Genomic DNA, 461,373 nt, shown 5'->3' with positions numbered 1-461,373 from the left:
GTCGTGGTAAAACTAAGTTTCCTGCTAAAGTCACAAAAGCTATTTCTCCCGGTACTGTCTTTGTTCCTATGCACTGGGGTAAGCTATGGGCAGATGATGCAGAAGCTAACACTCTTACTCATTCAGAAGCCTGTCCTGTTTCCCTGCAACCAGAATTAAAAGCCTGTGCTGTGCAATTAGTACCAATCCCTGTAGAATCTACTGTTAAAAATTATCAATTTCAGTCTTCCCAATGGTAAGCTTTTAACTATATTCCCGAATTGGGAATTTACTACTTCATCTATTGTCAATTATCAATGGTTATGATTGTATTTTTAGATGCCTAAATTGTACAAGAATGATCATGATTAATCTTAAAATCTAAGTAATGGTTTATTACTTTTAAAAGCACTTTCTGGAACTGACAAGTTTGTGAAAGTAGAAAATATATTATGCTTTTTTATCCTTGAGATTTATCTACAGGATTTTTGTTTTATATTCATAATTTCCAACTTAATTTTAATCAAGGGGCATCAAATGAGAAAATTAATTAAAAGGTTTCTAGAAGTTACCAGTGACAAAAGTTTCATGTACTTGATCGAAATTGTCGAGGTAATAGTTGCCAAATTACTATCTCTCTTTATGATAATAGTAATTTTTGCCACCCTTGGTGATTTAGCAATATTTATTTTTCAGGAAATACTTTCTCCAAAAGAAGGTAGTTTTAGCAAGACATTGTTTCAAACTTTCGGTTTATTTCTTAATGTTTTAATTGCTTTAGAAATACTAGAAAATATTACTGGCTACCTCAAAAAGCACGTTTTACAAGTTGAATTAGTTATTGTCACTTCTTTAATTGCTATTGCTAGAAAAATTATTATTCTTGATTTAAAAGTAACTGAAGGTATAGAAATTATTGGTTTGGGGATTGCGATTCTTGCCCTATCCATTAGTTATTGGATAATTCGGAGTAGTAACCAAAAATAAAATAACTTTGCAATAATAGGTAATTTATTCAATACCTTGTCCATTTTCTGTAGATCAAATTCTCAAGCTCCCAGATATGAAAGTGTTAGATTTTCAAGAACTAGAAATATACCTGACACCTTTTACCCCCTTTCCCTTTGTAAAGGGGGGTAACAATAAAAATCTAGTAGTCTGTCAACCCGAAAATGACGGATGTAGGGGGGGTAGGGGATGTAGGGGGGTAGGGGATGTAGGGGGGTAGGGGATGTAGGGGGGTAGGGGATGTAGGGGGGTAGGGGAGGTTAGGGGGGTAGGGGAGGTTAGGGGGGGTAGGGGAGGGAAGAACAGAAGTTTTTTCCGATCATTACCCGTCAAAATAAATTTGACGAACTACTAGTTCCCTCCCCTTTATAAGGGGAGGGTTAGGGAGGGGTAAAATATTTGATACAGCAATCATGACTTTTCAAACACCCTCTTACTTAGCCATCAAAAGTCCTTCCGCCCTCCTGTTTGCGTCTTAGCGTCTCTGCGAGAAAAAACTCTTATCCAACTCAAAGCACCAACTTCACATCCCCTCACGGTAAGGTAATAAAAGCGATATTCCAGCAAAAGAAACAACCTCACGAATTGTCAACCACCCATCACTTTCCTTCGGGTAAGTGAGGGCTTGTAAAAGCCTAGTTGACCAGACTCAGTTCTTAACTGAACTACGTTAGAGGTAAGAGTTAAAGACCTACCAGGGGATGCGTAGCTAGTTCCCTGCTCTAGAACTTCAAAGTTAAACAGGCTTAAGGGTTAAACCAGTGCTTTTAAGATAGTTACCGACCTCTAACATTGTCAAAGCTAACATGACCCCAGAAATGGGAGGCTCTTCGGAGCAAAATATTATGTCCAAAGTATTTGTTTTAGACACTGAAAAAAGACCACTCTTTCCTAATTAATCCAGTAAATCAATTCACAAAGACAGTTACGAATATGGAAAATCAAAGATTTGTTAATTCCTCAAGTGTCCCTTTCGTTGTTTGTGCTGGCGCACAAAATTACTCAAGGGACGTTTCACAGTTAACCCTCCATTCCTCCCATCACCAAACTGAGTACAGTTTTGGTGGGGGTCTCCTGGAGGTTTAGATGAAAAAATGGTTATCAATTATCGGTATCGGTGAGGATGGTGTAGCAGGGTTAAGTCCCATAGCTCTTTCTTGCTTAGACAAAGCTAAAATTATCTTTGGTGGAGAACGTCATCTTTCCATGTTACCCGCTGACGACAACAGCCAAAAAATTCCCTGGAAATCACCTTTTCCAATTTCCATAACTGAAATTATCAGTCGTCGTGGTGAAGCAGTTTGTATTTTAGCTAGTGGCGACCCTCTATGTTATGGTGTGGGTGCAACTATTCTTAAAGATATTCCTATTTCTGAAATTACAATTATTCCTGCACCTTCGGCTTTTAGTCTGGCTTGTTCTCGACTAGGATGGTCATTAACGGAGGTGGAAACTTTAAGTTTATGTGGTCGTCCGGTTTCTTTACTGCAATCTTACATTTATCCCGGTGCAAAATTATTAATTCTGAGTGAGGGAAAACATACTCCAGCTATTGTGGCGGAAATTTTGATAAGTCGCGGTTATGGTAATAGTCAAATTACCGTTTTAGAAAAAATGGGCAATGTTAATGAGGACATTATAACAGATATCGCTGCTAATTGGCAAGAAGGAAATATCGCTTCTTTAAATACTATTGCGGTGGAATGTGTTGCTGATAGGGGAATAGTTGGTTTATCGAGATTTCCCGGTTTACCTGATGATGCTTTTCATCATGATGGACAATTGACGAAAAGGGAAGTCCGGGCGGTGACATTATCAAGTTTAGCACCTTTACCGGGCGAGTTGCTGTGGGATGTGGGGGCTGGTTGTGGTTCTATTTCTATAGAATGGCTGCGAAGTGATAGAAGATGTCGAGCGATCGCTATTGAACAAAATTCCACTAGACTAAATTATATAGCTGATAATGCGACTGCTTTGGGAACGCCAAATTTACAAATTATGGCAGGTAAAGCTTTAGAAGTTATCCCAAATTTACCCACACCAAACGCTATTTTTATCGGTGGTGGTGTCACAGCACCAGAAATATTAGAAAATTGCTGGAATGTGTTAGTGCCTGGGGGCAGAATGGTAGTTAATGTTGTTACTTTAGAAGGTGAACAAAGATTATATCAATGGTATGAAAAAGTGGGCGGAAACTTTACCCGCATTGCTATTCAACGGGCAGAACCGATTGGTAAATTTCTGGGTTGGAAAGCAATGTCCCCTGTTACCCAATGGATAGGAATCAAAAATTGATAATTAAAGATTTGGAGATTTAGACAAAATTACAAACAAAAATAGACAGCAATAAAAGTTTTTCCACAACCAGGGAAACCTTCTAGTAAAATAGCACGAGGACGTAATTCTGGTTGTCCATCTTGAGCAAACCAACACTCACGGCTACATATCCATTCTTTAACTTTAGTTAATCCTCCCACATCCCTCAAACCTTGACCAGAGGTGGCATAATATTCTAAAACTCCAGTTTTTCTAAGTTCCAGTTTTTTCGCTTCTAATAATAATTGTCCCGCAGATTCTGGATCTGTCCATAAATTCCGAGATGTTGATAATTTAGCAGTTTGAATTACCGCTTGCAAAGGCATTCCTTGAGCTTGTTATGCTAATCTTTCAGCATCTGCTTCTGTTAAACCATATTTTTCTACAGCCACACTAAAAACATCTTCATAAAGTTCTGCTTCCACAGGTAAACTCAAATTAATAGAATAGCTAATTTCTTTATTTCCTGCTTGTGGTATTCTTAGAACTAAAGTATATTCAGACATCATGAAAACACTATTATTAATTATGGATTTTGTATGACGAGAGAAGCCCATGACCAATTTGCGAAAGAATATCTAGAGGAATTATTAAAACCTTTAGGTCAAGTAGATATTGGTAAAGATGTAAAAAGCGAAGTTAGAGAAATAGATATTTGGTTTGTTCCCAATCAATCAAAACCTGTAACTTCCGATTTAGGATTATTAGCAAAAATGGCAGTTACAAGCTGTCTATTTGAACCTTTTCGTAATCCTCCCAATGAAATGACAATTAGAAGTTGTATGTCAAAATTATACAGCCTTCATGAAGAATTGTTTCGACAAGCAAAAAGAGAAGATCGTCGGCTCATGGAAAACGAGTTCCCTGTTTTATGGATTTTAACACCAACTTGCTCAAAAAATAAATTAGATGGATTTAGAGCTACACTCAAAGATGATTGGGAAACAGGAGTTTATTTTCTAGGAGAATCGCAGAAAACCGCAATTGTAGCAATTAACCAATTACCCAAAAATCAGGATACACTATGGTTAAGGGTGTTAGGTAATGGGGAAACCCAAAAACAAGCAGTACAAGAACTAATCACAGTTTCCACAGAAAACCAGCGTAATTATCTACTGGAAATTTTAGCATCTTGGCGTAAAAATATAGAGATTAACACTAATATCAACGATGAAGATAGGGAGTTGATTATGACTTTATCACCAGCATATCTCAAACAACGCGAGGAATGGCGAGAAGAAGGAATACAAACGGGACTACAAACGGGTAGACAAGAAGGACTACAAGAAGGACTGCGGTTAATAGTAGGAAGTTTACTAACAGCACGGTTTGGTAATTTAGATGAGGAATTATCTGCTATTGTTACTCCTATTATGGAACTTTCTCTCACAGAAAGAACTGATTTATTACTCAACTTATCTCAGTTGTCCCGTGAGGAATTATTAGCTAAATTCCCCATTAGACTTCTCCGGTAAAGACTGTAGAGACGTTCCATGGAACGTCTCTACAAGGGTTTTAAACGACGCACATTTAATTCTCGGAGATGTGTATTAATTAACCCATTTTCGTAGGTTGGGTAGAACGAAGTGAAACCCAACTTAACAACCTCTCACATCTTTGCTAATGCTGTAGGTATGAGTCAAAGCTGGGTCAGAGATATTGAGACTAAGGGTCAAGATACAGCTATTCCTGAAAAGTATACTGCTATAATTATACTCAAAACGGCTTGATTGTTTGATTCTAAACGTAGGGGTAAAGCAAGAGCTTCATAGGTGTCAACTTAACGTAAAACCCATAGCCCGCCTGGGAATGAATTCCCAGTCTAATAGCAAAAGTCATCTGAAGATGACTAAAAATCCCCAGTTTACTAAAGTAAATTTTACTTATTAGCCCAGAAATATGGCTTACGCCACGCTGCGCTATCATTTCTGGGTGGGTGTGGAAGCCAACAAATAAGCCATCTGTAGCCTAAGTTGACACCTATGAAGCTCTTGCTTTACCCCTACACATCTGGGTTATTTGTCATTTGGCAAAAGTTTAAATCTCACCCGTGTTTAGTATGAAGAGATATTAAATTTTAGATAACCTGTTGAAAATAATAAGGTAAGAGCAATGGCTTATAGTGATTTTAGCTTAACTAAGTTTAAGAAAAATTTTAACATTACAATTGATGAAGAAGCTGATTTATTTGCTGCTGTAGAACCTATAGAAATCAGTGAAAAGTTAACCAGCACTTTAGAAGAAACTAGGGAACTCGCGTTAGCAATAAATACGGAGAAAGCACGCTCAGAAATGATTATTACGCCAATTTTATTAGAAGTTAGACGTAAAGCTAATTATCAAATTAGTTTATTTTCTGGTACGGATTTTAATGTTGATGTTGAGAGAGGTTTAAATGGTTATTGTGATTTTGTTATCAGTCGTTCTAGGGAACAGTTAACAATTAATGCTCCTGTACTAATTATTGTAGAAGCTAAAAATGAAAATATTAAAGGTGGTTTGGGTCAATGTGCAGCAGCAATGTTAGCAGCACAATTGTTTAATGAACAGGAAGGTAATGAAATTAAAACTATTTATGGGGCTGTGACAACAGGAGATATATGGAAGTTCTTGAAGTTGGAAGGGACTGATATATTTATTGATTTGAATAATTATTATATTAAGGAGTTAAATAAGATTTTAGGTATTTTGTGTCAAGGAGTGTTGGATTAAAATTTAATTTCCTCTGGTGCTGCGTTTGAAACGCTCTTTCTTTGGTAACGACAGATCATATAATAATTTTAGAAAAAACACAATAATTATGTAATTTAAGCTAAATAACCTCTGTTTACCTGTATAATAAACTTAGGCTGTTTTAAATCGCCCATTCAAGGCAGTTTAAAATGCTAGTTATATAAATCACTTGCAGGAATAAGTATTGATTTCCGTTGTTGATCCTGCGACGGTGTATTGAACGGTTAGCTTTAACCTAGTGTTTGATTCTTTTTTCTTATACGATTAAGGGAGAATACACCTGCAAGTGATATTTTTTTAACTATCTATTCAAGACAAAGTGCAAAAAAACTCCAAGCTATTTTTAACAGAAGCTCCCGAAGCTTTAAGAGAGAAATTTTACTCTCTCAAAAAACCAACGGATATAGCGGATCTTTTAGGAATTTCTTATTCTGAACTGATTTATCATATATATCTTGTTCAGTCTGAAAAGCGTTATAAAACATTTGATATTCCTAAAAAATCTGGTGGTACTCGTCAAATATCAACCCCAATAACAGCACTTAAAATTATTCAAAGGAAACTTAATCAAGTTTTACAAGCTGTATACCAAACAAAGCCATCAGTACATGGTTTCGTAAGCAGTAAAAATGTTGTAACTAATGCTCAAAATCATGTAAAAAAACGCTATGTTCTCAATATTGATTTAAAAGATTTTTTCCCTTCGGTTAATTTTGGTCGAGTCAGGGGTATGTTCATGGCTACCCCTTATGGTTTACATCCAGATGTGGCAACAGTTCTAGCACAAATTTGTTGTTATAATAATCTCCTACCTCAAGGCGCACCAACTTCGCCAATTATTACTAATATGATTTGTGCCAAGATGGATGGTCAATTGCAAAGGTTAGCTAAAGAGTGTAAAGCTACTTATACAAGATATGCAGATGATATTACTTTTTCAACAAGCTTGCCTAAATTTCCTAAAGATTTGGCATATATAGTTAATCAAGAAGATCAAGAAAAATTAACTATTGGCAATACTCTATTAAAGATTATTAAAGACAATGGATTTGAATTGAATGATAAGAAAATTAGATTACAAACGAGGGGAAATCATCAAGAAGTTACGGGTTTAACAACTAATGTTTTTCCTAATGTTGACCGTAACTATGTTCGTCAGATTCGTGCTATGCTTCACGCTTGGTCTAAGTTTGGACTCGAAGCTGCTGCAAAAGAGTATTCAATAAAATATGAATCTAAAAGTAGATTAGTAAACAATGAAAAACTAGAGTTTAAGCCAGTTATTCGAGAAAAAATAGAATTTTTAGGTATAGTTGAGGGCAAAAAAGACCAACTAAAATTTAAGAAAGTTATTCGAGGAAAGATAGAGTTTATTGGTATGGTTAAGGGTAAAAATGACCCTGTATATCAAAAATATTTTAATATTTATCAGCAATTAATTAAATCAGTTTAATTAAAATTTGAAATATACAATGACTAAAAATGACTAAATGTGATATGGAACAAGATTTAAAACAAGAAGTTCAAGAACTAAAAATCAGTATTGATAAATTATCTAACGATATTAGTCAACAGTTTAATTCATTAACTGAAAATTTATGTATTAATTTTGAGCAAATATCTAAGCAAATTACTAATTTATCCAGTCAACCATCTTTAAGTAATAAAATACTTGAGACTAATTTAGAAAACAATCATCAAGACAGTTTAGAAGAACCTAAAAAAGAAATACCACGTGAATATTATATTAATTATTCATATATTGATCCTGATAAATATCCATCATTTTTAGAAGATTTAGAAAAACATAATAAGGATATGGCAGAGTGCAGACATAAAGAAAATATTGAAAAGTTTTGTTTCTCTGCTAATAAAACTTTAGAATCTGCCATAGAAGTTATTTTTGACGTAGAATATAAATTTCTTGGTGAAAATAATAAAACCTTTTTAGAAGCTTATCAGCGAGTAAAAACTTTTTATAGTAACAAGGGATGGGAAATTACAGAAATTTGCCTAAACCTAAATAATAGTAATATAGAATCAAAACATTTTAAACCTATAGATGATAAATATATATCTTGGGAATATATCGAAGAAATTCGTAGGCGTAATTTTAACACCTCTGTAGAGATATTTTTTGAAATTTTGAAACCAAATTTTATGAATAGTTTACATCTTAGGGAAAAATTCTACTTAATTAAAAATATTCATAATTTAAGAAATTTAGATGCTCATGGTAGTTCAAATCTCCCTTTACAAATACATACATTGAAAGATTCTGCTAAAAAATTATACAATTCTAAGGATTATACTAAAATAAAAGAAGTAGTGTATTGGTTTGTAAAAGAAGTCTATGATAGACTCAATAAAATTTCTAATTAAACTTAATATGCTTAATTCAAATGATTCTCAAGAAAGTTTTCAGTGCTGTTTTATATTGCTAGAAATAACAGACTAGCCTCATCAACTTTCTATTTATCATATTCAACTACAGCCGCAATAGCCGCAGCAATTTCTTCCATTATTTCACTCGAACATTCTCCCATTTTATACATTAATCTTTGTTTATCTACGCCGCGCAATTGTAAAGTATCTACAGCCGAATCTTTTGACAAACCATTCTGGCTATTGGCTTCAATCTTAACGTGCCAAATATTTCCAGCAAACTCGTCCTTCCAATCTGTAATTGGTACAACTAATTTAATCGGTAACTTACCAACACTATCAGAACTGATAATTAAAGTAGGTCTTTTTTTGTAAATTTCTGCTCCCACTGTTGGATTCAGATCAGTCATCCAGATATCACCCCGTTTAGGACTAGAAGAATTAGTAATCAATGAAATCTCCTGTTTGTAATTCTTTCCATTCTTGATCTTGTTGGTAATGTTGTAACATTAAATCAGATTGTGCCGCTAAAACTTTTCGTCTTTCTTCTAGTGGTAACTTCATTAAGTCACGACGACTAATAAACTGTTGTTTGAATTCATGAATATTTTCATAAAAAGTGAATTGAGAATTTTCTTCGTCTCCCTTTGCACTTTGTAAATTTTGAGAAATTTTTCCTATTTCTTCCTCACTTTTACCAACTTGTCTCAGGATTTCTTCTACTGAAATGGGAATAGAATAATGATGAGAACCTTTCCATTCTGGTAAATCATGAGTCCATTCAGCAACATGAAAAGGGTTAAGATGTCCAAAGTTTTTATACACTTCTTGAAGAATCTCCTCCTCTTCTTCACATAGTTGATCATTTCTTGGGTCTTTTATCAACTCAACAAAATGTGTATAACCAGGAGAAATATACTCAGACCAGAGAGGTAAAGCATCATCAACAGGTTGACCCTTAATTAGATCATAAACACCACTAAGGACGGGACCATATTTCATTGACACATAATGATCACCTGTAATTGGCTGCTCAATGCGTTGTAATGCAATACGGTCAGCTATATAGAGCATTTTTAATAAAGCTAAATACTTCATAGGCTTACCATGCAGCTTTAAAAGTATAGCTGCTGCTTCTATAGCTTTTTCTAGGTGAAACGGAAACTGGATAGTCATAGTTACCCTTGAAAAACATTATTTTAGTACATCTATATTATAGAAAATAGTTTCAGAGCGTGAAAAATAGATTGAAAATTCATGACATTAATTTAGCATTTCATGAACAATAAACCGTAAAATTTATATTTTTTGTCCTTTCTGCGCCTCTACACGAGATAAAACAAAATCATTTTGTAAAAGTTCATGTGATCGCTTTTGGTAAGAGTAGCCATGATCAATGATAAATTAGCAACACCACAGTAAGGAGCGATCGCTTTATCAAGCCCCTGCGTAACGATATGGGCAGTTTATTTGTTCTAGATGACCCCAAAATCTCCAAAACCAGGATAAGCCTCTGTATTCGCCTCAAAAACGGGCTGACAGTAGACAAACAAGGGGTTTAGCATTGCTAAACCCTCGTCACCGTCAAAATTAAAGCATCTTCTGAGCCTTTAATAAATCCCCTGGCAGAAAAGCCCCATTTTCCGTAATAATGGCGGTAATTAAATCCGCAGGTGTGACATCAAAAGCCGGGTTATAAAATTCCACACCTGGAGGAGTAAGGATAGTTTCACCAATTTGATAAATTTCTGCTGGGTGACGTTCTTCAATAGGGATTTGACTACCATCAATTAACTCAAAATCTACTGTAGATAAAGGTGCAGCTACAAAGAAAGGAATATTATGAGCTTTTGCCACAATAGCTAAACTATAAGTTCCGATTTTATTAGCAGCATCGCCATTAGCAGCTATTCTATCAGCACCCACAACTACAGCATCAATTAAACCTTGTTTCATGCAGTGGGCAGCCATATTATCGGTAATTACTGTCACCGGAATCCCTTCTTGGACACATTCCCAAGTGGTGAGTTTTGCACCTTGTAACCGGGGACGAGTTTCGTCTGCATATACTCTGGCTAAACGTCCTTCTTTCCACGCAGAACGGACTACACCTAATGCTGTACCATAACCAGCGGTAGCTAAAGCCCCAGCGTTGCAGTGAGTGAGTATAATTAGTTTTTCTGGGGTTTGCGGTAATGCCGCCAAACCATGATCACCGATCGCTTGACAGGTTTGCAAATCTTCGGCATTGATCTTTTGGGCAGTTTCTAAAAGGGCTTGTTTAATTTCGGCGACTGTTCCCATGGTTTCATAAGCCGTTTGCATCATTCTGCCAATTGCCCAAAACAAATTTACCGCGGTGGGACGGGTAGAACGCAACAAATTAGCTACTGTTTCCAGTTTAGCTAAAAACTCTTGGCGATGGCTGGTTTCAATTTCCCTTGCCCCCAAATACATTCCATAAGCCGCAGCCACCCCAATCGCCGGCGCACCCCTCACAATCATGGTTGTAATGGCTTGTGCCATATCTTCACTGCGGTGAATCTCCACCACTGTATATTCATTAGGTAAGCGAGTTTGATCAATCAGTGAGACTGAATTATTGTGCCAAATAACGGGATAAACCATATTGTCAGTTGTTGGTTGTCAGTGGTCAGTTGTCCGTGGTCAGTTGTCCGTGGCAATTAATGACAGGGGCTTTTTAGATGTAATTCTCAATCATTATTAAATTTATTCCCTCTTGCCCCTTGCCTCTTGCCTCTTGCCTCTTGCCTATTCCCTATTCCCTCTTGCCTGTTCCCTGTTCCCCCAAATTAAGTTAAACAAGAAAGATGAAAATTACTAAAAAAATCAACAATTGGTTGGAAACCTGGGCTGCTGCACCTGCTTATGGCGGTTGGGTGTTGGCGGGAATCTCTGTGTGTTATTTGGGTGCAGGGATTAATACTATGGCTGGCTGGCTGTATGTGATTAGTGGGGTTAGTTTTGCGCTTTTGGGGGTGTCGGCTTTTGTTGCACCGCGATCGCTCACAGGTATAATTGTGAAGCGTCGTCCTATTGCACCAGTAACCGCCGGTGATGCACTGAAAATTGAAATAGAAATTCAAAATCAGAAAAAACGATTTTCTAGTCTATTACAAATTAGAGACATTCTCCCATTTATTCTTGGTCAACCAGTCCAGCAAAATATTGAAGCTATTCCACCACAAGAGAGTTATCAGTGCATCTATTATCACCCTACCCAACAGCGTGGTATTTACCGCTGGCACACAGTAGAATTAGTCACAGGTGCGCCCTGGGGTTTATTTTCCTGTCGTCGTCCTCGTCAGTGTGAAGCTAGGGCGACTGTTTATCCCACCGTTTTACCCTTGACTACCTGCCCCTTAATTGATGAAATCGGACAAGATGATAGCCAAAGGGGAGATCCGCGTGGTAAACCTTTACAGATGGCAACAACGGGATTAGTGCGATCGCTACGTCCCTATCGCATCGGTGATCCTACTCGGTTGATTCATTGGCGGACGAGCGCTCGCTATGGAGAATTACGAGTCCGAGAATTAGAAGTAATTACCGGGGGACAAGAAATTATCATTGCCATAGATAGTTCCTTTATATGGCAACAAGAATTATTTGAACAAGCCGTGATTGCTGCTGCTTCCCTGTATTTTTATGCCCAAAAGCAGAAACTGCAAGTGCAACTATGGACATCAGCCACTGGTTTAACTACAGGTAATATCTCCGTTCTCGAAACCTTAGCAGCCACCAACCCCACCGAAAAAAACAGCTTACCACCAGATCACCGCCCCCTCATTTGGCTAACCCAAAACTCTTTCACCACATCTTCCTTACCTTCGGGTAGTCGTTGGCTACTGTGGCAAAATCCAGATTCAGCCACACCAAACCTCATTAATCGGGAATATCCTGGCATCATCGTCCAAAACGAACAAGAACTACAACCCCAACTACAAAAAGCCCTCAGTTTATTTTGAAACTTATTTTGAAACGATTTCTCACACTGAGCCTGATGTACAATGCAAAGAAACATGGAAATTTATAAACAGCACAACCAATGGTCACATCAGAAGTGAATTCAAAATCCAGCGATAAAAGCCTAGAAGCAATGCGGCATTTTTCCGAACAATACGCCAAACGGACGGGAACATTCTTCTGTTCTGAACCTTCCGTTACCGCAGTTGTCATCGAAGGACTAGCCAAGCATAAAGACGAACTCGGTGCGCCCTTATGTCCTTGTCGTCACTACGAAGATAAAGAAGCCGAAGTTAACGCCGCTTTTTGGAACTGTCCCTGCGTACCCATGCGCGAACGCAAAGAATGTCACTGTATGCTATTCCTCACACCTGAAAATGAATTTTCTGGGGACAAACAGGAAATTTCTCTCGATTGTATTAAAGAAGTTCGGGATAGCATGGGATGAGCGAAATCATGCCTGAAGAGTTTTGGCAAGGTGTAGAACAGTTCAATGCTGGACAGTTCTACGCTTGCCATGACATTCTTGAAGCACTCTGGATCGATAGTATCGAACCAGATAAAACTTTTTATCAAGGTATTCTCCAAATTGCTGTAGGACTATATCATCTGGGTAATCATAACCAACGGGGGGCAATGATTCTTTTAGGCGAAGGTAGTAATCGTCTTCGGCGTTATCTACCTAGCTACGGCGGTATTAATGTGGAAGAATTACTAACTGAAAGTGTGGATTTGTTAAAAACACTACAACAAGAAAGTCTACAACCAATGGCAAATAGAGAATTGGCTCAAAATCAAGTTAGGCTTTTACCTATTATTTCCCTGTCTAAACTATGATTTGTGGGATTTTGATGATTTTTCTGATGGATTTTATGAATCTTTTGTTGGTGTATCAGATTCGGTAACAATTAACAAATTTTGCCAGTTGTGATCAAAGATTTTCAACGCGAAACTAAAGTTAAAAAAAACCGTCCGTTTTGGCTATAGGACTGATATTTTATTTTCCTATTCCCCGTTCCCTATTCCCTAGCTTCTATGATACCTCCTTATCAATTACTAAAATCACGGATACGCCGCTTAGGATTAGCCCTGGCACTGCCAATTTCCCTTGTAGGTGTTGCAGGATTGCCCAGCCAATTGCTACCAGCTACAGCCCAATCTGGGGGAAATCGTCCCCTGACTATTCGCTCTGATACCCAAGAATATGACGCGAAAACTCAAGTAATTACTGCTCGTGGCAATGTGCAAATGGTCTACCCGGCTCGGCAAATTCAAGCCACATCTGCTCAAGCTCAATACTTTAGTAAAGAAAAACGGATTGACTTCAGTGGTAATGTTTACATTTTACAACAGGGTAGCAATAGCATTCGTGCCGAAAAAGTCACCTATTTAATTGACGAAGGCAGATTCATCGCCTTACCCCAATCTAACCGTCAGGTAGAATCTATATATATGATAGAAGATTCTAATCCTAGTAGACAAACTACGAAACCAGCCCCAAAAACTCCAGCCTTAAAGCGTTCTAATTAGCATCTACACCTAGACAAAATCCCATAGTGAAAATTGTTTTAGAGAATATTCACAAATCCTACGGTAAACGATTAATTGTAAATCGTGTTAGCCTTTCTGTTAGCCAGGGGGAAGTTGTCGGTTTGCTTGGTCCTAATGGTGCGGGGAAAACGACAACATTTTATATTGCCACAGGTTTAGAAAAACCGAATCATGGCAAAGTGTGGTTAGACAATTTAGATATTACTAATTTCCCCATGCACGCAAGGGCTAGATTAGGTATTGGCTATTTAGCTCAAGAAGCAAGTGTATTTCGTCAGTTGTCAGTGAAAGAAAATATTCTCCTAGTATTTGAACAAACTCAAGTTCCCAGGAGAGAATGGAGACACAGACTACATACCTTATTACAAGAATTTCACTTAGAAAAGGTAGCTAATAGTAAAGGGATTCAACTTTCTGGTGGTGAACGACGACGCACAGAATTAGCGAGGGCTTTAGCAGCAGGGAAAGAAGGACCCAAATTCCTGTTTTTAGATGAACCTTTTGCGGGAGTTGATCCCATTGCTGTATCTGAGATTCAGGAGATTGTCAGTCAATTGCGCGATCGCGGTATGGGAATTTTAATCACAGATCATAATGTCCGCGAAACCCTAGCCATAACAGATCGTGGTTATATTATGCGTGAAGGACAAATTCTTGCTTTTGGCAACTCTGAAGAACTGTATAATAACCCCTTGGTGCGACAATATTATTTAGGTGATAATTTTGCAGTTTAAACTTTGCGCCTTTGTTCCTTTGCATCTACCCTGCGGGATCTCTAAGAGAGATTTCACGAAACATAATCATGATATCTAAACAGATTAAACCCTTCTCCAATTTAATTTCAATATTTTCATTTTCTATCATGGATCGCTATTTAGCGATGCAATTAATTTCACCATTTTTATTTGGTGTTGGTGCATTTACTTCTGTAGTTTTAGCAATTGATAGTTTATTTGAATTACTGCGAAAGGTTGTAGAATCCGGGCTACCTCTCAATATCGCCCTAGAGATTTTCCTCTTAAAGCTACCTTATGTCATGGTGTACTCTTTCCCCATGTCCACTTTGTTAGCTACTTTAATGACCTATAGTCGCCTTTCTAGCGAAAGTGAATTAATCGCTTTGCGGGGGTGTGGTGTTAGTGTTTATCGCATGGTTTTAACGGCTGTGGTGTTAAGTTTTGCCGTCACTATCATCACTTATTTATTTAATGAGCAAATTGCCCCCGCCGCAAATTACAAAGCCACTATCACCCTAGCACAAGCTCTCAAATCAGACCAACCTTCCTTTAAACAACAAAATATTTACTATCCTGAATATCGAGAATTTAAAGAAGCAGATGGTACTCGAAAAAAGATCCTTTCTCGCTTATTTTATGCTGACCAATTTGATGGTAAGCAAATGAACGGTTTAACAATTATAGATCGTTCCCGAGGCGGAGTTGATCAAATCGTTGTTTCCGAATCAGCTAAATGGAACACTCAAAAACAAGTTTGGGATTTTTACAATGGGACTATCTATTTAGTAGCGACAGATCGCTCATATCGGAATATTTTACGATTTGAACATCAGCAATTACAACTTCCTCGCACACCTTTAACCTTAGCCGAAAATAGCCGAGACTACGGGGAAATGAATATCTCCCAAGCCTTAGAACAATTAGAAATAGAACGTTTAGGTGGGAACAATCAAAAAATTCGCAAACTGCAAGTGCGAATCCAGCAAAAAATCGCCTTTCCCTTTATTTGCGTTATTTTTGGCTTAGTTGGTTCAGTTATGGGTAGTATCCCTCAGCGCACTGGACGTGGCACAAGTTTTGGTATTAGCGTGATTGTAATTTTTAGTTACTATTTGCTACTATCCGTCTCTGGAGCATTAGCACAAGCTGGTATTCTTTCACCCTTAATTGGTGCTTGGTTGCCTAATCTATTTGGATTAGCCACAGGTTTGTTTTTGTTATTGCGAGTAGCCCAGCGTTAATATGCGGAATGTGGGTTATATTATTTAATATCTAAGTAGCCATCATGAACTGTGTACACCAGAATATATGCAAAAACTTCTTATTCCCCCTCGAAGAACGAGGAGGGCTAGGGGTGGACGGCAAAAACCAAAATATGTGACGAAAAATGAGTAAAATCCGCACTGTCATCATTGAAGATCATGAACTCACTCGCCTCGGTATTTGCACAGCATTACAACGAACAGACGAAATTGAACTAGTTGGACAAGCTAACAATGCTCGTCATGGGTTTATAATGTTAAAAAAGCTACAGCCAGATGTGGCGATTGTGGATATAGGTTTACCAGATCAAGATGGAATTGAATTAACCAGGAAAATTAAAGGGAATCATCAACAGTTATTAAATACAAAAGTATTAATCTTAACATCATCTTATCATGAAGAATCCGTACTTTCAGCCTTTAGTGCCGGTGCAGACTCTTACTGTATAAAAGATCTTAAGCTTGAAGACTTACTGAATGCTATCCGGGTAACTGCTGAGGGAAATCCTTGGATTGATCCAGTGATTGCCCGGATTCTTGTAGAAAAGGCCAAGCAAAAACAAGATTCTCTCAAATCCCATGATCATAAACAACTTATTAAAGTCGGTATTCTCTCAGACAGAGAATTAGAAGTGATAGAATTAATTACCAAAGGTTGTAGTAATAATGATATCGCCGAGAGACTTTATATTGCAAGTGGAACTGTAAAAACCCACGTTTGTAATATTATGAACAAACTAGGTGCCAATGACCGTACCCAAGCAGTAGTAATTGCTATGCGTTCTGGCTTAGTTAAGTAGGTGGAAGGAGGAAAATCAAAATATATTTCGTTTTTTGAAATGGCTAAAACTCAACGACAATAACGCATTGAGGTAAATTTACATATCGGTACACACTTTTGGTTATTTCACGTCCACCTAAGTAGGTTGGCGTTGAAAATTGTCGTTATGGCAAGGCAAGAGGCAAGAGGGTTTGGGCGATTTTACGTTTCTTTACACAGTTTGGTTTTATTGTGTTCACCTACTTACTTAGTTATTAAAATTAAGGACACCTTATGGCTGGAAAAAAGTTAGATAAGCTCAAGCTAATGGTCGTAGATGACGAGCTAGATAACTTAGATGTCCTCTATCGCACATTTTGGAAAGATTTTAAAGTTTATAAAGCTAATAGTGCCACTGAAGCCTTAGCTATCTTAGAAAAAGAAGGTGAAATGGCTGTAATTATCTCCGACCAAAGAATGTCTGAAATGAACGGTAGCGAACTATTAAGTCTGACAGTGGAGCGGTTTCCCGATACAATTCGGATTTTGCTCACAGGTTTTACAGATGTAGAAGATTTAGTAGATGCAATTAACTCAGGTCGAGTATTTAAATACATTACAAAACCTTGGAATCCCCGCGAACTCCAAACATTAGTCAATCAAGCTAGTGATACCTATCGCTTAGTTAAAAAACGATTAGCAGAATTATCTCGTGCCTTGCGACGGGAATCTTTATTTAATGCTGTAACAACAGCAATTAGAGAATCTTTAGACTATGAAAATATGCTGCAAAAAATCGTTACTACAATTGGAGAAAAATTCGCGGCTCATTATTGTTTAGTCAAACCAGTCGAAGATGATTTACTAACCGAAAGGCAATTTTGCTATCAAAATTCTCAATCTAAAATCTATGATTTACTTCCAGATATCAGTAATTTAATTGCCAAAGTTTTCCAAACTCACCATTATGAAATAAAAGACGATATCTACAAAGACATCCCTTATCAATATCTAATTTTTCCCCTCATTTATCAACAGGATTTACTAGCTATTATTGCTATTTGTAAATTGGGAAGTGATCACATTTGGGATCAAGAAGATATTCAACTGATTACAGGTGTAGCGGAACAAGCAGCCTTAGCCCTTTCCCAAGCAAAACTCTATCAGAGTTTGCAAGAAAAACAACGACAAATTAACTTAGAGTTGGAAGTAGCCCGCCAAATTCAACATAACCTATTGCGGCAAACTTTACCAGAAATGGCAGGTGTAAAAGTCCAAGCTTGTTGCTATCCAGCACGAGAGGTAGGAGGTGACTTTTTTGAAGTGTTTGTTCATCCTAATGGTGATTTGTGGTTAGCCGTTGGTGATGTTTCTGGTAAAGGTGTACCGGCGGCTTTATTTATGGCTAGTACGATTTCACTGCTGCGGAGGGAACTCTGTCAAGAAGTTCCAGTAGAGCCAAATGTCATCATGCAGAACCTGAATTCTGCCCTGAGAGACGACTTAATGAGCAGCAATTATTTTATCACAATGGTTTTAGCTCGTTATCACCCAACTACAAAAGAACTAGTCTATGCTAATTCTGGGCATATTTATCCTTTTGTCTGGTCAAAGCACGCGACTTTGAATGATTCCCCTCATTATCTGAAAGTTCGCAGTATTCCTTTGGGAATACTACCTAAATGGCAGGCTGAATCCGGCTGTTTGATGCTTTCTTCTGGAGATACATTACTTCTGGCTAGTGATGGTATTACGGAAGCAACTGTCTGGGAAACCTTAGACAGTTCGAGAACAACTCATCGTTCTATGCTTAACCAAGAAGGTCTATGGCAACTTATAAAAAAGCAATCTCAACCCCTTAATCTTGATAATTTATTAGCTTTTATTCAAACCAATAACGATGTTCAAGACGATGATCAAACTATACTCTCTTTAGAGGTTTTATAGGTTATGAAAAGTGAACTTCATGTTCCCAGTGACCTAAGTTTCATCAATATTGCAGAACAATGGTTATTCGGATGTTTACAATTACAACTAGGGGAATCTGTTGATTGGATCAAACAATCAGGTCGCCTACGCTTGGTTTTAACAGAAGGATATTCTAATGCTGTGCGTCATGCCCATAAAAACAAGCCTGGATTAACAATTTTACTGCGGTTAGAACTGAAAGACCGAGATTTATCTATAGAGATTTGGGATTATGGTGAAGGTTTTGATTTATCTACTTACTTTCCTCCCAATCCCACAGAAAAGCAAGAAGGTGGTTATGGTTGGTTAATTATGAATCGGTTGATGGATAAGGTAGAGTATCAATTACAGGTGAATGGTGCTAATTGTCTGAAACTAGAAACTACTCTCCCCGAACTATTGCCGTAAGTTGTCGGGGAGGAGGCAAGAGGCAAGAGGTAAGAGGCAAGAGACTTCCAATTAAAAAAATACCCAAAAATTTCTGGTGGTGCGGGACGAATTGCCCGCTAATCATCAAGGACGGGCAGGATGCCCATCCCACAAAATTGGGTAATTTATTTTTTGGTGTTCCCTAAGAGGTAAGAATGAATTCATCCATCCTTATCTGCGTTTATCTGCGTTTATCTGCGTTTAATAATTCTGGAAATCCGATTAATTTGGATGACATGGTTTTTTGGGAAAATAAAATTTCCCGTAGCAATTCACTATAAAATCTAAAATTTAAAATAGAGGTTAGCACACATGGAAAATCTTACTCCTAATTCTAGTTTTAGTGTGACATTGCGCTTACAAATTCCCAATCGCGTGGGGATGTTAGCTTCTGTTACTCAAGCGATCGCTGCCACTGGTGGTAATCTCGGACAAATTGATTTAATTGAACAAAGCCGTCAAGAATCCATCCGTGATCTGACTGTTGATGCGGCGAGTACGGAACACGCAGAAACTATTGTACAGGCGGTGAAGGGATTACCAGATATTCAGGTAATTGATGTTTATGACCGCACCTTTAATTTACATCGGGGTGGCAAAATCAGTATTGTGAGTAGAATTCCGCTCAAAAGTGTTTCTGATTTAGCTATGGCTTATACTCCTGGGGTTGGTCGCATTTGTAAGGCGATCGCCGAAAATCCAGAAGAAGTATATAATCTGACTATCAAACAGAACACGGTGGCAATCGTCACTGATGGTAGTGCAGTATTAGGTTTGGGCAATTTGGGACCAGCGGCGGCTTTACCCGTGATGGAAGGGAAAGCGATGCTGTTTAAGGAATTTGCTGGACTTGATGCTTTTCCCATCTGTTTAGATACTCAAGATACGGATGAGATTGTCAAAGCAGTTAAAAATATCGCCCCGGTTTTTGGTGGTGTAAATTTGGAAGATATCGCTGCCCCCCGCTGTTTTGAAATTGAAAAAAGACTGCGGGCGGAATTAAATATCCCGATTTTTCATGATGACCAACATGGTACAGCCATTGTCACCTTAGCGGCTTTATTTAATGCTCTGAAACTCGTGCAGAAATCCCTTGCAGATATCCGCATTGTGATTAATGGTGCGGGTGCGGCTGGGGTAGCGATCGCTCGGTTACTCCGCAAAGCCGGTGCAGAAACCATTTTGATGTGTGACTCAAAGGGAATTATTTCCCATAATCGCACCGATTTAACCGCTGAAAAACTGGAATTTGCTGTTAAAGCCCAAGGAACTTTAGCCGGTGCAGTTCAAGGTGCAGATGTGTTTATTGGTGTCAGCGCACCGGGAGTTTTAACCCCAGAAATGGTACAGGGAATGAGGAAGGATGCAATTGTGTTTGCAATGGCTAATCCCATTCCCGAAATTCAACCCGAATTAGCCCCTAAAAACGTCGCTATCATGGCTACAGGTCGAAGTGACTACCCCAACCAAATTAATAACGTCCTGGCGTTTCCTGGGGTGTTTCGTGGGGCTTTAGATTGTCGGGCTAGGACAATTACTACTAATATGTGTTTGGAAGCTGCCAATGCGATCGCATCTTTAGTTAAACCCTCGGACTTGAACCGGGAACATATTATTCCTTCTGTCTTTGATCGGCGTGTTGCTACTGCTGTGGCTGCTGCTGTCCAACAAGCCGCACGGGAAGAAGGTATTGCTCAAAGTTAGTGAACTAAGTAATTGGACAAAAATATTTACAGTCATTGCGAGGGAAGGGAAGCAATCACAACCCTTGCGATTGCTTCATTTCACTTCGTTCCATTTGCAATGACATTGTGTAACTAATTCTGTCTCACTACTTAATTTTTCCGGTTTACCCCCTTATAAAGGGGGGTAGAAACAGCTTGATAATTTCTACCCATAACTATCCATATATTACTGTTTGTCCGAGTCTTCAATAAGTTGATCAACAAAATCCCTCAACCGTTGCTGCCAATCAGGGACGGTTTGGCAATACGTTCATCGTCTTCCAAAGCCATTTTTTGATCATAATTTAAACCCAACCATAGGAAATCAAATATAAAACTACACCAAGTTTGACAGATTGTCTTTTGACATGGACATGATGATAAGAGATGTAAAAAGTATACTTTCCCAATAGACATCTCCAGAAATTAAAGATGCTTGATCTGAAACCCTTGTAGAGACATTCTATGGAATGTCTCTAGCATCTTTTTTGGAGATGTCTAATTGCCAATTCCCAGTTCCCATCATGAATATGCTAGATTTATTACTCATCACATTACTAGGTTTCTTAGGCAGTTTTGGACATTGCTTTGGAATGTGTGGACCCTTAACAGTAGCTTTTTCTCTTTCTAAACAGCAGGAAAATCCAACTTGGCAACAGCAATTAAAGTTTCATACCTTACTCAACCTGGGGCGAATGTTGAGTTACGCTTTAGTAGGTGCTGGTATTGGCACAATCAGTTCCGTATTAGTAGAAGGTGGGCAACTTGCAGGAGTCGGTAGTGATTTGCGGCGTTGGATAGCCATAATTACAGGCATAACTCTGATTTGGTTTGGTTTAGGACAGGTGAAACCAGATTTATTACCGCATATTCCCCTACTACACCCCATCTTAAAAGGAAATTTACACAACCGTCTCAGTGCAGCCATGCTCAAGTTATCTGCACAAACTCAATGGTGGACACCGACACTTTTGGGTATGACATGGGGATTAATGCCATGTGGTTTTTTATATGCGGCTCAAATTAAGGCTGCTGCCACAGGGAATTTGTGGCAAGCAACAGCGACAATGTTAGCTTTCGGAATTGGCACGCTGCCCATCATGCTAGGTGTAGGTGTTTCTACGGCTTTAATGAGTAAAGATCGCCGCAGTCAATTATTTCGCTTGGGTGGTTGGGTAACTCTAATAATTGGGGCTATTACCCTCTTACGAACAGGGGATACCATGACAGACTATAGCGGACACGCGTCTCTAATTTGTTTAATTCTCTCATTGATTGCCCGTCCTGTGAATAGTTTTTGGTCTGCACCTCTGCGTTACCGTCGAGCTTTGGGAGTTGGGGCTTTTGTTCTGGCTGGGGTACATACTATTCATCATTTTGAACACTCCCTAGCGTGGAATTTCAACGCTTTTTGGTTTTTAAAGTTAGAATTTCAATGGGGGATGATTGCAGGAGCTATGGCATTATTATTAATGCTTCCTGCTGCTTGTACAAGTTTCGACTTTCTGCAAAAGTCATTAGGTAAGCGTTGGCGACAAATTCATCTCCTGAGTGTACCAGCTTTGTTATTGAGTGCTATTCATACGCTGATGATTGGTTCTCATTACCTGGGGGCTTTCAGATTAAGTTGGCAAAACCAGTTGGCAGCCGTGTTTCTGGGGATAATTATTTCTGCTGTATTATTAGTGCGCTCACGGTATTTTTGGTTATATTTACATCTAGAAAAATTTTATGTTCCTCCCAATAAGTCGCGGTAAATTGACTCGTTCTACTCAATGTAACAGCAAAATCAGGTATCTATTATTATTAATTTTATCTAGTTTGATAGTTACTACAAATACTCAAGTTTTAGCCCACACGGTGAAAATATCCGAGGATGTGGGTGGTACTGTCCATTTAGAACCTAATGATAATCCCCGCGCGGGGGAAGTTACTCAAACTTGGTTTGCCCTGACGCGAAAGGGTGGTAAGGTAATTCCTTTAAAAGATTGTAATTGTCGGTTGGCTATTTATGCTGAACCTCATGTAGCAGGAGAACCAGCATTAATTGAACCTCGATTAAAATCTATTCAGGCTGAACGGTATGAAGGCATACCAGGAACAGAAGTAACTTTTCCCAAACCAGGGGCTTATCAGTTGCAATTGAGTGGTAAACCTGTGATTGAGGGAAGTTTTAAACCTTTTGAGTTAAAGTTTGTTGTCACTGTGGCTACAGGAAAGGCTGTAGATATTTCTCAACTGGGGCAAAATGTCAACGAGAATCCGCAAGGAACAAAAATTGGCTTAGTACAACCTTTAATTTGGTTGGGAGTTTCGTTAATTTCAGGTGGTATTGTAGTTTTTTTGAGACAAATTAAGTAAAAGTACAAAGAAAATAAAAATGAGCGCGGAGGGATTCGAACCCCCGATCTACAGGACCGGAACCTGTTGCTCTATCCACTGAGCCACGCGCCCTTATATCTCTATTACCATAGCATACTTTTTGAATTTAAATAAAATTAAATTATGAGTAATTTGCTGGGTCAACGGGTGTAAGTAATTGGACAAAAATATTTACAGTCATTGCGAGCGAAGGGAAGCAATCACAACCCTGGCGATTGCTTGATTTCACTTCGTTCCATTTGCAATGACATTGTGTAACTAATTCTGTCTCACTACTCAAGCCTGTAGAACAGCAGCGATCGCTTGTCCTTTCTGTACAGTTTGTCCTTCACCAACATATAATTCTAGTGTGTCCATAGAGGGTGGTCATCGCCTGACTATGGCTAATAATCAACATAAACAGGATTATGCCTGACCTGTGGCAAAATTTAACACAGTGATTCAAACCGAATTCCTATTCATGGCAGTAATTACGGGTAATAAAATGATGTATCGAATATTATAACAAATTGTCATCAAACCCGGAACAAGAACCCCACCCCCAACCCCCTCCAGTATCAAAAGCTTATCCTTTTCTTCCCCCCGCTGCGGGGGGATTGAGGGGGGTGCGATGAGGGGGCTAAGATGTACCTTATATGATTGGAAATCGCTGTATGAGCGATCGCAATAGTGGCTGTGTAAGTAGGTGAACACAATAAAACCAAAGTGTGTAAAGAAAAGTAAAATCGCCCAAAGCTTCTTTACTCTTGCCTCTTGCCTTCCCAAAACGACAATTTTCAATGCTAACCTAGTTAGTAACACACTTTATTATTTTGGGTATCCTATTAAAATGGAAACCTTGATACTAGCAGTGCGAAACCGTCAACTCCGATATTTACAAACACGCACTGCACTCCAATATATCTTTGCGGGCAAAATAAATGACTTAAAGCAAGTAAGTAATTGGCAATTACTTACCCACTCTGTCAAATAAAGATAAAAAAACGCTGCTGATTTTCTGTTGTCACAGTCAGGGAATCAGCAACGCTATTTTTTAATCCACAGTATTAACTACTGACTACTTACACAGCTTCAGTATTCTTTTCACCTGTTCTAATTCTCACAATTTGTTCAACGGAGGAGATGAAAATTTTACCATCACCAATTTCACCAGTACGGGCGGCGGCGATAATTTTATCTACAACCATATCAACTTGGGCATCTTCAACCACAATTTCCACTTTCAGTTTTTGGAGAAACTCCACAGTATATTCCGAACCCCGATAGCGTTCAGTTTGACCCTTTTGCCGTCCGAAACCCCGAACTTCAGAAACTGTCATCCCGACGATGCCCGCATTAACTAAGGCGATTTTCACTTCATCCAATTTAAATGGACGAATAATGGCTTCTACTTTTTTCATTTTTTTGATTCCTGACTTCTAATAACGTCGTTTATATATCTAAGCAGATTCATTGTCTCACGGTGTGAATACAGCCATAGTTATTTAATTTCAGCCTGATGTATGGGATTTCGCACTTTTTTTACACTTCCCATTATGGACTATTTTTTGGCAAAAGTGATCACTTCGCCTGTCCCAGACTCTGCCAGTCAGCGATCGCCTGTTCCGTCCATAGCCAATTTTGTGATAACCTCTCAATAGTAAAGTCTGCGGGTGCATTTTGAATCACCATCTGCCGCAGTTTAATCGCTTCCTGTAAATATTGCTGGCGTTTATCAGCAGGTTGATTCTTCGCCGATTTATATAAACCCAAAGCTAACCCAGCATAAGCCGTCAAAGCCTCCGGTTCTCCCGCTATTTGGGGATATTTCATTGGACTTGAACCTTGATTCTGTTGAGGTTTTAAAGCCAAACTCAGCGACTTAAACCAAGCATCATTAGCATAATTGAGATTATCCTCCCCATAATAGGCAAATCCTAAAGAATTATTATACAAAAGAGAATCTGGCTGATTTTGTACAGCCCTAGCCCAATAACGACGGGCATCATCAATACTGTACTTATTATTTTTCGTTTGGACTAACTGCCAAGCTAACCGCCCCCGGAAAAAGTTCACAGATGGATTTTCAGCATCCTGAACAGGAATCAAATTTAAAGCCGTTTCCGCAGCCGTAAAAGCCCCACGATTTAGTAATTCATTAATAGCATCCAACCCAGACTTTAAATTACCTTGACTCAACTGTGCCGTAGCTGTAGCTGTGACAATTCCCGTAGATGAATTAGCTAAATTAATGGGTGGATACTGATTACTCGTGAAATTTTCTCCAGGAATTGGTGGAACATCAGAAGACTTCTGTGCTTGTCGTTGATGCCACCACCAACCAATCCCCACAATTATAGTAATTACACCTGCTCCTACCAAACCATATAGCAACAAGGGTGATTTCATCCAGTAAGAGCGATTACCCTTGGGAGTAACAGGTGACGGTGATAACTGAGGATTTACCTCACGCTTCTCAAAATTCAAAGGAGTTGGTGTAATTTGAGTGGGGACATTTTCCCAATCTAAATTTTGTTTCGTGGGGGCAACCTGCATTTCCGACTGATAATGATGACTCTCCTCGATTAATTCCGCCTTCATGCTTGGTTCTTCTGGTTTAGCCACCGGATTGCCAAGCTGACGGAACAAATCAGAAACTATTGCCGAGTCCTCATTATAGCTAGGGTCATCATACTCAATCTCATCCACAAGATCACCCCAAGTATCCTCCCCTAGCCAGTCTATCTCCGTCCTTTCCTCCGCAAAATTAGGATTAAGAATATCATCTATAGCCATTATATTTTCTAGATTACTGGCTACAGCAGAATAATTATCACTATTAGTCAGTTTAGGTGGCTGATACTCGTTCAGCAACTCAGAATAGCCAGATAAATTAACTTGTGGTGTCAAACAACCATCAAATTCTCGCTGAAGATACAAAATCGGCAAAGCCCAGTACATCTGTTGAGAACCATATGCAGAAATTAAACCTTGACGGACTCGACTTACACATAAATCTAAAGCATAGCCCTGACCCAAATTGCGGTAAAGTAACTGTGTCAGCGTCAGTGCCACCTCATCAGGGATGCGTTCTGACATCGCCAAAATACTTCTAATTCCTCGTTTTACCAAACTTTCAGTTAAATTCCGTTCCCCTGAGTCTTCCGCTACCTCAGACCTCGCTCGATATGCCCCCAAACAGGAGTTAAACACTGCCACTTGAATATTATTATTCACCAGTAGCCCAGCTAAATCATCTCCATTGAGAGTTTCTGTTAAACCAGTTTTTTTACTCACTAAATAAATTTGCCCACCATTGCCACCCAAATTGCTGTGACCAGAATAGTGGAGAATATGGTAATGTCCCTGTTCTAAGGCTTGGGTAAGTTCTTCCCGTCCCGGTTGATCTAGAACAGTTAATTCAATTTCTGGGAGATGATGATTACCATCAGCCACCTTTAATGCTTGGCGGCGCAGTTCTGCCTTGAGATTAATGGCTTCTTGTTTGAGTAAATCCAGCCGGACTAAATCAGTAGGTGCAGAAATCACCATTAACACTCTTATCCCCCGTGCTTCCGGCGACATGGGCAGATTATGAGTTGGTAACCGGGATGGTGGGGCAATCCCACTTTGGTAACGGGCAAAGGTAATATAAGGCCCAGTAGCTAAAGGGCGATCGCCAGCGTGCATAATTTCCCACGGCAACCGCGCCAATCGCGTATCCTTCAGTCCTAATCTTAGCCGCAGCACCTGTTGGTGATTTTGGGCAATACCTTGGGCAGTAATCCAACTATCCCGCAGCGTTCCTTGAAACAACGCATTATACAAATCTTGTCCCAAGGCTACCAAGTTAACAGAGTTTCTGGCTACCATATTCCCCTGCAACACCGACTGCAAGGGATCATCCATTAAATCCCCTGCGGCAGTCAACCACTCAGCCACAGGCCAATGTACCAGTTCTTCTGCCACTGGCACCCCAGGCGCAACTTGTTCCGTCCTCACCAGATAATCATTTTGCCCCACCGGCGTTGCGGAAAGGTGAAATTCCTGGGTCACAACTTCTGCTCCATAAAACTTAGACAATGCTGATAGCACAACGTGGCGCAAGCCATACATTGCTGTTTATTTCCCGCCTCCACCAAGGTAGAATACTACTTCTTGTCCACTGGCGTAACTTTCGGGTGAGCCAACCGTACAAATTCCTTTCGTACATTCAGCAGGTTATAACCCACATTTAAATCTCCACGCATTATAACTATATCCCACATTCCCCAGATACCAAAGCAAATTTAGGAATTAAAAATTTAGGACAGATCAAGGGTTTCGATAATTTTAGAGGGGGGAAGTGAATAACTACCTCGAAGTTCCTCGTTAAGTAGGTGTATTTTCTCTATAACTAGAAAGACTTTCTGAACCATTTTCAATTTCTCTTTTTGCTTCACAGGTAAATTATCTTCTTTTTTAACAAGACATATTTACTCTTATTTATCCCTGTCAATATTTCCTTTTTCTGCTCCTCATCTGGTTTCTGGTAAATCCATTTTCAGATGAAAAGTAACAATCTATTAACAGTATTTATTTGTCACCGATAATTTTCTACAATAGTGAAAAAGACTTTTATAAAAGGTGCAAGTTAAAAAAATGTCTAAAACTGTTGCTGAAGTGATGAGTCGTGATCCTATCCTCGTCCATCCTCAAACTCCCTTAAAAGAAGCTATCCAAATTTTGGCAGAAAAACGAATTAGCGGTTTACCTGTAATTGATGACGCAGGTAAACTAGTGGGAATTATCTCCGAAACAGACTTGATGTGGCAAGAAACAGGTGTGACTCCTCCTGCATATATTATGATTTTGGATAGCGTGATTTATTTACAAAATCCTGGTGCGTATGAACGAGATCTACATAAAGCTTTAGGACAAACAGTAGGAGAAGTGATGAGTAAAAATCCCCTGACTATTTCTCCTGATAAACCATTAAGAGAAGCGGCGAAATTAATCCAAGATCACAAAGTTCACCGTCTCCCAGTCCTTGACAGTTTGGGTAAGGTCATTGGTATTCTAACTCGTGGTGATATTGTTCGCACTATGGCTGCTGACTAGTAGTCTGTCAACCCGGAAATGACGGGGGGTAGGGGAGGTAGGGGAAGTAGGGGGGGTAGGGGAGGTAGGGGAGGTAGGGGAGGTAGGGGAAGTAGGGGAGGTAGGGGAGGTAGGGGAAGTAGGGGAAGTAGGGGAAGTAGGGGAAGTAGGGGAGGTAGGGGAGGTAGGGGAGGTAGGGGAGGGAAGAACAGAAGTTTTTTCCGATCATTACCCGTCAAAATAAATTTGACGAACTACTAGGTGTGGGGAAGTAAGAGCAATATTCTTTTACAACTGACAATTGACGACTGACAACTGACAAGGGACTATTAAGTCAGTAACCCAGCCCTAAAGGGACTGGGCTTGCAAGAGTAATCAAGTAAGCCGTACTGACCAGACCACCCTGAGTTTACTCTCATGGTAGCCGTTATTTGAGTCACGACACCCCGGAATGCGTTGCTAGTTCCCTGCTCTGTCATTTGCAATTAAACAGTTTTAAGGTCACTGAAACAGTGTTGCAAGTCTAAAAAGCTCTTATAACTGGTCGTTCGCGCAGCGTGCCGGAGGCATCTAGCTAACATTACCCCAGAAATGGGAGTTGGTTTCCAGGTTCCAATCAAAAATCTGGTTTTAATTTTAATATCCACAGCGGTTAAAACCGCTCGTGTCGTTTCCCTCTCAGGTCTAAAGACGCTGAGTTTCCCACTTACCGGGTATTCTTATGAGTGTATCTGCTGATAGTATAAAAGAGTTACTGCGTTCTGACAATTTAGGCGATCGCTTGCGTGCAGTTAACCAAATTCGGGATCTAGAACCACAAATCGCTTTAGAATTAGTCCAAATTGCCATTCAGGATAAAAGTGCGCGTGTCCGTTATTCTGCTGTAAGTCAAATGGATACCCTGGGAACACAGGATTTACCATTATCCTTGACTATCTTACGGGGTTTACTACATGATCCTGAAGCAGATGTGCAAGCAGCCGCAGCAGACTGTTTAGGTGCGCTAAAATTGCATGACGCTTTTGAAGACTTACAAAAGCTTTACCAGGAAACACCAGAATGGCTAGTCCAGTTTAGCATTATTGCCACATTGGGAGAATTAGGAGATCCACGAGCTTTTGAATTACTTACTCAAGCGCTTGCATCCGATAATGGTTTAATTCAAACTGCCGCTATTAGTTCCTTTGGTGAATTGGGAGATCCAAAAGCAGTTGCCCTCTTACTTCCATACAGCACTAACTCAGATTGGCAAGTACGCTACAGAGTTGTGCAAGCTTTAACCCGTTTGGGAAGTGATGAAGCTAAATCTATTCTAGAAACTTTGGTGAATGACGAGGTAGAAGCGATTTCCAAAGAAGCAAAAGCTGGTTTATGTTAGTCTAATTTACTAGTTGCGTTTATTAACTAAAGCGCAACTGCTCACCTGATTTTTGATTGATAGACAAACTTTGATCATTAACCACCATATACCTGTGTCCAAGTCGTCAATAAAAATACTATCACCGCACTGATAGCTAAAACACCTTGAATCAAATTCCCCACAACCGTTCCCACAGTAATTCCTATCCCAGCTTTTACCGCAGGCCATAATCGTCTTTGATAAAGGAACTCACCCACAATTGCGCCTAACAATGGTCCAAATAAAATTCCTAGTAATGGTCCACCAAAAGGTAAAGCTGGTAGTAATCCAAAAAATCCCAGTAACAAACCCACAAATGCGCCAATTTGTCCCCACTTACTAGCCCCGGCTTGTTTTGCTCCAATATAACCAGCAAGGAAATCAACTCCTGTACTCAGAAGTAAAACAATGATTGTCACAATCAGGGGAATTTTAATAGCTGCAAAGGAATTACTCACGATTCCCCAAATAATAATAGATATTAAAATCAAACTACTTCCAGGTATGGCTGGAACTACAGCACCAATAATCCCCACAAACATTACAGCTACTAAGAGTAAATAAATAATTTGCATAATTATTGTCAGAATCAGGATGTCCAGGATTAAAGGATGAAGAGGATGAAGACAGGGATTTTATCACCAATTACCAATTACCAATTACCAATTACCAATTACCAATTACCAATTACCCATTACCAATTACCAATTACCCATTACCCATTACCAAGCGTTACAGCTAATTTATCGGCAATTCCAGCAATCCAGTTTTCCTCTTGTTTAGTGTAACTGCGGGGAGCATTTGCCGCTAAAATTAAAACCCCTTCTTTACCAATAGGTTGACAAATTACACCTTGTGTATTTTCTGGCAAATAATCAAATTCGATTTTACCAGGATAAACATACAAAGCAACTAGATAAATTGGCTTTTGAGTTTCTAATACTTTTTTTAAAATTGTTCCTGGGACTACTTCCGATTTAGCAGCCAGAATACCACGACGTAATAAAACTTTACCTTGATAGTAGACTATGAGCGATCGCGTCACTGTATTTGTTAATAATAACCGCGATGCCCAAGCTAGTTCTATTTTCGCGGCTTCTGGTAAATCTGCTGCTAAAAAAAATCCCTCTTCCCCAATCAATTCTACTGTTTCAGGTGTACGCGGCTGTACCTGTTGCCAAATTAACCCAGTTAAAATTAACACCGCGCTCAGAATTACCCCCAGCACATCTCCTCGTGCTTGGGAGTTTGTCAGTTGCGGTGTTAACAACCGATTCATTAACAAAAGCACAGCACCTAAACCCCCAACAACTAAGGGTAAACGCCGTAAAACTCGATTAGGATCTGATTTAGTCATTAGTCATTAGTCATTGGTCATTGGTCATTGGTCATTGGTCATTGGTCATTGGTCATTGGTCATTGGTCATTGGTCATTGGTCATTGGGAAAATTCTTTCTCCCCCCACTTCCCCCACTTCCCCCACTTCCCCTACTCCCCCCGCTCCCCCGCTCCCCTGCCCCCTGCCCCCTGCCCCCTGCCCCCTGCCCCCTGCCCCCCCACTCCCCCGCCTACTCTTCCCCCGGTTCTAGGATGCGTTGGAAAAGATAACCAGTACCTCTAGCGGTGAGAATTAGTTCAGGGTTGCTGGGATCATCTTCTAATTTTGCCCGTAATCGGGAAATATGTACATCCACAACACGAGTATCTACATGGCGTTCAGGAGTATATCCCCATACCTCTTGCAGAATTTCTGAACGGGAAAAAGCTTCACCCGAACGACTGACTAACAATTCTAATAAGCTAAATTCCATTCCGGTTAAGCGAATCCGCTCATCACCTTTATAAACTTGACGCTTATTTGTATCAATTTTGATGGTGCTAACATGAATTACCCCGGAACTAGGAATACCGTTTGCACCTGTTTTGTCCACCCGTCGCAATACTGAACGAATCCGCGCTTCTAGTTCTTTGGGTGAGAATGGTTTAACGACATAATCATCAGCACCCAATTCTAACCCGGTGATGCGATCTGCGACATCTCCCAAGGCGGTGAGCATAATAATAGGGACATCCGATTCTTTGCGTAATTCTTGACAAACGCCATAACCATCGAGTTTTGGCATCATTACATCTAAAACTACCAGGTCTGGTTCAGCTTTGCGAAATATTTCTAAAGCTTCCTCTCCGTCTCCTGCTGTCACCACATCGTAGCCAATCATGGAAAGGCGTGTTTCCAAAATCCGACGAATGCTGGCTTCGTCGTCTACTACTAGGATTTTTTCTTTATGACTTTCCAAGTTTTGTCATGCTCCTTAACTAAAATTTTTCATGATTAATTTTAAATATCATAATATTAAGATATCATTACATGAATTGATTTGGAAAAAGCTCTAACTATTACTACGATTAAATTTCGGTTTTTTCCAAGAATTAATGAAAAATTAAGATTATTATCTAAAATTTAAGCATGGCAAAGCCAAAAACCATTTATATCTGTAGTAATTGTGCAGCGGAATTCTCCCAATGGTTCGGAAAATGTTCAAATTGTGACACTTACGATTCTTTAGTTGAGCAGAATATTAGCTCTTTTCTGGGGGATATACCTGGCCGGGGTGGGGTGGGAAATTGGCAAGCTGGAGGTCATAGTAAGTCTCATGGTAAACCAGCTAAAGCTAGATCATCTCTGACTTTTGACCAAATTAGCGATCGCCAAATTGCTCGTTGGGAGTCCGGTTATGGCGAATTAGATCGAGTTTTAGGCGGTGGTGTTGTTCCCGGTTCAATGGTATTAATTGGTGGTGATCCTGGTATTGGTAAATCTACTTTACTACTACAAGTATCTAACCAATTAGCACAAAAATATCGTATTCTCTATGTTACAGGAGAAGAGTCTGGACAACAAGTAAAATTGCGTGCTTCTCGCTTGGGAATGTCCAAACCTCCTCTTATCGTCAAAGAAGATCATCAAAACAAAGATCCGGAAGCACCAGTGACAAATCCTCAACAACCTATAGATCCTGACAGTATAGGCGCGGATCTATATATATTACCAGAAACGGATTTAGAAGAAATTTTACGAGAAATAGACTCCTTAAAGCCCAATGTGGCAGTAATAGATAGTATTCAAACCGTGTTTTTACCAGCTTTGACATCAGCACCGGGTTCAGTGGCTCAAGTCAGGGAATGTACCGCAGCCTTGATGAAGGTGGCAAAACATGAAGATATTACGATGTTAATTGTTGGTCATGTTACCAAAGAAGGCACGATTGCCGGACCGAGAGTATTAGAACACTTAGTTGATACTGTATTGTATTTTGAAGGCGATCGCTTTGCTTCCCACAGATTATTAAGAACTGTAAAAAACCGTTTCGGAGCAACACACGAAATTGGTATATTTGAAATGGTGTCTCAAGGATTAAGGGAAGTTGATAATCCTTCTGAATTATTTTTAGGCAATCGTGATGATCCGGCTCCAGGTACAGCTATTGTAGTAGCTTGTGAAGGAACAAGACCAATAGTAGTGGAATTACAAGCTTTAGTTAGCCCTACAAGTTATCCATCTCCTCGCCGAGCAGGTACAGGCATAGATTACAATCGGTTAGTGCAAATACTCGCCGTATTAGAAAAGCGTGTGGGTATTCCTATGTCCAAATTAGATTCCTATGTTGCTTCTGCGGGGGGATTAAATGTAGAAGAACCAGCAGTAGATTTAGGAATTGCCGTTGCCATAGTTGCCAGTTTCCGCGATCGCATCGTTGATCCTGGTACAGTCTTAATTGGAGAAGTAGGATTAGGGGGACAGGTGCGATCGGTTTCCCAAATGGAACTACGATTAAAGGAAGCAGCAAAACTGGGATTTAAAAGAGCGATCGTTCCTAAAGGCACAAAATTTCCTGAAATTGGTATAGAGATATTACCAGTAGGTAAAGTCATAGATGCAATTATTGCGGCTGTTCCTCATCAGGAGTTAACAGAGGAAGATTTAGAACCTGATGGGGATGAATAACCGGGCTAAAAACCCCAATGCACCCACAGAGAAAGCACTAGGAGACGTAGAAAAAAGGTAGAAATATCAATCAATTTGCGGACAATCATCCCATAAAGTTGTAATTTCTCGTAGACTCTGATGAGTGCCATTACCTAAGATTAAATGATCTAAAATGGAAATAGCTAACAGTTCTGCCCCGGCTAATAATTGACGAGTCAATTCGATATCTGCTTCACTGGGTTCTAAACTACCAGAAGGGTGATTATGGGCAACTATTACTCTTGTAGCACCTTGACGAATAACTTCTCGGAAAATATCACGGGGGGAGGCTAAAGTTTCCGTTGCTGTGCCAATTGTAATCACTTTTGTGCCTAATAACTTATTTTTCACATCCAATAATAATACGGCAAATCTTTCTTGATTTTGCCACATCAAGTCTTGACTCAGCACCGCAGCCGCAGCAATAGGACTATCAATTACTGTTCCGTCGGAGGGACGAGATAAAAAAGTCCGTTTACCCAATTCAATTGCTGCCAAAATAGTTGTCGCTTTTGCTGGTCCCACACCGGGAATTTCCATCAACTCAGCGGGGGAGATATTTCGTAAAGCAGCTAAGGGGTCACACTGACCTTTACCCAATTCTTGTAATATATATTGCCCTAAACCAACTGCTGAGAGTTTACCAGGTCCCTGACCAGTACCTAGCAAAATGGCGATTAATTCCGCTGTAGCTAAAATCTTTGCCCCGTGAGTCATTAACCTTTCACGAGGGCGTTCATTTTCCGGTAAGTCCGCTATTCTTAGGCAATAAGTCATACCAATTGGGGATTTTGAATTAGAAATAATTGGGTTATCGTCAAACTTATTCCTTTTTGGCAAAAGAAGGGAACAGGGAACAGATAAGTAGTGAGACAGAATTAATTACATAATGTCATTGCGTTAGCCATATGGAACGAAGTAAAATGAAGCAATAGCCAGGGTTGTGATTGCTTCCCTCGCAATGACTGTAAATATTTTTGTCCAATTACTTAAGAAACAATCATTTGCACCAGTTTAGAGCTTCAGTCAAAAACAAGATGTTTGTCAAAGATGGGTAGCACGAAAAAAACAGTGTCATTATTTCAATCTCATGTTTAAAAACATGAGTTTTTTCTGTTCCCTATGAATTACTGGTAAATTTGCGTAGCTTTGAGCATATGGTAGGTAATAATTAACTGAGTCAGGGCGAGAGGATAACTTTGTAGTGTTTCTCCAGTTGTACCTGCAATTCTACCCAATTCTGGATTACTTTCCCGATCGCACACATTATTTAAATACGGCATATCATTACACATAATCCGTTCGATTTTATTCACCTGTTCCAAAGTTGCATGACCGTCAACCTCTAAAACATCCACCGGTTTTCCCATATCTCTATCCAGTCCCAAGCGGATAGCTGATTGGGAATCACTACGACCAGCGTGAATAATTTCCGTAAAATCAGGGTGGGGAATCGAAGGACGCAGCACCAAGCGCACATTTAAACGTCCATTAGTGTCATCAGCCTCATCACTGGGAGGATAGAAACTGACTACAATATCCGACCATTGTCGCTGAGGACGGATATACCTTTCTGAATCTGGTTCGCGCTTGTCTAACTCCGCTAATACCTGTTCTGGAGTATAACCGCGCTTTTGAGTATCCCGTTTCACCTTCCAATCAGCGCGAAGTGGTTCAGGAGGAGCAAGATAGACTTTAACATCATAAGCATCACGGGCTACACGGGTAGAATAACCTAGTAACCCTTCAATAATCACAAATTTACTGGGTTTGATATATTGCGGTGGTTCAAAAGTCCCTGTAGAGTGGCTGTAAACCGGCTTCAGAATCGCCTGTCCTGTCCGTAATAGCGATAAATGCTGCTGCATGATATCCAGATAGTTGCAATCAGGATGCAGCGCCGTCATGCCGATTTCTGCCCGTTGTGTGCGATCGTAACGGTGGTAATCGTCCGTACAGATAATAGTCACATTTTCAGGACCTAGTACCTGAGCAATCCCTCTAGTCAGAGTTGTTTTCCCCGCAGCACTATCACCAACAATACCCAGAATAATTGGACGGCTCATGAATACCTCCTCTGACGCGAGTAAGTTTATAGAATAATCCTCAATTTTAGAGGGCGAATAAGCACTTTCTTCAGAAAATTATATCTTTGCAACATCTCTACATAAACTCCCTGGATTTGGTGTCATGGGATGATTTTTTGCACGCAGAGGCGCAGAGGCGCAGAGATTGAGAACCGCTATAGATTTTAAGTAATGAGACGGAATTAATTACATAACTGATTTTCCTGTTCTCTTCAACTAAGTAATTGGACAAAAATATTTAAAGTCATTGCGAGCGAAGGGAAGCAATCACAACCCTTGGAATTGCTTCATTTCACTTCGTTTCATATGGCTAACGCCACGCTGCGCTAACGCAATGACATTGTGTAACTAATTCTGTCTCACTACTTACCAACATAATTATTTTCCTCTTTATCCTCTAAATCCTCAAATCCCGGACATCCTGATTCAGACAATTTAATTCACATCAAGACTTGACAAATCTCAAAGCTTGTATTATATTTATGTTATGAGTGGAAAAGTGTGCGCCCATATATATAGGCTTTTCAACCACCAATATAATTATTTTCCTCTTTATCCTGAAATCCTGGACATCCTGATATGGCTTGCGCCACACTTCGCTATCAGACAAAAAAATCACCACTTCCTCAAAAACAATCTTTAAATCACATCCTGAAAATCCTGAAATCCTGGACATCCTGATTCTGACAATCAAGACTTGACAAATCTCAAAGCTTGTATTATATTTATGTTATGAGTGGAAAAGTGTGCGCCCATATATATAGGCTTTTCAACCACCAACATTATTATTTTCCTCTTTATCCTGAAATCCTGGACATCCTGATATGGCTTGCGCCACACTTCGCTATCAGACAAAAAAATCACCACTTCCTCAAAAACAATCTTTAAATCACATCCTGAAAATCCTGAAATCCTGGACATCCTGATTCAGACAATCAAGACTTGACAAATCTCAAAGATTGTATTATGCTTATGTTATGAGTGGAAAAGTGTGCGCCCATATATATAGACTTTTCAACCACCAACATTATTATTTTCCTCTTTATCCTGAAATCCTGGACATCCTGATATGGCTTGCGCCACACTTCGCTATCAGACAAAAAAATCACCACTTCCTCAAAAACAATCTTTAAATCACATCCTGAAAATCCTCAAATCCTGGACATCCTGATTCAGACAATCAAGACTTGACAAATCTCAAAGATTGTATTATGCTTATGTTATGAGTGGGAAAGTGTGCGCCCATATATATAGACTTTTCAACCACCAACATTATTATTTTCCTCTTTATCCTGTAAATCCTCAAATCCTGGACATCCTGATTCAGACAAATTAAATTTTATTATGGCTTATTTTACCCCAGGGCAACTACTCAAAAGAGGACAATACGAAATTATTGATACTCTAGGACAGGGAGGATTTGGTATTACCTATTTAGCGCAAGATCATAGACGCAAAAAACAAGTAGCTATCAAAAGTCTCAACGTCTCCTTTTTGAAACAACGCTATCGAGATAAATATGGGAATACAGAAGGTTTTGGAGAATTTTTAGCAGAAGAACAGGACAAGTTTAACACTGAAGCGATGGTATTAGCTACCTTTGATCATCCTCACATTGTCAAAGTGTATCCTGAACTATTTCAAGAAAATGGTTTATCTTGTATGGTGATGGAATATGTCAAAGGCAAAAATTTAGAACAATATTTATACGCGAATGGTGTTTTTAGTGAAAGTGCGGGTTTAGAAATTATTAAAGGCATTGGAGAGGCTTTAAGTTATATTCATAGTCGTAATTATCTGCACCGAGACATTAAACCTGCGAATATTTTACTGCGAGAATCTGACAATAAAGCCATATTAATTGATTTTGGTTTAGCCAGAGAAGTCAACTTTGCCGAATTGATGAGTTTAACAAATGCCAAAACTCCCGTTTTTGCACCACCAGAACAATTTGAAAATAGAAGTAATTTCACTCCCGCTTTAGATATCTATGCTTTAGCAGCCACATTATATGTAATTATCGCCGTTCATGAACCTCCTTTCATTCCTCTGCCTAGTCCTTATCTGAATGCTAAGATAATGCTAGATATGAAAATGGCGATTGAACCACCGCAAAAATACAATTCTCAAATTAGTCAAAAGGTAAATGATGCTATTCTCAAGGGAATGGAGTTAGATTATCAAAACCGTCCTCAGTCTATTAGAGAATGGTTTACGTTTTTAGGTATTCAAACAGAAAAACCTAACCCCCCTAACCCCCCTTCCCTACAAGGCAATGGGGAGATTAAAGCCTCTCTCCTTGTAGGAGAGAGGTTTGGAGAGAGGTTTTTAACTAACCTGAAAACTTTCACTTTTGAAGTTGTCACAACGAACGCAAAAGGAAGCATTATCAACCGACGCAACCACTCAGCAAATTACTTTGTCGAAGATTTGGGAAATGGGGTGATGTTGGAAATGGTGGAAATACCCGCAGGGACATTTTACATGGGTTCACCGGAAAATGACGAGGGAAGATTCCGTTATGAAAGTCCCCAACATCAAGTTAATGTTCCCAGCTTCTTTATCGGTAAATATCCTTTGACTCAAGCACAATATCAAGCTATCATGGGAGATGACCCTGCTCGCTTCAAAGGTAATAATCTTCCTGTTGAATGTGTGAGTTGGAATGATGCAGTGGCATTTTGTCAAAAGTTAAGCCAAAAAACAGGTAAAAACTATAAGTTACCCAGTGAGGCACAATGGGAGTATGCTTGTAGGGCAGGAACAACGACACCTTTTTATTTTGGTGAAAGTATTACCCCAGATTTGGTAAACTATAATGGTGAGTTTGCCTACACTGCTGCACCAAAAGGACAATATCGAGAACAAACCACAGATGTAGGAACTTTTCCCCCTAATGCTTTTGGTTTGTATGATATGCACGGTAATGTGTGGGAATGGTGCGAAGATGATTGGCAGAAAAATTATATAGACGCGCCTATAAATGGCAATGCTTTGATAAATCAAAGTATTTGCAAGCTTATGCGCGGTGGTTCGTGGGACCACCTTCCTGTTTTTTGCCGTTCTGCTTATCGCAGTAGCTACAACCTCGATAGCTACTACTTCAATATCGGTTTTCGGGTTGTTTGTAGTGGTGCGGAGAGGACTTAGTAGCCCTTTATACTCTTGCTCTTTTGCCCTCTGCTCTTTTTTCTTTTCTCTTGCCTCGCAGTTAGGCGTAATTCTTTTTGGATAAATACTGGATGTGGAAACCTTATATATATGGGCGCATACTTTTCCACCTATAACATAAGCATAGTCGAAACTGAGAACTTTGTCAAGGGGTAAAATTGTCTGAATCAGGATTTTCAGGATTTCAGGATTTACAGGATGTTGTTGGATGATTGTTTGTGAGAAGTTGGGATTTTTCAGGATGTTGTTGGATGATTGTTTGTGGGGATTTTGGAGATGATTTTGTCTGAATCAGGATTTTCAGGATTTCAGGATTTACAGGATGTTGTTGGATGATTGTTTGTGGGAAGTTGGGATTTTTCAGGATGTTGTTGGATGATTGTTTGTGGGGATTTTGGAGATGATTTTGTCTGAATCAGGATTTTCAGGATTTTCAGGATGTTGTTGGATGATTGTTTGTGGGAAGTTGGGATTTTTCAGGATGTTGTTGGATGATTGTTTGTGGGGATTTTGGAGATGATTTTGTCTGAATCAGGATTTTCAGGATTTCAGGATTTTCAGGATGTTGTTGGATGATTGTTTGTGAGAAGTTGGGATTTTTCAGGATGTTGTTGGATGATTGTTTGTGGGGATTTTGGAGATGATTTTGTCTGAATCAGGATTTTCAGGATTTCAGGATTTTCAGGATGTTGTTGGATGATTGTTTGTGGGAAGTTGGGATTTTTCAGGATGTTGTTGGATAATTGTTTGTGGGGATTTTGGAGATGATTTTGTCTGAATCAGGATTTTCAGGATTTGAGGATTTACAGGATGTTGTTGGATGATTGTTTGTGGGAAGTTGGGATTTTTCAGGATGTTGTTGGATGATTGTTTGTGGGGATTTTGGATTTTTCAGGATGTTGTTTAATGATTGTTTGTGGGGATTTTGGAGATGATTTTGTCTGAATCAGGATTTTCAGGATTTCAGGATTTTCAGGATGTTGTTGGATGATTGTTTGTGGGAAGTTGGGATTTTTCAGGATGTTTTTTAATGATTGTTTGTGGGGATTTTGGAGATGATTTTGTCTGAATCAGGATATCCAGGATTTCAGGATTTTCAGGATGTTGTTGGATGATTGTTTGTGAGAAGTTGGGATTTTTCAGGATGTTTTTTAATGATTGTTTGTGGGGATTTTGGAGATGATTTTGTCTGAATCAGGATTTTCAGGATTTCAGGATTTACAGGATGTTGTTGGATGATTGTTTGTGGGAAGTTGGGATTTTTCAGGATGTTGTTTAATGATTGTTTGTGGGGATTTTGGAGATGATTTTGTCTGAATCAGGATTTTCAGGATTTCAGGATTTACAGGATGTTGTTGGATGATTGTTTGTGGGAAGTTGGGATTTTTCAGGATGTTGTTGGATGATTGTTTGTGGGGATTTTGGAGATGATTTTGTCTGAATCAGGATTTTCAGGATTTCAGGATTTACAGGATGTTGTTGGATGATTGTTTGTGGGAAGTTGGGATTTTTCAGGATGTTTTTTAATGATTGTTTGTGGGGATTTTGGAGATGATTTTGTCTGAATCAGGATATCCAGGATTTCAGGATTTTCAGGATGTTGTTGGATGATTGTTTGTGAGAAGTTGGGATTTTTCAGGATGTTGTTGGATGATTGTTTGTGGGGATTTTGGAGATGATTTTGTCTGAATCAGGATATCCAGGATTTCAGGATTTTCAGGATGTTGTTGGATGATTGTTTGTGAGAAGTTGGGATTTTTCAGGATGTTGTTTAATGATTGTTTGTGGGGATTTTGGAGATGATTTTGTCTGAATCAGGATATCCAGGATTTCAGGATTTTCAGGATGTTGTTGGATGATTGTTTGTGAGAAGTTGGGATTTTTCAGGATGTTGTTTAATGATTGTTTGTGGGGATTTTGGAGATGATTTTGTCTGAATCAGGATTTTCAGGATTTCAGGATTTACAGGATGTTGTTGGATGATTGTTTGTGGGAAGTTGGGATTTTTCAGGATGTTGTTTAATGGTTGTTTGTGGGGATTTTGGAGATGATTTTGTCTGAATCAGGATATCCAGGATTTACAGGATTTACAGGATGTTGTTGGATGATTGTTTGTGAGAAGTTGGGATTTTTCAGGATGTTGTTTAATGATTGTTTGTGAGGATTTTGGAGATGATTTTGTCTGAATCAGGATATCCAGGATGGGTAATTGGTAATTGCGAAAATGCTGTAAACTAACCATCTAAAGAAGAGCATAAAACAACATCTTTAAAATATTCCAACTTCCAAAAATCCCCACTTCCTCAAAAACAATCTTTCCATCACATCCTGTAAATCCTTTAATCCTGAACATCCTGATTCAGACAAAAAAATCCCCACTTCCTCAAAAACAATCCTTAAATCACATCCTGAAAATCCTCAAATCCTGAACATCCTGATTCAGACAAAAAAATCCCCACTTCCTCAAAAACAATCCTTAAATCACATCCTGTAAATCCTTTAATCCTGAACATCCTGATTCAGACTAAAAAAATCCCCACTTCCTCAAAAACAATCCTTAAATCACATCCTGTAAATCCTTTAATCCTGAACATCCTGATTCAGACAAAAAAATCCCCACTTCCTCAAAAACAATCCTTAAATCACATCCTGTAAATCCTCAAATCCTGAACATCCTGATTCAGACAAAAAAATCCCCACTTCCTCAAAAACAATCCTTAAATCACATCCTGTAAATCCTCAAATCCTGGACATCCTGATTCAGACAAAAAAATCCCCACTTCCTCAAAAACAATCCTTAAATCACATCCTGTAAATCCTCAAATCCTGAACATCCTGATTCAGACTAAAAAAATCCCCACTTCCTCAAAAACAATCCTTAAATCACATCCTGTAAATCCTCAAATCCTGAACATCCTGATTCAGACAAAAAAATCCCCACTTCCTCAAAAACAATCCTTAAATCACATCCTGTAAATCCTCAAATCCTGGACATCCTGATTCAGACAATTAAGCGACAAAAGGATTAATTGTATTCAGAAATTCTGCTTCTGCTTGTTGAGCATAATATAGATCCCAGCGAACTTGTAAATTCATCCAGAAATCAACAGATATACCAAAAAACCTGGATAACCGCAGTGCTAAACTGGGTGTGATATGCTGTTTACCTGCTATTAAATCTACAATTTGCTGTTCTGTAACACCAATAGACTCAGCTATTTTTTGGGGTGTTAAACCTTTATGGATCATAAACTCTTCTAATAACATTTCTCCAGGATGGGTAGGAGGACGATGGGTTGGGATTTTCATAAATGTGATTAATACCTCAATGATAATCTACAATTTCCACAGCATCTGCCCCTAATTCTTGCCAAAAAAAGCAAATTCGATATTGATCATTAATCCGAATACTATACTGACCTTCTCTATCACCTTTTAATGCTTCTAGACAATTACCTGGGGGAATTTTTAAATCTTCTAGGCTTGTAACTGAGTCTAATTGATCTAGTTTACGAACTGTACGCTTCCAAAGGGATGAGGGACAGGTTTTTCGAGCAGCTTTAGAATCTTTACCATCGAAAATGTCTTGTGTACCCAAGTTCTTGAAAGCATGAATCATTTATAAACGTTGGTTTTACTGCTTTGAATAATTTGATAAATAAAAGTCTTATATATATGGGCGCACACTTTTTCACTCATAACATAAGCATAGTCGAAACTGAGAACTTTGTCAATAAATAAATTTTGAAACACGCTTTAAAACGAGTCGGGTTTAAAAGAGGATTTGGGGGTTGACATTTGATTTTAAATTTGTTATCATAGAACTGACAAGGAAGAACTATCATAAAATAATTAATATAAATCATGTCAAAACAGACCCTGGGTTTAGAACAAAACCTATATGATTATTTGCTTTCAATTTCCCTGCGCGAACCAGCTATTTTAACCCAACTGCGTCAAGAAACTGCTCAAATGCCCAGGTCTATCATGCAAATATCTCCTGAACAGGGGCAATTCATGGCATTATTAATTAAGTTAATAGGAGCAAAAAAAACCTTAGAAGTAGGTGTATTTACTGGCTATAGTTCCTTAGTAGTGGCTTTGGCTTTACCCACAGATGGTAAAATAGTCGCCTGTGATGTTAGTGAAGAGTATACCAGTGTAGCTCGACGTTATTGGCAAGAAGCGGGAGTAGCTGATAAAATTGATTTGCATATTGCCCCAGCTTTAGAAACATTAGATAAGTTATTGACAGCAGGGGAAGCGGAAACTTTTGACTTTGCGTTTATTGATGCTGACAAAAGTAACTATGATAATTATTATGAGCAATGTCTTGAATTAATTCGTCCCGGTGGATTAATTGCCATTGATAATGTGTTGTGGTCAGGTAAAGTTGCAGATACAGAAATACAAGATAATCAAACTAATAAAATTAGGGCGTTGAATCGCAAATTACATCAAGACTGCCGAATTACCCTGAGTTTAGTTCCCATAGCCGACGGATTAACCTTAGCGATGAAAAATTAGGAAAATCAACCAAATGGAAGAACTACTTACACTCAAAGAACTCCTGCACCAAGGCAATATCACAGAAGCCTTATTGATTGTCGAAGAATTAGAAGAAATGAGCAAATCTGATAAACTGAATAAAATATTTAGCTATGGCATCATTTTACTTCTACACCTAATTAAACAAGCTGCTGAAAATCGCACCACTAGGTCTTGGAATCTTTCTATTCGCAATTCTGTCAAACAAATTCAACGCAGTAATTCCCGTGAAAAAGCGAAAGGAACTTACATGAGTGAAACAGAATTAGCAGAAACCCTAGAAGATGCTTATGATTTAGCATTAGAAAAAGCAGCAATCGAAGCTTTTGAAGGTCAATACGAAGCAGAAGAATTAAGCAAATTAGTCCAACAAGAAGAAATCATAAAAAAGGCAATGAACTTAATTTGGGAAAGATAAATAAGACCCCTGACTTCTTTTTTATCTTCTTCAAGTGAGGCATAATGGGAGGGAATTAACCGCAGATGGAAGAGGATAGACGCAGATAAACGCAGATAAATTTGTACTTCATTAGATTAAGAGGCATTGCTGAATTGATGTATGAAAGTAGAAAATTCCATCTCTTGAACTCTTACTCTCTGCGCCTCTGCGTCTCTGCGAGAGATAAATTCATACTTTTATTCAGCAACGCCGATTAAGAAATGTTCTAAATCTCCAATTTATCCCCCCGAATTGAATAATCTAACAATTCCATTGGGTGCATAACAGAAATAGTTTTCCCCTGTAAATACTTACTAATCTGCAAACTACAACCAGGATTAGGAGAAGCAATTAAATCAGCACCAGTATTGATTAAATTCTGGGCTTTTTGTTTACCTAATTCCTCCGCAACTTCTGGTTGTAACATATTATAAATACCCGCACTACCGCAACACAAAGCCGCGTCTATGGGTTCTTTCAAAGTCACACCAGGAATTTGTTTTAACAGTTGACGGGGTTGAACACTAATTTTTTGACCATGTAATAAATGACAAGCATCTTGATAAACTAAATTGATATTTTTCTCAGTTAAAGGTGAAAGTTTAGCAGTTAAACCCACATTAACTAAAAACTCCTGTGAATCTTTCACTTTCGCTGCAAATGCTTTGGCTTTTTCCGCATATTCGGGATCATCTGCTAAAATATGACCATATTCCTTCAAAGTATGACCACAACCAGCAGCGTTAATAATCACAAAATCCACATTAGTATCAGCAAAACTATCAATCATTTGTCTGGCTAATGTTTTAGCTTGTTCCGTTTGTCCTTGGTGTTCAGGAAGTGCAGCACAACAACCTTGAGATTTAGGAATTACCACCTCACAACCATTTGCAGTTAATACTCTTACAGTTGCTTCATTCACACCAGAGAAAAACAGCCTTTGCACACATCCTAAAATTACACCCACGCGATATCTTTTTTCACCTTTCGCTGGGATGATATCTGGTAAATTATCCTGAAAAGATTTAAGAGTAATTTCCGGTAAAATAGATTCCATAGCAGCTAACCGGGGAGATATAGCCTTAATTAACCCAGTTGCTTGTAATACCTTAGAAATTCCTAACTTTTGATAAACTAATAAAGGAAAAAGTAAAATTCTTAAAAGATCAGGATTAGGAAACAGAGAAAAAATCAATTGTCGAACCAACTTATCAGGTAAACTGCGACTATAATTCCTCTCCACCTGATGTCTAGTAGCCGAAATCAACTTATCATACTGGACACCAGAAGGACAAGTAGAAACACAAGCCAGACAACCCAAACAAGAATCAAAATGTTCAACAGTAGCCGTATTGAGAGCAATTTCACCCTCATTAATAGCATCCATTAAATAGATACGTCCCCTGGGAGAATCCATCTCCTTTCCTAATATCCGATAACTAGGACAAGTAGACAAACAAAAACCACAATGAACACAACTATCAATTAACTTTGCATCAGGTGGACAATTACCATCAAAACCCTTTAAATTCTTAATACTAGCAGTATTATTATTCACCGAACCTTCCGAAACTTGCATTTATATTCCTCCCCTCTTAACCTCTGTGACCTCTGTGCCTCTGCGGTTCGTTTATTAAAACTTAAATCCCACCCACAAACCGACCAGGACTTAAAATATTTTGAGAGTCAAACTGTTCCTTAATGCGGCGCATTACCTGCAACCCATTACCAGTATACCCCCAAACATCAAACCTTTCCTTGAACTCAACAGGTGCAGATAAAACACTTAAAAAACCAGAATTTGCTGCACATAAATTCCGCAAAAGCAAAATCTGATCTTGATTTTCTAAACGCACCAAACCTAAACCACTACTAATATGAATTAAACCGACTTCTATTTGATTGATAATTTCCACAGCAGCAGTTGGTAATAAACCTATTTTGCAGGTAATCGTAGATTCTGAAACATGAGAATGTATTTGTTCTGGTAATCGTTGCCATAAATCAGCTTCATCATTTCCTGAATAAATTACTCCATGTAAACCTAATTTTTCGCCAATTGCTAAAAGTCGTTTTGACTGTTCTTGAACACTTTCGCTAATAGTTTGAAAACGGGCAATTAAACCTATTCCTGTCCCCAAATCCAAATTAGTAACTAACTTACTTGATAATAAATCTGCTTGAGTTGGTGTTAATTCCGAACCTTGTAAAGTTCTTACTGCTTGGGATATGGCTTCTGGCTTCCCAGTTAATATAACAGTTCCCGAAGTTTCAGGAATGGGATAAACGCGAAAAGTGACTTGGCTGATAATTCCTAATGTACCGTAAGCGCCAGTAAATAATTTCATTAAGTCGTAACCAGCTACATTTTTTACAACTCGTCCCCCAGCTTTAGCGATTTGTCCATCTGCGCGGATAAAAGTTATACCTAAAAGTTGGTCACGCACACCACCATAACGTTGACGCAGAGAACTGGTGTCAGCGGTAGCGACAATACCGCCTATGGTAGCAGAATCAGGAAAAGCCGGATCAAGTGCTAAAAATTGGTGATGTTTAGCCAAAATCTCCTGAATCTGGGCAAATTTCATCCCTGCTTCCACGGTGACAGTTAAATCACCCACAGCGTGTTCTATGAGTTGGTTAATACGTTCGGTGCTGACAATAATATCAATATTTTTAGCTAAACCACCCCAATTGATTTTACTACCACTACCACAAGTGAGAACACGCCATTTGTGACTGTTGGCAGTGGTGAGAACGGTGGCTAATTCTGCTTGGCTATGGGGATAAATCACACAACTAGGCTGGCTTTTGGAGTCTATTCCTTGTTGGATATGATGCTGTTGGGTGGGGGTAAGATTTTCCCAAGATATAATGGAGGTTTCAGGGCTGAGAATAGAAATTAAAGTAGATGCTATTGAATTCATTAGTCTATTGTTTATATCCTTCTTAATTAATTTAATATGAATTGTATTTCGCACAAAGGAACAAAGTCATAAAATTAGGGCGGGGAAACCCCAACCCTACGTGACAATTAGCCTTTATCTAAGCGCAGCACAGCCATAAAAGCTTCCTGGGGTACATCTACTGTACCTATAGCTTTCATGCGTTTTTTTCCTTTGGCTTGCTTCTGTAATAGTTTCTTTTTGCGGCTGATGTCGCCACCGTAGCATTTAGCTAACACATCTTTTCGCATGGCGGGGATATGTTCACTGGCGATAACTTTTGCGCCAATGGAAGCTTGAATGGGGACTTTGAATTGATGACGGGGAATTAGTTCTTTGAGTTTTTCCGCCATTGATCTACCGACATTGTAGGCTTTATCTCTGTGAACGATCATGGCTAGGGAATCCACTGGATCACCGTTAATCATGATATCCAATTTTACTAAAGGATTTTCTCGGTAGCCAATCAGATGATATTCCATACTGGCGTAACCGCGAGAACGGGATTTCATTTGATCAAAAAAGTCGGTAACAACTTCGGCTAAAGGCAATTCATAAGTGAGTGTGGTCCGTCCTTGGGTGAGATATTTCATATCTTTGAAGATACCGCGACGGTTTTGAGACAACTCCATTAAAGAACCAACGTAGATTTCGGGAGTAATCATTTCTACTTTGACGTAGGGTTCTTCAATTCTGTCGCGCTCATTGGGGTTAGGTAAGCGGCTAGGATTATCAATGTACAGTTCTTCCCCTTTGATGGTGACGACTTTGTAAACCACTGAGGGGCGGTAATGATTAAATCTAGGTTATACTCACGCTCTAAGCGTTCCTGGACGATTTCCATGTGCAGTAATCCCAAAAACCCGCAACGGAAGCCAAAACCCATTGCACTGGAGGTTTCTGGCTCATACTGTAATGCGGCATCATTGAGTTCTAGTTTTTCTAAGGCTTCCCGCAAGTCTTCAAACTGATCTGCGTCTATGGGGAACATTCCACAAAATACCATGGGATTGGCTTCTGCGTAACCAGGTAAGGCTTCAGTGGCTTTGTTTTTGCATAGGGTAATGGTATCTCCTACTCTGGCATCAGCTACGGCTCTAATCGCTGCACCTAAATAACCTACTTCTCCGGCATGGAGTTCTTCAACTGGCTTTTGGGTGGGAGAGAGTACGCCTAGTTCCTCAATGACATATTCTTTACTCGATGCCATTAAGTAGATGCGATCGCCTTTTTTGACAGTACCATCCATGACCCGGAAATAAACAATTACACCCCGGTAACTATCATAGTAACTATCAAAAATCAGCGCTCGCAGGCTTTCATCTACAGTATCAGCAGGTGGGGGAACTCGTTTGACAATTGTTTCTAAAATCTCAGTAATGCCAATTCCCTCTTTCGCTGAAGCTAAAATTGCACCACTGCAATCTAAACCAATAATTTCTTCAATTTCGCCAATTACTCGCTCTGGTTCTGCTCCTGGTAAATCAATTTTATTTAAAACTGGGATAATTTCTAGATTACTCTCTAGAGCTAAATACACATTGGCTAGGGTTTGCGCCTCTACACCTTGGGACGCATCCACAACTAACAATGCCCCTTCACAAGCCACAAGGGAACGGGACACTTCATAGGAGAAGTCTACGTGACCAGGAGTATCAATTAAATTGAGAACGTACTGCTGACCATCCTTGGCAGTATAATTCATCCGGGCAGCTTGCAGCTTAATTGTAATGCCGCGCTCCCGTTCCAAATCCATGTTATCGAGAAACTGCTCTTTCATCTGTCTATCTTCTACAGTCCCAGTAGCCTGTAGCAACCGATCTGCGAGAGTTGATTTCCCGTGATCAATGTGAGCAATAATACAAAAGTTGCGAATGCGATCTGCGGGAACGTCAGTCATATACCATCTTTGCTCTAAAGCAAACCAAAGTGAAAGCTATTTACTTCATGTATTTTAACACAAACAGCAGAAGTCCAAGGAACAGGGAACAGGGAACAGGGAACAGGCAGGAAGCAAAAATTAATTACCCATTACCCATTACCCATTACCTCTTCCTCATTCCCTGCTATGACAACTTACGCTATTATTTAGAATCTGTTTCTAGCTCCTAGTGTTGATGACTCAGCAGTTTACAATTGAATACACTCAATTATAAATATCATAACTGCTGGACAACAGTTTCAATAAACCTATTTCAAAGTATTTAAACCCATGAATATGCAAGAACAACCCAATAGTGCAGATAAAAAACGCGCTGAGAAGACAGAAATCGCTCTTAATCTAGATTCTGAATTAATAGAGCAAATTCAACATCTAACTAATGATCCCAGTAAGGTGATTGAGGTGGCTATTCGTCAATGGTTACGGGGTGATTTTAATAGAGATGATGAGTTAACACGTACCCCTCTACGAACACCTGTTCCCCCTCGTGGTGAATGGAATGATTAAACCGACTTGACAGGTATCAGCTAATAATAAGAAATGTAAAAATTAATCTCTTAAATGCCAGAAAAGTCAAAAATCTACCCTTGAAAAATGTAAAACCTGTAAAAGTTTATGCCAGAATTTAATTTCTCAAAATCTGGAATCTAGTAATTTTATGAGCGATCGCTCATCAGCAACTCTGGGAGCAGAGTTAGTATATACTCAAGATGCCTCTGGACGCTATTTGACTTTTTATTGGCAACACAGCCAATACTTAGAGTGTGATCCCCAGAAGATAGTTGATGTCCTCAATGAAAATGATAGCTTTGCTCCAGTAGATAAGGTTGTTTATCTAGAAAATTTACACCGGATTTTGAGCAGTTCTGTGCCGGAAAGGGTGAAATACTGGTTTAAATGCCCGAATATCGAATTATTAGAGTTGGAATTGACAATTACGCCGATTCTGCCGCAATTTGGTCAGCCCACAACTACAGTTTTGGTAATAGGTAGGTTGTTACCATCAAAAATTAATCCTCAAGATGTGAATCAGGCACTTAAACCGCCAACAGCGCTTGAGTTAGCTTTACGATTGCAGCGACATCAAAGGTTATTAAACAAAATCACCAGAAATATTCGTCGGACACTGGATTTAGATGTTATTTGGCAACAAACAGTTGATAGCTTGGGAAAAAGACTCAACCTAGAACGCTGTATTATTTGCCCTTATCAACCCCCTAATACCAAGGTTCAGATAATTGCGGAGTATCATCAACCAGAGCAAATTTCTATTCTTGACTCAGAAATAGATATATCTTCTGAGCCGGCTTTTGCTCAAGCATTAGCGACTTTAGAGCCTGTGGTAATGGCAGTTTCATTTAATCACCAATCTCCACAGTCTCAATCTCTAGTTGTTGCGACTTGTTACAAAGACAAAGCTAATGGTTTAGCTGCTCTTAGTTTTGTTGATAAATGCCATCCACTAACACAAGCAGAATTAGAATTAGCCAGGGAAGTGGCAGATCAGTTAGGAACAGCGATCGCTCATGCTACCTTATATCAAGAACTAGAAGAATCCCGACAAAAAGCTGAAGAAGTTTCTCGCTTAAAAAGCGAATTTCTGGCTAATGTCTCCCACGAAATTCGGACTCCTCTCAATGGCATGATTGGCTTCTTAAGGCTAATTTTAGAAGGAGTTACAGATGATGCTCAAGAACAACATGAGTTTATTTTAGAAGCTCATGAATTATCTTTGCATCTGTTAAATATCCTCAATGATATTTTGGACTTTGCTAAAATTGAAGCAGGTAAAATGGAATTAGACTGTTCACCAGTCAATCTCAAAGAATTATTTGATGACGTTGAAGGCTTTACCCGTCAGCAAGCGGAGGTGAAAAATATTAGTTTTCACATGGAAATGCCTGCAATTTCTGATGCAATTATTGTTCAAGGCAACTATAGGAGATTATTACAAGTAATGCTAAATTTAGTAGGTAATGCTATTAAATTTACCCATGAAGGTAGTATTAATATTAGTGCTGATTTAATACCGAAAAAACACCCTACAACAGTCAAAGTTCGCGTTGTTGACACAGGTATTGGTGTTTCCTTAGATAAGCAAGATAAGCTATTTCAATTATTTTCTCAAATTGATGGTTCTCGGACTCGTCACTATGGTGGTACAGGTTTAGGACTCACCATATCCCAAAAGCTCATAGAAGCAATGGGTGGTGAGGTACATTTTTATAGTCTAGGTGAGGGACTCGGTTCAACGGTGACTTTCACTGTGCCACTGTATCAACAACCATTGATGGTTTAGGTAATGGGTAATGGGTAATGGGTAATGGGAATTAATGGTTTTCGATAGAGTTTATTTCTTGTAGGGTTTGCCAGCCGGCGTACCATTGGGAATTATCTTGTAATAATTTAGCATTTAACCAAAAGCGTACTTGAGGATCACAAGCTGCTACCATTTCTGCATATACCCATTTACCCTGATTTTTGCGGTTAACAACCTGAAAATGTCGCCAACCATCAACTTTTTTTTGTGCAGTCCATTTAGAACCCAGCAAGTAAGGAAATTTTTGTTTTTTAGTCATTTGTTCGTTGTCAGTGGTCATTTGCCAGTGGTCAGTTGTTAATAACTCCTCTTACCCATTACCCATTACCCATCACCTGTAAAGTTTTATATCAGATATTTTATAATTTAATAAATATTTACTAATCCAGGAACAATGGTAACAAAAAGGGAAGCGATCGCTCATAAAATTTCTTTATTGCCAATTTTACGCCTGAATCAGAACACCCGATTTACCTGATCCCCAAATCTCACCTTTATTTTCAACCGACCGTTGACAATGCTTTTCTGGCTGCACACACCGTAAATACCAGCAATATCGTCAAGGGTTACAAGAGTAAGCAAATATTATGGAATAAATAGATTTTTACATAGGGATTTTTTTTGTTTTTTGAAACTATTTTTATAAAAACAAAAGATTAAAACTTTAAAAAATAGAATTTTCAGCTATTTAAGACTAATAAATGGCTTAATAGTTTATAAATAGAGTATTTAATCACTTAAATAGCTGATATCAGCACCTTTCAGATTCCAGTCCCCTTTCCTTTCTAGAGAATTTGCACAATAATGACACTCAAGCACCTCACACATCCCCGAATCAATGTAGATACAGGCAAATGTTTGAGCTAAGAGTTTGTAAAGAAACTATAAGAGAGGTACAACAATGAAACTAGCAGTTTACGGAAAAGGTGGAATCGGCAAATCTACAACCAGTTGTAATATCTCTGTAGCTTTGGCTAAACGAGGTAAAAAGGTCTTACAAATTGGCTGTGATCCCAAACATGACAGCACCTTTACCCTGACTGGGTTTTTGATTCCCACCATTATTGATACCTTGCAAGAAAAAGATTATCACTACGAAGATGTTTGGCCAGAGGATGTAATTTACAAAGGTTATGGCGGTGTTGATTGTGTTGAAGCAGGTGGACCTCCAGCCGGTGCCGGTTGTGGTGGCTATGTAGTTGGGGAAACAGTCAAATTATTAAAAGAACTTAATGCTTTTGATGAATACGATGTAATTTTATTTGATGTCCTTGGTGACGTTGTTTGTGGTGGCTTTGCCGCACCGTTAAATTATGCAGATTATTGCCTAATTGTTACAGATAATGGTTTTGATGCTCTATTTGCAGCCAACCGGATTGCTGCTTCCGTTCGGGAAAAAGCTCGGACTCATCCCTTGCGTTTGGCAGGATTAATCGGTAATCGTACCTCCAAGCGGGATTTAATTGATAAATATATAGAAGCCGTGCCTATGCCTGTTTTAGAGGTATTACCTTTAATTGAAGATATCCGCGTTTCCCGCGTTAAAGGCAAGACTTTGTTTGAAATGGCAGAGTCAGATCCTTCTCTAAGCTACGTTTGCGACTATTACCTGAATATTGCTGATCAAATTCTCGCTCAACCCGAAGGTGTCGTTCCCAACGATACTCCTGATCGTGAACTTTTTTCTCTATTGTCAGATTTTTATCTCAATCCAGTAAAAGTTAAAGCCAGAAATGCTGAAGAGGAATTAGACTTGATGATTGTATAAAACATTTTACCTCTCAGGATGGACTTATGGCTTTCTTTGATAGTTTTACCGATTCGATCAAACAAAAGTGGCTGCAATTCTTTCAAGCCAATCGTGAATGGATTACGCTGCAAATGACAGTTGAATCAGTTTATACCCCCGATGGCGGAAAGCGCCCGTCTTCTTACCTCATCCTGGGAGTCATCAATGCTCTAGAACCAAAATTAGCCCAGCTAATGTTCCCCTTTGCCAAACTGAATCCAGATGCGGATATTTTAATTGAAGTTCTGGATTTGCATTTTGACCCTGATATTGCCCTTGGTAATCGTCTCAGCCCCACAGTAGAACCAGAAATGTACTCTCGTCCGTCGGCTGTGGTGGCAGATATGCCTGAATCAGAATCTTTCTCAGTCACTGAGATCAATCTGAATAATTTGGGAAACGAGACGCAAGCCACTTGGGCTATAGATAGAGATCATGAAGGTTTTGGTGGTATTTCTTTATCCGATGAAGGTGTTTCCCATCACTCAGAAGCATCATCCAGATTAGAAGCAATGGGTGATTTTGGTCATACCTCCTTTAATCCGATGTCTTTAAGTGATGAAGACGCTTTTGGAGAGATACCTGATAATGCTTTTGGGGAAATGACCGAAAATGCTTTTAGTGGACTGAATCTATCTGAAGATAATTCGTTGGATGAACTAAATACATCTGAAGAAAATGGATTTGATGATGTAGTTTCGGACATCTGGGGTGATGAAACTTCCCTGCATAATGGTGACGACAATTTGGAAGAACTGCCATCTGAAGTTTTTAATGAATCAGAGATGGCTCGTCTCTTCCCTAACAATTAATTGTTGAAAGCAGAATTTAGGTGACAGGTGACAGGTGACAGGTGACAGGGAAGAAAGTAGGGGGAAATGAATAACCCAATCATCAATCACCAATCACCAATCACCAACCATCTACTTTCCAAGTTGAAAAAATTAAAGGGAGAATATTAATATGACTGTTGCTCAACAGCCTGAAGCTTTAAATTTTGAATGTGAAACCGGAAATTATCACACTTTTTGTCCTATTAGCTGTGTGGCTTGGTTATATCAGAAAATTGAAGATAGTTTCTTTTTGGTAATTGGCACGAAAACCTGCGGTTACTTTCTCCAAAATGCAATGGGGGTGATGATTTTTGCTGAACCTCGCTATGCTATGGCTGAGTTGGAAGAGGGGGATATTTCCGCACAGTTGAATGATTATGAAGAATTAAAACGTTTGTGTGAGCAAATTAAACGCGATCGCAATCCTAGTGTAATTGTCTGGATTGGTACTTGCACAACCGAAATTATTAAAACCGATTTGGAAGGTTTAGCACCTAAGTTAGAAGCTGATTTAGGTATTCCCATTGTTGTCGCCCGTGCTAACGGACTCGACTACGCATTTACCCAAGGAGAGGACACTGTGTTAGCCGCTATGGCTCATCGTTGTCCTGAAAAGTCTCCCGTATCGGAAACTGAAAAAGGCGAGCGTAACGCCATTCAGAAGCTGATGAATTTCGGTAAGAAAAAAGAAGACATCGCTCAAGATGAATCTGAGTATGTAAATCATACACCTTTGGTGCTGTTTGGTTCTTTACCTGACCCAGTTGTCACCCAATTAACCTTGGAACTGAAAAAACAAGGGATTAAAGTTTCTGGTTGGCTACCCGCAAAAAGGTTTACAGAATTACCTGTGATTGAAGAAGGGTATTATGTCGCCGGTGTGAATCCTTTCCTCAGCCGCACTGCTACAACCTTAATGCGTCGTCGCAAGTGTAAACTCATTGGCGCACCATTCCCCATTGGTCCCGATGGTACTCGCGCTTGGATTGAAAAAATCTGTTCTGTATTGGGAATTACTCCCCAGGGTTTAGATGAACGAGAAGCGCAGATTTGGGAAAACTTAGAAGAATACGTGCAATTAATTCGCGGTAAATCCGTGTTTTTCATGGGTGATAATTTATTAGAAATTTCCCTAGCGCGGTTCTTGGTGCGTTGTGGCATGACTGTTCAAGAAATCGGCATTCCTTACATGGATAAACGCTATCAAGCTGCTGAGTTAGCTTTGTTAGAAAAAACTTGTCAGGAAATGGGTTCACCTTTACCAACAATTGTCGAAAAGCCCGATAATTACAATCAAGTTCAACGGATTTATGATTTAAAACCTGATTTGGTAATTACTGGTATGGCTCATGCTAATCCATTGGAAGCACGGGGTATTAATACTAAGTGGTCTGTGGAGTTTACTTTTGCTCAAATTCACGGTTTTGGTAATGCGCGTGATGTTTTGGAGTTGGTAACTCGTCCTTTAAGAAGGAATAATAATTTGAAGGATTTGGGTTGGGATAAGTTGGTGAGAGAGGAAGCTAAGATTTAGCTTTTTTCGGAAATATTCAGGGCGGGCTTTTTAGTCCGTCCTTTTTTTTGCACGCAGAGACGCTCCAGGCGCGGAGAGGAATGTGGCGTTGCTGATTAAGGGTATGAATTTTAGTCTCACGCAAAGGCGCAAAGACGCAAAGGTAAGATTTTTAAAGGTTCAATTTGGAAATTTCATACCTCGATTCAGCAACGCCAGGAATGTTAGAGTTGGTGTTATGGTCTTAATAATTTAATTGCATTTATAAAATTAATTAAGTAGGTAAAGATATAACAAAGATCGATCGCATCTGGTAAACTAATAATATCTAACAAGCTTTATAGGTCAGGTGATATCATGCCCGAAATATGCCGTTTTTTAGGAATTATTATTACTATGTATTATAATGATCATCCTCCCCCACATTTTCATGTTCGTTATAATCAACAAAAGGCAATTATTGAAATAGAAACATTATCAATTTTAGAAGGTAAACTCACCCCTAGAGTTCTAGGTTTAGTAATTGAATGGGCTGCAATGCACAAATCAGAACTTTTAAAAAACTGGAACTTGGCTAGACAAAATAATTCTTTAGAGAAAATTGAACCATTAGAGTAAATTATGCTGCAAGACATTATAGAAGTCATTCCTCAAAATAATTATCAACTCTATATCAAATTTGATGATGGAAAACAAGGTATTGTTGATGTTAGTCAATTAATTGAATTTACTGGAGTTTTTCAACCTTTAAAAGATTTAGATTTTTTTAAAACTGTGAAAGTTAACCCTGAATGGGGAACAATTTATTGGGATAATGGTGCAGATTTAGATCCAGATGTGCTTTATTCTGTAATTACTGGTGAATCTATTTCTAGCTATCATGGAAATCAATATATCGAAATGTATCATTAATTTAGAATTAATCACAACAAAAGCAGCCTTATTAAAAACTAAAAAGCCTTTTCCAGTAACTAAGTTGAAGGATGTAACAGGTTGTTTGAAATATGCTGCTGAACCTGCTACGCTGGAAGATATGGAAGATGCTATTCGTCAAGCTGTTGAGGAAATACAGTTTTAACCAGGTAATTCTAAAGGTTGAGAAGGAATAATAAACATTAATTCTGCACCTTCTGGTTTTGGTTCTGTCGATGGTTTTAATTGCAACCATTCATGAAAACTAATTCCTAATTGAGATATTGCTTGTATTTCTGTTTGGTAAGATTCAAATCTCTTGTTAGTTTCAATCATTGATTCCATTACTTCAAATACTTGGGGAAGTCTTTGAAAAGCTTCTTTTTCAAATCTACCTGTTAATGGTGTAGGATTTCCTCCAAATAAACCCCAGCTTATCTCATTACGATCTACAATAGACGATGGTAAGGAAGACAACCATTCATTATTGTTTTGTGCTAACTTAAATATATTCTCACGAAGAATATCAAATACAGAATTTTCATCTAATGTAGGGTTAATCCATCGGTAAATTTTGGTTAATTTACACAAATCAATTTGTCCTTTAAATTGAGGGTGTAAATATGCTGCTGGATTAGAAGTAAGCATTATCTCAATGTACTTATTAACCAGTAACCTTATAACTTTTGTTCCTTCTTGAAAACGACGAATTGCTGTTTCATATTCTTCTAGTTCTAAATAACAACGAGCTTCGGCAATATAAGCTAAAGATAATGTAAGTATATATTTATCAATTATTTGGCTTTTTTGGGAAAGTTCATTAACGGTGTAATCTTTGTAAATATGTTCTGCTTCTAAGAAACGATTAATAGCTTGTAATGCGCTGCTTCTCCGGTTTTCAATTTTAGTCATTGTAAAGGCATTAATCGCTAATTCGATTCCAGCACGGAAGTTAGCATAAAAACTCATATCAATTTTGCGATTGATTTTATTTAACAATTCTTGCGCTTGCTTTAGTTGGTTTTCTATCTCATTTAGGCGCTGTGCTATAACAGCAAAACCCATCACAGAAACACCAAGATTGAGAATACTAGCAGCAGTAGATACTTGCAAAATACTTTGAGAAAATTGTAAAGTTTCCCCAATTGAATCCATTTGATTCTCAACACCATCTAAACGCTGATTCACATCAGAAAAACCTTTAGCTGAAATTGCTGCATTTGCTCCTGAAGTAATTAAATTAAGTATGCCAGTAACAGGATTAGCTGCAATGGAGATTACTGAAGGCGCAACTGAATTACTGTCTCGCAACCAAGTTACAATTTTCTTACTTGTTACATCTCGAATTACACCCCCAACCCGTTCAAAAGTTCCATTTTGTAAGCCTTTAGCAACCCAACTTGCTAATGCAAAGGTAACTTGAATTGGTAAACTCATAATTTTTTCCTGGTTGTAAAAACTTCAGCAGCGTTATGTATAACAATAAAATTGTATATTATTTGATATTGCAACACATAACCATGCTTAGTTAATTATCCTTATAGTGTTGTATCTTGACAATATAGTGAAATGTTTTTTAACGTTTGCGTGGTGTGTTGGATAAATACCGCAAAGGAAATAAAAAGAGCGTTACCTATGGCGAGGGAAGCGATCGCAATTTAGTTATATAATTAAGGATTAGGAACTGTAATTAATTAAATGAGTGGGATAGAGAAGGAACTAACTCTAGACACTAGACATATTGCCAAGCATCTCCCAGATACACCACAAATACAAAGATTATTGCGGCGAGAAGGGTTTGTTCATGTTTTTAACGATGAAGCAACAATGCTCAGGGTAGCACAAGCCATAATAGAAAATGGCGAGTTCACAGGTATCATTCGTAATCATGAACGATATGGACTCTATTTTGCCAGCGCAATTGGCTATAGAATAGATAGGGCAAGTCAAATTCCTCTGCATTATGGTGAAATAAAAGTCACTGGAGATAGATATCATGTCATTCCCCGCACCCGACCTAGCCAATAACTGGCAGTTTACAGAAATATGGGTTGACCCTACCTCTGTACCACCCTATATTTTGATGTTGCTTGGTGATGATAAAAATAATTTTTGCATTTTAGATCCTACAGAAAATTACAAAATTATTTTTGCTTGTTCCAGTTATGAAGAAGCAAAACTTTGGCTACTTGAGGATGAATATGAGCGTGTGGAAGGTCGAGTTTTAGCGGAACAGGTAGCTTAATTTATTTGGCAGGATGCTATATGAACCATCAACTCTATGAACAAGATTTTAATCTGTGGCGAGAAACTCTCATTACCCAAATCAAAGAAAAACATTTTCATGATATTGATTGGGAACATTTACTATTAGAACTGGATGATATGGGTAAATCGGAAAAACGGTATTTCTTGAGTAATTTAACAATTTTAATTACTCACTTACTCAAGTTAACTGTTCAAGCTGATGCTCCTGAAATGATGAAAGGAAGTTGGTACAGTTCTATTACTGAACATCGGTTTAGAATTAAAAAAGATTTACAAGAAAATTCTTCTTTTAAGAATTATCTGCATGAAGTAATTTTTATGGCTTATGCTGATGCTAGAAAACTGGCAATTAAAGAAAGCAAAAATGCTAAGTTGGGAGTGAGAAAACCAGATGAAGCAGAATATCCTCTTGATTTACCTTTTACTTTAGAACAGTTACTAGATGAAGATTTTTATGGAGATATGTTATAATACTAAGTAATTGGACAAAAATATTGACAGTCATTGCGAGCGAAGGGAAGCAATCACAACCCTGGCGATTGCTTGATTTCATTTCGTTCCATATGGCTAACGCCACGCCACGCTTACGCAATGACATTGTGTAATTAACTCTGTCTCACTACCTATCATTCACACCAGGGCGAACCGGGAGTAACTTGAAGCTGTGAATTTAAGCACAATTGGGCTATATTTGTGCCGGACTATACTTATAATTAAATACACGATAAATAGATCCCGTCGAGGATCTAACTTGTAGAGTATCACTTTGCCTCAGAGATAAAGGTGCTGTTGACAGTTAGCTGTTGACAGTCAAAAACTAAGTTCAAACCATCAATATATTTATTTCTATGCTGCCTTCCATCTTCAAAACCTGTATTCCCAGAGACGAAATTTTAGCAGGGGAACTTTCCCCAGAATTATTCGCAGCTAAATTACGCTTAGTAGTTGAAGGCACAGCCCCCTACGTCTACCAAGATCCGACAGCCTTTTTTGCTAATACTTTTCCTACAGATGGGTTAAAAACCCTGATTTCCGAAGTATTTGGACGATTAGGAGGTGCTGCTATTGGTTCTCCTATCATTCGCTTAGAAACCAGCTTCGGGGGAGGGAAAACCCATGATGAAATCGCCTTGTGGCATATCGCCAAAAATGGGCGGGAAATCCCTGGATTAGAGCGTTTTGTTGATAATATTAATTTAATTCCAGAGCGTCCAATTCAAGCATCGGCGATCGCTTGCCAAGATTTAGATCCAGTTAACGGTGTTTACCATTCAGATACAGGCATTACCACCTATACCCTGTGGGGAGAAATAGCTTATCAAATCGGTGGTGTAGCAGGTTACAGCTTACTCAAAGGTTCTGATGAACAACGAGTTAGCCCCGGCACAGTAGTTTTAGAACGCATTACCCAAGGGCAACCCACAGTAATTATTCTCGATGAAATAGCCCGTTATCTCAGGGCAGCTAAAGCCACAGTAGTTATTAATAGCGACTTAGCAGAACAAGTTGTTGCCTTTTTATTCTCCCTCATGGACTTGGCAGCAGCTTCTAATAACTTAGTCTTTGTTTACACCCTCGCTTCCTCCACTGACAGTTTTGGGGCAGAAACCACAGAAATTCGGGAAACCATTTCAGCCACAGCTAGACAAGAACGGATTCTCAAACCCAGTACCGATGTAGAAATTTACAATATCGTTAAGCAACGGATGTTTAGCAGCATTGAAGCCAACGCAGCCAGTGATGCCGCTAAGGAATATCTGCAAACTTATAAAGCCAGTCGGATTGACTTACCAGATGGTTGCAAAGATGCCCGGTATGCCGAAGGGATTGAACAGAGTTATCCCTTCCATCCTGAACTATTTAGCCTATTAACCAAAAAAATCGCCTCCATTCCCAACTTCCAACGCACCAGGGGCGCATTACGCCTATTTGCTGGAGTTATTCGCTATCTCTGGCAAAACGTTAACAGTCAACAGTCAACAGTCAACAGTCAACAGTCAACAGCCAACAGTCAACAGTCAACAGCCAACAGTCAACAGTCAACAGCCAACAGTCAACAGTCAACAGTCAACAGCCAACAGTCAACAGCCAACAGTCAACAGCCAACAGTCAACAGCCAACAGCCAACAGCCAACAGTCAACAATCCCCAAATTGGATACCCCTAATTCACACCCATCATATCCCTGTCGGCATTGAAGAAGAAATTACCAGTGATTTAACTTCTCGACTGGGTAGAGAATTAATGCGAATCCCCATCCAAGCAGACATTTATAACCCAGATGGTAGAGAAGCATATAGCCAATTACAAGACGCAGAATGGCAAGCAGCCGGCAAACCCCCCTTTTCTACCTGGGTAACTAGAACCATTTTCTTACATTCCATTAACCAAGGAATTGCCGCAGGTATTCGTCGTCCTGAATTAAACTTATCCCTACTGACACCAGGATTAGAAATTGGCTTTGTACAGACTGTTTTAGATAGACTCACAGCAGTAGCGTGGTATTTAGAAGATGATCCGATTACCTTTATTGCCAGATTTAAAGAAGAACCATCACTCAATAAAATCATTTCCGAAGAAAAAGCACAAATTGGCATTACTGAAGCCAAAGACGAATTAAGAAAACGCCGGGATACGATTTTCGCGGCTAAATTCTTTAAATTAGTTTCAGCACCAATAAGTCCCGCCGATGTAGATGATGTTGCTGATAGCATAGCTTTGTGCATTATTGATTTTGATGATGCTGATATCTCTTCTACCACAGATGGACCACCTGCTATGGTAGAACGCATTTTTAACAACACTGGAGAGTCTGGAAAATTCCGCACTTACAGAAATCGCCTGTTATTTCTGATTGCTAATAAGCAAGAATTACAACGTGCCATTGAGAATGTGCGAGAATATCAGGCTATGCAAAATATTCTTAATTCTCCTAATCGTTTGCAAGATTTATCAGAAAATCAACAAAAACAACTCAAAGATCGTAAAGGTAAATTTGAATTAAATATTAGAGTATCCATTACTAATACCTATCGGCATTTATTTTATCCTGCCAATGATCCGGTGAAAGCCCCCAAGGGTTTAATGCACTATACTTTACCTGCCCAAGAATCTAGTGATATTAAAGGTAATAATCAACAGGATATTATTTTAAAATCTCTCAAAGATTGTCAAAAAATCCGTCAAGATGAAGCACAATTTTATGCACCAGCATTCATATTGCAGAAAGTTTGGCCAGCAGGGATAAATCATTGGACAACGAAAGCATTAAAAGAAACTTTTTTAAAAGATTTGAGTTTAAATATTTTCCTAGATGGGGAAATATCTAAATTACGAGAGACAATTCGCACAGGAATTTTAAATGGTAGTTGGGACATGAAAATAGGAGAAAAGGTATTTATTAAAACTGATGATTTGAAAATAGTTTTACCTGATTCCATAGAATTTTCTGAAAGAATAGAATTGTATCGTCGGGGTATTCTGCAACCACCCAAACCACGAGAAATTGAACTGAATGCCCAAGTTATGCCTAGTACAGATAAGTTAAAACCTGTGCGGTTAAGGTGGAAAGCATCTGGGGCATTAACAATTAAATTGTATCAAGAAAACACGGAAATTAATGATAGGGTGTTTCGTCCTAGTGATGAATATGAAACTAGCATTACCCAAACTACAATTTTTAAACTAGTTGTTGACTATGGTAATGAAGAAATAGTTGAAAAAGAAACTAAAGCCTCCATAATTATTTATGGTACTGGTACTTATGGTACTGGTGGAACTTCTTCTCCTGGTGTGGCAGAACCAGGAAGTTTATTTGCCGTCAAACCAGAAACATTTAATGCTGAAGGTACACATAATAGTGTATTTACTCAATTAGCTGATTTTATCAAAGATAATCAAGCCGAAGGCATTGAATTGTTAGAAATTTCAGTAGCAGAAGTAATGGACTACCGCAAGTTATTAACTGCCTTTCCTTTGTTGATGAAATTACCCCTGCAAATTGACCAGACAGCAAGTATAACCTTGGGAGAGCAATTTATTCGTTTAGAGTACCAAGGACCATATAAAGGGTTTAATAGTTTCCAGAATACTCTTAATACCTTATTGGGTAGTAAAGATGTGAAAGCAGATGTATTCTTGAAGTTAGAATTTAAATTTTTGTCACCAATTCTGCCAGAGGGAACAGAAATAAGTAATATCAAAAGTACCTTAAACCGAAATCCGGTGGATAGGTTGAATTTAATGGCGAAATTGACGTATTAGTTGACGGTTGACGGTTGACGGTTGACGGTTGACGGTTGACTGCTGACGGTTGACGGTTGACGGTTGACGGTTGACGGTTGACGGTTGACGGTTGACTGCTGACGGTTGACGGTTGACGGTTGACGGTTGACGGTTGACGGTTGACGGTTGACGGTTGACGGTTGACGGTTGACGGTTGACTGCTGACGGTTGACGGTTGACGGTTGACGGTTGACGGTTGACGGTTGACAGTGAACAGTGAACAGTGAACAGTGAACAGTGAACAGTGAACAAATATGGAAAGCTTCCAAAATTTACGCGTTTACCAACTATCGGAACAACTTGCCAATGAAATTTGGTTTATTGTTATAGAATGGGATTATTTTGCTAAAGATACTATTGGTAAACAATTAGTGAAATCTACAGATAGTATTGGTGCTAATATTGCTGAGGGTAATGGACGTTACAACCTACAAGATAATCAACGTTTTGTCAAGATAGCTAGAGGTTCTTTAAACGAAACAAGACACTGGTTAAGACTAGCTTATCAGCGCAAGTTATTGACTCAAGCCCAAACAGACAAAATTAAACCAATTATTGATGAACTATCACCTAAATTAAATGCTTATCTTAACTCTTTTAAAAATAAATCAGGAAAGAGTCAACAGTCAACGGTCAACGGTCAACAGTCAACAGTCAACAGTCAACAGTCAACAGTCAACAGTCAACAGTCAACAGTCAACAGTCAACAGTCAACAGTCAACAGTCAACAGTCAACAGTCAACAGTCAACGGTCAACAGTCAACAGTCAACGGTCAACAGTCAACAAATATGCAAGAATTTCAGTTGCGTATAGTTTCCACAGAGAATAATAACTTTGTAGTAGAATTATACCAATGTGCTTATAAAAAGGCAGGAGAGAAAAAACGTCCTTCTGCAAAACGCATTGGTAGATTAAAGGGTAATGCTTTAATTCAGGTAAAACAGGCAATTTATGATTGTTTAAAGGCAAATAATTATGATCCTAAAACTTTAAGTCATAATCGCCAAAGTCCTTATGTTTTAAGTGAGGAAACAGGGATAAATTTAGCTTTGTTGTTTCAGACGGTACAACCACTTTCTAAACCTGAAAGAATTGCTAATATTGCCCAAGGAATAAAAGCCATGAGTTATGAGGAATCCCATTACTGGTTTGCTAAGATTAGTAATGGGAAGCGTAGTCAGGCGTTAAAAGCGATTAGAGTATTATTGGGGGATTGAGGTTTGTTGGCTGTTGGCTGTGTTTTGATTTTAAATTTCTAATTCAACGGATTAGTTTTGGAGATTTGCCATGAAAGTTACCATCAAAGATAGTCAAACACTCAAAACAGTTCAGCCTGATATTATACAAACACATTTACAAGCTACAGGGTGGCAGGAAACAGGAAGAATTTATGATGATGCTGGGGCAATTTGGCGATTAAAAAAAGACACCGCAGATGAATATGAAATTTTGTTACCTCTTCAACATAATTTAGGAGATTATGCTGAAAGAATTAGCGATATTTTAAAAACATTAGAGATAGTAGAGAATCGTGATCAATTGGATATTTTAAGCGAATTTATTACCAATTAAATTGATCTCTAACTTTTGACTTGATTCAACAAATATGGCATTTTATCGAAGGTAATAATAATGGCTTACAGTGATTTTAAATTAAGTGAAATTATTCAGAAATTTGAATTGACATTAAACGAAGTATCAGGATTATTTGGAGATGTTGCAGAGGAAGAATCTAGTGATTTACTAACAACAATCCTCAAGGAAAACGTTGATTTAGCTGTTTCAATTAATACAGAAAAAGCCCGTTCTGAGATGATAATTAGTCCAATTTTACTGGAAGTAAGAAGAAAGTTAAATAATGAAATCAGTTTATTTTCTGGAGTAGATTTTAATGTTGATAGTCAACAAGGTTTAAATGGTTTTTGTGACTTCTTAATTAGTCTTTCTAAAGAACAACTTTTTGTTCGCGCACCTATAATTACTTTGGTAGAAAGTAAAAATGAAAACTTGAAATCAGGTTTGGCTCAATGTATAGCTGAAATGTTAGCTGCTCAATTATTTAATGAACAAAAACAAAATGCAATTAAGATTGTTTATGGTGCTGTGACTATAGGTACTATTTGGCAGTTTTTGAAGTTAGAAGATAAAACCATTTCTATTGATTTAACTGAATATTATATCAAGGATGTGAAAAAGATTTTGGGAATTTTAATAAGTGCAATTAAGCAATAATAACTGATAACGGTTAGTAATTCTCATTTTGAAACCAGTTTGCGTCATTCCAGCGAGAGTGTATTGCTACTGCAAGCGAACGCCAAAATTATTAAGAATTATTAACTCTTTATTATGCAAGGCTTTTTATGTAATCAAATCTTAAAATGAGAATTGTTGCTGTAAAATAAAAATGTAGGGTTAGGAGATTTTTTAAATTATGCAAATTACAATTGATTTACCAGATACATTAACGGAAAAGATACAAGATACATGGAGTAATTTACCACAAAAAATCCTGGCTAATCTTGTCTTAGATGCTTTTAAAGATGGATTGATTAATTTTGATGAGTTACGAGATATGCTCAATTTTTTTTCTAATGCTGAATTTCAGGAATTTTTAAAACAAAAGAATATGCTTCATTCTGGGGGAATACTTAATTTATATGGTGCTTGTGCTGATATTGATTTTGCAGAAGATGATCTAGGAATTTATGATGATATGGATGATGATTTAGTTGGGGTTGTTAATGAGTAATAATTCTTTAATTTATTTACTCGATACAAATGTTTGTATTATGTATCTGAAGGGGAGATCCCAAAACATTAATCATTATATTGATAATTTAGAACCTGAGAAAATTGCAGTGTGTTCTGTAGTAAAATCCGAGTTATTTTATGGGTCTATGCGAAGTAATAATCCTCGAAAAAGTTTGAATATTCAAAAATCGTTTTTGCGACAGTTTGTTTCTTTACAGTTTGATGATAATTGTGCTGAAGTTTATGGTAAGGTTCGGGCTGATTTAGCAAAAGCTGGAACTCCTATTGGCTTAAATGATATCCAAATTGCTACTATTGCTTTAGCGAATAATTTAATATTAGTAACTCATAATGTGAGAGAGTTTAGCCGAATTGAAGGTTTAAAATTTGAAGATTGGGAAGTTATATAGCAATCCTAATCAGGATTTACAGGATGTTAATTTTTGTCAGAATCAGGATTTCCAGGATTAGAGGATTTACAGGATGGGTTTATTTGTGAGGATCATAATTGATTGAATTTATGTAATATAATAAAGAGAGTAAACTGACAATTAAATATTTACAACTCACAGACAATTCATCAATAACAATCCTATAAATCCTCAAATCCTGTAAATCCTGATTCTGACAATTAAATATTTACAACTCACAGACAATTCATCAATAACAATCCTGAAAATCCTCAAATCCTGTAAATCCTGATTCTGACAAATAAACACTTACAACTCACAGACAATTCATCAATAACAATCCTGAAAATCCTCAAATCCTGGAAATCCTGATTCAGACAAATAAACACTTACAACTCACAGACAATTCATCAATAACAATCCTGAAAATCCTAAAATCCTGGAAATCCTGATTCTGACAATTAAATATTTACAACTCACAGACAATTCATCAATAACAATCCTGAAAATCCTCAAATCCTGGAAATCCTGATTCTGACAATTAAACACTTACAACTCACAGACAATTCATCAATAACAATCCTGAAAATCCTAAAATCCTGGAAATCCTGATTCTGACAATTAAATATTTACAACTCACAGACAATTCATCAATAACAATCCTGAAAATCCTCAAATCCTGGAAATCCTGATTCTGACAATTAAATATTTACAACTCACAGACAATTCATCAATAACAATCCTGAAAATCCTCAAATCCTGGAAATCCTGATTCTGACAATTAAATATTTACAACTCACAGACAATTCATCAATAACAATCCTGAAAATCCTAAAATCCTGAAAATCCTGATTCTGACAAATAAACACTTACAACTCACAGACAATTCATCAATAACAATCCTGAAAATCCTCAAATCCTGTAAATCCTGATTCTGACAAATAAACACTTACAACTCACAGACAATTCATCAATAACAATCCTGAAAATCCTCAAATCCTGTAAATCCTGATTCTGACAAATAAATATTTACAACTCACAAACAATTCATCAATAACAATCCTGAAAATCCTCAAATCCTGTAAATCCTGATTCTGACAAATAAATATTTACAACTCACAAACAATTCATCAATAACAATCCTATAAATCCTCAAATCCTGGAAATCCTGATTCAGACAAATAAACACTTACAACTCACAGACAATTCATCAATAACAATCCTGAAAATCCTCAAATCCTGGAAATCCTGATTCAGACAAATAAACACTTACAACTCACAGACAATTCATCAATAACAATCCTGAAAATCCTCAAATCCTGTAAATCCTGATTCTGACAAATAAACACTTACAACTCACAAACAATTCATCAATAACAATCCTGAAAATCCTAAAATCCTGGAAATCCTGATTCTGACAAATAAACACTTACAACTCACAGACAATTCATCAATAACAATCCTGAAAATCCTCAAATCCTGGAAATCCTGATTCTGACAAATAAACACTTACAACTCACAGACAATTCATCAATAACAATCCTGAAAATCCTCAAATCCTGGAAATCCTGATTCTGACAAATAAACACTTACAACTCACAGACAATTCATCAATAACAATCCTGAAAATCCTCAAATCCTGGAAATCCTGATTCTGACAAATAAACACTTACAACTCACAGACAATTCATCAATAACAATCCTGAAAATCCTCAAATCCTGGAAATCCTGATTCTGACAATTAAATATTTACAACTCACAAACAATTCATCAATAACAATCCTATAAATCCTCAAATCCTGGAAATCCTGATTCTGACAATTAAATATTTACAACTCACAGACAATTCATCAATAACAATCCTGAAAATCCTAAAATCCTGGAAATCCTGATTCTGACAATTAAATATTTACAACTCACAGACAATTCATCAATAACAATCCTGAAAATCCTAAAATCCTGAAAATCCTGATTCTGACAAATAAACACTTACAACTCACAGACAATTCATCAATAACAATCCTGAAAATCCTAAAATCCTGAAAATCCTGATTCTGACAAATAAACACTTACAACTCACAGACAATTCATCAATAACAATCCTGAAAATCCTAAAATCCTGGAAATCCTGATTCTGACAATTAAATATTTACAACTCACAAACAATTCATCAATAACAATCCTATAAATCCTCAAATCCTGTAAATCCTGATTCTGACAATCAATTGACAAATAACCCGCTTCCATTACAATTAATTAATACCCACACATCTACACCCCCATGTCTAACCCTACCCCCAAACGTCCCCACTTATTCATAGAAGAAAGAATGCCTGTCCAACTCCTCAACGAACAGGTTTACTATGAACATGGGGGAAATCCTTTTAAGGGGTTACATCGTTGGTATTCTCGCAAACCATTGTCCTTTAGTCGTGCTAGTGTGTTGGCTTCTTTGTTACCCGCAGATGTGACAATGGAGGAATTTGAATATTTATTGGGGTTAGAACCAGGGAAGGAAGTTAAACTCTACAAAACTCCTCCTACTGCTGTGCGAATTAAGAAGGTGCATGATTATTGTCAGCAAATTTGGGGAACTCGCACACCTACTGTTTTAGATGCTTTTGCTGGTGGTGGAAGTATCCCTTTTGAAGCTGCGAGATATGGGTTAAATGTGCTGGCTTCTGATTTGAATCCTGTGGCTGTGGTGACGATGAAAGCAGCTATGGAATATCCTTTAAAATTTGGACCAGATTTACAGCATGATATTGATAAATGGGTGAAGTGGGTAGGTGATGAAGCTGAAAAAAGGTTGGCTGAATTTTTCCCTTCTTTACCAGGAGAAACGGTACAAAATTATTTATGGGCGCATACTGTTGTTTGTCCAAGTTGTGAGTCTGTTGTTCCTTTAAGTCCTAATTGGTGGTTAAGTAAAACTAGCAATTATGCAGGAAAAGGACAAGCTAGGAAAATTACAACTGATTGGTATGCAGTTAAGCCAATTCCTAATCCTGAGAATAAGCGGGTTGATTTTGAATTAATTAAAGGCAGAAAGGGAAAGGGTACAACAACAATTATTACAGAGAGTGGGGAAGAATATGATCCTGATACTACAACTACTCTTAGTAGAGGCGTGGGAAAATGCCCGAATTGTATGGCAGTCATCGGTAATGAAGAAATCAAAGCTTTTACACGAAAAAATGGATTTGGTCATCAACTTTATGCTGTTGCTTTTAATACTGGGAAAAGTGGTCTTGAATTTCGGATTCCAAAAGATTTTGATAAAGAAAAAATTGTAGAAATTGAGAAAACTTCTGAGATTTTGTTTGAGAACTGGTTAGCCAAAGGAAAATTGCCAATTGAGCAAACATCAAGAGGAGATACCAACACTCCAAGAAATGACGATTATGGACTAAGACAAATTAAAGACTTATTTAATCTGCGACAGCTTTTGACGCTTATTACCTATGTAGATATTATCAATGATGCTAAAGAGAAGATGAGAGATATGTATACTGCTGAAAAAGCTGAAGCAGTTTCATTCTATCTAGGCTTTGTAATTAGTAGATGTGCGGACATGAATAGCCGATTATGTATTTGGAACTCTGGACTTGGTAGCGGTGAAAATGCGTCGCTCAGACATTCATTAAACTTAGCATGGAACTATCCAGAGTTATGTGGAACAGGTAAACTTTGGGATGTTTCTGTGTATGGAATTAGGCAGTATGCGAAGCTTTGTGGGATTCTCGGAACTCCTAACTATTCCGTCAAGATTCCAAGTATAGAAGAATACGATCCAAAAACTGTGCAAATAGTGTCTTCATCTGCTGATAGCCTTTCCCATATCACTGATCAGTCCGTTGATGCAGTTATCACAGATCCACCGTATTATGCCACAATTCCTTATGCTGATTTATCTGACTTTTTCTACGTCTGGCTTAAACGTACCCTTGGCGATATCTTCCCCGAATTATTCTACTTAGAACTCACCGACAAAGAACGAGAAGCCGTCGCCAACCCTTCCCGCTTCCGTAACATGGGAATATCCCCAGAAGAACTAGCCAACCAAGACTACGAAGCCAAAATGTCCATGGCCTTCGCCGAATACCACCGCGTATTACGGGAAGACGGCGTAATGACAGTCCAATTCAACCATAAAGACTCCGGCGCTTGGGATGTCCTAGCCAAGTCCCTCATAGACGCTGGCTTTGAAATCACCGCTTCCTGGGCTGTCAGCACCGAAAACCCCCAAAACCTCCACCAAGCACAGAAAAACGCCGTATCCAGCACCGTGCTTTTAGTCTGTCGCAAACGTCAACCCAACGCCGAACAAGCATGGTGGGATGATGTCCGCATAGAAGTGCGTAATATCGTCTTTGAGAAAGCCCCAGAAATCGAAAAATCCTTAACAGCAGATAGCCGTCCCGCCACAGACAGAGTAGCAGACCCCCGCCGTCGCATCAAACCCCCAGGTATTGACCTCTGCTTAACTGCCTTTGGTAGTGCATTAAGCGTATTTACCCGCTACAGTTCCATTCTCGACAGTGCCGGCAACCCTGTAGAACCCAAAGCCGCCTTTGAAGAAGTGCGTCAAACCATCGTCGCATACCGACTAGAAAAGCTATTAGCAGGTAAAGACTTTAACGGCATAGACCCCCTCACCCAATGGTATATTCTCGCCTGGGATACCTTTGAAGCGCGGGAATTTCCCTTTGATGAAGCCCGACAATTAGCTTTAGCAGTGGGTGGTTTTGATGTTTCCGACTTAGTTAAAACCCATAAATTACTAGATTCTGGTAGTGGCTTTTGTAAACTATTAACCCCAGAACAAAGGTTAAAAAAACGCGCCTTTTCTACTATTGATACAGAATTTTCGGGCAGATATTTAGTAGATGGACTGCACGCCATTATTGCCATTTACCAAGCGGAAGAAAATACAGAACCTGTGCGGAGATTTCTGAAAAATACAGGATTAGTTAGCAATGATTCCTTTATGCGGACATTTGAAGTAGCATTAAAGGTAATTCCCCACATTAAAGATGAAAAGAAACGCATTTTGGAAGAGAAAGCTTTATTAGATTTGTGGTTAGCAATGGATGAGATAAAAGCCAAAGTTTCCTATCAGCAAACTGAGATACCATTAGATAATCAGGGGGGACAAATGAATTTATTTTGATAACGGTTGACGGTTGACTGTTAACCGGTGGTGGTATAATTAATTTAATTTTGTCTGAATCAGGATTTCCAGGATTAGAGGATGTACAGGATGGGTTTATTTGTGAGGATCATGATTTTTGGATTTTGAGGATGGGGGTTTGTGTTTAATATTTTTTGTCTGAATCAGGATAACCAGGATTAGAGGATGTACAGGATGGGTTTATTTGTGAGGATCATGATTTTTGGATTTTGAGGATGGGGGTTTGTGTTTAATATTTTTTGTCTGAATCAGGATAACCAGGATTAGAGGATGTACAGGATGGGTTTATTTATGAGGATCATGATTTTTGGATTTTGAGGATGGGGGTTTGTGTTTAATATTTTTTGTCTGAATCAGGATTTCCAGGATTAGAGGATGTACAGGATGGGTTTATTTGTGAGGATCATGATTTTTGGATTTTGAGGATGGGGGTTTGTGTTTAATATTTTTTGTCTGAATCAGGATTTCCAGGATTAGAGGATGTACAGGATGGGTTTATTTGTGAGGATCATGATTTTTGGATTTTGAGGATGGGGGTTTGTGTTTAATATTTTTTGTCTGAATCAGGATTTCCAGGATTAGAGGATGTACAGGATGGGTTTATTTATGAGGATCATGATTTTTGGATTTTGAGGATGGGGGTTTGTGTTTAATATTTTTTGTCTGAATCAGGATTTCCAGGATTAGAGGATGTACAGGATGAGTTTATTTGTGAGGATCATGATTTTTGGATTTTGAGGATGGGGGTTTGTGTTTAATATTTTTTGTCTGAATCAAGATAACCAGGATTAGAGGATGTACAGGATGGGTTTATTTGTGAGGATCATGATTTTTGGATTTTGAGGATGGGGGTTTGTGTTTAATATTTTTTGTCTGAATCAAGATAACCAGGATTAGAGGATGTACAGGATGGGTTTATTTGTGAGGATCATGATTTTTGGATTTTGAGGATGGGGGTTTGTGTTTAATATTTTTTGTCTGAATCAGGATTTCCAGGATTAGAGGATGTACAGGATGGGTTTATTTGTGAGGATCATGATTTTTGGATTTTGAGGATGGGGGTTTGTGTTTAATATTTTTTGTCTGAATCAGGATTTCCAGGATTAGAGGATGTACAGGATGGGTTTATTTGTGAGGATCATGATTTTTGGATTTTGAGGATGGGGGTTTGTGTTTAATATTTTTTGTCTGAATCAGGATTTCCAGGATTAGAGGATGTACAGGATGGGTTTATTTGTGAGGATCATGATTTTTGGATTTTGAGGATGGGGGTTTGTGTTTAATATTTTTTGTCTGAATCAGGATTTCCAGGATTAGAGGATGTACAGGATGGGTTTATTTGTGAGGATCATGATTTTTGGATTTTGAGGATGGGGGTTTGTGTTTAATATTTTTTGTCTGAATCAGGATTTCCAGGATTAGAGGATGTACAGGATGAGTTTATTTGTGAGGATCATGATTTTTGGATTTTGAGGATGGGGGTTTGTGTTTAATATTTTTTGTCTGAATCAGGATTTCCAGGATTAGAGGATGTACAGGATGGGTTTATTTATGAGGATCATGATTTTTGGATTTTGAGGATGGGGGTTTGTGTTTAATATTTTTTGTCTGAATCAAGATAACCAGGATTAGAGGATGTACAGGATGAGTTTATTTGTGAGGATCATGATTGATTAAATTCATGTAATATAATAGAGAGAGTAAACTGACAAAAAATATTTGCCTCTCACAGACAATTAATAAATAACAATCCTGTAAATCCTCAAATCCTGGACATCCTGATTCAGACAATTAAATATTTGCAACTCACAGACAATTGATAAATAACAATCCTGAAAATCCTGAAAATCCTGGTTATCCTGATTCAGACAATTAAATATTTGCCTCTCACAGACAATTAATAAATAACAATCCTGAAAATCCTGAAAATCCTGGTTATCCTGATTCAGACAATTAAATATTTGCCTCTCACAGACAATTAATAAATAACAATCCTGAAAATCCTAAAATCCTGGTTATCCTGATTCAGACAAAAAAATCCTGACAACTCACAGACAATTAATAAATAACAATCCTGAAAATCCTAAAATCCTGGTTATCCTGATTCAGACAAAAAAATCCTGACAACTCACAGACAATTAAACAGTCAACTAATAACTATTAATCACAGGAGATTGAAAATGAAAGTAAGAGGCATAAAACGGGGACAGAATATAGAAATATTAGAACAACTTAACAATATTCCAGATGGAACAGAAATCATAGTAGACTTAGAAATAGTAGACTTAGAATTTATTGAAAATCAAATCAGAAAACCAAAACAACCATTAACAGAACAGGAGAGACTAGCTAAACTGAATAAATTATTTGGTGCTTGGAAAAATCAACCTGAATTAACCGAAATATTTGCAGAAATTGACAAAGAACGCCATACTTATCAAGGTAGAATTATAGACTCAATTGATAATCAGGATAACGACTAATGTATCTACTAGATACCAATATTTGCATTGCACTATTTAACAAAAATCCCCAAGCTGTTGCCAAATTCAACCGCTACTTTAGCCAATGTTATCTATCCATCATCGTCGTTTCAGAACTTTATAAAGGAGTTTATTGTTCTCAACAAGTAGCCAAAAATATAGAAACATTAACTGAGTTCATAGAACTACTACCAGTAGAACCATTTGAAATCGAAGCAGCTATCGAATTTGGCAAAATTCAAAGCGAACTCAGAAAAATTGGCAAACCAACAGGAGAATTTGATGCTTTAATTGCTGCTGTAGCCCGTTCTCGTGACGATATTCTCGTTACTAATAATATCAAAGATTTTATAAATATTCCCAATTTAAAACTAGATAATTGGTTAAAAAATTGAAACCCCTACGCGATACCTCTTGGAAAATCAGCTACTCCAGCAACACCCACAATACCATTGCTGACTTCTATATTCCTGCCTTAGAATCTGCCATCCAATATGACAGAAAATCAGGCTTTTTTAGCAGCGCCATTTTGAGTAAAGTAGCGCGGGGTTTAGGGGCAATGCTACATAACCAAGGCAAAATCCGGTTAATGATGGGATGCCAATTTAGTCCCCAAGACTTGCAAGCAATAGAACAAGGATACGCATTACGGGATGCTTTACTAACTCGTTTAGATGCCGACTTAACACCACCAGAAAACTTTGCCCAACTCAAACATTTAGAAATTCTTAGTTGGTTAATTCAAAATCAATATCTTGACATCAAAATAGCCATTCCTCTCCAAGAAAATGGACTTCCAGAAAATAGCATCCAACAACTAGATCCTCAACATATATTTCATGAAAAAGTCGGCATCTTTACAGATAGCAACGGTGATAAATTAGCATTTAATGGTTCTAATAACGAATCTATTGCCGGTTGGGAGAAAAACGTCGAATCCTTTCACGTTTATTGTTCCTGGGAAGGAGGAAGAGAATTAGATAGAGTAGAAGAAGAAGTTTCCAGATTTGAACAACTGTGGTATAACTTATCCCCTAATGTGCGCGTATTTGAAATTCCCGAAGCAGTGCAACAAAAACTGTTAAATTATGCCCCAACATCTAAACCTACCTGGAATCCTCAAATTGAATTTGATTCTCGGCCAATAAAAAATGCTGACAGTTCACCGTTAACAGTTGACGGTTCACAGTTCACAGATAACCAACAAAACACAGTCAACAACCAACAGTCAACAGTCAACAGTCAACAGTTAACACTCAACAACCAACAGTCAACAGTCAACAGTCAACAGTTAACACTCATCAACGAACAAGAAAAACAAGCATTTTACCAACTAGCGAATATTCATCAACATCCTGGATGTTTAGACTTTTGTTTAAAATCAATTCCCATAAAACCCTGGCCACACCAAATTAAAATATTGCGTCGGGTAGCAGAAACCTTTCCTAAAAGTTTTCTTATTGCTGACGAAGTTGGATTAGGTAAAACCATTGAAACAGGATTAATTTTACGTTATCTCTTGTTAGCTAAAAAAGCCAAACGGGTACTCATCCTTTCCCCTGCAAGTGTCCAACCCCAATGGCAAGAAGAATTAAGAGAAAAATTCAATTTACATTTTTGGAGTTACAATCAAAATTTGTTCACAGTTCACAGTTCACTATTAACTGAAAAATACCGTCAACAGTCAACAGTCAGCAGTCAACAGTTAATAAATCCTTGGAATAGCCAAGATTTAATTCTCGCTTCTTCCCATTTAGTGCGGAGAAAAGAAAGAATGCAGGAATTACTAGCAGCAGAACCTTGGGATTTAGTCATATTAGATGAAGCACATCACGCTAGAAGAAAAAGCCCTCAAAATCGCAAAGAAACACCCAATCGGTTATTAGAATTAATGCAGCAATTAAAGGATAAAACTCAAGCCTTAATTCTGCTTTCTGCTACTCCCATGCAAATTGATGCTATAGAAGTTTTTGATTTATTAAATTTACTAGGAATGCAAGGACATTGGAGTTATGGAGATAACTTCTGTAATTATTTTGAATCATTACCAAGTAGTGTAAAACCAGAAATCCTGAACTTTTGGCAAGTCATGTCTAATGACTATTTTCAACAAGGAGGAAAACCTTGTTCTCGGTTACAGCAATTTTTAAACCAACAAGATAGAAATATTGCTTATAAAATGCAGGATTTATGGGAACGAGGTAGGAAAATCTCTAATCATAAACAATTATTAGCAGATGAAGATTTTATTAATACTTCCCGACAATATTTAACAGTTAATACCCCTTTAAAAGATTTGATGTTTCGTCATACCCGCGATACATTGAGACAATATTATCAACGCGGATTATTAGCCCAAGATATTCCTAGTAGAATTGTGCAAGATAATGCCATTAGTTTAGAAATTAACCGTGAAGTTCCGCTTTACCAAGCTGTTAGTAATTATGTTCGTCATTTTTACAGACTAGCACAAAAAGATCAGCGTACCTGTCGCGGTTTTTTGATGACTTTGTACAGGAAACGTTTAACCAGTTCATTCTACGCTATCAAAGCATCTTTACAACGGGGTTTAGATTGTTTATTAACTAAACAAGGCAGTTTTATTACAGAAGATGATTATGCCGATATTGATGAAGCTAATGATGCAGTAATTTCGGGAATGGAATCTTTCTTGGAAGAAGTAGACCCCCAGGAAATTCAATATTTAGAAGATTTATTACAGCAATTTGAAAATACAGGAGAAGATAGCAAACTTTCCCATTTTATTCAGATTTTACGTCAAGAATTAAGCCAAAGAGAAAGTGCTATTGTCTTTACTCAATACACAGATACAATGGACTATTTACGAGATGCTTTAAAAGAATTATATGGTAGTCAAGTGGCTTGTTATTCTGGACGTGGTGGGGAATTATTAAAAGTTAACAGTTCACGGTTCACAGTTGACAGTCAACAGTCAACAGCCAACAGCCAACAGTCAACAGTCAACAGTCAACAGCCAACAGTCAACAGCCAACAGTCAACAGTTAACAGTCAACCAAGTTGGTGTGTAGTTCCCAAGGAAGAAATTAAACGCAAATTTCGCCAGGATGAAATTAAAATTCTGCTTTGTACGGAATCTGCGTCAGAAGGGTTAAACTTGCAAAATTGTGGGGTATTAATCAATTATGATATGCCCTGGAATCCCATGCGTGTGGAACAAAGAATTGGCAGAATTGATAGAATTGGACAAAGGTATGAAACTGTCCGCATTCACAATTTTTATTATGATGGCACTGTAGAAGCAAAAGTTTATAGAAAATTGCGCGATCGCATTAACGCCTTTGCTACAGTTGTTGGTAATCTCCAACCCATTTTAGCTAAAGTTCCCACATTCATTGAACAAGCTGCGATGAGTGCAGATCCAGAAGAAGAGGATGTGTTGATGTCTGAGTTTGACTCAGTATTAGACGCGCCTCTACGTCCAGGAATTGAAGCAATGGTAACAATGGATTTGGATGCTGATTTAGCGGAAATTCAAAAGCCTATTCCAGCTACTCCTTTTACACCAGAAAGCATTGAACATTTATTTACCACATCAACAATTTTAAAATCTGCTGGGGTGATTTTTCAGCCAAAAGACGAAAAAACGTGGCTACTTACCTATAAAAACCGGGAATACATGATTACTTTTTACCCAGATATGTTTGATGAAATACCTTCTCTGAGATTAATGAATTTTGGAGAACCTTTGTTTGCGGAGTTTTTGCAGATGACACAAAACTTATAGATTTATCTGAAGAATAAACCCAATTCCCAGTTTTATACACCTTAAGCAGCTCATTTTTTGGGTTTTAAGGCAATATTTCTGAAAATACCTCAGCTATTATATTACCTTGCTGAACACACCCTACGTAACCGCAAATGTAGAGAATTAAGAAGAGTTGCATCTTCTACAAATCATTAGGTTGATAATATAAAAGTCAGAACTAATTGACGAGAATTTCTACTTCTTGTGTCGTTTTTTAACACAGAAGGTGGGGAGGGTTCTTTCAGTTTTTCGTAGAAATTAAAGGGGTATCTGTTGTGAAAGAATACATGAGTATTTTAGAGGGATTAGTTGACCAGTTGACACTAGCAGCAATTTTAGAGATGCTAGAGCGAATATGCCATAAAAAAGCGGAAAATCTGAGAACTCACTGGAATGATGAAGAATCTGCAAAACTGTGGGATAAAGCAGCTAGACAGATAGAAAATATCAATGTTGATATTTAAATGTTACGAAAAAAATTAGTCACAGTTGATGGTTATTTTCAGTTAATGGAAATAACCAACTTTTAATTTTGTGGATAAATAATTACCCCAAAAAGCCAGCGAGTAGTAGTGGTAATAGTATCAAAGCAGACCCAATTAGAACTAGGGTGGCTGGATCAATTTTAATGTGGTTCTTTTGTGGATTACGCATTTAGTGAAGTTCCGAAAAATAGTTATTTTAACACAATCTGAATTCAATAATTATCTGAGCAAAATTAATTCAAAATTTTGAGAACAAACAAAAATATCTGTATTCTTGGTTTGTTCCCTACCCCAAATATAGCATTTATTTTATTTACAATCATTCATGCGAATAAATATCTTGTGATAACAGCCTACTGCTTGTCCAAACCAAAGCCTATCTAAATTTCCCACACAGGCTTTTCCCAAAGACGTTCCTACAGGTTTGGGTAAATATCCTATGGGGGTATCTGTGGATAATTGGAAATGAGATTCTATATGGGTTATATTTTCTGGGTTCCATCCTACTTTTTGACGAAATTTCTGATCTATTTGATAATTAAAATTGATTTGACCATTATTTTCTTGTTTCCAAATTTTAGTTTGGACACTAAAACCAAATCTATTTTCACTAGCATTTAACCACAAATTGTCTATATTCTGTAAAGCTTCACAAGGAAAAGTTTCAATAGCTCTGGTACTTAACCAATTATTACTTTCTCTATTAGTAATTTTCAACATTACTGATTGTGTTTCTTTCGCAGCATCTTCCCAATTTTTAGCTTGTAAATATTGATTTAACTGAATATAATCTTCTTGTCTATGCTGAGGATGCCAATAAATCCAATTTTGAACTTGATAGGATGAAAAAAAAGATAAAAATGGCATGAAGCATATTATAATTAATATCAAATATCTAGTTGTATAAGCAATAAATTGATGATTTTTTTGGTAATAGCGTTGATTGTTTGTTAGTATAGCCAGCAAATGGGAAATTTTTTTCATATCCTCATCTACAAATAGATATATGAGGAAAAATGGTAAACACAAAAATACCAAAGTGAGGATAAAATTCCCAACGGGATTATTAATAATTTCTGGTGTGAGAATAATTAGAGGTATTGTAAAATATACTAACGTCCATACCAAAAAAAGCTTGCAAATTAAAACAAGCAACTTCAAGAAAAATTTATTAACTACCAAATATTTGATCATACTCTATATATTTTATGATTTACCTGCATCCGCTTTCAGATTTTATCTCATCTAATTTGATCATTACTTCGGCACAGCCTAACTATTACTATGAAGGAAAATGCCCCCAAACAGGGGAAATACTCAGATTACCCCGTACCCCTTTAGCGGAAGCTATAGCTAATAATCTGATGCAACAACTTGAGCAAAATCATCTTTATTCCCAGGAGGGAAAAATGTATGGTATTTTGTTGGTTGAATTACCCAATGGTGAACAAAGAGTTATTAAAGCATTTTCCGGTTTATTAAATGGTAATAGTATGCTTAAAGGTTGGGTTTCACCAATTCCTGGTAGGGAAGAAGTGGTTTTATTAGAAACTCAGACTTTAGCCAAGTTAGAAGCCATTAAACAAGAAATTATTAGCCTTGAGAAACTTTCAGAAAGAGAAGAATATAAAACTCTATCTGCTGAATATACTCAACAGTTACAGGCTCTTAGTTTACACCATTATCGTAGTAAACTACAACGACAGACACAACGTCAAGAATTTTGGCAAACTCTCACGGATGAATCTCTGAAAATTGCGCTGGAACAATTAGAAACAGAAAGTCGTCTACAAGGAATTGAACGTCGCCATCTTAAACGTCGTCAAAATGAAATTTTACAACCTTTACAGAAAATTATAACATCAGCAGATCAGAAAATTGCCGCACTAAAACAACAGCGTAAACAACTATCCCGACATTTACAAACAGAAATGCACGCTGCTTATAGCTTAACTAATTTTCAAGGACAATCTTTATCTCTACAGCAATTATTACCAGCAGGAACACCAACTGGAACAGGAGAATGTTGCGCTCCTAAATTATTACATTATGCAGCTACTCATCAACTAAAACCTTTAGCAATGGCTGAATTTTGGTGGGGTAATTCTACTGTAGAGGATAAAATACAGGGAGAATTTTATGGTGCTTGTTTGGAAAGATGTCAGCCATTAATGGGATTTTTGCTATCAGGATTAAAGCCAAATCAAGTAGAAATAATTTATGAAGATGAATGGCTAATTGCTGTCAATAAATCATCAGGACTATTATCTGTTCCTGGTCGTTATTTTCATAATCAAGATAGTGTAATTAGTCGTTTACGTTATTTATATAATCAAGAAATAATTGCGGGACATCGTTTAGATCAGGATACTTCGGGAATTCTATTAATTGCTAAAGATGCAGTTACTTATTCTCAAATAAGTAAACAATTCCAAAAAAGACAAGTATCTAAAGTTTATGAAGCTTTGCTTACAGGTTCTCTAGCTATTAATGAAGGTGAAATTAATTTACCTTTGTGGGGAAATCCTGACAATCGCCCTTATCAAGAAGTGAATTTAGCACAGGGTAAACCTAGTTTAACTCGCTTCCGCGTGATGAACAGGGAAGGAAATTATACTCGTGTGGAATTTGTACCCATTACCGGACGTACCCATCAATTACGGGTTCATGCTGCGGATAAGAGAGGACTGGGAATGAGTATTTTGGGGGATAAACTCTATGGTTATCATCAGAATATTGGGAGATTATATCTGCACGCAAGGGAGTTGAGGTTTCAGCATCCTCATGTCAATAAAATCTTGCATTTACAAGTAAAAACACCGTTTTAATTAGGAAATATAATTTGTCAAAAGATATTGACAAATACTTTAGACTTATTTTATTATTTTAATATAACAAACGTTCGATATAAAATCCATGATCCCCCTGGTGAAGAATAAGCCATGTTATGCCAAAAATTGTTAACCACGAACAATACCGCAAAGAGTTACTCAGTAAATGTTTTGATTTATTCGCGGCAAAAGGCTATGCAGCTATTACTATGCGGCAGATTTCTGCGGGGTTAAAGGTTTCCACAGGTACGCTGTATCATTATTTTCCCAACAAACAAGCTTTGTTTGAGCAATTGGTGGAAGAAATTAGTCAGCAGGATGTCATTACAGCTTTAACAGAATTTGGAGGAAAAAAAACCTTATCAGAATTGATGGAAACTTTAGGTCAATACCTTGTTAAAAATGAGGATTATTTAATTAAATGGACCTATTTATGGGTTGATTTTTGCCAACATCAAGACTCAAAAATCATCTTAAATAATAGCACTGTTTTTAAACGGGCTAATCAACGATGTCAGCAGTTAGCCTGTGATTTATTAGGTATTCGAGATGTCGTATTAGCATCTTTTGTTTTGAGTTTTGTGAATGGTGTTGTTTTAGAGAAATTGTGGGGTAATGAGAACATTGATTTTCCTGAACAGTGTAAGCTTTTGGGAAAAATGATTACAGCATATTTACAGCAAAAAGTCCAGGTTGAAATTAAATAATTAACTGGCAGTAAATACCGATAAATTTATTTTGTGGTTAGGTAGTGAAAATGAGTTATAAACTGTCGTTCAAGTCCCCAAGTCCAGGTTTGATTGGTTTAATGGTTGCGGCTACTACGATTCCATTAGGAATTGTTATTTATGGAGTTTCTAGTTTTGGACAATTGGGTAAAACTTCTGTCACAGAATCAAAATTAATTGCTCCTCCTCAAATAGTTACCGCTTTAGGAAGACTAGAACCAGAAACCGAAATAATTAAGTTATCTGCACCTTTAGCATTGGATGGCGATCGCATTGTCGAAGTATTAGTTAAAGAAGGGGATAATGTTAAATTAGGACAAGTAATTGCTATCTTACAAACCCGTGATCTCTTAAAAAATGCTGTTATTCAAAGCACGAAACAAGTCGAAGTTGCTCAAGCTAAACTTGCACAAATTAAAGCTGGAGCTAAATTAGGAGAAATTCAAGAACAGTCGGCAATTGTTGAACGAATTAAAGCACAATATACAGGAGACAGACAAGCCCAAGAGGAAAATATTGCTCGCATATCAGCCCAATGGGAAGGTGATAGAATTGCCCAAACAGCAACTATTAATAAAGTAACCGCAGAACTTAAAAATGCAGAGTCAGAATATAAACGCTATGAAAAATTATTTTCTGAAGGGGCAATTTCTAGTTCTGTAATTGATAGTAAACGTTTAAATGTGGAAACGGCTAAACAGACATTAGGTGAGTCCCAAGCTATTCTCAACCGGATTAACACTACAGCTAATAAACAATTAGCCGAAGCTAAGGTTGCCCTTAATCGCATTAATACTACTAGCAATAAACAAATTAGTGAAACTCAAGCTAAACTCAATAGTATTGCCGAAGTTCGTCCTGTAGATGTGCAGTTAGCGCAAACAGAAATTGAGAGTGCGATCGCCAATCTCAACCGGGCAAAAACCGAACTAGAAGCAGCTTATATTCGCGCCCCTATGACAGGACAAATTATCAAAATTCATACCCGCGTCGGTGAAAAAATTGATAAAGAAGGGATTGCTGACTTTGCCCAAACTAACAAAATGATGGCAGTAGCAGAAGTTTATCAAACCGATATTAGTAAAGTCAAATTAGGACAAAAAGCCATCATTACCAGTCAAGGATTTCCAGGAAAATTACAAGGTACAGTCCAGCAAATTGGCTTACAAGTCAACCGTCAAAATGTTTTTAGTGATCAACCAGGAGAAAATTTAGATAGTCGCATTGTCGAAGTAAAAATTCGCCTCACTCCTGAAGACAGTAAAAAAGTTTCTAGCTTAACTAACTTACAAGTACAAACAGCAATTAAATTGTAATTCTTTCCAACAAGAAGCTAAAAATAAAAGCAATGATTAATAAAATGTTTCGGAAAACGCCCCTAGCTTGGCGACAGTTAATGAAGGAAAAAACGCGGCTAGTGGTTGCAGTCGCGGGAATTACTTTCGCGGATATGTTGATATTTATTCAGATGGGTTTTGAAAGTGCATTATTTGATGCTGCTATTCAACCTCATCGCAATTTACAAGCAGATTTAGTATTAATAAATCCTCAATTTCAAACCCTATTTTCAGTCAAAAGCTTTTCTAGAGAAAGACTTTATCAAGCATTAAGTTATAACGGTGTAAAATCAGTTAGTTCTATTTACATTAGTACAGGACAATGGCGCAATCCTCAAACTAAAATGGATCGATCTATTTTAGTTTGGGGTGTAGATCCGGCTACACCTGGTTTAAAGTTTCCTGAACTTCAAGCCAAAAAAGATAATCTTAAACAATTGAATCAAGTTATATTTGATGAAGCCAGTCGTCCAGAATATGGAGAAATTGGCAAGATTTTCCGAGAAACTGGGAAATTTAACGCCGAATTAAGCGGAAAGAATGTCAGTGTTAAGGGTTTATTTCAAAATGGTGCTTCTTTTGCTGCGGATGGAAATGTAGTAGTTAGTGATTCTACTTTTTTGCAGTTATTTTCTACTCGCAAAGCTGATCAAATTGAAGTTGGATTAATTACTCTTCAACCCGGTGCTGATATTGAAAAAGTCAAAGCACAACTGCAAATAGGACTAAATCCAGATCCTCAAAATCCCTTTGTTGAAGTTGGTACTCCCGAAACATTTGCCCAAAAGGAAAAAACTTATTGGGCTACTGGTACAGGGATTGGTTTCATTTTTAGTTTGGGTGTAATAGTCGGTTTTATTGTTGGTATTGTCATCGTTTATCAAGTTCTTTATTCCGACGTTTCCGATCATTTACCAGAATACGCTACTCTTAAAGCAATGGGTTATACCGATAATTATCTCTTGCGAGTTTTATTACAAGAAGCATTATTCTTAGCTGCATTGGGTTATCTACCTGCATTTTTTCTATCTTTTGGATTATATCAAGTCACCTTTGCCGCAACTCTTTTACCAATATCTATGAAGGTAGATCGGGCAATTAATGTTTTTATCTTAACGGTAATTATGTGTACTGTTTCTGGCACAATAGCGATGCGAAAACTCCGTTCTGCTGATCCGGCAGATATTTTTTAACCTAACAATTTTTATATCTCACGCCAAGGTAAGGAACTATGTCATTGGAAGTTACAACTATTCCTTCTGAAGTTATTTCTAGTTCAGAAACAGTTATTTCTGTTAGTAATCTCAATCATTATTTTGGTAAAGGCACGCTACAAAAACAAGTATTATTTGACATTAATTTAGAGATTAATGCGGGTGAAATTGTTATTATGACTGGTCCTTCGGGTTCAGGTAAAACTACCCTATTATCATTAATGGGGGGTTTACGTTCTTCCCAAAATGGCAGTTTACAAATATTAGGACAGGAAATGTCCGGTGCAAAAAAATCACAATTAACTAAATTGCGTCGCCAAATTGGTTATATTTTTCAAGCACATAATTTGATGAGTTTTCTAACAGCCAAAGAAAATGTGCGGATGTCTTTGGAGTTACATGAAAATCACCTCAATGGCGATATTAATGCTACAGCTACAGCAATGTTAGATCACGTCGGTTTAGGAGAACATATTAATTACTATCCAGAAAATTTATCAGGTGGACAAAAACAACGGGTAGCTATAGCCCGCGCTTTAGTCAGTCATCCCAAAATAGTCTTAGCAGATGAACCGACAGCTTCATTAGATAAACAATCGGGACGTGATGTGGTGGAATTAATGCAAATGTTAGCAAAAGAACAAAATTGCACCATCTTATTAGTCACCCATGATCACCGGATTCTGGATATAGCTGATCGGATTATTTACATGGAAGATGGACAATTAAAAAGTGATGGTGTAGATATGGGAGTCAAGTAAATTAACACTTATTTATGATGAATAATAACACAGCCTCCATTTCAATATTGAAGCAATAAATTCGCAGAAAATGAGAATTGATAACTTATCCAATTAATGGTAAAATCCTTTGCAATTCTCCACAAGCAGCTTTTAAAGAAGGTGGTGCATTCTCATCTAAATTACCTTGAGAACACTGGTTGACTAATTGCTCAATATAGGGTTTACAATCTGATTGCTTTTTAGATTTTGTATATTCTGTTTCTTCATCAATATTTTCACCCTGTAAATAATGTATCCAAGTTTCGATATTTCGTTTGGGAACAAAAACTGCTATAGCTTCATTAGGTTGACGACTTGCATGAGAATTTTCTACCAGTGCATTATCTAATTGCTTTAGTCTTTCTTCTACTGTTTTTTTATCTGCATCAATTAAAACAATGAGCATTCCCGAACGTTTATTTTTCTGTCTACGATACTCTACAACTTCTTTTGCATATTTTTCTCTGACAAACTGCTCACCTGCACCTTTAGGACAAATTTCAGTGCGGAAATTTCTATCTAAGAGGATGTTTTAAAAGTATTAGATGAAACCGATAATCTCCAAAAACCTAACCCCCCTGCCCCCTTCCCTACGAGGGAAGGGGGTTTTCAAAGCCTCTCCCCGCTTCGGGGAGAGGTTTGGAGAGGGGTCTGTTTATACATTAAAAACTTTTCAAACACCCTCTAAGGTAAAACCACGCTTTTGCAAAAAATGAATAGCAAAAACTTCTTGTTGTTTATCCTCACACAAAATTACAATCTGCACTCTCCGCTGGCTCATTATAACCATCCCCGCGCAATCAGTTCTGAAATCTTTAACCCTGAATCATCAGCTTCTTCATTACTGATTTTTCTTACTCGTGCAGGTGCATTACTTTGACGTTCAAACCAATAACCAATTGGTGACGCTAAAAGATAATTAATACATTCGGGATGATGTGAAATTAGTAAGGCTTGTAACTTTCCTCCATCACAAAAATCATATAGCTGTCTTAACCAAGGTTGAATTTCTGGAAGTGCTAAAAAGTTTTCTGGTTCATCAATACAAAGTGTATAATCTTCAGATTTCATGCAGTAAATTAGTGTATATAATATTATTAATGCTTTTTGACCATCTGATAATGCACCTAAATGATAATCAATAGTATTTTTATCTTCTGAATCTGATGTGAATTTTAATTTCAAACCAACATATTTTTCTCCTATTTGCTCAAACTTAAAACTAATAAAACCATCTAAAACTTCTTTTAAAATATTTATTAATTCAGCAACTTTCCCTTGATCTTGTGAAATGTATTTATACCAAGAAACGAAATTTTCAGCTTTAGAACCTAGATATTTTGTTTCTGCACCACCACTCTTGATTAAAATAGGAACAATTTGTACAATAATTATTTTCTCTATACGTTTTGTAAACCAAAATAGTTTTTTGTTGTCATTTCTTGGTAATAAAGAGGATAATATAGATTGAGATGAAAGAAATGAATATTTTGATGCTTCTGAATAATCATCTCGAAAAAGTTGTACATCGCCATTTTCATATTTTAGTAAAGGATGTCCATTGAACCATAATCTTTCATAGGCAATAGAGACTTGATCTCGATTAGCTTCAACTACAAGTTCATATTTATAGTTACCATCATTACCATCTATTTCTAACTCGAAACGTTGAATTGGTGAAGTTTGCCAGCAAGTAAAATCAAAATAATCAAAAATAGACTCTAATTTTGATTCACCTAATATAAAATTTTGAATTTTCCGCAAGGCTTCAAAAACAGTTGATTTACCTGAACCATTACCACCAAGAAATAAGTTAATTGAGTTAACATTAAGCTCAAAATTCACCAAACAGCGAAAATTATCAATATAAATACGCTTTAACATAAAACTTTTCCTCCTAATCAAACACTATAATACAATGCCAATTACTATAATCACATAAATCAAATTAATCATATAAATCACAGTCCAGACCGCAATATAGTACAATTGTCCTATACAGACAAAACATAATACTCAGTCTAGTCAAGTGTAAGATAGAAAAACAATGATTGCCTACGGTACGCTATGCGAACAGTGCCATCATTGTTTTAACTAATTATGGTTGACTTTTCTCGTGAAGTGAAATTCACTGCGAGAAAAAGTATTAAAAATCAGGAGCAGACAATGAACAGTTGTATTTTGATGGCAGAAATTTACGATAATCCCCAACTGCGTCACACACCAGATGGGTTAGAAGTTACAGAAATGATCGTTCATGTAGCGGGAGCAAAACCAGATGATCCAACGCATCCTTTAAAAGTCGTAGGTTGGGGAAATTTAGCAAAAGAGATTCACCAAAGTTATCATCAGGGCGATCGCGTCATTATTGAAGGGCGCTTAGGCATGAATACAATTGATCGCCCCGAAGGATTTAAGGAAAAACGCGCAGAATTAACAGTCCAAAAGATTCACGCCATCGGACAAGGTGCTTATACCAGTTCACCAGCAGCAGCCACGAGAACCACACCAGCCTATGAAACCCCTGTAGCGCCACCAACCTACAGCCCTACTAATTCATCCGCCCCAATGCCCCAGGTAACAGCCCCTCAGCCGACATACCAACCCACTCCTGTGCAGTCTCCATCCCCTATAGGAGTTACGCCAGAACCCGATCCAGATGACATCCCGTTTTAGTCACCACCTTTGTAGAGGCGTTACATTGAACGTCTCTACATTCTTTTTTAACCTCCACTGACTTCACCCCATTCCCGAATTGCTGGAAATACCGATGAATAATCATCCTCTGGATAGGACATTTTCATAGTTGCGTGTAAGATTTGCCTTACACCCTCAATGCTGTTGAGATTCAAACCCAAGGATTTCGCTTCCGAGATAAATAAATCTATTTCCTTGATCAGTTGTTTTGTCGGCAAGTTGGCGTTATTGTAATTGCCATCTAACATCCGCCGCAAATTTTGATCAAAAGTGGGAGCATAAAGTTTACTTTCCCGCAGAACTTGCATAAACAAATCAACATCAATGCCTTGCAACTGGATATATGCCAGACTCAGAGCAAAGCTAGTTGTGAGAGAAGCAATCAGTTGATTGAGTGCCAAGGTGAGGTTAGAGGCAGAACCCACAGCGCCTATATATACAGGATTTTCTCCAAAATGTTGGAGTAACTTTAAATGCCGTTGATACTGTTCTTCCTCTCCACCGACCATGACAATTAATTTGCCAGTTTTAGCTTCGGGAATACTACCCAAGACAGGAGCTTCTATATATTCACCCCCAGCCGCAACTACTGTATCTCTGATTTCTTGGCTTTCTAAGGGATTAATCGTCCCCATTTGAATGATGCTGCGTCCTGATAAAGTATGCCAAGAAGTATCGGTCAGAAGTACATGATAAATAGCTGCGGCGTTAGAAAGCATTAGCACTATACAGTCAGCAGCGCGGATTGCTTCGCGGGGTTTGGTCACAATTTGCGCCCCTGCTGTCCGTAATGGTTCTAATTTTTCTGGGGTGCGATTATAGGCAATTAGCTCTATGTCGGCGGCTAATAACCTTTGAGCCATCGGTAGTCCCATCAATCCAGTTCCCAGAAATGCCACCTTCATGTTTTACGTTCCTTCGTCAGTGGTCAGTTGTTAGTTGTCAGTGGTCAGTTGTCAGTTGTCAGTTGTTAGTTGTCAGTTGTCAGTTGTCAGTTGTCAGTTGTCAGTTGTCAGTTGTCAGTGGTAATTGGAAAGAATTTATTACCCAGTCCCCAGTCCCCAGTCCCCAGTCCCCAGTCCCCAGTCCCCAGTCCCCATTTTTCTAACTAGTAGTTCGTCAAATTTATTTTGACGAATGATCGGAAAAAACTTCTGTTCTTCCCTCCCCTACCCCCCTGCCTCTCTTCTCCCCCTGCTTGCCTTCACCCGTCATTTTCGGGTTGACAGACGACTAGCCTCCTGCGGCAAAAGTCACCATAATAATTACGGAAAGTAAGAGTCCGGGGGACAGTAGAGTTACTAGCACTAACAGATCATGAGCAGTCATAATTATTCCTCTTTGCAGATTTTTGACTTTAATCATCACTGCTATGCTAGTGCAAACAAGGCTAATACAGGATTGTTAAAGAGATTTTTAAGCTTTCTCTTTGATCTCTACTCTGGTACGACTAATCCCTGGAGTGGTTGTGATGCTTGTTTTTCCGTTAGTCCCTGACTTTGGACTAAAACGCCAAAGTTGCCTAATCCTGATGGGTTAATGAGTTGGTGTAATCCTTCCCGGCGTTGAAGCAACTGTGATATTGGTTGCTGTTGAGAAGATAGTGCAGCTATTCTTTCACCTATTCCCAAGGACATTAAAAATAAACCTTGCTGCGTCCAACCAACTTGTTTGAGTCCGCACCGTTCACCCCAAGATGATAAGGCTGTAAAGTCAACATGGGCGGTGATATCTTGTTGCCCAATATTGATATAAGGATTATCATGATGACGATGCTGGTAGTAGCACTGGAGAGTTCCCTGCGATCGCCTGGGGTTATAATAACGATGAGCAGGGTAGCCATAATCAATTGTTAGCACATACCCCCGTTCCAAGCAGTCTGCCACTATACCCAACCAGTTCAAAGCTGCTAAATTAATTTCACTACGATAGCCATTTTCATAAGTATTTTGGCTTAAATCAATGCCTACTAACTTAAAATATTCTTCTAATTGTGGTGTTGATGGTTCTCCTATTACTTCAATAAATAGAGGATTACGGATGATCTGGATTTCACTGATTTCAGGGTTTAATTCGGCAAGGGTGACGTAAATTTCCCGCAATTCTCCTGCTGCTAAAATAAATTGGTGGACTGGAAAAGCATCTACTAATTCATTGGAAAAGAAGCAGCCGTTAATAGATTTGGAGGGAATTTCTTCCAAGTTACACCAATCAACAGCAAAATCTTGTAACCGTTGTTGTTGTTCTTGTTTTAAACTTTGTGATTTTTCAACAATAATATATTTGACTGCGGCAAAAAAATCTGGGTATTCTTGCTGTATATAATTGAGTATATGGGATGCTAATATACCTTGTCCTGCTCCCATTTCTACCAAATCAAAATGTATAGGTTGATCTAAAATCTCCCACATTTGGTAAAATTGCTTTGCTAGTAATTCCCCAAAGTCAGCGCCTAAACTGGCAGATGTGAAAAAATCACTACCACGAAAGCCAATTTTGATGGCATCACTGGAATAATAGCCATGTTCTGGGTGATATAACACCATATCCATGTATTGGGCAAAGGTAATTCTTTTTTGAGGACTGGTGATGATACGATGGGCTATGGCTTGACACAGTGGGGAATGGGAATCCATAAAATTTCTAGGAGAGAGAGAACAGCAAAAAATTTGTGTAATTAACTCTATATGAAAATACTTGCATCTAACAAATTAAACTCAGTTAATATCCTGTAAATCCTTAAATTCTGGATATCCTGATATGGCTTGCGCCACGCTTCGCTATCAGACAAAGAATACGTTAAAGATTTATTCATTTAGCCAACTAAAAAGTTCACCCACCGTAAGATTAAATGATTCTGCGAAAGCTGGAACAGGTAAACTATCTGTTTCTAATTCAAATAATAGAATCCGTTGATCATTAAAATAGACAAAAACTAATTTTTCTGCGGGGTCAATTAACCAACCCATTTGAGTATTATGACGAAGACAATGGAGAATATTCCGAACTACTTTAGTTTGATTTTGTTCAGGAGAAAGTATTTCAATTGTCCAGTCAGGAGGGATAGCAAAGGTGTTAGCAACTTCACCATTTTCATCGCGGGGAATGCGTTCCCAAGTGAAGACGGCAATATCAGGTACAATGGATCTGCCGCCAAAGGTACAGCGTAATTCAGAGTATGCACGGGCTATGCGCTGGGGTTTGAGCGCTAGGTTAATATTAGAACCGAGGTCAAGCTGAACTGTGCTATGTTTTCCTTGAGGCATGGGTTTTTGAATGATTTCACCGTTAATAAATTCCCTTGCCGGTTTGGTTTCTGGCAATTTGAGAAATTCGTCAAGGGTTAGAGTTTTGATAGGGGTTTGAACCATTACCGTTTCGGGTTTGTGGATGATTAATATTGTATCGTTTTTGAATGGTCTAATAGCGTAGCGATTATAAACAATCTAAAAATTACCATCCTGTACATCCTTTAATCCTGGTTATCCTGATTCTGACTTAATAATTTTTTGTAATCTTTAAATGTTAGACATTACAAGTCCACACACTCCCTTATGCCTTGCGGCACGCTTGCGCGGACAGGTGAGTGTGGGCAACGAGTGCGACTCTTCTATGAAGACATTAACTGAGCTTTAAGACCATGTGTCCCACGGTTCTTTGGTTAAGCCGAACAATTAGCTTTTATTTTGATAGGCTGCTTTTGGTGCATTTAATTGAGTTACACCTAAGTAGGTTGGCGTTGAAAATTGTCGTTATGGCAAGGCAAGAGGCAAGAGTGAAGAGGGTTTGGGCGATTTTACGTTTCTTTACACAGTTTGGTTTTATTGTGTTCACCTACTTACTCTTAGAAATTAGATCAAATATTTGAAAAAAAATCAAGAAAGTGTTCATTCCGCACTTCGTGCCGCTGCGCTAACATCGCCCAACAACACTGATTAAGCTGCGCTTAATTTTGTTCCTTGGGCAATTCCTCACTTCCGCGTATTGTATTCATCTTATCACCTCCCTATCGGGTAGGTGAGAGGCTTCTACTGTTTAAGCTAAACTAGGGCTTTTTCCAAAATCAATTTAGAACGCTTCATTTTTTCAGGAATAGCCACAGGATAATCACCAGTAAAACAAGCCGAACAAAAACTATTAGTATCTTCTCTGGTTGTTTCTAGCATTCCTTCCCAACTCAAATAAGCTAAACTGTCAACTTGCAATTGCTTGGCTATTTCTTCCACTGACTTCGTAGCAGCAATTAATTGATCTTGGGTATCAGTATCAATACCATAGAAACAAGGATGAGTTACAGGAGGAGAAGAAATTCTCATGTGGACTTCGGCTACACCAGCATCACGCAAGGCTTGAACGAGTTTGCGGCTAGTAGTTCCCCGGACAATGGAATCATCAATAATTACAACTCGCTTACCGAACAAGACATCTTTAAGAGGATTAAGTTTCATTTTAATCCCTGATTCTCGCATGGCTTGGGTAGGTTGAATAAAGGTGCGACCAACGTAGCGATTTTTAATCAATCCTTCACCGTAAGCTATACCAGAGGCTTGGGAAAAGCCAATGGCGGCAGGAATACCAGAATCAGGGACACCGAAGACCAAATCAGCTTCTACGGGGGCTTCTGCCGCCATTTTCCGTCCTAACCGCATTCGATAACTGTATAGGGTTTCGTTGTGCATGAGGCTATCAGGACGGGCAAAGTAGATCATTTCAAAGATACAAAGTTTGCGTTCTGATTGTTGATGCCATTGAAATGATTCTAAGCCTGTTTCCGTGATCCAAACTAACTCACCTGGTTGGACATCACGCAGATATTCTGCACCGATAATATCTAAACCGCAAGTTTCGGAAGCGAGAACGTAACGGACAGGATCACTATCTAATGTGCCAATTACCAAGGGACGAATCCCGTTAGGATCTCGGACTCCCATCACACCTACAGGTGTAGCAATAGTCAGGCTAAATGCTCCCTCGCACCGATGAAAGGCACTGATAGCTCCTGTTAACCAATCTGCACCAGCGTTGACTTCTTGAGCGATCGCATAAGCAATCATTTCTGAGTCGGTTGTCGTTATTAAGTTAAACTTATCTTTGAGTAACTCTTCTCTCAATTTTACGGTATTGACTAAATTACCATTATGTGCAAGTGCCAATAAACCCAACCGAGTTTCTACTACAGCAGGTTGGGCGTTAACTTTGCGACTAGAACCGGTAGTGGAATAGCGATTATGACCAACTGCCAGATTTCCGGGTAATTGATCTAAGATGGTTTCATTAAAGACTTGAGACACCAAGCCCATATCTTTGTGCTGGTGGACGTGGGAACCATCAAAGGTAGCAATCCCAGCAGATTCTTGACCCCGATGCTGAAGAGCGTACAATCCAAAGTATGTCAATTTAGCAACGTCTTGTTCTGGGGCATAAATACCAAAAACACCACAAGCTTCTTCTGGCTTGTCAGGGCGATCCTCATGACTGTTGATTGGGTTGTTGGTAATTTGGGGGTATTCATCCGAATTAATGGGAATCATGCTGGTATTGCTCCTGGTGGGGATGTTGTTCAAAAGTCAAAAGTCAAAAGTCAAGAGTCAAAAGTCAAAAGCAAAGAAATCCTACCTGTCACCTTGCTTTAGGGATAGTTGAAAACTTCTTAACAAATCTTTAACCATCCATTAAAACAGTACCGTAAATTGGTCAAGGATAGAGGATGAATTGTAAATTTTTATGTTTAAACCTTGATCTTTACTGTTGCTTAGGTATTGGTGTAGATGGCGAGACGTTTGGAAATTGACAAAGAATAGCGATCGCTCATATCTTCGAGACTAACCTGGAGTAACTTCTGGTGATCTGTGGTTAAAATCTCTAAATTGCCGGAATTAGATACTGTTCCTAGCTTTTGCCAATTCTCTGGGAGATTTTTCTGTAAATAGGATTCCCATGCTTCTTGGTTTTCTTGACTCACAGAAACTAAAATCCTCGCCCCACCTTCACCAAATAACACTTCATCAAAACGGGAATCGTGATTTGTAGAAATTGGGAAATTAATTTCCGCCCCCAAATTTCCCGACAGACAAGATTCCGCGATCGCTACAGCCAAACCACCTTCAGCCGAATCATGGGCAGAATTTACCCAACCAGCGCGAATACCATGACGACAAGCCTTTTGCACCAGCCGTTCTAAATCAAAATCAATTCTAGGCGGCTTACCAGCGATCGTATGATGAATCGTCGCCAAATATTCAGAAGCACCCAATTCCATTTTAGATTTTGGATTTTGGATTTTGGATTGAATGGGTAAACCCAGAAGATAAATTATATCACCTGCATTTTGCCAACCTTGTCCGCAAATTTTCGTTAAATCAGGAATCAAGCCCACCATACCCACAACCGGAGTCGGGTAAATTGGTTGGGGATTACCTTCCGCATCAAAAGTTTCATTGTAGAGAGAAACATTCCCCCCAGTTACCGGCGTTCCCAACTCCCGACAACCTTCACTCAAACCCCGACAAGCGGATGCTAATTGCCAATAACCAATGGGTTTTTCTGGACTACCAAAATTGAGGTTATCCGTCACAGCAATGGGTTCAGCACCCACACAACTAAGATTCCGGGCAGCTTCCGCCACTACTGCCTTAGCCCCTTCATAAGGATCAAGATAGACATAACGAGAATTACAATCTACCGTAGCCGCAACACCGGATTTTAGATTTTTGGCCAAAGAAAGATATGAACTGGATTTTGGATTTTGGGGTGTTTCTAAGGGACGGATACGAATCACAGCAGCATCAGCGCCACCGGGTAACAATACGGTATTATTCTGAACTTGATGGTCATATTGGCGATAAACCCAGCTTTTAGAAGCAATAGAGGGAGTATCTAGCAAAGTCAATAAAATCTGATTCCAAGTTTGCAGACTTCCCGCAATTTCAATTCCCGCAGCATTGCAAACAGGTAAATCATCACTTGTCCATTGCCATGCTTTTCGAGCATATTCTGGGGGTTCTGTCAATAATTCTCTTTCATACAAAGGCGTATTTTCCGCCAAAGCATCAGCCGGAATTTCCGCCGCAATTTTCCCCTCAAACCAAATTCTGACAATGGGTTCTTCTATTACTGTCCCCGCAACCACCGCTTGTAGTCCCCAACGGTGGAAAATATCAATTAATTCCTGTTCTCGTCCTTTTTCGGCAACAAACAACATTCGTTCTTGAGATTCCGAAAGCAGGTATTCATAAGGAATCATTCCCGATTCCCGCACCGGAATTTTATCTAAATCGAAATCAATCCCCACACCACCTTTAGCCGCCATTTCCGAAGTTGAACAGGTGATACCCGCAGCCCCCATATCCTGTGCTGCCACTACAGCCCCAGTTTTAAATGCCTCTAAACAAGCTTCAATTAAGGACTTTTCGACAAAGGGATCTCCCACTTGCACAGCGGGACGGTTATCCATTGATTCATCAGTTAATTCCGCACTGGCAAAACTTGCGCCGCCCATACCATCCCGTCCGGTGGTTGAACCTACATACAGCACAGGATTTCCGAAGCCAGAAGCCCCTGATTTGACAATTTCCGCCGTTTCCATCAATCCCAGTGCCATGACGTTGACCAGGGGATTGACCGAGTAGGCGGGGTCAAAATAGACTTCACCACCAACGGTGGGAACCCCGACGCAGTTATGAGTAACAATCCCAGATGAAGTTACAAAAAGATGGGTGTGATCTACTTCCACATCGTAAACATCACATTCATCAACGGCTTGACATTCAATACTTTTAATTTTGACAAAAGCCACATCTGCCGCGGACTGAGTAAAGCGGGGAAATGAATATTTACTGCCGTTGTAACGATTCAAGGCAACTGCTAATTCTGCATTGCGCTGTTGACTAAAGACAGTTGCTAATTCTTTTAATCCCACAAAATTACTAACTTCCAATTGCCATAATAGTTTGCGAATGTGCTTACGTCCCTCTATTTCTCCTTCCCCCGCTGGTCTTTGATAAATATAGGGCATGACTCCTTGACTTTGCAGCAGGATAACTGTTTGTTCAAACAATTGATGGCTGGTTGTCCCAAAACTGATTTTGGCATGATTACCATTAGTTTTTGTAGTCATTGAACCGTCACCACGCAGTAAGCCTTTCAGGGCTTCACGCTGCAAATTTTGTGACCATTGAAAAATACAAGCGGGAAAAGCCTTATTACTGGCTTGAGTTCCACATTGCCATACATTTTTGAGGAAATGCCCTAATAACCACGAAGTTGCATAAACAGCGATAGTAGAAGCGCATTTTTCCACACAGGGGCGTAATCCTAATTGCTTCAATCCAGCAATTACATCTTCAACATACTCCGTTTCATGGTGGGCAAAGGTGAAAATAATTTTGTATGTGTTGCCATTTTGGGAAACGCAACCTTCAGACAAGAAATAGCCAATTAATCGGGCAAATAATTCATTTGGCTGAATAACTGCTGGCATATAGTTAGCTTTGCCACGTCGGAATAGACTAATATCACTGCGGGAAACGTTAAGCAGCAGTTCTAGGGCTAAAAAGTGAGAAAGTGGGAGTCTACCAGTGCTTAAATAGTGATGACGATTAGTAGATGAAGGTTCAATTAACCGCAATGCAGTCCGCACAACTTCCGTGACTTGCCAATTTTCCGGTAGTTGTACATAAACATCTTTACCACTAGCATCTTCTGGGTTTAAACCAGCAATTAAGTCTAGGGGTGCGTTTTGGTTTTCTCCTGGTTCTAATTCCGGTAAAGCGGTGATAATGGGAATTTGATCACCCACTTTTAAAGATTGTGCTGGGGATACATCCCATTGACCTTCTGCACAAATTACCATGGGATGGTCTGGGGTAACTATCAGCTTACGCCCCAAAGCGGTGCGGATAGTCATGAGATTTTGGGTACAACGTTTGAAAATACGGCGGACACGCTGCCAACTTACAGTATGCTGATCTGGGTCTAAGGACAGGGTTGTAACTGCATTAGCATCGTCTATCTCTAAAGTGTGGACATTAGCAGGTAAGCGCGATTCTACAAAATTACCAATCGTATCAAAATGCACACCTTCTTGATCTTTCCAGATAAATGTTTCGCCACTGACCAAACAGTTACCATAATGGGAGATTCCCGCAACTACACCCGTAAATAATCTTTGGGTTTTGGGATCATTCAAATCCCCAAACCGCAAAGAATTTAATAAGGCTATGGGACGCGCCCCCATTGTAAAGATATCTCTTAATATCCCACCAACTCCGGTGGCTGCACCTTGGAAGGGTTCAACGGCGGAAGGGTGGTTATGGGATTCTATTTTAAACGCTAATTGTAGTCCGTCGCCAATATCCACAACTCCGGCATTTTCACCTGGTCCAACGAGGATGCGTGGTCCGGTGGTGGGAAACTGTTTGAGTAAAGGGCGAGAATTTTTATAACAGCAGTGTTCTGACCACATTACCCCAAACATACCGAGTTCGGCTTTGTTGGGATGACGACCTAAGCGACGGATGATTTCTGTATATTCTTCTGGTTTTATGCCTTCTGAGGCTATTTCTTGCGGAGAAAAGGGATTTTCACCAAATATGGTCATGGAAGTTATGCACCAAGGGGACAGATGAATATTCTATCTGAGATTCCCGACTTCTTTTTTTTTATAAGGAAGAACGCCGAAAACCCTTGAAAATGTGGGTGACTCAGGAAGCCACATTTGGGCTTTAGACAAGGGATTACCGCAAGGCGGAAGTCAAAAGTCAAAAGTCAAAAGTCAAAATGAAGACAGTATAGGCTTTTGGAGGATTTAGAATGGTTGGTTTATTTACGCCGTTTTGTACTAGAGGCAGGATAAATCCTGCATTGATTTTAATCCATATTCGTGATACAATTAAATCGTCACTAAAGACATAAAAAGCTACCGAGGGACTCTCGGAAAGTTACGCTTGTCAGATATGATTTCGCCCGCCAGGTCCAACGAAATCAGGGCAAGAACACAAATATTTAAGGCAGTGCATGAAACTGGGATAACTGAGGGATATAGACTGAAACTCTCTATAGAATCTCCGCGTCTAAAGACGCGGAGAGTGTCAAGCTACGCTAAGTAATTGGACAAGAATATTGACAGTCATTGCGATCGCAGGGAAGCAATCACAACCCTGGCAATTGCTTCATTTCACTTCGTTCCATATGGCTAACGCCAGGCAACGATTACGCAATGACATTGTATAATTAATTCTGTCTCACTACTTAGCAGCAAATCTTAACTATACTTTTTATTTGTCAAATTACAAAATTGTCTACTATAATAAAAGTGTGAAGTACATGGGGCTTTAACGGTTTCGACAGGTTGGCGAAAGCTACTCTGTGATTCAGGTCGAGAGCGAGTCATCTCTCGGAAATCAAAGACTCAAAAAAAAAGTAAATGCGAACAATATCGTAAAATTTGCTCGTCGGGAAGCTCTAGTAGCTGCCTAAGAAACCTCTTTTAGGTTCGAGCGTCTTTAATTTGACTCCGTTAAGGATTAAAGACCTAACCCCCAACGGATGCTCCAACAAGCGTTCTCTGGTTGGCTTGAAGGCTAAGATTAAATCAGAGCATCCTACGTTCGGGATAATGAGCGATTCCCGCCTTGAGGGTCAGAAAGGCTAAACCTGTGAACGAGTGGAGGGTTAATACCCAATTTGGACATGGGTTCGACTCCCATAAGCTCCATTTTCAATTTTCAATAATTATTTAGCCCGCTAAAAACTTTGATGTTAGGCGGGCTTTTTGCTATCTGGGGGATTTCTTGACACAGTTATCCCGTTCCCAATTTATTTATTGGTACGGGATGGTGCTGATAGTTAGGCTGACTTTAAAGCATCCCGCTTTTTGCGATCTGCTGTCAAAATATCTGCCATGACTATGAGTGCTTGCGCCATTTTTTCCAGGTTGGAACTGTATAGTTCTAAATCTTTGATGAGTTTATCTTCAGAGATATTTAACCCGTTAGCGATCGCTTTGAGTGCTTCACTCTTTTGTTTATCATCTTTCATCAGTTCATGATCTGACTGTACCAATAATGCAAATAAACCAACACCAAATAAGCGACTGTATTTAAAGTTGGAATTGGTAGCCACTGCTTCTAATTGCTGCTGCAAGTCCCCATCTTGATCTAGGGAATTTGCCCGACTCAAACCAGCAATCAAATCCTTAACTGGTAAACTGACAGCTAAAGCTTGCAATCTGGAGGCATCTTGTCGGTAACGCTGGGGATCTTGTTCCACAGCTTGACAAATTGCTCGGAAAATTGATTCTTTATCCTGTTCTGGTTGGTAGCCGTCCATGAAGCTGTCAAAAGTGGTGACAACGCCCAAGGCATAAATGGCATTGTAGCTAAAATCAACATTGACTGATAGCAGGTGCATTTCTACCATCAACTCTTCCACTACCCGGCGGTAAATAGTGTTAATTGGCCTGGTATGAAGGGTGTAGAAGGTTCTTTTTGTATCAGATACTGTACGGACGTTATTCACAAAGAAAATTTTAGTAAAGACGTATTCCTCTTCTCTAGTATGAACTAATCAGACCTAATTCGTGAAAGTCATTCAATTTTAGATTTTGGATTTTGGATTTTCCGATAAATCCTATTGACTCGCCAAAATCCGGGGCGGAGTCTTTAAAACCTGTTCTTCGGTATCAAAAATTTCAAATACTGTATCCATCATTGTAACTTCAAACACAAGTTTAGCTTCCGAATGAAGATTACAAATCCGAAAACTGCCACTAATTTTATCAGCTTCACGCATCCCGGCTAATAAAGAGGTCAACCCGGAACTATCAATAAAATTTACTTGTCCTAGATTGACAACAACATGAGGACTGTGTTTAGAAATACATTCCTGTAGCTTGAGACGAAATTGCCAAGCAGTAGTAATATCTAAACGACCAGCAGGTGTTAAGACCATGATGGTATGACCGTCTTCAGTTGTACAGGTTTTTTGAGCTATATTAATCATTGAACCGATGCTTTTTTACTAAAATTTGCTAATCAAAAGGCTCAATGTAAGGCAGTATCAACTTATATCCAGAATATCACATCTACTTGTTAGTGTAACTTGCTGTCATGGTGGTTAACAAAAATAACTGGAGATTGGGAACTGGGTATGGGGAAACATATTTTATTTTTTACTTCCTTGCTATTACCCATTACCCATTACCCATTGCTCATTCCTGACTTGGTTTCCAGTTTATCCAATCTTGAGGTTTTAGGAAAGTCTCATACAACTGGGCTTCAGGAGTATTAGGTTCTGGTTTGTAGCCATATTCCCAACGAACTAAAGGTGGTAGAGACATGAGAATTGATTCTGTGCGACCGTTGGTTTGGAGTCCAAAAATTGTTCCCCGGTCATAAACCAAGTTAAATTCTACATATCTACCACGACGGTATAATTGAAAATTGCGTTGGCGATCGCCATATTCCATCCCGTGCCGGCGTTCCGCAATTGGCACATAAGCAGGTAAAAATGCCCCAGCACAGTCTTGAACTAAAGCAAATATATCTTCCCAACTCCGCGAGGGTAATTCACCTACCTGATTGCTATAAATCGCTGCTTCCCCATTGGGATCTGGACCGCGATAGATAGAACCTTGACCATCTTGGTAATCCAAAAATAACCCACCAATTCCCCGTGTTTCATCTCGATGTTTCAGATAAAAATATTCATCACACCAGCGCTTAAACACAGGATAATATTCAGGATGGTGTTGGTCACAAGCTTGTTTAAAAGTGTTATGAAAATGTTGTGCATCTTCAGCAAAGGGGTAATAAGGTGTTAAGTCCGCACCGCCACCAAACCACCAAACTGGACCTGCTTCAAAATAGCGGTAATTTAAATGGACTGTAGGTACATAAGGATTGCGTGGATGCAATACCAAAGAAGTCCCAGTTGCATAAAAGCCATGTCCTGTAGCTTCTGGACGTTGGGCTAAAATCGAAGGAGGTAAATGAGAACCCCAAACTTCAGAGAAATTTACACCTGCTTGTTCAAAAATTGCTCCGTCACGCAGTACACGCGATCGCCCCCCACCCCCTTCTGGACGCTGCCAACTATCTTCTTGAAACTTCCCCAGACCATCTAATTTCTCTAAACCTTGGGTAATTTCATCCTGCAAATTCTGCATAAACTGGCTGACTCTAGCCTGAGCATTAACTCCAGGGAGAATATCAGATGATTCTTTTGTGATAGTGGGGGTTTGCGAGTTGGTTAACATAGATTCCCGAACCTAAAATTACAATTTCCAAAACAATTACAAATTTTTGTTGTCAAAACTTGTCAGCAGCGAGAGTCACGAATCCGGCTTAATTTGCCAAAACGGTTTTTCATTATACGTCAAAACACAACCGTTCAAAACGTCTTCAAATCTCCATTGGCACGGATTTTATTCCAATTCACACATATCACACCTGAACACCTCTTTTCACAGTTAGAGAAACAATCTTATTATTCAGTCTACAAATTTTCTCTTCCCCACAAGCTCCTTGAATGAAAACTTAACGGTCTTTACCTGTTCACGTTTCAACATTAAATAACATTTTTAATTTGACTATAATATGATTAATTAAGATTTAACAAGTTAAACTAAAATAAAGAGCAAGGTTAATTAAATAGGGTTTGCTGATAGCGTAGCGTTAGCCATACTCCGATTGTGACACCGGGGGGTGCGGAATGTGGGATATAAAATAAAAGCACTGGTAAAACCAGTGCTTAACTGCATAATCAGTACAAATTGTCAAGTTATTTAAGAATTGGATTTTTTTAACTTTTGTTTTTTCCGGCGTTTTTCTGTAATGGCTACACCATGTTCTACTGGATAACCAACTACAGGAATTACCTGATATTTTCTCTCTTCTTCTAAATTTTTAAGTTCTGTGTAATCAACCCAGTGAATACAATCAACAGGACAGGTATCTATGGCTTCTTGAACTACCTCTTCTATGTCTCCATCTTGACGGATGACGCGCGATCGCCCATAATCTTCTTCAATAAAAAAAGTATTTCGGGCAACATGGGCGCAGTGCTTACAACCGATACAGGTAATTTCATCCACATAAACGCCTTTTTGCCGCACCAATCCACCTAATTCCGGTTCTAAACCAGAACGTTCGGGGACATCTCGGAGAAAACTCCCTAATTCTGGTTCTAAGCCGGAACGATTATATTCCTCTGCTTGTGGCGACGGCTGCAAATTAGACATTACGCACTCCAGCGTTGTACTACTAGACGAATAGAACCATCTTCCTGTTGCTGTTGTTCTGCCACTTGGAAGCCAACTTTAGTGGTTTCTTTGACTATTGTTTGATAAGCATAACGTTGAGTTACTTGACGGACAAACCCGTCCACAGATAGATTTTGTTGCCAATATTGTAAATCTGCAACTAATTCGTATTCTTGACCATTCCATCTGAAACCGATGTCATAGCCGTTTTGCTGTTCAATAGTTACTTCGGCTGCATGAGTTTGACCACGATAACCACGCACCTCAGAAGGTCCAGGTTTCCAGTCTATTCCCAAATCGGAAAGGGCATCTTTCAAGGATTCTAGATTACGGATTTGTGTTTTAATTTGGCTAAAGTGTGACATAGTGGTTTGTAATCAATGAAAATTAACTAGTTGGAAAACTTACCATTCGCTGTGGGCGGTTTGTGTATTCGCCACACTATTTTGTTGCTGGTTAGTAGCGAAAAACTCTGAGGTTGGTTCATTGCTTAACACTCGTCCTAGCTGGGCTTCTATGGCTGCTGTCACCTCAGCACAAGATGCACCGATAATACCGGTGACTTTCTCTTGTACTCGACCATCTGGATAAATGATGAATTCTAATGTTTCCATGCTTTGAAAGCCAACCTAGATAATAGATTTGAACCTAGCTGTCTGATTTCAGACTAGCTCAAAATTTAGGGATAGGAATTTAGATACAAATTTGCCACCTATCTCATAATTTCCCATACTTAAGGGCATATATTTCATCGTTTTTACAAAATTTATTATTTTCACTAGTATTTACCTTCGTTAATTATAAGTTTCTCTTAACCTGATCAATTAGTCAATATGAGGACTGCCAAAGATCAGAAATAATTAAGAACCTGATTAAATCAATCTTTTGACACTCCCCGGTCTAAAGACGCGTGGACAACATCTCTAGTCAAAAATAGGCTGAGATTTTTCCCAGCTTCATTGGAAAATCTTATCATTATCATTAGTTAGGGTTTGCTGAATAAGTCTTCTCGTGAAGGGAGGTGACAGTTGACAGGTGACAGTTGACAGGTGACAGTTTCAGCTATCTGTCATCCCCAAACTTTTAAGTTTATTAGAGGTAAAATACTCCGTTTTGGTACTACCCCTCAAAAACCTTGCACCTATTTTCCTTTTTATCAACCTCAAACCTTTGATTCATTTACGGGTTACGTTTTTTCAGCAAGCCCTAGTTAGACCAATTCAGGCACTTTGTACTTGTCAGCAGGTATAATTGTTACTAGTAGTTCGTCAAATTTATTTTGACGGGTAATGATCGAAAAAAAACCTCTGTTCTTCCCTCCCCCACCTCTCCTACCCCCCTACCTCCCCTACCTCCCCCACCTCCCCTACCCCCCCCACCTCCCCTACCCCCCCACCTCCCCCACCTCCCCACCTCCCCCACCCCCCTGCTTGCCCTCACCCATGAATATTGACAATAAGCACACTATATTACCGATTTTCTATAAAAAATATGAAATTTAGAGCTTGGGCAACTAGAGTCATCCTGATTTTTTTGATGTTAGCTACCCTGATTGTGGCTGTATTTATTGGGGGTGCAAGACAAAAACACAATCAAACAATTGCATCCACTTCAGAGGTGACAACGTGGAATCAGTATTCACCAGGGCAATTACAATCAGCAGTAACTAAGCCAGAAAATAAGCAAAAATTAAGACCATCTCCCACAAAGATGAATAAAATTAATCCTCTATATATAACTACTAGGGATTTTGCTAATTATAGACCTAAGTTTGCCCAGGTTAAGGTTGATCCTAGCAATTATGGCGATCGCTATGCAGCAGATATTAATGGTGTCCCGTTTAATAATCAAGCCATTATTGTCCTTCATGAAACTACTAATTCTACTTCTAGTGCCATTAATTTTTTTCAAACACGCCATGATGATGAAAATGTTCAAGCCAGTTATCATGCCATAATTGCCTTAGATGGACAGGTGATTTATTTAGTACCTCCAGAAAAACGCGCTTTTGGTGCTGGTAATTCGGTATTTAAAGGTGCTAATGGGGTGGAAACTGTGCGAACTAATCCCAATTTACCCCCATCTGTCAATAATTTTGCCTATCATGTATCCCTAGAAACCCCTCCAGATGCTTGGGGTAAAAGTAATATAGAATCACATTCAGGATATACAGAGGCTCAATATAATTCTTTAGCTTGGTTAATTGCTCAAAGTCAAGTTCCTGATGAGAGAATTACTACTCATCGTGCTGTAGATGTGGGGAATGGGAAGGTTGATCCTTTGAGTTTTGATGGTGATAAATTTCTCAACAAGTTGCATTCTTTTCGACAGTTACAAACTTTTAATTAGTTCGTAAAACAAAATTCTGATGGTTTACTTTAGTCTAATTTATTACTGCAATGGGCGATTGGAAATCACAGCTACACAGACAAAACTCACCTTCGTGGGTTAAAAACCTTGATTTTTCATTAATCTAAATAGGTTGACTAAACAAACCTACAATAAATATTGTTTGACATCAAGGGAATGGTAGATCCCCGTTATGCAGAAGTTTGGATAAGTAGTATTATTTTGTTAATCAGTGGAAAAGAGTTAATTTTACTGACAAGTGACTACTTATTCAAAGTTTTTTTGTTTTTGCAGTTTATCAATTAGAATATGTACTTTTGTTGATGGTTTAGTATATCCATCTTCGTTGGGATGATTATTTTCTAGTTTAATAGCATGATTAATTGCTTTTTCTTGATTGGATTTGAGTTTTTCATATAGCAATTTATCACTTTTATTATAATTTTCTCCTGGGTTTAAAATACCCTCTTTTCTCATTTCTGATTCTAGCTTTGGACGTAATTCATCATAACTACTAAGAGGACTGGTAGTATAACAACAATGGAGTAAAAACCAAAATTCAAAACAGGGTATTGATGTTATAGATTCAAAATTATATTTTTTTGCTGTGCTGAGAGCTTTTTTATATTTCTCTGGTTTATTATCATCATCAAATATACAAAATACTTGATCATATTGTTTTTGTTGATATAGATCATAAGCTGTATTTACAATCTCTAAAGGATCTCCACCATTAGCGGAAACTATTTTAATCTTAATTGTTGATAATTTCAATTCACGTTTCAAAGAGCAGCAATAATTCTCTTCTGTATCACCCTCAACTACAATTAAAAGGTCTCCTCTAGGATTTTTATTCTCTGAACTTCGTTTTAAATTATTTGTCGATTTTCCCTTTCTCATCTTTTTCACTCCCTCCCTTGAACCCATTAATAAAAGGAATAGCACCATAGCGACCTAATAGATAACCTTTTTGTAAAGATTCATTTTCACGAGGTCGAAAGTCAAACAATGAATATAGTTTAGTCATGCTGTTATCTTTTTCAGTAAACCATATTTGGTCAGGTCTGAATAGTTCACTATCTAAAAGTGTAGTATCATGAGTTGTAAATATTAATTGAGCATTGTTTTTGTTGATTTCTGGATCATTAAACATTTTCAGTAATGCTTTAGAAAGAACTGGATGTAAACTTCTGTCTAGTTCATCTATGAATATTACTTCTCCATATTGTAATACATATAGCCAGTATCCAGCTATTTCAAATAAACGTTGTGTACCATCAGATTCATCTAATAAATCAAATTCTACTTCTTGATGAGAGTCATTCATTTTATGAATAGTTATGACATCTATTTTATTAATTTCATCAATAGTTATATTTCCTCTTTCATTTTGTTCAATTTTTTGTTTAAAAAATTCTTTATAGAAAGAATTTATTTCTTCAGATATGGGTTTTTTATCAATTTTGATACCTGAAATATCAATATCTGCTTCACTAAGTAATTTAGCTACTAAAAAGGGAAAATTATCATCTTCGTCAAATCGGCTTAAAGTAAATTCTATATTAGCATGATTGTAAATAGGAATATTTATTTCATCTTGAAAAAAATCAAATACCTCTGTTAACTGAGGATGATTATTTTGTGCAGCATGAGATATAAATAAAGAATTAGAACGAACAAATCTTTGAATACGCTTTTTTTCCCCTTTTAATCCTTTACCAAAAGACCATTTATAACCTTCATCTGTTTGTAGTTCTGGATTATCTGGTAGATATTCACGAGAAAACCAGTTTTGTTGAATTTCATTTGGATAAGCAATTAACCACTCTTCAAATACTCGTTCTCGATTTAAAGAAACTCCATATTCATAACGAATATCATCATGAATAAAAATCACTTCAAAACTACTAGGCTTTTTTGCTGATTCACTATTTAATCTAAATGGTTCAATAGGTAATTTATCACCAGTTTGCATTCTACTAGCTGAGTTAATTACAAGATTTTTCAGAACTTGTATAGCTTTGAGTAAATTACTTTTACCAGAAGCATTTGGACCATAAATAGCAGCACTTGTAACTAAGCGTAAATCATCATTATTAGGTACAGAAAAAGTATTACTATCTATCATAGTTTCATTATCAGCAGCTACCATACTCAATGTTTGCTTTTCCTGGATTGAACGATAATTTTCTACACTAAATTCTACAAGCATGACTTTATTCTTAGTTGGTTATCCGTCTATAACCCACAAATTATTATAAATAGTAAAAATTATACTTTTTGTACTGTGCTAATGTCTAGTTGATAGCAACTTTTATTTGTGGGGTTATTCAAGCATACATAAATAATGAACAAATAGCTCTAGTTATAAAACTAAAGCTATTATCAATGTGTGGAAATTCAGAAAATTTTACTTACTAAAACTGTAAATGTGCTGTGTGTGCAAATTATCTTGCAAAGATGAAGGGAGGACACCATCAGAGAAAGTTTGCCTGTCTAATTGTACCTGCAAATTACTCAAAGGATCACTACCGGTCGCAATCAGAAATTCCATTTTCTGAATATAGGGTAAAGTGGCGATTTCATCTAAAATCTGACAGATTGCTTGCAGGTAAGGATGGTCTTTTTGTTGATACCAATTGGATTCAGCAATATTAGCTTGATCAAAACCTAAATGCACAGTCAAAGATGGTTGATCAAATAAAGCGATTCCCAAGGGACGGGCTTCTTCCTGTAACAATAAATGCTGATTTTTTGATAAAAACCGTAATTTCTCTAGCCGTTCATAGCGTTCGGTGACGGATTCTGGCTCATCTTGCCAATGTATTGCTACTGTGACTAGATAAGTTTGTAACAACATATGCCCCAATTTCTTGGCTTTGGTAGCTAGGTAATAGGAATTAAAATCATTAGACTCAATTAAGAGGGGAACACGATCTACGACTTCTAAGCCATAACCTTTGACACCAGCAATTTTTCGGGGATTATTGGTAATGAGACGGATTTTTTTGATGCCCAAATCCATGAGAATTTGCGCCCCCATGCCATAATCACGCAAATCAGCGGGAAACCCTAACCTTTCATTGGCTTCGACGGTATCTAAGCCCATATCTTGTAAAGAATAGGCTTTTAGCTTGTTAACTAAGCCTATGCCCCGCCCTTCTTGACGCAGGTAAACAACGACACCTTGACCTGCATCCTCAATCATTTTTAATGCGGCTTGCAATTGCATCCGACAGTCGCAACGCAAAGATCCTAAAGCATCGCCTGTTAAACATTCCGAGTGCATTCGCACCATGACGGCTTCATCTCGGAAATTTGCGGGATCTCCCTTGACAATGGCAACGTGTTCTGTATTATCTAGGGTGTGACGGTAGCCGTAGATATCAAATTGACCAAATTGGCTGGGGAGTTTGGTGATGATTTCTCTATATATTAGGCGATCGTTTTGGAGACGATAACTGATTAAATCGGCAATGCTAATAATTTTGAGGTGATGATTTTTGGCATATTCGACTAACTGATTTAATCGCGCCATTGAACCATCGGGGTTTTGAATTTCACAAATTACCCCGGCTGGGTACAGTCCCGCCAATCGGGATAGGTCTACAGCGGCTTCTGTGTGTCCTGCCCGTTTGAGTACGCCTCCCGGTCTAGCCCGCAGGGGAAAAATATGACCTGGACGGCGTAATTCTTCCGGTTTGGTGCCTGGGTTGAGGGCGACTTGGATCGTGCGGGCGCGGTCTTCGGCGGAAATGCCGGTACTAACGCCTAAATGGGGTCCAGCATCAATACTAACTGTAAAGGCGGTTTGGTTAGTATCCGTGAGTGTGCTGACCATTAATGGTAAGTCTAGTTCATCAAGGCGATCGCCTGTCATTGCCAAACAAATCAGCCCTCTGGCTTCTACAGCCATGAAGTTGATCATGTCCGGGGTGGCAAATTGGGCGGCGCAAATTAAATCGCCTTCATTTTCTCGATTTTCGTCATCTACGACAACGATGACACGACCAGCTTTGAGATCGGCCAAAGCGGCATCAATAGAATCAAATTTAAAGGTTTGGGTAATATTAGACTGTGACACAGAAAATTTCCAGCTATCAACGTAAAGTTTTTTAACAATTTCTTATTCTAAATTGTAGCTTGTTTATGGGAATTAGGGATTTTGTGAGATAACTAAGTAGGTTAGCATTGAAAATCGTCGTTATGATAAGGCAAGAGGCAAGAGGCAAGAGGCAAGGGTGAAGAGGGTTTGGGCGATTTTACTTTTCGTTACATATTTCGGTTTTTTTCCGTTCACCTACTTAAACTGTTACTTGACAATAAAATAGTTCATATATACTATTAATAGTTTAGAGTCCCGTATATACAGATTATTAAGCTATGAATTTCCATGATATAAGTAAATTACTAGGTAAACCCTACTTTCAAGCGTCTAATTGTCTCATTTACAATTTAGATTGTTTAGAGGCAATGAAAATTTTACCAGATGAATCAATTAATTTAACTGTCACAAGTCCGCCGTATAATATTGGCAAGGAATATGAAAATTTATTACCGTTGGACGATTATATAAATTGGTGTAAAAAATGGATAACAGAAGTTTATCGTCTGACTTTATGTGATGGAGCTTTTTGGCTAAATTTAGGTTATTTATCCATTAAAAATCGTGCTAAAGCAATTCCTATTTCCTATTTGCTTTGGGATAAAATTCCTTTTTATTTAATTCAGGAAATTGTTTGGAATTATGGTGCTGGTGTTGCTGGAAGTAAGTTCTTTTCACCTAGAAATGAAAAATTTTTGTGGTATGTGAAAAATTCAGAAGCTTATACTTTTAATCTTGACGATATTCGTGATCCTAATGTTAAATATCCCAATCAAAAAAAGAATGGTAAAATCAGGGTTAATCCTTTAGGTAAAAATCCCACTGATGTTTGGGAATTTCCGAAAGTAACTTCTGGACAAAACCGATCTTCAAAAGAAAGAACACCACACCCAGCACAGTTTCCATCTTCTGTCATTCAAAGAATAATTCAAGCATCTTCAAATCAAAATCAAATTGTCCTAGATCCATTTCTGGGATCGGGTACTACTGCTATGGTAGCTTTAAATTTAAATCGGTTAGTAATTGGTTTTGAAATTCGTCAAGATTATTGTGATATTGCTGCTAATAGAATTGAAACTTTTTTGAAAGAACAAAGTTGTCAAGTAGAACAAATGTCTTTATTTCTATAAAGGTATTTTTGTATTTTTAAGTTAACCACCACCAAACACTATTTATTATGTTTTTACCCAGCGCAAATTTTTCAATCCCCGAATTCAATTTAAGTATATTGTGATATTTTTCCTGCGCTTTGGCTTTTTTAACAGTTTGATTATTACCTTGATAATCACTTAATTCCTGAATAATTTTGATTCCTTCCTTATTCATCTCTTTCGCAATTACATCACCAACTTTACATAATAAATTAACAGGAGAATCTAAAATATATTCTCCTGTTATTGTAAAAAGTTTATGCTCATAAACTTTTTGATCTAAACCAGATGCCTGACCTGTTGCTGATTTTTGTGCATTCCAATCTTCATGGTCTATCCAACCAAATCTTAATAATGTTAAACTTTGCTGGTAGAAATTAGCTGTAATATAATAACCAGACTTTTCTTTTTTAGTAAGCTCCCCATTATTTTCATCTTTTGCTTTTTGACCATAGCTGCGATTTCCAAAAATTTTTGTGCCAAGCTGACCAGAAGTTTTTATCTCTATTGAATATCTTGTATCCTTTAGATAAACAATATCTTTTTCATCTTTACTTTGTGTTCCTCTCCATTCCTCTGGATAACGCTTTTGCAATTCTTTGGCAAAGAGTTTTTCAAAAAAATAACCCACCATAATAGCTGGTGGATCAATTTCTGCCAGGCTCAAATATGTGTCTTCCTCTCCTATTTTTGTTTGCCATAAAAGCTGCCAACTCTTTAAAGCAACCTCTCTAATAACATTTGGCTTGAGAGGATGTTCTTCTATCAGTTCTTTTGTTTTATCTGCCCATTTTTCAACTGGAATACTGGCATAAGGCAATACCATTTAGTCTAAACCTTTTAATAATTCACTGGGTGACATTCCCAAAGCCTGAGCAATACGGATAATATTTAACAAAGCAATATTTCTTTCACCACGTTCAACACCACCGATGTAGTTGCGATGTAGTCCTGACAGTTCTGCTAACTGTTCTTGGGAAAGATTTTGTGCTTTTCTGATTGTGCGAATGTATTCGCCAAACTTTTGAAGTTGAGAATTTTCAGTCACATAAAAAACATAATCCTTAGTGGTACTGATTTTCTACACACTATGAGTGTGATTGTTTTTTAAAGATATTTGTGATTATAGGTACGCTAAAAGATACTCTTTGCTATACAATGCAGCGAAAGTTCAATAATAAAGTCATCAGTAATTAGCTACTAGCTTGACTGCTGATGACTGATAATAGATAACTAAAAGTGGATAAGGATTTAATGTCATGGGAAATTTAAGACGCGTACCAGTTGGAATTGTTGGCGCGTCAGGGTATGGCGGAGTGCAGCTAGTCCGACTGCTGATGGATCATCCTGAAGTGGAAATTGTTTATTTAGGTGGTGAAAGCAGCGCGGGTAAATCCTTTGCTGACCTGTACCCACATTTCGCTAATATAGTGAATTTGCCCATTGAGGCGGTAGAACCGGAAGTTATTGCTAGTCGTTGTGAAGTGGTATTTCTGTCTTTACCGAATGGACTAGCTTGCCAAATTGCTCCTCAACTTATAGAAAAAGGTTGTAAAGTCCTGGATCTGAGCGCTGATTATCGCTTTGGTAATTTGAAAACTTATACAGATTGGTATGGTACAGAAAGAAGCGATCGCTCGACAGCAGCCACAGCAGTATATGGTTTACCAGAATTGTACCGCGATCGCATTGCCGAATCAAATCTAATTGGCTGTCCCGGTTGCTATCCTACGGCCAGTTTACTGGCATTGTCCCCACTTTTAAAACAAGGTTTAATAGTTCCCGAAACAGCCATTATTGATGCCAAATCTGGAACATCTGGGGGCGGTAGACAAGGTAAAATTAACCTGTTGTTAGCCGAAGCTGATAACTCACTGGGTGCTTATAACGTCGGTAGACACCGCCACACCCCAGAAATTGAGCAGATTTGTAGTGAATTGGCAGGGCATGAAGTAAAAATCCAATTTACACCCCATCTTATCCCGATGGTGCGGGGGATTTTAGCCACTGTGTACGCCACCATGCGCGACCCTGGTTTAGTCCGTGATGACCTCATTACCATCTATAACGCCTTTTACCGTAATTCCCCTTGGGTGAAAATCTGCAATAGTGGCACTTATCCCCAAACAAAATGGGCGTGTGGCAGTAACAGTTGTTACATAGGTATAGAAGTTGACCCCCGCACCGGGCGCGTTATCGTCATGTCAGCCATTGACAACCTGATTAAAGGCCAAGCCGGACAAGCAATTCAGTGTATGAACCTGATGTTAGGCTGGGATGAAACCTTGGGATTACCTAAAGTTGGGTTTTATCCTTAAAAGGGAACAGGGAACAGGGAAAAAGGGAACAGGGAACAGGGAACAGGGAACAGAAGGCAAGAGGCAAAAGTTAATATTCTCCCCCTGCTTCCCCTGCTTCCCCTGCTTCCCCTGCTTCCCCTGCTTCCCCTGCTTCCCCTGCTTCCCCTGCTTCCCCTACTTCCCCTGCTTCCCCTGCTTTCTTCACTGTCACCTGTCACCTGTCACCTGTCACCTGTCACCTATTTCGGTCCTAAACCAACAGTACCAGCATAGACAGCGCGATCGCCTAATTCATGCTCAATGCGGAGGAGGCGATTGTATTTTGCTACTCGTTCACTACGACATAGAGAACCGGTTTTAATTTGACCGGCGCGAGTAGCTACAGCCAAATCAGCAATTGTTGTATCTTCAGTTTCACCGGAACGATGGCTAATTACTGAACGGAAACCGTTGCGAGTGGCTAAATCAATGGTTTCCAAAGTTTCGGTTAGTGAACCGATTTGATTCAACTTAATCAAAATCGAGTTAGCGGCTTTTTGTTCGATACCTTTTTGTAAGCGGGTAGCGTTAGTTACAAATAAATCATCACCCACTAATTGTACTTTTGAGCCGATTTTCTGAGTTAGTAATTGCCAACTTTGCCAATCTTCCTCATGTAAACCATCTTCAATAGATACAATCGGATATTGGTCAACCAACTGACCTAAATAATCAATAAACTCAACAGGACTATGGGGTTTACCATCATAAACATATTGTCCATTTTTGTAAAATTCACTTGCAGCCACGTCTAAGGCTAAAGCTACTTCTTCACCGGGTTTGTAACCAGCTTGTTTAATTGCAGCTACCAACAATTCTAAAGCCACTTGGTTAGATTCTAGATTAGGTGCAAAACCGCCTTCATCACCCACACCTGTCAGCAAACCTTTATCATCTAACACTTTGCTAAGAGTGGCAAATACTTCCGCACCCCAACGCAAAGCTTCTTTAAAAGAAGGCGCACCGATAGGAACAATCATAAACTCTTGAAAGTCAACGTTATTAGATGCGTGCGCTCCACCATTGATCACATTCATTAAGGGGACTGGCAATAAATTCGCCAAAGGTCCACCCAAATAGCGATAGAGAGGAATATCTAAAGCTACTGCACCTGCTTTGGCTGCTGCTAAAGAAATACCTAAAATGGCATTTGCGCCTAAGTTAGATTTGTTAGAAGAACCATCTGTAGCAATCATTGTCCGGTCTAACAATTCTTGGTTGAGGACATCTAACCCTAATAATTTGGGTGCTAATATCTCATTGGCGTTTTTTACCGCCGTGAGGACTCCTTTACCACCATAACGGCTTTTATCCCCATCTCGCAGTTCATGAGCCTCAAATGTGCCTGTGGAAGCACCGCTAGGAACTTGCGCGAGTCCCACTGCACCACCAGCTAAATGTACTTCTGCTTCTAGGGTAGGTCTTCCCCGTGAGTCAAGGATTTCGCGGGAGATAATGGCTTCAATAGCGGTGTCTAGGTATTTTGTCATTCGTGGTTTGTCCTTGATTTTGAGTATGTCGTCAGGGTTTAACCTTTACAGTTTACTAATAACCCAATCGCTAGTTTATGTGTTTCTGGGGGAAAATCGCCTGACATTAAAGAAGATTTCCAATCGTGACGGGTGATAATGCTCGCTGAGTATGGAAGGAAACATGGAGTTTGTCTGAATCAGGATGTCCAGGATTAAAGGATGTACAGGATTATCTATTGATAATTTATTTTGTCTGATAGTGTAGCCATATCAGACATATATTTCTAAATCTGCTTGTGTTACAATTTACTCATCGCAGTAGAATTTATGAGTAAGATAAAAAAGTGTATAATGATTTAAGTTACCCTGCAAATTTATACATTCTTGGAAAGAGAAGGAAAGAAATTAAATGACAGCAGTAATTACTAATCATATTGAAATTACACCAGGGATATGCGGTGGTAAACCTCGCATTGCTGGACATCGAATTAAAGTGCAAAATATCGTTATTTGGTATGAACGCATGGGAATGTCACCAGATGAAATGGTCTATCATTATCCCAGTATTACTTTAGCGGAGGTTCATGCAGCATTGGCTTATTATTATGATCATCTAGAAGAAATTAGAAAAGATATAGAAGAAGATGAAATATTTGCTAAAGAGATGAAATCTCAAACGCCTTCTTTAGTACAGCAAAAACTTCAAAAAGGTCATGGTTAGAGAAATTAAATTTCATTTAGATGAAAATGTCAGTAATGCGATCGCTGGTGGACTTCGTAAAAGAGGAATTGATGTAACGACAACTCCAGAACAAGGACTTATTGCGGTATCTGATGAGTTGCAATTAGAATTTTCGGTATCTCAAGGAAGAGTTATATTTACTCAGGATACGGATTTTTTGAGATTACATCAAGTCAATACAAATCACTTGGGAATTGTTTATTGTCCTCAGTAAATAAAATCTATTGGACAGATTATTCAGGGTTTAGTATTAATTTGGGAGTTGCTATCACCTGAAGAGATGTTTGGGAGAATTGAATATTTATGAATGAAGAAAGCGATCGCACTTATGAAGTCAATGTGGCTAGAGGCTAGAGGGCGATCGCTATATGGCAATATTCAATATTGAGCTAACCGTTACTGAAGAGAATCTTAATCTTTTAGCCCTTTTGATTTAGAGTGGTGACTAAACATGGAATTTGTCTGAATCGGGATTTACAGGATTAAAGGATGTACAGGATTATTTATTGATACTTTATTTTGTCTGAATCAGGATGCTCAGGATTAAAGGATGTACAGGATTATTTATACTGCTTGACTGTTTCTGAAGAAATTAGTTGCTATTTTTAATATTTAGGTACAAAATCCTGACAATCCTCAAATCCTGGATATCCTGATATGGCTACGCCACGCTACGCTATCAGACAGATATTTCTACATTTTTGTATGTTATAATTTTCAGAAAATAGCAAAGATTATTTATGAATACAGTAGAAATTCGTCAACAAATTCAAGAATATGTTGATAAACTGTCACCAGAAAGATTATTAGTGGCTGTTGATTTTTTGGCGTATTTGGCAGATAGACAAGATAATGATGCTACTGAAGAGTTATTGAAAATTCAAGGATTTAAAGAAGATTTTGCTAAAGCGAAAGAAAATGTTAAAGAAGGTAAGGTAATTTCTGTTGAGCAACTTAAACGAAAATATTAACTATACGGTTGTTATTGGCATTGATGCTCAAGATTTTTTTGAATCTGCTTCTGCTACTTTACAAAAGAAGTTAGACAGATGTTTTGAAATTTTAAAGATTGAGCCGCGTAATTATCCTAATATAAAAGCACTGAAAGGTGAATTCTCAGGTTATTATCGTTATCGAGTGGGTGACTATCGAGTGATTTATGAAATTGATGATAATTCAAAACTGGTAACTATTTTGCTGATTGCACATCGAAGTAGAGTTTATGAGTAGCTGCAATAAATATTCGTCCCTTCCCACCTTAACTTATCTCATTTGTAAATACTCTTTAAATACAGCAGATAAATTAAATAAAACTTTTTCTTGGACAACTGTTTTCAGTAAATATCGTTGTTTTAAAGATTGTAAGCCATTAATCAATTGCATTGATGATAAGTCTAAGTTTTGTTTTATATCTTCTCTCGATGCAGGTTGATTAAATTTACTTAATGCTAGAACAATTTGCTGTTCTATAGATGATAATCTATTAAATACTTGACTCAAGTTAAATTAAATAAAAAAGTCAACAATTTTGAGAAATTGTATAGTTTGAAAATTGCCCTTGAGCGTGGTTTAATTAATGAACAAGAGTATACTCAAAGAAAAGCTTCACTTGAGTAAAGTAGTCGTGTAAGGTGCATTGATTTTTAAGATAGGGGTAAAGCAAGAGCTTCATTGGTGTCAACTTAAGTAAAAAAAGTTAAGAATGGCTTATCTGTTTGCTTCCACACCCGCCCGGAAATTCATTTCCGGGCTAATAGCGAAAGTAAACTAAAGTTTACTCAAAAATTTCCGGGTTATTTAGTCATCAAAAGACAACTTCTGCTATTAGACTGGGAATATGGCTAACGCCACGCTACGCTATCATTCCCAGGCGGGCTAAAGGTTTTACGTTAAGTTGACACCAATGAGCATTGCTAAACCCCTACCGCGTTGATATATAATCATGAAAAATGCTATAATATAAACCTATCGCAAGCTATGTATGAAATATGAAAATAATTCTAGATAACTTAGAACCCAGCCTAGTCGAAAATCTCAGATATCAAGCAGAACAACATGGACGGACTCTAGAGACTGAGTTAAAACTAATTTTAACACAAGCTGTTACCAAAAATGTCCAAGAAAACTCTCAGGAACAAACATTAATTCCCCTAGAAATATTAGCAGCACAGGTAAAAGATTCCTTAGATAATACAGGATATAATTCCCATGAGCAAATTATTAATTTAATTCAAGATGTAAAAAGAGAAATAGCTGAAGAACATTTATTAAAAGCACAGCATCGCAATGAGTTATGATATCCCTCAACGTCTATTTTTAGACACTAATATTTATATTATTGGTGTTGCTAATCAGGATAGTTATGAAAGAAAAATATTAGAATCAGTTGGTTTTTTACAATCTTCATCTGTAGAAGTTATCGTTTCAGAAGAATTATTAGATCAAATCTTACGAGTATCTAAACGTTTATATAATAAAGATTGGGGTAGTCAAATTGTCGCTCGGATTTGGCAGCAATTACAGGTTATTTATGTCAATTTTACTTCTGAGGAATGGCTCAAAATAGAAGAGTTAGGATTAATTCCTCGTGAAGATATTGGAGTTTATTTAACTGCTAGTAAGGGTGAAACTCAATGTTTTGTTTCTGCTAATTATAAACTAATTCGTTGTTTAGTTCAAGAAACAAAAGAGTTTGAATGTTTAACTCCTCAAGAATTTGTGAATAAGTATTTATCATAATTATTATTCCCAAAACTTCTGATTTTATTTTACACTTTATTTTAAGCCACAAAAAAATCTGTAACCTGGCGATATTCAGGACGAATAAACCCTAAAATAATATCATCCTTTCCTACTCCTAATTCCAATAATTCCCCAGTTATCCCCCTTTCTGTACCATCCCCTTCAATGCAGATTTTCCCATCAATAATTCGCAAATGAAACACCACTGCATGAACCCAACCTGTAACCATTAACAAATAATTATCAGATTCTTGATCACAAATACATAAAGCCTCAATTTTTCCATGACTAGGTTTATAAGTAGTGAGACAGAATTAATTACACAATGTCATTGCGTTAGCGCAGCGTGGCGTTAGCCATAGGGAACAAAGTGAAATGAAACAATCGCCAGGGTTGTGATTGCTTCCCTTCGCTCGCAATGACTGTAAATATTTTTGTCCAATTACTTACAAAAGAAGGGAACTCTTAACTGGGAACTCTTAACTGGGAGCAAATAAGAAACACTCATTTGCACCAGTTTAAAGCTCAGTCAAAAAAAGGATGTTTTTAAAAGATGCGTAGCACGAAAAAAACAGTGTCATTATTTCAATCTCATGTTTTTAAACATGAGTTTTTCCTGTTCCCTGTTGCCCGTTCCCTGTTCCCTTTGAATTGGCGTGATTTGCAACAATACTAATTATAATTCTTCTGTATTTTTCTAACTTATCCATTGTACAATTACCTCCTGAATTGGATCAAAAATAATGTAATTAATCTGCTGTTGAGTTCCTAGTCTCTGACTAGGAATGCAGTTAATGAGGCTCTGCCTCTAATATCATTGAAGTCAGAGCCTTCTAGAATTCATTCCCAGTCTCTGACTGGGAATGAGATGACTTGAGTTCTTTGCGGGATAGATGTTTTACGCTAAAAAAATCGTCTTCTTGTCCGAGGTTCAGACTGTGTTCTTCGTAAAGGGACTACTTCTGCTTCGCTACCCTCCCTAGCTACTCGAATTAATAACGCAGAAGATACCAAACTAGCAACCATCGAATTACCACCATAACTAAACATAGGTAAAGGTAAGCCTGTAGTCGGTAACGCACCTGTAGTTACACCAATATGTAATAGTGATTGGCCAATCATGACAACTACTACACCAATTGCTACTAATTTGGATGTGAGATTTTTGGATTTAAGGGCAATAATTAATCCTAAAGTGGCAAATATTGCTAACATTAGCAAGAGTAAAATACTGCCAATAAAACCAAATTCTTCGGAAAAAATTGCGAAGATAAAATCAGTATCTTGAATTGGTAAATAGAATAACTTTTGTTGAGAAAGTCCAAATCCCGACCCCCAAGTTTGCCCTGAACCTACGGCTAATAAACTTTGTACTAACTGATAACCATCTCCTGTGGCATCCCCCCAAGGATTCATAAAGGACATAATGCGTTTACGTTGATATTCTTTGATACTAATACTGAGTAATGCTAAAAGCAGACCACCAAAGGCTGTTCCTCCCAAATATTTATATGGTATTCCTGCTGCTAAGGCAATGAACCAAATTGTCATGCCGCAAAGTGCTGTGGTACTTAAGTTAGGTTGGGCAAGAATTCCTAAAAGCACAAGACCAAAAACACCCAACCAAGATAAACGAATTCCCCAAGGTCGTTTTTCCCACTGGCCAAAAAGTGTGGCGCTTTGTAAAACTAAAAAGGGTTTAATTAATTCTGATGGTTGGATAGGAATGGGGCCAATGGCTATCCACCTAGCAGCATCAAAGGCTTTTTTTCCTAATCCTGGTATTAATGTCAGAAAAATCAGCATCAGAAAAAATATTAAAAACCAATGAGATACACCCAAGATTTTTCGCAATGGCAGATTAACAATGATGTTGAAAATAATTAAGGAAGCTATAGCCCAAAGAATTTGCCGTTTAAAATAATACAAACCGTCACCATGACGGGCATCAGCAACGGGATAGGATGCGGAAAAGAGGATGATTAAGCCAATAAACATCCACGTTAATGTTAGCCAGCGCAACAATCGGGCTTCTAAACCCCAGCTAGAAACAGAATTATCAAAAATTGGGATTAAACGGAGTAGATTCACAATTTGGTAATTGGTAATTGGTGATTTTCTTCTTTCTTCTCCTGACTCCTGGGTGGGGAAACCCCGCCCCTACTACAAGAAATCCTGTATTTAAATTAAAACTAAGTTATCTCGGTGAATCACAGTATCTGCGCCTTCATAACCCAGAATTGAGGGGATTTCCCGTGAATGTCGTCCGCAAATTTTCTGCAATTCTTCACTATTATAATTCACTAATCCTCTAGCAATTTCATCACCATTACTATCACACAATTGCACCGCCTCTTGATTGTCAAATTCCCCTTCTACGGCTTTAATTCCCGCTGCTAGTAAGGATTTTCCCGCTTTGACAACGGCAGCGATCGCCCCCTTGTCTAAATATAATTTTCCTCCAGGAATCAAACCATAGGCTATCCAACGTTTGCGGGCTGAGGTTGGTTCTGGTTGCGGTGCAAAATGTGTACCAATGAGTTCCCCTTGAATAATTTTTTCAATGTTTCGGGGAAACTGTCCTTGAGTAATGACTGTACGAATACCAGCAGCGATCGCAATTCTCGCTGCCGAAATTTTAGTCATCATCCCTCCAGTCCCCCATTGAGAACCCTGTCCACCAGTTTGAATCTGTAAATCTGTCAGTTCTTGCATACTACTAACTAAACTAATTGGTTTAGCATCGGGTACGGAACGAGGATCGGCTGAATATAATCTATCAACATCCGTTAATAAAAATAACCAATCTGCTTCTACTAAACTAGCTACTAATGCAGACAGGGTATCATTATCCCCAAATTTTAATTCTTCTACCGCTACTGTATCATTTTCATTAACTATAGGGATTACTCCCAAACCTAGTAATTCTTGAAAAGTATTATTAGCATTCAGATAGCGGCTACGTTGTACCAAATCTGCCCTAGTTAATAATACTTGAGCAATTGGTTGTTGGAGAATGCTAAATAAATCATCATATATACGCATTAATCTACCCTGTCCAACTGCTGCTACAGCCTGTTTTAAAGCTATAGTTTTGGGACGTTCCGTTAACCCTAACCGCGCACAACCGACTCCCACCGCGCCAGAAGAAACTAAAATTACCCGATGTCCCTTTCGTCTCAAATCACAGAGGGTTTCCGCTAAAGTAGCAATACTAGAAAGGGCTAATTGTCCTGTTTCTGGTTGAGTAAGGCTAGAAGTACCGATTTTAACAACAATTGTTTTGGTCATTAGTTAGTGGTCAGTTGTTATTCCCAAAAAATTATACAGCGCCAATCCCTCTATGGTGAAGGTTGGCGCTGTACGGGTTTATATTTATCTATTATGTGCTAGGGTCTTTTTAGGCTGACCCTGATGTTATTGAAATTAATAATCTCTGATTTTTTGCGAATTTGATAATTCCTTAACTATTTCTTTAGATTTACTTTCCTGACGAATGATAAATCTTTGTAAAGATTTGTATCTTAAAACTATTAATACAGCACGGCGAAAATAAACCAACCACTATAAATCTCCCAAAAGCTTATACCGTCTTCGTTTTGACCTTTGACTTTTGATTTTCGCCTGGCGGCACTAAGTAGGTATACTGCAAACGGTTTATTGTTTAACTAAATATGGAACCCCTCTCCAAACCTCTCCCCGCAACGGGGAGAGGCTTTGAGACTGTTATTTGTATTATAAAAAAGTCCAAGTTTTAGCCGTTTTGAGTATAAACGTGAACTAACCAAAATGTGTATTGTAGAACCAAGAAACATTCCAATATAATTGCGCTGTCGCTTCATCCAACCTACAAAAAATGGCGAAGGTATGGTTATCGTTGATAATATAACTATGCTTTCTAGTTACCAATTATGACTATAGCCACTGAACGCCAGATTACACTAGAAGATTTTCTCAAGTTACCAGAAACTAAACCAGCATCAGAATTTATTAAGGGGGAAATCCTACAAAAACCTATGCCACAGGGTGAACATAGCTTAATTCAGACTACTTTTATTGAAGTTGTCAATGGACTAACCAGAAGTCAAAAAATTGCTATAGCTTTCTCCGAACTACGCTGTACTTTTGGTGGTAGTACCATTGTTCCTGATATTGCGGTGTTCCGGTGGGAGAGAATTCCCACAACTGAATCTGGGAAAATTGCTAACCGCTTTGAAATTCATCCTGACTGGATAATAGAGATTCTTTCTCCTGAACAACTACAGAAAAAAGTATTAACAAAATTATTGCATTGTTCCCGACATGGAACTGAGTTAGGTTGGTTATTAAACCCAGAAGAAGAAAGCGTATTGGCTGTATTTCCTGGACAAAAAATTGAAATATATGAAGATGATGATAAATTACCAATTTTGGAAAATATAAATTTAGAATTAACAGTTAAGGAAATTTTTGGTTGGTTGAGTTTTGGTTCATAACTGTAGCAAGGAAAGGGGGATGAGAAACTTTATCAAGGGCGGGTAAACCCGACCCAGAAATGAATGTCAGGGCTAATAACCAAAGTCTACTAAGGGACTTCCAATTAAAAAAATCCCCAAAAGTTTCTTGTGGTGCGGGACGAATTGCCCGCTAATTACCAAGGACAGGCAGGATACCCATCCCACAAAATTGGGTAATTTATTTTTTGGTGATCCCTAAAGTAGACTCAAGATTATTTAGTCATCAAAAGACAACTTTTGCTATGAGACTGGGAATATGGCTAATGCCACGCTTCGCTATCATTCCCAGGCGGAACTTATGCCCACCTGGATATTAAAATTGTTGTAAGAAGCGTAAATCGCTGTTATATAAACGGCGAATATCATCAATTTGGTGTAATACCATAGCAAAACGTTCTACACCAAAACCAGCAGCAAAGCCGCTATAAACTTCGGGGTCATAACCGACAGATTTTAAAACATTGGGGTCAACCATTCCGCAACCCATGACTTCTAACCAACGTCCTTTCCACTGTAAATCTACTTCTGCCGAAGGTTCAGTAAAAGGGAAATAACTGGCACGAAAGCGAATTGGTAAGTCACCAAATATTGATTGTAAAAAGATTTTGACAGTTCCTTTCAGGTCTGTAAAAGTTAGTCCTTCATCTATAGCTAAAAGTTCGATTTGATGAAAAACTGCTGAGTGGGTCGCATCTACATCATCTCTGCGATATACTCGACCTGGGGCAACAACTCGAATGGGTGGTTCTTCCTTTTCCATGTAGCGAATTTGCACTGAGGAAGTATGAGTCCGTAATAAATTACCATCTGGTAAATAGAAGGTATCTTGCATATCACGGGCTGGATGATCTGGGGGGGTGTTAAGTGCTTCAAAATTGTAGTAATCTGTTTCCATTTCTGATCCTTGGGCAACGGTGTAACCCATGCCGACAAAGATATCTAGGGTTTGGTCAATAATGCTATTGAGGGGATGAATCCGACCTTGGGGACGGTAAATACCGGGCATGGTGACATCTATGGTTTCCGCCTCTAGCTGTACCTGAATTTGAGCAGCTTCTAGGGTTGTGCGTTGCTGGTCAAGGCTGTTTTGAATAGCTTCTTTGACTGTGTTAGCGATCGCTCCAATTTTAGGCCGTTCTTCCGCGCTCATTTGCCCCATACTTCGCAATAGCGCCCCCAATTGCCCTTTTTTGCCTAAATAGTTGACTCTAAGTTCTTCTAGGCGTTCTAGGCTATCAGCAGAGGCGATCGCTGTTTCTCCTTCTTGCCGTAATGCTAAAAGTTGATCCTCTAAATTGCTAGTCATTAGTTATTGGTGATTAGTCATTAGTCATTAGTCTATAGTAGGGGACGGGGAACAGGGGAGCAGGGGAGCAGGGGGCAGGGGGCAGGGGGCAGGGGGCAGGGGGCAGGGGGCAGGGGGCAGGGGGCAGGGGGCAGGGGGCAGGGGGGCAGGGGGCAGGGGGCAGGGAGAATATTTATTGCCTATTGCCTATTGCCTATTGCCTTCTTCCTGACAACTAACAACTAACAACTAACAACTAACAAATGAAATTACTAGTTAGCAATGATGATGGAATTTCTGCTTTGGGTATTCGTACCCTAGCCAACACTTTAGCCGCAGCGGGTCATGAAGTGACAGTAGTTTGTCCAGATCGAGAGCGATCGGCAACAGGACACGGATTAACTTTACTGCAACCAATTCGCGCGGAAATAGTAGAATCTGTTTTTCATCCTCATATTAAAGCTTGGGCTTGTGATGGTACGCCTTCAGATTGTGTAAAATTGGGATTATGGGCTTTATTAGATTCTCCACCAGATCTAGTGCTATCTGGAATTAACCAAGGGGCAAATTTAGGGACAGAAATCCTCTACTCTGGGACTGTTTCTGCCGCAATGGAAGGAGTCATTGAAGGTATTCCTAGTATTGCTTTTAGTTTAACCAGTCATACTCATAAAGACTTTCAAACAGCGGCTAAATTTGCCGAAATCCTAGTTGCTAAAATTGCCGCCCAACCACTGCCAGAATTGATGTTACTGAATGTCAACGTCCCCCCCCTATCTTGGGAAGAAATAGCTGGAGTTACTTTTACCAGACAAGGAGTACGACGTTACGTAGATGTTTTTGATAAGCGAACTGATCCCAGAGGTAAAACTTACTACTGGTTAACTGGAGAGGTGATCGAAGATGTAGAACCACCTATAGAATTAAACTTACCAACCCACATTCCCCTTGATGTTCATGCCATTCAAAAAAAATATATCAGTATTACTCCATTACAATATAATTTGACTTATGGGCATGGACTTAATCAGCTATCTGGGTGGGAATTTGAATTTCCCTAGATTCAGGCATTTTCATCTCAGCTAGAAAAAATTATTTTCAGTGACTTTACTGGATTTTGACTAGCTATTACTTAAGTAAATGTAGGAGTCTAATAGTCAACCACCCATCACTTCCCTTCGGGTAAGTGAGGGCTTGTAAAAGCCTAGTTGACCAGACTCAGTTCTTAACCGAACTACGTTAGAGGTAAGAGTTAAAGACCTACCAGGGGATGCGTAGCTAGTTCCCTGCTCTAGAACTTCAAAGTTAAACAGGCTTAAGGGTTAAACCAGTGCTTTTAAGATAGTTACCGACCTCTAACATTGTCAAAGCTAACGTTACCCCAGAAATGGGAGGCTCTTCGGAGCAAAATATTATGTCCAAAGTATTTGTTTTAGGGACTTCCAATTAAAAAAATCCCCAAAAGTTTCTTGTGGTGCGGGACGAATTGCCCGCTAATTACCAGGGACGGGCAGGATGCCCATCCCACAAAATTGGGTAATTTATTTTTTGGTGTTCCCTTAGACACTGAAAAAAGACCACTAGACTCACAAAAAGGACGGTTACGAATATGGAAAATCAAAGATTTGTTAATTGCTCAATTGTCCCTCTCATTGTTTGTGCTGGCGCACAAAATTACTCAAGGGACGTTTCACAATTAACCCTCCATTCCTCCCATCACCAAACTGAGTACAGTTTTGGTGGGGGTCTCCTGGAGGTTTAGATGACATTGAAGCCAAAGTGCTTGCAATTCTGAAAGCCGAGTATGTTGTTTCCAGTAATAAAGTTTGTAAGATAGCATACACTTAAATAAATAAGAAGTCCTGTGTTTTCATTATTCCTTTGCTCAGTCTAGCCAGCCAACAATACCCATGTCCAGGATAGAAAACCAATTTAATGTGCAGTTTTGGGGCGTTAGGGGCAGCATCCCCAGTCCAGGGCTAGATACAGTCCGCTACGGAGGTAATACTCCTTGTGTCTCCATGCAGGTGGGCGATAAACGACTAATTTTTGATGCGGGGACAGGATTGCACATTTTAGGTAAATCCTTATTGTCCCAAATGCCAGTAGAGGGGCATTTATTTTTTACCCATTCCCACTGGGATCATATTCAAGGATTTCCCTTTTTTACCCCGGCTTTTATTAGTGGTAATAAATTTGATATTTATGGAGCGATCGCCCCAGATGGTTCTACTATAGAACAGCAGTTAAATGACCAAATGCTGCATCCTAACTTCCCTGTACCATTACAGATTATGCAGTCTAATTTGACTTTTCACAATGTGCAAATCGGACAGCCCATCAATATTGATGAGATTATTATAGAAACCGCTCATTTAAATCATCCCGGTAAAGCAGTAGGATATCGAGTTAATTGGCGAGGTAGTGCTGCTGTTTATATCACGGATACTGAACATTATCCTGATCATTTAGATGAAAATGTCTTGTGGTTAGCTCGCAATGCTGACGTACTCATTTATGATTCTACCTATTCTGATGAAGAATACAGTAATCCCAAATCCCCTAAAATTGGTTGGGGACATTCCACTTGGCAAGAAGCTATAAAAGTTGCTAAAGCTGCTAATGTGAAAACCTTAGTAATTTACCATCATGATCCAGACCACAATGATGATTATTTAGATCGTGTCGGTGAAGATGCTTGTGCGAGTTTTCCTGGTGCAATTATGGCGAAAGAAGGACTAGTTATCCCAGTTAACAAAGAATTTTATCCTCAAAACGGCTGGATAGTTTGATTCTAAAGGTAGGGGTAAAGCAAAAGCTGATATGTGTCATTTTGTAAAAGTTTATATCCCACCCGTATTACTATATGTTAGAGAAAAGACTGTCATGGTTTGAAAGTGCTTTACAAATAAAAGGGTCCGTCATTGCGGCGATTTACAAACGGGTGCTTTTGTGTGGTGGTTTTGGAGTTTTAATTTCCATACTTTATCATCTGAAAATTCCCGTTTCCCAACCAATTTTAGGGACTGTTATTCCCAGCATCGTTTTGGGTTTGTTATTAGTATTTCGTACTAATACAGCCTATGAACGTTTTTGGGAAGGGAGAAAATGCTGGGGGGCAATAGTCAATACTATCCGTAATTTAGCTCGACAAATTTGGGTATCTATTGATGAGAAAGAACCAGAAGATAAAGATCATAAAATTGAGGCTTTAAACTTACTTGTGGCTTTTGGCATAGCGACAAAACTACATTTACGAAGTGAACCTATAAATAGTGATTTAGAAGCATTAATGCCAGATTCTAAATACATCACTCTGAAGATTATCAATAATCCGCCTTTAGAGATTGCCTTTTGGATTAGCGATTATTTACAACAGCAATATCATCGTAATTGCATTAATAGTTATCAACTGACATCTATGCAGGAACTATTAAATATATTGGTAGATAATTTAGGTTCTTGTGAACGAATTTTAAGAACACCAATGCCGCTGGCTTATGCTATTCACCTCAAACAATTATTATTGCTGTATTGCTTCCTATTGCCATTTCAAATCGTCCAGAGTCTTGACTGGTGGACTGGGTTAATTTCTGCTTTGGTTAGCTTTACGTTGTTAGGTATTGAAGCCATTGGGTTAGAAATTGAAAATCCCTTTGGTTATGACGAAAATGATTTACCTTTAGACGCAATTTGCACGACTATGAAACGAAATATTGATGATTTAATCAGCTTAACTCCTACTGTGCATAAATAATGAAATTTTAAATGTAACTGGAAATAGAAGCTATAAATGGTGATACTACCTCAACAAATGCTTGAGTATACTCATAGGGCATAACATTCTTGCCAATGATTTTGACTCCCTGACCTTGAGGTAAACAATTCAAATAATATGCTAATCTTTCATCGGGAGTTTCTGGTTTACTTTCTTTACTAATGCCGCGAGCTTTTTCTCCCACAACTAATAATGTGCGGTGAGGAATTGAAGCAATATCATGACTATAATCCCTTTGCCAAAATCTGGCTAAAAAAGCAAATACAGCATAGCGCCCATTCATATTTTTAGCATCTGCTATAAGAGTGTTTAACCATTCATCATCAACGTTTTCACTGAGTGCAAATAATTTTTCAGATGAGAAAGAATGTAAAAATTTGCGGGTACGGGCATAGCGGAAAAAGGCATTACCTATGGGAGATGTAAAAATACTCCAAAGTAAGTTCTGTTGCCATTTGGGGGCATTTTTAGTAATAACTGGACGAGAGGTAGGATCAGATAATACTAACCCGGCAATTAGGTCTTTTTCCAGTTTCACTAATTCAATAGCAACTGGTAATAAAGCCCCTTGAACTACGATAATAACGGGTTGTTTAATTACAGTTTGCAAAAAGTATTGTAGTTGTTTTGCCCAGTTAATTGGTGTATGTGCTAAGGCTGGCATATCACTTTCACCACATCCCAATAAGTCGGGATTGTAGATATAATTTTGGTTATTTTTATCATACCATTCTCGGCAAAATCGTTGCCAAAATTGCCGTGATAAACCTACACCGATAGGATGAATTAAAAGTAAAGGAATGCCTGTTGCTGGCGAATTGAGAGGTTGATGAAGTTCGTAAGCACAGCGATAGTTTTGCCAAGAATAATACTGGGTTGGCAATGCTGTTCCGTTGTTGATTGTAGCTGATGACATGATGATATAGGACTCCTATTTGATTTTTGATAGCCTGCGTGGCGTAGCCATACAAGACTCAGTAGGTATCAATTCTGTCTTTCCTGTTCCCTGTTCCCTGTTCCCTGACCACACAAGTAAATTCACAGAATTAAACCGGATTCCTATAATTGGGAATGGGGGCTAAAAAATTATTTGCGGGTGAAGGAATTTATATCCAGCATCTTTAAGCTTTTGATTGGATACCCAGGCATTATATGGGCGGATGTTTTTATTATCTGCATCCCAAATAACTTTAGGTAAATTGTTTTTTGCCATCACATTATCAAGTAATTCTTTATTTGTCAGATGACTATCATCTACAAGATTATAAATGCCTTGTAAGCGATGCTCACGAGCAAATTCTATGGTGTTAACAATATCGTCAACATGAACCCAATTGGTGATATCTTCTCCATTTCCAGGACGAGTTGTTCCTGCGGCTCTACCAAAGATTTTTTCCAGTTCTCTACCCGGTCCATAAATACCACCTAACCGTAAAATACAAATCCGGGTGTTTTCATTGTTTGCTGATAATAATATATCTTCTGTTTTTTTGAGTAGTTGAGAATTGCGATTAGCTGGGGCTGGCGGGCTTTCTTCATCTACCCAAACACCATTTCTGTCTCCATAAATTGAATAACTACCTGTATAGATGACTTGGTGAATATGAGGAAATTGGGGTAAGAGAGAAACTAGATTTTTCGCAGTATCTACATAAGTTTCTTCATAAGAATCTGCATTTTTTGCCCCGACACTTAATAAAAGGATTTCTTGATTTTTTAATACGGCTTTCAAACTTTCTAGATTATTACCTGATGTGGCAATAACTCTTTGTGCTACTGTTTCTAAAGTAGGGATACGTTCTGGGCTAGTGGTAGTTGCAGTCAGCATGAAATTACTGTTTGACTGCCAATATTTGCTAACTGCACAACCTACATAACCACAGCCAATAATTGCAATGTTCATGATCATTAATAGAACTAAAATAAATTATTTTTAACAATTACCAGTCAATCGTCAATAGTACAGGAATTTAGAAGTTTTTGACTAATAAGTATTAGTTCTACTTAAAATTTTCTGCCTATTCAAATATATAACCTGAGAAGGAAGCCACATTGATCATTAAATTTCGTGAATACAGCATTCCTATTTTCTATGTAAACTTGACTTCGGGAGTCAAAGAGCAGGAAGTAGATTCTCTCACATATTATGGATTATGGCTATATTATTAATTTTAATGGCTATGACTAAGTAGGGTTTGCTGAAAAAGTTGTCTGTGAGGGCTAGAAGTATGGCTAACGCCACGCTAGGAGGTAGGGGCGCAGGGACTGCTCCCATTCAGGAGTAGGGTTAACGCCACGCTACGCTATCAGCAAGCCCTAAGTGGGTTCACAGAATAAAACCAAACTCTGTAAAGAAACGTAAAATCCCTGAAAACTTCTTTACTATTGCCTATTGCCTATTACCTATTGGGATTGTTTTCAGGTATGAATTATACCATCAGGCATGATGGCTCCAGCTAATTTAGCTCCAATCAATTTTACCAGCAGGCGATCGCCTGAACGAATTCTCGCTCCTGTCAAATCAGCGCCCCGCAAATCAGCACCGCTAAGATCCGCACCAATCAAATTAGCCGAGCGTAAATTGGCATCTCTTAAGTCTGCTAAGAGTAAGTTAGCCCTAAATAAATTAGCTTCTGACAAATCCGCACCTCTGAGAATCACCTTGTGCATAAAGGTATCACTAAGATTAGACCCGCTTAGATTAGCATAGCTCAAATTTCTGCCTGATAAATCCCGGTTACTCAAATTAGCACGACTAAAATCTTTACCGCTTAAATCTGAATTTGGCTGTGGTTGTTGATAAGTTGTGTGTGGTGGATAGGAGTATGTAGATGATGGTTTATTGGCTTGAGGCGCTGGAGAATAAGCGCGGGTGGGCTGGTTATCCCGTAAAGATCGCAGTTTATCACGAGCTTCATTAAATAATTTCAGCTTTTCCTGGGCTTTGTGTTGTAAGCGCGGATTGTCTTTGGGGAGACGGTCTGGATGCCAAACAAACACTAAATCTTTATAAGCCTGGTTTATTTGTTCGAGTGTAGCCCCTGGCTCTAATTCTAAGATTCTGTAGTATCGCTCCAGTTCGCTGCTCGTCATGGTGTATTAGTGAATATTAATTAATAATTTAACAAATGTTGAGTATTTGTTCATCTAAACCTCCAGGAGACCCCCACCAAAACTGTACTCAGTTTGGTGATGGGAGGAATGGAGGGTTAATTGTGAAACGTCCCTTGAGTAATTTTGTGCGCCAGCACAAACAATGAAAGGGACAGTTGAGCAATTAACAAATCTTTGATTTTCCATATTCGTAACCGTCCTTTTTGTGAATTGATTTACAGTATTTGTAAGAGATACCTTGAATCAGTCCAGATATTGTTGAGATATTGAAACTACCGCTAGTCCTCACCGCTACTCGTCCGATATATGCCCCAATCTTTTTACCTTTTGTGACAACAGCTTTCACAATGTCTCCGGTTTGAAAACCATTAACAAATTTGAACCTGGGGACATATCTAGAAGGAAAACCGTACTTGTCAGTTCGGCAAGATTGTCTAGTGCCGTGACCATTAGCTGTAATTAGCAATGGCTTAACGCCTTTGATATTGAGAATTGGAGTTGACTGACCAACACAAGCTGCATCAATCCAGTGCGTTTTCTCCAGATTTTGCTGACTTCTATTGAACTTTGTTAACCCTCCTGAACCTGTTTCTACAGGTAATCCAGTCGCTTTGACAACGAATAGTAATGCCAAGCGAGTTGTGTTTACTGCTGCTGCATCAGCCAGTGGTCTTTTAGCTTGCTTCAAGATTTTTTCTAACTTTGAAGGGTCTTTTTTGAGAAAATCTTTGATGTCTTTCGTGCCTTTTTTAGTGTTACATTTTTCACAACTTAAAGTGAGATTTGTAATTGAATTACTACCACCCTTGGCTCGTGGATGAATATGCTCTACTTGAAAAGGAACGTCTTTCACTCCACAGTAGGCACATTGTCTACCCCACTTTTCTAGTAAGTATTCTCTGCTTTCGTAACCAGCTAAAGTTCCCTGTTGATATTCCTTACCTTGAATATCAGGATTAGCCATTAACTGCATATCAAACCTGACTAATTCTTGACTAATTGCCCTAATTGGTGCGAGTTTACGCAATCTTTCAACCCAAGTTTTAATATTCTCAACCCGACTTTGTAAGCTCGGTGCTAACCATCCTTCTGGGAAGTTTCTGTTTAAGAATCTTGGTTGTCTGTAACGAGTTTTTCTGGCACGTCTAGAACGTCTTAATTGACTTCTAGAAGTTAAAGCATCTCTAATTGCAAAGCCTCTATGTTTTAATTCAGCAGCAAATACTACTTCGCCAGTTGCATCATTAATTAATGCCATTCCCGTGAATTTTGCACCAGGATCAATCTTTAGTCTTAGGGACGATACTGGGGAGTCAGGACAGGATTTTTTGAGAATAATTGTGAACGGAAACTGTCTAAATATTGCTGCTTTTTTGTTTCTTAATAGTTGTCTAGCCTGTGCTGGATTAATTGGGTCTAGTGGTCTTTTTTCAGTGTCTAAAACAAATACTTTGGACATAATATTTTGCTCCAAAGAGCCTCCTTGCGGGTAATGTTAGCTTCGACAATGTTAGAGGTCGGTAACTATCTTAAAAGCACTGGTTTAACCCTTAAGCCTGTTTAACTTTTAAGTTCTAGAGCAGGGAACTAGCTACGCATCCTCTGGTAGGTCTTTAACTCTTACCTCTAACGTAGTTCGGTTAAGAACTGAGTCTGGTCAACTAGGCTTTTACAAGCCCTCACTTACCCGAAGGGAAGTGATGGGTGGTTGACTTAGTGTTTTCTATCTTCTCCACCATCGAGTGGTAGTTAAAGAGGCTTGTTTTTGTTAGCAAAATTTTAGGCTAAAATGTAATGGTTAATTTGTTACAAATCTGCCTAAATTACTATATTCTGTAAACTCAGGTTTGAGTTTATTCTCAACTGAGTCCTAGTTAACATATTTTCCAAGCGGACTTTATATGTCCTTCTACCCTCAAATTAAGCAATTTTTCCTCGGTAAATCTTTACCAACCAGCGCCCATAGCGAAGAACTAGTTGTTCTTTCCTATCGGCAAACCATTCGTGCTTATCCTAATGGCGGTGGGGGAGTGGGGGGAGTGGGGGGAGTGGGGGGAGTGGGGGGAGTAGGGGGGGAGTAGGGGGAGTGGGGGGAGTAGGGGGAGTGGGGGGAGTGGGGGAGTGGGGGGAGTGGGGGAGAAATTTCTTTCTTCTTTCTTCTTTCTTCTTTCTTCCTTCTTCTTTCTTCCTTCTTCTTTCTTCCTTCTTCCTTCTTCCTTCTTCCTTCTTCCTCCTGAATGGGCGCAGGCCCTGCGCCCCTACGGCTTGATTCCTCAAAATTTTCTTTCAAATTCAATTACAGCCCGACTATCATCAGTTAAATTAGTGGAAGAACGGACACGGAATTGATTATTTATGCGGTAATTAACCCCCCATTGTAAGGGATCATTTGCCGTGAGGATTTTAATGGTAGAAAGAGAGAATTTTGCAGAAATATCAATTCCTGCTTCCAAAGCTAATTCTAAAGATGAGTTATTTCTCCCTGCTTCTGGTCTTTCAGACAGAATAGTGGGAAATATTCGCAATTCACTTAAACCAAAAGCATTACCAATTTCATTAAATGCACCTTGGAAATTACTGAACACAGCCGAACCGGCAATATTAATTAAACCCAGGGTACTATCACCACGTCCTTGATTGTCAACAAATCCGCCTCCTAGCAAGGTGACAATTTGTGTTTCTGAACGGGAAGGATTACTTTGTAATTGCAAATTATCATTAATTTGACTAGCTAACCCATTAATACTAGCTTCTACTCGCACCGTTTCTAACCCTGCTAAACCTAGAGAACCTTGTCTACTTAAATCACTATTTTGAGTTATGTCTAAAACCTTCGCAAATAGGCGAATATTCAAATCAGGGTCACGGGGTTGACGAGGACTAAAAGTAGCAGTTTGTGGATAACCTTTTGCTAAATTTAACTGGGTAGTGAATAAGTTTACTGTACCTTTGGTTAACTTAATAGATCCATCTGGTATGGGTTCAGCTAAAGAACCATTCACAGTTAAATCTCCAGAGGCTTGGAACTTAAACACTGGTGGTTTAGAAATTTGGATATTTTTCCCTAATCTTAATTTTAAATCATTTAACTTAGTAATTTTACCCGCTGTATCTAGTTTATTAAGGTCATTAATTTTTGCAGACGATGAATTTTCATCTTTAGATTCTGCTAACAATACTTGACCATTGAATAATTCTATATTACCGCCAATTATTGGTTGGAGAAGAGAACCAGTAATTGTTAAATCACCATTAGCACCTCCTTGATATAAATCTTTGAGATTTAAAGATAATTGTCTTAAATTAACCATCAAGGGAATATCTATTTGCACATTTTTACTATTAGCAATTGGCAATTCTCCCACAGCTTCCACTTTACCATTGCTAAATTTACCTTCAAGATTTTTGATAAACACACGAGTTAAATCAAAAATTGCTTTACCATTCACATTAGTTAACTTTCCTGGTAAGGCTTGGGCGCTAAAGGTAGCATTATCAAGAGAAGCAGTTCCTTTCACGAAAGGTTGTTTTCTAGTTCCTCGAACTTTTAAGTCTAATTCTCCTTGTCCATTTTCAAAAGCTATCTCATTAGTAAAGAGATTTAAAAGTGTCAAACCTTCATTTTTGATATTGACATTTAAAGTAACTTTGTCACTGTCCGATTTTTCAGAAGCAAAGGGTAAAGTATAGGGAATACTCCCATCAATATTTGCAGGTTCAGACCCCACTCCTAGTAACTGACTACCAAAGTTTAACCGTCCATTAGCATAACTGAAACTAGCATTAGCTGATTCCACTGGTTTTTTATCAATTGTTCCTTCTGTAATGTTTAATTCTCCTGTAGCTTGAGGATTGGCAATATTACCTGCTATGGCTGCGTTAAGTTTTAGCTTACCTGTAATTCCCAGCGGCAGTTTCACTAGATTATTAAATCGCTGAATGGGAAAGTTTTCAACTGTTAATTTACCTGATTGGGTTTTACCACTAATGTAACCTGTAAAGGCAATTAACTTGTTTTCTGATTGAATTCGTAAAGGTTGTAACCGCAAAGTTCCTTCTGTAAAACCACCTTCAGCTATGATTTTTTCTGCCCGATAAAAACGACTTGGTTCTGTTGGTTTCCCCCAGGTAAAATTTTGTCCTTGGAAGTTAAATTTTATTCTTGGTTCATCCGTTGTGGCAGTATTAATGGAAATGTCACCATTCAAAATCCCCTTTAAGTCTCTTAAATCTGGGATAGGTTGAGTATCTAATCGTTTTTGTTTTTGGGTATTTAGTAGGGCATTAATTTCTGATAATCGTTGTATTTGGTTAAATAGAGACTCTAATGGTAAGCCTTGAGATTGGGTGGTTAAATCCACAGCCGTGCCGTAGATAGGTGGGTTTAACCCCCGCTGGAAGTCTTGAATATCAAAGATTTGTGCTGCGGTGAGAATGTCTTGAATATTACCTTTGTCAATGTTGATATTTGCTCGCAGTTGCGGTTTTTTTGCCCAGGGTTTGATGTTGGCAGTAAAGGTATATCTACTTTCACCTTTGCGAAGTTCGCTGTTATTGAGGATGAAGGTATTATTATCGTATCGCAGTTGAGTTGCAAAGCGATCGCCTTTAATTCTCCCCAGTTCCGGTTCTTCAATGGCTATATTTCCCGTTGTAGCCCATGTCTGCGAATTAATTTGCAAATTCCCTGTTAATAATCCTCTCACCCCTCCTGGACTTAAAGGAGTATTTGCTGGTAAAGCTATATTTAAAGCTTTTAAAGGAAAATTAGTCACATTTATATCCCAATCAGATCCTGTTGCTGCACCTGATAACAATGCTTGTTGCCACTGAACTAAAATGGATTTCGGGCGATTATTACCATCTAAATTAACTGCTATGCGGTCTTTCACACCAGCAATATCTAAACTCAACCCCTGTCCTGACACAGAATTTAAATTACCAGTCAATAATGGCTCAAAAGCCAATTCCTGAACTTTTAAATTCCGTAACCCTAACTTAGCTGTAATATTTGGAGCGGTAGGTTTTCCCGTCACCTGTCCGCTAAAATCCAATCTGCCAGCAATATCAGCAAGATTAGGTAATTGCACTGGCAATCCTTCCAGACTATAGTTTCTTGCCTGGATATTCAAATTAACATCAGTAATTTCTGGAATACCCGATTTCTTAGCATTAGCTAATAAATAACCTTTTATAGCGAGCGCCGTTGAACTATTAGCTTGAAAATTGGCACTATTATAACCATCAATAGTTAGCTTTTCTCCATTCCAACCAATATCAGCTTGAATAGGTGCATCCATACCTGATAAACCTTGACTCAACCGCACCTGACCAACAGCAGCCATATCTGCTAATGTGGGAGCAGCTAGAGTTCCCGATACTTGCAACTTTCCTGCCAACTGTCCTTTTAACTGCTGATTAAAAGGCTTTAATTGCAAACCTGAAGTAGCTAACAAGGCTTGATAATGGCCATTATTCAGTTGAATCTCGGAAGCTTTAACTATACCACTAGGTAATGTTAAATAGCCTTTCCCTTCTCCTTGAATAGTTTCTGGCTGGAATGATTCCACCGAACCCGCTACTTGCAATTGACCAGTGATCATTCCTTGCATTTCTGGGCGCAGGGACTGCGCCCCTACGAGTTTTGTTAAAGGTATATTATCAGCTTGAATTTTCGCCTGATAGCGACCTTCTGCCACTTGAATATTAGCAGCTTTAATTGTCCTTCCACCAATATATAAAAAGGCTTTACCGATTCCAGAAAAGGTTTTTAGACTGAAATTTTCCCTGTTACTGGTAATCATAAAATTACCTGATAGGGGATTATTTAAAATTGGGTTAGCTTGTTTAACAATTGTTGCTAAACGTAAGTCTTTTCCTTGTAATAAAGCGGTAAAATTTTGGTTATTTAATTGGATTTGGGAAATATTGACTGTGCCACCTGCAATGTTGACATTGGCATTTTCAGGAATAATTGTTTCTATTTGAAATGGCGAGGAATTTCCTGATAAACGCAATCTACCGTTAAATTCTGCCCCAGCCAGAGAAATATTTTCCTGCTGTTTTTGGTCAACAAAAGATGTTAATTTGATTCTGCTAGATTGAGTTAAAGCTTGCCAACGCTTGCTATCATAACTATAATTACCACTACCAGTAACTATACCGCCGCCAACCTTGGCAACTATATCACTAAAGGAAACTGTGCGATCGCTATGAATAATACTTGTCCCCGTTGCTGGGTATTTGGCTTGAGGAGCTTGCCATTTAACTACAGTTTGGGTATTAGTAGCCACACCCTTCAATTCCGCGGTGGCTGTCATCAGGCCAATGGGGAATCCAGTTTTGATATCATATACTTGAGCGATCGCATCCCCAGGCACATTTTCTGCTCGTAATTGCAAATTCAGTGCCGATACTTTACCAAGTTTAATTATCCCCCCACCCTTAACCTCGCCGCCATAAGTAGTTTTACCTTGAATATCTGTAATTTTTAAAAGAGATTGACTACTAATAAGCTCAAATTTACTGCTAACTTTCCCAAAATCAACTTTATCAATTTGGGCAATTTTTAACGTCCTCACATTACCAGACAATACAGGTTGGGAAACTCTCCCCACTATCTGTAAATCGGCTTGAGCTATACCACTCACCGGAAATGGTAACTTTACATTTAGCGTTGTTTGGGCATTAGCCAAACTTACCGCATTTACACGCCCTTTTAAATTAAACCCTGCTTGCTGATCAATAGTACCCGATGCTGTTAACGGAATCTTTCCATAACTTGTAACTATATGATCTAATTTAATTAACAGTCCATCAAAACTGAGATTTCCCTGACTATTATTGAGCAATTGGGGCAGATTGGGAATTTGCACCGTCACCCCTTCTAGAGCCGCATTGCCATAAAGTAAGGTTTTCTGCTTTGGTATCACCTTAATTCGCAAATCACCATTAACCTTACCAGTTTGTAAAATCAGTGGTAAAGTTACAATCCGGGTAATATCTGCGGCAAGAAGATTTTGAGCTTTGAGTCGAAAATCCCCAACTAAAGTTTTCTCAGGAATTAAATCGCCAACAATGGCAATATCACCCCCACTGACAGCCTTACCAGCCAAGTCCAATTTAATTAAGCGATTTTTATTTAAGAAGAGTTGAGCCGTGCCATTAACCCCAGAAAATCCCACAGGGACTGGTAAAGAAATTTTTGCCCCTTCACTAACTTTCGGTACTAATACCAAATTTGCATCCCGAAACCGCAATTTATCTAAATCGGTTTTAATCAGTCCTGCCTCAGCAGGTGGAGCGATAGTAGTTGTTAACCAGCTTCCCTGTCTATCCTGCTCAACATAAACATCTGGATTAATTAAAGTTACATCTAATCGAAGATTGCGGTTAATAACTAACTTCCAAATATCAAATCCTACATCTACTGCTTTGACATTTACCCGATCTGGATCTGTTGGTGTAGCGGGAATCTCCGAAGCGGCAAACTGAACACCAGTCAGGGAAAAGGATTTAACTGCTCCCAATTTTACTGGACGATTGAGAGTATTAGTAAGACCTTGGGTTGCTAATGGTACTAAATCATGATCAACAAAACCCTTTAATCGCCAAACACCACCAATAATTCCTAATAATAACAAAGCACCTATACCTAAGCCAGTACGACCAATTATCGTCCACCACAGATGATTAGTCCCAGAATTACCGGGGCGAGAATTTTGACTAGGAGAGTTAGACATAGGTTTGCACGCTTTGATTACCAGATATCTTGGCAAAACACTAATTACTGAAACCGGACAATCTTTAATGTTATCTACAGCACTAAAAATATGAATAAATATTTACATAATTTTATGTTTAACTCTTAGAGTATAACGGGATAAGTGCGAAAATGAAAACTTAGGTTTTGGTAAAATTGGTAAATTATGCCTTTTGGTCTATGCCTAACTTCCAGTAATCTCACAAAAATTATTGGAGATTCTTATGAATATACAGTATTGAACTTTAAGATAAATTAGAGAACTGAATCAAAGGATAGACAATGCGTGTTTTTGTACTAATGTTCAATGCTGGCACTGATAATGAGGGGATTCACAGCATTCGGATTAGCAATGCTCAAGGGATAGAAGGGAATAAAATCCTCATGTTTGAGTCAGAGGATGATGCCACCCGCTTTGCTTTAATGTTAGAAGCACAGGATTTTGCTGTCCCGACAGTGGAAATGATGAATGCTGATGATGTTAAGGAATTTTGCGAAAGCACTGGCTATCTCTGGGAAATTGTGGCGGAAAATAATGAATTAGTATTGCCACCAGAAACGAATGTCAAACAAACTGATTGGCAACCTGAACCAGAAATAGAGGATACTGATGAAGACTTTTTATCTTACAGTCCACCTGCGCCAGAAATTGCTAATTCTGATTTAGACAGTATTCGACGCAAACTGGAAGGTTTATTATAATTAGTTATTAGTCATTGGTCATTATTCATTGGTCATTGGTCATTATGGGTAAATAACAACTGACAACTAACAACTAACAACTGACAACTGACAACTGACAACTGACACAAAATATATGGCAAATTTTCAGGAACGAGGGCATTTACTCACCGAACAAGTTAATCCCAATAGTCTCAATTTAGACCAACTTAACTCCTTGGAATTGGTGGAGTTATTTAATAGCGAAGACCAAAAAGCAGTAGCAGCAGTAGCGGCAGCGAAAGTCCAGTTAGCAGCAGCCATTGACTGCACCGCAGAAAGGCTACGTCAAGGTGGACGTTTATTTTATGTAGGTGCAGGGACGAGTGGGAGATTAGGAGTATTGGATGCTGCTGAGTGTCCACCGACTTTCTGCACTTCCCCAGAATTGGTACAAGGGATTATTGCTGGTGGTGCGGGAGCATTAGTCCGCAGTTCTGAGGATTTGGAAGATCGGTCTGAAGATGGGGAAAGTGCGATCGCTCAACGACAAATTACTCAATTGGATGTAGTCGTCGGTATTACTGCTGGGGGAACAACTCCTTTTGTTCACGGTGCCATTAATGCAGCGCGTCAACGGGGAGCTAAGACTATTTTTATCGCCTGTGTTCCCGCCGAACAAGTTAGTATTGAAGCTGATATTGATATCCGGTTGTTGACAGGGCCAGAAGTTTTAGCTGGCTCTACTCGCTTGAAAGCAGGAACAGTGACAAAATTAGTTTTGAATACTCTCTCAACGGGGGTAATGGTGAAACTAGGTAAGGTCTATGGGAATCGCATGGTTGATGTTGCTGTCACTAATCAAAAATTACGCGATCGCGCTTTACGCATCTTACAAGACCTCACTGGTTTAAGTCGAGAAGCCGCTGGTTTTTTACTAGAACATAGCGGTAAATGGGTGAAATTAGCATTATTAATGCACTGGACTAGCTTAGACCAAGAAGCAGGTAAAAAACTATTAGCAGCCCATCACGGTAATCTTCGACTAGCTGTAAACAGCTACAATCAGAATACTTAACTACTAAATTTACCAACATCATAAAACAGAATTAAAAATGGGTAATTGATAATTACTTATGGTTTCTTGTACCCTGAAAATAAGCGTTATTACTGATATAGTATCATAGACAAAATGAGTATAATATTACAGGATTATTGAGTAAATAAAAAAGATGGTTAATTGCATACCGCTAAATCAATCTGAGACTTTTTAATATTTACTACTATTCTAAATATCGAGTAATGTTACATAACAACAGCTAAATTACATTTGTATGTAATCCTCCAATACCCTCGCCAAACCTCTAAAGCTCTATTAATAATATCCTAAAGATTTTATTGGTTTGCATATCTGTATTTAGAAGGTCGGCATAGGTATTAATCCTCCCAATTAAATTTTCAAATGCTTGTAAAACAAGCCAAACATGGATTTTTATAAATACTAAATCAATAAATTTTCAGGGAAAGCATGATGACCAAACCAGAAGTAACAGAAGCGCAAAACCTATTCAACGAATTTAAAAAGTCTAGCCAAGTCCAATATAACGGACAACTAAATATCAAAAGTTCTAAAGGACGAGAATGGACTTTCTACTACCGTTTAGGCAGAATAGTATGGGCTACAGGTAGTGATCATCCCTTCAGGCGTTGGCGCAGAAACATGGCTCAACATTGTCCTGATATTGATATCACTAAAATTCGCTGTCGTTATGAAGATATAGCTATTGATTATTGGGATTATAATCTCATAGAGATGCTACATAAAAGACAGAAAATTCAAAGAGAAAAAATTCATGCCATTGTGGAAAACACCGTAGCTGAATTATTTTTTGATCTAGCTCAGGAACTAGGTTTTGCGGCTGTCACCTGCAATTACAGCCAGAAAATCATATTAGAAATGCCTATGAGCTTCACAAATACAGATATGTCCATTAAACAAATGCAAGATGCGTGGTCAATTTGGTCACAAGCTGGACTAACAAATATTTCTCCTAATTTAGCGCCAGTTTTACGCCGACCAGAACAACTACAGCAAATGGTAAATCCCTCTGTATATAAAAATTTTGTGAGTTTAATTAATGGTCAATCCACATTACGGGAGTTAAGCATCAGAATGAAACAAGATGTCATGCCTGTAGCACGTTCCCTACTTCCCTATATCCTTAAAGGCATTATTGAGTTAGTATCAGTACCTGATTTACCCTTAACAGTCGAATCTAGTAGTTCCACTAGTAGAAACCCCAAAAATCAAGCTCCTCCATTAATAGTTTGTGTAGATGACAGTCCCCAGGTGTGTAACATCTTAGAAGGAATTATGACCCGTCATGGACTGAGATTTATTAAAATCCAAGACGCTATCCAGGCTTTACCTATTATCATCCAACAAAAGCCAGATTTAATTTTCTTAGATTTGATTATGCCCATAGCCAGTGGCTACGAAATATGCACACAATTACGCAGAATTTCCGCTTTTGCAGAGACACCAGTAATCATATTAACTGGTAATGATGGTTTAATAGATAGAGTTCGGGCGAAAGTTGTCGGCTCTACAGACTTTATTTCTAAACCAATCGTAGCAGATCGGGTTATGAATGTAGTCCGTAAATATTTACGCGTCCCCAATTTATCAAACAATAATCATGATACTAATTTAGCTTAATCAGCAGAAGCCCCACGTCTCACTCTTAGGAGCGTGGGATGAATGCGCGTGAGTTGAGTTGCGTAGCCCAAATTGTATTTGAGCGTAGCGAAAACAAAGAAGGCTACAGCGACGAAACGAACAAAATATTGATTTTATGTTATTATAAAAAAGTAGGTGTAGTCCAATTAAATGCTCCAAATGCAGCCTACAAAACAAATCTCAAAACCAAAGAACCGTGGGGCGCACGGTCTTAAAGCTCAGTTAATGTCCTCATAGAGGAGTCACTGAGAAGCCCACACTCACCTGAAAGGGAGTGTGTGGAGTACGTCACTATTCAGAGTTTGCTGAATAAGTTGTCTGTGAGGGCTAGAAGTATGGCCATTGGTGTCAACTTAGGCTCAAATCCATACCACATCTCGTTCTGACTAGGAATGCAATTAATGAGGCTCTGCCTCTAATATCATTGAAGGCAGAGCCTTCTAGAATTCATTCCCAGTCAGAGACTGGGAATGAGATGACTTGATTTCTTTGCGGGATAGATGTTTTACGTTAAGTTGACACCATTAGAGTATGGCTAACGCCACGCTGCGCTATCAGCAAACCCTATTTACTGACTCTGTTATTGAGACATTTCTCAAGAAATTCATAATTTTTACGGAGATAGTCATAATAAAATAGTGTTAAGATTAACAGTGTTGAATCTTGATTATTTTGTTGGTTACAACCAGCATTAAATCTTTGTAAGAATGATTTATCACACCTAAAATTTGTGATTAGGTATGCTAATTCGTATTAAATATGTAGTTATCATGGAGAAGCGTGTATATAATTTATTAAATGAGATAAAATAAAACGTCAAAAAGTGTTTATTTGATCTGTCTAATTGGAGACTTGCTGTTTTTGTTTAACATTCTTAAAAGAATTCAATAGGTAATTGTTATGAGTACCGTTTTAGTAGTAGAAGATGGCTTAACTGATATGGAATTTATCAGTAAATACTTACAGCAAGCTGGTTATTTTGTGGTTTGCGCTACAAATAGTGCAGAAGCACAATCTAAAATAGGTAGGAGTAAACCGGATGTAATAGTTTTGGATGTAATTTTGCCGGGTAAAAGCGGCTATGAATTTTGTCGGGAGTTAAAAAATAATACCGAAACTAGTAATATTCCTGTAGTTTTTTGCTCTACTAAAAACAGTGATGTAGATAAAATGTGGGGGAATATGTTAGGTGCTGATGCTTATTTAGCTAAACCAGTAGATAAGGAAGAGCTAGTGCTGACTTTAAAAAGATTGATTAAATGATGGATTGTGGATTAGTCACCGAATTTTAGATTTTAGATTTAAAATTTGAAGAAGTCTGTACCCTTTCGGTAAAGCAATCTGCATTTTCAGGAGCTAAAAAGAATTATTGAGGGTGGGGGAAACTAATTTTGGAAACCAAACAAAAATTTTTGAGCTTTTCTTTAGGAGTCAGAGATACAGCAGTAATTCCCCTCGAACAAATTACGGAAGTTGTGCAAATACCACTGACAGAAATATGTGGTGTCCCACAAATGCCTAATTGTGTTGTCGGAATTTATAATTGGCGGGGGGAAATGTTGTGGTTGGTTGACTTGGAGGAAATGCTAGGTTATCCACCACTTTTGCAAGGGTCAAATGTTTTGTCCAAAATGATGGCATTAGTGGTAGAACAAGAAGGTAAGTATTTGGGAATATTAATCCGTCAACTCATAGATATTGATTGGTTAGATACCCAGCAAATGAAACAACCATCTGGGGAGGTTTTTTATCCAGAAATGATACCTTTTTTGCAGGGATATTTCATTAATGATTCTGAACAAATGATTTTTAATTTGGATGCTTCAGCAATGCTGCAAACTTCTATCTGGACAACACATAGTTAAATAAGGAGTCAGGAGTCAATAAAGAATAAGAAGTTTAGTCATCATAATTTTTATTCCCTATTCCCTATTCCTTCTTCCATACACTTTACTACAATTATTGAGGTTAATGGCATGACAACTTTATATCAAAACCAAAATGAAGATGCTGGAAACATTTTTAGTCCATCACAACATGAAGAAAAGAAAAAAGATAATGGCAATGGATCTAATTATGATTCATCTAGTAAAAGTTTAATTGCCCAGGAATTTAAAATCTGGAGACAGCGATTTCAAGAGATAACTACTAAAATGCGCCTAGTTGGGGATTTGGAGAAGTTATTATTTGTAACAGTAGCAGAAATTAAAGCTAAGTTAGTATGCGATCGCGTCTTAGTTTATCAGTTTAACACAGATGATACTGGAACTGTTTTAGCTGAATCAAGAAGCACTGGTTGGACACCTGCGATTAATGAAACTCTGGCGGCTATTGTGTTTGGTGTTTATACCAGTGCAGATTATTTAGAACCTGTAATTATTGACGATATTAGTAAAATTCAAGTTACCCCCTACCAAAAGCAGCTACTCGAAAAATTTCAAGTTAGAGCTAGTTTGAGCTTACCTATTTTTATTGATGGTAAAGTGTGGGGGTTATTGGTAGTTCATAGCTGTGGCATACCTCGACAATGGCAAGAAACAGAAACCACACTTTTATCACAAATTACCACAGAAATCACTTATAGAGTGCAGGGATTTAAATTACAAAAAGAACTAAAACAATCTTCCCTAGCTAAACAGTCAGCAGCGAAAGTTATTACCAAGATTTTACAACAGCCAGATGTCGAAAAAATCTTTCAAACGACTACTCAAGAAGTCCGCCAACTATTGAAATGCGATCGCGTTGGGGTGTATCGTTTTAGTGATGATTGGAGTGGTCAATTTGTCTCCGAATCTGTGGGAAATAATTGGGTGAAAGTTGTCACCCCCGATTATAAAATGGTTTGGGAAGATAGCCACCTTCAAGAGACAAAAGGTGGTAGATATGCCAATGGGGAAACCTTTGTCGTTAATGACACCTATAAAATAGGTTTAGCTCAATGTCACATTGATATTTTAGAACAGTTTGAAGCCAAAGCTTATATAATTTCTCCCATCTTTTCTGGGGAAAAATTGTGGGGTTTATTAGCAGCTTATCAAAATACTGGAGCGCGGGAATGGCAAGATTGGGAAGTCAGCTTTTTAAATCAGATTGGTTCACAATTTGGTGTAGCTGTTTCCCAAGGAGAATATCTGGGAAAAGTACAAAAACAAACTGAACAATTAACTCAGATTACCAAACAGGAAAAGGCTTTAACTAAGATTATTAACCGCATCCGGCAATCTTTGGATATGGGAGAAATCTTTAAAATTGCTACTCAGGAACTACGTCAGGTTTTGCGATGTGATCGGGTTGCAGTTTATCAATTTCATCCAGATTTTAGCGGTAAGTTTGTTGCAGAATCAGTGAGCAATGGTTGGGGTAAATTAGTTAGTACAGACCTGACAGATATCATTGAAGATACTTATCTGCAAGAAACCAAGGGCGGGCGGTTTGTTAAAGGGGAAGCCATAGCGGTAAATGATATCTATCAAGCCAATATTACCCCTTGTTATCTGGAATTATTAGAGCAGTTTGAAGCTAAAGCTTATATCAATGTCCCAATTTTCTTTGGCGATAAATTATGGGGTTTATTAGCAGCTTATCAAAATTCAGCACCTCATGAATGGCAATCTTCAGAAGTTAACTTTTTATCTCAGGTAAGTTTACAATTTAGCCTAGCTAAAACTCAAATAGATTATCTACAAACCCTAGAATCTAAGTCAGAAGAACTAGCACAACGGGCTGAACAAGAAAAAGCCATCAATAAAATTGTTAACCGCATTCGTCAATCCTTAGATGTAGAAGAAATATTCAAAACAACTACCCAGGAAGTTCGTCAGGCTCTGCAATGCGATCGCGTGGGAGTCTATCAATTTCTCCCTGATTGGAGTGGTAAATTTATCGCCGAATCAGTAGGTATGGGTTGGAAAAAAGTAGTAACACCAGACTTCCAAATGGTTTGGGAAGATAGCCACCTCCAAGAAACCCAAGGTGGTAGATACGCCAAAGGTGAAATCTCTGTAGTTAATGATATCTATCAAGTTGGTTATGCTCAATGTCATATCGAGATTTTAGAGCAGATTGAAGTTAAAGCCTACATCATCGTCCCCATCTTTTTTGAAGAAAAATTATGGGGCTTATTAGCAGCCTATCAGAATTCTACAACCCGTGAATGGCAAACTTCAGAAGCCAACTTTTTAACTCAAATAGGATTGCAATTTAGCCTAGCTAAATCCCAAGTTGATTATCTAGATAGATTACGACAACAATCTGCCAAAATTGCCCAGATAGTTGAACAGGAAAAAACCTTCTCCAAGATTGTTAACCAAATTCGTCAGTCCTTAACTTCCGGGATCGAAGAAATTTTCAAATCTACCACCCAGGATATCCGCCAACTATTTAAATGCGATCGCGTCGCAGTCTATAAATTCACCTCAGACTGGGGTGGTCATTTTGTCGCCGAATCAGTAGCCCCAGGTTGGATCAAACTAGTTACATCCGAACTAAAAACCGCCTTTAATGACCCTTGTTTGCAAGCCATGAACGGTGGTGATTATAAAAAAGGTCGCAAATTAATAGTCAACGACATTTATCAAGCCAGCTTTGATACTTGTTACATTGAACTCCTGGAAGGATTTGAAGCCAAAGCCTATGCAATTGTCCCCATCCTATTTGGCGAAAAACTCTGGGGACTACTGGCAGTTTATCAAAACTCTAGTACCCGCCACTGGGAAGAGCCTGAAACCAATCTGTTAGCGCGGATTGGTGATCAATTAGGACTAGCTTTGCAACAAACAGAATTCTTACAACAGCTACAAACCCAGTCAACCAAACTATCAGAAGCAGCAACAAGAGAAAAAGCAGCCAAAGAACTACTCCAACAGCGTTCCATTCAACTGCTAATTGCCCTGAAACCAGCCCTCAAAGGGGATTTAACAGTCCGCGCCCCCATTACTGAGGATGAAATAGGAACAATTGCTGATGCTTATAACGGGACTGTGCAAGCACTACAGCAGATCGTTATTCAAGTACAAACAGCTTCTCAACAAGTAGCCCAAACTTCCAGTAATAGCAGTACCTCACTGGTGGGATTGACTCATTTAGCCGAACAACAATCTGGGGAAATCACTAAGGCTTTAAGTGATCTGCAACAGATGGTAAATTCTACACAAGCGGTAGTAAATAATGCCAAATTAGTACAGATAGCCGTCCAACAAGCCAACAAAACTGTAGATTCTGGCGATACCGCGATGAATGAAACAGTTAATGCTATTCAAGCCATTCGAGAAACTGTAGCTCAAACCAGCAAAAAGATTAAACGTCTGAGTGAATCATCCCAAAAAATCTCCAAAGTTGTAAATCTGATTAGTAGCTTTGCCACTCAAACTAACGTTCTAGCTCTGAATGCAGCTATTGAAGCCACTAGAGCCGGTGAATATGGGAAAGGCTTTGCAGTGGTAGCTGATGAAGTCCGTTCTTTATCTCGTCAGTCAGCAGCCGCAACTATCGAAATTGAAAAATTAGTTCAGGAGATTCAAGCGGAAACTGGGGAAGTTGCTGTAGCAATGGAAACAGGGATTCAGCAAGTTGTCGAAGGAACTAACTTAGTTAATGAAACTCGTCAAAATCTTAATGCCATTGTGTCTGCAACTGCGGAAATTAGTCAATTAATTGAACGCATTACTGAAGCCACCCAAGTACAAATGCAGCAATCTGGTACAGTTACTAAATCCATGAATGATGTGGCAGAAATCGCTAACAAAACCTTTGGGGAATCTCAAGAAATTGCCCATGTTTTCCAAAGCTTAACCGGAATGGCACAGGATTTATTAGCGACTGCTAGTAAGTTTAAAGTCAAATAAATAGGGAGTGGGGAACAGGGGAGTGGGGGAGTGGGGGGAGTTGGGGGAGTTGGGGGAGTTGGGGGAGTGGGGGAGAAATTTCTTTCTTCCTCCTGAACTCGTGAACTTCTGAACTCCTCGATTTAAAATCAAAAATCAAAAATTATGATTACAGATCAAGCAATTCGTGAACAAGGCTATGCCTATTTTTTGGGCGAAGCACCGGAATTATTGCAAACTATTGAACAGGATTTATATACTTTAGTTGAAAATTCTAGCACAGCTAAAATACATAATCTAATGCGGGCAACCCATACAATTAAGGGTGGGGCAGCAAATGTTGGACTCGATACCATCATGACAATTGCCCATTCTTTAGAAGATATATTTAAGGCTTTATATAATCCTAATGTTGTTATTGATAGTGAATTACAAACTTTACTTATTGAAGGTTATGAATGTCTACAATTAGCAGTGACGGCAGAAGTTACTAGCAGTAACATCAATGCTGATGAACTTTTGAACCGAGCTACTACAGTATTTATTCAAATCCAAGAAAAGTTAGGTGATGCTTTCGGAGCAGAAACTCATGTGCCGACATCGGAAGAGTTAGGATTTGATATTGTTAAATCTATTTTTGAAGTAGGAGTAAAACAACGTCTAGATATTCTGAATCAGGCTCTTACTAATCCACCAGATAATACTGAATTTTATGAAATACTCCACTCTCAAAGTGAAGTATTTATTGGCTTGGCAGAATCTTTGAATCTACCAGGATTGGAAAAATTGGCACGCACAATTATGGCGGTTTTAGATGCAAATCCCCAAAAGGTGCGAGAAATTGCTAAAATCGCTTTCACTGATTTAAAAGCAGCACAAATAGCTGTTTTAGGGGGCGATCGCACTTCTGGAGGTTCAGTATCTTTAGAATTACAAGCGCTGGTAAATACGACAAATGATGATTTATTTCCTGCAATCACAACCAGTTCTTTGGCAACAATCCCAAAATCTGAGTCATATCTGGCATCTATTCACCAATCTTTTGCTGATACATTTTTTAATAATACAACAGAATTTTATCACTTTTTAATTACTCTTAGCAATGGGAATAATCAACCTTTAAAACCAGTTCACGCCAAGGTTTATTTAAAAACTATTCGCTATATTTTTGGCTGGTTTAATCAATACAGAGAAATACCAGAATCAGAATTAAATCTATCTTTATTAATTCCTTCATCTAGTCAGAAATATCCCGTCAATTATTTAGAACATTGGCTAGAACAATTTCTTTACTTTATAGAAAAAGTAGGGGATAGCAAATCTCTATGTCTCCATCGTCGTGGTGTAATTTTAATTATTCTTTTAGCCATTGCTAAATTCCAATATACTGTTAAGCAAAATAATAGTGCTATTCCCATTATCAAAAAATTAAGGCGGCAAATTCGTGAATTAGGCAAAGAATATAAAAATTATCCACAAGTCACAGAAGCCGAAAAAAACTGGCTAGATCATCCTAAATTACAAGATTTGCTAGTAATCAAAGAAATAGTTCCTTCCTCATTACTCGAAGAAAATAATAGCCTTCTGGAATCAATATGGGGAGGAGAATCTATTTTAGAGCCAGATAATATACTCGCAATGCCAATCATAGAAACAACAGAAGGCGTTCAAAATGATATTTATTTAGAAAGTGTGACATCAGCAGCAGTTAGTGAAGAAGTAGTCACAAACTATGATACAAAAATTAATCAGCAATTAGAAGAAAAAACTACTGATGCAGTTAATAGAAACTCTCGACAATCTTCCTTTGTCCGTGTGGATGTGGAAGGACTACAACGCCTGAATTATATAACAGGTGAATTACTAATTTCTCAAAAAAGACGGACTTTATATGATGACCAAGTTATAGAATTAATTGATAGATTAAGTCAGCAACTTTACCAACACCAATTAACTTTATATCAATTACGAGATTTGCCATTACAAGGAAATAATGTCTCATCTCATCATACCCAGTCCCTGAGTTCAGTAAATTTTGATTCCTTAGAAATGGATGTATATTCAGAGTTTCAGTTAACACTGCATTCAGCAATGGAAGAAACCTTGCAAATACAAGAAACTTCCGAATCCCTAGAATTACTGATGAAACAAGCTGCTCAAATTGGGGAGAAACAACAAACCTTAACCTTAAATATTATAGATAACTTGGTAGAAGCGAGAATGTTACCTTTAGGAACTATCCTCAGTCGCTTTCCGCAAATGGTGCAGAATCTAGCCAATGTTTATGGAAAACAGGTAGAATTAAAACTGACTGGTACAGATGTTCTAGTTGATAAAGCGATCGCCGAAAAACTCTATGATCCCCTTTTGCAACTAGCACGCAACTCTTTTGATCATGGGATTGAATCTCCAGAAATTCGCCGAGAAAGAGGCAAATCACCACAGGGTATCATTGAGATTTTTGCCTATAATCAAGGTAGTCAAACTGTTATTGAAATCCATGATGATGGACAAGGATTAAACTTAGAAAAAGTTCGTAGCAGAGCCATAGAACTTAATCTAATTCCCCATGATAATAGTGGAGATTATGTTCATCGCCTCAGCGAATCTGAATTAATAGAGATGATGTTTGCTCCGGGATTTTCTACAGCCGGGAAAGTTAGTGAAATCTCTGGACGCGGGATGGGTTTAGACATTGTTCGTACCCAAATACAATTACTTAACGGCTCAATTTCCGTGCAATCATCACCTCAGCAGGGAACAACATTTATTCTTAAAATTCCTTTCTCTATGACTACAGATAAACTCATGTTAGTTCAAGCAGGTGGTGTTATTTACGCTTTACTACAAGATGGTATTGAAAAAATAGTTATTCCCTCTGCTCAACAAATCAAAGAATTTGAAGGCAAACAGTTTTTACATTGGCGGACAGATGAAGATGAATTGATGGTCAATATCCAAAAACTAGCAGGGTTAATGTACTATAATGGCGCAGTTTTGAGTACAAATAATCTGCAAAATTTCCCAGATAATTCAGAAGCAGGAATGGTGAAAAATCCCATCATTTTATTGCGTCGTCATCATGGTATGGTAGGCATAGAAGTTGATCAAATTATTGGAGAACAAGAATTAGTAATTAGGCCGTTAGGAAGTTCCATTACCCCACCAAAATATGTTTATGGTTGCAGTAGTTTGGCTAATGGTAACTTGATCTTAATTATTGATGGGACGCTGCTTATTGATACTAAAGAAATGCAAGCTACATTGGATGTCATGTCGCTCCCGATGGCACCCGCAGCAAATCAACAAGCTTTACCAGAGATAGTTGCCACTCATACCCAAAAACAGTTAACTGCTAATGTATCAGGAAATAGCCAATCACCAAAAGTAATTTTAGTGGTAGATGATGCTATTAGTCTGCGGCAAACTCTCTGTCTCACTTTACAAAAATCAGGATATCAAGTATTACAAGCTCAAAATGGTATGGAGGCTTTAGAACAACTACATCTACATCCAGAAATTGAAGTAATTATCTCTGATTTAGAAATGCCAAGAATGAACGGATTTGAATTATTAAGCCATATCCGTCAAAACCCAGATTTTGCTAAAAAACCAGTTATTGTTCTCACCTCTCGTAGCGCAGATAAACATCGTCAGTTAGCTTATGAATTGGGGGCAAATTCTTATTTAACTAAGCCTTACTTGGAGCATGAATTTCTCGCTACCGTTGAGATTTTAGCTTTCCCGACAGAAGCCCCACGTCTCACTCTTAGGAGCGGGGGATGAATGGATTTAAGATTATTTATCAGTTTGCTTAATTCTAAGTTCGGTTGGTATTGGAATAAGCGAAAAATTAGTTCCCTCCCCAAAGCATCGGGGAGGTTTAGGGTGGGGTAAGTAATTGGACAAAAATATTTACAGCCCATATTCCGCACTTCACAATGTAGTATCCACCTTTTCAAGAATTATTCCTAATAAGGGTTAAATTGTTCAATATTAATACCTAAAATGATGGATAAAATATGTGTTTTATTGAACGATAAAAAATTAAATTATGGAAATATTCGCGTATTACAAAATGAAGTGCGGAAAGTGGGTTACAGTCATTGCGAGCGAAGGGAAGCAATCACAACACTGGCATCGCTTCATTTCACTTCGTTCCATATGGCTAACGCCACGCTTACGCTATGACATTGTGTAATTAATTCTGTCTCACTACTTAATTTGAGGAATCATGGTGATTCGATAACTTGTGTGTACACCGTAACCGCTTAGGAGAGGGAAAAGGAATAACATTTAATACTGGAGAGGTTTGCAGGGAGGTTTGTTTATACATTGATATTACTGATAACTTCTTCTAAATCCTCCTGATAGCGCAGCCTGGCGTTAGCCTAATGGTATAGAGAATTTTCTGCAATTTTGTATTTTGAATAAGGATAACAGCTAGTGAAGCTATGGTATATTTAGGGGTGGTGCAGCCCTGAATATGGCTAAAATTAGGTCTACTACTATAAAATCTGATAGGGTATGGCATAAGCCGGAGAATTTGTTTAGACACACTCACTAACTCGATGACAGGCAAAAACGCAAGACAGAATGCATTTCTGCGGTTGGTGTCCAGTAAGGTCGAAGTTTCCGAGTCAGCATCTCGCTACTTGTTGCTTCCTGGTAAAGAAATGGTAATTGGACGTGACCCCATCTGCCAAATTGTCTTGGATGCTGTAATATACCGAATGGTATCTCGTCGTCATGCGGTAGTTCGTCCCGTTTCTTTAACGACCTATAGCGGCTATAGCTGGGTAATTTGTGATTTAAATAGTGCCAATGGCACTTTTTTAAATGGAGAACCCTTGAAAGGATGTCAAGAATTACATTTAGGCGATCGCATTTCCCTGGGTGCTGATGGACCACAATTTATTTTTGAGTACGAAGTTGTTGCTCAAAAAACAATGATCAATGTCAGTAAAGCGACAGTATTATCATCTGTTAATTATCAACATCTGTCATCAAAGCAAGATTCTGTAAGCTTCACACAATTATTTCCTATTATCTCTACTGGTAAGGATCTCACTCGCAAAGCCTACCTGATTCCAGGAATCTTAACAGTAGTTTTCGTGGTATTAATGTTTGCTACGGTAGGTCATCCCCAAGCCAATCAAGTAATTGTGGGATCTTACATCGCTTTTGCTGCTTACTATTTTGTTTATCAATTGTGTGGTAAATCTAAGCCTTGGTGGGTACTCGTGGCTACGGCACTGAGTACAATCTTAATTTTACTGAGTCCTCTCTTAGATTTATTTATCAAAGTCTTCCGAGATATCTTACCTGGGACGTTGGATGCGACATCTCCAGATGGAATTACCTTCACCGAATTATTAGTACGGATGTTTTTTGGTGCAGGGTTAATGGAGGAACTCCTGAAAATACTACCAGTATTAGGAGCATATTGGGTTGGCAAGTCCCTCCGATCACCCTGGCGAGAACGGATTGGGGTTTGGGAACCGCTGGATGGTATTCTCCTGGGTACAGCTTCCGCTGTGGGGTTTACTTTACTAGAAACTCTTGGTCAATATGTACCCTTAATTTCCCAAAATTCTGGTCAATCAGTCGGTTTACAGCTACTTATTCCCCGCATTTTAGGTTCTGTGTCCGGACACATGGCTTACAGTGGGTATTTAGGCTATTTTGTGGGTTTGGCTGTGTTAAAACCCCTGAAAGGCAAGCAAATCCTCACGGTGGGTTATTTGAGCGCTTCTGCACTCCACGCTTTATGGAATGCGACGGGTTCTATTAATGCTTTGTTTTTGGTAGTAGTTGGTGTTTTATCTTATGCCTTTCTAATGGCGGCAATTCTCAAAGCACGGGTATTGTCACCTACAAGATCAGAGAACTTTGCTACTCGGTTTCTTGATCCAAAGTAAGTAAGAGGTAGGGAGTGGGGGAGTGGGGGAGTGGGGGAGTGGGGGGAGTGGGGGGAGTGGGGGAGTGGGGGAGTGGGGGGAGTGGGGGAGTGGGGGAGTGGGGGCGAGAGGTGATAAATTAGCTAATCTCTGTCTGGACTTGAGGGAGAGTAAAAATTAGGGTTGAGAATCGGGTTTTGAGAGATGTTGGAGGGCATAATCAGCGATCGCTAAGGTAATTTTTGCTTGTTCTATTTCTGATAAATTTGCCCAATCCCGCTCTTCAAAATCTCTAATTAGTGATGTCAATGTATGTGGTTCACTACTTCGCATTGCGTAAGCAAAAGGACGAGCTAAAACCAGCAGATCATCTACTTCCCAACTAGGTAGTAAAGCTTGGACACATTCCACTAATTTCTCACTAGCTGATTGTTCAAGCATAGAAACTTCAGTAGCTTTTTGAGCGATTGCAGTGAGTAAACCTCTAGGAATAACTGAAAAAGCCTTCTGCAAAACTTCCTGAAGATAATTAACGGTATTTTTACTACTGTTATTTTCAAGAACAGCAACTTGATCCCAAATTGTATCTAGATTTTGATAAAAATTATCGGTACTTGTACTCAGTTCTAAATCTGAAAAATCTTGCAACCCAAATTGTAGTTCTAGGTTATGAAAATAAGCTTCTGAAGATTCATCAGCTAAATTCCAGGGATAAGCAGCATCTTCAGGCTCTAACAGTGCTTCTATAAATTCTAAATCTACATTTGATGGGGTAATATTCAAAATATTTAAATCATTAGTGTGGGGTTTCATTTTTTTCTCACTATTAATTTATGGGTTCTATTGACAGCTACAAACTCAAGAATTGAATTTCCGCAAAATACAGCAGTCATGATCAACTGGTTTTTACTCCTGACTTTTGGGCGCAGTCCCTGCGCCCCTACTGATGGAATCCTCCCGAATAAATTCCCAAATTTCACCTTTAGAACTCCCAAACATTAACTGCATTCCCGATGTTAAAGGTACTTCTTCCCGGAGGATTTGTTGCCAACCATTAGGGCTTAAATACCAGGTTGTCCCATAGGTAGACAAATCCTGTAGGTAATAAGTGGTCATGGATGTATTTTCTTTGAGAGTATTCCGACATAAAATTTCTGCGTGGTGTCTGGAAATATAAATTTCGGGGATGATAATATCATTCTCTTTTGTGCGACCGATGCGGGTAACTCCAGAACGTAATAACCAAATTTTGCCTCCTGGTGTGAGCGATCGCAAATAAGCTGTATTAATGGGGGTAACTAGGTCAGAAATCGCCGTATTGGGTAGTTCTGTGACTCCTTCGTCTACATTTTTAATCAGTTCTCCATCAAAATCAGGATGGAGGTAGAGAACTGGTAATGTCCAAGCTGGCTGATTAAATTTATACAGTGTCAATAGTTCTTGTCTAGCGGTTGCCACTGCTTCATCAATTAATTTACGCGATCGCAAACTGGAAGCAAAAGTTTGAATAAAACTATGACTTTCTACATCAGCAATTTCATCACGCATCCCCAATACCGCTGGCACACCATGACGAATCAACACCTCAGCCAAACTACTAGCCGGAATAGCCTGGTGATTAACTGCTGCTGGTTGCGCTCCCCAACAGGCGTTAAAAACTGCCAACTTTATGCCTGTTCGCGTTAAAATCTGAGCTAATTCTATGCCATTAATTTTGAGTTCATTTCCTAAAAATAATGAGCCTCCATCTGGATCTGGTAATCCGTGACCAGCATAAAAAAACACATTATGAACTTTAGTTTCTAACTCCTGAATTAATTCTGCCTTTGTCGGTTGAATCAGGGTTTTTACTGTACAAGGTGCGTATCCAGCGGCAGTTTTGCCCCCAGGATGACCTTCTAACAATGTCTTTTTTAGTAAAGACGCTTCCTGATCTAGTTGTAATTTATGATTATGTCCTAACACCAGCAGAATATTTACCGCCCGGTCAGTCCGCAATTCTGGTAATGGTTCAACTGTGCTGATGGTACGACTAAATAAAACATCTTGGGAAAGAGATATAGCGGATTGTCCAACTTCCCGCTGCATAATTTCCCAGGGGAGGGCAATTAGATCAGGATCACGAATTTCTAACCGAAAGCGTAATTGAGTCTTTTGACCCATAGCCATACCCCGACTCCGTTCCCAACTATTCAGAATCGCCCCATCAAATATCCATCCCCAGAGATTGATACCCAAGGATTGCATCAGACGACTACTATAGGGACTTGTCCTTTGACCTTCAGCGGGTGAAATTACAGCTAATGGCAATGTATTAACTGATGAAGAAATTGAATAGGAAGGAATATCCAGGGGACTATGACCAGCAAACATTTGTTGCCATTCTTGCCAAACTTGATTAAGTTCAGGGGAGAAAACACAATCACGGAGAACATAGCCACTGGGATATGGTGCTTTGACTACCCAAATAGCGAAGTGATCTGTGCTAGTATTTACTAGGCGGGCGATCGCTATACTCGCCGAAAGCATTGCCAAATTCGGGCTGGACATGGATTGGTAGAAACTAAACGTTCAAAACACAGATACAGATATTTTAGGCAGAAGTAGCGAATTTAGTCAGTTGTCAGTTGTTATTTTTCCCCCGACTCCCCCACTCCCCCACTCCCCCACTCCCCCCACTCCCCCGACTTCCCCGACTTCCCCGACTCCCCCGACTCCCCCGACTCCCCCCACTCCCCCGACTTCCCCCACTCCCCCACTCCCCCACTCCCCACTCCCTGTTCCCTAGTCACAAATACTAGATTGATCTGATTGTAAAATAGAGATGTCTTTAGCTAAATCTTGCAGTTCGGAAAATTTCAGTTGCAATATTTTAGGATTTTCTGATGCAGGATTAGATTTTTGACAAACACGCAAACTTACATCTGGATTATTTCCACCATTAGGATTAGGTTTTTTATCTATAACTTGGAAAAAACTTTTAGCAGGGAAAGGTTGCTTATTTAAGGTTATGAGACTATTAGCTTGAATCACCCAATTAAGAGAGAGATTATCTAAAGTTCTTTGTGCCGTCAAAGGTGGCGGTTGACTAGAAAATGGAGACGGAGAAGAAATTATTGTTGTTGGTGACTTAATTTGGAGTTTAAACCAATATCCCAACAAACCAGATGATAACGTCAACCCTAAGAGAATAAACAACTGTAATGGTAATTGGGAAAGTTTAGCAGTCTTGCGTTCAGAAATAACTTGAGTTTTTGGATTATTAATAAAACTCTGCCCATTGGCTGTATCATCACCGGCTGAGTATAATTCTGTGTCAGGTAAAAGATGAGAAATATCCGCTGTAATTATCGTCTCTGGTTCAGAGTATTCAACATGATAATGTACTAAGGCAATAGTGGCATTATCATGTCCATTTTTAGTATTAGCAATTTCTATTAATCTTTGGGCAACATCTTCTATACTTGTTTTTCCAGAGAGAAGAGGTAATATTTCAGTTTCCCAAGATTCTTCCACTCTATCAAAATCACTCAGACCATCGGAAGTGAGTAAAAAAACAGCATCTTCATCAACAATAAAGCGTTGAGATGTGGGATGTAGAGAGGTACTTTTACTCATTCCCAATGCCTGAACCAATGAACCAGAACCCCTATGTTCTAAAGCTTCCCTGTAAAGAGCATAGCCTAAGCGGACTTCGCGGGAGGCGACATCATCATCTAAGGTAACTTGATGACAACCATGATGAGTAATCCAATAGGCACGACTATCACCGACATGGGCAATATATATTTCATGGGCAATAGGTAAAGCCATGACAATAGTTGTTCCCATGCGTTGTCGCCCTTGACGATGTTCGTTATCGTTACGCTGGCTGATTTTGTCATTAGCTTTGGCTACTGCCCGTTCTAAGTCCAAAAGTAGTAAGGATGGATCTATGTTGTCGGTGGGAACTGAAGTCAGTTCTTTGACTTGTTTATAAATAGTTTCAATTGCGAGGTTGGAAGCCACGTTACCGCCTTCATGTCCACCAATACCATCACAAACAATAGCTAGGGTGTTCTCTGTCGGCGATTTAGTGATTAAAGTGTCCCCAGCGGGGTAACAAGCATCTTCGTTACGGGGGCGGCTCGGTCCTGGGTCTGTTTTAGTGTAGATTTTAATTGTAGCTGTTTGAGATTTTGCTAATTGGCTCAATCCCTGATCTAAAATTTTAATTAATTGACTCGATGAGTTAATTTCTCCTTTAATTAACCAATCACATACTTGCTGCACAAATGGAGCAATATTTGGTTTAGTAGTTGGGAGCAGTTGCTGCCAAAATTCTCCTAATTGGCATAATGTCGGCGAGTTTTTGTCATCGAACCGTAATTCTAATAAGCGAATTAGTACCCCTTCTACTCTTAATAAATAATTATCTAAGAGGCTAGATGCTACGCCTTCAATGAGTAGGGGCTGCCATAAATTTGCTAATTGCCACAGCCAATGAATTTGACGCATTGATGAGGCTTGACTCCAAGAATCGTCTAAGCTTTGACATAGACTGACTTGAGTAATGCTTGCATTAACTATTAATGGTGGTTTTTCTAATAGTAGTATTTCTGTTTTGGTCTGCCCATTACTTAAATTGAGGACTCCATAAACTTGTGGGATGTGGAGACGATAGGTAATTAGTTTGAGGTAGGGTCTAATTTTTTCTAAATTATCTAATTCAGGTATTTCGGGCAATAAACCAGGTTTGATATCTAAAAGTATGGATTTATTAATGACTAAATAGCGAGCGCCCGCGTCGCTTAAAATAGACCCAGGATGACAGTGGCTAAAATCACTGCCCACAGCCCAGAGATAACGCTTCGGCAAGGGAGTGGAACACTGCTGGCAAAATTTGTGGGTGAGGGGATTAGCCGATTGACAATATTCATTTGGGCAGCAGAGCGTTACCGCGTCATTTTCCATAGTTTTCCCACCGATTCTGCAATTAGCATTTTCTTCAACAGTATTTGGTAGCTATAGTTACTACCGCGCACATTTTTAGCAACCCACAGATTCATCATAACTTTTATTGTTATGAGAATATGTAGCGATAGCAGAACTAATTCTCAATCTGTCACTGAAACTTGACATAGCCGGCGAATTATCTTCGCCAGGACTAAGTAAGTATGTACTATATTTATTGATTGCTACTGGTTACTACTTGGGGTAGTCCCATACTGTAGTTAGTAACCCGACTGGAGAGATTATAGCTAATTTCACCTTTTTGGAGGAGCGATCGCAGATAATGCTCCAAATCTGAACCAATTCGGCGTAAGTTATAATCTGTCAGATCCTCGCCACTAGATGCTTCTACCAGTTGATCAAACTGGCGATAAACTTTTTGCAAAGCATCTTCGTTCCAGTTGAACTCGTTGTCTGGATCAATATCTAGTGTCAACACTTGATTACTCGGAATCAGTTCATCTTTGTCCATTTCTGCCGCAAAAATGCGAACATGACGGGTTGTGGACTTGAGCAGTATCAGGTTATCCATAAATTTGGGTGTAAGAATTTAGCTGAATTACACTGCAATTATTTTAACTGCTATGTTCGAGCTTACAGCAGAAATGAATGAGAAAGTCACTCTCATCAGGATGTAGGGGCGCAGGGACTGCGGGACTGCGCCCAGGAGTCACTGAGTCAGGAAAAAAGGAATGGAAGGAGAAAGAGGCAAGAGGCAAGAGGCAAGAGTAAAGAGGTTTTCAGCGATTTTACGTTTCTTTACACAGTTTAGTTTTATTGTGTTCACCTAGTAGTTCGTCAAATTTATTTTGACGGGTAATGATCGGAAAAAACTTCTGTTCTTCCCTCCCCTACCCCCCACCTCCCCTACCCCCCTACCCCCCTACCTCCCTTCACCCTCTACCCCCTACCCCCCTACCTCCCTTCACCCTACCCCCCTACCTCCCTTCACCCTCTACCCCCTGCCCCCTGCCCCCTGCCCCCTGCCCCCTGCCCCCTGCCCCCTGCCCCCTGCCCCCCACCTCCCTTCACCCGTCATTTTCGGGTTGACAACCAGTTACTTGCCCTCTGTTGCAATTGAGAACTTAATTTGGCCTCATGAATGTGATTATTCACAAAAAATTTTCTAATTTTTTTACTGATTCTGGTTTTTTCTCATGTAAATATACTCAACTTCTAGCGACTTTAGTGAATTTTCCTACAATTATGAATTGCATTTATCAAAGGAGTGTCTTCAGTAAAAATGCTTAAGTATTATCAGGAAATAAAAGTAAAAAAAATAATATTTCTTGACGTTTTTAACAAGTTGATGTAAAAACCTTTATCAAGGGCTAATCAACTATTTACAAAAACTTCATGGTATGACATCTTGAAAATCGAATAATAGTTTATGGCTAAGATATGCCATAACTAGTAAAGAAACATCGAAAAATAGTAAAATCTAACTGAAAAAAGACAGGGGGAGTAAAATAGAATGCCAGTTTTACGGATAAGGAGAAATTCTGATCTGTAAAAACTTTGGATTCACAAAAGTATAAAGAAAGTATAAGGAATTTTTCTGGAGATTTAATCCCTAATCCGTATAACCACTAAGCAAATAAATCCTCAAAACTATGAACTCCAAAGCATTACCACGTCAAATAAATAATCCCGAAGTAGGTGTTTATGACTGTGAAATTCACCTCAAATTCCGTCTGATTGAGGAAAAGAGTTTGTTAAGTGATCGTGAGCAACTGTTACAAGTATTACTAGAAGCTTTAACAGAAGGATCTGACGATTTTTTAGAAACCTTACAAGCATCAGTTAAAGCTCAGGAGATTTCAGAGTTTAAAGCCTCTCCACAAATGCGCCGTCAACTGATGCGGTTACGCAATTTCGCTGATACTGTACAATAGTATTTAGCGTAGTTATTTGTGATAGCCGGTCTAATTTAGGGGTTTCAGGGTTAAGTGTTAAAAGTCTGCCTCTACCTATTTTCCCAAATAGTAAGCTTGCTTGTAAACGTAAAACTACGTCTACAATATTTGTGTCTTCGTACTAACAAGCCAAGAGAATTAGTAGTAAAATATGCAACATCATGTTGCTATTTCGGCAGCAAATTTATCTAGGTGCATTTTACCATTTTCTTACCATGTAACTCTCATCACTAAAGGATTAGTTCACTTAGCTAGACCATGTTCTAGGGCAAAACGAACTAACTCCGTGCGGCTATTAGTACCAGTTTTACTAAATAAACGGCTGACATATTTTTCGACATTGCGGACGCTTGTTTCTAGGCGACGGGCAATTTCTTTGTTCATTAATCCTTCCGCTACCAAATTTAAAACACTTTGCTCTCTAGGAGTCAAATCTATTTTAAACGGGGCTGGGGATTGGGATATGGCACTCCTGTGAGTTAATAGTATTCTAATTTGAGCGATTTGATTAGCCAAATCGGCAAGATTTGGGGTGTCGCCGTCTTCTCCGGTAGTGGGAGATTGGGCGCTGCGACGCGCTAGTAAGTTTTCAACTATGGCAACTAATTCATCAGGATCGAATGGTTTAGGTAAATACGCATCAACACCTGCATGATAGCCTTGAATGCGATCGCCTGTCATGCCCTTAGCCGTTAAAAATACCACTGGTAAGGCTTGGAAACGGGGGTCATCTCGCATTTGCTTGAGGAACTGATAGCCATCCACCTGGGGCATCATAATATCAGAAATGACCAAATCAGCGGTGTTCTCTTGCATCCAGTTCCAACCTTCACGGGCATTACTGGCAGTTTGAACCCTAAAACCGCTTTCTTGTAAATATTCTTTGACGGCTTCCCGTAATCCCGGTTCGTCATCTACCAGTAACAATTGTGCTGACATTGAAAATTCCTATAAGTGTACCTGGATCTAATCTAGCGAAATTTGGTGAGTCTTGACTACTAAGACAGGGAAAAAACAATGCACAATGTACAATACCACGTTACTATACTCAGTATGGTAAGGAATTCTAGAAGACAGAACCCCTGTCATAGCATTCCCAGTCAGAGACTTGAAACAAGATAACGAAATATATATCGCCAAACTTAATTATCATTTTAAAGTTTCTAAACCAATCAATTTTGTAGGGGACAACCCCCTGTGGTTGCTACAAATACCGGGGTAGGCACGGGGGCGCTACCTCTACATTAAATCCAAATCTTTTATATAATTGGTTTTGCCTGCGTACTTAATAAATGTCGGTAAGGAAATGGGTAAGGTTTATCTTGTTGGTGCAGGTCCTGGAAATGTAGAATATTTAACCGTTAAAGCCTATCGGCTGTTAGCATCTGCCCAGGTATTGGTTTATGATGCTTTAGTTGATAGTCAATTATTAGATTGTGTTCCTGTTGATTGCCTAAAAATAGATGTTGGTAAACGTGGAGGTAAACCCAGCACTTCCCAAACGGAAATCAACGCTTTATTGGTAAAATATTGTTTAGAAAAAAAGCAAGTTATTCGACTAAAATCGGGAGACCCTTTCATATTTGGGCGCTGTATTTTAGAAATTGCAGCTTTAAAAAATGCAGGTTGTGAATTTGAAATTGTTCCGGGAATTTCTTCTGCATTAGCTGCACCATTATTAGCCGGAATTCCGCTCACAGATAACGTTATTAGTCGTTGTTTTGCAGTTTGTACAGCCCATGAACCAGAAACTTTAAACTGGGAAGTATTAGCAAGCTTAGAAACCTTAGTAATTTTGATGGGGGGAAAAAATTTACCAGAAATAATCCATCAACTGATAAAATATAGAAAATCTCATTCTACACCGATTGCTATTATCCGTTGGGCTGGAACACCTCGTCAAGAAGTATGGACAGGAGAACTGGGAAATATCCTCGAACAAACCGCCGACTTATCTCTCTCTCCCGCAGTTATAGTTATTGGTGAAGTTGTCCGACTACGCGATTACCTGTAATATGAGAAAGTAGAAATCCTCTATTTGTAAAAATGTATTAAAATTGATGGTAGGTTGGGTAGAACAAAGTGAAACCCAACTAAGTCTAGGAAATCTAGGAAATGCTGGGTTTCATTCTTCAACCCAACCTTGTATCTTAGAGGTATGTTAGAAGAAGTGGTAGACCGTCCCAACCTGGGTCAGAAAAGACCGCTTTGTAGCAAGGATCACCACAACAATCTCCATGACAGAACTCGAACAGTCGCCTGGGGTAAAAACTATGAACAAAGACATAGATAATATAGCCCGTATCGTGCAAGGATGAGTGAAATCAAGGGGATGAATAAAAACAAAACAAATTAAAAAGAAGTAATTGAAATTGGAGAGTTAAAAATGGATTATATCTCCCAATGGGTAGGCATTGACGTAAGTAAAGCAACACTTGATGTTTATATCCGTCCAATGGGTAAAGCATTTCAATTTGCTAATACTGAAACAGAAATAGCTAATCTAGTTAAGCAACTTCAATCTAACGATTTAAACCTAATCGTACTGGAAGCAACAGGAGGACTAGAAACAGAATTAATCATTCAATTGCAAGCGGCTCTTTTACCAGTAGCATTAATCAATCCTCGTCAGGGAAGAGACTTTGCTAAAGCTACAGGTAAGTTAGCCAAAACCGATGCCATTGATGCACAGATTTTGGCGCATTTCGGTGAAGCAATGAAACCGGAGGTGTTAGCAATCGAAAGTGAAATGTCACGTCAATTAGGCGAATTAATTAGTCGCCGAAGACAATTAGTAGAAATGTCTACAGCGGAAAAGAATCGCCGTGACCGCGCTCGTGGTAAAGCTTTGACAGATATTGAATCCCATATTGATTATCTTGAGCAACATCTTCAACAACTCAATCAAGAAATTGAGACGTTGACCCAAAATAATCAACAATGGATTGATAAAGTCAATCTACTCAAAACTACTCCTGGCGTTGGTCAAGTAATTTCTACCACTTTAGTTTCTGACTTACCAGAATTAGGTCAATTAACTGCCAAACAAATCTCTCGCTTAGTTGGTGTTGCACCAATTAATCATGATAGTGGTCAGCACAAAGGTAAGCGCATGATTAATGGTGGTCGCGCCCATGTTCGTGCCATTCTTTATATGGGTGCTGTTGTTGCCATGCGTCATAATCCTGTTATCAAAACTTTTTATGAGCGCTTGGTTGAACGTGGTAAACCCAAAAAATTGGCCATTACTGCTTGCGTTCATAAAATGTTAGTTATTTTAAATGCGATGATTCGAGATCATCTTCCTTGGTCTATTTCTCAAGACTCACAACCAATTTCTGCATAAAGTTCTACTGTCGTTTTTATACCTCCAATCTAGTTTGGTAATTTATGGCAATCTATAATTTACCTGTTTTGTTCTGTTCTGTTTTTCTCCTCTATTTTCTGACTTTTTTCCTAGACTTTAAATTTTTCCTAACGATCGCTTGACAATCAAGACAGTCGCTACAGTTATGGTTATTGGTGAAGTTCTGCGATTACCTGTAATATGAGAAAGTAGAAATCTTCTATTTATAAAAATGTATTAGAATTGATGGTAGGTTGGGTAGAACAAAGTGAAACCCAACTAAGTCTAGGAAATCTAGGAAATGTTGGGTTTCATTCTTCAACCCAACCTACAGTTATAGTTATTGGTGAAGTTCTGCGATTACCTGTAATATGAGAAAGTAGAAATCTTCTATTTATAAAAATGTATTAGAATTGATGGTAGGTTGGGTAGAACAAAGTGAAACCCAACTAAGTCTAGGAAATCTAGAAAATGTTGGGTTTCATTCTTCAACCCAACCTACAGTTATAGTTATTGGTGGAGTTCTGCGATTACCTGTAATATGAGAAAGTAGAAATCTTCTATTTGTAAAAATGTATTAAAATTGATGGTAGGTTGGGTAGAACGAAGTGAAACCCAACTAAGTCTAGGAAATCTAGAAAATGTTGGGTTTCATTCTTCAACCCAACCTACAGTTATAGTTATTGGTGGAGTTCTGCGATTACCTGTAATATGAGAAAGTAGAAATCTTCTATTTATAAAAATGTATTAAAATTGATGGTAGGTTGGGTAGAACGAAGTGAAACCCAACTAAGTCTAGGAAATGTTGGGTTTCATTCTTCAACCCAACCTACAGTTATGGTTATTGGTGGAGTTCTGCGATTACCTGTAATATGAGAAAGTAGAAATCTTCTATTTATAAAAATGTATTAGAATTGATGGTAGGTTGGGTAGAACAAAGTGAAACCCAACTAAGTCTAGGAAATGTTGGGTTTCATTCTTCAACCCAACCTACGGATACTCTTTTGCGCGAAACCAAAAATTATTAAGACGACAAATTTAATGTCAACCGTGAATTACAATCTTTCTCCCCTTGCTGGGAAAACCATTTTAGTTACCCGTTCTGTGGGACAATCTCATCAATTTAGCGATCGCTTGACCTCCGCAGGTGCTAATGTGATAGAAATGCCAGCTTTAGAAATTGGACCCCCTAGCAGTTGGGACGCTTTAGATCAGGCAATTTTGCATTTATCAACTTTTAATTGGCTAATTCTCACTTCTAGTAATGGTGTAGAATACTTTTTTGAGAGATTAGCAAAATCCGGTCAAGATAAAAGTGCTTTATCTGCTGTAAAAATTGCAGTTGTTGGGGAAAAAACAGCCCAAAGTTTACAAAAACAAAATATCCAAGCTGATTTTATTCCTCCTAACTTTGTGGCTGATTCTTTGGTGGAAAACTTTCCCGAATCACTAATAGGTAAAAAGATATTATTTCCCAGAGTTGAAAGCGGTGGAAGAGAAGTATTAGTAAAGGAATTAACAGCCAAAGGTGCAGAAGTAATTGAAGTTCCCGCTTATGAATCTTGCTGTCCTGAAAGTATCCCTCCTGCGGCTGAATATGCCTTAGTTAATAATACTGTAGATATTATTACTTTTGCCAGTTCTAAAACAGTTTTATTTTTCGCGCAATTAACAGCGCATATATTTACATACAATCCTGAAAATTTAGCCAGAGTTTGCATAGCTTCCATTGGTCCCCAAACATCAAAAACCTGTCAAACTGTATTTGGGAGAGTAGATATTGAAGCAGAAGAATATACCTTAGAAGGTTTAACAAATGCCATAATTAAATGGACAAATCATAGCTGAATTTTCTAATGACTAATACCAACCTTATGTGAGTTGGCACAGAATCATGAAATCCATTAATTCATCCCTCTTTATCTGCGTTTATTTGCGTTTATCTGCGTTCAATAAATCTTAAAATCTGATTCTATGAAGATTCATCTTAATTTAGTATTATAACCAATGACTAAAAACTTAATTGGTTTAACTGGTGGAATTGCGACAGGTAAAAGTACAGTTGCTAATTATTTAGCGACAACTTACAATTTGCCGATTTTAGATGCAGATATTTATGCGAGAGACGCGGTATCTGTCGGTTCTCCTATTTTGTCACAAATTGCCGAAAAATATGGTAGAGAAATCATATTAAATGATGGTAATTTAAATAGAGCTAAATTAGGAGAAATTATTTTTAATCAACCGGAAGAACGTTATTGGGTAGAAAGGGTAATTCATCCTTATGTAAGAAATTGTTTTGCTAAAGCTATTAATGAATCATCTGCAAATACTTTAATTTTAGTGATTCCTTTATTATTTGAAGCTAATTTAGAAAATCTAGTTAATCAAATTTGGGTGGTATCTTGTTCCCCACAACAGCAACAACAGCGATTAATAGAACGGAATAATTTAACACCAGAACAAGCAGCAGCGAGAATTAATAGTCAATTACCTATTGCGGAAAAAATCGCTCGTGCTGATGTAGTTTTAGATAATTCTGCTAATTTAGAATCACTTTTACAACAGATAGATAAAGTTTTGTTGCAAGATTCAACATTTTTAGAAATAAAATAGGAGTAATAAATTTGAGATCATTGCTGTTTTATACAATCCAAGGTAAAGTATGATGGAAAATGTATTAGGATGTCAGCTTAATGAATTTCTCCTAAATCTTACCTAAATAAAATCCCCTCCAGGAAGAAAAAGAGGAGGGGAGTATGTTAAACGAAATAATTGCCATTTATGCTATCACGGATGACTTGCTCAAAGCGATTGGACATGATGAAGATAGTCGTAGAGTCATGAATGATGCAGAAATTATCACAACGGCTGTGTGTTTAAAAGTGATGCGGAAAAAGAAATCCAAACGTCTTGACCCCCCTTGGATTCAATATATAAAACAACATACTCGTCATTACATTGAAACTGTATTTAGTTCGATTACAAGTGATTTTCCCAAATCCATTCATGCCGTCACATATCAAGGGTTTTTATTGAAAGTGCAAGCATTTATTTTTGCCTTCACTCTCGACCAAGCATTTATTTAATTGGTACATTTTATACTTATAAGTATACTATTCCTGAAGGTTACTTCTCAAGAGCCATTGGCGGTTTTTGCTATTGCTTTTATTTTTAAATGTGCCTATTATGTCATTGCGTCAAAAGATATAATGCTTGTTAAATCAGGCAATAAACCAGATGTTGAACCAAACCTCGTCAGATTAAAGTTTCCTATAAAGATTGTAAGGACAATTCATAAATTGTCTCTACACCGGTTTTGGGGCGTTGCTGATTAAGAGTATGATTTTGTTTCACACATATATTATTCAAGTTGCAGCCCCAAAAGGGTTAAGAAACTTTGAATTAAAAATGGGTAAAGAATTTAATGCAATTGAAGGATTTTTAGGAGAAGTTTTACTTAGAAATGCTTATTTTGCATCAAAAATGAGCTGGAATTTTAATACTCGTAACGATGCAGCTATTATAGGTAGTCCAGATGGTAAACATAAGTATATATTAGTGATTTTTGGAAATGATCCAAGCTTTTATAAAGACAAAAAACTTCTACCAGAATTATCACGTATGGTTTACGAACAAATGACAAATTAAGATATATCAGCAAAAAGAAAAATGCAAAACATATTTAGAAATTTAAGACAAAATAAACCCTTACTTTTTGGACTTTATGGTGCAATTGGTTGTTTAATAGCAGCAATATTACTAGGAGAACCATTATTAGCACTTACTAAACTTCCACCATCCCCACCTACACAAAAAGCCCCCCAAGCAATTGTTTTGTTAATTGATACTTCTGGTAGTATGAGTGATGGTAAATTGACAGAAGTAAAATTAGCCGCTACCAATTTTGTAAAACGTCGCAATCTAAATCAAGATCAATTAGCAGTGGTTAATTTTGGCTTAGAAGTTAAAACGGTTTCTCCCTTAACTCGTGATGCTAATACCTTAACAAATGCGATCGCATCCCTATCAGAAAATGGTGGTACTCCGATGGCTGAAGGTATAGACAAAGCTGTTGGAGAATTACAATCTACCAACTTACGTCGCAACATCTTGTTATTTACCGACGGCGAACCAAATTCTCCCAGTATTGCTCAGTTATCAGCCAACTCTGCCAGAAATCAAAGAATTAACTTCATTGCCGTTGCTACTGATGGTGCTGATGTAAATTATTTGGCACAACTAACAGGCGATCGCAACTTAGTATTTTATGCAGGTTCTGGTCAATTTGATCAAGCCTTCCGCAGTGCTGAAGCCGCAATTTATAAACAATTAGTAGAATCTAGTCCCACAGGAGATTACGGAGTAGTATATTCCTCTTTACGAATCGGTGGCTGGACTGCCTTTCTAGCAATGGGCATATCACTAGCCCTGATTATGGGACAAAACTCCTATATGCACCTTCCCCTCTTAACACTTCGTGAAGGAAGTATGGTTATAGGTGATTCATTAGTAGGTCGTTTACTTGGAGCGATTGTTTTTGGCTTTTGCATCCGACAAATAGCCGGTTCTACCTTTGGTTGGGTCGCAGGTATAGGAGTATTATTTTTTGGTCGACTGCTATTTTTGTCTATCTCTGTTCTCTCCATCTTAGAACTTATGGGCAGAATCATCGGTTGGGCAATTCTAGGCATATTAGTAGGGGGTGGAACACGCTTTTTTGTCCCCAATCTCCAACTAACTAAAGCCCTATTTGGTGGTTCTGTTGGTGGTGTGGTCGGGGCTATAGGTTTTCTAGTTACGGCTAGTGTTTTTGGTGATATTCCTGGTCGTTTATCAGGTGCAGCTATCCTGGGCTTTTGTATTGGCTGGATGATTGCTTTTGCAGAACAAGAACAGTTAAGGCAAGAACCTTATTTATTAGTGCATTGGACAGACACAGAAAAGACAGAATATTTATTAGGAACAAAACCCTTTTTAATAGGTAGTTCCCGTGAAGCTAATATCCCCTTAAATGCCTCTGAAGGATTCACTCCTATCACTGCACAAATTTACAAGGAGGGGGAAAAGATAATTTATAAATTTCACCAGGAGTATGCAGCACAAAAAAATATGAAAAAGACCATTCAAGAACTTGAAGTTGGGGATAAGCGCACTTTAGGGAGAATTACCATTGAAGTCAAATCTAAAACCAATTAGAAACTAACTTGAAAAAATATGATTAAGTTGTAAAGCGGGATAAATGCGATCGCCCCGAATTCTTGAGGGAAATAGAGCGATAGCGAAGCGCTGCTGCAAGCAGTTCGCCACCCGTACTCTACCAAATTTTTAGAGGAAACCCATGAACCTAAAAATATTATTAACAGCAGCCATAATGACTTGCATTGTCACCACAGCCACCCAAGCCAAAGCCGATACTTACAGGGCTGGGAAGTTCACAGTTACTATAAATGCTAATACCTACGTTGGTTGTGATGCTAAAGGAAACTGCATCAAATTAGAAGACGGTACAGGATGGCAAGATAATGGTTATCGGGGGATGACCTGGAGTAATGGGGATTATTACTACTCGATTTCTTGGAAAGAAGATTCTGATGACGGAATGTACTTAATGATTGTTAATAAGAGTAAACTAATTTTAGCTGAAAAACTGGTAGCAGTCTCAGAAAATACACCTAAAGTTGAGCTTAAATGGGCTATTTGGTGCGATGTAGTCAATATCAAATCTGGACAATTAGCACTGCGGTTTACTCCCAATGGCAAATCCAGAGCCGGTTTAAATAATGGTAATCATGTTTTACTCAGGAAACAAGAGGGGATTTGGGCCTATGTCGATGTGATTAGGGGACCAAATAAGAAAGTTAAGGGCTTGAAAGGCTGGGTTAATTCTAATTATCTTTCTTGCACTAAAGAACCACAAGTGGTGAATCCTGCAATAAAACTTTACAATCTTTGCGTTTTACCCAGGTAAAATCCATTATCTATTGAGAATAGAGTCATTAATTGCTCAAATTTGGTATCATGAATACCAATGCACAACTTGGACAATATCCTCAAAATCTTAACATTCAACACTTCTGCTAAAGAACCCATTGATTAAATTTTGAACATTTTCAAGGAAAATCTATGAAACCTGTTTTGAAGACCCAAAAATTAGCATTACCACAAGTACAGCGATACCTACAGGGGGCGAAGCGATCGCTATTTATCTTAGGATTCAGTTTAATAACTTTAGGTGTTAACGAATTATCAGTATTAGCCCAAACTCGACAACCAACTAATGCAGAAATTAAAAGATTACGTCAAGAACTTCAGCAACAAATTAGCAGAACCAAAAATAATAATGTAGGTGCTAGTTATCTTCAAGATAGACGTACTCAAGTAGAAAAGAAGACAAGAGAATCCTTTGTACGTGCTTGGTCAAAGACTGAACCAGAATTAGCACCTTTCTTTGGTCGGTGGGTGGGATACGAAAATAGTAGTCATATTTATCCATCAAATAGTAAGGGTCGTGTTTGTGTTTTTGAAACAGCTGAAGGTTCTGGTCGTTTAACTACTGGTGTTTTCTCTAATGGAGTTATAAAAACCAATATTGGAGAAGTGCTATTCAAAGAAGGAAATTATTATTTAGGATCAGCATTGCTCAAAAATGGCAGATTTGTCGGCAATAATAGTGAGATTCCTTTACATAGTCCCAGACCTGTTGAATCACTAAGTGGATTACTTGAATATATATTTGAAGCATCAGAAAAAAATCAAATTTCTCAACAATTTAAAGCTGCTGGTTGTACTTCTAGTCTACCAAATTCGTCTGCAAATACACAACCCCAAAACAAAAACGTTTCTAAAATGAATAATCAAGAACTAAGTAGGTGAACAAAATAAAAATGAGGGGTATTGCGTTTTGTAAAATGGCTGAAACTCAATCAGAATCTCGCATTGAGACAACTTTACATACCGTTATATACCTTTAAATTTTTCTGTTCACCTACTTAATCAAGGATGGCGTGAGAAAGCGATAGCGAAGCGCTCCGTAGGAATCGCTCTCCCAATTCTTAGGGAAACCCAGGCGATCGCCCCCAATTCTTAAGGGAAACCAAGCGATCGCCCCTACTAAATTCTTGAGGGAAACCCAAGCGATAGCGAAGCGCTGCTGCAAGCAGTTCGCTTCCCCCTTCGTAGATATTGCCCCAAACAGATATAATAAAGTCAAAATATGGAATTTCTTTTTGTTTACGTCACTTGTAAAGACCGTGCTGAAGCTCTTAACGTAGGTAGAGCCGTAGTAGAAGCCCGTCTTGCAGCCTGTGCCAACATAATTGACGGTATAGACGGTATTTATTGGTGGCAAGGTGAATTACAAGTAGAAAAAGAAGCGATTCTAATTATGAAATCGCGCCGTGATTTATTTGCAGAACTAACGGATAAAGTAAAATCAGTACATTCTTATGAAGTACCTTGTGTGGTGGCTTTACCAATTGAACAAGGAAATCAGGATTATCTGAATTGGCTAATGGCAGAAACCAAGGCTACAGATATCAACACTTTACCCCGTTCTTGAGGGAAAATAACAACAATGCCCATACTAAGAAAAGTGATCGCTCCTCTCTCCGTAGGTATCACCTATATAAAAAACCATGATTCACCATCTAAACATAACCGATACGTTATCAATCTATTTTAAAACAAAGCAGACGGTCTTTACCTTGGGATGTTCGCAGACTTGATGGTTCTTATTAGGTATTGGGGCAGTTGTGGTGACTGCCTCGTAATTCTTCAGGGAAAATGAAATACTAAAACGATTTTTCAGAATCTTCTTTAAAAAAGATTACAAAAAATATTCATTGATTGTTAATTGTTGTCAATATTGATACGATAATCCCTGGCTGTATTATCTTAAATACAACTTACTTATTGTAGAACACTGATTTAACCAAAGGAGAAAAGCATGATTTGGGAAAAAAGATTGCTAAAAATTGGGTTTGTATTAATTCTTCAACTAGCAATGGTACTAGGCGGATTACTAGGCAGCGATGTAGCGTTAGCCTATAATGCTCAAGAACGATACAACGAAAGATATGACCTTTGTATGAAGACTGATGATCGAGGTGCAGGATATTGTAGACAATGGGCATCTCCGTCCGAAAGTAATCGGAGACCTTATATGTCGAGTAGTTCATCCGAAAGACCGTATATATCGAGTATCGAGAAACGTATAGAAAAATTCAAGAATTGTGTGATAGGGGAGAGTCAAGAAGTGGAATATTGTGAAAAATTCCTTGACCCCTCTCAAAATGATTTTTAGTTATCAGCGGATCAGCACAAATTCTCTAATAAAGCAGACGCTTTTTGTCTGGGAATTTATTTAGATTAGGACTTACGCACTGTACAAATTGACCGTCATGTGTTTGAACGAAATTAGGTTGTTTCAGGCTTTGGAGGATGAAATTTAGATCAATAGCGAACTGCTTGCAGCAGCGCTAGTTCCCTCCGGGACGCACTCGCGTTCGCTATCGCTAAAAAATTGTCAAAACCCCAGGTTTAAATCCCTGAAACCCATATCCCCTATTTGTTCCTTCCTGTCAATGCGTAAGTCCTAACAATAATCGTTGCGAACTAAAAAGGGTAAATTGTAGGCTAAGGCTAAAATGCAGATATAACAAGGGTTTCCAGACCATCTTGTAGGAAATTTCACATATCTCGGCTTGGGTGTTCCATTCAATAACAGTTAATAAAGCGATCGCCTATTACCAATCACCCTGTAATTCTTAGGGGAAAAGTTTATAGTTTACAAAAGAAGGGAACAGGGCATGATTTTAATTAATGCTGAACAACTTTCACAACGTTGGCAGGGTAGTGATGCCATTGAAGAAATTGGACGTTTGTTACCTGTTGTGGCTTGCAATTATAAATACTCCGGCTTGCAAACAAGACATTTTCCGGCTCACATTATTTGCAACTGAAATGTTGGTTCGGCTCAAATTATCTGCAACTAGGCTCAGATTATTTGCAACCAGTTTGCAATCATTACTCCCCGGCTCACATTAATTGCAAATAAGCTAGAAGTTATTAGCTGCAATAACTGGGGCAATGCGATCCAATAGGTGCATTTTGGCAATCCAAAATTTCTGTTGCGAGTTTTAGTTGATCATTTGATAGAACTGGGGAGGTGAGATGTCCATTTTACCGTCAATTCTCTTTTAAGACTCGCAACGGAAAGAATATTCTGTAACCAGTTTTCTGGTGCAAGTTCAGTTGCAATTAATGTGAGTCGATATTTATAATTGCAAGCTCATTTGCATTTAATTTGAGCCTGGTTGTAATTAATATGAGCCAGAACACATTCTTAATTGCAATTAATGTGAGCCAGAAATTTTCTTGTTTGCGAGCCGGAGGGTTTATGATTGCAAGCCGCAACATTTAGTGATTGGTTAAACATCAGAAATAGAACAGGATTTTATAAAGAATTATCGCCTAATTTACACTTGGCTTATGGAGATCAACGAGATGGACATAGTTCACAGCATTGGTGGAAATTATTTTTCAATGACGATTATAAACCAAGTGTATTAAGCCATATCAAAATCGAAATTAGTTTAGTTAAAAGTCAAAATTCATCAGATGATAGTAACTCCCAATATCAATGGGGTGGTTTAAATTTCAGGTCAAAAACAGAAGTAAGAATAGCCCACGCCTTACATAGTCAACGGATTTTATTCTTTGCTAATAGTCGGGCTTATATGGATTTAACTGATTTACCTATTTCTAATAGTGATAATCAAGCAAAGGAAAGAGTAGAAATAGATTTTTTGGTATTCTATAAACAAAAGTGTATGATTCTAGAAGTTGATGGAGTTAGAGATAGGACGTAATTTACCATGACATACTAGACATAGCCAGACATTCGTGGTATGATAGGACAAGCAACAAACTTAGTTCTATCAGATGACAGTAAATTATGTACCTCCAAGAGTCGCTGCTACCAGATTGGGAGTCAGCACCAAAACACTTGAAAGGTGGCTTGAAGACGGGAAAATCGAAGGCATCTTTACCCAAGGTGGACAAAGACGATATAACCTCGATTCAATTATCCCTGTTCGACATGGCAATCCGCCAGACGAGCGAACCACCCTTCTATATGCCAGAGTTTCAAGCCGCAGTCAGAAAAACGACCTTGAGCAACAAGTTCAGTTTCTTCAGTCTCGTTACCCTGGCGCAGAAATCATCACTGACATCGGCAGCGGACTCAACTTCAAGCGAAAAGGTCTTCAATCCTTACTGGACAGAGTTCTCGGCAACACTTGCAAACTTGTTGTCATTGCCCACAAAGATCGGCTTTGTCGCTTTGGATTCGATCTTATCTCATGGCTCTGTGCTAGGCAGCAAACTCAAATATTGGTTCTCAACCAAACGAACCTCAGTCCAGAGCGCGAAATGGTTGAAGATATCCTTGCCATCATCCATGTCTTCAGTTGCCGATTGTACGGACTCAGAAAGTACAAAAAACAAGTTGCTGAAGACAGTGAGTTACCGAGTGTATCCAGTAAAGGAACTTGAGTTTATTTGGAAAAAATGGGTGGCTGCCGTTCGCAAGGTTTACAACATTTCCATTGCCTACTTAAACGAAAATCAAGGCTTTAGTAAGGTTGGTAAAAAAGGTGGAAAAATGGGGTTTAGAACCATGCTTAAAGCCTCTGGTTTAATCCCTCAATGGTGTTTAGATTTGAATGTTTCTAAAATACTAGACAACGCTTCAATGGAAGCATATAAAGCATGGTCAGAAACAGCCAAAAACCCCAAAACAATTAATAAAGGTAAAGACAAAAAACCGCATCCTCAAGCAGGACTAAGGATTGCTAAGTTCCGAAGTATCCGTGACCAAAAACTAACCATTCAATTTGACCCGTCAGCATATAAAAATGGTAGATGGATGGTATCAACAACTAAACATCTACCGCGTCCTGAATTTAGAGGACAAGATTTTTGTGTTTTAACTAACGGGTCTTCAGAACTCACCTATAACAAGGGTCGCTGGTTTGCTCACTTCCCTGTGGAATTGCAGCGAACGGTAAGCATTACAAATAAAGTGATTGCGCTCGACCCCGGCATCAGAACTTTTATGACTGGTTTTGATGGCAGCGATTTCTTAGAATTTGGGAATGGAGATTTCAACAAAATAGCTAAACTTTGCTCACATCTTGACAAACTTAAATCAAAACACGATCTAAGTGTTGGACATAAATTCAAACGTCTTAGATATAAACTTAGACTTGCGATGGAAAAACTCAGAACTAGGATTAGAAACCTACGCTCTGAGTGCCATAAACAAGTCGGTTCATATCTAGCTAAAAACTATGATGTGATTGTACTTCCTACCTTTGAAACTTCCCAAATGGTTGTTAAAAAGAAACGGAAGCTAAGGAGCAAAACAGCTAGAGCAATGATGACTTGGGCATTCTATCAGTTCTCTCAAACTCTTGAGCATTTGTGTAACCGTTACGGTTCCAAATTAGTGAGAATAACTGAAGAATATACATCGAAGACTTGCACGAAATGCGGACACGTTCATAGAAAACTTGGTAGTTCTAAGAACTTTGTTTGCCCTAATTGCGGTTATGAAATATCGCGAGATTTTAATGGAGCCGTGGGGATTTTCCTCAAGGCAATGTGGGATACCACCTTTACCAACTCAGTTGGTGATGTTGTACTGGACATTCACGATATCTCAGATGTCAGGGAATGTCTCGGTTAAAAGTATCAGTCCACCACCAGGAAGCATCACAAAAAACTAGAGACTACAGAAGAGATAGGGTTTTATTACGTGATGGTATTCGTACCGTTAGGTTTGATGCTGGTGAATGTTATAATCGTCCTATAGATGTTGTTACGGAATTTCTCAATTTGTTTTAGGATTTGATGATTTATTTAGCGATGCTTGCGGCTAGGGAAGCGATCGCAGTGTCTCGTTTTAGTCCCCTTGCGGGGATTAGATATGCGGAAACGTTAAACGAGTTGTATTCTGACTTTGTGACTAATGTTTCAGTCCCCTTGCGGGGATTAGATATGCGGAAACCTCTTAGCCGATGTAATGGCAATTATTGTCAAGTTTCAGTCCCCTTGCGGGGATTAGATATGCGGAAACTTGACTAAAGGTGGGGACGGTAGCGGCTTTTATGGCACTGTTTCAGTCCCCTTGCGGGGATTAGATATGCGGAAACTCTTGCACCTCAAGAGGAGTAAAATTCTATTATTATGTTTCAGTCCCCTTGCGGGGATTAGATATGCGGAAACTTCTTCTGCCCGTCGTCTGAAGGACTAGATGGGGTGGTTTCAGTCCCCTTGCGGGGATTAGATATGCGGAAACAAAAGTATGAAGCAGCTAAGAATCAAGGATTAGCAATGTTTCAGTCCCCTTGCGGGGATTAGATATGCGGAAACACGAAGAAAATCAGCAACGCGCTTATAGATCAAAGTCTGTTTCAGTCCCCTTGCGGGGATTAGATATGCGGAAACTTTACGTGAATCTAGGATAAAAAAGCAAAACTTTGGGTTTCAGTCCCCTTGCGGGGATTAGATATGCGGAAACTTTCTTCCTTCAAAAGAATAGAAGACCTCAAGATTTTGTTTCAGTCCCCTTGCGGGGATTAGATATGCGGAAACCACAATCGTTTCGGGTATTGATGCTATTATCGCTTGTTTCAGTCCCCTTGCGGGGATTAGATATGCGGAAACAAACAAAGTAAACTAATTGCTGACAATGATGCTGCAGTTTCAGTCCCCTTGCGGGGATTAGATATGCGGAAACACCCACCAACACTGTGTTTTAAGATATTCCTAGCAAGTTTCAGTCCCCTTGCGGGGATTAGATATGCGGAAACCCTACTGCCACATTTGCAGTAATCCCTACACCTGTTTCAGTCCCCTTGCGGGGATTAGATATGCGGAAACCAGGGATTCCAGTATGAGTTTTGGTAGGTTTAATTAATGGTTTCAGTCCCCTTGCGGGGATTAGATATGCGGAAACCGGAAACAAAGGAGTTGCACAATATTTGCTGTGTAGTTCAGTTTCAGTCCCCTTGCGGGGATTAGATATGCGGAAACTTAGAAGCCTGCCAAATGTTGATAGCTAAAGGTTGGTCGTTTCAGTCCCCTTGCGGGGATTAGATATGCGGAAACCTAGGAGAAATCACATGACTGCATTTAACTATTCTGATGTTTCAGTCCCCTTGCGGGGATTAGATATGCGGAAACTTATTAGCTGCAGGTATTAGTGTACCTGCAGGTATAGTTTCAGTCCCCTTGCGGGGATTAGATATGCGGAAACTAAAGCGAAGAGCAGTTTAAGACCAGGCGAAAAAGGTTTCAGTCCCCTTGCGGGGATTAGATATGCGGAAACATCTATTACAGCTTTAACCCTACAATAAGCTGCAATAGAGTTTCAGTCCCCTTGCGGGGATTAGATATGCGGAAACTTGTTTAGCAAATTCTTCGGCTTTAGCTAACTGCTTGTGTTTCAGTCCCCTTGCGGGGATTAGATATGCGGAAACACACCTAATTCGCGCCAACTGAATAACACAACTAGCTGTTTCAGTCCCCTTGCGGGGATTAGATATGCGGAAACTGGCAATCTCATCTTCATTCAATCGTGACAAACTTGCGTTTCAGTCCCCTTGCGGGGATTAGATATGCGGAAACGATGCGATAGCTTACTGTGAAGATCATTACTAATTAAAGTTTCAGTCCCCTTGCGGGGATTAGATATGCGGAAACAATATAAACTGTTCTTGTTGTTAAAATCTATATGTTTCAGTCCCCTTGCGGGGATTAGATATGCGGAAACCGCATATTAGCTAAGTTTAATATGGAGGAATGTGGTGCGTTTCAGTCCCCTTGCGGGGATTAGATATGCGGAAACCAAGTTATGACAACATCTGGCACATTCATAGTCATAAGTTTCAGTCCCCTTGCGGGGATTAGATATGCGGAAACATTACAGCATTTACTGGTAAAATCCGCTCTGGAAAATGTTTCAGTCCCCTTGCGGGGATTAGATATGCGGAAACTCGAAGGGGAATTTTTCCTTCATCTTGTAAAAAAAGGTTTCAGTCCCCTTGCGGGGATTAGATATGCGGAAACCCACAAGCTCCATCATACGCCAGACATTCTTCTATTATTTCGTTTCAGTCCCCTTGCGGGGATTAGATATGCGGAAACGCAACAGCCACGCAAATACTGGAGAATCTGGGGAGTTTCAGTCCCCTTGCGGGGATTAGATATGCGGAAACAAATAAAGAAATTTTGGAATGGCTTTTGGGAAAAAGTTTCAGTCCCCTTGCGGGGATTAGATATGCGGAAACCCCGCCGTCTGAAACATAAACTGGGGGCGGAATCCAGAGACAATTTTGGCGGACCTCTCAAAAAACCTTATTTCAGGCTTCGGGTCAAGCACAAACTGAAACTGATGAAACGCTGAAAGTATTTAGTTGTCAAGGTTCTGGCTGTTTGGCGAATCTCCAGGGTTTTTGACCCCGCTTTAGGTCTGCCAAATTTGTCTTTATATGAGTGTAAAATTTAGCAGATTAATTGTCAATAGTTACTGTATTACAAATAGTAAAGCATTAAATTGGCCAATTATTCTGGTAAAGTCCTATTTCCTTAACAATATCGGCTGTAACTTTCTGTCTTAAATCATAAGGTGAGAGAATTTCTACCCTTGGTCGCCAAGCTCTTAACCGCATAGTTACGTTATAATCCCCATGTCGGTACTGAAGACTGTAATAAGCATCCTTTGGGGAACGATTGGCGATAACCTTTAATAATTCTGCCTTGTGTTCTGAACTAACTACAGAACTTTGAATCAAACTTTTTGCTTTTTGATAGCCAATCAATTTAAAAGTTTCATGGCGAAATGTATCCCGAATGTAGCGGTCATGATAATCTCGTTCAAATCGTAGCAGCATCAATCGAGATTCTAAATAGAAATCAAACCCTAATGCCTTATCCATTTGTAATTCTATTTCTTCTGGATTTGGCAAATTTCTTTGTTGATATCTTTGTTGTAGATTTTTGGGAATCCCAGGACTTGTCCATTCAATTGGCGTAATATTTTCGATTCTATCCAACCGAAAATTATACCAATCTGTTTTTCTATCAGGACTTTCCCCAAAAGCACATAAATAAACTGCACGTTGTACATAATAAATGCAAACAGGATAAACCAAACATTCTATAGATTCTCTTAGTCTGGCACTATTATAAATTAAGTTAATAGGTGGCACTGGGTTTTGTTCCCAGAGTTTTCGCAGTTCATCCTGCCAATTTCCAACTTCGTCTACGGCAGTTACCACATAGTCTAGTTTAAACAATAACCGCCGAATTCCGCCAATTTGTTGAGATAGATTTTGAGCAATTTCCGCTAAATCTTCTTGATTGAGAAAATGTAATTCATTATAATTGTGTTTGCTAGTAATAGGACGAGAAGGTAAATATTGAACTCGATGGTATTTTTGTTCTCTATTTTCTAACCAACCTAATTCTACTAAGATTTGTAAATCTGCTTGTAAAGAACGGCGAGTTACCCCAAATAATCGTTTTTCGAGGATTTCATCTAAATTAGAGATATGAATATGAGATAATAAAGAATGTTTCCATGTTTCCTGATTCAATCCAGTTTTGGCATCAAACAACCAGTCAGCAGTAGTTTTTACACAATGACAGTTAGGGTCATGGAAATCGGGAATTGTTTCTCCTTTGGGGTGTGTAGAACCAAAGAAAGCGGTTTTCCAATCTGCCAAGGTAAAACCATCCTCTAAGAATACATGATCTTGACCTTCTCCATATAAAGAACGTAACCACACCCACAACCGAATAGCACGGAGAAGATTTTGCTTGAGAGAACCGCGTGCTAACCATTGCAACAGTTCTACTTGGGGGACATCAGAAAAAATTTGCTCAGACACTTTACTAGAACTTGGGGATAGTTCCAGCATAGACTAATCTGGAATAGGCTGCTTCCAATGCCATGTATGATGTAATAGTCAGTGAATCAGTAAAGGTAATGACTACTTACAACATCGAGTTAAGAGACGATATTTTGCGGTTGAGTTTTGGTGAACCTGCCCAAAATGACCAAATTGTGAAAGATGCTGCCACTAAGTTAGAGCAAATGGCACAGTCGGGGGAACTTACAGGAGGACAACTGCTGAGGATTAATGGACCCGTTTCTATTCCTGTGGCTTTTGTGTTGGCACATAAATTAGCCCATATTTACGGAGCGATCGCTTTTTTTGATCCAAAATTAGGTAAATACGTGATTTGCATCACACACAATCCGGCATATAAGCTGGGAGATTTAATTGATTGAAGTTTTACTTGAGGAAATTACTTGAGTCATGTTTTAATTATTTTATAATCCAGTGCTATTTGATGAGTATTTACCATATCAGTTTAGACGGTGACGTTTTAAAGGTAGGATTTGGTGCTACCCTGACTACAGGTGATAAAATTGTCCGTGATGCAGCTACCAGATTGAATCAAATGATTGTTTCTGGGGAATTACCGGGGGGTTCGCTGATTAAAATCAATGGTCGGACATCGGTGCTGGTGAGTCAGGTATTAGCTGATAAATTATCTATATTGTATGATGCGATCGCTCTGTTTGACCCCAAGATTGGCGATAGGGGGCTGGATAGGTACGTAGTCACCATTAGTAAACATCCTGATTATCAAGTTGGGGATATTTTGGATGTGGTGCAGATACAGCAGCAGTCAAGTATCAAATTAGTGATTTGCGGGTTTGCGAATACAGGAAAGACCTGTTTCCGGGAAGGTCTAAAACAAGCGTTGTTACAGACTCCCAATGCACCGGAATCCTATTTTATCTCTGGTTGTCCAGATGGGGATGGTTCTTGGTATGGGGAAACCGCACGACGGGACGCAGATTTAGCAAATAGGTTAAAAACGGAGTACAAGGCGGGTTTTACCCCAGAATTTGGACAACTGAAGGCACAGGAAGTCAGGGGGATCAATACACCGATATTTGTATTTGATGTCGGTGGTAAAATTTCCAATGCTAACCGGTTGATTATGGGGGAAGCGACTCATGCGGTGATTTTGGTGAAGGATGAAACTGAGATTGCACCTTGGGAAGAGTTATGTAAATCGCTGGGTTTGTCGGTGGTGGCGATTATTTATAGTGATTATGACGGTGTGGAAGATGTGATTTCCCAGGAAACGCCGATTCTTAGAGGAAATGTGCATCGCTTAAAACGTGGGGAGGATGTTTCTGTTCGTCCGATGATTCGGGCTTTGGCTGGGGTTTTGGTGGGGTTGAGTGGGGGATAGGGGGCGATCGCTCTTTTGATATTTAACGTAAATTTGGAGCTAATTAAAATGAGTGAATCACAGTTAGATAACTTTAAAGTTGATCATTTGTTTTTACTAATAGGTGAAAATCCTTTACCTAATTATGTGGCAGCAAAGACTTTGTTAGAGGAAGGTGGGAAAGCTTATCTTGTTTTTACTGAACATACAAAAAATTCTGCTGAACGCCTACAAGAAGAATTAGGTATAAGTGATAAAGAATTAGTGCGCTTAGATAATAATGAATCAAATGGTTATGAAATTAAGGATAGGATTAGGGGAAAAATAAAAGAAATTCAGTCAAATTATCCAGATAAGAAGCAATTTGGACTTAACTATACTGGTGGTACAAAAGCAATGGCTGTTCATGCTTATCAAGCACTACTACATCCTGACAAGGAAGATCCAAATATCAAGCTAGTTCCGCCTCCTTTCTTTAGCTACCTAGATTCTAGTAGTTTAAAAATGTTGATTGATCAAGAAAAAGATCATCCTATTCCTGATGATATACCAAAAGCATCTCTTGACTTATCACTAGAAAAGCTATTTAGATTACATAGTCTTTCTCTATCTCAAAAAAAAGATAAACTACCAGATGAACTACCTTATAAAACTGATGTTTTACTTCCTAAATTAGTAGAAAATATATTCACTTATTATGAAGATTGGAAAACTTGGATTCGCACAGTTCTATGCTTTGAAGCTAAAGAGAGAATAGAAATAGAAAGGTTTAAAAATGAAAACAATGAACTGGAGATAATTTGTAGACTGGGAAACTGGAAAAGGCATCAAGAGCTTAGATTTGTAGAATTAGACACAACACAACTACCACCAAAAATAATAGATGCTTTGTCTAATTATGGAATGCTAAAAAATGGAAAAATATCTATTCAACAAATAGAAGATGCTGAATTACTAACTAAAACTACCTCAAGAAAGAAAGATAATGACAAAAATCCAGAAAAAATTTGTAAATGGCTTGAGGGGATTTGGCTAGAAGAATATGTCTTAGATCAATTAAATAATATTAAATCAGATTGTTTAATTGATGAAATAGGAATGTCATTTAATTTTCCTCCTAAAGCTAACATTGCTGAATTTGAATTTGATATAGCTTTTTTAAGGGGATACCAACTATTTGCCATCTCGTGTACAACTGATGATTCTCCAGGATTGTGTAAATTAAAACTTTTTGAAGCTTATCGTCGAGCGCGACAGATGGGAGGAGATGAAGCTAGGGTTGCATTAGTATGTTGTGTTCAAGATACGAAAAAAATCGAAAAAATTATGCATGATTTTTTAGCCAGAACTAATGATTCAAGAGTTAAGGTCTTTGGATTTACAGACCTTGGAGAATTATCTGAAAAACTGCAAACCTGGATAGAAGAGGTAGACGCATAATGAATAAATATATTGTCACTGTAATTGATACTACTGGTATCCAGAAATACATTTTTGGTAGTAACAGATTAAAAGAAAATGTGGGTGCTTCGTATCTAGTTAAATTAGCAACAGGTGATTGGATTACAGAACATAATTGGATCAATGATTGTTTGAGGAAGTTAGGAAATGTTCACATTCCTGATGTTGCTTCTAATCAATTAGAACCACGTATTAATCAAGATTCTGAAATTATCGCTGAATTAATATACTTTGGTGGAGGAAATACGTTTTTACTGTTTAAAGATACAGAAGAAAATTATGCTAAACAATTTACTAAACTTTTAACTAAAAAGATTTTAGTAGAAGCTCCTGGTTTGAATGTTGTAATTGCCCATCAACCATTTGAATGGAACGGTAAAAAACTGTTAAGAGATGTTATTAAATATGATCTGATAAAAGGTAAATTAGATATCCAAAAAAGAAAACCGAGATCATCAAATCCTCTATTGGGTTTAAGTGTAACAGCAGCTTGTGTATCTACTGGATTAGTTGGAGTAGAAACCAGAGAAGTTGATAGTATTACCAGAACATTATCTAGAGAGGCTATCAGCAAACTTGATATAGCTGATCCTAATGCTAATAATTATCTCAAAAAAATTCTCTTTGATGAGAACAAAATTAGAAAGAGAAACGAACAATATGATATTCCTTATGATGTTGATGATTTAGGACGTTCAGAAAATGAAAGCAGCTATATGGCTGTGGTTCATATTGACGGTAATCAGATGGGTAAACGTTTTGAAAACTATGCTGAAATTCAATCTGATAACCCAAACTTTATTATTGCTATGCGTGAGCTTTCTTGGGGAGTTAGTAAAGCTAGTCAAAACGCATTAGAAGCTGTTAGTCAGGCGGTGATCAATCTAATTAACGAAGGCAAGTTTAAAATTAAAAATAACTATTTACCTTTCCGACCTATTGTATATGGTGGTGATGATGTAACTTTTGTATGTGATGGGCGATTAGGTTTGTCTCTAGCAGTAAAATTTTTGGAAAAGTTTGAAGAATTTACTCAAGATTTACCTAGTAAAAATGGTAAAGAAAAAGTAACAGCCTGTGCCGGGATTGCTATTGTTAAAACTCACTATCCTTTTTCAAAGGCTTATGATTTGAGTGAATCTTTGTGCAGCAATGCTAAAAAATTTGTTAGGGAAGAAACTCATAACTATTCTGGACAACAGCCTATATTTTCTGCATTAGATTGGCATATTGCATCTAGCAGTTTATTAGGGAATATTGGTGAAATTCGAGAGCGTGAGTATCGTGTACAAATTCCTGAATGGGATAAATTTGCTTGTTTGACTATGCGGCCTTTGCGTTCTCATCCTTATTCAGATGAATGGCGTACTTGGGCTGATTTTTCAAAAATAGTTAATGATTTCAATACACATCCAGATTGGAAAGACGCTCGTAATAAAGTAATGGCTTTACGGGAAGTATTACGACAAGGAAAAAAAGCAACAAAGCAATTTATACAGGTTTATAATAAGAACTTACCAACTTTTCCCAAAGCAGATTCTCCGTTATCAAAAGAAGGTTGGTTAGACGATAGATGTGGCTATTTTGATGCAATTGAAGCAATGGATTTTTATATCTCTTTAGAAGAAGAAGCAGATGAGTAACTATACAATAATAATTACACTTTTAAGTGATACTACTTTTGGTAGAGGGGATGGAGTCGCAGGTTTAGTTGATCAGGAAGTAGAACATGACCGCTATGGTTTTCCATACTTGCGAGGGCGTACTCTCAAAGGTTTACTTAGTGAAGAATGTGATAATTTAGTGGCTGTTTTACCGGATGATAGCCAGCATCAACACTGGCAAAAAATCAGTAATGAATTATTTGGTATCCCAGGTAGTACCCTTAATACTCAGGGAAAAATTCATCTGGGAGATGCTTGTTTACCTAATGATTTAAGAACAGAAATTGCTGCACAAATAGATTCAGAAGAAAAGAAAAAACAAAATGATAAGAAATACAAACCTAAACTCACATCTACAGATATTCTAGAATCTTTGACAACTATTCGTCGTCAGACTGCTATTAATACAGAAACAGGCATATCGGCTGATCATAGTTTACGTTCAGCACGGGTTATTTTGCGAGAATTGATTTTTGAATCCAACATATTATTTGAAACTGAATTAGATGAAAATTCGGAGAATGATCAGGATATGTTAGCACTTTTGACTGTGGGTACATTGGCACTAAGAAGAATTGGCAGTGGTCGTAATCGGGGTAAAGGTCATGTAAAATGCAGTCTATATGACTCTACACTAGAGATTACTAAAAATATGAATTATATTCAAAGATTTGGGAGAAATAAATGAAAGCAGTTACTTTTTTACTACATACTCAGCAACCAATTCTGGCTACATCACTTCAAGGTGATCCTAATAGTGATGTATCTCATCCTTATATTCCTGGTAGTATGATTAGAGGTTTTCTAATTGGTCTTTATTTGCAAAAAAATAGAATTAAAGCAAATGATGATATTTTAGATATTCAGCAACTTCCAAATGTAAAAAGATTGTTTTTTGATGCTACAACTACTTGTTACTTAAATGCTTACCCATTCATAGATAATAAGCGTACTTTACCCACACCACGTTCTTGGTATAAGGATAAGGGAGTAAAATTTTCGGAAGACCATGAAGAAACTGTCTATGATTTCAGTAAAATTCCTTCAGATGAACAAAAGGAATTAACGAATGATGAAGAAGAAAATTTATCTCCGAAATTACTAGAAGAAAACTTTTGTTTAGTAGATGATGATGAAGTATTGCTTTACAACGTTAAACGCAGAATTAATATTCATAATAAACGCGATCGCAAGCGTGGCAGAGGTATTGAGGGTAGTGGCGCAATCTTTAGTTATGATGCTATAGATGCAGGTCAAACTTTTCAAGGAGTTGTTTTATGTAAAACTCAAGAAGATCAGGCTGTAATTGAATTGTTATTGCAGCAAAAAGATGTTTGGCTAGGTGGTTCTCAAAGTGCAGGATATGGTCATGCCAAAATAGAATTATTAAATAATGATCATGAATGGTATGAAGTAGAAAGTGCTTCAAAAAAACGTATAGAAAAAAATGAAAATCTAACTATTACACTCCTAAGTGACACAATTATATATGATGAATACGGACAAATTGTGAGCAATCCAGAAACATTGCGTCAAATACTTTCAGAATTACTAAAAGAGGAACTTAAATTTCAAAACAATGGAATTTATGCTAGTGGTATCATTGTGGGTGGGTTTAACCGTAAATGGGGATTACCATTACCACAAACACCAGCTTTAGTAGCAGGAAGTGTATTTGTATTTGAAAAAATTGATATTAGTTCAGAAAAGTTTCAGGAGTTTTTAGATAATGCTAATAAAATTGAGGAGAAAGGAATTGGTGAAAGGAGAGTAGACGGTTTTGGTAGATTAGTATTTAATTGGCTAGATCAAGAAAAGAATGAATATCAGACCAAATTATTTAAACCAGAACCTAAAATTCAAAGAATAACTCAAGTAAAAGAAGCACTAAAGCCAGAATCTTCTAAAATAGCAGTAGGTATAGCTAATCGAATAGTACGAAAAAAACTTGATGATTTGATCATACAACAAGTTAGTAAAATCAGCTTGAGTAATCCAGAGGAGATTTCAAATAGTCAATTATCAAGGTTAATGCTTGTAGCAAGACAGGTTTTATATGAAGTAGAATCTGAACAGACTAAATATGAAAATGAACGTAAGAGTATTACGGAGTTAGTTCAACCAATTAACAACTTACTACATAACTTACCTTCTAATGCTCGTAAACAATTTGAGCGTAGTAAGTTAAATGAAAATATTAAGCAATATCTTAATGTAGAAGATTCTTGGTTGAAAAATGCTTGGCGTAGTAATCCAGAAACAAAACATTTAACAGTTAATGGTCAACCAAAGGTTATTATTGCAGGTGAAGATAAGGATATTGATACTTATATCACTCTAGAATATTCTCTCCAATTAATTATAGCAGTTGTGAAAAAGACAATGAAGGAGAAAAAATAATGATTGAAAACCGTCATAGTTCCAATCGGAATATTATCAGACGTATTATTGTAAGGGGGAATTTATTTTTAGATACTCCAACTTCTTTAGGAAGTGGCGATGCTGAAAGTCTAGTTGATGTACCTTTATTAAGAGATACTATCAGTAACCATGCTTTATTAACAGGTTCATCAGTAGGTGGAGCATTACGAAACTATTTACGTGAACACGATCAAGGATATTACTTAAAAGAGAATCGTCATGATTTAGTATCCAAATTATTTGGTGATTTGTTTGTTTATCCAAATGAAGTGAATATTCTCAATGAACAAGAAAAAATAAAAATAAAATCACAAGATAATCAAAGCCTATTAATAATTGATGATGCTGTTAGTAATTCTAGGATTCAATCTGAATTACGAGATGGTGTAAAAATTAATAGTATTACTTGCACAGCAATAGATAAGGCTAAATATGACTTTGAGATATTGCAAGCTGGTACAGAATTTCCTTTATCTTTTGAGTTGTTAATAGAAAAAGAATCTGATGAACCTAGCTTACTAAAAGGATTAGCGATCGCACTCCAAGGTTTAAAACAGGGTGAAATTAGTTTAGGAATCAAAAAACATCGTGGTTTTGGTCGCTGTCATGTCAAGGAGTGGCAAGTATGGCAATTTGATTTAAGAGACGCAAGCGATCGCATAGCTTGGTTAACTCTGGACTATTCATGGTCAACGGACACACCATGTACTAAATTACCTGCTGTTAATGCTTCAATTGTGGAAGCAATGAAAGAAGCAGAACTTGAGTTTCCAGAAGAATGGGAAGATCAGCGTGAGTTCTGTAAAATTGATGCTACATTTACCCTTGCTAGTCCTTTATTAATTCGTTCTGGTCAAGCATCCAGTGATAAAGCACCCGATGTAGTGCATTTAAAATCACGACGTAATGGAGAATTAAAACCTGTTTTATCTGGTACATCTTTAGCTGGAGTTTTACGTCATCGTGCAGAACGTATCATTAATACAATTGGTAAAAATACCAGTATTATTGAAGATATATTTGGTTCAGATTTATCTAAAAATAAAACTTCAGAAGCAAAAGCTAGTCGTTTAATCGTTCATGAAAGTGTGATTGAAAATACCACAGATTTAGTACAAAATCGTATAGCTATTGACCGTTTTACTGGTGGTACTTTACATGGTGCATTATTCAATGAACAGCCTATATTTCCTAATAGTGAAACACATTTAAAATTAAACCTTGAATTACGTAATCCAGAAGATAATGAAATTGGGTTACTGCTGTTATTACTAAAAGATTTATGGACTGGTGATTTACCAGTGGGAGGTACAAGCAGTATTGGTAGAGGTAGATTACAAGGAAAATATTTAACTATTACCTTACAAAGAGAACAACAAAATACAACATTTACTATTGTACAATCTTCAGAAAATTTAGTTGTAAGTGATGCTGAATCTTTAGAAAAATTTGTTTCCGCGTTAAATGAGGAAGTTAACAAATGAATAAACCAAAATGTGAACATTTAGAGATACCAGATAATGTTGACTTGAAAATATGGATAGAAGAACAAACCAAAGTTAATCAATTAACATACCTTTTAGCTCACGCTAATGATGGGGTAATTTGGGGTAAATTCCAAGATCAAGATGGTAAATTGATTACCACTACTGAACCAGTTAAATTATTTCCTGAATGCGATTTTCCATTTTTAAGAGAGGAAACTTTACAACAATGTCGTATTTTTGGGGATGACTCAGAAGTAATGATTTGGAAAACCGATGGAGGTTTTAAAGCACGTTTAATTCAAGATGAACATTTAATAGAGGATGATTATATTACTGAAAGTCAAATTCTTTGGGGAACACACGGGAAGCATCATGAAAATGGGTTTACTTTATTATGGGATAATTTACAGGGACTAAAACACGCTCTGCCTTTTACAGATATTGAATTAGGAAAAAAGGGTGAACTAAAAAATAAAGTTAGATTAATAGTTCGTCATTACATTGATTATGATAATTCGGGTGTTGCTCGGATTTATCTAAGTCGTTTGGTTGATTTAACAAATAAGGAGATTTAAAAATGAACCCTAAACATATTACACCAAAATCTAAAAATAATCGTGCTTTTGCCCCTTATAATTTTGTAGAACTACCTAGTGAAAATAAATTAGTCACAGCACAAAAATTACCAAATAGCAATTGTTATGATAAAGAGCGATATACAGGCTATATTGAATGTACTTTAGTTACAGAAACTCCATTATATATTCGTAGCGGATTAATTCCAGATGATTTTAAAAACTTTGGTGATTTAAGTTGTAATCATCAAGAACTGGAGCAGGTAACATCAGAAGAACAAAAACGCTGGACTGATTTTTTTAATAACCCAGCTAATAACCGTCCAATTATTCCTGGTAGTAGTATTAGAGGTATGCTAAGGACAATTATGGAAATTGTTACTTATAGTAAATTTCATCAAGTTTCAGGAAATCAAAAATTATTTTTTCGTGCTGTTGCAGCACCCAAACTTGATCCTCTAACTGAAGAATATAATAAAAAATTACTTGACCAAGAAAAAAATCAAGTAAAAGCTGGATATTTGCAACAGCAAAAGGAGGGTAGTTGGCGAATTTATATTGCTCAAGATATTGAAAAACACCCATTTATATGGATTAAAGAATCATTAATACCTGATGATATTGAGTTAATAAAACTAAATAAAACTGATTATAAACCTCAGTATTTAGAAGTAAAATTTGATGAAATTACTCACTATAAAACTCGCTACCTTGCTAAACAGATTAGCAAAGATAACCCTAATCATAAATACAGAGGATATTTAGTTACAAGTGGTAATATGATAGAAGGAAATAAGGGTGATAAATCTCCACGTCAATATCATTGTTTAATAGGAGGAAAAACAAATGACTATATTGAAATTGATCATGGTGCAGTAGAGGATTATCTTGCTGGATTAACGGAATTTCAGAAAAAATATTTTGATGAAAATAGCGGTATCTTAAAAAATGATTATCCTGTTTTCTTCATAGAACCTAGACAAAATGAAAAAGTAACTCTATTTGGTCATAGTCCTAACTTCCGTGTACCTTATACTCCTCCTAGTAATAATGGACGTGCTGCTTCAGTTACAGATTTTATTCCTTCAAGATTAAAGAGTGCTGAAAACTCAGATATTGACATGACTGAAGCAATATTTGGATGGGTAAATAAAAAATCACAGGATCAAGCTCGCGCCGGAAGAATATTTATTACTGATGCTATCGTCGATGATGCAATTTCAGAAGATGAGATTTGGTGTCAGCAAAACCCTAATGCAAGAATTACTCCTCCAATTTTAGCTACTCCCAAACCTACTACGTTTCAGCATTATTTAGTACAAACTGACATTGATGGTAAACGGGAAAATCTCAATCACTATGGTAGTGTTCCTAATCAAGATACAGTAATTCGTGGATATAAATTATATTGGCATCAAAAAGATGTTAGCAGTAGTTCAATTAGAGAATCTAATGAGGAAGAAATAAGCAATAAACCAAAGCAATACACAAAAATTAGACCTATTAATTCAAAAGTTAGTTTTCACTTCAAAATTTATTTTGATAATCTCACTGATGAAGAACTAGGTGCATTATTGTGGATATTAGATTTGGCAAAAGAAAAAGAAAGCCGAATTTACGTCAAGGACGATCAAGAATATCGTTTTTCTCTTGGTATGGGTAAACCTTTTGGTATGGGAGCGGTTAAACTAACAAATCAACAATTATACCTAAGTCAACGTCAAGAAAAACGTTATCAAAAGTTATTTAACGGAAATAACTGGGAAACAGGAAATTACAATGATACTGAAATTGAAGCAGAAGTTTTTGTAGAGTCATTCAAAAATTATCTTTTGGATGAAAATAAAATAGGTGAAAATTCTGATGGAAATCTGGAAGATGTGAACCGCATCAAAATGTTATTGGAAATGTTGAGTTTCCCTGGAAAATCAAAAGGTAGTGTGCGGTATATGCAAATAGAACATCCGCGCAATAATAACGAGTACGATCAACGTCCAGTCTTGCCAAATCCCTCTGATGTTTGAAATTTTTTATAACTTAATTATCACAATTTATAAAGTCAACCAAAACCGAAAAAATAAGTGCGATCGCTCCCATCCACCCCAGAAACACCCCAATTGTCAGATATGTTAACAGAATTGACAATTAACAAACACTTCCAAACCCTAACCACATTCCCCCCACGCAACTTTCAACGAGAAGCCATTACTAAACTCCTTCACTGTCAAGACATCCTTCTCTGCGCCCCCACAGGGTCAGGGAAAACCTCTTGTTTTTATTCAACACAGTAATTATCATAGGCTTTTTTTAAAGCATCTTTAACCCCTTTTGCCACCCAATCAGGATTTAAAACCCTAGCACTAACACCGTACTGTAGCATTCTTTGACGAAACCAAAATATACAGTCTTCCTGAGTTAAAATATCAACATATTCTGTAGTTTCTAGTGAGGAAATAACTGTTTCGTGGGGTCTGCGGGGTCTATAACTCGCTAAATCTCCTGTCAGACGGTAGGTAATATCTAAAGTAGGAAATTTACTATAAGTCCAGGGAGTCTGGGAAACTCCACCAACTCTAGTAATGCGGTCTACTCTCAAAGTGATGTTCTGTTCAGCATTGGGTCTGGTTTCAAGATGAGAACTACGAAAGTCGGGAACTAAAGCAAATAAATAGAGAACACTGTTATGTAATCTCAGTTCGGACTTATCTAAATCCCAGAATGTTTCTTTACCTTTTCTGCTGCGATACCAAACCACAAAGCGGCGTTTCTGCTGAAATCTTTGCTGTAACTGACGCACAACTTCATTGATTTTATCTTCACTGTAATCTGTAGGTGGATGAAAGTCTGTTCTTAGTCCAGGGGACTTAGGTTTTTGAAAGTTACCAATGCGGTGAATATGCCCAGCTTCCGCAGAAAAACCCAGACTCGCCAATAACTCAGAGGCCATTGCTAATGCTTGTCTTTGTTCTTCAGATAAGATAACGGGAAACACTGATGTCACTAACTCATAAGGACGGTTGGGTGCAGCCTTAATTTCAAAACCGCAGTCTCGGAGTTTACCAATGGCACGAGCAATTTTCTGTGATAAATCACCAGCTTCAAAACCGCGATCGCTCAACAAGATTTCCAACTCGGCTTTTTTACAGGGTTTTTCCGCCAGCAGCTTCAATAACTCCAACATGAAACCCAATTGATTAGAGTTATTATCATTTTTTGATGACATCTCTATTTGCGCGAGTAATAAACTAATACCAAGTTACATATTACCCTATTGTGAAAGTTTCTTTACTTCCCCAATACTCAAAATTGAATCCGGGGGTCGGTACTTGTCCTTTGCAATGTATCCAAACCTGCAAGGTTAAACAACAAGCACCCAACTTTGGAGAAGGTGATCATTGTCCTTTATCTTCCCATCAAGCAGAAACTTATGCTGCAATTACCAACAGTGACGCTAACATTATCTTTAATAAATCTGCTACAGGAGACGGTAAATCATTAGCTGCTTATTTAGCATCATTGCTCAATAATTGGTTGAGGGTAATTGGACTATACCCAACCATTGAGTTAGTAACAGACCAAGAAAGACAGATTTATGGTTATTTTGAGCAGTTTAATCCACAGGGAATTGATGGAGTAGATAGTCTCTATGGTGCAAAGTTAGCTCAATTGGTTGAACAAGGAGAAAAGAGTAATAAGTTTAAAGAATTACTATTTATCTTTAAACAAAAATATGTGATTCTTACCAACCCTGATATTTTTCATTTAGTTACGCATTTTCGTTATCAAAACCCAGCTTATAATCGAGCAGAATTACCAATTATTTTAGCTAGGAATCTTGATTTATATATAGCTGATGAGTTCCATATTTTTGGCGTACATCAGGAAGCAGCTATTCTCAACAGTTTATTATTAATTCGTCATAATCGTCCTAAAAGACGACCGATGAAGTTTCTGTTTACTTCTGCAACTCCCAAACCAGATTTTATTAAAAAGCTCAAACAATCTGGATTTAAAGTTAAAGAAATAGCTGGGGATTATTTTAGTCAACCTACTCCTGGTTATCGTCAAATATGTCAAGCAGTAAATTTAGAGTTTATTCCATTAGAACAAGATAGTGATTCTCTAACTTGGCTGACTCAACAAGCTCCAAATATTCGTAATATTCTACAAATAGAAGGTAGAGGACGGGGTTTAATTATTCTTAACTCTGTGGCTTTGGTAAGTAGAACAGTTAGAGAATTACAAAAATTAATACCTGATATTATCGTTTGTGAAGTCAGTGGACGTATTGATAGACAAGAAAGGTCTGTAACTCACACAGCCTTGAAAGATGCTGATAAACCTGTATTAGTTGTGGGAACTTCAGCAGTTGATGTAGGTGTTGATTTTAGAATTCATTTACTAATTTTTGAAGCCAGTGATTCAGCCACCATTATTCAAAGATTAGGTCGTCTTGGTCGTCATGCAGGATTTTCTGATTATCAAGCTTTTGTGCTTTTATCTAGTCGTACTCCTTGGATTAAATCTAGGTTAGAGGAAAAATTAACTAATTCAGAATATGACCGTCTTCAGTTCCGAGAAATCATTGAAGAAGTGTTTAATCCTACCAAAGATTTTGAACAATACCGCAATTATTGGGGGGCATTACAAGCACAGGGAATGTTATTCAGCATGAGTAATAAAAAACAAGGAGTAATGCAACCATTACAAGATAAAATAGCTGAAGATTTACGTCTTGTTTACGGTGAACAACTAGATAAAAAACGTGGACATTGGTATGCTCTTAGTAACGATAAAACCGGAGTTGGTAAAGCAGTACAAGAAGAACTATTACGATTTAGGGGTGGTTCTGATTTACAAGCCGCAGTGTGGGATCAAGGACGGTTTTACACCTATGATTTATTGAAATTGTTACCCTGGGCTGAAGTTGAAATAGTTGATAGAGATGATTTCTTAAAAGCTGCAAAACAGGCTAATCATCCCCACACAGAATTTCCTGATAAATATATTCAAGTTTACCTCAAAATCCAACGCTGGTCTGATACCAGATTTCCCGTTGGTTTGGAATGCGATCGCCTCAATGACGAACTCAAACAATGTACTCTTTCTTTTATTGATAAATTGAGTATTACTGGACACCCACAAACAGAAGTTAGTCGTTGTTTAAAAAATAGAAAACTATTAGCATTTTTAGTACAAGTAAATCGCTCTCAAGCTAATAGTCATTGGGAAATTACTCGGAATCTTTATTTAAGTCATACCTTTGGATTATACCGACTCAAAGATGCAGATGGACAATTTCATGCTTGTGCTTTTAATCAAGATGCTTTGTTATTAGAAGCCGTTAAATGGAAAATCAAACCTTGTGAAAGAAGTAAACCTTACATTTTTTAAACTATGCCTACTCTATTGCAAACATTACTGATTGAAACATTACTAGAAGATACAGATCCAATCTTACGGTCATTTATTGAGACAATATTACCAGCAATGGAAAGGGAATTTGGACTCATTCCGGCTATGGGTGGTTCAGAAATCGTACATTATCAAAATTTAGTTAAGCAGGGGGATAAGTACGCCCAAGAAAATGCTAAACGCTGGGCAAATAAATCTGACCAAAGTTTATTAGTTCATGTTCTCAATGGACTGTTAACAGCATGGAATTTAAGTGTTCATTTACCTCAAAATTTACAATTACAACCTGTTGAAAAAAAGTTATTATGTTTGGGTTTGACCTTGCACGATTATAATAAATATGTGCGAGGTCAGGGAGAGGAACAACCACCACCAAAAGCTCACGAAATTGATGACATTATTAACTTGTGTCGAGATTTAGGGACTAAATTAAACTTTCAAGAGTTTTGGGAAGAATGGCCAAAATATTTATTAGAAATAGCATTTTTAGCCCAAAATACACAATTCAGTGTTGACAGCAATCCTGTAATTTCTAATTGGGAAAATGACCAACGAGAATTTACTATAGATGACCGTCGTTTAAATGATGTTTTGCGCCATTTACTCGCTTTTGGTGATGTTGCAGTGCATATATCAGACCCAGCAGAAATTGTTACCAGTACCAAAGGCGATCGCTTACGAGATCATTTATATTGGTTAAATATCCCCAAAAAGTTAGTTTATCATCGTCTGCGAGATTGTCGGGGATTAATTACCAATCAAATTCATAATGCTGTTGTTAATTTTGCGCGTCAATTAGGTTGGGAAGAAATTCTATGTTTTGCCCAAGGGGTGATTTATTTAGCACCATCTAATACAGATATACCAGACTTAACAGAGATTCAAACAGCCGTTTGGGAAAATTTAATTTATGGAGATGAAGAAAATAATCAAAAAGGATTAGCCGCATATTTTCAAAGTGGTGATGTTGGTTTTGTTCGTGATGGTAAGGGTGTAAAAATTGCCCCACAAACTTTAGAATTATTCAGTTCTGGTGATTTGATTCGATTGCTTCCTGAAGTCGTGCAAGTTAAAGTTGCCAATGCTAAAGTTCCTGCCACACCCAAACGATTAGAAAAATTAACCCTCAATGATACAGAACGAACTTTTTTATTAAAAGGTGCAGATATTCGGGCTGACCGATTAGCAGAGTTAATTATCCTGACACAAAGAGAGTTTTTTGAAGGTTCTCAAGATTATATAATTTGGATTTTGACAACCTTAGAATTACAAAATCAGATCACCCCAGAACAAACACAGGTACAATCTGGAGGAGTAAACTATGGTTGGTATCAAGTTGCGGCTCATTATATTGCGGCTCATGCAACTTTAGATGAACAACAAATAAGAGAATATCTGCAAGAATTAAGTAATAAACTAGCAACTTGGGCAACTGAAAACGCATTGCTCAAGGAAACAGCGAATCCTACCCATGAGGCTTTTATTAAATATTTAGGTCAATACCTAGAAATTTGCCCTAACCATCAGGCCAGTGAGTTTGCTAATGAATTAGCTGCATACTCCAATGCTAAAGTCACCAATCAACCTATTTGTTCTTTGAGTAGTGGTGAATCACAAGCCGAAGAACAATTAGATACTGTAGTGTTGTTTAAACCTCAACAATATAGTAATAAAAATGCTTTGGGTGGAGGACGCATTAAACGAGGTATATCTAAAATTTGGGCATTGGAAATGCTCTTACGTCAAGCTATTTGGGCTGCACCACCAGGGAAACTAGAAGAACAACAACCAGTATTTCTTTATATATTCCCAGCTTATGTTTACTCTCCCCAAGTTGCTAGGGCTGTAAAAGCATTAGTCCAAGAATTTAAACGAGTTAATCTTTGGGAAGTCCGCAAACATTGGTTAGATGCGGGAATGCACCACGACGGACTGCAAAATTTACCTTGGCGAGAAGAATCAGAAGCAGGGAGATTTTCAAGGAATTATTCGACCAAAGATTTGCCGTTTATGGCTATGACTTACACCACCACCAGAGGAAAAACCGTTACCGATGCTTGGGTAGAGCCTATTTATTTGACTTTAGCGTTGCCTCTTCTATTGGGTGTAAAAGTCGTTGCTACTAGCAGTCCTGATCCACTTTATGCCAGTGATCAAGAGTTTTCTGAATCTGCAATTTTAGATGGTGCAGCAGGTTTTTGGCAGTTATTTGGTACACCTCAAAATCTGAGAATACAAGATTTATCACCTGCATTAAACCGACTATTAATAGCCTACAGTTTGCATTTGGATAACCGTAGTAAAAAACCCGATGCTCGTTGGCAAGCATTGAATGGCACCGTCAGGGATTTAGTAACTGATGTTTTAAATATCTTTGCAATTGCTAATGAGGGATTTCGTAACCCTACAAAAGAACCAACAAAAGATGATGTACAAAAAATTTGGAATTATGCCCAAACCTGGGTAAAAGGAGACACAAATATGCAAGACAAATTGAAATTAATCCAGCGCATTGTTACAGAATATCGTCAATTTTATCAAGTCAATTTAGGTGAATCCAGTCATGCAATCCTGTTACCTATCTCTAAATCTTTAGAGGTAATTCTGACAGTTCCTGAACATATTCACCGGGAAGATATCATCCTTCAGGGTGCTGGACAACTTCATGATGCCTTAGAACGTCAAGAAGCTTACAAACGTCCCTATTTACTAGATAAATCTGTAGATATTAATACCCGCAAAAGTCAGGAATTAATGGCGATTCACCAGTTCATGACTACCTGTGTTGATGATTTATTTCTGGGACTTTATAAAGGCGATCGCGCACTGCTCCAAGAAAACCGCAACCGCATTAAATCCGGGGTTGAATTTGCCTATCGTTGGTCAGCTTTGCAATCAAAAAATACTGAAAAACCTGAATCATAAGGAATAGAAAACATGAACTTAACCACACTAAAATCCGAATTTCATCCTGCTTTTCCCCGGTTAGCATCTGGCAAATATATTCACTTTATCATGTTACGCCACAGTCAATCTTTTCCGGTGTTTCAAACTGATGGCGTTCTCAATACTGCGCGAACTCAAGCTGGTTTAGAAGCGAAAGAACCTATCAGTCGTTTGGTAATGTTCAAACGTAAGCAAATTACACCAGAACGATTGGGAGGAAGGGAATTATTACGTTCTCTCAATTTAACCAGTGGTAACTCCAAAGAAACAGATAAATTCTGTGAATACAACGGTGAAAACTCCTGCAAAAAATGCCCAGATTGTATTATCTACGGTTTTGCTATTGGTGATAGTGGTTCAGAGCGTTCTAAAGTTTATTCGGATTCCGCTTTTTCGCTGAGTTCTTATGAACAATCTCACCGTAGTTTTACCTTTAATGCTCCTTTTGAAGGGGGTACTATGAGTGAACAAGGGGTAATGCGAAGTGCAATTAATGAATTAGACCATGTTCTCCCAGAAATCACATTCCCCACTGTAGAAACCCTCCGTGACCCTACATTTGAAGGCTTTCTATATGTGTTAGGAAATCTAATGCGAACCCGTCGTTATGGCGCACAGGAATCACGGACAGGAACAATGTCAAATCATATTATTGGTATTGTTTTATGTGATGGTGAAATCTTTAGTAATTTACATTTAACTCAGGCATTGTATGATGCGTTGAAACCAGATATCAATGCACCAATTGTAGATATTATTGCCAAAGCAGCAGAAGTGACAACTAATTTACTCAATCAAGAACCAGTACGGAAAACTCAAGTAATTATGGGTTCTCAATTAACTGATTTATTAGGTGAAACTTTAGCTATTTATCAAAATGAAACCGCTTTGCAAAATACCCTAACAACGCTATATCAACAAACCAAAACCTATGCTGAAACTTACGGTGCTGTAGCTAAAAAAGGCAAAGGTAAATAGAGTTAAAAAATCAAGCTTGTCGGTAATGTTGGGTTTCGCTTTGCTTAACCCAACCTACAATTTTTAAATTAACAACTTTTGAATAATATGATTTTCTACCAATGTGATTTAACTTTGCATGATAATGTTTTTTTTGCAAGTCGGGAAATGGGTATTCTCTACGAAACTGAGAAATATCTGCACAATTGGGCGTTGAGTTTTGCCTTTTTTGAAACTGCGTATATTCCTAGACCTTATCGCCTAAAAGGTATAAATGCCCAAAAACCCAGTTATTTAGATTCTAGTCAAGAACAAAATCTTTTACATCTAAATGAAGCTGGGATTTATGTTTTTCCGGCTTTACCGATTACTTGGTCATATCAAGTAAACACTTTTAAAGCCGCCCAAGTTTCCTATTATGGTAAATCTGCACAATTTGGTGGTGAAGGAGCAAAACGCAATTACCCTGTTAACTATGGAAGGGCTAAAGAATTGGCTGTAGGTAGTCACTATAAGACTTATATTATAGCTCATGAAACTATCAAAATTCCCAGGTGGATTAGATTAGGTAAATGGTCATCTAAAATAAGAATTGAAAAGAGGGAAATTACAGATATCAAAGAAAAATCAGGACAATATATTACCAAGCATCCTTTAAATCCTTTGGATTTGTCCTCATCAACCAAATTATTGCTTTACAACCGAATTGTTATGCCCCCAGCAAGTTTAGTTAGTCAAGCTCAACTAACTGGAGATTATTATGAATTACCCGATAAAACTTGTTTACCTGTGGGAGTAGCTTATGGCGCAAGTACAGTTGTATCTTCCTAAAATTATGACTTTACAAAGTTTAGTAATTCAATTAGGTGCTGCTAGTGAAAGCACTATTCCCACTACATTAGGTAGAGCGATTCATGCTCAAGTTATGCAATGGTTAAGTTTAGGAGATGCACAAATAGCAACGGCAGTTCATGATAGTCAAGAATCACCTTTGAGTTTATCAGGATTAATTGGTTATCGTCGCAAACAAGGTATACAACTAGGTGATGATTTTGTTGTTCGGATCTCTCTTTTAGATAGTAATTTAATTCAACCTTTGCTACAGGGTATAGAATCTTCCCACAATAAATCTATTTATTTAGGAAAATGCCCCTTTGTAATTCGTAGTATTTATTCACTACCAGGGACTCATCCTCTAGTAGATTCCTCTGATTACACCATATTGGCAAATACATCAGTCTCTAGTGATATCACTTTGCAATTTCTCTCTCCCACCAGTTTTAAACAGAATCAAAATATCCAACCTTTTCCATTACCCGATTTAGTATTTAACAGTTTACTCCGTCGTTGGAATAGATTTGCACCCACAGAATTACAATTTCCTCAAGTTGAATGGCAGGGTTTAGTTTCTGCTTTTGAACTGAAAACTCATGCTTTGAAGATGGAAGCTGGTGCAGAAATTGGTACGGTCGGCTGGGTAAAATATCGGTTTCCAGACCCCGAACAAGCCAGAATTGCCACTGTTTTAGCTAACTTCGCTGTCTTTTCTGGAGTCGGACGGAAAACAGCTATGGGTATGGGACAAGTAAGAATTTAGAATTACCCATTACCCATATCTCGTTCCCAGTCTCTGACTGGGAATGCTATCACAGAGGCTCTGCCTCTGCTGTTATTGAAGGCAGAGCCTTCTAGAATTCATTCCCATACAGAGTATGGGAATGAGAAAACGAGAAATTACCCATTACCCATTACCAAATAAAATGAATGAAGATTATTTACCATTAGCTTATCTCAATGCCTGGGAATATTGTCCTCGACGATTTTACCTCGAATATATATTAGGTGAAATGGCGGAAAATGAACATATTATTTTAGGTCGTCATGTCCACCGCAATATTAACGAAGAAGGGACTTTTCAAGAAGGAGAAACCCTAATTCATCAACAACAATGGGTGTGGTCAGAACGCCTCAAAGTTTCTGGGATTATTGATGCTGTCGAAGAATATGATGGTCAACTTGTGCCTGTGGAATACAAAAAAGGCAAGATGGCACAACACCTAAATGACCATTTTCAAGTTTGTGCAGCGGCTTTATGTTTAGAAGAACGCACAGGTCGCACAATTACCTATGGTGAAATATTTTATCATGCCAATCGTAGAAGACAAACTGTGGCATTTACACCGCAATTAAGGCAAATGACAGAACAAGCTATAGCCCTCGCTCATGTTGCAAGTCAAAACAAAATGCCAGCACCTATTGACCATCCTAAAAAATGTCAATCATGTAGTCTGCAAGGAATTTGTTTACCTTTTGAAGTCAAACAATTACAACGTCAAGAATATTAAATTATGCCTACTCTTTATATCATTCAACCTGATGCTGTTTTAAGCAAAGATTATGAAGCTTTTCAAGTAGCTTTGAAACAAGAAGACGGTTCTTGGAAAAAACAAAAAGTTGCGGCTCAAACAGTAGACGAAGTTATTTTGATGGGTAATCCCCAAGTCACCGGCGATGCTTTTGTCTATGCTTTAGAATTGGGAATGCCAGTGCATTATCTTTCTACCTTTGGTAAATACTTGGGTTCAGCTTTACCTAAGTCTTCTCGGAATGGTCAATTGAGATTAGCACAATATGCAGTTTATCATGATCCTGTGCGGCGTTTGGAATTAGTTAAGGCAATTGTTAGTGCAAAGATCCATAATCAATATAATGTCTTGTACCGACATAATGAAAAGGATAATCTGCTCAAAGAACGGAAAATTTTAGTTAAAACTCAACAAAATATAGATCAAGTTCGTGGTGTGGAAGGTTTAGCAGCTAGGGAATATTTTGCTTGTTGGCAAAGAATGATAGGTAAACAATGGACTTTTAATGGCAGAAATCGCCGTCCACCTACTGACCCTGTTAATTCCTTACTCAGTTTTGCCTATGCTTTATTGCAAGGTCAAGTTATGGCTGGTGTTCATGTGGCAGGATTAGATCCTTATATTGGCTATCTCCACGAAGTTCATCATGGTCAGCCGGCAATGGTGTTAGATTTAATGGAAGAATTTCGAGCTTTGATTGCTGATAATTTGGTACTGTCATTATTGCATAAACACGAAATTAAACCCGAAGATTTTAACGAAAGTTTGGGTGCTTATCGCTTAAAGGACAATGCAAAAAAAACATTCTTGCAAGCTTTTGACAAAAAAATGAATGATGAATTTAAACACCCACTGTTTGATTATCGTTGTACCTACAGACGAGCAATAGAATTACAAGCACGGTTACTGAGTCGTCATTTACAAGAAGGTATTCCCTACAAACCTTTATCATTAAGATGACTACACTGTTTTATCTGATTATTTATGATTTACCTGACAATAAAGCAGCCAATAAACGTCGGACTCGTTTACATAAAATGTTGAGTGGTTATGGTAAGTGGACCCAATACAGTGTATTTGAGTGCTTTTTGACTGCTGTACAATTTGCTCAGTTGCAAACCAAGATAGAAAAACTGATCAAGTCTGATGAAGATTCTCTTAGAATGTATGTGTTGGATGCTGGGAGTGTGAGAAGAACTATTACCTATGGTTCGGAAATCCCTAGACAAGAACAGGCTATCATTATATAATTGATAGGTGAGATTAAATTTTTGGCAGACCTAAAGCGGGGTCAAAAACCCTGGAGATTCGCCAAACAGCCAGAACCTTGACAACTAAATACTTTCAGCGTTTCATTAGTTTCAGTTTGTGCTTGACCCGAAGCCTGTAATAAGGTTTTTTGAAAGGTCCGCCAAAATCGTCTCTGGATTCCGCCCCCAGTTTATGTTTCAGACGGCGGGGTTTCCGCATATCTAATCCCCGCAAGGGGACTGAAACATTTAATAATTCAATTCGCTTGCTTCAAGTTCTGGATTGTTTCCGCATATCTAATCCCCGCAAGGGGACTGAAACTTTGCGGTCATGCAGAAATGCCCAGGCAGATTAGAAAGTTTCCGCATATCTAATCCCCGCAAGGGGACTGAAACTAGAAGTTGGAGGAGTGTTAGTTGGAGGAGTGTTAGTTGGTTTCCGCATATCTAATCCCCGCAAGGGGACTGAAACACGGCAACTCTAGAACTAATTAAGAATGTTGGTTTATCGTTTCCGCATATCTAATCCCCGCAAGGGGACTGAAACACTATAGATATGTCAAGAGATTTCCCAAAAAAAATGTTTCCGCATATCTAATCCCCGCAAGGGGACTGAAACCGTGCTAGTTTAGCGATCGCCAATAAAGAATCTTTTGTTTCCGCATATCTAATCCCCGCAAGGGGACTGAAACTTGACGGTCAATCTGCCAATAGGGGAAAGTCTCAAGTTTCCGCATATCTAATCCCCGCAAGGGGACTGAAACGGAAATATCGGTCAGGGTGTGCAAGGGTTTTTGGGGGTTTCCGCATATCTAATCCCCGCAAGGGGACTGAAACTTTTATAAACAGTAGTTTTACGACCGAGTTGATAAGGTTTCCGCATATCTAATCCCCGCAAGGGGACTGAAACACATTAATCAATGCACTCATTGTATTTTGCCTGGGTGTTTCCGCATATCTAATCCCCGCAAGGGGACTGAAACGCCATCTACATATTCAACGACTTGCTCAGAGGATAAAGTTTCCGCATATCTAATCCCCGCAAGGGGACTGAAACCTGACTATGTTAAATGGTTACTAGAAGCTGTCTTAGGTTTCCGCATATCTAATCCCCGCAAGGGGACTGAAACAAGAAAAGGTTTTAGGGTTGATTGTCGGGTTACTCAGGGTTTCCGCATATCTAATCCCCGCAAGGGGACTGAAACCAAAGCTCCTAGCGCGTATAGTTCCTGTTTCACTGTTAGGTTTCCGCATATCTAATCCCCGCAAGGGGACTGAAACAACTTAAATGGTTTAACTACCACCGCACCAAGTTTAGTGTTTCCGCATATCTAATCCCCGCAAGGGGACTGAAACTACCATTACAACCCGGACAGCAACCGTCAAGTAGTTCTGTTTCCGCATATCTAATCCCCGCAAGGGGACTGAAACTTTAAAGAATGGGCTTTACTAAATGGATATACAGAGTTTCCGCATATCTAATCCCCGCAAGGGGACTGAAACAAAACCTTAACTGTGTTAAATCCAACTCAGAAGCCCCTGTTTCCGCATATCTAATCCCCGCAAGGGGACTGAAACAGTTCTCCACATTTAAGGTGGGTAAAGTATTCACTGAGTTTCCGCATATCTAATCCCCGCAAGGGGACTGAAACGTTTTATCTTGTTCTTTAGACATAGATAGAATACCTGTTTCCGCATATCTAATCCCCGCAAGGGGACTGAAACAATAGCGGAATACCGCTTAAATAATTCTGTCATGGTTTCCGCATATCTAATCCCCGCAAGGGGACTGAAACTGGCGAATGGTTTTCACCAAAAAGAAGAATGGGGTAGTTTCCGCATATCTAATCCCCGCAAGGGGACTGAAACATATCTTCTACAAAGATGTCAATGTATTTCTTGGTGTTTCCGCATATCTAATCCCCGCAAGGGGACTGAAACGCGCATAGCACCTTGGCGTTAGGAAACATATCTCTAAAGTTTCCGCATATCTAATCCCCGCAAGGGGACTGAAACAGATCCTTCATGCTCATAACCGTACTCATTTTTGTGGTTTCCGCATATCTAATCCCCGCAAGGGGACTGAAACGTTACTACTTGATAATGTTTGACGTTTTGCGGATATTCGTTTCCGCATATCTAATCCCCGCAAGGGGACTGAAACCTTAACCTTACTCCTTGCAAAGTACAGACTATTGAGTTGTTTCCGCATATCTAATCCCCGCAAGGGGACTGAAACTTAATATTTTCTTGTACATCTGTTGACAGTTTTATGTTTCCGCATATCTAATCCCCGCAAGGGGACTGAAACCAATGGCTGCTACAAATAAGTCTCTGATTTGGTTGTTTCCGCATATCTAATCCCCGCAAGGGGACTGAAACATCAAAGATCGCATAGGGTGAAGTTGGGCATGGATAGTTTCCGCATATCTAATCCCCGCAAGGGGACTGAAACTTGCCAGATATATCTAAATCCTCTAAGGAATTTATTGTTTCCGCATATCTAATCCCCGCAAGGGGACTGAAACCAGTTTAATCATCATTCCGTACAACTTCCGGTGAAGAGTTTCCGCATATCTAATCCCCGCAAGGGGACTGAAACCTAATATTGCTACGCCATTAACTGAACTGATAGATGATAGTAGTTTCCGCATATCTAATCCCCGTAAGGGGACTGAAACTAACCAATTGGAAGAGGTATCTTCCAGTGATTTGTATAATGTAAAAAGCTGACTTTTGAAATCAGTAATTATCTAGAACATAACAATTAAGTAATGTTAAGTGGTAATAAAATACTGTTATTAATGTTATACACACTGGACTAAGAACATGGGTCAATGGATAGATTTTCAACAGACTATTAATCAAAGGTTAATCAGAGAAGATTTAGACAAAGAGCAAACCAAAGTCAAAAATATGAATACCAAAGGACATGGACTTGTTCGGGGTATTGCTGGTTCTGGTAAATCCTTAGTATTGAGAAACAGAGTTGAGAAAATTATTGATGAATATGATGATATTTTGATTCTTAGTTACAATCGTTTCATGAATGGTTGGCTTACCTCAAAACTAGCAGAAAAAGGTATCCAAAAACAAGTTACCTGTAATACATTTCATAGTTGGGCTTATAATAAACTAAATTATGATTATAAGTTTGATAGGAATGATACACTAAGACTGCAAATTATAGATTTAGCTCAAAAATCACATTTACAATACCAAGCCATTTTAATAGATGAAGCCCAAGATTTTTATGATGAGTGGTTTAGGGCTATTTTAGAAGTATTAGATAACGATACCAACTCTCTCTTTTTTGTTTATGATAACACTCAGTCTGTTTATGGTCAGTCTCATAGAAGAAAACAAAATTGGTCATGGCGTAAACTGGGAATTGATGTTGTAGGTCGTTCTCAAATCTTCGATGTTAATTATAGAAACTCCCCAGAAATTCTTGAATTGGCTTGGCATTTTATACTTACATCATTGTCTGATGCTAACATAAAAGTGTCCAAAAAAGAACAAGCTGGAGGTAGAATTGGGGATATTATTGAACCGAAAACCAAAAAATCCAGAAGTTCAAATATTCAACCTTTACTATTACAAGTTTCCAATCATGAAATGTCTTCAACAATTGCCCAACAAGTTAAATTAGCATTATCAAGTTATAAAGAATCTTCCATTGGTGTTTTAGTACATCCACAAAATTGGCAACTCAAAAATTTAATTAGTGCAGAATTGTTAAAACTGAATATTCAACATCACGCCCCCAGAGGTTCTACAGATAGAAACATGAATGTGGTAGATAGACCCTTTGTAATTGTTGACTCTTGGAATGCCCTCAAAGGTGTTGAATTTGATGCGGTTATTGTTGCTGGTTTAGACATGGCTAATGAATTCCCCCATGATCCCGATGCAGATTTCCAAGAAAAAGCCGGGATTTACACGGCTATGACTAGGGCAAGGGAGCATTTGGTGATTTTATATGACACTAAAAACTCTGTTGTTGACTTGATGGAAAATGCTTTGAACTCCCCACCACAATTAGAAAGTGAAGACTAATTTGCGATAGCGAAGCACTCCGTAGGAATCTCCATAAGCATTGCTCACTTCATTCTTAGGAGAACGCAATAGCAAAGTAAAAAGCTTTTCAGTAATCAACCTGAAGTCCTATATTTTTATTGAGATAATTGTAACTAATGAAAAAGTTTCCTTTTTTAGCATTTGAAGGATTAGACGGGGCTGGTAAAACCACCTTAGCAGAACTATTTGCAAAGCAGCAAAATTTTAATTATTACGGTAGCATACCACCTGAATTAATTTCTTTACAGAAGCAAATAGCCGCAACTAATTCCCCAATTAGCACATTCCATTTTTATAGTTTGTGTAACATTTTACGTAGTTATGAATACAGAATAAAATTGAATAATTTAGGAGTTGTGGCTGATAGATATGTGTTTTCTACTCTTGCTTATCATAGTCTGTTGATGAAACAGGACTTGTCTTCTTATCTACATATCCTGCAATCAGAACAAGAATTTTTACTCCCTGATGTCATTGTTTATGTAACAGCATCCCAGTCAACAATTAACCAGCGTATTATCCAACGAAGTGAGAAAGTTCCTATGCAATGGTATGGCGATAAAGTTTCTCTTGAATATAATCTTGATGAATCATACAAACGTATATTTGCATTAGTTAATATACCAATCATACAAATTGATACAACTAATTCAAATCCTGAGCAAGCATATTCTAATTTGTGCTGCGAACTATACAAAATTAGCGAAAGTATACCGATAATAAAGTCTATAAATTTTGATGTAAATTAGCTAACTTCAAATTTTGATTTATCAAAAATAATTATCATGAAACCAATTTCTGTAAATTTTCATCTGTGGAAACCATGCAATTATCATTGCCGATTTTGTTTTGCTACTTTTCCTGATATCGAAGGAGCTTTAACTTTAAATGATGCTAAACATCTTCTTTTCTTATTACGTGAGGCAGGAGCAGAGAAACTTAACTTTGCTGGGGGAGAACCAACACTACACCCTAACATTGGCGAACTTGTAGCTGAATCGCATCGTTTGGGATTTATAACCAGTCTTGTGAGTAATGGTGCGAGAATGACTGAATTGCTAGAAAAACACGCTCATGAAATTGATTGGGTTGCATTGTCGGTAGATTCTGCTTCAGAAGCAGTCCAAAAGGATTTAGGACGGGGGAATGGTAATCATGTAATACAATCAATTGCTTTATTTGATAAGTTACATCAATATGGTATCCGCATTAAACTTAATACAGTAGTTACAGGCTTAAATTTTCAAGAAAATATGTCAGATTTTGTCAGGCGGGTGCGTCCAGAACGATGGAAAATCTTTCAAGTGTTACCAGTACAGGGTCAAAATGATGGTAGCGTTGAGGAACTGCTGATATCACCACAACAGTTTCAAGAATTTGTTGAACGACACCAACCTCTGATAAATGAAGGATTTCAAGTTATTCCAGAATCAAATGACTTGATGAAAGATTCCTACATCATGGTTAATCCACAAGGGCAGTTTTACAACATTACCAAAACCAAGAAGGGGCATTCATACAGTTCACCAATTTTAGAAGTGGGTGTAAATGCTGCCTTCACTCAAGTTGGTTGGAACACAGATGCTTTTTTACGTCGGGGTGGTATTTACTCTTGGAAATAGTTAGCACCAGGTCAATCACCATCAGCGATCGCCCCCTCGCCATAGGCATCGCCCCCGCCCCCCACCAACTTCTCAAGGAAAAAAAGTAATGGCATATTGGTTATTTCAAAATAATCCCAAATTATTAAGGAAAACAAGCGATCGCTGTTTATATATGAGAAGAAATGTCAAAAAATAACGGAGTATTTACTATGCAGACACAGACTTACAAATTAGGTGATATCAATTCTCAAGTATGACTACTTACAAGCAACTCCAGGATTACATCAAAACTAAATATCAGGTCACAGTTAAAACCTGTTGGATTGCTCATGCCAAAGAACAGTTAGGACTTCCACTTAAAGCATCTCAACGCAGTTCTAAAGGAAAACCAAGAGTTTATCCTTGTCCTCTAGATAGATTGCCATTAATTAGAGAAGCTTTTGAACACTTTCATCTTCTATAAAGATTCAATAAAAATATGAGCAATGAAATTGTAATATTTACACAACTCTAACAAAATATGATTCCTAGCGATCGCCCACAATTCTTGAGGAAAACCCAGGCGATCGCTATTCGCTGCTGCAAGCAGTTCGCTTCTCCCTTCGTAGACATCGCCCCTGCCAAATTATTGAGAGAAGCGATCAGACGATTTTCTTCGCTTAATGCGCGAGGGGGTGGGTGTAAAAAATTCAATTTCTCAAAAAATGCCTGAAATCATGTCTACACAAGCTTTTCATACAGTTCATGGAGTTCACCCATCCGCGCACCTTGCACAGCAAGAGTTTCAGCTATTTTACTCCTTGACACTTTTCTTGAAATGGATTATCATAAGAGCATCCGCGCAACTGAACCTTGAAAACTACATATATATAGGCTTTCAGCACCCCGCGATTGCAATTTCACTTACTCCCTACTAGGGATTGAAACATTAGAACGAAACATTGACCCTGAAAAAGATAGCATAAATTGCAATTTCACTTACTCCCTACTAGGGATTGAAACGGGCATACTATTAATAATTAAAGTTTATAAATTAATTGCAATTTCACTTACTCCCTACTAGGGATTGAAACTGAATAGTCCTAAGTTTGTCCAATCTGAAAGAAGTAATATTGCAATTTCACTTACTCCCTACTAGGGATTGAAACAACTTTGCGTAAACTAACAATCACTTTTAGACCGTATTGCAATTTCACTTACTCCCTACTAGGGATTGAAACCCCAGACTATTTACATCCCGTCTGCCGGAAGGCAATAATTGCAATTTCACTTACTCCCTACTAGGGATTGAAACAATTAAACTTAGGTAAGGGAAGAAAACCTAGAGTCGCATTGCAATTTCACTTACTCCCTACTAGGGATTGAAACGACAGATATAATAAAACTGGAGAGAGATATTTTTATTGCAATTTCACTTACTCCCTACTAGGGATTGAAACAAAAGGAGATAAGTTAGCTCACCTTTTATCAATATTGCAATTTCACTTACTCCCTACTAGGGATTGAAACAGGAGAAAATATAGTTTTTTAACTTTGGGAAGCGTCAATTGCAATTTCACTTACTCCCTACTAGGGATTGAAACTCTTATCATCACTATCATCATCAATAGAATAAAGATTGCAATTTCACTTACTCCCTACTAGGGATTGAAACAATTTTTTAAATGTATCCTTTTCCTCACCTTTACTATTGCAATTTCACTTACTCCCTACTAGGGATTGAAACTCTTTAATGTCGATTTCAAAATTTGTCACCAACTTACGGCGATTGCAATTTCACTTACTCCCTACTAGGGATTGAAACAGAATGCACTAAACGAGGTGGATAAAATACAAATTGCAATTTCACTTACTCCCTACTAGGGATTGAAACCATGGACTGAAACTACGGAGAAGATGGTGTCGAGGAACAATCTACAACGTAGTTAGAGAAAAAAGTCGGATTAGCTAAAATCAGTAAATATGTAAACTCTGCCTGTCAAGAAACATTTGTGGTACAATTTAGCTAAGGGTCAACACTTCAAAAACGCTCCTCAAGACCCTTTTATATTTTATACCCAATGCCTTATGTGAATTAAAAATTTGCAAACAACATCAAAGGTTGTGGCTTTTACGTTAATCGTAATTTCTACCTCTGTGAACGAGACTACGGTGTTTCAGCATCTAACTTACATAAGGTCTACCGAAAAATCAAAACATCAAATATCTCTCAATTATTTATCAATCCATTGTTCTAACAAGGGACTTACTTTTACAAGTAATGCTCTGAGATTTTTTTGCGGAACTATTTCTTCATGATGTAACCGCCCTAAAATAATACCTGGATGTCGGTGTTGTGTTTGGGCAAATTCTTCAACTGCACGGCGTGAAAAGAATTTTCCAGTTTTGCTAACAAAGTTGTTTAAGGCTTGAGTTTCTATTAACCAATGGGCTGCTTGTTGATTAGCTGCTTGTTCTTCTTCATTTTCTGCTAATGCTTCTAAATTATCTAAATAAGCTCCTTGATGTCCGAGAACAATATGCGCTAATTCATGCAGGAGTGTGAACCAAAATGAGTCAATTCTGTCATATCTCAATGTTAAGAGGATGTTTTAAAAGTATTAGATGAAACCGATAATCTCCAAAAACCTAACCCCCCTGCCCCCTTCCCTACGAGGGAAGGGGGTTTTCAAAGCCTCTCCCCGCTTCGGGGAGAGGTTTGGAGAGGGGTCTGTTTATACATTAAAAACTTTTCAAACACCCTCTAAGGCGACAACGGGATTATTGTTTAAATAAAAGGCTGCACCATCTAAATAGGTTTTACTGAGATGGGGGACAATGACAAAATGTACGCCTAAATCTGTGAGTAATTTAGGAATATGTACAATGTTTTCTAGTTGTGCAGCATGGGTGAGAATTGTGGGTATTGCTGCTTCTAGGTGAGAACGGTTAAAAGCGGGGATGGTTTGCTGTTTGGCTAGGTTTTCTACTCGTTTTACCCAAACTATTTGGGATGTTTCTTCTGGTTCTAAATGCTGTGAGCAACGAAAGTTAACATCTAATTTGGGGGTTTCATTTAAAGAAAATATGCCTAAAAAATTACAAACTTGCTGCTCTAATTCATCTAAGGAATTGGTTTTAGGAATCCAATTATTTTTAATCAGTTCTGGGATGGGAGCAAGGGTATATAAACGGCTTTTACGGGCTATATCTGGCTCGGTTTTTTGTTTACTTGCTAAATGCAAGCGATATTTGGCTTCTAAGTTTGTCCAAAATTCTGGTGATGTCCCAAAGGCTTGGGAAAGTTCCAGGGCTGTTTCTGGAGTAATTTGCTTATTACCGCGAATAATTTCGTTGATGGTTTGCACAGGCCGACCCATGATTTCGGCTAGGTCTTTCTGTGTCCACCCCCGCGCTTCTAGTTCTCGACTTAAAATTCTGCCTGGGGTTGGTACTCTTGCTGGTGCTAGTTTTTGGTTCATATTTCTGTTTCCCCTGCTGCGTGGTGTTAGTGGTAGTCTTCGATATCAATAATGCACCACAAACGGATAGACAATCGTTCCATTTGTGGGTCGTTAACCTCGACAGTTTCATCTGGTGTCCACCATGTACTTGAGTCATTCAACTTAAATTTTGCACCATGAGAACGGGGACGACCTTTGCCGCTATAAGGTGGTGGTGCATCATATACCACTCTATTGGGACGTAACCGCATTAATTTATCTGCGGGGATATCACTCGTTTGATTGATAAAACTAGCACAGCCATATTCACAAATCCCACAAGCTAATCGGACGTGTAGGTAGATTTTCGCACACCAGCTTTAGCTGTGCAGCGGCTTTTTGAATTGGATTCTCAAAACTGGTAATGCGTTGATGTAATAGCGGTAAAGCCCAACTTCCAGATGTCTCTGGGATGACTGCAATTGTGCTGTAGCCTTGTCCCAAGGTTACGGGTTTTGTTCCTGACATTGGTTGTTCTTGATGCTCATAGGTTTTGTCCTTTAACGTCGGTGCATCTATTCTCGCCCAAGCTGTATGATCTCCCGGTCAATTTTACATCACTGACCGCTTTTTTTCGCCAATTCTTTATTCTCTATAATCTGTAGTATTTTTAACTCACTTTTTCTCAGTAGTTTTAACTACTATCTCTGTTTTTAGTCTAAACTCCAGAACTAAGGGACTTCCAATTAAAAAAATCCCCAAAAGTTTCTTGTGGTGCGGGCATCTTGCCCGCTAATTACCAGGGACAGGCAGGATGCCCATCCCACAAAATTGGGTAATTTATTTTTTGGTAATCCCTTAATTCTTGATCAGACATTTGAATTGTCCGCAAGACTTCATCTGTAATCACCTTAAACAACGAATTGCTTCAATAGCAATAAGTAGTGAGACAGAATTAATTACACAATGTTATTGCGTAAGAGGGTGTTTGAGAAGTTTTTAATGTATAAACAAACCCCTCTCCAAACCTCTCCCCGAAGCGGGGAGAGGCTTTGAAAACCCCCTTCCCTCGTAGGGAAGGGGGCAGGGGGGTTAGGTTTTTGGAGATTATCGGTTTCATCTAATACTTTTAAAACATCCTCTAAGCGTTGCGTGGCGTTAGCCATATGGAACGAAGTGAAATGAAGCAATTTCAATGGTTGTGATTGCTTCCCTTCCCTCGCAATGACTGTAAATATTTTTGTCCAATTACTTGTACTCAAAACGGCTAGAAGCTGGACTTTTTTATCATCCAAATAACAAGTTCAAAGCCTCTCCAATTATAAAAGCTGCTCCTTTTCCCTCCCCTACAAGGGAGGGAAAAGGAGAGGTGTGGGGAGAGGTTTACCAGAGGGGTTTCATATTTGGTTAAACTATGAACAGTTCTTCCATTCGCTTCTGGAATTCATCAGTAAATTTAAATAAATTGAATTTATCTACTTTTTCAACTTGAATTCGACCAAGTAGTGTTGAAGGTCTACTAATAGCTGGTATCATAGTTTAACTCCAGTATTGATTTTAATTTCCCTTCTTTCTAAAAAGTAGAGTTTATCGTAAACAACGAATTGCTTCTAATAACCCTCTAGCTTTATTCAGAGTTTCTTCATATTCCTTTTCTGGGTCAGAATCAGCTACCAAACCTGCACCAGCTTGGACAGTCACCGTCTGATTATGTAATACCATAGTTCTGATAGCGATCGCACTATTCAATTGTCCTTCAAAATCGTAATATCCATACACACCAGAATAGACACCTCGACGGCTGGGTTCTAACTCATTAATAATTTCCATCGCCCTGATTTTAGGCGCACCGCTGACAGTCCCCGCCGGAAAGCACGCTTTGAGTAAATCCCATGCAGTTTTACCCGGTGCTAACTTACCCACCACATTACTGACAATGTGCATAACATGAGAGTAGCGCTCAACGATCATTAATTCATCAACCTTCACACTACCACTGCTGCACACCCGCCCTAAATCATTGCGTCCTAAATCAACTAACATGACGTGTTCGGCGATTTCTTTGGGGTCTTGAAGTAAATCAGCGGCTAAAGCTGCATCTTCCTTTGTAGTTTTCCCTCTTGGTCGAGTTCCCGCAATGGGACGGACTGTGGCGATAATTTCCCCTTCATCATTGCATTCGGCTTTGACCATGACTTCGGGACTAGAACCGATAATTTGCCAGTCTTGGAAGTTAAAATAAGCCATGTAAGGCGAAGGATTGATTTGCCGCAAAGAACGGTAAAGGGCGAAGGGATTACCTGTATATGCTGTGGATAAGCGTTGTGAGATGACGACTTGGAAAATATCACCAGCTTTGATATGTGCTTTGGCTTTTTCCACACTGGCGCAAAATTCGGGGCGGGTAAAGTTGCTGGTATAGTCCTCTATCCCCGCTTTAGGCTTGTTTCCAGGGGCTGTCCAAGCTAATTTGGTGTTTTCTGGTGATAGGGGCAAAGATAGCTTCCTGACCATTTCCTGAATGCGATCGCTCGCCTTTTGATATGCTACCTCTAACCCGGCTGGATCACGTAAATCTGCGTAGGCGATCGCCCAAATTTTCCGTTTTACCTGGTCAAAAATCAATAACTGGTCTACCTGCATCCATAATCCATCAGGGATATTGCGTTCATCTTGAGGATGAATTGGTACACGCGGCTCAATCCAATTTATTAATTCATAACCCCAAAACCCAAATAAACCACCAATTCCTGAAGGTAATTCTGGTAATTTTACTGGGTGATATGGTGCTAAACACTCAGATAAAACTGTAAACGGATCACCTGTAAAAACCTGTTGATCACCATTTCGATGGGTTTGGGTGGTTTTATCACCCCTTGCTTCCAAAATCCATAAAGGATCACAACCTAATAAACTATAACGGCCTACGGTTTCGCCACCTTCCACCGATTCCAGCAAAAAGCTATAAGGTTGATCTGCACAAACTTTATACCAAGCGGATACAGGTGTATCTAAGTCGGCTACCCATTCCTGATACACTGGCACAAAATTACCTTGGACAGCAAGTTTCTGAAACTGGTCGAAATCGGGAAAAATCATAATAAAAATTAACAGTTAAAAATTAAAAGTGAGTTTTTTGTCATGGGCAAGGGGGCAAAGTTTATTCTTCTTCCCCATTACCCATTACCTATCACCCATTGCCTAAGGATTAAGCATCGTGAGTAGCTTTACCGCTGAATTTGATTTGTGCAGGGTTGGGGTTTTGACCGATTCTGCGGGGTACGTGACGCACCATAGAACGTCCAGCATTTACCTTTTCAGGGAACACGCCATCAGCAGGGTGAATCATGGTAGTTTCGCCGCCGGGGAGAATGCGGTAAACTTTGTAGTCGGTAATTTTAAATTTGCGAAGTTGTGCGCCTAAAGCAATACCGTACTCTTTGCGAGCAATGTAAAGTAGGTTTTCGCCTTTTACCATTTTAGCAGCGCCACCAGTGGGCATTTCAAACACTTGCTCTTTGGGACTAGTCCAGGTGATAGCGTACTTTTCTTCTACATCAGCTTTTGTGAGTAGCCCGCCAGTGCTGCCACCAAAGATTGGGGTTTTTCCAGTCAAAGTTGCCATAAACTGTGTCTTGTAGGTTTTTACGGCATACTAACATTGGAACTCGACTTATGTTGCGATCGCGTTATAGACTGTAACAGTTTTTAGGGACTTCCAATTAAAAAAATCCCCAAAAGTTTCTTGTGGTGCGGGACGAATTGCCCGCTAATTACCAAGGACAGGCAGGATGCCCATCCCACAAAATCGGGTAATTTATTTTTTGGTGATCCCTTAGTGATTGGTTGGTTGTCAGTCGTCAATTATAAGGAAGAACGCCGAAAACCCTTGAAAATGTGGCTGACTCAGGAAGCCACATTTGGACTTTAGACAAGGGATGAAGGCTAGAGGCACGATAAATCCTGCCTTGACGTTAATTTGAAAATTTGAAATAATTTCAAATTTTAATCCATATTCGTGATACAACTATATTGTCACTAAAGACATAAAAAGCTACCGAGGGACTCTCGGAAAGTTACGCTTGTCAGATATGATTTCGCCCGCCAGGGCCAACGAAATCAGGGCAAGAACCCAAATATTTAAGGCAGTGCCTGAAACTGGGATAACTGAGGGATATAGACTGAAACTCTCTATAGAATCTCCGCGTCTTTAGACCGGAGAGTGTCAATTTCCTGACTACCATACACAATGGGAATAGTAAAATGGAACTGACTGCCTTGGTCTTTACCTGTGGAATCTGCCCAAATTTTTCCATGCCAGCCATTGACAATTTGCCGACAAATGGCTAAACCCAAGCCAGTTCCCCCGGTAGTTCGGCGCAATGCCCCTTCCTCTTGATAAAAGCGGTCAAAAACGATTTCTAGGCGGTTGGGTTCGATTCCTCGCCCTGTGTCCGCTACGGTGACTTCTAGCATCTCCTGATCATTGCTAATGGCTTTAATAATAATTTGCCCAGAAGAGGGAGTAAATTTACAAGCATTGTCTACAAGTTTGGCGATTACCTCCACTAACCAATCACCGTCAGCCCTGACTAAAGGTAGGTTGTCGGAAATTTGAGTTGTGATTTTGGGTATTTTTTCTTGGCTAGAGCGTGTCCGTAAGCGACTGAGGGCTAAATCTATACATTCTTGAATGGTTAATGATTCAGGATGCCATTCTACCCGACCGCTTTCTAAGTTAGAAAGGGTTAAAAAGTCTTGTACCAGTTTCCGCATTCTTTCGGAATCGGTAAGGGCTGTACTCAACATTATTTGTTGCAATTCCCAAGGCATATCCGGTTCAGTAGCCAAGCTTTCTAAACAAACTTGAATGGTGGATAATGGAGTGCGGAGTTCGTGTCCTGTAATGGCAATTAAATTACTCCGAGTGCGGTCTAAAGCTTCTAGTTGTTGGTTGAGTTCTTCTAAATTGGCAAAAGATTCGGCTTGAATCAGGGCTGTACCAATTTGGGTGGCGATCGCTTTCACTAAGTCTAACTCCCCTGGTTGCCATTCATGGGGAGGAAAATGGCAATCATGTAACTCCACAATTCCCAATAGTCGCCCTTGATATAATACGGGTTCGATCAACCAAGAACGCACGCCAAACTGCCTGACAATGGAGGATAAGGCTGGTGATTTCTTGACTTGAAAGTCCCCCAGGGTATCAGCCACACATACCCCCTCAAGCTGTTGTAGCACCTGCTGAAATAGGGGATTATGTTCTAACTCCCAACTTTGACCCAGTACCGATGAGATATTAGAGTTCAAAAATTCATGTTCAATTGTAGCTTTGGCATCTGTAGCTTGGGCGCGATAAATTAGACAACGACAGGCTCCTAAATGTTGTCCTAACTCTTGCGCTGCCACTTGGAGAATTTCCCGTGGATCAAGCGATCGCCTAATTGCTGTACTAATCGAATTTACCAGCCGTTCTTTCTGAGCTTGAGCCGCAATCGAACGGTAAGCTTTATGCAGCTTATACTGACTAGCTTGCAGATATGTCACCAACCTCTGCACAAACGGGTCAGTATCAAGATCACAAGCATACTCATGATAAGAATTGATCACTGACCTACCTGTTAATTTCCCAATTCCCAACCGACTGGACACTTCATCCACTTTTTCCGCTAAATCTGGACGATACGCCTGAATTCTATCTAATAACAATTGGGCAGCTTTTAAACACACTCCTTTTTCCGATGTCCAAATCCCCTCAAATCTTTGCGCTGTATCCATATCCAAGTTAGGGAGCATCTCTGAGGTATGTTGATTTTTAGCCAGAGAACCCAAGCTTTCTCTACAGATTAAGCAAGTAGCATAATTATCAGCAACTACTAGCAAATGCCATTCTTGAGCTAAAGCATCATCATGCTCAAAAGCGATCTTTTCATAATATTCTGAGCTATTAGCAAACTCCGTTTCCGGTGCGGATAATACATATATTTGATTACTTTTTTCTGCTAGTTTTTGATAACGATGGGCTTCTTGACGGTAAAATCGCTCTTTCTGAAAACTAGCAATAATCAGAGGACGATCCAAATTAGCGGCTAAAACCTGATCCTCCATAGCATGGGAGAGCGCAGTTAGTGAAGCCTTAAAATATAACTGAGGTCGTAGATGGGGGAGTGAGTCTAGTAAATCACTCAGTACAGAAGTATAAATACTCATTAGTCATTAGTCGTTAGTCAGTGGTCACTGGTCATTAAACACATACAGCAATAGGCAATAGGCAATAGGCAATAGGCAAGAGTAAAGAAGTTTTCAGAGATTTGAGTGAGATAGAATTAATTACACAATGTCATTGCGTAAGCGTTGCGTGGCGTTAGCCATATGGAACGAAGTGAAATCAAGCAATTCCAAGGGTTGTGATTGCTTCCCTTCCCTCGCAATGACTGTAAATATTTTTGTCCAATTACTTACGTTTCTTTACACAGTTTGGTTTTATTGTGTTCACCTACTTATATTATCTATTACCTATTGCCCTTATCCATTACTAGTAGCAAGAACATTGATCTATTTTCATAAGAACACCCGGTAAGTGGGAAACGAGCGCGTCTTTAGACCTGAGAGGGAAACGACACGAGCGGTTTTAACCGCTGTGGATATTAAAATTGAAACCAGATTTTTGATTGGAATCTGGAAACCAACTCCCATTTCTGGGGTAATGTTAGCTGATGCCTACGGCACGCTGCGCGAACGACCTGTTATAAGAGCTTGCTTGAGCTTGCAACACTGTTCCAGTTACCTTAGAACTGTTTAATCACAAGCGACAGAGCAGGGAACTAGCTACGCATTCGGTGGGTGTCGTGACTCAAATAACGGCTACCATGAGAGTAAACTCAGGGTGGTCTGGTCAGTACGGCTTGCTTGATTACTCTTGCAAGCCCAATCCCTTTAGGGCTGGGTTACTGACGATTCCAATATAGCTTTGTTGGCAACTAACGCCAAAACACTATAACAGGGGCTAATGTACGATTCTAACAAACTCGCCCAAAAAATTGGTATTCTTAGAAATTAATATACTTAGTTTAGAATAGCCTAAAAAGATTGTTTATATTTGTTTTTGTCAATATAGTAATTCAGCTATTAGTAATTTTACTGAAAATATTAAATACAGGAATCCGACTGGTAAGCTGTTACGCAGCTAAATTTGATAACCATAATTTACTTAAACTTTGTAGTGCGGGCATCTTGCCCGCTAGAATTATACAAACTAAATGCACAACAGCTTAGTGATTTTACTGGAAATATTAAATTTTAATTAAAAACAGAAAAATGGTATCAAAATAAGATAATTAAATACATAGCATATAATTCTCGCACAAAAATTCCTGTACAATTCCTGTAAATATTTATCATTGAGATAAAAATTTTATTAATCCCAGGATTAGTCACTGGTTTGATTTAAAAAAATTAATCAATCCAGATATTACCAGAAATTAATTCACCAGGTCAATAAAATGATAGATGCTCCTATTCCCCAACTCAATGATTGTAGTCCAACAATCCTACTTAACTATTTTGAAAATTCCTGGGAAATGGAAGAAACCTTAATGAAAAGTGTAATTAAGGAAGAAACCTTCTATCTAAATCCCGATCCTTTAAGAAATAAATTAATTTTCTACCTTGGACATTCGGCTGTTTTTTATATCAATAAATTAATGCAGGTGGGATTAATCAAACATCAGATTAACCCCCAATATGAAGCCCTATTTGAAATTGGCGTTGATCCAGAAACACCGACAGAATTAGAAGTAGCAATTCAAGGAGTTAATTGGCCTGATCTTCAAAAAGTTTGGGAATATCGAGACAAAGCTAGATCAGAAATTACCGCAATTATTCATCAAACTCCTTTAAATTTACCCATTCATCAACAGCATCCTATCTGGGCTTTATTAATGGGAATAGAACATAGTCGCATTCACCTAGAAACCTCATCTATGCTGCTGCGTCAATTACCTATTGAGAACTTAAACCGTCCCCAAGGATGGAATTATGCACCTACTAATCAAGAAATTCCCCATAATCAAATGCGAGAAATTCCTGGTGGTATAGTGAAATTAGGAAAACGCCAAGATGATTTAACTTTTGCTTGGGATAGTGAATATGGTGATTTAGAAGGAGAAGTCCCACCATTTTTAGCAAGTCAATATCTGATTACCAATGGAGAATTTTTAGAATTTGTCCAAGCCGGTGGGTACAATAATATCAATTATTGGCATACTGAATCTTGGGCATGGAAACAACTCTACAATATCCAACATCCCAAATTCTGGATATACCAAGAAAATAACTATCGCTATCGTGCCACATTTGATGAACTAGATTTACCTTTAGATTGGCCAGTGGAAGTTAACCATTATGAAGCAATAGCTTATTGTCGCTGGAAAGGTAAAAACACTCGGTTAATGACAGAAGCAGAATGGAATCAAGCATTAACAATATCTGAAGATTCTAGTTTAGCCAATAATTATAATCTCAACTTACAATTTATTTCCCCAACTCCTGTGGGAATGTTTTCAGGAAATCATCAATCTGGACTTTCTGACTTACGGGGTAATGTTTGGGAATGGTTAGGCGAAACATTTAAACCCTTACCAGGATTTCAAACTCATCATCTTTATGCAGATCAATCTGCACCCTTTTTTGATAATAAACATTTTATGATGTTGGGCGGTTCTTGGGCAACGAATGGTACAATGGCTTTACCTTGTTATCGTAACTGGTTTCGTCCTTATTTTTATCAGCACGTCGGTTTTAGAGTGGCTGAAAGTTTGGATTAAATATAAAATCGAGATCCCCGACTTCTGAATATTAATTGGTAATTTATTTACAAAAATACAAAAGAAGTCGGGGATCTTATAGCCACCTTAGAGGATTTAGAAAATGATTACACAACCTTTAACCATTTTAGATCATCATTATCAAGAGTTAAGTATTGATGGTAAAGATGTCATTAGGGGATTAACTGAAAAACCCAAAAGTTTACCACCTAAATATTTTTACGATGATCCTGGTTCTCAATTATTTGAACAAATTTGTGAGTTACCAGAATATTATCCGACTCGCACAGAAGCCTGGATTTTACAACAGTACGCTGATGAAATTGCCGAAATTACAAATTGTTGTGAGTTAATAGAATTAGGTAGTGGCAGTTCTACTAAAACTCAAGCTTTATTAACTGCTTATCAGAAAATTTCTGGTAATTGTAGATATCTGCCTATTGATGTCAGCGGAGGGATTCTCAAAACTAGTGTTTTACAGTTACAAGAAAAGTATCCTGATATTGCTATTCATGGATTATTGGGAACTTATGAACAAGCTTTAGTTCATCTAGAATCGAATTATTTACAATCGCGGATGTTGTTTTTTCTGGGAAGTTCTTTAGGCAATTTTAACCCGGAAGAATGTGATATTTTCTTAAATCAAGTTTCTCAAACTTTACAACCAGGAGATTACTTTCTACTGGGTATTGATTTACAAAAACCTACAGATATTCTAGAAGCAGCTTATAACGACAGTCAAGAAGTAACTGCTGCTTTTAATTTGAATATGCTTTCTCATTTGAATTGGCGGTTTCAAGGTAATTTTGATATCAGTTTGTTTAGACACCAAGCAGTTTATAATCAAGTTGATCATCAAATTGAGATGTATTTACATTGCCAAAAAAGTCATTGGGTTAACTTGGAAATTTTGGATTTAAAGGTGCATTTTCTAGAGGGAGAAAGTATATTAACAGAAATTTCTCGCAAGTTTGATTTAAGAACAATGGAAAAGCAATTACAAAGTAAAGGATTAAATACTGTGAAAACTTGGACAGATGAAAAAGGATGGTTTGGTTTGATTCTTTGTCAAGTTGAATAAGTTTTGTGTCAGCATTTAGGATTTAGAAATCAGAGGGTGTTTGAAAATACCCCTCCCTAACCCTCCCCTTATAAAGGGGAGGGAACTGGATTTTTATTGTTTCCCCCCTTTACAAGGGGAAAGGGGGGTAAAAATGTCATGAAAATTACAGGATACCACTTTTAAAACATCCTCTCAGGATGAAAAATACTTGTAATTGTAAAATGCTGAATGCTGATAAGTAGGTGAACACAATAAAACCAAAGTGTGTAAAGAAAAGTAAAATCGCCCAAAGCTTCTTCACTCTTGCTTTCCCATAACGACAATTTTCAATGCTAACCTACTTAGTTGTCATTGTTCAACGAGATAAAATCAATTAAATTTTTACCTAAGGAACTTAGAAATCATAAAAATGCAAAAATTAGTGAATTTCTGTCTTGATATGGAATTTTATCTCAAAATTGCCATTAGTTGTACAATTACTCAACAGTTATTTTTTTTGCTGTTAAATAAGCTCAAACTAAATTTTATCACCGAAGTATTATTATACTGGTTGGTTGGAACTATCTCATTTTATGCTATTGGTATTTTTATTGAAAAATTAATCAAAAGTGATGATAGTTTAACCAGAAAACTAACAGCAAGAGTTAAGAAAGTAAAAAAACAATCATTTCCTAATTTTACTTTAAAAGGCATCATTATAGGAGAAATAAAAGCTCTAATTACCGCATTAATTATTATATATTTAGCTCCTGAAGTTCATAGAGGTAATGGTTTAATTCTCAATATGGGCTGGTTTTTTATGAGAATAGTTGCTGCTGATTTCTGCTTTTATGTAGCCCATAGATTATTGCATACAAAACTATTTCTTGAAATTCATCTTAAACATCATGAATTTCAAGATACATCAAGTTTTGTGGCCGGACATAAAAGCCTTATGGAATATATTATTGTTACCATTACAGATGTTTTACCTGTCTTTATCTTTGGATATGATATTACTCAACTTTGTGCATGGACTTTAATAGGTAACATTTATAATTTAGAAGGACATAGTTCTTTATCAATATTCTTTATTCCTTCCAATTTTCATGATTTGCACCATACTGGTTTTCATGGTAATTATGGTATTCATAGTTTTTGGGACAGAGTATTTAAGACACTTAATCCTATTAATAAAAAAAACAGGAATTATGTTTCCTGTCAATTCTATTGAATCTAAACTTAATAGCATTTTTAGTGAATTAAATATTAGAAAATTTGTAAATAAATGATATAATGACGTAACTATAATAATCCAAAATCATCCATTAAATCACCATGAAACCAAATCCTATACCTCCAACACTCGGACAAGAATCTGTTTGGGACTATCCCCGTCCTGCTATTTTACAAGATACCGATAAACATCTCAAAGTTATTTGTAATGGGATTGTTTTAGCAGAAACCACTAGAGGAAAAAGAGTTTTAGAAACTAGTCATCCTCCGGGTTATTATATTCCTGCTGAAGATATTAAGTTAGAACATTTAATAGAGACACCTAGAAAAACTTGGTGTGAATGGAAAGGGTGGTGTCAATATTATGATGTTTCCGTAGGAGATAAATACATAAATAATGCTGCTTGGCGATATATTCAACCCAGTCCTAATTTTATCTCAATTCAAGAATATTACAGTTTTTATGTCAGTCTAATGGATGCTTGCTATGTGAATGATGAATTAGTTAAAGCGCAAACAGGTGATTTTTACGGAGGGTGGATTACTTCTGATATTGTTGGACCATTTAAAGGTGAACCAGGAACTATGTGGTGGTAAATAAGGAAAATTTCAGTTGTCAAAATTGATAGTTTGACAACTCATGAACATCATGGAGAAATTATCTACGGTTAATTCTTTCTTCGGTATAAGTAATTGGACAAAAATATTTACAGTCATTGCGAGGGAAGGGAAGCAATCACAACCCTGGCGATTGCTTCATTTCACTTCGTTCCATATGGCTAACGCCAGGCAACGCTTACGCAATGACATTGTGTAATTAATTCTGTCTCACTACTTAGTATTAGCAAGCGATCGCACTATAGACTCTGAGTAAAAAAAGAACCAGAGAGAAGAAAATATAGAAATTCTGATCTTCTTCCCTGGTTAATGATCAATTCAATTCCAATACTTGTCGGTTATTGAAAAACAAAGTTGGTATTGATATCCAAACCGGTAACGCCATTAACAATAGCAACAGTTTGACCAAGTAACCCGATTTCCGTATTCCCATTGAGAACATTGAGAGTCAAACTGCTAGAGGAAATACCAAGAACACCGATGACATCAGTGCCTTTTTGGAAGTCAAGCACAGTATTGGCAGCTTTGGGTAGTTCAGCATTGACAATCCAGAATTGGTCAGCGCCAGCACCACCGGAAATTAAGTTACCACCACCAAGACTAACGTAGAATTTATCTTTACCATCACCGCCGAGGGCGCGACCATTAGAACCAAGGTTGAAGGTGTCATCACCCACACCACCTGAGAGGCGATAGCCACTTACATCATTCGCATAAAGGTGATCATTGCCAGAGCTACCAAACACAACGTCATTATTGCCAGCGAAAATTGTGTCATTACCGCTACCAGAGTCTATGCGGTTACGTCCTGCAATGGGAGAAGATACTGTTTGTGCTTCAATTTCATCATCATTAGCACCAGTGAACACAGTATCATTAATCCCATCAAAGGTAGTATTAGCTGCACCGGCAATTAATATATCAACACCAGGTGTTCCTGATACTACCTGAGTTGCTTGTTGAGATGCCGCAAATTCGGGTGTCACACCAAACATAGTTTGGTACATGACATTGTAAATTTCGGTGTTGTCCAAGGTGCTGGGTAGTTTATCTGCATTCATCCCATGGGCTTTAGCAACAATGCTACCAGGGAAATCGGGAGTACCGACCCAAGCTACACCGAAGTTACCCATTAGTCCATCAATGCTGCTTTTAGCTGCGAAGGGTTTCCAAGGATCTGCAACTGTGCCTGTACTACCATTAACACCATCTAAAACTGCCTGATTTGTATTAGTTGTAGTGGGGTTAACACGAATAAATGGCGCACTAGGCTCAGTATCCGCTAGTGTAGGGCTAGAGGTAGAGTTACCAGCGGGACGGTTGTAAGGCTCAAATTGGAAAACTTGCAATCCGCCAGCATCGCTATCTGCGGTTGTGATCACCAAAGTATTAGGATCTTGGGTGTTGATGTAGTTCATGGCTACACCGATCGCTGCATCAGCCCGGCGTACAGCTTCAATAGTGCCAACTGCATTGTTGTTATTAGCAAAGTTGTCACTACCTTCCTCTTCCACTACCACAAAGAAACCATCAGGGTCTTTGTTGAGGATTTTTAAAGACGCATCTAGCATCTCTGCTACTGTCGGTGCAGTGTTTAGGTAGAGAGGTAAGGGATTAGCAGTGTTTAATCCTAATTGTTCTTCCCTGCGATCGTCAGACGAAACGAACAAAATATTGATTTTATGTTATTATAAAAAAGTAGGTGTAGTCCAATTAAATGCTCCAAATGCAGCCTACAAAACAAAAAACAAATCTCAAAACCAAAGAACCGTGGGGCGCACGGTCTTAAAGCTCAGTTAATGTCCTCATAGAGGAGTCACTGAGAAGCCCACACTCACCTGAAAGGGAGTGTGTGGAGTACGTCACAAACAATAGAACCGGAAAAATCAGGTGTACCAGCCCAACCAATACCAAACTTGAACACATCACCACTATCATCTGGTGCAGCTACAAAAGGCGCAGTGTTAGCACCAGTTTGACCATCTAAGGGTACGTTGCGGTTTGATGTAGTGGGGTTATTATTAACAGTACCTACGGTTGCACCAGTGCGGGGATCTACTACTTGCAAACCACCGCCTGAGTTAATTACCTGTTTGGCAATTTCCGCAGCTTGGGCGCGAGGTACGGTGATAGTTCCATTGGCGTTAGTAATTTCCTGTGTCTTAGCAACAAAGGCGGCTGTACCAGGTTCATAGATCGCTCCAGATTGAACTAGGGCGGTAACTTTACCTGCATCTCTAGCTTCTTCAACAATGGTTTTGGTAGTTCCAGAAAGGGATGTGATGGGTAAATTCCCTAGTTCATAACCAAAAGACTCCGCATAAACTTTAACGCCTGTAGCGTGAGTCACAGCACCAGCATTAGATGTTCCACCCAACTGGTCTTCCATGTGACCGAGGTACACACCAGCATTGGACATCTTGTCCCAATTTAAACGTCCATCAGGACCCTTATCTATAAATCTTGCAACAGCATAGTGAGATGGACTAGTTCCATCTGGGTGCATGAAAATGACATGATTACCTGTTGTCATAAAACCTCTCAATTGGTTAGTTCAGTTTTTGCAAGTAATATTCAAATAATCATCTAAACCTCCAGGAGACCCCCACCAAAACTGTACTCAGTTTGGTGATGGGAGGAATGGAGGGTTAATTGTGAAACGTCCCTTGAGTAATTTTGTGCGCCAGCACAAACAATGAAAGGGACAGTTGAGCAATTAACAAATCTTTGATTTTCCATATTCGTAACCGTCCTTTTTGTGAATTGATTTACAGTATTTGTAAGAGATACCTTGAATCAGTCCAGATATTGTTGAGATATTGAAACTACCGCTAGTCCTCACCGCTACTCGTCCGATATATGCCCCAATCTTTTTACCTTTTGTGACAACAGCTTTCACAATGTCTCCGGTTTGAAAACCATTAACAAATTTGAACCTGGGGACATATCTAGAAGGAAAACCGTACTTGTCAGTTCGGCAAGATTGTCTAGTGCCGTGACCATTAGCTGTAATTAGCAATGGCTTAACGCCTTTGATATTGAGAATTGGAGTTGACTGACCAACACAAGCTGCATCAATCCAGTGCGTTTTCTCCAGATTTTGCTGACTTCTATTGAACTTTGTTAACCCTCCTGAACCTGTTTCTACAGGTAATCCAGTCGCTTTGACAACGAATAGTAATGCCAAGCGAGTTGTGTTTACTGCTGCTGCATCAGCCAGTGGTCTTTTAGCTTGCTTCAAGATTTTTTCTAACTTTGAAGGGTCTTTTTTGAGAAAATCTTTGATGTCTTTCGTGCCTTTTTTAGTGTTACATTTTTCACAACTTAAAGTGAGATTTGTAATTGAATTACTACCACCCTTGGCTCGTGGATGAATATGCTCTACTTGAAAAGGAACGTCTTTTACTCCACAGTAGGCACATTGTCTACCCCACTTTTCTAGTAAGTATTCTCTGCTTTCGTAACCAGCTAAAGTTCCCTGTTGATATTCCCTACCTTGAATATCAGGATTAGCCATTAACTGCATATCAAAGCGTACTAACTCTTGGCTAATAGCCTCAATTGGTGCGAGTTTACGCAATCTTTCAACCCAAGTTTTAATATTTTCAACTCGACTTTGTAAGCTCGGAGCTAACCATCTTTCTGGACGGGTTCTATTCAAGAACCTTGGTTGTCTGTAACGAGTTTTTCTGGCACGTCTAGAACGTCTTAATTGACTTCTAGAAGTTAAAGCATCTCTAATTGCAAAGCCTCTATGTTTTAATTCAGCAGCAAATACTACTTCGCCAGTTGAATCATTAATTAATGCCATTCCCGTGAATTTTGCCCCAGGATCAATCTTTAGTCTTAGGGACGATACTGGGGAGTCAGGACAGGATTTTTTGAGAATAATTGTGAACGGAAACTGTCTAAATATTGCTGCCTTTTTGTTTCTTAATAGTTGTCTGGCCTGTGCAGAATGAATTGGATTTAATGGGATGAAGTTGGTATCTAAAACAAATACTTTGGACATAAAGTCCCTCCTTGCGGGTAATGTTAGCTTCGACAATGTTAGAAGTCGGTAACTATCTTAAAAGCACTGGTTTAACCCTTAAGCCTGTTTAACTTTTAAGTTCTAGAGCAGGGAACTAGCTACGCATCCTCTGGTAGGTCTTTAACTCTTACCTCTAACGTAGTTCGGTTAAGAACTGAGTCTGGTCAACTAGGCTTTTACAAGCCCTCACTTACCCGAAGGGAAGTGATGGGTGGTTGACGCTTGTGTTAAGAAAAGTTACTGCAACAGGTTAACTTAAATTTATTTAGGGATTGCTAAAAAAAATGTAATTTATTATGCTACATAATAAATTGCAGAATATGGGATTAGAAGTTGTTTGAAAAGTATTAGATGAAACTAGTAATTTCCAAAAACCTAACCCCCCAGCCCCCCTTCCCTGCCAGGGAATGGGGTTTTTAAAGCCTCTCCCCGCGTCGGGGAGAGGTTTGGAGAGGGGTTTATTTATACATTAAAAACTTTTAAAACATCCTCTTAAACAAAGCAAAAAATTTATGGAAATTGCTGATAAAACTTTATAAGTTTTAAAAATCATAATTGTTGAGATTTTAACCACTCACTGACAACTTTTTCCACCGGTTGAGATTGGTTATCTACTTGATAATTCATCTTTTGGATTGCAGTTGTCGAAATTTTACCTCCTAATTGATTAATGGTATTTGTTAACTCTGGATATTTTTGGAGAATTTCTTGATTAAAAATAGGTATAGCTTGATATGGTGGAAAGTATTTTTTATCATCTTCCAAAATCACTAAGTTTAATACTGGAATTAAACCATCTGTAGAATTTGCAGCAATAAAATCTACTTGTTTTTCTTTTAATGCTTGATACATTAATCCTAATTCCATTTGTTTGATATTGGCAAATTTCAAGTTGTAGGTTTTAGATAATCCTGGATAACCATCTGCTCTTTCTAAAAATTCATAGCCAAATCCTGCTTTCATTTGTGGAGTATATTTACTAATTTCCGAAAGGCTTTTAATTTGCCATTTTTTAGCATCTTCTCCGCGGATAATCATGGCAAAGGTATTCTCAAATCCTAAAGGCTTCATCACTGCTAATTTCAATTTTTGATCATAGTATGCTTTGACTTTTTGATAAACAGTCTCAGGATTACTAATTGGGTTTTCTTTCAAAATAGTCGTAAATGAAGTTCCTGTATATTCCACATACCCGGCAATTTTTCCGGCTTTTACTGCTTCATGAGCAATAAATGTTCCTCCTAAATTAAAACGACGATCTACTTTTAATCTCGTATGATTTTCTATGTGTTGTGCTAATAATTCCCCTAAAATAACTTGTTCTGTGAAATTCTTTGAGCCGATGATAATTGTTGCGGGTTTTTGTTGATAGTTAAAGGCAATTAATCCAGCTATGATTAAAGAAACAATTCCTAAAACAATGGCAATTTTACGATTAAATTTACCCTTTCTTTCTATTTGGTTAGTGAGTCTTTTTTCTAATAATCCTAATCCGAAATCTGCACTCAAAGCAATCAAAGCTGCGGGGACTGCTCCGGCTAAAATTAATTCATTATTAACTGTGGAAATACCGCGAAAAATAAATACTCCTAAACCACCACCACCAATAGCAGCAGCAATTGTGGCAATTCCTACGGATATAACTGTGGCTACTCTTACCCCTGCTAAAATGACTGGTAAAGCCAGGGGAATTTCTACTTGGAATAGTAATTGTTGATCTGTCATTCCCATGCCTATCCCGGCTTCTTTAATGGCGGGACTGATGCTATTAATGCCAATATAAGTATTGCGAATTATGGGAAGTAAGGCATAAAGAGTTAAGGCAACTATGGCGGGAATTTTGCCAATTCCTCCCAGAAAAGGTACGGAAATTAAAAAGCCGAAGATGGCTAAACTAGGGATGGTTTGAATGGCATTTGCTAAACCAAGAATGGGGGAAGCTAATTTTGATTGACGAGTGATCAGAATGCCGACAGGAAGACCAATAGAAATGGCGATCGCTAGGGATATAATGACTAATATTAAATGTTCTCCACTGTGGAAAATTATTTCTGTACCGTATTGAAAGAAAAACATAGTTTTTGGATTTTTAGCTAATTTTAATTAAGTTGCTCCCAATTATTACCAACATTTAAACAAGCTAGAAATGCTTTTGCTTCTGGATGTTGAGATTGGAGAAATTCCCTTCTAGTTCCTAATACAACTAAATTCCCTTCATCCATTAAACCAATTCTTGTAGCTAAAAAGAAGGCCTCTTGAATATCATGGGTGACGAATATCACGGTTTTTCCTAATTGTTGTTGTAAATATTGAAATTGTTGTTGTAATTCTAAACGGGTAATTGGGTCAAGTGCGCCAAAAGGTTCATCCATTAATAGAATAGGTGGATCTGCGGCTAAAGCTCTAGCAACTCCCACTCGCTGACGTTGACCTCCTGATAATTGATGGGGATAACGTTGAGCAAATTTTTCTGGTTCTAATCCCACTAAGTTTAACATTTCATAGACTCTATTTTGAATTTTCTGTGATGACCATTTTTCTAAAGATGGTACAAGTCCGACATTTTCCGCGATGGTAAAATGGGGAAATAAACCTGTTTCTTGGATGACGTAACCTATCCGTCTTCTCAGTTTAATGACATCCCAGTTAGTTGTGGGACGATTTTGGACTAAAACTTGTCCTTGGGTGGGGACAAGTAAATGATTAATTAATTTTAAAGTCGTAGTTTTGCCACTCCCACTGCGTCCTAATAAAATTAAGGCTTCCCCTTGATGAATGCTCAAATTCAAGTTAGATAACAAAGGACGGTGATTAATGGCAAAACTGGTATTTTGAAACTCAACGGCAATTTCTGATGTTGTTGACATAATGGTTTCGTTAAACAAAATTAAGGTGGTCAGATCCCCGTCAGATCCCCGACTTCTCTAAGAAGTCGGGGATCTTATTTATGCTTATTTATTCAATATCAGTATAAAAAAACAAGGGTGGCAAGTATTTTTTATTCACCGCTTTCTACTTTTATGAGATTTTATGCCTGAGTAAGTATTCTCTACCCCTAGCACCTCTCAATGTTGAGGAAGGAATAAACTATTGGAAAACAGCCAGTTTTCAGGCTTGACTTCTAATTAATAAGGTATACATTTATAGAAATTCATTGTCTTGGATTTAATTACTTTTCTCTTTTAACAGTATTGATTTGAGCAAATTTACACCTGTATAGGTAACTTTGGCTAATGACACCGGATACATTGATGACTCCAGAAACAATTGTCCTCGACAGCAGAACTTTTACTCCCGCAGACCAGAAAGAGATTTCCGAATGGCCTTGTGTTGTCAGTCAAAGACCACAGCCAACCATTACAGTTAAAGATGATGATTTATTCCTGGTGACAGATACGATGGGGAATATTTCCGATTGTTACCTTTATGGTAGCACTCCTAGTATGGGGATGTTTTGCCGTGATACAAGGTTTTTGAGTCGTTTGGAGTTACAGATTGAGGGGCGATCGCCTATATTATTGAGTAGCAACGCTGATAAGGGATTTGCTCTCTCGGTTTTATGCACCAATCCTGATTTAGAAAATCTTTTTAAGGCTGATACTGTGGGTATTCGTCGGGAACTGGTTCTGAATGGGGCATTATTTGAAGAAATAGAAGTTGCTAATTACAACACTACCAGCATTGTTTTTGAATTGAGTCTGAGTTTTGAAGCTGATTTTGTGGATTTATTTGAAGTTAGAGGTCATCACCGCCAAAAACGGGGAAGACTTTTGCACTTAAACAACCCAACATCTGATCATGTTGCACCTGTGTCTTCTCAATCATACAAAGAAGAATCCCTTACCCTAGCATATCAGGGCTTAGATGGTTCGATCATGGAGTCTCTAATTCAATTTCAGCATTTGCAACCAAGTCGGTTTCACGGTTATACGGCAGTTTGGCGGATAGAATTGGCGGCTCATGAAACTAAGAAGTTAGGTTATCGGCTGAAGATGTTCACTGATAACAAACCTAGTTCTACTATCAGTTCTGCCTCTACTTTGGCACAGGCAAAAGCTGCTGAATTAATGGAGGAGCAAAATTGGTTGCAGCAAATTACCCGGATTAGCTCCGATAAAAGTCTTTTCAATCGCGTCATATCGCGGGCTGAACAAGATATATATTTGTTGCTTCAGTCCTTTGGCAAACATAAAACTGTTTCTGCTGGAGTCCCTTGGTTTTCTACTCTATTTGGTCGAGATTCTATCATTACTGCGTCCCAAACCTTGATGTTGAATCCCAAAATTGCCAAAGAAACCTTGCTACTATTGGCAGAATATCAAGGTCAAACGGATAATATTTGGCGGGAAGAAGAACCGGGTAAGATTTTACATGAACTGCGGTTGGGAGAAATGGCGAGATGTCAAGAAATTCCCCATACACCCTACTACGGGACTGTGGATGCTACGCCGCTGTGGTTAATGTTGTATGCTGAATATTACAGTTGGACTCATGATCAAGAAACCTTAGAAGCACTGTGGCCAAATGCTTTAGCGGCTATGGGTTGGATTGATCGTCAAATCCAGGAAACTGGTTATCTTAGCTATGCTCGCAAATCTAAAGGTGGTTTAATTAACCAAGGTTGGAAAGATTCGGGTGATTGTATTGTCAACCGCAAAGGGGAATTAGCCATTGGTCCGATTTCTCTGTGTGAGGTGCAAGCTTATGTCTATGCGGCGAAAAACCGCCTTGCAGAAATTGCCAAAATCCAACAACGCCCAGATTTAGAAGAACTTTGGCAAAAAGAAGCTAGACAACTCAGGGCTAAATTTAACCAGGATTTTTGGTTAGAAGATGAAGATTTTTGTGCTTTGGCTTTAGATGGAGAAGGTAAACCAGTAGATAGTATTAGTTCTAATCCTGGTCATTGTTTAAATTTGGGGATATTTACCTCTGCAAAAGCCTATAGTGTGGCGGAAAGATTGGGTGCGGCGGATATGTTTAATGGTTGGGGAATTAGAACTTTAAGTAGTTTGTCCCCTGCTTATAATCCGATGGGTTATCATACTGGTTCAGTTTGGCCTCATGATAATTCTATGATTGCAATGGGATTGCGATCGCTCGGTTTAATTGATCAATCGCTGGAACTATTTCAAGGGTTATTCAACATGACCTCCCAGCAACCCTATCAACGCCCCCCAGAACTATTTTGCGGTTATGAAATGAACGGTGATAATTCTCCCGTCCATTATCCCGTTGCTTGTACTCCCCAAGCCTGGGCTACAGGTAGCATTTTTCAACTATTGCAAATGATGGTGAATTTAGTCCCAGACGCGCAGAATAATTGTTTGCGAATCATTGACCCCGCCTTACCAGAATCAATTAACAATTTATCTTTTCATAACTTGCGTATTGGTGGCACAATTTTAGATTTAGAATTTGAACGAGTTGGTAGCACTACCGCTTGTCGAGTTGCGAAAAAACGCGGTAACTTGCGCGTCGTCATTGAAGCTTAAATTAGAGGATGTTTATCTGATTCCCAGTCTCCGACTGGGAATGAATTCCAGAAGGCTCTGCCTTCAATGATATTAGAGGCAGAGCCTCATCAACTGCATTCCTAGTCAGAGACTAGGAACGAGGTGTGGTAGGGATTCATCTGATTCCCAGTCAGAGACTGGGAATCAGATGACTTGATTTCTTTGCGGGATAGATGTTTTACGTTAAGTTGACACCATTACCCCGCCCTCAATTATACTTAGCCTTAGCCCCCTCATCGCTTGCGGGGAGGGGGTTGGGGGTGGGGTTCTTTTACCTCATAACACCGGAAAGTGCTGTATTGCATCAAGCGTCATCACCGCCATAGCAAAAGTTAATTAAACTTTCATCTGTACTTGATGTTAGCTTTATTTTTCCTATGTTAGACTTGCCTAAGTTCTAGAAACTCAGCACCCAGTATTTTTTAGGGTGATCACATAGAGCAGGTTGTCAGGGATTTTGATGAATTTTATCCATCTAGGATAACTCAATCTTCAAGCAGATCATCAGTAATCATTTGTCTGTCGCCATCAAGCACAACAATTACAAAAATAATCCGGGATGTCAATTTACCTGGCTCAATTAATTTGAATTGGGCTAACTTTATATAAGTAGTGAGACAGAATTAATTACACAATATCATTGCGTAAGCGTGGCGTTAGCCATATGGAACGAAGTGAAATGAAGCAATCGCCAAGGTTATGATTGCTTCCCTTCCCTCGCAATGACTGTAAATATTTTTGTCCAATTACTTAGCTTGATTGTAGTCTTGCTGATGAATATTTGTAGCATCCTAACTGGGTACGTCTTTTTCCAACATATCAAAAATATCTTTTCCCAACTATTGAGGTTGATTAATTCATGGTTAATAGTATTAGACAAACCGTTCGGGGAATAGTTTTTACAAATCGCCACTTAGCAAGACTTTACTATTTTTTAAGTTTTTCTCGCCCAGTTTTACCACAATGGGTTGGTGCTGATTACTACCGCGAAAAATCATCTTGGGGATTACAACCAGAACGTTGTCCATGTGATCTTGAATTAGTTGAATATTTACAAAATCATAATATCCAAGATCAAACTATCTTTCATTTTGGAACAGGTTCTCATCATATTCTAGGATTGGCAAATCAGAAATTTTCTCAACCCAATGAAATTATTGGGATTACCGCTTCTGCACCCGAACATCAAGAATATATCCGATTATCGCTTAAAGATCGTCTACTGTTCAAGTATTACAAAGTTCTCTGTACAGATATATACACCTTGACAGACCGTTCTTTACCCATGCTCGATGTCATTTCTCTGTTTCATCTCGGCGAATTTTATATGCCTGAAGAAGCACCTTTTTTGCATCATAATGAAGAATCTCTTCTAGGGATGTTTCTGAGTAAACTCAATCCCAATGGCAAAATTCTCTTCTATACAAAATCAATTGGTTGGGGTCATGCTCAACCAATAATTGAATCATTTGTAAAACAGGGAAAAATGCACAAAATTGAAGAATACAAGAACTTATTGGTGTATGCCAAATGTAGTCTAAACTGATCCAGATAGCAATAAGCAGTGAACACTGTTCACTGTTCACTGTTCACTGTTTACTGTTCACTGTTTACTGTTCACTGTTCACTGTTCACTGTTCACTGTTTACTGTTTACTGTTCACTGTTTACTGTTCACTGTTTACTGTTCACTGTTTACTGTTTACTGTTCACTGTTTACTGTTTACTGTTCACTGTTCACTGTTCACTGTTCACTGTTCACTGTTTACTGTTTACTGTTTTACATGAAAGGTGCTGGAAAAGCCTTGAGTTTAAACATCTTCAACAAACTCCGTTAAGAACCTAAACGCCTTCAAAATATAATTGGCACAATCTTGGGGAGAACTATTATAAAATGATGGCCATGCACTGGCTTTATCTTCATCATAGCGATCGCTCCTATGGGGATGATTTTCCAACCACGCTAACCGGACTGCGTGACCGATTAACACATCTAAAACTATATATTCCTCAATTTGCAACTTAGGGTTATTAGCCACGATTGCAGCCAATTCCATCAAGGCTTCTACATTAACTTGGCGATATTCTGGAGCTTCAATTTTATTCAGCAAGTGTTCAACTAATAAAGCAAAATTTCTTTCTCCTGCTGTCATTTCCGAAAGCATAATTTCACTTTCTAACCGATTCCGTCGTTCCAATTTATCGCCAATAACTAAACCTTTGCAATGCTGCATTAATAGCCAAACTTGTTTAAAAAAGTCTTTAGTTACGCGATTTAATGCCCCTTCTGCTTGACGAAATCTCCGCCAACCATCAGGAGGAACTTCTACTTCTTCACTAATTACAGGTAGGACAACCCAAGCAATGTCACTTTCTTTTTGTTTAACGTGCAATGATTCCTGTTGACGTAATAAACTACTCACCCCACTATATCCAGTTAACACTTGACGCAACCGCATTTTTACTTCAAAAGGTGATAGCTGCATTAATCTTTCATAAGCTTCATCTTGGGTGAGGATAAATTCTCTGGCTATATCGCTAGTAATCAAAAGAATCAAATAACCAACCCTTAATGTGAGAAATCCACGAAATAATTCTGGTTCTGATTTGATTAACACACCAAGATAAATGAGAATTTCTTGGGTTAAAACTCTATCTCGTATATCCTCACGACAGAAGTTATTAATTTTCTCAGTAATCTCAATTCCAGATATAGGAACAACTATCAAAGAAGCTTGACTATAAGCCCTCCCAACTGCAATTTGCTTACCTTGCACCAAAATACTCGTTATCGCGTCTGATAAGCCAATATCGAGCATTTGGCGTAAACCCGCAGCCCGTCGCACCACCGCCCACAAACCTAAATCTCCGGCTTTAATATAAACTTCATCAAGTAAATCGGCTACAGTGACAGCATGGGTAGGACCCGCATAGCCTGTATCAAATTCTAAACCCTGTAACCGAGTTAAAGTTTGCAGTAATTCAATTTGCTCATAAATATTTTCTGATGAGCGCAAATATTTTAATAATAAATCTAAGTTAGTTTCACATTCCATTTGGAATTCTTGGGTATGTCCCAAAGACCAACTTTTTTCTAAATGAGAAGTCAGGTAATAACAACGGATTCCCCGATTTGCAACTGATGATTGAGAGAATTGTGCATCTGATAAAAAATCAATTCTTTGAATTGCTGCTGTCAGCATTAATTGATTGAGTTTTCCTAATTTTACATGGACTCCGTTACAAATACCATCTTTGAGTTCTTGCATTAATTCTAATAATGCTTCAGAACCAGTTTCTAGCATAGTCCGAGTAATCATTAAAGTCAAAGTCGGACGACCTAAATCACTCCAGTATTTTTGAATATAAGCCAATTCACCTCTAATTTGATCTACTAAAAAATGATAATCAAGAGTTAAATAAAACTGTTGAGAATCTAGGAATGATGGTAAAAAGACAACTGTTTGCTCTCGAATCCGAAAGAACCTTGATATTGTTAAACTTCTCAGTCTTCGCAAAGGACGACCCGTTAAACCCAATTGATCATTTCTGCCAATTTGCGTATAAATTTGGGAAAGTTCTTCAGATTTTCTAATTTGAATTGGTTCAACTTGGGTAGGAGTTTGGGTTTCAATTCCATATACTTCTAATTGCGTTTGTAGAGCTTCATCTTCTGCTATTAAAGCAATTTGAACTAAAGCACTTCGCTGTTTTCCAACGTTTAAATGTCTTCCCAAAGGATCAATATCTCCCAATGAGATTAAGCCTTCGCTTAACATTTCACCCAAATAATATAAGCTTTGCGCCCAAACCAAAGGAATATTTTCATTTGGTAATCTTAACTGAGACTGAGGATTTAATTTCTCAGCTTCTATATTTTCTTCAGAAACATAATAAATTTCTGGTAATAGCTGTAACCCATTTTGTTCTACCAACAATGATTGTAGAAGTTGCTGATATTTCTCAACTTGTGCTTGTTCACCCCGAAATAAACCATCAAGAACTAAATAAGTGAAAAATAATGGCCATTCACATTCAATATGTTCAAATTGTTTAAGTTCACCAGGTTCATAGTGGAGGCGTTCGGTGTCTTCTAAAACGGTTTGATGTCCATCTCGCAAAAACCGTTTACAACCATATTTTCCCTCAAGTTTACTAATAATTTCATTCAAGGTGCGTTCTCGTAACTGCTCATCTTTCACCGCAAAAGCGGGATAACTAATAATACTTAATAACGCCGCATCAATTTCTTTAGAACCTGATTCTCTAGGTAATAATGATTCTAAAGTAATTCTGGCTCTAGCAATTTCATCTGGTAAAACATGAATTACTGATGCTTGACTACCATGAACACCAAATAAATTTAATCCATTTATAGATTCTAAAGCGGCTTTAGCCATTCCCAAGGAACTAGCGTTTAATTCTGCACTACCATGATTAATTTTATTCCCCCGTTCCCAAATACCAAAATCCGGTGTTCTGTAAGCTCGACCAATATAATAAACTAGGTTTTGGACAAAGTTCACTTCATCCAATGTAAAAATAATTGATAATCCACTGGCGGTCATTTGTGCCAACATTAATAAAAATATAGATGTCGCGTCAAGTTGCAAATGTCCCCATTCATCATCACCGACGACTATATCACCTGTAGCTGTATTGTATTTGGCGTGAAGTCCATCTAATAAAGATTGTGTATGTTTAAATGTTTCAACTTTATGGGATTGTCGCATCATAGAAAACAACAGACCCCGCATTAACTTGACTACACTATGTTCAAGCTCATAGGTTCGACCATCATCATGATCTAATTTACGATAGGCTAAAGCTAAACCCCAAACTGCCAAAATACTATACACATTATCTCGCACCCACGCATCCGTATAATCGCCATGAGCAGTAATAGCGGTACTCGCTGGTAATAAACCAGTAATCGGGTTTTGACGCGCTAAAATAATTGTCTTGATTTGCTGATAGTAAAAATCTAAGCGTGTTAATGGTGTGGTGGATGTGTTCATTATGGTGATGAGAAAATTTAACTTTGTTGCTGTGAGGTTGATAAATAAAAAAGTTGTATAATTCCCTCTTTTGGTGTATGTAACAATCATCAAGAAGAGAATTTATTTTGGGTAGGATAGATTACAATTATAATATGCGACGTGACTCTATTTCCTATTATTTATTTCAAACATATCCAACCATACTGTTTGAGTTATTGCCAAATCCTCCCGCAAATGCGGCTAATTATCGCTTTGATTCGGTAGCGGTGAAAGAACCAAAGTTTGAAATTGACGGGGTGTTTTTACCACCAGGGGATTGCGGGAAGGCTGGGAGCCGCGTCTCTTTAGAGCGCGGGGGAAAGCCTACCCGTGCGGTTTTAACCGCTGCCAATATTCTCAACCATGATGCGGGTCATTAATATATCTTTCTATTGTGTCGGCGGCAACATTCCCCGCAGTTGAAAAGAAATAGCTTTTTTTCATAGATTTTAGCTATTGACTTCCTTTTAATTGGAGATTAACATAGTTATATCATCAATCATATCAACAAAATAAGCCTGTGCAAATACGCTGGAGATTCAAGCTAAAACCGAATATTGGGCAACAAGCCTTAATGTCTGAGTGGCTTGTTACTTTGCGGAAACACAGAAATTATTGTTTGGCAGAACGTCAGCGCGGTTTTGAGACTAATAACCAGAAATCAGATGAGTCCGTGATGTACTATTATGGTGCATTTTCAGACTTAGATAGTCGAATTGAATATGGTTCTTATTGCCCTTTGACCTGCCCTATTGTTAAACATGGCATCATGTATGCTGAGTTAACAAAAAATAGCAAAAAGCATGGTTTAATCTGGGGTAACGCGACTGATATTCAAAGTAAAAGAACAACTGAATTACGTTCTGAGTCTGAATGGTATAGCCGAATTAATTCAGATGTTTTACAAGGCAATTTAGCTAAATTAGATATTGCTTATAACGGATTTTTTCAACACAAAAGGGGTTTCCCTGCATTTCGTAAAGCAGCTAACTTTAAAACTTTTCAATTCAAGCCAGGACAAGTAAAATTAACTGTTAATCGTGAATCTAATCAGCCAAGATGCTATTCCCATGCCTACTTTCCTGGACTGGGGACTATGCGCTATTTTGATAGTCGTACTATTCCAGTAGATGCTGACATTAGAACGGTAACAGTAATTCAAGAAGCTGATGGCTGGTACATGAGTGTATTGCTCAACTTGCCTGAATCTTTACCTGAAGTTACAGGAATTGAAACCGTTAAGTCGGCAGTAGGTATTGATGTAGGAATTAATAAATTAATTTCTTTGTCTGATGGTTCGTTTATTGAAAATCCTCATCTGGCAACTAATAAGAAAATTCGCCGTCAATTAAGAATTAGACAGCGCCGAGTTAATCGTAAAGTCAAGGGTTCTAACAATCGCAAAAAAGCTGGGAAAATAGTTGCCAAGCTACATAAAAAAATTGCAGATAAGCGAAATGATCATCAATGGAAAGCAGCTAATAAAGTTGTTAACACCGCTGAGGCAATTGTCCAAGAGGATCTAAATGTTAAGGCTATGAAGTCCCGCTGCAAACCCAAAAGGCAGCAAGGACGATTTATGGCTAATGGTCAATCTGCAAAACGTGGATTAAATCGCTCTATTTCTGATGCCAGTTGGGGCGAATTATTTTCTAAGATTGCTTGGCTGGCATTGAAGTCTGGTAAACCAGTATTATCCGTTAATCCTAAATTTACTTCTCAAGAATGTTCGGCTTGTCATCATATTAGTAAAGCTAATAGAGATGGCGAAAAGTTCATTTGTGAACATTGTGGTCATATTGACCATGCTGATACTCAGGCTTCTCGGACAATTTTACGAAGAGCTAATTTAAAATTTGTCAGCAAAGACACTAAAAACCTACCGGGGGACTCTCGGAAAGTTACGCTTGTCAGAGATGATTCTGCCAGTAATGGCAAACAGGATCAGGGCAAGAACCGTACATCTAAGGTAATACCTGAAAAGCGGATATTATTCGAGCAGTTGTCTTGACAATTATTCGATTAAGAATCTCCGCGTCTTTAGACCGGGGAGTGTCAACAAATTTACTTTGCCATAAGGTAGTTTCTGTTGTTGAATATGGCGTAATTTCTATAGAAGGTTTGATAATTGCATTGGCAAATTCATCTACTTGATTTTTTAGTTCTAAGAACATCCCATACAATTCATCTGGAGTAAAATCTTTGTTATTTTCATCTACTGGGACAGATTCGATATCATACCAACCATGTATGAGTAATTCTTGAATACTTTCGTTAAAAAAGGCTTCTGCTTCGGCTTCAGAAGAGAATTTATGTAGTTCTTGATAATGGGTAACGTTGTAGCCGTCGAGGTGAATTGAGGTTCTCAGGGAACTTAATCTAAATATTTTATTTGATTTCATGATAATTAACCTTAGATGTGATAATGAATAATCTTGGTAATATTTGAAAAGTCTTTCTTTTATTTGGGGACTTCCAATTAAAAAAATACCCAAAAATTTCTTGTGGTTCAGTCCGAAAAGCCCGCTAATCATCAAGGACAGGCAGGATGCCCATCCCACAAAATTGGGTAATTTATTTTTTAGTGTTCCCTTGTAGTAAGTATTATTTTAAAATCATATTTTGCCAAATACTCCAGTTTCATTAATTCGGAAAACGTGCAGTTTGACATTTGGGTATTTTTGATGTGCTTGTTGTGCGGCTAACAAGGGATCTTCATTAATAAAATATTCACGGCTATTTGGCTCAATTGCTATGTACCAGTTATAGTGAGTTTTAATGAGTTCTGCTTGTAACTGCTCAAAAATTACTTTGCAGTCTTAAGACAATGTTTCCCGTTCAGTCTGCCATTGTGCTTTTTGTTCTTGAGTCCATTGAATTTCCGGGAAGATTCTGCCCCTGCGGACTGTATGAGTAGATTTTGTTTCTGGCATAATTTGTTATGTATTACTGAAAATATATTATATTTTACCGCATTTTTGATTAATTTTTTCCTAATTGATATGTTTAAATTTGTCAAGATAAAAAATTCGTAATTGATAATCCTAAAATTACGAATTACGAATTACGAATTACGAATTAAGCTGTAACTTTAGCTAATGCCTTTTCTACAGCTTTTAATGCTTGCTTGATTTCTGCATCTGTGACAATGAGAGGAGGAACAAACCGCACTACTTTAAGACCTGCGGGAACAAGTAATAAACCTGCGTCCATTGCCGCTTTGACGATTTCAGGGGCTGTTAAAGGAATATTGGCTTTGATTTCCATGCCGTTGATTAAACCCCAACCGCGCACTTCTGAGATATGCTGAGGATATTGACGAGCGATCGCTCTTAATCCTTCTCGTAAATGTGCGCCCTGTTCTCTGACATTCTCTAAAATATTCTCTTTTTCCAAAGTCTCACACACACTCAGCGCCACACCACAGACAAAGGGATTACCGCCAAATGTACTTGCGTGTTCTCCGGGTTGGAAAATATCGCAGAATTTCTTACTCATCATCGCACCGATGGGAATACCACCGCCCAAGCCTTTCGCACTGGTGAAAATATCTGGTTCTACTCCCAAATGTTCATAACCCCATAATCTGCCACTGCGTCCCATTCCAACCTGTACTTCATCAAAAATCAACAAAATACCGGTTTCGTCGCAAATCTCCCGTAACCGCTTAAAGTAGGCAATATCCCCAGGACGAACGCCACCTTCTCCCTGTAATGGTTCAATTAAAATTGCCCCTACCCGATAATTACCTTCATCTAATTCAGTAACAGCGGCTTCCACTGCTCTAATATCGTTGTAATTTACATAGTGGAAACCAGGAACTAAAGGATCAAAATGCTTTTGATACTTTGGTTGTCCAGTGGCAGTCACGGTGGCTAAAGTCCGTCCGTGAAAACTGGCATGGGCAGTTAAAATGATCGGGTGGGCAATTTCTAGAACAGTGTGGGCATATTTCCGCGCTAGTTTAATGGCGGCTTCGTTGGCTTCCGCACCAGAATTGCAGAAAAATACACTATCTGCACAGGAATGATTAACAATCCATTTCGCTAATTCACCCTGTTCAGGAATATAGTACAAATTAGAAACATGATGCAATTTCTGGATTTGTCTAGTTACAGCCTCTACCATTGCTGGATGGGCGTGTCCTAGAGTACAAGTGGCAATACCCGCGACAAAATCCAGGTATTCCTTGCCCTGACTATCCCAAACACGGCAACCAGCACCTCGTTCCAAAGCCAAAGGAAAGCGACTGTATGTAGACATAACAGCCGTATCAAAGCTATCAACATCAAAAGGTGTAGATGGCATAATACCTGACTCCGGGGGGTTCGTGGCTTGTTCAATTAGAGTTTGGACGCTCACTACCGCTACTCCTGAAAAGCTTTTATCGTAATACTTTACTAGGTTCTGGGAAATATGAACAAAATTTCTGATGATTTTAGGAGGAGTCACCGAGTCAAGAAGAAGAAAGAGGAAAAATTACCCATAATTGTGCAAATATTATTTATTCTGAACCCTTATGGACTTCCAATTAAAAAAAGTTTCTTGTGGTGCGGGCATCTTGTCCGCTAAATCATTAAGAACGGGCAGGATGCCCATCCCACAAAATTGGGTAATTTATTATTTGTCGTCCCTGATGTCGGGAGTTTTTTAATTTTTAATTCTTAATTCTTAATTGCCTGTGTATTCTACCCTTGAACAAAAATATCAACGTATTCAAAAGGAGTTAATGGCTGGGGCGCTTGCTTTAGCTGGTATTTTCCTAATCGGGACTCTATGGTATTCCCTGGTTGAGGGCTGGAGATGGGAAGATGCGGCTTATATGACTGTGATTACTTTGGCAACTGTCGGTTATGGAGAAACTCATCCATTGGGTAGTCGTGGGCGGTTGTTTACCATTGCCTTGATTTTAATGGGTGTGGTCAATCTTGGTTATATTGTCAATAGATTTACAGCCGCAGTCATTGAAGGTTATTTTCTAGAAGGAATTCGACTCCGACAACAAAGGCGTTTAATGGAATCATTATCAGGACATTATATTATCTGTGGATTTAGTCGCACTGGGCGACAAATTGCTAAGGAGTTTCAGGCTGAAGCTGTTTCTTTTGTGGTGATTGATTCGGAACTAGAATCTGTCCAAAAAGCCCAGGAAATTGGTTATATTGTTTTTCAAGGTGATGCGACATTAGATGATACTTTGTTAAAAGTTGGCGTTACTAAAGCAATTTGTATTGTCGCGGCTTTACCTTCAGATGCGGAAAATTTATATACTGTCTTATCAGCAAAAACGCTGAATCCAGAAATTAGGGCGATCGCTCGCGCTAGTACGGAAGAAGCGGTACAAAAGTTACAACGTGGTGGCGCAGATGCCGTAATTTCACCGTATATTACTGGCGGCAAACGCATGGCAGCAGCAGCCCTGAGACCGCAGATTTTAGACTTTGTGGATGGGATTCTCTCCGGTACAGACCGCCAGTTATACATGGAAGAATTTTTACTAGATCCGGGTAGGTGTCCCTTCGTTGGTCAAACTTTACAAAAAGCCAAATTGCGATCGCAATCAGGCGCATTAGTTCTGGCAATACGCCGCCTTGATGGTAAACTCATTGGTGGTCCCACTGGTGAAACTGTTTTAATGTCGGGAGATACCCTAATTTGTATGGGTACGGCTGAACAATTGCGGGGTTTAAATCAAATTCTTGGTCCGATTAATTCTACTCCCCTAAAACGTCCGAAAAATAGCTAAAAGCAGACTTATTTTGCAAGTTGGAATATCTACTCTCTCAAAGATCCTCCGACTTCTTTTTAAACTTATAAATACAGCACTTCCCGATGTTATGAGGTACAAGAACCCCACCCCCAACCCCCTCCCCGCAAGCGAGGAGGGGGCTAAGATGTACATTATAAGAGCGAAAACCGCTGTAATTGATCAATACCCTGTCCATTTCCTGTAGGTTGGGTTAAGCGACAGCGCAACCCAACGCATTTGTTGGGTTTCATGCTAATTGCTCCGCGTTCACGCAGTGTCCCGCAGGGATACGTTCACGTTCCACCACCCAACCCACAAATCAAGGCTTTTTCTAATTTGGACAAGGTATTGAGTGATGAATTCATATTAGAAGTCGGAGATATGGAAACCCCAAAGATCCCCGACTTCTTTTTTAAATTTATAAATATACTAAACACGGTTGAGACATAGACTTTTACAAAATTACGAAAAACCTAGATTTGTAGGGGTAAAGCAAGAGCTTCATAGGTGTCAACTTAAGCTCAAATCCCTACCACATCTCGTTCCTAGTCTCTGACTAGGAATGCAGTTGATGAGGCTCTGCCTCTAATATCATTGAAGGCAGAGCCTTCTAGAATTCATTCCCAGTCAGAGACTGGGAATGAGACGAATTTCCGGGTTATTTAGTCATCTTCAGATGACTTCTGCTATGAGACTGGGAATATGGCTAACGCCACGCTACGCTATCATTCCCAGGCGGGCTAAAGGTTTTACGTTAAGTTGACACCAATAAGCTCTTGCTTTGCCTCTACCCACAGAATCAAATTATTAAGCCGTGTTGAGTATAAATGATGAATTCATATTAGAAGTCGGAGATCTGGAGTCCTACCAATTGAAAAGCCTGTTTAATACCTACATTCATTGGTAATTTTTGTTCTTTTGCATATAATTCTGTAGCTTTACTATAAGCAGATAACATTTCTCGGCAGTTTTCTACCTGTCCATCTTGACCTTTAATATTCAGCAATACCCAACCTAAATTATGATAGGCTTCAGCATAAATAGGATGATACTTAATTGCTTTTTCAAGATATAACTTCGCCTTCTGCCATTCTCCTATTTGGGCATATAAAGTACCGAGACGAAATAAAATAAAGGCTTGAGGCGTAAATTTTTGTAGATAATTGTCATAGATTTGAATAGCACTTTGATAATTTTGTAAATTTTCCTGAGTAATAGCGTGATTAATTAATACCCAATCTATCATTGATGATTGATGACTGGCTTTTTCAAAACTGCTGATAGCATCTTGCCATAAATATTTAGTTGCTTGTTTCCAACCTTTTAAACCCCAAGCTATAGCACTATCAGGAACTTGATTAATGAATTCTTCAATTCTTCTATCTACATCATTAGCTTGTTTAGTGACAACGGCTTTTTCTAAAGCTATAATTAAATAGGGATATAGGCTAGATTGTAACTTTTTTCCATGACTATTTTGCTGATTCTGTAATTTAAATATTGCTTGTGTAGCTGCACGAATAGTTAATTTCCATTCTTGTTGCTGTACATATATCCAAGCTTGCAAACCCAAAGCAAAGGTAGAATCAGGCTGTAATTGCAATGCTTTATTTACTGTATTCTCTGCGTCTTCCCATTTACTAGATTTACCTAATGCCCAAGCAAAATTAGCTTGTATCCAAGGCTCACGAGGAGCTAAATTAACGGCTTGCTGTAAATTCTTAACTGCTTCTTGCCAATTTTTTCGACGGCAATTAATCAGTCCTAAAACGCCATAACCTCTGCCATCATTGGGTTGTAATCGAATAGCTATTTGTGCGGCTATTTCTGCTTGTTGATCATCAAGATATATTTGTAATAATGCTAGTTCTACGGCTGCTTCTCCATGATCTGGTGCTAGTTGCAAATATTTTTGATATGCTTGAACGGCATCAGCTAGTTGACCTTGTTTGACTAATTCTTTGGCGCGTTGATGTTGAGGAGAAATAAATTTACCTTGAAGTGCATTAATTAATTCATCAGCCGTTTGAAATCTATCCTCTACTCTAAATTGCATTCCTGTGAGAATAACTTTTTCTATTAAAGAACTTAAATCAGGGCGTAGTTGTTGGGGTGAAACTAATTTATCTACTGAACTACCTTGTAAAAAAGCACTGGCTCTATCTGTGGCTTCTATTGGTAATTTTCCCGTTAATAATTCATACATTGATGCACATAAAGCATAAAGGTCTGTACTAGGAAAACGCTTACTTTTTTGAATATATTGTTCATAAGGTGCATATCCAGGGGTTAATATTCGGGTCATATCCCCAGTTTGACCGGCAATAAATTCCCTAGCTGCGCCAAAATCAATTAATACAGCTTTATCGGGAGGGACAATAATAATATTTTCTGGTTTGATGTCTCGATGCAGTAAATTATGACTATGAATAACTTTTAAAGCCTCAGCAATTTGCACAAAATAATTTTTAACTCGATTTTCTGCTAGTGGTCCTGTTTCTAGCAATATTTTATCTAATGATTTACCAACAAGTAATTCCATTACCATGTATGCGGTATCATTTTCTGTAAACCACTCATAAATTTTGGCGATATGAGGATGAACACATTTTTGTAAATAGTTAGCCTCTAATTGAAACTGTTGCAGTTGTTGTTGACGCTGCATAGGGGTAATGGACATTGGCCACAAAACTGTATTACCTTGTCTAGCAGCATTTTCTGGCCATAATTCTTTAATAGCAACTTTGGTAGAGTTGGAGATATAAGTGGCTGCATAAGTAATACCAAACCCACCTTGTCCTAATATGTTATCTATTCTATATCTGCGATTCCCTAATAATGTTCCTGGGGATAAATGCAGATTTGATGTAGTGGAAGAGGAGGTTAAAGGTGTACCGCAAGCGATACAGCTAGTTTCATGATCATAGTTATCTGTGAGACAGGTTGGACATTGAATAGACATAATTGATAATTGGTAATTAATGAGAATAAGATCCCCGACTTCTTAAAGAAGTCGGGGATCTATGAATTGATTAAAAATTGTAATGCTAAAAGGGTGGCGTTATCAGATGCACCACGTTCTAAAACTTTATTAATAGTCAAATCAACTGATTTTTGTAGGTTTTGATCAGGGGTGAAAATTTCCGCTATTTCGTTTTTAGGAACTAAGTCCCAAACCCCATCAGAACATAGTAAAATAATATCTTCATGTTCTAATTTCATAGATAATTCTGGAGTAGTTTGTTTTAGATCTTGGACGTAACCATCACTTAATCTGCGTTTTGTACCGATGGATTTTGTGAGAATATTTCTATCTGGGTGATCTAAACTTTCAGCTTCTGTAATCTGTTCACTGGCTACTAACATGGCAACTAGAGAATGATCTTGACTGAGTTGTTTTATTTGTCCTTGACGTAGTAAGTAAATGCGACTATCACCAACATGACTAATTATTAATTGTTGGGATATGGCGAATATGACGCTGAGGGTTGTTCCTCCATCTTTAAGTTGATTTGATACTGTTTCGTTGGCTTGAATAAATAGGTTTTCTAGCCATTCTTGGTATTGTTCTATAGTTTGATTTTGGAAAAAGATGGGTGTTTCTAAAACTGTTTTTATTGCTAATTGACTGGCTAATTCGCCTTGAGACATTCCCCCCATACCATCAGCGATCGCAGCTAGGAGGATGGTTTCTCTATCACTGATTTTCTGTTGTTTAATGCCATAGTTATCTTCATTTTGTAAACGGTTTATTGATAGTCCAACGGTAGAACTACTGGCTATTTGCCAGTTAATTTTGGGTGTGCTAATGTTTTGGCGGGTGCGAACTAATATTTTTAATAGTTGTTCTAGAGGAAATCTTTCTTCTGGTAGGGAAGATAAACAAATCTTGAGAATTTGATAAATAATAGGAATGGGATTAATTTGTATTTCTATGGTTTGGTCTGTTGATAGGGTTTGTTTGTGAATTATCTGATATAATAATGCTGCAACTGTATAACTACTCATTGTTTCTTGAATAGGATTTTTACAGTATGCTAATTCGGGGGCGCAATAAGTTCCTATTAACCCAGAATTGAGAGTTTCACCCAAGGGATAGGCACTGGTAAGGTCGAAAAATTGTATAGGTGTTCCCATTTGAATAAATTGGGGAAGGATATTGATAAAACACCATCCTCTTTGATGAAGATAGCGGCATAATTGACATATTTGGCTGGTTAAGAATATTGATTCTTCTAAAGAATGTGCGGTTTTTAGCCAAGTTTCTAGGGTTTGATTTTCCTTGGGAAGGTAGGTAATAAGGAGAAGTTTTTGATTTGATATATTGGTGCTGATTTCTGTTTCTGGATAATATTCATCTTCTAAATATTCTTTTTGCAAATATTCTGAGGCTGTATCTATTTCTGGGATAGGAGAAAAGATAGTTGCAATTTCTGGTATATTTTGGGGTTTAATCTCAATAGTTATATTGTCCTGGCTATGTGCAAGTAGTTCGGTAACGAGTTTGTAATCACCTAGTCTTTTTCTCAGTTCTAGTTCTCGGTTGAGTGCGCTGTTAGTTGCACCTATTCTCAGTAAACCTGGTTTTTCAGATATGATATTGACTTGAAAGTAATAAATATCAGGTGTGAGTTGTCCTAAATAGGAGATGATTTCTATTTGCAGGTTATCTATTCGAAAACAGATGTTTTCTTTAATTATTAGTGGGTTTTTATTTGTATTCATAGATTCGCAGTCAGTATAGCAGTAGATGACCAGATCACACCGTTTTATTTTAAGAATTACCCCTCCCTAACCCTCCCCTTGCAAAGGGGAGGGAACTGGATTTTTATTGTTTCCCCCCAAAGCATCGGGGGGATTAAGGGGGGTAATTTAATTTGGCGTTGCTGATTAAGGGTATGAATTTTAGTCTCACGCAAAGGCGCAAAGACGCAAAGGTAAGATTTTTAAAGGTTCAATTTGGAAATTTCATACCTCGATTCAGCAACGCCTTTAATTTGTGTATACACGATAGCTTTGCAAGGGGGGATTAAGGGGGGTAATTTAATTTGTGTGTACACTGTAGCCTTATAAAGGGGGACTAAGAGAGGTTATCAGTATCAGGATTTTGGTGAAATGGTATCACAGGAAATTTTTTTGATTTTTTAGATAGTTTGAAAGAGAAATCTAACTTTACCAAATGCTATTTCATCACCTGAGTTTAAGGGGGTGGGTATGGTAATTCTGGCACTAAAGCGAGTTTGTCCTGGTGGTTTGATAAATACTCCGTTGGTAGAACCTAAGTCTTTGATTTTCCATGTTCCTAGTTCTTGATAAATTTCCCCATGATTACGAGATACTGTTTCTCCGCCAAAAAATGTTTCTAAATCAATTTCTACTGGTCCTGTGTCTGGATCAAATATGCCCACAATGGCGTTATTATCTAGGATAAATTCTGGGATGGGGGCGTTTGTTTGTTTAGATGTTAGTTTGGCTTTTGTAAATGTGTTGATAATTGGCGGATAGTTGGGTTGTGGTGTAGTTGGTTGAATGACTGTAGGTGCTAAGAAGGGGTCTATTTTTGGTTGTGGTGTGATTATGGGTTGTAGTTCTGAACCGCAAGCGTTACAAAATTCTGAGTGGTCTAAATTTTGATCATAGCCGCAAACTGTACAAGTAATCATGATACTTTTATCCTCATTTTTAATTATTAATTTTTTTCAAAAACTTTTAAGATCCCCTTTTAAGATCCCCAACTTCTTTTCTATTTTATCAAGAAATTATCAATTGATGTTCAGAAGTCGGGGATCTGGTTATTTATGTTCCTGTGAGTTTTCGCATTTCTTCTTCTGAAAGCATTTCGTTAATATCGTTGCCCATTTTTACTGTTTTACCTTTTGCACCCATTTTCACAGTTTTCCGAGTTCCATCGGAGATTTTTCGGGTTTTTCGGAGTTCTTCTTGGGCGTTGTTTAAGGATTCTGTCATGTCTTTATTGCCGATTTTTATGGTCATGCGTCGGGCTGTTTCTAATATTTGTTCGGCTTTTTGTGGATCATGTTCGGCTATTTTTGTGGCTTGGTTGACGAGGTTGGCTATGTTGCATTGTTGGACATAATCCATGACTTCTTGATTGACTTGGGCTGCATTTTCCTGTCCGGGAACGAATTGAATAATTAGGTTTTGTGGTGGAAGTTCACCACGTATTTTTTGTCCAGGTATGTCGTAGGTGAGTCCAAGTTGGGCGATACGCACACGAGTAGCGGGACGATTATTAATAGTAAATTCGAGGATAAATATGGTTTCGTCATTAGCGATCGCATTCCCTAAAGGATGAGGATCTTGATTAATGGGAAATTCGGCTTGGGTGGGGTAAGCGCGAACAATTCTAGTCAGTTCTACTCCTTTAACTGTTTTCACTGTTAGGGCTAGATTGGTGATAACTTCTTGTTGGGCTTGGCTATATTCGTCTATAATTTTATTGGGTAAATCAAGGATGGAAATTTGTGTACCTATGGCTGTTCCTGGGACAATATAAAGTAATTTTCCTCCTGTAGAATCGCTAAGATGGGTAAGTAGGTCTTCGTTAAATTCTCCTACTCCTAATGCGGTAATGGGGATATTATTGGTGGCGAAATTACTAGAAATTGACCGACATTGATCTTCATCAAATGTTTGTCCATCAGTAAATAATAGGGCGCGTCTGACTGTCATTTGTTGTTCACTTAAGATATCAAATGCCCGACGTAATCCTAAACCCATGCGTGTACCACCGGAAAAGTTTCTCAGGTTGTTAATAGCATTTTCTAGTTGATTAATTTCTGTGGCACTGGTTAAACCGATAGTTTGGGAAGCGTTATCATCAAATTGGACTATAGCAATGCGATCGCTGGTGGTCAATTTTCCTGAACGGACTAATGCTAATAAGGATTCAATGACTATATCTATTTTGGATTTTCCCCCTGTAACCTGTTGATATGCTTGTCCGTCTTGTTGATGAGTAATACCCGTTGGTTTTGACTCTCCTGATACTACTTCATACATTGAACCACTGGTATCAATAACAAAGGTAAATGTGGTATGTGGGGAACTTGTGGCGACATCTTTAGTAGGACGTAATTTCAACATCACAAATAATTTTTGTGCTGCTGTATCTGCTGGCATAAATTCCCGATGGGGAGTAATACTAATGTTAAGATTGTTCTGCATTTTTCTTTCCTAATTAAATATAGCAGGGAACAGGGAACAGGGAACAGGGAACAGGGAACAGGGAACAGGAAACAGAGTTGAAAGTCCTTTGGTGTATAGTTTTTTAGGTAAATTTTGTATCTCATTCAAGTGCATACCGTTATAATTAAATAATTAAATAAAATTTAAGGGGGGAAGCATACCAAATTCAGGTTCTATATTTGATAAATCTGGATCAATTATTTTCGGTATTTCCTGATTTCCTGTTTCCTGGAGTTTATCAATATTTTCTTCTATTAATAACCGCAAGTTGAGAGTCAGAGAACTAAATCTATAGCCTTCTCTAATATCCTCTACCCAAGTTTGAATAATGTTGTTGAGTTGATGATCTTTAATTGCTGAGAGGCTGAGATTTTGTAAGGTTGTGCGGATATCTTCTTTGATAGCAGGGGTAAAAATCTGTTCTGGCATATCTTCTTGATTTGGGGTTAAATCTAAGGTGTAAGTATATTGATCTGGGGAGTTTTTAACTTGGAGATTAAATGTATATTTAACCATTTTTGGTAACAGTTTTATCTTTAACTTCTATAGTGATTTGTCCTAATTTCCGGGTATCACCGACTTTTAAATCTTGACTGGTTTTTTTCATGTTTTTTATAATTGCATATTCTTGATCAAATTGCATAATAATGTTTTCTCCTTCTTTAAAAATTTTAGCAGTAATCGGTGTAAATCCATCGGAGGCATTTAAGGGAATTTCTACATTTAAGGAACTACCAATTAAAATTGGCTTTGTCCCTAATAAATATGTGGTTTGTTCCGTTGCAGTCCAATTTACTAATAAATAGGGTTGTGATTCTAACTGCTTTTGTTCTATCCAAGCTATCATTAAACCAGTGAAAAATCCTATAATAGACGTACCGGATAAACGCCCCAAAACATCGCCGAAAATACTGGCTGTAATTAAGAAACCACTACCACCAATTCCTCCCCCAATTGTTCCACCTAATAAAGCATTTTTTAGTTTTAAATTGGGAACAAAAAACCTAGTTCCTACTCCTACTAATGCACCGACAATTACCCAGCCGGCAATTCTGCCAATTATTTCTAAAACAGCTATATTAGAGAGAGGTAAAAATACAATTTGTCCGGTTGCACCTGCTATCATTCCCGCAGCCAGACTACCACAAATACTAATAATACCTTTATTTGTTGTTAATAAGGGAAGGCGCATATAGCGGTTTTGTCCCATAATTAAAGCTAGGTATATTCCCATAGCTAAAAATGCTGTCCAACCACCCATGCGTAATACTGAATAGGTGATGGTGTAGTTTTCGCTGGAATCAGATTCAACTAATTGTTTATAAATTGCCGCTTCTGCGTTGCGAAAGGCTTGCTCAAATTGACCGGAATTAGCATAAAATACTAATGAGCCATTGCCTGTAATTTGAGTTAAATAATTTATATCTGCATCCCCTGTAGCAACTGAAATTAGTTTTACTCCCATGTTTCTGGCAGCTAGGGCTGAACTATAAGCAAAATCCGGATCATCTGGGACACCGTCAGTAAATAAGATGATATTGCGATTTAATGCAGTTGTTTGTAATTCTCCAATGGCTGCGTTGATACCTTCAGCCATTGGTGTACTCCCATTTTCTGATAGAGTATCAATGGCATTTTTTAAGGTGTTAGCGTCCTTTGTGAGTGGGGTAGCGGTTTTAATTTCTAGTCCAAAACTGACTACTGCTAGTTGATCTTTTTGTAAGTCACGACGTTCTATAAATTTGCTGGCTGCTGTTTTGACTTCTGTTAATTTTCCATCACTCATACTTGAGGATGCGTCAATTAATAAAACTATGACTTGGGGAGTGACGGGGGCGGATGAGTTTGGTTTAGCTTTGGTTAAGGCTAAAAATGGTTCTCCTAATAGGATTGCGGCTGTCAGACATCCACTAGCACCGTATAATCCAAATAGTAGGGGTTTGTTGTTTTTAAAGCGGTTAAATAGGTTAAGCATACTGTTTATTAAAGATTGTTTTTTAATAGAAATTATTAATCGGCATCAGATATTTTTTCATTACTATATATTTTCCATGTACCATTTTCTTTTGCAAAAAAATAGATATAATCAATTTGATATTCACCAGAATTTGTTTTATCAAGTCCTTTTTCACCTTGTAAATATAATTCTTCTATAATTCTAACTTTAATATATGGTCTGCTTCCAGAACTAGAAAAACCGATAACATTGGTAATTTCTGATTTATTATATGTATAGTAACGATTATATTTTTGTAACCAATCTATTGAACCATCTTCACCTCCCACTCTTTGATAAAGTTTTCCTGTAGCTAGTTCATTTAATAAATCTCTATCAAAAGGTGGCGCAAATATGCGGGGTTTTGCTGCGTACCATTTCTGGACTAATTCTAATGCTTGTTCTTGAGAAATATCATTTTCTGGTTGGAGATTATCATTTTCTAAACTAGATTGAGAATTATTATTTTCAGAAGTCCTTTCAGAAGTCCTTTCAGAAGTATTTTTAGAAGTATTTACAGAAGTCCCTTCAGGGGTATCAGTGGTTGATACAGTAGGGGTATTAGCAGCAGTTTCTAAAACTCCTAAACTCATTTTTAAATCAAAGGTTTTTGCCCCTTGAGGTGCAGCAACTTGAATAATATATTTACCGTTTTTAGATAACTCTCCACCTTTGAGAATTTCATTATCTGGACTAAATACCCAAAGACAAACATCCGCATCAGTGCTATAACTTAATTTCTGTCCTGTTGCTGCTGTAAAGGTATAGCCAATATTTTTACTAGCACTAACTTGACCAGATTTAGTAATTGTACTTTCATTTAATGCAACTGTTTCTACATCTTTTCCACTCAAGGATACCATAGGTTTCTCAGCACAACCAGAGGAACTGATAGCATTAGAGGAAACATTGGTTAGAGGATTTTCTATGGTTTGACAACCGATAAGTGATAGACAGGTAGAGTAAACAATTAACTTTTTCAACATATTAAATCATCTCAGGTTTGCTAAACAAGAATTAATTTTCATCATTATGGTGCGGATTTATCATTAATTAACGGGTTTTCATGTTTTTTGATCAATTATTTATGTTTAATTTTAGTAACATACCACCTTTGATATTCTTTGTTCCAAGCTAGATAAAACTTGAGTTTAATAGGAGAAATTTTCCCACTTTTCATTTTATAGTGAGTACCAATATTGACGATAGCATTATCATAACTTTCTTCTTCAATCTTAACTCTGTCAATATTTACATGATCAACTTGTGTCCACCATTCAATAAAAGAGTTGTAACCATCTGGATGTAATTCTTTATTTTCTTTGACTGTGGTTGGATAAATATCCCAAGCTGTTTGATAATCTTGATTATTAATTTTAGTATAGTAATCTTCTATAGCTTTCGCAGGTGATAGTCTATTAACATTATCTGATACTGAAGAAGTAGGTTGAGATTCATTTACAGATAAATTAGATTTTGTTGTTGAAGAGATTGGTTGAATATTAAGAATTCGCCAATTATTGTCTGTTTCATTCCATCTCAGGTAGTATAGAATATCTGCATAAATTTTACTCCCATTTTTTAAATCATCTTTACATCTCACTTTAACTTTTGCAGTTTTATTTTGAGAAGAAGAACTAATTATTTGTACATTAATATTATTAACTTGTTCCCACCATTCTATATAGGATTGATAACCTTGAGGATGAGATGTAGAATTTTCCTGTAATTCAGTTGTCAAAAAACTCCAAGCCTCTGTATAGTTGTTTTCATTTAGCTTTGTATAGTAATTGTTGATAAATATTTCCGGTGATGGTCTATTAATATTATCTATATCTGCTGCTGATACAGTGGATAAATTTCTTTTTTTTCTTGTTAGTATGGTTTTAGATTTGGGAATTATAGCAACCTGATTTGTTTCCACAGGTGTGGGAATAGGAGAAGATGATAAACTAGCAGTCTGTGTATTATTCTCCAATCGCAATACTAAATCAAAGGTTTTTGCCCCTTGAGGTGCAGCAACTTGAATAACATATTTACCGTTTTTAGATAACTCTCCACCTTTGAGAATTTCATTATCTGGACTAAATACCCAAAGACAAACATCCGCATCAGTGCTATAACTTAATTTCTGTCCTGTTGCTGCTGTAAAGGTATAGCCAATATTTTTACTAGCACTAACTTGACCAGATTTAGTAATTGTACTTTCATTTAATGCAACTGTTTCTACATCTTTTCCACTCAAGGATACCATAGGTTTCTCAGCACAACCAGAGGAACTGATAGCATTAGAGGAAACATTGGTTAGAGGATTTTCTATTGCTTGACAACCGATAAGTGATAGACAGGTAGAGTAGACAATTAACTTTTTCAACATATTAAATCATCTCAGGTTTCCTAAACAAGAATTAATTTTCATCATGGTTCAGATTTATCATTAATTAACCATGTATTATTACTTTGATTCCATATTAAATAAATACGACTGCGAGAATCTTGAACAGTTCTCCCATCATTCATATAATACCATAACTCCGCATCTAAAGTAACATTATTACCATTATCATTGACAGTTTTAACATCACCAATCTTTATTTCTTTAACACTATCCCACCATTGTTGATATTCTGCATAAGTACCAGAATATTTATTTTTAAACTGATTTGATAGTTGATTCCGTGTTTGACTATATTCACGGTTGTTTAGAGATAAATAATGATTTCTAATAAAATCAGCCGCATCTTTTCTGGGGGAATTTTCTATATTAGTTTGACTGGTTTCTAAAGGTATTGGTTGTGCTGATGATAACGATTGGTCTGCATCGTTTTGTAATTCCAATCCTAAATCAAAGGTAGTAGAACCGCCCATAGCGGCAAGTTGAACCGTATACTTACCATCAAGAGGTAAAATAGGACTATTAATTAATTGATTGTCTGGTGTATAAATCCAAATACAAACATCTTGATTAGTTTTATAAACCAGTTTGTCACCTGATTTAGCTGTAAAAGTATAACCAAGTGATTTATTATTAGTCACCATACCTGTTTCCTTCATAGCTTGAGAACCCAGAGAAATAGGTTTAACATTGTTGGTTTCTAAAACTGCTGTTGGTTGAGTAGGACATTGGGAAGTAATTACTTGATTTACTGGCTGATTTTGAGAACAAGCAGTGAGAAAATAAAGACTCAAAGAAAATAAAAATATTCGCCCAGGTTTTCCAAATATCCTCATAGAATTAGTCCCTTTGTGCTTCTGCTTTTAGATATTTTCCCCAGTAGTGAAAAGGGACTATTCCAAAAATCATGACTATACATAACACTGATATTACCATGATTAGACGTACTCCCAAAGGCAGCGATCGCCCAAATACAGGCATAATATATTCTATGGTTTGCGAGTCCTTGGCTTTACCATCTTGAGAACTCACTTTCACCTGAACTTTGTGCTTAGAACCCCTTTCTGCATTAGGTTGAGTAAAGGTAATTTCATACTCTCCTAACAACGCATTCAGAAATAATTGTAAATTCTCCGCTATCCTTTCCGCATTACCAGAAAACTCCGCAATTCCCCCTGTTAATTTGGCAATTTTCGCTAGTCTTTGTTGGTCTACAAATTCTGCTTCGGGTACTTTACGTTTATTCAAATCAGCACGAGTAGCAGGTCTGCCTAATTTATATTTTACACCTAATTCCTGTGGTGTCAACCCATAACCTAAAGTATGTACTGTAATATTTTCATTGTTTTTAAGCAACTTAGTTAAAGCTGCAAAATCAGTTGCTTCATTAAGTGCATTGTGATATCCGTCGGACAGGAGAATTATTGATAGTCTAGGTTGTGGTTGGGAAGAATTTTCTGGTAAGTAAAACCGGGAGTCCTTAGTATTCGCTAAAAACTCGACTGCTGTGGTTAAAGGTTCATATAAATCTGTAGACGCACAGGGACTCAAACTTGATAAATAATCCAGATTATTTTGCAGTTTAAAATCATTCGCCGCTAGAAACTTATCCAGAGTTTCCTTATTTACAGGCGATTCGGGACACTTACTACCAGCTTTTCCAAAAGGAACTATAGAAATTTGGGTATTTCCACCCCGTTCACCAGAAATTTTCGTAAATTGACGAATCGCATTAATAGCACCTGCTATTTTTTTAGTTCCTCCACTATCTACTTGATTCATACTGCCACTAAAATCTAGTAAAACTATAATCCAAGCTGGAGGAGGTACAGTTTCTTCTGGACTTTTCCAATCTTTAGGTTTAAACTTAACCTCCTTTTTATCAACGGTCAATTTAAAATTAGTATCTTCTAAACCCATTACAGGTCTATCATCTCCACCTTTGACTTTAATTCTAATTGTTACTTTCTCATCTTTGAATGTGGGACTACCAATAACTTCTGTCTTTTTTACCTGGGCTAAACTGGGACAAGCTAGAGTCAGAAGCAACAATAAAGATAGACTAAGCCTGGGGGTCCAAAAAGCGGTTGTAGTAGACAAAGCGATAATATTTTTCCTCATTGATGTCATCTCCATTAATGGTGTAAAAAGTCAATACATAATTATGCTTCAAAGGGATAATCTTCCGTGATTTTATACGGACACTATTTATTTCTATGGTATGAAAGAACTGTTTATCAGGAATGAGAAGGGTTGTCCGGTTCTGTAATTGAATATCAGCAACATGGGGAGGTAGACCAGGAATAGAAATAGTATTGTCAACTCTAGAACCGATGGTAATTGTCTGATTTCCGGGTAATGAGATAGATAAACCTTCTTCTATTTCATCCTCATTCAGACTATCATGTAGTGTGACAAAGGAAAGCACCGATTTATTAATGTAGGGATAAGATTGGTTAAGGGTGGGTGAGTCTGTTAGGGAGTCTGTGGATAGTTCCGAGTCTTGAACATGATCTTTAATTTCTGGGTTAATGTCTGGTTTGATTTCTGGTTTAATTTCCCTATACTCAAAACCACTACCAGCCCGCAAAGCCGCGAGATAACTGGGAGAATTAGTGAGACTAAAAACGCCACCTAGTAATAAACCTAAAATAGAAAAACCAATAGGATCTTCTATACCTTTAAATTCTGCCGGCATTGTTCCCAACATTAAGCGAATGATTTCAAATATAATTGCTGCTGCAAAACTCGCCCCACTTGCAGCAATGATGCTGGTTTTTAATCTTTGTTGAAAGCGTTTTTTACTCCCCGCTTCCATACTATACCAGCGCCAACTTAAACCCTCTGCAATACCCACAGAACTACCAATTAATAACCATCCTAATGTTCTCACAATGGGAGTAGGTACACGAATAATTGGTAAAAACAGGATTTGGGACATAATACCAGCAATTAACCCAGAAAGTATTCCTAATCCCAAAGCTATTAATAGGGGCTTTTGTGCCGTTTGAAAACTGCGTTTTGGTCTGGTGGGGTTGCTGATAAATATTTCATTCATCACCATACCAAAAGCTAAGGAAACTGCTATACAGGGAAATAAAGTAATTTCGGGAAATTGTTTAAATAACCCCAAGTCTGTGAGAAAAAATTGACCTATATTCCAGCCTATTAAAGCTGATGTGATGCCGGCTAGTATGTAAAGGTAGATTCTCATATTTGGTGTATATTTTAATTGCTTAAATATTAATTTTTAGGGATAAGGGTGTAAATTGAGTTTTTTATTGCGACAACCAACGATTAGTTCCATCTTTGTAATTATACTAATTGCTATGGAATAATCGTTAGTTAATGATTCAAAAAGTAATTATACCGTAGGTTGGGTTGAGGAACGAAACCCAACATTATCAAGGATTTTGTTGGGTTTCGCTGTCGCTCAACCCAACCTACATTTCCTTAACCGACAAGTATTGGATTACTATCTTCCATATCTTTTCTATCTTTCCACATTCCAATAAATGGTTCATTTTCTAAATTTATAGAATTATTTTGCTGCACAGGAAACGATATAGTTATATTTTGAGAGATGATCTTTTTTTCTTCATCACTTAAAGAGTTAATAATTTGAATCAGGGAATCAAGTAATTTAGTATTCATTTTCTTATCCTCTTATTGTCAGTAAAGAAAGGAAACCCATAAATTTACAAACTTCTGTTTCCAGATCCCCGACTTCTTTGATTGATTGTATTCGGAAAGGATAAATCTATCTTAGAAGTCGGGGATCTTATCACCTCACCTGAATCCTTACGTTTTTGCAGTTTATCATTTTTCAATGCAGTATTTATATTTTACAACAATTCAGTAATTTTTAGGAACTATTTAACCTTGAGTTAATCACGGACAGGATATAAAAGCAGATTATCATATTTTCTGTATTTTCACTGAATTATTTTTTTGAAGCTGCAATAATGAAGTAAACTATTAATATTACAAAAAATACTCCAATATTTTGAATAGCAAAACCAATACACACCAGACCAATTGATATAAAGAATAACCAAGTGATAGCTGTAAAAATCCACTTGATTAAATCAACGAGAAACTCAATAGTGTTTTTGATTAAACTGCTAGTAAAAATTATGCTGGGTGAAACCAAACCTTGGATTACAAAATTGATCATAAATTCAATAAACTTTGGTTTCCGCTTAATAAGTAAGCCGTAAACAGAGATATTAGATTTGCGATATTCTTGATAAGCTACTTCATAAAACAAGATTTTAGAAAGTTTGTGTTCATTAGGATTAAGTTGGAGATATTTTTCATAAGCTATGTTATAAAATAAATCGTTAGCAACGTTGCTTTGACTCACTTGATAAAAATATGCAGCTAATTCATATTCTTTAAACCTTTCAAATAATTCAGCCAAAGGTTGATATTCTTCGCTTTTGTGAGTTTCTTTTTGAATACTTCTCCAATTACTTATTAAACTTGCCCAAACTTGCTTTCGGCATTTAAAAAATTTATGGTCTAGCCGTCTGGTAACATAATCACCAATTAATTGTAAATCATATTTAACATCGGTAATAAACTTTTTCCGAGCATAAACCCAAGCACTACCATCTGTGGTTAATAACCAATATACACAATCTACCGATATTTGCTTATTCAATAAATTTAATATTAGATAGTTAATTCCTTTTGTTAGTTGTTCTTGAGGAAATAAAGGCCGAATATCTTTTTGAAATTCTAAAGACACAGTTTGATGCTCGTCAGGTTTTTTACTCTTTTGAATATTCAACCATGCCAAAAACTCCTGTAATGTTTCTGGAATTACTATTGCTCTTAGGGTTATCAACCGCACCGTTTGGGGACTATAAATTTTTTGTTTTATCGCAATTTCAGCGCCTTCTTTATTAAATAGAGTTTCCCAATCTTCAGGAGTGACATTCTCATCTTCTAACCCTTCCACAATTACCCGCACCGCTTCCGGTTTGAGTTGGGAACTGTGGATTAATTTCCTAATTGCTGGTTTGAGTGATGCTTCTGAGTTCATTGATTTCGTGAATTAGCTTTTAGTCAATCAGACAGGGAATCAGTCAATCAGACAGGGAATCAATTCCCTGTCTAATAGCTCAAGTCGGTTAAAACCGACTAATTTTTGAGATTTGCTGGCTCTATGTTACCAGGTTGTGGTTATGGGTTGGGGAATTTATTTTCTGGTGTTTTCGGGGTTGAAGGAGATTTTTTATTTTCACCCCCTCTCTTTAAATTCCCAGTCAATCAGACAGGGAATCAATTCCCTGTCTAATAGCTCAAGTCGGTTAAAACCGACTAATTTTTGGGATTTGCTGGCTCTATGTTATCGGGTTGTGGTTATGGTTTGGGGGATTTATTTTCCGGTGTTTTCGGAGTTGAAGGAGATTTTTTATTTTTACCCCCTCTCTTTAAATTTCCAGTCAATCAGACAGGGAATCAATTCCCTGTCTAATAGCTCAAGTCGGTTAAAACCGACTAATTTTTGGGATTTGCTGGCTCTATGTTACCAGGTTGTGGTTATGGGTTGGGGGATTTATTTTCCGGTGTTTTCGGGGTTGAAGGAGATTTTTTATTTTCACTCCCTCTCTTTAAATTCCCAGTCAATCAGACAGGGAATCAATTCCCTGTCTAATAGCTCAAGTCGGTTAAAACCGACTAATTTTTGGGATTTGCTGGCTCTATGTTATCGGGTTGTGGTTATAGGTTGGAGAATTTATTTTCTGGTGTTTTCGGGGTTGAAGGAGATTTTTTATTTGTCAATCAGACAGGGAATCAATTCCCTGTCTAATAGCTCTAGTCGGTTAAAACCGACTAATTTTTGGGATTTGCTGGCTCTATTTTATCGGGTTGTGGTTATGGGTTGGGGGATTTATTTTCCGGTGTTTTCGGGGTTGAAGGAGATTTTTTACCAAATATTATAAATCAATTTTCAATTCCTCCCTTTAAATTCCCAGTCGGTTTTAACCGACTTAAGCTTTAAGACGGGGAATTGATTCCCCGGCTTTCTTATGGTTTTAGAATATCTTTGTTCAATTGTTTGTAAAGGTTAGAATTTGTTACATTATTAGCACCACTACTAGTATTATTTTTCTGTCCAAATGGCCATAAACATATCCCGGATATTTGCGGCTTACATTCATTGTTTCCATTATTATTACCTGCATCTTTTTGATATGTTACATTCTTTTTAATTTGATAATTATAAATTGCTGTCACCCATTGCTTTTGAGTCTTTAAATCTGTCGCCTCTTTACCAGGATATAAATCCTCATATTTAAGTGCTGTATTGTTTGGATACAAAATATTTCCCAGCTTGCCTATGACTTCTTGTCTTATATTTTCTTCTGTTTTTTCTTGCGGTGGTGTTGCTGATTTTCCTCGACTCATTTCCTTATCATATTTTTCATTTGCTTTTTGATATTTATTATCTTCTTCTTGTTTTTTCTGCTTAGTAACACCCTCTACAACCTCTGGAATTAATTGCTTGATTTCACTAAAACCATAATTTGTCTTTGGATCTAAAACTATAACCGGACAGTTTTTAGTATCTTTGAAAGTCTTGCTACACAAAGATTTTTCAATATCAGTTGCACTAGTATAAGATTCCCAATTTTTTGCACCGATAAACCAACCACTGACTAAGATGAATAGTGAAAGGGGAATAACAAATTGAATTGGCACAATATACTCCTGGGTGATAAAATCAAGGACATGATCAATTAAATTCTTTTTCGGTTCAAGAGTTAAACCAAAAACAACAGGTGAGCGACGATGTTGTTGATTAGCTACTTCATAATATAAATCTTTGTCAACTATTTCATCACTCACTTGATAAAAATATGCAGCTAAATCATATTGTCTAAAATTTTCAAATAATTCAGCCAAAGGTTGATATTCTTCAATTTTATAGTATCCTTGTTGAATACCTTGCCAATTATTTATTAAATTTGCCCAAATTTGCTTTTGGTATTTGAAATTATCTTGCCATGAATCCTTTTTAATTGGTGGTTGAACATGATGGAATTGTGAATCATTTTGAGGCGGAAAAGAGGAACTGCTAGTTAATACTGAATTAGGATCAGTATAAGAACTGCTTTTGGATGAAGTTCTGGGGCTAGAAAAATGATCATAAATTAATTGTAAATCATCCCGGATATCAGCAATAAACTCTTTCTGAGCATAAACCCAAGCGCTACCATCTATCATTAATAACCAACAAAGACTATCTACCGATATTTTCTTATTTAATAAATTTAATAGTAGATATCTAATTCCTTTTGTTAGTTGTTCTTTAGGGAATGAAGCCCGAATAGCTTTTTGAAAATCTAAAGACACAGTTTGATTTTCATCAGGTTTTTTACCAGCTTGAACATTCAACCATGCCAAAAACTGCGGTAAAGTTTCTGGAATTACCATTGCTCTCAACGTTATTAGTCGTACCATTTGGGAGCTATAAATCTTTTGCTTAATCGCTTTATCCGCACCTTGAGCATTAAATAAACTCTCCCAATAATCAGCGGTGACATCCTTATTTTCTAAACCTTTAACAATTTCTTGTACTGCTTCTGGTTTGACAGTAGAACTATTCATTAAACTCCGAATAGCAGATTTTAACGCCGCTTCATCAATATTTATTGCTGAAACAACCTGAGCAGCATTAGCAATGGCTCGTTTTAATCCATCACAGGCTCTTTGTGATGCTGGTTGAATTACTTGAAACCGTTCTGGTTTTTCCAATGCTTCTACATTAAAAGCCCACGCAACAGGTAAAACTTTTTTAGACTTGTTAAATTTTATGATTGCTAAGGCGTTAAGAGTAAATAAATCACTTTGATTTTCTGCTGGTAATACTATTGCTTGATCTTGTTCAAACGGTAAAGATTCATCCTCCTTTGTCAGGTGAGGTTGACCAGATTCTCCCATAAATAAAAAAGGACTACCTTCAAAATCTAAGGGGTTAAATGTTGGTTTTTGGTCTTGTTCCCACCAAGTTAATATAAACCGTAAATTATTATCTCCCTGACACAAAAAATAACGATAAAAAGCCGCACTGCGTCCCACTTCATCCTGTCCTCGTGTGACAACAGCCATTACAGACCAAGCATCATTACCACTTCCTACTATCCGGCCAATAATTGCTGGGTTTTCCGTAGATGAACCTTCTGTTAAAGCAAATTCCTGATTAGCAATAGACCTTTCTACAACTTGAGGAATAGGGTTAATAGTAGCGTTCATGTATTGTCCTGTAAAACCCAGAGACACCCAACCATTAACCCTTTGTTGAAAGTGAATACCTGTACTAAATTCGTGAATTTCAATATTTGGTGAACTCATGTTTTTAACCTTTATCTAAGAGGATGTTTGAAAAGTTTTAAATGTATAAATTGACCCCTCTGGTAAACCTCTCCAGTATTAAATGTTATTCCTTTTCCCTCTCCTAAAAGGAGAGGGTTAGGGAGAGGTGCGGGGAGAGGCTTTAAAAACCCCATTCCAACTAACAAAAGTTTTTCCGCTTCCCTCCCCTACAAGGGGCTACGGTGTACACACATCCTTCCTTACACTAGGTTTTCAGCCATAACAAAGGATGTATTCTCAATCCAGTCCCCCTCCTCGCTTGCGGGGAGGGGCTAGGGGTGGGGTTTTATGGCAACCAACAAACAATTTCTTACTTGTGTGTACACCGTAGCCTACAAGGGGAGGGTCAGGGAGGGGTAGGGAAGGGGGTAGGGGGGTTAGGTTTTTGGAGATTATGGGTTTTATCTGATACTTTTCAAACAACCTCTAAGAGGATGTTTGGGAAATCATAAAGTTGATTGAAAGACCTCTCTCCAAACCTCTCTCCTGCAAGGAGAGAGGCTTTGAAATCCCCTTCCAGTTCCCTCTCCTTGTAGGCTATCGTGTACACACAAGTTAAATTACCCCCCTTAATCCCCCCGATGCTTTGGGGGGAAACCGGAAAAATTAGTTCCCTCCCCAAAGCATCGGGGAGGGTTAGGGTGGGGTAATTTGAGGAATAATGGTGATTCGATAACTTGTGTGTACACCGTAGCTCCTTGTAGGAGAGGGTTAGGGAGAGGTAGAAAACGGGGATCTCCTTTCATACATGATCTAATTCCTGATGACGTGAACCTGTACAAAGCCAATAAATGGGAGCAACCAAACCAAAAGGCCGCCAAAGTTTGGGATTTTTAATTACTGCTGTTACTCCCCCCCTAGTTTTAGTGAGTAAGTTAACATTTGGCTCTGGATATTTACTACCCAACATCCCAAAAGCCGAAGCTGTAAAAAATTCTATATCACCCCCTCCCATTTGTTGCCATGATTGTAATTTCCTGCAAACCTGGGGAAACCTTGCTGATGCTAAGAACGCTGGTTTATCTCGATTTACCCACAAATCAGATTGTTCACATTTATTCAATACTAAGGCAATTCGCCGCTTACTTCCACCCAGATCATTCCGGTCAAGTGCTAACAGCAATTTATCTAAACCATTGGCATATTCTAAATCTTTGCGCCGACTACTACCATCAACCAAAAACAGAATACCATTACACTGTAAACAGTCTTCTAAATATTCATCTAATTGGGGAATTTTTCCTTGATGTGATAAAACTTCAAAAAAATCACCTGAGTAGTCTTTGCAACTGATATTTAAATTCAGTAATTTAGAACCTAATTTTTTTTCTTTCAGCGTAATTTGTAAAGTGCAATCATTTACATTCGATATATTGTTTAAAAAAGGAGTTCTTTCTAGTTCTAAGCCCTGTTCTAAGATATTTTGAGCTTTACTAAGTAAGTCTTCTCCCCCTTCGTCCACTGCGGTTACAGCTTGAACTGGACTATCAGGATCAGCATTTGGCCATCGGGCTAAGGAAGCCATATATGTAGTTTTTCCAGAAGAGCGATCGCCTATAATTCGTAACACCCCACTACTTTGTAATGGGGGCTGATTTTTATTCTTAAATAAATTAAACATCTTCTTTCATCCTCTTACCTGTACTTAACCAATAGAGAGGTGAAATCATCCCATAGGGCGACCAGTTATCAGTTTCTCGTAACACAGAATATCTGCCTTCTTTTCCTAATTCTTCCTTACGATTGGGGCGCGGATCTTTACTTCCTAAAACCCCAAAAGTAGATATAGCATAAAACTGTAAATTTTTAGGAGGAATATTGTCTTTTAAAAATGACAGAGTTTCTGGGAAATGAATGGCAAATAAATCATTTTCAGGATCTAACCGACCAGGCCACAGTTCCCCCCGTTCACATTTACTCATGGCTACAGCTAACCGTAAATCATGCAATCTTTCCTGTTTATCCATTAAATTTATAAACCTTTTAAAGACTCGTTTATAAAATTTATCTGTTCCTTGTCTCCACTCTGTTAATAAAACTAAACACCCTTGAGTATCTTTACTTAAACACTCATTCATAAATTCTTCATGTAATGGATTAGCAGAAACTGATTCCAACTCTTTAAAAACTTCTCCTGGATAGTCTCGCACAGCTAAATTTATTTTCTCTAGCTTTCGCCATTTTTTCTGAATTTCAATAATGAATGAATAGACTTTTAAATCATCAATTGTTTTGACATCAAGATAAGTAGGTTCTAAAGATGCACCCTCTAAAATAATGTTTTCCGCCTTGTCTGCTAATTCTCTAGTTTCTTCATTCAACGCTTGAACTTTAAAATTTTTATTTTTCTGCTTTGTTTTTAATGGTTGATAAGCCAAAGCCGCTAAATAAGTAGTTTTGCCAGAAGCCTGTGGTCCGATTATATGAATGTTGCCCATGTTATACCCTTTTAATTATTTACAGCAAATTGTTATCAAACCTGGAACAAGAACCCCACCCCCAACCCCCTCCAGTATCAAAAGCTTATCCTTTTCTTCCCCCTGCTGCGGGGGGATTTAGGGGGGTGCGATGAGGGGGCTAAGATGTAGCTTATATGATTGGAAATCGCTGTAAAGAACAGAGAATGACGAATATAGCCCCGGCGATGGTTTCAATCCATGAAAAAATTTGTCTAACACAATTCAAACCTATTTCGCTAAAAAACTACCCAAATAAATCCAAGGTAATTCTAATAAACCTCGATGATGAATAGATGTAATAAAACACCGCACCGAGCCACCGGAAAGACCATTATTCAATTGTTCTAATTGGGAATAAATCGGACGAAAATATCTTTGTAAAACATAAGTATGCCGCTGCTGCCAGTTCAGGGAACTACCATAAGGCTTGTAAGCCAGTTTACCACCTTCCTGGGATAAATCACAAAATAAATCAGCTTTATTGATACAAATAGCTAAATGTCTAACATTGGGACATTGGTGATGGAAAAATTTCACCCATCTGTCAAAGCGATTACACCATTGTTTTTGCGTGACAAACTGCTCCACATCTATACCTGGTTGTAAACTCATGCCCCGGTGGGGTGGAAGAATAAGCAACACTCCCTCACTGTTGCGAATGAGAGGCAAAAATTGATTCCATTGTTCAGGACTATCCTTTTGCAAATTCCTGTCCCACACATCCCCCGCTGTATCAATCCAATCTACTACCATTTGCTTATTACCAGACGGTAGCCGCACCTCCATCTCTAAATACCGTTCGTAGGGCATTTGTCGAGGTGTCGCGTAGGGTTGTGAGTTTTCATCCAACAATTGCACTCTCAGATTGTCATAATCGAGATTGGCAACTTTGACATATTCACCTTTGGGGTTGACTAACTCTAGTGCTAAGTGAGTCTTACCTGTTGCGCGATCGCCTATATATATTACTCCCACATTGATTATTTTTGTGACATTACGTATATCCAAACGTCATCATACAATAATTAAACCTAAAATAGGCTGTAAGTTTGTCATCAATGGTATAATTACTGTGGATTCTGTGTAATTTAAAAATTATGAAACTAATTTTAGCTGCGGCTACTGTTTTTACATTCACGTTAGGACTTTACACATTGCCAGTCTCATCTGCACCTGTAAAAAAACCTGCTAAAAACCCTGTGACAACGGCAAAAACACCAAACAACTTTCAACAATGGTGTGAGCAAAAAGCCAAGCTACCTCAACAGACGAGATACACGGTTGAAGTATTATTAAAAACTGCTGGTACGACAAACTGTACTCAAGCTCATCAAAAACTGATTAAGTTGACTACTCTTAACCTGTGGAAAAGTCAAATTAGTGATATCCAACCTTTATCAAGTTTGACTAATTTAACTTTTATCTCTTTATGGGAAAATAAAATTAGTGATATCAAACCTTTAGCAAATTTGACTAATTTAACTTCTCTTGACCTGGGTGGAAATCAAATTATTGATATCCAACCCTTATCAAAATTAACTAAGTTAACTACCCTGAATTTGTGGGAAAATCAAATCAGGGATATCCAACCCTTGACAAATTTGCATAATTTAACTTTTATCTCGTTGTGGAAAAATCAAATCAGGGATATCCAACCCTTGACAAATTTGCATAATTTAACTTTTATCTCCTTGTGGAAGAATCAAATCAGCGATATCAAACCTTTAGCAAATTTGCATAATTTAACTTTTCTCGACTTGAAAGAAAATCGAGTTAGTGACATTGAAAGTTTGTCAAATTTAACTAAATTGACTGCTGTTTATCTGGGAGAAAATCAAATCCAAAATATTCAATCTTTGTCAAATCTGACTAAATTAACTGCTGTTTACTTAGAAAAAAATCAAGTCCAAAATATTCAATCTTTATCCGCTTTGGAAAATTTACAGACTCTTAAAGTTCAGGATAACCCGCTTATTTCTAAACAATGTCCCATCCAACCAGAGTCTATTTGTCGTTTTAGTTTTTAGCAAATCACTAAGAGGTTGTTTGAAAAGTATTATATCAAACCCGTAATCTCCAAAAACCTAACCCCCCTACCCCCCTTCCCTGCAAGGGAATGGGGGTTTTAAAGCCTCTCCCCTTGCAGGGGAGAGGTTTGGAGAGGGGTCAGTCTATACATTCAAAACTTTTCAAACATCCTCTAAGGACTTATAAAATCATCTGCGTTTATTTGCATTTATCTGTGTTTAATTCTGATTATCACTAAAATCATGAAACTAAGTCTAGTAGCAACCACTATTTTTATCCTGACTTTAGGATTGTACACCCCAAAAGTCACCGCAGCACCTATAAAAACACCTAAGACCTTTAAAGAATGGTGTCAACAAAAAGCCAGTTTACCTCAAGAGACGAAACGAACGGTAGAAGCATTATTAAAAGTTGCCAAAACGCAAAATTGTAGTCAAGCTAATCAAGCGCTGACCAAATTGACTGAACTTGAGCTTTGGGGAAATCAAATCAGCAATATCAAACCTTTGTCTAATCTGACTAACTTAACTAAACTTGACCTTTCGGGAAATCAAATCAGCGATATTACACCTTTATCTAACCTGACTAAATTGACTTATCTTGGCCTTTCAGCAAATCAAATCAGCAATATCAAATCTTTGTCTAACCTGACTAACTTGACTACTCTCTACCTTTCGGAAAATCAAATCAGCAATATCAAACCTTTATCTAATCTCACTAATTTGACTTCTCTTTATCTTAATAAAAATCAAATCAGCAATATCAAACCCTTGTCTAACCTGACTAATTTGACTTCTCTTTACCTTGATAAAAATCAAATCAGCAATATCAAACCCTTGTCTAACCTGACTAAATTGACTTCTCTTGGCCTTTCAGAAAATCAAATCAGCGATATCAAACCTTTGTCCAATCTGACTAACTTAAATTCTCTTGACCTTCCGGTAAATAAAATCAGGGATATCAAACCTTTGTCTAATCTGACTAATTTGACTTCTCTTGACCTTACGAAAAATCCACTTATCGTTAAACAATGTCCCCTGAAACCAGAGTCTATTTGTAAATTTTAGTCCGGTTATATTTTGGTGCGCTATGGACTTACTAACGCACCCTCAAAATACTCAATTTCCCTGAATATTACCAGACTAAAAATGTCAAATTGGACAAAAATCCTATTCTACTAAATCATGTTTGATCGCAAATCTGACAATTCAGCACGACAACATAATAAAATTACTGTAACTTCTTATCACTAAAATCATGAAACTAAGTGTAGTAGCAACCACCATTTTTACCCTGACTTTAGGATTTTACACCCCAAAAGTCACCGCAGCACCTATAAAAACACCTAAGACCTTTAAAGAATGGTGTCAACAAAAAGCCAGTTTACCTCAAGAGACGAAACGAACGGTAGAAGCATTATTAAATGTTGCTGAAACCCGAAATTGTAGTCAAGCTAATCAAACGCTGACTAATTTGACTACATTGACTTATCTTGAGCTTGGGGGAAATAAAATCAGCGATATCAAACCTTTGTCTAATCTGACTAAATTGACTTATCTTGACCTTAGGGAAAATCAAATCAGCGATATCAAACCTTTGTCTAATCTGACTAAATTGACTTATCTTGAGCTTTGGGGAAATCAAATCAGCGATATCAAACCTTTGTCTAATCTGACTAATTTGACTTCTCTTAACCTTGGGGGAAATCAAATCAGCGATATCAAACCTTTGTCTAATCTGACTAAATTGACTTTTTTTTCCCTTTGGGGAAATAAAATCAGCGATATCAAACCTTTGTCTAATCTGACTAAATTGACTGTTCTTTCCCTTGCGGAAAATAAAATCAGCGATATCAAACCTTTGTCTAATCTGACTAATTTGGCTAGCCTTTTCCTTGAGGAAAATAAAATCAGCGATATCAAACCTTTGTCTAATCTGACTAATTTGACTGATCTTGACCTTGGGGAAAATAAAATCAGCGATATCAAACCTTTGTCTAATCTGACTAAATTGACTTTTCTTGACCTTAGGGAAAATAAAATCAGCGATATCAAACCTTTGTCTAATCTGACTAAATTGACTTTTCTTGACCTTTTGGGAAATCCACTTATTTCTAAACAATGTCCCCTGAAACCAGAGTCTATTTGTAAATTTTAGTCCGGTTATATTTTGGTGCGTTATGGACTTACTAACGCGCCCTCAAAATACTCAATTTCCCTGAATATTACCAGACTAAAAATGTCAAATTGGACAAAAATCCTATTCTACTAAATCATGTTTGATCGCAAATCTAACAATTCAGCACTACAACATAATAAAATTACTGTAACTTCTTATCACTAAAATCATGAAACTAAGTCTAGTAGCAACCACCATTTTTACCCTGACTTTAGGATTTTACACCCCAAAAGTCACCGCAGCACCTATAAAAACACCTAAGACCTTTAAAGAATGGTGTCAACAAAAAGCCAGTTTACCTCAAGAGACGAAACGAACGGTAGAAGCATTATTAAATGTTGCTGAAACCCGAAATTGTAGTCAAGCTAATCAAACGCTGACTAATTTGACTGCTCTTGACCTTAGGGAAAATCAAATCAGCGATATCAAACCTTTGTCTAATCTGACTAAATTGACTGCTCTTGACCTTTGGGAAAATAAAATCAGCGATATCAAACCTTTGTCTAATCTGACTAAATTGACTGCTCTTGACCTTGCGGAAAATAAAATCAGCGATATCAAACCTTTGTCTAATCTGACTAATTTGACTGCTCTTGACCTTTCGGTAAATAAAATCAGCGATATCAAACCTTTGTCTAATCTCACTAAATTGACTGCTCTTGACCTTGCGGAAAATAAAATCAGCGATATCAAACCTTTGTCTAATCTCACTAATTTGACTTCTCTTGACCTTTCGGTAAATCAAATCAGCGATATCAAACCTTTGTCTAATCTGACTAATTTGACTTTTCTTGACCTTTCGGTAAATCAAATCAGCGATATCAAACCTTTGTCTAATCTGACTAATTTGACTTTTCTTTACCTTTGGAAAAATCAAATCAGCGATATCAAACCTTTGTCTAATCTGACTAAATTGACTACTCTTTCCCTTTGGGAAAATAAAATCAGCGATATCAAACCTTTGTCTAATCTCACTAAATTGACTACTCTTTCCCTTTGGGAAAATAAAATCAGCGATATCAAACCTTTGTCTAATCTGACTAATTTGACTTCTCTTTACCTTGCGAAAAATCCACTTACCTCTAAACAATGTCCCCTGAAACCAGAGTCTATTTGTAAATTTTAGTCCGGTTATATTTTGGTGCGTTATGGACTTACTAACGCACCCTCAAAATACTCAATTTCCCTGAATATTACCAGACTAAAAATGTCAAATTGGACAAAAATCCTATTCTACTAAATCATGTTTGATCGCAAATCTGACAATTCAGCACGACAACATAATAAAATTACTGTAACTTCTTATCACTAAAATCATGAAACTAAGTCTAGTAGCAACCACCATTTTTACCCTGACTTTAGGATTTTACACCCCAAAAGTCACCGCAGCACCTATAAAAACACCTAAGACCTTTAAAGAATGGTGTCAACAAAAAGCCAGTTTACCTCAAGAGACGAAACGAACGGTAGAAGCATTATTAAATGTTGCTGAAACCCGAAATTGTAGTCAAGCTAATCAAACGCTGACTAAATTGACTTCTCTTAACCTTAGGGAAAATAAAATCAGCGATATCAAACCTTTGTCTAATCTGACTAAATTGACTTCTCTTAACCTTTGGGAAAATAAAATCAGCGATATCAAACCTTTGTCTAATCTGACTAATTTGACTGAACTTGAACTTTCGAGAAATCAAATCAGCGATATCAAACCTTTGTCTAATCTGACTAAATTGACTCTTCTTGACCTTTTGGGAAATCAAATCAGCGATATCAAACCTTTGTCTAATCTGACTAAATTGACTACTCTTTACCTTAGGGAAAATAAAATCAGCGATATCAAACCTTTGTCTAATCTGACTAAATTGACTCTTCTTGACCTTTTGGGAAATAAAATCAGCGATATCAAACCTTTGTCTAATCTGACTAATTTGACTTTTCTTGACCTTTCGGGAAATAAAATCAGCGATATCAAACCTTTGTCTAATCTGACTAAATTGACTCTTCTTGACCTTTTGGGAAATCAAATCAGCGATATCAAACCTTTGTCTAATCTGACTAATTTGACTTTTCTTGACCTTTTGGGAAATAAAATCAGCGATATCAAACCTTTGTCTAATCTCACTAATTTGACTTCTCTTTCCCTTTCGGGAAATAAAATCAGCGATATCAAACCTTTGTCTAATCTCACTAATTTGACTTCTCTTTCCCTTTCGGGAAATAAAATCAGCGATATCAAACCTTTGTCTAATCTGACTAATTTGGCTTATCTTTACCTTGCGAAAAATCCACTTATCGTTAAACAATGTCCCCTGAAACCAGAGTCTATTTGTAAATTTTAGTCGGGTTATATTTTGGTGCGCTATGGACTTACTAACGCACCCTCAAAATACTCAATTTCCCTGAATATTACCAGACTAAAAATGTCAAATTGGACAAAAATCCTATTCTACTAAATCATGTTTTATCGCAAATCTAACCAATTCAGCACGATTACTAGTTTCTGTTTTCCTCAATAAACTACTCACATATTTCTCCACTGTGCGCGGACTTAAATGTAAATGATTACCAATTTCTCCATTAGACAAACCATGAGTTAATAAGTCTAAAACTTCCTGTTCTCTCACAGTTAGCGGTGTCAATACTTGAGATTGTTGCACTTGAGTAGGGATAGAAATATGACCGTTTTTTGCTTTTGTATAAGTGGCAAAACTGATTTCTTCCTGATAAATAAAACGACATTCTGATTGGATGATTTGCGATCGCTCTAACAAATTACGTATAGCAGCGGCTATTTCTTCCAATTCAAATGGCTTAGACAAATACATATCACAGCCAGACTGATATCCCAAAATTCGTTCTTGAGTTTTCGTTCTTTCTGTCAACAAAATCACAGGTAATAATCGAAAGGCTGATAGTTGACGAACACGACGCACCAACTCATAACCATTCATCTGTGGCATCATAATATCTGTCACCATCAAATCAGGATGATGTTTTTCAACCATCGCCAAAGCATCTACACCATTATCAACAGTTATGACACTATACCCAGATAAATCAAGATAATCACTAATAGATAGGCGTGTACCTAAATCGTCATCTGCGACAAGAATAGTCAAGGGCATGGATAGTACACCCCTATAATCTTTTGGTTGAGCAATTTACTGTAATCACAAATATTAATAGACACAAGCAAGAATACTAATTCTATCTCTAATACTATGACAAGATTACTTACTCATGATGACATCATCAATGATTTCTAAAGAAAATATTAAATTTTCACAAATTGTTCATAAAACTTTACGTAGGGGTTGCTGAAAAAGTTGTCTATGAGGGCTAGGAGTCAGGAGTCAGAATTAGAAGAAGAGAAGAATAGTCTTGAATTTGGTCAAGTGATAGGGTTTTGGTAGTTTCAACGCTTATTCCTTACACTTGTTTCACCTTTTTTACCTTTCAAACTCTTGATATATCTCAGTTCTCGGTTTATATGGCTAACGCTACGCTATCAGCAGACCCTACGTAATCTCCAAAAGAGGGGGATGATTTTTGATCAATCACTAATCACCAGTCCCTTTGGACTACAATTAAAGAAAAAGCCAGTCTAAAGAAATTTTTGGGCGTATTTATTAAAACTTAAGAAGATTTTTGATGAGTGATAAACAGAGTGAAGGTTACAAAGTTATTTGTGATAATCGGCAAGCACGGTTTTTATATGAAATCATAGAAACCTATGAAGCGGGTATTCAATTGACAGGAACTGAAGTCAAGTCAATTCGTGCAGGTAAAGCCAATTTGCAAGATGGTTATGCCCTGCTTCGTGACGGGGAAGCATGGTTAATTAACGTACATATTTCTCCTTATACCTCCAGCGGTGCATATTTTAATCACGAACCCAGACGAACCCGCAAATTATTACTTCATAAACAAGAACTGCGTAAACTCATTGGTAGGGTACAACAGGAAGGTTTAACCCTCGTCCCCCTAAAAATGTATCTAAAACGGGGCTGGGTAAAAATAGTTATTGCCCTGGGTAAAGGTAAAAAACTCCACGACAAACGCGAAAGCCTCAAACGTCGTGATGATCAAAGAGATATGCAAAGGGCAATGAAGAGGTATTAAGAGTCAGGAGTCAGGAGTCAGGAGAAAGAAAGAAGGAGGAAGAAGAAAATTTCTCTTTTCTGCCCCCTATTCCCTCTTAACTGTCACCTGTCACCTGTCACCTGTCACCTGATTCTTCCTTGTTAAAGGTTGCCAATAACTTGCAACTAAAGCCACCATAAACCACCAGAGGGTATTAACTTCAGGACGATAGAAGACCGTATCAAATAGACCCTGAGCAAGTATACCTAGGATACTAGCGATCGCCCCAATTAACCATAAGCCCTCGATATTTTTAGTTTCTCGTAATCGTCGCAGTTGCAAAAATCCTGTATTGAAGGTGACGACTATTAACCATAAGAAACAGGTAAAACCCAAAAAGCCAGTTTCCACAATGGTTTCTAGAAAAACAGAATAGGCACTCAAAGCTGTAAAGCGAGGACGTTGATAGAGAGGATATATCTTATTAAAAGAATTGTGTCCAGGTCCTATACCAATTATCGGGCGATCGCGGATCATTTGAAACACAGATTCCCAGACATTTTTGCGAAAATTATTACTACTGTCTTGGCGGTCAGCAAATATACTCACAACCCGCACCCGGAAAGGTTCGACAAATAACACCCCTATTACCAATAACCCCACCACACTTCCCAACAGAATAGGTAAAGACCAACTCCGCCAAAATGGGGGCATATTTATACTCCACCAATAAATTAGGAATACCGCCACAGTAAACAATCCTACCAACAAAGCAATCCAACCACCGCGACTAAAGGTAAGAATTAAAGTAGCAGCATTGACAAAAAGCATCGTTAATGCTAATGATTTCCTGATCCAACCTGGCCAAGCCACAATAGCCACCAAACTTAAAACCACAGCCGGCAAAAGATATCCAGCCAATAAATTGGGATTACCCAAATAACTGTAAACCCTGGTAGTCTTAGCCAAAGGTGATTCCGGGTCAACCCAAGTAGCTAAAGCCTTCGCGCCAAAAAACCATTGTCGCAACCCATAGACGCTAACAATCAGGGATATATGCAAATAAAGAGTAATTAACCAAGACCGAAACCGGGGGACTCGCAGCACCCTAGCACAGAGGGCAAACAGCAACAAATAAAGAGTTAATGTTTGTAAATCACCCAAAGCGGCTTTTTTTACCGGTGATAAAGCCGTTGATATCGCCGCAACACCCCAATACAGCAACACTAGCAGGTGAATAGGAGTAACGGAAGCCGCATTGGCTGATTTATTGTCATCCGATAAAGTCAACAGTAGCCAAAAGCCAACACAAGCCACCAACAATAAACCGATTAAAGTAGTAGAAACAAAAGGTGCAAGACCATAAATGAGGCTAAGTAAGCCAACAGCAATAATATCTCCCCACTGCATTAAAATACTACTTTGTCGCCAAGGCAGCAAAAGTCCCACCAGAAACCGATGTAGGTAACTACCAGACAAATATTCTTTCAGTGGTAAAGAAGATAAAGTCAATCTTTCCCAGACTAAATTCATGGAGAAATAGAGAATACAGGAGCTATGTAGTATAGCTTACGCCAAGTCTAGCTGTGAAAATTAATATTCCTTTCCTCAATAGTTTGCCAATACCTTGTCTATTTTTTGTAGGTCGGGTTAAGCGATAGCGCAACCCGACGCATTTGTTGGGTTATAACTGATGCCTCCGGCGATAGCGAAGCACTGCTGCAAGCAGTTCGCAGGGATAATTGAACGTACCTCAACCAAACCTCGTATCTTAGGGACTTCCAATTAAAAAAATACCCAAAAATTTCTTGTGGTGCGGGCATCTTGCCCGCACCACAAGGACGGGCAGGATGCCCATCCCACAAAATTGGGTAATTTATTTTGGCGTTGCTGAATCGAGGTATGAAATTTCCAAATTGAACCTTTAAAAATCTTACCTTTGCGTCTTTGCGCCTTTGCGTGAGACTAAAATTCATACCCTTAATCAGCAACGCCTTTATTTTTTGGTGTTCCCTTAGAAAACTATGTAAAGTTTTTATTTTTCTCGTTTTCTCGTTCTTATACTCTGTATGGGAATGAATTTATAGAAGGCTCTGACTTCAATAGCAGCAAGAGGCAGAGCCTCTGTGATGGCATTCCCAGTCAGAGACTGGGAACGAGGTTGTACTTATCTTTTTTTGGAATTATGCGGGGGCGTTGTTGGGGGTGATCTCCATTCTTGGGGACACTGGGGGAATTTAATTGTTTGCGACCATTAGTAATAATTTTTAACATTTCCTGAATATCCTGTTCAATATTAGCCAGAACGTTATCAGCGTATTTATCAGCACCATCTTCAATTTCTTCAGCTTGAGAAATTGCAATTTGGCGCATTTCTTCTAATTCTTGTTGACAAGCGCGACGTTTACGGTCAATTTCTGCGAGGGTGTCTTGCATCATTGCTTCACAATCTTGCTGGACTTGCCGCCGCAGTTGGTCAGCTTCTCGCTGTGCTTGCTTGACAATATCACTTTCGGACAAAATTTGCGCTCTTTTGGCTTGGGCTACGTCTACTACCTGTTGTCCATACTCTTCCGCTTCTAGGAGAATTTCATGCTTTTGTGCCAAAATATTGAGCGCTTCCTGAAACACCGTTGGTAAGGAAAGACGGACAAAATCCAGTTGTTCAAGTAATTTATCTTCGTCTATTAAGGTACGTCCCGTAAGGGGAATCCTCAAACTAGAGAGAACTATTTCCTCTAATTGGTTGAGTTCGTGCTGAATATCTACCCCTGATGTTGGCGCTGGATTGCCAATGGAAGGGATACCATTCACGTACTCTCGTGGGGGAGGATTGTTGCCGTTGTGGTTGGATTCGAGGCTAGGGATTTTTGGTTGTAGCATTGGTATATATCTAGGGCAATGTGTGGGGGAACAAGATGATCAACAGAGCCACCAAACCTGGCAATCTCTTTTACCACACTACTACTTAAAAAACTATACTCATTTGATGTTGCCAGAAAAACTGTCTCGATCTGAGTAGACAATGTTTTATTAGTGTGAGCCATTTGTAGCTCAATCTCAAAGTCAGAAACCGCTCTTAACCCCCGTAACAAAACTTGCGCTTGTTGCATTTGGGCATATTTTACGGTCAAACCGTCAAAGCTGTCTACTCCTACATTTGGTAAATGTTTTGTAGATAGACGAATTTGTTCTAATCTTTGCTCTACTGTAAACAATGGCATTTTACTGGGATTGCGGAGGACGGCAACTATGACTCGTTCAAATAGACGACTACTGCGCTGAATAAGGTCTAAATGTCCCAAGGTGATGGGATCAAAACTACCAGGATAAATAGCAATCACAATGTTATTTTAAGTGATTATATTGACGGATTTTCAAGAGAACTTTATTAAATCTAACACAGGGGGTGGGGGAGGTGGGGGAGGTGGGGGAGGTGGGGGAGGTGGGGGAGGTGGGGGAGGTAGGGGGCAGGGGGTAGGGGGCAGGGGGTAGGGGGTAGGGGGTAGGGGGCAGGGGGCAGGGGGGAAAGAATTATTCCAATGACCAATGACCAATGACTAATGACTAATGATTTTAATTTTGCTGAATTACTTATCGCTATAGTGACTAAGACGTACTATATTATTGTGTTTCATCTCCATAGATTTCAAATTCCTATAGGTAGTTTTGTATGGTAGTGGATTTTTCTGTTTTGCCTTTGGGGTTTTTATTTACTTCTCCTGGTCCGATTGTGGTTAAATTGGGACCAATTGTTATTCGTTGGTATGGGTTGTTGATTGCTTCTGCTGTGTTACTTGGTGTTAGTCTTTCTCAATACTTAGCCAAGCGTCGTCATCTGAATCCAGATTTAATCAGTGATTTATCAATTTGGTTGGTGATTGGGGCTATTCCTGCCGCTAGGTTGTATTATGTTTTGTTTCAGTGGACAGAATATTCTCAACACCCGGAACGGATAATTGCAATTTGGCAAGGGGGTATTGCTATTCATGGGGCAATTATTGGCGGTGCGATCGCGGCGTTAATTTTTGCTAGATTGAATCAGGTATCTTTTTGGCAATTGACTGATTTGGTTGCTCCTTCCTTAATACTAGGGCAAGCCATTGGTCGGTGGGGAAATTTTTTCAACTCGGAAGCTTTTGGCAGACCAACTAATTTACCTTGGAAATTATATATTCCCCCAGATCGTCGTCCTTTGGATTTCGTGAATTTTGAATATTTCCATCCCACTTTTCTGTATGAATCGTTGTGGAATTTAATGGTGTTTGCATTGTTGCTAACTTTGTTTTTTCGAGCTTTATCTAAAAAACCCCGGTTGAAGGTAGGAACGTTATTTTTAGTTTACTGGGTTGCCTATAGCTTGGGACGGATTTGGATTGAAGGTTTACGCACAGATAGCTTAATGCTAGGACCTTTACGGATGGCACAAATGGTAAGTTTAGGGGGAATGACTTTAGGATTATTTGGTTTAGCTTGGCTGTATATATTCAAGCGTTCTTTACCTGATGTTGTTTCTTCAGTGAATGGAGAAAAAAATGCCCCGGAGTAATTAATCTCCAGGGCTTAACCAGGGTGCATCTACCATCTATTTCTACTAGGCAAAGTGGCTGAATCCGGATATTACTCAGGAAATGCTAAAAGTTTTTTTTTGCAGGGTTTTGAAGGGGAAAATTGATGAGTGAATCTACTAGTAATTTGAGTTTTTCTAAGTATCCCAATGCCTTAGAATCTGCGGTTTATATTGTTGGTGCCGGACCAGGAGATCCTGATTTATTAACGGTTAGGGCGCAAAAGTTGTTGGCTGCGGCTGATGTGATTTTATTTGCAGATTCTTTAATTCCCGAACAGATTTTAGATATTTGTCGTGCAGATGCGGAAATTATCAAAACGGCAAATCGGACTTTGGAAGAAATTTTACCATTGATGATTGATGCCGTGCGATCGCATAAATCAGTAGTCAGGCTACATTCTGGTGATCCTAGTCTGTATAGTGCTATTCATGAACAAATGCAGCTATTAGCCGATGCGGATATTCCTTTTGAAGTTATCCCTGGTATCAGTGCCTTTCAAGCTGCCGCAGCTAAATTGAAAATAGAGTTAACTGTTCCTGGTTTAGTCCAAACTATTATTCTCACTCGCATTAGCGGTCGTACCCATGTCCCTGATACTGAAGAGTTAGCAGCTTTAGCCGCCCATCGTGCCAGTTTATGTTTATATTTAAGTGTGAGTCATATTACTGAAGCCCAAGAGAAATTATTAGAACATTATGATCCAGATACTCCAGTAGCAATTTGCTATCGCTTAGGCTGGCCAGATGAAAAAATCCGGGTTGTAAATTTAGCACAAATCGCAGATTGTACCCATGAAGAAAAATTACGGCGAACTACACTTTATGTCATCAGTCCCGCACTACTACCAGTAAGTGGGCGCTCCCGCTTGTATCACCCCGAACATAATCATTTATTCCGTGCATCCCATAATCTTGGCTAGTACCGCAAGGCGGAAGTCAAAAGTCAAAAGTCAAAATAAAGACAGTATAGGCTTTTGGAGGATTTAGAATGGTTGGTTTATTTACGCCGTTTTGTACTAAGTAGTTCGTCAAATAAATTTTGACGGGTAATAAAAAAAAACTTCTGTTCTCCCCTCCCCCACCTCCCCCACCTCCCCCACCTCCCCCACCTCCCCCACCTCCCCCACCTCCCCTACCTCCCCCACCTCCCCCACCTCCCCTCCCCCCCACCCCCCCTGAAGATGGAATATCTCTGAAAAAACAAGATGAACAAAAGTAATATCTGTATAGTTACTATTCCTGGGTATACAATTACTGAGCTTATTTATGCTAGTAAAAAAACTACAGTTTATCGTGGTCAACAGCAAACAACACAGATTTCAGTTATTATCAAGATTCTCAACGCAGAATATCCCCGGTTGCAGGATTTAATAGCATTTAAAAATCAATTTGCTATTAGTCAACAAATAGATCACCCAAATATTATTAAATGTTATGCCCTAGAAAAATATGGTAATAGTTATGCCATAATCTTAGAAGATTTTAGTGGTATATCGTTGAGTGAATATACCAATTTACAAAAATTAGATATTAACTCTTTTATATCTATTGCGATCGCAATTACTAAAGCATTAGAGTTTTTGTATGCCAAGAAAATTATTCATAAAGATATTAAGCCGAGAAATATTCTAATTAATCCCCAAACTCAGGAAATCAAGCTGATAGATTTTGGTATTTCCTCCCTATTACCTAAAGAAACTGCGGACATCAAAAGCCCGAATGTATTATCAGGGACACTTACCTATATGTCTCCAGAACAAACGGGAAGAATGAATAGAGGCATAGATTACCGTACTGATTTTTATTCTTTAGGAGTAACTTTTTATGAATTACTCACAGGACAATTACCTTTTTATAGTCCAAACCATTTAGAATTGATATATTACCATCTGGCAAAAGAACCTATTAATGCTAGAGAAATTAATCCCCAAATTCCTCAAGTTTTAGCAGATGTCATTACTAAGTTAATGGCAAAAAACCCTGATGATAGATATCAAACAGCTAGAGGAATTAGATATGATCTAGAAATATGTCAAAAAATGTTATTAACTGAAGGTGAAATTAATAACTTTGAATTAGCAAAACGAGATATCAGTGATAGGTTTCTGATTCATAACAGACTATATGGTAGAGAACAGGAAATTATTACTTTATTAAAGGCTTTTGAGAACGTCAGTGCTGGTAATAAAGAATTAATGTTAGTGGCAGGTTTTTCTGGGATTGGTAAAACTGCTGTCGTTAATGAAGTTCATAAACCAATTGTGCGGAAAAAAGGTTATTTTATCTCTGGTAAATATGATCAATTTCAGCGAAATATTCCCTTTTCTGCATTAGTGCAAGCATTTCGCAGTCTCATGAGACAACTGCTAACTGAAAATACAGTACAGTTACAAGAGTGGAAGATTCAGATATTATCAGCTTTGGGAGAACAAGCACAGGTAATTATTGATGTCATTCCTGAACTAGAAAATATTATTGGTCAGCAATCACCAGTTCCTGAACTGACGGGAAATGCTTCAGAAAATCGCTTTAATTTATTATTTAGTAAGTTTATTCAGGTATTTGCTACAGGTGAACATCCATTAGTCATTTTCTTAGATGATTTACAATGGGCTGATATAGCTTCTTTAAAATTAATAAAATTATTAATGTGTGAAAAATACACAAGATATTTATTATTAATTGGAGCATATCGAGATAATGAAGTCAATCCGGGACATCCTTTAATCACAACTTTAGATGATATTCGTCAAGAAAATATCACAATTAATCAGATTATTTTGCAAGCTTTAGATAAATCTCATATTAGACTATTAGTTACAGATACTCTATCTTGTCCGAAATTACATAACCAAGACCTAACAGAACTACTTTTAAGAACCACTCAAGGTAATCCATTTTTTACCAATCAGTTACTTAAATCATTACATGAAGATGGATTAATTACTTTTAATTTTAGCCTTGGTTATTGGCAGTGTGATATAAATGCAGCCAAAGCCTTATATCATAATGATGATATTGTTAATTTTCTTAAAATCCAATTACAAAAATTACCTAAAAATACTCAAGATATTTTAAAAATAGCTGCTTGTATTGGCAACCAATTTGATTTATCTACCCTGGCTATAGTTTGCGAAAAATCCCAAATACAAATAGCGGCTGAATTATGGGATGCTTTGCAAGAAGAACTGATTATTCCCCAAAATGAAGCATATAAATTTTTTACGGGCGAAGAATCAGTATTTGATGTTTTTAACTTAAATTTACCGGTTAATAACACTGAATTAATTTTTGCTAAATATAAATTTTTTCATGACCGAGTTCAGCAAGCAGCTTATGTCCTAATTTCTGATGTTGATAAATCAGCAATGCACTTAAAAATTGGTCAGTTACTATTAAAAAATACCGACGTTGCGGAACTGGAAGAGAAGATATTTGAGATAGTTAACCAGTTAAATATTGGGGTCGAATTAATTACTAATCAGTCAGAAAGATATGAATTAGCTAAATTAAATTTAATTGCTGGTTGTAAAGCAAAATCTTCTACCGCTTATGAATCTGCTATTAGATATTTAAAGGTAGGCTTGGAACTTTTAGCAGTAAATAGTTGGGAAGATGAGTATGAATTAACTTTAAATATTTACACAGAAATCGCAGAAGCAGAATATTTAAATGTTGATTTTGAGCAAGCAGAAATATATATAGAAGTAGTTAAACAAAATACTACCAGTCTTATAGATCAAGTAAAAGTGTATGAAGCACAAATACAAATCTATATGTCTCAATTGCAACTACAAAGAGCAATAGAGACAGGGTTGAATTTAGTCAACTTGCTGGGAGTAAATTTAGAAAAAACACCTCCACAAAACTTAAATGTTGATGATTTAATCAATTTACCAGAGATGATAGCTACTGATAAACTCGCGGTGATGCGGATTTTAACTAATCTGACTGCTGCTAGTTATTTTGTTGATCCAGAATTATTCCCAGTTATTATCTTTACCATGATCAATCTATCAGTAAAATATGGTAATTCCCCATTTTCTGCTCCTGGATATGTGAATTATGGGGTGATACTCTGCGGTTTTTTTGCAGATATTGAAACTGGATATCGTTATGGTGAATTAGCTTTAAATATATTAGATAAATTTGATGGTAGAACAGTTAAATGTCGAGTTATGCTAATGTGGGCTTGCAATGTCCTATTTTGGAAAAAACATCTCAAAACAGTAGTAAGTAGCTTACAAGAAGCCTTACAAAGCGGAATAGAAACTGGAGATTTAGAATATTCTGGTTACTGCTCGTCAATGTATAACATGAATATGATTTTCAGTGGTGAAAACTTATCCTATGTATTTGAGCAGTTAAAAAGTCATATACTTTTAATGTATAGTTTGAAGCAAGAAGGTACTGTTTTACTACATAAGCTATGGTATCAGCTAGTTTTTAATCTTGCAGAAATTAATGAAACCAAACAAACATTTGATGGTGAGTTATTTGATGAATCTCAAATATTACCAATTTTGATCTCATCTAAATCCTCAACTACACTATTTTCATTATATTTAGCAAAAACCATATTTTATTACTTCTCTGGTTTAACCAGTATTGCTGTTGAAAATGGGATTCAAGGTGAAGCTTATTTAGAATGTGTGGTGGGACAAGTTACTACGAGTCAATATAATTTTTATTATTCTTTATCTCTTTTAGCTGAATATGATCAGCAGTCTGTGAGTGGACAAAAACAATATTTAGAAAAGGTTTTATCCAATCAAGAGAAAATGAAAAATTGGGCTGTTCATGCACCCATAAATTTTCAACATAAATATGAATTAATAGAAGCAGAAAAAGCGAGAGTGTTAGGAAATAATTGGCAAGCAATAGAGCTTTATGACCAAGCAATTATTGGAGCTAAAAAACACAAATATCTTCATGAAGAAGCACTAGCTAATGAACTAGCAGCTAAATTTTACCTGAGCTTTAATAAAGAGAAAATTGCTAAAACTTATTTAATAGATGCTTATTATTGTTATGCTAATTGGGGAGCTAGGGCTAAAATTGAGAGTTTAGAAACAACCTATCCTCATTTGCTTGAACCTATTATTAATCAAACTAAAACTAAATTAACAGCCGGTGAAGTAAGTACACTTATTAGTAAACCTAGTTTGACAGGTGTTTCTGCATTATTAGATTTAGAAACTGTGACTAAAGCATCCTTAGCCATTGCTTCAGAAATTCAGATAGATAAGTTATTATATACTCTCATGCAGGTAATATCAGAGAATGTTGCCGCCAATAAATCTGCATTAATTTTGCAAAAAGAGGGAAATTTAATATTAGTAGCTCAATGTATGAATGAACATGAATGTAAATTTTCTACTACACCAATTAACGATAGCCAAGATTTACCATTAAGTATTATTAATTATGTAGCAAATATGCAAGAATATTTATTAATTAGTGATGCTACAAATGATCAGAATTTTGCCAATGATTCATACATTATTCAGCATCAATCTAAATCCATATTATGCAATCCTATTTTGAATAAAGGGCAATTAATTGGTATTATTTATTTAGAAAATAATCTAACTGTGGGTGCTTTCACTATTGACAGATTAAGAATATTAAATCTCCTATCTTCTCAAGCTGCTATTTCCCTAGAAAATGCCCAACTCTATAGTAATTTAGAAGAAAAAGTCACCCAAAGAACTCAGGAACTCAATGAAAAAAATCTGCACTTAGAACAAACATTGAATGAATTAAAAGCCACACAATCACAATTAATTCAAACGGAGAAAATGTCCAGTTTAGGACAAATGGTTGCGGGTATTGCCCATGAAATTAATAACCCCGTCAATTTTATCTATGCGAATATTGAACACGCTAGTAATTATACTGAATCTATTATCAATTTACTGAATATATATCAACAAGAATATCCTAGTCACTCAGCTACTATTGAAAAATATAAACAAGACAATGATTTTGATTTTGTTATTCAAGATTTACCTAGAATTCTTGATTCAATGACGGTAGGTTCAGAACGGATTCGGAAGATTATTTTAAGTTTACGTAATTTTTCCCGTCTTGACGAGTCCGCAATGAAACCTGTAGATATCCATGAGGGAATTGATAGTACATTAATGATTTTAGAAACTCGATTCCAAGAAAAGTTAGGCTATTCTAGGAATGTAGTCATTAAAAATTATAGTAATCTTCCCTTAGTCCAATGTTATGCTTCTCAACTAAATCAGGTATTTATGAATATCATTAGTAATGCCATTGATGTTCTCAAACAGCGTGAAAAAAGTTTATCTACCGCAGAACTCAAGAATAATCCTCACCAGATCATTATTCGCACTCAAATCATTAATAATAATTGGGTACAAATTGCCATTAAAGATAATGGTATGGGGATAAAACCCGAAATTAAACAACGCATATTTGATCCTTTTTTCACCACCAAACCTGTAGGAGAAGGTACAGGTTTAGGACTATCAATCAGTTATCAAATTATCGTAGATAAACACAGTGGTAAATTAGATTGTATCTCTGCACCCGGAAAAGGAACAGAATTTATCATTGAAATTCCCATAAAACTCCACCAACCATAAAACGCCTACTCTCCGCGCCTCTGCGCCTCTGCGTGCAAAAAAATATTCAACTCTGCATAACAGCATCCAATAATAACCCAGCCCCAAACCGAACAGGATCTGTACAAGGTAACTTAGTTTCTGCTATAATTTGAGCGATCGCATTTTTCGCCTCCACTTCCCCCAAATTCCGAGTATTCAAAGCAATTCCCACCACAGGAACAGGACGAAAAGCCCCCGCACCACTAGCAACAATTTCATACATCCGAATCACCTCAGATAACGCTGGAATTGGTATATGAGGATTATTCCGGTTATGGGTTTGTCCTGCTTGATGCACCAATATTAAATGTGTAGGCTGAGAACCGCGAATTAACGGTAAAGTAGCCGTTGAGCCAGGGTGTAAAAGAGAACCTTGCCCCTCAATTTGCAAAATGTCGTAATGTTGACCAAAACGCATCACCAACTGTTCCACCGCACCCGCAGCAAAATCCACCCGCACAGCGTCTAAAGCCACCCCTTCCCCTTCCAACATTAACCCAGTTTGACCAGTAGCCAAAAACTTAGAACGGATACCCCGCAACTTAGCCACCCGGTGTAATTCCAAACTGGTAGACATTTTACCAATAGCCATATCCGTTCCCACCGTCAACACCCGCCGACAGGGCAGAGTTTGCGCCATTGCCGAGGCTACATCTAAATTAGCTGGTTCTTTGCGGACATCCCAAATTAATTGTCCTGGTTTCAGGAGGGCATTTAACTCCGGTATATTTGCCATTGGTGTATGTAACCCATTTACCAAAGACATTCCCGCCTTGAGGGCATCTTTGATATCCAGCCAATAATCATCAGGAACAGCACCACCTTTAGGTGCAATCCCAATTACTAGAACTTCCGGTTTATACTGTAAAGCTGCTGTCACAGATGCCACAATTGGCGCATCTCGCTGAATACCTGTTAACTCGACTAAAGACTTACCTACAGATTCTCTGTCAATCACCGCCACAATGGGGGACTCGCTGTAGCGTAAAATTGACAACCCTGTTTTTCCTTGAACTCCAGTAATTCCCTCATGAAGAAGAATTGCTATTTTTTGATTAAGCGACAGACGCACAGTGTTTCACTCCCAAACCAGGTAAATTATTCGGCAAAACTCGCCCATTTTCTACCACTGCACCAGTAAAAGGATCATCAATTAGATTTAAGTGACTATCTAAATCCAAATAATCAGCCAGTGGTGCAAGTTGTAAAGCGGCGGTATTAGCAAGACAACTATCAGAATAACAGCCAAACATGACTTGTAAATTATGGGCTTTGGCTGTATGCACCATCCGCATGGCTTCAGTGATTCCCCCAGATTTCATTAATTTGATATTAATGCCATCAACATGATTAGCTAATTGGGGAATATCCGCACTGGTAAAGCAACTTTCATCTACAAAAATTGGTAACGGGGAATGTTTTTTCAATTCGGCTAAATTTGCTTCTTCACCCCTTGCTAATGGCTGTTCTACATACTTTATTCCCAAATCAGCCAACCAATTACACATATTTACAGCATCGGTTAAATTCCAACCTCCGTTAGCATCAACAAATATATCTTTTCCGTCCGCTTCTTCCCGTACCGCTAAGAGCATTTTTTGATCTGCTTCTATTCCCTCGGTTGAACCTAATTTGACTTTTAACAACTGCACATCCATAAATTGTAACCAGTCTCCCGTCCTTGCCCTTGCACCTGCTGGGGAATTAATGCCAATTGTTACCGATGTTGGGGCGATCGCATTTTTATCCAGTCCCCACAGTTGCCACAATGGCAAATTCACACGCTTACCCAACCAATCATGTAATGCCATATCCACAGCCGCTTTGACTGCGGACGGAATTTGCATTTGTTCTAATAGTGCCTCAATTTCCTGCCGTTGCCAAGGGCTATATTTTTGTAAAGTAGGTATGATTTGCTGCAAAGTTTCCTGGATTTTCTCCGTAGATTGCCTATGGTTGCCTACACCAAAAGGAGATGCTTCTCCCCAACCTGTAATTCCTTCTGCGGTAATTTGTAACCAGATATTTGTTGTTTGTGCTGTTGTCCCCCGACTAATTGTGAGGGGAAATCGTTTGTTAACTGTAAAGGTTTGAAAGTTGATTTGCATAAATATATTAATTAGGGAATAGTTACAAGAAATAGAAATTATAAAATGAGTGGGAAAATGTTCAGGTTATGGCTTTGTTGCTATTTCACAATAGTTCAATAAATTCATCCACACTCAAACCCGCTTGTCGAATAATCCCACGCAAAGTACCTCTATCTAGTTCTTTATGATCTGGTACAGATATTTTGACACTCCCCGGTCTAAAGACACGGGGATTCTTAATCGAATAATTGCAAACACAACTGCTCGAATAATATCCGCTTTTCAGGTATTACCTTAGATGTACGGTTCCCCGCCTGATGCCGTTTGCCATTTCTGGCGGCATCGTTGCATAAAAGGGCGTTACTTTCTCCCAGTCCAGGAGTAGGCACTAACGATTGGTGCGTCGGCTTTTTACGTCTGTTGCTGACGAATTTCAAATTAGCTCTTCGTAAAATTGTCCGAGAAGCCTGAGTATCAGCATGGTCAATATGACCACAGTTTTCACAAATGAACTTTTCGCCATCTCTATTAGCTTTACTAATATGATGACAAGCCGAACATTCTTGAGAAGTAAATTTAGAATTAACGGATAATACTGGCTTACCAGACTTCAATGCCAGCCAAGCAATCTTAGAAAATAATTCGCCCCAACTGGCATCAGAAATAGAGCGATTTAATCCACGTTTTGCAGATTGACCATTAGCCATAAATCGTCCTTGCTGCCTTTTGGGTTTGCAGCGGGACTTCATAGCCTTAACATTTAGATCCTCTTGGACAATTGCCTCAGCGGTGTTAACAACTTTATTGGCTGCTTTCCATTGATGATCATTTCGCTTATCTGCAATCTTTTTATGTAGCTTGGCAACTATTTTCCCGGCTTTTTTGCGATTATTAGAACCCTTGATTTTGCGGTTAACTCGGCGCTGTCTGATTCTTAATTGACGGCGGACTTTTTTATTAGTTGCAAATTGAGGATTTTCAATAAACGAACCATCCGACAAAGAAATTAATTTATTAATTCCTACATCAATACCTACTGCTGATTTGACGGTTTCAATTTCTGTAACTTCAGGTAGGGATTCAGGTAACTCGAGTAATACACTCATGTACCAGCCGTCAGCTTCTTTAATCACTGTCACCGTTCTAATATCAGCATCTATTGGAATAGTACGACTATCAAAATAGCGCATAGTCCCCAGTCCAGGAAAGTAGGCATGGGAATAGCATCGGGGCTGATTAGATTCACGATTAACAGTTAATTTTACTTGTCCTGGCTTGAATTGAAATGTTTTAAAGTTGGCTGCTTTACGAAACGCAGGGAAACCCCTTTTGTGTTGAAAAAATCCGTTATAAGCAATATCTAATTTCGCTAAATTGCCTTGTAAAACATCTGAATTAATTCGGCTATACCATTCAGACTCAGAACGTAGTTCAGTTGTTCTCTTGCCTTGAATATCAGTCGCACTACCCCAGGTTAAACCATGCTTCTTACTATTTTTTGTTAACCCAGAGGACATTACACCATGCTTAACGACGGGGCAGGTCAAAGGGCAATAAGAGCCATATTCAATACGAGTATCTAAGTCTGAAAATGCACCATATTGGTAAATTACTGACTCGTCTGATTTCTGGTTATTAGTTTCAAATCCGCGCTGACGTTCTGCCAAACAATAATTTCTGTGTTTCCGTAAAGTAACAAGCCACTCAGACATTAAGGCTTGTTGCCCAATAGATGGTTGTAGCTTGAATCTCCAGCGTATTTGCACAGGTTTATTTTGTTGATGTGATTGACGATATAACTATTATATGGCAGTATTACAGTAATGTCAACCCAATATTGTATATGAAGAAAAAACCTCTAGCGGTGTACCTAGATGAAACTGAAAGAAAGAAACTTGAGGATATCGCCCAAGGTTGGGGAATGAGTCTTTCGTCAGCCTTAAAAGATTAGTTAGAGAGAAATAAAATGTTGAAAAGATTTAATGACCCGCATCATGATCGAGAATATTGGAAGCGGTTAAAACCGCACGGGTAGGCTTTCCCCCGCGCTCTAAAGAGACGCGGCTCCCAGCCTTCCCGCGATCCCCTGGTGGTTCTAGGTTCTTCACGAACCATTATAATGTGACTTCCTCTTTGCCTATCCACAACAAAGCCGATTTTTTCTAGTGCTTTTACACACTCTAAACCTGAGATTATAGGTAATTTACTCACACCAGCACAACCTCAACTGTATCTTCTGGAACAGGTTCATTTCTGTCTTGCAAAACTTCAATGTAGAGAGATATTGCCTCTTCTATATTAGCTAAAGCTTCCTCACGAGTTTTACCCTGACTAATACAACCGGGTAAACTGGGTACTTCGACAACAAAATACCCATCTTCACCATGAGATAACAGCACTTTCCGTTGAGATTTTATTGTTACCATAGTTCAATCAAGTTCTCCATGAAATAACAAACCTAGTTACAAATATTTTATTCTGGTAAATCATTTATATCATATAACTTCATTTGCCAGTTTGCTTGGTGTATTTTACATTGAGTTGGATGTTTGAAATACTATGTTGATTATGCAAATTACAAACCGTGATGTAAAATGTTTACGATATAAAGAAACTTCCAACAATATACATTATGATGCAATTTACAGTATTCTACTCTTGGCAATCTGATTTAGATTCATCACTATAAGTTAAGTCCTAAACCAGAAAATTTTTCTATGTCTCCTGGGGATAAATTTAAAAGTGGTTGGATGGTATATAGATAAGTTTGGATATCGTAATAAAATTCATTCAGAAAGTCTATTAAAAACCGTTTTTTATCAAGAAGTTCATTTTTATATTTAGATAGTGTATTTAGAATTTCTTTAATCCTAACTGCCAATTCAATTTCTCCTCTAAACAGAGATGCACGTCTTAAAGGTTGTAGTCTGAGCTTAATCTCGTTTGCTTGTAATCTAGTCCTATATGCCGACAAGTTAAATCTCCATTCGGGGTTGTTTTGTTAATTTTATGCGATTTTGGATCTCAATTGTATCAAAAAGGGTATTTCAGATTAATATCCCATCAATACCGTATCTTCTGGAATAGGTTCATTTCTGTCTTGCAAAACTTCAATGTAGAGAGATATTGCCTCTTCTATGTTAGCTAAAGCTTCTTCACGAGTCTTACCCTGACTAATACAACCGGGTAAACTGGGTACTTCGACAACAAAATACCCATCTTCACCATGAGATAACAGCACGAGTCCTATATCTACATTGTTATTCATAAAATTTCCATCCTGTAAATCCTTAAATCCTAGACATCCTGATTCTGACAAAATAGTTAACTACTTAATGTTTTCCAGTTTTGTTAACCATTTATCGAAATGCTGACACTGTTTACGTATTGTATCCAATCCGATATCCATAGCAATTAAAGAACCATGTAACGGTTTATCATATCCAGGACAACATCGAAGAATACGTTTAGAAGGTGCTGTTATCGGACTATCATTAATATGTTCAGGTGAAGAAAAGGATTCACGTTCACGCTGTAGCTGTTCTACTATGTTTTGATCAAACCATCCTAAAAAAGATTGTGGATTACTATAGAGAAGTCCCTCAAACTCATGCACCAATAAATTAGGAATAAAATTTTGGACTCCAATATCTACACCCATTTGTTGTTCAAGATATTCAGCTTTCTCAAAAATATTAGCTGTAGTGGGAATAGAACTTTTACCGGGAAAATCTTTTGGTAGTCCATACAAATCTAACATCGTAGTTACAAAAGCGGTGCTATCTTCAGAACATTTACGATATAATTCTTTTCTGATTTTTCCATAAGTTACCGCACCTCCTAGAAGTATAGAATTAACATATATGTTTTGTTGCAAAAAATGATTGTAAAGTAATTCTCTGACAAAAGTTTCTTCCGTTTGTCCTTCTACAAAAATATTGACTCGCATCATCTTGAAGGTCTACCTCCAATAATGTTCTTTTTCCACAATTCTCCTAAAGTATAATCTTCTAACCACTCTTGTAAATCATCCTCATCCAATCTACGCAGTAATGATTTACCATCTTTTCTATCTACAATAATCACATCATTTGCTGTAAATTCATTTAATAATTCTACAGATTGAGTAGAAACAATTACTTGTTTTTCTCTAGAAGCAGCACGTATTAAAGATGCTAAAATAGTAATTGCATAAGGATGAAGACCTAACTCTGGTTCATCAACTAAAATAGTTTCTGGTTGTAAAACAGTAGGTTGTAAAAATACCGTTGCTAAACATATAAAACGCAGCGTTCCATCTGAAAGCAAATGAGCTTTAAAAGGAATATCTTGACCTTGTTCAAACCATTCTAACTCTATTAGATCCTGATTGTGTGGAGAAGGACGCAATAAAAAATCACCAAAGAACGGTGCGACAAGTCTGATTGTTTTAACAATTTGTTGATAAGATTGGGAATAGTTATTTTTCAATAAATACAAAAAAGCCGCCAAATTGCGAGCATCTGGACGCAGATAAATATTATCATTAATAGGAGCAGCTTGTTTTACATAGGCACTATCGCTGGTGTCATGAAAATGATAAACTCGCCATTGCTGCATAGTAGATAATATATCTTTATCCTTTTTTGTCCCAGTTCCTTTAAAAGCCTGAGTTTCAAAATTACCACTACCTATTAGTGCTTGTGTTTGCATTATCGAGTTACCACTACTCCTCCAGCCAAAAGATTCTTTAGAAAACATCAGACGGTTATCTTGAGTTGGTTCAAGAGTGGCAAGGTATCTATTATTGCCAAAATATAGTTCAATCTCTAATTGTTCAGTTGTTTTTCGACCAAAATGCAGCATTGTGTCCGGTCCACCTTGACGACTAACAAAAACTTGCAAATGTCCATCAAGTATCTCTTGAACCATGCGAAAAAAGCTGATAAAATTGGATTTTCCTGCGCCATTGCAGCCAATTAGTATATTGAGTTGAGTAAGTTCAAGATTACATTCTGCAATAGATTTAAAGCCCTTCAAAACAATCCTTGATAGTTGTTTTTTATTAATCAACTTTGCCATAGTTTTTTATTCAGGTAAAGCATCTAAATCAGATAACTTAACTTGCCAGCTTGCTTTCTCAATTTTTTCCAAATACTCCTTTATTAAGTTAAATTCTTGATAGCTAAAATTTGGATTATTATAATTCTCTCTTTCATTAACTATTTCTTCTTCTGGATTTGAACCATTTATGATATACAAGTAATAATCAAAAGAGTCAAAACATTTGACTGCTCCGAACCTTACTACATAATCTCCACTACTAGCTTTTCCTCTTAGATTATAAACATCACCCATCAACTGTATCGTAAAATCACCTTGAAATTGCCAAGTTTTTCTAATTACTCCATTGTAAATTTTCTCCAGTAATTTTTGTATATATTCTAAACGAGTAATTTTTTCCTCGTGCATCTTAAAAATCATTTGTTCTGACATATTTTCTCCTTGTTCATTATTTTGCAAAGCTAAAATCCGTTGTTTAGCTAAGTTCAAAATCTCTTGATGATTTATTTCTGATTGTTTTACATCTTGTAATTCTAACCTTTCAACTAAATAACTATAAAGTTCTAAAGATTTTTCATAATTCTCTGGCTGATTCAACAAATCATCACCAGCTTTTAAAGTATCAAAAGCAAATTGATAATTCTCCTGCTGACAATGATGATAAAAAGCATCTATATAATCTGTTAAATCATCTTCCCAATCCCAATTTTCCAGCCAATCACCTTCTATATCATCAACATAAAGATGAATATAATCAGAACCATAAGTTTGTTTATCTAGCTGCAACTGTTGGGATGCTTCCAGATACTTTTCATCTACCTCGGAAGTTGACTGATTATAAATACTTACATTCTTAGTCATCTTTATTTATTTCTTCTTCTGTGTTCTCAACTGCAAAAGCTTCAATAGCAGTAAAAACTTGTTGTACTGTTTTCGGATGTAGAATCTTACCTGAATGAAAAGGAATCACTACTCTAACATTTTCTCGAAAATAAATTCTGTGACTACCTTTGCTTCTCATTTCTATAAAACCAGCATTTAATAGTAATTTTTCAGATTCTTTGGCAGTTAGTCGCGGCAGTTTAGGCAACTTTCACCTCCAAAGTCATAGTTAATATGTCTTTGTGCTGAAGTGCTTGTTTCTCAAATTCTGATAATGTTTCTATATATAATTCAACAGCTTCTTTGATATTTGCTTGTACTGTTTCTAATGAATCACCTTCAGATTGACATCCAGGAAGTTCAGGACAATAAGCATAATAGCCATGTTCATCTTTTTCAATGACAATACTAACTTTATAGGACATAAGTAACTTCTATTTGATGATTAATGACTGACTATTATATCATAGTTCATTATTTTGCATATCTATAGGAATCCGGTTTGATTCCTGATAGCGTTCACGCAGTGTGCCGTTCGCGGTAGCGTGCCGGAGGCATCAGGCATAGCGTGGCGTTAGCCATATTTTCCTACGTAGGAAGGCAAGAGGCAATCATGCAAGAGGTAAGAGGATTCAAGAATATAAAGGTGTACCGAGTTCCGTTCAAAAATCAAATAGGAGTCCTATAGCACAGGTTGGCGGAAATAAGATAACTATTAAAAGCTCGGAAATTGGTTGATTACAAGGCTTGAAAATGGTTCATTTACTTAAGCTGCACGGTACTAGTTAAAGATATTTATTCTGGGAAATAATTTGTTTTTCTTAATCGAAGTTTTCTTTGTCTGAATGATCATCTTCATTAGATTTTTTCATTCCTTCTTGGAAATTTCTGAGACTTTTTCCCAAGACTCCTCCCAATTCAGGAATTTTCTTCGGTCCAAAAATCAAAATCGCAACTATGGCAATAATCCCTACTTCCGGCCAGCCTAATCCAAACATGATGATTTTCCTCTTGAGTCACTGTAATTAACTATAGAATTTATTCTATTATAATTGGCATATTTAACCAATGACTTAATTCCCTGGCTAACCATTCCAGTTCTCCTACCGATTTAATCGGAAAATTATTAACACTAAACTCAAATTTTTCTACCCCTGCCCAAATTACCAATTTTGCAGGTACTTGAGTTTTATTCCCGTCTGAGTCTTTAGTAAAATATTGGGGTGTATAAACCAGTTTATTAATACTTTCTCTGGAAACTGAACGACAACGGGGGATTTTCCATTTCCCTAACTGGTGATTAAGAGAAATTTGTTGCTGATCTATATGTATGCTGACACCACCAAATAAGCCGTATACTATACCGTAAATCATCGAAAAACCTACACCCCAAAAAGGTAGGGAGAACAACGCAAAGGGTATATTACCGGGAAAAGGTGCAGAAAGAGCGCCAATAGTCCAAACTAAGATAAATAAATTCCAAAATATGGCAAAAAAACCCATAAACACCATTGAGGATTGAAAGCCAACGGGAGGAATAGTAATGTCTAAAGCATCTTCATTTTTTGTGAGTTTAACTTTACTACCCGCTGGTTTGTCCTGCTGCTGCTGTTGTTTGAGAGTCCAATTATTCTTATCCCAATACCAATCACCTCGTGTTAATTCTAATGGGATGATTTCTCTGGAAAAATCCTTTTGTAAAACAGACAAAGCTTCACTTGCAGAACTCAAGCGTTTTTCTAAACTAATTTGTGTCATCCACTTTAGCCAGTTGGTTAAACTGGGACTCAGGTTAGTTGCTTGCTCAAACTGAATGCAAAAATCCTTTTGGGGTAAATCTGCTGGGTGAGTCCCCGTTACCAAATATATCAGAGTTGCACCTAAACTATAAAGGTCAGAAGCGGGAACAGTACGCCCTCCAAACTGTTCCTGTGGCATATAACCATAAGTTCCGACAACAGTTCTTGTCCCTCCTTCTGTTGCTAGGACGGTCTGGACTGAACCAAAATCTATTAAATAAACTGGACCAACGCTATTACCAGAGCGCTCTCCTAATAAAATATTGCTAGGCTTAAGATCACGGTGGATAACTGTTGACACTCCCCGGTCTAAAGACACGGGGATTCTTAATCGAATAATTGCAAACACAACTGCTCGAATAATATCCGCTTTTCAGGTATTACCTTAGATGTACGGTTCCCCGCCTGATGCCGTTTGCCATTTCTGGCGGCATCGTTGCATAAAAGGGCGTTACTTTCTCCCAGTCCAGGAGTAGGCACTAACGATTGGTGCGTCGGCTTTTTACGTCTGTTGCTGACGAATTTCAAATTAGCTCTTCGTAAAATTGTCCGAGAAGCCTGAGTATCAGCATGGTCAATATGACCACAGTTTTCACAAATGAACTTTTCGCCATCTCTATTAGCTTTACTAATATGATGACAAGCCGAACATTCTTGAGAAGTAAATTTAGAATTAACGGATAATACTGGCTTACCAGACTTCAATGCCAGCCAAGCAATCTTAGAAAATAATTCGCCCCAACTGGCATCAGAAATAGAGCGATTTAATCCACGTTTTGCAGATTGACCATTAGCCATAAATCGTCCTTGCTGCCTTTTGGGTTTGCAGCGGGACTTCATAGCCTTAACATTTAGATCCTCTTGGACAATTGCCTCAGCGGTGTTAACAACTTTATTGGCTGCTTTCCATTGATGATCATTTCGCTTATCTGCAATCTTTTTATGTAGCTTGGCAACTATTTTCCCGGCTTTTTTGCGATTATTAGAACCCTTGATTTTGCGGTTAACTCGGCGCTGTCTGATTCTTAATTGACGGCGGACTTTTTTATTAGTTGCAAATTGAGGATTTTCAATAAACGAACCATCCGACAAAGAAATTAATTTATTAATTCCTACATCAATACCTACTGCTGATTTGACGGTTTCAATTTCTGTAACTTCAGGTAGGGATTCAGGTAACTCGAGTAATACACTCATGTACCAGCCGTCAGCTTCTTTAATCACTGTCACCGTTCTAATATCAGCATCTATTGGAATAGTACGACTATCAAAATAGCGCATAGTCCCCAGTCCAGGAAAGTAGGCATGGGAATAGCATCGGGGCTGATTAGATTCACGATTAACAGTTAATTTTACTTGTCCTGGCTTGAATTGAAATGTTTTAAAGTTGGCTGCTTTACGAAACGCAGGGAAACCCCTTTTGTGTTGAAAAAATCCGTTATAAGCAATATCTAATTTAGCTAAATTGCCTTGTAAAACATCTGAATTAATTCGGCTATACCATTCAGACTCAGAACGTAGTTCAGTTGTTCTCTTGCCTTGAATATCAGTCGCACTACCCCAGGTTAAACCATGCTTCTTACTATTTTTTGTTAACCCAGAGGACATTACACCATGCTTAACGACGGGGCAGGTCAAAGGGCAATAAGAGCCATATTCAATACGAGTATCTAAGTCTGAAAATGCACCATATTGGTAAATTACTGACTCGTCTGATTTCTGGTTATTAGTTTCAAATCCGCGCTGACGTTCTGCCAAACAATAATTTCTGTGTTTCCGTAAAGTAACAAGCCACTCAGACATTAAGGCTTGTTGCCCAATAGATGGTTGTAGCTTGAATCTCCAGCGTATTTGCACAGGTTTATTTTGTTGATGTGATTGACGATATAACTATTATATGGCAGTATTACAGTAATGTCAACCCAATATTGTATATGAAGAAAAAACCTCTAGCGGTGTACCTAGATGAAACTGAAAGAAAGAAACTTGAGGATATCGCCCAAGGTTGGGGAATGAGTCTTTCGTCAGCCTTAAAAAGATTAGTTAGAGAGAAATAAAATGTTGAAAAGATTTAATGACCCGCATCATGATCGAGAATATTGGAAGCGGTTAAAACCGCACGGGTAGGCTTTCCCCCGCGCTCTAAAGAGACGCGGCTCCCAGCCTTCCCGCGATCCCCTGGTGGATTTAAATTATGTAAATATATAAGAATCTCCAAAACGGATGAAGCGATTTCTTTAACTTCAATTTCTGTAAATTTTCTCCCAGTTTGTAAATATTGCTCTAGAGTTTGGGCTGGTATATAAGTTTGGACAAGGGCAAATCCTTGATATTTAGCGGAATTTACTTCAAAATAGTCTAAGTAGGCAGGAATCTGAGAATGTGATAAAGACTTTAAGGTTTGGGCTTCTCTCTCAAACAACTTGAGATCATCCCATTCAAAATCACTACCGAAAGCAAGTAACTTGACAATTACCGATTTTCCAGTTACTAAATCAGTAGCGAGAAAAGTCCTTCTGCCGGCTTTTTTGCCTAGCTGTTGTTGAAGTTCGTAACGATTAGCTAATATTTCCCTGTTCATCATTGCAGTTTCCTGATGTCACTTGTCAGTATTAGGTAGGTTGGCGTTGAAAATTGTCGTTATAGCAAGGCAAGAGTAAGGAAGTTTTCAGCGATTTTACGTTTCTTTACACAGTTTGGTTTTATTGTGTTCACCTACTTAGGGTTTGCTGGTAGCGTGGTGTTAGCCATACTCCTGAATGGGCGCAGTCCCTGCGCCTCTACCTCCTGATAGCGCAGCGTGGTGTTAGCCATACTTCTGATAGCGCAGCGTGGCGTTAGTCATAAGTAATTGGACAAAAATATTTACAGTCATTGCGAGCGAAGGGAAGCAATCACAACCCTGGCGATTGCTTCATTTCACTTCGTTCCATTTACAATGACATTGTGTAACTAATTCTGTCCCATTACTTACTTCTAGCCCTCACAGATAACTTTTTCAGCAAACTCTACTTAATACCAAAATTATCGTCCCTATTTCCAATTGTTAAATTTTAATTGTTAATTGTTAATTGCTTATGCCTTCCCCACTTTGGCCTTACATCACCCCAGGTATTCCCGACGAATTATTTGAGAATTTACCAGGTATTCCTCTGAGTCAGCGAGAATTAAGATTGTTGTTGATTTCCCAATTACGACTACAAGCTGATTCGGTATTGTGGGATATTGGTGCAGGAACAGGTACAATTCCTATAGAGGTAGGTTTATTGTGTCCCCAAGGACGGGTAATTGCTATCGAGAGGGACGAGGATGTTGCTAATCTAATTAGACGCAACTGCGATCGCTTTGAAGTCAAAAATGTCGAAGTCATTGAAGGTAGCGCTCCAGAATGCTTAGACCAAATCAAGTCAGCACCTGATCGCATCTGCATTGAGGGAGGAAAAGCCATACAGGAAATTGTCCAAGCTGCATGGCAGTATTTACCAACATCTGGTCGAGTGGTCGCCACTGCTGCTAATCTGGAAAATCTGTATACCATTTCTCAAAGCTTTTCTCAGTTAAGAGTTAGGAATATTGAAGTTGTCCAATCAGCAGTTAATCGCTTAGAAACACGGGGCTATTCTCAAACATTTGTAGCAGCCGATCCTATTTTCATTCTCAGTGGTGAGAAACTAGAGTGAACTACTCCGCCGTAAAACGGACGGAGCTTCCCAATTGATCGGGAATAGCCGCTAGAACGGCGACACTTACCTATCAGCTTGATTATCGCTTACGGCATTGGTGGTCAAGATACACGATATCTTACAAAAAATCCTGGCGATTCCTCATCCCCTGCTCACAATCCCCACCTTAGGATTACATTGAAGCTGGGGACTTCCACAAATTGTTAAATTCCTTCGGTTTTCGGTTTTGGGTTGCATCCAAAATCCAAAATCTAAAATCCCAAATATTATCCTATGCCCTGGTCTCGAATTATTAGTGGAATTGTTGCGATTATCATGGCGCTATCTACAACCCTATTGGGGGGTTGGTATTTTACGATAGCGATCGCTATTGTCGTATTTTTAGGTCAACAAGAATATTTTAATTTAGTCCGCTCTAGAGGCATAACACCCTCAGTTAAAACTACCATGATTGTTAGTCAAGTTCTACTGGCAATTTGTACCCTGAATGGTAGTTTAGCTGATGCAATTATGCCCATAGCCGGGACGCTTATTTGTTTTTACCTACTTTTTCAACCCAAATTAGCCACCATTGCGGATATTTCCGCTTCTATTATGGGTTTATTTTATGTAGGTTACTTACCAAGTTACTGGGTCAGGTTACGGGGTATTGATCATGCTATTAGCAGTAATTTACCTTTAGGTGGTTATTGGCCATCTAATTGGCAAGATATCGGACAAGGCAATTTGACTGCCTTTCCCACAGGTTTAACTGCGACTATCCTCACGTTCTTATGTATTTGGGCTGCGGATATTGGTGCTTATACTTTTGGTAAATTCTTCGGGAAAACTCGGTTATCAGATATTAGTCCCAAAAAAACCGTAGAAGGTGCAGTTTTTGGTATTAGTGCTAGTGTAGCTGTTGCGATCGCAGGAGCTTACTTTCTCAATTTTCCCGACTGGTTAATCACTGGTTGCACATTGGGTCTAATTATTGGTATTGCTAGTTTGTTAGGTGACTTAACAGAATCTTTGCTGAAGCGTGATGCTGGTGTCAAGGATTCAGGACAATTGATCCCTGGTCATGGAGGGATTTTAGATCGCACAGATAGCTATATTTTCACTGCTCCTCTAGTGTATTATTTCATCACCTTACTTTTACCTTTACTAGAAAAAACGCTGTAATAGTAACCAAGAGAAGATATAGTCTCCAGTTGCCCGTATCACTCACAATAGCCATATAATTTAAAGTAAATTCAGGGAATATTGAATTTTGATTTTTTAATGATTATGGGTTAATATTAATACGTCCATAACAACTAAGTTGTTCCGGTATCAGAGAAATTTTTTCGATATCAACATCTGTTCCCAGATTTATAATATAAGGAGCATTTCTTTCCCAAAGCACCTGCCGATCAGTCTTGATTTGAACCTGTGTTAATTGTAGTTCTTGACCATTGAGCAGTTCTAAGCCTAAATAAATATCGAAAAATGCCCCTTCTATCTCAGAGACTGGGATACCATTCAGGATCAATACCTGATTGTCAAGGGTGATTTTTCGCCAAGTAATGTCCTTGGAATTTAGGCTATATTCTGCTAATAGTGGAATCAGTACATCATTTATAGCTGTTAATAATAATGGAGATGACAGAGAATTATTAAGATCCTGTTCAGCGATTATCAGCTTACCAACTACAGGTACTATTGCTGATAATTGTAAAGGTTGTCCTTTCAAAATTGAAGCCACATTCAGTTGGATCTTTTCTGCCCGAAGTTCAATTTGTGTAGCATGAAGACCTTGATACACGGCATTACTAGCAGAAATTGATACTCCAGGAATGCAACCAGACAGCAATTGGCGATCGCTTGCTGTAATATGTACCTCTAAATGAGATACTTGATTCAATTGGCTTCTTAACCAAAGCTTAATCGCTGATGTTAAAACTTTTGTAATGATCCTGACTTTGCTGTTATTTTTATTTGGGGAACTTGGTTCTGTCATTTTTCGACGGTTATATCAATGTAAATATGCTCAAAACTTGAGTATCTTAAACAAACCTTAAATTTAACATGGAAGTTTGTTAACAACAAAATGCAAACATTAGCAGTATAAAAATATTCAAGGGAAGAATCACAATTTAAACATGGAGGCACGGTTACAAAAAATTCTCGCTCAATGGGGTATCGCCTCACGACGTGAAGCCGAAGAAATGATTAGGCAATCACGAGTATGTGTGAATGGGGTAATAGCACATTTAGGACAAAAAGTCGATCCTCACCAAGATAAAATCTCTATAGATGGTCAACCTGTACTGGGAGAACAGCGTCCATCCAAAATGTATCTATTACTGCATAAACCAGCAGGAATTGTCTCCACTTGTCATGATCCCCAAGGAAGACTGACGGTTTTGGATCTCCTCCCGTCAGTATTAAGAACCGGATGGGGTATTCACCCGGTTGGTCGTTTGGATGTAGACTCGACGGGAGCATTGATTTTAACCAATGATGGAGAATTGACCTATGGACTTACCCATCCCAGTCATAGTATTTCCAAGACCTACCGTGTTGTAGTTCAAGGACATCCCCCAGCAAAGGTTCTCGAAAAATGGAGTCAGGGTATAGTTCTGGAAGGAAGAATCACAAGACCTGCTCAGGTGCATCTGATTGAAAATTATATTGATCAAAGCTGTTTAGAGATAGTTTTACAAGAAGGAAGAAACCGTCAAATTCGTCGTATAGCCGAACAGTTGGGATATCCAGTCATTAAGCTACATCGCACGGCTATTGGTTCAATTCAATTAAAAACATCAACAACAGCATCCTTGCCATCTGGTAAATACCGTCATCTTACCCAGGATGAAATTAGTTTTTTAAATAAGCAGATAATTCGCACACCTATTAAGACAAAGCCGAGTTAAGGAGTAAAAGAAAAACATGAAATGGTTCAGAAAGAAGGGTAAACAGTCAATCAAACCTTCTATCCAGGAACATCAAGCCGAAAAGTTAGGGCAACTTGGCTCTCAACTAGGTTCGCTACGGCAGGAACAGGGTTTAACTCTAGATGAGTTAGTCGTATTCACCAGAATTCCTCGACGGCTTTTACAAGCCATTGAAGAAGGTAATTTAAGCGACTTACCAGAACCCATCTATGTTCAAGGCTTAATTAGACAGTTTGCAGACGCTTTAGGAATTCGTGGTGGAGAATTTGCTAGTCATTTCCCCATTGGTTCTCAATCAGTAAGTGTTCAATCAAATTGGAAAGTACAAGCTGTTCCTCAATTACGCCCTATTCATCTTTACCTGTTTTATATTGCACTAATTTTCTGCTCTGTTAACGGTTTATCCCAGTTGTTGAATAATTCGACTTTGCAAGCAAACAATCGCCAAATTCAACCAAAAACTGTAACCCAATTGGCAAAGCAAGAAGCGGTTAATAATACATTTATCAACAAGCAAGGGGATCAATCAGTACAAATTGGTGTCACCCTCAAGGCTTCATCTTGGATTAGTGTGGTTACGGATGGTAAAACAGCCTTTGAGGGAGTTTTACCACAAGGTTCTAGCCGCACCTGGAACGCCACCGAGCAACTGACAGTAAAAACTGATAATGCTGGTGGTGTGTTAATGAGTGTGAATCAGCAAAAAGCAAAGGAAATGGGAGAACTCGGCAAAGCTCAAGAAATCAACATCGCTGCCAAACCAAACCTATAGGAGTCAGGAGTCACCGAGTCAGGAGTCAGTAGGAAAATTCTTTCTCCCCCCCAACTCCCTCAACTCCCCCAACTCCCTCAACTCCCCCAACTCCCCCAACTCCCCCAACTCCCTCAACTCCCCCAACTCCCCCAACTCCCTCAACTCCCCCAACTCCCTCAACTCCCCCAACTCCCCCAACTCCCCAACTCCCCCAACTCCCCAACTCCCCAACTCCCCCAACTCCCCAACTCCCCCAACTCCCCCAACTCCCCCAACTCCCCCAACTCCCTCAACTCCCCCAACTCCCCCAACTCCCCCAACTCCCCCAACTCCCCCAACTCCCCGTCACCTATCACCTGCTTCCCTATAAGCGCGTCCGCAACGGAAAGTGAGAGTTTTTAGGCGATCGCTTAAATCTGGCGTTAATACCCCCGATTGGTAACGCCACTCCCAATTTCCCACTGCTGTACTGGGAAAATTCATCCGGGCTTGAGTCCCCAAACCTAATACATCCTGCAAAGGTATAATTGCTTGATTGGCAATAGAACTCAAAGCTAACCTAATTAAATCCCAGTTTATACCATCTGGACTGATACAACCCAAATACAACAATAGATTTTGCTTTTCGTAATCATTTGCAGCATTAAACCAGCCTACAGTCGTATCATTATCATGAGTACCAGTATAAACTACAGCATTTCGTGTGTAGTTAAAGGGTAAAAAAGGATTACCGGGATCAGAACCAAAGGCAAACTGCAATACTTTCATCCCTGGAAACTCAAACTGATCTCGCAGTGCTTCCACTTCTGGCGTAATAATTCCCAAATCCTCCGCCAAAACGGGTAACTTACCCAAATGCTTTCTAATTGCCTCAAATAAAGCCACTCCAGGTGCTTCAATCCATTCGCCATTCATGGCAGTCGTTTCTCCCTGGGGAACAGCCCAATAAGCCTCAAAACCCCGGAAATGATCAATGCGAATTATATCCACATAATCCAGCATCGCCTCAAAGCGTAATATCCACCATTTGAAATCTTGTTTTTGCAATTCTTCCCAGTTATAAACCGGATTTCCCCATAATTGACCAGTAGCGCTAAAGTAGTCCGGTGGAACTCCCGCCATTAAAGCCACTTCTCCCGTTTCTGCATCTAAAGCAAAAATCTCAGGATTAGCCCACACATCAGCACTATCATGGGCTACATAAATAGGGATATCACCAATAATCTCTATCCCATTGTCATTAGCATAGTTTTTCAGTTCTGACCACTGCCGGAAAAACTCATATTGAACAAACTTGTAATAAAAAATCTCCTCTGCTAATTCTTTTTCCATCTGAGCTAAAACTGCTGGTTCACGCTTTGCCAATTCTGGTTCCCAACTGTACCAGCTTGCACCATTTTGGATATCTTTAAGAGCCATAAATAGCGCATAATTATTTAACCAATAGCCTTTATCAGCACAAAACTTAGCAAAAGCTTGTTTTTGAGTTGAATTTGCTTTAATTTTAAAATCCTCACAAGCTTTAATGAGCAGATTGACCTTGACAGGGATCACCTCATTAAAATCTACCTTATCTATAGTAAAATCTGGTAAATCAGCCAAATCTTCGGCAATTAACAAACCCTCCTCTAACAACTTTTCTGGACTAATCAAAAAGTAATTTCCAGCCATTGCGGAGTAGCACATATAGGGAGAATTACCGTAACCAGTCGGGCCTAGCGGTAAAACTTGCCAATATTGCTGCTGACTATTTTTGAGAAAATCAATAAACCGATAAGCTTCCAAACCCAAATCCCCAATACCAAACCGACTGGGGAAAGAAGTAGGATGTAGTAAAATACCACTTGATCTAGGAAAAGGCATATTTAACCTGAAATATAGGAAAACGTAATTTTTTATAAATCACGCATCGAATTTATCATGCCATAGCCAGCGTTGACTGTTCTGATTCATGAAGAAATAGAAACAAGAGTAAATAATTAATCCAAAATCTAAAATCCAAAATCTAAAATTTTATGACTTACAGAAATCCTGCACCCACCGTTGATATCATTATTGAATTAATTGATAGACCTCATCGCCCCATTATCCTGATTGAAAGACATAATGAACCATTAGGTTGGGCGTTACCCGGTGGTTTTGTTGATTATGGTGAATCGCTGGAAAAGGCGGCAATTAGGGAAGCAGAGGAAGAAATAGGTTTAAAAGTAGAATTAGTCGAACAGTTATTAGTGTATTCTGATCCTAAGCGCGATCGCCGTCAGCATACGATTAGTATTGTTTTTTTAGCAACTGCTACGGGTGAACCTTTAGCGGGTGATGATGCTAAGAGTTTGGGTATTTTCTCGCCTTGGTGTGTTCCTGGTAATTTGTGTTTTGATCATGACCGGATTTTGCGGGATTATTGGCAATATAGAAATTATGGGATTCGTCCGAGGTTGGGGGTTTGAGATTGGAATGGGTTTCGCGCAAAGTCGCTAAGGAGCAAAGACGCAAATTCAGAGGAAGAAGAAATATGTAGGGGTAAAGCACAATGCTAAACCCAAGCTGTTTAATTTCCTGACTGTCTCAACAGATAGTCTAAAACTCGGTCAATTCGTTCCAATGCTGCATTAGTTGTCAATTGATATTCCTGAAACTGTGATTTCTGTTCTTCATAGTTTCGATCAAGTTTTAACATTAATGCTTCTAATCTTTCAGTTCTTGCCTTTGTTTCTTCTATCTCACTACCTGCTTTGTTAAATAGGCGCTGAGTATGAAAGATAAACTCATCAACTCTGCTTGATAATTGGTCAAGTTGTGTCTGAGTGCGGTCTTGTTTTGTACCTAACTCATCCAACATGATTTGAGTGCGGTCTTGTTTTGTACCTAACTCATCCAACATGATTTGAGTGCGGTCTTGTTTTGTACCTAACTCATCCAACATGATTTGAGTGCGGTCTTGTTTTGTACCTAACTCATCCAACATGATTTGAGTACGGTCTTGTTTTGTACCTAACTCATCAATCCGCCGATTAGCTGATTCAGCATAGGTAGCGGCTGAGATCAGTAGTTGACGAATGGTAGCAAATTCAGTTTCCACGCGGTCAAGTCTTTGTTCTGTAGTCATGTTAGTTCTTTTTGTTTTTGGTGTTTGCGCTTCGCTATGGCATCACTGATAAGTATTTTTACAATTTGGCTCATTGAGCGTTTTTCGTTTTTCGCTGCCGTTGATATTTCTGCATAAAGCTTCAAATCATCCTCATCAGTGAAATATATGTTTAGTCTTTTTCCTTCAGGCATAATGGCAATGCTGGGTATTTCTATGCTTTCATTTTCTCTTGATTTTCCTTTTTTTGTCATGCAGTGTTATATAGTGCTATCGTAACACCATAATTATTGATGAGGCAATATTGCCATCACCTGTACTTTAACGATTAGACATCTGGTGAAAATTAAATATGCGTGGCATGAAACCCCTGTAGAGACGTTCCATGGAACGTCTCTACAATCTTTACCGGAGATGTCTATTTAACCGGCGCGAATATTTATGGTGCAACCTTTAAAAATGCCGACCTCACAGGTGCGATAATGCCAGATGGAGAAGTTTACAAAACATCTACAGATTTAGAATTCGGTAAACCAGAAACACCATTAACAAAAGAGCCAAAAGAGATATATATGACTCGTAAAGTAATCCGTACCGATAAAGCCCCTGCACCAGTTGGACCATACAATCAAGCAATTCTCGCTTCTGGGCAAATGTTGTTTGTAGCTGGACAAATTGCCATAGATCCCCGTTTAGGTGATGTTGTCTACACCGAAGATGTAGTCAAGCAAACTGAACAGGTAATGAAAAATATTGAAGCTATCCTGACAGAAGCAGGGGCTACATTTGCCGATGTGGTAAAAACTGGTGTATTCTTAGCTGATATGAATGATTTCGCCGCTGTAAATGCGGTTTATGCAAAATATTTTTCCGAAGATACCGCCCCTGCGCGTGCTTGTGTGGAGGTTTCCCGTTTGCCTAAAAATGTGTTGGTAGAAATTGATTGTATTGCTGTTATTGGTGGTTAATTATCCTGTGGGGTAGAAACAGCTAGATAATTTCTACCCATAACTATCCTTATCTTACTGTTTGTCTAAGTCTTCAATAAGTTGATCAACAAAATCCCTTAACCGTTGCGGCCAGTCAGGGACGGTTTTAATTTTCTCCCTTTGCCCTTTCCGACCTTTAAAACAAATTGGTTGAGCGTCTAACTCAGCTTTGAGGATTTTTTTAGCACCAAGTTTATTATTTTTCTCAAATCTCATTGACATTAACCTTAATCGTTGGTATACTTACTATAATATAACATTGAAAGGTCGAATCAATGCTTTTATCATTCAAAACTGCACTAATTCCAAATAACCGACAGATTACAGCTTTTCGCAAGGCTTCTGGAGTAGCTAGACACGCCTATAACTGGGCAAATGCTCAAGTTATAGATATTTTAGCTACTCGCAAAGAAGGCGAAAAACTTAAATTACCATCAGCGATTGACTTGCATAAAAAGTTAGTCGCCGAGGTTAAATCTGAACACGCTTGGTATTACGAAGTTAACAAAAATGTCCCACAAAAGGCGTTAACTGACTTACGCCAAGCATGGGATAGGTGTTTTTCCAAAACATCGAAACAACCCCGATTCAAGAAAAAAGGACAGCACGATTCTTTTTATTTAGAGTCAGGGACTAAGGCGAAACCGTTAATTAAAAACGATGGTAAAAGAATTAAATTACCGTCAATCGGTTGGGTACGATTGTATGAGTTCAAACGACAGTTAGAGTATAAAACCGAGAAGTTCGGGAGTGAATTAATCCTTGTGGATAGGTTCTTCCCCAGTTCTCAAATATGCTCTAACTGTGGGAATCATCGTCATAAAATGCCATTAAAAAACCGCGTTTATGTTTGTCCTGATTGTGGCTATAAAGCCGATAGGGACTTAAATGCAGCGCGGAACATTGACCGATGGTTTGCGGATATTTTTATCCCTGTAGCGTAGCGGTTCCTTTTAGGAACTACGGTCAGAAACGGTAAGTTCTACCGAGATTGTCTGTCGAGTGGAAAAACCTCTTAGAAGTCATTCTAAGACCACGATGAAGCAGAAAGTAAACACCAAAATTATCGCTGTCCAGATGTGTCTAGATTTTGGTAATTTTGGGTAAGTTTTATAGAACGGCAATGCCCAATCTACTTTTATTTTTCTGGTTCGATACCTAATGCTTTTAATTGGGCAGCTAATTTGTCAGCACGTTGTTTTTGTTGTTCTATCTCTTGTTGTTTTTGTTCTACTAATTCTGAACTCCACAACAGCAAATTTCCCTGTTCGTCCCACCATCTTAACCATTTACTAGTGAGGTTTTCCCTTGTCCCTTCCCACACTCCCAAGTAAAGGTTCATTTCCTCTATCCAGTAACGTTGGTTTTCATGAGGATTTTGTAAGGTGTACAAACCTGTATTAGAGTTTAGCTGATAAAATTCTAAACTACCGCTATCTGGTTCAAAAATGGCGTAATTAGGTACTTTTAAGATTTTTTCATAGAAAAACCATTTTCCAGGGGGATAAGTAGGTTTACTGGAATATTCTGTTCCGTCTGTATCAGAAATAAATTCCATCACTATTACGGGAATATCTCCCTGTATTTGGGGTGTATAACTACGAAAGACTTCTTGCTTCGTGACGCGAATTTCAGGTATATAAGCCCAATCAGGAGCTTTAATGACAATTTTGCTATTGACGGTGGCACAGATACCGTAGTTAGTCGGTGTGAGGCAATTTGGGGGAAGTTTACCGGCTAGTTGGAGGCTTTCAGTCAGGGCAGCGGCTTGGGCTGGTTGGTAGATGTTGTCCACTGGATCATCTGGGAGAATGTAATCATCGGGTAGTTTTTCCCAAGTGATTTGGTATGCTTGGGTAGCAATAATCATGATGGGTTTTCTTGTATTCAGGTTGTAAATTCTAGTTTAACTAGTTAACCCTGTTATGTCACTCTCGGAAAACAATAATTGAATCCATTTTTTGTAACTCTTATTTCATCAAGGGTTGGCACTTTTTTTATGTATTAAAAAATAAAATTGCTGCATAAAATGTCAAAACCAAAGCTCCATAAACCTCCCAGGTATTGAATTTTCCCAATCTGACAGAAGAGGATTAACTTCATTTCTCTCGGACCGAAATGTGGGTTTGAAACCCCCATTCCAGCTAAAAAAGTTTTTTCCTTTTCCCTCTCCTCTTACAGCGATTTCCAATCTTATGAGGTACATCTTAGCCCCCTCATCGCTTGCGGGGAGGGGGTTGGGGGCGGGGTTCTTGTTCCGGGTTTGATGACAATTTGCTGTAGGAGAGGGTTAGGGAGAGGTAGGGAAGGGGGGTTAGGTTTCTGAAGATTATCGGTTTCATCTAATACTTTTCAAACACCCTACTTAGGAAGACCTTTACCTATTCGCTAAATATTGATACATTTCCCATCTAGCATTAACTTCCATTTGCGCTTGTTCTAGCAACAACTTGGCAACCTCCGGTTTACTTTTCGTCAACATCTTAAATCGGTTCTCTTGGTACATTGACTTCTCCACCGATTCAGAAGGTGCTTTCATATCCAATTGTAGGGGATTTTTACCCTGTTCTTGTAATGCCGGATTATAGCGATATAACAACCATCTTCCTGAGTCTACTAGAGCCTTTTGCTGATGTAAACCTTTGGTCATATCAATCCCGTGAGCAATACAATGACTGTAAGCAATAATGATTGATGGACCGTCAAAAGCTTCCGCTTCTAAAAATGCTTTGAGTGTATGTTCATCACGCGCACCTAAGGCTACACTCGCTACATAAACATTACCATAAGTCATGGCCATTAAACCCAAATCTTTCTTGGGTGCGGGTTTTCCACCAGTTGCATATTTAGCAACTGCGGCTTTTGGTGTGGCTTTAGAAGATTGTCCTCCAGTGTTAGAATAAACTTCTGTATCCATCACCAAAATGTTCACATTGCGCCCTGTGGAAATTACATGATCAATTCCACCAAAGTCTATATCATACGCCCAACCATCACCCCCAACTATCCACACACTTTTCTTGACTAAATAATCAGCGAGGGATTTGAGATTTTGGATTTTGGATTTGAGATTTGCGTCTTTTATAGTTTCCGCAATCTCAGCTAATTTGTGGTTGAGAATGACAATTCTTTCCCGTTGTTCCCAAATATCAGCTTCGGTTTTTTGTTCAGCTTTGAGAATGGCATTAACTAAATTATCGCCAATTTCACTACTTAATTGTGACAATAATTCTCCTGCAAATTCCCCTTGTTTGTCTATAGATAAACGATAACCAAAACCAAATTCGGCGTTATCTTCAAATAAACTATTAGACCATGCAGGACCTCTACCGTCAGCGTTTTGACTCCAAGGAGTTGTGGGGAGATTTCCACCGTAAATGGAAGAACAGCCGGTGGCGTTGGCAACGAGTGAGCGATCGCCAAACAATTGTGTTAATAATTTAAGGTAGGGCGTTTCTCCACAACCAGCACAAGCACCGGAAAATTCAAACAACGGTTCTTGTAATTGCTGCTGACGAATTTGGCTTACCTTCAAAGTTTTCCGGTCTGGATTTGGTAAACTCAAAAAGAAATTCCAGTTTTCCCGTTCCTGTTCCCGCAACGGTAACTGGGGACTCATATTAATCGCCTTGAGGGTGGGTTCTGCCTTGTTTTTGGCAGGACAGACACTCACGCAAATTTCGCAGCCTGTACAGTCTTCTGGGGCTACCTGAATGGTGAATTTCTGGTTAGCAAAGCTCTTATCTTTGGCATTAGTGGACTTAAAAGATATGGGTGCGTTGACTAAGTCACTGGATTGATAAGCTTTGGCGCGAATAGCAGCGTGAGGACAAACCATCACACATTTACCGCATTGAACGCAGACATCAGCCTCCCAAACGGGGATTTCCTCCGCAACGTTGCGTTTTTCCCATTTTGCAGTTCCACTGGGGAAAGTTCCGTCAGCAGGTAACGCACTTACAGGTAAATCATCACCTTCCCAAACCATGATTTTGCTAAGAACATTCTCGACAAATTTGGGTGCATTATTTTGTAGAAATCTTGCGTTATTTTGTAGAGATGTTCCATGGAACGTCTCTACATTTACAGAATGGAGATTTTCTAGGGTGTTGTCTACGGCTTTTAAATTCATCTTGACAACTTCCGCGCCTTTTTTGCCATAGGTTTTTTCTATGGCTTGTTTGATTTTAGCGATCGCTTCTCTTTCTGGCAATACCCCTGCTAAAGCAAAGAAACACACCTGCATGATAGTGTTAATTCTGTGTCCCATACCACTATCTTTTGCCACTTGACTAGCATTAATAGTATAAACTTTCAGGTTCTTGTCAATAATTTGCTGTTGGACTTTTGAAGGTAGATTTTCCCAAACCTGATCAGCATCATAAGGACTATTTAACAACAAAGTCGCTCCCGGTGCAGCAGCTTTTAAAATATCAATAGTTTCCACAAATCCCCAATGGTGACAACCGATAAAATTAGCCTTGTCTATCAGGTAAGTTGAGCGAATTGTTCCAGTTCCAAACCGTAAATGAGAAACTGTCATAGAACCGGACTTTTTAGAATCATAAACAAAGTAACCTTGGGCGTTATTTTCTGTACCTTCCCCGATGATTTTGATGGAGTTTTTATTTGCCCCTACTGTACCATCTGAACCTAAACCATAGAACATTGCCCGAACCACATGATCTGGTTCTGTAGAGAAATTGGCATCAAAATTCAAAGAAGTGAAAGTGACATCATCATTAATACCAATTGTGAAATGATTTTTGGGTTTAAGTTGAGTCAGATTATCAAAAATACTCTTCACCATTGCGGGAGTAAATTCCTTAGAAGACAGTCCATATCTGCCGCCAACAATTTTCGGGAACGTAGTTTTTTTCCACCCTTCATAAATAGCTGTCACCACATCTAAATATAAAGGTTCTCCTGCACTTCCAGCTTCTTTAGTTCTATCAAGAACAGCAATAGATTTAACACTATTTGGTAATGCTTCTATAAATCTGGCAACATCAAAAGGACGGAAAAGCCGCACTTTGATAACTCCGACTTTTTCCCCTTGATTGTTGAGATAATCCACAGTTTCATGGACAGTTTCACAACCAGAACCCATAATCACAATTACTCTTTCTGCCTTGGGTGCGCCATGATATTCATAGAGTTTGTAATATCTGCCTGTGCGTTCTCCAAATTTATCCATTATTGTTTGAACAATATCAGCACAACCATCATAATAAGGGTTTGCACCTTCACGAGATTGAAAATAAACATCAGGATTTTGTGCCGTTCCTCGTAATACTGGTTTATCTGGAGTTAAGCACCGTTGACGATGTGCAAATACTAAAGATTGGGGAATGAAAGCTTGTAAATCCTCATCAGATAACAACTCAACTTTCTGCACTTCATGGGAAGTTCTAAACCCATCAAAAAAGTGCATAAATGACACTCTTGCTGCTAAAGTTGCCGCATGAGAAATTAAAGCAAAATCATGACTTTCCTGCACAGAAGCTGAACACAAAAAAGCGAAGCCAGTCGCCCTTGCAGCCATAACATCACTATGATCACCGAAAATAGATAAAGCATGAGTAGCTAAGGAACGGGCAGAAACATGAATAACAAAACTGGTTAATTCTCCGGCAATTTTGTACAAGTTAGGAATCATTAATAATAATCCCTGAGAAGCGGTGAAAGTTGTACTTAATGCCCCCGTTTGTAATGCCCCATGGACAGCAGCAGCAGCCCCTCCTTCGCTTTGCATTTGGGTAACACTGGGAACAGTTCCCCAAAGATTTGGTTTATTTTCCGACATCCAAGCATCAGCCCATTCACCCATATTTGAAGATGGGGTAATCGGATAAATAGCAATTACTTCATTCAATTTGTAAGCTACACGGGCAACGGCTTCGTTACCATCAATTGTGGCATAAGATTTGGGCATGATTTTCCTTCTGTGTCTCTTTTGGTGGTTGTTTCAATTTTCCGTAGGGTGCGTCAGATTGATAAATAGTCGAATTTAAGGATGATTTAACGTCTGACGCACCTTACTAATCTATGCAGAGAAACCAAAAAGATAAGCATTGAAAACAGCTAAAGTCAGGAAGTTAATTTGTGATATTTTCTACAGTTTTATTAATTATCAATTATTACTCATGAATTATTCTGACTTTTAGCCAATATTTTAATTATAGCAAATAGTAAATCTTCTAGATATATCAATATTAATATTGTACTCAATAGCTATAATCTTTGATTTATCAAAGTTAAATGATTGTCATGGGGTGGAGGTGCGGGAAGTTTTTGGGCAAGATAGTTGACAATTACACAAGAAACTGTATTGATTGTCAAGCGATCGCTATCACTTCCTCTAAGAGACTTCCAATTAAAAAAATACCCAAAAATTTCTTGTGGTGCGGGCATCTTTGTCCGCTAATAATACAAGGTTGGGTTTCACTTCGTTCTACCCAACATTAGCGGTGGATCGGAAGGGGTGTTGGGTTTGGTTTCTCAACCTGATTGCGCCCTGTTTCCAGCTTCACCCTCCAGATACCGAGTCAGTGTGGACAGATAGGGGTTCATACCTGAGTCTGGTAGATGGGACTTTCACCCATATCTAGCCGAGAGTTCAACCTTTCTCCGTCGTCGGGTGAGGTTATTTACGGACTTTCACCGTGATTCACTCACAACGAATCGCACTCTCTCTTCCTTTGCGCCTCTGCGTCTCTGCGTGAGATAAAAAAATGTAGTTCATTTATAAATCCCTAAATATAAATGCTATGGGGTTTTTCTTCATGATTTTAAAAGTATTGAAAATGTGAATTAATGAATTACAATTCTTAATTATGTGATCTCATGTTGGGTTTCCTTGCGTCAACCCAACCTACGAAAAATTGGCATTTAATAAATCTTCGATCGCACTAGTTTCAGTTGGTAATGCAGCGGTTAAAACTTCACTCCCTGATTCTGTAACTAAGACATCATCTTCAATGCGAATGCCTCGCACATCTGCAAACTGTTCTAAACGTTCCCAATTGACTAAATATTGATATTGAGAACGAGTTTTTGGATCATTTAAAATTGCCGGAACTTGATAAAATCCTGGTTCAATTGTGACTAACATTCCTGGACGTAAGGGACGATTTAATCGTAAATAACTTAAACCAAAACGGCTACTTCTGCTTCTGCCCTGATCATAACCGGCGATGTCTCCCAAATCTTCCATATCATGAACATCTAAACCTAAAAGATGTCCAATTCCGTGAGGAAAAAATAAAGCATGAAGATCCATTTTTACCAAATCTTCTGGTTTACCTTGCAAAATTCCTAAATTTACTAAACCTTCGGCAATTATAGTGGCTGCTAACAGATGAATTTCTGCATATTCTACACCAGGGGCGATGTTTTGAATACAAGCATCATGGGCAGCTAAAACAATATCATAAATGTCTTTTTGGGTTGATGAAAACTTACCAGAAACAGGCCAGGTGCGGGTAATATCAGCCGCCCAACCTGTCTGGGTTTCCGCACCCACGTCGGCTAAAAGTAAATCTCCTGGTTGCAGAGAGTGGTAATAATGATTATTGTGTAAAACTTCACCATGAACTGTAACAATACTGGTGTAAGCAGTGGTCATGTTCTCAGCCATAATTACTGCTTCCATTGCGGCGCGGACTTCTGATTCTTGTTTAGCTGAAGATGTTGCTGCCATTCCTGCCTTGTGTGCTGTTACACTCACGACCGCTGCTTTACGTAATTCTATCAATGCTGCTGCATCATGGGTAAGCCGCAGAGAAACAATGGCTTTCGCTAGTTCTAAATCAATGCCTTCCAGTTGAGTTTTTGGTAAAATGAATCTATCTAAAAGTTGGGTTTGCTGTGTCCAAGTAGTTGCATCTTGTACTGGCAAGGTCGCCACGTCTTCTAAGTAATTTGCTAATTCTGCCATTGTTTTGGCTTCATCTGCGCCTATTTTGGCAGCGATTTCTTCACGATTTGGGGTTTCTCCATGCCAGAGGGTGCTACTGGGGTGGGGGTCATCTATAAAGAGTTGTAGCTTGCCACTTTCTAGGCGAATGGCGGCGTTTTGGAGAGGAATTCCGGCGAAATAAAGGAAATGGCTATTGGCGCGGTGGGGGAAGGTATTGGCTGGGAAGTTGCGGGAACTGCTACTACCTGACCAGAGAACGGCGGGTAAGTCTATGATTTCTGCGAGTTTTTGACGACGGTGACGGAGAATTTCTGGGAGGTTTGTGTGCATAGGAGAATTAGATTTGGGTTTCGTGCAAAGACGCAAAGAAGCAAAGGCGCAAAGAGGTAGATTAAATTAGCTTTTGATCTAATACCAATTTTGTTTGAGGCTATATGAAATTCATGAATTTATCCGTCTTTATCTGCGTTTATCTGCGTTCATCTGCGGTTAATTATTCTGGAAATTTAAATTATGTGATTACTTCAAAGGAATGAATTTCTAAAACAGAACCAATCATTGCGGCTGTCATTAAGTCTTCTCGGACTTTTCCGGTGATTTTGGCTTTTTGTCCGGCTTTTAGTAAGGTTTTATCGGAACTTTTGGGGATTTCGTAGGTAACACCATCTTCGGTTACGAAAGCCCAAGCACCAAGTCCAATATTTCGACGTTCGATAGTACCAGTGGTTGTAATAGTCATTTGTTAGTTGTTAGTTGTCAGTTGTCAGTTGGTTAGCAATGGGTAATACAGAACTTGCCGGTGTTATGAGGTACAAGAACCCCACCCCCAACCCCCTCCCCGCAAGCGAGGAGGGGGCTATGATTACCAATTATCTAATTAAGCTATTTGTTGGTCTTTTTTTAATGCTAACCGGGCTAGTCCGTAGCAAAGTAAAGCATTGACGAGGAGGAAGATTCGGGCGAGGTTACTATTTCCTAAACCCCAAACGGCAGGATCATAAATGGCACTAACTGCTAGGAAAGCTGTTATTCCTAAAGTTACACCAATGGCAAACCATTTCCCAGTGGGATGTCCTAAAAATAAGGCTATTAACACAAAGGGAATTAAGACGCTGGCAAAAAGCGGATTTAGTGCGTCTGTTCCCTGTAAGGTGTTGCCTAATTCGGGAATGGAACTACCTAAAATTCGGAAAGGCCATTGGGGAAGATCAAAGATATAAAATCCTTTGAGGAAGAATAAACCAGAACTGCCGAAAATTAAGCCGCCAGATAGAGACCAACTCCAGGCGAAGGGGAAGTAGGTTCGTAAAAACCAAGCCAGGAGATAAGAACCTACCACCATGAATATTTTAGGGACTAATGCGATCGCTCCGCCATCTATCCAAAAGCCAGGATTTAGATAGCCTTGTTCTCGCAACCACCGGAAAAAGTCGGGAACACTAATTATGCCGTCACTGGCTAATTTAACTGCGGCTTCGGCGTTGAGTTGTCCAGCCCCATAATAGTTCAAACCGTCGTCTGGAATGACTCTGGCTGACTGTTGGAGAACTTGCAAAATTTCGTCGGGTTCTTTGATTCCCAAGGCTTTGATTAGTGCTGCTACCCCCGCAACGTGGGGAGAAGCCATACTTGTGCCTTGGAGTCCGAGAAATACGCCTTCACCTTGTTCATTGATAGTTTCTTGGAGAATTGTCCCGGTTTCACTCCCCCCAGGGGCAGAAATATCTACACCTGCACCATAGTTAGAATAGGATGCTCTTTCACCGTCGGGTCCAAAGGCGGAAACACCGATAACATGATCATAACGGGCGGGATAACTCACGCCGTTGGTGTCTTCATTGCCGGCGGCGGCGATAATGGTTACACCTTTGTTGTGGGCGTATTTAACCGCATCTTCCATGAGTTGGCTGGCACCACCACCACCTAAGCTCATGTTAATGATGTCTGCGCCGTTATCAGCCGCAAATTTGATGGCTTCGGCAATGTCGGCTACTGTTCCTGAACCGTCGGCATTTAAGACTTTTAAGGGCATCAGACTGGCTTCATAAGCCACTCCAGCGACACCATAGGCGTTATTGGTGGCTTGGGCGACTGTGCCGGCGACGTGAGTTCCATGTCCGTTATCGTCTTTGGCTGCTTCTGTATCGTTAACAAAATCGTAGCCTTTGACAAATTTAGTTTCATATAAGTCGCGGACTTTGGTAATGCCTGTATCAATGACGGCAACGGTGATACCACCACCTTTACTCCGTGTCCAAGCCGCTTCTATACCGATTTTGTGTAAGTTCCACTGTTTGCTGTAATACTGGTCATTAGGACCAACTAAGGAAGAATTTGGTTCTTCCTTTTGGGGCGTTAACAGTTCTCCTAACCAAGTGGCTTTTCCTTGGGGGACAATTTTATAAATGTAATTTGGCTCGATAAATTCTGTAACTTTAGCAAAGGGAGATTTTCGTAAATCTGTGAGTCGTTGGCGATCGCCTTTGATAACATATACATGATCTACCGCTGAATATTTATTATCCAATTGGGGGGTAACATGATATTGCCTGGCGATCGCTTGTAAGTCCTTCTCAATCAAACTTTCTGCCACATCTTCCCGAAAATCTAGCAAAATTGTCTCGAACTCACCTTTCGCTGCTAGTCCCTGAAAATTCAGAAACCCAAATACAGCCGCAGTCAGTCCAATCACAAACAAGCACAATAATATAAGTTTTTTCATCACCGCTTCTTGTCAGTTTGCTCACTACCATAACTCATATAGTAGGTAACAGGGAATAGAGAATAATTATCAAGATGGTTATTTGTCTACAAAATAGTTAAATTGCTATATTGTAAAATAGTATTTGGTGGATTTTAGAAAAAATTCTATCTTCTTACCTGTTTTCTCATGAAATTAACGACGCTCCTCTCACAGAGGCATTAAGAATTATTATGGAACGTGGTCTTTTTTGGTTGCCTTTGTTAGTTGCATTTTTCTGGTTAGCTTGGCAAGGTTCACAGGAATTTAAGAAACTTCAAGCTTATCAAATTTGGGCAGAACAATTTGAACGGGCAAAGTATGATATTTATGCAGTATTAGCTCAAAAAGGTAATGATATCACTTGGGGAAAACCAACCACAAAAGGACCCATTGAATTAGAAACTTTTTCCTTATTGGACGTTCAAGAAATCCGCTTTTTAGTCAATGATCATGTAGTAGATATAGAAAATCCTCCCCAAAAAGGTCGCAAAATCGAATTAGACTTTTTATTAACTACTCCTAAATCAATTCGTGTTCCGTTTACAGAAGTTCCCCTAGCAGCAGAATGGGGTAAATTTTTGCAAAGGACATTGAAGAATTTACAGATAGAAACAACTTACAACAGGAGTCAGGAGTCAGGAGTCAGGAGTCAGGAGTAAAACTGTCTTTGTGTATAGGTTTCAACAGAGATTTTGGGCGTTGCTGAATTGAGGTATGAAATTCCCAAATTGAACCTTTAAAACTCTTACCTTTGCGTCTACTCTTCGAGATCACGAAGCGTGATTGCGCCTTTGCGTGAGACTAAAATTCATACCATTAATCAGCAACGCCGATTTTGTACCCCCTAACAACGCAACCGCCTGTAGGGGCGGGGTTTCCCCGCCCTATTTTCCTGGTTTCCCCACCCAGGTTTTTATTCAGCGAAGCGAATTTTCAGATAATCATCTTCCATTTTTGCTCCCGCTGGTTGCAGTGCAGCTAAAGCTTGAGGTAATACTAAATTACGGCGATGATTGCCAATAGTAATATTTAACTCATCTCCAGTTTTACTTAATTGCACTTGGCTTTTGGGAATATTCGGTAAATAGAGTTCTAAGCTGTATTGGTTATTCTCTTGGACAACTCTGAGAGTAGTTTCTTTATAATAAACTTGAGTTGGATCTTCATCTTTGTAGAGAGTTTCTTTCAATCTTTCCAAAGCTGCCAAACCACACAATTCTTCAGAGTATAGAGGTACTTCTTTCACTGGCAAAGGTAAGAAATTATTATGAATTTCTTGGCGGTATTGTTCTTGATTTTCCTTCCAGCGTTGGAAAAATGGATCTGTAACTTCTTGAGGAATAATCCGGTTAGCAATGACTAAATCTGTCGCTACATTATACAAACTCAAATAGGCATGAGCGCGAAGAGATTCTTTAATTACCATCTTTTCAGGATTGGTGACTAGACGCACAGAAGTTTGAGTATTGTCAGTTAAGACCTTTTCCAAAGCTTCAATCTGTTCATAAAACTCATAGGGTGCGTCCATTACCTCCTTATCTGGTAAAGAAAAACCAGCAATAGGTTTGAAAAAAGGTTCTACCAGTGGTCTAAGCGCAACGGAAATATTTTGAAACGGTTTGTAGAAACGACGCATATACCAACCGCCAACTTCAGGCAAGCTTAACAGCCGTAATGCTGTACCAGTAGGGGCAGAGTCAATAATTAAAACATCATATTCTCCGTCATCATAATGACGTTTCATTCTCACCAGTCCGAAAATTTCGTCCATACCCGGTAAGATTGCTAACTCTTGCGCTTGTATGCCGTCCAAACCTCTGGCTTGTAAAACTTGGGTAATGTAGCGTTTCACAGCCCCCCAATTACCTTCTAATTCTTGCAGGGCATCTAATTCTGCCCCCCACAAGTTAGGACGAACGAGACGGGCATCATGTCCTAATTCTACGTCAAAGCTATCTGCAAGGGAATGGGCGGGGTCTGTACTTAAAACTAATGTCCGATAGCCGAGTTCCGCACAACGGAGTCCAGTGGCTGCGGCAACGGAGGTTTTACCTACGCCACCTTTCCCTGTCATTAAAATTACTCGCATCAATTATTCCTTATGCCTGGATTTTATTTACATTTATTTACATTATGCTGGTTTTTTCCCATAAATGAAATGTTGCTTAATTACATCTAAGCGAGAACAGTGCCAATAATCAATATGGGAAACAATTAAACCCTCGGCATTCAGACGTAATTCACTCCAGCCAGAAACAGAAATATAGGGTTTCCAGGGTAATGGCGAATTCCAACTCATTGTCCATTCAGTTTTAATAATTTCTCCCTGAGATTGGATGTGATGTAAATCTAGTTTGAGATTGAAGAAAAAAGTTTGAATGAATTTAATCATCCATTTATAAAGTTCAATTCCCCGAAACTTGAAAACAGCATCTTGAAAATAAACATTGTCGGCATAAATGCTGTAAGTTTGATTTTCAGGAAATCTAGCATAATCGGCTTTGAGGGTTTCAATAATATTCATAATTAAGCAGGAGTCACCGAGTCAGGAGAAAGAAAGAAGGAGTCAGGAGTTACCGAGTCAGGAGAAAGAAAGAAGGAGTTAGGAGAAAGAATAGAATGAATTCTTCTTCATCACTGACTTACAAAATTACCAAGTACAGTTTGTAGCTTAACTCTAGCACAATCCCTTTCTTCTACAGGTAAACAGGATAAAGCAAATTCAAACTCATCTATCTTTTCAGTTAAGGCATTGACTAATTCTTGTTTACCTTCTTGTAGGCTAAGTTCGGATTTACCTAGATCAATTTCGACGGATTCTAAAGATCCTAAGGTTCCCACAATTAAACTATTTTTGCCATTTTGTTCTAAATCAAGTTGATCTTTTAATTCAGGGCTAATCATTTTTGATTTAGTAATTTCTAGAATCTCCTCAGTTGTACATTCTAAATCAGTTTGGGCTTCTTTTAATAGCTGTGCTGCTTCTTTCAGTTTTTCATTTGCGAGTTCTTCCATAATTTTTTTCTTCTCTAAAAGTAAAGATAATTCTTTTTGAGCATCTAATAATTCTTGTTGCTGTTCGGCAATTTTAGCGGCTTGATTTTTGATTTGGTTTTGAATTTGTGTAAGTGTCATCATCAGGATTCCTTAAAGACTAATCGAGTATGTTTTGTGCATTTTTTCTCTTGTTGCTGTTTGTTATTTATTCACAGGTTAGAGACTTTTGATCATCTTTCCCTGATTAAGAATTTAGTGCATTGTGCTGTCGCTAACACACCCTACGGATATTTTTAATCATCAAACCGGATGTCTATATTTGGTTTTTGCCTATTTTAGACAGATTTTGGTAGATATTGACTACCCTAAGCTACTTAATATTGCTCAGAAATCATTGAGGATTCCTACAGCGATTTCCAATCATAAGTAATTGGACAAAAATATTTACAGTCATTGCGAGCGAAGGGAAGCAATCACAACCCTGGCGATTGCTTGATTTCACTTCGTTCCATATGGCTAACGCCACGCTGCGCTAACGCAATAACATTGTGTAATTAATTTTGTCTCACTACTTATAATGTACATCTTAGCCCCCTCATCGCTTGCGGGGAGGGGGTTGGGGGTAGGGTTCTTGTTCCGGGTTTGATGACAATTTGCTGTAAATATACTTGAAGAAACTGACAGACAATTGCTATGTATGCTCATATTAGAGTAAAAATATTACCATAACCACTCTCACTAAAATAACTTTGGGTTATGAAAAAAGCTGTCTACTGGATAATGGGTGAAAGGGCAGGGCGAACCATAGTTGGGACTTGGAACTGGTTATGGGGAATCCCTGTGGAGTCCGGTGGTAAGGTGGCTGTAGCTGTTGCTGAAGAATCCCTTCAGTCAATGCAGGAAGCTGTTCAGAAGTTGGCTGTAGCGGTTGCGGCTCAGGAGGGGGCTTATAAAACTGCTAAAAATAAATATGAGGCAAAAATTAAAGAATTTAATACCTTAGAGCAGCAAGCTATGGTTGCTCAAAAAGGTGGTAATGAAGAAGGTGCGCGAATGGCTATGAGTAAGGCGATTCAAACGGAGCAAATCTTGCCTAAACTAGCGGAAATGGTGAAACAGGCGGAAACGGCGGTCAAGGCTTCTAAGGATAAGCTGAACCGTGAGCGCATGAAGTTAGAAAGCTACAAAGCGGATATGCAAAATATGAAGGATATGTCAGAGGTGAATGAAGCTCTGGCGATGATTGCTAGGGTCAATAATGAGTTTGATATTGGCTCGGCTAAAAGTGATTTTGAAAAGGCTAGGGGTGCTGTGGAACGTCGAAATTTACAGACGGAGGCTTTGGCGGAATTATCGGAAAATCCTACCGAAAAACTCCAGGCTGAGATTGAAAATATGACATTAGATGACGAGGTTGCTCGTCGTTTGCAAAGATTACAAGATTCCCCATCTAAACAATTACCAGAATAATTAGGAATTTATGAGTCAGAGAAGCGGTCCACCTCCTATTGTGTTTATTTTGCTATTTTTAGGGCTTTTGGGTGGTGGTTACTGGTGGTTTTTTATGCGTAATCCTGCCCCACCTTCGATAACTACGCAGTCAGAAAGTAATTTCCCTACTGGTGAGACAACTACTCCCACTACTCCCACTTCTGCGGCTTTCCCGTTACCAACGACAGTAGCCAGTGGTACGACTGTAAAGATAGACGGTTCTACGAGTATGGTGACAATTAACCAAAATCTCAGGAAGGGGTTTGAGAAACAGTTTCCTGGTACGAAGGTAGAGGCTGTGGGGAATGGGACTGATAAGGGAATTCAGGATCTATTGGCTGGTAAAGTGGATATTGCGGCGGCTTCTAGACCTTTGACAGCACAGGAGCAAGGTCAGGGATTGAAGTCTTTCACCATAACACAAGATGCGATCGCTCTGATAGTCGGTAAGGCAAATCCCTTTAATAGAGGATTAACCAGTAGTCAAATTGCAGATATATTTCAGGGAAAAATTAATAATTGGTCAGCAGTGGGTGGTCCATCTGCGACTATCCGCGTCATTAATCGTCCAGCAATTAGTGGCACACATCAAACTTTTAAAGAATTAGTCTTAAAAGGAGCTAATTTTGGGACTACACCCAACATTACGACTTTACCCCAAGATGCGACCACTCCCTTAGTTCAAGCTTTGAAAACAGATGGTATCGGCTATGCGACTTTTACCCAGGTTGCTAATCAGCAAACCGCGCGCGTCGTGGCTATTGAAGGCTTGACTCCAGAAGCGGCTAGTTATCCCTATAAGCGATCGCTGTATTATGTCTATAAAGACCCTGCTAGTGCCGGAGTGCAAGCATTTCTAGGTTATGCTACTTCACCTCAAGGACAACAGGCTTTAACATTAGGCAACTAATGTAGGAAAAATAAGCAGTTAGATTGGGGAGTTAGAGGTTAAAATAAGTTCTGACTCCTGAATTCTGACCGAAAAATTTTAGATTTTGGATTTTAGATTTTGGATTGGGAATTTTCGGTACAAGCCTCGCCCCTTCAGGGCGGAATTAATCCCAAAATCGCTAATCTAAAATCCCCAAGCTCCATACTTGAGGGTGGAGTAAATCCAAAATCCAAAATCGTAAATCCAAAATTGATTGACTTTTGTATTCTATTTTATTTATACTATCTTCTGTGACTAGAATTCGTGAACCCTTAATTAGTTTGGCACTGTATCACGCCTTTAAGTGGTCGGTGGTTAGTCCCGTATTACACGCATACTTTCGGGGCAAGATTTATGGTGCGGAAAATGTCCCCCAATCTGGTGCTGTCATAGTCGTTAGTAATCATGCTAGTTATTTTGACCCTCCCATAGTTTCTAGTTGTGTCCGTCGTCCCGTCGCGTACATGGCTAAGGAAGAATTATTTAAAGTTCCTGTTTTAGCACAAGCAATTAAATTATACGGTGCTTACCCTGTCAGTCGGGGCAGTGCTGACCGCAATGCGATTCGTTCTGCTTTAGAGTATTTAGAAAATGGTTGGGCTGTAGGTGTGTTTTTAGAAGGTACGCGCACGAATGATGGTCGCATCCATGAACCGAAAAGAGGTGCAGCCCTCCTCGCAGCTAAGGCTAAAGCTCCTTTTTTACCAGTAAGTTTATGGGGAAGTGAGCAGATTTTACAACCGGGTTCTTCTCTACCCCGTTCTGTACCTTTGACTATTAGAATTGGTCAATTAATTGATGCTCCCAGTTCTACTAATAAGGAAGAGTTGGAAAGAGTTACTCAAATGTGTGCGAAGGCAATTAATGAAATGCACGATTTGGGCAGGTAAAATTTATTAGCTTGTCTGAATCAGGATGTCCAGGATTTGAGGATTTGCAGGATGTGATTGTTTAATTATCGGTTAGTTAGTTATTTATGATGAGGATGAAGTAAGATGAATCTCATCTATAAACCATCAAATAACAATCATGTAAATCCTTTAATCTTGTAAATCCTGATTCTGACAATTATTAGTTTCTCTATAATTCAAAGGTTATGAATAATTTTATATTGTAAAATCAAAATAATAACTAAAAAAGTGGGGAATTATGTCGGAGTTACGGGAAAAATTACAGCAAAATCTTGATGAAGCCGAATGGGAGTGGTTAATTCCCCATGTCCAAAAAGATGCGGTGATTTTGGTAGCGGAGAATTTGGATTTATTAGATGTGGGAGAAGCGATCGCTGGTGATAATATTCTTTCAGTGCAACATTGGATAGATGAACAATTATTAGCCAAACCGACAATAGATCAGGTGGGAGAATGGAATCTCAACCGGGAGAAGCGATTTAATGCTCTGATTGTTGAACCTTATGTCATCATCAAAGAAATCATTGCTGCCTAAAATGCTGTCATTTTGAGAGTTTACAGCAATTCTCATGCAAGTGAGGTACAAGAAGTCAGAATTAAACGCAGATGAACGCAGATGAACGCAGATAATTTTGTACCTCATTAGACTAGGAAATGGAATAACTTATTTTATTTACCAATACAGAATCTACTGAAAATCCGATCTAAAACTGATTCTGTGACTTCTTCTCCGGTGATTTCTCCTAATGCTTGAATTGCTCCTCTTAAATCAATTGTCCAAAAATCTAAGGGTAATTTATCGGTGATTGTCATTTGCACTTGTGCTAAGTCAATCTTTGCTTTTGTTAAAGCTGCTGCTTGTCGTTGATTAATTGCTAAATCTAGATCAGCGGCTTGAACTTTTCCTTGTTGAACTGTTTCTAAAATCGCTGTTTCTAAATTATCAATTCCTTGATTTATGGCTGCGGCTGTGACGATTTTGGATTTTGGATTTTGGATTTTGGATTGTAAAGTTTCTTGTTCTGCTGTTGAAATTAGGTCAATTTTATTAATGACTAAAATTACCGGACGGTGTTTTACTTGTTCATAAATTTCTTGATCTGCGGGTGTCCAACCTGCGGCTGCATCTATGGTAAATAATACCAAATCAGCGTCATTAGCGGCACGATGCGATCGCTCTACACCGATTTTTTCAACTTGATCTGCTGTTTCCCGAATCCCCGCTGTATCTAACACTTGGACAGGAATTCCGCCCACAACTAACTGTGATTCTATCACATCGCGGGTTGTTCCTGGTAAGTCGGTGACAATGGCGCGATCGCTCTGACTCCAAGCATTTAATAAACTCGATTTTCCCACGTTTGGTCGCCCAACTATCGCCACTTTTAAACCAGTTCGCAGTAATTCACCTTTGTCTTTTGTGGCTAATAATTTGCTAATTTCCGCTGTCACTTGCTTAATATCTGCAATAATTCTCTGCTGATCTAAAGGTGGTAAATCCTCCTCAAAATCAATTCTGGCTTCGATTTCTGCCAAAATATCTAAACAATTAGCCCGTAATTTGCGGATAGGTTGGGCTAATTTACCTTGTAATCCAGCTAGAGCCGTTTGAGCAGCTTGAGGTGATTTTGCTCCCACTAAATCGGCGATACTTTCCGCTTGGGTTAAGTCTAATCTACCATTTAAAAACGCTCTTAATGTAAATTCTCCCGGTTGAGCTAATCTTGCGCCATTTTCCAAACATAGTTGTAATACTTGTTGTACCGCCATAATTCCCCCATGACAATGGAATTCTACCACATCTTCACGGGTAAAAGAACGGGGGGCTTTCATTATTAATAATAAAGCCTCATCAATAATTTGCTTAGTTTGGGGTTGACGAATATAACCATAAAGAATCTGATGACTTGACCACACTTGTCGCCCTGGGGCGTAAAATAGACTGTGAGCGATCGCCATTGCCAGATCACCGGAAACCCGGACAATACCCACACTACCCTGTTGAGGAACAACAGCAGTAGCGATCGCCGCAATAGTTCCAGTGTTAGCTAATAATTCCGACATGAACAGTTTTTCTACAAATTCAAAAACAGGCGATAAAGTGTAATATTAAACCACTACAATCCCATAGTATCGCAAAGTGGCATCAAAAATTAAAAATTATGTTGATTGAACTAAAAAAAGCAATTGATCATTTAAATATCCCCGCAGATTGGGTAGGAATCAGAGCCGTAAAAACAACTTCTACAGATCATTCTGTCCGTGATGGTTTACCCCAAAGCAACGGTAAATCATTGAATATGGGAGCAATGATCGAAGTCATCGTTAATGGTTGTTTAGGTTATGCCGCTACCAACTCCTTACATATCTCCAGTTTACAAAATGCTGCGGAAATCGCCTATAAACAAGCAATTGCAGCTAGTAAATGGTGGATATATCCAATTAGTGAAAATACCCGTCCTCAAGTCATTGGTGAATATAACTCACCATGTTTAGAACCATTTAACGCTATTACTCCCGGAGAAATCAACGATTTACTCATTCAGATTTGTCAGCAACTCAAAATTAGCGATAAAATCGTGCAAACCACAGCTACAGTCGGCACAGATCAAAAAGAAACTTGGTTTGTCAGTAGCAATGGTTCAGAAGTATATCAAAATATTTTATCTCTTAGTCATCATTTTGGGGCGATCGCTCAAGACGGTGCAATCGTCCAACAACGTAGCAACAACGGCGCTCACGCCAACTCTTATCAAGGAGGTTGGGAACTGTTTAAACACGATAACTTATGGCATCAAGTTCAAAAAGTTGGTGAACAAACATTAGAATTATTAACAGCAGAAGAATGTCCAAATACCCAGACTAACCTAGTTTTAGCACCAGACCAAATGATGCTACAAATTCATGAAAGTATCGGACATCCTTTAGAAATTGACCGCATTTTAGGAGATGAACGCAACTATGCTGGTGGTAGCTTTGTTACCAAAGATGATTTTGGTAAATTAGAATATGGTTCACCCCTGATGAATATCACCTTTGATCCTACAGTAACAGGTGAATTTGCCAGTTATGGTTTTGATGATACTGGTGCAGTAGCCAGCAAAGAATATGTAATTAAAAAAGGCATTTTGCACCGGGGTTTAGGCAGTTTAGAAAGTCAAGCTAGAGCAGATTTACCCGGTGTTGCTTGTGCGCGAGCTTGTTCTTGGAATCGTCCCCCCATAGACAGAATGGCTAACTTGAATTTAGAACCAGGAAACGCCAGCTTTGAAGAAATCATCTCAGGAATAGAACATGGAATTTACATGGAATCTAACCGTTCTTGGTCAATAGATGATCAACGTTATAAATTTCAATTTGGTTGTGAATATGCCAAATTAATTGAAAACGGCAAACTTACCAAAACCCTGCGTAATCCTAACTATCGTGCCACCACACCAGAATTTTGGCATAGTTTAATTCAAGTTGGAAATAACACTAATTGGCAAATTTACGGCACACCTTTCTGTGGTAAAGGAGAACCAAATCAAGCCATTTCTGTAGGACATGGTTCACCCGTTTGTGCATTTGCAAACGTCGAAGTTTTTGGTGGTGGTTAATGAATTTTCTGATTTAGGTTGTGGTGAGTTAAAGTAGGTTGGGTTAAGCGACAGCGCAACCCAACAAAAAGATATAATGAAGATGTCTGAATCAGGATATCCAGGATTTAAGGATTTACAGAATGAAGAGATTAAATATTTATTGTCTGAATCAGGATACCCAGGATTTAAGGATTTACAGGATGAAGAGATTAAATATTTTTAATGATCACCAAATTCTATTAATCTACCAATTCTGTCAATGATGATAACAAAGCCTGATAGCGTGGCGTATCCCAGGATATATGGAATTCAATTGCTTTCTGAATGAACTATCTTTGAGAAACACACAATTATTTAATTATTCAACTAATCAAAATCCAAATCTAAACAAAAATCCTGTAAATCCTTTAATCCTGGACATCCTGATTCAGACAAAATTATTTAATTATTCGACTCATCAAAATCCAAATCTAAACAAAAATCCTGTAAATCCTTTAATCCTGGACATCCTGATTCAGACAAAATTATTTAATTATTCAACTAATCAAAATCCAAATCTAAACAAAAATCCTGTAAATCCTTTAATCCTGGACATCCTGATTCAGACAAAATTATTTAATTATTCAACTAATCAAAATCCAAATCCATACAAAAATCCTGTAAATCCTTTAATCCTGGACATCCTGATTCAGATAAAATTATTTAATTATTCAACTAATCAAAATCCAAATCTAAACAAAAATCCTGTAAATTCTTTAATCCTGGACATCCTGATTCAGACAAAATTATTTAATTATTCAACTAATCAAAATCCAAATCCATACAAAAATCCTGTAAATCCTTTAATCCTGGACATCCTGATTCAGACAAAATTATTTAATTATTCAACTAATCAAAATCCAAATCTAAACAAAAATCCTGTAAATTCTTTAATCCTGGACATCCTGATTCAGATAAAATTATTTAATTATTCAACTCATCAAAATCCAAATCTAAACAAAAATCCTGTAAATCCTTTAATCCTGGACATCCTGATTCAGATAAAATTATTTAATTATTCAACTCATCAAAATCCAAATCTAAACAAAAATCCTGTAAATCCTTTAATCCTGGACATCCTGATTCAGATAAAATTATTTAATTATTCAACTCATCAAAATCCAAATCTAAACAAAAATCCTGTAAATCCTTTAATCCTGGACATCCTGATTCAGATAAAATTATTTAATTATTCAACTCATCAAAATCCAAATCCATACAAAAATCCTGTAAATCCTTTAATCCTGGACATCCTGATTCAGATAAAATTATTTAATTATTCAACTAATCAAAATCCAAATCCATACAAAAATCCTGTAAATCCTTTAATCCTGGACATCCTGATTCAGATAAAATTATTTAATTATTCAACTAATCAAAATCCAAATCCATACAAAAATCCTGTAAATCCTTTAATCCTGGACATCCTGATTCAGATAAAATTATTTAATTATTCAACTCATCAAAATCCAAATCTAAACAAAAATCCTGTAAATCCTTTAATCCTGGACATCCTGATTCAGACAAAATTATTTAATTATTCAACTCATCAAAATCCAAATCTAAACAAAAATCCTGTAAATCCTTTAATCCTGGACATCCTGATTCAGATAAAATTATTTAATTATTCAACTCATCAAAATCCAAATCTAAACAAAAATCCTGTAAATCCTTTAATCCTGGACATCCTGATTCAGACAAAATTATTTAATTATTCAACTAATCAAAATCCAAATCCATACAAAAATCCTGTAAATCCTTTAATCCTGGACATCCTGATTCAGACAAAATTATTTAATTATTCAACTCATCAAAATCCAAATCTAAACAAAAATCCTGTAAATCCTTTAATCCTGGACATCCTGATTCAGACAAAATTATTTAATTATTCAACTAATCAAAATCCAAATCCATACAAAAATCCTGTAAATCCTTTAATCCTGGACATCCTGATTCAGACAAAATTATTTAATCATTCAACTAATCAAAATCCAAATCCATACAAAAATCCTGTAAATCCTTTAATCCTGGACATCCTGATTCAGACAAAAATATTTAATCATTCAACTCATCAAAATCCAAATCCATACAAAAATCCTGTAAATCCTTTAATCCTGGACATCCTGATTCAGACAAAATATATTGACAAACATAACCAAATTAAATTAACCTTGCTAAAAATATACATTCCCTTGCATGAGAAATATCAAATTATCATCCAACCAGTCATGTAGGTTGGGGTAAGCAACAGCGCAACCCAACAAAAGAATCATATAATGTTGGGTTTTCTCAACCCAACCTACGTAATGCTATAATCAATAAATAACTACTTGGTATCATATCATGATGATCACTCAAGAATTAGAATGCAAACAAAACATCTCCCAAGATGTAATATTTCCCCCAAGTGATTTATATAGTGATGAACCAACCGTGGAAACAGAACTACATCTAAGACAAATAATTCTACTTTTCAAATGTCTAGAATGGTTATGGAAAGATAGAAATGATTTCTATGCTGCGGGAAATCTCACCATTTACTATAGTCCTAATCAGAAAAAATCTGAATATTTCCGAGGTCCTGATTTCTTTGTCGTCTTGGGAACAGAACGCAAAACCCGTAAAAGTTGGGTAGTTTGGGAAGAAGATGGTAAATATCCTAATTTCATTTTAGAAATTCTCTCACCAACTACAGCAAATACAGATAGAGAATATAAAAAAGAACTTTATCAAAATACTTTCCGCACACCGGATTATTTTTGGTTCGACCCTTATACGCTAGAATTTGCAGGTTTTCATTTAGTAGACGGAGAATATCAACCTTTAGAACAAAATCAGCAAGGACATTTGTGGAGTCGTCAGCTAGGTTTATATTTAGGAATTTATCAAGGACTATTACGGTATTTTACCCCAGCAGGAGAGCTAGTTCCCACACCTGAAGAAACCGCAGAACAGGAAACTAAAAGAGCAGAAAAAGAAGCGAGAAAATCAGAACGTTTAGCAGCAAAACTGCGGGAATTAAATATAGATCCTGATACAATTTAATCCAGTTGCTAATTTACTCTGTTGCTTAACCTGGGAGGTTGTTTTAAAAGTCTAGATTCATAATTTAAGCAGAATACTACCGAATTTATACAACAGATTAAACAAACAAAACACCCTTTAGTCATGTAGGTTGGGTTAAGCAACAGCGCCACCCAAGAAAAGAATAATATAATGTTGGGTTTTCTCAACCCAACCTACGTAATGCTATAATCAATAAATAACTACTTGGTATCATATCATGATGATTACTCAAGAATTAGAATGCAAAGAAAACATCTCCCCAGATGTAATATTTCCTCCTAGTGATTTATATAGTGATGAACCTCCCGTGGAAACAGAACTACATCTACGACAAATAATTTTACTTTTCAAATGTTTGGAATGGTTGTGGAAAGATAGATATGATTTCTATGCTGCGGGAAATTTGAGTATTTACTATAGTCCTAATCAGAAAAAATCAGAATATTTCCGGGGTCCTGATTTTTTCGTCGTCTTGGAAACTGAACGCAAAACTCGGAAAAGTTGGGTAGTGTGGGAAGAAGATGGTAAATATCCTAATTTCATCTTAGAAATTCTTTCACCCAGTACAGCCAATACTGATAGAGAATACAAAAAAGAACTTTATCAAAATACTTTCCGCACACCGGATTACCTTTGGTTTGACCCTTATACATTAGAATTTGCGGGTTTTCATTTAGTAGATAATAAATATCAACCTTTAGAACCCAATGAAAAAGGACATTTATGGAGTCAACAGTTAGGTTTATACTTAGGAATTAACCAAGGACTGTTAAGGTATTTTACCCCAGCAGGAGAGTTAGTTCCTACACCGGAAGAAACCGCAGAAGAGGAGACTAAAAAAACAGCAATACAAATGCAAAGAGCCGAAATAGAAGCCCAAAGAGCAAAAATAGAAACCCAAAGAGCCGAATGGGAAGCTAGAAGAGCAGAACGTTTAGCCGCAAAATTGCGAGAATTAAATATTGATCCAGATACAATTTAAACCATGAAACTTGAAGAATTATCAACTTTAGAAAAAACTTTTAATCAACTCATCGAAACTCTGCTGAATAAAAAAGCAGAACATGAACATTTCACCGTTAGACTTAGCAGCGAAAGCAGTCAATTTACCCGCTTTAATTCTGCCAAAGTGAGACAAACAGGTTGTGTTCATGATGGTTCGATTCAATTGACCTTAATGGCTAATCAACGCACTAGTTCCCGTCAGTTTCCCTTGACTGGAAATTGGGACGTAGATTGGGAATTAGCCTCCACCGCTTTACAAGAATTACGTGATGAATTACCATTATTACCAATTGATCCTTATTTAGTTTTACCATCAGGAAATCATAGCAGTCGAGAAATTAATACTGGTAAATTACTCACTCCAGAAATATTAGTTCCCAGTATCCTGGAAACAGTGACTAATTTAGATTTTACAGGGATGTATGCTGGAGGAGTTGTTATCAGAGGTTATGGTGATTCTAGCGGAAAAAAACACTGGTTTGTGACTGATTCATTTAACTTAGATTATTCCTTGTTTATGGCATCAGGACAAGCTGTAAAAGGAACTTTTGCCGGAAGTGAATGGAATGAAGCTGCTTATTTAGCTAAAATAAATGATGGGAAACAGCAAATAGAAATGCTATCTCGTCCAGTTAAAGAATTACCCAAAGGACAATATAAAACTTATTTTGCTCCGGCTGCGGTGGCTGAATTATTGGGTATGCTTTCCTGGGGCGCTATCAGTGAAGCCGATATTCAACAAGGTAATAGTGCTTTAGCCGCTTTATCACGTCAGGAAAAACAACTTTCCCCAAAATTCACTTTAAAAGAAAATTTTCAAAGTGGTTTAGTACCGAGATTTAATAATTTGGGAGAAATGGCTGCACCAGAATTAGCATTAATTGAAAACGGCATTTTAATTAATAGCTTAGTTAATTCTCGCACCGCGAAGGAATATAATAAACCCGCTAATGGTGCGAATGGTTCAGAAACCTTACGTTCTCCAGAAATCAGCCTTGGTAATTTGGCTTTTGAGGATATTTTACCCAGTTTAGATACAGGACTATATGTTTCTAATTTACATTATTTGAACTGGAGCGATCGCCCATCTGGGAGAATTACAGGAATGACTCGTTATGCGTGCTTTTGGGTAGAAAACGGTGAAATCATTGCTCCCATTGCTAACCTGCGCTTTGATGAAAGTCTTTATCGTTTTTGGGGTGCAGAAAATCTCATTGATTTAACCAACTTCCAAGAATTTATTCCCGAAGTGGGAACTTACGGAAGCCGACAATTAGGAGGAAGTTTAGTTCCCGGTATGTTGGTGAACAATTTCACCTATACGTTATAAACCTTCAACATTTTACCGCTTATTGGGTAGTTGGTAGCGATAGCGTCTCGTATCCCTTACGGGACTGATAGCTTGCGTGGCGACGCAGGAGCCATAGGAATAAAGATAGCACGACCTAGCGATCGCACACCATCTAATTTTGAGAATGTGATATTGTCAGTAATTGGACAAAAATATTTACAGTCATTGCGAGCGAAGGGAAGCAATCACAACCCTTGCGATTGCTTCATTTCACTTTGTTCCATATGGATAACGCCACGCTTCGCTCATGGGATAACATTGTGTAATTAATCCTGTCTCACTACTTATATTAAATATGTCTTAGCTCATGCAGAATATGACAAAGACTACTGGAAAAATGACCCTTACTTTTGATTCAGAAGTTTACAGCAAATTACTTTCTCAGTCTCAACCGCGAGTTATTAAAACTGAGGAAGAAAATGATCGGCTTTTGGCAGTTGTGGAAGATTTGCTTTCTCGTTCTCATCTGACAGCAGAAGAAAATGCTTTGTTGGAATTATTGGTAAGGCTAATTGAAGATTTTGAAAGTCAGCATTATCAGCTAAATGTTTCTACCCCTCGTTCGAGAATTTTACATTTATTGGAAGCGCGGGATTTAGAAATAGGTGATTTAGTTCCTGTTTTGGGTTCGAGTGAGTTAGTTTCTCAGGTGATTAATGGTGAGGTGGGAGTGACGCGAGAACAAGCTGAGATGTTAGGGAAGTTTTTTCACGTTGATAGAAGTTTGTTTTTTGGTTAATTATTGGATTTACTGTTATTGATGACTTTGTTCTAATCAAAATCTGATTCAGGGATAAGATATCCTGAAAAATTTGGATCGTTTTCCAGAGTAAACTTTTCGTAAATGCGTATTAAAACCTGAGTTTCTAAGTAAGCTCTTTGCTTGGATTCATCATCTTTAGCTACAACAAAATCAGGAGGCTGTTGCAGTGATTTATTCATCAGCATTTCATCTTCCGCAAATGCGCTTATATGAAAAGCAAAATGTTGTTCTATCTGATAGGGTTCATCTGCTGTCACTGGTTTATATTGAATGAGCTTGCCTAAGTGATTTTTGTCAATAACAAGAGTAGCTTGGTTTGGAAGACCCTCTTCTGTAGGTATTTGACAAAAGTAATTGAAGGCTGGGATTTTATAGTTTCCATAAATATATGAACCCAAAAATCCTGGAATATTTAGGTCTGATTCTCCATCAATTCCTTTGGCTTTGAAACGATCAGAATTATATAAAAAGTCATTAAATCTAGCATTAACTCCAATGATGATAAAATTATCTAGATTATCCTTCAAATTTTCAATGATATTGTCTAAAGTAAGATTCTCACTTAGGTTACAAGCTTTCAAAATTCTGACTATCAATTCTGAATCTTCACTGCGTGCGAAATTTTGTCCATAATCAAATCCTGTATCACCATAGTCTACATACCATTCTTCAAAAAATATTGCCTTTTTATATAGTTCACTTAAACCAAATAAATTAATATTTATATCCCCTACTTCATGAGTTTTGTCATCATATAACCCAAAATTCTTAAATAGATATCTCACTGATGCTTGTTCATTATAGCCTTTAAAGAATTCCGACTTAAACTGTTCTACTTTTGTCTTACTAATCTTTCGGCTACGTAATTGTTTATCTAACTGTTCATCAGCTTTAGGTTTTAAACTTTCAAGAAAAATAATCAGTCCATCCTCAATAGCATCATTCAGTTGATTTGTATCAAAACCTAGAATTTGAAGTGAGTCTGATAGGTTAGTAAGTTCTCTCGCAATAGGAATCAGGCGATTTACATTGTATGAAATGTCACTTAAAACACGAGAATTAATATTATCTGGTATCTGAAAAGTGCTAACAAGATTTTGTCTAGCTTGATTAGTTATAACTTGTGAGTTTAAAAATTCACGCAATAACAAGATTAAGAAATATTGGTCAAAATACCGACGACTTCCATGATGATTATCCCACAATATTGCAGAACCAAAAGTATTTTGAAAATAGAAATTGAACAGACCAAGTAAAGACACTGGCACAATATCATGTCCTAGCCACATTGCATCTGCATCATTTGGTTGCCTAAATGTCCATAATTTATAAATATAATCATAGCGATTCTTGAAAATACAGTAAGCACCAATGTCAAACATTAAATAAATCAAGTTATTGAATTTGAAGCGAAATACTAGGTTAGTATGAACTTCTTCTAACTGGTTCTGAATTTCCTCCTGATTAACAGAGCTAAAACATCGAAAGATAATATCTTGAAGTTCTTTAAATAGTTCTAAGCACTGATTTACTTGCTCTTGTGTCCGCAATTCACTCGCTAAAAAATTTAGTTTATTAAGTTTTTTACCAAGCTGCTCATTTTGATTTGCTTCATTATAGGATTTATATCCTATTTGCCATAAAAAGCTTTGGAGTTCTTCAACCATATATTTATCGTTATGTTTGATATCTCCAGAATCATGCAGTGTAGAAACTAATTGCTCAAATACTTGAGTTTTACCACTAGAAATAATTTCATGAATACTAGAGACAAAATAACTACCAAATTCGCCTAGATATCCAAGCTTAAATGAGTTTTTAAATACAACACTCGTGTACCAAGTAACAGATAGTGTATAAGAAAATTCGTCCTGAATTTGTTGGTTAGTGTAGCGTAGGTCAGCTATAACTCGAATTAGTGTTTTTATTGACTGGTCATGATTTATCGCTTGAGATAAGTTACTCAAAAGCCAAATTAAATTGTATAGTGATAACCGAGCAATTTCAAGATTTTTAACCTCCAATGCAACTTCATGTAAGCGGAGGAATTGATTGACTATTGCCATTAGTGCAACTAGATATTTTTTTGGGAAAAATTGTAATTGAGATGATGCTTCAAGCTGATTTGCCTCATGCAACTGAAGTAGTTCATGAGAATACAGCAATTTTGAAAATTTTCCAGGTTGGCTATTTTGCAGAGCAAAAAACTTTTCGGATATATCCTGAATTTGTTTCAGACCTTCAATAATATACTGGTTATTTTTGCGGTTTTTAGTCTCAAATACTAAAATATCACCAATCCCTTCTAGGGCGCTAATGAATTCCTCTTGAGATTTTTGTAATCTCTTATCACTCATCTGTTGGTTGCTGGTTACACGACGTAAAACTTGAGTTAGATCATTGAATAGCCTATCCAATAAAAACTTAGTCTTAGTTGCATACTGTCGGAGCGTGTCAAAAAAAGCAAATAGTAAAACATTGGTTGCCATGAAAAGCAGGAATATTAGCCAAGCAAGGATCTTCCAACCAGAATCTACCTTCGAGTCCACAAAAAACTTCAATGTAACTCCTGACAGCGCATTAACAATTACCAATAACAGCAGGACTTTTAGCTGCCACTGTCTATTAAACTCTTTAGTAATCACCCCTGATTGGTAGCGTTCAGAGATTCGAGAAATGATTTCTAGGCTAAGAGGTATTGCAATGGCAATAATCGCTGCTTGATAAGCAATCACATCAGACGCAAAGCCAAGACTGGGTGAGAAACTAATGAAGAATGAAAAGACCTGCATTAACCAGTGTTTAAGTTTAGTAAACCCCCAGTCATGAGAAATACCTTCATGAATCCTAAGTAACCCAAGTCCATAAGAAATTACCATACTCAAAATTAAATACCCCATGAATAAGAGGGGTTGCTTATTTTCTTGTATTCTCTGAGTCCAATAATCAAGTGTTTGCTTAGTCCAGCGTCTTATGATGTTCATGTGTCAATTTTCCTATTACAAACAATAAAGCTATTAAAAAAATGGTTTGGTTACGCAAACTCTTTAAGTATATTATAATTTATAATACAATGTTAAGTCTTTGTCTTCTAATTTGTTACTTTGCTTATTTATGCTGAACTTGATCAATCATTTCCTTATCCTGTAAATCCTTCAATCCTGTAAATCCTGATTCAGACAGTGATGTGAATTAGATTGATTATTGCATGAATACAAGCTATAATCAAGCTATATTTTGGTAATTTGTCACATAAAAAACCAGTAATTTATTTGACAATTCACATTGCCTATAGTTTAAAACTAAAAATATTTATATGAAACTACACTCCTTAGAAATAAAAAACTTTCGTGCTATTAACGATATCTCTTTAGATTTTACAGATTTACTTAGTCGTCCTCGACCTATAAATTTAATTGTCGGTCCTAATGGTTCTGGGAAAACTTCAATTTTAGATGCCATTCATGTTGTAGTTAAAGTATTTGAAAATCCAAAACATCCAGAGTTAAGAGAGGGTTTAGAATACAATATACAACAATTAGTTAGGGGGATAACAAATACAACTCAAATCGCATTTGAATATTCTCTTGAAAGAGATGAAGCTGAAGCTATTAATGATGTTTATTCATCACTTGAATTAGACCAAAACTTTGATTTGTCAAACCCAGTTCCACCTTTAGAAAGTCCAGCAAAAGTTATTTGGTATTATCCAAATAGAAAACTAAATACAAAGAATTTATGTGATTATGATATTTCACCTGGAAATTCTATTAAAGTTTTGGGTGCAAGAGGTAGAGCTTCTCAGGCAATATCTAAAAATCGTCAAACTTCACAAATATTTGATAGAATTGGTGGAGTTTGCTATTTAGATCAAAGACGTACTGTAAGGTTATTTAAGAGTTTTAATAAACAAAATCAGGAAGATCAAAATGCACATAGTGATGTTTTATTATGGTTAAATCAATATTACCGTAAAGATTTAACATGGAACGAGGAAAAATATGGTGAATCATATTGGAAAAGAGTTCAAAGATTATTTAATAAAATTTGTTTTCCTTCGGAATTAATAGGTTTAGAGTCAGGTCCCGATTCTGATACTGTGATTCTCAAAAGAAAGGGTGTAGAATATGATTTATTACAAATGAGTTCAGGAGAACATCAAATTTTAAGAATTTTAGTTGGTTTAGCAGCAGATACCGCTAAAAATTCTATTGTTCTTATTGACGAAGTTGAACTACATTTACATCCTGCTTGGCAAAAAAGATTAATTCAAGTTTTACGCAAGGATGAATCAAATAATCAATATATTTTTACAACCCATTCCCCAACTGTAGCAAAAATGTTTTATGATTTTGAAATTATTAATTTGGGTGATTTGGCAGAAAAATAATGGAAATATCTAAAAATATTTTATATATTCTTGTTGAAGGAAAGGAATGGTCATTTATAGAGAGAGCCATTCAAGAGTTGATTTATGCAAATATTCTGCCTCAGATAAACTATGATGTGATTGAGGTTGGTGGTAGCGGAAACTTTAATGCTATTGCCAAAATCTTATATACGGATCGTAGTTTGCACAAGCATATACCTGTTATTGCAATTAAGGATCGAGATTTTACCGAGCAACAAAAAATTAATCAGGAAAATAATAAGAATGATTCTAATTTAATTGAGACTAAAGCAGCTAAAATAGTCTATTGGGAAAGAAATGAATGGGAAAATTATCTTTTGGAAGAAACTGCAACTATAGCTAATATCTTAAATCAGTTACCTACTCAAGTTCAAGGCAGAAAACCATATAAAACAAATACTATAAATACATTGACAAAAGAACAATTAGACCAATGGCTAATAGAATATTTGCAAAGTTCTATATGTAATGAATTAGTTGAGTGTTTAAGATTTCGCTTTAGACAAAATTACGAGAGATTAAAATTAGATAAACCACAAAATCAGATATTTTCTTTAGAGGAAATTGAGATTTGGTTTAAAGAACAAATACAAATTAAGTGTGGAGAATCTCAAACAAAAATCCAAGCCTTAGAAACAATACTCAATAATAAATTACAAGAAATTACATGGCAATCTTGGTTTCATGATCCTATGGTACTAGATATTAATCAAGCAAAGAGATTGTTTCAGGGTAGACAGGCATTGAAACATTTGTTTGATCAAGCAAAAAAATATCTATCTATACAACATCTTAACTATGATATTTTTATTGAGAAAATGCTTTTACCAGAAATAGAAAAGAATATTAATTCTGCTATTCTTCATGATATAGGTTTAATGTTAAATGTTTATTTTCAACAGGCGGCTAAGTTTACGGAAATAGAATAGAATAAAATAAAATTTAGATATAATAAAGAAGACATATATAGTAGTTTTTATAATCAATTATCACATATTTTACAGTATTTTTCATCCTGGAAATCCTGATTCAGACAAAATAAATCAAAAAGTCCCTATCAACTAGAACCCGTGTATGTAATCATTGTGGGTTCATTGAAGATAGAGACTTAAAACTGAGATTGTCAAAGACTATTCAAAAACCTAACCTAACAACTCAATATTAGAAAAGATGAAATCTTGAATGGAAATACGTTCTGCGATTTCCGTGCGAATTTCCCGACGGTTGAGAATGTAGTAATTACCTACCTTTTCATATTCATCAGTAAAATCGCTTTTACCGCCCTTTTGAGCGCCGGTTTCCGGGTCATGGTAAACAGAATTGTATGTGTGAGAAAGATATCCTTCTCCAGTTTCGTGACTGCTGAAAGTGTCAATAGTCACAAAAGTACCGTGAATTAAACGGTGAACGTGGCAAACTTCATTGTTACGCACTTTGTACTTATCTCCTTCCGACTTTCCACCAACAAAAATCTCTACTGCGCCGTTTGCATCCTTGCTACCATATCTAAAAGTATTTGCGCCGTGAGTCTGTGCAAACGCCCGACGGACACGGTGAACGGCGATTTCCCAAGCTTGTCCATGAATGGCTTTTTTAGCAGCTTCGTCTTCCACATTCAGAACTTCTGCCTTCATATTGGCATCAATCCGCACTTGACCTTTGATCACTTGGTCATCATACTTATAAGTAATATCTGCGGTATAGCCAGGGAAATTTCCATCCCAAGTATAACGGTTTTGATAGGCAGCCTGAAAAAGTTCTTGGGCTGAGATTTGAGTAACTGTCATCGTGCTTGTCCTCTCGTTACAAGTTAAAATAGCTTTTTATCGTTGCTGGTATTAGCATAGAGGTAATTATCGAGGTTCGCATAGACCCCAAATGGGTACACTTATGGCTAAAACTCTCCACGCCATTTTCCAAGCGATCGCCAATGTCCAAAATGAGCAAGAATTAAAACTAGCTCTCATGGATACCATTGGCGACCATTTTGCAGTACAACATTGGGGTATTGATCTCCTAGATGACCAATTAAATACTCAAATTGAAATTCCCGAAATTCCTGCTGTCTGCTTAGAAGCTAACCCCATTGGCCGTTATGTTGTCGAACGTCACGCCCCCACCCACGAGCAATTAATTTTATCCCCAGAAGACTGGAAAAACTATTGCACTCGTCACGAACACGTGATGACTGGTCCGATAGTTTGTAATGGTCAATTAGTGGGGACTTTAAATTTTGCTCGTGACCCCGGAAGTCAGCCCTTTGATAGTAATGATTTAGCTGATTTAAGTGCAGTTTGTTTACATTTATCAGCAAAAATGGCCACACTCCAAGCACAACCAAAAACCTTTGCATCTGCTGGTAATTGTCCCCTGACAGCGCGGGAATTAGAAATTGCCAGATTAGTAGCCCAAGGTTTAACTAATGGGGAAATAGCCGTTAAATTATGGATTACTCAAAATTCTGTCAAGCAAGCTTTAAAAAGGATGTTCCGTAAATTAGACGTTTCCACTCGTGCGGAAATGGTAGCAAAACTACAAGATAGATTAGTTTCCTCATAGCTATAAAAAAATGATAGAGCATAGATCCCCGATTTCTTTAAGAAATCGGGGATCTGAGTATTCAAATATATTACTCTTTGGATACAGTTAATATCAAAATCTTTTGTTAATGTATAAACAAATACGATTATATTCTGATAATTGTCGGTTGGTTTCAGCGACAGCAACCCAACCAAGGTTTAAAATGTTGGGTTTCCCGGCATTAACCCAAACTACGGAATTATTATGCACAAATTATTAACTGGAGCTTTGAGTACAGAAAAATTGACAGTAAAAATCCCCAACTTACCTCTATCACTAGCAGGATTAAAGCTGGTACAAATGTCAGATTTTCACTATGATAATGGTCTATTATCAGAAAAAATGTTAACAGAAGCAATTGCCGTTAGTAATGCCGCAAAACCAGATTTAGTTATTTTAACTGGCGACTATGTTAACACAATCGCTAAACCAATTCACCAACTAGCATCACGACTAAAAAATCTAGAAAGTCGCTATGGTGTCTATGCTATCCTTGGCAATCATGATATTTATTATCCTAGTTCAAAATTAGAAATTACAAATGCTTTAACAAATGTGGGGATTAATGTACTTTGGAATCAAATTGCTTACCCCTTGGGAGAAAAATTACCTTTAGTGGGATTAGCGGATTTTTATTCACGAGAATTTAATCCAGAAGCAATTATGAATCAACTCGATTCGACTACACCTCGGATTGTCTTATCTCATCACCCAGATACAGCCGAAATCCTGAAAAAATGGCGAGTAGATTTACAATTATCTGGTCATAGTCATGGTGGACAAATCGTAATTCCTGGTCTGGGACCCGCCATGATTTACTATGCAAAAATAGTCAAAAAAATCCCCAAAAAACTTATCCGTAAATTACCATTTTTACGGAAAACCCATTCTATATTAAGCCATTGGCAATGGTCAGAGGGTTTACATATAGTGGGAAATAATCAATTATATGTAAATCGAGGCTTAGGAACTTATTTCCCCGGACGGTTATTTTGTCCACCAGAGGTTACTATTATTACCTTAGAAGTCTCCCCGTAAATATAGAATATTTAACCGCAGATAAACGCAGATGAAGACGGATGAAGACGGATGAATAATTTCTTCCTTTGCTTCTTTGCCCCTACCCTGTGGGATCTCTCAGCGAGATTGCGCGAAACAAAAACAGGCGTTGGTGAATGAAAGTATGAGTTAGTCTCACGCAAAGGCGCAAAGGCGCAAAGATTAAGAGTTTCAGAAAGGGAATTTTTGATTTTCATACCTCAATTCAGCAATACCCAAAAACAATATAGTAGAATAAAAAATTAGCATCAACTTGTAATTTCTTATGTCTGCTACGCCGCTTGTATCTCAGCTAGATTCACCTAACTCCGTTGAGTCTGAACTTCTCCCCCCTCTCCTTGGTGCTTCCGTGACGGAGTTAACTGCTTGGGTACAGCAGCAGGGACAACCTGGTTATCGGGGTAAGCAATTGCATGATTGGATCTATAATAAGGGTGTGCGATCGCTCGCTGATATTTCTGTATTTCCGAAAAATTGGCGTTTGGAAGTTGCAGATATTCCCATAGGTCGTTCTTCTCTACATTACCGCTCTGTTGCCCCCGATGATACCGTCAAATATCTCCTCAAATTAGCTGACGGGGAAATTGTGGAAACAGTGGGTATTCCCAGCGATAAACGGTTAACAGTCTGCGTTTCTACTCAAGTCGGCTGTCCAATGGCTTGTGATTTCTGTGCGACTGGGAAAGGTGGCTATAAGCGTAATCTTACCCGTGCGGAAATTGTTGATCAAGTCCTGACTGTCCAAGAAGATTTTCAAGAACGGGTGAGTAACGTCGTATTCATGGGTATGGGTGAACCATTGTTGAATACGGAAAATGTGATTTCAGCAATTAAATCCATTAATCAAGATATCGGAATTGGGGCGCGATCGCTGACACTATCTACTGTAGGCATCCGCGATCGCATTTTGCAAGTCGCCGCACACCAACTGCAAATTACCCTCGCTGTCAGCCTCCACGCACCCAACCAAGCATTACGGGAACAACTCATTCCCAGTGCTAAACCCTACCCCATAGAAGACTTACTCGCAGAATGTCGAGAATACGTAGAAATAACTGGACGCAGAGTTACCTTTGAATACATACTTCTCGCTGGAGTCAACGACTTACCGGAACACGCCTTAGAACTATCAAAACGTCTGCGAGGATTTCAAAGTCACGTTAACTTAATCCCCTACAATCCCATAGAAGAAGTAGATTATAAAAGACCAACCCGCGACCGAATCGAAGCCTTTGTCAACGTTCTTCAACAACAAAATACCGCCGTCAGTGTCCGTTATTCTCGCGGTTTAGAAGCCGACGCTGCTTGTGGACAATTAAGAACAACAAAAAGGTAATTTGTCAATAAAATTGTCAATTATTTCCTAGCATAAATTCCTGGTGCATAAGCCTCAATCACCTTACCCGTGCGAGTGCAAGTGATCATCAAATAATCGCAACTAGGACATTGTGTTCTGGTAACTTGACTATCAGCAATATAGTGACGTTCAGCCGCACTACCGCAATTTGGGCAATGAATCTTTTGTGATGCTTGCATTTTAAAACCCCTGAAATTAATAACTTTTGAGAAAAAGCGAAAAAACCTGTTTAATTATTGTCAATGTAAAAAAGTTGATATCTTTGGTCATTATCTTAAACTTGATAATTTTTATCATCATGCCTCAGATATATAAATTTACTTTAGATCTAACTTTTCTTAGATTAGCCGTGATCCCTATGGTGTAATCCTTGAGACAGTCCTGTTTATTTTTTGGGAAAAAATAGGTTATTTTTCCATTCAAGCGTTACTAGATAGGAAAAACTGTAATCAAAGTCACAAAATCAATAGTTTTATATTTAATTAATATTTGCATAAACAAGACACCCCTCCCACAAGTCATACAGATGAAACTCTCTATGCGTCTTGGCTGTAGGTTTATATGGCTAACGCCACACTACACTAATAGCAAGCCCTACTTAGTCCGTTTTAACGGACTTGAGCTATGAGACAGGGAATTTATTCCCTGGCGGTTGTGGAAGGCAACAGATAAGCCGTTTTGAGTATAATTGTATCCACCTACTTAACCATGAATAAAAAAGTAAGTAGTCATCCCAAAAGCCACCACTATCACAAATTTCCGCACCAAATTAGGTTCTAGTCTGCGGGCAAAATGAGCGCATAAATAACCACCCAGAGAACCACCAACCGCCATTATAATAACTTGATGCCAAGCAATCAAATTAGCGAACATAAAGGGAATAATAGCCACACCATTAATGCAACTACCTAATAAAGTTTTAAAAGCATTAATAGAGTGAATATTTTTAATCCCTAAAAAGGTTAAAGTTGCCAACATTAAAATGCCTACACCCGCACCAAAAAAACCACCATATATAGAGATTGCTAATTGAGAAATTAGGAGAATCAATAAAGGTGGCGGTGCAGAAATATCATTTTTACTCTGAAGTTGCAGCCAGTTTTTTAGAGATTCACTGAATGTAAATATTAATGTTGCTGATAGTAATAAATAGGGCAGCATCTTTTTAAACACATCCGGTGATGTATATAACAAAGCCACTGAACCAATCACACCACCAACTAAACTTGTGCCGGCTAGTAATAATAATTGTCTTTTTTCAATATTCAAGTCTTGACGATATGCCCTTGCACTAGCGATCGCTGCTATCCACAAAGCAGTATTATTTGTAGCATTAGCGTTAATTGGTGCGACACCCGTAAATATTAGGGTAGGAAATGTAATGAAACTACCACCACCCGCTACAGCATTGAGTCCACCGGCAATGAACGCGGTACTAAAGAGAAGCAAACTATGAATCAAAGTTAAATCCTGCGGCATTTTTTGTAATTAATAAACCTAGTTATACCGTTAAATACCTTTCTAAATGTAATATCAAAAATAAAATCAGATAATGTTGTTTTTTGCCTCAACCCAAGGGATAAAAATAAGCTGTGCTGGATTTAATTTGGATTATTTTGTATATTTTGCGGGCATCTTGCCCACAAAATATATTTTTACTGATGAGATTCTAACCAGTTGAATAAATCCTCAATAGCTGTAAAATCTAGCAATGCCTCACCGAGTGATTCCAACTGATTTAAAGAAAGAGTTTGAATTTTTTTCCTAATTTCTTCCGGTAAATTTCCTACCCGTTTTTGTAGTAGTCGAATCACAAGATTTTGCTCACCTTCCTGTTTACCTTCTGCTATTCCTCGCTCGTAGCCAATGCGCTCACCTGTAGTAATATAAGTCATAGTTCGCTCCTGTTCAAATTGTTTAAAATCTTGCCAAAACTCTGCTTCTAATGCCTTTGGTAACATCATAACCCAGTCTATAAAACGGTAAAGGTTACGAATATCCTTTTCTTGCAATCCTTGTTCATACAATCGGCGAATTAAGCTAAATTTCCAGGTTTTGCGTTCTTGTGGTTTTTTACGGGTTTGTTGTGTTCTTAAATGTGCCATTACCACCGTTGCAAAAGGATTGTCACTGGCTTCTAATTCTGTCCAACGGTTTTGGTAATCTAGCAATTTGACTGTACCAAATTCAAAGTTTAACCTGGTATCAGGATAATTATAATTGTATTGGTTTGGTCGCCATTTGGGATCTGCATCACATAAAATAGCAAGACTAATGGCAGGTTTGCCAAAACGGTCAAAAATTCGTAGGTTGTAGGAGAACATCCTTTCAGGAAAGAGTTCTTCAGATTTTGCCTGAATTTCTATATGTATCAACAGCCAAATTTCTCCTCCTTGGTGTTGCCACACTTTGACTAATTTATCCGCATATCTTCTTCCTTGTTCAGCGTTGCGAGCTATTTGTTGAAATTCTTTATCTAGAAATTCGTGGGGTATTTCCCAGTTAATTAATGCGGCTGTTTGCGGGAAGAAAAATTGCATTGCTTGGGGAAAGTATGCTTCTAATATTTCTTTCCAGGGACTGTCTTGGTCGGCTCTTTTTCGTTCTTTGGTCATGTGTTATTTAGTAATAATGGTTCTACCGCTTTCCTTGTGATCAAACATCCTGATTAGGCATCCATAACCATTGCTGGATATGGGTTTGATGCAAATTAATCTGCGATCGCAAAACACTCCGCCTATTTTGCAAAAATTAAAACCTCAAATCCAATCATAGCAATAGTTTCAGCCATATTTTACCGAAAATATTGGGAGCAATAGAAGCAATTTTTTAATCTAAAATCTAAAATCCAAAATCTAAAATTCCCAGTCAAAATAGGTTTTTGGGAGGTTGTACCCCCCGTAATATTTTATATTAAGGAATAGGCACAGATCGTAATAATCGTTCAACTATAGTTTTTGTATTGCGTCCCCCTCTAGGAATCAGACGATGACAAAGAACGTGCGGTGCGAGAAACTTAACATCATCAGGAAGAGCATATTCCCTACCTAAAATAAAAGCCAAGGCTTGAGCGGCTTTTTGTAAAGCTACAGTACCACGAGGACTAGCACCAAGAGTGATTTCTTCATCCTGTCTAGTAGTCCGCACCAATTCTAAAATGTATTGTTGCAAAGATGCTTCTACCTTGACTTGGGAACAAGCTTGGCGTAATGCTTGGACTTCTTCTAAAGTAATACAAGGCTGTAAATCAGCAACCTTTAAACCAGCTTGCAGATTTTGCAGCATTTGCATTTCTTCAGATTCCGAAGGATAACCCAAACTTAAAGACAGCATAAATCGGTCCATTTGCGCTTCTGGGAGGGGAAACGTCCCTTGGTACTCAATGGGGTTTTGGGTAGCAATTACAAAGAATGGCTGAGGAACTAGACGAGAAACACCATCAACTGTGACTTGATGTTCTTCCATTACTTCCAGTAAAGCCGACTGGGTACGGGGTGTAGCGCGGTTAATTTCATCCGCTAATAGGACGTTAGCAAATACAGGACCTTGTAGAAATGTAAATTCCCCAGTTTTAGGATTCCAAATATTTGTACCAGTGATATCTGTAGGGAGTAAGTCAGGGGTACATTGTAACCGTTGAAATTTACCATCTACAGAACGAGCCAGAGATTTGGCTAAAAGGGTTTTACCGACACCGGGGACATCTTCTAATAAAGCATGACCACCACCCAGTACAGCTACTATTACTAAGCGTATAGCTTCATGTTTACCAACGATGGTACGAGCCAAATTTTGTGTTAAAGCGTCAATTTTTTCTCTCATGTAGTACCTGGGGGAAATGTAGAAGGAATTATGAAGTATAAAAAAGGATTTTAGAATCCAGAAATGTCTCAATCACTATTTTTAACACTAATCCACTTCTATGGTAGGTTGGGTTGAGGAACGAAACCCAACAAAGTCCTTGATCACGTCGTGTTTCACTATTGCTCAAACCAACCTATATTTCCTGAACCGACAAGTATTGAAAGCAGACATGAACCCAAAATTCATAGAAAATCGGTTATTACTGAGTCACCAAATATCTAACCACTTCAGGCACAGAGTACATGGAAAAATGAGAGTTTGAGAGGTTTTATAATTAAAACTGGGCGTTGCTGAATCGAGGTATGAAATTTCCAAATTGAACCTTTAAAAATCTTACCTTTGCGTCTTTGCGCCTTTGCGTGAGACTAAAATTCATACCCTTAATCAGCAACGCCTAAAACTGCTTAATTAATTGCATCTTTTAAAGACAAGATCACCCCATTGAAGTTGATTGTAATTAAGTAACACCAAAGTACCCTTTGCTCCGTTTTCAGCTTCAGTTACTAACTGAGATCCTTGAACATACCATTTACCTGACATCGTATCAGACCGTAGTATGGGGTTCTCGTGCTTTATTTTTGATTGCCATCTATTGTTTCCATAGATTTTCAGTGTTATTTTGGTAAGTTTCTCACCAGAGTTATATGCAGTAATCCAACATCCTAAAACCGAGGAATTATTTGTCTGCGCTATTGCTGTAGGTATTAATTGGAACTTTGAAAAGTCACAAAACACCATAGATAGCGATAAATTCATGGCTATACTAAGCTTCCAGAAGATTTTGCTGTTCATGTTCAAAATAGGGCTTATGTGAGTTTGTGTAAAACATGAAAACCAAACAAGCGGATTGATATTTGGCAGCAATTATACGAAAATTTGTATTAAAGCGTCAAGTTTTTATCTTATATCGTGTCAGAGAAAATGCGAAAGAAGCCCTGGCGAATAAAATTCGCGGCTATACAAACAAAGTCCGCCTGCGCGGACTAAATCCCCAATTCAGCATTAACAACTAAAAATTTCTTTAGCTGCTGTACAATCAAGTTGAATTTGGTTTTTCAGTGCTTCTAAGGAAGGAAATTTCTGTTCGGGGCGCAAAAATTTTACTAGTTGTACAGGCAAATTTTTTCCATACAAATCACCAGACCAATCTAATAAATGTACTTCTACACGAATATCTATACCATTAACTGTGGGACGGTTGCCGATATTCATGACTCCAAATTGCTGAGTGGGAGATTTATCTGGAGTTTCATTATGGATAATTGCCTCAATAGCGTAAACACCATGACGGGGTAAAAATTTGTCTTTTGGTAGTTGAATGTTGGCGGTAGGAAAACCGATAGTTCTCCCTAATTTTTGACCTGTTACTACTTCACCTATGAGAGTGTAAGGTCTTCCCAAAAGCCGATTTGCTTTGGGAATATCACCTACTTCCAAACTTTCTCGGATTAATGAGGTGCTGATGCGAGCATCATCTGTTGCTGGCGAAATATTTGTATCAGTTTTTATAGGAACTATTGTTACGGGTATGTTGTATTTCGCTGCGAGCGCTTGCAAGTCTTGAGCAGTACCCATGCGCTTTTTGCCGAAACAAAAGTCTTGTCCCACGCTAATTTGTTGACATTGCAGTTGTTGAACTAGGATTTTATCGACAAATTCTTCGGGAGAAAGGGCAGATAGTTCTCTATCAAAAGGTAATAATACCAATTGTTCTACCCCAAGCGATCGCAATTGTGCAACTTTTTCATCTAGTGGTGTTAACAAATCACGGGGAAGTCCAGTAAAAAACTCTTGGGGATGGGGATCAAATGTAACAACTGTTGAGTAGGGGCGGACTGAATTCTCCTCACCCCATGCTGACTGCAATACTGGCTGAATCACTCTTTGATGACCAAGATGAACACCATCAAATTTGCCAAGAGCAACAGCAGTTGGTGTCAGCAGTTCTTCTGTCGAAGAAGCAACCCGTACAGAACACCCATTTTGAGACAAATTTAACACTTGGATTTTGGGATTTTAGGTTTATTTTCGCTATCAGCGTTTAGCTACTGTTGAACCTTTGGTTCAGCCATTTATAACGATGTTGACGCTCTCGCGCTGTTAGATATCTAATCACCAATCTAATCTAAAATCGAGAAGTCCGTTGATTAAATTGGTTTTTGGTTAGGTATACCAACCCCACGGGGAAAACTAATTGGTGTGCTGGATACTTTTCGCAAATAAAGACAATGACGAATACTATTACTCAAAGGAGTGGAAAATTCCTCAATTAATTCAATGACTCCACCTAATTGCTCAACAGCAGCCTCTAAACTTTCATTTTCTGCTTGAGTCCAAGTACCGCGATAAATTACCGCCAAACCGCCTTTTCTCACCAAAGGTAAGGAATATTCCGCACAAGCAGAAACATTACTCACAGCCCGGATTACAGCCAGATCATACTGTTGTCGGTGTTGAATTTGTTGACCAATTTCTTCCACTCTACTCAGTAAAGCTTTGGTATTACTTAGAGTAAGTGCTGATAAAACTGTCTCGATAAAGGTAATTTTCTTACCCGTAGAATCTAAAAGTGTAACTTGAGAATTAGGAAAAATCAGGGAAATGGGGATACCAGGAAAACCCGCACCCGTACCAATATCAATTATCCGCTTACCCTGTTCAATCCCAGGAATAAATACTTGTTTAGGTGCAATTCCCCGTAAAGAATCCCAAAGATGTTTTTCCCAAAATTCATCAGGTTCAGTAATGCGAGTTAAATTAAGTTGACGATTTCCAGCAATAATTAATTGATAAAGTTGTTGAAATTGATTTTTTTGCAAAACTGTTGGTTGCCAGTTCAGAGTTTTTTGCCATATTTCCGCCATTTCTGGCAAATTAGCTATTGGTAAAGATTCTAAATTCATTGGTGAAAATTAATTTCTTTAAGTTATCTTTAGTGAAAAATCCAGTCTTATCCCAATTTTATGTGAGGCTGCACAAAATCATAAAATCCATTAAGAGAAGCGCACCACAATAAATTTTAGGATATTTTTTTAATTGGAGAACTCTAATTTATCCCTCTTCATCTGCGTTTATCCGCGTTTATCTGCGTTTAAAATTTATTAAAATTAATTTAGTCTCAAGCAGATTTTACCTCTTCTCCCTGACTCCTGACTCCTGATGTTAAAACCCCATGATCTAATGTCCAACAATAATCAGCTATTGGTAACATATCACCTGCATCATGTGTTACAACTAACAGTGTCCAATCTTTTTTTAGTTTGGCTAGTAGATTTATCAGTTGGCGACGCATTGACCAATCTAAACCCGCTGTAGGCTCATCTAATAATAATAAATTTGGTTGGCGAATCAATTGTACCGCTAAAGCCAAACGTCGCTGTTGTCCACCGCTTAAAGTATGAGGTGATACAGATAAGGATAAATGATCTAATCCGACTTCTGTTAATGCTTGTTTAACCTGTTCTGTTCCCAGTTCAGGATGTCCTAAGCGTAATTCTTCTAAAATTGTCCCCCCGCAGAAATGGCGTTCTGGAAATTGAAATACTAAACCTGCTAATTGTTGTAATTGTTCGGCTATGAGTCCCTGTTCTCGCCAAAAAACCCCACCAGCAGTAGGGTTAGCCAATCCAGATAAAATTTCTAATAAGGTGCTTTTACCCGAACCGCTAGGACCAATAATTAAACCTAGTTTCTGGGGTGGTAATTCTAAATTTATAGCTTGGAGAATGGCTTTTGGGCAGGCTGTGGGATGATAAGTTAGATTTCTAAGATAGAGCATTTGTGTAAATTACCAAGTTATACTCAAAACGGCTTGATTGTTTGATTCTAAACGTAGGGGTAAAGCAAGAGCTTCATTGGTGTTAACTTAACGTGAAAGCCTTGTAAAATATCAGTTTCACCCTTTCTCGTTCCCATACTCTGTATGGGAATGAATTCTAGAAGGCTCTGCCTTCTATGAAAACAGAGGCAGAGCCTCTGTAATAGCATTCCCAGTCAGAGACTGGGAACGAGATATCATCAGGATTTGAGCTTAAGTTAACACCTATGAAGCTCTTGCTTTACCCCTACATATCTGGGTTCTTTGTCATTTGGCAAAATAAATCTCACCCGTGTTTAGTATATGAAAATTTTTGGCGGAAATAGACTAATTTATAATTCACTATTTTGGCATTTTAGGTAATAGATACAACAATTTCAACCGTAATTATTCAGAAAGGCTATTATGTTTAAACAGTTTTTAATTCCTCAATTAAGGATATTTTGGCGATCGCCTACTTTATTAAGTGTGACTGTGACTACTTCCATCCTTTTGAATATGTTCGTAAATCCCTCCTTTGCGGGTGATCCCTTTCGGGGTCGAGAATCGCGGAAAATTGGCGATCGCACAGAAGCCGCTTTTCATGCTATTTTTCAACAAGGAAATTATCCCACAGCCAAAGATGCTTTACAAAAAGCCGCCTCTAGCGAACCCAATGAACCTCTAATTTACGCCATTCAGGCTTCTTTAGCATATCAAAATCAAGATAGTGCTAGTTTAGAAAAATACAGCAGTAAAACTCTAGAAACTGGACAAAATCTGATCGCCAGTGATCCATTGCGTGGTAACTTATATACTGCGGTTGGTCATTTTTTAACAGGGGCGGTAATTTTGAATCGAGAAGGAACTGTAAATGGTGTCCCCCAAGCTTTAAGTCGGTTGCGGAAAGTCTATACCTATCTTGACAGAGCCGAAGAGATTTCTGCCAATGATCCAGAGTTAAACTTGATTCGCGGCTATATGGATTTAATGTTAGCTGTGAATTTACCTTTTACTAGTCCAGATCAAGTAATTGAAAGATTGGAAAAAAATGCTGCTCCTAATTATTTAGTAAATAGAGGTATTGCTTTAGCTTATCGAGATTTGAAACAATACTCCCAAGCTTTAGATTATGTCAACCGCGCCTTAAAAACAACTGCTGACAACCCAGAAATTTACTATCTTAAAGCCCAAATTCTCCATGAAAAGGGGAAAGCGGAAAAAAGCCAGAATTTAATTAAGGAAGCAATAACTTATTTTGACAAAGCATTAGCCAAAAAATCTCAACTTCCTGCTAATTTAGTCAAACAAATTGAACATGAACGCAATCAGGCTTTTAGTAGTCAGTAGTCAGTAGTCAGTTGTTATAAAATTCTGATTCTACCAATTACCCATTACCCATTACCCATTACAAAAATGCAAATTCAATTCCGCGAGTTTAATCCTTTTGATGTTTGGATTTGGTTTAAGTTCAGCAATGTTCCCTCCCAAAGGGAAAAACAATATGTAGAAGAAGTATTCAATTCCTGGTTTTATCTAGGTAAATTAGGGGGATTTAATGCTGAAAATCTGCAAATCCAAGACACAGGACTTGATATCAGCTATATGGACTATGATACCAAAGGCTATGATAAAAGTTTAATGGCTTTGATGCACAACATGGGTGAATTTGAATACGAAGGAGAATGGGGGCGTTGCTGGTTTGATTTAGGTACAAGTGATGCGATCGCCTTAGATATTCTCATCAACGCCCTCACTCAACTAACTGAAGAATACGTCACTATTGAAGAACTATACATTGGTGGCGAAAATCCAGATTGGTCTACAGAAGATAGTGAAAGTCGTCCCTCTTCCATTTACGATAATTAATTGTATTTATGAATAAAGAAGGTCAAATTCGGGTGATTGTTTTAGCACTCATCCGAGATGGTAATAGAATATTTGTTTCTGAAGGATTCGATTCGACAAAACAATCAACATTCTATCGGGCTTTAGGTGGTGGTGTAGAATTTGGCGAAACTAGCCGCATAGCCTTAGCTAGAGAATTTCAAGAAGAAATTCAAGCAGAATTAACAAATATTCGCTATTTAACTTGTATTGAGAACTTATTTACCTTTGACGGTAGACAAGGACATGAAATCATTCAACTCTATGAATGCGACTTTGCTGATTCCCAGTTTTATCAAATCGAAAGTTTAACTTTTGCAGAAACACCAGAACGTCAACATCGCGCATTGTGGGTAGATATTTCTCGGTTTAAATCTGGTGAATTACGATTAGTTCCTGAAGTCTTTTTTGATTATCTATAAACTTAGATCCCCGAACCTAGTAGTCTGTCAACCCGAAAATGACGGGTGAAGGCAAGCAGGGGGAGAAGAGAGGCACCGGGGGTAGGGGAGGGAAGAACAGAAGTTTTTTCCGATCATTACAAAAGAAGGGAACAGGGAACAGGGAACAGGGAACTCTTAACTGGGAGCAAATAAGAAACACTCATTTGCACCAGTTTAAAGCTCAGTCAAAAAAAGGATGTTTTTAAAAGATTCGCACTACTGAAACCTCGTGCAGATTTTTATGAATCTGGACACCCTCAACCCCAGGATGTATTTCTCTTAATTGAAGTTGCAGATAGCAGTCTGGAATATGATAGAGACGTAAAAATTCCTCTCTATGCTAGTAGTGGTATTACTGAAGTTTGGTTAGTTGATATTTATGAACAAGCGATTATTGTTTATCGCTACCCTAGCGAAAATGGTTATAGCGACATTCAAAAACTCAGTCGAGGAGAAAAAATGTCAATTCAAGCATTCCCCGAAGTTAATTTAGTTGTAGATGATATTTTAGGATCAATAATTTCCTAGCCAACCTCTCAATAATATCCAATCCATCTCTTCAGATATTAGTTATTGAGATTGCAGAAATACTAATCAAAGCAATAATGTTTTTTTACGTCCCTGGTAATTTCCCATGTACAAGACATCCCAGCGGGAAAAGTTACTAAGTCTCCCTTACCCATTTGTACCGCTTGTCCTCCATCAGGAGTGACAACAACATTACCTGCTAAAAAGTAGCAAGTTTCTTGATCATCGTAAGTCCAAGAAAATTTAGATATTTCCTTTTCCCAAATTGGCCAGTTGAATACATCTAACTCATTAAGATGTGCAAGATTTGGTTGATGTACGACTTTAATTTCCATGAGTTGTATTTAACAATAAGATTGGATGTCTTCTCCACACTTATCTACTAAATAACATAATGCGCGAAAACGCAAGCCGACAAACTGCTCATACAGTGGGTTGAGTTTGCACATAGGCGGAATGTGAGCAATTTTCCGACCAAAAACTACGATATCACGCTCAAAGGGACATTGGGCAGGAATTAGTTTAGCAATTAATCTAGCAACTTGAGGATTATCAATTTCAATTTCGTCGAACCATTGACGAATTTTTTGCAATAAATCAAACTTATTTTTAACTGAATGGGTTTCTTTGATAGGGTTGACAAAACTAGAGAGAATCATTGGTTGACTATTTGTTTTTAGCATGATGGTAAGTCCTATGTAGATGAGATTGATAAAATTTTGCCAATGTGGCAATTTGCACAACAAATTATCTGGGAAATTTTCACTGAACTTAAAGAACGGTAAAGTAGTTGAACTAATTTTTATTTAAACTGGCTTTGTGTTGAAGAACTGTTCAGTTGAATACAAAATAACAAAGAAAATATAAAAATGGTATAGCCTTAGCTTATGGATTTCTGATATTGAATATAGTAATTTTATATATAAAATCCCCATGAATGGTTGAGAAACGGCACAGTAAGTAATTGGACAAAAATATTTACAGTCATTGCGAGCGAAGGGAAGCAATCACAACCCTTGGAATTGCTTCATTTCACTTTATTTCACTTCGTTTCATATGGCTAACGCCACGCTGCGCTAACGCAATGACATTGTGTAATTAATTCTGTCCCATTACTTAATTCCAGGGAGAATTGCTAGAAACACTGATGTATCTAGCTTTCTCCTCTAGCTGGACTGCATAACCATTAGGAGATGATGACATTAATTTTAGGTGATAGCAGATTCAGAAAAAAGTCGTGGAGGTTACTTTCTCGCAGGGAACAGGGAATAAGGAATTTTCTTCTTCTGACTCCTGACTCGGTGACTGGGCGCAGGCCCTGCGCCCCTACATCTGACAGTTTTCTAGAATATAACTACACAATTCGCAAAAACCATCTCCTTCCGCTGCTGTAGTTATATATGTAGGTTGATGTTGTAACTGATTTTCATAGCCGCGTATATTTGCTACACCTACGGAAATAGGAAAATAACGCTGGTTAAACAAACTTTCATCATTGGGACTGTCACCAACAGTGATCACCTGTTCGGGGAAGTAGGTAGGAAAATATTGACGTAGAACTTTTAATAAACCGACAGCTTTATTTTGTCCTGGGGGTTGAATATGACACTGAACGTTGCTGTAAGTAAATCCCCAACCCATCTGTTGACAAAGATTACCTATTTTTTGTAGTTCCTCGGTTGTCAGTGAGGTAAGATCGAAAGTCCAGTCTGTGACTCGAAATAAATTATCAGCGGATTCTTGAATTTGTGGAAAATAAGTTTGTAAGTTAACAAAAGTTTTGGCTAAATCTTGACGATGGTTAACTAGGTCAGGAATATGGGTGAGTGTGACTGGATCAGAATTATCTGATAGATAAAATAAACCACCATTTTCGGCTATCGCACCGGCTATGGGCATTAAACTACTAATAGCGCTTACCCATCCAGCAGACCGTCCAGTAACAATCAAGACCGGAATTTTAGCTGTGGATAGCCTCTCCAAAGTATTTAGTAATTGAGATGTAAATTTGCCATTTTTAGTGAGTGTCCCATCCATATCTGTTGCCAGTAGGTAAATATGATATGAATGCGTAGATATATCAGACAACTGCTGTATATTAATAAGATGCTTATCCAAGTCCCTAATAGGTTTGTACATATGATATTACCAAGAAAATGTAAAAAATATTTATACCACAGCAACCTACTAAGTAAGATTTGGGTATTATAAACATCAGTAGTTAATAATTTCAGGTTGTAAATTATGGTTAGTACGATTTTTCTGGCTCAATCTTCTGGATCTAAGACAACAAAGACAAATAAAGTCTCACCTGTTATCCACGAGTCTCAGAGTTTACCTCTACCATTGCTACTATTTGCGGGTGGAGGAATGGTTTTAGTGCTGGTTGCTGTGATTGCCTATGGCAGAATCCTCCTGCAAAGGGGTGACAAAAAACTTAAATTTGAACAATTCCGCACGCGAGAATTAGAGAAAAAGTTGAAGTTGGCTTTGGAAACTATTCGCAAAATGGAGACTAATCCAGATTTAGTTCACTCACGAGAATTTAACCTAGATTATCTGCGGATGCGAATGTCAGAGGAGGTATTCCATTTTGCTCTAGTTAATCAAATTAAAATCAAAGTTAAAGATAAGATTTCTCTATCACTGCGTCCTAGCCAAGCTAACCAAGGATCTGTGGGGATTTCTAGTAGCACAGGTAGGCAGGTAGATGAAACGTTTGATGTCGAGTATGAAACTGGTGTAGCGCCCAACATTGTCAAGCGGGTGCTGTTTCGAGCGCAAATTCGGTTAGTGAAGTTACCAACTCAAGCTACTTCTTCTACCATTACTCAAATCATTAATTGTATAGAGACATACCTTAGCCCCAGGGAAGATGACGATACTTGGCAACCTACTATTCAAGGTCGGATTGTTTATATACACTGGGATCAAAAGGCTAAACCGACTCCGTTGCTGGTACTAGAACAGTCAAATGAGGGGGTAAATGTGACATTTAGAACTAGCCGTCAAACTCCTCCGACGAAACAATAGTAGTTAGTAGATTTATCTGATGCAGTTACGATTCAGAAATAATCACCACTTTAAATTACTAACAAATATCGGAAAATTCAACACAGAGACAGACTTTTGGTTAGCAAAATATAAGGCGTATTTAACCAAATTACGAGTTATGCTTAGAAGGAATATTTTGAGCATCACGAGTAAGAAGACCATCTTCCATTTCCACAATGCGATCGGCAATATCTAAGATCCGGTTGTCGTGAGTTACTAGTAGGATGGCAGTTCCCTGTTCTTTGGCTAGACGCTGCATGATTTCTACTACATCACGTCCTGATTGTTTGTCTAATGCGGCTGTTGGTTCATCGGCTAAAACTAGGGGAGGATGATTGACTAAGGCGCGAGCGATCGCTATTCTTTGTTTTTGTCCACCAGATAAATTATCTGGATAGTAGTTAACCCGTTCTTGTAAACCTACAGATGCCAGCATTTCCTCTGACTGAGAAATAGCCGTTGATTGGGAAATACTATTATTTAATTCCACAGCCATTTGCACATTTTGCCGAGCCGTTAAAAAACCCAATAAATTATGAGCTTGGAAAATATAACCAATCTTACGTCTCATGTGTACCAGTTTGTTTTGACTAGCACCACACAATTCATCACCTAAAAATTTTAAACTTCCCTCTTGTACTGACCTTAACCCACCAATCAAACTTAATAAAGTCGTTTTCCCTGAACCAGATGGTCCAGTCATAATCACAATTTCTCCGGCATATATTTCCAAACTAATGTCAAATAGAATCTGTTTTCTCAGCGATCCTTTACCGTAGTAGTGATTGATATTTTTAATAGATATTACAGGTTCTTTGTTGATCATAATAGGGGAGTGTAGGAGTCAGGAGTATTGGGAGTAGGGGGAGTATTGGGAGTGGGGGAGTGGGGGAGTGGGGGGAGTGGGGGGAGTGGGGGGAGTGGGGGGAGTGGGGGAGTGGGGGGAGTGGGGGAAGTTGGGGAAGTTGGGGAAGTAGGGGGAGTGGGGGAAGTAGGGGGAGTGGGGGAGGAAGAAGAATGGTTTTCACCAATGACAAATGACCAATGACCAATGACAACTGACAACTGACAACTGACAAATGACCAATGACAACTGACAACTGACAACTGACAACTGACAACTGACAACTGACAAATGACCAATGACAACTGACAACTGACAACTGACAAATGACCAATGACAACTGACAACTGACAACTGACAACTGACAACTGACAACTGACCAATAACCAATAACCAATCTAAAAAATATCGGCTGGGTCGGCAGAGTTTAATTTCCGAATAGCAATCATCCCGGAAATAAAACACATTAAAATAGTTAACATGATTACCATAATGGCGCGATTATAACTCATAAATATAGGCAAAAGTGTAGCATCTCTAGCAACATTATAAAGAACAAGAGCGCAGCCAAATCCAGGTAAGTAACCAACAACTGCTAATAAAAAAGCCTCTTGAAGAATCACAGTTAGTAAATAATTTTGAGTGTAACCTATAGCTTTGAGCGTAGCATATTCAGATAAATGATCATTGACTTCTGTATACAAAATCTGATAAACAATTACAGTTCCTACAATAAAACCCATAATTGTTCCCAAGGTAAAAATAAAGCCAATAGCCGTACTACTTGCCCAATAATTTCTCTCAAATTCAATAAATTCTTCCTTGGTTAAAACATTAATATCTGTAGGTAGATAACTTCGCAATTCTTGAGCTACCACTATGGGATCAGCCCCAGGTTTTAACTTAATAATACCAATATCAATTAATCCCCGTTGACGGTTATTAAAAATCCGCAAAAAGTTAACATCACTGGTAATTAAATTTCCATCTGCACCAAAAGATGCCCCTAATGTAAATAATCCACCCACCTGAATTTTTCTTCTGCGTACTTCTGCTGTGACAACTTTTCCGGCATTAAAACTATCAGCGATCGGACCATACTCTACCCTAGAAGAACGGTCATATAAAACCACATCAGGCAGTTTAAGTTTATTTAAATTTTCCTCAACTCCGGGTAAATCAAAAAGATTAACTTCTGGATTCATGCCAAAAATTAAGATACTGCGAGGACGACCTGTAACAGGATTTCTCCAGCTTGTATAGTCTAAATATATAGGATGTACTGATTGAACTGTGGGCAAATCTAACGCCTTATATAAACGCCGTTGGGAAAAGGTTTTCATAGCCAAAACAGCATTAGATTGACTGTTAATTAAAACCACGTCGCCAACTAGACTACTGTGCATTCTGACGTTACTGTAATAGAGTGCATCTCGGAAACCTAGCTGCATGAACATTAAAATATCAGCAAAGGCAATACCTGACAAAGCTACGGCTAGGCGAGTTTTTTCTCTTGTCAGTTGTAGCCAAGATAAAGGTATTTTTACTGCCATTTTCTAAATCTTTTGATCTGGATACTAATTAAGTAGTTGAACATGAATATTTGGCATAGAAATATGATGTTAATTCTCATTAATTTCTACGGTGACTTTAGCGTTAGTTAAACCAGAAACTTGCTTGGTAAATTCTGGAGATAGGGCAATTTTCACTTCTACAACTCTGGCATCAATGTCTGCGGCTGGATCATTATTTAAGACATCTTTTTTGCCAATTTTTCTACCAATTGATGTAATTCTGCCTTTTAATTGACCGTTAAATGCGCCGTTGTCACTAGAGATAGTAGCAGTTTGACCTAAACGGACTTTATTAATACTATCTTCAGGAACTTCTGCAACTACGAACATCTGATCTGTTTGTCCAATTTCCGCAATTCCATTTGCTCCCATGATTTCCCCAGATTTGGTATAAATTTTTAATATTTCACCAGAACTAGGAGCTTTAACATAGCTTTGCTGAAGTTCTACTTGAGCTTTTCTCATTAAGGCAATGGCATTAGTAACTTGTGCTTGAGCTACTTGGACACTGAGGGGACTAACTACTAATATTCTGCTCAATCTTTCTCTTTCTTCGTCTATTTGTCTTTGTAAAGTGGAGACAGTTTTGTTGCGGTTGGCTGTGGCTTCAATTAACTGCTGTTGTAAAGTGGCTAGGGTTTTAATTTGATTAGCTCTAGCTTCGGAAACTTGCTGTTGAATGGTATCTATTGCCCGTTTTAAACTAGCTTGACTTTCGATTAACTGCTGATTTGTAGTTAACGCACTTAATCGGCGGCGATCGCGTTCTTGCTGAGAAATAGCACCTTGTTTGTATAAAAATTCATAGCGCCCATAATCTACTTGAGCGTTTCTTTGTTCGGCTCTAATCCGCTCCATATTAGCTTTCAAGGAATTTCTTTGTCCCAGTAGTTCCGCTTCCAAACGATTAACTGTGGCTTGTTGGGCAACTTTCTCACCACTTAACTGGGCAGCAATTCGGCTAATTGTCGCTTGTTGAGCCTCTTTTTCCCCCGCTAATTGGGCTTGTAACCGAGAAATAATGAATCTTTGAGCTTGAGCATCTCTGGGTGGACCAGCACTAACTTGGGCTAAATTTGCACGGGATTCTTGCAATTTAGCTTTGGCTTCTTCTACTACTGCCATACTAGTGTCGCGGCTATCTAAAATTGCCACAACCTGTCCTTGCTGTACTCGTTGTCCTTCTCTGACTAAAAGTTGCTGGACTCGTGAACTCCCTGATAAACCCGCTGGAGCAGAAAGTTTAACTACTTCTCCTCTTGGTTCTAAGCGTCCTATGGCAGTAATACTATTAGGAACTGGGGCTACAGATACAGCAGAAGTCAGTTTTTTTAATTGTTCCATTCTCGCTGTAGCTAAGAACCCAGCAGCTATAGCTACTGGCAAAGCTACGGCAATACTCAACCAAATTTTCGGCTGCTCAAGTGCCTTTTCTGGGGATTTTGATTTTTCATTCACCCTTGACATGATATTTAACCTATTTATCTGAATTATGGTGATGAAACTAAAAAAGTAAATTAGCTGTAATTAAAATCCACAGCAAACTTTATGTAAGACTTACACCTTTTTGGGCTTTTGTTTTGGCAAGTTTATAATTATTGTTGGGTATGATTAACCTTGCATAAACTACACTCTGTGATTATTCAAGTGTATTATCTTGACATGAAAATTTCTGTCTCAAAGCAACCTGGGATACAATAATTGGTAGATTTAATAAATCATTAGTAGTTGAGATTTCACATCTTATTTTTTAGAAGATGTGGGAAACTTCAAAAGTTAAAGTTTACAAGAGAAAATAAAACTTTTGAGTAAATAGGTAAGAATTTTAACAATTAATAATTACTAATTATCAGCCGAAACCAGACAACTAGGAATTTTAGTGATTAACGTTATTTTTCCTCCCAGAAGTCTCAGTGGTGATAACTTCATCTAAATTCTACATTTATCAGTTGAGGGAAAACGTAACGCATTTTACAGATAAGGTAATAGCAATTGGGAGCATCTTAGGACATCATGGCGTAAATAGGTTATTTTTTCTCAAAAAGAACAATAAATGGGGATTGACGGGCGTACAAATGGGGATGACTGGGTGTACAAATGGGGATGACTGGGTGTACAAATGGGGATTGACGGGCGTACAAATGGGGATTGATAGGCGTACAAATGGGGATTGACGGGCGTACAAATGGGGATTGACGGGCGTACAAATGGGGATGACTGGGCGTACAAATGGGGATTGATGGGCGTACAAATGGGGATGACTGGGTGTATAGATGGGGATGACTGGGCGTACAAATGGGGATGACTGGGCGTACAAAGGGGATGACTGGGTGTACAAATGGGGATGACTGGGCGTACAAATGGGGATGACTGGGTGTACAAATGGAGATGACTGGGTGTATAAATGGGGATGACTGGGTGTATAAATGGGGATGACTGGGTGTATAAATGGGGATGACTGGGTGTATAAATGGGGATGACTGGGTGTATAGATGGGGATGACTGGGCGCAGGCCCTGCGCCCCTACTTTCTGACTTTTTTGGGATAGGCTGGATTTTTTTTTGGCGGGACTCACTAAAATCTAGCTTTTTTCACTATCAGGGAGAAATCCGCACCCTAAATTGGGTGAGCATCGCGCTAGGATGTAATACATTAACGGCATAATCTCAGATCATCAGTTGCTATGGAAAATTCCCCCATCAAGTCAGTTCAGGCTTCTTACTACGGCGATAGTTCCTACCGGACACCGCCACCAGATTTAGCTTCTCTACTTTTAAAAGAACGAATTGTCTATCTGGGAATGCCTTTAGTTTCAGCAGATGAATACAAACGGCAAATGGGCGTTGATGTAACCAAGCTAATTATTGCTCAGTTGCTTTATCTGAAATTTGATAATCCAGACAAGCCAATCTTCTTTTACATCAATTCAACGGGTACATCTTGGTATACAGGAGATGCGATCGGCTACGAAACGGAAGCTTTTGCTATCTGTGATACTATTAACTATATCAAAACACCCGTACATACAATTTGCATTGGTCAGGCATTGGGAACAGCAGCACTGATTCTATCTGCCGGAACTAAGGGTCAGCGAGCTAGTTTACCTCATGCCACTATTGTCCTGAATCAACCTCGCAGTGGTACTAGAGGTCAAGCAACAGATATTCAAATTTACGCCAAGGAAGTCTTAGCCAACAAAACGGCTATCTTGGATATTTTCTCTCAAAATACTGGACAGTCTGCCGACAAGATTGCCAAGGACACTGAGCGGATGTTTTATTTGACTCCCCAACAAGCCAAGGAATACGGATTGATTGATCGCGTTCTCGAAAGCATGAAGGATCTGCCGAAACCTTTACCAATGATTGTTTAAGTTGGTTCTCATCATCTCTAATTTCTTCTAATTATCCCTATGGCTGTTGATTCATCACTAAAAGTTCCTTATAACATTCCTGGTGGTAACCAGTGGCAGTGGGTCAGTATTGATCAACGGATGGCGCAGGAGCGGATTCTCTTCTTGAATCGTCCACTGGATACGACTCTGGCTAACTCCCTGATGTCTGCCATGCTGTATCTGGAGTCGGACGATCAGAGTAAGCCAATCTACCTTTATATCAATTCTTTGGGTGATCCTGTGCTGGCTGGTATGGATGAAAGTTTGGGAATGATGTCAATTAGGGCTTGTTTGTCAGTTTATGACACAATCCAGTACATCAAGTCAGAAATTATTACTATCTGTTTGGGTCAAGCAGTGGGTATGGCAGCATTGATTCTATCATCTGGGGCGAAGGGAAAAAGATTCAGTCTACCTCATGCCAATATTGCTCTGACTCAGTCTAGTGTGGCTACTCAGGGTCAAGCAACAGATATTCAAGTGAATGCGGAAGAGGTGTTGCAGAAAGAAAAGATAATTTTTGATATTTTTTCCCAAAATACGGGACAGACAGCCGAAAAAATCTCGAAAGATAGTGAACGTATTTTCTATATGACTCCCCAGGAAGCGAAGGAATACGGAATAATTGATCGGGTGCTAGAAAGTACCAAGAATTTGCCAAGCTCTATTTGAGTTTGCTCTCTATTTTGGATTCTGGCTTCTCAACTTTGACGGAAATTCTCCAGTTCTATTCTCATAGTCTTCACTAAAATTGTCCTATGCCTATTGGTATTCCCAAAGTTCCTTATCGTCTCCCAGGTAGCACCTATGAACAATGGATCGATCTCGAAGATCGTCTATTTCGGGAGCGCATTATTTTTTTGACGGAGGAAGTAGATGATGGTATCGCTAATGCGATTGTCGCTTATTTGCTCTATTTAGATTCTGATGATCAAACTAAGCCAATTTATTTGTATATCAATTCTCCCGGTGGTTCGGTGACTGCGGGATTGGCGATTTACGACACTATGCAACACATTAAGTCTGAGGTGGTGACAATTTGTGTTGGTTTAGCTGCTTCTATGGGATCTTTTCTGTTGGCTGCGGGGACAAAGGGGAAGCGGATGGCTTTGCCTCACTCCCGAATTATGATTCATCAACCTTCAGGTGGAACTCGTGGTCAGGCAAGCGATATCGCCATTGAGGCTAGGGAGATTTTACGGCTTCGTCACCAGTTAAATCAAATTTATGTTGATAATACTGGTCAATCTTTAGAGAAAATCGAGAAGGACATGAATCGTGACTTTTTTATGTCTGCTCAAGAAGCTAAGGAATACGGTTTAATTGATCGTGTGATTGAAGAACGTATTTAAATAGGGGAAAATGATTCAAAATTCAAGCTGTAAGGTTCAAAAGTCTGAGTTTCTCGGTTTGAATTTTTAGTTTTGAATTTTGAATTGAAGTCAAACGAAGCAACATGGATGTTGAAGATTATTACCGGATATTAGGTTTAAGGTCGGGAGTTTCTTTTGCTGATGTTAAAGCGTCCTATCGCCGGTTGGTTCAGCAGTATCATCCTGATATCAACCCAGATGATCTCAAAGCAAAAGATAAGTTTATTGCGGTAACTGAGGCTTATAAGTTTCTCCAAACGGTTTTACCGCCGGAGGAAATTAACCCAAGGACTAGTGCGACAGAAGTGCAAACTCAACCAGCAGCACCGAAAACAATGGTTACACCTCGTCCACAAAATTTGCAGGAGATTGAACAGCGGTTAAAGTGGAAGACTTATGAGCAATTACAGCGGTTTTTACAGGAAAAACGGTTTCCCCACGCGATCGCTCTAGCAGAGGCTTTAGTGGCGCGTTTACCGGGGGATGGGGAGGTGCGTCAATGGTTGGCGATCGCTTATCAAATCTGGGGAAGAGCTTTAATTACGCAAAAACAACTCCCAAAAGCCAGAATTTATCTGAAAAAAGCCTTAAAAACTGACCCGTACAATAAAACTTTATGGTCTGAAGTTCAGCAAGATTTTCAACGTTTGGAATTAAAGCTTTAGTAATTGGTAATTGGTAATGGGTAATGGGTGATTGGTAAGAGTTTATTATTGATTCATTCTTTATTTTTGAATTGTTTATTTCTCTGCGTGGATGTAATCTACAAAGTAGAATTTAGGAATGAGCGAAAATTTCAGCCAACTGTAAGCGCCTAAACCTAAAAGTGCCGTAATTACCAATGGTAAACCTAGCTGTAACCGCCAATAATCTGGTAATACAGCTACTCCAGATATAACAATTACAAAATATGCTAAAAGTCCTATTTGCAACCTTTCTAGATTTTTAACTGCGGTGCGACAACTACTACAATGCTGAGTATGTTGTTTATATCTATCCAACATTTCTGCATGATTATCATTAATAGGTGCAGGTTCACTTACATCAATTCCTACTTCATGCCAAGGCAATTTACCCTGACAATATTTATCAAACCAATTACGAAATTCAATTACTAATTTATCAGCATTTGTTGGTAACTTATAAGCAGTTTTCCAACTTTCATGTAATTGTTTCTTCTGCAATAAATACTCTTGCTGATTTAGTAGCATCATATCCCCATCTAATACTAGATTTCTTTCATGAATATGATTCCACCAACGAGGAATAAAGCGATGTAAAGTCTTAGCGAAATTGCGGGAAAATTGAGCAACTATTCTCGATTTACCAGGAGATACAGGAATAGCATACACCAGTAAACCTAATTTTTTGCCAGTATTACCAAGATTAATGGTATATTCTAATCTACAAGGTGGTTCAAATGTAATAGTTGTGGGTAAACCCCTTTCGATATTTACTTCAATTAAATTAATGGTTGATTTGACTATATTAAGAGGTATAGGTCTAGCTTTTTCTCTATTACCTTGAACTCCATGATGAGAAAAAGGAACATGACTAGGATCTGCTACATTTTCTATTAATGTTTGCCAATCGTATTCCAAATCTCGAACATAATTCGACCACACAAATCCTTTTTCTGCATCTATTTGGGGTGATAAAGGTAAAGGTGTATTTTCAGCTATTGCTGCTGTTTTTTGATCTGGCCACACCCAAAGTAGTTCCTGTTGTTGACGAACAGGAAAGGAAACAACACAAAAATTTTCTTTATTTTTGGCAATAATTTCTGGGTTTTCTGCTTGGGGAACGCGCTGACAAATGCCATTTTCATTAAATTCCCAACCGTGATAACTACACATTAAGTTACCTGTTTTAGTTTCTATTCTACCTTCGCTTAATGGTGCGAGACGGTGGGGACATTGATCCAAAAATACCCGATATGTTTCTGATTTTGTAGGTTTCCAAATTACTAATCTTTTTCCTAATAATGTAATGGATTTTGGTTTTTGTGGTTCTAAGTCTTCTATAGGTATGACTGGATACCAGTGCTGAAAGAAATTAAATTCAGATTGCATATTGCTTCTAAGAGATAAAACAAGTACACTACTGATAGTATACTGTCACAATAATTTTAATTTCTCGAACTATTCAAATTCACCATGGCCAATCCTTTTTTTCCAGGTAGACCAGTTCCTCCAGAACATTTTGTCGGACGGACATCAGAAATTAACTTTGCTCTTGACCAAATCTATAATCATAGCCATTTTGCCATTTGGGGTGGTCCAGGGATGGGTAAGACTTCCTTTTTAAGGAAACTTGCTTCTGAACAAGCATTAGCACAACATGGAATAAATGTATCTCAAGCTGTAATTGTACTACTCAACGGACAAGATATTAAGCCCTTCACTCCTGCTGGTTTTTGGCAAAAAGTATTAAATCTGCTACATGATAAATTAGATAATGAACCACAATTACAAGCAGAAATTAGTCCATTACTTGAAAAACCAGTTACAAATGATAGTCTGCGTAAGGCATTAAAGAACCTGGGTAAAAAGGATAAATTTTTAATATTGTTGGTAGATGACTTTGATGCAGCTTTGGTAACAAATGACAAGTATACTGAAGCTGACATGGAAACATTTTTAGCTCAATGTCGTAGTTTGGCTGTTAGTGGTGACGAAAGTGAATACCTGTCAATGATTGTTACTTCATTGGAACGTCTCAGTAAACTAGGTCCTAAACCTAACCCCAATGCTTCTCCTTGGTATAATCATTACGTATTCCAATCGCTGAAATTGTTTAATACAAGCGAGTTGGTTGAACTATTGACAATAATTAGACCACCAACATTACGGGGTGAAATTATCAATATTACAGGTGGACATCCGATTTTAGTACAAACTGCTGGTTTCTTACTATACAGAGAGATACAACCTGAGAATAGAGCTAATATTAACACATTTGCACAGAGTTTTGAAAGAGATACCCAACAAATTTTCCAAACAATTTGGAACAGATGTGATGAAATAGACCAAGCCTTATTAATGCTAATTGCTTTGTTAGATATGGAGGGTCATATAGAGGAGATCAAATTTAATTTGAGTGGAGTGGGACGCATTCTGACACAACATAGTACATTTTTAACAAAACTAGAAGAACAGGGGATAATTAATTCCATTGCTGCACCAACAGGAAAGTTTTACTCTTTTACTTCATTACTGATGAAAAAATGGGTAATTCAGCAGATTTTGAATACTCCAGAAAAATTAATTACAGACAGAGAAAAAGTATTTATCAATCTGATTAGTCGTGGACAAGTAAAGAAGGTTACAGACGTAGTTACCTGGTTAGGAAATAATCCAGACAAAGTACGATCTGTCCTAGATTGGATTGTGAAAGTAGTTCCAGTATTTCCTAAATAAACTTTGTAGTAGGGAGGTTTTATTGAACTTCTCTACTAAGTTTATAGACAATGATTGCTCTGAGATTAAACTTATAAGTTGTGAGAAGATGAAATATGACTAGTTTACCTCCAAATAGATTTCCTCCAAATCCTTATATAGTAGGTGATACGATTAGAGACCCCAAAAAAATTGTTGGAAGAGAAGATATATTCGGCAAGATTAATGACAATCTTGAACAAACATTAATTTTATTGTATGGTCAACGACGGATTGGTAAATCATCTGTACTTAATCAAATTTCTAACAAGGTTGCTGGAGATAACTTCGTTTTTATTAATTGTGATTTTCAACACTTAGGAGAATCATCTATCGAAGTAATTTTATGCTTAATAACAGATAACGTTATAAAAGTTTTAGAAGACAAATTACCAAAATATGACTTAATAAACTTAATAATAAAAGTTTTAGAAGACAAATTACCAAAAAATGAAAATCATGAATTAATAGACTTAATAAAGTATTTAACAGAGAATATACAAACTGATATTAATATTTTTTCTAAGAAGTTTTTGCCAGAAATTTATAAAGAATTAGGCGATAAAAAACTAGCTTTGCTTTTTGACGAATTTGATGTTGTGAGTGAACTAGAAACAAAAATTAATTCGACTTCAAATAGTATAAGTTTTCTTAATTATATTATGCAACTGCTGGATAAAAATAAGAAAATATGTGTTATTCCGGTAGTAGGAAGACATATTTCAAAATTACCAAAATTACGTTCTTTCTTGAAAGAAGCACCCAATATAGAAATTTCTTTATTGGATAAAAGTAATAATGAAAAATTAATTACTCAACCGGCTGAGGGAGTTTTACAATATAATGAAGAGGCAATAGAAAGAATTTATGGACTAACATCTGGACATCCATATCTTACGCAAGCCGTTTGTTTTGCTATTTATAATTTAGCAAGCAATCGCTATAAAGGGAAGAACCAGGTAAGTTATCCTCTAGATATCACTATTCAAGATGTTGAAGCTATTGTAGATATAGCAATTGGATTAGCTGAATCTGGTTTAGACGGATTTTGGAGTAATTTAATTTCTGAACAGAAAGTTATTCTTGCCGCAGCAGCAGAGGCTGAAAATATAGAGATTGAACCAGAAGAATTTATTGACACAACACTACCAATATCATTACTAAAACTATTAGCAGATTATGGAATAGTACGAGCAGAATATTTAAATAAAGCATACCAACAATTAGTTGAATATGAATTTCTAGATGTTAAAAGAAATAGCAAAGAAGCCAAAGTTAAAATAAAAGTTAAAATAGAATTAGTACGTCGTTGGTTAGTGAAAAGGCATCACCTAAAAGACCTAAAAGATGAGATTAGTGAATTACAAGAACTTGATAAAAATGATGTTAATCATCTTTTGTCGGCAGCTAATAGCCAAAGAGAAAAAAGTAATTATTCACAAGCAATAGGAATTTATCAACAAGCGTTAGAACTTAATCCCAACAATTTTACAACTGTAGTTTCTTTAGCTGAACAATATTTAAAGATAGGAGACGTAGATAAAGCCTGTGAACTTTACAAACGAGCTTATTTATTTTATTCTATGAATAATAAACAATCTAATCTTTTAGAGCATTTATTAAGTTTAGCAAAAGTATACTCTGATGCAAAAAAGTTTGATCAATCTTTAGAATTATACACAATAGCTTACGAAATTGATCCAGAAAGTAGCAAAGATGGTCTTTTGAGAACACGAGAAAATTATATACATGAATTGATAGTTAATAGAGAATGGACTAAGGCAAGACAACAATGTGAGTTGATTTTACAAATTGATCCTAACAGCGAAATTGCTCAAAAAAGACTAAGAGAAATTAATATCTTTAATTCCAACAACAATCTACCAACTGAAAATAAAAAGACTGAAGATATAAATAAAAATTCTATAGCAACTCCAAATTGGCTGAAGCGTGGTTCAATATTGATAACATCTATAGGATTAGCGGGAATTGTAGTTATTGGTACAGGGATTTCTCAAGTTTTCAGAACTTGTCCAACAGGTGAAAGAAAGGAATTAGGTGTTTTTTGTGTAGTAGATAATAGTAGAATTAGTCGAGGCGATCGCACTTTATTTCCTAGTATTAACAATATCCCTCGTGACCAAGGTATTCAATCTTTCAAAAAGGCTGATTATCAACAGGCTGCTCAATTATTTAAAAAAGCTGTAGAAGCAAATCCAAATGACCCAGAAGTGCGAATTTATTATAATAATGCCCTAACTCGTCAACAAGGATCTCCTTTTACCTTAGCAGTAGTTGTACCAGTAGGCACAAATATAACTGATGCTCAAGAAATTTTACGTGGTGTAGCGCAAGCACAAGATCAATTTAATCAAAATAAAGGACTTAATGGTAGGTTAGTAGAAATTGTCATCGCTAATGATATTAATAAGGAGCAAGCCAAACAAGTAGCTCAAGAATTAGTGAAAGATGCTTCAATACTTGGAATAATTGGACATAATTCTAGTGATGCTACTCAAGTTGCACTACCAGAATACGCAAAAGCAGGATTAGCAGTTATCTCTCCTACTAGCACTAGCATTTTACTCAATAACCCGGTTTTCTTTAGAGCAGTTTATTCTGATGAAAGTGGGGGTAAAAAACTCGCTGAATATACTTATAAGAATTTGAAATTAAGTAAAGCAGTCATCTTTGCTAATCCTAACAGTCCCTATAGTAACAGCATTAGAGAGGTATTCACAAATGAATTTGAAAAACTAGGGGGTAAGGTAGTTCCTAAACCGATGATTGATTTAACTGCTACTACATTTGACGCTGAAAAAGAAGTTGCGAAAAGTGTATATGGTGAGAAAGTACAAGCAGCGTTGTTATTTCCAGATACACAAAGCATTAATATTGCTATGAAAATTACTAAAGAGATTACCAATAGGAACGAAAGACTCAGAAACAGTCCTCAAAATTCGCCAATACGACAATTAAAAATGTTAAGTGGAGATACTCTTTATAAGAATGAAACTTTGGATAGAGGTGGAAAAGATGCCGAAGGTTTAATAATTGCCATACCCTGGTTTAGAGATACACCACAAACTAAACCTTTTGCTGAAAAATCAAATCAACTATGGGGAGGAGGTATTAGTTGGCGGACTGCAACTAGCTATGATGCAACTCAGGCTTTTATTAAAGCTTTATCTAACAATCCATCACGGACTACAGTATTAGAAAGATTACAAAAGGTAAACCTCGATAGTAGTGAAACATCAGGCTATCCACTTCAGTTTACAGAAGACAGAGAACGTAAGGGTGAATCTATTCTTGTGCAAATTAAGGATGGTAAATTTGTAGAAATTAAATAAGAGATTTCACTGATGAAATTAATACTGTTAGGGATATTATAAGAAGATGATTACTTTTTCCAAGCCACAAAGGAATCCATATATTGTTGGCCGTCCAGTTGACCAACCGTTGCTTTTTGGTCGAGAAAGCCTATTTTCGTCTATTAAAGATGATCTTGAACATAATCGAAATATCATCTTGTTACATGGTCAACGAAGAATTGGTAAATCATCGGTGATTAGGAATATACCTTCTCAACTTAGTGATTTAAATGAATTTGTTTTTGTTACGTTTAATTTAGAATATTATAGTCAAGAATCACTCAGTAGAATTTTAGCCGAGTTAGCTAAAGAAATAATTAGTGACCTTTCCTTAGATGATAAAAATATAAATTTACCGGAAATTACGGAGTTAGAATTAGAACCTGAAATTTTTTATAATAAATTTTTACCGCAAGTATATCAAGCGTTAAACAATAAACGTTTGGTATTCCTAATTGATGAATTTGATGCTTTGCTAAATAGTAATAATCCTGAATTATTAAAACAGGTTTATCAATATTATGAATCTTTGATAATTAATTTTAGAAAAAAATTATTTTTAATTTTATTAATAGAACAAAAATCAATAAATAATCGAAGGATAAGTAAGATATTTAATAAGGATGTATCGAGGAGAAAAATTGGGCTATTAGACGAAAACAGTACCAAAAATTTGATTATTAAACCAGCCGAAAATATCCTTGAGTATAAAGAAGATGCAATAGAAGCAATTTTTAATTTATCAGCAGGACATCCTTATCTTATTCAAGCAATATGTTTTACTATTTTTGGTAGAGCGCGAGAAAATGATCATTGGAAAGTTAATAAAGAAGACGTAGAAGCTATTATAAATAAAGCAATTGAAATATCTGAAGCTGGGTTAGCATGGTTTTGGGACGGATTTTCTATTCCAGAAAAAATTGTTTTTGCAGCAATAGCAGAAGCTCAAGAAAGTTCAGAAAATTATGTTGCATTAATAAAAAGATTTAGACCTGATACAGAAGATAAACAAATTATCCAAATGGAACAGTTCCTAAGAAGCAATGGTTTTTTAGATGAAATAGAGCAGAAAGTAAAAATAGAATTAGTCCGTCGTTGGATTATACAGCGTCACCCACTAAGAGAAGAAATTAGTGAGTTAGATAAAATTGAGCAAAAAAAAAATCAGATTGATATAGAATTGCAAGAAGAAAATATTGTAAATGGGGATAACAATCAAATAGTTATCTCTGATATCAGAGATCAATCTATTCCTAATGCAAGAACTACTGTTGAGAAAACTACTTCAGTTAAATCTAATCTAATTTTTTTAGCTGCAATAGGAACTATAGTAACAATTATTTTAGCTGTTCTAGTTACTTTTGTTTCTCGTTCCTGTCTACCAGGACAACAAAAACAATTTGGTATTTCTTGTGTACCACAAGAGAATAATAACATTAGTCGAGGCGATCACACTTTATTTCCTAATATTAACAATACCTCTCGTGATCAAGGTATTGAAGCTTTCAAAAAGGGTGATTATCAACAAGCTGCTGAATTATTTAAAAAAGCTGGTGAAAACAATAAAGATGACCCAGAAGTGTTAATTTATTATAACAATAGTTTAGCACGTCAGCAGGGTTCTCCTCGGACTTTAGGCGTAGTTGTACCAATAGATAAAAATACAAGTGATGCTCAAGAAATTTTACGAGGTGTAGCACAAGCACAAGATCAATTCAATCGTAACTTCAAGGGTAGGTTAGTAGAAATTGTCATCGCTAATGATAGTAATACGGAGCAAGCCAAACAAGTAGCTCAAGAATTAGTGAAAGATACTTCAATACTGGGAATAATTGGACATGATTCTAGTGATGCTACTGAAGTTGCACTACCAGAATACGCAGAAGCAGGATTAAAAATAATATTTCCTACTTCACCTACCAAAACTTCTACCATCAACTATGCCTACCATGCAACTCAGGATTTTATTAAAGCTTTATCATCTTCAAATAACCCCACACGGGCTACAGTATTAGAAAAACTTAAAAAATGAGCGATTTTTATTGTACACATCAAGAGTGGTAAATTTAGGATATTTATATGTGTAATATTACCATTACTATAAAGTTATTTGCTGTTTATCAAGAAGTTTATGGGGTGAATGAGTTAGTGTGGGAGTTTCCCTATGGTACACCAGTGCAAGCTGTGTGCGATCGCCTAATTGCTGAACACCCAAAATTAAGCAAATGGCGAGAAATAACCCGTTTCGGCGTGAATTTACAATTTGTTGAACCAGATACTATTCTCCAAAATGGTGATGAGGTGGTTTTAATTCCTCCAGTGAATGGTGGTTAATGAGGATATATGCAAATACATTCACAAGAAATTAAAGATGATTAAATTAATTTTTACAACAATTTTCATAATTTTGCTGACAGCTTGTACTAGTATTGCCTTATTACCGACACCGGAATTAGTGCAAAAAGCGATCGCCCTGCAACTAGAACAAACCCAACAGCAACTTAACCAACAGCTAGATTTAAACTTCCAAAAATTTAATATTCAGCGCATATCTATTATTCAACAACAACCCCTCACCATTGAAAACTTACCAGCTTATCGGGTACAGGGAAATTACGACTTTACCGTGAAACTACCAAAACGCAGTTTTAAACAACTTGAAAAACCCTTTGAAGTTTATCTACAAATTCAAAAAGAAGGTAAAAGTTGGCGGTTATTAATACCAGAAAAAACCCATCAAGATCCTCAATCCAAATGGCAGAGTTACTTAATTCTTTAATGGGATGTTTGACACTCCCCAGTCTAAGAGGGTGTTTGAAAAGTCATGATTGCCGTATTAAATGTTTTACCCCTCCCTAACCCTCCCCTTGTGAAGGTGAGGAAACCAGATTTTTCTTGTTTCCCCCCTTGACAAGGGGAAAGGGGGGTAAAAATGTGATGAAAATTATGGGATACCACTTTTAAAACATCCTCTAAAGACACGGGGATTCTTGGTTCAACAAGACCACAACGGCTGGATTGTTTGATTCTAAACGTAGGGGTAAAGCAAGAGCTTCATTGGTGTCAACTTAGGCTACAGATGGCTTATTTGTTGGCTTCCACACCCGCCCGAAAATGATAGCGTAGTGGGGCGTAAGCCATATGTCCGGGCTAATAGCGAAAGTAAACTAAAGTTTACTCAAAAATTTTCGGGTTATTTAGTCATCTTCAGATGACTTTTGCTATTAGACTGGGAATATGGCTAACGCCACGCTACGCTATCATTCCCAGGCGGGCTATGGGTTTTACGTTAAGTGGCTTCCACACCCGCCCGAAAATGATAGCGTAGTGGGGCGTAAGCCATATGTCCGGGCTAATAGCGAAAGTAAACTAAAGTTTACTCAAAAATTTTCGGGTTATTTAGTCATCTTCAGATGACTTTTGCTATTAGACTGGGAATATGGCTAACGCCACGCTACGCTATCATTCCCAGGCGGGCTATGGGTTTTACGTTAAGTTGACACTAATGAAGCTCTTGCTTTCCCCCTACACATCTGGGTTATTTGTCATTTGGCAAAAGTTTAAATCTCACCCGTGTTTAGTATAAAAAAGATAAAATAATTTTATAACTTGAGATAACCTCTCTGTACCAAAATAAATGTACATTAGCTGATATAATCAAGATTCTAACCGCATAAAAAAATCTATCAATCTCAGATTCAACCTGTGATATATGCTGGTTTAGGGTTAGACTCTAAATATATAGGAAAAAAATACTTCTTTCCTTAATTATTGTAAAATTCACTTAACAAACAAAGATTCAGTTTGAACAAGTGCCATCTCATACAAAGGAGAAATAAAAATGACAGAAAATAATCAGGATAATATCAGTAATACTGAAGAAAGTTCTCAGGGAACAATCATAGTGGCTGGAATGCGTCCCATTACCACTGGCACTTTACAAGTAGTTGATACCTTCAACTCCATGGGAATTCGTCCCATAGGTGCAAACACATTCCAAGTAGTTGACAGTATTAACTTGTCTGGTATTCGTCCCATTGCTTCTAGCACCTTGGTAGTTGCTGACAACTATTCCGTTTTCGGAAATCGGCCAATAGCGCCGAACACCTTCGATGACTCCGAGCTTTTGATGGGTTTTCTAGACTAATTATACTCAAAACGGCTAGAAACTGGACTTTTTTATCATACAAAGAACAAGCTTCAAAGCCTCTCCCCGTTGCGGGGAGAGGTTTGGAGAGGGGTTTCATATTTGGTTAAACTATGAACCGTTTGCAGTATACATTCTCAATATTTTCATTAGAGAACTTCACAAAAAGAAATACCCAATGTCATTCTGTTCGCGCAGCGTGCCAGAGGCATTACGCAACGAAGTGTAGTGAAGAATCTCTTGAGATGCTTCGTTCCGCTATGGCTAACGCCACGCTCCGCGAACGCTACACTCAGCATGACAAAACAGGATCATTTATTTTGTGGCTTACTCTTACATCAAATTCAACCTGGTTTTATTAATAAACTAGGTTGTTTTATTAAAAAAATTATCAGAAAATCCCCGACTTCTTTTATTTATTGTGTCCGCAAATTATAAATTAATGTCAGAAGTCGGGGATATTATCACTGATGTTAAAAAAGGAGTAGTTTAATTATGGCAAAATCTTCAATTTTATCAACATCTTTAAACTTTCAAGAAAATTATCCATGTCCAGTATGTCGCGTGGGTAAAATTTCGCAAATGTTGATGATGGAAGCTATGTGTTGTGATTTCTGCAATGAGATTTTTACAGTTAATTTAGAATTACAACAAATTAAAATGCCTTCTAGAGAACCGCCTTTAGTTTGGAGTTGGAATGGATTGAGGTGGACGCAAGCACGATTAGGAACTGTGGAATTAGGTTGGGGTTATGGTTTATCTGCAATTGCTTTTATTCTTTTACCAACTACCTTAATAGGGGTGACAGCATATTATTTTCCTCCTCATTCTCATGTTCCCCTGTCATGGATTCCATTTGTTTGGACAGTGCTAACTTTTTTGGCACATTTAGGAATTATTATTTGGATTTTTATTGAAGTTTATCAGATTCCCATTATCGCATATTTGCGAGCCATTACCCGGTGGCAAAATAGACTGATTAGATAAATTCTACCAATTTCCAGCATTATACTGAAAACGGTTTATAGTTTAACCAAATATGGGCGTTGCTGATTAAGAGTATGATTTTATTATGCCTACGACACGCTGCGCGAACACGCAGAGGCGCTCCAGTCGCAGAGAGTAAGTAATTGGACAAAAATATTTACAGTCATTGCGAGGGAAGGGAAGCAATCACAACCCTGGCGATTGCTTCATTTCACTTCCTTCCATTTGCAATGACATTGTGTAATTCATTCTGTCTCACTACTTAGGAATTATTGCTTGTGTGAAAGACACTGCTTGAGTTAAGAATTGTTTAGAACTAGCAATACTTTGTTGTACAGTTGGTACTATTCCGTATAGTTACGGAATTTAAGCTGTCAACGAGCAAACCACAAATTGCCATCTGATTATCTCCATCTGTCTCTACTGCAAGAACTCATGTTGAGCTAACTGGCACGTCGAAAACTGATGTGGTTGTGAGTGCAATTAGTCAGTATCTTGGCTGTACTGACAATGTACCATTGAATCAAAGGATGGCTGAGTTGGAAAAAAGGCTCAGGGAATTAGAATCTAAATTTGACGAGAGGTGTTTTCATGGATGATGTTTCTTCTAAGCTTATAGCAATTTCCCAAAATGTGAATGACTGGCTGAAGTTTGCAGAGGCTAAGAATGGTATTCTTTTGGCTTTTTCTGGCACTGCGATTACTGCTACCATAACCATTTTATCCACAGCACAAAGTCTGCCTAATTCATTAAAAATTGGGTTATTATTAACAACAATTATTCTTTGTATTTGTGCTTTAGCTTGCTCCTTATCTTTTTTACCTAGAACCAATTTAGAGCGTATTTTAGGGTTGCGACGTAACTTAAATAATACTAATCCAGATAAAGATAATTTATGGTTTTTCGGACATTTGCATAAATATAAGCCAATTGAATTGTTAGAGGCACTGAATAAGCATTATTTTGACAGTAAATTAAATAATATACCTTACAAAAAAGAATATCAAGATATTGCTGCACAAATAACTGTGAATGCTGAAATTACTTTTCTGAAATTTCGGATTTTTACCTATGCAATATATATTTTGATTGCTGCTATTTTGGTAATTCCCTGTTTTGTTTTGCTTAGTTTGGTTATTTATCGTCATTTGTAACCATCGAGATATTTTATGTCATCTTCATCTACTAAGATTAAACTAACTGTAGTTCAACTTGATCTGGTTAACTCATCAAAGTCTTTTCAAGATATACACAATAAATACAATTTAGGTGCTGAGGCTCTAGCAATATTTATTAAACAAATTGAAGACATTATTTCTACAGCGTTTAATCAATCAATTGAAAATCGAAGAATTCAAACTCACCTTACCAAAATTGAAACTCCTCTAGCAGATGGTTGTAGACTTACATTTGAATCTGTTGAAAATGCCTATGATTTTGTGAAAATATTTTGCGAAATGGTTGACAAACGTAACCAAAAACCTGGTATAGATCAGTGGTGTTTTCGCATTGGTGCAGCAACAGATGATATTGTTTATGATCCTGAACGTCCTAATCAAATGATTGGAAATGTTTTCATGGTAGTTAAAGAATTGGAATCTGGTGCATTTCCTGGTTGGTTATTTGTTGATAAAATGACCTATAATGAACTTTCTCAAGATAAGTTCTCTAAACAATCTTTTAAAAATAAACATGATGAGTGCAGAGAGGCTTATGGTTATCCAATGCTTGTAAATTCTGCACAACCTATTAACCCTATTATATGGACAGATGACGACAACAAACAAGTATTAATTAAAATTCTTCAAGATATATTTACAGAAGAAGAATTAAAAACTATATGTGAAAATAATACGAGTAAACTGAAAGGAAATCCTTATGATGCAATTACTGGGAATACAGTTAATGCTAGATATAGTTCTTTAGTTAATCATTTAATTAGAAAAGGACTAATAGATAGTTTTTTAGAGATACTTTGTAAATCCAGTGAACACTTTGCTGATTTAGTAAAATCTTTACGAGGATAAATTATTTTGGCGTTGCTGATTAAGAGTATGATTTTATTATGCCTACGGCACGCTGCGCGAACACGCAGAGGCGCTCCAGTCGCAGAGAGTAAGAGTTTGAAATCATTGATTTTTCAATTTCATACCCTAATTCAGCAACGCCATTATTTTTTTAGTAAAACATAATGAATATGACTGACGACAACAAACAAGTATTAATTAAAATTCTTCAAGATGTATTTACAGAAGAAGAATTAAAAACTATATGTGAAAATCATACAAGTAAACTGAAAGGAAATCCTTATGATGCAATTACTGGGAATACAGTTAATGCTAGATATAGTTCTTTAGTTAATCATTTAATTAAAAAAGGACTAATAGATAGTTTTTTAGAGATACTTTGTAAATCCAGTAAACACTTTGCTGATTTAGTAAAATCTTTGCGAAGTGAGGTAACGGTGACCCCTAAGACAACAATTCAAAATGCAAATAATATTGTTAATTATATTTTTGTTATTGTTACTCCTCATCCAACAGTGAATAAAAAATATATTATAACATCTCAAGTTGCACAATTTGAAAATAATGATACTAAAATGAATACTCCTGATAGTGAGACAATTATTACATTGTCTAATATAGATCAAGGTTATTCAGAAAATCAAATTATTTCTGTTGCCATAAATGAAATTATCAATCAATTGAAATCAAAACCAAATATTTTCACTCCTACACCAATTATTGAATTATTTTTACCTCATAAACTTTTAACTAAAGATTTTAGTATCAAAAAAATTAAGGAAGCTGGAATTGATCAACCAATTGGTCATTTATATCCTTTCACAGTACGCTCTTATAATAGGTTTACAGATCAAGCCTCTAAAGGTAGATTAGAGTCAAAATTTCAAAAACTAAAAAAAATTATTGCTGATACTAATGATATAAATAATCTTCAAGAATATTGTCATCTTATTACTAAAAATGACTTACAATTAAAACCTGATAAATTCTATATAAATTACATTTCCCCTGGTACTCCTTTGTGTTTATGGATTAGGTGCAGTCTTGAGGAAGACAATAGGACTATTGATGATGTCTATCAAGAAATTTTTAATATATCCAATAATAATTTTTGTAAAGTTGATAAAATATATGAGCAACTTTTGAGTATTAGACAACAATATTATCGGGAATATGAAGAAAGGTTAATACTAGGAGTATTATTTGATCATGACAAATTACCAACACAAATAAGTCAATTAACATCTCCCAATATGTCCATGAACACCACATAAGGGGTATTTAGGTATCACAAATTAAAACTATTCACAAGGACAAAAACAATGACTGAACATCAAACAGAAAACAACTCACAAAACAACAAGGACTGGTATTTATTTTATGGTGATGGACAAGATCATGATATAGATAGCCAAAAAAAAATGATCAAGGAAAAAATGAAATCTCCACCACCTTGGCGAAAATTTTTAGAAATTGAAGGTATAGATAAATTAAAAGAAGCAATAAATTTAGATGATAGTGAAAATAAAAATAAAAAGATTGAAGAAATTACTAAAAATTCAGAAGAATTAAAGAAAATTTATGATCAATGGCAAAAAATTCAAAAATTAGCTAACTCTCCCGAAAATGAAAGGGGTCGAGAAAAAGGTAAAAGATTTCGCGTTTCTAGTCAACCAACCGCAGCAAATGATGATGATAGTGAAGACAATCCTAAAATCACAGTATTAGATGCGGTTAATGCTGCTATATTGTTGCGAAGACCGCTTTTAGTGACAGGAAATCCTGGATCTGGTAAAACTTCTTTAGCTTATGCGATCGCTCATGAATTAAAATTAGGAACTGTATTAAGTTGGCCTATTACTTCCCGTACTACCCTCCAAGATGGATTATATGCTTATGATGCGATCGCCCGACTTCAAGATTATCAATTAATTACAGATCCAGAAAAGAAAAAACTTCTTGATATTGGTAATTATATCACATTGGGACCATTAGGTACAGCATTTTTACCATCTCTTTATCCTAGAGTTTTATTAATTGATGAAATTGATAAAAGTGACATTAATTTACCTAATGATTTATTACATCTATTTGAAGAAGGTAAATTTTCCATTCCTGAATTAGTCCGTTGGGCTGATACTTCTCAGCCAAAAATATCTACAATAGAAGCAAATAAAACTGTAAAAGTTCGTACAGAAGACGCAAGCATTGAAGATAAAGCTACAATTAAAGCAGGTAGAGTACATTGTTCAGAATTTCCCATTATTATTATGACCAGTAATGGAGAAAGAGACTTTCCTCCCGCATTTGTTCGGCGCTGTTTACGGGTAAGAATGCCTGATCCTGATCCAGAATATTTAAAAAATATCATTGCATCTCATTTTGATGGTGATAGTTATGAAGAAACTAAAAAAGCAACGGATAAACTCATAGAAGACTTTAGAAACAAAGAAGCAACAGAAAGGGCAACAGATCAATTATTAAATGCTATTTATATGAGAAATAACCTGAATCCTGAATCTTTTACTGAAGATTTACAAGAGTTGTTGTTTAAATCTTTATCTGATACTGATGAACAATAAAAATATCTCTTGTGGTACAGGCATCTTGCCTGTAAAATATAAATAAATAAAGGATTCTAAAACCATGAGTAGGCATCTTGCCTGTAAAATATAAATAAATAAAGGATTCTAAAACCATGAGTAGGCATCTTGCCTGTAAAATATAAATAAATAAAGGATTCTAAAACCATGAGTAGGCATCTTGCATGTAAAATATAAATAGTAAAGGATTTTAAAACCATGAGTAGGCAATTTGACCAATTCATCACCACATTAGAAAAAAAATTAAATCTAACTGGTACAGAAATTGCCGAAATTCTCTGGTTAGCACAACAAACTTGTACTCATGTTTCTGTTGAAAAAACAACACCACAGCCTAATAATGATAATGCAAAAAATAATCAACCTGAAAATACACCTCTACAAACCCCAAACAACACCCAAAAATCTCCACAAATAACACCTCCTATTGAAACTCAAGTTCCTATTTATCCTAAACCATCAAATGACTATCCTGATAGTGGTTTATCAATAAATATTCCTGATGTTTCCTCCCTTCCCTATCCCCGGAAAATTGCTAAAGCATTACGTTCATTAATTCAATATATTGCCTATGGTAAAGCAGTCTTATTAAATGAAAAAGCCACCGTCGAACTTATGGCTGAATTAAACGGTATTTGTATTCCTATTCTTGAACCACGCAGAGAATTAAAATTTGATTTATTATTAGTTATAGATAAAAGTGATTCCATGATTTTTTGGCAACGCATTATCAAAGAATTACAAAAAATTTTAAAACATTATGGTATATTTAGGAATATTCAAATCTTTGGCATCTTTAAAGATAATCAAGGAAAGATTTATTTAAAACAAGGAATAGCGGAAAAAAGATATTCTCCTCAAAAATTAATTGATCCTACTGGTCGTAGAATTATCTTCATAGTCAGTGATTGTGTTAGTGAAATTTGGCGTAATGGCACAGCTTTTAATCTATTAAAGATTTGGGGAAAACATAATATTGTCGCCATTGTGCAAATGTTACCCGAAAGAATGTGGTTAAGAACTGCCTTAAGTTCAGGGGCAATGGTACAGTTAAATAGTTCAGCTTATACAGTTGCAAATCGTAATTTATCTATTAAAGAAATTTTAATTTGGGATGATATTAATTTTGATAAATCTATTAAAGTTCCTGTTTTTAGTCTCACACCAGATTCCATAGAAACTTGGAGTAAAATGGTTATATGCAAAGGAACTATTGGTGCAGGTGGTTTTGCCTTTTCAGACATAGTTAAACAAGAAAAACAACAAGAACCACAAACACAAGATATACCTCAAATATCATTATCCAATGAAGAACGAGTATATCAATTTCGCATCAGTTCTTCACCCCTAGCCAGAAATTTAGTCAGTTTATTAGCATCTGCACCTGTAATTAATTTACCTGTAGTCCGATTAATTCAAAAAAATTTCCTACCTCAATCAGAAAAAATAGTTCATGTCATAGCTGAAGTATTTTTAGGAGGAATTTTAAAACCTACGAAAGTAATTACACCAGATACCCATCCAGATTATGTTGAATATCGCTTTATTGATGAAGAAATAAGAGATATTTTTCTTCAAGATAGTTTGGGAATGACTTCCCTGAAAATAATTAATGAAATTTCTGAATATATTGCTAAACAACTGGGAAAAAATCTCAAAGAATTTCAGGCTTTACTTAAAAATCCACAGGAATTAGAAAAACTCAAAAACGAAAAAAATCTTCAAAACCTAAATTTTAATTATTTTGCTACTATTACTGCCAAAGTTTTAAAACGGTTAGGAGGAGATCATGCTCTGTTTGCTAATGAAATTGAACACTCTTTACTAAATCATAATAACAATCAAGCATTTTTTCAAGAATTTGCTGGAAACTATATTTGGGCAGTTAAAGAAAATGGTACTTGGCAAGAACAACTAGAAGGTTTATTAATTACTCGATATTTATTAATTTCTCCACAAGGTGAAGTCCAGTTTGGTTCTCAGTTAGATGTCGTAACAATTCAAAATTTAACAGTAAAAGAACAAACACTTTCTTGGACTTTTGATGATAATGAAAGTGCTGCCAGTATTATTTTTAAAATAAATAGTGAAGATAATTATTTTTGGGAACAGCATCAAACAGGTAAGTTATTTGAAGGATGGTTACAATATCGCAATAAAGGCAGAATAGATTTTAGAGGTAGATTTGAAGCTGTTTATCCTCCTCCTACACAAGAATTTACATTTAAAGTTAAAACCATCATTCTGATAGATGATTCTATTAACCCACAAACTTTTGATTTTCAAGTTGCAGTTATAAAAGCTAATCAATCTAGTCAATCTAATAGTAACAATACTCTAGAACAAATTAACGAAGCAGTATTTAACAAAATAGGAAAATATTTAACAGATATTGAAAAGCAATTATTAAATGGTGCATTAGAAAATTTAACCTATAAACAAATTTATAACCAAATTAGAGAATTAGCAAATTGCCCAAAATCAGAGCAGCAACTTAGCAATAGTATTGCTAAACCATTATGGAAAGTCTTAACACAAATAATTGGTGAAAAAGTTACCAAATCAAATCTTAAATCTCTTATTAATAAATGGTCTGCTATTGATCGTTATTCAGCACAAGCCACAGGTTTTACTCAAGACTTAGCTAACGATACTCAACTAGAAATGATGTTAATCCCCGGTGGTACTTTTATCATGGGTTCTCCTCCAGAAGAATTGGAACACAAAAAAAATGAAAGTCCCCAACATTCTGTCACAGTCCAACCCTTCTTTATGGGTAAATATCAAGTCACCCAAGCACAATGGCGATTTGTGGCTCAGTTACCCCAAGTGAACAAAGAACTAAACCCAGACCCATCTAACTTTAAAGGTGATAATCGTCCCGTTGAACAAGTTTCTTGGGAAGATGCGGTTGAGTTTTGCGATCGCCTTTCACAATATACAGGTAGAACCTACCGTTTACCCAGTGAAGCAGAATGGGAATATGCCTGTCGAGCGGGGACTACCACACCATTTCACTTTGGAGAGATGATTACAACGAATTTAGCAAATTATCAGGGTACGGATAATGAAGAATATAAATGGTCAGGCTCTTATGGTTCAAGACCTAAAGGAGTTTACAGAGAAGAAACAACAGCAGTAGGGAGTTTTGGAGTAGCTAATAACTTTGGATTATACGATATGCACGGCAACGTCTGGGAATGGTGTCAAGATGATTGGCATAGTGACTATGAAGGTGCGCCTACAGATGGTAGCGCATGGTTAAGCAGCGAAGAGAGTAGTGATAGAAAACTGCTGCGCGGTGGTTCGTGGCTCAACTATCCTGAGCATTGCCGTTCTGCTTATCGCAACGGCTACGACCTCGACTACGACTTTATTGGTTTTCGGGTTGTATGTAGTGGTGCGGCGAGGACTTAATAACACTATGCGCTTTTGCCCTCTTGCTCTTTTCTTGTCTTATCCCTCTCGCATAGCGAGAAAATTTTTTTGTCAGAATCAGGATATCCACCGATTAAAGGATGAACAGGATGAAACCAGGGATTTTATGGATTTTATATTGTCAGCTTACGACGTATAACTAACAACCGGAATTTTAGTCGGTTTCAACCGACTTCAGCTATGAGACAGAGAATTCATTCTCTGGCGTTGTTGATACTAACGATACTAACTTCCATTCTCTGGCGTTGTTGATACTAACTTCTTGGTTTATTTTGTCAATAAATTTACAGCAAATTGTCATCAAACCCGGAACAAGAACCCCACCCCCAACCCCCTCCCCGCAAGCGATGAGGGGGCTAAGATGTACCTTATATGATTGGAAATTGCTGTAAAAAAATACCCAAAAATTTCTTGTGGTGCGAGACGAAAAGCCCGCTAATCATCAAGGACAGGCAGGATGCCCATCCCACAAAATTTGGCTTACTTTAACTAACTAACTCCCGGTTCGCTCATTTTTTTTGGAGTTCGAGAAATTGCCAAAAAAATAGAAAATCTAGGTTTAGTAATGGTTTTAGCGATTTCCCGAAATTTAGCTTGAACTACCCTCGGTGCTAAAAACTCTATTTTTATGCGAACTGCTTGCAGCAGCGCTTCGCTATCGCCTACGTCATAGTACATTTGAATTACAGGCTAAAACCCCTATTAAATCGTTCAGGTTTTTTCTAACTCAATTTAAAATAGGCGAACCGGGAGTAACTAAACCCAATTTTTCAACAAGATTTTTAACGCTCCGCGATCGCTATTGATCAGAAGTTAATCGCCAAAAGCCTGAAACGACGGATTTTCCTTCATGCAGATCATTGTGGTTTTGGTTCATATTCGGTATTCATAATAAGTGTTGATGCAGTTCCACTTGATTAAGTATGATTACAATACCTTACACTGTCCATAATGCCTTAATAGATGATCACATAGAACTAAAGCCACCATCGCATCAACCATTGGTACAGCACGGGGTAAAACACAAGGATCATGTCTTCCTTTTCCTGCTAAAACCGTTTCTTCCCCTTCCTTCGTTACGGTTTTTTGTTCCTTTCTAATCGTAGCTGTTGGTTTAAAAGCCACGCGGATAATAATGTTTTCACCGTTGGAAATTCCCCCTTGAATTCCGCCTGAACGGTTAGTTACTGTGCGAATTTCCCCATGTTCATCAATATAAAATTCGTCGTTATGTTCAAAACCCGTTAATAAAGTTCCATCAAAACCAGAACCGATTTCAAAACCTTTACTTGCGGGTAATGACATTACCGCCTTTGCTAAATCTGCTTCTAATTTATCAAAAACTGGTTCGCCTAAACCCTTGGGAACATTCCGCACCACACATTCAACGACACCACCGATGGAATTACCATCTTTACCAGTTTGTTCGATTAAGGAAATCATGGTGTTGGCAATTTCGCCATCTGGACAGCGGACGATATTGCTTTCGACATCTGCTAAAGTCACAGTATTGGTATCAACAACCCCTTCTAAATCTTTAATTCGCTTGACATAGGCGATTACCTCTACACCTGCAACTTGATGTAAAATCTTTTTAGCGATCGCACCAGCAGCAACTCTACCTATTGTCTCACGGGCGGAGGATCTGCCACCACCTTGCCAATTTCTCAAGCCATACTTAGCATCATAGGTAGCATCTGCATGGGAAGGGCGATATTTCTGCGCCATCTCATCATAATCTTCGGGACGAGTATTTTTATTTCTGACCAAAATGGCAATGGGTGTTCCCAGAGTTTTTCCCTCAAACACCCCAGATAGAATCTCACAGGTGTCAGCTTCTTTGCGAGGAGTGGTAATTTTACTTTGTCCCGGTCGTCTTCTATCTAACTCAAATTGAATTTCCTCGGCGGAAATTTCCAGTTGTGGGGGACAACCATCAATGATCACCCCCACACCGCCGCCGTGAGATTCGCCAAAAGTAGTAATACGGAAAAGATGACCAAAAGTGCTGCCCATGATGTTGAAAAAATACAGACTGGAATATTTATTTTACATGGAGTTGGGCGATCGCGTTCGCGTTCCGATAGCTTGCGTGGCGACGCAGGAGCCATAGGAATAGAGATAGCGCGGGGAATCGCTCATGAAAAATCCCCAATTCCCCAGGACATCAGTTATCTTAAAGACTTTCATCTTCTCCCCTTGTCACCTGTTAATAATCGAGTCTGACAGTTAAACTATTAGAAGAAAACTATAATTTCTAGACTTGACAATTTCCGCCCAAAAAAGCCATAAAGGGTAACTAACTATTATGAAAAATTTGCACAAAAAAGCTTTGATAAAACAGCAGTTACTAGGTTCATCTCCGCGTCACGTTTTAGCAGGAGTCATAGCCGCCGGGTTGATGACATTGCCCGGTATGATTGGTGGTAATCCCGTCTTAGCGCAACAAAAAACCCAGCGAAATTCCTTAACCTATGGTGAATTAATTCAAAAAGCCAGTAAAGGAGAAGTAAAAAAAGTAGAGTTAGATCAAGCTGAACAAACAGCTAGAGTTTATTTAGTGGGACAAAAACGCGATAGTCTGCCTTTACAAGTACGTCTTCTAGATCAAAATGCGGAATTAATTAATAAACTTAGAGAAAAAAAAGTTGATTTTGGCGAAGTTTCCTCCGCTGGAAACCGAGCCGCTGTTGGCTTATTAATTAATCTCATGTGGATTTTGCCCCTAGTGGCTCTGATGTTATTATTCCTGCGGCGTTCTGCAAATGCTTCTAACCAAGCCATGAGTTTTGGTAAATCTCGCGCACGGTTTCAAATGGAAGCGAAAACAGGCGTAAAATTTAATGATGTGGCGGGAGTCAAGGAAGCCAAAGAAGAATTGGAAGAAGTTGTCACTTTTCTCAAACTTCCAGAAAAATTTACAGCAGTAGGGGCAAAAATTCCCAAAGGTGTCCTATTAATTGGACCACCAGGAACAGGAAAAACCTTACTCGCCAAAGCCATTGCGGGAGAAGCAGGTGTCCCATTTTTCAGTATGTCTGGTTCGGAATTTGTGGAAATGTTCGTCGGTGTCGGTGCTTCCCGTGTCAGAGATTTATTCAAAAAAGCTAAAGAAAATGCCCCTTGTTTAATATTCATTGATGAAATTGATGCGGTAGGTAGACAACGGGGTGCAGGTATTGGGGGTGGAAATGATGAACGGGAACAAACCCTTAACCAACTATTAACGGAAATGGATGGGTTTGAAGGGAATACGGGGATTATTATTATTGCGGCTACCAACCGTCCAGATGTCCTTGATTCGGCTCTATTACGCCCAGGACGCTTTGATAGACAGGTAATTGTGGATGTCCCCGATTTGAAGGGAAGACAGGAAATTTTGACAGTCCACGCTCAGAATAAGAAGATTGATCCTAGTGTATCTTTAGAAGCGATCGCTCGCCGCACCCCTGGCTTTACCGGTGCAGATTTAGCCAATTTACTCAACGAAGCCGCCATTCTCACCGCCAGAAGACGCAAAGAAGCCGTTACCGACTTAGAAATTGATAACGCCATAGATAGAGTAGTCGCAGGTATGGAAGGAACTGCTTTAGTAGACAGCAAAAACAAACGTCTAATTGCTTATCACGAAGTTGGACACGCTTTAGTAGGAACATTAGTTAAAGGTCATGATCCTGTACAAAAAGTTACACTCATTCCCAGAGGACAAGCACTGGGGTTAACTTGGTTTACTCCCAATGAAGAACAGGGTTTAATTTCCCGTTCCCAAATTTTAGCCCGCATTGCCGCAACTTTAGGTGGTCGCGCGGCGGAAGAAATCGTGTTTGGGAAAGCGGAAGTTACCACAGGTGCAGGAAATGACTTGCAACAAGTTACCAGTATGGCACGACAAATGGTAACGAAATTCGGAATGTCCGATTTAGGTCCAGTTTCCTTAGAAAATCAAAACAACGATGTATTTTTAGGACGAGACTGGATGAATAAATCTGAATATTCTGAAGACATTGCAGCGAAAATTGATCACGCAGTCCGGGAGATTGTTAACCGCTGTTATATTCAAGCTAAAGAAATCATTCAAGAAAACCGGTTAATTTTGGAACGGGTAGTTGACTTGTTGATAGAACAAGAAACCGTTGAAGGTGATGTTTTCCGCACCATTGTAGCTGATAATACAGCCATTAAAGTAACCAATGAGCCAGTGGCCGTAACTTATTAGTTGAGGTTCAAAAATCGGCGTTGCTGCATTGAGGGATGAAATTCAATTGAACCTTTGAAACTCCTACCTTTGCGTGAGACTAAAATTCATACCATTAATCAGCAACGCCAGAAAATCCTTGTAGAGACGTTCCATGGAACGTCTCTACTTTTTTCTGATTAATAAAAATATCAATCTGTATTTATCTGCGTTCAATTGTCCATAAAAATCTCACCATAGTGGGATTTAGGGGCAGATAAAAGCTAAAATAGGCAATTGGAGAGTTAACCGATGCCATGTTTGATATATTGCCTTTTCGCTTTGAGTTAGATACAGTTGCGATCGCTGGAGCTTGTCTATGGGCTTTAGCGTTATATGTGAGTTTTTCCCAAACCAGAGAATGGATAACGACACAACTCAACCGCTGGTTTAATTTTGCTGAACGGTTCCTCTATACCAGTCAATCAGAATTTGAAAAGACTCGCAAAGCCAGAGAATCACAAAATTCTTTTTATGCTTCACTATTTAGCATTTTCCCATTTTTGATATTTGGTAGTTTATCTAACTGGCTTCTGAATATCAGTTTAGGTAATAGCTGGGGAATTAGTATGGGTATACTTACTTGTATTGGTGCTGGTGTCTATGAATTAGGACGCGGACAAGGGGAAGAGTAAATTTACGTACCTTCAATCATAGTTATTTCCGCATCAGTTAATTCATACAGTTCATAAACTAATTGATTGATTTGTCTATCAGTAGCTTGTATTTGTTGCTGAATCATTCGTTTAGATGGGGGTGTATTTGCTTTATTGAGTTGTTGATGAAGATAAAGCATTTGTTCAACCAGTTTAACTATTTGATTATGAATCTTTTTTTCTTTTGGACTAGAAAAATCAATCAATCGAATTGGTAATTGTTCAATAAACTGAGTAAAATAACGAAAAAAGCCTCCTCGCATTGTTGTACTAATATTTTTGAGATAAAAATCCAATAATTTACTATTAAGTAATCCTAAAATATATTTAATTGATTCTTCCACGTTACTCTTAAGCGTAATTCCATAGCCACTAGTAAAAGCATAATCTCCTTTATCGTCCCAAGCAAAACAAGCTCGATTTGCAATATCAGGAACTAATATTTTAGGACTTTTCATAAATTCAATATTTTTGGGATAAATATAAGCATACCAACTCGAACCGAACATTTTTCCTTTTTCTCTATTTTCCAAAAATGGTTTATTTTGCATGAGATAATCAAAAGTTAAAGGGAATTGAGTACGCATTTTATCCTCATTAATAAGCTGAACGTTTCCATTAATTAACTCATAAGGAACAATTAGTAACTTTCCAGAATATAAAATTTGATATGGTTTTATTTCCTTACCTTGTAAAAACAGAGAAGTTAAATTAGATTCAATTGTGAATATTCTATCTAAAGCTTTAGAATATACTTGCAATAAATTATCCTCCTGAGAAATCAAATCTAAAACATATATTTTATTAGCACTGGTTCTGATACCTTGAGAAATATTATTTTTTATTTCACTTAACTTAACAAATCTAGAGGTTTTAAATTTATCAAAAACTACAGAATTTTTAATTTTACCAAAATCCCATTTTCCATCTGTAATAGATTCATTAATTATCAATGTTTCTTCCGTACTACCATCAACAATCCATTGAAATAAATCCTTAACTTGAATAAAGGTTAATTCTGATTTTTTTGTTTTAGATAAGAAAAACAAACAAGTATAAGTTGAAACCTTGGGAAAAACTTGTTGATCTCCAAAATGCACTATTTTATTCAGATATTTACCCTCAGAAATTAACTTCCTGATAGACTCTCCATATTGAGCATTAAAAAACTTATGAGGTAAAATAAAACCTAAATAGCCATCTTTTCTTAATAACTCCAATCCCTTTTCCACAAAAATAACATAAATATCATAATTCCCCTTACTAGCAGAAATATACTGTTGTTTATAAAATTCAACCTCCAAAGCAGCCCATTCTTTTAAAGCTTGAATTCTAATATAGGGAGGATTACCAATAACTACATCAAAACCACCTCGTTTCATAATAGCAGAAAAAGCCGATTCCCAGTCAAAAATATTAACCCTATAAGCCGTATCTTCGTCCAAATAATTTAATTGAGTATGTTGATAAAAATCTCCATCTATCAAGGTATTACCACATTGAATATTATGATCTAAATCAGGTAAAGCCCTTTCCTTGAATAACTGTAATTGTCTGGTAATTGTTTCTCCTGATTCTCCCTCCAATACCTTCAATAACAAAGATAACTTAGTTGTTTCCACCGCTTGTTGATCAATATCAACACCATAAATGTGAGTTAATAAAATTTGCTTTCTTTCACTTGCAGTTAAATGCCATTGATGATCCGAAATTTGATAGAATTTATTTTTGTATTTCTTGGGATTTTGCAGATATTGTTCTAAATACCAATCTAAGATAAATTGATAAGCCACAATTAAAAAAGAACCAGAACCACAAGCAGGATCAAGAATTGTCATATCTTGAATTTTTTCTGGTTTCTTATTTTCTAAAACCTTACCAATAGTTTGTTTAATAATATAATCAACAATATAACTAGGAGTATAATAAACACCTCCAGCCTTTCTTACTTCCGGTTTATCTTCAATAACTGCTTGACGACTTGCAGATATTTGAATGACTTTCCCTAAAAATTGTTCATACACTTGTCCCAAAATTTCCACAGGAATCACAGAAAACTCATAGGGACTTTCGGGAGGATAAAGTTTTCTAATAATTAAGGTTAAAATAGAATCATCTATAGTTAAATTCAAAGTAAAATCATCAGAATTTTCTCGTCCTTTTTCATCTTGAAAATGGAATAAACCAGAATTATAGCGATAATCTGCATTAATAAATAACCGCCCTAACTCTTGATAAAAATTTTCAAACTTTAATAAATTATATAACTGTTGATAAGGTTCAATTCCCCTATCTTCACAAATGCGTAAAAAGACAATTCTATTAATTGTCATTTGCACAGCAAAATTTAACTCTCTTTGTGGAATTTGCGGATTGCGCCAAACAATATTAGCAGCTAAATTTTCTCGCCAAACTTCAATTTCTTGGAGAAATTTTTGATCAACAGTAATCCCAGCCTTAACTTTAGTTTCTGCAAACCTTTCTAAAGAACCATTTAACACAGCTTCCTTAGAAAAAAGATTATAAATCTCTGCCCATTTATCAATATATTCTGTATAATTAAAATGTTTGATTCTAGCCACTGATGCTGAATCATTTTTATTGGGCATAATTCGACAGTCATAAACTGCAAATTCTTCAAAATCTGTTAAAATACTTAAAGCTAACTTTGCAGACCAGCCATAACGTCTCACTTGAAAAGCTGCACTCATATTTTGACCCACATTAACAGCGAGTTTTTTCGCCTCCACAAAAAACTTTCTGACTCCACCAACCCGAAAACTATAATCAGGTGCTTTGGCTTTATTTGCATCACTAATTTTTAAAGAATCTTCATGAACAACATCTTTATAAATATCAGAAATTTGTCGTTCATTGCCAATATCCCATCCTAAAGCAGCAAACAAAGGATTAATAAATTCAATTCTGGTTTGTGTTTCATTAATTCCCCCCGCCCAATACAATTCTATCGAAGAGTGAAAATGTTCAACCAGTTGAACAATACTATCAGGTGCTTTCATATTTTCAAAATTCCAATTTTATCTAAATCTATAATAACTCCTCTTTCACCAAAATAGCCAACTTCTGTGCAGCCCCACCTTCACCTCTGACACTGCGTAATTTATCCCGTATAGCCTCTAATTTCTCTGGATTTGCTAACAAATCTAAAACCATTTCTCCCACTTCTTCAGGTTGCAATTTACCTATTAATTCCGGGACAATTTCTGCTTGCGCCCAAATATTTGGCCAAGCAAATAAACCCTTACGTCTCAACACCCACCAATTAATTAATTTAGCAAAACCAGAACCTACTCCCGGTAAATTTGCCAATACTCCTGGTAAACCATCCCAAGAACGCATTGCATCTAATTGTTGAGTTGGTAATAGGACAATCATCGGTACAGCTAAAGCACCTAATTCTGCGGTATTTGCACCAACTGTAGTTAAACAAATAGAACATTGGGATAATAAATCATAAACTGGATTTTCTTGTTTTAATTCCACGATTAATCCAGTAGTAGTTGCAAGAAAATTACCAGATAAAGATGCACCTTGAAAACCAAACGCTTTTGTAAATGAATTAGTTTCAGGATTAGCAAAATTAGCTAAAGTTGGTAAATCTAAAGTTGGTGCAACGGGAATAAAAAACTTCGTTTTCGGGTTTTGACGATAAATATATTCAGCAATAGCTAACATTAAAGGTACACCTTGGGTTAATTTTGCAGATTTTGACCCCGGTAAAATTCCAATTAGTTCAACTTTAGATTGAGGATTTGCAACTTTAGGTGTGATTTCATTCTTTGCTGCTTCTAACATCAAATCACCAACAACAGTGAATTTATCAGCATATTTAGCAGAGACATTTTTCGCAACTTGAGCTTTCATAATGGCAAATTTATCTATAAAATTGTGCCAACGCGCTTCCCATTCCGCATAAACTAGAGTTTTATATCCTAATTTTTTACCAATAATCACCGGAAAAATTTGATCACCACCTAAAAATATGACTACACCTTGATTTCTCCATTCCCAATTTTGCGCGGTTTTTCCCCACAGTAAAAATTGCCAAAAATATTCAGGTGCTTGAACTCTATCAACCTCTGGATAACCCAGCGCTATATCAGTTTCTTTACCACTAGCATGGGGACAAGGTGACAATATTACAGAAATTCTCAGTTGAGAAACATCATGTCCTAATTCTTCCCTCAATGCTTTAACAACAGGACGTACCCAGGTTGTCACCTCCCCAGGTCCATTGGAAAGAATGAGAATATCTACGGGTGTAGTCATTTAATTATTACCTAATGAGTTATAAAATATGATTATACTGATCAATACCTTGTCCAAATTAAAAAAAGCCTTGATTTGTAGGTTGGGTTGAAGCATGAAACCCAACAAATGCGTTGGGTTGCGCTGTCGCTTAACCCAACCTACAGAAAATGGACAAGGTATTGACTGATATAATGAATTAAGGCAGCAAAATTGAATCTCTAAATTAGAATCTCAATTAGATATAGTGACAAGGTATCTAAAGTTTTGTGTCGTGGTTAATCAAATTCATAACAAAATCAAATAACAATGTATCATAGTAATTAGTAGCGTAAATGTGCAATGCTTCCCTTCCTGTTTTTAAAGGATACCAGGTAAGCTACGCCCTGATTTACTAATAGCAGAATGTGGCAGTTTTGACGGGTAAACTTAGTTGGGTAATACTGATGTCTAAGGAAAAAAAAGGTAATAAAGAAGTTAAAAAGCCTAAGAAAGATCCCAAGGACAAAAAAGAGAAAAAAGACCCAAACAGATATGATGGTTTAGGTAAGTAATAAAGAGCAAATTCATAAAAGTTTCTGGTAGGGTATAATAAGGGGTAGAAACAGCTAAATAATTTCTACCCATAACTATCCTTATCTTACTGTTTGTCTAAGTCTTCAATAAGTTGATCAACAAAATCCCTTAACCGTTGCGGCCAGTCAGGGACGGTTTTAATTTTCTCCCTTTGCCCTTTCCGACCTTTAAAACAAATTGGTTGAGCGTCTAACTCAGCTTTGAGGATTTTTTTAGCACCAAGTTTATTATTTTTCTCAAATCTCATTGACATTAACCTTAATCGTTGGTATACTTACTACAATATAACATTGAAAGGTCGAATCAATGCTTTTATCATTCAAAACTGCACTAATTCCAAATAACCGACAGATTACAGCTTTTCGCAAGGCTTCTGGAGTAGCTAGACACGCCTATAACTGGGCAAATGCTCAAGTTATAGATATTTTAGCTACTCGCAAAGAAGGCGAAAAACTTAAATTACCATCAGCGATTGACTTGCATAAAAAGTTAGTCGCCGAGGTTAAATCTGAACACGCTTGGTATTACGAAGTTAACAAAAATGTCCCACAAAAGGCGTTAACTGACTTACGCCAAGCATGGGATAGGTGTTTTTCCAAAACATCGAAACAACCCCGATTCAAGAAAAAAGGACAGCACGATTCTTTTTATTTAGAGTCAGGGACTAAGGCGAAACCGTTAATTAAAAACGATGGTAAAAGAATTAAATTACCGTCAATCGGTTGGGTACGATTGTATGAGTTCAAACGACAGTTAGAGTATAAAACCGAGAAGTTCGGGAGTGAATTAATCCTTGTGGATAGGTTCTTCCCCAGTTCTCAAATATGCTCTAACTGTGGGAATCATCGTCATAAAATGCCATTAAAAAACCGCGTTTATGTTTGTCCTGATTGTGGCTATAAAGCCGATAGGGACTTAAATGCAGCGCGGAACATTGACCGATGGTTTGCGGATATTTTTATCCCTGTAGCGTAGCGGTTCCTTTTAGGAACTACGGTCAGAAACGGTAAGTTCTACCGAGATTGTCTGTCGAGTGGAAAAACCTCTTAGAAGTCATTCTAAGACCACGATGAAGCAGAAAGTAAACACCAAAATTATCGCTGTCCAGATGTGTCTAGATTTTGGTAATTTTGGGTAAGTTTTATAGAACGGTTATCTGTGTACATGGATAATCCCATTTGATTTCCATACTTATCGGTTAAGCTAAAAAAAATTGATTCAGCAGAATATAATTTTACCTCACGCAGAGGCGCAGAGGCGCAGAGAGTAAAAAGGCAAGAGGGTTTGGGCGATTTTACTTTTCTTTACACAGATTGGTTTTATTGTGTTCACCTACCTAATGTATCAATTAGTTAGTTTCTATGGGCGAGTTTAGTTTGATTTTATATGGTAAAACTATGACGACCCGTCCGGGGTAAAAAGGTAGTTTGGTATTATTTTGAGTGTAATGGGACTAGAAAATTAGTAACTTGAATTAGGATTGTTTTCAATATCAGTAGCACGGTAATAGGTTATAACTCATGGGAGATGGTTTTTTTCAATTACCAATCCCAATTTGTTTTCTTTTTAGCCTAACTGCTATGATAGCTACCCACAATCCCGCTGTTTTTGTTTTGGTGGTTGAACCAGATGAAACTTTAGCTAATCAATTGGCTGGTGATTTGCAAGAAGCTGGCTATGATGCCATTGTGACTCATGATGCAGTCAATGGATTAAAATACTGTAGCGGTGCTTCCAGCAATCAAACCCATCGCCAACCTGCTTTAATTGTTGTAGACCGAATGCTTGTCGGTGAATCAGGACTATCTTTATGTAAAAATCTCAGAAATATTGGTAATCGTTCTCCGATACTGGTTTTGATGGCTAGAGACACCGTAGATGATCGCATAGCTTGTTTAGATGCGGGTGCTGATGATTACATCCTCAAACCTTACCGTTCGGAAGATTTTTTAAAGCTGATTCGTCTCTATCTCAAACCAGATGTTGATACCACCGAACAATTACGCTTTGGTGATTTGATTTTGGATATAGGAACCCGCCGGGCTATTTACAACAGTAAGGTCATTGACTTAACCATGAAAGAATTTGAACTCTTAAAGTTCTTAATGGAACATCCCCGTGAAGTATTAACCCGTGAACAGATTTTAGAAAATGTTTGGGGTTACGACTTTATGGGTGAGTCCAATGTCATTGAAGTATATATTCGTTACCTCCGACTCAAAATTGAAGAAGAAGGTCAAAAACGCCTAATTCAAACTATCCGCGGTGTAGGTTATGTACTCAGAGACTCGTGACATACTCCAAACACTTCCTTATGCCTTGCGGCACGCTTGCGCGAACAGGTGAGCGTAGACTTCTCAGTAACTCTTCTTTGAAGACATTAACTGAGCTTTAAGACCGTGCGACCCACGGTTTTTTTGTTTAAAAAACTGGCTTCTATTTAAATAAGTAGGTGAACACAATAAAACCAAACTGTGTAAAGAAACGTAAAATCGCCCAAAACCTCTTCACTCTTGCCTCTTGCCTTTTGCCTTGCCATAATGACAATTTTTCACGCCAACCTACTTAGGCTGCTTTTCAGCATTTAATTGAACTATACCTATTTGATTTAATTTTATCATAAATTAGAAGAATTAGAAAATGTTGATTCGTCATTGACCAACAATCCTGATTAAACTGCGTTCAATTTCGCCTGTTGGTCAATTCCTCACTCGCGCGCGTTCCCCACGCTCCTAAGATTGAGACGTGGGGCTTCTACTGTTTAAGCTAAAATCCATAAAATCAGAAATAATATCTAAATTTGTGGGCAATTTTGCAGAAATTAAGTAAGATGGTCACGATCTAAATTGCAGTAAATAATTTAATAGGCAATAGGCAATAGGCAATAGGCAATAGGCAATAGGCAATAGGCAAGAGTAAAGAGTAAAGATAGATTTCTCCCCTACCCCCCCTACCCCCCCTACCCCCCCACTCCCCCACTCCCCCTACCTCCCCCACTCCCCCCACTCCCCCCACTCCCCCCACTCCCCCACTCCCCCACCCCCCCACCCCCTATACAACTTATGATTTCTTGGCTTAGTTTGTGTTCAATATTACTTAGTATCCTGCTAATGGGCTGTTCATCACCAACCACAGCTGAATCTCCAGCCGTGACATCAGAATCATCAACCCAAACATCAGTAAATGCCGGTCAAAATTTGCCAATTTCGGCTGAAGCTACTCTGCCTCGAAATATAAAAATTCAGTTAGAAGTAGCAAGAACACAGCAACAACAACAGATGGGTTTGATGTATAGAAAGGCTTTACCAGATAACGGAGGAATGCTGTTTCTTTTTCCGAACGCACAACCAGTACAATTTTGGATGAAGAATGTACCCGTTGCGTTAGATATGGTATTTCTCCGGCAAGGTGTGGTTCAGTACATCCAAACATCTGCTCCTCCTTGTGACATAGAACCTTGCCCCACCTACGGTCCTAATGTCCTGATAGATCAAGTAATTGAACTTAGGTCAGAACGAGCCAAAGAATTGGGTTTAAAGAAGGGAGATCAGATCAAAATAGATTTCCTATCTCCTGGCGCTATTCGATAAACAGAATCAAGATTGACTATAGCTCTATGCACTTGAATAAGATACAAAATCTCTGGTAAAAGCCATACCACAAGAGACTTTTAACTTTTAACTTCTGACTTCTGCTATAGCAACAATTCTATGTAAAAATAGCATAAGTCTTTATGCTGAATTTTTATCTGGTACAAAATTATTTTTTTGAAAAAATACTACCAAACCTGGCATAAATAGTAGTAAAGAGGTTAATATTTATCAGTAGCCTGAATAACATCAGATTTTAGTTTTTCCAGTTAAGATCACGACTTTAAAATTAAGTAACGAAAATCTCCCTTTTGGCGCAAGTGTAAATAGTCGCCAATAGGTGAGTATAAACTATAAAATCTTTGTTACTTAAATCAAAACAAAAAACTAGAAGTTCGTCAAATTTATTTTGACGAATAATGATCGGAAAAAACTTCTGTTCTTCCCTCCCCTGCCCCCGGTGCCTCTCTTCTCCCCCTGCTTGCCTTTACCGATCATTTTCGGGTTGACAGACTACTAGAGGATGTTAGTGTCACCACTAACATCATGGTTGAAGTATTACCTAAATATCATCCTGATGGGATACACAAATCACTGTAGTAGAAATTGCTTCGTGATTTTAATTACCTTGGTCTAGTAGTAGATCCAGATAGATTAATGCTTTACAAAAGGGTTATTTAGAAAAAAATATACTTTTTTTATACAACCTTGGATCTCCAATCTACTCATAGCAAGGTGACACATAAAATACTGGCTATACAATACCCACAAAATTAGATAAACAACCTATGATCATCAATTCTACTCAAGGAGGTGAGATACAAATGACACCATCAAGATATTCTCGGCTAATTAATTTTCTCCAGGAAGATTTGGCAATTTCCGCTGCTTCCCTCGCTGTCGCATTACGTAACCGTGATCAAGATCCTGGTTCTTTAACTATGACTCTTTGGCAATATGGGTTAATTACGCTAGAACAGTTGGAACAAATTTATGATTGGCTAGAAACAGCGTAGGGAAGAGGCATGGGGCAGGGACTAGGGGCAGAATTTACCCATTACCCATTACCCATTACCCATTACCCATTACCCATTACCCATTACCCATTACCCATTACCCATTACCCACTAACTATTGGGCAAAAACTTTTGCTGCTGCTGCTATACCAGCACCGGGGGTGAAGTTTTCATGACCAACTTGTGGAAGGACAACTTCTAGGGAAGCGATACAACTCAGAATGTCTCGATCGCTCACAAAACCTAAGTGACCTATGCGGAAAATTTTATTACTTAAGTGGTCTTGTCCACCTGCTAAAGCAATATCAAACCGTTTTTTCATTAAAGAACGAATTTTATCGGTTTCGATGCCTGGAGTAGCTACAGCGGTAATGGCAGGACTGGCACATTCATCTGCGGCAAACAGTGATAAATTTAATGCTTTTATTGCTGCACGAGTAGCATTTTTTTGGCGTTCATGACGGGTAAAGATGGATTCTAATCCTTCTTTTTTCATCATGCCTAAGGTGGTATGTAGTGCCACCATTAAGTTGACGGGAGGGGTAAAGGGAGTGGTATTTTTAGCGGTGGCTTTACGATATTTCCCTAAGTCTAAATAATACTTAGGCAATTTTGCGGTTTTGTAGGCTTCCCAGGCTTTAGGACTGACGGAGACAAATCCTAAACCGGGAGGAATCATGTAACCTTTTTGTGAACCAGAAGCAACTACGTCTAAACCCCAAGCATCTACAGGGACGTTGTAAGCCCCTAAACTGGTGACAGCATCAACAATAATTAAAGCCTCTCCATGTTCTTTAACGTGGCGGTTGATGGCTTCTAGATCATTAATGACACCTGTTGAGGTTTCGCTGTGGGTGATAATGACGGCTTTAATTTCTTTGTTGGTATCAGTTTGCAGTTTGGCTGCAAATTGGGCTGGGTCTAAGGGTTGTCCCCATTCTGCGGTGATTGCTTCTACATTTAAGCCAAAGGCTTGACCAACTTCTACCCAACGTTCACCGAATTTACCATTAGAACCGACTAAAATGCGATCGCCTGGAGAAAGAAAATTAATCATTCCCGCTTCTACAGCCCCAGTTCCACTGACATTTAGCATCAATACATCACTGCTGGTTTGATGTAGCCATTTGAGGTTTTCTGTCACCTCTGCCATCATGCTACTAAATTCACCACTGCGGTGACCAATAGGGTGTTTAGCTAATGCTAGTAAAGCTGCTTCTGGAACTGGGGTAGGACCAGGAATCATCAGCATCAATTTATCGTCCATGTTTGTGTCCTAGTTGAAAATTTCAATACAATACAAATTAACCCCTCTAGGGGATAAAAACACAAAAAAACCTACTCAAATTTTTCGTAGGAATGCCAGTTTAAAACTGTATTAATCAGCCCCACTTTTGCAGGGCTGAGTTTTGTCTAAATGGAAATAGACATTCATCATGAGCAATCTACTTTATCACCAAAATGGTTAATAGACCAACGGTGATCAATGATCAGAGAGGACGATTGAAAACTTTCTTCTAGTCGCTTTTGTTGGGATGCAGCTTTTCGCAGGGTAATAATTAGTTGGTTAACTTGATTGCGTAGGTCTTCGTTTTGACCTAGAGAAGTCATGGTTTGTCTTTCTAAAATTTGAAGTATAAGTTCGTAATGGATAGGAGAAGGTAAAGGAATTGGCTCCATGTAGTTTATTATGAAGTTGAAACTTAGGGATGTTTAATTTTTTACTTATTTAAAGTTTTGTTAACCCCAAATTAATTCTTACACAAGAAATAAATAATTGCAGTTATTCAGAAAGAGATAGCCGGGAAAAATGAGAATTTTAGAGGAAGAAGCAACAGGTAACAAAAAAACTCATGTTTAAAAACATGAGATGGAAATACTGATTCTTGACTAGGCTTTAAAATCTGAAACTTTAGTTTTTTCTGTTCCCTGTTCCCTTTTTCGTAACCCTTGTTTTAAGTAGTGAGACAGAATTAATTACACAATGTCATTGGGAATGGAACGAATCGAAATGAAGCAATCGCCAGGGTTGTGATTGCTTCCCTTCGCTCGCAATGACTGTAAATATTTTTGTCCAATTACTTATATGGAATTTAAGACTGTAATTAAGCAAAGAGATTGGCTATTGCTAATTGAGGATCTGGTTGTCTTACCAAGGATTCACCAATCAGTACAGCGGATGCACCTGCTTTTTTAACTATACTTAAATCCTCTGGGTGATGCAATCCTGATTCGCTGACTACAAGAATGTTTTTTGCTTGTAACTGTTCACCTCTAGCTGTGAGTAATTGACAAGTTGTTTGTAAATCAACAGAAAAATCTTCTAAATTGCGATTATTAATGCCAATTAAAGAAACACCATCTAAAGCTAAAACTCGATCTAGTTCTTCTAAATTATGTACTTCTATTAAAGTTGCCATTTTCAGGTTATGAGCAATTTTGATAAAGTATTGCAAATCTTGATCATTAAGGATGGCTGCTATTAATAAAACTGCGTCTGCTCCATGAATTCGCGCCCAATACATTTGGTAAGGATAGATAATAAAATCCTTGCACAGCAAAGGTAAATCTACTGCTGAACGGACTAAGGATAGATTTTCAAAACTACCTTGGAAAAATTTAACATCTGTGAGAACAGAAAGACAACTAGCTCCACCTTTTTGATAAGATTGAGCGATCGCTACTGGGTTAAAATCCTCCCTAAATACCCCTTTACTGGGAGAAGCTTTTTTAACTTCAGCAATTAAAGCCGGATGAGTTTTACCTTGACGTAAAGCAGCCGCAAAATCACGAATTGGTGGTGCTGATAGGGCTTGTGTTTGCAATTCCCGCAAAGGTAGCCTTTCTCGCATTTGCCCAACTTCTGTTTCTTTCTGCCAGACAATTTCTTCTAAAATATTATTTGGTGCAGCCCCTTCTATAGCAGATCGATATTGAAGTATAGAAATATTAATAACTGTGCTAGGTGAACGACGACGGATTTGCATATTTTTTAAGGATTTCAGAAGGTAGGGGCGCAGGGCCTGCGCCCTTTGTCAGGAGTCAGAAGAAGGAGTCACCGAGTCAGAAGAAGGAGTCACCGAGTCACCGAGTCAGGAGTTAGGAGTCACCGAGTCAGGAGTTCAGAAAGAAGAATCAAGAAGAAAGAAAATTTTTCTCTTCCCCATTACCTATGACCTGTAACTCCTTAATTCTTCTATTAACTAACCAATGCTCGTTTATAAGCTTCATCTAAAACTTCTGAAAGAGTTGGATGAGCGTGAACTAGGTAAGCAAGAGTTTGGACAGATTGACGACTGGCAATAGCGGCGGCGGCTTCATGAATTAGATCTGAGGCGTGGGGACCAAAGATATGTACACCTAAAACCTCGCCAGTATCTTTACGATAAATTACCTTGGTCATTCCATCAGTATCATTTTCCGCCAAAGCCTTGGAATTACCTTTAAAGTAACTCTTACTGGTGGCGACTTCAAAACCTTCAGTTAAACCCAAAGCATGGGCGGCTGTTTCAGTCAAGCCCACATAGCTAACTTCTGGATGGGTAAAAGCGGCGGCGGGAATACTGCGGTAGTCAACAGTTTTGTGACGACCCATCATATTTTCTACAGCAATAATACCTTGAGCCGATGCTGTATGAGCCAACATCATTTTGCCAGTAGCATCACCAATAGCCCAGAGATGGGGGATAACCTCCCCGTCTGATAATACCGCCATATTATCATTTACAGGAATAAAATTACGGCGATCAAGAGCGACTCCCACAGAATCTAACCCAAGATTTTGCGTAGCTGGAACGCGACCGGTAGCGACCAAACAAGCATCAACTTCAAGAACTTCTAAATCTTCCTTAGTTTCAAAGTCAGCCAACTCAATGATTACTGGTGAACCAGGAATAATTTTTTTAGCGTAGATACCGACCTTAGTTTCAATATCACGGGGGTTAATTAAGACCCGTTCTGCCAGTTTAGCAATGTCTCGATCAAATCCTGGCATTAACTCACTCAGGGCTTCAATTAAGGTGATTTCACAACCTAAAGCCGAGTAAACATCAGAAAATTCTAAGCCAATGTAACCGCTACCAATAATCGCCACCCACTTGGGTAGAGTTTCTAATTTAACGCCTTGGTCACTGGTAAATACGGTTTTGCCGTCTACTTCAATTCCGGGAGGAACGAAGGGAACAGAACCAGGCGAAAGGATAATATCTTGGGCTGTGATGGTTTTCTCACCTTTGTCTGTGGTGATGGTAACTTTTTGTGTACCAGACACCTTACCCCAACCCCGAATAATCTCCACTCCCAAGCGCTTGAGACTGTTGGTTAAGTCCCCTTGAATTTTGGCAACGAGATTGTTAGCATGATCAGCGATCGCTTGTCGTTCAAACTCCACATTACCAATTTGAATTCCCAAAGACTTGAGATGATGGGCATTACGTAATTCCCTCACCTTTCCTGAAGCCGCCAGTAATGCCTTAGAAGGAATACAACCCCTGTTTACACAAGTTCCTCCCATATCTCCAGCTTCAATAATCGCCGTTTTCAGACCGCAACTGATAGCGTGTAAAGCAGCACCATGTCCGCCCACACCAGCGCCGATAATCACTAAATCGTAATCAAATCCAGGACTCACTTTTATTTCCCCGTTATCTTCGCCTATTATCAACTTAACTTTTTTGTGTAACTTTCTCAAATTAACAAAAAATAACGGAGAAGCTCTTGTGTCTCCCCGTTATTTTTTGTGAGTGTTTAATTAGAGTAAGCCACAAAATAAATGATCCTGTTTTGTCATGCTGAGTGCAGCGTTCGCGGAGCGTGGCGTTAGCCATAGCGAAACATCTCAAGAGATTCTTCACTACACTTCGTTTCGTAATGCCTCTGGCACGCTGCGCTAACAGAATGACATTGGGCATTTCTTTTTGTGGAGTTCTCTTAATTATGTTTGAGACTAGTAGTTCGTCAAATTTATTTTGACAATGATCGGGAAAAAACTTCTGTTCTTCCCTCCCCTACCCCCGGTGCCTCTCTTCTCCCCCTGCTTGCCTTCACCCGTCATTTTCGGGTTGACAGACTACTAGTTGACCGCTGCTCTCAATTCTTTTAGCACCTTACCAATTTCCACAAAATCTTGGTTTTCTGAAAGCTGTTGCAAAGTCACCGGACTGCTTTCTTGGATAATTTGGTTGTAGGTATTAATAGCATTATGCAAATCGTTGATATCTACCTCTACGCTTGCTAAAGTAGCATCAGCCGTTTGGGCAATAACTGGGCTAAATTTTAAAGCTTTAGTGCTGGCCACTAAATATTTTTTTGGTAACTGAACTGAACTGGAACTTTGTGTAGTAGGAGAGGAAGCAGGGGTGGTGATTTTAATTAAGGTGAATATAAATCGTCCTGCCAATGCTGGACTAACACCAGCCTGCCTTAATATCTCCGTAAATCTATTCGATTCACCCCGTCTGATTGCTTCCGGCTGCCTGAAAGCTACAAGAACTTTACTATTTTCCTTGGTGAATATATTGATGGCAACACGATTGAGTTTGTCTTGACGCTCTGCTGTAATCCTAAGTGAATTTCCTCGTGATGTGCGGACAATGGTAACAGGACTGCCACTTTGACCTCCGGCATTCCCCACACTAGAACTTGTATTACCATTGGAGCCAGTAGTGCCACCACCACTTATGCTCCCACCAGTCCCCAGACTAGAACTCGTATTATCATTGGGATTGGAATCAGTATTACCATTGGAGCCAGTAGTGCCACCACCACTCATGCTCCCGCCAGTCCCCACACTAGGACTCGTATTATCATCGGGATTGGAATCAGTATTACCATTGGAGCCAGTAGTGCCACCACCACTTATGCTCCCACCAGTCCCCACACTAGGACTCGTATTAATTGGTCCAATGTTTCCACCACCACTCATACCACCTGCTGTACCCAGACTAGGTGAAGTTTGGGATTGGCTTGGTTGCTGCCAATTGATTGCCAGTAGGGGAGTGAGAGTGAGAGCCAGAATAAAAGTTCTGATTTTTAACATGGTGATTTTATCAGGATTGAAGTGTTTATTTAGGGTTGGCTGAATAAAGGTAGAAACAATAACAGATGAGGTGTTCAGACTTTTTCAACCAGATCTATTTGGGTAAGAAATTGAAACCATAGCCTATGCTGAGAACAAATACCGTACCGCCAAAGCTAGTATCTGTGAGATCTGCACCTACGGCATTAATTGTCAAGGGAATAGTAGATATAGGGACGAAAGAAGCTCCAACGTTGAAACCAACTCCACTCCAGCCCATACCCACACCGATTTGGGGATGAACTTGTACCCCAACTCCAGCAAATACACCCGTATTTGCATTACCTGTGCGAAAATCGCCACCACCGGCTCCTATGGAAAAGGAAATGGGCATTTTATTAACAGTATCGTTAGGCTTTAATAGGGAGTAACTTGTAACTACACCATAGGCACTGGAAGGTCTAACTGATTCCCCTTTAACGTGCTGTGCAAAAGACTTCCAGCCAGCAGCCGCAGCTATTTGAGTGTTGCCTTGAGCATAGACAATGCGGTTAGCTTTGAGGTCAAAAGTTCCGTTGTAGCCAAAATTTTTGATACTACCAATGTTGTAGCCAAGTTCTAGACCAACTAGTTTCCGGGCATCTCCTAACCCAAAACCCATACTGATACTCCCGTCTGGTTGAGTTCTAGCTTTACCAGTGGTTGCTGCGGATGCCCCTAGGAAAACGTCACCCCAGGTAGCTCCAAAGGCGCTTGGTGTAGCAAAGGTAAGCGAAGGAGAGTAAGTACGTTTGAGTGGAATTACTTTGACCAGAGGGTCAACTAGTAAATATTGGCGTAATTTATCAGTATTAAGTTGACGTTTATCATTTGGTGCTGAAGTATCTGTTTGAGCAGTGATCCATGATTGTTTTTGATAAAGTAGAGGTTCAATCTTCCGCCCTGACTCTACGTTTTTCGCTAAGACATCTTGGAGATCCGGCAAGTTAGTCTTTAATTGAGCTTGATCAGTTATTAATTCTTTACTGCTATGGGTTTTAGGAGTTATTTCATTTGTTGCAGAAGCAGGGGTAACTGAAAGAGCGGTGATAGCCCATATATAGCTTAATAAAGTTGTACCTATGAACTTTAGCCAATTTGGGCGTAATAACATACATAAAAATTTTGCCTTTCTCAAAATTCTACTCCTCACGACGGTTATATGCGCCCGAATGTATATTAGAGTAATTCCCGAAAAACAGTAATGTACAGGATAAATTATGCTATTTTTATGAATTTTCTGTGAATTTATCAGGAGAATTATGAACTTATCATGAGAATGTCAAAAACCTTTTCAGGTTAAGTAGGTTGGCGTTGAAAATTGTCGTTGGGGCAAGGCAATAGGCAATAGGCAAGAGTAAAAGTTTTCCAGACTTGATATTACTGATAACTTCTTCTAAATCCTACTGATAGCGCAGCGTGGCGTTAGCCATACTCCCGAATGGGCGCAGTCCCTGCGCCCCCACCTCCTGATAGCGCACCGTGGCGTTAGCCATACTTCTAGCCCTCACAGATAACTTTTATGGCTTACGCTACGTTATCAGCAAACCCTATTTAATTTTTAATTGGGATATTCAAAAAACACCATTTGAGGGATTAATAAATCATGTGCTAATTTCCCGATTCCTAAAAAATTGGTTTCTGTTTCATAAACTCGTACAAAGTCGTCAATAACCAGATTGAGGGGAATTTTTTGACCTTGACACCATTTTTTAGCTGATTCTGGGGCTAGATTTACGGCTTTGAGATGTTGTAATGGTGTGTCTGCGGATATTGGTTGAAATGTGCTGTTTTCGATTTCGGTGGCTAAGTCTGTAAAGCTGAGACTGGTTGGAAGCTGGAAACTGCTGCTTTGTGTGCGAATTAGGGCAGATAGAGTGCCACCTGTGTTGAGTATTGTACCTAAATCACGAGCGATCGCCCGAATATATGTTCCCGCCCCACAAGATATGGCTATATCTAATTCAGGAAAATCTCCGTCTCGCCAGTCTAATACCTGAATTTGGGAAATTTCGACTGTTCGCACCGGAACTTCGACTATTTCCCCTTTTCGGGCTAAATCATAGAGGCGTTTGCCATCAACTTGAATGGCGCTGTAACTGGGGGGGATTTGCTCAATTTTACCGATAAACTGGGAAAGGGACGTTTTGATATTTTCTAAATCTAATCCTGGACAGGGTGCAGAGGTAATAATTTCCCCTTCTAAATCATCTGTAGTAGTTTGTATTCCTAGCCGGACAGTGGCTTGATAAGCCTTTTCTCCCGGTAAATATTGTAATAATCTGGTGGCTTTACCCAAGGCTATCGGTAATACTCCGGTAGCTTTAGGATCTAAAGTTCCTGCGTGTCCGACTCGTTTCATCCTCAGTAGTTTTCGGACTTTGGCTACGCAGTCATGAGAAGTCCAGTCAAGTGGTTTGTTTAAATTGAGAAAGCCTTGCACAAGTTTAGATTTTAGGGTTGAGATTTTTTATTTTCACACAAATAGGAGTTCTGAAATATCGCTAACGCCACGCTACGCTACCAAAAGGTAGGGGCGCAGGGCTTGCGCCCATTCGGGAGTATGGCTAACACCACGCTGCGCTACCAGGAGTTCTTCAAGAAGTTGGGGAATCTAAATTAAATGTAATAGAGAAACACCAATACCCAATACTGTTCGGTTAAGACTAAAAAACAAAAATACGTAGGTTGGGTTGAGGAACGAAACCCAACATTTTCAATGATTTGTTGGTTTTATACAATAGGTTGTTTACGTGGAAATTTTCGTTAACCGAACAGTATTGCACCAATACCTAGCAGCCAAAATCCAAAATGGACGATAGTATGAGCAAGTTTCTTTTTAACAGGTTTGCTGTCTTGAAGATTACCTAAAATTGGTGCTAATTTGAGATGATCAAGGGACTGAACAAGGTTTAAACCCAGGGACTGACTAGAAATACTTTGAGCGTAGGCAGCATTCAGATAAGGCAGATATTCTGGTTTTCCGGCTATGTAAGTTTGAAAAAAGGGTAAACTTAACGCATTCATGTAATCATGGGCTTGGGAAGCATCACCTACCATATCTGTTGGTAATGCCATTTGTGTACTGTCAGGATTGCTATTACCAATGGTAGAAAAATGAGTACCACCAAGTAGCATAACTAAGTATTTTTCGGGATGAATAATCCAGGAAAAAGGGACAATTTGCTCATATAAAGTTGGGGCAACTGTGTCTTCACTACTACCGACAATCATGACTGGGGTATGAATTTGGCTTAACCCGGCTTGTCCGAAAATAGAACTGGTAATCGGATTAACAGCGATCGCCGCCTTGATTCTGGTATCTTGTAAATTGTAATCTTGTCCTGACTGGTTGGGCAATTCTAAAGCCCGACATTGCAACAATAAAGACATATTCCAAGTATTTCGCAATTTGTCAGGATGACAGTCTGCTTGTAGTTGGGAAAAGTTAATTTTTGCCCCCGCCAAAGCTAAGGCGGTATAACCTCCTAAAGACTGACCAAATACTCCCACCTGTTGTAAGTTTAGCCGCTGCTGAAATTGTGAATCTGACTCTAATTGATCTAAAATATATTTTATATCTAAAGGTCTATCTTTAAATTCATTAGGGTGTGTAACTTGATTACTATTACCATTTATTAAAGATTTTAATTGTTTAGCATCGCTACCAGGATGATTGGGAATTACTACAGCAAACCCATGTTTAGCTAAATGATTTGCTAAATAACGAAAGTTACTACTATCCAAACCTAACCCATGAGAAATCACAATCACAGGCACAGGATTTTGGCTATTAGGAATATATATATCTGTGGTTAAATGCCGATTACGGACTACATCAAAGAACTTAATTGTTTGTTTCTTGGTCGATAAAATTACTGGATTTGAAAATCTTGGTAATTGAGAAAAATTAGGATAAGAAATTTGATCAGCTTCTAATTTTGATGCTTGGATTAATGCGGAAATAGTTGTTTCCGTATCGTTGATCATTTTCTCTAACTCACCAGCAACTTTTAGACTGGAAGCCACATCAATCTTAATATTATTTTGAGGATATTTGCGTAATAAATTTAATAAATTTAATCCTTCCGGTTCAGCAGCAGCAGCAATTAAAGCTGTACGTAATGACCCAGAAGTAAATTTTGAATAATCAGATTTAGTTTTAATTAACCCTGCTAATCTTTGTAAGATAAATTTCCCTTGTTGGGTGTCAAGAAATTGGGAAGTTACAGCCGGACTAATTTTCAGTGGTTGAACTAAAATTTTCCTTAATTCTTGGAGTTTGTTTGTAGGAATATATTGATAATAGCCTGCTAAATCTGCATTAATTATCCCATATTTTGCATAGCTTTCTAAGGCACTAATAGGAATAGAAATTTCTAGTGCTGAATAGGAAGCATGAATTTGTTCTGCTGCCATAACCGGGTTACTTATCCCAAATGTTGGCAGCAATATGGACAAAATCAGTGTTAGAGAATTTTTTATGAGGGTGCTGCCCCAATTACCAAACATATTCATCGCTTAACTTTTGTGGTGATGTTGTTGAGCGAGGCTCAAATTTTGGTAGTGATTCAAACACCCTGTTAAACTATTCTCAATAGTGCCTATCGCAGACTACACAAACAAAATTTCAGACCGTTTGCGATTAGTTTGCTTTGAATTACTAAGACTTCTTTTAGGATTATAATAAATACATGAATTATCTACATCAGTATTTATTATGTATTTTTCCTGATTAATAAAATCTAAATAATGCTAATTAATCCTATTAATTAGGTTTGCATAATGCAATAGATATAGAACCAATAACTACAAAAAATGCTCCAGTAACACCTACTAAAGAAATATTTTCTGGAGAGATAATATTAGGAGTAACTACGGACATCAACCAACCGGAAATTAAAGTAATAATCGGAGCTAAAGCTAATACAGCACCAACTCTTGAGGCTTGCCAATGTACTAAAGATTCAGCAAAAGCACCATAGGCGACGAGGGTATTTAAAGCGCAAAATATCAAAGTTGAAAAATAGAAAGTATCCAGGGTGAGAATTGTGTTAGTTTTTGCCAATGGCGTGAATAATAAAGCACAGCCACCGTAAATAATCAACATAATGTTTGCTGAAGATAACGATTGCAATAACTGTTTTTGTGATAAGGCATAGATAGCCCATGCTATTGCCCCGAAAACAATCAAGCCGCTACCTAGTAAATATTCACCTTTGGCTGTGATAAGATTAACTAATTGGGCATGAAAAAATAGTGCAAAACCCAAAGTTAGTACAGCTACACCTAGCCATTGATACAATGTATAACGTTCGTTAAAAATGACTAATCCACCGAAACTTAATAACACACTAGATAATTGAATGATCACCTCAGCATTAGCTGGAGCGGTCAATGCTAAACCTTGCATAAATAGAAAATAGTTAGCAGCTAAAAATATAGTAGCAACTACTAATAATTGCCAAGAGGTAGCACGTAATTGTTCTAAGGTTGGTAATTGTTGCTGAAACAACAAATAAATTGCCAGTAAGAAGAAGGAAGTTAAAAAGCGAAACCAAATAACGGTGTAGACATCTAGCTCTTGTAGTGTTACCGTCAAAGCTAGAGGTAAAACTCCCCATAAAAAGACAGTTACCAGTGATAAACTTAGACCCAAACGCCAACGACCAGAACTTTGATGCATGATTAATAATCACTAAAGGACAAATCATTTTTACATAATAATTCAAGTACCAGGAATATTTAATTACTTCTTTCCATTGGCTATGAGTCCGGGTAATATTAATTTTAGCCATACTTCTCGCAGAGACAGGGAACAGGAAAGAAAGAATGAATAAAGATACACGAAAAAGATCCGGGAGTTTGGTAGCCCCGTCACGAAGCGAGCGGGGTGGAAAAACGACACGAGCAGATTTATCTGCATTCAAAATTAATGTCTTTCATGGTGTGGATCGTTTATATATGCCATCACGTTACTAGTGCTTACCTTGCCCGAAGTATCATAAAAATAGCTTCTAGTCCAGAGTGACGGGAGTTTTTTTAATTCTGGAAACTCTTCTCTCAATAACTTAGAACTACGGCCTTTAAAAGCTTTGACAACATCACAGATAGGTGTTTTTTCGTCATACTCTATAAGCAAGTGAACGAAACAATAAACATTTTAATGCTGGCTATGCTTCGGCAATGCAACAAACTTGTTTTTGTGTTGGTGAAGCTTTCAAATCATTTAAACAATTACTAGCAAAATCTAAAAAAGGGGAATTAAACCAAAAACCGAGAGTACCTAATTATAGAAAACCCGGAGGTTTATTTACTGTCACGTACCCAAAAAAATGGTTAAAATTAGTAGATAATTTAATTAGGTTTCCACTAGGTAATCAAGTCAAAGCATGGTTTGGGATAACTGAATTTTTCTTACCAATGCCTTCAAATCTGGAATGGTCTGACATTAAAGAAATTCGCATACTCCCTAGAAACCGTCAATTTTATGCTGAGTTTGTTTATCAAACTGAAACGTCGATTATTGAGATTGACAAATCTAAAGTAATTGGCATCGACCACGGTATCGATAATTGGTTAACTTGTGTTTCCAACGTGGGAACATCCTTCATAATCGACGGATTACATCTAAAATCTTTGAACCAATGGTATAACAAAACAGTTGCCAACATCAAAGAAGGAAAACCCCAGGGTTTTTGGTCTAACCGACTTGCAGCGATTACCGAAAAGCGTAACCGTCAAATGCGAAACGCTGTTAATAAAGCTGCCAGAATTGTCATCAACCATTGCATAGACAATAAAATCGGCACTATTGTTTTTGGATGGAATGAGAGGCAAAAAGACAGTGCTGATCTGGGCAAAAAGAACAATCAAAAGTTTGTTCAAATACCAACAGCTAAACTCAAAGGACGCATAGCCCAATTATGCGAACAATACGGTATTATTTTTGTGGAAACTGAAGAGAGTTATACCTCAAAAACATCGTTTTTAGATAATGATGTTCTACCTACATTTGGTGCAAAACCCGAAGGGTGGAAATCTAGCGGAATTAGGATTACTAGAGGTCAATTTAGAACCTCAACTGGAATCAAAATAAATGCAGACTGCAACGGCGCAGTTAACATAATCAAAAAAGTAGCTGCGATATTTAAGTTTGACTTAAGTGGAGTAGGTAGAGGTGCTTTAAGTGCGCCTAAGAAAGTTCTTTTGTGGACTCTTCAGAAATCCCCGCGTCTTCAGACCGGGGAAGCTTGTGCGATTCGTTGTTAGTTAAATCACGGTAATCAGTCCGTACATAAACTAACCAGCCCAACCTAGTAATAGGAAAAGGCTGAACTCTCGGTCTGATATGGGTGAAAGTCCCATCTACCAGACTCAGGTATGACTCCCTATCTGCCCACGATGACCCGACTCGGTTTCGGGAGGTCGAAGCTGGGAACAGGGCGCAATCAGACATCCGTTGTGGGGTGACACTGGTGCTAACGGGGAGTTCCTATGGTGAAACAGAGCCTCAAAAAGCAACCTAACCGGAAGCAGGACACAACCCAAACAACCTGACTTTACTGGAGTTAATTCCCGCCGCATCTAAGCTTAATAGCGGCAAGAGTCCTGGGAATCCAGTGGTTGAATTGGCTACACCTAACGGAACTAACAATCAACCGAGGGAACGAATAAAAACGGATTGAGGGTCTAAGGGTGGTCGAACCCTAAGTAGGCTGGACGAGCAGCGGAACTCCCTCAATTCGGGTAGGACAGACCGTAATTGGTCTGAGGTGTTCAGAATACACAAATTGGAGCAGAGCATGATTAGACACAGAGACAACTCTAGTGAATCCTGGAAGACATTACCCTGGAAGAAATTCCGCCGTAATTTATTCCGCCTACAAAAACGAGTGTACAAAGCGGTTCAAGTTGGCGACAAGCGCAAAGCAAAGTCCCTACAAAAGCTGATTCTGAAATCAACCGCAGCAAGATTACTGGCAATCCGTCAAGTAACACAGCTAAATGCTGGGAAAAAGACAGCGGGAATAGACGGTAAAACCGCGCTCTCATTCGAGCAAAGGTTTCAACTGAATGAAAAGCTCAGAACCGAAGCTAATAACTGGAAACACCAGGGATTACGCGAAATACCCATTCCCAAAAAAGGATGGTAAAACCCGGATTCTCAAAGTCCCCACTATTGCGGACAGGGCGTATCAATGCCTTGTCAAATACGCATTAGAACCAGCACACGAGGCAACTTTCCACGCCAGGAGCTACGGTTTCAGGACGGGACGTTCAGCGCATGACGCACAGAAAATCCTGTTCATAAACTTATGTTCCACGCGAAATGGAATAGATAAAAGGGTTATAGAACTCGATATCGAAAAATGTTTCGACAGGATAAACCACACCGCCATTATGGATAAACTCATCGCTCCTAAAAGCATAAGACAAGGAATCTTCCGATGTCTCAAAGCCGGAGTTAATCCAGAGTTTCCTGAACAAGGAACACCCCAAGGTGGGGTGGTAAGTCCACTATTAGCTAACATCGCCTTAAACGGGATTGAAAGTATTCATAGATATCACGAGAAATCTAATCGTAGAATCACTGACAGAACCTCAAAGGAGAGTATTGTTGAACCATCTATCCGATACGCGGATGATATGGTAATAATACTTAGACCTCAAGACGATGCCACAGAAATACTTGACAAAATCAGTCAGTTCCTAGCAGAGCGGGGAATGAAAGTCAGTGAGAAAAAGACAAAGCTAACCGCCGCGACAGATGGGTTTGATTTCCTCGGCTGGAATTTTAAAGTCCAGAAAAACGGGAAGTTTAGATGCGTCCCATCAGTGGATAATTTTAAAGCTTTTCGCAAGAAAGTAAAAGCCATCGTCAACAACTCGAATTATGGTGCTACCACAAAGGCTGAGAAATTAGCCCCTGTAGTTAGAGGTTGGAGGAATTACCACCGCTTCTGCAAGATGGACGGGTCCAGAAACTCGTTATTCCACATCGAAACAAGAGCATTCAGGGTATTCAATAAGGAAGCAAAACAGAATCGCCACACTAGCAAGCAATTACTAGATAAGGCATTTCCAGTAATCCCTTACTCCGAAAACAAACATATCAATGTCAAAGGGGAAAAATCACCCTACGACGGAGATTTAACTTATTGGAGCGAACGCAACAGTAAGTTATATGACGATAACACCTCTAGAGCAATTAAACGGCAAAACCATAAATGTGGTCATTGTGGGCTAAAAATGCTTAGTGATGAGAAGGTACATCTTCATCATGTTGATGGAAACCACCAAAACTGGAAAACTAAAAACCTTCTAGCCATTCACGAAAGCTGCCACGATTATATTCACATGAGCAAAAGCGAAAGCTAAGAACATCGGAAGCTGGGTGCGGTGAAAGTCGCACGCCCAGATTTAACAGAGAGGAGCGCGGGATAAGACCCGCCTTCGACTCTACCGTGCGATTCGTTGTTAGTTAAATCACGGTAATCAGTCCGTACATAAACTAACCAGCCCAACCTAGTAATAGGAAAAGGCTGAACTCTCGGTCTGATATGGGTGAAAGTCCCATCTACCAGACTCAGGTATGACTCCCTATCTGCCCACGATGACCCGACTCGGTTTCGGGAGGTCGAAGCTGGGAACAGGGCGCAATCAGACATCCGTTGTGGGGTGACACTGGTGCTAACGGGGAGTTCCTATGGTGAAACAGAGCCTCAAAAAGCAACCTAACCGGAAGCAGGACACAACCCAAACAACCTGACTTTACTGGAGTTAATTCCCGCCGCATCTAAGCTTAATAGCGGCAAGAGTCCTGGGAATCCAGTGGTTGAATTGGCTACACCTAACGGAACTAACAATCAACCGAGGGAACGAATAAAAACGGATTGAGGGTCTAAGGGTGGTCGAACCCTAAGTAGGCTGGACGAGCAGCGGAACTCCCTCAATTCGGGTAGGACAGACCGTAATTGGTCTGAGGTGTTCAGAATACACAAATTGGAGCAGAGCATGATTAGACACAGAGACAACTCTAGTGAATCCTGGAAGACATTACCCTGGAAGAAATTCCGCCGTAATTTATTCCGCCTACAAAAACGAGTGTACAAAGCGGTTCAAGTTGGCGACAAGCGCAAAGCAAAGTCCCTACAAAAGCTGATTCTGAAATCAACCGCAGCAAGATTACTGGCAATCCGTCAAGTAACACAGCTAAATGCTGGGAAAAAGACAGCGGGAATAGACGGTAAAACCGCGCTCTCATTCGAGCAAAGGTTTCAACTGAATGAAAAGCTCAGAACCGAAGCTAATAACTGGAAACACCAGGGATTACGCGAAATACCCATTCCCAAAAAGGATGGTAAAACCCGGATTCTCAAAGTCCCCACTATTGCGGACAGGGCGTATCAATGCCTTGTCAAATACGCATTAGAACCAGCACACGAGGCAACTTTCCACGCCAGGAGCTACGGTTTCAGGACGGGACGTTCAGCGCATGACGCACAGAAAATCCTGTTCATAAACTTATGTTCCACGCGAAATGGAATAGATAAAAGGGTTATAGAACTCGATATCGAAAAATGTTTCGACAGGATAAACCACACCGCCATTATGGATAAACTCATCGCTCCTAAAAGCATAAGACAAGGAATCTTCCGATGTCTCAAAGCCGGAGTTAATCCAGAGTTTCCTGAACAAGGAACACCCCAAGGTGGGGTGGTAAGTCCACTATTAGCTAACATCGCCTTAAACGGGATTGAAAGTATTCATAGATATCACGAGAAATCTAATCGTAGAATCACTGACAGAACCTCAAAGGAGAGTATTGTTGAACCATCTATCCGATACGCGGATGATATGGTAATAATACTTAGACCTCAAGACGATGCCACAGAAATACTTGACAAAATCAGTCAGTTCCTAGCAGAGCGGGGAATGAAAGTCAGTGAGAAAAAGACAAAGCTAACCGCCGCGACAGATGGGTTTGATTTCCTCGGCTGGAATTTTAAAGTCCAGAAAAACGGGAAGTTTAGATGCGTCCCATCAGTGGATAATTTTAAAGCTTTTCGCAAGAAAGTAAAAGCCATCGTCAACAACTCGAATTATGGTGCTACCACAAAGGCTGAGAAATTAGCCCCTGTAGTTAGAGGTTGGAGGAATTACCACCGCTTCTGCAAGATGGACGGGTCCAGAAACTCGTTATTCCACATCGAAACAAGAGCATTCAGGGTATTCAATAAGGAAGCAAAACAGAATCGCCACACTAGCAAGCAATTACTAGATAAGGCATTTCCAGTAATCCCTTACTCCGAAAACAAACATATCAATGTCAAAGGGGAAAAATCACCCTACGACGGAGATTTAACTTATTGGAGCGAACGCAACAGTAAGTTATATGACGATAACACCTCTAGAGCAATTAAACGGCAAAACCATAAATGTGGTCATTGTGGGCTAAAAATGCTTAGTGATGAGAAGGTACATCTTCATCATGTTGATGGAAACCACCAAAACTGGAAAACTAAAAACCTTCTAGCCATTCACGAAAGCTGCCACGATTATATTCACATGAGCAAAAGCGAAAGCTAAGAACATCGGAAGCTGGGTGCGGTGAAAGTCGCACGCCCAGATTTAACAGAGAGGAGCGCGGGATAAGACCCGCCTTCGACTCTACCAAAGCTAATGCAATTCTGAAGCAAGCCGGATTACCTAAAGCCTTTTAGAATGATCGTTTTTGAGGGAGTAAGGACGATAGCGAAGCGCTGCTGCAAGCAGTTCGCTTTTTGGGATGTGAGGGGCGATGAGAGGGCGATCGCTTGTCAGTTCGCTTGTTGGGGATATGGAGGGCGATAGCGAACGCGAGTGCGTCCCGGAGGGAACTAGCGCTGCTGCAAGCAGTTCGCAAGGGTTGTGATTGCTTCCCTTCCCTCGCAATGACTGTAAATATTTTTGTCCAATTACTTATGAGCCTTTTCAAAAATTATTCTTAATAAGGGTTAAAGAATCGCTGTTGTGGTGAATATGAGAGCGATTAACTGTTACCAAAAACTATTAACATTCACAAACTCATACCCTTGTTCTAATAATTTGGGAATCAAAATATTAATAGTTTCCGCCACATCTTTGCCACCAAAATAGCCATCATGCAAGACAATTAATGAACCGTTTTTAACTTGCTTTATAACTCGATTTACCACAACATTTACACCAGGATGAACCCAATCTTCAGGAACTACACTCCACATCACTGGACGATAATTCCACTGTTGAAATAATTGTAATGTTTGAGGTGTGAAAAAACCGTTGGGAGGACGCACATCTCGTACTTGTTCGGGGGTTAAATTACAAGCATTATAAATAGCAACTTGGGTTTTTTCTAAACTTTGTTTGAGTTGGGTTGACGAAAGTAGGGGAAAAGAATCATGTTCATATCCATGTAGTCCGATCCAGTGTCCTTGTGTGCTAACTGTTTTCGCAGTTTCTGGAAACCGATTCACACAATTTCCTAACCAGAAAAAACTAGCGGTAATGTTATAACGCTTTAAAACCGATAATACTTGGGGTGTGTATTGGGGATGAGGTCCATCATCAAAGGTAAGGGCGATAGTTTTACTGTTTGAGTTTCCACACCATAGACAATGGGGAAAGGTGGGTTGGAGAAGCCGATAAACAAGGGGAAATAGAGGTGCAAATTCCATTGTTAAAAATATCTTTGTAACAAAAACTGTAACAACAACCTAATTTATGATCACACTGGTTTAAATTGGTAAAAAATCTGCGGGTAATCCCTGAACGGAAAATGACGTTGTGCAAAGATATTCGAGATTATCAAATTCTTTTTTTGAGTTTATTTCTGATTTTGGGAATTGCGACGCGAGACTGGACATTACATCCAGAATTTATTGGTGTGGCGATCGCCTCTTGCATTATAACTCAAATTATCTGCTCATTAATCACTAAATCCCAGGACACAATCCCAGTAATTAATATCCGTAGTCCCCTAATTACCTCTTTGGGACTGAGTTTATTACTACGCGCTGATCATTGGTCAACAATGGCTTTAGCTGGATTTGCAGCCATAGCTAGTAAATTTATTTTCCAATTTAGGGAAAAGCATTTTTTCAACCCTGCTAATTTTGGCATTATTGCTGTGCTTACCCTCACTAATGACGCTTGGGTATCCCCAGGACAATGGGGAGAAGAATGGTGGTATGCGTTGTTATTTGTGGGAACTGGAGGCATGATTTTACAGCGTATTGGTCGTTGGGATACTACCGCCGCTTTTCTAGGTGCTTATTCCCTCCTAGCAGCCATCAGAAATATGTGGTTAGGTTGGACTTGGGACGTTTATTTTCATCATTTAATGAGTGGATCTTTACTGTTATTTTCTTTATTTATGGTGACAGATCCACGTTCAATTCCCAACGCCCCCATGAGTAGAATTTTATGGGCAGTATCTATTGCTTTATTAACATTTATTTTGCGAAATTTCTTCTTTATTCCCACCGCTGTTTTTTGGGCTTTATTTGCCCTCGCACCCTTAACTATTTTCCTAGATAGATTCTGGGTTACACCGAGATTTTCTTGGTGGCAGCAACCAGAATTATCAGCAGAAAAATAACCAATCAACTATCATTAATTAAGGATCAAAATGCAACTTTTACGCCTATTCATGCCCTTAATTTCTGCACTTTTAGCAGTGCTGTGTTTTGTGCCTACAGCTTGGGCTTTCTGTGGTTTTTATGTGGCTAAAGCTGATACAAAACTCTATAATCAAGCTTCACAAGTCATACTAGCCAGAGATGGAAATCGTACCGTCTTAACAATGGCTAATGATTTTCAAGGTGATGTTAAAGATTTTGCCGTTGTTATTCCCGTTCCCACTGTTTTAAAAAAAGAACAAGTTCATGTAGCCCAACCGAAAATTATTGAACGATTAGATGCTTTTAGCGCCCCCAGATTAGTTGAATATTTCGATTCTGACCCCTGCGCTCAAGATAATATAATGACGGATATGCCAGCACCACAAGCAGCAGCAAGAATGAGAGGTGCAGAAAATAGCATGAAGAAAGATAGCAGTTTAGGTGTGACTGTTGAGGCCAAATTTAATGTAGGTGAATATGATATTGTCATCTTGAGTGCTAAAGAATCTGGTGGACTAGAAATTTGGCTAAATCGCAATGGCTATAAAATTCCTAAAGGTGCAAAGGAATTACTAAAACCCTATATTCGTTCTTCAATGAAATTCTTTGTTGCTAAAGTCAACTTAGATAAATTTGCCGAATCAGGTTATCAATTACTGCGTCCTTTACAAATTTCCTACGAATCACTGAAATTTATGTTACCGATTCGTTTAGGAATGATTAACGCTACCAAAGAACAAGATTTAATTGTTTATATTCTCTCACCCCAAGGACAGGCAGAAATCACTAATTATCGCACAGTTAAAGTTCCTTCCGATGTAAATATTCCTGTGTTTGTGAAAAATGAATTTGGTGATTTTTATAAATCCATGTTTCAAAGTTCCTACACCAAAGAAGATAAAAAAGTTGGCTTTTTGGAATATGCTTGGGATATGAGTAGTTGTGATCCTTGTTCTGCTGAACCACTCAATAATGAAGAATTAAAACAAGCGGGTGTGTTTTGGTTGGATAATAATAGCAGTGATAGACCAGTATCTCCCAGTTTTCGTTCTCGTTTTCCTAGTAGTAGTGTTTTCATTACTCGCTTGCACGTGCGCTACACCAGAAATAAATTTCCCGAAGATTTGATGTTTCAAGCAACTTCACAACGGGATTCTTTTCAAGGACGTTATATTTTACAACACCCATTTACAGGTAATCTCGAATGTAGTGCAGGAAGACAATATAAAAGTTCATTAAATCAGCGATTTGAAAAAGAAGCGCAAACTCTAGCTAGACTTACCAACTGGAATATTCAAAACATTCGCCAAAAAATGCAATTATCTGTGGGAAATATTTCTACTTCTTGGTGGGATAATTTCTTAGCTTGGTTTGGTCTGTAAATTTCTTTGACTTGCAAGAGTAATACCCCCGACTTCTTAAAGAAGTCGGGGATATTAATTTAGGATCTTTTCTAAATCAATTTGATTATGTTTTTGTTCAGAGTCAATTCAACCTACAGACTTTTGGTTTTTGACTTCTATTAGGAGTTATTTTAATTTAGATAAGATAAACCCCTTGGATTTTTCTCAAGACTATCATAACATAACCCTCTCAGAAGTCAAGACCCTTGAAAATACGTTGAGTCATTCGCAGCTATTCTCAATAATTTTGGGTGAAAATGCCAGGTTAGACTTTTTTGGGAAAATGGGGTTAAGAATTATGAAGGTAGTGACGCTAAAACGTTGAGACATTAACCCACATTCCGCACCCTTAACTGTCACAAGCGGTTATTACGGAATTTACTTCATAAAAAAGGAGTAAAAAATTACCTTTGGCTCAAAAAAAATTGATTTTGGATAGAAAAATTGCTCAAATGTATTCTCAATAAGGAGCAATAAATATAAGAGTGGTTTGGTAGAGAATTTTAATAATATAATTTTATGCTGATAATCTCAATACATAATTGTAACTTATGCTCATCTAAAAATAAAGTTAAAAACGCCATGAAAATTTCAGAACATTAATTTGATTAATGAGCTAAATAGTCCAATTAAAATTGTGTACTAGCTACATCCGTTTCCTTGGGGTGGGTGCGGAATGTGGGATAAAAATTAAATTGCTGGCGTTAGCCATACTCCTGAACTCCTGACTGGGCGCAGGGCCTGCGCCCCTACATCCTGGCTTCTGCTATAAAAATTAAATTGCCGCCCAGGGTCAACTAGGCGGCGTTAATTTTTTCAATTTTAGAATTGTTAAGAACTGTGGGGAATTCTTTCTATTTCTGCATAACCACTAAAAATCAATCTTTGACCTTCTGTTTCTAAACGATTTAGTCGCATTTTTACCCCATCTAAATCAAAGCGATCTAAATCAACCATATTATCCAAAATTTCTACCAATGCCACACTTAAAGTCTGGGAAATTTCTCTTTGTGCTTCTGGAACTCCCTCAAGCTCAATCTTTGGTTCTTTGAAAGAAACCCGCCTTCTTCTTTCAATCCCGATACCGACAGTCATACCTAGTGGTATGAGTTCGCCGTTGTTTAAATCGGCTTTAGCTACTAAATGCAAGCGATTTTCAGGTAATAGCTTGACCTCAACTTCGGTAAAAGAAATTGGTTCGCCACCAGATATGGCAATCAAAGTGGGTTCAGAAAGGTTAAGCAGGCGCTTTTTCACCAGTTCTGACTCAAAAGCCCGATTAATGCCTTCTTCTGATAGAATCACCTGAGCTACAGCCTGGGTAGGTTGTTTGAGGGTAAGTTTACCACTTAAAACCGAGCCGAAGTCAATGGCGACTGCATCGGTTTCAAAAGACATTTCCTCTACTGCGAAGTCTTTACGAATTACTAAGCCGCAGCCTTTCATTTTAAAGCTATCAATGCTGCCTTGCAACAGTTTGCTGGAGGGATAGCAGCGCACAAAGACTTCTACCGACTCGCTCTGGGTAAACAGGTGGCGAATCGTTTGACTGGCGACTGTGTTGAGCATTCGCTCTCCCCAATCGGTGCTTTTCGTATCTGTTAAACCAGTAAGTCCGCCGAACATTAGGTTTTAGTCTCTAGAAGTTCTTTATATTTTTGTAACAAATTGTGAACAATTATGCAAGCGATCCCCTGATTTAATCTCCTAATGACTTAGAACAGGATAACTGATGGTTGATTGACGATTCCGTAATTTTTCTTTATTTTCTGTAATAAATAATTTAAATTACTCAAATCTAAGTCCTGGATTATCGTCGTTATGCTAAATTGGGGGTAAAAAGTGCGATGAAAGTAAGATTTATTACCAACAGTTAATTAGGGGCGAGGGCGATTTTTTCCAGATTGGGTTAATATAGGCATAGCATTAAAACCGCCTAAGTTCTCCTATATTTCCCATAATAGACTTATTAGCAAGTAAATTTAAATTATGTTACCTCTAAACCCCCCTCTCACTAAACAAGATTTTATTAACTCTGGCTGGAAAGAAGTGGTTAATAGCAGCGAGAGAAAAGAATGTCTTAGCTATCACATGACTTTCTGGAATAAGGCAAAGCAAGCAGAAGCAGTAGTCAATATTAGAGAACAGATTGTTTTTGAAATTTTGGCCTTTGTAACCGGTGCTGCAATCAATCCAGAATTAAACGATGAGTTTTTTGGTGAAGTTTTTAGCAACCTCGCGGAAGAATATTTAAACTTTTTAACTGAAATTGCACCTGAAATATCAGATCCAGAACTTCAGGCACGAGTAGCTGATATTCTGTGGGTGAAAAATGGTAACTACCAAATGGCGCAGTTAGCAGTTGAGGCTTATTTAGAATCTGCTAAACAATTAGAAGATCCTCAAAAATGGACTCACTGTGTTGATAGGATAGAAAGATCGCTTAGGTTAGCACGCAAAATTAATTATAAACCAGAAATTGTTATTGAATATATAGACGAGGTTTTAAATCGCTATCAAGGAGAAGATCCATTATGGCTATCAATAAAGCTGCATGAGCTTTTACAAGACGAAAAAAACATAAACCTTTTGCAGAAAACCAAACTTTTAAATACTTCTAAATATTCTGATTTAGCTAAGAAAGGGGCAATTTTTCAAGAATCCAGTAAAGAATGGGATAAAGTCCGAAACTACTGGAAAATTAAAGCAGAATGGCATCGTATTGAAAAAAATGTAGAAAAGGCATATACAGCAAGAATGTCTGCCGCTGAAACTTACATCAAGGAATCTGAAGATTCTTTAACTAAACATCCAACCCCTTACTTCAAAGCATCACACGATTTACAGAAAGCTTTTGAAGCATTTGAAAGGTTACAAAGCCAAGGTACAGAAGAGGAAAAAGCAGTAATAAAAAATAAATTAGAGCAAATTCATAAACGTCTTCTTGAGTATCAGCAAAAGTCATCTAATGAGTTAATAACAATTTCTTCTGAGTTTAAGTTTAATATTAGTGAAGAAGTAGAATTAGCTAGATCACAGGTTAAAGGTAAAGAATTTCCAGAAGCAATATTAGCTTTGGCTGTTTTAGCGACTCCACCTAAAGTTTCTGAACTGCAAAAAATGGTAGAAGAAAATGTAGTATTATCCCGTTTCTTCCCAATAGTGAAAATGAATGAGATGGGTAAAGTTGTAGCGCGTCGGAACTCTAATGACGAGGAAAAAGTAATTAGGTATGAAATGCATGTAGAAGCTATTGGATATCAAAAGATTTTCGCTCAGGCTTTTATTGAACCAGCTAGAAAACAAATTATTTCGGAACACATAATACAAAAATCAGAAGACCACAAAATAAAAGAATCCGACTTACTTCCACTAGTTTCAAATAACCTTTTTGTACCATCAGGAAGAGAATATTTATTTGCAAAAGGTCTTTATGCTGGATTAATGGGAGATTTTATTACTTCTACTCATATCTTAATTCCCCAAATTGAAAACTCCGTTCGTTATCTACTCTCGAATCGAGGAGCGATAACTTCTGGAATTGACAACAAAAATAATGGTATTCAACAAGAAAACAATTTAAATACAACTCTTTTCCCTAGTAAATATCCACAAATTACTTCAATTTTTGATGAAGATACACTTTTTGAGCTTCAGGGTTTATTAGTAGAGAAATCCGGGTCAAATTCAAGAAATCGCATGGCTCATGGTTTAATTAATGATCATGAATTCTTTAGTCCTATTTTCTCTTACTTGTGGTGGGTAACATTGCGACTATGCTTTGGTTTAGGAATAGAAATACCTCAAGAAATTGTGGAAGAATCTAACCCTTTAGTCAAATTTACTGGTATGTTCAAACATGATCCATTTTTTGATGAATTTGTCGAAGAAATAGCTATAAATCGGCGTAAATTAGATGAAGAAATGGTTGCGGAAGAAGCCTCTATAGAGGAGAATCATGCAGCGTGAGCATCTATATTCTTAATACTAATACCGTGACTCTTTTGCAATATGAAAATAATCAAATTATTCAACGTATTAGAGCAGTTGGTAACTCCAGCATATTTGTAACAACTATCACGCTTGAGGAACAATTAAAAGGTAGATTAGCTATTATTAATAAATGTAATAGCAATAAAAATCTACAAGGATTAGCATCTGCACATCGAAATTTAAACCTGACTCAAAATTTCTTCTGTAGTGTAAATTTATTGGAGTTTAATCAAGCAGCTTGTGAGTCTTATCAAAAATTACGACAGCAAAAAATTAACAGCGGTTCACAAGATTTAAGAATAGCTGCAATAGCTTTAGTTAATCAAGCAATTGTAGTGACTCAAAATTACAAAGATTTTATCAAAGTTCCTAATTTAAGCATTGAAGATTGGACTCTAGAATAATTCTTATAAAGCTTATTTCTATAAATAAATACGCACAGATTCCCGACTTCTTGGAGAAGTCGGGGATCTAAATTCCTAAATTAAATCCTCAATTAAATTATAATGCTTTTCGTTGAGTCTGATAAATGTGGATTTCGTCTACTAAACCCCCAATACCAGGAATATCATAGCCATAAAGTTGAAACCCCTTACCGACAGAATTAGTTAAAACTGCTGAACCCTTACCTTGATAATAAACAGGAACTGGAAGGTTAGCATGATTTCCCCAACCATATTTGATGTTAGGATTAGAACCCCAAAAATGACCAGCTTTGATAGAATCAGATTCAGCGGTTAAAGCTTCTGGACCTTTTTCTTTAAGCAGTTCATAAAAGTTGGGATTTAAAGTGAGATAATGATCATGATCTGCGGTGACAATTAGTAGATTATTTTCCCAACCACCGTTATTTTTAATCCAGTCAATTGTTGTTTTTACAGCTTTATCAAAATCTAACACTGTCCCAATCATATTATCTAAGTTATCATCATGGGCAGCCCAATCAATATCACCACCTTCTACCATTAACCAAAATCCATCTTTGTCTTTAGATAAAACTGCTAAAGCTGCTTTGGTTAAATCATCAAGTGTGGGATTTTCATTAATTTCTTTCGCAATAAAAGATTTATCGGTTTCTCCCGCAAGTAGAGGCCGAACTGTATCGGGGTTTTTTCCTTGAGAACCAAACAGGGAAAAGATACTCAAACCGGTATTACTGTAATCTCCATTGGCGGTGCTTACAGGGAGATTTCCCTCTTGTCCCCTAGCTCCATATAATCCTAACAAGCGATCGCCCTGATTTGGATCTAATCTCGCCGCAGTAGTCGCTAACTTATCAGCCGCATCTTTTCCCCGTTCTAAAAATGTATATTTATAACGGTTTTGATCAGGGTTTTTGCTTAACTCTTTATATGTCGTCTTCGTGATATATTCAAACTTAGTTGGCGGTTCTACACCCGTAGGTAGAGGTTGATTACTAGCACCCGTAAGCGGATGACCACCACCTAAAATTACCGTTGGTTGATATATGCGAAGTTCCTGCTGGAGAATATTATCTAAAGTTGGATAATCACCATCATATTTATTGCGACGATTCACGTTTGCTGCTGCTGCACCCGGTGTAGCATGATCTACAGGAACAGAAGTGACAATCCCAGTAGATTTACCATGATCAGCCGCAGTTTTGAGAATAGTTTCTAAAGGTTTTTCAAATATATCCACAGAAATAGCATTGTTATAGCTTTTTACTCCTGTGTACAAAGTAGTTGCTGTATTGGCAGAATCAGGATAACTATACTTAATATACTCAGGATCATTACCCGGTGTCCAAGGATTTATTCCCCCGCGCTGAGGATCATAACCCACTAAATTACCTACCGCATTAGGATTAAGATTTTTCCCCCCTCCAGATGGTTTATCGCCAGGATTAAATTGAGGTTGGAATTTAAACCCTGGTAACATCGGACTAGCGCCTGTAATTGGATTAGAGTTAGACAACGCAGAGTTACCCGTGCTGAAAACTCCATTACCAGGGGCAATGGTAGTACCATAGGTGGTAGCCAGGGCATAATAATCCAGAGTTTGAAAACTCAGTCCTTCCCCCTTACCAGAAGTGTAATTATATCCTTTAGCCATAGCCCCAGCGCGAGCCATTTCCCAACCCATACCGTCTCCAATCATCAGAATGACGTTTTTGGTTTTGGTGACAGGTGTAGCTGGACTAGAATGGTTAGTCAGGGTAATAAATATACTAACTACAATGACCAAGGCTGTAGCCAATAAACGGCGGTTGAATCGGGATTGGGAAATAGATTTAATTACCATCGGTAAAATGCCTGTCAGGAAATTGCTTTATGATGAGAGAATATTACAAAATGATCACGAAACTTTAAATTGACTCATCATGGCGAAAATTCAGTTTGCTAGAGGTATTGAAGAAACAGTAGTTCCAGATGTCCGGTTGACAAGAGCAAAACAAGGGGAAAGTGGTACAGCCACGTTTGTGTTCACCAATCCTGACATCTTGGCACAAGATGGTACAGATGAAGTTACCGGGTTGTATTTGATTGACGAAGAAGGGGAAATCTTGATTCCTGGGGTTCAGGGTAAATTTGTCAACGGTAAACCGGAATCCTTAGAAGCGATTTATGTGATGAAGTCTAATGAAGAATGGGATCGGTTTATGCGTTTCATGAATCGTTATGCTGAACAAAATGGACTCGGATTAAGCAAATCTTAATGAGTCAGTAGGGGCGCAGGGCCTGCGCCCAGCATTGCTCAGTGGTCATTGGTCATTGGCTAAAACGTAAAATATCTATGGAATTTCAACCACACCCAAATACACAGCAAGTTTCTGTAACTTGTGCGGTGATTACCGTTAGCGATACCCGTTCCCCGGATACAGATAAAAGTGGTCAATTAATTAAAGAACTACTTTTAGCTGATGATCACACTGTGTCATTGTATCAGATTATCAAAGATGAGCCTAAAGAAATTCAATCCCAAATGACAGCCTTGGGCGAAGATACTCGTATCAATGCTGTGATTTTTAATGGAGGAACGGGAATTGCTCCCAGGGATACTACTTATGATGCTTTAGAAAAGCTATTAGAAAAGACTTTACCAGGATTTGGGGAATTATTTCGGTTGTTAAGTTATCAAGAAATTGGTTCTCGCGCTATGGCTTCTCGCGCTGTCGCCGGCGTTTATCAAAGCAAAATCATTTTTTCTCTTCCTGGTTCTAGTAATGCTGTACGACTAGGGATGGAAAAGTTGATTTTACCGGAATTGGTGCATTTAGTAAAACAGGTAAATTTTCTGAATTAAACATAATTGAACTTCCAGACTCCGGCTGGGAATGGGAGTTTGAGGCTCTGCCTCAAATACAGTGAATATAGTGGAGGCAGAGCCTCCTGTGGGCATTCCCCGGCAGAGCCAGGGAACGAGGGAAAAATCACATCCTGTTAATCCTGAACTCGTTCCCAGACTCCGGCTGGGAATGGGAGTTTGAGGCTCTGCCTCAAATACAGTGAATATAGTGGAGGCAGAGCCTCCTGTGGGCATTCCCCGGCAGAGCCAGGGAACGAGGGAAAAATCACATCCTGTTAATCCTGAACTCGTTCCCAGACTCCGGCTGGGAATGGGAGTTTGAGGCTCTGCCTCAAATACAGTGAATATAGTGGAGGCAGAGCCTCCCGTGGGCATTCCCCGGCAGAGCCAGGGAACGAGGGAAAAATCACATCCTGTTAATCCTGAACTCGTTCCCAGACTCCGGCTGGGAATGGGAGTTTGAGGCTCTGCCTCAAATACAGTGAATATAGTGGAGGCAGAGCCTCCCGTGGGCATTCCCCGGCAGAGCCAGGGAACGAGGGAAAAATCACATCCTGTTAATCCTGAACTCGTTCCCAGACTCCGGCTGGGAATGGGAGTTTGAGGCTCTGCCTCAAATACAGTGAATATAGTGGAGGCAGAGCCTCCCGTGGGCATTCCCCGGCAGAGCCAGGGAACGAGGGAAAAATCACATCCTGTTAATCCTGAACTCGTTCCCAGACTCCGGCTGGGAATGGGAGTTTGAGGCTCTGCCTCAAATACAGTGAATATAGTGGAGGCAGAGCCTCCCGTGGGCATTCCCCGGCAGAGCCAGGGAACGAGGGAAAAATCACATCCTGTTAATCCTGAACTCGTTCCCAGACTCCGGCTGGGAATGGGAGTTTGAGGCTCTGCCTCAAATACAGTGAATATAGTGGAGGCAGAGCCTCCTGTGGGCATTCCCCGGCAGAGCCAGGGAACGAGGGAAAAATCACATCCTGTTAATCCTGAACTCGTTCCCAGACTCCGGCTGGGAATGGGAGTTTGAGGCTCTGCCTCAAATACAGTGAATATAGTGGAGGCAGAGCCTCCTGTGGGCATTCCCCGGCAGAGCCAGGGAACGAGGGAAAGTCCGTTTTATTTGTGTCGAGAATGGCTATTTTTTAATATTCACAAGTGGGGCATTTTGCAAATACTTACCCACATACTTACTATAGTAACAAATATTTTGTTTCTATCTGGCAAAATATCCCAATCATCCCCTGAATTTGCTCAACTCCTCAAGGGTGTAAGTTACAATTTGAGTATTGGGAATTGGGGTAATTTACGTCCTGGACATAACCCCCCAATCTCAAAACAAAAACAACCCCCAAATTTGGAGGTTGTGAATTTTTATTTTTAAAACAAAACTGATTATTTTATGGAAATAATACAAACGGAAGCTAGAAAAGCAGCGATAATGTAAAATACAGCTACTACTTGCAATTCTGACCAACCAGTTAATTCTAAATGATGATGTAAAGGTGCCATTTTAAATAAACGTTTACCTTTGCCGTCTGGTCCCTTTGTTGCTTTATAATAGCTGACTTGTGCCATGACAGAGAGGGTTTCCACAAAGAAGATACCGCTCAGGATAAACAAAGCTACCAAGCTATTTGTTAACAGTGCCACCGCAGCTAAAGCACCACCCAGGGCTAAAGAACCGGTATCACCCATGAAAACACTTGCGGGGTTGCGGTTATAGGCTAAAAAGCCTAAGCAACTACCGCTGACAGCAGCACAAAAAACCATTAAGTCGGGGGAAGTTGGCGCAATAATCACACCTAATGCGAAAATAGCGATCGCCACTGTTCCCGCTGCTAAACCATCAATCCCATCTGTTAAATTAGTAGCATTGCTCTCTGCAACCAGGACAAATCCGGCTACAGGCCAGAACAACAGTCCCAAAGGTAAGGATAAACCCAACCAAGGTAAATGGATATTAGTTATACTAAAGTCACCTTTAAATATCAACCAGACACAAAACACAGCCCCAAAGATAACTTGCAAAGCTAACTTCATCTTCGGAGAAATTCCCTTGTTAGACTTCCGACGCAAAATTTGCCAGTCGTCTATCCAACCAATGAAACCGTAGCTGAGAGTTAAAGCCGAAACCGCCAGGACATTTTCAGAAAAATCCGCCAATATACAAGCAATTATCACCGCTACAGGGATAAAAAATATACCTCCCATAGTTGGTGTTCCTGCCTTTTTGAGATGTGCCTGGGGGCCATCTTCCCGGATAATCTGTCCCGTTTTCAGCCTTTGTAACAGAGGAATCACCCACTGTCCTAGAATTGTCACACCCACAGCAGTCAGCAAAAAAGGTAGGGTGAGGGAAATCGGATACCAAGGGGTTCTATGCCCCATGCTATCGAAAATCAAGGCTGTTGCACTCAGTACCAAGGCCAGCAAGGAAGCCAAGCCAATTCCCGAAAAATTCAAACTTTGGTTAGGAGATAATTTAGCGTCCACAAAAAAAATTCCCTTCACTCCACACTTTAAAAAACCTAAATAAAACCATAGAGACTGTTTTTAGCTGATAGTTCGCAGTATTTTGGGAACTAGTACAGCACCGCGCCAATAAACTAACTATTCTCAATCGCCAAAAAGCTTGCTTAATATTACTTTTGACTTTTGATTTTTGACTTTTGACTTCCGCCCTGCGGTGCTAGTCATCATCAACAGGTGTATCATCGTCATCATCATAATCAATATCACCAATTCCGTCGTCTGCGCCCAGAAAATCGGATATTACTTCTACATCTTCCCGCGAGTCGGTGTCATGGATATCACGGGCTATCAATCTGCCACTCAGCCGCAACCAGTCCAACATAGAGGACTCTTGTTTTAAGGGAATAACTGATGCTCGCTGGTTTCGGGGGGCTTCACGGAGGGGAGAATCTAACATATTAACAATCACACACGAGGGTTTATATAACTAGACACTAAGAGTCTATCATACTGACTTGATACGAGTTAATTTATTCCTTCATACAGGTCTTTAACTGCTGAATCCGAATCAAAGAAAATTTTCATTTAATTACCGAACGGTAGTCAAAAAGGCATTATTCATGAATTGTCTGGTTATAGACAAAGAACATTAATATTTTATTAATGCTATTTCATCATGTAAACTCTCTTGAGGCATTGGGTAATGATAGGCAAATCAACTCTTATTGATCTAATTGTTGGCACTAATCGCGGTTTATTAGCAAGTCAGCCACAACAACAAGCTATTCTAGCAGCGATCGCCAACCTAGAAGACTTTAATCCCACGCCACGACCATTAGCAGCTAGTAATTTACTAGAAGGTGACTGGCGACTACTATACACCACGAGCAAAGCCTTATTAAACATAGATCGTTTACCCTTTTGTAAACTTGGTCAAATTTACCAATGTATTCGGGTAGAAAGCAACAGTGTTTATAACATAGCTGAGATTTATGGCATTCCTTTGTTCGCAGGAGTAGTTAGCGTTGCTGCTAAATTTGAACCAGTATCCCAACAGCGTGTGCAAGTAAAATTCCAGCGTTCTATAATTGGTTTACAAAGTCTAATTGGCTATACGACACCGGGAAACTTCATCCAACAAATTGAATTAGGCAAAAAATTTACCGCTTTTGATTTTCCCATTCAAAGTGAACAACAACAAGGTTGGCTAGATATTACTTATATAGATAATGATCTCCGTATAGGTAGGGGGAACGAAGGCAGCGTTTTTGTATTAAGTAAGACATAGTACATTTTGCCAGGAGTGTTTGGGAATGAACTTACCCTATTATGGGTAGTTTGTCAAGAAGTCAAAGAGAAGATTAACAACTCATTACCCATGAAAACCCAGCAATTTGACAAATAACTTAACAAAACCACAAGCAAATACCTTGAGGTTGTAGAGTGAAAACAATCAGCCCTACTTTAACGGCAATTCATACTTCAAAAGGGAAGATCCATCATGGTTCAACGTGGTTCTAAAGTACGTGTTCTCCGCCCTGAGTCCTACTGGTTTCAGGATCTTGGTACAGTGGTTTCTGTTGACAAAAGCGGGATTAAATACCCTGTAATTGTTCGCTTTGACAAAGTTAACTACTCTGATCTCAACACCAACAACTTTGCTGTAGATGAATTAATTGAGGTGGAAGCACCTAAACCCAAAGCCGCAGCCAAATAAATAGTCAAGCATCAAGGGGATTGTTTAATGGAATAATAGGAGGAGATATCAACGTCAACAGCTTGATCAATTTCCTCTGTTTGACCATACTTTCCCCTAAAAATATTATTTGCTTGAATGCCTGAACTGCCTGAAGTTGAAACAGTCCGCCGGGGTTTAAATCAATTAACCCTGAGTCAAGAAGTGACGGGAGGAGATGTGTTGCTGCAACGTACCATTGCCTACCCGTTTTCTGTTGATGAATTTATTGATAAAGTTAAAGGGAACACTATTGCTACCTGGCATCGTCGTGGTAAATATCTCTTGGCTGAACTTTCCTCACCTTCTCCCAGTTATTTAGGAGTTCACCTCCGCATGACCGGTCAGTTACTTTGGTTAACCCAAGATCAACCTTTACACAAACACACCAGAGTCAGGTTATTTTTTGGGGAAAAGCAAGAATTACGCTTTGTTGACCAGCGCACCTTCGGGCAAATGTGGTATGTTCCTGGTGATGTAGCTGTAGAAAGTATTATTACAGGTTTGGCAAAATTGGCAGTTGACCCCTTTTCACCAGAGTTCACTGTGGCGTATTTTGCCGATAAATTAAAAAAATCCCGTCGTCCTATTAAAACTGGATTATTAGATCAGTCAATGGTGGCAGGATTAGGTAATATTTATGCAGATGAAGCTTTATTTAAAAGTGGGATTTTACCAACTACTCTCTGTACAGAATTACAACTTCCCCAAATTGAACTTTTACGAACGGCAATTATTCAAGTTTTATCAGCGAGTATTGCGGTAGGTGGAACGACTTTTAGTAATTTCTTGAGTGTTAAAGGTGTTAACGGTAATTATGGCGGTGAAGCCTGGGTTTATAACCGCACGGGAGAACCTTGTAAGGTTTGTGGTAATGTGATCGGGCGAATTAAGTTAGGTGGGCGTTCTAGTCATTTTTGTTCTCAATGTCAAAGTTAAGTAGGGTTTGCTGAAAAAGTTGTCTGTGAGGGCAGGGAACAGGGAACAGGGAACAGGAAGAGAGTTTTGAGTGATTTTACGTTTCTTTACACAGTTTGGTTTTATTGTGTTCACCTACTTAGGGACTTCCAATTAAAAAAATACCCAAAAATGTCTTGTGGTGCAGGCCGAAAAGCCTGCTAATCATCAAGGACGGGCAGGATGCCCATCCCACAACATTGGGTAATTTATTTTTTGGTGTTCACCTACTTAGGGTTTGCTGATAGCATAGCGTGGCGTTAGTCATACTTCTAGCCCTCACAGACAACTTATTCAGCAAGCCCTACTTAGATGCCGCTATATTTGAATGGTGCGGAAAAAATATGATGTTTGATTAATTAGTCGCACTTCGGCATATACATTGACTACATACCGCTATATCATGCGATTGATTCCCATTTAATCTCAGATAAATTAAGTTTATGACATCTACCATTTCCATTAACGACAGTCAGCGGTTAGGACTTGAACCCCTAAATATTCCCCACCGTCTCCTATTGGGTCCAGGTCCTTCTAACGTCCATCCAGCCATATTACAGGCGATGAATACCACACCTGTAGGGCATTTAGATCCGGCTTTTTTAAACCTCATGGATGAGATTCAATCTCTGTTGCGTTACGCATGGCAAACAGAAAACCCCCATACTATTGCTGTCAGTGGCACGGGTACAGCCGCTATGGAAGCCACGTTAGCTAATTCTGTAGAACCGGGTGATGTCGTATTAATTGGGGTAGCTGGTTATTTTGGTAATCGCTTGGTAGATATGGCGGGTAGATATGGGGCAGATGTGCGAACTATTACTAAACCCTGGGGACAAGTTTTCAATTTAGAGGAAATCAGTGCCGCAGTTGCTACCCATAAACCGGTAATTTTGGCTTTAGTTCATGCCGAAACTTCCACCGGCGCACGTCAACCTTTAGATGGTGTGGGTGAGTTGTGTCGTCAACATGGCACATTGTTGTTAGTAGATACTGTTACCAGTTTAGGTGGTGTTCCCATATTTTTGGATGAATGGGGCGTTGATTTGGCTTATAGCTGTAGTCAAAAAGGGCTGGGTTGTTCTCCAGGTGCGTCACCGTTTACCATGAGTGGGCGGGCAATGGAGAAGCTACAGAAGCGTCAATCTAAGGTGGCAAACTGGTATTTAGATATGACATTGTTGGGGAAATATTGGGGGAGCGATCGCACATATCACCACACTGCACCAATTAACCTATACTATGGATTACGGGAAGCTCTACGTTTAGTAGCAGAAGAAGGGTTAGCCAGTTGTTGGCAACGTCACCAAAAAAATGTCGAATATCTGTGGGAAGGATTGGAAGACATGGGTTTAAAAATGCACGTTAAAAAAGAATACAGATTACCAACTTTAACCACTGTTTGTATTCCCGAAGGAGTAAATGGTAAATCAGTTGCTAGGCAGTTATTAATTGAGCATAATATTGAGATTGGCGGCGGTTTAGGTGAACTTGCCGGTAAAGTTTGGCGTGTAGGTTTAATGGGTTTTAATAGCCGTCCTGAAAGTGTAGATAAGTTGATAGCTGCACTAGGAACAATGATCTCTAATAATTAGTTTTCCATAGGGGCAATGCCCCCGTGCTTGCCCCATTCGATTTAGGCAACCACAGGAGGGTTGCCCCTGCATTCATAAGTACTTGGACTAAAATATTTACAGTCATTGCGAGCGAAGGGAAGCAATCACAACCCTTGCGATTGCTTCATTTCACTTCGTTCTATTTGCAATGACATTGTGTAATTAATTCTGTCCCATTACTTAAAAAACCTTTTCAGCAAACCCTCATTACTGACGCGCTTCTTAAACCTTGCACAGTAGAAATTACCTGTTGGGCAACTTGATCAATTTCCTCAACTGTATTAAATCTCCCAATCCCAAATCGCATCGAAGCATAAGCTAATTTATCTGAATGTCCCAAGGCTTTCAACACATAGGAAGGGGCAATATTATTAGAAGAACAAGCAGAACCAGAAGACACAGCCACTACTGATTGTAACCCTAAAGAAAGTGCCGCACCATCTACACCTTCCACACTAATATTTAAATTTCCTGCTAATCGTTTTTGAGGATCTCCATTTATATAAATTCCCTCTACAATAGATAACTGTTGCCACAATCTTTCTCTTAATACTGTTAACCGTTGATTTTCTGTTTCTTGTTCGGTTATGGCAATTTCTACAGCTTTACCAAAACCGACAATTTGCGGTGTATATAATGTCCCAGAACGCATTCCTCTTTCATGTCCTCCCCCATGTTGTTGGGAAGCAAGTTTCACTCTGGGATTACGTCTGCGAACATATAAAGCCCCAATTCCCTTCGGTCCATAGACTTTATGGGCTGTAAGAGACATTAAATCAATATTCATCGCTTCCACATCTAAAGGGATTTTACCAATAGCTTGGGCTGCGTCTGTGTGAAAAATAATTTGCCGTTGATGGCACATTGCCCCAATTTCGGCCATTGGCTGTAAAACCCCAATTTCATTATTTGCAGCCATCACAGATACTAAAATTGTATCATCACGCAAGGCTTTTTCTAACTGATTTAAGTCAATTAATCCATCTTTTTTTACTGGCAAAATTGTAATATCAAAACCAAGACTTTTTAAATATTCGCAAGGATCTAAAACTGCTTTATGTTCCGTATTAATAGTTACAATGTGTTGACCTTTTGGGAAATAAGCTTCAGCAATACCTTTAATAGCTAGATTATTTGCTTCCGTTGCACCGCTGGTAAAAACAATTTCTTCGGGTGTGGCATTAATTGCGTCTGCTAAAATTTCCCGTGTTTGTTTAACAGCAGCTTCAGATTCCCAACCATAAACATGACTAATACTAGCCGCATTACCAAACTTTTCTGTAAAATAGGGAATCATAGCAGCCATTACCCTTTCATCAACGGGGGTAGTAGCATGACAATCGAGGTAGATAGGACGACTGGACATAATTAATTGACGATTAATTCAAAATTTGACCTAGTTTTTTTAAGATTCGGAAAACTTGATAAAGTTCGTTTTCTCGCTTCAAAAGTGTAAATTGATCAGACAAAGCATATTGAGGTTGATTGATTTGAGAAAGTTTAAGAAAAATAAAATCACTGCCATTCATTACTAATCCAAACACGGGTTTTGTAGGTTGAGGATTAGCCAGCATATAAGTAAGTGCTTGAGGTATGGCTTCTAACAGGGAAAAAGCAGGTTTTTTAGATTCAATGACCAATAACCATAATTGTTGCTGGATAACTAAGACATCAATTCTGCCTCTGATAACTTCTTCTTGATCTTCGACGGCAATTTCTATTGATGATTCACTTCTAATCAAGAAAGGTTCATCATAAAATCCAGCTAAACTGAGTAAGGGAGATAAAACTACTAACTTTACTGTTTCTTCCGATAAAGGAGGATGTTTAACCAAGCGGAGAAAATGCAATTTTACTCTGTCTAAATATTGTTTTTCTAAATCAGAGATTTCCGGCAAATTTTCTAACCATTCAGTGAAGAATCCTTCATTGTCTGTTTGTTCTAAATCAAATCTTGCCTCTAAATAGGCAATGCCTATATTTTGCGCTTGGATGAATTGAACCATAATACAAATAATGGAATTGATATTCCTATTGTATAAGGTGGGAATGGTTATGTTATTTCATTAATCTAATTTGGTAAAGTAAAGTTTAAATTAATTAACATTTGGGCAATCAAATATCACGGATATATCAACAAAGTCTGACGAATCGGACTATAAAAGTTAGCTCTACCGTTCCCTTTATATAAAACAACGTAAAACCTCTATCCCGCAAAGAACTCAAGTCATCTCATTCCCAGTCAGAGACTGGGAATGAATTCTAGAAGGCTCTGCCTTCAATGATATTCCTCTCGCTATACTCAAAACGGCTTGATTGTTTGATTCTAAACGTAGGGGTAAAGCATGAGCTTCATTGGTGTCAACTTAACGTAAAACCTCTATCCCGCAAAGAACTCAAGTCATCTCATTCCCAGTCTCTGACTGGGAATGAATTCTGGAAGGCTCTGCCTTCAATAATATTAGAGGCAGAGCCTCATCAACTGCATTCCTAGTCAGAGACTAGGAACGAGATGTGGTAGGGATTTGAGATTAAATTGACACCAATGAAGCTCTTGCTTTACCCCTACACATCTGGGTTCTTTGTCATTTGGCAAAAGTTTAAATCTCACCCGTGTTTAAGCTGTTACGCAGCTAAATTTGATAACCATAATTTACTTGAACTTTGTAGTGCGGGCATCTTGCCCGCTAGAATTATACAAACTAAATGCACAACAGCTTAGTATAATGTTGGGTTTCACTTTGTTCAACCCAACCTTGTATCTTAGAGGTATGTTAGAAGAAGTGGTAGACCGTCCCAACCTGGGTCAGAAAAGACCGCTTTGTAGCAAGGATCACCACAACAATCTCCATGACAGAACTCGAACAGTCGCCTGGGGTAAAAACTATGAACAAAGACATAGATAATATAGCCCGTATCGTGCAAGGATGAGTGAAATCAAGGGGATGAATAAAAACAAAACAAATTAAAAAGAAGTAATTGAAATTGGAGAGTTAAAAATGGATTATATCTCCCAATGGGTAGGCATTGACGTAAGTAAAGCAACACTTGATGTTTATATCCGTCCAATGGGTAAAGCATTTCAATTTGCTAATACTGAAACAGAAATAGCTAATCTAGTTAAGCAACTTCAATCTAACGATTTAAACCTAATCGTACTGGAAGCAACAGGAGGACTAGAAACAGAATTAATCATTCAATTGCAAGCGGCTCTTTTACCAGTAGCATTAATCAATCCTCGTCAGGGAAGAGACTTTGCTAAAGCTACAGGTAAGTTAGCCAAAACCGATGCCATTGATGCACAGATTTTGGCGCATTTCGGTGAAGCAATGAAACCGGAGGTGTTAGCAATCGAAAGTGAAATGTCACGTCAATTAGGCGAATTAATTAGTCGCCGAAGACAATTAGTAGAAATGTCTACAGCGGAAAAGAATCGCCGTGACCGCGCTCGTGGTAAAGCTTTGACAGATATTGAATCCCATATTGATTATCTTGAGCAACATCTTCAACAACTCAATCAAGAAATTGAGACGTTGACCCAAAATAATCAACAATGGATTGATAAAGTCAATCTACTCAAAACTACTCCTGGCGTTGGTCAAGTAATTTCTACCACTTTAGTTTCTGACTTACCAGAATTAGGTCAATTAACTGCCAAACAAATCTCTCGCTTAGTTGGTGTTGCACCAATTAATCATGATAGTGGTCAGCACAAAGGTAAGCGCATGATTAATGGTGGTCGCGCCCATGTTCGTGCCATTCTTTATATGGGTGCTGTTGTTGCCATGCGTCATAATCCTGTTATCAAAACTTTTTATGAGCGCTTGGTTGAACGTGGTAAACCCAAAAAATTGGCCATTACTGCTTGCGTTCATAAAATGTTAGTTATTTTAAATGCGATGATTCGAGATCATCTTCCTTGGTCTATTTCTCAAGACTCACAACCAATTTCTGCATAAAGTTCTACTGTCGTTTTTATACCTCCAATCTAGTTTGGTAATTTATGGCAATCTATAATTTACCTGTTTTGTTCTGTTCTGTTTTTCTCCTCTATTTTCTGACTTTTTTCCTAGACTTTAAATTTTTCCTTAACGATCGCTTGACAATCAAGACAGTCGCTACAAAAATTAAATTAATATTTTATTCTATAAGGGGAACTATAAAAGTTTAATTAGCAGCTAATTCCTGGATTTTCTTGAGTACAGATGCAGCATGACCTTTTGTTTTGACATTAGGCCAAATGTAGGCAATAATTTTATCAGGTGAAATCAAGAAAGTTGAACGAGCAACCCCCATATATTCTTTACCCATAAACTTCTTTAAACGCCATGCACCATAGGCTTCTATTAATTGATGTTCAGAATCAGTTAATAGGGTAATTGATAAATTATGTTTATCTATAAATTTACAATGGGAGGTGGCAGAATCTGGACTAACACCGATGATTTTTGCGCCTGCTGTGGTAAATTCTGAGGATAATTCTGTAAAATCTTGAGCTTCTGTAGTGCAACCAGGTGTATTATCTTTAGGATAAAAGTAGAGAACTAGCCACTGATTTATATCAGCGAGATTGACTAGGTGATTGTTTTGGTCAGGGGTAGAAAAATCTGGTGCAGGTTGGCCAATTTGGGGAATGTTGCTCATAATTAGAGGGCGATAAATTAGGGATAAGTGATAATTATAGCAAAATCATGCACTCACATTTGATTCAATTTCCCGTCTGCGAGGAACATCATAAACCATAAAATCATGAGCCATAATTGTTTTAGGAAAAATTGCTTTTGCTTCTTTAAGTAAATCTTTTAATTCAATAGTATTCCCTGGAGCATAACGAGGGCTGAAATGTGTCATAATCAGTTTACGAACTCCTGCAATGTGTGCCGTTTGGGCTGCCATTGTAGTTGTAGAATGTAGCCTTTGAAAAGCCATTTCTGAATCTTGATGAGCAAACGTGGCTTCATGAATTAACACATCTGCATCATTTGCTAATTGCACTGCACCATTACAATAAACAGTATCTGTACAATAGGCAATTTTTCGCCCAATTTCTGTTGGACCACATAATTCACTACCATTGATTATTCTTCCGTCTGCCAGGGTGACTGTTTCACCGCGCTTGAGTTGTCCATAAATTGGACCTGAAGGAATTTCTAAGGCTTTGGCTTTTTCTATATCAAAACGTCCGGTTCTGTCTTTTTCCGTAACTCTGTAGCCAAAAGCAGGAATACGGTGATGTAAAAGACCACAGCTAACTGTAAATTCATCATTTTCATAAATTACCCCCGGCTGAACAGTATGCACTTTAATGGGGTAGGAAAAATGGGTGTGGGAGTAACGAGAAGCAGCTTGTAAGTATTCGTTTAATCCCGATGGACCATAAATATCAATTTTGTCTACATTACCTGCTAAACCGCAACTAGCCAGCAATCCCATTAAGCCGAAAATATGATCACCGTGCATATGGGTGACAAAAATTCGGGATAGTTGGCTAACTTTTAAATCACTCCGCAAAATTTGATGTTGAGTTCCTTCCCCACAGTCAAATAACCACAGTTCTGCCCGTTGTGGCAATCTCAGCGCTACGCTGGAAACGTTGCGTGATCTTGTTGGTACACCTGAACTCGTCCCTAAGAATGTAATCTGCACGGTGTTTTTTAGCTTTCCTTTTGCTCAATATGATCCTTAATTCTCTATTTTGACACAGTAAGTAGGGTTTGCTGAATAAGTTATCTGTGAGGGACAGGAGTATGGCTAACGCCACGCTGCGCTATCAGGCAGGTAGGGGCGCAGGGACTGCGCCCATTCAGGAGTATGGGAACAGGCAAGAGGGGAGAAGTTTTGGGCGATTTTACTTTTCTTCACATAAGTAATTGGACAAAAATATTTACAGTCATTGCGAGCGAAGGGAAGCAATCACAACCCTGGGAATTGCTTGATTTCACTTCGTTCCCTATGGCTAACGCTACGCTAACGCAATGACATTGTGTAATTAATTCTGTCTCACTACTTACCTTTAATTTTTTCTGTTAACCTACTTATTTGCACAGTCAGCTATTAAAGAAAAAGCGAAACATCAAGATTTTCTAATTTTCCTAGTTTTTATTGCCACCATGAAGAATTTTGTAAATGCCAAGATAACTCGCAAAGAGTACCTTGAGGATAAAGGGGAACTCGCCTAAATTTACCTTTAATTTGTTGTGCTAGATTTTTAAATTGTTTTGTTCCCCAACCTTCTTTTAATGGGTAAATCCCTAAACCATCATCTATAATGCTCAGAGTGTAAATACCTTGATCTTCAACCCAAGAATAAGTAACTTGCAAACAGGTGATGCCAGTGGCGTGTTTACCAACATTACATAAGGCTTCTTCTAAAAATCGGCAAAGTCCTCGCTTATTTTCAATACTCAAACTGCTTTCATCTATAGGCTCAAAACTATGGATCTTTAGTTTGAGGGTTTTAAAACAGGGAAAATCCCGTTCTAAGGTGTAGGTATAAACTTGGTAGAGAATTTCATGTAAAGGGTTTCGCAAATCTATAACTACATTACTTCCTAAATAAAGGCTAGTGTCTTGATTAAGAGTTTCTTGTTGCCAAAATTCATACATTCCTCGTAACTCTTGGTTCAATTCTTCAAGTTCTTTTTCTATAGTAGGCAGCAATTTATTCATTGGTAAATCCTGCCCTTTAACTAATCTTAAAACTTTAGCTAGACTTTGCAGAGGTCCATTATGAATTGTTTCAAATGTAGTTTCAATCATGGTTTGACGAGCTTTGATTCCAGATTTAATTGTTTGATTATATTGATATAAAGACACGATACTGATGCCATTTACAACCATAACAAAAATTACTGGAAACATGGAAAATGACCACTCCCAAGTTAATAAAAAATGGCTAATCAATACTAGACTAAAAATAGTAATGATAACCTCTGATAACTTGCCTACAGAAACAAAATAAATTTCTTCCTGTAGTTTCTTCCAAAATTGAGTTTGCATAAGCTTTCATTCCAGTCTTAACACCTTAATGATGGAAAAAATATTATTGATTAGAGGATGTTTGAAAAGTATCAGAATTAATCGAGATCCCCCCCAACCCCCCTTACAAAGGGGGGCTAAATTCCTCAAAATCCCCCTTGAAAAGGGGGATTTAGGGGGATCTGCGGGTGTCAGATCCCACACGAAAAAGTTTTCAAACAACCTCTTATACTAACTTTATTTATTAGTTGATTAATCAATTAATCCTTCGGCTCTAGCTCTCATTTCCGTTTGAATACGGATATTTTTACCTTCTTCTGGGTAAATATTTAAAGCGTCTTGTAACTTACTCCAATAATGACGCACCATGCGTTCAGATATGCACATATTTTTGGCAATTACTTTATCTTGTAATCCTTCTTCAAAGGCTAGATTCAGCACCTTCAACCATTCTGGTTTTACCTCTAAACCTGAATGAATTCCTTTGATATCTTTTGTATGAGTTAATCCCTGTAATGCCCAATCAACTCTGGTTAACATTTCCTGGGTAGGAAGACTTTTATCAGCGACAGTGAAGCCTCCTTTATGATTATCAATATAAGGACGAATGCGGATTAATGTTTTCACATGGGCGCTTTGAATAACAAGATTCAAATGGGAATAATTTTTCATCAAAACCTTAAGCAGTTGAATCCCTGTATCAACTTTCGCTGTAGTTTCCGGCTTCTCTGGTATGGAAAGATCCATAACTACTAGGTCAGGTTGGTAATTAATAACTTGCTCAAAAGCATAACTAGCATTTGTAGCCAGATTAAATTCAGCACTAGGATAGTTTTTTCGTAAAATTTCTACTGTCCCATTTAAAACTGACTCGTGGTCATCAATGACTATGAATTTTAAACATGATTTTTCTGATGAAACTTGTTGCATATCTAATAATTATCCCAATAGTTATACACCTGATCAATTTTGGTTGCTATCTACTACTATTAATTACTTTTTACTAGACTCTCTTAGTTATAACTTATTAACTATGGGGAGTGTTACCCCTCACTCTGTGAAAAATATTAGAAAATACTGAGATTATGAAGTTGATGTATAACAATAATAAATATGTTTGTTTAATAATAATTTAGGATTAATCAGAGTTTTGACAGATATATTACCTGGTACTATAGGAGATATTAAGTAATAGAAAATGCTTATCAATAAAAGTGCCAAATTGACATAAGGTTTTTGTTAAGTAGAAGCATTTACCTGATATTAAGAATTTAAAGCTATTGTAAAAATGATTGGTTGGAGAGTTATATGAATATAAATAGAGAAGTTCTATATGTTTTCCGCAAAGATTGTAGAGACATTGCATAGAATGTCTCTATTTTTTCATGAGATATTTATTCAAATTACAGGACTATTCAATAAATAATACGACAGAATTAATTACATACATAATTTTCCTGTTCTTTGTTTCTACTAAGAGGATGTTTTAAAAGTGGTATCTCGTAATTTTCATCACATTTTTACCCCCCTTAATCCCCCCGATGCTTTGGGGGGAAATAAGAAAAATCCAGTTCCCTCCCCTTTATAAAGGGAGGGTTAGGGTGAGGTAATTTGATAATGGTAATTTGATAACTTGTGTGTACACCCTTTATAGGGGGGAAACAAGAAAAATCCAGTTCCCTCCCCTTTATAAGGGCAGGGCTGTTTCAAGAATAATTAAACAAGAGATTAAAAGAGTAAAGCTGACATAGCAGGTATATTATGAGATATTTGGTCAATCGCAGCCTTGATTGATTCAAAACCATGAATCCTAAATACAGAAAGTACCCAAGTCTTGATAATTGACAGATTTATCGGTGCATTTCCTGCTCTTTGAGGACTATTATCTTCATCGAAAATCACATCTTTAACCCAATGTAGGCGATTTTCAATCTGCCAATGTCCTTGAATCACTTTTGCAATTCGTTCAGATGTTGGTGCTAAAGAACTCAAGTAGTAACTCAAGGTGCTGTATGCTTTGCCATCACGCTCGCCAGAACGAGTTACCCGTATCACCGACTGTACATTTTTCCAACCCGAGTCAATGTTGGCTGGTGGTGTAAATACTTCTACTAATCTCTGTACTTTGCGTCCCTTTGATTGCTCGTCCTCAACCTTGACTTGAACGGGTGTTTCTTGTTCTGTTTGGATTCTAATTGCTGCTTGTAATTTTGGCTGATTTTTTTTTACTTTGATGATGTAGTCGTTGTTGCTCTCAACAATTGTCTCTACTGTCTTCTTTTGACAATGTAAAGCATCCATTGTAAATACGTGATTTTCCAATTTCAGCTGGGACAACAATTTTTGTATCACACAGATTTCACTTTCTTTTTTGTTCTCCATGATTGCGGTTGCCACCACCACACCTTGTTCTTGCGAGAATAGTGACACCATAGTAATAAAATTCTGTTGATGATTATCAGCATTATTGAGGGTGTTTCTCAGGCTTTTTCCATCCCCAGCGATTGCTGCTCCTTTTGCGATTGTTTGTGCTTGCGCCCAGCTATTAAATGCACTATTCAGCTTAGTATAGTCTATATTGAGCATTATTCGTCTCAGTGTGGAATAGGACGGTGCTGTTCCTTGTTTTAGGGCTAGTAGCTTAATTAGACTGCGCCGATGTCTCTCCACAAATCTCTCTAATCCTCGATAAGTTTTCTGTCCACTCATGATTCCCATGATGATGATTACCAAGATTTGCCATAAATCGTCACGACTTCCTTGGTTTCCTCGTGGATCTGGTACTTCCTTGAGATAATCTACTAAACTTTTACTCATTTTCTACCTCTTTTGAACTTTTTGACTAAAATTATCTACTAAATCCTTTCCTATGATTACTGTTTACTTTTATAGCTTCCTTACTCATTCTTGAAACAGCCCTGCCAATTAAGGGGGGTAAACACAAGAGGGAATTAGGGAATTAAAAAATCTAAATGATCTCCTGATTTAGTACGTAAATCCTGTAAAGAACCTTCTAATTTCAGCCTACCTTGATCTATCAAAACAATCCAATCAGCACGATTAATTACTTTGGGTCGGTGAGTAATTAAAATCGTTGTTTTTCCTTGACGATGTTCAAATAATTGGTCTAAAACTTGGGCTTCACTAACTGGATCAAGTCCACCTGTAGATTCATCTAAAATGAGAATTGCTGGGTCTGTAACAATGGCTCTAGCTATTGCTAATCTTTGTCTTTGTCCACCGGAAATATTAGCACCAAATTCACCTAAAATAGTTTGATATGTCTCAGGCATTTTACTGATAAATTCATCAGCACCAGCAATTTGACAAGCTTTGACAATCTGTTCAAAGCTAACATAAGGCGCTCCTAATCGGAAGTTTTCGACAATAGAACGATTCCAAAAATGAGCATCTTGGGGAACGAGAACTACCTGTTGACGGAGAGATTCTAAAGAAAGGTCTTGGAGATTATAAAGCCCAATTCGTATGTTACCAGATTCAAGTTTATATAAACCAGAAATTAATTTAGATAATGTACTTTTACCACAGCCAGATTTGCCAATTAAAGCAATATTTTTACCTCCAGGAATCGTTAAAGAAAAATCTTCTAATAAATCAATGCGACCAGGATAATGAAAGTTTATATTTGTACAAATAATATCAGCATTTTCAGAAATTGTCGCAAAAGGTTTTTTACCATTATCATCATCTTCTGGAGTGGCATCAATAACTTCTGTTAACCGCCGTACAGCAGTTTTTGCACGAGTAAATTCATCAACAAAATTAATAACTGTACTAATTAACCCAATAAAATTACCATTCATTGAGTTAAAGGCTAGTAATTGTCCAATACTCAGATTTTCAGCCGGGTTAATTACTAAATAGCCACCAAACCAAAGTAAAATTACACTACCAATACTAGAAACAAAACCAGAAAATGTATTATTAATAATCCCAATTTGCATTGTCTGAAATGTCAATCCAGCCAGACGATTAAAGCGATTTTGTAATTCATCCCAAAATTGTCTTCCTGATGTGGTTGTTTTGAGAGTTAATGCACCTTTAAAGGTTTCGACTAAAACCCCTTGGGTTTCGGCTTCTGTAACTAACAGTTCATTAGTTTTTTGCTGTAATGTGGGCTGAAAAATAAATGTAGATATGGTCATTACCACAGAAATTACTAAAGCTGCTGAGGTAAGTTTCCAACTATAAAATAACATGAGAAATAAGGAAATTACCGCAATAAAAAATTGACTTGGTAATCCAACAACAACTTGAGCAATTAATTGATTAATTTGGTCAATATCTCGCAGCCGACTGACAACTTCACCACTGCGACGGGTTTCATAATAAGTTAATGGTAAACGCAGAATCTGCCGCCCAAATTCCAGCACTAATCCTAATTGCATTCGTTGGGCAAAATGAGCAATTAAGTTAGACTGGACAAATGAGAGACTATGAGAAATAATATTCATGACGACTACAGAAATTACTACTGTAGTCAATAATTTTGTGTCACCTCTAACTAATACATCATCAGTAAGAATTTGCAGCAAAAAAGGGGAAGCTAAAGACAGCAAACCCAAGACTAAATTGAGAGGTAATGCTTGGAATAAAATGCCACGATAAATCCAAACTCGTTGGAAGAAACGCCAAAAACCACCGACCTGATCTTGCTTTTGAGCAAAAAAGCGAATAGGATCTGGTTCTACTAATAATAATAACCAATCTGTCCAAGCTGCTTCTACATCTTGTTTAGAAAGATAACGCAAACCCACTGCGGGGTCTGCAATCAGAAATTTTTTACCTTTTTTACCATATAAAACAACCCAATGATTTCCTTTCCAGTGAATGATTGCTGGTAAGGGGGCTTCATTAATTTTATCTAATATTTCTGGCGAAGTTTTCACGGGATTGGCTTTAAAACCCAGGATTTCCGCGCCTCTTTTTAATCCTAATAAGGTGGTTCCAAATTGCCCAGTTCCGACTGCTTCTCTAATTCTGCTAATGGTAAAAGTCTGACCATAATGTTTAGCAATTGAAGCCAAGCAAGCTGCACCACAATCTTCTTCGCTATGTTGTTGAACTAACTGGTATTTCATGGATAAAGCACTCTGGAGAATAAGAAGCAGATGGTATATTTTTAGAATTAGTTTATTTTGGATTGATGGTGTTTAAATCAAGTCTTACTTATGTGAATTAACAGATTAGACAATGGTATTTTACGAAAAAAGATAGTCAGCAATCAGTAGAAGAATACTAGAGAGTATATTTGTCTCTTCTATTATTCTGTATCTAGCTGATAGCTGACTGACTTTAGTAATGAATAGAAACAGAAAAAAGTAAAATTTTATAACTTGTTTCTTTCTATTACTAAGTTTTGTTTATTATGCAAATTGGTTGCTACTTTGCACAACTAAAGCAGCAGCAGAGGCAAATCCTGAACCCAAATTAACTGGCGCTTGAACAATGGTTGTAATTTGTGGTGCTACTTTAGTTGAAAGTGGTTGAATGTAATTTTTTAAATTATAACCATTCTTACCATTCTTACCTTTACCATACCAACCACCAGCTACGATCGCTTGTTGTTCAACAGATACTTCGGTAAATAAATTAGACATGACTGAATTCTCCTTGATTTGTATTATTGCTTGGGTTTCTTTGCTGCTTGTTTGCCGCTTTCCCCCTCGCTTGTTAATAGAATATCGAGAAGTTATGAGTTAATTCATTCTCATTTTCTGCAAACTTAATTACCAGATTTAGAACTAGATATCTCCGAAAAATACACGCCAACTCGGCTAAATTCATTTGAACTAATTTCAAGTTTTAGCTAAATTAATTTCTATATAATGTCAGATAGACTTGCAGGATATCATCAATATATGTTTAATATAAAATCTATATCTAGCCAGGAAATTTATTTCCTGGCTAATAGCTCAAGTCAGCTAAAGATGACTAAATAATCTCAAAATTCGTGAGTACACTTCGTGAAATTAGTGCGTTTTAACGTAATTTTGCTATTAGCCTAGAACTTTAGTTCCAGGCGGGTAAGGAACACCAAAGCAAAGATTTTAAGCAAATTGATATCAGATAATCTTTGCTAACTATAATTTGCAGCGACGGTGTTTTCTGCTCTGACTACGTGGGTAAACAAAGAAATTAAAAATCATATATATGATTGTTGTGTTGGTTATATTATTAGAAATTGCAACTAGGTTGTTGTTTCCTATAGCTACAGCATTAGCGTCGTTGATATTTCCACCACCACCAATTATGGTTTCTTGTTGTTCAATAGATACTGTAGTAAACAATGAATTAGACATTATTCAAGTTCCTTTAAATTTCAATTATCACCAATCAATCTTATTTTCGTTAATAGATTATATGTTTATGATTATCTTTGTCATGGCTAATTTACGCCAACTTTATTACTAATTTAAGAAATAAATATTTCCGAAAAATACACGCCAATCTGGCTAATTTATTCGATGGAGTTTAAATTCTATGCTATTTTAATATAGTTAGTTTAACGAAACTCAATACCCCTGGCTATCCTACGTCTAATGTTGGGTTATGCCTTCGGCACGCTACGCGAACACTTTGTTCAACCCAACCTACAAAGATCAAATTAATATTCTTTACCATCAGGGGAATGCTAGGATCATAGTTCTTTATTCAATGGATAGAAGTGTGAAAAATAAATAATCTGTAAATAACTAGTATTATCTACAGATTGATAGTAATTATTAACCTATATAGGAGTCCTATTTGACTTTTGAAATGGTCTTAGAGAATTGTAACTGCTCGATAAATGGGGGCAGACTACCTGTTCGGGAAGGATTTTACGCCATTTGAGGCTTGTCATGGAAGGATTTACCCCGCATTATTAGGGTAGGGTAGTTATTCACTCCCCCCCTCTAAAATTATCGAAACCCTTGATCTCTCGTTAAAGATAGGGGGAGTGTGAACAGTTACAGGGTAGAGGGTAGGGTCAATTCAAAACATGGAGAAAGGGAAAGGGAAAATGTATGGGATCAATATTTCATTCAATTTCTCGGACTCTTCTGGGCTGAATTCCTTATTAGAACAAGAACAATAGCTGTTGCCACCAGCTACGGTTTCTTGTTGCTCAACAGGTACATTGCTAAACAATGTATGTAACATATTACAAATCTCCTTGATGCTGAATTAGTGCAAAGGTTGATTACGGCTTTTTAGCTGCTCAAATCTTCACGTGATTAAAATAGTATCTAGGAATAAATAGATAAATCATTATTACTTTCTGCAAGTTTCATTACCAGATTTAGAAATAGATATTGCTGCAAAATACACGCCAATTTAGCTAAATCATTGTCACCAAATAAAAAATTTCTGCTACCATCTTTCATCATTCTAACTAACCAATAGCAGAAGTTGTCTTTTGATGACTAAAAGAACTGGAAAATTTTTGAATTTGCTTAGTTTACTTTAGTAAACTTTAGCTATTAGCCTGGAACTTCAGTGGGGCTGTCAGCTATACTCAAAACGGCTTGATTGTTTGATTCTAAACGTAGGGGTAAAGCAAGAGCCATAGGTGTCAACTTAAGCTCAAATCCCTACCATATCTCGTTCCTAGTCTCTGACTAGGAATGCAGTTGATGAGGCTCTGCCTCTAGTATCATTGAAGGCAGAGCCTTCTAGAATTCATTCCCAGTCAGAGACTGGGAATGAGACGAGTTGAGTTCTTTGCGGGATAGAGGTTTTACGTTAAGTTGACACCAATGAAGCTCTTGCTCATTGGTGTCAACTTACAGCAATTCTCGTTCTCATGAAATGGAATGGAGGGCGCAGGCCCTGCGCCCCTACGGGTTTGGCGATAGAAAACTGGAATGGGGGTTAGGTTTCTGGAGATTATCGGTTTCATCTAAGAGGATGTTTTAAGTAGTAAGACAGAATTAATTATACAATTTTATTGCGTTAGCGAAGTGTGGTGTTAGCCATATGGAACGAAGTGAAATCAAGCAATCGCCAGGGTTGTGATTGCTTCCCTTCGCTCGCAATGACTGTAAATATTTTTGTCCAATTACTTAAAAGTGGTATCCCGTAATTTTCATCAGATTTTACCCCCCTTATGAAGCTACGGTGTACACACAAGTTGGAAATTGCCTGTTAGTTACCATAAAACCCCACCCCTAGCCCCTCCCCGCAAGCGAGGAGGGGAACTGGCTTTGGGTAAGGATGTGTGTACACGGTAGCCCTTATGAAGGGGGGAAACAAGAAAATCCAGTTCCCTCCCCTTTGCAAGGCTATCGTGTACACACAAGTTAAATTACCCCCTTAATCCCCCCTTATAAAGGGGGGAAACAAGAAAATCCAGTTCCCTCCCCTTCACAAGGGCAGGGTTAGGGTGGGGTAAAACATTTGATACAGCAATCATGAGTTTTCAAACAAGATCTAATAAGTATTAAATTTCCTGGTTGCTACTGGATGGCTTTGAAACTTACCATACTTCCCTGTAAACTGGAAAGAATATGCTGGGGTGCGATACCTATAATAAATATGTCATTAAAAATAGATTCTGGATTATTTACGGATGATTTCATAGATCATCACGCAGTTTTATGTGTGCCGGTTGATGCGGAATTTAAGGAAATCCGTAACCGTTATTTACAAATTGCTCGGATATTGCACCCAGATAGTTCTCTAATGAGGAATGAGTCGGAAAAAGAGATGGCTAATCAATTGTTAGCAAAGTTGGTTAATCCGGCTTATGAGAAGTTTTCTGTGGAACGCAATCGGGCTGAGTATTTGTTTATTCTGTCACAAATGGGGAAGAGATTTGCCCAAGAACCAGGAGCAATTAGACTGAAGACGGAATCGGGGCGGCAATTGTTAGCTGCGCCTAATGTGAGTATGGCATATAGGCAGGCGATCGCTAAAATTGCCCCAACTCAATTTAGTGATTTGCAACAATCACTCAAAATCATTGCTGAGGTTAGTGAGCTAAATCTAGTTTATCTGATGCGGGTGGCTGGACAGTCAATGAATAAGTCGGTGCCTAGTCAACCTCAAGGTTCTGCCCCAAATTTACCACCAACTCTAACCTCACCACCCGAAGAAGAGTCAATCGTAGAACAATACCTGCGTCGCGCTCAAGTTTTGCTAGAAAAAAACCAATTGTCCCCAGCCAAAGTAGAATTACAAGATGCCTTAAAGTTAGAACCGCGAAATAGTCATTGCCATAGCTTGATTGCAATGGTATATTTACGGCAAAATCAACTAAAAATGGCAAAAGTTCACTTTGATAATGCCCTGAAGTTAAATCCCAATGAGAAAATCGCTTTGGAATGGAAACCCAAAGTAGATGAAGCTTTAGGAATTACAACCAGTGGTTCTCAAGGGACTTCCGCTTCTCAAACTGAAGAGAAGCAACCAGATAAGTCTGGAAAAGGTGGTTTGTTTGGCGGTTTGTTTGGTGGGAAGAAAAAATAATGGTGTATCAACCAGCAGCGGGAGCAAGGGATCTATTACCTTTAGATGTGGCGCAAAAACGCTGGATTGAAGATAGATTAGAACAGGTGTTTCAACGGTGGGGATATCACAGGATTATCACCTCAACTTTGGAACGAATGGATACTCTGATGGCTGGTGAAGCTATTCAGCGTCAGATGGTGATTCAACTCCAAAATAGTCAAAATGAAGAATTGGGGTTGCGTCCAGAATTGACTGCCTCTATCGCTCGCACAGTGGTAACTCGCATGGCAGATGCCACCTATCCCCAGCGACTATATTACAATGCTAATGTTTTCCGCCGCAATTGGGAAGGCCGCCATAATCGTCAGCAGGAGTATTATCAAGCTGGGGTGGAGTTACTGGGTGCTGAGGGATTATTAGCCAATGGGGAAGTGTTGCTGCTGGTAGCAGACTGTTTAACAGCATTGGATTTAAAAGATTGGCGGTTAATTTTGGGGGAAGCGGGAATTACTCGTTCTTTGCTGAATGCTTTTCCCCCGGAAATCAGAAATCAAGTCCGCAGGGCGATCGCTAATTTAGATCGCGTGACTATTGATACTTTGCCTCTAGAGGAAGAACTCCGCCAACGCGCTAAAATTATGTTGGATTTGCGGGGTGATAGTAAAGATGTTTTACAAAAGGTCAGTAGTTTACATCTAGAACCAGATCAGCACGAGGCAATAAATAACCTCAGATCCCTAGTGGAATTACTAGATGGTAAATTCCCTTTAATCCTTGATTTAAGCCTAATTCAAACCATTGACTACTACACAGGTCTGGTTTTTGAAGTAGTGAGTGAGACAAATTCCCAAGTACAGATTTTAGGAAGTGGTGGGCGTTATGACCAATTATTAGGTTTATACCATCCCCAGAAGGAAAATATTCCTGGTATTGGCTTTGAATTGAATATTGATGATTTATACCAAATTCTCCTATCAAATCAGCAATTACCCCAGGATATTCCCGCTAGTAATTGGTTAGTAGTTCCAGAAACCCCCGGTGCTGAAGCTGCGGCTTTTGCCTATGCCGATAAATTACGTAATTCCACTAATTCAGTGAGAGTAGAAATAGACCTGGGAGGTAGGGACACAGCAGGGATTCGTCAATATGCAAGCGATCGCTCAATTACCCAAATAGCCTGGATTAAAGCCGATGGTTCACACACCATTGAACCCGGATGTTAAAAATAGGAATATTGGTAAACTTTCCCAAAATCAATCCAAAATCCAAAATCTAAAATCTAAAATCCAAAAAAGAGGGAATCGGAAAAATGCCACATACCATTGTTACAGACGTTTGTGAAGGTGTTGCTGACTGCGTAAGTGCTTGTCCTGTAGCTTGTATTCATCCAGGCCCAGGAAAAAACGTCAAAGGCACAGATTGGTACTGGATTGACTTTGCTACCTGTATTGATTGTGGTATCTGTTTGCAAGTTTGCCCCGTAGAAAACGCAATTTTGGCAGAAGAAAGACCAGAATTGCAGAAAATAGTAAATTAGGTGACAGGTGACAGGTGCTACGCCACGGGGACAGTGGAAAAGAAAATCACCAAATTACCTGTTACCTGTTCCCCGTTCCCTGTTCCCTGTTCCCTAGCAAATTAGGTGACAGGTGCTACGCCACGGGGACAGTGGAAAAGAAAATCACCAAATTACCTGTTACCTGTTCCCCGTTCCCTGTTCCCTGTTCCCTCATGTAACAAATGACTAATAATTATTTATTAAACGTAGAAAATGTCCACGCTGGATATATTAAAGATGTAGATATTTTGCAAGGTGTCAACTTTCACATTGCACCAGGGGAGTTAGTTACAGTAATTGGTCCAAACGGTGCAGGTAAATCCACTTTAGTAAAAACTATTTTCGGACTTTTGACACCCCATACCGGAAATATTACCTTCAAAGATCAGAATTTAATTGGTTTAAAATCAAATCAAATTGTCGCCAAAGGAATGTCCTATGTTCCCCAAATTGCCAACGTTTTCCCCTCTTTAACCATAGATGAAAACTTAGAAATGGGGGCTTTTGTGAGAGATGTTCCCTTGAAACCTCTTAAAGATAAAATATACACCATGTTTCCTCGCTTGAGCGATCGCCGTCGTCAACGCGCAGGAACTCTTTCCGGTGGAGAAAGACAAATGTTAGCAATGGGGAAAGCATTAATGTTAGAACCCAGTTTACTCCTATTAGATGAACCCTCAGCCGCATTATCTCCCATTTTGGTAACTCAAGTATTTGAGCAAATTAAACAAATTAAAGAATCGGGGACTGCGATAGTTCTAGTTGAACAAAATGCCAGAAAAGCCTTAGAAATGGCAGATCGTGGTTATGTGCTAGAATCAGGAAGAGATGCTATCTCAGGACCTGGTAGAGAATTATTAAATAACCCAAAAGTCGGAGAATTGTATTTAGGCGCTGGGAAAGGACATTAAAAACAAGATCCCCGACTTCTTAAAGAAGTCGGGGATCTAAAACCTATACTATTAAGGAATATGACTACACAAACAATATCATCATTAGCAGTATATCAAGGTCAATTCGGGGAGTTTACGATTACTCAGAGCGATCGCCAAAGTGTGATAATTTATCGAACAGGATTAATGATCGCCGCCCTGTGTTTTGCCATTGGTAGCGGTTTAGTCTTATTTTATCCCCAACCCGCTGCTATCGCCTCCCTGACCCCTCTCTACACCTGTTTTAATATTGCACTGGGAGTTAGTTTATTAACTATTCATATCTATATGGCATTTTTGCACCGCATTCTCCAACTTTTTTGGATAATTGGTAGCATTTGTGCCTTTATTTTTGGACATGGTGATAGTCAAGCTTTTGCAATTACTATTTATAATCAACCCCTCACCATATTAGGAATTGGTTTTACCTTCGCAGCCTTGACAGGGATCTTTTTCAAAGAAGGTTTTTGTTTCCATCGTTTAGAAACTAAAATCTTAACTCCCCTTGTTCCCCTACTATTATTAGGACATTTAACCGGAATTTTATCAACGCCAGCAGAACAAGTTTTACTAGCAACTTGGGCAATTTTATTCCTCATCTTTGCTATAAGAAAAGTAATTCAAGCTATTCCTCCCGACATTGGCGATAAATCTGTATTTGATTATTTGAAAAATCAAATTAAGACCCGGCGACTAGAAGTCACAGCTACACAAACAAAGTCCGCCTCCGCAGACTAAAAAAATCAAGATATTGAACCCACCCACCATCTGGGTTTTGCCTGTGTAGACGCGGTTTTTAACCGCCAAGTAATTATATTTATACCAAGTAGGTGAACACAATAAAACCAAACTGTGTAAAGAAACATAAAATCGCTGAAAACTTCTTTACTCTTGCCTTTTGCCTCTTGCCTTGCTATAACGACAATTTTCAACGCCAACCTACTTATGTCAAATACAGAAGAACGTAAATATTGGTTAGCTTGGTCGCAAATTTCTGGAATTGGACCCATATTACTGCAAAGATTACAACAGCATTTTGGTAACTTGGAAAATGCTTGGAAAGCTACTCCTAGTGAATTACGAAAAGTTGAAGGTTTGGGATTTCAGACATTAGAAAAAGTTGTTCAACAAAAATCCCATTTAAACCCCGAACAACTCCTCACTCAACACCAACAAGCAAACCCCCATTTTTGGACACCAGCAGACCCAGAATATCCCCAACTACTGCGAGAAATTCCCAGTCCACCCCCCTTATTGTATTATCGGGGTGAAGTTGATTTACAGGAGAATTCAGGACAAAAACCTTTAGTGGGAATTGTCGGAACTCGTCAACCCACAGAATATGGAATTAAATGGACTCGTCAAATTAGTACCGCATTAGCCAAAATGGTTTTACCATTGTTTCCGGTATGGCAGAAGGAATAGACACCGAAAGTCACGCAGCAGCAATGAAAGCAGGAGGAAGAACAATAGCAGTTGTAGGAACAGGAGTAGATGTTATTTATCCCCATAAAAATCAAGGTTTATATAAACAGATATTGACCTCTGGCATAGTAATTAGTGAATATCCTGCCAAAACCACACCCAACCGCACCCATTTTCCCCGGCGAAATCGCATCATTGCCGGGTTAAGTCGCGCAGTATTAGTCATAGAAGCACCAATAAAATCCGGCGCTTTAATCACAGCTACTTATGCTAATGAATTTTGTCGAGATGTTTACGCATTACCCGGAAGAATTGATGATCAACCATCACAAGGTTGTTTAAAATTAATTAGTCAAGGTGCAGGTTTAATTAATCAAGAACTCAGTCAATTATTAACCATGTTGGGGGCAATTCCCCAAATAGATATAGAAATTCCCATAGTTAGATCTCCTCCTTTACCTAATTTAGCACCTGAATTACAACAGGTAATAGACACTTTGACTATTGATACTTTATCCTTTGATTTTATAATTCAAAAAACAGGGATGAATGCGGCTTTAGTTTCCAGTTCCTTATTACAATTAGAACTCATGGGTTTAGTCACCCAACTTCCGGGAATGCGATATCAAAAATGTTAAAACTCTGATTTTTGTTCCTTCTTCCTTTGCGTCTTTGCGCCTTTGCGTGAGGCTAATTCATACTTTAATTATGCAACGCCAATTTTTGCTTGTAGTCTAGCAAAAACTACCTCACCATCTGTTACTTGTCCATTCTTAATCTGTTCAGTTCCTACAGCTATTTTTTTCCGTAGTTCCTCTAGTCTTCTTTCTCTGTCCAGCAGCAAACTAAAAGCCTCATTTACTGCATCTTCTATATTTTCAAATCGCCCCGTGTCAATATAAGCTTGTATTAATTCCTCTGTCTCAGGTTTAAGTTGAATATTCATGATGTATTCTCCATTTGATAGATAGCCTTAACGCTGTTCTAACAACAAAGCCACATTTTCTGCAACCAGTTTGAATTCTGAATTATTTATTGTGGTGGATAATATTGCGGAGTCATTATAGGCTGCGGATAACTGCCCATAGGCATATTATTAACCGTCCCATTAGGCATAGCAGGATTCATTATCGGTTGTTGAACTGGTTGCTGAGTAAAGGGTTGAACGGGTGGTTGATAATTAGAAATTGGTTGAGTTGCTGGTTGAGTGATTGGTTGAGTGATTGGTTGGTTATTTATCGGATTGCTAGGTGTTACTGTAGTTTGGCTAAAGTGTTCATAAGCCGCACTAGAAATAGAACTAATTAATTTTGCCGCACGAGGATCATTATTGGGACGTTTCACCATAATAGCGGCGATATAACGTTTACCCGTAGGGATATCTATTAAACCCGCGTCTGCTAACATTGTGCCAATATCACCTGTTTTGTGATAAGCATTTGCGCCTTTTCCTAAGCCAGCAGGTAAAAGATTATCTCGTTCAGTGCGACTCATAATATTAAGCATTAAATCACGCGATCGCATACCCACGACATTACCTTGATTCACCATCGAGATTAAATTCCCCAATTCCCTCGGACTAGTAGTATTAGTCCCCTCTAAATCCGGGAGAGGATTACGAATCATCGTCGTTGTTAATCCCCAACTGCGAAAACGTCCATTTAACGCCTCCTGTCCCCCTAATTTAGCAACCAGCATATTCGTAGCCGTATTGTCGCTAATTGTAATCATCTTCGTAGCCACATCAAGAGCCGTGTATTTGCTGTCTGGGGTTTGATATTGCATATTTCCCGAACCCCCGACAATCATCTCTTTTTGGAGAGTTAAGATTTCATCCAGGCGGATTTTACCAGCATCTACATCCTGGAAAAAAGCAATCAAAATCGGAATTTTAATCGTGCTTGCCGCCGCAAAACTGGCATTACTATTAATATCTACATAACCACCATTATCTAAGTCTAATAAAAACACCCCTGGCATCAGATCAGCATTAGCTGCGGAGAGAGTTTGTAAAGAATTTTTTAAAGAAGTAATTTCTTGGGACAGATATAAGCTTGTATTAGGAGTTTGAGATATTTTTTGAGAAGTAGTAGTTTGAGATACTAACGCAACTGAACCAAGGCGATTAGCAGGGTCTAGAATTGACAACAACGTACCCACAATCGCACCTATCCCCACACCCACAATCAACAACCGCAAGGTATATAAAACAGTTCTAGCCATAGGTTTTAACCTAGTCTTGCGTGACCCTCTGCTTTCAATTCTCGGCTTCTCCATGCGTACCGTCTTTAACCTCACATTTGCTGGCGGAGAAATTTGAGTATTTTTCTTGACTGTAGGTACTGGTTTAACACCTGGAGGCATCATCTTCCGTGATGCTGGTTTTCGCCCCCCAGACGAGATAGGAACAGGACTGCTATGATTGTTTAGACGAGCTAATGTTGCAGTTTCTCTTGGACTAGAAACTGGCTGTTGATTGATGACTTTTTTCTGTCCTGTCTTGGGGACTGGACGTTTACGCCGGCGACGTTGTACAGGTTGCCTTTGTGATATGGGTATGAGTTTGTCACTAGTTTCTGACATAGCTACTTTTCACCTTCGACCCAGATTGTAAATTTATGCACCTTGATACTCAGTTTACCTTTGGAAAGTGGCATTTTCCGATCTAGTAGTTTGTCAACCCGAAAATGACGGGTGAAGGCAAGCAGGGGGAGAAGAGAGGCACCGGGGGCAGGGGAAGGAAGAACAGAAGTTTTTTCCGATCATTGCCCGTCAAAATAAATTTGACCAATCACCATTATACTTCATAGTTGATTTTTCAACAAAAAGTCATTGGTAGAGTCGAAGGCGGGTCTTATCCCGCGCTCCTCTCTGTTAAATCTGGGCGTGCGACTTTCACCGCACCCAGCTTCCGATGTTCTTAGCTTTCGCTTTTGCTCATGTGAATATAATCGTGGCAGCTTTCGTGAATGGCTAGAAGGTTTTTAGTTTTCCAGTTTTGGTGGTTTCCATCAACATGATGAAGATGTACCTTCTCATCACTAAGCATTTTTAGCCCACAATGACCACATTTATGGTTTTGCCGTTTAATTGCTCTAGAGGTGTTATCGTCATATAACTTACTGTTGCGTTCGCTCCAATAAGTTAAATCTCCGTCGTAGGGTGATTTTTCCCCTTTGACATTGATATGTTTGTTTTCGGAGTAAGGGATTACTGGAAATGCCTTATCTAGTAATTGCTTGCTAGTGTGGCGATTCTGTTTTGCTTCCTTATTGAATACCCTGAATGCTCTTGTTTCGATGTGGAATAACGAGTTTCTGGACCCGTCCATCTTGCAGAAGCGGTGGTAATTCCTCCAACCTCTAACTACAGGGGCTAATTTCTCAGCCTTTGTGGTAGCACCATAATTCGAGTTGTTGACGATGGCTTTTACTTTCTTGCGAAAAGCTTTAAAATTATCCACTGATGGGACGCATCTAAACTTCCCGTTTTTCTGGACTTTAAAATTCCAGCCGAGGAAATCAAACCCATCTGTCGCGGCGGTTAGCTTTGTCTTTTTCTCACTGACTTTCATTCCCCGCTCTGCTAGGAACTGACTGATTTTGTCAAGTATTTCTGTGGCATCGTCTTGAGGTCTAAGTATTATTACCATATCATCCGCGTATCGGATAGATGGTTCAACAATACTCTCCTTTGAGGTTCTGTCAGTGATTCTACGATTAGATTTCTCGTGATATCTATGAATACTTTCAATCCCGTTTAAGGCGATGTTAGCTAATAGTGGACTTACCACCCCACCTTGGGGTGTTCCTTGTTCAGGAAACTCTGGATTAACTCCGGCTTTGAGACATCGGAAGATTCCTTGTCTTATGCTTTTAGGAGCGATGAGTTTATCCATAATGGCGGTGTGGTTTATCCTGTCGAAACATTTTTCGATATCGAGTTCTATAACCCTTTTATCTATTCCATTTCGCGTGGAACATAAGTTTATGAACAGGATTTTCTGTGCGTCATGCGCTGAACGTCCCGTCCTGAAACCGTAGCTCCTGGCGTGGAAAGTTGCCTCGTGTGCTGGTTCTAATGCGTATTTGACAAGGCATTGATACGCCCTGTCCGCAATAGTGGGGACTTTGAGAATCCGGGTTTTACCATCCTTTTTGGGAATGGGTATTTCGCGTAATCCCTGGTGTTTCCAGTTATTAGCTTCGGTTCTGAGCTTTTCATTCAGTTGAAACCTTTGCTCGAATGAGAGCGCGGTTTTACCGTCTATTCCCGCTGTCTTTTTCCCAGCATTTAGCTGTGTTACTTGACGGATTGCCAGTAATCTTGCTGCGGTTGATTTCAGAATCAGCTTTTGTAGGGACTTTGCTTTGCGCTTGTCGCCAACTTGAACCGCTTTGTACACTCGTTTTTGTAGGCGGAATAAATTACGGCGGAATTTCTTCCAGGGTAATGTCTTCCAGGATTCACTAGAGTTGTCTCTGTGTCTAATCATGCTCTGCTCCAATTTGTGTATTCTGAACACCTCAGACCAATTACGGTCTGTCCTACCCGAATTGAGGGAGTTCCGCTGCTCGTCCAGCCTACTTAGGGTTCGACCACCCTTAGACCCTCAATCCGTTTTTATTCGTTCCCTCGGTTGATTGTTAGTTCCGTTAGGTGTAGCCAATTCAACCACTGGATTCCCAGGACTCTTGCCGCTATTAAGCTTAGATGCGGCGGGAATTAACTCCAGTAAAGTCAGGTTGTTTGGGTTGTGTCCTGCTTCCGGTTAGGTTGCTTTTTGAGGCTCTGTTTCACCATAGGAACTCCCCGTTAGCACCAGTGTCACCCCACAACGGATGTCTGATTGCGCCCTGTTCCCAGCTTCGACCTCCCGAAACCGAGTCGGGTCATCGTGGGCAGATAGGGAGTCATACCTGAGTCTGGTAGATGGGACTTTCACCCATATCAGACCGAGAGTTCAGCCTTTTCCTATTACTAGGTTGGGCTGGTTAGTTTATGTACGGACTGATTACCGTGATTTAACTAACAACGAATCGCACAAGCTTCCCCGGTCTGAAGACGCGGGGATTTCTGAAGAGTCCACAAAAGAACTTTCTTAGGCGCACTTAAAGCACCTCTACCTACTCCACTTAAGTCAAACTTAAATATCGCAGCTACTTTTTTGATTATGTTAACTGCGCCGTTGCAGTCTGCATTTATTTTGATTCCAGTTGAGGTTCTAAATTGACCTCTAGTAATCCTAATTCCGCTAGATTTCCACCCTTCGGGTTTTGCACCAAATGTAGGTAGAACATCATTATCTAAAAACGATGTTTTTGAGGTATAACTCTCTTCAGTTTCCACAAAAATAATACCGTATTGTTCGCATAATTGGGCTATGCGTCCTTTGAGTTTAGCTGTTGGTATTTGAACAAACTTTTGATTGTTCTTTTTGCCCAGATCAGCACTGTCTTTTTGCCTCTCATTCCATCCAAAAACAATAGTGCCGATTTTATTGTCTATGCAATGGTTGATGACAATTCTGGCAGCTTTATTAACAGCGTTTCGCATTTGACGGTTACGCTTTTCGGTAATCGCTGCAAGTCGGTTAGACCAAAAACCCTGGGGTTTTCCTTCTTTGATGTTGGCAACTGTTTTGTTATACCATTGGTTCAAAGATTTTAGATGTAATCCGTCGATTATGAAGGATGTTCCCACGTTGGAAACACAAGTTAACCAATTATCGATACCGTGGTCGATGCCAATTACTTTAGATTTGTCAATCTCAATAATCGACGTTTCAGTTTGATAAACAAACTCAGCATAAAATTGACGGTTTCTAGGGAGTATGCGAATTTCTTTAATGTCAGACCATTCCAGATTTGAAGGCATTGGTAAGAAAAATTCAGTTATCCCAAACCATGCTTTGACTTGATTACCTAGTGGAAACCTAATTAAATTATCTACTAATTTTAACCATTTTTTTGGGTACGTGACAGTAAATAAACCTCCGGGTTTTCTATAATTAGGTACTCTCGGTTTTTGGTTTAATTCCCCTTTTTTAGATTTTGCTAGTAATTGTTTAAATGATTTGAAAGCTTCACCAACACAAAAACAAGTTTGTTGCATTGCCGAAGCATAGCCAGCATTAAAATGTTTATTGTTTCGTTCACTTGCTTATAGAGTATGACGAAAAAACACCTATCTGTGATGTTGTCAAAGCTTTTAAAGGCCGTAGTTCTAAGTTATTGAGAGAAGAGTTTCCAGAATTAAAAAAACTCCCGTCACTCTGGACTAGAAGCTATTTTTATGATACTTCGGGCAAGGTAAGCACTAGTAACGTGATGGCATATATAAACGATCCACACCATGAAAGACATTAATTTTGAATGCAGATAAATCTGCTCGTGTCGTTTTTCCACCCCGCTCGCTTCGTGACGGGGCTACCAAACTCCCGGATCTTTTTCGTGTGCCGAGATTTGATAGATTGGTCAACCACAAATCTTCTTTGTGTGAGTGGACTGTACCAAATTTCATGATCTCCTTTGCCACTTCGTTCAAAGTAGCAACCTGCTCCATCAAGGATTTTCTTGAGTTCAGGAGTAAATGATTTTGCCACTCACACATTTACTAGGATTTTACTAATCCGTTGACTAATGATATCGATTGAAATTTCTTGACCTGAATCACCTGATATCACTTGATTCAGTTCTAAAAGCTCTGGAATCATAATCATGAGCTTCTGCTCTAGATCTTCTAAAGAACTAGCTTCTGTTGCTAAACCGGGTACATCTTCACTAGAGGCAGTCCAGACTTGAGCCTCTTCATCCCAGAAAGCATGGACTTTTAAAGATAATTCACTCATAAACGTACACCATGACACAACGATCGCATCCTGTTTCTACCCCCCAATTATACCTCCCATTCCAGGAATGATCGCTCTCAATAATTTATGTTGCCCCGAGCGCCCCCACATCTCAAAAAAGGCGATTACTAGGTCGCGCTTCGCTATCGCACTCCTACATCTCCCGATAAGATTGGCGATCGTACTCCAAGTTAGGTTAAGACCAAAATACTTTCTGTTTCACTGCTGTCAAATTGAATGATTGTGACAAAATTATCTGTCAAAATATGCACAATTTTTGATGTAGGACTATTACCAATACGAAGAAAAATAAACTTAGGCGGATGACCATAAAGTAAACTACGTTGATGAAAATCAGAGTCTTTGGAAACAATCACAAAACTATTCGCTTTAGCATATTCCCATATAAGTGCATCATCAGTATTTATCAGTGCTAAAGTCTTAACGTGTGCTGAATCGGGATATAGATCAATAATTTTATTAATAATCCGATCTGACAGATTTTCATCTAATAGCAGTTTCATAGTGCAGCGACAAATAACTTTTTCTCTCGATCAGCAGCAAAACATAGACAGGCTTTAATATCTTCAGATGTCAGTTCTGAAAAATCTTCGAGAATTTCTGCTTCTGTCATACCACCTGCTAGATATTCCAAAATATCGTACACGGTTATACGCATTCCCCGAATACAGGGTTTTCCACTGCGTTTTCCTGATTCAATCGTAATAATGTCTTGGTAATTCATCTAAACCTCCAGGAGACCCCCACCAAAACTGTACTCAGTTTGGTGATGGGAGGAATGGAGGGTTAACGGTGAAACGTCCCTTGAGTAATTTTGTGCGCCAGCACAAACAACGAAATGGACAGTTGAGCAATTAACAAATCTTTGATTTTCCATATTCGTAACTGTCTTTGTGAATTGATTTACTGGATTAATTAGGAAAGAGTGGTCTTTTTTCAGTGTCTATCTAGCTCTTCTTTTGAATCTTCAATCATTATATCCTAAGTTTTTAACCCAAACCCTCTAAAAAGCGATTACTAGGTCGCACTTCGCTATCGCTCTCCCCTCGCCTCCCAAAAAGCGAACTGCTTGCAGCAGCGCTAGTTCCCTCCGGGAAGCACTCGCGTTCGCTATCGCTCTACCACACCCCAAAAGCGATTCCTGCGGAGCGCAACGCTTACGCACTTTCCACATCCCTAAAAGCGACCAATCTCTATAATTTACTATAGCTAGATATGGTGAATTTTGAGTTTAAATCAGCTATTTCTATGATGGAACTTCTACTAATTCAGCAATGGAATCGCCAAGACGGAGAAAATGTTTCGCATTAAGAGGGTGTTTGAAAAGTTTTGAATGTATAAATTGACCCCTCTCCAAACCTCTCCCCGACGCGGGGAGAGGCTTTGAAAACCCCATTCCCTGGTAGGGAAGGGGGCAGGGGGTTAGGTTTTTGGAGATTATGGGTTTCATCTGATACTTTTCAAACAACCTCTAAGAGTTAAGATTTTATCCACTTCTATTTTTAGAGCAGAATAAGCGATTAAACCATCATAAATTGCACCCCCAGTAAACCCTAAATTGACCATATTTTCTATGGCTTTATAATAATCATCTTCAGTTAAAGAAATAATCTGAAATTCTTTTAGATTTTCTTGAATAAGCCTCTGAGTGATTTGAGGTGAAAAACGAGGTTGAGATGGAAAGGAAGATATAACTGAGAATAATTCGGCTAAGGTATGAGTGACAATAAATCCTTCTATTTGTGATGTTTTCACCTTTTCTAGCCATGACCAACAAGGAAAATGCTGAGGATGTTTAACTAAAATAGCGGCGACTAAAACAGATGTATCAAATAATATTCTTACCATGAAATTACTTGATTCATTCTTTCATTTTTGAGTTCTTCAATTATTGTATTAGCATCTGTTAATAATTCTACATCAGAGACTAATACATGACCTTCGTAATAAAGTGATGGTTCTTCTTTGATAGGGTTTAAAATTAGTTTTCCATCTTGAACTTCTAAAGATAGTTTTGATTCATTATTTAAACCTAACTGTTGTCTAATAATTTCAGGAATTTGCAGATATCCTGATTGATTTAAGGTTACTAATTCCATAATGTTTTCTCCCAAAAAAGAGTATCTGTTTGTATTATAGCAGTGATTTCTAAGTCGCGTTTTGCTATCGCCCTCTCATACCCCAAAAAGCAATCGCCTCCCACATCTCAAAAGCGAACTGCTTGCAGCAGCGCTAGTTCCCTCCGGGACGCACTCGCGTTCGCTATCGCCCTCCCACATCCCAAAAAGCGATACCTTCAGTGCGCTTTGCTAACGCACTTTCGTATCAATATACTTCATCATGAGTTCCCAAATTGAGCAACAAAATAGCTTCTTGTTGGTCTTCAGTATTTTCAAAAAATTCAAACAAAATACGATAATTATAGTCAATTGAACAAGACCAGACATTAGCTAACTCACCTTTTAGTTTGTGAGTACGTAAACTAGGACAAAAAGGATCTTCAGCTAATTGCAATAAAGCTTGTTCAATCAGAGGTCGAAGATTTGGATCTTTTCGGATTAGACGTTTAAAAGAACGCAATGATTTAGGAGTCCAAGCGATGTTCATGGTTGATCAAGTTCTCCTAAGAATTGATTAACTGAACCAAATTGAAAGTTTCCTTCATAAAATTCCTGACGAACTTCTGTAATTTCTTGAGATAGTTTGGTTCTTTTTGCTTCGTGCAGTCTTTTTTGCAGAAGGTTAAGTAATATTTCTTGATCTTCTATTGATAAAATTTCGACTGACTCAATAGCTTTCTGGAATGCTGATATTTTCATGGCTGTACTTAATTAGTTTGACTTATTTTAATTTAATGGTATCGTTCTCTTTGAAGTTTTGTGACAGCATCGTACAGTTCATTAGTTAGAGGAACTATTTCAATATTTGGGTCTGATTCTAGGGATTCAAGCAGTTGGATTGCGGCGGTTCTATATCTTTTCTTAGAAAGAGCATTACCAATTTCTAGTAAAATTGCTTGAGTTGTAACGAGATAAGAATTTTGAGCTT

General features: G+C 38.1%; 389 protein-coding genes, 1 tRNA gene, 1 other RNA gene, 10 pseudogenes and 3 CRISPR repeat arrays (2 of these 404 only partly in view). Of the genes and pseudogenes, 211 read left to right on the top strand and 190 right to left on the bottom strand.

The annotated features are described in order from the left end of the window. From NG743_RS02540 to cbiE, 3 genes are all read left to right on the top strand, one after another. Window positions 1–239, top strand: partial view of a molybdopterin oxidoreductase family protein gene (locus tag NG743_RS02540; RefSeq protein ID WP_257121456.1) — the 3' end only. The gene continues 1,942 nt to the left of window position 1, outside the view; the window shows 239 of its 2,181 coding nt (coding positions 1,943–2,181); its start codon lies beyond the left edge, outside the window; its stop codon occupies window positions 237–239. A 277-nt stretch (window positions 240–516) separates the two neighbouring features. Then, entirely contained in the window at window positions 517–966 is a 450-nt protein-coding gene (locus NG743_RS02535; protein ID WP_027400669.1) for a phosphate-starvation-inducible PsiE family protein, read from the top strand. A 1,107-nt stretch (window positions 967–2,073) separates the two neighbouring features. Further along, window positions 2,074–3,282 carry a precorrin-6y C5,15-methyltransferase (decarboxylating) subunit CbiE gene (gene cbiE, locus NG743_RS02530; protein ID WP_257121455.1) on the top strand — a complete coding sequence of 403 codons (1,209 nt, stop codon included), beginning with the start codon at window positions 2,074–2,076 and terminating at the stop codon, window positions 3,280–3,282. Window positions 3,283–3,311: 29 nt separating this feature from the next. On the opposite strand, the gene NG743_RS02525 is transcribed toward cbiE, so the two are convergent. Both NG743_RS02525 and NG743_RS02520 read right to left on the bottom strand, forming a co-directional pair. Next, window positions 3,312–3,629 carry a hypothetical protein gene (locus NG743_RS02525; protein ID WP_257121453.1) on the bottom strand — a complete coding sequence of 106 codons (318 nt, stop codon included), beginning with the start codon at window positions 3,627–3,629 and terminating at the stop codon, window positions 3,312–3,314. 12 nt (window positions 3,630–3,641) lie between these two features. Next, window positions 3,642–3,812 carry a hypothetical protein gene (locus tag NG743_RS02520; RefSeq protein WP_257121452.1) on the bottom strand — a complete coding sequence of 57 codons (171 nt, stop codon included), beginning with the start codon at window positions 3,810–3,812 and terminating at the stop codon, window positions 3,642–3,644. 30 nt (window positions 3,813–3,842) lie between these two features. Here NG743_RS02520 and NG743_RS02515 point away from each other — a divergent pair, with 30 nt between their 5' ends. The 5 genes from NG743_RS02515 to NG743_RS02495 all read left to right on the top strand — a co-directional run bounded on the left by NG743_RS02515 (window position 3,843) and on the right by NG743_RS02495 (window position 8,418). After that, the gene (locus NG743_RS02515) at window positions 3,843–4,778 is read left to right on the top strand and encodes an RpnC/YadD family protein (RefSeq protein ID WP_257121451.1); all 936 of its coding nucleotides are present in this window, start codon (window positions 3,843–3,845) and stop codon (window positions 4,776–4,778) included. Window positions 4,779–4,889: 111 nt separating this feature from the next. Beyond that, complete coding sequence (locus NG743_RS02510; RefSeq protein ID WP_257121450.1) at window positions 4,890–5,033, top strand: hypothetical protein; 144 nt, start codon at window positions 4,890–4,892, stop codon at window positions 5,031–5,033. A gap of 382 nt (window positions 5,034–5,415) precedes the next feature. Continuing rightward, complete coding sequence (locus NG743_RS02505) at window positions 5,416–6,015, top strand: hypothetical protein (RefSeq protein WP_257121449.1); 600 nt, start codon at window positions 5,416–5,418, stop codon at window positions 6,013–6,015. 340 nt (window positions 6,016–6,355) lie between these two features. Continuing rightward, window positions 6,356–7,489, top strand: coding sequence for a reverse transcriptase domain-containing protein (locus NG743_RS02500; RefSeq protein ID WP_257121448.1), 1,134 nt, complete (start codon window positions 6,356–6,358; stop codon window positions 7,487–7,489). A gap of 29 nt (window positions 7,490–7,518) precedes the next feature. Beyond that, window positions 7,519–8,418, top strand: a complete 900-nt coding sequence (locus tag NG743_RS02495) for a hypothetical protein (RefSeq protein ID WP_257121447.1) — start codon at window positions 7,519–7,521, stop codon at window positions 8,416–8,418. An 89-nt stretch (window positions 8,419–8,507) separates the two neighbouring features. On the opposite strand, the gene NG743_RS02490 is transcribed toward NG743_RS02495, so the two are convergent. The 3 genes from NG743_RS02490 to mtnA all read right to left on the bottom strand — a co-directional run bounded on the left by NG743_RS02490 (window position 8,508) and on the right by mtnA (window position 11,049). Then, window positions 8,508–8,873, bottom strand: coding sequence for a type II toxin-antitoxin system PemK/MazF family toxin (locus NG743_RS02490; protein WP_257121446.1), 366 nt, complete (start codon window positions 8,871–8,873; stop codon window positions 8,508–8,510). Then, window positions 8,863–9,597, bottom strand: a complete 735-nt coding sequence (locus NG743_RS02485; protein WP_257121444.1) for a Panacea domain-containing protein — start codon at window positions 9,595–9,597, stop codon at window positions 8,863–8,865. Before NG743_RS02485 ends, NG743_RS02490 begins: the two co-directional genes overlap by 11 nt. Before the next feature lie 414 nt (window positions 9,598–10,011). Further along, window positions 10,012–11,049, bottom strand: a complete 1,038-nt coding sequence (gene mtnA / locus NG743_RS02480; RefSeq protein ID WP_027400680.1) for an S-methyl-5-thioribose-1-phosphate isomerase — start codon at window positions 11,047–11,049, stop codon at window positions 10,012–10,014. Window positions 11,050–11,252: 203 nt separating this feature from the next. On the opposite strand from mtnA, the gene NG743_RS02475 reads away from it, so the two are divergent. The 10 genes from NG743_RS02475 to NG743_RS02430 all read left to right on the top strand — a co-directional run bounded on the left by NG743_RS02475 (window position 11,253) and on the right by NG743_RS02430 (window position 20,819). Continuing rightward, on the top strand, window positions 11,253–12,410 hold the full coding sequence (locus tag NG743_RS02475; protein ID WP_168636696.1) for a DUF58 domain-containing protein: 1,158 nt from the start codon (window positions 11,253–11,255) through the stop codon (window positions 12,408–12,410). 80 nt (window positions 12,411–12,490) lie between these two features. After that, the gene (locus tag NG743_RS02470) at window positions 12,491–12,856 is read left to right on the top strand and encodes a ferredoxin thioredoxin reductase catalytic beta subunit (RefSeq protein ID WP_027400682.1); all 366 of its coding nucleotides are present in this window, start codon (window positions 12,491–12,493) and stop codon (window positions 12,854–12,856) included. Next, entirely contained in the window at window positions 12,853–13,245 is a 393-nt protein-coding gene (locus NG743_RS02465) for a DUF309 domain-containing protein (protein ID WP_027400683.1), read from the top strand. Before NG743_RS02470 ends, NG743_RS02465 begins: the two co-directional genes overlap by 4 nt. 198 nt (window positions 13,246–13,443) lie before the next feature. Further along, on the top strand, window positions 13,444–13,938 hold the full coding sequence (locus tag NG743_RS02460) for an LptA/OstA family protein (protein WP_027400684.1): 495 nt from the start codon (window positions 13,444–13,446) through the stop codon (window positions 13,936–13,938). A 26-nt stretch (window positions 13,939–13,964) separates the two neighbouring features. Beyond that, window positions 13,965–14,693, top strand: coding sequence for an LPS export ABC transporter ATP-binding protein (lptB, locus tag NG743_RS02455; RefSeq protein ID WP_027400685.1), 729 nt, complete (start codon window positions 13,965–13,967; stop codon window positions 14,691–14,693). 128 nt (window positions 14,694–14,821) lie between these two features. Continuing rightward, window positions 14,822–15,937 (top strand): LptF/LptG family permease, encoded by a 1,116-nt coding sequence (locus NG743_RS02450; RefSeq protein ID WP_035081143.1) that lies wholly within the window; start codon window positions 14,822–14,824, stop codon window positions 15,935–15,937. Window positions 15,938–16,083: 146 nt separating this feature from the next. Further along, window positions 16,084–16,758 (top strand): response regulator, encoded by a 675-nt coding sequence (locus NG743_RS02445; protein WP_027400687.1) that lies wholly within the window; start codon window positions 16,084–16,086, stop codon window positions 16,756–16,758. A 254-nt stretch (window positions 16,759–17,012) separates the two neighbouring features. Next, window positions 17,013–18,665, top strand: coding sequence for a SpoIIE family protein phosphatase (locus NG743_RS02440; RefSeq protein WP_193962431.1), 1,653 nt, complete (start codon window positions 17,013–17,015; stop codon window positions 18,663–18,665). A 3-nt stretch (window positions 18,666–18,668) separates the two neighbouring features. Further along, window positions 18,669–19,094: an ATP-binding protein gene (locus NG743_RS02435; protein WP_027400689.1), complete on the top strand. Its 426-nt coding sequence runs from the start codon at window positions 18,669–18,671 to the stop codon at window positions 19,092–19,094. Window positions 19,095–19,427: 333 nt separating this feature from the next. Beyond that, the gene (locus tag NG743_RS02430) at window positions 19,428–20,819 is read left to right on the top strand and encodes a malic enzyme-like NAD(P)-binding protein (protein ID WP_027400690.1); all 1,392 of its coding nucleotides are present in this window, start codon (window positions 19,428–19,430) and stop codon (window positions 20,817–20,819) included. A 251-nt stretch (window positions 20,820–21,070) separates the two neighbouring features. Here NG743_RS02430 and NG743_RS02425 read toward each other — a convergent pair whose 3' ends face one another. Beyond that, a complete protein-coding gene (locus tag NG743_RS02425; protein ID WP_152540396.1) occupies window positions 21,071–21,256 on the bottom strand; it encodes a hypothetical protein in 186 nt (61 codons plus the stop codon). Window positions 21,257–21,369: 113 nt separating this feature from the next. On the opposite strand from NG743_RS02425, the gene NG743_RS02420 reads away from it, so the two are divergent. Both NG743_RS02420 and NG743_RS02415 read left to right on the top strand, forming a co-directional pair. Beyond that, on the top strand, window positions 21,370–22,596 hold the full coding sequence (locus NG743_RS02420) for an urease accessory protein UreH domain-containing protein (RefSeq protein WP_193962435.1): 1,227 nt from the start codon (window positions 21,370–21,372) through the stop codon (window positions 22,594–22,596). After that, window positions 22,571–23,200 carry a hypothetical protein gene (locus tag NG743_RS02415; protein WP_027402597.1) on the top strand — a complete coding sequence of 210 codons (630 nt, stop codon included), beginning with the start codon at window positions 22,571–22,573 and terminating at the stop codon, window positions 23,198–23,200. Before NG743_RS02420 ends, NG743_RS02415 begins: the two co-directional genes overlap by 26 nt. Window positions 23,201–23,220: 20 nt before the next feature. Here NG743_RS02415 and NG743_RS02410 read toward each other — a convergent pair. Then, a tRNA-Arg gene (locus NG743_RS02410) sits at window positions 23,221–23,293 on the bottom strand. Window positions 23,294–24,050: 757 nt separating this feature from the next. Between NG743_RS02410 and NG743_RS02405 the strand changes: the two genes are divergently transcribed. Next, window positions 24,051–24,194, top strand: a complete 144-nt coding sequence (locus tag NG743_RS02405) for a hypothetical protein (RefSeq protein WP_160170579.1) — start codon at window positions 24,051–24,053, stop codon at window positions 24,192–24,194. Between the two features lie 88 nt (window positions 24,195–24,282). Here the strand turns inward: NG743_RS02405 and NG743_RS02400 are convergent, their stop codons facing one another. Both NG743_RS02400 and hetF read right to left on the bottom strand, forming a co-directional pair. Beyond that, window positions 24,283–24,621 carry a P-II family nitrogen regulator gene (locus NG743_RS02400; RefSeq protein ID WP_027400693.1) on the bottom strand — a complete coding sequence of 113 codons (339 nt, stop codon included), beginning with the start codon at window positions 24,619–24,621 and terminating at the stop codon, window positions 24,283–24,285. A 160-nt stretch (window positions 24,622–24,781) separates the two neighbouring features. Next, entirely contained in the window at window positions 24,782–27,256 is a 2,475-nt protein-coding gene (hetF, locus tag NG743_RS02395; RefSeq protein WP_027400694.1) for a cell division protein HetF, read from the bottom strand. A gap of 585 nt (window positions 27,257–27,841) precedes the next feature. On the opposite strand from hetF, the gene NG743_RS02390 reads away from it, so the two are divergent. Both NG743_RS02390 and nblB read left to right on the top strand, forming a co-directional pair. Continuing rightward, window positions 27,842–28,300: a CBS domain-containing protein gene (locus NG743_RS02390; protein WP_257121440.1), complete on the top strand. Its 459-nt coding sequence runs from the start codon at window positions 27,842–27,844 to the stop codon at window positions 28,298–28,300. Window positions 28,301–29,000: 700 nt separating this feature from the next. Further along, entirely contained in the window at window positions 29,001–29,657 is a 657-nt protein-coding gene (gene nblB / locus NG743_RS02385) for a phycobilisome degradation protein NblB (protein WP_257121439.1), read from the top strand. A 77-nt stretch (window positions 29,658–29,734) separates the two neighbouring features. Here nblB and NG743_RS02380 read toward each other — a convergent pair whose 3' ends face one another. Beyond that, the gene (locus tag NG743_RS02380; protein WP_027400697.1) at window positions 29,735–30,253 is read right to left on the bottom strand and encodes a DUF456 domain-containing protein; all 519 of its coding nucleotides are present in this window, start codon (window positions 30,251–30,253) and stop codon (window positions 29,735–29,737) included. A gap of 5 nt (window positions 30,254–30,258) precedes the next feature. On the opposite strand from NG743_RS02380, the gene NG743_RS02375 reads away from it, so the two are divergent. Beyond that, the gene (locus tag NG743_RS02375) at window positions 30,259–30,420 is read left to right on the top strand and encodes a hypothetical protein (protein ID WP_257121438.1); all 162 of its coding nucleotides are present in this window, start codon (window positions 30,259–30,261) and stop codon (window positions 30,418–30,420) included. Here NG743_RS02375 and NG743_RS02370 read toward each other — a convergent pair. Beyond that, on the bottom strand, window positions 30,394–31,035 hold the full coding sequence (locus NG743_RS02370) for a cofactor assembly of complex C subunit B (protein WP_257121436.1): 642 nt from the start codon (window positions 31,033–31,035) through the stop codon (window positions 30,394–30,396). The two genes, NG743_RS02375 and NG743_RS02370, sit on opposite strands and share 27 nt — an antisense overlap. 211 nt (window positions 31,036–31,246) lie before the next feature. Next, on the bottom strand, window positions 31,247–31,975 hold the full coding sequence (gene rpaB, locus NG743_RS02365; RefSeq protein ID WP_015079764.1) for a response regulator transcription factor RpaB: 729 nt from the start codon (window positions 31,973–31,975) through the stop codon (window positions 31,247–31,249). Window positions 31,976–32,145: 170 nt separating this feature from the next. On the opposite strand from rpaB, the gene radA reads away from it, so the two are divergent. Continuing rightward, window positions 32,146–33,684: a DNA repair protein RadA gene (radA, locus tag NG743_RS02360; protein ID WP_027400699.1), complete on the top strand. Its 1,539-nt coding sequence runs from the start codon at window positions 32,146–32,148 to the stop codon at window positions 33,682–33,684. A gap of 66 nt (window positions 33,685–33,750) precedes the next feature. Here the strand turns inward: radA and radC are convergent, their stop codons facing one another. Then, window positions 33,751–34,482 (bottom strand): RadC family protein, encoded by a 732-nt coding sequence (radC, locus tag NG743_RS02355; protein WP_027400700.1) that lies wholly within the window; start codon window positions 34,480–34,482, stop codon window positions 33,751–33,753. 350 nt (window positions 34,483–34,832) lie between these two features. Then, window positions 34,833–35,771: a phosphoribulokinase gene (locus NG743_RS02350; protein WP_027400701.1), complete on the bottom strand. Its 939-nt coding sequence runs from the start codon at window positions 35,769–35,771 to the stop codon at window positions 34,833–34,835. A gap of 1,365 nt (window positions 35,772–37,136) precedes the next feature. Here NG743_RS02350 and NG743_RS02345 point away from each other — a divergent pair. After that, entirely contained in the window at window positions 37,137–38,942 is a 1,806-nt protein-coding gene (locus NG743_RS02345) for a bifunctional serine/threonine-protein kinase/formylglycine-generating enzyme family protein (protein ID WP_193964804.1), read from the top strand. Window positions 38,943–41,972: 3,030 nt separating this feature from the next. Here NG743_RS02345 and NG743_RS02340 read toward each other — a convergent pair. Further along, entirely contained in the window at window positions 41,973–42,272 is a 300-nt protein-coding gene (locus tag NG743_RS02340; protein WP_096670912.1) for a HigA family addiction module antitoxin, read from the bottom strand. 16 nt (window positions 42,273–42,288) lie between these two features. Then, on the bottom strand, window positions 42,289–42,582 hold the full coding sequence (locus tag NG743_RS02335) for a type II toxin-antitoxin system RelE/ParE family toxin (protein WP_193962995.1): 294 nt from the start codon (window positions 42,580–42,582) through the stop codon (window positions 42,289–42,291). Between the two features lie 245 nt (window positions 42,583–42,827). Here NG743_RS02335 and NG743_RS02330 point away from each other — a divergent pair, with 245 nt between their 5' ends. Beyond that, on the top strand, window positions 42,828–43,490 hold the full coding sequence (locus NG743_RS02330; RefSeq protein ID WP_193962994.1) for a class I SAM-dependent methyltransferase: 663 nt from the start codon (window positions 42,828–42,830) through the stop codon (window positions 43,488–43,490). 13 nt (window positions 43,491–43,503) lie between these two features. Beyond that, on the top strand, window positions 43,504–43,929 hold the full coding sequence (locus NG743_RS02325) for a DUF29 family protein (protein ID WP_027400707.1): 426 nt from the start codon (window positions 43,504–43,506) through the stop codon (window positions 43,927–43,929). A 247-nt stretch (window positions 43,930–44,176) separates the two neighbouring features. Here the strand turns inward: NG743_RS02325 and NG743_RS02320 are convergent, their stop codons facing one another. The 4 genes from NG743_RS02320 to lepA all read right to left on the bottom strand — a co-directional run bounded on the left by NG743_RS02320 (window position 44,177) and on the right by lepA (window position 48,795). After that, window positions 44,177–45,529: a (Fe-S)-binding protein gene (locus NG743_RS02320; protein WP_027400708.1), complete on the bottom strand. Its 1,353-nt coding sequence runs from the start codon at window positions 45,527–45,529 to the stop codon at window positions 44,177–44,179. 61 nt (window positions 45,530–45,590) lie between these two features. Then, entirely contained in the window at window positions 45,591–46,877 is a 1,287-nt protein-coding gene (locus NG743_RS02315; protein WP_257121433.1) for an FAD-binding oxidoreductase, read from the bottom strand. A gap of 107 nt (window positions 46,878–46,984) precedes the next feature. Further along, window positions 46,985–47,560 (bottom strand): elongation factor 4 family protein, encoded by a 576-nt coding sequence (locus NG743_RS02310; RefSeq protein WP_257121432.1) that lies wholly within the window; start codon window positions 47,558–47,560, stop codon window positions 46,985–46,987. A 2-nt stretch (window positions 47,561–47,562) separates the two neighbouring features. Next, window positions 47,563–48,795 carry a translation elongation factor 4 gene (lepA, locus tag NG743_RS02305; RefSeq protein WP_257121431.1) on the bottom strand — a complete coding sequence of 411 codons (1,233 nt, stop codon included), beginning with the start codon at window positions 48,793–48,795 and terminating at the stop codon, window positions 47,563–47,565. Window positions 48,796–49,107: 312 nt separating this feature from the next. Here lepA and NG743_RS02300 point away from each other — a divergent pair, with 312 nt between their 5' ends. Continuing rightward, window positions 49,108–49,344, top strand: coding sequence for a hypothetical protein (locus NG743_RS02300; RefSeq protein WP_027400711.1), 237 nt, complete (start codon window positions 49,108–49,110; stop codon window positions 49,342–49,344). Between the two features lie 151 nt (window positions 49,345–49,495). Further along, window positions 49,496–51,136 carry an ATP-binding protein gene (locus tag NG743_RS02295; RefSeq protein WP_080683811.1) on the top strand — a complete coding sequence of 547 codons (1,641 nt, stop codon included), beginning with the start codon at window positions 49,496–49,498 and terminating at the stop codon, window positions 51,134–51,136. Window positions 51,137–51,167: 31 nt separating this feature from the next. Here the strand turns inward: NG743_RS02295 and NG743_RS02290 are convergent, their stop codons facing one another. Then, complete coding sequence (locus NG743_RS02290) at window positions 51,168–51,416, bottom strand: TIGR02450 family Trp-rich protein (RefSeq protein ID WP_027400712.1); 249 nt, start codon at window positions 51,414–51,416, stop codon at window positions 51,168–51,170. Between the two features lie 642 nt (window positions 51,417–52,058). On the opposite strand from NG743_RS02290, the gene bchL reads away from it, so the two are divergent. The 6 genes from bchL to NG743_RS02260 all read left to right on the top strand — a co-directional run bounded on the left by bchL (window position 52,059) and on the right by NG743_RS02260 (window position 56,370). Further along, entirely contained in the window at window positions 52,059–52,925 is an 867-nt protein-coding gene (bchL, locus tag NG743_RS02285) for a ferredoxin:protochlorophyllide reductase (ATP-dependent) iron-sulfur ATP-binding protein (RefSeq protein WP_027400713.1), read from the top strand. A 26-nt stretch (window positions 52,926–52,951) separates the two neighbouring features. Then, the gene (locus NG743_RS02280; protein WP_027400714.1) at window positions 52,952–53,758 is read left to right on the top strand and encodes a DUF5331 domain-containing protein; all 807 of its coding nucleotides are present in this window, start codon (window positions 52,952–52,954) and stop codon (window positions 53,756–53,758) included. Window positions 53,759–53,909: 151 nt separating this feature from the next. Continuing rightward, window positions 53,910–55,313 (top strand): ferredoxin:protochlorophyllide reductase (ATP-dependent) subunit N, encoded by a 1,404-nt coding sequence (locus NG743_RS02275; protein WP_027400715.1) that lies wholly within the window; start codon window positions 53,910–53,912, stop codon window positions 55,311–55,313. Window positions 55,314–55,649: 336 nt separating this feature from the next. Beyond that, window positions 55,650–55,910, top strand: a complete 261-nt coding sequence (locus tag NG743_RS02270) for a DUF4160 domain-containing protein (RefSeq protein ID WP_190384559.1) — start codon at window positions 55,650–55,652, stop codon at window positions 55,908–55,910. Window positions 55,911–55,913: 3 nt separating this feature from the next. After that, entirely contained in the window at window positions 55,914–56,204 is a 291-nt protein-coding gene (locus NG743_RS02265; RefSeq protein ID WP_193963131.1) for a DUF2442 domain-containing protein, read from the top strand. Further along, on the top strand, window positions 56,173–56,370 hold the full coding sequence (locus NG743_RS02260; protein ID WP_193963130.1) for a hypothetical protein: 198 nt from the start codon (window positions 56,173–56,175) through the stop codon (window positions 56,368–56,370). Before NG743_RS02265 ends, NG743_RS02260 begins: the two co-directional genes overlap by 32 nt. Here the strand turns inward: NG743_RS02260 and NG743_RS02255 are convergent. Further along, entirely contained in the window at window positions 56,367–57,641 is a 1,275-nt protein-coding gene (locus NG743_RS02255) for a hypothetical protein (protein ID WP_257121430.1), read from the bottom strand. The two genes, NG743_RS02260 and NG743_RS02255, sit on opposite strands and share 4 nt — an antisense overlap. 261 nt (window positions 57,642–57,902) lie before the next feature. Here NG743_RS02255 and NG743_RS02250 point away from each other — a divergent pair, with 261 nt between their 5' ends. From NG743_RS02250 to NG743_RS02235, 4 genes are all read left to right on the top strand, one after another. Beyond that, a complete protein-coding gene (locus NG743_RS02250; RefSeq protein ID WP_257121429.1) occupies window positions 57,903–58,232 on the top strand; it encodes a DUF6972 family protein in 330 nt (109 codons plus the stop codon). Further along, window positions 58,201–58,449 carry a hypothetical protein gene (locus tag NG743_RS02245; protein WP_027400717.1) on the top strand — a complete coding sequence of 83 codons (249 nt, stop codon included), beginning with the start codon at window positions 58,201–58,203 and terminating at the stop codon, window positions 58,447–58,449. The genes NG743_RS02250 and NG743_RS02245 overlap by 32 nt, the downstream gene beginning before the upstream one ends. Window positions 58,450–58,469: 20 nt before the next feature. After that, the gene (locus tag NG743_RS02240) at window positions 58,470–58,943 is read left to right on the top strand and encodes a DUF29 domain-containing protein (RefSeq protein WP_193963126.1); all 474 of its coding nucleotides are present in this window, start codon (window positions 58,470–58,472) and stop codon (window positions 58,941–58,943) included. A 377-nt stretch (window positions 58,944–59,320) separates the two neighbouring features. Further along, window positions 59,321–62,734, top strand: coding sequence for a DUF499 family protein (locus NG743_RS02235; RefSeq protein ID WP_257121428.1), 3,414 nt, complete (start codon window positions 59,321–59,323; stop codon window positions 62,732–62,734). On the opposite strand, the gene NG743_RS02230 is transcribed toward NG743_RS02235, so the two are convergent. Beyond that, window positions 62,711–63,007 carry a hypothetical protein gene (locus NG743_RS02230; protein ID WP_257121427.1) on the bottom strand — a complete coding sequence of 99 codons (297 nt, stop codon included), beginning with the start codon at window positions 63,005–63,007 and terminating at the stop codon, window positions 62,711–62,713. The genes NG743_RS02235 and NG743_RS02230 overlap by 24 nt on opposite strands. Window positions 63,008–63,009: 2 nt before the next feature. On the opposite strand from NG743_RS02230, the gene NG743_RS02225 reads away from it, so the two are divergent. The 11 genes from NG743_RS02225 to NG743_RS02175 all read left to right on the top strand — a co-directional run bounded on the left by NG743_RS02225 (window position 63,010) and on the right by NG743_RS02175 (window position 77,845). Next, window positions 63,010–63,585 carry a four helix bundle protein gene (locus NG743_RS02225; protein WP_257121426.1) on the top strand — a complete coding sequence of 192 codons (576 nt, stop codon included), beginning with the start codon at window positions 63,010–63,012 and terminating at the stop codon, window positions 63,583–63,585. Next, window positions 63,545–63,973: a DUF7680 family protein gene (locus tag NG743_RS02220; RefSeq protein WP_027400720.1), complete on the top strand. Its 429-nt coding sequence runs from the start codon at window positions 63,545–63,547 to the stop codon at window positions 63,971–63,973. The genes NG743_RS02225 and NG743_RS02220 overlap by 41 nt, the downstream gene beginning before the upstream one ends. A 70-nt stretch (window positions 63,974–64,043) precedes the next feature. Further along, the gene (locus NG743_RS02215; protein WP_035081793.1) at window positions 64,044–64,328 is read left to right on the top strand and encodes a hypothetical protein; all 285 of its coding nucleotides are present in this window, start codon (window positions 64,044–64,046) and stop codon (window positions 64,326–64,328) included. A gap of 60 nt (window positions 64,329–64,388) precedes the next feature. Then, a complete protein-coding gene (locus tag NG743_RS02210) occupies window positions 64,389–64,988 on the top strand; it encodes a hypothetical protein (RefSeq protein ID WP_257121425.1) in 600 nt (199 codons plus the stop codon). A 199-nt stretch (window positions 64,989–65,187) separates the two neighbouring features. Continuing rightward, complete coding sequence (locus NG743_RS02205; protein WP_027400722.1) at window positions 65,188–65,505, top strand: UPF0175 family protein; 318 nt, start codon at window positions 65,188–65,190, stop codon at window positions 65,503–65,505. After that, window positions 65,498–65,917 (top strand): type II toxin-antitoxin system tRNA(fMet)-specific endonuclease VapC, encoded by a 420-nt coding sequence (gene vapC, locus NG743_RS02200; RefSeq protein ID WP_257121424.1) that lies wholly within the window; start codon window positions 65,498–65,500, stop codon window positions 65,915–65,917. The genes NG743_RS02205 and vapC overlap by 8 nt, the downstream gene beginning before the upstream one ends. Window positions 65,918–68,198: 2,281 nt before the next feature. Continuing rightward, complete coding sequence (locus tag NG743_RS02195; RefSeq protein WP_257121423.1) at window positions 68,199–71,090, top strand: DUF1156 domain-containing protein; 2,892 nt, start codon at window positions 68,199–68,201, stop codon at window positions 71,088–71,090. Window positions 71,091–73,291: 2,201 nt separating this feature from the next. After that, entirely contained in the window at window positions 73,292–73,594 is a 303-nt protein-coding gene (locus NG743_RS02190) for a hypothetical protein (protein WP_027400725.1), read from the top strand. After that, window positions 73,594–73,989: a type II toxin-antitoxin system VapC family toxin gene (locus NG743_RS02185; RefSeq protein WP_027400726.1), complete on the top strand. Its 396-nt coding sequence runs from the start codon at window positions 73,594–73,596 to the stop codon at window positions 73,987–73,989. Before NG743_RS02190 ends, NG743_RS02185 begins: the two co-directional genes overlap by 1 nt. Further along, on the top strand, window positions 73,986–77,360 hold the full coding sequence (locus NG743_RS02180) for a helicase-related protein (protein WP_257121422.1): 3,375 nt from the start codon (window positions 73,986–73,988) through the stop codon (window positions 77,358–77,360). The genes NG743_RS02185 and NG743_RS02180 overlap by 4 nt, the downstream gene beginning before the upstream one ends. Window positions 77,361–77,656: 296 nt before the next feature. After that, a complete protein-coding gene (locus NG743_RS02175; RefSeq protein ID WP_027400728.1) occupies window positions 77,657–77,845 on the top strand; it encodes a hypothetical protein in 189 nt (62 codons plus the stop codon). A 330-nt stretch (window positions 77,846–78,175) separates the two neighbouring features. On the opposite strand, the gene NG743_RS02170 is transcribed toward NG743_RS02175, so the two are convergent. Next, the gene (locus tag NG743_RS02170) at window positions 78,176–79,060 is read right to left on the bottom strand and encodes a GUN4 domain-containing protein (RefSeq protein WP_257121421.1); all 885 of its coding nucleotides are present in this window, start codon (window positions 79,058–79,060) and stop codon (window positions 78,176–78,178) included. A 14-nt stretch (window positions 79,061–79,074) separates the two neighbouring features. Here NG743_RS02170 and NG743_RS02165 point away from each other — a divergent pair, with 14 nt between their 5' ends. From NG743_RS02165 to NG743_RS02145, 5 genes are all read left to right on the top strand, one after another. Further along, window positions 79,075–80,694: an RluA family pseudouridine synthase gene (locus NG743_RS02165; RefSeq protein WP_027400729.1), complete on the top strand. Its 1,620-nt coding sequence runs from the start codon at window positions 79,075–79,077 to the stop codon at window positions 80,692–80,694. A 119-nt stretch (window positions 80,695–80,813) separates the two neighbouring features. After that, window positions 80,814–81,404 carry a TetR/AcrR family transcriptional regulator gene (locus NG743_RS02160; protein WP_027400730.1) on the top strand — a complete coding sequence of 197 codons (591 nt, stop codon included), beginning with the start codon at window positions 80,814–80,816 and terminating at the stop codon, window positions 81,402–81,404. Between the two features lie 50 nt (window positions 81,405–81,454). Next, window positions 81,455–82,741 carry an ABC exporter membrane fusion protein gene (locus tag NG743_RS02155; RefSeq protein WP_257121419.1) on the top strand — a complete coding sequence of 429 codons (1,287 nt, stop codon included), beginning with the start codon at window positions 81,455–81,457 and terminating at the stop codon, window positions 82,739–82,741. Between the two features lie 32 nt (window positions 82,742–82,773). Continuing rightward, entirely contained in the window at window positions 82,774–83,955 is a 1,182-nt protein-coding gene (gene devC / locus NG743_RS02150; protein WP_257121418.1) for an ABC transporter permease DevC, read from the top strand. Between the two features lie 38 nt (window positions 83,956–83,993). Further along, the gene (locus NG743_RS02145; protein ID WP_257121417.1) at window positions 83,994–84,737 is read left to right on the top strand and encodes a DevA family ABC transporter ATP-binding protein; all 744 of its coding nucleotides are present in this window, start codon (window positions 83,994–83,996) and stop codon (window positions 84,735–84,737) included. 85 nt (window positions 84,738–84,822) lie between these two features. On the opposite strand, the gene NG743_RS02140 is transcribed toward NG743_RS02145, so the two are convergent. Beyond that, window positions 84,823–85,164 (bottom strand): hypothetical protein, encoded by a 342-nt coding sequence (locus NG743_RS02140; protein WP_257121416.1) that lies wholly within the window; start codon window positions 85,162–85,164, stop codon window positions 84,823–84,825. Between the two features lie 374 nt (window positions 85,165–85,538). Next, entirely contained in the window at window positions 85,539–86,642 is a 1,104-nt protein-coding gene (locus NG743_RS02135; protein WP_027400735.1) for an AAA family ATPase, read from the bottom strand. A 282-nt stretch (window positions 86,643–86,924) separates the two neighbouring features. On the opposite strand from NG743_RS02135, the gene NG743_RS02130 reads away from it, so the two are divergent. After that, window positions 86,925–87,434: a single-stranded DNA-binding protein gene (locus tag NG743_RS02130; RefSeq protein WP_027400736.1), complete on the top strand. Its 510-nt coding sequence runs from the start codon at window positions 86,925–86,927 to the stop codon at window positions 87,432–87,434. Window positions 87,435–87,481: 47 nt separating this feature from the next. On the opposite strand, the gene NG743_RS02125 is transcribed toward NG743_RS02130, so the two are convergent. From NG743_RS02125 to purL, 5 genes are all read right to left on the bottom strand, one after another. Then, a complete protein-coding gene (locus tag NG743_RS02125; RefSeq protein ID WP_027400737.1) occupies window positions 87,482–88,360 on the bottom strand; it encodes an NAD(P)-dependent oxidoreductase in 879 nt (292 codons plus the stop codon). A gap of 531 nt (window positions 88,361–88,891) precedes the next feature. Next, window positions 88,892–90,091, bottom strand: a complete 1,200-nt coding sequence (locus NG743_RS02120) for a class I SAM-dependent methyltransferase (protein WP_257121415.1) — start codon at window positions 90,089–90,091, stop codon at window positions 88,892–88,894. A 171-nt stretch (window positions 90,092–90,262) separates the two neighbouring features. Continuing rightward, window positions 90,263–90,826, bottom strand: a complete 564-nt coding sequence (locus NG743_RS02115; protein WP_027400739.1) for a Uma2 family endonuclease — start codon at window positions 90,824–90,826, stop codon at window positions 90,263–90,265. 669 nt (window positions 90,827–91,495) lie between these two features. Continuing rightward, the gene (gene purF, locus NG743_RS02110; RefSeq protein WP_257121414.1) at window positions 91,496–92,986 is read right to left on the bottom strand and encodes an amidophosphoribosyltransferase; all 1,491 of its coding nucleotides are present in this window, start codon (window positions 92,984–92,986) and stop codon (window positions 91,496–91,498) included. 221 nt (window positions 92,987–93,207) lie between these two features. Further along, window positions 93,208–97,053 carry a phosphoribosylformylglycinamidine synthase subunit PurL gene (gene purL / locus NG743_RS02105; protein ID WP_257121413.1) on the bottom strand — a complete coding sequence of 1,282 codons (3,846 nt, stop codon included), beginning with the start codon at window positions 97,051–97,053 and terminating at the stop codon, window positions 93,208–93,210. A gap of 727 nt (window positions 97,054–97,780) precedes the next feature. Between purL and ssrA the strand changes: the two genes are divergently transcribed. Continuing rightward, window positions 97,781–98,172, top strand: a transfer-messenger RNA (tmRNA) gene (gene ssrA / locus NG743_RS02100). 128 nt (window positions 98,173–98,300) lie between these two features. Here the strand turns inward: ssrA and psb29 are convergent. The 6 genes from psb29 to NG743_RS02070 form a co-directional block, all read right to left on the bottom strand. Next, window positions 98,301–98,972 carry a photosystem II biogenesis protein Psp29 gene (gene psb29 / locus NG743_RS02095; RefSeq protein WP_027400742.1) on the bottom strand — a complete coding sequence of 224 codons (672 nt, stop codon included), beginning with the start codon at window positions 98,970–98,972 and terminating at the stop codon, window positions 98,301–98,303. A gap of 111 nt (window positions 98,973–99,083) precedes the next feature. Next, on the bottom strand, window positions 99,084–99,455 hold the full coding sequence (locus tag NG743_RS02090) for an STAS domain-containing protein (protein WP_027400743.1): 372 nt from the start codon (window positions 99,453–99,455) through the stop codon (window positions 99,084–99,086). A 208-nt stretch (window positions 99,456–99,663) separates the two neighbouring features. After that, window positions 99,664–100,710 (bottom strand): oxygen-dependent coproporphyrinogen oxidase, encoded by a 1,047-nt coding sequence (hemF, locus tag NG743_RS02085; protein ID WP_027400744.1) that lies wholly within the window; start codon window positions 100,708–100,710, stop codon window positions 99,664–99,666. A gap of 528 nt (window positions 100,711–101,238) precedes the next feature. Further along, the gene (locus NG743_RS02080) at window positions 101,239–101,694 is read right to left on the bottom strand and encodes a ferredoxin (protein ID WP_257121410.1); all 456 of its coding nucleotides are present in this window, start codon (window positions 101,692–101,694) and stop codon (window positions 101,239–101,241) included. Further along, a complete protein-coding gene (locus tag NG743_RS02075) occupies window positions 101,694–102,080 on the bottom strand; it encodes a DUF1257 domain-containing protein (RefSeq protein WP_257121408.1) in 387 nt (128 codons plus the stop codon). Before NG743_RS02075 ends, NG743_RS02080 begins: the two co-directional genes overlap by 1 nt. A 39-nt stretch (window positions 102,081–102,119) precedes the next feature. Further along, window positions 102,120–102,329, bottom strand: a complete 210-nt coding sequence (locus NG743_RS02070) for a DUF2997 domain-containing protein (RefSeq protein WP_027400747.1) — start codon at window positions 102,327–102,329, stop codon at window positions 102,120–102,122. Window positions 102,330–103,206: 877 nt separating this feature from the next. On the opposite strand from NG743_RS02070, the gene NG743_RS02065 reads away from it, so the two are divergent. Next, window positions 103,207–104,064 (top strand): peptidoglycan recognition protein family protein, encoded by an 858-nt coding sequence (locus NG743_RS02065; RefSeq protein WP_257121407.1) that lies wholly within the window; start codon window positions 103,207–103,209, stop codon window positions 104,062–104,064. A 267-nt stretch (window positions 104,065–104,331) separates the two neighbouring features. On the opposite strand, the gene NG743_RS02060 is transcribed toward NG743_RS02065, so the two are convergent. The 3 genes from NG743_RS02060 to ribBA form a co-directional block, all read right to left on the bottom strand. Continuing rightward, a complete protein-coding gene (locus NG743_RS02060) occupies window positions 104,332–104,964 on the bottom strand; it encodes an RloB family protein (protein ID WP_257121406.1) in 633 nt (210 codons plus the stop codon). Continuing rightward, the gene (locus NG743_RS02055) at window positions 104,939–106,276 is read right to left on the bottom strand and encodes an AAA family ATPase (protein ID WP_051424201.1); all 1,338 of its coding nucleotides are present in this window, start codon (window positions 106,274–106,276) and stop codon (window positions 104,939–104,941) included. Before NG743_RS02055 ends, NG743_RS02060 begins: the two co-directional genes overlap by 26 nt. 198 nt (window positions 106,277–106,474) lie before the next feature. Further along, the gene (gene ribBA, locus NG743_RS02050; RefSeq protein ID WP_027400750.1) at window positions 106,475–108,148 is read right to left on the bottom strand and encodes a bifunctional 3,4-dihydroxy-2-butanone-4-phosphate synthase/GTP cyclohydrolase II; all 1,674 of its coding nucleotides are present in this window, start codon (window positions 108,146–108,148) and stop codon (window positions 106,475–106,477) included. Window positions 108,149–108,447: 299 nt separating this feature from the next. On the opposite strand from ribBA, the gene NG743_RS02045 reads away from it, so the two are divergent. Beyond that, window positions 108,448–109,299 carry a DNA-methyltransferase gene (locus NG743_RS02045; protein ID WP_257121405.1) on the top strand — a complete coding sequence of 284 codons (852 nt, stop codon included), beginning with the start codon at window positions 108,448–108,450 and terminating at the stop codon, window positions 109,297–109,299. A gap of 16 nt (window positions 109,300–109,315) precedes the next feature. Here the strand turns inward: NG743_RS02045 and NG743_RS02040 are convergent, their stop codons facing one another. Further along, entirely contained in the window at window positions 109,316–110,146 is an 831-nt protein-coding gene (locus NG743_RS02040; RefSeq protein WP_051424202.1) for a ScaI family restriction endonuclease, read from the bottom strand. Beyond that, window positions 110,147–110,368: a helix-turn-helix domain-containing protein gene (locus tag NG743_RS02035; RefSeq protein WP_027400752.1), complete on the bottom strand. Its 222-nt coding sequence runs from the start codon at window positions 110,366–110,368 to the stop codon at window positions 110,147–110,149. It lies immediately after the preceding gene. Window positions 110,369–110,579: 211 nt separating this feature from the next. Here NG743_RS02035 and argC point away from each other — a divergent pair, with 211 nt between their 5' ends. Then, complete coding sequence (argC, locus tag NG743_RS02030) at window positions 110,580–111,638, top strand: N-acetyl-gamma-glutamyl-phosphate reductase (RefSeq protein WP_193963902.1); 1,059 nt, start codon at window positions 110,580–110,582, stop codon at window positions 111,636–111,638. A 70-nt stretch (window positions 111,639–111,708) separates the two neighbouring features. Here the strand turns inward: argC and NG743_RS02025 are convergent, their stop codons facing one another. Next, a complete protein-coding gene (locus tag NG743_RS02025; RefSeq protein ID WP_257121404.1) occupies window positions 111,709–111,831 on the bottom strand; it encodes a hypothetical protein in 123 nt (40 codons plus the stop codon). A gap of 28 nt (window positions 111,832–111,859) precedes the next feature. Beyond that, complete coding sequence (gene eno, locus NG743_RS02020) at window positions 111,860–113,149, bottom strand: phosphopyruvate hydratase (protein ID WP_027400754.1); 1,290 nt, start codon at window positions 113,147–113,149, stop codon at window positions 111,860–111,862. 391 nt (window positions 113,150–113,540) lie between these two features. Between eno and NG743_RS02015 the strand changes: the two genes are divergently transcribed. From NG743_RS02015 to NG743_RS02000, 4 genes are all read left to right on the top strand, one after another. Then, window positions 113,541–113,852, top strand: a complete 312-nt coding sequence (locus NG743_RS02015; RefSeq protein ID WP_027400760.1) for a DUF433 domain-containing protein — start codon at window positions 113,541–113,543, stop codon at window positions 113,850–113,852. Beyond that, window positions 113,845–114,087, top strand: coding sequence for a DUF5615 family PIN-like protein (locus NG743_RS02010; RefSeq protein WP_228044036.1), 243 nt, complete (start codon window positions 113,845–113,847; stop codon window positions 114,085–114,087). Before NG743_RS02015 ends, NG743_RS02010 begins: the two co-directional genes overlap by 8 nt. Before the next feature lie 526 nt (window positions 114,088–114,613). Then, a complete protein-coding gene (locus NG743_RS02005; RefSeq protein ID WP_027400762.1) occupies window positions 114,614–114,844 on the top strand; it encodes a hypothetical protein in 231 nt (76 codons plus the stop codon). Continuing rightward, window positions 114,819–115,103, top strand: a complete 285-nt coding sequence (locus tag NG743_RS02000; protein ID WP_027400763.1) for a type II toxin-antitoxin system RelE family toxin — start codon at window positions 114,819–114,821, stop codon at window positions 115,101–115,103. Before NG743_RS02005 ends, NG743_RS02000 begins: the two co-directional genes overlap by 26 nt. Before the next feature lie 33 nt (window positions 115,104–115,136). Here NG743_RS02000 and NG743_RS01995 read toward each other — a convergent pair whose 3' ends face one another. Beyond that, window positions 115,137–115,373 carry a hypothetical protein gene (locus NG743_RS01995; RefSeq protein WP_027400764.1) on the bottom strand — a complete coding sequence of 79 codons (237 nt, stop codon included), beginning with the start codon at window positions 115,371–115,373 and terminating at the stop codon, window positions 115,137–115,139. 488 nt (window positions 115,374–115,861) lie between these two features. Here NG743_RS01995 and NG743_RS01990 point away from each other — a divergent pair, with 488 nt between their 5' ends. Both NG743_RS01990 and NG743_RS01985 read left to right on the top strand, forming a co-directional pair. Beyond that, window positions 115,862–116,170, top strand: coding sequence for a FitA-like ribbon-helix-helix domain-containing protein (locus NG743_RS01990; protein ID WP_035081174.1), 309 nt, complete (start codon window positions 115,862–115,864; stop codon window positions 116,168–116,170). Further along, window positions 116,160–116,612: a PIN domain-containing protein gene (locus NG743_RS01985; RefSeq protein WP_168467096.1), complete on the top strand. Its 453-nt coding sequence runs from the start codon at window positions 116,160–116,162 to the stop codon at window positions 116,610–116,612. Before NG743_RS01990 ends, NG743_RS01985 begins: the two co-directional genes overlap by 11 nt. A gap of 41 nt (window positions 116,613–116,653) precedes the next feature. On the opposite strand, the gene NG743_RS01980 is transcribed toward NG743_RS01985, so the two are convergent. The 3 genes from NG743_RS01980 to proB form a co-directional block, all read right to left on the bottom strand. Beyond that, window positions 116,654–116,878, bottom strand: a complete 225-nt coding sequence (locus NG743_RS01980) for an element excision factor XisI family protein (protein WP_235335102.1) — start codon at window positions 116,876–116,878, stop codon at window positions 116,654–116,656. Window positions 116,879–117,518: 640 nt separating this feature from the next. Beyond that, window positions 117,519–118,706 (bottom strand): FtsW/RodA/SpoVE family cell cycle protein, encoded by a 1,188-nt coding sequence (locus NG743_RS01975; protein WP_257121401.1) that lies wholly within the window; start codon window positions 118,704–118,706, stop codon window positions 117,519–117,521. A 90-nt stretch (window positions 118,707–118,796) separates the two neighbouring features. Continuing rightward, window positions 118,797–119,906: a glutamate 5-kinase gene (gene proB, locus NG743_RS01970; RefSeq protein WP_257121400.1), complete on the bottom strand. Its 1,110-nt coding sequence runs from the start codon at window positions 119,904–119,906 to the stop codon at window positions 118,797–118,799. 620 nt (window positions 119,907–120,526) lie between these two features. Here proB and NG743_RS01965 point away from each other — a divergent pair. Beyond that, entirely contained in the window at window positions 120,527–121,090 is a 564-nt protein-coding gene (locus NG743_RS01965; protein WP_257121399.1) for a Uma2 family endonuclease, read from the top strand. Between the two features lie 334 nt (window positions 121,091–121,424). Here NG743_RS01965 and pheS read toward each other — a convergent pair whose 3' ends face one another. Continuing rightward, window positions 121,425–122,417: a phenylalanine--tRNA ligase subunit alpha gene (pheS, locus tag NG743_RS01960; RefSeq protein ID WP_257121397.1), complete on the bottom strand. Its 993-nt coding sequence runs from the start codon at window positions 122,415–122,417 to the stop codon at window positions 121,425–121,427. A gap of 242 nt (window positions 122,418–122,659) precedes the next feature. Between pheS and surE the strand changes: the two genes are divergently transcribed. The 3 genes from surE (at window position 122,660) to NG743_RS01945 (ending at window position 126,153) form a co-directional block, all read left to right on the top strand. Further along, window positions 122,660–123,457 (top strand): 5'/3'-nucleotidase SurE, encoded by a 798-nt coding sequence (gene surE / locus NG743_RS01955; protein ID WP_027400770.1) that lies wholly within the window; start codon window positions 122,660–122,662, stop codon window positions 123,455–123,457. An 849-nt stretch (window positions 123,458–124,306) separates the two neighbouring features. Beyond that, window positions 124,307–125,188: an MBL fold metallo-hydrolase gene (locus NG743_RS01950; RefSeq protein ID WP_257121395.1), complete on the top strand. Its 882-nt coding sequence runs from the start codon at window positions 124,307–124,309 to the stop codon at window positions 125,186–125,188. A gap of 74 nt (window positions 125,189–125,262) precedes the next feature. Then, window positions 125,263–126,153, top strand: coding sequence for a bestrophin family protein (locus NG743_RS01945; protein WP_027400772.1), 891 nt, complete (start codon window positions 125,263–125,265; stop codon window positions 126,151–126,153). Between the two features lie 7 nt (window positions 126,154–126,160). Here NG743_RS01945 and NG743_RS01940 read toward each other — a convergent pair whose 3' ends face one another. From NG743_RS01940 to iscB (NG743_RS01925), 4 genes are all read right to left on the bottom strand, one after another. Beyond that, window positions 126,161–127,090: an alpha/beta fold hydrolase gene (locus tag NG743_RS01940; RefSeq protein ID WP_027400773.1), complete on the bottom strand. Its 930-nt coding sequence runs from the start codon at window positions 127,088–127,090 to the stop codon at window positions 126,161–126,163. A gap of 162 nt (window positions 127,091–127,252) precedes the next feature. Further along, on the bottom strand, window positions 127,253–128,077 hold the full coding sequence (locus tag NG743_RS01935; protein ID WP_027400774.1) for an SDR family oxidoreductase: 825 nt from the start codon (window positions 128,075–128,077) through the stop codon (window positions 127,253–127,255). 515 nt (window positions 128,078–128,592) lie between these two features. Beyond that, window positions 128,593–129,267 carry a pentapeptide repeat-containing protein gene (locus NG743_RS01930; RefSeq protein WP_168467449.1) on the bottom strand — a complete coding sequence of 225 codons (675 nt, stop codon included), beginning with the start codon at window positions 129,265–129,267 and terminating at the stop codon, window positions 128,593–128,595. 184 nt (window positions 129,268–129,451) lie between these two features. Next, window positions 129,452–130,747: an RNA-guided endonuclease IscB gene (gene iscB, locus NG743_RS01925; protein ID WP_257121135.1), complete on the bottom strand. Its 1,296-nt coding sequence runs from the start codon at window positions 130,745–130,747 to the stop codon at window positions 129,452–129,454. A 442-nt stretch (window positions 130,748–131,189) separates the two neighbouring features. Here iscB (NG743_RS01925) and NG743_RS01920 point away from each other — a divergent pair, with 442 nt between their 5' ends. Then, the gene (locus NG743_RS01920) at window positions 131,190–131,369 is read left to right on the top strand and encodes a hypothetical protein (protein WP_257121393.1); all 180 of its coding nucleotides are present in this window, start codon (window positions 131,190–131,192) and stop codon (window positions 131,367–131,369) included. A gap of 192 nt (window positions 131,370–131,561) precedes the next feature. Here the strand turns inward: NG743_RS01920 and NG743_RS01915 are convergent, their stop codons facing one another. Next, the gene (locus NG743_RS01915) at window positions 131,562–137,030 is read right to left on the bottom strand and encodes a translocation/assembly module TamB domain-containing protein (protein WP_257121392.1); all 5,469 of its coding nucleotides are present in this window, start codon (window positions 137,028–137,030) and stop codon (window positions 131,562–131,564) included. 302 nt (window positions 137,031–137,332) lie between these two features. Between NG743_RS01915 and NG743_RS01910 the strand changes: the two genes are divergently transcribed. The 8 genes from NG743_RS01910 to NG743_RS01875 all read left to right on the top strand — a co-directional run bounded on the left by NG743_RS01910 (window position 137,333) and on the right by NG743_RS01875 (window position 152,193). Next, entirely contained in the window at window positions 137,333–137,752 is a 420-nt protein-coding gene (locus tag NG743_RS01910; protein WP_027400778.1) for a DUF3110 domain-containing protein, read from the top strand. A gap of 115 nt (window positions 137,753–137,867) precedes the next feature. Next, complete coding sequence (murQ, locus tag NG743_RS01905) at window positions 137,868–138,788, top strand: N-acetylmuramic acid 6-phosphate etherase (RefSeq protein ID WP_257121391.1); 921 nt, start codon at window positions 137,868–137,870, stop codon at window positions 138,786–138,788. A gap of 453 nt (window positions 138,789–139,241) precedes the next feature. Then, window positions 139,242–140,429 carry a response regulator gene (locus tag NG743_RS01900; RefSeq protein ID WP_027400780.1) on the top strand — a complete coding sequence of 396 codons (1,188 nt, stop codon included), beginning with the start codon at window positions 139,242–139,244 and terminating at the stop codon, window positions 140,427–140,429. A gap of 921 nt (window positions 140,430–141,350) precedes the next feature. Next, a complete protein-coding gene (locus tag NG743_RS01895) occupies window positions 141,351–141,713 on the top strand; it encodes a response regulator transcription factor (protein ID WP_027400781.1) in 363 nt (120 codons plus the stop codon). Window positions 141,714–141,841: 128 nt separating this feature from the next. Then, window positions 141,842–142,315: a chemotaxis protein CheW gene (locus NG743_RS01890; protein WP_027400782.1), complete on the top strand. Its 474-nt coding sequence runs from the start codon at window positions 141,842–141,844 to the stop codon at window positions 142,313–142,315. Window positions 142,316–142,426: 111 nt separating this feature from the next. Next, window positions 142,427–146,293 (top strand): GAF domain-containing protein, encoded by a 3,867-nt coding sequence (locus NG743_RS01885; protein ID WP_257121389.1) that lies wholly within the window; start codon window positions 142,427–142,429, stop codon window positions 146,291–146,293. A gap of 144 nt (window positions 146,294–146,437) precedes the next feature. After that, window positions 146,438–150,058 (top strand): hybrid sensor histidine kinase/response regulator, encoded by a 3,621-nt coding sequence (locus tag NG743_RS01880; RefSeq protein ID WP_257121388.1) that lies wholly within the window; start codon window positions 146,438–146,440, stop codon window positions 150,056–150,058. A 785-nt stretch (window positions 150,059–150,843) separates the two neighbouring features. Then, the gene (locus NG743_RS01875; RefSeq protein WP_027400785.1) at window positions 150,844–152,193 is read left to right on the top strand and encodes a PrsW family glutamic-type intramembrane protease; all 1,350 of its coding nucleotides are present in this window, start codon (window positions 150,844–150,846) and stop codon (window positions 152,191–152,193) included. 156 nt (window positions 152,194–152,349) lie between these two features. On the opposite strand, the gene NG743_RS01870 is transcribed toward NG743_RS01875, so the two are convergent. From NG743_RS01870 to NG743_RS01855, 4 genes are all read right to left on the bottom strand, one after another. Beyond that, window positions 152,350–152,985, bottom strand: coding sequence for a hypothetical protein (locus NG743_RS01870; protein ID WP_257121387.1), 636 nt, complete (start codon window positions 152,983–152,985; stop codon window positions 152,350–152,352). Between the two features lie 93 nt (window positions 152,986–153,078). Then, a complete protein-coding gene (locus NG743_RS01865; protein WP_051424203.1) occupies window positions 153,079–154,701 on the bottom strand; it encodes a CHAT domain-containing protein in 1,623 nt (540 codons plus the stop codon). A 255-nt stretch (window positions 154,702–154,956) separates the two neighbouring features. Continuing rightward, complete coding sequence (locus NG743_RS01860; protein ID WP_257121386.1) at window positions 154,957–157,125, bottom strand: PP2C family protein-serine/threonine phosphatase; 2,169 nt, start codon at window positions 157,123–157,125, stop codon at window positions 154,957–154,959. A 214-nt stretch (window positions 157,126–157,339) separates the two neighbouring features. Then, window positions 157,340–157,696, bottom strand: coding sequence for an NAD(P)H-quinone oxidoreductase subunit M (locus tag NG743_RS01855; RefSeq protein ID WP_027400788.1), 357 nt, complete (start codon window positions 157,694–157,696; stop codon window positions 157,340–157,342). Between the two features lie 1,081 nt (window positions 157,697–158,777). On the opposite strand from NG743_RS01855, the gene NG743_RS01850 reads away from it, so the two are divergent. Continuing rightward, window positions 158,778–159,059 (top strand): Npun_R1517 family heterocyst differentiation transcriptional regulator, encoded by a 282-nt coding sequence (locus NG743_RS01850; RefSeq protein WP_027400789.1) that lies wholly within the window; start codon window positions 158,778–158,780, stop codon window positions 159,057–159,059. 264 nt (window positions 159,060–159,323) lie between these two features. Here the strand turns inward: NG743_RS01850 and NG743_RS01845 are convergent, their stop codons facing one another. Continuing rightward, window positions 159,324–160,019 carry a response regulator transcription factor gene (locus tag NG743_RS01845; protein ID WP_027400790.1) on the bottom strand — a complete coding sequence of 232 codons (696 nt, stop codon included), beginning with the start codon at window positions 160,017–160,019 and terminating at the stop codon, window positions 159,324–159,326. A gap of 367 nt (window positions 160,020–160,386) precedes the next feature. Between NG743_RS01845 and cobA the strand changes: the two are divergent. The 9 genes and pseudogenes from cobA to NG743_RS01800 form a co-directional block, all read left to right on the top strand. After that, window positions 160,387–161,091, top strand: a pseudogene (gene cobA, locus NG743_RS01840) (uroporphyrinogen-III C-methyltransferase); the annotation flags it as partial. A 375-nt stretch (window positions 161,092–161,466) separates the two neighbouring features. Continuing rightward, window positions 161,467–162,426, top strand: a complete 960-nt coding sequence (locus NG743_RS01835) for an IS110 family RNA-guided transposase (RefSeq protein ID WP_193965010.1) — start codon at window positions 161,467–161,469, stop codon at window positions 162,424–162,426. A gap of 1,041 nt (window positions 162,427–163,467) precedes the next feature. Beyond that, window positions 163,468–164,274, top strand: a complete 807-nt coding sequence (locus tag NG743_RS01830) for a uroporphyrinogen-III synthase (protein ID WP_199308489.1) — start codon at window positions 163,468–163,470, stop codon at window positions 164,272–164,274. A gap of 159 nt (window positions 164,275–164,433) precedes the next feature. Beyond that, on the top strand, window positions 164,434–165,042 hold the full coding sequence (gene coaE / locus NG743_RS01825; protein ID WP_190383343.1) for a dephospho-CoA kinase: 609 nt from the start codon (window positions 164,434–164,436) through the stop codon (window positions 165,040–165,042). A 143-nt stretch (window positions 165,043–165,185) separates the two neighbouring features. After that, window positions 165,186–165,515, top strand: a complete 330-nt coding sequence (locus tag NG743_RS01820; protein ID WP_035081187.1) for a hypothetical protein — start codon at window positions 165,186–165,188, stop codon at window positions 165,513–165,515. A 322-nt stretch (window positions 165,516–165,837) separates the two neighbouring features. Further along, window positions 165,838–166,077 (top strand): serine hydrolase, encoded by a 240-nt coding sequence (locus tag NG743_RS01815; RefSeq protein ID WP_257121383.1) that lies wholly within the window; start codon window positions 165,838–165,840, stop codon window positions 166,075–166,077. Window positions 166,078–166,098: 21 nt separating this feature from the next. Continuing rightward, a complete protein-coding gene (locus NG743_RS01810; protein WP_257121382.1) occupies window positions 166,099–167,625 on the top strand; it encodes a vWA domain-containing protein in 1,527 nt (508 codons plus the stop codon). Between the two features lie 142 nt (window positions 167,626–167,767). Beyond that, a complete protein-coding gene (locus NG743_RS01805) occupies window positions 167,768–168,397 on the top strand; it encodes a hypothetical protein (protein WP_257121381.1) in 630 nt (209 codons plus the stop codon). Window positions 168,398–168,552: 155 nt separating this feature from the next. Then, window positions 168,553–169,302 (top strand): hypothetical protein, encoded by a 750-nt coding sequence (locus tag NG743_RS01800; protein WP_193962706.1) that lies wholly within the window; start codon window positions 168,553–168,555, stop codon window positions 169,300–169,302. Between the two features lie 112 nt (window positions 169,303–169,414). On the opposite strand, the gene NG743_RS01795 is transcribed toward NG743_RS01800, so the two are convergent. Next, window positions 169,415–169,639 carry a hypothetical protein gene (locus NG743_RS01795; protein WP_257121380.1) on the bottom strand — a complete coding sequence of 75 codons (225 nt, stop codon included), beginning with the start codon at window positions 169,637–169,639 and terminating at the stop codon, window positions 169,415–169,417. A gap of 3 nt (window positions 169,640–169,642) precedes the next feature. On the opposite strand from NG743_RS01795, the gene cutA reads away from it, so the two are divergent. The 6 genes from cutA (at window position 169,643) to NG743_RS01765 (ending at window position 174,336) form a co-directional block, all read left to right on the top strand. After that, a complete protein-coding gene (gene cutA, locus NG743_RS01790; protein WP_257121379.1) occupies window positions 169,643–169,987 on the top strand; it encodes a divalent-cation tolerance protein CutA in 345 nt (114 codons plus the stop codon). 1,249 nt (window positions 169,988–171,236) lie between these two features. After that, complete coding sequence (locus tag NG743_RS26785; RefSeq protein WP_370566860.1) at window positions 171,237–171,389, top strand: hypothetical protein; 153 nt, start codon at window positions 171,237–171,239, stop codon at window positions 171,387–171,389. A 441-nt stretch (window positions 171,390–171,830) separates the two neighbouring features. Then, window positions 171,831–172,298, top strand: a complete 468-nt coding sequence (locus NG743_RS01780) for a hypothetical protein (protein WP_257121377.1) — start codon at window positions 171,831–171,833, stop codon at window positions 172,296–172,298. A 73-nt stretch (window positions 172,299–172,371) separates the two neighbouring features. Then, complete coding sequence (locus tag NG743_RS01775) at window positions 172,372–172,983, top strand: IS607 family transposase (RefSeq protein ID WP_257120845.1); 612 nt, start codon at window positions 172,372–172,374, stop codon at window positions 172,981–172,983. After that, window positions 172,889–174,178, top strand: a complete 1,290-nt coding sequence (locus NG743_RS01770) for an RNA-guided endonuclease InsQ/TnpB family protein (RefSeq protein WP_257120844.1) — start codon at window positions 172,889–172,891, stop codon at window positions 174,176–174,178. Before NG743_RS01775 ends, NG743_RS01770 begins: the two co-directional genes overlap by 95 nt. Then, entirely contained in the window at window positions 174,166–174,336 is a 171-nt protein-coding gene (locus NG743_RS01765; RefSeq protein ID WP_257121376.1) for a putative endonuclease domain-containing protein, read from the top strand. Before NG743_RS01770 ends, NG743_RS01765 begins: the two co-directional genes overlap by 13 nt. A 55-nt stretch (window positions 174,337–174,391) precedes the next feature. Further along, a CRISPR array of direct repeats spans window positions 174,392–176,783; the repeat unit is 37 nt; unit sequence GTTTCAGTCCCCTTGCGGGGATTAGATATGCGGAAAC. Window positions 176,784–177,044: 261 nt separating this feature from the next. Here NG743_RS01765 and NG743_RS01760 read toward each other — a convergent pair. Then, window positions 177,045–178,385: a TIGR03985 family CRISPR-associated protein gene (locus NG743_RS01760; RefSeq protein ID WP_257122113.1), complete on the bottom strand. Its 1,341-nt coding sequence runs from the start codon at window positions 178,383–178,385 to the stop codon at window positions 177,045–177,047. 98 nt (window positions 178,386–178,483) lie between these two features. Here NG743_RS01760 and NG743_RS01755 point away from each other — a divergent pair, with 98 nt between their 5' ends. The 10 genes from NG743_RS01755 to NG743_RS26780 all read left to right on the top strand — a co-directional run bounded on the left by NG743_RS01755 (window position 178,484) and on the right by NG743_RS26780 (window position 189,647). Further along, window positions 178,484–178,789, top strand: coding sequence for a CRISPR-associated protein Csx3 (locus NG743_RS01755; protein WP_257121375.1), 306 nt, complete (start codon window positions 178,484–178,486; stop codon window positions 178,787–178,789). Between the two features lie 62 nt (window positions 178,790–178,851). Next, window positions 178,852–179,769, top strand: coding sequence for a CRISPR-associated protein Csx3 (locus NG743_RS01750; protein ID WP_257121374.1), 918 nt, complete (start codon window positions 178,852–178,854; stop codon window positions 179,767–179,769). A 48-nt stretch (window positions 179,770–179,817) separates the two neighbouring features. Further along, window positions 179,818–181,188 carry a PDDEXK family nuclease gene (locus tag NG743_RS01745; RefSeq protein ID WP_257121373.1) on the top strand — a complete coding sequence of 457 codons (1,371 nt, stop codon included), beginning with the start codon at window positions 179,818–179,820 and terminating at the stop codon, window positions 181,186–181,188. Beyond that, window positions 181,188–182,852, top strand: a complete 1,665-nt coding sequence (locus NG743_RS01740) for a Cas10/Cmr2 second palm domain-containing protein (RefSeq protein WP_257121372.1) — start codon at window positions 181,188–181,190, stop codon at window positions 182,850–182,852. Before NG743_RS01745 ends, NG743_RS01740 begins: the two co-directional genes overlap by 1 nt. After that, a complete protein-coding gene (locus NG743_RS01735) occupies window positions 182,845–183,561 on the top strand; it encodes an RAMP superfamily CRISPR-associated protein (protein WP_257121371.1) in 717 nt (238 codons plus the stop codon). Before NG743_RS01740 ends, NG743_RS01735 begins: the two co-directional genes overlap by 8 nt. Next, on the top strand, window positions 183,558–185,273 hold the full coding sequence (locus NG743_RS01730) for an RAMP superfamily CRISPR-associated protein (protein ID WP_257121370.1): 1,716 nt from the start codon (window positions 183,558–183,560) through the stop codon (window positions 185,271–185,273). Before NG743_RS01735 ends, NG743_RS01730 begins: the two co-directional genes overlap by 4 nt. After that, complete coding sequence (locus tag NG743_RS01725; RefSeq protein WP_257121369.1) at window positions 185,273–186,778, top strand: RAMP superfamily CRISPR-associated protein; 1,506 nt, start codon at window positions 185,273–185,275, stop codon at window positions 186,776–186,778. Before NG743_RS01730 ends, NG743_RS01725 begins: the two co-directional genes overlap by 1 nt. Continuing rightward, window positions 186,775–187,356 carry a type III-D CRISPR-associated protein Csx19 gene (csx19, locus tag NG743_RS01720; RefSeq protein ID WP_257121368.1) on the top strand — a complete coding sequence of 194 codons (582 nt, stop codon included), beginning with the start codon at window positions 186,775–186,777 and terminating at the stop codon, window positions 187,354–187,356. Before NG743_RS01725 ends, csx19 begins: the two co-directional genes overlap by 4 nt. 2 nt (window positions 187,357–187,358) lie before the next feature. Next, on the top strand, window positions 187,359–189,380 hold the full coding sequence (locus NG743_RS01715; RefSeq protein ID WP_257121367.1) for a TIGR03986 family type III CRISPR-associated RAMP protein: 2,022 nt from the start codon (window positions 187,359–187,361) through the stop codon (window positions 189,378–189,380). A gap of 102 nt (window positions 189,381–189,482) precedes the next feature. Further along, window positions 189,483–189,647, top strand: a complete 165-nt coding sequence (locus tag NG743_RS26780; RefSeq protein WP_371316524.1) for a DEAD/DEAH box helicase — start codon at window positions 189,483–189,485, stop codon at window positions 189,645–189,647. Here the strand turns inward: NG743_RS26780 and NG743_RS01710 are convergent. Then, window positions 189,632–190,579, bottom strand: coding sequence for a helix-turn-helix transcriptional regulator (locus NG743_RS01710; RefSeq protein ID WP_257121366.1), 948 nt, complete (start codon window positions 190,577–190,579; stop codon window positions 189,632–189,634). The two genes, NG743_RS26780 and NG743_RS01710, sit on opposite strands and share 16 nt — an antisense overlap. 50 nt (window positions 190,580–190,629) lie before the next feature. Between NG743_RS01710 and cas3 the strand changes: the two genes are divergently transcribed. The 12 genes from cas3 to NG743_RS01650 all read left to right on the top strand — a co-directional run bounded on the left by cas3 (window position 190,630) and on the right by NG743_RS01650 (window position 206,437). Then, complete coding sequence (gene cas3, locus NG743_RS01705) at window positions 190,630–192,750, top strand: type I-D CRISPR-associated helicase Cas3' (protein WP_257121365.1); 2,121 nt, start codon at window positions 190,630–190,632, stop codon at window positions 192,748–192,750. Between the two features lie 3 nt (window positions 192,751–192,753). Then, window positions 192,754–195,696 (top strand): type I-D CRISPR-associated protein Cas10d/Csc3, encoded by a 2,943-nt coding sequence (cas10d, locus tag NG743_RS01700; protein WP_257121364.1) that lies wholly within the window; start codon window positions 192,754–192,756, stop codon window positions 195,694–195,696. A gap of 12 nt (window positions 195,697–195,708) precedes the next feature. Next, window positions 195,709–196,695, top strand: coding sequence for a type I-D CRISPR-associated protein Cas7/Csc2 (gene cas7d, locus NG743_RS01695; RefSeq protein WP_193962364.1), 987 nt, complete (start codon window positions 195,709–195,711; stop codon window positions 196,693–196,695). Between the two features lie 87 nt (window positions 196,696–196,782). Further along, window positions 196,783–197,505, top strand: a complete 723-nt coding sequence (cas5d, locus tag NG743_RS01690; RefSeq protein WP_053539795.1) for a type I-D CRISPR-associated protein Cas5/Csc1 — start codon at window positions 196,783–196,785, stop codon at window positions 197,503–197,505. Continuing rightward, entirely contained in the window at window positions 197,477–198,271 is a 795-nt protein-coding gene (gene cas6, locus NG743_RS01685; protein ID WP_228043712.1) for a CRISPR-associated endoribonuclease Cas6, read from the top strand. The genes cas5d and cas6 overlap by 29 nt, the downstream gene beginning before the upstream one ends. Before the next feature lie 115 nt (window positions 198,272–198,386). Further along, window positions 198,387–199,019 carry a CRISPR-associated protein Cas4 gene (gene cas4, locus NG743_RS01680; protein WP_257121362.1) on the top strand — a complete coding sequence of 211 codons (633 nt, stop codon included), beginning with the start codon at window positions 198,387–198,389 and terminating at the stop codon, window positions 199,017–199,019. Between the two features lie 3 nt (window positions 199,020–199,022). Then, the gene (cas1d, locus tag NG743_RS01675; RefSeq protein ID WP_193964865.1) at window positions 199,023–200,000 is read left to right on the top strand and encodes a type I-D CRISPR-associated endonuclease Cas1d; all 978 of its coding nucleotides are present in this window, start codon (window positions 199,023–199,025) and stop codon (window positions 199,998–200,000) included. Beyond that, the gene (gene cas2, locus NG743_RS01670) at window positions 199,997–200,290 is read left to right on the top strand and encodes a CRISPR-associated endonuclease Cas2 (protein ID WP_027404186.1); all 294 of its coding nucleotides are present in this window, start codon (window positions 199,997–199,999) and stop codon (window positions 200,288–200,290) included. Before cas1d ends, cas2 begins: the two co-directional genes overlap by 4 nt. Window positions 200,291–200,500: 210 nt before the next feature. Beyond that, a CRISPR array of direct repeats spans window positions 200,501–202,971; the repeat unit is 37 nt; unit sequence GTTTCCGCATATCTAATCCCCGCAAGGGGACTGAAAC. A gap of 148 nt (window positions 202,972–203,119) precedes the next feature. Continuing rightward, window positions 203,120–204,349 (top strand): UvrD-helicase domain-containing protein, encoded by a 1,230-nt coding sequence (locus NG743_RS01665; protein WP_257121361.1) that lies wholly within the window; start codon window positions 203,120–203,122, stop codon window positions 204,347–204,349. Between the two features lie 137 nt (window positions 204,350–204,486). Then, entirely contained in the window at window positions 204,487–205,119 is a 633-nt protein-coding gene (locus NG743_RS01660; RefSeq protein WP_257121360.1) for a deoxynucleoside kinase, read from the top strand. A 36-nt stretch (window positions 205,120–205,155) separates the two neighbouring features. After that, window positions 205,156–205,992, top strand: a complete 837-nt coding sequence (locus NG743_RS01655) for a viperin family antiviral radical SAM protein (protein ID WP_257121359.1) — start codon at window positions 205,156–205,158, stop codon at window positions 205,990–205,992. Window positions 205,993–206,227: 235 nt separating this feature from the next. After that, entirely contained in the window at window positions 206,228–206,437 is a 210-nt protein-coding gene (locus NG743_RS01650) for a hypothetical protein (RefSeq protein WP_257121358.1), read from the top strand. A 47-nt stretch (window positions 206,438–206,484) separates the two neighbouring features. Here the strand turns inward: NG743_RS01650 and NG743_RS01645 are convergent, their stop codons facing one another. The 8 genes from NG743_RS01645 to NG743_RS01610 form a co-directional block, all read right to left on the bottom strand. Then, complete coding sequence (locus NG743_RS01645) at window positions 206,485–206,667, bottom strand: hypothetical protein (protein ID WP_193963573.1); 183 nt, start codon at window positions 206,665–206,667, stop codon at window positions 206,485–206,487. A gap of 197 nt (window positions 206,668–206,864) precedes the next feature. Beyond that, window positions 206,865–207,847: direct repeats of the CRISPR family, unit length 37 nt; unit sequence ATTGCAATTTCACTTACTCCCTACTAGGGATTGAAAC. Between the two features lie 340 nt (window positions 207,848–208,187). Next, a complete protein-coding gene (locus NG743_RS01640; RefSeq protein ID WP_035081195.1) occupies window positions 208,188–208,550 on the bottom strand; it encodes an ImmA/IrrE family metallo-endopeptidase in 363 nt (120 codons plus the stop codon). Between the two features lie 156 nt (window positions 208,551–208,706). Then, window positions 208,707–209,435 (bottom strand): HigA family addiction module antitoxin, encoded by a 729-nt coding sequence (locus NG743_RS01635; RefSeq protein WP_193963099.1) that lies wholly within the window; start codon window positions 209,433–209,435, stop codon window positions 208,707–208,709. A gap of 26 nt (window positions 209,436–209,461) precedes the next feature. Continuing rightward, window positions 209,462–209,668 (bottom strand): transposase, encoded by a 207-nt coding sequence (locus NG743_RS01630; RefSeq protein ID WP_027400812.1) that lies wholly within the window; start codon window positions 209,666–209,668, stop codon window positions 209,462–209,464. A 55-nt stretch (window positions 209,669–209,723) separates the two neighbouring features. Continuing rightward, window positions 209,724–209,924, bottom strand: a complete 201-nt coding sequence (locus NG743_RS01625) for a hypothetical protein (RefSeq protein ID WP_228043863.1) — start codon at window positions 209,922–209,924, stop codon at window positions 209,724–209,726. Between the two features lie 1,059 nt (window positions 209,925–210,983). Continuing rightward, window positions 210,984–212,495 carry an anthranilate synthase component I gene (gene trpE / locus NG743_RS01620; RefSeq protein WP_257121357.1) on the bottom strand — a complete coding sequence of 504 codons (1,512 nt, stop codon included), beginning with the start codon at window positions 212,493–212,495 and terminating at the stop codon, window positions 210,984–210,986. 109 nt (window positions 212,496–212,604) lie between these two features. After that, window positions 212,605–213,021, bottom strand: a complete 417-nt coding sequence (locus tag NG743_RS01615) for a photosystem I reaction center subunit II PsaD (RefSeq protein WP_015079642.1) — start codon at window positions 213,019–213,021, stop codon at window positions 212,605–212,607. 566 nt (window positions 213,022–213,587) lie between these two features. Further along, entirely contained in the window at window positions 213,588–215,606 is a 2,019-nt protein-coding gene (locus tag NG743_RS01610) for a DICT sensory domain-containing protein (protein WP_257121356.1), read from the bottom strand. Window positions 215,607–216,898: 1,292 nt separating this feature from the next. On the opposite strand from NG743_RS01610, the gene ovoA reads away from it, so the two are divergent. The 4 genes from ovoA (at window position 216,899) to NG743_RS01590 (ending at window position 221,096) form a co-directional block, all read left to right on the top strand. Then, entirely contained in the window at window positions 216,899–218,221 is a 1,323-nt protein-coding gene (gene ovoA, locus NG743_RS01605; RefSeq protein WP_257121355.1) for a 5-histidylcysteine sulfoxide synthase, read from the top strand. Between the two features lie 103 nt (window positions 218,222–218,324). Then, the gene (gene egtD / locus NG743_RS01600; RefSeq protein WP_257121354.1) at window positions 218,325–219,302 is read left to right on the top strand and encodes an L-histidine N(alpha)-methyltransferase; all 978 of its coding nucleotides are present in this window, start codon (window positions 218,325–218,327) and stop codon (window positions 219,300–219,302) included. Between the two features lie 391 nt (window positions 219,303–219,693). Then, window positions 219,694–220,497, top strand: coding sequence for a sterol desaturase family protein (locus NG743_RS01595; protein WP_257121353.1), 804 nt, complete (start codon window positions 219,694–219,696; stop codon window positions 220,495–220,497). Between the two features lie 104 nt (window positions 220,498–220,601). Beyond that, the gene (locus NG743_RS01590; RefSeq protein ID WP_257121352.1) at window positions 220,602–221,096 is read left to right on the top strand and encodes a DUF427 domain-containing protein; all 495 of its coding nucleotides are present in this window, start codon (window positions 220,602–220,604) and stop codon (window positions 221,094–221,096) included. A 359-nt stretch (window positions 221,097–221,455) separates the two neighbouring features. Here the strand turns inward: NG743_RS01590 and NG743_RS01585 are convergent, their stop codons facing one another. From NG743_RS01585 to NG743_RS01565, 5 genes are all read right to left on the bottom strand, one after another. Continuing rightward, the gene (locus NG743_RS01585; RefSeq protein ID WP_228044041.1) at window positions 221,456–222,787 is read right to left on the bottom strand and encodes an alkaline phosphatase; all 1,332 of its coding nucleotides are present in this window, start codon (window positions 222,785–222,787) and stop codon (window positions 221,456–221,458) included. Between the two features lie 164 nt (window positions 222,788–222,951). Then, on the bottom strand, window positions 222,952–223,650 hold the full coding sequence (locus tag NG743_RS26645) for an alkaline phosphatase (RefSeq protein ID WP_306459823.1): 699 nt from the start codon (window positions 223,648–223,650) through the stop codon (window positions 222,952–222,954). Window positions 223,651–223,833: 183 nt separating this feature from the next. Beyond that, window positions 223,834–225,129, bottom strand: a complete 1,296-nt coding sequence (iscB, locus tag NG743_RS01575; protein WP_257121350.1) for an RNA-guided endonuclease IscB — start codon at window positions 225,127–225,129, stop codon at window positions 223,834–223,836. Between the two features lie 570 nt (window positions 225,130–225,699). Next, window positions 225,700–227,226: a glycine betaine ABC transporter substrate-binding protein gene (locus NG743_RS01570; RefSeq protein ID WP_257121349.1), complete on the bottom strand. Its 1,527-nt coding sequence runs from the start codon at window positions 227,224–227,226 to the stop codon at window positions 225,700–225,702. Window positions 227,227–227,249: 23 nt separating this feature from the next. Beyond that, window positions 227,250–228,017 carry an ATP-binding cassette domain-containing protein gene (locus tag NG743_RS01565; RefSeq protein ID WP_027400822.1) on the bottom strand — a complete coding sequence of 256 codons (768 nt, stop codon included), beginning with the start codon at window positions 228,015–228,017 and terminating at the stop codon, window positions 227,250–227,252. A 366-nt stretch (window positions 228,018–228,383) separates the two neighbouring features. Here NG743_RS01565 and NG743_RS01560 point away from each other — a divergent pair, with 366 nt between their 5' ends. Together NG743_RS01560 and NG743_RS01555 are read left to right on the top strand one after the other, a co-directional pair. Beyond that, window positions 228,384–230,645, top strand: a complete 2,262-nt coding sequence (locus tag NG743_RS01560) for an amylo-alpha-1,6-glucosidase (protein ID WP_193964127.1) — start codon at window positions 228,384–228,386, stop codon at window positions 230,643–230,645. Between the two features lie 880 nt (window positions 230,646–231,525). Beyond that, window positions 231,526–232,212: a hypothetical protein gene (locus NG743_RS01555; protein WP_027400825.1), complete on the top strand. Its 687-nt coding sequence runs from the start codon at window positions 231,526–231,528 to the stop codon at window positions 232,210–232,212. A gap of 264 nt (window positions 232,213–232,476) precedes the next feature. Here the strand turns inward: NG743_RS01555 and NG743_RS01550 are convergent, their stop codons facing one another. Beyond that, entirely contained in the window at window positions 232,477–235,683 is a 3,207-nt protein-coding gene (locus NG743_RS01550; RefSeq protein WP_027400826.1) for a glycoside hydrolase family 15 protein, read from the bottom strand. 134 nt (window positions 235,684–235,817) lie between these two features. Here NG743_RS01550 and NG743_RS01545 point away from each other — a divergent pair. Both NG743_RS01545 and NG743_RS01540 read left to right on the top strand, forming a co-directional pair. Beyond that, window positions 235,818–235,976, top strand: a pseudogene (locus tag NG743_RS01545) (DUF2887 domain-containing protein); the annotation flags it as partial. 302 nt (window positions 235,977–236,278) lie between these two features. After that, window positions 236,279–237,715, top strand: a complete 1,437-nt coding sequence (locus tag NG743_RS01540) for an RNA-guided endonuclease InsQ/TnpB family protein (RefSeq protein ID WP_257121347.1) — start codon at window positions 236,279–236,281, stop codon at window positions 237,713–237,715. Here NG743_RS01540 and NG743_RS01535 read toward each other — a convergent pair. The 3 genes and pseudogenes from NG743_RS01535 to NG743_RS01525 all read right to left on the bottom strand — a co-directional run bounded on the left by NG743_RS01535 (window position 237,669) and on the right by NG743_RS01525 (window position 240,066). After that, entirely contained in the window at window positions 237,669–238,106 is a 438-nt protein-coding gene (locus NG743_RS01535; protein ID WP_035081205.1) for a hypothetical protein, read from the bottom strand. The two genes, NG743_RS01540 and NG743_RS01535, sit on opposite strands and share 47 nt — an antisense overlap. A 213-nt stretch (window positions 238,107–238,319) precedes the next feature. Then, window positions 238,320–238,637 (bottom strand): annotated as a pseudogene (locus tag NG743_RS01530) (hypothetical protein). 145 nt (window positions 238,638–238,782) lie between these two features. Then, a complete protein-coding gene (locus NG743_RS01525; RefSeq protein ID WP_027400828.1) occupies window positions 238,783–240,066 on the bottom strand; it encodes an aspartate aminotransferase family protein in 1,284 nt (427 codons plus the stop codon). A 319-nt stretch (window positions 240,067–240,385) separates the two neighbouring features. Here NG743_RS01525 and NG743_RS01520 point away from each other — a divergent pair, with 319 nt between their 5' ends. Next, on the top strand, window positions 240,386–241,450 hold the full coding sequence (locus tag NG743_RS01520; RefSeq protein ID WP_306459822.1) for a potassium channel family protein: 1,065 nt from the start codon (window positions 240,386–240,388) through the stop codon (window positions 241,448–241,450). Between the two features lie 844 nt (window positions 241,451–242,294). Here the strand turns inward: NG743_RS01520 and NG743_RS01515 are convergent. From NG743_RS01515 to NG743_RS01435, 17 genes are all read right to left on the bottom strand, one after another. Continuing rightward, window positions 242,295–244,415 (bottom strand): protein kinase domain-containing protein, encoded by a 2,121-nt coding sequence (locus tag NG743_RS01515; protein WP_257121345.1) that lies wholly within the window; start codon window positions 244,413–244,415, stop codon window positions 242,295–242,297. A gap of 59 nt (window positions 244,416–244,474) precedes the next feature. Then, entirely contained in the window at window positions 244,475–246,178 is a 1,704-nt protein-coding gene (locus NG743_RS01510; RefSeq protein WP_257121344.1) for a PP2C family protein-serine/threonine phosphatase, read from the bottom strand. Between the two features lie 419 nt (window positions 246,179–246,597). Next, window positions 246,598–247,116 (bottom strand): FHA domain-containing protein, encoded by a 519-nt coding sequence (locus NG743_RS01505; protein ID WP_257121343.1) that lies wholly within the window; start codon window positions 247,114–247,116, stop codon window positions 246,598–246,600. Between the two features lie 133 nt (window positions 247,117–247,249). Further along, window positions 247,250–248,641, bottom strand: a complete 1,392-nt coding sequence (locus NG743_RS01500; RefSeq protein WP_027400834.1) for a vWA domain-containing protein — start codon at window positions 248,639–248,641, stop codon at window positions 247,250–247,252. Window positions 248,642–248,794: 153 nt separating this feature from the next. Continuing rightward, on the bottom strand, window positions 248,795–249,178 hold the full coding sequence (locus NG743_RS01495) for a hypothetical protein (RefSeq protein ID WP_027400835.1): 384 nt from the start codon (window positions 249,176–249,178) through the stop codon (window positions 248,795–248,797). Then, complete coding sequence (locus NG743_RS01490) at window positions 249,171–250,637, bottom strand: vWA domain-containing protein (RefSeq protein WP_257121342.1); 1,467 nt, start codon at window positions 250,635–250,637, stop codon at window positions 249,171–249,173. Before NG743_RS01490 ends, NG743_RS01495 begins: the two co-directional genes overlap by 8 nt. A gap of 35 nt (window positions 250,638–250,672) precedes the next feature. Next, window positions 250,673–251,644, bottom strand: coding sequence for an ARC6/PARC6 family protein (locus NG743_RS01485; RefSeq protein ID WP_257121340.1), 972 nt, complete (start codon window positions 251,642–251,644; stop codon window positions 250,673–250,675). A gap of 95 nt (window positions 251,645–251,739) precedes the next feature. Beyond that, entirely contained in the window at window positions 251,740–253,035 is a 1,296-nt protein-coding gene (locus tag NG743_RS01480) for a hypothetical protein (RefSeq protein ID WP_257121339.1), read from the bottom strand. Window positions 253,036–253,076: 41 nt separating this feature from the next. Then, window positions 253,077–253,889, bottom strand: a complete 813-nt coding sequence (locus tag NG743_RS01475; protein WP_168466685.1) for a hypothetical protein — start codon at window positions 253,887–253,889, stop codon at window positions 253,077–253,079. 4 nt (window positions 253,890–253,893) lie between these two features. Next, window positions 253,894–255,174, bottom strand: a complete 1,281-nt coding sequence (locus NG743_RS01470) for a vWA domain-containing protein (RefSeq protein WP_257121337.1) — start codon at window positions 255,172–255,174, stop codon at window positions 253,894–253,896. Next, window positions 255,116–256,267 carry a hypothetical protein gene (locus tag NG743_RS01465; RefSeq protein WP_096667850.1) on the bottom strand — a complete coding sequence of 384 codons (1,152 nt, stop codon included), beginning with the start codon at window positions 256,265–256,267 and terminating at the stop codon, window positions 255,116–255,118. The genes NG743_RS01470 and NG743_RS01465 overlap by 59 nt, the downstream gene beginning before the upstream one ends. A gap of 239 nt (window positions 256,268–256,506) precedes the next feature. Beyond that, window positions 256,507–256,707: a hypothetical protein gene (locus NG743_RS01460; protein ID WP_257121336.1), complete on the bottom strand. Its 201-nt coding sequence runs from the start codon at window positions 256,705–256,707 to the stop codon at window positions 256,507–256,509. A 289-nt stretch (window positions 256,708–256,996) separates the two neighbouring features. Beyond that, on the bottom strand, window positions 256,997–258,103 hold the full coding sequence (locus NG743_RS01455) for a hypothetical protein (protein WP_257121335.1): 1,107 nt from the start codon (window positions 258,101–258,103) through the stop codon (window positions 256,997–256,999). Window positions 258,104–259,092: 989 nt separating this feature from the next. Then, window positions 259,093–261,420, bottom strand: coding sequence for a hypothetical protein (locus NG743_RS01450; protein WP_257121334.1), 2,328 nt, complete (start codon window positions 261,418–261,420; stop codon window positions 259,093–259,095). A gap of 763 nt (window positions 261,421–262,183) precedes the next feature. Next, window positions 262,184–263,062: a GTPase domain-containing protein gene (locus tag NG743_RS01445; RefSeq protein ID WP_257121333.1), complete on the bottom strand. Its 879-nt coding sequence runs from the start codon at window positions 263,060–263,062 to the stop codon at window positions 262,184–262,186. Further along, window positions 263,055–263,879 carry a TRAFAC clade GTPase domain-containing protein gene (locus tag NG743_RS01440; protein WP_257121331.1) on the bottom strand — a complete coding sequence of 275 codons (825 nt, stop codon included), beginning with the start codon at window positions 263,877–263,879 and terminating at the stop codon, window positions 263,055–263,057. The genes NG743_RS01445 and NG743_RS01440 overlap by 8 nt, the downstream gene beginning before the upstream one ends. A 249-nt stretch (window positions 263,880–264,128) precedes the next feature. Further along, complete coding sequence (locus tag NG743_RS01435) at window positions 264,129–264,908, bottom strand: hypothetical protein (RefSeq protein ID WP_236630447.1); 780 nt, start codon at window positions 264,906–264,908, stop codon at window positions 264,129–264,131. A gap of 89 nt (window positions 264,909–264,997) precedes the next feature. Here NG743_RS01435 and NG743_RS01430 point away from each other — a divergent pair, with 89 nt between their 5' ends. From NG743_RS01430 to NG743_RS01410, 5 genes are all read left to right on the top strand, one after another. Continuing rightward, on the top strand, window positions 264,998–265,927 hold the full coding sequence (locus NG743_RS01430) for a leucine-rich repeat domain-containing protein (protein ID WP_027400844.1): 930 nt from the start codon (window positions 264,998–265,000) through the stop codon (window positions 265,925–265,927). 243 nt (window positions 265,928–266,170) lie between these two features. Continuing rightward, window positions 266,171–266,995 carry a leucine-rich repeat domain-containing protein gene (locus NG743_RS01425; protein ID WP_257121330.1) on the top strand — a complete coding sequence of 275 codons (825 nt, stop codon included), beginning with the start codon at window positions 266,171–266,173 and terminating at the stop codon, window positions 266,993–266,995. Window positions 266,996–267,185: 190 nt separating this feature from the next. Beyond that, the gene (locus NG743_RS01420; RefSeq protein ID WP_257121328.1) at window positions 267,186–268,085 is read left to right on the top strand and encodes a leucine-rich repeat domain-containing protein; all 900 of its coding nucleotides are present in this window, start codon (window positions 267,186–267,188) and stop codon (window positions 268,083–268,085) included. A 190-nt stretch (window positions 268,086–268,275) separates the two neighbouring features. Next, entirely contained in the window at window positions 268,276–269,232 is a 957-nt protein-coding gene (locus NG743_RS01415) for a leucine-rich repeat domain-containing protein (RefSeq protein ID WP_257121326.1), read from the top strand. 190 nt (window positions 269,233–269,422) lie between these two features. After that, entirely contained in the window at window positions 269,423–270,445 is a 1,023-nt protein-coding gene (locus NG743_RS01410; RefSeq protein ID WP_257121325.1) for a leucine-rich repeat domain-containing protein, read from the top strand. A gap of 102 nt (window positions 270,446–270,547) precedes the next feature. Here NG743_RS01410 and NG743_RS01405 read toward each other — a convergent pair whose 3' ends face one another. Continuing rightward, window positions 270,548–271,231: a response regulator transcription factor gene (locus tag NG743_RS01405; protein ID WP_257121324.1), complete on the bottom strand. Its 684-nt coding sequence runs from the start codon at window positions 271,229–271,231 to the stop codon at window positions 270,548–270,550. Window positions 271,232–271,757: 526 nt separating this feature from the next. Here NG743_RS01405 and smpB point away from each other — a divergent pair. Continuing rightward, a complete protein-coding gene (gene smpB, locus NG743_RS01400) occupies window positions 271,758–272,228 on the top strand; it encodes an SsrA-binding protein SmpB (protein WP_027400847.1) in 471 nt (156 codons plus the stop codon). A gap of 90 nt (window positions 272,229–272,318) precedes the next feature. Here the strand turns inward: smpB and NG743_RS01395 are convergent, their stop codons facing one another. The 3 genes from NG743_RS01395 to coaD all read right to left on the bottom strand — a co-directional run bounded on the left by NG743_RS01395 (window position 272,319) and on the right by coaD (window position 275,533). Further along, window positions 272,319–273,722, bottom strand: a complete 1,404-nt coding sequence (locus tag NG743_RS01395) for an IctB family putative bicarbonate transporter (RefSeq protein ID WP_027400848.1) — start codon at window positions 273,720–273,722, stop codon at window positions 272,319–272,321. A gap of 609 nt (window positions 273,723–274,331) precedes the next feature. Continuing rightward, window positions 274,332–275,072: a DivIVA domain-containing protein gene (locus NG743_RS01390; RefSeq protein ID WP_257121323.1), complete on the bottom strand. Its 741-nt coding sequence runs from the start codon at window positions 275,070–275,072 to the stop codon at window positions 274,332–274,334. Continuing rightward, entirely contained in the window at window positions 275,000–275,533 is a 534-nt protein-coding gene (gene coaD, locus NG743_RS01385) for a pantetheine-phosphate adenylyltransferase (RefSeq protein WP_027400851.1), read from the bottom strand. The genes NG743_RS01390 and coaD overlap by 73 nt, the downstream gene beginning before the upstream one ends. Window positions 275,534–275,862: 329 nt before the next feature. Here coaD and lgt point away from each other — a divergent pair, with 329 nt between their 5' ends. From lgt to NG743_RS01370, 3 genes are all read left to right on the top strand, one after another. Next, complete coding sequence (lgt, locus tag NG743_RS01380) at window positions 275,863–276,738, top strand: prolipoprotein diacylglyceryl transferase (protein WP_027400852.1); 876 nt, start codon at window positions 275,863–275,865, stop codon at window positions 276,736–276,738. Window positions 276,739–276,863: 125 nt separating this feature from the next. Then, window positions 276,864–277,679 (top strand): precorrin-4 C(11)-methyltransferase, encoded by an 816-nt coding sequence (cobM, locus tag NG743_RS01375; RefSeq protein WP_027400853.1) that lies wholly within the window; start codon window positions 276,864–276,866, stop codon window positions 277,677–277,679. Between the two features lie 285 nt (window positions 277,680–277,964). Further along, the gene (locus NG743_RS01370; RefSeq protein ID WP_257121322.1) at window positions 277,965–283,376 is read left to right on the top strand and encodes a trifunctional serine/threonine-protein kinase/ATP-binding protein/sensor histidine kinase; all 5,412 of its coding nucleotides are present in this window, start codon (window positions 277,965–277,967) and stop codon (window positions 283,374–283,376) included. Between the two features lie 46 nt (window positions 283,377–283,422). Here the strand turns inward: NG743_RS01370 and NG743_RS01365 are convergent, their stop codons facing one another. From NG743_RS01365 to NG743_RS01285, 16 genes and pseudogenes are all read right to left on the bottom strand, one after another. Next, window positions 283,423–284,469: an N-acetyltransferase DgcN family protein gene (locus NG743_RS01365; RefSeq protein ID WP_027400855.1), complete on the bottom strand. Its 1,047-nt coding sequence runs from the start codon at window positions 284,467–284,469 to the stop codon at window positions 283,423–283,425. Then, a complete protein-coding gene (locus NG743_RS01360; RefSeq protein ID WP_027400856.1) occupies window positions 284,453–285,505 on the bottom strand; it encodes a dipeptide epimerase in 1,053 nt (350 codons plus the stop codon). The genes NG743_RS01365 and NG743_RS01360 overlap by 17 nt, the downstream gene beginning before the upstream one ends. A gap of 85 nt (window positions 285,506–285,590) precedes the next feature. Next, window positions 285,591–285,689: a type II toxin-antitoxin system HicA family toxin gene (locus tag NG743_RS01355; RefSeq protein WP_257122188.1), complete on the bottom strand. Its 99-nt coding sequence runs from the start codon at window positions 285,687–285,689 to the stop codon at window positions 285,591–285,593. Window positions 285,690–285,723: 34 nt separating this feature from the next. Further along, window positions 285,724–287,199, bottom strand: coding sequence for an RNA-guided endonuclease InsQ/TnpB family protein (locus NG743_RS01350; protein WP_257121318.1), 1,476 nt, complete (start codon window positions 287,197–287,199; stop codon window positions 285,724–285,726). A 280-nt stretch (window positions 287,200–287,479) separates the two neighbouring features. Then, entirely contained in the window at window positions 287,480–287,632 is a 153-nt protein-coding gene (locus NG743_RS01340) for a hypothetical protein (RefSeq protein ID WP_257122187.1), read from the bottom strand. A gap of 62 nt (window positions 287,633–287,694) precedes the next feature. Further along, window positions 287,695–287,913 (bottom strand): type II toxin-antitoxin system HicB family antitoxin, encoded by a 219-nt coding sequence (locus NG743_RS01335; RefSeq protein ID WP_027400858.1) that lies wholly within the window; start codon window positions 287,911–287,913, stop codon window positions 287,695–287,697. Between the two features lie 257 nt (window positions 287,914–288,170). After that, a complete protein-coding gene (locus tag NG743_RS01330) occupies window positions 288,171–288,461 on the bottom strand; it encodes a hypothetical protein (protein WP_027400859.1) in 291 nt (96 codons plus the stop codon). A gap of 78 nt (window positions 288,462–288,539) precedes the next feature. After that, complete coding sequence (locus NG743_RS01325) at window positions 288,540–288,755, bottom strand: type II toxin-antitoxin system HicB family antitoxin (protein WP_051424211.1); 216 nt, start codon at window positions 288,753–288,755, stop codon at window positions 288,540–288,542. A gap of 60 nt (window positions 288,756–288,815) precedes the next feature. Beyond that, on the bottom strand, window positions 288,816–289,439 hold the full coding sequence (locus tag NG743_RS01320; RefSeq protein ID WP_039202756.1) for a DUF4276 family protein: 624 nt from the start codon (window positions 289,437–289,439) through the stop codon (window positions 288,816–288,818). Beyond that, window positions 289,436–290,548, bottom strand: a complete 1,113-nt coding sequence (locus NG743_RS01315; protein ID WP_027400862.1) for an AAA family ATPase — start codon at window positions 290,546–290,548, stop codon at window positions 289,436–289,438. Before NG743_RS01315 ends, NG743_RS01320 begins: the two co-directional genes overlap by 4 nt. Window positions 290,549–290,554: 6 nt before the next feature. Continuing rightward, a complete protein-coding gene (locus NG743_RS01310; RefSeq protein ID WP_257121320.1) occupies window positions 290,555–291,391 on the bottom strand; it encodes a hypothetical protein in 837 nt (278 codons plus the stop codon). After that, window positions 291,384–291,620, bottom strand: a complete 237-nt coding sequence (locus NG743_RS01305) for a type II toxin-antitoxin system HicA family toxin (RefSeq protein ID WP_027400864.1) — start codon at window positions 291,618–291,620, stop codon at window positions 291,384–291,386. The genes NG743_RS01310 and NG743_RS01305 overlap by 8 nt, the downstream gene beginning before the upstream one ends. After that, window positions 291,613–291,837 (bottom strand): type II toxin-antitoxin system HicB family antitoxin, encoded by a 225-nt coding sequence (locus NG743_RS01300; RefSeq protein WP_027400865.1) that lies wholly within the window; start codon window positions 291,835–291,837, stop codon window positions 291,613–291,615. Before NG743_RS01300 ends, NG743_RS01305 begins: the two co-directional genes overlap by 8 nt. 396 nt (window positions 291,838–292,233) lie before the next feature. Beyond that, a complete protein-coding gene (gene tatA / locus NG743_RS01295; RefSeq protein ID WP_257121319.1) occupies window positions 292,234–292,410 on the bottom strand; it encodes a twin-arginine translocase TatA/TatE family subunit in 177 nt (58 codons plus the stop codon). Window positions 292,411–292,450: 40 nt separating this feature from the next. Next, window positions 292,451–293,503, bottom strand: a pseudogene (locus NG743_RS01290) (serine/threonine protein kinase); the annotation flags it as partial. A 35-nt stretch (window positions 293,504–293,538) separates the two neighbouring features. Further along, complete coding sequence (locus tag NG743_RS01285) at window positions 293,539–295,014, bottom strand: RNA-guided endonuclease InsQ/TnpB family protein (protein WP_257121318.1); 1,476 nt, start codon at window positions 295,012–295,014, stop codon at window positions 293,539–293,541. Between the two features lie 131 nt (window positions 295,015–295,145). Between NG743_RS01285 and NG743_RS01280 the strand changes: the two genes are divergently transcribed. Continuing rightward, a complete protein-coding gene (locus NG743_RS01280) occupies window positions 295,146–295,268 on the top strand; it encodes a histone H1 (RefSeq protein WP_027400631.1) in 123 nt (40 codons plus the stop codon). A gap of 122 nt (window positions 295,269–295,390) precedes the next feature. Here the strand turns inward: NG743_RS01280 and NG743_RS01275 are convergent. Beyond that, window positions 295,391–295,795 (bottom strand): annotated as a pseudogene (locus NG743_RS01275) (serine/threonine protein kinase); the annotation flags it as partial. Window positions 295,796–296,288: 493 nt separating this feature from the next. Here NG743_RS01275 and cbiT point away from each other — a divergent pair. Both cbiT and NG743_RS01265 read left to right on the top strand, forming a co-directional pair. Further along, window positions 296,289–296,891 (top strand): precorrin-6Y C5,15-methyltransferase subunit CbiT, encoded by a 603-nt coding sequence (cbiT, locus tag NG743_RS01270; protein WP_027400867.1) that lies wholly within the window; start codon window positions 296,289–296,291, stop codon window positions 296,889–296,891. Window positions 296,892–297,167: 276 nt separating this feature from the next. Next, window positions 297,168–298,058 carry a phosphatidate cytidylyltransferase gene (locus tag NG743_RS01265; RefSeq protein WP_027400868.1) on the top strand — a complete coding sequence of 297 codons (891 nt, stop codon included), beginning with the start codon at window positions 297,168–297,170 and terminating at the stop codon, window positions 298,056–298,058. Between the two features lie 103 nt (window positions 298,059–298,161). Here the strand turns inward: NG743_RS01265 and NG743_RS01260 are convergent, their stop codons facing one another. Further along, window positions 298,162–298,875, bottom strand: a complete 714-nt coding sequence (locus NG743_RS01260) for an LmeA family phospholipid-binding protein (protein ID WP_257121316.1) — start codon at window positions 298,873–298,875, stop codon at window positions 298,162–298,164. Window positions 298,876–299,017: 142 nt separating this feature from the next. Between NG743_RS01260 and NG743_RS01255 the strand changes: the two genes are divergently transcribed. Further along, window positions 299,018–299,791, top strand: a complete 774-nt coding sequence (locus NG743_RS01255; RefSeq protein WP_257121315.1) for a pseudouridine synthase — start codon at window positions 299,018–299,020, stop codon at window positions 299,789–299,791. 16 nt (window positions 299,792–299,807) lie between these two features. After that, the gene (locus NG743_RS01250; protein ID WP_027400871.1) at window positions 299,808–300,584 is read left to right on the top strand and encodes a helix-turn-helix domain-containing protein; all 777 of its coding nucleotides are present in this window, start codon (window positions 299,808–299,810) and stop codon (window positions 300,582–300,584) included. A gap of 327 nt (window positions 300,585–300,911) precedes the next feature. On the opposite strand, the gene malQ is transcribed toward NG743_RS01250, so the two are convergent. Continuing rightward, complete coding sequence (malQ, locus tag NG743_RS01245; RefSeq protein ID WP_193964539.1) at window positions 300,912–302,429, bottom strand: 4-alpha-glucanotransferase; 1,518 nt, start codon at window positions 302,427–302,429, stop codon at window positions 300,912–300,914. 152 nt (window positions 302,430–302,581) lie between these two features. On the opposite strand from malQ, the gene NG743_RS01240 reads away from it, so the two are divergent. Further along, entirely contained in the window at window positions 302,582–303,016 is a 435-nt protein-coding gene (locus NG743_RS01240) for an NUDIX domain-containing protein (RefSeq protein WP_027400873.1), read from the top strand. Between the two features lie 101 nt (window positions 303,017–303,117). Here NG743_RS01240 and NG743_RS01235 read toward each other — a convergent pair whose 3' ends face one another. Both NG743_RS01235 and NG743_RS01230 read right to left on the bottom strand, forming a co-directional pair. Continuing rightward, a complete protein-coding gene (locus NG743_RS01235; protein ID WP_193964541.1) occupies window positions 303,118–303,675 on the bottom strand; it encodes a 6-aminohexanoate hydrolase in 558 nt (185 codons plus the stop codon). Next, entirely contained in the window at window positions 303,672–303,908 is a 237-nt protein-coding gene (locus NG743_RS01230; RefSeq protein WP_027400875.1) for a ribbon-helix-helix domain-containing protein, read from the bottom strand. Before NG743_RS01230 ends, NG743_RS01235 begins: the two co-directional genes overlap by 4 nt. Window positions 303,909–304,076: 168 nt before the next feature. On the opposite strand from NG743_RS01230, the pseudogene NG743_RS01225 reads away from it, so the two are divergent. After that, window positions 304,077–304,622: pseudogene (locus NG743_RS01225) on the top strand (RidA family protein); the annotation flags it as partial. Window positions 304,623–304,676: 54 nt separating this feature from the next. On the opposite strand, the gene NG743_RS01220 reads toward NG743_RS01225, so the two are convergent. Beyond that, a complete protein-coding gene (locus NG743_RS01220) occupies window positions 304,677–304,865 on the bottom strand; it encodes a hypothetical protein (RefSeq protein ID WP_306459806.1) in 189 nt (62 codons plus the stop codon). A gap of 53 nt (window positions 304,866–304,918) precedes the next feature. On the opposite strand from NG743_RS01220, the gene NG743_RS01215 reads away from it, so the two are divergent. Then, a complete protein-coding gene (locus NG743_RS01215; protein ID WP_257120970.1) occupies window positions 304,919–305,587 on the top strand; it encodes an RNA-guided endonuclease InsQ/TnpB family protein in 669 nt (222 codons plus the stop codon). 194 nt (window positions 305,588–305,781) lie between these two features. Here the strand turns inward: NG743_RS01215 and NG743_RS01210 are convergent, their stop codons facing one another. The 6 genes from NG743_RS01210 to NG743_RS01185 form a co-directional block, all read right to left on the bottom strand. Beyond that, window positions 305,782–306,513 (bottom strand): Uma2 family endonuclease, encoded by a 732-nt coding sequence (locus tag NG743_RS01210; RefSeq protein WP_027400876.1) that lies wholly within the window; start codon window positions 306,511–306,513, stop codon window positions 305,782–305,784. Window positions 306,514–307,020: 507 nt separating this feature from the next. Continuing rightward, entirely contained in the window at window positions 307,021–310,578 is a 3,558-nt protein-coding gene (nifJ, locus tag NG743_RS01205) for a pyruvate:ferredoxin (flavodoxin) oxidoreductase (RefSeq protein WP_027400877.1), read from the bottom strand. A 299-nt stretch (window positions 310,579–310,877) separates the two neighbouring features. After that, the gene (locus NG743_RS01200; protein ID WP_257121314.1) at window positions 310,878–311,057 is read right to left on the bottom strand and encodes a hypothetical protein; all 180 of its coding nucleotides are present in this window, start codon (window positions 311,055–311,057) and stop codon (window positions 310,878–310,880) included. A 460-nt stretch (window positions 311,058–311,517) separates the two neighbouring features. Beyond that, window positions 311,518–312,894, bottom strand: coding sequence for an aminopeptidase P family protein (locus tag NG743_RS01195; protein WP_257121313.1), 1,377 nt, complete (start codon window positions 312,892–312,894; stop codon window positions 311,518–311,520). A gap of 181 nt (window positions 312,895–313,075) precedes the next feature. Beyond that, window positions 313,076–313,303, bottom strand: a complete 228-nt coding sequence (locus NG743_RS01190) for a hypothetical protein (RefSeq protein WP_039199568.1) — start codon at window positions 313,301–313,303, stop codon at window positions 313,076–313,078. Window positions 313,304–313,441: 138 nt separating this feature from the next. Next, window positions 313,442–315,286, bottom strand: coding sequence for a S8 family peptidase (locus NG743_RS01185; protein WP_257121312.1), 1,845 nt, complete (start codon window positions 315,284–315,286; stop codon window positions 313,442–313,444). A 212-nt stretch (window positions 315,287–315,498) separates the two neighbouring features. On the opposite strand from NG743_RS01185, the gene NG743_RS01180 reads away from it, so the two are divergent. Further along, window positions 315,499–315,966: a hypothetical protein gene (locus tag NG743_RS01180; protein WP_027400883.1), complete on the top strand. Its 468-nt coding sequence runs from the start codon at window positions 315,499–315,501 to the stop codon at window positions 315,964–315,966. Window positions 315,967–316,220: 254 nt separating this feature from the next. Here NG743_RS01180 and NG743_RS01175 read toward each other — a convergent pair whose 3' ends face one another. The 3 genes from NG743_RS01175 to NG743_RS01165 form a co-directional block, all read right to left on the bottom strand. Then, window positions 316,221–317,396, bottom strand: coding sequence for a TRC40/GET3/ArsA family transport-energizing ATPase (locus tag NG743_RS01175; protein WP_027400884.1), 1,176 nt, complete (start codon window positions 317,394–317,396; stop codon window positions 316,221–316,223). Window positions 317,397–317,438: 42 nt separating this feature from the next. Then, complete coding sequence (locus tag NG743_RS01170) at window positions 317,439–317,831, bottom strand: C6orf136 family protein (protein ID WP_027400885.1); 393 nt, start codon at window positions 317,829–317,831, stop codon at window positions 317,439–317,441. 110 nt (window positions 317,832–317,941) lie between these two features. Further along, window positions 317,942–318,445 carry a hypothetical protein gene (locus NG743_RS01165; protein ID WP_193964105.1) on the bottom strand — a complete coding sequence of 168 codons (504 nt, stop codon included), beginning with the start codon at window positions 318,443–318,445 and terminating at the stop codon, window positions 317,942–317,944. A 615-nt stretch (window positions 318,446–319,060) separates the two neighbouring features. Here NG743_RS01165 and NG743_RS01160 point away from each other — a divergent pair. From NG743_RS01160 to NG743_RS01145, 4 genes are all read left to right on the top strand, one after another. Beyond that, window positions 319,061–319,774, top strand: a complete 714-nt coding sequence (locus tag NG743_RS01160) for a PspA/IM30 family protein (protein WP_027400887.1) — start codon at window positions 319,061–319,063, stop codon at window positions 319,772–319,774. A 10-nt stretch (window positions 319,775–319,784) separates the two neighbouring features. Further along, complete coding sequence (locus NG743_RS01155; protein WP_027400888.1) at window positions 319,785–320,705, top strand: phosphate ABC transporter substrate-binding protein; 921 nt, start codon at window positions 319,785–319,787, stop codon at window positions 320,703–320,705. Window positions 320,706–320,977: 272 nt separating this feature from the next. Further along, window positions 320,978–321,616, top strand: a complete 639-nt coding sequence (locus tag NG743_RS01150; RefSeq protein WP_193964725.1) for a lysophospholipid acyltransferase family protein — start codon at window positions 320,978–320,980, stop codon at window positions 321,614–321,616. Window positions 321,617–321,875: 259 nt separating this feature from the next. Continuing rightward, window positions 321,876–322,172, top strand: coding sequence for a DUF2288 domain-containing protein (locus NG743_RS01145; protein ID WP_027400891.1), 297 nt, complete (start codon window positions 321,876–321,878; stop codon window positions 322,170–322,172). Between the two features lie 134 nt (window positions 322,173–322,306). Here NG743_RS01145 and mnmE read toward each other — a convergent pair whose 3' ends face one another. Then, a complete protein-coding gene (gene mnmE / locus NG743_RS01140) occupies window positions 322,307–323,701 on the bottom strand; it encodes a tRNA uridine-5-carboxymethylaminomethyl(34) synthesis GTPase MnmE (protein ID WP_257121310.1) in 1,395 nt (464 codons plus the stop codon). A 98-nt stretch (window positions 323,702–323,799) separates the two neighbouring features. Here mnmE and NG743_RS01135 point away from each other — a divergent pair, with 98 nt between their 5' ends. The 7 genes from NG743_RS01135 (at window position 323,800) to NG743_RS01105 (ending at window position 331,418) form a co-directional block, all read left to right on the top strand. After that, on the top strand, window positions 323,800–325,236 hold the full coding sequence (locus tag NG743_RS01135) for a TldD/PmbA family protein (RefSeq protein WP_257121309.1): 1,437 nt from the start codon (window positions 323,800–323,802) through the stop codon (window positions 325,234–325,236). A 76-nt stretch (window positions 325,237–325,312) separates the two neighbouring features. After that, on the top strand, window positions 325,313–325,441 hold the full coding sequence (locus tag NG743_RS01130; RefSeq protein ID WP_257121308.1) for a hypothetical protein: 129 nt from the start codon (window positions 325,313–325,315) through the stop codon (window positions 325,439–325,441). Between the two features lie 79 nt (window positions 325,442–325,520). Next, window positions 325,521–327,491, top strand: coding sequence for a hypothetical protein (locus NG743_RS01125; RefSeq protein WP_257121307.1), 1,971 nt, complete (start codon window positions 325,521–325,523; stop codon window positions 327,489–327,491). A 109-nt stretch (window positions 327,492–327,600) separates the two neighbouring features. After that, window positions 327,601–328,302 (top strand): Uma2 family endonuclease, encoded by a 702-nt coding sequence (locus NG743_RS01120; RefSeq protein ID WP_027400894.1) that lies wholly within the window; start codon window positions 327,601–327,603, stop codon window positions 328,300–328,302. Window positions 328,303–328,540: 238 nt separating this feature from the next. Then, entirely contained in the window at window positions 328,541–329,305 is a 765-nt protein-coding gene (locus NG743_RS01115; protein WP_027400895.1) for a Uma2 family endonuclease, read from the top strand. A 3-nt stretch (window positions 329,306–329,308) separates the two neighbouring features. Continuing rightward, window positions 329,309–330,658: a TldD/PmbA family protein gene (locus tag NG743_RS01110; RefSeq protein WP_257121306.1), complete on the top strand. Its 1,350-nt coding sequence runs from the start codon at window positions 329,309–329,311 to the stop codon at window positions 330,656–330,658. 358 nt (window positions 330,659–331,016) lie between these two features. After that, on the top strand, window positions 331,017–331,418 hold the full coding sequence (locus NG743_RS01105; protein WP_228043842.1) for a helix-turn-helix domain-containing protein: 402 nt from the start codon (window positions 331,017–331,019) through the stop codon (window positions 331,416–331,418). Between the two features lie 32 nt (window positions 331,419–331,450). Here NG743_RS01105 and NG743_RS01100 read toward each other — a convergent pair whose 3' ends face one another. Then, a complete protein-coding gene (locus tag NG743_RS01100) occupies window positions 331,451–334,426 on the bottom strand; it encodes a hypothetical protein (RefSeq protein ID WP_257121304.1) in 2,976 nt (991 codons plus the stop codon). 332 nt (window positions 334,427–334,758) lie between these two features. Here NG743_RS01100 and NG743_RS01095 point away from each other — a divergent pair, with 332 nt between their 5' ends. After that, on the top strand, window positions 334,759–335,832 hold the full coding sequence (locus tag NG743_RS01095; RefSeq protein WP_257121303.1) for an AAA family ATPase: 1,074 nt from the start codon (window positions 334,759–334,761) through the stop codon (window positions 335,830–335,832). Then, window positions 335,832–336,782 carry a hypothetical protein gene (locus NG743_RS01090; RefSeq protein ID WP_257121302.1) on the top strand — a complete coding sequence of 317 codons (951 nt, stop codon included), beginning with the start codon at window positions 335,832–335,834 and terminating at the stop codon, window positions 336,780–336,782. The genes NG743_RS01095 and NG743_RS01090 overlap by 1 nt, the downstream gene beginning before the upstream one ends. Before the next feature lie 213 nt (window positions 336,783–336,995). Here the strand turns inward: NG743_RS01090 and NG743_RS01085 are convergent, their stop codons facing one another. Beyond that, a complete protein-coding gene (locus NG743_RS01085) occupies window positions 336,996–337,640 on the bottom strand; it encodes a DUF3386 domain-containing protein (protein WP_027400900.1) in 645 nt (214 codons plus the stop codon). Window positions 337,641–337,743: 103 nt separating this feature from the next. On the opposite strand from NG743_RS01085, the gene NG743_RS01080 reads away from it, so the two are divergent. From NG743_RS01080 to rlmN, 3 genes are all read left to right on the top strand, one after another. Next, window positions 337,744–338,412 carry a helix-turn-helix transcriptional regulator gene (locus tag NG743_RS01080; RefSeq protein WP_027400901.1) on the top strand — a complete coding sequence of 223 codons (669 nt, stop codon included), beginning with the start codon at window positions 337,744–337,746 and terminating at the stop codon, window positions 338,410–338,412. A 225-nt stretch (window positions 338,413–338,637) separates the two neighbouring features. Beyond that, window positions 338,638–339,471, top strand: a complete 834-nt coding sequence (locus NG743_RS01075; protein ID WP_027400902.1) for a metallophosphoesterase — start codon at window positions 338,638–338,640, stop codon at window positions 339,469–339,471. Window positions 339,472–339,757: 286 nt separating this feature from the next. Further along, window positions 339,758–340,828: a dual-specificity RNA methyltransferase RlmN gene (rlmN, locus tag NG743_RS01070; protein WP_027400903.1), complete on the top strand. Its 1,071-nt coding sequence runs from the start codon at window positions 339,758–339,760 to the stop codon at window positions 340,826–340,828. A 20-nt stretch (window positions 340,829–340,848) separates the two neighbouring features. Here rlmN and NG743_RS01065 read toward each other — a convergent pair whose 3' ends face one another. The 7 genes from NG743_RS01065 to NG743_RS01035 form a co-directional block, all read right to left on the bottom strand. Next, window positions 340,849–341,028, bottom strand: coding sequence for a hypothetical protein (locus NG743_RS01065; RefSeq protein WP_053541249.1), 180 nt, complete (start codon window positions 341,026–341,028; stop codon window positions 340,849–340,851). A gap of 523 nt (window positions 341,029–341,551) precedes the next feature. After that, entirely contained in the window at window positions 341,552–342,328 is a 777-nt protein-coding gene (locus NG743_RS01060) for a sulfite exporter TauE/SafE family protein (RefSeq protein WP_027400905.1), read from the bottom strand. 176 nt (window positions 342,329–342,504) lie between these two features. Beyond that, window positions 342,505–343,464, bottom strand: coding sequence for a DUF4351 domain-containing protein (locus NG743_RS01055; protein WP_193962421.1), 960 nt, complete (start codon window positions 343,462–343,464; stop codon window positions 342,505–342,507). 298 nt (window positions 343,465–343,762) lie between these two features. Next, a complete protein-coding gene (locus tag NG743_RS01050; protein ID WP_257121301.1) occupies window positions 343,763–344,671 on the bottom strand; it encodes an AAA family ATPase in 909 nt (302 codons plus the stop codon). Window positions 344,672–345,715: 1,044 nt separating this feature from the next. Further along, entirely contained in the window at window positions 345,716–346,714 is a 999-nt protein-coding gene (locus NG743_RS01045) for a bifunctional riboflavin kinase/FAD synthetase (RefSeq protein WP_257121300.1), read from the bottom strand. Between the two features lie 146 nt (window positions 346,715–346,860). Then, the gene (gene rsmG / locus NG743_RS01040; protein ID WP_228043724.1) at window positions 346,861–347,616 is read right to left on the bottom strand and encodes a 16S rRNA (guanine(527)-N(7))-methyltransferase RsmG; all 756 of its coding nucleotides are present in this window, start codon (window positions 347,614–347,616) and stop codon (window positions 346,861–346,863) included. Window positions 347,617–347,831: 215 nt separating this feature from the next. After that, window positions 347,832–348,491 (bottom strand): ABC transporter ATP-binding protein, encoded by a 660-nt coding sequence (locus tag NG743_RS01035; protein WP_027400910.1) that lies wholly within the window; start codon window positions 348,489–348,491, stop codon window positions 347,832–347,834. Between the two features lie 444 nt (window positions 348,492–348,935). Between NG743_RS01035 and NG743_RS01030 the strand changes: the two genes are divergently transcribed. From NG743_RS01030 to NG743_RS26640, 4 genes are all read left to right on the top strand, one after another. After that, a complete protein-coding gene (locus tag NG743_RS01030) occupies window positions 348,936–349,859 on the top strand; it encodes a Sll0314/Alr1548 family TPR repeat-containing protein (RefSeq protein WP_027400911.1) in 924 nt (307 codons plus the stop codon). A 66-nt stretch (window positions 349,860–349,925) separates the two neighbouring features. Further along, on the top strand, window positions 349,926–350,378 hold the full coding sequence (locus tag NG743_RS01025) for a DUF3531 family protein (RefSeq protein ID WP_027400912.1): 453 nt from the start codon (window positions 349,926–349,928) through the stop codon (window positions 350,376–350,378). 8 nt (window positions 350,379–350,386) lie between these two features. Beyond that, window positions 350,387–350,818 (top strand): NUDIX hydrolase, encoded by a 432-nt coding sequence (locus NG743_RS01020; protein ID WP_027400913.1) that lies wholly within the window; start codon window positions 350,387–350,389, stop codon window positions 350,816–350,818. Between the two features lie 183 nt (window positions 350,819–351,001). Beyond that, on the top strand, window positions 351,002–351,367 hold the full coding sequence (locus NG743_RS26640) for a Uma2 family endonuclease (protein ID WP_306459863.1): 366 nt from the start codon (window positions 351,002–351,004) through the stop codon (window positions 351,365–351,367). Window positions 351,368–351,429: 62 nt separating this feature from the next. Here the strand turns inward: NG743_RS26640 and NG743_RS01010 are convergent, their stop codons facing one another. The 3 genes from NG743_RS01010 to NG743_RS01000 all read right to left on the bottom strand — a co-directional run bounded on the left by NG743_RS01010 (window position 351,430) and on the right by NG743_RS01000 (window position 353,506). Continuing rightward, window positions 351,430–351,702 carry a cupin domain-containing protein gene (locus NG743_RS01010; RefSeq protein ID WP_027400915.1) on the bottom strand — a complete coding sequence of 91 codons (273 nt, stop codon included), beginning with the start codon at window positions 351,700–351,702 and terminating at the stop codon, window positions 351,430–351,432. Between the two features lie 9 nt (window positions 351,703–351,711). Continuing rightward, window positions 351,712–352,050 (bottom strand): Mo-dependent nitrogenase C-terminal domain-containing protein, encoded by a 339-nt coding sequence (locus NG743_RS01005; RefSeq protein WP_027400916.1) that lies wholly within the window; start codon window positions 352,048–352,050, stop codon window positions 351,712–351,714. 643 nt (window positions 352,051–352,693) lie between these two features. Continuing rightward, the gene (locus NG743_RS01000) at window positions 352,694–353,506 is read right to left on the bottom strand and encodes an HAD family hydrolase (RefSeq protein ID WP_257121299.1); all 813 of its coding nucleotides are present in this window, start codon (window positions 353,504–353,506) and stop codon (window positions 352,694–352,696) included. Between the two features lie 105 nt (window positions 353,507–353,611). Here NG743_RS01000 and NG743_RS00995 point away from each other — a divergent pair, with 105 nt between their 5' ends. Then, window positions 353,612–354,400: a hypothetical protein gene (locus NG743_RS00995; protein WP_152540406.1), complete on the top strand. Its 789-nt coding sequence runs from the start codon at window positions 353,612–353,614 to the stop codon at window positions 354,398–354,400. A gap of 130 nt (window positions 354,401–354,530) precedes the next feature. Here the strand turns inward: NG743_RS00995 and NG743_RS00990 are convergent, their stop codons facing one another. The 3 genes from NG743_RS00990 to NG743_RS00980 form a co-directional block, all read right to left on the bottom strand. Then, window positions 354,531–355,247 carry a DevA family ABC transporter ATP-binding protein gene (locus tag NG743_RS00990; protein WP_027400919.1) on the bottom strand — a complete coding sequence of 239 codons (717 nt, stop codon included), beginning with the start codon at window positions 355,245–355,247 and terminating at the stop codon, window positions 354,531–354,533. Window positions 355,248–355,663: 416 nt separating this feature from the next. Then, window positions 355,664–356,818 (bottom strand): ABC transporter permease DevC, encoded by a 1,155-nt coding sequence (devC, locus tag NG743_RS00985; RefSeq protein WP_027400920.1) that lies wholly within the window; start codon window positions 356,816–356,818, stop codon window positions 355,664–355,666. Between the two features lie 69 nt (window positions 356,819–356,887). Further along, window positions 356,888–358,306 (bottom strand): HlyD family efflux transporter periplasmic adaptor subunit, encoded by a 1,419-nt coding sequence (locus NG743_RS00980; RefSeq protein WP_027400921.1) that lies wholly within the window; start codon window positions 358,304–358,306, stop codon window positions 356,888–356,890. A gap of 1,216 nt (window positions 358,307–359,522) precedes the next feature. Here NG743_RS00980 and NG743_RS00975 point away from each other — a divergent pair. The 4 genes from NG743_RS00975 to NG743_RS00960 all read left to right on the top strand — a co-directional run bounded on the left by NG743_RS00975 (window position 359,523) and on the right by NG743_RS00960 (window position 362,271). Then, window positions 359,523–360,212: an ATP-dependent Clp protease proteolytic subunit gene (locus NG743_RS00975; protein ID WP_027400923.1), complete on the top strand. Its 690-nt coding sequence runs from the start codon at window positions 359,523–359,525 to the stop codon at window positions 360,210–360,212. A gap of 39 nt (window positions 360,213–360,251) precedes the next feature. After that, the gene (locus tag NG743_RS00970) at window positions 360,252–360,905 is read left to right on the top strand and encodes an ATP-dependent Clp protease proteolytic subunit (RefSeq protein WP_027400924.1); all 654 of its coding nucleotides are present in this window, start codon (window positions 360,252–360,254) and stop codon (window positions 360,903–360,905) included. 86 nt (window positions 360,906–360,991) lie between these two features. After that, window positions 360,992–361,585 (top strand): ATP-dependent Clp protease proteolytic subunit, encoded by a 594-nt coding sequence (locus tag NG743_RS00965; protein WP_027400925.1) that lies wholly within the window; start codon window positions 360,992–360,994, stop codon window positions 361,583–361,585. A 104-nt stretch (window positions 361,586–361,689) separates the two neighbouring features. Continuing rightward, window positions 361,690–362,271 (top strand): J domain-containing protein, encoded by a 582-nt coding sequence (locus NG743_RS00960; protein WP_257121298.1) that lies wholly within the window; start codon window positions 361,690–361,692, stop codon window positions 362,269–362,271. Between the two features lie 75 nt (window positions 362,272–362,346). Here NG743_RS00960 and NG743_RS00955 read toward each other — a convergent pair whose 3' ends face one another. Further along, the gene (locus NG743_RS00955) at window positions 362,347–363,678 is read right to left on the bottom strand and encodes an aromatic ring-hydroxylating dioxygenase subunit alpha (protein ID WP_257121297.1); all 1,332 of its coding nucleotides are present in this window, start codon (window positions 363,676–363,678) and stop codon (window positions 362,347–362,349) included. 84 nt (window positions 363,679–363,762) lie between these two features. On the opposite strand from NG743_RS00955, the gene NG743_RS00950 reads away from it, so the two are divergent. The 12 genes from NG743_RS00950 (at window position 363,763) to NG743_RS00895 (ending at window position 381,599) form a co-directional block, all read left to right on the top strand. Beyond that, entirely contained in the window at window positions 363,763–365,025 is a 1,263-nt protein-coding gene (locus NG743_RS00950; RefSeq protein WP_027400928.1) for an ATP-binding protein, read from the top strand. A 95-nt stretch (window positions 365,026–365,120) separates the two neighbouring features. After that, window positions 365,121–368,396 (top strand): ABC transporter substrate-binding protein, encoded by a 3,276-nt coding sequence (locus NG743_RS00945; protein ID WP_257121296.1) that lies wholly within the window; start codon window positions 365,121–365,123, stop codon window positions 368,394–368,396. Window positions 368,397–368,442: 46 nt separating this feature from the next. Next, complete coding sequence (locus tag NG743_RS00940) at window positions 368,443–370,449, top strand: ATP-binding protein (RefSeq protein ID WP_257121295.1); 2,007 nt, start codon at window positions 368,443–368,445, stop codon at window positions 370,447–370,449. 47 nt (window positions 370,450–370,496) lie between these two features. Then, window positions 370,497–370,751, top strand: coding sequence for a MoaD/ThiS family protein (locus NG743_RS00935; RefSeq protein WP_257121294.1), 255 nt, complete (start codon window positions 370,497–370,499; stop codon window positions 370,749–370,751). Between the two features lie 37 nt (window positions 370,752–370,788). Next, window positions 370,789–371,196, top strand: coding sequence for a hypothetical protein (locus tag NG743_RS00930; RefSeq protein WP_027400930.1), 408 nt, complete (start codon window positions 370,789–370,791; stop codon window positions 371,194–371,196). 1,038 nt (window positions 371,197–372,234) lie between these two features. Then, window positions 372,235–372,564 carry a hypothetical protein gene (locus tag NG743_RS00925; RefSeq protein WP_235335128.1) on the top strand — a complete coding sequence of 110 codons (330 nt, stop codon included), beginning with the start codon at window positions 372,235–372,237 and terminating at the stop codon, window positions 372,562–372,564. 495 nt (window positions 372,565–373,059) lie between these two features. Next, window positions 373,060–373,551, top strand: coding sequence for a hypothetical protein (locus NG743_RS00920; RefSeq protein WP_027400933.1), 492 nt, complete (start codon window positions 373,060–373,062; stop codon window positions 373,549–373,551). Window positions 373,552–374,142: 591 nt separating this feature from the next. After that, entirely contained in the window at window positions 374,143–374,706 is a 564-nt protein-coding gene (locus tag NG743_RS00915; RefSeq protein WP_193964521.1) for a Pycsar system effector family protein, read from the top strand. 15 nt (window positions 374,707–374,721) lie between these two features. After that, on the top strand, window positions 374,722–375,579 hold the full coding sequence (locus tag NG743_RS00910; RefSeq protein WP_257121293.1) for an EAD6 domain-containing conflict system protein: 858 nt from the start codon (window positions 374,722–374,724) through the stop codon (window positions 375,577–375,579). Between the two features lie 170 nt (window positions 375,580–375,749). Beyond that, window positions 375,750–376,853, top strand: coding sequence for an EAD6 domain-containing conflict system protein (locus NG743_RS00905; protein WP_257121292.1), 1,104 nt, complete (start codon window positions 375,750–375,752; stop codon window positions 376,851–376,853). Window positions 376,854–376,901: 48 nt separating this feature from the next. Continuing rightward, on the top strand, window positions 376,902–378,161 hold the full coding sequence (locus NG743_RS00900) for an AAA family ATPase (protein ID WP_257121290.1): 1,260 nt from the start codon (window positions 376,902–376,904) through the stop codon (window positions 378,159–378,161). Between the two features lie 219 nt (window positions 378,162–378,380). Next, a complete protein-coding gene (locus tag NG743_RS00895) occupies window positions 378,381–381,599 on the top strand; it encodes an SAV_2336 N-terminal domain-related protein (protein ID WP_257121289.1) in 3,219 nt (1,072 codons plus the stop codon). Window positions 381,600–382,109: 510 nt separating this feature from the next. Here the strand turns inward: NG743_RS00895 and NG743_RS00890 are convergent. After that, window positions 382,110–382,298 carry a hypothetical protein gene (locus NG743_RS00890; protein WP_257121288.1) on the bottom strand — a complete coding sequence of 63 codons (189 nt, stop codon included), beginning with the start codon at window positions 382,296–382,298 and terminating at the stop codon, window positions 382,110–382,112. Window positions 382,299–382,547: 249 nt separating this feature from the next. Continuing rightward, complete coding sequence (gene aroC, locus NG743_RS00885; protein ID WP_027400936.1) at window positions 382,548–383,636, bottom strand: chorismate synthase; 1,089 nt, start codon at window positions 383,634–383,636, stop codon at window positions 382,548–382,550. Between aroC and NG743_RS00880 the strand changes: the two genes are divergently transcribed. From NG743_RS00880 to NG743_RS00870, 3 genes are all read left to right on the top strand, one after another. Next, the gene (locus NG743_RS00880; protein WP_027400937.1) at window positions 383,616–383,846 is read left to right on the top strand and encodes a hypothetical protein; all 231 of its coding nucleotides are present in this window, start codon (window positions 383,616–383,618) and stop codon (window positions 383,844–383,846) included. The genes aroC and NG743_RS00880 overlap by 21 nt on opposite strands. Window positions 383,847–383,928: 82 nt before the next feature. Further along, complete coding sequence (gene ftsH, locus NG743_RS00875; protein WP_027400938.1) at window positions 383,929–385,836, top strand: ATP-dependent zinc metalloprotease FtsH; 1,908 nt, start codon at window positions 383,929–383,931, stop codon at window positions 385,834–385,836. A gap of 275 nt (window positions 385,837–386,111) precedes the next feature. Further along, window positions 386,112–386,489, top strand: coding sequence for a hypothetical protein (locus NG743_RS00870; RefSeq protein ID WP_027400939.1), 378 nt, complete (start codon window positions 386,112–386,114; stop codon window positions 386,487–386,489). Window positions 386,490–386,491: 2 nt separating this feature from the next. On the opposite strand, the gene NG743_RS00865 is transcribed toward NG743_RS00870, so the two are convergent. Further along, entirely contained in the window at window positions 386,492–389,530 is a 3,039-nt protein-coding gene (locus NG743_RS00865; RefSeq protein WP_257121286.1) for an Eco57I restriction-modification methylase domain-containing protein, read from the bottom strand. A gap of 28 nt (window positions 389,531–389,558) precedes the next feature. Beyond that, window positions 389,559–390,800 (bottom strand): glycosyltransferase family protein, encoded by a 1,242-nt coding sequence (locus NG743_RS00860; RefSeq protein WP_027400941.1) that lies wholly within the window; start codon window positions 390,798–390,800, stop codon window positions 389,559–389,561. 386 nt (window positions 390,801–391,186) lie between these two features. Here NG743_RS00860 and NG743_RS00855 point away from each other — a divergent pair, with 386 nt between their 5' ends. Further along, window positions 391,187–391,333, top strand: a complete 147-nt coding sequence (locus NG743_RS00855; RefSeq protein WP_193964794.1) for a hypothetical protein — start codon at window positions 391,187–391,189, stop codon at window positions 391,331–391,333. A gap of 86 nt (window positions 391,334–391,419) precedes the next feature. On the opposite strand, the gene NG743_RS00850 is transcribed toward NG743_RS00855, so the two are convergent. Next, window positions 391,420–391,608 (bottom strand): hypothetical protein, encoded by a 189-nt coding sequence (locus NG743_RS00850; protein WP_306459806.1) that lies wholly within the window; start codon window positions 391,606–391,608, stop codon window positions 391,420–391,422. Window positions 391,609–391,661: 53 nt separating this feature from the next. On the opposite strand from NG743_RS00850, the gene NG743_RS00845 reads away from it, so the two are divergent. The 4 genes from NG743_RS00845 to NG743_RS00830 all read left to right on the top strand — a co-directional run bounded on the left by NG743_RS00845 (window position 391,662) and on the right by NG743_RS00830 (window position 395,961). Then, window positions 391,662–392,330, top strand: a complete 669-nt coding sequence (locus NG743_RS00845) for an RNA-guided endonuclease InsQ/TnpB family protein (protein WP_257120970.1) — start codon at window positions 391,662–391,664, stop codon at window positions 392,328–392,330. Window positions 392,331–392,935: 605 nt separating this feature from the next. Beyond that, window positions 392,936–393,649, top strand: coding sequence for a response regulator transcription factor NblR (gene nblR / locus NG743_RS00840; RefSeq protein WP_027400943.1), 714 nt, complete (start codon window positions 392,936–392,938; stop codon window positions 393,647–393,649). Window positions 393,650–394,417: 768 nt separating this feature from the next. Further along, window positions 394,418–394,945, top strand: a complete 528-nt coding sequence (locus tag NG743_RS00835) for a DUF192 domain-containing protein (protein ID WP_027400944.1) — start codon at window positions 394,418–394,420, stop codon at window positions 394,943–394,945. A gap of 788 nt (window positions 394,946–395,733) precedes the next feature. Next, complete coding sequence (locus NG743_RS00830; RefSeq protein ID WP_027400945.1) at window positions 395,734–395,961, top strand: DUF2949 domain-containing protein; 228 nt, start codon at window positions 395,734–395,736, stop codon at window positions 395,959–395,961. A 115-nt stretch (window positions 395,962–396,076) separates the two neighbouring features. Here NG743_RS00830 and NG743_RS00825 read toward each other — a convergent pair whose 3' ends face one another. The 10 genes and pseudogenes from NG743_RS00825 to tnpA (NG743_RS00780) form a co-directional block, all read right to left on the bottom strand. Next, the gene (locus NG743_RS00825) at window positions 396,077–397,228 is read right to left on the bottom strand and encodes a pyridoxal-phosphate-dependent aminotransferase family protein (RefSeq protein ID WP_257121285.1); all 1,152 of its coding nucleotides are present in this window, start codon (window positions 397,226–397,228) and stop codon (window positions 396,077–396,079) included. 167 nt (window positions 397,229–397,395) lie between these two features. Further along, window positions 397,396–397,641, bottom strand: coding sequence for a DUF5340 domain-containing protein (locus NG743_RS00820; RefSeq protein WP_027400947.1), 246 nt, complete (start codon window positions 397,639–397,641; stop codon window positions 397,396–397,398). Window positions 397,642–398,066: 425 nt separating this feature from the next. Continuing rightward, window positions 398,067–398,948: an indole-3-glycerol phosphate synthase TrpC gene (trpC, locus tag NG743_RS00815; RefSeq protein ID WP_027400948.1), complete on the bottom strand. Its 882-nt coding sequence runs from the start codon at window positions 398,946–398,948 to the stop codon at window positions 398,067–398,069. 212 nt (window positions 398,949–399,160) lie between these two features. Then, complete coding sequence (gene lpdA / locus NG743_RS00810; protein ID WP_027400949.1) at window positions 399,161–400,591, bottom strand: dihydrolipoyl dehydrogenase; 1,431 nt, start codon at window positions 400,589–400,591, stop codon at window positions 399,161–399,163. 441 nt (window positions 400,592–401,032) lie between these two features. Beyond that, on the bottom strand, window positions 401,033–401,998 hold the full coding sequence (locus NG743_RS00805) for a hypothetical protein (protein ID WP_257121284.1): 966 nt from the start codon (window positions 401,996–401,998) through the stop codon (window positions 401,033–401,035). 94 nt (window positions 401,999–402,092) lie between these two features. Next, window positions 402,093–403,130, bottom strand: coding sequence for a hypothetical protein (locus NG743_RS00800; protein ID WP_257121282.1), 1,038 nt, complete (start codon window positions 403,128–403,130; stop codon window positions 402,093–402,095). A 447-nt stretch (window positions 403,131–403,577) separates the two neighbouring features. Then, window positions 403,578–404,459 (bottom strand): tRNA pseudouridine(55) synthase TruB, encoded by an 882-nt coding sequence (gene truB / locus NG743_RS00795; protein WP_193962604.1) that lies wholly within the window; start codon window positions 404,457–404,459, stop codon window positions 403,578–403,580. A 323-nt stretch (window positions 404,460–404,782) separates the two neighbouring features. Next, window positions 404,783–406,534 carry an alpha/beta hydrolase gene (locus tag NG743_RS00790; RefSeq protein WP_257121281.1) on the bottom strand — a complete coding sequence of 584 codons (1,752 nt, stop codon included), beginning with the start codon at window positions 406,532–406,534 and terminating at the stop codon, window positions 404,783–404,785. Window positions 406,535–406,784: 250 nt separating this feature from the next. Continuing rightward, entirely contained in the window at window positions 406,785–407,702 is a 918-nt protein-coding gene (locus NG743_RS00785) for a DMT family transporter (protein ID WP_257121280.1), read from the bottom strand. A gap of 246 nt (window positions 407,703–407,948) precedes the next feature. Continuing rightward, window positions 407,949–408,164: pseudogene (gene tnpA, locus NG743_RS00780) on the bottom strand (IS200/IS605 family transposase); the annotation flags it as partial. Between the two features lie 38 nt (window positions 408,165–408,202). On the opposite strand from tnpA (NG743_RS00780), the gene NG743_RS00775 reads away from it, so the two are divergent. From NG743_RS00775 to NG743_RS00765, 3 genes and pseudogenes are all read left to right on the top strand, one after another. Next, complete coding sequence (locus NG743_RS00775) at window positions 408,203–409,288, top strand: RNA-guided endonuclease InsQ/TnpB family protein (RefSeq protein ID WP_306459820.1); 1,086 nt, start codon at window positions 408,203–408,205, stop codon at window positions 409,286–409,288. A 533-nt stretch (window positions 409,289–409,821) separates the two neighbouring features. Then, window positions 409,822–411,397, top strand: a pseudogene (locus tag NG743_RS00770) (group II intron reverse transcriptase/maturase). Between the two features lie 636 nt (window positions 411,398–412,033). Then, the gene (locus tag NG743_RS00765; protein WP_257121264.1) at window positions 412,034–413,608 is read left to right on the top strand and encodes a group II intron reverse transcriptase/maturase; all 1,575 of its coding nucleotides are present in this window, start codon (window positions 412,034–412,036) and stop codon (window positions 413,606–413,608) included. Window positions 413,609–414,057: 449 nt separating this feature from the next. Here NG743_RS00765 and NG743_RS00760 read toward each other — a convergent pair whose 3' ends face one another. Continuing rightward, complete coding sequence (locus tag NG743_RS00760) at window positions 414,058–414,717, bottom strand: polysaccharide deacetylase family protein (RefSeq protein ID WP_027400987.1); 660 nt, start codon at window positions 414,715–414,717, stop codon at window positions 414,058–414,060. 101 nt (window positions 414,718–414,818) lie between these two features. Between NG743_RS00760 and NG743_RS00755 the strand changes: the two genes are divergently transcribed. Then, the gene (locus NG743_RS00755; RefSeq protein ID WP_035081250.1) at window positions 414,819–415,640 is read left to right on the top strand and encodes an RnfABCDGE type electron transport complex subunit D; all 822 of its coding nucleotides are present in this window, start codon (window positions 414,819–414,821) and stop codon (window positions 415,638–415,640) included. Between the two features lie 30 nt (window positions 415,641–415,670). After that, entirely contained in the window at window positions 415,671–417,044 is a 1,374-nt protein-coding gene (locus NG743_RS00750; RefSeq protein WP_027400985.1) for a DUF2330 domain-containing protein, read from the top strand. A gap of 852 nt (window positions 417,045–417,896) precedes the next feature. On the opposite strand, the gene NG743_RS00745 is transcribed toward NG743_RS00750, so the two are convergent. Then, window positions 417,897–418,691: an LmeA family phospholipid-binding protein gene (locus NG743_RS00745; RefSeq protein WP_027400984.1), complete on the bottom strand. Its 795-nt coding sequence runs from the start codon at window positions 418,689–418,691 to the stop codon at window positions 417,897–417,899. Between the two features lie 363 nt (window positions 418,692–419,054). On the opposite strand from NG743_RS00745, the gene NG743_RS00740 reads away from it, so the two are divergent. Together NG743_RS00740 and NG743_RS00735 are read left to right on the top strand one after the other, a co-directional pair. Further along, window positions 419,055–421,034 (top strand): DUF7380 domain-containing protein, encoded by a 1,980-nt coding sequence (locus tag NG743_RS00740; RefSeq protein ID WP_257121278.1) that lies wholly within the window; start codon window positions 419,055–419,057, stop codon window positions 421,032–421,034. Then, window positions 421,031–421,462 carry a type II toxin-antitoxin system VapC family toxin gene (locus tag NG743_RS00735; RefSeq protein WP_257121276.1) on the top strand — a complete coding sequence of 144 codons (432 nt, stop codon included), beginning with the start codon at window positions 421,031–421,033 and terminating at the stop codon, window positions 421,460–421,462. The genes NG743_RS00740 and NG743_RS00735 overlap by 4 nt, the downstream gene beginning before the upstream one ends. A 97-nt stretch (window positions 421,463–421,559) precedes the next feature. On the opposite strand, the gene NG743_RS00730 is transcribed toward NG743_RS00735, so the two are convergent. Further along, a complete protein-coding gene (locus NG743_RS00730; RefSeq protein ID WP_193962163.1) occupies window positions 421,560–423,323 on the bottom strand; it encodes an alkaline phosphatase in 1,764 nt (587 codons plus the stop codon). Window positions 423,324–423,402: 79 nt separating this feature from the next. On the opposite strand from NG743_RS00730, the gene psb28 reads away from it, so the two are divergent. Beyond that, window positions 423,403–423,738, top strand: a complete 336-nt coding sequence (gene psb28, locus NG743_RS00725) for a photosystem II reaction center protein Psb28 (RefSeq protein WP_027400980.1) — start codon at window positions 423,403–423,405, stop codon at window positions 423,736–423,738. 77 nt (window positions 423,739–423,815) lie between these two features. Further along, window positions 423,816–424,325 carry a MogA/MoaB family molybdenum cofactor biosynthesis protein gene (locus tag NG743_RS00720; protein ID WP_027400979.1) on the top strand — a complete coding sequence of 170 codons (510 nt, stop codon included), beginning with the start codon at window positions 423,816–423,818 and terminating at the stop codon, window positions 424,323–424,325. A gap of 1,395 nt (window positions 424,326–425,720) precedes the next feature. Here the strand turns inward: NG743_RS00720 and mraY are convergent. Both mraY and NG743_RS00710 read right to left on the bottom strand, forming a co-directional pair. Further along, window positions 425,721–426,821, bottom strand: coding sequence for a phospho-N-acetylmuramoyl-pentapeptide-transferase (gene mraY, locus NG743_RS00715; protein ID WP_257121275.1), 1,101 nt, complete (start codon window positions 426,819–426,821; stop codon window positions 425,721–425,723). 196 nt (window positions 426,822–427,017) lie between these two features. Further along, entirely contained in the window at window positions 427,018–427,257 is a 240-nt protein-coding gene (locus NG743_RS00710) for a DUF3134 domain-containing protein (RefSeq protein ID WP_027400977.1), read from the bottom strand. A gap of 246 nt (window positions 427,258–427,503) precedes the next feature. Between NG743_RS00710 and NG743_RS00705 the strand changes: the two genes are divergently transcribed. The 4 genes from NG743_RS00705 (at window position 427,504) to NG743_RS00690 (ending at window position 431,087) form a co-directional block, all read left to right on the top strand. Then, the gene (locus NG743_RS00705; RefSeq protein ID WP_027400976.1) at window positions 427,504–428,088 is read left to right on the top strand and encodes a PAP/fibrillin family protein; all 585 of its coding nucleotides are present in this window, start codon (window positions 427,504–427,506) and stop codon (window positions 428,086–428,088) included. Between the two features lie 213 nt (window positions 428,089–428,301). Then, window positions 428,302–428,517 carry a photosystem I reaction center subunit IV gene (locus NG743_RS00700; protein ID WP_027400975.1) on the top strand — a complete coding sequence of 72 codons (216 nt, stop codon included), beginning with the start codon at window positions 428,302–428,304 and terminating at the stop codon, window positions 428,515–428,517. 117 nt (window positions 428,518–428,634) lie between these two features. Further along, window positions 428,635–429,474, top strand: coding sequence for a DNA-formamidopyrimidine glycosylase (locus NG743_RS00695; RefSeq protein ID WP_039204975.1), 840 nt, complete (start codon window positions 428,635–428,637; stop codon window positions 429,472–429,474). 461 nt (window positions 429,475–429,935) lie between these two features. Further along, the gene (locus NG743_RS00690; protein ID WP_257121274.1) at window positions 429,936–431,087 is read left to right on the top strand and encodes an alanine--glyoxylate aminotransferase family protein; all 1,152 of its coding nucleotides are present in this window, start codon (window positions 429,936–429,938) and stop codon (window positions 431,085–431,087) included. Window positions 431,088–431,301: 214 nt separating this feature from the next. On the opposite strand, the gene NG743_RS00685 is transcribed toward NG743_RS00690, so the two are convergent. Together NG743_RS00685 and NG743_RS00680 are read right to left on the bottom strand one after the other, a co-directional pair. Beyond that, the gene (locus tag NG743_RS00685; protein WP_027400972.1) at window positions 431,302–432,474 is read right to left on the bottom strand and encodes an IscS subfamily cysteine desulfurase; all 1,173 of its coding nucleotides are present in this window, start codon (window positions 432,472–432,474) and stop codon (window positions 431,302–431,304) included. Between the two features lie 13 nt (window positions 432,475–432,487). Beyond that, entirely contained in the window at window positions 432,488–433,114 is a 627-nt protein-coding gene (locus NG743_RS00680) for a type I restriction endonuclease (RefSeq protein ID WP_190384297.1), read from the bottom strand. Between the two features lie 993 nt (window positions 433,115–434,107). On the opposite strand from NG743_RS00680, the gene NG743_RS00675 reads away from it, so the two are divergent. After that, entirely contained in the window at window positions 434,108–435,067 is a 960-nt protein-coding gene (locus NG743_RS00675) for an IS110 family RNA-guided transposase (protein WP_193965010.1), read from the top strand. 208 nt (window positions 435,068–435,275) lie between these two features. Here NG743_RS00675 and bcp read toward each other — a convergent pair whose 3' ends face one another. From bcp to NG743_RS00635, 8 genes are all read right to left on the bottom strand, one after another. Continuing rightward, window positions 435,276–435,752 carry a thioredoxin-dependent thiol peroxidase gene (gene bcp / locus NG743_RS00670; RefSeq protein ID WP_027400970.1) on the bottom strand — a complete coding sequence of 159 codons (477 nt, stop codon included), beginning with the start codon at window positions 435,750–435,752 and terminating at the stop codon, window positions 435,276–435,278. A gap of 45 nt (window positions 435,753–435,797) precedes the next feature. After that, window positions 435,798–436,754: a ribonuclease Z gene (locus NG743_RS00665; protein WP_027400969.1), complete on the bottom strand. Its 957-nt coding sequence runs from the start codon at window positions 436,752–436,754 to the stop codon at window positions 435,798–435,800. A 453-nt stretch (window positions 436,755–437,207) separates the two neighbouring features. Then, window positions 437,208–438,107 carry a sensor histidine kinase gene (locus NG743_RS00660; protein WP_306459821.1) on the bottom strand — a complete coding sequence of 300 codons (900 nt, stop codon included), beginning with the start codon at window positions 438,105–438,107 and terminating at the stop codon, window positions 437,208–437,210. A 231-nt stretch (window positions 438,108–438,338) separates the two neighbouring features. After that, window positions 438,339–439,016 carry a response regulator gene (locus tag NG743_RS00655; RefSeq protein ID WP_027400967.1) on the bottom strand — a complete coding sequence of 226 codons (678 nt, stop codon included), beginning with the start codon at window positions 439,014–439,016 and terminating at the stop codon, window positions 438,339–438,341. A gap of 798 nt (window positions 439,017–439,814) precedes the next feature. Beyond that, window positions 439,815–440,903, bottom strand: a complete 1,089-nt coding sequence (locus NG743_RS00650; RefSeq protein ID WP_257121273.1) for an ISAs1 family transposase — start codon at window positions 440,901–440,903, stop codon at window positions 439,815–439,817. A gap of 134 nt (window positions 440,904–441,037) precedes the next feature. Further along, window positions 441,038–443,188, bottom strand: coding sequence for a peptidase domain-containing ABC transporter (locus NG743_RS00645; protein ID WP_257121272.1), 2,151 nt, complete (start codon window positions 443,186–443,188; stop codon window positions 441,038–441,040). Window positions 443,189–443,473: 285 nt separating this feature from the next. Further along, window positions 443,474–443,707: a hypothetical protein gene (locus NG743_RS00640; RefSeq protein WP_257121270.1), complete on the bottom strand. Its 234-nt coding sequence runs from the start codon at window positions 443,705–443,707 to the stop codon at window positions 443,474–443,476. A gap of 483 nt (window positions 443,708–444,190) precedes the next feature. After that, window positions 444,191–444,409, bottom strand: a complete 219-nt coding sequence (locus tag NG743_RS00635) for a hypothetical protein (protein WP_257121269.1) — start codon at window positions 444,407–444,409, stop codon at window positions 444,191–444,193. 2,215 nt (window positions 444,410–446,624) lie between these two features. On the opposite strand from NG743_RS00635, the gene NG743_RS00630 reads away from it, so the two are divergent. From NG743_RS00630 to dprA, 6 genes and pseudogenes are all read left to right on the top strand, one after another. Then, window positions 446,625–447,557: a J domain-containing protein gene (locus NG743_RS00630; protein WP_257121267.1), complete on the top strand. Its 933-nt coding sequence runs from the start codon at window positions 446,625–446,627 to the stop codon at window positions 447,555–447,557. Beyond that, window positions 447,557–448,762 carry an ATP phosphoribosyltransferase regulatory subunit gene (locus NG743_RS00625; RefSeq protein WP_027400960.1) on the top strand — a complete coding sequence of 402 codons (1,206 nt, stop codon included), beginning with the start codon at window positions 447,557–447,559 and terminating at the stop codon, window positions 448,760–448,762. The genes NG743_RS00630 and NG743_RS00625 overlap by 1 nt, the downstream gene beginning before the upstream one ends. A gap of 86 nt (window positions 448,763–448,848) precedes the next feature. Then, window positions 448,849–449,076 (top strand): ferredoxin family protein, encoded by a 228-nt coding sequence (locus NG743_RS00620; RefSeq protein WP_027400959.1) that lies wholly within the window; start codon window positions 448,849–448,851, stop codon window positions 449,074–449,076. A gap of 203 nt (window positions 449,077–449,279) precedes the next feature. Beyond that, complete coding sequence (locus NG743_RS00615; protein ID WP_027400958.1) at window positions 449,280–450,008, top strand: ABC transporter ATP-binding protein; 729 nt, start codon at window positions 449,280–449,282, stop codon at window positions 450,006–450,008. Window positions 450,009–450,068: 60 nt separating this feature from the next. After that, a complete protein-coding gene (locus NG743_RS00610; protein WP_051424217.1) occupies window positions 450,069–450,767 on the top strand; it encodes a DUF2301 domain-containing membrane protein in 699 nt (232 codons plus the stop codon). 207 nt (window positions 450,768–450,974) lie between these two features. Next, window positions 450,975–452,092, top strand: a pseudogene (gene dprA, locus NG743_RS00605) (DNA-processing protein DprA). Window positions 452,093–452,160: 68 nt separating this feature from the next. Here the strand turns inward: dprA and NG743_RS00600 are convergent. The 4 genes from NG743_RS00600 to NG743_RS00585 form a co-directional block, all read right to left on the bottom strand. Beyond that, window positions 452,161–452,400, bottom strand: coding sequence for a ribbon-helix-helix domain-containing protein (locus NG743_RS00600; protein ID WP_027400956.1), 240 nt, complete (start codon window positions 452,398–452,400; stop codon window positions 452,161–452,163). Between the two features lie 86 nt (window positions 452,401–452,486). Beyond that, window positions 452,487–454,037, bottom strand: a complete 1,551-nt coding sequence (locus NG743_RS00595) for a serine hydrolase (RefSeq protein ID WP_257121265.1) — start codon at window positions 454,035–454,037, stop codon at window positions 452,487–452,489. Between the two features lie 337 nt (window positions 454,038–454,374). Further along, complete coding sequence (locus NG743_RS00590; RefSeq protein WP_257121264.1) at window positions 454,375–455,949, bottom strand: group II intron reverse transcriptase/maturase; 1,575 nt, start codon at window positions 455,947–455,949, stop codon at window positions 454,375–454,377. A 533-nt stretch (window positions 455,950–456,482) separates the two neighbouring features. Beyond that, complete coding sequence (locus NG743_RS00585; RefSeq protein WP_306459820.1) at window positions 456,483–457,568, bottom strand: RNA-guided endonuclease InsQ/TnpB family protein; 1,086 nt, start codon at window positions 457,566–457,568, stop codon at window positions 456,483–456,485. Window positions 457,569–457,606: 38 nt separating this feature from the next. Here NG743_RS00585 and tnpA (NG743_RS00580) point away from each other — a divergent pair. Continuing rightward, window positions 457,607–457,822: pseudogene (gene tnpA / locus NG743_RS00580) on the top strand (IS200/IS605 family transposase); the annotation flags it as partial. Window positions 457,823–458,058: 236 nt separating this feature from the next. On the opposite strand, the gene NG743_RS00575 reads toward tnpA (NG743_RS00580), so the two are convergent. The 8 genes from NG743_RS00575 to NG743_RS00540 form a co-directional block, all read right to left on the bottom strand. Then, on the bottom strand, window positions 458,059–458,322 hold the full coding sequence (locus NG743_RS00575) for a DUF1902 domain-containing protein (protein ID WP_257121263.1): 264 nt from the start codon (window positions 458,320–458,322) through the stop codon (window positions 458,059–458,061). Window positions 458,323–458,495: 173 nt separating this feature from the next. Beyond that, window positions 458,496–458,828 carry a DUF5615 family PIN-like protein gene (locus NG743_RS00570; protein ID WP_027400989.1) on the bottom strand — a complete coding sequence of 111 codons (333 nt, stop codon included), beginning with the start codon at window positions 458,826–458,828 and terminating at the stop codon, window positions 458,496–458,498. After that, window positions 458,825–459,049 (bottom strand): DUF433 domain-containing protein, encoded by a 225-nt coding sequence (locus NG743_RS00565; RefSeq protein ID WP_027400990.1) that lies wholly within the window; start codon window positions 459,047–459,049, stop codon window positions 458,825–458,827. The genes NG743_RS00570 and NG743_RS00565 overlap by 4 nt, the downstream gene beginning before the upstream one ends. Before the next feature lie 722 nt (window positions 459,050–459,771). Next, window positions 459,772–460,173, bottom strand: coding sequence for a type II toxin-antitoxin system VapC family toxin (locus NG743_RS00560; protein WP_257121262.1), 402 nt, complete (start codon window positions 460,171–460,173; stop codon window positions 459,772–459,774). Beyond that, on the bottom strand, window positions 460,167–460,424 hold the full coding sequence (locus NG743_RS00555) for an AbrB/MazE/SpoVT family DNA-binding domain-containing protein (RefSeq protein ID WP_027400992.1): 258 nt from the start codon (window positions 460,422–460,424) through the stop codon (window positions 460,167–460,169). The genes NG743_RS00560 and NG743_RS00555 overlap by 7 nt, the downstream gene beginning before the upstream one ends. Window positions 460,425–460,650: 226 nt before the next feature. Further along, a complete protein-coding gene (locus NG743_RS00550) occupies window positions 460,651–460,932 on the bottom strand; it encodes a type II toxin-antitoxin system RelE/ParE family toxin (RefSeq protein ID WP_027400993.1) in 282 nt (93 codons plus the stop codon). Continuing rightward, complete coding sequence (locus NG743_RS00545; RefSeq protein WP_193963998.1) at window positions 460,929–461,144, bottom strand: hypothetical protein; 216 nt, start codon at window positions 461,142–461,144, stop codon at window positions 460,929–460,931. Before NG743_RS00545 ends, NG743_RS00550 begins: the two co-directional genes overlap by 4 nt. A gap of 32 nt (window positions 461,145–461,176) precedes the next feature. Further along, window positions 461,177–461,373: the 3' portion of a type II toxin-antitoxin system VapC family toxin gene (locus NG743_RS00540; protein WP_080683817.1), read on the bottom strand. 97 nt of this gene lie beyond the right edge of the window; the window shows 197 of its 294 coding nt (coding positions 98–294); its start codon lies off the right edge, out of view; the stop codon is at window positions 461,177–461,179.

This window comes from Dolichospermum heterosporum TAC447, from assembly GCF_024584745.1.
GTDB lineage: Bacteria > Cyanobacteriota > Cyanobacteriia > Cyanobacteriales > Nostocaceae > Dolichospermum > Dolichospermum heterosporum.
Note: the sequence above shows the minus strand (reverse complement) of the source record. Positions and strands in the feature narration are given on the sequence as shown.

Excerpts from the sequence above, each read along its gene's own strand:
- NG743_RS02535 (WP_027400669.1), top strand. The coding sequence starts at position 517 with ATGAGAAAATTAATTAAAAGGTTTCTAGAAGTTACCAGTGACAAAAGT.
- cbiE (WP_257121455.1), top strand. The coding sequence starts at position 2,074 with ATGAAAAAATGGTTATCAATTATCGGTATCGGTGAGGATGGTGTAGCA.
- NG743_RS02525 (WP_257121453.1), bottom strand. The coding sequence starts at position 3,629 with ATGCCTTTGCAAGCGGTAATTCAAACTGCTAAATTATCAACATCTCGG.
- NG743_RS02520 (WP_257121452.1), bottom strand. The coding sequence starts at position 3,812 with ATGATGTCTGAATATACTTTAGTTCTAAGAATACCACAAGCAGGAAAT.
- NG743_RS02515 (WP_257121451.1), top strand. The coding sequence starts at position 3,843 with ATGACGAGAGAAGCCCATGACCAATTTGCGAAAGAATATCTAGAGGAA.
- NG743_RS02505 (WP_257121449.1), top strand. The coding sequence starts at position 5,416 with ATGGCTTATAGTGATTTTAGCTTAACTAAGTTTAAGAAAAATTTTAAC.
- NG743_RS02495 (WP_257121447.1), top strand. The coding sequence starts at position 7,519 with ATGACTAAATGTGATATGGAACAAGATTTAAAACAAGAAGTTCAAGAA.
- NG743_RS02485 (WP_257121444.1), bottom strand. The coding sequence starts at position 9,597 with ATGACTATCCAGTTTCCGTTTCACCTAGAAAAAGCTATAGAAGCAGCA.
- mtnA (WP_027400680.1), bottom strand. The coding sequence starts at position 11,049 with ATGGTTTATCCCGTTATTTGGCACAATAATTCAGTCTCACTGATTGAT.
- NG743_RS02475 (WP_168636696.1), top strand. The coding sequence starts at position 11,253 with ATGAAAATTACTAAAAAAATCAACAATTGGTTGGAAACCTGGGCTGCT.
- NG743_RS02470 (WP_027400682.1), top strand. The coding sequence starts at position 12,491 with ATGGTCACATCAGAAGTGAATTCAAAATCCAGCGATAAAAGCCTAGAA.
- NG743_RS02465 (WP_027400683.1), top strand. The coding sequence starts at position 12,853 with ATGAGCGAAATCATGCCTGAAGAGTTTTGGCAAGGTGTAGAACAGTTC.
- NG743_RS02460 (WP_027400684.1), top strand. The coding sequence starts at position 13,444 with ATGATACCTCCTTATCAATTACTAAAATCACGGATACGCCGCTTAGGA.
- NG743_RS02450 (WP_035081143.1), top strand. The coding sequence starts at position 14,822 with ATGGATCGCTATTTAGCGATGCAATTAATTTCACCATTTTTATTTGGT.
- NG743_RS02445 (WP_027400687.1), top strand. The coding sequence starts at position 16,084 with ATGAGTAAAATCCGCACTGTCATCATTGAAGATCATGAACTCACTCGC.
- NG743_RS02440 (WP_193962431.1), top strand. The coding sequence starts at position 17,013 with ATGGCTGGAAAAAAGTTAGATAAGCTCAAGCTAATGGTCGTAGATGAC.
- NG743_RS02435 (WP_027400689.1), top strand. The coding sequence starts at position 18,669 with ATGAAAAGTGAACTTCATGTTCCCAGTGACCTAAGTTTCATCAATATT.
- NG743_RS02430 (WP_027400690.1), top strand. The coding sequence starts at position 19,428 with ATGGAAAATCTTACTCCTAATTCTAGTTTTAGTGTGACATTGCGCTTA.
- NG743_RS02425 (WP_152540396.1), bottom strand. The coding sequence starts at position 21,256 with ATGTCTATTGGGAAAGTATACTTTTTACATCTCTTATCATCATGTCCA.
- NG743_RS02420 (WP_193962435.1), top strand. The coding sequence starts at position 21,370 with ATGCTAGATTTATTACTCATCACATTACTAGGTTTCTTAGGCAGTTTT.
- NG743_RS02415 (WP_027402597.1), top strand. The coding sequence starts at position 22,571 with ATGTTCCTCCCAATAAGTCGCGGTAAATTGACTCGTTCTACTCAATGT.
- NG743_RS02405 (WP_160170579.1), top strand. The coding sequence starts at position 24,051 with ATGGAAACCTTGATACTAGCAGTGCGAAACCGTCAACTCCGATATTTA.
- NG743_RS02400 (WP_027400693.1), bottom strand. The coding sequence starts at position 24,621 with ATGAAAAAAGTAGAAGCCATTATTCGTCCATTTAAATTGGATGAAGTG.
- NG743_RS02390 (WP_257121440.1), top strand. The coding sequence starts at position 27,842 with ATGTCTAAAACTGTTGCTGAAGTGATGAGTCGTGATCCTATCCTCGTC.
- nblB (WP_257121439.1), top strand. The coding sequence starts at position 29,001 with ATGAGTGTATCTGCTGATAGTATAAAAGAGTTACTGCGTTCTGACAAT.
- NG743_RS02380 (WP_027400697.1), bottom strand. The coding sequence starts at position 30,253 with ATGCAAATTATTTATTTACTCTTAGTAGCTGTAATGTTTGTGGGGATT.
- NG743_RS02370 (WP_257121436.1), bottom strand. The coding sequence starts at position 31,035 with ATGACTAAATCAGATCCTAATCGAGTTTTACGGCGTTTACCCTTAGTT.
- radA (WP_027400699.1), top strand. The coding sequence starts at position 32,146 with ATGGCAAAGCCAAAAACCATTTATATCTGTAGTAATTGTGCAGCGGAA.
- radC (WP_027400700.1), bottom strand. The coding sequence starts at position 34,482 with ATGACTTATTGCCTAAGAATAGCGGACTTACCGGAAAATGAACGCCCT.
- NG743_RS02350 (WP_027400701.1), bottom strand. The coding sequence starts at position 35,771 with ATGAGCCGTCCAATTATTCTGGGTATTGTTGGTGATAGTGCTGCGGGG.
- NG743_RS02345 (WP_193964804.1), top strand. The coding sequence starts at position 37,137 with ATGGCTTATTTTACCCCAGGGCAACTACTCAAAAGAGGACAATACGAA.
- NG743_RS02340 (WP_096670912.1), bottom strand. The coding sequence starts at position 42,272 with ATGAAAATCCCAACCCATCGTCCTCCTACCCATCCTGGAGAAATGTTA.
- NG743_RS02335 (WP_193962995.1), bottom strand. The coding sequence starts at position 42,582 with ATGATTCATGCTTTCAAGAACTTGGGTACACAAGACATTTTCGATGGT.
- NG743_RS02330 (WP_193962994.1), top strand. The coding sequence starts at position 42,828 with ATGTCAAAACAGACCCTGGGTTTAGAACAAAACCTATATGATTATTTG.
- NG743_RS02325 (WP_027400707.1), top strand. The coding sequence starts at position 43,504 with ATGGAAGAACTACTTACACTCAAAGAACTCCTGCACCAAGGCAATATC.
- NG743_RS02320 (WP_027400708.1), bottom strand. The coding sequence starts at position 45,529 with ATGCAAGTTTCGGAAGGTTCGGTGAATAATAATACTGCTAGTATTAAG.
- NG743_RS02315 (WP_257121433.1), bottom strand. The coding sequence starts at position 46,877 with ATGAATTCAATAGCATCTACTTTAATTTCTATTCTCAGCCCTGAAACC.
- NG743_RS02310 (WP_257121432.1), bottom strand. The coding sequence starts at position 47,560 with ATGATTACTCCCGAAATCTACGTTGGTTCTTTAATGGAGTTGTCTCAA.
- lepA (WP_257121431.1), bottom strand. The coding sequence starts at position 48,795 with ATGACTGACGTTCCCGCAGATCGCATTCGCAACTTTTGTATTATTGCT.
- NG743_RS02300 (WP_027400711.1), top strand. The coding sequence starts at position 49,108 with ATGAATATGCAAGAACAACCCAATAGTGCAGATAAAAAACGCGCTGAG.
- NG743_RS02295 (WP_080683811.1), top strand. The coding sequence starts at position 49,496 with ATGAGCGATCGCTCATCAGCAACTCTGGGAGCAGAGTTAGTATATACT.
- NG743_RS02290 (WP_027400712.1), bottom strand. The coding sequence starts at position 51,416 with ATGACTAAAAAACAAAAATTTCCTTACTTGCTGGGTTCTAAATGGACT.
- bchL (WP_027400713.1), top strand. The coding sequence starts at position 52,059 with ATGAAACTAGCAGTTTACGGAAAAGGTGGAATCGGCAAATCTACAACC.
- NG743_RS02280 (WP_027400714.1), top strand. The coding sequence starts at position 52,952 with ATGGCTTTCTTTGATAGTTTTACCGATTCGATCAAACAAAAGTGGCTG.
- NG743_RS02275 (WP_027400715.1), top strand. The coding sequence starts at position 53,910 with ATGACTGTTGCTCAACAGCCTGAAGCTTTAAATTTTGAATGTGAAACC.
- NG743_RS02270 (WP_190384559.1), top strand. The coding sequence starts at position 55,650 with ATGCCCGAAATATGCCGTTTTTTAGGAATTATTATTACTATGTATTAT.
- NG743_RS02265 (WP_193963131.1), top strand. The coding sequence starts at position 55,914 with ATGCTGCAAGACATTATAGAAGTCATTCCTCAAAATAATTATCAACTC.
- NG743_RS02260 (WP_193963130.1), top strand. The coding sequence starts at position 56,173 with ATGGAAATCAATATATCGAAATGTATCATTAATTTAGAATTAATCACA.
- NG743_RS02255 (WP_257121430.1), bottom strand. The coding sequence starts at position 57,641 with ATGAGTTTACCAATTCAAGTTACCTTTGCATTAGCAAGTTGGGTTGCT.
- NG743_RS02250 (WP_257121429.1), top strand. The coding sequence starts at position 57,903 with ATGAGTGGGATAGAGAAGGAACTAACTCTAGACACTAGACATATTGCC.
- NG743_RS02245 (WP_027400717.1), top strand. The coding sequence starts at position 58,201 with ATGTCATTCCCCGCACCCGACCTAGCCAATAACTGGCAGTTTACAGAA.
- NG743_RS02240 (WP_193963126.1), top strand. The coding sequence starts at position 58,470 with ATGAACCATCAACTCTATGAACAAGATTTTAATCTGTGGCGAGAAACT.
- NG743_RS02235 (WP_257121428.1), top strand. The coding sequence starts at position 59,321 with ATGCTGCCTTCCATCTTCAAAACCTGTATTCCCAGAGACGAAATTTTA.
- NG743_RS02225 (WP_257121426.1), top strand. The coding sequence starts at position 63,010 with ATGGAAAGCTTCCAAAATTTACGCGTTTACCAACTATCGGAACAACTT.
- NG743_RS02220 (WP_027400720.1), top strand. The coding sequence starts at position 63,545 with ATGCAAGAATTTCAGTTGCGTATAGTTTCCACAGAGAATAATAACTTT.
- NG743_RS02215 (WP_035081793.1), top strand. The coding sequence starts at position 64,044 with ATGAAAGTTACCATCAAAGATAGTCAAACACTCAAAACAGTTCAGCCT.
- NG743_RS02210 (WP_257121425.1), top strand. The coding sequence starts at position 64,389 with ATGGCTTACAGTGATTTTAAATTAAGTGAAATTATTCAGAAATTTGAA.
- NG743_RS02205 (WP_027400722.1), top strand. The coding sequence starts at position 65,188 with ATGCAAATTACAATTGATTTACCAGATACATTAACGGAAAAGATACAA.
- vapC (WP_257121424.1), top strand. The coding sequence starts at position 65,498 with ATGAGTAATAATTCTTTAATTTATTTACTCGATACAAATGTTTGTATT.
- NG743_RS02195 (WP_257121423.1), top strand. The coding sequence starts at position 68,199 with ATGTCTAACCCTACCCCCAAACGTCCCCACTTATTCATAGAAGAAAGA.
- NG743_RS02190 (WP_027400725.1), top strand. The coding sequence starts at position 73,292 with ATGAAAGTAAGAGGCATAAAACGGGGACAGAATATAGAAATATTAGAA.
- NG743_RS02185 (WP_027400726.1), top strand. The coding sequence starts at position 73,594 with ATGTATCTACTAGATACCAATATTTGCATTGCACTATTTAACAAAAAT.
- NG743_RS02170 (WP_257121421.1), bottom strand. The coding sequence starts at position 79,060 with ATGATCAAATATTTGGTAGTTAATAAATTTTTCTTGAAGTTGCTTGTT.
- NG743_RS02165 (WP_027400729.1), top strand. The coding sequence starts at position 79,075 with ATGATTTACCTGCATCCGCTTTCAGATTTTATCTCATCTAATTTGATC.
- NG743_RS02160 (WP_027400730.1), top strand. The coding sequence starts at position 80,814 with ATGCCAAAAATTGTTAACCACGAACAATACCGCAAAGAGTTACTCAGT.
- NG743_RS02155 (WP_257121419.1), top strand. The coding sequence starts at position 81,455 with ATGAGTTATAAACTGTCGTTCAAGTCCCCAAGTCCAGGTTTGATTGGT.
- devC (WP_257121418.1), top strand. The coding sequence starts at position 82,774 with ATGATTAATAAAATGTTTCGGAAAACGCCCCTAGCTTGGCGACAGTTA.
- NG743_RS02145 (WP_257121417.1), top strand. The coding sequence starts at position 83,994 with ATGTCATTGGAAGTTACAACTATTCCTTCTGAAGTTATTTCTAGTTCA.
- NG743_RS02140 (WP_257121416.1), bottom strand. The coding sequence starts at position 85,164 with ATGCTCATTGTTTTAATTGATGCAGATAAAAAAACAGTAGAAGAAAGA.
- NG743_RS02135 (WP_027400735.1), bottom strand. The coding sequence starts at position 86,642 with ATGTTAAAGCGTATTTATATTGATAATTTTCGCTGTTTGGTGAATTTT.
- NG743_RS02130 (WP_027400736.1), top strand. The coding sequence starts at position 86,925 with ATGAACAGTTGTATTTTGATGGCAGAAATTTACGATAATCCCCAACTG.
- NG743_RS02125 (WP_027400737.1), bottom strand. The coding sequence starts at position 88,360 with ATGAAGGTGGCATTTCTGGGAACTGGATTGATGGGACTACCGATGGCT.
- NG743_RS02120 (WP_257121415.1), bottom strand. The coding sequence starts at position 90,091 with ATGGATTCCCATTCCCCACTGTGTCAAGCCATAGCCCATCGTATCATC.
- NG743_RS02115 (WP_027400739.1), bottom strand. The coding sequence starts at position 90,826 with ATGGTTCAAACCCCTATCAAAACTCTAACCCTTGACGAATTTCTCAAA.
- purF (WP_257121414.1), bottom strand. The coding sequence starts at position 92,986 with ATGATTCCCATTAATTCGGATGAATACCCCCAAATTACCAACAACCCA.
- purL (WP_257121413.1), bottom strand. The coding sequence starts at position 97,053 with ATGACCATATTTGGTGAAAATCCCTTTTCTCCGCAAGAAATAGCCTCA.
- NG743_RS02090 (WP_027400743.1), bottom strand. The coding sequence starts at position 99,455 with ATGATTAATATAGCTCAAAAAACCTGTACAACTGAAGACGGTCATACC.
- hemF (WP_027400744.1), bottom strand. The coding sequence starts at position 100,710 with ATGTTAACCAACTCGCAAACCCCCACTATCACAAAAGAATCATCTGAT.
- NG743_RS02080 (WP_257121410.1), bottom strand. The coding sequence starts at position 101,694 with ATGTCTAATTTGCAGCCGTCGCCACAAGCAGAGGAATATAATCGTTCC.
- NG743_RS02075 (WP_257121408.1), bottom strand. The coding sequence starts at position 102,080 with ATGTCACACTTTAGCCAAATTAAAACACAAATCCGTAATCTAGAATCC.
- NG743_RS02070 (WP_027400747.1), bottom strand. The coding sequence starts at position 102,329 with ATGGAAACATTAGAATTCATCATTTATCCAGATGGTCGAGTACAAGAG.
- NG743_RS02065 (WP_257121407.1), top strand. The coding sequence starts at position 103,207 with ATGAAATTTAGAGCTTGGGCAACTAGAGTCATCCTGATTTTTTTGATG.
- NG743_RS02060 (WP_257121406.1), bottom strand. The coding sequence starts at position 104,964 with ATGAGAAAGGGAAAATCGACAAATAATTTAAAACGAAGTTCAGAGAAT.
- NG743_RS02055 (WP_051424201.1), bottom strand. The coding sequence starts at position 106,276 with ATGCTTGTAGAATTTAGTGTAGAAAATTATCGTTCAATCCAGGAAAAG.
- NG743_RS02045 (WP_257121405.1), top strand. The coding sequence starts at position 108,448 with ATGAATTTCCATGATATAAGTAAATTACTAGGTAAACCCTACTTTCAA.
- NG743_RS02040 (WP_051424202.1), bottom strand. The coding sequence starts at position 110,146 with ATGGTATTGCCTTATGCCAGTATTCCAGTTGAAAAATGGGCAGATAAA.
- argC (WP_193963902.1), top strand. The coding sequence starts at position 110,580 with ATGGGAAATTTAAGACGCGTACCAGTTGGAATTGTTGGCGCGTCAGGG.
- eno (WP_027400754.1), bottom strand. The coding sequence starts at position 113,149 with ATGACAAAATACCTAGACACCGCTATTGAAGCCATTATCTCCCGCGAA.
- NG743_RS02015 (WP_027400760.1), top strand. The coding sequence starts at position 113,541 with ATGACAGCAGTAATTACTAATCATATTGAAATTACACCAGGGATATGC.
- NG743_RS02010 (WP_228044036.1), top strand. The coding sequence starts at position 113,845 with ATGGTTAGAGAAATTAAATTTCATTTAGATGAAAATGTCAGTAATGCG.
- NG743_RS02005 (WP_027400762.1), top strand. The coding sequence starts at position 114,614 with ATGAATACAGTAGAAATTCGTCAACAAATTCAAGAATATGTTGATAAA.
- NG743_RS01990 (WP_035081174.1), top strand. The coding sequence starts at position 115,862 with ATGAAAATAATTCTAGATAACTTAGAACCCAGCCTAGTCGAAAATCTC.
- NG743_RS01985 (WP_168467096.1), top strand. The coding sequence starts at position 116,160 with ATGAGTTATGATATCCCTCAACGTCTATTTTTAGACACTAATATTTAT.
- proB (WP_257121400.1), bottom strand. The coding sequence starts at position 119,906 with ATGACCAAAACAATTGTTGTTAAAATCGGTACTTCTAGCCTTACTCAA.
- NG743_RS01965 (WP_257121399.1), top strand. The coding sequence starts at position 120,527 with ATGACTATAGCCACTGAACGCCAGATTACACTAGAAGATTTTCTCAAG.
- pheS (WP_257121397.1), bottom strand. The coding sequence starts at position 122,417 with ATGACTAGCAATTTAGAGGATCAACTTTTAGCATTACGGCAAGAAGGA.
- surE (WP_027400770.1), top strand. The coding sequence starts at position 122,660 with ATGAAATTACTAGTTAGCAATGATGATGGAATTTCTGCTTTGGGTATT.
- NG743_RS01950 (WP_257121395.1), top strand. The coding sequence starts at position 124,307 with ATGTCCAGGATAGAAAACCAATTTAATGTGCAGTTTTGGGGCGTTAGG.
- NG743_RS01945 (WP_027400772.1), top strand. The coding sequence starts at position 125,263 with ATGTTAGAGAAAAGACTGTCATGGTTTGAAAGTGCTTTACAAATAAAA.
- NG743_RS01940 (WP_027400773.1), bottom strand. The coding sequence starts at position 127,090 with ATGTCATCAGCTACAATCAACAACGGAACAGCATTGCCAACCCAGTAT.
- NG743_RS01935 (WP_027400774.1), bottom strand. The coding sequence starts at position 128,077 with ATGAACATTGCAATTATTGGCTGTGGTTATGTAGGTTGTGCAGTTAGC.
- NG743_RS01930 (WP_168467449.1), bottom strand. The coding sequence starts at position 129,267 with ATGACGAGCAGCGAACTGGAGCGATACTACAGAATCTTAGAATTAGAG.
- iscB (WP_257121135.1), bottom strand. The coding sequence starts at position 130,747 with ATGTCCAAAGTATTTGTTTTAGACACTGAAAAAAGACCACTAGACCCA.
- NG743_RS01920 (WP_257121393.1), top strand. The coding sequence starts at position 131,190 with ATGTCCTTCTACCCTCAAATTAAGCAATTTTTCCTCGGTAAATCTTTA.
- NG743_RS01915 (WP_257121392.1), bottom strand. The coding sequence starts at position 137,030 with ATGTCTAACTCTCCTAGTCAAAATTCTCGCCCCGGTAATTCTGGGACT.
- NG743_RS01910 (WP_027400778.1), top strand. The coding sequence starts at position 137,333 with ATGCGTGTTTTTGTACTAATGTTCAATGCTGGCACTGATAATGAGGGG.
- murQ (WP_257121391.1), top strand. The coding sequence starts at position 137,868 with ATGGCAAATTTTCAGGAACGAGGGCATTTACTCACCGAACAAGTTAAT.
- NG743_RS01900 (WP_027400780.1), top strand. The coding sequence starts at position 139,242 with ATGACCAAACCAGAAGTAACAGAAGCGCAAAACCTATTCAACGAATTT.
- NG743_RS01895 (WP_027400781.1), top strand. The coding sequence starts at position 141,351 with ATGAGTACCGTTTTAGTAGTAGAAGATGGCTTAACTGATATGGAATTT.
- NG743_RS01885 (WP_257121389.1), top strand. The coding sequence starts at position 142,427 with ATGACAACTTTATATCAAAACCAAAATGAAGATGCTGGAAACATTTTT.
- NG743_RS01880 (WP_257121388.1), top strand. The coding sequence starts at position 146,438 with ATGATTACAGATCAAGCAATTCGTGAACAAGGCTATGCCTATTTTTTG.
- NG743_RS01875 (WP_027400785.1), top strand. The coding sequence starts at position 150,844 with ATGACAGGCAAAAACGCAAGACAGAATGCATTTCTGCGGTTGGTGTCC.
- NG743_RS01870 (WP_257121387.1), bottom strand. The coding sequence starts at position 152,985 with ATGAAACCCCACACTAATGATTTAAATATTTTGAATATTACCCCATCA.
- NG743_RS01865 (WP_051424203.1), bottom strand. The coding sequence starts at position 154,701 with ATGCTTTCGGCGAGTATAGCGATCGCCCGCCTAGTAAATACTAGCACA.
- NG743_RS01860 (WP_257121386.1), bottom strand. The coding sequence starts at position 157,125 with ATGGAAAATGACGCGGTAACGCTCTGCTGCCCAAATGAATATTGTCAA.
- NG743_RS01855 (WP_027400788.1), bottom strand. The coding sequence starts at position 157,696 with ATGGATAACCTGATACTGCTCAAGTCCACAACCCGTCATGTTCGCATT.
- NG743_RS01850 (WP_027400789.1), top strand. The coding sequence starts at position 158,778 with ATGAACTCCAAAGCATTACCACGTCAAATAAATAATCCCGAAGTAGGT.
- NG743_RS01845 (WP_027400790.1), bottom strand. The coding sequence starts at position 160,019 with ATGTCAGCACAATTGTTACTGGTAGATGACGAACCGGGATTACGGGAA.
- NG743_RS01835 (WP_193965010.1), top strand. The coding sequence starts at position 161,467 with ATGGATTATATCTCCCAATGGGTAGGCATTGACGTAAGTAAAGCAACA.
- NG743_RS01830 (WP_199308489.1), top strand. The coding sequence starts at position 163,468 with ATGTCAACCGTGAATTACAATCTTTCTCCCCTTGCTGGGAAAACCATT.
- coaE (WP_190383343.1), top strand. The coding sequence starts at position 164,434 with ATGACTAAAAACTTAATTGGTTTAACTGGTGGAATTGCGACAGGTAAA.
- NG743_RS01820 (WP_035081187.1), top strand. The coding sequence starts at position 165,186 with ATGTTAAACGAAATAATTGCCATTTATGCTATCACGGATGACTTGCTC.
- NG743_RS01815 (WP_257121383.1), top strand. The coding sequence starts at position 165,838 with ATGGGTAAAGAATTTAATGCAATTGAAGGATTTTTAGGAGAAGTTTTA.
- NG743_RS01810 (WP_257121382.1), top strand. The coding sequence starts at position 166,099 with ATGCAAAACATATTTAGAAATTTAAGACAAAATAAACCCTTACTTTTT.
- NG743_RS01805 (WP_257121381.1), top strand. The coding sequence starts at position 167,768 with ATGAACCTAAAAATATTATTAACAGCAGCCATAATGACTTGCATTGTC.
- NG743_RS01800 (WP_193962706.1), top strand. The coding sequence starts at position 168,553 with ATGAAACCTGTTTTGAAGACCCAAAAATTAGCATTACCACAAGTACAG.
- cutA (WP_257121379.1), top strand. The coding sequence starts at position 169,643 with ATGGAATTTCTTTTTGTTTACGTCACTTGTAAAGACCGTGCTGAAGCT.
- NG743_RS26785 (WP_370566860.1), top strand. The coding sequence starts at position 171,237 with ATGATTTTAATTAATGCTGAACAACTTTCACAACGTTGGCAGGGTAGT.
- NG743_RS01775 (WP_257120845.1), top strand. The coding sequence starts at position 172,372 with ATGACAGTAAATTATGTACCTCCAAGAGTCGCTGCTACCAGATTGGGA.
- NG743_RS01770 (WP_257120844.1), top strand. The coding sequence starts at position 172,889 with ATGTCTTCAGTTGCCGATTGTACGGACTCAGAAAGTACAAAAAACAAG.
- NG743_RS01765 (WP_257121376.1), top strand. The coding sequence starts at position 174,166 with ATGTCTCGGTTAAAAGTATCAGTCCACCACCAGGAAGCATCACAAAAA.
- NG743_RS01755 (WP_257121375.1), top strand. The coding sequence starts at position 178,484 with ATGACTACTTACAACATCGAGTTAAGAGACGATATTTTGCGGTTGAGT.
- NG743_RS01750 (WP_257121374.1), top strand. The coding sequence starts at position 178,852 with ATGAGTATTTACCATATCAGTTTAGACGGTGACGTTTTAAAGGTAGGA.
- NG743_RS01745 (WP_257121373.1), top strand. The coding sequence starts at position 179,818 with ATGAGTGAATCACAGTTAGATAACTTTAAAGTTGATCATTTGTTTTTA.
- NG743_RS01740 (WP_257121372.1), top strand. The coding sequence starts at position 181,188 with ATGAATAAATATATTGTCACTGTAATTGATACTACTGGTATCCAGAAA.
- NG743_RS01735 (WP_257121371.1), top strand. The coding sequence starts at position 182,845 with ATGAGTAACTATACAATAATAATTACACTTTTAAGTGATACTACTTTT.
- NG743_RS01730 (WP_257121370.1), top strand. The coding sequence starts at position 183,558 with ATGAAAGCAGTTACTTTTTTACTACATACTCAGCAACCAATTCTGGCT.
- NG743_RS01725 (WP_257121369.1), top strand. The coding sequence starts at position 185,273 with ATGATTGAAAACCGTCATAGTTCCAATCGGAATATTATCAGACGTATT.
- csx19 (WP_257121368.1), top strand. The coding sequence starts at position 186,775 with ATGAATAAACCAAAATGTGAACATTTAGAGATACCAGATAATGTTGAC.
- NG743_RS01715 (WP_257121367.1), top strand. The coding sequence starts at position 187,359 with ATGAACCCTAAACATATTACACCAAAATCTAAAAATAATCGTGCTTTT.
- NG743_RS26780 (WP_371316524.1), top strand. The coding sequence starts at position 189,483 with ATGTTAACAGAATTGACAATTAACAAACACTTCCAAACCCTAACCACA.
- NG743_RS01710 (WP_257121366.1), bottom strand. The coding sequence starts at position 190,579 with ATGTCATCAAAAAATGATAATAACTCTAATCAATTGGGTTTCATGTTG.
- cas10d (WP_257121364.1), top strand. The coding sequence starts at position 192,754 with ATGCCTACTCTATTGCAAACATTACTGATTGAAACATTACTAGAAGAT.
- cas7d (WP_193962364.1), top strand. The coding sequence starts at position 195,709 with ATGAACTTAACCACACTAAAATCCGAATTTCATCCTGCTTTTCCCCGG.
- cas5d (WP_053539795.1), top strand. The coding sequence starts at position 196,783 with ATGATTTTCTACCAATGTGATTTAACTTTGCATGATAATGTTTTTTTT.
- cas6 (WP_228043712.1), top strand. The coding sequence starts at position 197,477 with ATGGCGCAAGTACAGTTGTATCTTCCTAAAATTATGACTTTACAAAGT.
- cas4 (WP_257121362.1), top strand. The coding sequence starts at position 198,387 with ATGGGAATGAGAAAACGAGAAATTACCCATTACCCATTACCAAATAAA.
- cas1d (WP_193964865.1), top strand. The coding sequence starts at position 199,023 with ATGCCTACTCTTTATATCATTCAACCTGATGCTGTTTTAAGCAAAGAT.
- cas2 (WP_027404186.1), top strand. The coding sequence starts at position 199,997 with ATGACTACACTGTTTTATCTGATTATTTATGATTTACCTGACAATAAA.
- NG743_RS01665 (WP_257121361.1), top strand. The coding sequence starts at position 203,120 with ATGGGTCAATGGATAGATTTTCAACAGACTATTAATCAAAGGTTAATC.
- NG743_RS01660 (WP_257121360.1), top strand. The coding sequence starts at position 204,487 with ATGAAAAAGTTTCCTTTTTTAGCATTTGAAGGATTAGACGGGGCTGGT.
- NG743_RS01655 (WP_257121359.1), top strand. The coding sequence starts at position 205,156 with ATGAAACCAATTTCTGTAAATTTTCATCTGTGGAAACCATGCAATTAT.
- NG743_RS01650 (WP_257121358.1), top strand. The coding sequence starts at position 206,228 with ATGACTACTTACAAGCAACTCCAGGATTACATCAAAACTAAATATCAG.
- NG743_RS01635 (WP_193963099.1), bottom strand. The coding sequence starts at position 209,435 with ATGAACCAAAAACTAGCACCAGCAAGAGTACCAACCCCAGGCAGAATT.
- NG743_RS01630 (WP_027400812.1), bottom strand. The coding sequence starts at position 209,668 with ATGCGGTTACGTCCCAATAGAGTGGTATATGATGCACCACCACCTTAT.
- NG743_RS01625 (WP_228043863.1), bottom strand. The coding sequence starts at position 209,924 with ATGTCAGGAACAAAACCCGTAACCTTGGGACAAGGCTACAGCACAATT.
- trpE (WP_257121357.1), bottom strand. The coding sequence starts at position 212,495 with ATGATTTTTCCCGATTTCGACCAGTTTCAGAAACTTGCTGTCCAAGGT.
- NG743_RS01615 (WP_015079642.1), bottom strand. The coding sequence starts at position 213,021 with ATGGCAACTTTGACTGGAAAAACCCCAATCTTTGGTGGCAGCACTGGC.
- NG743_RS01610 (WP_257121356.1), bottom strand. The coding sequence starts at position 215,606 with ATGAGTATTTATACTTCTGTACTGAGTGATTTACTAGACTCACTCCCC.
- ovoA (WP_257121355.1), top strand. The coding sequence starts at position 216,899 with ATGATAGATGCTCCTATTCCCCAACTCAATGATTGTAGTCCAACAATC.
- egtD (WP_257121354.1), top strand. The coding sequence starts at position 218,325 with ATGATTACACAACCTTTAACCATTTTAGATCATCATTATCAAGAGTTA.
- NG743_RS01595 (WP_257121353.1), top strand. The coding sequence starts at position 219,694 with ATGCAAAAATTAGTGAATTTCTGTCTTGATATGGAATTTTATCTCAAA.
- NG743_RS01590 (WP_257121352.1), top strand. The coding sequence starts at position 220,602 with ATGAAACCAAATCCTATACCTCCAACACTCGGACAAGAATCTGTTTGG.
- NG743_RS26645 (WP_306459823.1), bottom strand. The coding sequence starts at position 223,650 with ATGACAACAGGTAATCATGTCATTTTCATGCACCCAGATGGAACTAGT.
- iscB (WP_257121350.1), bottom strand. The coding sequence starts at position 225,129 with ATGTCCAAAGTATTTGTTTTAGATACCAACTTCATCCCATTAAATCCA.
- NG743_RS01570 (WP_257121349.1), bottom strand. The coding sequence starts at position 227,226 with ATGTTTTTCTTTCAATACGGTACAGAAATAATTTTCCACAGTGGAGAA.
- NG743_RS01565 (WP_027400822.1), bottom strand. The coding sequence starts at position 228,017 with ATGTCAACAACATCAGAAATTGCCGTTGAGTTTCAAAATACCAGTTTT.
- NG743_RS01560 (WP_193964127.1), top strand. The coding sequence starts at position 228,384 with ATGACACCGGATACATTGATGACTCCAGAAACAATTGTCCTCGACAGC.
- NG743_RS01555 (WP_027400825.1), top strand. The coding sequence starts at position 231,526 with ATGGTTAATAGTATTAGACAAACCGTTCGGGGAATAGTTTTTACAAAT.
- NG743_RS01550 (WP_027400826.1), bottom strand. The coding sequence starts at position 235,683 with ATGAACACATCCACCACACCATTAACACGCTTAGATTTTTACTATCAG.
- NG743_RS01540 (WP_257121347.1), top strand. The coding sequence starts at position 236,279 with ATGTCTGAGTGGCTTGTTACTTTGCGGAAACACAGAAATTATTGTTTG.
- NG743_RS01535 (WP_035081205.1), bottom strand. The coding sequence starts at position 238,106 with ATGAAATCAAATAAAATATTTAGATTAAGTTCCCTGAGAACCTCAATT.
- NG743_RS01515 (WP_257121345.1), bottom strand. The coding sequence starts at position 244,415 with ATGTCTATTCAATGTCCAACCTGTCTCACAGATAACTATGATCATGAA.
- NG743_RS01510 (WP_257121344.1), bottom strand. The coding sequence starts at position 246,178 with ATGAATACAAATAAAAACCCACTAATAATTAAAGAAAACATCTGTTTT.
- NG743_RS01505 (WP_257121343.1), bottom strand. The coding sequence starts at position 247,116 with ATGATTACTTGTACAGTTTGCGGCTATGATCAAAATTTAGACCACTCA.
- NG743_RS01500 (WP_027400834.1), bottom strand. The coding sequence starts at position 248,641 with ATGCAGAACAATCTTAACATTAGTATTACTCCCCATCGGGAATTTATG.
- NG743_RS01495 (WP_027400835.1), bottom strand. The coding sequence starts at position 249,178 with ATGGTTAAATATACATTTAATCTCCAAGTTAAAAACTCCCCAGATCAA.
- NG743_RS01490 (WP_257121342.1), bottom strand. The coding sequence starts at position 250,637 with ATGCTTAACCTATTTAACCGCTTTAAAAACAACAAACCCCTACTATTT.
- NG743_RS01485 (WP_257121340.1), bottom strand. The coding sequence starts at position 251,644 with ATGTTGAAAAAGTTAATTGTTTACTCTACCTGTCTATCACTTATCGGT.
- NG743_RS01480 (WP_257121339.1), bottom strand. The coding sequence starts at position 253,035 with ATGTTGAAAAAGTTAATTGTCTACTCTACCTGTCTATCACTTATCGGT.
- NG743_RS01475 (WP_168466685.1), bottom strand. The coding sequence starts at position 253,889 with ATGAGGATATTTGGAAAACCTGGGCGAATATTTTTATTTTCTTTGAGT.
- NG743_RS01470 (WP_257121337.1), bottom strand. The coding sequence starts at position 255,174 with ATGAGGAAAAATATTATCGCTTTGTCTACTACAACCGCTTTTTGGACC.
- NG743_RS01465 (WP_096667850.1), bottom strand. The coding sequence starts at position 256,267 with ATGAGAATCTACCTTTACATACTAGCCGGCATCACATCAGCTTTAATA.
- NG743_RS01460 (WP_257121336.1), bottom strand. The coding sequence starts at position 256,707 with ATGAATACTAAATTACTTGATTCCCTGATTCAAATTATTAACTCTTTA.
- NG743_RS01455 (WP_257121335.1), bottom strand. The coding sequence starts at position 258,103 with ATGAACTCAGAAGCATCACTCAAACCAGCAATTAGGAAATTAATCCAC.
- NG743_RS01450 (WP_257121334.1), bottom strand. The coding sequence starts at position 261,420 with ATGAGTTCACCAAATATTGAAATTCACGAATTTAGTACAGGTATTCAC.
- NG743_RS01445 (WP_257121333.1), bottom strand. The coding sequence starts at position 263,062 with ATGTTTAATTTATTTAAGAATAAAAATCAGCCCCCATTACAAAGTAGT.
- NG743_RS01440 (WP_257121331.1), bottom strand. The coding sequence starts at position 263,879 with ATGGGCAACATTCATATAATCGGACCACAGGCTTCTGGCAAAACTACT.
- NG743_RS01430 (WP_027400844.1), top strand. The coding sequence starts at position 264,998 with ATGAAACTAATTTTAGCTGCGGCTACTGTTTTTACATTCACGTTAGGA.
- NG743_RS01425 (WP_257121330.1), top strand. The coding sequence starts at position 266,171 with ATGAAACTAAGTCTAGTAGCAACCACTATTTTTATCCTGACTTTAGGA.
- NG743_RS01420 (WP_257121328.1), top strand. The coding sequence starts at position 267,186 with ATGAAACTAAGTGTAGTAGCAACCACCATTTTTACCCTGACTTTAGGA.
- NG743_RS01415 (WP_257121326.1), top strand. The coding sequence starts at position 268,276 with ATGAAACTAAGTCTAGTAGCAACCACCATTTTTACCCTGACTTTAGGA.
- NG743_RS01410 (WP_257121325.1), top strand. The coding sequence starts at position 269,423 with ATGAAACTAAGTCTAGTAGCAACCACCATTTTTACCCTGACTTTAGGA.
- NG743_RS01405 (WP_257121324.1), bottom strand. The coding sequence starts at position 271,231 with ATGCCCTTGACTATTCTTGTCGCAGATGACGATTTAGGTACACGCCTA.
- smpB (WP_027400847.1), top strand. The coding sequence starts at position 271,758 with ATGAGTGATAAACAGAGTGAAGGTTACAAAGTTATTTGTGATAATCGG.
- NG743_RS01395 (WP_027400848.1), bottom strand. The coding sequence starts at position 273,722 with ATGAATTTAGTCTGGGAAAGATTGACTTTATCTTCTTTACCACTGAAA.
- NG743_RS01390 (WP_257121323.1), bottom strand. The coding sequence starts at position 275,072 with ATGCTACAACCAAAAATCCCTAGCCTCGAATCCAACCACAACGGCAAC.
- lgt (WP_027400852.1), top strand. The coding sequence starts at position 275,863 with ATGGTAGTGGATTTTTCTGTTTTGCCTTTGGGGTTTTTATTTACTTCT.
- cobM (WP_027400853.1), top strand. The coding sequence starts at position 276,864 with ATGAGTGAATCTACTAGTAATTTGAGTTTTTCTAAGTATCCCAATGCC.
- NG743_RS01370 (WP_257121322.1), top strand. The coding sequence starts at position 277,965 with ATGAACAAAAGTAATATCTGTATAGTTACTATTCCTGGGTATACAATT.
- NG743_RS01360 (WP_027400856.1), bottom strand. The coding sequence starts at position 285,505 with ATGCAAATCAACTTTCAAACCTTTACAGTTAACAAACGATTTCCCCTC.
- NG743_RS01350 (WP_257121318.1), bottom strand. The coding sequence starts at position 287,199 with ATGTCTGAGTGGCTTGTTACTTTACGGAAACACAGAAATTATTGTTTG.
- NG743_RS01335 (WP_027400858.1), bottom strand. The coding sequence starts at position 287,913 with ATGGTAACAATAAAATCTCAACGGAAAGTGCTGTTATCTCATGGTGAA.
- NG743_RS01325 (WP_051424211.1), bottom strand. The coding sequence starts at position 288,755 with ATGAATAACAATGTAGATATAGGACTCGTGCTGTTATCTCATGGTGAA.
- NG743_RS01320 (WP_039202756.1), bottom strand. The coding sequence starts at position 289,439 with ATGATGCGAGTCAATATTTTTGTAGAAGGACAAACGGAAGAAACTTTT.
- NG743_RS01315 (WP_027400862.1), bottom strand. The coding sequence starts at position 290,548 with ATGGCAAAGTTGATTAATAAAAAACAACTATCAAGGATTGTTTTGAAG.
- NG743_RS01310 (WP_257121320.1), bottom strand. The coding sequence starts at position 291,391 with ATGACTAAGAATGTAAGTATTTATAATCAGTCAACTTCCGAGGTAGAT.
- NG743_RS01300 (WP_027400865.1), bottom strand. The coding sequence starts at position 291,837 with ATGTCCTATAAAGTTAGTATTGTCATTGAAAAAGATGAACATGGCTAT.
- tatA (WP_257121319.1), bottom strand. The coding sequence starts at position 292,410 with ATGTTTGGATTAGGCTGGCCGGAAGTAGGGATTATTGCCATAGTTGCG.
- NG743_RS01285 (WP_257121318.1), bottom strand. The coding sequence starts at position 295,014 with ATGTCTGAGTGGCTTGTTACTTTACGGAAACACAGAAATTATTGTTTG.
- NG743_RS01280 (WP_027400631.1), top strand. The coding sequence starts at position 295,146 with ATGAAGAAAAAACCTCTAGCGGTGTACCTAGATGAAACTGAAAGAAAG.
- cbiT (WP_027400867.1), top strand. The coding sequence starts at position 296,289 with ATGCCTTCCCCACTTTGGCCTTACATCACCCCAGGTATTCCCGACGAA.
- NG743_RS01265 (WP_027400868.1), top strand. The coding sequence starts at position 297,168 with ATGCCCTGGTCTCGAATTATTAGTGGAATTGTTGCGATTATCATGGCG.
- NG743_RS01260 (WP_257121316.1), bottom strand. The coding sequence starts at position 298,875 with ATGACAGAACCAAGTTCCCCAAATAAAAATAACAGCAAAGTCAGGATC.
- NG743_RS01255 (WP_257121315.1), top strand. The coding sequence starts at position 299,018 with ATGGAGGCACGGTTACAAAAAATTCTCGCTCAATGGGGTATCGCCTCA.
- NG743_RS01250 (WP_027400871.1), top strand. The coding sequence starts at position 299,808 with ATGAAATGGTTCAGAAAGAAGGGTAAACAGTCAATCAAACCTTCTATC.
- malQ (WP_193964539.1), bottom strand. The coding sequence starts at position 302,429 with ATGCCTTTTCCTAGATCAAGTGGTATTTTACTACATCCTACTTCTTTC.
- NG743_RS01240 (WP_027400873.1), top strand. The coding sequence starts at position 302,582 with ATGACTTACAGAAATCCTGCACCCACCGTTGATATCATTATTGAATTA.
- NG743_RS01235 (WP_193964541.1), bottom strand. The coding sequence starts at position 303,675 with ATGACTACAGAACAAAGACTTGACCGCGTGGAAACTGAATTTGCTACC.
- NG743_RS01230 (WP_027400875.1), bottom strand. The coding sequence starts at position 303,908 with ATGACAAAAAAAGGAAAATCAAGAGAAAATGAAAGCATAGAAATACCC.
- NG743_RS01220 (WP_306459806.1), bottom strand. The coding sequence starts at position 304,865 with ATGTCAATGAGATTTGAGAAAAATAATAAACTTGGTGCTAAAAAAATC.
- NG743_RS01215 (WP_257120970.1), top strand. The coding sequence starts at position 304,919 with ATGCTTTTATCATTCAAAACTGCACTAATTCCAAATAACCGACAGATT.
- NG743_RS01210 (WP_027400876.1), bottom strand. The coding sequence starts at position 306,513 with ATGATTATTGCTACCCAAGCATACCAAATCACTTGGGAAAAACTACCC.
- nifJ (WP_027400877.1), bottom strand. The coding sequence starts at position 310,578 with ATGCCCAAATCTTATGCCACAATTGATGGTAACGAAGCCGTTGCCCGT.
- NG743_RS01200 (WP_257121314.1), bottom strand. The coding sequence starts at position 311,057 with ATGCCCGCACCACAAGAAATTTTTGGGTATTTTTTTAATTGGAAGTCT.
- NG743_RS01195 (WP_257121313.1), bottom strand. The coding sequence starts at position 312,894 with ATGCACACAAACCTCCCAGAAATTCTCCGTCACCGTCGTCAAAAACTC.
- NG743_RS01190 (WP_039199568.1), bottom strand. The coding sequence starts at position 313,303 with ATGACTATTACAACCACTGGTACTATCGAACGTCGAAATATTGGACTT.
- NG743_RS01185 (WP_257121312.1), bottom strand. The coding sequence starts at position 315,286 with ATGAAAAAACTTATATTATTGTGCTTGTTTGTGATTGGACTGACTGCG.
- NG743_RS01180 (WP_027400883.1), top strand. The coding sequence starts at position 315,499 with ATGGAACGTGGTCTTTTTTGGTTGCCTTTGTTAGTTGCATTTTTCTGG.
- NG743_RS01175 (WP_027400884.1), bottom strand. The coding sequence starts at position 317,396 with ATGCGAGTAATTTTAATGACAGGGAAAGGTGGCGTAGGTAAAACCTCC.
- NG743_RS01170 (WP_027400885.1), bottom strand. The coding sequence starts at position 317,831 with ATGAATATTATTGAAACCCTCAAAGCCGATTATGCTAGATTTCCTGAA.
- NG743_RS01165 (WP_193964105.1), bottom strand. The coding sequence starts at position 318,445 with ATGATGACACTTACACAAATTCAAAACCAAATCAAAAATCAAGCCGCT.
- NG743_RS01160 (WP_027400887.1), top strand. The coding sequence starts at position 319,061 with ATGAAAAAAGCTGTCTACTGGATAATGGGTGAAAGGGCAGGGCGAACC.
- NG743_RS01155 (WP_027400888.1), top strand. The coding sequence starts at position 319,785 with ATGAGTCAGAGAAGCGGTCCACCTCCTATTGTGTTTATTTTGCTATTT.
- NG743_RS01145 (WP_027400891.1), top strand. The coding sequence starts at position 321,876 with ATGTCGGAGTTACGGGAAAAATTACAGCAAAATCTTGATGAAGCCGAA.
- mnmE (WP_257121310.1), bottom strand. The coding sequence starts at position 323,701 with ATGTCGGAATTATTAGCTAACACTGGAACTATTGCGGCGATCGCTACT.
- NG743_RS01135 (WP_257121309.1), top strand. The coding sequence starts at position 323,800 with ATGTTGATTGAACTAAAAAAAGCAATTGATCATTTAAATATCCCCGCA.
- NG743_RS01130 (WP_257121308.1), top strand. The coding sequence starts at position 325,313 with ATGAAGATGTCTGAATCAGGATATCCAGGATTTAAGGATTTACAGAAT.
- NG743_RS01125 (WP_257121307.1), top strand. The coding sequence starts at position 325,521 with ATGGAATTCAATTGCTTTCTGAATGAACTATCTTTGAGAAACACACAA.
- NG743_RS01120 (WP_027400894.1), top strand. The coding sequence starts at position 327,601 with ATGATGATCACTCAAGAATTAGAATGCAAACAAAACATCTCCCAAGAT.
- NG743_RS01115 (WP_027400895.1), top strand. The coding sequence starts at position 328,541 with ATGATGATTACTCAAGAATTAGAATGCAAAGAAAACATCTCCCCAGAT.
- NG743_RS01110 (WP_257121306.1), top strand. The coding sequence starts at position 329,309 with ATGAAACTTGAAGAATTATCAACTTTAGAAAAAACTTTTAATCAACTC.
- NG743_RS01105 (WP_228043842.1), top strand. The coding sequence starts at position 331,017 with ATGACCCTTACTTTTGATTCAGAAGTTTACAGCAAATTACTTTCTCAG.
- NG743_RS01100 (WP_257121304.1), bottom strand. The coding sequence starts at position 334,426 with ATGAACATCATAAGACGCTGGACTAAGCAAACACTTGATTATTGGACT.
- NG743_RS01095 (WP_257121303.1), top strand. The coding sequence starts at position 334,759 with ATGAAACTACACTCCTTAGAAATAAAAAACTTTCGTGCTATTAACGAT.
- NG743_RS01090 (WP_257121302.1), top strand. The coding sequence starts at position 335,832 with ATGGAAATATCTAAAAATATTTTATATATTCTTGTTGAAGGAAAGGAA.
- NG743_RS01085 (WP_027400900.1), bottom strand. The coding sequence starts at position 337,640 with ATGACAGTTACTCAAATCTCAGCCCAAGAACTTTTTCAGGCTGCCTAT.
- NG743_RS01080 (WP_027400901.1), top strand. The coding sequence starts at position 337,744 with ATGGCTAAAACTCTCCACGCCATTTTCCAAGCGATCGCCAATGTCCAA.
- NG743_RS01075 (WP_027400902.1), top strand. The coding sequence starts at position 338,638 with ATGCACAAATTATTAACTGGAGCTTTGAGTACAGAAAAATTGACAGTA.
- rlmN (WP_027400903.1), top strand. The coding sequence starts at position 339,758 with ATGTCTGCTACGCCGCTTGTATCTCAGCTAGATTCACCTAACTCCGTT.
- NG743_RS01065 (WP_053541249.1), bottom strand. The coding sequence starts at position 341,028 with ATGCAAGCATCACAAAAGATTCATTGCCCAAATTGCGGTAGTGCGGCT.
- NG743_RS01060 (WP_027400905.1), bottom strand. The coding sequence starts at position 342,328 with ATGCCGCAGGATTTAACTTTGATTCATAGTTTGCTTCTCTTTAGTACC.
- NG743_RS01055 (WP_193962421.1), bottom strand. The coding sequence starts at position 343,464 with ATGACCAAAGAACGAAAAAGAGCCGACCAAGACAGTCCCTGGAAAGAA.
- NG743_RS01050 (WP_257121301.1), bottom strand. The coding sequence starts at position 344,671 with ATGAGAGAAAAAATTGACGCTTTAACACAAAATTTGGCTCGTACCATC.
- rsmG (WP_228043724.1), bottom strand. The coding sequence starts at position 347,616 with ATGAATTTAGAATCTTTACCAATAGCTAATTTGCCAGAAATGGCGGAA.
- NG743_RS01035 (WP_027400910.1), bottom strand. The coding sequence starts at position 348,491 with ATGCTCTATCTTAGAAATCTAACTTATCATCCCACAGCCTGCCCAAAA.
- NG743_RS01030 (WP_027400911.1), top strand. The coding sequence starts at position 348,936 with ATGTTTAAACAGTTTTTAATTCCTCAATTAAGGATATTTTGGCGATCG.
- NG743_RS01025 (WP_027400912.1), top strand. The coding sequence starts at position 349,926 with ATGCAAATTCAATTCCGCGAGTTTAATCCTTTTGATGTTTGGATTTGG.
- NG743_RS01020 (WP_027400913.1), top strand. The coding sequence starts at position 350,387 with ATGAATAAAGAAGGTCAAATTCGGGTGATTGTTTTAGCACTCATCCGA.
- NG743_RS01010 (WP_027400915.1), bottom strand. The coding sequence starts at position 351,702 with ATGGAAATTAAAGTCGTACATCAACCAAATCTTGCACATCTTAATGAG.
- NG743_RS01005 (WP_027400916.1), bottom strand. The coding sequence starts at position 352,050 with ATGCTAAAAACAAATAGTCAACCAATGATTCTCTCTAGTTTTGTCAAC.
- NG743_RS01000 (WP_257121299.1), bottom strand. The coding sequence starts at position 353,506 with ATGTACAAACCTATTAGGGACTTGGATAAGCATCTTATTAATATACAG.
- NG743_RS00995 (WP_152540406.1), top strand. The coding sequence starts at position 353,612 with ATGGTTAGTACGATTTTTCTGGCTCAATCTTCTGGATCTAAGACAACA.
- NG743_RS00990 (WP_027400919.1), bottom strand. The coding sequence starts at position 355,247 with ATGATCAACAAAGAACCTGTAATATCTATTAAAAATATCAATCACTAC.
- devC (WP_027400920.1), bottom strand. The coding sequence starts at position 356,818 with ATGGCAGTAAAAATACCTTTATCTTGGCTACAACTGACAAGAGAAAAA.
- NG743_RS00980 (WP_027400921.1), bottom strand. The coding sequence starts at position 358,306 with ATGTCAAGGGTGAATGAAAAATCAAAATCCCCAGAAAAGGCACTTGAG.
- NG743_RS00975 (WP_027400923.1), top strand. The coding sequence starts at position 359,523 with ATGGAAAATTCCCCCATCAAGTCAGTTCAGGCTTCTTACTACGGCGAT.
- NG743_RS00970 (WP_027400924.1), top strand. The coding sequence starts at position 360,252 with ATGGCTGTTGATTCATCACTAAAAGTTCCTTATAACATTCCTGGTGGT.
- NG743_RS00965 (WP_027400925.1), top strand. The coding sequence starts at position 360,992 with ATGCCTATTGGTATTCCCAAAGTTCCTTATCGTCTCCCAGGTAGCACC.
- NG743_RS00960 (WP_257121298.1), top strand. The coding sequence starts at position 361,690 with ATGGATGTTGAAGATTATTACCGGATATTAGGTTTAAGGTCGGGAGTT.
- NG743_RS00955 (WP_257121297.1), bottom strand. The coding sequence starts at position 363,678 with ATGCAATCTGAATTTAATTTCTTTCAGCACTGGTATCCAGTCATACCT.
- NG743_RS00950 (WP_027400928.1), top strand. The coding sequence starts at position 363,763 with ATGGCCAATCCTTTTTTTCCAGGTAGACCAGTTCCTCCAGAACATTTT.
- NG743_RS00945 (WP_257121296.1), top strand. The coding sequence starts at position 365,121 with ATGACTAGTTTACCTCCAAATAGATTTCCTCCAAATCCTTATATAGTA.
- NG743_RS00940 (WP_257121295.1), top strand. The coding sequence starts at position 368,443 with ATGATTACTTTTTCCAAGCCACAAAGGAATCCATATATTGTTGGCCGT.
- NG743_RS00935 (WP_257121294.1), top strand. The coding sequence starts at position 370,497 with ATGTGTAATATTACCATTACTATAAAGTTATTTGCTGTTTATCAAGAA.
- NG743_RS00930 (WP_027400930.1), top strand. The coding sequence starts at position 370,789 with ATGATTAAATTAATTTTTACAACAATTTTCATAATTTTGCTGACAGCT.
- NG743_RS00920 (WP_027400933.1), top strand. The coding sequence starts at position 373,060 with ATGGCAAAATCTTCAATTTTATCAACATCTTTAAACTTTCAAGAAAAT.
- NG743_RS00915 (WP_193964521.1), top strand. The coding sequence starts at position 374,143 with ATGGATGATGTTTCTTCTAAGCTTATAGCAATTTCCCAAAATGTGAAT.
- NG743_RS00910 (WP_257121293.1), top strand. The coding sequence starts at position 374,722 with ATGTCATCTTCATCTACTAAGATTAAACTAACTGTAGTTCAACTTGAT.
- NG743_RS00905 (WP_257121292.1), top strand. The coding sequence starts at position 375,750 with ATGACTGACGACAACAAACAAGTATTAATTAAAATTCTTCAAGATGTA.
- NG743_RS00900 (WP_257121290.1), top strand. The coding sequence starts at position 376,902 with ATGACTGAACATCAAACAGAAAACAACTCACAAAACAACAAGGACTGG.
- NG743_RS00895 (WP_257121289.1), top strand. The coding sequence starts at position 378,381 with ATGAGTAGGCAATTTGACCAATTCATCACCACATTAGAAAAAAAATTA.
- NG743_RS00890 (WP_257121288.1), bottom strand. The coding sequence starts at position 382,298 with ATGTACTATGACGTAGGCGATAGCGAAGCGCTGCTGCAAGCAGTTCGC.
- NG743_RS00880 (WP_027400937.1), top strand. The coding sequence starts at position 383,616 with ATGACCAAAAGTGCTGCCCATGATGTTGAAAAAATACAGACTGGAATA.
- aroC (WP_027400936.1), bottom strand. The coding sequence starts at position 383,636 with ATGGGCAGCACTTTTGGTCATCTTTTCCGTATTACTACTTTTGGCGAA.
- ftsH (WP_027400938.1), top strand. The coding sequence starts at position 383,929 with ATGAAAAATTTGCACAAAAAAGCTTTGATAAAACAGCAGTTACTAGGT.
- NG743_RS00870 (WP_027400939.1), top strand. The coding sequence starts at position 386,112 with ATGTTTGATATATTGCCTTTTCGCTTTGAGTTAGATACAGTTGCGATC.
- NG743_RS00865 (WP_257121286.1), bottom strand. The coding sequence starts at position 389,530 with ATGAAAGCACCTGATAGTATTGTTCAACTGGTTGAACATTTTCACTCT.
- NG743_RS00860 (WP_027400941.1), bottom strand. The coding sequence starts at position 390,800 with ATGACTACACCCGTAGATATTCTCATTCTTTCCAATGGACCTGGGGAG.
- NG743_RS00850 (WP_306459806.1), bottom strand. The coding sequence starts at position 391,608 with ATGTCAATGAGATTTGAGAAAAATAATAAACTTGGTGCTAAAAAAATC.
- NG743_RS00845 (WP_257120970.1), top strand. The coding sequence starts at position 391,662 with ATGCTTTTATCATTCAAAACTGCACTAATTCCAAATAACCGACAGATT.
- nblR (WP_027400943.1), top strand. The coding sequence starts at position 392,936 with ATGATAGCTACCCACAATCCCGCTGTTTTTGTTTTGGTGGTTGAACCA.
- NG743_RS00835 (WP_027400944.1), top strand. The coding sequence starts at position 394,418 with ATGATTTCTTGGCTTAGTTTGTGTTCAATATTACTTAGTATCCTGCTA.
- NG743_RS00830 (WP_027400945.1), top strand. The coding sequence starts at position 395,734 with ATGATCATCAATTCTACTCAAGGAGGTGAGATACAAATGACACCATCA.
- NG743_RS00825 (WP_257121285.1), bottom strand. The coding sequence starts at position 397,228 with ATGGACGATAAATTGATGCTGATGATTCCTGGTCCTACCCCAGTTCCA.
- NG743_RS00820 (WP_027400947.1), bottom strand. The coding sequence starts at position 397,641 with ATGGAGCCAATTCCTTTACCTTCTCCTATCCATTACGAACTTATACTT.
- trpC (WP_027400948.1), bottom strand. The coding sequence starts at position 398,948 with ATGCAAATCCGTCGTCGTTCACCTAGCACAGTTATTAATATTTCTATA.
- NG743_RS00805 (WP_257121284.1), bottom strand. The coding sequence starts at position 401,998 with ATGTTAAAAATCAGAACTTTTATTCTGGCTCTCACTCTCACTCCCCTA.
- NG743_RS00800 (WP_257121282.1), bottom strand. The coding sequence starts at position 403,130 with ATGTTATTACGCCCAAATTGGCTAAAGTTCATAGGTACAACTTTATTA.
- NG743_RS00790 (WP_257121281.1), bottom strand. The coding sequence starts at position 406,534 with ATGAATATGTTTGGTAATTGGGGCAGCACCCTCATAAAAAATTCTCTA.
- NG743_RS00785 (WP_257121280.1), bottom strand. The coding sequence starts at position 407,702 with ATGCATCAAAGTTCTGGTCGTTGGCGTTTGGGTCTAAGTTTATCACTG.
- NG743_RS00775 (WP_306459820.1), top strand. The coding sequence starts at position 408,203 with ATGCAACAAACTTGTTTTTGTGTTGGTGAAGCTTTCAAATCATTTAAA.
- NG743_RS00765 (WP_257121264.1), top strand. The coding sequence starts at position 412,034 with ATGATTAGACACAGAGACAACTCTAGTGAATCCTGGAAGACATTACCC.
- NG743_RS00760 (WP_027400987.1), bottom strand. The coding sequence starts at position 414,717 with ATGGAATTTGCACCTCTATTTCCCCTTGTTTATCGGCTTCTCCAACCC.
- NG743_RS00755 (WP_035081250.1), top strand. The coding sequence starts at position 414,819 with ATGACGTTGTGCAAAGATATTCGAGATTATCAAATTCTTTTTTTGAGT.
- NG743_RS00750 (WP_027400985.1), top strand. The coding sequence starts at position 415,671 with ATGCAACTTTTACGCCTATTCATGCCCTTAATTTCTGCACTTTTAGCA.
- NG743_RS00745 (WP_027400984.1), bottom strand. The coding sequence starts at position 418,691 with ATGTTCGGCGGACTTACTGGTTTAACAGATACGAAAAGCACCGATTGG.
- NG743_RS00740 (WP_257121278.1), top strand. The coding sequence starts at position 419,055 with ATGTTACCTCTAAACCCCCCTCTCACTAAACAAGATTTTATTAACTCT.
- NG743_RS00730 (WP_193962163.1), bottom strand. The coding sequence starts at position 423,323 with ATGGTAATTAAATCTATTTCCCAATCCCGATTCAACCGCCGTTTATTG.
- psb28 (WP_027400980.1), top strand. The coding sequence starts at position 423,403 with ATGGCGAAAATTCAGTTTGCTAGAGGTATTGAAGAAACAGTAGTTCCA.
- NG743_RS00720 (WP_027400979.1), top strand. The coding sequence starts at position 423,816 with ATGGAATTTCAACCACACCCAAATACACAGCAAGTTTCTGTAACTTGT.
- NG743_RS00710 (WP_027400977.1), bottom strand. The coding sequence starts at position 427,257 with ATGTTAGATTCTCCCCTCCGTGAAGCCCCCCGAAACCAGCGAGCATCA.
- NG743_RS00705 (WP_027400976.1), top strand. The coding sequence starts at position 427,504 with ATGATAGGCAAATCAACTCTTATTGATCTAATTGTTGGCACTAATCGC.
- NG743_RS00700 (WP_027400975.1), top strand. The coding sequence starts at position 428,302 with ATGGTTCAACGTGGTTCTAAAGTACGTGTTCTCCGCCCTGAGTCCTAC.
- NG743_RS00695 (WP_039204975.1), top strand. The coding sequence starts at position 428,635 with ATGCCTGAACTGCCTGAAGTTGAAACAGTCCGCCGGGGTTTAAATCAA.
- NG743_RS00690 (WP_257121274.1), top strand. The coding sequence starts at position 429,936 with ATGACATCTACCATTTCCATTAACGACAGTCAGCGGTTAGGACTTGAA.
- NG743_RS00685 (WP_027400972.1), bottom strand. The coding sequence starts at position 432,474 with ATGTCCAGTCGTCCTATCTACCTCGATTGTCATGCTACTACCCCCGTT.
- NG743_RS00680 (WP_190384297.1), bottom strand. The coding sequence starts at position 433,114 with ATGGTTCAATTCATCCAAGCGCAAAATATAGGCATTGCCTATTTAGAG.
- NG743_RS00675 (WP_193965010.1), top strand. The coding sequence starts at position 434,108 with ATGGATTATATCTCCCAATGGGTAGGCATTGACGTAAGTAAAGCAACA.
- bcp (WP_027400970.1), bottom strand. The coding sequence starts at position 435,752 with ATGAGCAACATTCCCCAAATTGGCCAACCTGCACCAGATTTTTCTACC.
- NG743_RS00660 (WP_306459821.1), bottom strand. The coding sequence starts at position 438,107 with ATGCAAACTCAATTTTGGAAGAAACTACAGGAAGAAATTTATTTTGTT.
- NG743_RS00655 (WP_027400967.1), bottom strand. The coding sequence starts at position 439,016 with ATGCAACAAGTTTCATCAGAAAAATCATGTTTAAAATTCATAGTCATT.
- NG743_RS00650 (WP_257121273.1), bottom strand. The coding sequence starts at position 440,903 with ATGAGTAAAAGTTTAGTAGATTATCTCAAGGAAGTACCAGATCCACGA.
- NG743_RS00645 (WP_257121272.1), bottom strand. The coding sequence starts at position 443,188 with ATGAAATACCAGTTAGTTCAACAACATAGCGAAGAAGATTGTGGTGCA.
- NG743_RS00640 (WP_257121270.1), bottom strand. The coding sequence starts at position 443,707 with ATGTCTAATTTATTTACCGAAGTATCTGTTGAACAACAAGCGATCGTA.
- NG743_RS00635 (WP_257121269.1), bottom strand. The coding sequence starts at position 444,409 with ATGTCTAATTCATTGTTTACTACAGTATCTATTGAACAACAAGAAACC.
- NG743_RS00630 (WP_257121267.1), top strand. The coding sequence starts at position 446,625 with ATGTCATTAAAAATAGATTCTGGATTATTTACGGATGATTTCATAGAT.
- NG743_RS00625 (WP_027400960.1), top strand. The coding sequence starts at position 447,557 with ATGGTGTATCAACCAGCAGCGGGAGCAAGGGATCTATTACCTTTAGAT.
- NG743_RS00620 (WP_027400959.1), top strand. The coding sequence starts at position 448,849 with ATGCCACATACCATTGTTACAGACGTTTGTGAAGGTGTTGCTGACTGC.
- NG743_RS00615 (WP_027400958.1), top strand. The coding sequence starts at position 449,280 with ATGACTAATAATTATTTATTAAACGTAGAAAATGTCCACGCTGGATAT.
- NG743_RS00610 (WP_051424217.1), top strand. The coding sequence starts at position 450,069 with ATGACTACACAAACAATATCATCATTAGCAGTATATCAAGGTCAATTC.
- NG743_RS00600 (WP_027400956.1), bottom strand. The coding sequence starts at position 452,400 with ATGAATATTCAACTTAAACCTGAGACAGAGGAATTAATACAAGCTTAT.
- NG743_RS00595 (WP_257121265.1), bottom strand. The coding sequence starts at position 454,037 with ATGTCAGAAACTAGTGACAAACTCATACCCATATCACAAAGGCAACCT.
- NG743_RS00590 (WP_257121264.1), bottom strand. The coding sequence starts at position 455,949 with ATGATTAGACACAGAGACAACTCTAGTGAATCCTGGAAGACATTACCC.
- NG743_RS00585 (WP_306459820.1), bottom strand. The coding sequence starts at position 457,568 with ATGCAACAAACTTGTTTTTGTGTTGGTGAAGCTTTCAAATCATTTAAA.
- NG743_RS00570 (WP_027400989.1), bottom strand. The coding sequence starts at position 458,828 with ATGAAACTGCTATTAGATGAAAATCTGTCAGATCGGATTATTAATAAA.
- NG743_RS00565 (WP_027400990.1), bottom strand. The coding sequence starts at position 459,049 with ATGAATTACCAAGACATTATTACGATTGAATCAGGAAAACGCAGTGGA.
- NG743_RS00560 (WP_257121262.1), bottom strand. The coding sequence starts at position 460,173 with ATGGTAAGAATATTATTTGATACATCTGTTTTAGTCGCCGCTATTTTA.
- NG743_RS00555 (WP_027400992.1), bottom strand. The coding sequence starts at position 460,424 with ATGGAATTAGTAACCTTAAATCAATCAGGATATCTGCAAATTCCTGAA.
- NG743_RS00550 (WP_027400993.1), bottom strand. The coding sequence starts at position 460,932 with ATGAACATCGCTTGGACTCCTAAATCATTGCGTTCTTTTAAACGTCTA.
- NG743_RS00545 (WP_193963998.1), bottom strand. The coding sequence starts at position 461,144 with ATGAAAATATCAGCATTCCAGAAAGCTATTGAGTCAGTCGAAATTTTA.